At 71.5% G+C, this 461373-nt stretch carries 402 protein-coding genes, 3 tRNA genes, 3 pseudogenes and 1 riboswitch (1 of these 409 only partly in view); of the genes and pseudogenes, 190 read left to right on the forward strand and 218 right to left on the reverse strand.

The features are described 5' to 3' along the window. Positions 1–118: 118 nt before the first annotated feature. Positions 119–541 carry a DUF1992 domain-containing protein gene (locus GIS00_RS12175; RefSeq protein WP_154768736.1) on the forward strand — a complete coding sequence of 141 codons (423 nt, stop codon included), beginning with the start codon at positions 119–121 and terminating at the stop codon, positions 539–541. A gap of 10 nt (positions 542–551) precedes the next feature. Here GIS00_RS12175 and GIS00_RS12180 read toward each other — a convergent pair whose 3' ends face one another. From GIS00_RS12180 to GIS00_RS12215, 8 genes are all read right to left on the reverse strand, one after another. Then, positions 552–1931, reverse strand: coding sequence for a dihydrolipoamide acetyltransferase family protein (locus GIS00_RS12180; RefSeq protein WP_154768737.1), 1380 nt, complete (start codon positions 1929–1931; stop codon positions 552–554). Positions 1932–1938: 7 nt separating this feature from the next. Beyond that, the gene (locus GIS00_RS12185) at positions 1939–2922 is read right to left on the reverse strand and encodes an alpha-ketoacid dehydrogenase subunit beta (protein WP_322097887.1); all 984 of its coding nucleotides are present in this window, start codon (positions 2920–2922) and stop codon (positions 1939–1941) included. Between the two features lie 110 nt (positions 2923–3032). Then, positions 3033–4088: a thiamine pyrophosphate-dependent enzyme gene (locus GIS00_RS12190; RefSeq protein ID WP_154768739.1), complete on the reverse strand. Its 1056-nt coding sequence runs from the start codon at positions 4086–4088 to the stop codon at positions 3033–3035. 272 nt (positions 4089–4360) lie between these two features. Continuing rightward, positions 4361–5131 carry a FadR/GntR family transcriptional regulator gene (locus GIS00_RS12195; protein WP_154768740.1) on the reverse strand — a complete coding sequence of 257 codons (771 nt, stop codon included), beginning with the start codon at positions 5129–5131 and terminating at the stop codon, positions 4361–4363. A gap of 31 nt (positions 5132–5162) precedes the next feature. Further along, positions 5163–6047, reverse strand: coding sequence for a Rossmann-like and DUF2520 domain-containing protein (locus tag GIS00_RS12200; protein ID WP_322097888.1), 885 nt, complete (start codon positions 6045–6047; stop codon positions 5163–5165). Next, positions 6044–7411, reverse strand: coding sequence for an MFS transporter (locus tag GIS00_RS12205; protein ID WP_154768741.1), 1368 nt, complete (start codon positions 7409–7411; stop codon positions 6044–6046). The genes GIS00_RS12200 and GIS00_RS12205 overlap by 4 nt, the downstream gene beginning before the upstream one ends. Before the next feature lie 172 nt (positions 7412–7583). Next, the gene (locus GIS00_RS12210; protein WP_407666862.1) at positions 7584–8360 is read right to left on the reverse strand and encodes an SDR family NAD(P)-dependent oxidoreductase; all 777 of its coding nucleotides are present in this window, start codon (positions 8358–8360) and stop codon (positions 7584–7586) included. Positions 8361–8425: 65 nt separating this feature from the next. Beyond that, the gene (locus GIS00_RS12215) at positions 8426–9877 is read right to left on the reverse strand and encodes an aldehyde dehydrogenase family protein (protein ID WP_154768742.1); all 1452 of its coding nucleotides are present in this window, start codon (positions 9875–9877) and stop codon (positions 8426–8428) included. Positions 9878–10315: 438 nt separating this feature from the next. Here GIS00_RS12215 and GIS00_RS12220 point away from each other — a divergent pair, with 438 nt between their 5' ends. From GIS00_RS12220 to GIS00_RS12245, 6 genes are all read left to right on the forward strand, one after another. Next, entirely contained in the window at positions 10316–11035 is a 720-nt protein-coding gene (locus tag GIS00_RS12220; protein ID WP_154768743.1) for a GntR family transcriptional regulator, read from the forward strand. 94 nt (positions 11036–11129) lie between these two features. Further along, positions 11130–12263, forward strand: a complete 1134-nt coding sequence (locus GIS00_RS12225; RefSeq protein ID WP_154769256.1) for a 3-isopropylmalate dehydrogenase — start codon at positions 11130–11132, stop codon at positions 12261–12263. Continuing rightward, positions 12260–13534: an alpha-hydroxy acid oxidase gene (locus GIS00_RS12230; protein ID WP_154768744.1), complete on the forward strand. Its 1275-nt coding sequence runs from the start codon at positions 12260–12262 to the stop codon at positions 13532–13534. Before GIS00_RS12225 ends, GIS00_RS12230 begins: the two co-directional genes overlap by 4 nt. A 20-nt stretch (positions 13535–13554) precedes the next feature. Next, a complete protein-coding gene (locus GIS00_RS12235; protein WP_154768745.1) occupies positions 13555–13848 on the forward strand; it encodes a DUF2277 domain-containing protein in 294 nt (97 codons plus the stop codon). A gap of 310 nt (positions 13849–14158) precedes the next feature. Continuing rightward, positions 14159–14638, forward strand: a complete 480-nt coding sequence (locus GIS00_RS12240) for a hypothetical protein (RefSeq protein ID WP_154768746.1) — start codon at positions 14159–14161, stop codon at positions 14636–14638. Positions 14639–14850: 212 nt separating this feature from the next. Next, complete coding sequence (locus tag GIS00_RS12245; protein WP_154768747.1) at positions 14851–15333, forward strand: hypothetical protein; 483 nt, start codon at positions 14851–14853, stop codon at positions 15331–15333. 119 nt (positions 15334–15452) lie between these two features. On the opposite strand, the gene GIS00_RS12250 is transcribed toward GIS00_RS12245, so the two are convergent. Genes GIS00_RS12250 through GIS00_RS12265 form a run of 4 tightly spaced genes read right to left on the reverse strand, consistent with a single transcriptional unit; the run spans position 15453 to position 19630 of the window. Beyond that, on the reverse strand, positions 15453–16589 hold the full coding sequence (locus tag GIS00_RS12250) for an ABC transporter substrate-binding protein (RefSeq protein WP_154768748.1): 1137 nt from the start codon (positions 16587–16589) through the stop codon (positions 15453–15455). Between the two features lie 49 nt (positions 16590–16638). After that, on the reverse strand, positions 16639–17439 hold the full coding sequence (locus tag GIS00_RS12255; RefSeq protein ID WP_230313520.1) for an ABC transporter ATP-binding protein: 801 nt from the start codon (positions 17437–17439) through the stop codon (positions 16639–16641). A 29-nt stretch (positions 17440–17468) separates the two neighbouring features. After that, positions 17469–18554 (reverse strand): FecCD family ABC transporter permease, encoded by a 1086-nt coding sequence (locus GIS00_RS12260; RefSeq protein ID WP_322097890.1) that lies wholly within the window; start codon positions 18552–18554, stop codon positions 17469–17471. 14 nt (positions 18555–18568) lie between these two features. Beyond that, on the reverse strand, positions 18569–19630 hold the full coding sequence (locus tag GIS00_RS12265) for a FecCD family ABC transporter permease (RefSeq protein ID WP_154768750.1): 1062 nt from the start codon (positions 19628–19630) through the stop codon (positions 18569–18571). 23 nt (positions 19631–19653) lie between these two features. On the opposite strand from GIS00_RS12265, the gene GIS00_RS12270 reads away from it, so the two are divergent. Then, positions 19654–20592: a siderophore-interacting protein gene (locus GIS00_RS12270; RefSeq protein WP_154768751.1), complete on the forward strand. Its 939-nt coding sequence runs from the start codon at positions 19654–19656 to the stop codon at positions 20590–20592. A 39-nt stretch (positions 20593–20631) separates the two neighbouring features. Further along, complete coding sequence (locus GIS00_RS12275; protein ID WP_154768752.1) at positions 20632–21669, forward strand: Gfo/Idh/MocA family oxidoreductase; 1038 nt, start codon at positions 20632–20634, stop codon at positions 21667–21669. Between the two features lie 33 nt (positions 21670–21702). On the opposite strand, the gene GIS00_RS12280 is transcribed toward GIS00_RS12275, so the two are convergent. From GIS00_RS12280 to GIS00_RS12295, 4 genes are all read right to left on the reverse strand, one after another. Next, positions 21703–22575, reverse strand: a complete 873-nt coding sequence (locus GIS00_RS12280; protein ID WP_154768753.1) for a hypothetical protein — start codon at positions 22573–22575, stop codon at positions 21703–21705. 124 nt (positions 22576–22699) lie between these two features. Beyond that, positions 22700–23350, reverse strand: a complete 651-nt coding sequence (locus GIS00_RS12285) for a response regulator (RefSeq protein ID WP_154768754.1) — start codon at positions 23348–23350, stop codon at positions 22700–22702. Beyond that, positions 23347–24726: a sensor histidine kinase gene (locus GIS00_RS12290; RefSeq protein ID WP_154768755.1), complete on the reverse strand. Its 1380-nt coding sequence runs from the start codon at positions 24724–24726 to the stop codon at positions 23347–23349. The genes GIS00_RS12285 and GIS00_RS12290 overlap by 4 nt, the downstream gene beginning before the upstream one ends. Before the next feature lie 24 nt (positions 24727–24750). Further along, positions 24751–25641 carry a hypothetical protein gene (locus GIS00_RS12295; protein WP_154768756.1) on the reverse strand — a complete coding sequence of 297 codons (891 nt, stop codon included), beginning with the start codon at positions 25639–25641 and terminating at the stop codon, positions 24751–24753. Positions 25642–25788: 147 nt separating this feature from the next. On the opposite strand from GIS00_RS12295, the gene GIS00_RS12300 reads away from it, so the two are divergent. Beyond that, positions 25789–27225, forward strand: coding sequence for a serine hydrolase domain-containing protein (locus GIS00_RS12300; RefSeq protein WP_154768757.1), 1437 nt, complete (start codon positions 25789–25791; stop codon positions 27223–27225). A 45-nt stretch (positions 27226–27270) separates the two neighbouring features. Beyond that, complete coding sequence (locus tag GIS00_RS12305; RefSeq protein WP_407666863.1) at positions 27271–27699, forward strand: DUF6924 domain-containing protein; 429 nt, start codon at positions 27271–27273, stop codon at positions 27697–27699. A gap of 29 nt (positions 27700–27728) precedes the next feature. Here GIS00_RS12305 and GIS00_RS12310 read toward each other — a convergent pair whose 3' ends face one another. Further along, positions 27729–28187, reverse strand: coding sequence for an Lrp/AsnC family transcriptional regulator (locus tag GIS00_RS12310; RefSeq protein WP_154768759.1), 459 nt, complete (start codon positions 28185–28187; stop codon positions 27729–27731). A 93-nt stretch (positions 28188–28280) separates the two neighbouring features. Between GIS00_RS12310 and GIS00_RS12315 the strand changes: the two genes are divergently transcribed. The 4 genes from GIS00_RS12315 to GIS00_RS12330 all read left to right on the forward strand — a co-directional run bounded on the left by GIS00_RS12315 (position 28281) and on the right by GIS00_RS12330 (position 30681). Then, complete coding sequence (locus tag GIS00_RS12315; RefSeq protein ID WP_154768760.1) at positions 28281–28760, forward strand: rhodanese-like domain-containing protein; 480 nt, start codon at positions 28281–28283, stop codon at positions 28758–28760. Positions 28761–28830: 70 nt separating this feature from the next. Beyond that, positions 28831–29355, forward strand: coding sequence for a hypothetical protein (locus GIS00_RS12320; protein ID WP_154768761.1), 525 nt, complete (start codon positions 28831–28833; stop codon positions 29353–29355). Between the two features lie 124 nt (positions 29356–29479). Beyond that, positions 29480–29926, forward strand: a complete 447-nt coding sequence (locus GIS00_RS12325; protein WP_154768762.1) for a hypothetical protein — start codon at positions 29480–29482, stop codon at positions 29924–29926. Beyond that, positions 29923–30681, forward strand: coding sequence for an SDR family oxidoreductase (locus GIS00_RS12330; protein ID WP_154768763.1), 759 nt, complete (start codon positions 29923–29925; stop codon positions 30679–30681). Before GIS00_RS12325 ends, GIS00_RS12330 begins: the two co-directional genes overlap by 4 nt. Before the next feature lie 4 nt (positions 30682–30685). Here the strand turns inward: GIS00_RS12330 and GIS00_RS12335 are convergent, their stop codons facing one another. Continuing rightward, positions 30686–31753 (reverse strand): ribonucleotide-diphosphate reductase subunit beta, encoded by a 1068-nt coding sequence (locus tag GIS00_RS12335; protein WP_407666864.1) that lies wholly within the window; start codon positions 31751–31753, stop codon positions 30686–30688. A gap of 113 nt (positions 31754–31866) precedes the next feature. Next, the gene (locus tag GIS00_RS12340) at positions 31867–34809 is read right to left on the reverse strand and encodes a ribonucleoside-diphosphate reductase subunit alpha (protein WP_154769259.1); all 2943 of its coding nucleotides are present in this window, start codon (positions 34807–34809) and stop codon (positions 31867–31869) included. A gap of 184 nt (positions 34810–34993) precedes the next feature. Beyond that, a riboswitch (cobalamin riboswitch) is annotated at positions 34994–35227 on the reverse strand. Positions 35228–35391: 164 nt separating this feature from the next. Between GIS00_RS12340 and GIS00_RS12345 the strand changes: the two genes are divergently transcribed. Beyond that, a complete protein-coding gene (locus tag GIS00_RS12345; RefSeq protein ID WP_154768764.1) occupies positions 35392–36417 on the forward strand; it encodes a zinc-dependent alcohol dehydrogenase in 1026 nt (341 codons plus the stop codon). 10 nt (positions 36418–36427) lie between these two features. Here GIS00_RS12345 and GIS00_RS12350 read toward each other — a convergent pair whose 3' ends face one another. Both GIS00_RS12350 and GIS00_RS12355 read right to left on the reverse strand, forming a co-directional pair. Continuing rightward, positions 36428–37018: a class I SAM-dependent methyltransferase gene (locus GIS00_RS12350; RefSeq protein ID WP_154768765.1), complete on the reverse strand. Its 591-nt coding sequence runs from the start codon at positions 37016–37018 to the stop codon at positions 36428–36430. Positions 37019–37163: 145 nt separating this feature from the next. Continuing rightward, positions 37164–38201, reverse strand: coding sequence for an NAD(P)-dependent alcohol dehydrogenase (locus GIS00_RS12355; RefSeq protein ID WP_154768766.1), 1038 nt, complete (start codon positions 38199–38201; stop codon positions 37164–37166). A 111-nt stretch (positions 38202–38312) separates the two neighbouring features. Between GIS00_RS12355 and GIS00_RS12360 the strand changes: the two genes are divergently transcribed. Continuing rightward, positions 38313–38912 carry a TetR/AcrR family transcriptional regulator gene (locus GIS00_RS12360; protein ID WP_322097892.1) on the forward strand — a complete coding sequence of 200 codons (600 nt, stop codon included), beginning with the start codon at positions 38313–38315 and terminating at the stop codon, positions 38910–38912. An 86-nt stretch (positions 38913–38998) separates the two neighbouring features. On the opposite strand, the gene GIS00_RS12365 is transcribed toward GIS00_RS12360, so the two are convergent. Further along, positions 38999–39084, reverse strand: a tRNA-Leu gene (locus tag GIS00_RS12365). A gap of 718 nt (positions 39085–39802) precedes the next feature. Here GIS00_RS12365 and GIS00_RS12370 point away from each other — a divergent pair. From GIS00_RS12370 to GIS00_RS27575, 8 genes are all read left to right on the forward strand, one after another. Continuing rightward, positions 39803–41206 carry a DUF3662 and FHA domain-containing protein gene (locus GIS00_RS12370; protein WP_154769261.1) on the forward strand — a complete coding sequence of 468 codons (1404 nt, stop codon included), beginning with the start codon at positions 39803–39805 and terminating at the stop codon, positions 41204–41206. A 7-nt stretch (positions 41207–41213) separates the two neighbouring features. After that, a complete protein-coding gene (locus tag GIS00_RS12375; RefSeq protein ID WP_322097893.1) occupies positions 41214–41699 on the forward strand; it encodes an FHA domain-containing protein FhaB/FipA in 486 nt (161 codons plus the stop codon). Beyond that, entirely contained in the window at positions 41696–43642 is a 1947-nt protein-coding gene (locus GIS00_RS28650) for a PP2C family protein-serine/threonine phosphatase (protein WP_322097894.1), read from the forward strand. The genes GIS00_RS12375 and GIS00_RS28650 overlap by 4 nt, the downstream gene beginning before the upstream one ends. A gap of 28 nt (positions 43643–43670) precedes the next feature. Continuing rightward, positions 43671–45131, forward strand: a complete 1461-nt coding sequence (locus GIS00_RS12385) for an FtsW/RodA/SpoVE family cell cycle protein (RefSeq protein ID WP_322097895.1) — start codon at positions 43671–43673, stop codon at positions 45129–45131. An 8-nt stretch (positions 45132–45139) separates the two neighbouring features. Further along, positions 45140–46603 (forward strand): peptidoglycan D,D-transpeptidase FtsI family protein, encoded by a 1464-nt coding sequence (locus tag GIS00_RS12390; RefSeq protein ID WP_154769263.1) that lies wholly within the window; start codon positions 45140–45142, stop codon positions 46601–46603. Positions 46604–46607: 4 nt separating this feature from the next. Further along, the gene (locus tag GIS00_RS12395; protein WP_154768768.1) at positions 46608–47765 is read left to right on the forward strand and encodes a serine/threonine-protein kinase; all 1158 of its coding nucleotides are present in this window, start codon (positions 46608–46610) and stop codon (positions 47763–47765) included. Positions 47766–48036: 271 nt separating this feature from the next. Further along, positions 48037–50313: a Stk1 family PASTA domain-containing Ser/Thr kinase gene (gene pknB / locus GIS00_RS12400; protein WP_154768769.1), complete on the forward strand. Its 2277-nt coding sequence runs from the start codon at positions 48037–48039 to the stop codon at positions 50311–50313. A gap of 282 nt (positions 50314–50595) precedes the next feature. Continuing rightward, on the forward strand, positions 50596–52440 hold the full coding sequence (locus GIS00_RS27575; protein WP_154768770.1) for a S1C family serine protease: 1845 nt from the start codon (positions 50596–50598) through the stop codon (positions 52438–52440). Positions 52441–52645: 205 nt separating this feature from the next. Here the strand turns inward: GIS00_RS27575 and GIS00_RS12410 are convergent, their stop codons facing one another. Further along, on the reverse strand, positions 52646–53290 hold the full coding sequence (locus tag GIS00_RS12410) for an aminodeoxychorismate/anthranilate synthase component II (RefSeq protein WP_322097896.1): 645 nt from the start codon (positions 53288–53290) through the stop codon (positions 52646–52648). Positions 53291–53383: 93 nt separating this feature from the next. Between GIS00_RS12410 and GIS00_RS12415 the strand changes: the two genes are divergently transcribed. After that, positions 53384–53815, forward strand: a complete 432-nt coding sequence (locus GIS00_RS12415) for an SRPBCC family protein (RefSeq protein WP_154768771.1) — start codon at positions 53384–53386, stop codon at positions 53813–53815. Positions 53816–54136: 321 nt separating this feature from the next. Here the strand turns inward: GIS00_RS12415 and GIS00_RS12420 are convergent, their stop codons facing one another. From GIS00_RS12420 to GIS00_RS12430, 4 genes are all read right to left on the reverse strand, one after another. Beyond that, entirely contained in the window at positions 54137–54949 is an 813-nt protein-coding gene (locus GIS00_RS12420; protein WP_154768772.1) for a tryptophan-rich sensory protein, read from the reverse strand. 158 nt (positions 54950–55107) lie between these two features. Beyond that, a complete protein-coding gene (locus GIS00_RS26900) occupies positions 55108–55266 on the reverse strand; it encodes a hypothetical protein (RefSeq protein ID WP_196073250.1) in 159 nt (52 codons plus the stop codon). 1 nt (position 55267) lies between these two features. Continuing rightward, a complete protein-coding gene (locus tag GIS00_RS12425) occupies positions 55268–56413 on the reverse strand; it encodes a class E sortase (protein WP_230313522.1) in 1146 nt (381 codons plus the stop codon). Next, on the reverse strand, positions 56410–57162 hold the full coding sequence (locus GIS00_RS12430; protein WP_154768773.1) for a DUF881 domain-containing protein: 753 nt from the start codon (positions 57160–57162) through the stop codon (positions 56410–56412). The genes GIS00_RS12425 and GIS00_RS12430 overlap by 4 nt, the downstream gene beginning before the upstream one ends. Positions 57163–57366: 204 nt before the next feature. On the opposite strand from GIS00_RS12430, the gene GIS00_RS12435 reads away from it, so the two are divergent. After that, the gene (locus GIS00_RS12435) at positions 57367–57651 is read left to right on the forward strand and encodes a cell division protein CrgA (protein WP_322097897.1); all 285 of its coding nucleotides are present in this window, start codon (positions 57367–57369) and stop codon (positions 57649–57651) included. After that, complete coding sequence (locus tag GIS00_RS28950) at positions 57648–58064, forward strand: PH domain-containing protein (protein WP_196073251.1); 417 nt, start codon at positions 57648–57650, stop codon at positions 58062–58064. The genes GIS00_RS12435 and GIS00_RS28950 overlap by 4 nt, the downstream gene beginning before the upstream one ends. 1 nt (position 58065) lies before the next feature. On the opposite strand, the gene GIS00_RS12445 is transcribed toward GIS00_RS28950, so the two are convergent. The 4 genes from GIS00_RS12445 to GIS00_RS12460 form a co-directional block, all read right to left on the reverse strand. Then, positions 58066–59055, reverse strand: coding sequence for a rhomboid family intramembrane serine protease (locus tag GIS00_RS12445; RefSeq protein ID WP_154768775.1), 990 nt, complete (start codon positions 59053–59055; stop codon positions 58066–58068). 38 nt (positions 59056–59093) lie between these two features. Beyond that, positions 59094–59627, reverse strand: coding sequence for a peptidylprolyl isomerase (locus GIS00_RS12450; protein ID WP_322097898.1), 534 nt, complete (start codon positions 59625–59627; stop codon positions 59094–59096). Between the two features lie 67 nt (positions 59628–59694). Continuing rightward, positions 59695–60420 carry a DUF2020 domain-containing protein gene (locus GIS00_RS12455; protein ID WP_154768776.1) on the reverse strand — a complete coding sequence of 242 codons (726 nt, stop codon included), beginning with the start codon at positions 60418–60420 and terminating at the stop codon, positions 59695–59697. Positions 60421–60536: 116 nt separating this feature from the next. Next, positions 60537–61595 carry a tyrosine-protein phosphatase gene (locus GIS00_RS12460; RefSeq protein ID WP_154768777.1) on the reverse strand — a complete coding sequence of 353 codons (1059 nt, stop codon included), beginning with the start codon at positions 61593–61595 and terminating at the stop codon, positions 60537–60539. 204 nt (positions 61596–61799) lie between these two features. On the opposite strand from GIS00_RS12460, the gene GIS00_RS12465 reads away from it, so the two are divergent. Genes GIS00_RS12465 through GIS00_RS12475 form a run of 3 tightly spaced genes read left to right on the forward strand, consistent with a single transcriptional unit; the run spans position 61800 to position 63203 of the window. Further along, a complete protein-coding gene (locus GIS00_RS12465) occupies positions 61800–62276 on the forward strand; it encodes a Fur family transcriptional regulator (protein ID WP_322097899.1) in 477 nt (158 codons plus the stop codon). Positions 62277–62304: 28 nt separating this feature from the next. Continuing rightward, positions 62305–62982: a DsbA family oxidoreductase gene (locus GIS00_RS12470; protein ID WP_154768778.1), complete on the forward strand. Its 678-nt coding sequence runs from the start codon at positions 62305–62307 to the stop codon at positions 62980–62982. Between the two features lie 38 nt (positions 62983–63020). Further along, positions 63021–63203 carry a hypothetical protein gene (locus tag GIS00_RS12475; RefSeq protein WP_154768779.1) on the forward strand — a complete coding sequence of 61 codons (183 nt, stop codon included), beginning with the start codon at positions 63021–63023 and terminating at the stop codon, positions 63201–63203. Between the two features lie 7 nt (positions 63204–63210). Here GIS00_RS12475 and GIS00_RS12480 read toward each other — a convergent pair whose 3' ends face one another. After that, positions 63211–64476, reverse strand: coding sequence for a TerD family protein (locus GIS00_RS12480; RefSeq protein ID WP_154768780.1), 1266 nt, complete (start codon positions 64474–64476; stop codon positions 63211–63213). A 231-nt stretch (positions 64477–64707) separates the two neighbouring features. Here GIS00_RS12480 and GIS00_RS12485 point away from each other — a divergent pair, with 231 nt between their 5' ends. Continuing rightward, complete coding sequence (locus GIS00_RS12485) at positions 64708–65718, forward strand: aldo/keto reductase family protein (protein ID WP_154768781.1); 1011 nt, start codon at positions 64708–64710, stop codon at positions 65716–65718. A 662-nt stretch (positions 65719–66380) separates the two neighbouring features. On the opposite strand, the gene GIS00_RS12490 is transcribed toward GIS00_RS12485, so the two are convergent. Continuing rightward, positions 66381–67166, reverse strand: a complete 786-nt coding sequence (locus GIS00_RS12490; RefSeq protein WP_154768782.1) for an ABC transporter permease — start codon at positions 67164–67166, stop codon at positions 66381–66383. Positions 67167–67203: 37 nt separating this feature from the next. Further along, positions 67204–68097, reverse strand: coding sequence for an ABC transporter ATP-binding protein (locus GIS00_RS12495; protein WP_154768783.1), 894 nt, complete (start codon positions 68095–68097; stop codon positions 67204–67206). A 143-nt stretch (positions 68098–68240) separates the two neighbouring features. Between GIS00_RS12495 and GIS00_RS12500 the strand changes: the two genes are divergently transcribed. The 4 genes from GIS00_RS12500 to GIS00_RS12515 are packed head-to-tail and all read left to right on the forward strand — an operon-like array spanning position 68241 to position 71304. Then, entirely contained in the window at positions 68241–69452 is a 1212-nt protein-coding gene (locus GIS00_RS12500; RefSeq protein WP_154768784.1) for a sensor histidine kinase, read from the forward strand. 38 nt (positions 69453–69490) lie between these two features. Beyond that, on the forward strand, positions 69491–70093 hold the full coding sequence (locus GIS00_RS12505) for a response regulator (protein ID WP_154769269.1): 603 nt from the start codon (positions 69491–69493) through the stop codon (positions 70091–70093). Positions 70094–70138: 45 nt separating this feature from the next. Then, positions 70139–70645 carry a SigE family RNA polymerase sigma factor gene (locus GIS00_RS12510; protein WP_196073252.1) on the forward strand — a complete coding sequence of 169 codons (507 nt, stop codon included), beginning with the start codon at positions 70139–70141 and terminating at the stop codon, positions 70643–70645. After that, the gene (locus GIS00_RS12515) at positions 70642–71304 is read left to right on the forward strand and encodes a hypothetical protein (RefSeq protein ID WP_154768786.1); all 663 of its coding nucleotides are present in this window, start codon (positions 70642–70644) and stop codon (positions 71302–71304) included. Before GIS00_RS12510 ends, GIS00_RS12515 begins: the two co-directional genes overlap by 4 nt. 5 nt (positions 71305–71309) lie before the next feature. Here GIS00_RS12515 and GIS00_RS12520 read toward each other — a convergent pair whose 3' ends face one another. Next, positions 71310–71678 (reverse strand): universal stress protein, encoded by a 369-nt coding sequence (locus GIS00_RS12520; RefSeq protein WP_154768787.1) that lies wholly within the window; start codon positions 71676–71678, stop codon positions 71310–71312. A 31-nt stretch (positions 71679–71709) separates the two neighbouring features. After that, on the reverse strand, positions 71710–73125 hold the full coding sequence (locus GIS00_RS12525; RefSeq protein WP_407666865.1) for a sugar porter family MFS transporter: 1416 nt from the start codon (positions 73123–73125) through the stop codon (positions 71710–71712). A 209-nt stretch (positions 73126–73334) separates the two neighbouring features. On the opposite strand from GIS00_RS12525, the gene GIS00_RS12530 reads away from it, so the two are divergent. The 4 genes from GIS00_RS12530 (at position 73335) to GIS00_RS12545 (ending at position 78377) form a co-directional block, all read left to right on the forward strand. Next, entirely contained in the window at positions 73335–74318 is a 984-nt protein-coding gene (locus GIS00_RS12530) for an acyl-CoA dehydrogenase family protein (protein ID WP_154768788.1), read from the forward strand. A gap of 644 nt (positions 74319–74962) precedes the next feature. Further along, positions 74963–75487, forward strand: coding sequence for an RNA polymerase sigma factor (locus GIS00_RS12535; protein WP_154768789.1), 525 nt, complete (start codon positions 74963–74965; stop codon positions 75485–75487). After that, a complete protein-coding gene (locus tag GIS00_RS12540) occupies positions 75474–77123 on the forward strand; it encodes a hypothetical protein (protein ID WP_154768790.1) in 1650 nt (549 codons plus the stop codon). Before GIS00_RS12535 ends, GIS00_RS12540 begins: the two co-directional genes overlap by 14 nt. A gap of 192 nt (positions 77124–77315) precedes the next feature. Beyond that, positions 77316–78377, forward strand: coding sequence for a TetR/AcrR family transcriptional regulator (locus GIS00_RS12545; RefSeq protein ID WP_230313523.1), 1062 nt, complete (start codon positions 77316–77318; stop codon positions 78375–78377). 24 nt (positions 78378–78401) lie between these two features. Here the strand turns inward: GIS00_RS12545 and GIS00_RS12550 are convergent, their stop codons facing one another. Beyond that, entirely contained in the window at positions 78402–79748 is a 1347-nt protein-coding gene (locus GIS00_RS12550) for an MFS transporter (RefSeq protein WP_154768792.1), read from the reverse strand. A 90-nt stretch (positions 79749–79838) separates the two neighbouring features. On the opposite strand from GIS00_RS12550, the gene GIS00_RS12555 reads away from it, so the two are divergent. Further along, entirely contained in the window at positions 79839–80324 is a 486-nt protein-coding gene (locus GIS00_RS12555; RefSeq protein ID WP_154768793.1) for a winged helix-turn-helix transcriptional regulator, read from the forward strand. Positions 80325–80337: 13 nt separating this feature from the next. Here the strand turns inward: GIS00_RS12555 and GIS00_RS12560 are convergent, their stop codons facing one another. From GIS00_RS12560 to GIS00_RS12575, 4 genes are all read right to left on the reverse strand, one after another. After that, positions 80338–81987 (reverse strand): FAD-dependent monooxygenase, encoded by a 1650-nt coding sequence (locus tag GIS00_RS12560; protein ID WP_322097902.1) that lies wholly within the window; start codon positions 81985–81987, stop codon positions 80338–80340. Between the two features lie 202 nt (positions 81988–82189). Beyond that, positions 82190–82660 carry an NUDIX domain-containing protein gene (locus GIS00_RS12565; RefSeq protein WP_154768794.1) on the reverse strand — a complete coding sequence of 157 codons (471 nt, stop codon included), beginning with the start codon at positions 82658–82660 and terminating at the stop codon, positions 82190–82192. Next, positions 82657–83715, reverse strand: coding sequence for a cation diffusion facilitator family transporter (locus tag GIS00_RS12570; protein WP_322097903.1), 1059 nt, complete (start codon positions 83713–83715; stop codon positions 82657–82659). Before GIS00_RS12570 ends, GIS00_RS12565 begins: the two co-directional genes overlap by 4 nt. 53 nt (positions 83716–83768) lie before the next feature. Further along, on the reverse strand, positions 83769–84125 hold the full coding sequence (locus tag GIS00_RS12575; RefSeq protein WP_154768796.1) for a protealysin inhibitor emfourin: 357 nt from the start codon (positions 84123–84125) through the stop codon (positions 83769–83771). Positions 84126–84221: 96 nt separating this feature from the next. On the opposite strand from GIS00_RS12575, the gene GIS00_RS12580 reads away from it, so the two are divergent. Beyond that, complete coding sequence (locus GIS00_RS12580; RefSeq protein WP_154768797.1) at positions 84222–85094, forward strand: LLM class F420-dependent oxidoreductase; 873 nt, start codon at positions 84222–84224, stop codon at positions 85092–85094. A gap of 13 nt (positions 85095–85107) precedes the next feature. On the opposite strand, the gene GIS00_RS12585 is transcribed toward GIS00_RS12580, so the two are convergent. The 11 genes from GIS00_RS12585 to GIS00_RS12635 form a co-directional block, all read right to left on the reverse strand. Continuing rightward, complete coding sequence (locus tag GIS00_RS12585; protein ID WP_154768798.1) at positions 85108–86166, reverse strand: M4 family metallopeptidase; 1059 nt, start codon at positions 86164–86166, stop codon at positions 85108–85110. Positions 86167–86450: 284 nt separating this feature from the next. Further along, entirely contained in the window at positions 86451–86789 is a 339-nt protein-coding gene (locus GIS00_RS12590) for an L-rhamnose mutarotase (protein WP_154768799.1), read from the reverse strand. Continuing rightward, a complete protein-coding gene (locus GIS00_RS12595; RefSeq protein ID WP_322097904.1) occupies positions 86786–87433 on the reverse strand; it encodes an FMN-dependent NADH-azoreductase in 648 nt (215 codons plus the stop codon). Before GIS00_RS12595 ends, GIS00_RS12590 begins: the two co-directional genes overlap by 4 nt. A gap of 26 nt (positions 87434–87459) precedes the next feature. Continuing rightward, entirely contained in the window at positions 87460–89790 is a 2331-nt protein-coding gene (locus tag GIS00_RS12600; protein ID WP_154768800.1) for a putative bifunctional diguanylate cyclase/phosphodiesterase, read from the reverse strand. 97 nt (positions 89791–89887) lie between these two features. After that, the gene (locus tag GIS00_RS12605; protein WP_196073253.1) at positions 89888–92962 is read right to left on the reverse strand and encodes a helix-turn-helix transcriptional regulator; all 3075 of its coding nucleotides are present in this window, start codon (positions 92960–92962) and stop codon (positions 89888–89890) included. A 251-nt stretch (positions 92963–93213) separates the two neighbouring features. Then, a complete protein-coding gene (locus GIS00_RS12610; RefSeq protein WP_154768802.1) occupies positions 93214–95037 on the reverse strand; it encodes a bifunctional metallophosphatase/5'-nucleotidase in 1824 nt (607 codons plus the stop codon). Between the two features lie 119 nt (positions 95038–95156). Further along, positions 95157–96134 carry a pseudouridine synthase gene (locus tag GIS00_RS12615; protein ID WP_154768803.1) on the reverse strand — a complete coding sequence of 326 codons (978 nt, stop codon included), beginning with the start codon at positions 96132–96134 and terminating at the stop codon, positions 95157–95159. A gap of 38 nt (positions 96135–96172) precedes the next feature. Next, the gene (locus GIS00_RS12620; RefSeq protein ID WP_154768804.1) at positions 96173–97318 is read right to left on the reverse strand and encodes an RNA polymerase sigma factor; all 1146 of its coding nucleotides are present in this window, start codon (positions 97316–97318) and stop codon (positions 96173–96175) included. Positions 97319–97346: 28 nt separating this feature from the next. After that, positions 97347–97754 carry a YciI family protein gene (locus GIS00_RS12625; protein WP_154768805.1) on the reverse strand — a complete coding sequence of 136 codons (408 nt, stop codon included), beginning with the start codon at positions 97752–97754 and terminating at the stop codon, positions 97347–97349. 106 nt (positions 97755–97860) lie between these two features. Beyond that, positions 97861–98514 carry a DUF1345 domain-containing protein gene (locus GIS00_RS12630; RefSeq protein WP_154768806.1) on the reverse strand — a complete coding sequence of 218 codons (654 nt, stop codon included), beginning with the start codon at positions 98512–98514 and terminating at the stop codon, positions 97861–97863. Positions 98515–98530: 16 nt separating this feature from the next. Then, positions 98531–100900 (reverse strand): bifunctional metallophosphatase/5'-nucleotidase, encoded by a 2370-nt coding sequence (locus GIS00_RS12635; protein ID WP_154768807.1) that lies wholly within the window; start codon positions 100898–100900, stop codon positions 98531–98533. 117 nt (positions 100901–101017) lie between these two features. On the opposite strand from GIS00_RS12635, the gene GIS00_RS12640 reads away from it, so the two are divergent. Together GIS00_RS12640 and GIS00_RS12645 are read left to right on the forward strand one after the other, a co-directional pair. Beyond that, positions 101018–103246 (forward strand): FUSC family protein, encoded by a 2229-nt coding sequence (locus GIS00_RS12640; RefSeq protein WP_154768808.1) that lies wholly within the window; start codon positions 101018–101020, stop codon positions 103244–103246. A 66-nt stretch (positions 103247–103312) separates the two neighbouring features. After that, complete coding sequence (locus tag GIS00_RS12645; RefSeq protein ID WP_154768809.1) at positions 103313–104887, forward strand: ATP-dependent DNA ligase; 1575 nt, start codon at positions 103313–103315, stop codon at positions 104885–104887. Here GIS00_RS12645 and GIS00_RS12650 read toward each other — a convergent pair. The 3 genes from GIS00_RS12650 to GIS00_RS28955 are packed head-to-tail and all read right to left on the reverse strand — an operon-like array spanning position 104848 to position 108601. Beyond that, positions 104848–106719 (reverse strand): hypothetical protein, encoded by a 1872-nt coding sequence (locus tag GIS00_RS12650; RefSeq protein ID WP_154768810.1) that lies wholly within the window; start codon positions 106717–106719, stop codon positions 104848–104850. The genes GIS00_RS12645 and GIS00_RS12650 overlap by 40 nt on opposite strands. Continuing rightward, positions 106719–107057, reverse strand: a complete 339-nt coding sequence (locus tag GIS00_RS12655) for a hypothetical protein (protein WP_154768811.1) — start codon at positions 107055–107057, stop codon at positions 106719–106721. Before GIS00_RS12655 ends, GIS00_RS12650 begins: the two co-directional genes overlap by 1 nt. After that, positions 107000–108601, reverse strand: coding sequence for an outer membrane protein assembly factor BamB family protein (locus tag GIS00_RS28955; RefSeq protein ID WP_196073255.1), 1602 nt, complete (start codon positions 108599–108601; stop codon positions 107000–107002). Before GIS00_RS28955 ends, GIS00_RS12655 begins: the two co-directional genes overlap by 58 nt. A gap of 127 nt (positions 108602–108728) precedes the next feature. Between GIS00_RS28955 and zwf the strand changes: the two genes are divergently transcribed. Together zwf and GIS00_RS12670 are read left to right on the forward strand one after the other, a co-directional pair. Further along, positions 108729–110228, forward strand: coding sequence for a glucose-6-phosphate dehydrogenase (zwf, locus tag GIS00_RS12665; protein WP_322097905.1), 1500 nt, complete (start codon positions 108729–108731; stop codon positions 110226–110228). Between the two features lie 49 nt (positions 110229–110277). Further along, positions 110278–111435: a hypothetical protein gene (locus GIS00_RS12670; RefSeq protein WP_154768814.1), complete on the forward strand. Its 1158-nt coding sequence runs from the start codon at positions 110278–110280 to the stop codon at positions 111433–111435. Here GIS00_RS12670 and GIS00_RS12675 read toward each other — a convergent pair. The 7 genes from GIS00_RS12675 to GIS00_RS12705 all read right to left on the reverse strand — a co-directional run bounded on the left by GIS00_RS12675 (position 111420) and on the right by GIS00_RS12705 (position 122249). Next, the gene (locus GIS00_RS12675) at positions 111420–112661 is read right to left on the reverse strand and encodes an MFS transporter (RefSeq protein ID WP_154768815.1); all 1242 of its coding nucleotides are present in this window, start codon (positions 112659–112661) and stop codon (positions 111420–111422) included. The genes GIS00_RS12670 and GIS00_RS12675 overlap by 16 nt on opposite strands. 114 nt (positions 112662–112775) lie before the next feature. Further along, positions 112776–114581: a cellulase family glycosylhydrolase gene (locus GIS00_RS12680; RefSeq protein ID WP_154768816.1), complete on the reverse strand. Its 1806-nt coding sequence runs from the start codon at positions 114579–114581 to the stop codon at positions 112776–112778. A gap of 207 nt (positions 114582–114788) precedes the next feature. Then, a complete protein-coding gene (locus GIS00_RS12685) occupies positions 114789–116885 on the reverse strand; it encodes a xanthine dehydrogenase family protein molybdopterin-binding subunit (RefSeq protein ID WP_154768817.1) in 2097 nt (698 codons plus the stop codon). After that, positions 116882–117868, reverse strand: coding sequence for an FAD binding domain-containing protein (locus tag GIS00_RS12690; protein ID WP_154768818.1), 987 nt, complete (start codon positions 117866–117868; stop codon positions 116882–116884). Before GIS00_RS12690 ends, GIS00_RS12685 begins: the two co-directional genes overlap by 4 nt. Beyond that, complete coding sequence (locus tag GIS00_RS12695; protein ID WP_196073296.1) at positions 117865–118470, reverse strand: (2Fe-2S)-binding protein; 606 nt, start codon at positions 118468–118470, stop codon at positions 117865–117867. Before GIS00_RS12695 ends, GIS00_RS12690 begins: the two co-directional genes overlap by 4 nt. A 112-nt stretch (positions 118471–118582) precedes the next feature. Continuing rightward, positions 118583–119158, reverse strand: coding sequence for a phosphate-starvation-inducible PsiE family protein (locus GIS00_RS27590; RefSeq protein WP_230313524.1), 576 nt, complete (start codon positions 119156–119158; stop codon positions 118583–118585). A gap of 604 nt (positions 119159–119762) precedes the next feature. Further along, the gene (locus GIS00_RS12705) at positions 119763–122249 is read right to left on the reverse strand and encodes a hypothetical protein (RefSeq protein ID WP_154768820.1); all 2487 of its coding nucleotides are present in this window, start codon (positions 122247–122249) and stop codon (positions 119763–119765) included. A 180-nt stretch (positions 122250–122429) separates the two neighbouring features. On the opposite strand from GIS00_RS12705, the gene GIS00_RS12710 reads away from it, so the two are divergent. Genes GIS00_RS12710 through GIS00_RS12720 form a run of 3 tightly spaced genes read left to right on the forward strand, consistent with a single transcriptional unit; the run spans position 122430 to position 124540 of the window. Next, positions 122430–122828, forward strand: a complete 399-nt coding sequence (locus tag GIS00_RS12710) for a YciI family protein (protein ID WP_154768821.1) — start codon at positions 122430–122432, stop codon at positions 122826–122828. A 42-nt stretch (positions 122829–122870) separates the two neighbouring features. Continuing rightward, the gene (locus GIS00_RS12715; RefSeq protein WP_154768822.1) at positions 122871–123272 is read left to right on the forward strand and encodes a VOC family protein; all 402 of its coding nucleotides are present in this window, start codon (positions 122871–122873) and stop codon (positions 123270–123272) included. Further along, positions 123269–124540, forward strand: coding sequence for an RNA polymerase sigma factor (locus GIS00_RS12720; RefSeq protein ID WP_322097906.1), 1272 nt, complete (start codon positions 123269–123271; stop codon positions 124538–124540). The genes GIS00_RS12715 and GIS00_RS12720 overlap by 4 nt, the downstream gene beginning before the upstream one ends. A gap of 20 nt (positions 124541–124560) precedes the next feature. Here GIS00_RS12720 and GIS00_RS12725 read toward each other — a convergent pair whose 3' ends face one another. From GIS00_RS12725 to GIS00_RS12755, 7 genes are all read right to left on the reverse strand, one after another. Continuing rightward, positions 124561–125169, reverse strand: coding sequence for a dihydrofolate reductase family protein (locus GIS00_RS12725; RefSeq protein ID WP_230313525.1), 609 nt, complete (start codon positions 125167–125169; stop codon positions 124561–124563). Positions 125170–125179: 10 nt separating this feature from the next. Continuing rightward, positions 125180–125752: a YdeI/OmpD-associated family protein gene (locus tag GIS00_RS12730; RefSeq protein WP_154768823.1), complete on the reverse strand. Its 573-nt coding sequence runs from the start codon at positions 125750–125752 to the stop codon at positions 125180–125182. 18 nt (positions 125753–125770) lie between these two features. Beyond that, on the reverse strand, positions 125771–126301 hold the full coding sequence (locus tag GIS00_RS12735; protein ID WP_154768824.1) for an SRPBCC family protein: 531 nt from the start codon (positions 126299–126301) through the stop codon (positions 125771–125773). Then, a complete protein-coding gene (locus GIS00_RS12740) occupies positions 126298–126690 on the reverse strand; it encodes an ArsR/SmtB family transcription factor (RefSeq protein ID WP_154768825.1) in 393 nt (130 codons plus the stop codon). The genes GIS00_RS12735 and GIS00_RS12740 overlap by 4 nt, the downstream gene beginning before the upstream one ends. Positions 126691–126764: 74 nt before the next feature. Next, entirely contained in the window at positions 126765–127505 is a 741-nt protein-coding gene (locus GIS00_RS12745; RefSeq protein ID WP_154768826.1) for a hypothetical protein, read from the reverse strand. A gap of 162 nt (positions 127506–127667) precedes the next feature. After that, positions 127668–128333 carry a hypothetical protein gene (locus GIS00_RS12750; protein ID WP_154768827.1) on the reverse strand — a complete coding sequence of 222 codons (666 nt, stop codon included), beginning with the start codon at positions 128331–128333 and terminating at the stop codon, positions 127668–127670. A 305-nt stretch (positions 128334–128638) separates the two neighbouring features. After that, entirely contained in the window at positions 128639–129448 is an 810-nt protein-coding gene (locus GIS00_RS12755; RefSeq protein WP_154768828.1) for a putative protein N(5)-glutamine methyltransferase, read from the reverse strand. Positions 129449–129902: 454 nt separating this feature from the next. Between GIS00_RS12755 and GIS00_RS12760 the strand changes: the two genes are divergently transcribed. Beyond that, entirely contained in the window at positions 129903–131195 is a 1293-nt protein-coding gene (locus GIS00_RS12760) for an EAL domain-containing protein (protein WP_230313567.1), read from the forward strand. Between the two features lie 71 nt (positions 131196–131266). Here the strand turns inward: GIS00_RS12760 and GIS00_RS12765 are convergent, their stop codons facing one another. The 3 genes from GIS00_RS12765 to lon all read right to left on the reverse strand — a co-directional run bounded on the left by GIS00_RS12765 (position 131267) and on the right by lon (position 146431). Then, entirely contained in the window at positions 131267–142402 is an 11136-nt protein-coding gene (locus tag GIS00_RS12765) for a DUF11 domain-containing protein (RefSeq protein ID WP_154768830.1), read from the reverse strand. Positions 142403–142953: 551 nt separating this feature from the next. After that, on the reverse strand, positions 142954–143976 hold the full coding sequence (locus tag GIS00_RS12770) for a hypothetical protein (RefSeq protein WP_154768831.1): 1023 nt from the start codon (positions 143974–143976) through the stop codon (positions 142954–142956). Positions 143977–144091: 115 nt separating this feature from the next. Continuing rightward, positions 144092–146431 carry an endopeptidase La gene (lon, locus tag GIS00_RS12775; RefSeq protein WP_154768832.1) on the reverse strand — a complete coding sequence of 780 codons (2340 nt, stop codon included), beginning with the start codon at positions 146429–146431 and terminating at the stop codon, positions 144092–144094. 156 nt (positions 146432–146587) lie between these two features. Between lon and GIS00_RS12780 the strand changes: the two genes are divergently transcribed. From GIS00_RS12780 to GIS00_RS12790, 3 genes are all read left to right on the forward strand, one after another. Next, positions 146588–147430 (forward strand): alpha/beta hydrolase family protein, encoded by an 843-nt coding sequence (locus GIS00_RS12780; RefSeq protein WP_322097907.1) that lies wholly within the window; start codon positions 146588–146590, stop codon positions 147428–147430. A gap of 9 nt (positions 147431–147439) precedes the next feature. Beyond that, positions 147440–147862, forward strand: coding sequence for a TIGR03618 family F420-dependent PPOX class oxidoreductase (locus GIS00_RS12785; RefSeq protein ID WP_154768834.1), 423 nt, complete (start codon positions 147440–147442; stop codon positions 147860–147862). 188 nt (positions 147863–148050) lie between these two features. Further along, positions 148051–149262 (forward strand): glycoside hydrolase family 16 protein, encoded by a 1212-nt coding sequence (locus GIS00_RS12790; protein WP_196073256.1) that lies wholly within the window; start codon positions 148051–148053, stop codon positions 149260–149262. A gap of 122 nt (positions 149263–149384) precedes the next feature. Here GIS00_RS12790 and GIS00_RS12795 read toward each other — a convergent pair whose 3' ends face one another. From GIS00_RS12795 to GIS00_RS12815, 5 genes are all read right to left on the reverse strand, one after another. Continuing rightward, a complete protein-coding gene (locus GIS00_RS12795) occupies positions 149385–150407 on the reverse strand; it encodes a sugar phosphate isomerase/epimerase family protein (RefSeq protein WP_154768836.1) in 1023 nt (340 codons plus the stop codon). After that, positions 150404–151501, reverse strand: coding sequence for a Gfo/Idh/MocA family protein (locus GIS00_RS12800; protein WP_154768837.1), 1098 nt, complete (start codon positions 151499–151501; stop codon positions 150404–150406). Before GIS00_RS12800 ends, GIS00_RS12795 begins: the two co-directional genes overlap by 4 nt. Continuing rightward, complete coding sequence (locus GIS00_RS12805; RefSeq protein WP_154768838.1) at positions 151485–152582, reverse strand: Gfo/Idh/MocA family protein; 1098 nt, start codon at positions 152580–152582, stop codon at positions 151485–151487. Before GIS00_RS12805 ends, GIS00_RS12800 begins: the two co-directional genes overlap by 17 nt. Continuing rightward, a complete protein-coding gene (locus GIS00_RS12810) occupies positions 152579–153316 on the reverse strand; it encodes a sugar phosphate isomerase/epimerase family protein (protein WP_322097908.1) in 738 nt (245 codons plus the stop codon). Before GIS00_RS12810 ends, GIS00_RS12805 begins: the two co-directional genes overlap by 4 nt. A gap of 162 nt (positions 153317–153478) precedes the next feature. Next, positions 153479–154681 (reverse strand): FAD-dependent monooxygenase, encoded by a 1203-nt coding sequence (locus GIS00_RS12815; RefSeq protein WP_154768839.1) that lies wholly within the window; start codon positions 154679–154681, stop codon positions 153479–153481. Positions 154682–154740: 59 nt separating this feature from the next. Between GIS00_RS12815 and GIS00_RS12820 the strand changes: the two genes are divergently transcribed. Further along, positions 154741–155196, forward strand: a complete 456-nt coding sequence (locus GIS00_RS12820) for a MarR family winged helix-turn-helix transcriptional regulator (protein ID WP_154768840.1) — start codon at positions 154741–154743, stop codon at positions 155194–155196. Between the two features lie 9 nt (positions 155197–155205). Here the strand turns inward: GIS00_RS12820 and GIS00_RS12825 are convergent, their stop codons facing one another. The 10 genes from GIS00_RS12825 to GIS00_RS12870 form a co-directional block, all read right to left on the reverse strand. Further along, on the reverse strand, positions 155206–155739 hold the full coding sequence (locus tag GIS00_RS12825; protein ID WP_154768841.1) for a type II 3-dehydroquinate dehydratase: 534 nt from the start codon (positions 155737–155739) through the stop codon (positions 155206–155208). Next, complete coding sequence (locus tag GIS00_RS12830; RefSeq protein ID WP_154768842.1) at positions 155736–156740, reverse strand: CaiB/BaiF CoA transferase family protein; 1005 nt, start codon at positions 156738–156740, stop codon at positions 155736–155738. The genes GIS00_RS12825 and GIS00_RS12830 overlap by 4 nt, the downstream gene beginning before the upstream one ends. Next, positions 156737–157768 carry an alcohol dehydrogenase catalytic domain-containing protein gene (locus GIS00_RS12835; protein WP_154768843.1) on the reverse strand — a complete coding sequence of 344 codons (1032 nt, stop codon included), beginning with the start codon at positions 157766–157768 and terminating at the stop codon, positions 156737–156739. Before GIS00_RS12835 ends, GIS00_RS12830 begins: the two co-directional genes overlap by 4 nt. A 42-nt stretch (positions 157769–157810) precedes the next feature. Then, positions 157811–159172: an MFS transporter gene (locus GIS00_RS12840; RefSeq protein ID WP_154768844.1), complete on the reverse strand. Its 1362-nt coding sequence runs from the start codon at positions 159170–159172 to the stop codon at positions 157811–157813. A gap of 102 nt (positions 159173–159274) precedes the next feature. Next, a complete protein-coding gene (locus tag GIS00_RS12845; RefSeq protein WP_230313526.1) occupies positions 159275–160438 on the reverse strand; it encodes a hypothetical protein in 1164 nt (387 codons plus the stop codon). Further along, entirely contained in the window at positions 160435–160797 is a 363-nt protein-coding gene (locus GIS00_RS12850; protein WP_154768845.1) for a hypothetical protein, read from the reverse strand. The genes GIS00_RS12845 and GIS00_RS12850 overlap by 4 nt, the downstream gene beginning before the upstream one ends. Continuing rightward, complete coding sequence (locus tag GIS00_RS12855; protein WP_154768846.1) at positions 160794–161834, reverse strand: phosphotransferase family protein; 1041 nt, start codon at positions 161832–161834, stop codon at positions 160794–160796. The genes GIS00_RS12850 and GIS00_RS12855 overlap by 4 nt, the downstream gene beginning before the upstream one ends. Further along, positions 161831–163027, reverse strand: coding sequence for an acetyl-CoA hydrolase/transferase family protein (locus GIS00_RS28960; protein ID WP_322097909.1), 1197 nt, complete (start codon positions 163025–163027; stop codon positions 161831–161833). The genes GIS00_RS12855 and GIS00_RS28960 overlap by 4 nt, the downstream gene beginning before the upstream one ends. Further along, a complete protein-coding gene (locus GIS00_RS12865; protein WP_322097910.1) occupies positions 163024–163899 on the reverse strand; it encodes a cyclase family protein in 876 nt (291 codons plus the stop codon). The genes GIS00_RS28960 and GIS00_RS12865 overlap by 4 nt, the downstream gene beginning before the upstream one ends. Beyond that, positions 163896–165536, reverse strand: coding sequence for a class I adenylate-forming enzyme family protein (locus GIS00_RS12870; protein ID WP_154768847.1), 1641 nt, complete (start codon positions 165534–165536; stop codon positions 163896–163898). The genes GIS00_RS12865 and GIS00_RS12870 overlap by 4 nt, the downstream gene beginning before the upstream one ends. Before the next feature lie 223 nt (positions 165537–165759). On the opposite strand from GIS00_RS12870, the gene GIS00_RS12875 reads away from it, so the two are divergent. Continuing rightward, positions 165760–166560: an IclR family transcriptional regulator gene (locus tag GIS00_RS12875; RefSeq protein WP_196073257.1), complete on the forward strand. Its 801-nt coding sequence runs from the start codon at positions 165760–165762 to the stop codon at positions 166558–166560. 15 nt (positions 166561–166575) lie between these two features. Here the strand turns inward: GIS00_RS12875 and GIS00_RS12880 are convergent, their stop codons facing one another. Beyond that, positions 166576–168489, reverse strand: a complete 1914-nt coding sequence (locus GIS00_RS12880) for an AfsR/SARP family transcriptional regulator (protein WP_322097911.1) — start codon at positions 168487–168489, stop codon at positions 166576–166578. A gap of 56 nt (positions 168490–168545) precedes the next feature. Between GIS00_RS12880 and GIS00_RS12885 the strand changes: the two genes are divergently transcribed. After that, on the forward strand, positions 168546–169439 hold the full coding sequence (locus GIS00_RS12885; protein ID WP_154768850.1) for an alpha/beta fold hydrolase: 894 nt from the start codon (positions 168546–168548) through the stop codon (positions 169437–169439). Here GIS00_RS12885 and crcB read toward each other — a convergent pair. Continuing rightward, positions 169429–169779 carry a fluoride efflux transporter CrcB gene (gene crcB / locus GIS00_RS12890; RefSeq protein ID WP_322097912.1) on the reverse strand — a complete coding sequence of 117 codons (351 nt, stop codon included), beginning with the start codon at positions 169777–169779 and terminating at the stop codon, positions 169429–169431. The genes GIS00_RS12885 and crcB overlap by 11 nt on opposite strands. Further along, a complete protein-coding gene (locus tag GIS00_RS12895; RefSeq protein ID WP_322097913.1) occupies positions 169776–170252 on the reverse strand; it encodes a fluoride efflux transporter FluC in 477 nt (158 codons plus the stop codon). The genes crcB and GIS00_RS12895 overlap by 4 nt, the downstream gene beginning before the upstream one ends. Before the next feature lie 81 nt (positions 170253–170333). Here GIS00_RS12895 and GIS00_RS12900 point away from each other — a divergent pair, with 81 nt between their 5' ends. Beyond that, positions 170334–170705: a VOC family protein gene (locus GIS00_RS12900; RefSeq protein ID WP_154768851.1), complete on the forward strand. Its 372-nt coding sequence runs from the start codon at positions 170334–170336 to the stop codon at positions 170703–170705. Positions 170706–170712: 7 nt separating this feature from the next. On the opposite strand, the gene GIS00_RS12905 is transcribed toward GIS00_RS12900, so the two are convergent. Beyond that, positions 170713–171273, reverse strand: coding sequence for a TetR/AcrR family transcriptional regulator (locus GIS00_RS12905; protein WP_322097914.1), 561 nt, complete (start codon positions 171271–171273; stop codon positions 170713–170715). Positions 171274–171404: 131 nt separating this feature from the next. Here GIS00_RS12905 and GIS00_RS12910 point away from each other — a divergent pair, with 131 nt between their 5' ends. The 3 genes from GIS00_RS12910 (at position 171405) to GIS00_RS12920 (ending at position 174898) form a co-directional block, all read left to right on the forward strand. Further along, complete coding sequence (locus GIS00_RS12910) at positions 171405–172433, forward strand: aldo/keto reductase (RefSeq protein WP_154768852.1); 1029 nt, start codon at positions 171405–171407, stop codon at positions 172431–172433. A gap of 25 nt (positions 172434–172458) precedes the next feature. Continuing rightward, a complete protein-coding gene (locus GIS00_RS12915) occupies positions 172459–173304 on the forward strand; it encodes an LLM class flavin-dependent oxidoreductase (RefSeq protein ID WP_230313527.1) in 846 nt (281 codons plus the stop codon). Between the two features lie 787 nt (positions 173305–174091). Then, the gene (locus tag GIS00_RS12920) at positions 174092–174898 is read left to right on the forward strand and encodes an SGNH/GDSL hydrolase family protein (RefSeq protein ID WP_230313528.1); all 807 of its coding nucleotides are present in this window, start codon (positions 174092–174094) and stop codon (positions 174896–174898) included. A gap of 40 nt (positions 174899–174938) precedes the next feature. Here GIS00_RS12920 and GIS00_RS12925 read toward each other — a convergent pair whose 3' ends face one another. Beyond that, complete coding sequence (locus tag GIS00_RS12925) at positions 174939–175943, reverse strand: hypothetical protein (RefSeq protein WP_230313529.1); 1005 nt, start codon at positions 175941–175943, stop codon at positions 174939–174941. Further along, a complete protein-coding gene (locus tag GIS00_RS12930) occupies positions 175940–176641 on the reverse strand; it encodes a GNAT family N-acetyltransferase (RefSeq protein WP_230313530.1) in 702 nt (233 codons plus the stop codon). Before GIS00_RS12930 ends, GIS00_RS12925 begins: the two co-directional genes overlap by 4 nt. A 506-nt stretch (positions 176642–177147) precedes the next feature. On the opposite strand from GIS00_RS12930, the gene GIS00_RS12935 reads away from it, so the two are divergent. The 4 genes from GIS00_RS12935 (at position 177148) to GIS00_RS12950 (ending at position 181949) form a co-directional block, all read left to right on the forward strand. Then, positions 177148–178050 carry an endonuclease domain-containing protein gene (locus GIS00_RS12935; RefSeq protein ID WP_154768854.1) on the forward strand — a complete coding sequence of 301 codons (903 nt, stop codon included), beginning with the start codon at positions 177148–177150 and terminating at the stop codon, positions 178048–178050. A gap of 246 nt (positions 178051–178296) precedes the next feature. After that, positions 178297–179532: an MFS transporter gene (locus GIS00_RS12940; protein WP_322097915.1), complete on the forward strand. Its 1236-nt coding sequence runs from the start codon at positions 178297–178299 to the stop codon at positions 179530–179532. Between the two features lie 150 nt (positions 179533–179682). Next, positions 179683–180948, forward strand: coding sequence for an aminotransferase-like domain-containing protein (locus tag GIS00_RS12945; protein WP_230313531.1), 1266 nt, complete (start codon positions 179683–179685; stop codon positions 180946–180948). 56 nt (positions 180949–181004) lie between these two features. Further along, a complete protein-coding gene (locus GIS00_RS12950) occupies positions 181005–181949 on the forward strand; it encodes a D-alanine--D-alanine ligase family protein (RefSeq protein WP_322097916.1) in 945 nt (314 codons plus the stop codon). 821 nt (positions 181950–182770) lie between these two features. On the opposite strand, the gene GIS00_RS12955 is transcribed toward GIS00_RS12950, so the two are convergent. Continuing rightward, positions 182771–183619: an SDR family oxidoreductase gene (locus GIS00_RS12955; protein WP_154768856.1), complete on the reverse strand. Its 849-nt coding sequence runs from the start codon at positions 183617–183619 to the stop codon at positions 182771–182773. A gap of 65 nt (positions 183620–183684) precedes the next feature. On the opposite strand from GIS00_RS12955, the gene pgeF reads away from it, so the two are divergent. The 4 genes from pgeF (at position 183685) to GIS00_RS12975 (ending at position 187833) form a co-directional block, all read left to right on the forward strand. Then, entirely contained in the window at positions 183685–184476 is a 792-nt protein-coding gene (pgeF, locus tag GIS00_RS12960; protein ID WP_196073258.1) for a peptidoglycan editing factor PgeF, read from the forward strand. Between the two features lie 16 nt (positions 184477–184492). Beyond that, entirely contained in the window at positions 184493–185848 is a 1356-nt protein-coding gene (locus GIS00_RS12965) for an endonuclease domain-containing protein (protein WP_154768858.1), read from the forward strand. Then, on the forward strand, positions 185823–187163 hold the full coding sequence (gene murD, locus GIS00_RS12970) for a UDP-N-acetylmuramoyl-L-alanine--D-glutamate ligase (RefSeq protein ID WP_154768859.1): 1341 nt from the start codon (positions 185823–185825) through the stop codon (positions 187161–187163). Before GIS00_RS12965 ends, murD begins: the two co-directional genes overlap by 26 nt. A 337-nt stretch (positions 187164–187500) precedes the next feature. Continuing rightward, the gene (locus GIS00_RS12975) at positions 187501–187833 is read left to right on the forward strand and encodes a hypothetical protein (protein ID WP_154768860.1); all 333 of its coding nucleotides are present in this window, start codon (positions 187501–187503) and stop codon (positions 187831–187833) included. A 9-nt stretch (positions 187834–187842) separates the two neighbouring features. Here the strand turns inward: GIS00_RS12975 and GIS00_RS12980 are convergent, their stop codons facing one another. After that, positions 187843–188601, reverse strand: a complete 759-nt coding sequence (locus GIS00_RS12980) for an endo alpha-1,4 polygalactosaminidase (RefSeq protein WP_322097917.1) — start codon at positions 188599–188601, stop codon at positions 187843–187845. 126 nt (positions 188602–188727) lie between these two features. On the opposite strand from GIS00_RS12980, the gene GIS00_RS12985 reads away from it, so the two are divergent. Genes GIS00_RS12985 through GIS00_RS12995 form a run of 3 tightly spaced genes read left to right on the forward strand, consistent with a single transcriptional unit; the run spans position 188728 to position 191051 of the window. Beyond that, positions 188728–189081 (forward strand): ArsR/SmtB family transcription factor, encoded by a 354-nt coding sequence (locus tag GIS00_RS12985; protein ID WP_154768861.1) that lies wholly within the window; start codon positions 188728–188730, stop codon positions 189079–189081. Then, positions 189078–190127, forward strand: a complete 1050-nt coding sequence (locus GIS00_RS12990; RefSeq protein ID WP_154768862.1) for a DMT family transporter — start codon at positions 189078–189080, stop codon at positions 190125–190127. Before GIS00_RS12985 ends, GIS00_RS12990 begins: the two co-directional genes overlap by 4 nt. A gap of 45 nt (positions 190128–190172) precedes the next feature. Continuing rightward, a complete protein-coding gene (locus GIS00_RS12995) occupies positions 190173–191051 on the forward strand; it encodes an NAD(P)H-binding protein (RefSeq protein WP_154768863.1) in 879 nt (292 codons plus the stop codon). On the opposite strand, the gene GIS00_RS28965 is transcribed toward GIS00_RS12995, so the two are convergent. From GIS00_RS28965 to malQ, 3 genes are read right to left on the reverse strand one after another with little or no spacing between them, the layout of a single operon-like run. Further along, positions 191023–192174 carry a metallophosphoesterase gene (locus GIS00_RS28965; RefSeq protein WP_154768864.1) on the reverse strand — a complete coding sequence of 384 codons (1152 nt, stop codon included), beginning with the start codon at positions 192172–192174 and terminating at the stop codon, positions 191023–191025. The genes GIS00_RS12995 and GIS00_RS28965 overlap by 29 nt on opposite strands. Then, positions 192171–193520 carry an FAD-binding oxidoreductase gene (locus tag GIS00_RS13005; protein WP_322097918.1) on the reverse strand — a complete coding sequence of 450 codons (1350 nt, stop codon included), beginning with the start codon at positions 193518–193520 and terminating at the stop codon, positions 192171–192173. Before GIS00_RS13005 ends, GIS00_RS28965 begins: the two co-directional genes overlap by 4 nt. Further along, entirely contained in the window at positions 193517–195631 is a 2115-nt protein-coding gene (gene malQ, locus GIS00_RS13010; protein WP_322097919.1) for a 4-alpha-glucanotransferase, read from the reverse strand. The genes GIS00_RS13005 and malQ overlap by 4 nt, the downstream gene beginning before the upstream one ends. 63 nt (positions 195632–195694) lie before the next feature. Between malQ and GIS00_RS13015 the strand changes: the two genes are divergently transcribed. Beyond that, complete coding sequence (locus tag GIS00_RS13015; RefSeq protein ID WP_154768865.1) at positions 195695–196723, forward strand: Gfo/Idh/MocA family protein; 1029 nt, start codon at positions 195695–195697, stop codon at positions 196721–196723. Here GIS00_RS13015 and GIS00_RS13020 read toward each other — a convergent pair. After that, positions 196698–197156 carry a GNAT family N-acetyltransferase gene (locus GIS00_RS13020; protein WP_154768866.1) on the reverse strand — a complete coding sequence of 153 codons (459 nt, stop codon included), beginning with the start codon at positions 197154–197156 and terminating at the stop codon, positions 196698–196700. The two genes, GIS00_RS13015 and GIS00_RS13020, sit on opposite strands and share 26 nt — an antisense overlap. 212 nt (positions 197157–197368) lie before the next feature. Here GIS00_RS13020 and GIS00_RS13025 point away from each other — a divergent pair, with 212 nt between their 5' ends. Further along, positions 197369–198667, forward strand: coding sequence for a GGDEF domain-containing protein (locus GIS00_RS13025; RefSeq protein ID WP_154768867.1), 1299 nt, complete (start codon positions 197369–197371; stop codon positions 198665–198667). 24 nt (positions 198668–198691) lie between these two features. Here the strand turns inward: GIS00_RS13025 and GIS00_RS29340 are convergent, their stop codons facing one another. From GIS00_RS29340 to GIS00_RS26905, 3 genes are all read right to left on the reverse strand, one after another. Further along, positions 198692–199339 carry a TerD family protein gene (locus tag GIS00_RS29340; protein ID WP_407666866.1) on the reverse strand — a complete coding sequence of 216 codons (648 nt, stop codon included), beginning with the start codon at positions 199337–199339 and terminating at the stop codon, positions 198692–198694. A 456-nt stretch (positions 199340–199795) separates the two neighbouring features. Next, positions 199796–200371 (reverse strand): TerD family protein, encoded by a 576-nt coding sequence (locus GIS00_RS13035; protein ID WP_154768868.1) that lies wholly within the window; start codon positions 200369–200371, stop codon positions 199796–199798. Positions 200372–200536: 165 nt separating this feature from the next. Continuing rightward, positions 200537–201400, reverse strand: a complete 864-nt coding sequence (locus tag GIS00_RS26905) for a hypothetical protein (RefSeq protein ID WP_196073259.1) — start codon at positions 201398–201400, stop codon at positions 200537–200539. 132 nt (positions 201401–201532) lie between these two features. Here GIS00_RS26905 and GIS00_RS28405 point away from each other — a divergent pair, with 132 nt between their 5' ends. From GIS00_RS28405 to GIS00_RS13060, 5 genes are read left to right on the forward strand one after another with little or no spacing between them, the layout of a single operon-like run. After that, entirely contained in the window at positions 201533–201664 is a 132-nt protein-coding gene (locus tag GIS00_RS28405) for a hypothetical protein (RefSeq protein WP_255455022.1), read from the forward strand. Then, positions 201661–202341, forward strand: coding sequence for a PRC-barrel domain-containing protein (locus tag GIS00_RS13045; protein WP_154768869.1), 681 nt, complete (start codon positions 201661–201663; stop codon positions 202339–202341). Before GIS00_RS28405 ends, GIS00_RS13045 begins: the two co-directional genes overlap by 4 nt. Continuing rightward, entirely contained in the window at positions 202341–202790 is a 450-nt protein-coding gene (locus tag GIS00_RS13050) for a PRC-barrel domain-containing protein (RefSeq protein ID WP_154768870.1), read from the forward strand. The genes GIS00_RS13045 and GIS00_RS13050 overlap by 1 nt, the downstream gene beginning before the upstream one ends. A gap of 44 nt (positions 202791–202834) precedes the next feature. Then, positions 202835–204085 (forward strand): MFS transporter, encoded by a 1251-nt coding sequence (locus tag GIS00_RS13055; RefSeq protein ID WP_407666867.1) that lies wholly within the window; start codon positions 202835–202837, stop codon positions 204083–204085. Positions 204086–204103: 18 nt separating this feature from the next. Further along, the gene (locus GIS00_RS13060) at positions 204104–204895 is read left to right on the forward strand and encodes a hypothetical protein (RefSeq protein ID WP_154768871.1); all 792 of its coding nucleotides are present in this window, start codon (positions 204104–204106) and stop codon (positions 204893–204895) included. Between the two features lie 13 nt (positions 204896–204908). Here GIS00_RS13060 and GIS00_RS13065 read toward each other — a convergent pair whose 3' ends face one another. Next, on the reverse strand, positions 204909–206987 hold the full coding sequence (locus tag GIS00_RS13065) for an HNH endonuclease signature motif containing protein (RefSeq protein ID WP_154768872.1): 2079 nt from the start codon (positions 206985–206987) through the stop codon (positions 204909–204911). Further along, a complete protein-coding gene (locus tag GIS00_RS13070; protein ID WP_230313532.1) occupies positions 206942–207661 on the reverse strand; it encodes a DUF222 domain-containing protein in 720 nt (239 codons plus the stop codon). The genes GIS00_RS13065 and GIS00_RS13070 overlap by 46 nt, the downstream gene beginning before the upstream one ends. Before the next feature lie 474 nt (positions 207662–208135). On the opposite strand from GIS00_RS13070, the gene GIS00_RS13075 reads away from it, so the two are divergent. The 3 genes from GIS00_RS13075 (at position 208136) to GIS00_RS13085 (ending at position 209914) form a co-directional block, all read left to right on the forward strand. Beyond that, positions 208136–208714 (forward strand): putative glycolipid-binding domain-containing protein, encoded by a 579-nt coding sequence (locus GIS00_RS13075; RefSeq protein WP_154768873.1) that lies wholly within the window; start codon positions 208136–208138, stop codon positions 208712–208714. 72 nt (positions 208715–208786) lie between these two features. Further along, positions 208787–209152: a DoxX family protein gene (locus GIS00_RS13080; RefSeq protein ID WP_154768874.1), complete on the forward strand. Its 366-nt coding sequence runs from the start codon at positions 208787–208789 to the stop codon at positions 209150–209152. A 48-nt stretch (positions 209153–209200) separates the two neighbouring features. Beyond that, entirely contained in the window at positions 209201–209914 is a 714-nt protein-coding gene (locus GIS00_RS13085) for a Clp protease N-terminal domain-containing protein (RefSeq protein WP_154768875.1), read from the forward strand. A gap of 4 nt (positions 209915–209918) precedes the next feature. On the opposite strand, the gene GIS00_RS13090 is transcribed toward GIS00_RS13085, so the two are convergent. Beyond that, positions 209919–210779 (reverse strand): hypothetical protein, encoded by an 861-nt coding sequence (locus tag GIS00_RS13090; protein ID WP_154768876.1) that lies wholly within the window; start codon positions 210777–210779, stop codon positions 209919–209921. A 183-nt stretch (positions 210780–210962) separates the two neighbouring features. Continuing rightward, positions 210963–212084 carry an ABC transporter substrate-binding protein gene (locus tag GIS00_RS13095; RefSeq protein ID WP_154768877.1) on the reverse strand — a complete coding sequence of 374 codons (1122 nt, stop codon included), beginning with the start codon at positions 212082–212084 and terminating at the stop codon, positions 210963–210965. A gap of 177 nt (positions 212085–212261) precedes the next feature. Here GIS00_RS13095 and GIS00_RS13100 point away from each other — a divergent pair, with 177 nt between their 5' ends. From GIS00_RS13100 to GIS00_RS13115, 4 genes are read left to right on the forward strand one after another with little or no spacing between them, the layout of a single operon-like run. Continuing rightward, positions 212262–213221 carry a FecCD family ABC transporter permease gene (locus GIS00_RS13100; RefSeq protein WP_230313533.1) on the forward strand — a complete coding sequence of 320 codons (960 nt, stop codon included), beginning with the start codon at positions 212262–212264 and terminating at the stop codon, positions 213219–213221. Beyond that, entirely contained in the window at positions 213218–214225 is a 1008-nt protein-coding gene (locus GIS00_RS13105; protein WP_196073260.1) for a FecCD family ABC transporter permease, read from the forward strand. Before GIS00_RS13100 ends, GIS00_RS13105 begins: the two co-directional genes overlap by 4 nt. Next, entirely contained in the window at positions 214222–215013 is a 792-nt protein-coding gene (locus GIS00_RS13110) for an ABC transporter ATP-binding protein (RefSeq protein WP_154768880.1), read from the forward strand. Before GIS00_RS13105 ends, GIS00_RS13110 begins: the two co-directional genes overlap by 4 nt. Before the next feature lie 14 nt (positions 215014–215027). Beyond that, positions 215028–215738 carry a B3/B4 domain-containing protein gene (locus tag GIS00_RS13115; protein WP_154768881.1) on the forward strand — a complete coding sequence of 237 codons (711 nt, stop codon included), beginning with the start codon at positions 215028–215030 and terminating at the stop codon, positions 215736–215738. Here the strand turns inward: GIS00_RS13115 and GIS00_RS13120 are convergent. Both GIS00_RS13120 and GIS00_RS13125 read right to left on the reverse strand, forming a co-directional pair. Next, positions 215730–216296, reverse strand: a complete 567-nt coding sequence (locus GIS00_RS13120; protein WP_154768882.1) for a GNAT family N-acetyltransferase — start codon at positions 216294–216296, stop codon at positions 215730–215732. The two genes, GIS00_RS13115 and GIS00_RS13120, sit on opposite strands and share 9 nt — an antisense overlap. Positions 216297–216301: 5 nt before the next feature. Further along, positions 216302–217000 (reverse strand): alpha/beta fold hydrolase, encoded by a 699-nt coding sequence (locus tag GIS00_RS13125; RefSeq protein ID WP_154768883.1) that lies wholly within the window; start codon positions 216998–217000, stop codon positions 216302–216304. A 71-nt stretch (positions 217001–217071) separates the two neighbouring features. Here GIS00_RS13125 and GIS00_RS13130 point away from each other — a divergent pair, with 71 nt between their 5' ends. Continuing rightward, positions 217072–218049 (forward strand): helix-turn-helix transcriptional regulator, encoded by a 978-nt coding sequence (locus GIS00_RS13130; RefSeq protein WP_154768884.1) that lies wholly within the window; start codon positions 217072–217074, stop codon positions 218047–218049. A gap of 42 nt (positions 218050–218091) precedes the next feature. Here GIS00_RS13130 and GIS00_RS27610 read toward each other — a convergent pair whose 3' ends face one another. Beyond that, on the reverse strand, positions 218092–218445 hold the full coding sequence (locus tag GIS00_RS27610; RefSeq protein WP_230313534.1) for a VOC family protein: 354 nt from the start codon (positions 218443–218445) through the stop codon (positions 218092–218094). Positions 218446–218580: 135 nt separating this feature from the next. On the opposite strand from GIS00_RS27610, the gene GIS00_RS13140 reads away from it, so the two are divergent. Then, complete coding sequence (locus GIS00_RS13140; protein WP_322097921.1) at positions 218581–219825, forward strand: APC family permease; 1245 nt, start codon at positions 218581–218583, stop codon at positions 219823–219825. A gap of 71 nt (positions 219826–219896) precedes the next feature. On the opposite strand, the gene katG is transcribed toward GIS00_RS13140, so the two are convergent. Continuing rightward, complete coding sequence (gene katG / locus GIS00_RS13145) at positions 219897–222122, reverse strand: catalase/peroxidase HPI (RefSeq protein ID WP_154768887.1); 2226 nt, start codon at positions 222120–222122, stop codon at positions 219897–219899. Positions 222123–222231: 109 nt separating this feature from the next. Then, complete coding sequence (locus GIS00_RS13150) at positions 222232–222846, reverse strand: hypothetical protein (protein WP_154768888.1); 615 nt, start codon at positions 222844–222846, stop codon at positions 222232–222234. A gap of 249 nt (positions 222847–223095) precedes the next feature. Here GIS00_RS13150 and GIS00_RS13155 point away from each other — a divergent pair, with 249 nt between their 5' ends. The 6 genes from GIS00_RS13155 to GIS00_RS27615 are packed head-to-tail and all read left to right on the forward strand — an operon-like array spanning position 223096 to position 230906. Further along, on the forward strand, positions 223096–223923 hold the full coding sequence (locus GIS00_RS13155) for a glycosyltransferase family 2 protein (protein WP_322097922.1): 828 nt from the start codon (positions 223096–223098) through the stop codon (positions 223921–223923). Further along, positions 223910–226144: a glycosyltransferase gene (locus GIS00_RS13160; RefSeq protein ID WP_196073261.1), complete on the forward strand. Its 2235-nt coding sequence runs from the start codon at positions 223910–223912 to the stop codon at positions 226142–226144. Before GIS00_RS13155 ends, GIS00_RS13160 begins: the two co-directional genes overlap by 14 nt. Further along, complete coding sequence (locus GIS00_RS13165; RefSeq protein ID WP_154768891.1) at positions 226141–227439, forward strand: lipopolysaccharide biosynthesis protein; 1299 nt, start codon at positions 226141–226143, stop codon at positions 227437–227439. The genes GIS00_RS13160 and GIS00_RS13165 overlap by 4 nt, the downstream gene beginning before the upstream one ends. Continuing rightward, a complete protein-coding gene (locus tag GIS00_RS13170; RefSeq protein ID WP_154768892.1) occupies positions 227436–229646 on the forward strand; it encodes a serine/threonine protein kinase in 2211 nt (736 codons plus the stop codon). The genes GIS00_RS13165 and GIS00_RS13170 overlap by 4 nt, the downstream gene beginning before the upstream one ends. Next, the gene (locus GIS00_RS13175) at positions 229643–229867 is read left to right on the forward strand and encodes a hypothetical protein (protein WP_154768893.1); all 225 of its coding nucleotides are present in this window, start codon (positions 229643–229645) and stop codon (positions 229865–229867) included. The genes GIS00_RS13170 and GIS00_RS13175 overlap by 4 nt, the downstream gene beginning before the upstream one ends. A gap of 55 nt (positions 229868–229922) precedes the next feature. Beyond that, entirely contained in the window at positions 229923–230906 is a 984-nt protein-coding gene (locus tag GIS00_RS27615) for a glycoside hydrolase family 16 protein (protein WP_154768894.1), read from the forward strand. Here the strand turns inward: GIS00_RS27615 and GIS00_RS13185 are convergent. Both GIS00_RS13185 and GIS00_RS13190 read right to left on the reverse strand, forming a co-directional pair. Beyond that, positions 230891–231925: a glycosyltransferase family 2 protein gene (locus GIS00_RS13185; protein ID WP_196073262.1), complete on the reverse strand. Its 1035-nt coding sequence runs from the start codon at positions 231923–231925 to the stop codon at positions 230891–230893. The genes GIS00_RS27615 and GIS00_RS13185 overlap by 16 nt on opposite strands. Beyond that, entirely contained in the window at positions 231922–234483 is a 2562-nt protein-coding gene (locus GIS00_RS13190) for an alpha/beta fold hydrolase (protein WP_196073263.1), read from the reverse strand. Before GIS00_RS13190 ends, GIS00_RS13185 begins: the two co-directional genes overlap by 4 nt. A gap of 315 nt (positions 234484–234798) precedes the next feature. Here GIS00_RS13190 and GIS00_RS26910 point away from each other — a divergent pair, with 315 nt between their 5' ends. The 12 genes from GIS00_RS26910 to GIS00_RS13245 all read left to right on the forward strand — a co-directional run bounded on the left by GIS00_RS26910 (position 234799) and on the right by GIS00_RS13245 (position 251101). Further along, positions 234799–237582: a YncE family protein gene (locus tag GIS00_RS26910; protein WP_196073264.1), complete on the forward strand. Its 2784-nt coding sequence runs from the start codon at positions 234799–234801 to the stop codon at positions 237580–237582. Positions 237583–237700: 118 nt separating this feature from the next. Further along, the gene (locus GIS00_RS13200; protein ID WP_154768897.1) at positions 237701–238957 is read left to right on the forward strand and encodes a WxL protein peptidoglycan domain-containing protein; all 1257 of its coding nucleotides are present in this window, start codon (positions 237701–237703) and stop codon (positions 238955–238957) included. A gap of 211 nt (positions 238958–239168) precedes the next feature. Further along, complete coding sequence (locus GIS00_RS13205; RefSeq protein WP_154768898.1) at positions 239169–239855, forward strand: FadR/GntR family transcriptional regulator; 687 nt, start codon at positions 239169–239171, stop codon at positions 239853–239855. Between the two features lie 253 nt (positions 239856–240108). After that, positions 240109–241695 (forward strand): hypothetical protein, encoded by a 1587-nt coding sequence (locus tag GIS00_RS13210; RefSeq protein WP_154768899.1) that lies wholly within the window; start codon positions 240109–240111, stop codon positions 241693–241695. Next, positions 241692–242969 (forward strand): enterochelin esterase domain-containing protein, encoded by a 1278-nt coding sequence (locus GIS00_RS13215; protein WP_154768900.1) that lies wholly within the window; start codon positions 241692–241694, stop codon positions 242967–242969. The genes GIS00_RS13210 and GIS00_RS13215 overlap by 4 nt, the downstream gene beginning before the upstream one ends. After that, entirely contained in the window at positions 242966–244027 is a 1062-nt protein-coding gene (locus GIS00_RS13220; RefSeq protein ID WP_154768901.1) for an ABC transporter substrate-binding protein, read from the forward strand. The genes GIS00_RS13215 and GIS00_RS13220 overlap by 4 nt, the downstream gene beginning before the upstream one ends. Continuing rightward, entirely contained in the window at positions 244024–245049 is a 1026-nt protein-coding gene (locus tag GIS00_RS13225; RefSeq protein WP_322097923.1) for a FecCD family ABC transporter permease, read from the forward strand. The genes GIS00_RS13220 and GIS00_RS13225 overlap by 4 nt, the downstream gene beginning before the upstream one ends. Beyond that, a complete protein-coding gene (locus GIS00_RS13230) occupies positions 245046–246101 on the forward strand; it encodes a FecCD family ABC transporter permease (RefSeq protein WP_230313535.1) in 1056 nt (351 codons plus the stop codon). The genes GIS00_RS13225 and GIS00_RS13230 overlap by 4 nt, the downstream gene beginning before the upstream one ends. Before the next feature lie 28 nt (positions 246102–246129). After that, the gene (locus tag GIS00_RS13235; protein ID WP_322097924.1) at positions 246130–247788 is read left to right on the forward strand and encodes a sugar phosphate isomerase/epimerase and 4-hydroxyphenylpyruvate domain-containing protein; all 1659 of its coding nucleotides are present in this window, start codon (positions 246130–246132) and stop codon (positions 247786–247788) included. A 93-nt stretch (positions 247789–247881) separates the two neighbouring features. Beyond that, positions 247882–248985 (forward strand): acyl-CoA dehydrogenase family protein, encoded by a 1104-nt coding sequence (locus GIS00_RS27620; RefSeq protein ID WP_230313536.1) that lies wholly within the window; start codon positions 247882–247884, stop codon positions 248983–248985. Further along, on the forward strand, positions 248982–250364 hold the full coding sequence (locus tag GIS00_RS13240; RefSeq protein WP_322097925.1) for a bifunctional PIG-L family deacetylase/class I SAM-dependent methyltransferase: 1383 nt from the start codon (positions 248982–248984) through the stop codon (positions 250362–250364). Before GIS00_RS27620 ends, GIS00_RS13240 begins: the two co-directional genes overlap by 4 nt. Beyond that, positions 250361–251101: a glycosyltransferase gene (locus tag GIS00_RS13245; RefSeq protein ID WP_154768902.1), complete on the forward strand. Its 741-nt coding sequence runs from the start codon at positions 250361–250363 to the stop codon at positions 251099–251101. The genes GIS00_RS13240 and GIS00_RS13245 overlap by 4 nt, the downstream gene beginning before the upstream one ends. Here the strand turns inward: GIS00_RS13245 and GIS00_RS13250 are convergent. Next, positions 251065–251955: an SDR family oxidoreductase gene (locus GIS00_RS13250; RefSeq protein WP_154768903.1), complete on the reverse strand. Its 891-nt coding sequence runs from the start codon at positions 251953–251955 to the stop codon at positions 251065–251067. The two genes, GIS00_RS13245 and GIS00_RS13250, sit on opposite strands and share 37 nt — an antisense overlap. A gap of 66 nt (positions 251956–252021) precedes the next feature. On the opposite strand from GIS00_RS13250, the gene GIS00_RS13255 reads away from it, so the two are divergent. Beyond that, a complete protein-coding gene (locus GIS00_RS13255) occupies positions 252022–252606 on the forward strand; it encodes a TetR/AcrR family transcriptional regulator (protein WP_322097926.1) in 585 nt (194 codons plus the stop codon). A gap of 28 nt (positions 252607–252634) precedes the next feature. On the opposite strand, the gene GIS00_RS13260 is transcribed toward GIS00_RS13255, so the two are convergent. From GIS00_RS13260 to mmsB, 7 genes are all read right to left on the reverse strand, one after another. Then, positions 252635–254032 (reverse strand): GDSL-type esterase/lipase family protein, encoded by a 1398-nt coding sequence (locus GIS00_RS13260; RefSeq protein WP_154768905.1) that lies wholly within the window; start codon positions 254030–254032, stop codon positions 252635–252637. 71 nt (positions 254033–254103) lie between these two features. Then, a complete protein-coding gene (locus GIS00_RS13265; RefSeq protein ID WP_154768906.1) occupies positions 254104–255600 on the reverse strand; it encodes a fused MFS/spermidine synthase in 1497 nt (498 codons plus the stop codon). A gap of 34 nt (positions 255601–255634) precedes the next feature. After that, positions 255635–256981 (reverse strand): RAD23 family protein, encoded by a 1347-nt coding sequence (locus GIS00_RS13270; protein WP_154768907.1) that lies wholly within the window; start codon positions 256979–256981, stop codon positions 255635–255637. Between the two features lie 78 nt (positions 256982–257059). After that, entirely contained in the window at positions 257060–257305 is a 246-nt protein-coding gene (locus GIS00_RS13275) for a hypothetical protein (protein ID WP_154768908.1), read from the reverse strand. A gap of 91 nt (positions 257306–257396) precedes the next feature. Further along, positions 257397–258410: a LacI family DNA-binding transcriptional regulator gene (locus tag GIS00_RS13280; RefSeq protein ID WP_154768909.1), complete on the reverse strand. Its 1014-nt coding sequence runs from the start codon at positions 258408–258410 to the stop codon at positions 257397–257399. A 103-nt stretch (positions 258411–258513) separates the two neighbouring features. Further along, positions 258514–259953, reverse strand: a complete 1440-nt coding sequence (locus GIS00_RS13285; protein WP_154768910.1) for an MFS transporter — start codon at positions 259951–259953, stop codon at positions 258514–258516. A gap of 98 nt (positions 259954–260051) precedes the next feature. Next, positions 260052–261020: a 3-hydroxyisobutyrate dehydrogenase gene (gene mmsB, locus GIS00_RS13290; protein WP_154768911.1), complete on the reverse strand. Its 969-nt coding sequence runs from the start codon at positions 261018–261020 to the stop codon at positions 260052–260054. A 93-nt stretch (positions 261021–261113) separates the two neighbouring features. Here mmsB and GIS00_RS13295 point away from each other — a divergent pair, with 93 nt between their 5' ends. Continuing rightward, positions 261114–262022 carry a LysR family transcriptional regulator gene (locus GIS00_RS13295; RefSeq protein WP_322097928.1) on the forward strand — a complete coding sequence of 303 codons (909 nt, stop codon included), beginning with the start codon at positions 261114–261116 and terminating at the stop codon, positions 262020–262022. 52 nt (positions 262023–262074) lie between these two features. On the opposite strand, the gene GIS00_RS13300 is transcribed toward GIS00_RS13295, so the two are convergent. From GIS00_RS13300 to GIS00_RS13325, 6 genes are all read right to left on the reverse strand, one after another. Then, complete coding sequence (locus GIS00_RS13300; protein ID WP_154768913.1) at positions 262075–262812, reverse strand: DUF72 domain-containing protein; 738 nt, start codon at positions 262810–262812, stop codon at positions 262075–262077. Next, positions 262812–263390 (reverse strand): hypothetical protein, encoded by a 579-nt coding sequence (locus tag GIS00_RS13305; protein WP_154768914.1) that lies wholly within the window; start codon positions 263388–263390, stop codon positions 262812–262814. The genes GIS00_RS13300 and GIS00_RS13305 overlap by 1 nt, the downstream gene beginning before the upstream one ends. A 60-nt stretch (positions 263391–263450) precedes the next feature. Next, complete coding sequence (locus tag GIS00_RS13310; protein ID WP_322097929.1) at positions 263451–265241, reverse strand: glycoside hydrolase family 15 protein; 1791 nt, start codon at positions 265239–265241, stop codon at positions 263451–263453. Positions 265242–265300: 59 nt separating this feature from the next. Next, positions 265301–266092, reverse strand: a complete 792-nt coding sequence (locus GIS00_RS13315) for an SDR family NAD(P)-dependent oxidoreductase (RefSeq protein ID WP_154768916.1) — start codon at positions 266090–266092, stop codon at positions 265301–265303. Positions 266093–266116: 24 nt separating this feature from the next. Continuing rightward, positions 266117–267055: a TIGR03557 family F420-dependent LLM class oxidoreductase gene (locus GIS00_RS13320; RefSeq protein ID WP_230313537.1), complete on the reverse strand. Its 939-nt coding sequence runs from the start codon at positions 267053–267055 to the stop codon at positions 266117–266119. A gap of 69 nt (positions 267056–267124) precedes the next feature. Then, positions 267125–267319, reverse strand: a complete 195-nt coding sequence (locus tag GIS00_RS13325; RefSeq protein WP_154768918.1) for a hypothetical protein — start codon at positions 267317–267319, stop codon at positions 267125–267127. A gap of 82 nt (positions 267320–267401) precedes the next feature. Here GIS00_RS13325 and GIS00_RS13330 point away from each other — a divergent pair, with 82 nt between their 5' ends. Continuing rightward, entirely contained in the window at positions 267402–267959 is a 558-nt protein-coding gene (locus GIS00_RS13330; protein WP_154768919.1) for a phosphatase PAP2 family protein, read from the forward strand. A 112-nt stretch (positions 267960–268071) separates the two neighbouring features. Further along, positions 268072–268491 (forward strand): hypothetical protein, encoded by a 420-nt coding sequence (locus GIS00_RS13335; protein WP_154768920.1) that lies wholly within the window; start codon positions 268072–268074, stop codon positions 268489–268491. 13 nt (positions 268492–268504) lie between these two features. Here GIS00_RS13335 and GIS00_RS13340 read toward each other — a convergent pair whose 3' ends face one another. Both GIS00_RS13340 and GIS00_RS13345 read right to left on the reverse strand, forming a co-directional pair. Next, complete coding sequence (locus GIS00_RS13340) at positions 268505–269398, reverse strand: NAD(P)H-hydrate dehydratase (protein ID WP_154768921.1); 894 nt, start codon at positions 269396–269398, stop codon at positions 268505–268507. Beyond that, a complete protein-coding gene (locus tag GIS00_RS13345; RefSeq protein ID WP_154768922.1) occupies positions 269382–270173 on the reverse strand; it encodes a histidine phosphatase family protein in 792 nt (263 codons plus the stop codon). The genes GIS00_RS13340 and GIS00_RS13345 overlap by 17 nt, the downstream gene beginning before the upstream one ends. A gap of 86 nt (positions 270174–270259) precedes the next feature. Between GIS00_RS13345 and GIS00_RS13350 the strand changes: the two genes are divergently transcribed. The 4 genes from GIS00_RS13350 (at position 270260) to GIS00_RS13365 (ending at position 274533) form a co-directional block, all read left to right on the forward strand. Then, positions 270260–270925, forward strand: a complete 666-nt coding sequence (locus tag GIS00_RS13350) for an alpha/beta hydrolase (RefSeq protein ID WP_196073265.1) — start codon at positions 270260–270262, stop codon at positions 270923–270925. A 4-nt stretch (positions 270926–270929) separates the two neighbouring features. Continuing rightward, entirely contained in the window at positions 270930–273422 is a 2493-nt protein-coding gene (locus tag GIS00_RS28970) for a helix-turn-helix transcriptional regulator (protein ID WP_154768924.1), read from the forward strand. Between the two features lie 38 nt (positions 273423–273460). Next, the gene (locus tag GIS00_RS13360) at positions 273461–273919 is read left to right on the forward strand and encodes an NUDIX domain-containing protein (protein ID WP_154768925.1); all 459 of its coding nucleotides are present in this window, start codon (positions 273461–273463) and stop codon (positions 273917–273919) included. A 161-nt stretch (positions 273920–274080) separates the two neighbouring features. After that, positions 274081–274533, forward strand: coding sequence for a DUF6098 family protein (locus tag GIS00_RS13365; protein WP_154768926.1), 453 nt, complete (start codon positions 274081–274083; stop codon positions 274531–274533). A 38-nt stretch (positions 274534–274571) separates the two neighbouring features. Here GIS00_RS13365 and GIS00_RS28415 read toward each other — a convergent pair whose 3' ends face one another. Further along, entirely contained in the window at positions 274572–275531 is a 960-nt protein-coding gene (locus tag GIS00_RS28415; RefSeq protein ID WP_154768927.1) for a GGDEF domain-containing protein, read from the reverse strand. 267 nt (positions 275532–275798) lie between these two features. Between GIS00_RS28415 and GIS00_RS13375 the strand changes: the two genes are divergently transcribed. Then, positions 275799–277337, forward strand: a complete 1539-nt coding sequence (locus tag GIS00_RS13375; protein ID WP_154768928.1) for a CYTH and CHAD domain-containing protein — start codon at positions 275799–275801, stop codon at positions 277335–277337. A 696-nt stretch (positions 277338–278033) separates the two neighbouring features. Here GIS00_RS13375 and GIS00_RS13380 read toward each other — a convergent pair. The 3 genes from GIS00_RS13380 to GIS00_RS13390 all read right to left on the reverse strand — a co-directional run bounded on the left by GIS00_RS13380 (position 278034) and on the right by GIS00_RS13390 (position 284793). Further along, the gene (locus tag GIS00_RS13380) at positions 278034–279317 is read right to left on the reverse strand and encodes an EAL domain-containing protein (protein ID WP_154768929.1); all 1284 of its coding nucleotides are present in this window, start codon (positions 279315–279317) and stop codon (positions 278034–278036) included. Between the two features lie 162 nt (positions 279318–279479). Continuing rightward, positions 279480–283622, reverse strand: a complete 4143-nt coding sequence (locus tag GIS00_RS26915) for a hypothetical protein (RefSeq protein WP_196073266.1) — start codon at positions 283620–283622, stop codon at positions 279480–279482. Positions 283623–283707: 85 nt separating this feature from the next. Beyond that, positions 283708–284793 (reverse strand): hypothetical protein, encoded by a 1086-nt coding sequence (locus tag GIS00_RS13390; protein ID WP_154768930.1) that lies wholly within the window; start codon positions 284791–284793, stop codon positions 283708–283710. Here GIS00_RS13390 and GIS00_RS13395 point away from each other — a divergent pair. Then, positions 284759–285220: a hypothetical protein gene (locus GIS00_RS13395; RefSeq protein ID WP_154768931.1), complete on the forward strand. Its 462-nt coding sequence runs from the start codon at positions 284759–284761 to the stop codon at positions 285218–285220. The two genes, GIS00_RS13390 and GIS00_RS13395, sit on opposite strands and share 35 nt — an antisense overlap. A gap of 911 nt (positions 285221–286131) precedes the next feature. On the opposite strand, the gene GIS00_RS13400 is transcribed toward GIS00_RS13395, so the two are convergent. Next, positions 286132–286884, reverse strand: a complete 753-nt coding sequence (locus tag GIS00_RS13400) for a sigma-70 family RNA polymerase sigma factor (RefSeq protein ID WP_196073267.1) — start codon at positions 286882–286884, stop codon at positions 286132–286134. 536 nt (positions 286885–287420) lie between these two features. Between GIS00_RS13400 and GIS00_RS13405 the strand changes: the two genes are divergently transcribed. The 4 genes from GIS00_RS13405 to GIS00_RS13420 all read left to right on the forward strand — a co-directional run bounded on the left by GIS00_RS13405 (position 287421) and on the right by GIS00_RS13420 (position 289979). Further along, a complete protein-coding gene (locus GIS00_RS13405) occupies positions 287421–287801 on the forward strand; it encodes a hypothetical protein (RefSeq protein WP_154768933.1) in 381 nt (126 codons plus the stop codon). A gap of 30 nt (positions 287802–287831) precedes the next feature. Beyond that, positions 287832–288317, forward strand: coding sequence for a DUF421 domain-containing protein (locus GIS00_RS28420; protein ID WP_322097930.1), 486 nt, complete (start codon positions 287832–287834; stop codon positions 288315–288317). A gap of 125 nt (positions 288318–288442) precedes the next feature. After that, the gene (locus GIS00_RS13415; RefSeq protein ID WP_154768934.1) at positions 288443–289153 is read left to right on the forward strand and encodes a GAF and ANTAR domain-containing protein; all 711 of its coding nucleotides are present in this window, start codon (positions 288443–288445) and stop codon (positions 289151–289153) included. A gap of 109 nt (positions 289154–289262) precedes the next feature. After that, positions 289263–289979, forward strand: coding sequence for a GAF and ANTAR domain-containing protein (locus GIS00_RS13420; RefSeq protein ID WP_196073268.1), 717 nt, complete (start codon positions 289263–289265; stop codon positions 289977–289979). 14 nt (positions 289980–289993) lie between these two features. On the opposite strand, the gene GIS00_RS13425 is transcribed toward GIS00_RS13420, so the two are convergent. The 5 genes from GIS00_RS13425 to GIS00_RS13445 form a co-directional block, all read right to left on the reverse strand. Next, the gene (locus tag GIS00_RS13425) at positions 289994–290275 is read right to left on the reverse strand and encodes a hypothetical protein (RefSeq protein ID WP_154768936.1); all 282 of its coding nucleotides are present in this window, start codon (positions 290273–290275) and stop codon (positions 289994–289996) included. 261 nt (positions 290276–290536) lie between these two features. Beyond that, positions 290537–291205: a Type 1 glutamine amidotransferase-like domain-containing protein gene (locus GIS00_RS13430; protein ID WP_322097931.1), complete on the reverse strand. Its 669-nt coding sequence runs from the start codon at positions 291203–291205 to the stop codon at positions 290537–290539. A gap of 32 nt (positions 291206–291237) precedes the next feature. After that, a complete protein-coding gene (locus GIS00_RS13435) occupies positions 291238–291471 on the reverse strand; it encodes a DUF6480 family protein (protein WP_154768938.1) in 234 nt (77 codons plus the stop codon). 5 nt (positions 291472–291476) lie between these two features. Then, positions 291477–292664: a baeRF2 domain-containing protein gene (locus GIS00_RS13440; protein ID WP_230313595.1), complete on the reverse strand. Its 1188-nt coding sequence runs from the start codon at positions 292662–292664 to the stop codon at positions 291477–291479. A 137-nt stretch (positions 292665–292801) separates the two neighbouring features. Further along, positions 292802–293590 (reverse strand): endonuclease/exonuclease/phosphatase family protein, encoded by a 789-nt coding sequence (locus GIS00_RS13445; protein WP_154768940.1) that lies wholly within the window; start codon positions 293588–293590, stop codon positions 292802–292804. 22 nt (positions 293591–293612) lie between these two features. On the opposite strand from GIS00_RS13445, the gene GIS00_RS13450 reads away from it, so the two are divergent. Beyond that, positions 293613–294233, forward strand: coding sequence for a nucleotidyltransferase (locus tag GIS00_RS13450; RefSeq protein WP_154768941.1), 621 nt, complete (start codon positions 293613–293615; stop codon positions 294231–294233). A gap of 193 nt (positions 294234–294426) precedes the next feature. Here the strand turns inward: GIS00_RS13450 and GIS00_RS13455 are convergent, their stop codons facing one another. Then, positions 294427–294651, reverse strand: a complete 225-nt coding sequence (locus GIS00_RS13455; RefSeq protein ID WP_154768942.1) for a hypothetical protein — start codon at positions 294649–294651, stop codon at positions 294427–294429. Between the two features lie 510 nt (positions 294652–295161). Between GIS00_RS13455 and GIS00_RS26920 the strand changes: the two genes are divergently transcribed. Then, on the forward strand, positions 295162–295452 hold the full coding sequence (locus GIS00_RS26920) for a helicase associated domain-containing protein (RefSeq protein ID WP_196073269.1): 291 nt from the start codon (positions 295162–295164) through the stop codon (positions 295450–295452). Between the two features lie 128 nt (positions 295453–295580). On the opposite strand, the gene GIS00_RS13465 is transcribed toward GIS00_RS26920, so the two are convergent. After that, positions 295581–295922 carry a hypothetical protein gene (locus tag GIS00_RS13465; RefSeq protein WP_154768944.1) on the reverse strand — a complete coding sequence of 114 codons (342 nt, stop codon included), beginning with the start codon at positions 295920–295922 and terminating at the stop codon, positions 295581–295583. A gap of 714 nt (positions 295923–296636) precedes the next feature. On the opposite strand from GIS00_RS13465, the gene GIS00_RS13470 reads away from it, so the two are divergent. Continuing rightward, positions 296637–298262 (forward strand): sensor domain-containing diguanylate cyclase, encoded by a 1626-nt coding sequence (locus tag GIS00_RS13470; protein ID WP_154768945.1) that lies wholly within the window; start codon positions 296637–296639, stop codon positions 298260–298262. Here the strand turns inward: GIS00_RS13470 and GIS00_RS13475 are convergent. Together GIS00_RS13475 and GIS00_RS13480 are read right to left on the reverse strand one after the other, a co-directional pair. Continuing rightward, a complete protein-coding gene (locus tag GIS00_RS13475) occupies positions 298228–298953 on the reverse strand; it encodes a sigma-70 family RNA polymerase sigma factor (protein ID WP_154768946.1) in 726 nt (241 codons plus the stop codon). The genes GIS00_RS13470 and GIS00_RS13475 overlap by 35 nt on opposite strands. A gap of 250 nt (positions 298954–299203) precedes the next feature. Beyond that, positions 299204–299707, reverse strand: coding sequence for a pyridoxamine 5'-phosphate oxidase family protein (locus tag GIS00_RS13480; protein ID WP_154768947.1), 504 nt, complete (start codon positions 299705–299707; stop codon positions 299204–299206). Positions 299708–299817: 110 nt separating this feature from the next. On the opposite strand from GIS00_RS13480, the gene GIS00_RS13485 reads away from it, so the two are divergent. After that, the gene (locus GIS00_RS13485) at positions 299818–300384 is read left to right on the forward strand and encodes a DUF6328 family protein (RefSeq protein WP_154768948.1); all 567 of its coding nucleotides are present in this window, start codon (positions 299818–299820) and stop codon (positions 300382–300384) included. Between the two features lie 15 nt (positions 300385–300399). On the opposite strand, the gene GIS00_RS13490 is transcribed toward GIS00_RS13485, so the two are convergent. From GIS00_RS13490 to GIS00_RS13530, 9 genes are all read right to left on the reverse strand, one after another. Next, positions 300400–300822, reverse strand: a complete 423-nt coding sequence (locus GIS00_RS13490; RefSeq protein WP_154768949.1) for a hypothetical protein — start codon at positions 300820–300822, stop codon at positions 300400–300402. Between the two features lie 61 nt (positions 300823–300883). Beyond that, positions 300884–301078 (reverse strand): hypothetical protein, encoded by a 195-nt coding sequence (locus tag GIS00_RS13495; RefSeq protein ID WP_154768950.1) that lies wholly within the window; start codon positions 301076–301078, stop codon positions 300884–300886. 100 nt (positions 301079–301178) lie between these two features. Then, on the reverse strand, positions 301179–302096 hold the full coding sequence (locus tag GIS00_RS13500; protein ID WP_196073270.1) for a sigma-70 family RNA polymerase sigma factor: 918 nt from the start codon (positions 302094–302096) through the stop codon (positions 301179–301181). Between the two features lie 77 nt (positions 302097–302173). Then, positions 302174–302923, reverse strand: coding sequence for a GAF and ANTAR domain-containing protein (locus GIS00_RS13505; RefSeq protein ID WP_154768952.1), 750 nt, complete (start codon positions 302921–302923; stop codon positions 302174–302176). Positions 302924–303030: 107 nt separating this feature from the next. Beyond that, a complete protein-coding gene (locus GIS00_RS13510; protein WP_154768953.1) occupies positions 303031–303234 on the reverse strand; it encodes a hypothetical protein in 204 nt (67 codons plus the stop codon). A gap of 73 nt (positions 303235–303307) precedes the next feature. Further along, a complete protein-coding gene (locus GIS00_RS28975; protein ID WP_322097932.1) occupies positions 303308–304276 on the reverse strand; it encodes a carbohydrate ABC transporter permease in 969 nt (322 codons plus the stop codon). Continuing rightward, complete coding sequence (locus tag GIS00_RS13520) at positions 304273–305202, reverse strand: carbohydrate ABC transporter permease (protein WP_154768954.1); 930 nt, start codon at positions 305200–305202, stop codon at positions 304273–304275. Before GIS00_RS13520 ends, GIS00_RS28975 begins: the two co-directional genes overlap by 4 nt. After that, on the reverse strand, positions 305199–306551 hold the full coding sequence (locus GIS00_RS13525; RefSeq protein WP_322097933.1) for an ABC transporter substrate-binding protein: 1353 nt from the start codon (positions 306549–306551) through the stop codon (positions 305199–305201). The genes GIS00_RS13520 and GIS00_RS13525 overlap by 4 nt, the downstream gene beginning before the upstream one ends. Before the next feature lie 195 nt (positions 306552–306746). Then, on the reverse strand, positions 306747–308333 hold the full coding sequence (locus GIS00_RS13530; protein ID WP_322097934.1) for a phytoene desaturase family protein: 1587 nt from the start codon (positions 308331–308333) through the stop codon (positions 306747–306749). A 36-nt stretch (positions 308334–308369) separates the two neighbouring features. Here GIS00_RS13530 and GIS00_RS13535 point away from each other — a divergent pair, with 36 nt between their 5' ends. Both GIS00_RS13535 and GIS00_RS13540 read left to right on the forward strand, forming a co-directional pair. Continuing rightward, positions 308370–308807, forward strand: coding sequence for an SRPBCC family protein (locus GIS00_RS13535; protein ID WP_154768956.1), 438 nt, complete (start codon positions 308370–308372; stop codon positions 308805–308807). 59 nt (positions 308808–308866) lie between these two features. After that, the gene (locus tag GIS00_RS13540; RefSeq protein ID WP_154768957.1) at positions 308867–310303 is read left to right on the forward strand and encodes a DHA2 family efflux MFS transporter permease subunit; all 1437 of its coding nucleotides are present in this window, start codon (positions 308867–308869) and stop codon (positions 310301–310303) included. A 1083-nt stretch (positions 310304–311386) separates the two neighbouring features. Here the strand turns inward: GIS00_RS13540 and GIS00_RS13545 are convergent. Next, a complete protein-coding gene (locus GIS00_RS13545) occupies positions 311387–314299 on the reverse strand; it encodes a GAP1-N2 domain-containing protein (protein ID WP_154768958.1) in 2913 nt (970 codons plus the stop codon). A 19-nt stretch (positions 314300–314318) separates the two neighbouring features. Then, positions 314319–318212, reverse strand: coding sequence for a hypothetical protein (locus GIS00_RS13550; RefSeq protein ID WP_154768959.1), 3894 nt, complete (start codon positions 318210–318212; stop codon positions 314319–314321). A gap of 169 nt (positions 318213–318381) precedes the next feature. On the opposite strand from GIS00_RS13550, the gene GIS00_RS13555 reads away from it, so the two are divergent. The 5 genes from GIS00_RS13555 (at position 318382) to GIS00_RS13575 (ending at position 323048) form a co-directional block, all read left to right on the forward strand. Further along, the gene (locus GIS00_RS13555; protein WP_154768960.1) at positions 318382–319278 is read left to right on the forward strand and encodes a hypothetical protein; all 897 of its coding nucleotides are present in this window, start codon (positions 318382–318384) and stop codon (positions 319276–319278) included. A gap of 228 nt (positions 319279–319506) precedes the next feature. Continuing rightward, positions 319507–320019, forward strand: a complete 513-nt coding sequence (locus GIS00_RS13560; protein WP_154768961.1) for a sigma-70 family RNA polymerase sigma factor — start codon at positions 319507–319509, stop codon at positions 320017–320019. Then, complete coding sequence (locus GIS00_RS13565) at positions 320016–321794, forward strand: META domain-containing protein (RefSeq protein WP_154768962.1); 1779 nt, start codon at positions 320016–320018, stop codon at positions 321792–321794. Before GIS00_RS13560 ends, GIS00_RS13565 begins: the two co-directional genes overlap by 4 nt. A gap of 31 nt (positions 321795–321825) precedes the next feature. Continuing rightward, the gene (locus GIS00_RS13570; protein WP_154768963.1) at positions 321826–322398 is read left to right on the forward strand and encodes a helix-turn-helix domain-containing protein; all 573 of its coding nucleotides are present in this window, start codon (positions 321826–321828) and stop codon (positions 322396–322398) included. Beyond that, on the forward strand, positions 322395–323048 hold the full coding sequence (locus GIS00_RS13575; RefSeq protein WP_154768964.1) for a GNAT family N-acetyltransferase: 654 nt from the start codon (positions 322395–322397) through the stop codon (positions 323046–323048). Before GIS00_RS13570 ends, GIS00_RS13575 begins: the two co-directional genes overlap by 4 nt. Here GIS00_RS13575 and GIS00_RS26925 read toward each other — a convergent pair. From GIS00_RS26925 to GIS00_RS13610, 7 genes are all read right to left on the reverse strand, one after another. Continuing rightward, positions 322977–323990 carry a hypothetical protein gene (locus GIS00_RS26925; protein WP_196073271.1) on the reverse strand — a complete coding sequence of 338 codons (1014 nt, stop codon included), beginning with the start codon at positions 323988–323990 and terminating at the stop codon, positions 322977–322979. The genes GIS00_RS13575 and GIS00_RS26925 overlap by 72 nt on opposite strands. 5 nt (positions 323991–323995) lie before the next feature. Continuing rightward, positions 323996–326872 carry a hypothetical protein gene (locus tag GIS00_RS13585; RefSeq protein WP_154768965.1) on the reverse strand — a complete coding sequence of 959 codons (2877 nt, stop codon included), beginning with the start codon at positions 326870–326872 and terminating at the stop codon, positions 323996–323998. Positions 326873–327052: 180 nt separating this feature from the next. Continuing rightward, positions 327053–328738 carry a purine-cytosine permease family protein gene (locus GIS00_RS13590; protein WP_230313538.1) on the reverse strand — a complete coding sequence of 562 codons (1686 nt, stop codon included), beginning with the start codon at positions 328736–328738 and terminating at the stop codon, positions 327053–327055. Between the two features lie 369 nt (positions 328739–329107). Further along, positions 329108–332701: a tubulin-like doman-containing protein gene (locus GIS00_RS13595; protein WP_196073272.1), complete on the reverse strand. Its 3594-nt coding sequence runs from the start codon at positions 332699–332701 to the stop codon at positions 329108–329110. A 198-nt stretch (positions 332702–332899) separates the two neighbouring features. Continuing rightward, a complete protein-coding gene (locus GIS00_RS13600; protein ID WP_154768967.1) occupies positions 332900–335971 on the reverse strand; it encodes a hypothetical protein in 3072 nt (1023 codons plus the stop codon). Further along, positions 335968–336579 (reverse strand): hypothetical protein, encoded by a 612-nt coding sequence (locus GIS00_RS13605; RefSeq protein ID WP_154768968.1) that lies wholly within the window; start codon positions 336577–336579, stop codon positions 335968–335970. The genes GIS00_RS13600 and GIS00_RS13605 overlap by 4 nt, the downstream gene beginning before the upstream one ends. A 295-nt stretch (positions 336580–336874) precedes the next feature. After that, positions 336875–337657, reverse strand: a complete 783-nt coding sequence (locus tag GIS00_RS13610) for a sigma-70 family RNA polymerase sigma factor (RefSeq protein ID WP_196073273.1) — start codon at positions 337655–337657, stop codon at positions 336875–336877. A 326-nt stretch (positions 337658–337983) separates the two neighbouring features. On the opposite strand from GIS00_RS13610, the gene GIS00_RS13615 reads away from it, so the two are divergent. After that, positions 337984–339210, forward strand: coding sequence for an EAL domain-containing protein (locus GIS00_RS13615; RefSeq protein WP_154768970.1), 1227 nt, complete (start codon positions 337984–337986; stop codon positions 339208–339210). 142 nt (positions 339211–339352) lie between these two features. Beyond that, positions 339353–340594: a hypothetical protein gene (locus tag GIS00_RS13620; RefSeq protein WP_154768971.1), complete on the forward strand. Its 1242-nt coding sequence runs from the start codon at positions 339353–339355 to the stop codon at positions 340592–340594. Here the strand turns inward: GIS00_RS13620 and GIS00_RS28425 are convergent. Beyond that, complete coding sequence (locus GIS00_RS28425; protein ID WP_154768972.1) at positions 340525–341790, reverse strand: ATP-grasp domain-containing protein; 1266 nt, start codon at positions 341788–341790, stop codon at positions 340525–340527. The genes GIS00_RS13620 and GIS00_RS28425 overlap by 70 nt on opposite strands. A gap of 629 nt (positions 341791–342419) precedes the next feature. Between GIS00_RS28425 and GIS00_RS13630 the strand changes: the two genes are divergently transcribed. The 3 genes from GIS00_RS13630 to GIS00_RS13640 are packed head-to-tail and all read left to right on the forward strand — an operon-like array spanning position 342420 to position 347010. Further along, positions 342420–343583, forward strand: a complete 1164-nt coding sequence (locus GIS00_RS13630) for an HpcH/HpaI aldolase/citrate lyase family protein (protein WP_322097935.1) — start codon at positions 342420–342422, stop codon at positions 343581–343583. Continuing rightward, positions 343580–346135, forward strand: a complete 2556-nt coding sequence (locus GIS00_RS13635) for a phosphoribosyltransferase domain-containing protein (protein WP_322097936.1) — start codon at positions 343580–343582, stop codon at positions 346133–346135. The genes GIS00_RS13630 and GIS00_RS13635 overlap by 4 nt, the downstream gene beginning before the upstream one ends. Continuing rightward, on the forward strand, positions 346132–347010 hold the full coding sequence (locus GIS00_RS13640) for an HAD family hydrolase (protein WP_154768974.1): 879 nt from the start codon (positions 346132–346134) through the stop codon (positions 347008–347010). The genes GIS00_RS13635 and GIS00_RS13640 overlap by 4 nt, the downstream gene beginning before the upstream one ends. 1243 nt (positions 347011–348253) lie before the next feature. Here the strand turns inward: GIS00_RS13640 and GIS00_RS13645 are convergent. The 3 genes and pseudogenes from GIS00_RS13645 to GIS00_RS13660 form a co-directional block, all read right to left on the reverse strand. Next, positions 348254–349405, reverse strand: a complete 1152-nt coding sequence (locus GIS00_RS13645; RefSeq protein ID WP_154768975.1) for a ParB/RepB/Spo0J family partition protein — start codon at positions 349403–349405, stop codon at positions 348254–348256. A gap of 95 nt (positions 349406–349500) precedes the next feature. After that, positions 349501–350409, reverse strand: a pseudogene (locus tag GIS00_RS13650) (ParA family protein); the annotation flags it as partial. A 3551-nt stretch (positions 350410–353960) separates the two neighbouring features. Next, positions 353961–354419 (reverse strand): DUF6194 family protein, encoded by a 459-nt coding sequence (locus GIS00_RS13660; protein WP_230313539.1) that lies wholly within the window; start codon positions 354417–354419, stop codon positions 353961–353963. A 9-nt stretch (positions 354420–354428) separates the two neighbouring features. On the opposite strand from GIS00_RS13660, the gene GIS00_RS13665 reads away from it, so the two are divergent. Further along, the gene (locus GIS00_RS13665; RefSeq protein WP_154768978.1) at positions 354429–355355 is read left to right on the forward strand and encodes a MerR family transcriptional regulator; all 927 of its coding nucleotides are present in this window, start codon (positions 354429–354431) and stop codon (positions 355353–355355) included. A 1140-nt stretch (positions 355356–356495) separates the two neighbouring features. On the opposite strand, the gene rsmG is transcribed toward GIS00_RS13665, so the two are convergent. The 6 genes and pseudogenes from rsmG to rpmH all read right to left on the reverse strand — a co-directional run bounded on the left by rsmG (position 356496) and on the right by rpmH (position 360288). Beyond that, the gene (gene rsmG, locus GIS00_RS13670) at positions 356496–357302 is read right to left on the reverse strand and encodes a 16S rRNA (guanine(527)-N(7))-methyltransferase RsmG (RefSeq protein WP_322097937.1); all 807 of its coding nucleotides are present in this window, start codon (positions 357300–357302) and stop codon (positions 356496–356498) included. Between the two features lie 115 nt (positions 357303–357417). After that, positions 357418–357969, reverse strand: a complete 552-nt coding sequence (locus tag GIS00_RS13675; RefSeq protein WP_154768979.1) for a Jag family protein — start codon at positions 357967–357969, stop codon at positions 357418–357420. Positions 357970–358067: 98 nt separating this feature from the next. After that, positions 358068–359330 carry a membrane protein insertase YidC gene (yidC, locus tag GIS00_RS13680; protein WP_322097938.1) on the reverse strand — a complete coding sequence of 421 codons (1263 nt, stop codon included), beginning with the start codon at positions 359328–359330 and terminating at the stop codon, positions 358068–358070. A gap of 194 nt (positions 359331–359524) precedes the next feature. Continuing rightward, positions 359525–359770: pseudogene (gene yidD, locus GIS00_RS29345) on the reverse strand (membrane protein insertion efficiency factor YidD); the annotation flags it as partial. After that, entirely contained in the window at positions 359767–360114 is a 348-nt protein-coding gene (rnpA, locus tag GIS00_RS13690) for a ribonuclease P protein component (protein ID WP_322097940.1), read from the reverse strand. The pseudogene yidD and the gene rnpA, both read right to left, overlap by 4 nt. 36 nt (positions 360115–360150) lie before the next feature. Continuing rightward, positions 360151–360288, reverse strand: a complete 138-nt coding sequence (gene rpmH / locus GIS00_RS13695; protein ID WP_088287484.1) for a 50S ribosomal protein L34 — start codon at positions 360286–360288, stop codon at positions 360151–360153. An 890-nt stretch (positions 360289–361178) separates the two neighbouring features. Here rpmH and dnaA point away from each other — a divergent pair. Further along, the gene (dnaA, locus tag GIS00_RS13700; protein WP_322097941.1) at positions 361179–362858 is read left to right on the forward strand and encodes a chromosomal replication initiator protein DnaA; all 1680 of its coding nucleotides are present in this window, start codon (positions 361179–361181) and stop codon (positions 362856–362858) included. 132 nt (positions 362859–362990) lie between these two features. Here dnaA and GIS00_RS13705 read toward each other — a convergent pair whose 3' ends face one another. Next, on the reverse strand, positions 362991–363950 hold the full coding sequence (locus GIS00_RS13705) for a DM13 domain-containing protein (RefSeq protein ID WP_154768980.1): 960 nt from the start codon (positions 363948–363950) through the stop codon (positions 362991–362993). A 737-nt stretch (positions 363951–364687) separates the two neighbouring features. Between GIS00_RS13705 and dnaN the strand changes: the two genes are divergently transcribed. The 5 genes and pseudogenes from dnaN to GIS00_RS13730 all read left to right on the forward strand — a co-directional run bounded on the left by dnaN (position 364688) and on the right by GIS00_RS13730 (position 370108). Continuing rightward, the gene (dnaN, locus tag GIS00_RS13710) at positions 364688–365806 is read left to right on the forward strand and encodes a DNA polymerase III subunit beta (RefSeq protein ID WP_154768981.1); all 1119 of its coding nucleotides are present in this window, start codon (positions 364688–364690) and stop codon (positions 365804–365806) included. A 155-nt stretch (positions 365807–365961) separates the two neighbouring features. Beyond that, positions 365962–366867, forward strand: coding sequence for a phosphogluconate dehydrogenase (NAD(+)-dependent, decarboxylating) (gnd, locus tag GIS00_RS13715; RefSeq protein WP_154768982.1), 906 nt, complete (start codon positions 365962–365964; stop codon positions 366865–366867). A gap of 48 nt (positions 366868–366915) precedes the next feature. Continuing rightward, a pseudogene (gene recF / locus GIS00_RS13720) lies at positions 366916–368022 on the forward strand (DNA replication/repair protein RecF); the annotation flags it as partial. A gap of 372 nt (positions 368023–368394) precedes the next feature. Then, complete coding sequence (locus tag GIS00_RS13725) at positions 368395–369042, forward strand: DUF721 domain-containing protein (RefSeq protein ID WP_154768983.1); 648 nt, start codon at positions 368395–368397, stop codon at positions 369040–369042. Positions 369043–369274: 232 nt separating this feature from the next. Continuing rightward, a complete protein-coding gene (locus GIS00_RS13730; protein ID WP_154768984.1) occupies positions 369275–370108 on the forward strand; it encodes a hypothetical protein in 834 nt (277 codons plus the stop codon). A 209-nt stretch (positions 370109–370317) separates the two neighbouring features. Here the strand turns inward: GIS00_RS13730 and GIS00_RS13735 are convergent, their stop codons facing one another. Continuing rightward, a complete protein-coding gene (locus GIS00_RS13735; protein ID WP_154768985.1) occupies positions 370318–371121 on the reverse strand; it encodes a hemerythrin domain-containing protein in 804 nt (267 codons plus the stop codon). Positions 371122–371924: 803 nt separating this feature from the next. Between GIS00_RS13735 and gyrB the strand changes: the two genes are divergently transcribed. From gyrB to GIS00_RS28980, 3 genes are all read left to right on the forward strand, one after another. After that, positions 371925–373931: a DNA topoisomerase (ATP-hydrolyzing) subunit B gene (gene gyrB / locus GIS00_RS13740; RefSeq protein WP_322097942.1), complete on the forward strand. Its 2007-nt coding sequence runs from the start codon at positions 371925–371927 to the stop codon at positions 373929–373931. 258 nt (positions 373932–374189) lie between these two features. Then, positions 374190–376772: a DNA gyrase subunit A gene (gyrA, locus tag GIS00_RS13745; protein ID WP_154768986.1), complete on the forward strand. Its 2583-nt coding sequence runs from the start codon at positions 374190–374192 to the stop codon at positions 376770–376772. Positions 376773–376859: 87 nt separating this feature from the next. Further along, on the forward strand, positions 376860–377456 hold the full coding sequence (locus GIS00_RS28980; protein WP_154768987.1) for a DUF3566 domain-containing protein: 597 nt from the start codon (positions 376860–376862) through the stop codon (positions 377454–377456). 256 nt (positions 377457–377712) lie between these two features. Here the strand turns inward: GIS00_RS28980 and GIS00_RS13755 are convergent, their stop codons facing one another. Next, positions 377713–378972, reverse strand: coding sequence for an AI-2E family transporter (locus tag GIS00_RS13755; RefSeq protein ID WP_154768988.1), 1260 nt, complete (start codon positions 378970–378972; stop codon positions 377713–377715). 188 nt (positions 378973–379160) lie between these two features. Between GIS00_RS13755 and GIS00_RS13760 the strand changes: the two genes are divergently transcribed. The 3 genes from GIS00_RS13760 to GIS00_RS13770 all read left to right on the forward strand — a co-directional run bounded on the left by GIS00_RS13760 (position 379161) and on the right by GIS00_RS13770 (position 381529). Continuing rightward, a complete protein-coding gene (locus GIS00_RS13760) occupies positions 379161–380234 on the forward strand; it encodes a DNA polymerase IV (protein WP_154768989.1) in 1074 nt (357 codons plus the stop codon). 376 nt (positions 380235–380610) lie between these two features. Beyond that, positions 380611–380877 (forward strand): hypothetical protein, encoded by a 267-nt coding sequence (locus GIS00_RS13765; protein WP_154768990.1) that lies wholly within the window; start codon positions 380611–380613, stop codon positions 380875–380877. A 61-nt stretch (positions 380878–380938) separates the two neighbouring features. Beyond that, positions 380939–381529 (forward strand): carboxymuconolactone decarboxylase family protein, encoded by a 591-nt coding sequence (locus GIS00_RS13770; RefSeq protein WP_154768991.1) that lies wholly within the window; start codon positions 380939–380941, stop codon positions 381527–381529. Between the two features lie 8 nt (positions 381530–381537). Here the strand turns inward: GIS00_RS13770 and GIS00_RS13775 are convergent, their stop codons facing one another. Together GIS00_RS13775 and GIS00_RS13780 are read right to left on the reverse strand one after the other, a co-directional pair. Further along, entirely contained in the window at positions 381538–382743 is a 1206-nt protein-coding gene (locus tag GIS00_RS13775) for an RNA polymerase sigma factor (protein WP_154768992.1), read from the reverse strand. Further along, a complete protein-coding gene (locus GIS00_RS13780; RefSeq protein WP_154768993.1) occupies positions 382743–383114 on the reverse strand; it encodes a YciI family protein in 372 nt (123 codons plus the stop codon). Before GIS00_RS13780 ends, GIS00_RS13775 begins: the two co-directional genes overlap by 1 nt. Before the next feature lie 135 nt (positions 383115–383249). Between GIS00_RS13780 and GIS00_RS13785 the strand changes: the two genes are divergently transcribed. Further along, the gene (locus tag GIS00_RS13785) at positions 383250–384062 is read left to right on the forward strand and encodes a helix-turn-helix transcriptional regulator (protein ID WP_407666868.1); all 813 of its coding nucleotides are present in this window, start codon (positions 383250–383252) and stop codon (positions 384060–384062) included. Between the two features lie 3 nt (positions 384063–384065). On the opposite strand, the gene GIS00_RS13790 is transcribed toward GIS00_RS13785, so the two are convergent. The 4 genes from GIS00_RS13790 to GIS00_RS13805 all read right to left on the reverse strand — a co-directional run bounded on the left by GIS00_RS13790 (position 384066) and on the right by GIS00_RS13805 (position 388573). Further along, a complete protein-coding gene (locus GIS00_RS13790) occupies positions 384066–384374 on the reverse strand; it encodes a DUF6092 family protein (RefSeq protein ID WP_154768994.1) in 309 nt (102 codons plus the stop codon). Beyond that, a complete protein-coding gene (locus GIS00_RS13795; protein ID WP_154768995.1) occupies positions 384371–384925 on the reverse strand; it encodes a nitroreductase family protein in 555 nt (184 codons plus the stop codon). Before GIS00_RS13795 ends, GIS00_RS13790 begins: the two co-directional genes overlap by 4 nt. Before the next feature lie 92 nt (positions 384926–385017). Beyond that, positions 385018–388299, reverse strand: a complete 3282-nt coding sequence (locus GIS00_RS13800; protein WP_154768996.1) for a BTAD domain-containing putative transcriptional regulator — start codon at positions 388297–388299, stop codon at positions 385018–385020. A gap of 82 nt (positions 388300–388381) precedes the next feature. Further along, positions 388382–388573: a hypothetical protein gene (locus tag GIS00_RS13805; protein ID WP_154768997.1), complete on the reverse strand. Its 192-nt coding sequence runs from the start codon at positions 388571–388573 to the stop codon at positions 388382–388384. 281 nt (positions 388574–388854) lie between these two features. Here GIS00_RS13805 and GIS00_RS13810 point away from each other — a divergent pair, with 281 nt between their 5' ends. Further along, complete coding sequence (locus GIS00_RS13810; RefSeq protein WP_154768998.1) at positions 388855–389931, forward strand: hypothetical protein; 1077 nt, start codon at positions 388855–388857, stop codon at positions 389929–389931. Positions 389932–389947: 16 nt separating this feature from the next. Here the strand turns inward: GIS00_RS13810 and GIS00_RS13815 are convergent, their stop codons facing one another. From GIS00_RS13815 to GIS00_RS13825, 3 genes are all read right to left on the reverse strand, one after another. Continuing rightward, the gene (locus GIS00_RS13815; RefSeq protein ID WP_154768999.1) at positions 389948–390937 is read right to left on the reverse strand and encodes a Gfo/Idh/MocA family protein; all 990 of its coding nucleotides are present in this window, start codon (positions 390935–390937) and stop codon (positions 389948–389950) included. Between the two features lie 161 nt (positions 390938–391098). Beyond that, the gene (locus tag GIS00_RS13820) at positions 391099–391956 is read right to left on the reverse strand and encodes a DNA-3-methyladenine glycosylase family protein (protein WP_154769000.1); all 858 of its coding nucleotides are present in this window, start codon (positions 391954–391956) and stop codon (positions 391099–391101) included. Positions 391957–391974: 18 nt separating this feature from the next. Then, positions 391975–392337, reverse strand: coding sequence for a VOC family protein (locus GIS00_RS13825; protein ID WP_154769001.1), 363 nt, complete (start codon positions 392335–392337; stop codon positions 391975–391977). A 76-nt stretch (positions 392338–392413) separates the two neighbouring features. Between GIS00_RS13825 and GIS00_RS13830 the strand changes: the two genes are divergently transcribed. Then, complete coding sequence (locus tag GIS00_RS13830) at positions 392414–392848, forward strand: MarR family winged helix-turn-helix transcriptional regulator (protein ID WP_230313541.1); 435 nt, start codon at positions 392414–392416, stop codon at positions 392846–392848. Between the two features lie 6 nt (positions 392849–392854). Here the strand turns inward: GIS00_RS13830 and GIS00_RS13835 are convergent, their stop codons facing one another. Then, positions 392855–393898, reverse strand: coding sequence for a helix-turn-helix domain-containing protein (locus GIS00_RS13835; protein WP_154769003.1), 1044 nt, complete (start codon positions 393896–393898; stop codon positions 392855–392857). Between the two features lie 88 nt (positions 393899–393986). Here GIS00_RS13835 and GIS00_RS13840 point away from each other — a divergent pair, with 88 nt between their 5' ends. Together GIS00_RS13840 and GIS00_RS13845 are read left to right on the forward strand one after the other, a co-directional pair. Then, a complete protein-coding gene (locus GIS00_RS13840; protein WP_196073274.1) occupies positions 393987–394793 on the forward strand; it encodes a hemerythrin domain-containing protein in 807 nt (268 codons plus the stop codon). 75 nt (positions 394794–394868) lie between these two features. Further along, complete coding sequence (locus GIS00_RS13845) at positions 394869–395288, forward strand: YybH family protein (RefSeq protein WP_154769004.1); 420 nt, start codon at positions 394869–394871, stop codon at positions 395286–395288. Positions 395289–395403: 115 nt separating this feature from the next. On the opposite strand, the gene GIS00_RS13850 is transcribed toward GIS00_RS13845, so the two are convergent. Both GIS00_RS13850 and GIS00_RS13855 read right to left on the reverse strand, forming a co-directional pair. Continuing rightward, entirely contained in the window at positions 395404–396225 is an 822-nt protein-coding gene (locus GIS00_RS13850) for an alpha/beta fold hydrolase (protein ID WP_154769005.1), read from the reverse strand. Positions 396226–396300: 75 nt separating this feature from the next. Beyond that, entirely contained in the window at positions 396301–397353 is a 1053-nt protein-coding gene (locus GIS00_RS13855) for a cupin domain-containing protein (protein WP_154769006.1), read from the reverse strand. 211 nt (positions 397354–397564) lie between these two features. Here GIS00_RS13855 and GIS00_RS13860 point away from each other — a divergent pair, with 211 nt between their 5' ends. Continuing rightward, positions 397565–398218, forward strand: coding sequence for a response regulator (locus GIS00_RS13860; RefSeq protein WP_154769007.1), 654 nt, complete (start codon positions 397565–397567; stop codon positions 398216–398218). Between the two features lie 32 nt (positions 398219–398250). On the opposite strand, the gene GIS00_RS13865 is transcribed toward GIS00_RS13860, so the two are convergent. Then, entirely contained in the window at positions 398251–398625 is a 375-nt protein-coding gene (locus tag GIS00_RS13865) for a response regulator (protein WP_154769008.1), read from the reverse strand. 84 nt (positions 398626–398709) lie between these two features. Here GIS00_RS13865 and GIS00_RS28985 point away from each other — a divergent pair, with 84 nt between their 5' ends. Further along, a complete protein-coding gene (locus tag GIS00_RS28985; protein WP_322097944.1) occupies positions 398710–400599 on the forward strand; it encodes an ATP-binding protein in 1890 nt (629 codons plus the stop codon). A gap of 72 nt (positions 400600–400671) precedes the next feature. On the opposite strand, the gene GIS00_RS13875 is transcribed toward GIS00_RS28985, so the two are convergent. Then, entirely contained in the window at positions 400672–400959 is a 288-nt protein-coding gene (locus GIS00_RS13875) for a PLD nuclease N-terminal domain-containing protein (RefSeq protein WP_230313542.1), read from the reverse strand. Between the two features lie 174 nt (positions 400960–401133). On the opposite strand from GIS00_RS13875, the gene GIS00_RS13880 reads away from it, so the two are divergent. After that, positions 401134–401553, forward strand: coding sequence for a DUF1810 domain-containing protein (locus GIS00_RS13880; protein ID WP_322097945.1), 420 nt, complete (start codon positions 401134–401136; stop codon positions 401551–401553). Between the two features lie 4 nt (positions 401554–401557). Here the strand turns inward: GIS00_RS13880 and GIS00_RS13885 are convergent, their stop codons facing one another. Continuing rightward, a complete protein-coding gene (locus GIS00_RS13885) occupies positions 401558–402487 on the reverse strand; it encodes a DMT family transporter (protein ID WP_154769009.1) in 930 nt (309 codons plus the stop codon). Positions 402488–402565: 78 nt separating this feature from the next. Between GIS00_RS13885 and GIS00_RS13890 the strand changes: the two genes are divergently transcribed. Then, a complete protein-coding gene (locus GIS00_RS13890; protein WP_154769010.1) occupies positions 402566–402817 on the forward strand; it encodes a type II toxin-antitoxin system Phd/YefM family antitoxin in 252 nt (83 codons plus the stop codon). Next, positions 402814–403200 (forward strand): type II toxin-antitoxin system VapC family toxin, encoded by a 387-nt coding sequence (locus GIS00_RS13895; RefSeq protein WP_154769011.1) that lies wholly within the window; start codon positions 402814–402816, stop codon positions 403198–403200. The genes GIS00_RS13890 and GIS00_RS13895 overlap by 4 nt, the downstream gene beginning before the upstream one ends. Positions 403201–403203: 3 nt before the next feature. Here GIS00_RS13895 and GIS00_RS13900 read toward each other — a convergent pair whose 3' ends face one another. Further along, positions 403204–403887 (reverse strand): SDR family NAD(P)-dependent oxidoreductase, encoded by a 684-nt coding sequence (locus GIS00_RS13900; protein ID WP_196073275.1) that lies wholly within the window; start codon positions 403885–403887, stop codon positions 403204–403206. A 112-nt stretch (positions 403888–403999) separates the two neighbouring features. Between GIS00_RS13900 and GIS00_RS13905 the strand changes: the two genes are divergently transcribed. From GIS00_RS13905 to GIS00_RS13935, 7 genes are all read left to right on the forward strand, one after another. Then, a complete protein-coding gene (locus tag GIS00_RS13905; RefSeq protein ID WP_154769012.1) occupies positions 404000–404845 on the forward strand; it encodes a helix-turn-helix transcriptional regulator in 846 nt (281 codons plus the stop codon). 391 nt (positions 404846–405236) lie between these two features. After that, positions 405237–406388 (forward strand): iron-siderophore ABC transporter substrate-binding protein, encoded by a 1152-nt coding sequence (locus tag GIS00_RS13910; protein WP_154769013.1) that lies wholly within the window; start codon positions 405237–405239, stop codon positions 406386–406388. A gap of 68 nt (positions 406389–406456) precedes the next feature. Next, positions 406457–407458 (forward strand): FecCD family ABC transporter permease, encoded by a 1002-nt coding sequence (locus GIS00_RS13915; RefSeq protein WP_407666869.1) that lies wholly within the window; start codon positions 406457–406459, stop codon positions 407456–407458. Positions 407459–407547: 89 nt separating this feature from the next. After that, positions 407548–408516, forward strand: a complete 969-nt coding sequence (locus GIS00_RS13920) for a FecCD family ABC transporter permease (protein WP_154769312.1) — start codon at positions 407548–407550, stop codon at positions 408514–408516. Continuing rightward, entirely contained in the window at positions 408513–409328 is an 816-nt protein-coding gene (locus GIS00_RS13925; RefSeq protein WP_322097948.1) for an ABC transporter ATP-binding protein, read from the forward strand. The genes GIS00_RS13920 and GIS00_RS13925 overlap by 4 nt, the downstream gene beginning before the upstream one ends. 41 nt (positions 409329–409369) lie before the next feature. Next, a complete protein-coding gene (locus tag GIS00_RS13930) occupies positions 409370–409900 on the forward strand; it encodes a dihydrofolate reductase family protein (protein WP_154769014.1) in 531 nt (176 codons plus the stop codon). Between the two features lie 44 nt (positions 409901–409944). Then, positions 409945–410397 (forward strand): VOC family protein, encoded by a 453-nt coding sequence (locus GIS00_RS13935; protein WP_154769015.1) that lies wholly within the window; start codon positions 409945–409947, stop codon positions 410395–410397. A gap of 1 nt (position 410398) precedes the next feature. On the opposite strand, the gene GIS00_RS13940 is transcribed toward GIS00_RS13935, so the two are convergent. From GIS00_RS13940 to GIS00_RS13960, 5 genes are all read right to left on the reverse strand, one after another. Further along, the gene (locus tag GIS00_RS13940; protein ID WP_154769016.1) at positions 410399–411061 is read right to left on the reverse strand and encodes an RES family NAD+ phosphorylase; all 663 of its coding nucleotides are present in this window, start codon (positions 411059–411061) and stop codon (positions 410399–410401) included. Further along, positions 411054–411674, reverse strand: coding sequence for a MerR family transcriptional regulator (locus GIS00_RS13945; protein WP_154769017.1), 621 nt, complete (start codon positions 411672–411674; stop codon positions 411054–411056). Before GIS00_RS13945 ends, GIS00_RS13940 begins: the two co-directional genes overlap by 8 nt. Before the next feature lie 62 nt (positions 411675–411736). After that, complete coding sequence (locus GIS00_RS13950) at positions 411737–413938, reverse strand: MMPL family transporter (RefSeq protein ID WP_154769018.1); 2202 nt, start codon at positions 413936–413938, stop codon at positions 411737–411739. Positions 413939–414033: 95 nt separating this feature from the next. Further along, positions 414034–414627 (reverse strand): TetR family transcriptional regulator, encoded by a 594-nt coding sequence (locus GIS00_RS13955; protein WP_196073276.1) that lies wholly within the window; start codon positions 414625–414627, stop codon positions 414034–414036. A gap of 393 nt (positions 414628–415020) precedes the next feature. Then, positions 415021–416280: a lipase family protein gene (locus GIS00_RS13960; RefSeq protein WP_322097949.1), complete on the reverse strand. Its 1260-nt coding sequence runs from the start codon at positions 416278–416280 to the stop codon at positions 415021–415023. Between the two features lie 92 nt (positions 416281–416372). Between GIS00_RS13960 and GIS00_RS13965 the strand changes: the two genes are divergently transcribed. Then, entirely contained in the window at positions 416373–417077 is a 705-nt protein-coding gene (locus tag GIS00_RS13965) for a FadR/GntR family transcriptional regulator (RefSeq protein ID WP_154769020.1), read from the forward strand. Further along, positions 417074–418735 carry an MOSC domain-containing protein gene (locus GIS00_RS13970; protein WP_154769021.1) on the forward strand — a complete coding sequence of 554 codons (1662 nt, stop codon included), beginning with the start codon at positions 417074–417076 and terminating at the stop codon, positions 418733–418735. The genes GIS00_RS13965 and GIS00_RS13970 overlap by 4 nt, the downstream gene beginning before the upstream one ends. Before the next feature lie 112 nt (positions 418736–418847). On the opposite strand, the gene GIS00_RS13975 is transcribed toward GIS00_RS13970, so the two are convergent. From GIS00_RS13975 to GIS00_RS13990, 4 genes are all read right to left on the reverse strand, one after another. Further along, positions 418848–419696, reverse strand: a complete 849-nt coding sequence (locus GIS00_RS13975) for a carbohydrate ABC transporter permease (protein WP_322097950.1) — start codon at positions 419694–419696, stop codon at positions 418848–418850. Beyond that, complete coding sequence (locus GIS00_RS13980) at positions 419693–420643, reverse strand: carbohydrate ABC transporter permease (protein WP_154769022.1); 951 nt, start codon at positions 420641–420643, stop codon at positions 419693–419695. Before GIS00_RS13980 ends, GIS00_RS13975 begins: the two co-directional genes overlap by 4 nt. After that, positions 420643–421998 (reverse strand): ABC transporter substrate-binding protein, encoded by a 1356-nt coding sequence (locus GIS00_RS13985; RefSeq protein ID WP_154769023.1) that lies wholly within the window; start codon positions 421996–421998, stop codon positions 420643–420645. Before GIS00_RS13985 ends, GIS00_RS13980 begins: the two co-directional genes overlap by 1 nt. A gap of 161 nt (positions 421999–422159) precedes the next feature. Next, the gene (locus GIS00_RS13990; RefSeq protein WP_154769024.1) at positions 422160–422555 is read right to left on the reverse strand and encodes a hypothetical protein; all 396 of its coding nucleotides are present in this window, start codon (positions 422553–422555) and stop codon (positions 422160–422162) included. Positions 422556–422734: 179 nt separating this feature from the next. Here GIS00_RS13990 and GIS00_RS13995 point away from each other — a divergent pair, with 179 nt between their 5' ends. Continuing rightward, positions 422735–423199 carry a YybH family protein gene (locus tag GIS00_RS13995; RefSeq protein ID WP_154769025.1) on the forward strand — a complete coding sequence of 155 codons (465 nt, stop codon included), beginning with the start codon at positions 422735–422737 and terminating at the stop codon, positions 423197–423199. Positions 423200–423279: 80 nt separating this feature from the next. Next, the gene (locus GIS00_RS14000; RefSeq protein WP_154769026.1) at positions 423280–424047 is read left to right on the forward strand and encodes an SDR family NAD(P)-dependent oxidoreductase; all 768 of its coding nucleotides are present in this window, start codon (positions 423280–423282) and stop codon (positions 424045–424047) included. Positions 424048–424266: 219 nt separating this feature from the next. Here GIS00_RS14000 and GIS00_RS14005 read toward each other — a convergent pair whose 3' ends face one another. After that, on the reverse strand, positions 424267–424809 hold the full coding sequence (locus tag GIS00_RS14005) for a TIGR03086 family metal-binding protein (RefSeq protein WP_154769027.1): 543 nt from the start codon (positions 424807–424809) through the stop codon (positions 424267–424269). Between the two features lie 420 nt (positions 424810–425229). Here GIS00_RS14005 and GIS00_RS14010 point away from each other — a divergent pair, with 420 nt between their 5' ends. After that, on the forward strand, positions 425230–426414 hold the full coding sequence (locus tag GIS00_RS14010; RefSeq protein ID WP_322097951.1) for a cation:proton antiporter: 1185 nt from the start codon (positions 425230–425232) through the stop codon (positions 426412–426414). Positions 426415–426427: 13 nt separating this feature from the next. Here GIS00_RS14010 and GIS00_RS28990 read toward each other — a convergent pair whose 3' ends face one another. Next, positions 426428–427096, reverse strand: a complete 669-nt coding sequence (locus GIS00_RS28990) for an alpha/beta hydrolase (protein WP_322097952.1) — start codon at positions 427094–427096, stop codon at positions 426428–426430. 446 nt (positions 427097–427542) lie between these two features. After that, complete coding sequence (locus GIS00_RS14020; RefSeq protein WP_154769028.1) at positions 427543–428253, reverse strand: hypothetical protein; 711 nt, start codon at positions 428251–428253, stop codon at positions 427543–427545. Between the two features lie 564 nt (positions 428254–428817). On the opposite strand from GIS00_RS14020, the gene GIS00_RS14025 reads away from it, so the two are divergent. The 4 genes from GIS00_RS14025 (at position 428818) to GIS00_RS14035 (ending at position 430286) form a co-directional block, all read left to right on the forward strand. Further along, positions 428818–428891, forward strand: a tRNA-Ile gene (locus tag GIS00_RS14025). A gap of 107 nt (positions 428892–428998) precedes the next feature. Next, positions 428999–429127 (forward strand): DLW-39 family protein, encoded by a 129-nt coding sequence (locus GIS00_RS27655; RefSeq protein ID WP_230313543.1) that lies wholly within the window; start codon positions 428999–429001, stop codon positions 429125–429127. A gap of 39 nt (positions 429128–429166) precedes the next feature. Continuing rightward, positions 429167–429239, forward strand: a tRNA-Ala gene (locus tag GIS00_RS14030). Positions 429240–429758: 519 nt separating this feature from the next. Beyond that, on the forward strand, positions 429759–430286 hold the full coding sequence (locus tag GIS00_RS14035; RefSeq protein WP_230313544.1) for a uracil-DNA glycosylase family protein: 528 nt from the start codon (positions 429759–429761) through the stop codon (positions 430284–430286). Positions 430287–430295: 9 nt separating this feature from the next. On the opposite strand, the gene GIS00_RS14040 is transcribed toward GIS00_RS14035, so the two are convergent. From GIS00_RS14040 to GIS00_RS14050, 3 genes are all read right to left on the reverse strand, one after another. Beyond that, positions 430296–430565 (reverse strand): hypothetical protein, encoded by a 270-nt coding sequence (locus GIS00_RS14040; protein ID WP_154769030.1) that lies wholly within the window; start codon positions 430563–430565, stop codon positions 430296–430298. A 98-nt stretch (positions 430566–430663) separates the two neighbouring features. Continuing rightward, entirely contained in the window at positions 430664–431449 is a 786-nt protein-coding gene (locus GIS00_RS14045) for an SDR family oxidoreductase (protein WP_154769031.1), read from the reverse strand. An 86-nt stretch (positions 431450–431535) separates the two neighbouring features. Further along, entirely contained in the window at positions 431536–431859 is a 324-nt protein-coding gene (locus GIS00_RS14050; RefSeq protein WP_154769032.1) for a nuclear transport factor 2 family protein, read from the reverse strand. A 196-nt stretch (positions 431860–432055) separates the two neighbouring features. Here GIS00_RS14050 and GIS00_RS14055 point away from each other — a divergent pair, with 196 nt between their 5' ends. From GIS00_RS14055 to GIS00_RS14075, 5 genes are all read left to right on the forward strand, one after another. Then, on the forward strand, positions 432056–432595 hold the full coding sequence (locus GIS00_RS14055) for a MarR family winged helix-turn-helix transcriptional regulator (RefSeq protein ID WP_154769033.1): 540 nt from the start codon (positions 432056–432058) through the stop codon (positions 432593–432595). Positions 432596–432676: 81 nt separating this feature from the next. Continuing rightward, entirely contained in the window at positions 432677–433252 is a 576-nt protein-coding gene (locus tag GIS00_RS14060) for a MerR family transcriptional regulator (protein WP_154769034.1), read from the forward strand. Positions 433253–433255: 3 nt separating this feature from the next. Further along, entirely contained in the window at positions 433256–433876 is a 621-nt protein-coding gene (locus GIS00_RS14065; protein WP_322097953.1) for an RES family NAD+ phosphorylase, read from the forward strand. A 162-nt stretch (positions 433877–434038) separates the two neighbouring features. Then, on the forward strand, positions 434039–434536 hold the full coding sequence (locus tag GIS00_RS14070) for a DUF2199 domain-containing protein (RefSeq protein WP_154769035.1): 498 nt from the start codon (positions 434039–434041) through the stop codon (positions 434534–434536). A 146-nt stretch (positions 434537–434682) separates the two neighbouring features. Further along, on the forward strand, positions 434683–435648 hold the full coding sequence (locus GIS00_RS14075) for a patatin-like phospholipase family protein (RefSeq protein WP_322097954.1): 966 nt from the start codon (positions 434683–434685) through the stop codon (positions 435646–435648). A 49-nt stretch (positions 435649–435697) separates the two neighbouring features. Here the strand turns inward: GIS00_RS14075 and GIS00_RS14080 are convergent, their stop codons facing one another. After that, on the reverse strand, positions 435698–436315 hold the full coding sequence (locus tag GIS00_RS14080) for an NADPH-dependent F420 reductase (protein WP_154769037.1): 618 nt from the start codon (positions 436313–436315) through the stop codon (positions 435698–435700). An 82-nt stretch (positions 436316–436397) separates the two neighbouring features. Between GIS00_RS14080 and GIS00_RS14085 the strand changes: the two genes are divergently transcribed. Then, the gene (locus GIS00_RS14085; RefSeq protein WP_322097955.1) at positions 436398–437039 is read left to right on the forward strand and encodes a TetR/AcrR family transcriptional regulator; all 642 of its coding nucleotides are present in this window, start codon (positions 436398–436400) and stop codon (positions 437037–437039) included. 52 nt (positions 437040–437091) lie between these two features. Beyond that, positions 437092–437586 (forward strand): DUF2306 domain-containing protein, encoded by a 495-nt coding sequence (locus tag GIS00_RS14090; RefSeq protein ID WP_154769038.1) that lies wholly within the window; start codon positions 437092–437094, stop codon positions 437584–437586. Positions 437587–437618: 32 nt separating this feature from the next. Here GIS00_RS14090 and GIS00_RS14095 read toward each other — a convergent pair whose 3' ends face one another. Further along, the gene (locus GIS00_RS14095) at positions 437619–438680 is read right to left on the reverse strand and encodes a glycosyltransferase (protein WP_196073277.1); all 1062 of its coding nucleotides are present in this window, start codon (positions 438678–438680) and stop codon (positions 437619–437621) included. A 76-nt stretch (positions 438681–438756) separates the two neighbouring features. Beyond that, positions 438757–439641, reverse strand: coding sequence for a GNAT family N-acetyltransferase (locus tag GIS00_RS14100; protein WP_322097956.1), 885 nt, complete (start codon positions 439639–439641; stop codon positions 438757–438759). Positions 439642–439939: 298 nt separating this feature from the next. Here GIS00_RS14100 and GIS00_RS14105 point away from each other — a divergent pair, with 298 nt between their 5' ends. After that, on the forward strand, positions 439940–441205 hold the full coding sequence (locus GIS00_RS14105; RefSeq protein WP_154769040.1) for a serine hydrolase domain-containing protein: 1266 nt from the start codon (positions 439940–439942) through the stop codon (positions 441203–441205). A gap of 30 nt (positions 441206–441235) precedes the next feature. On the opposite strand, the gene GIS00_RS14110 is transcribed toward GIS00_RS14105, so the two are convergent. The 3 genes from GIS00_RS14110 to GIS00_RS29350 all read right to left on the reverse strand — a co-directional run bounded on the left by GIS00_RS14110 (position 441236) and on the right by GIS00_RS29350 (position 443968). After that, positions 441236–442351: an ATP-binding protein gene (locus GIS00_RS14110; protein ID WP_154769041.1), complete on the reverse strand. Its 1116-nt coding sequence runs from the start codon at positions 442349–442351 to the stop codon at positions 441236–441238. A 73-nt stretch (positions 442352–442424) separates the two neighbouring features. After that, entirely contained in the window at positions 442425–443651 is a 1227-nt protein-coding gene (locus GIS00_RS14115; protein ID WP_322097957.1) for a sigma-70 family RNA polymerase sigma factor, read from the reverse strand. Next, entirely contained in the window at positions 443648–443968 is a 321-nt protein-coding gene (locus tag GIS00_RS29350) for a YciI family protein (RefSeq protein WP_407666870.1), read from the reverse strand. The genes GIS00_RS14115 and GIS00_RS29350 overlap by 4 nt, the downstream gene beginning before the upstream one ends. A gap of 172 nt (positions 443969–444140) precedes the next feature. Here GIS00_RS29350 and GIS00_RS14125 point away from each other — a divergent pair, with 172 nt between their 5' ends. The 3 genes from GIS00_RS14125 to GIS00_RS14135 all read left to right on the forward strand — a co-directional run bounded on the left by GIS00_RS14125 (position 444141) and on the right by GIS00_RS14135 (position 449086). Then, positions 444141–444737: a metallophosphoesterase family protein gene (locus GIS00_RS14125; protein WP_322097959.1), complete on the forward strand. Its 597-nt coding sequence runs from the start codon at positions 444141–444143 to the stop codon at positions 444735–444737. 855 nt (positions 444738–445592) lie between these two features. Next, on the forward strand, positions 445593–446564 hold the full coding sequence (locus tag GIS00_RS14130) for an AAA family ATPase (RefSeq protein WP_154769044.1): 972 nt from the start codon (positions 445593–445595) through the stop codon (positions 446562–446564). Further along, on the forward strand, positions 446561–449086 hold the full coding sequence (locus GIS00_RS14135) for a S8 family peptidase (protein WP_154769045.1): 2526 nt from the start codon (positions 446561–446563) through the stop codon (positions 449084–449086). Before GIS00_RS14130 ends, GIS00_RS14135 begins: the two co-directional genes overlap by 4 nt. Before the next feature lie 82 nt (positions 449087–449168). On the opposite strand, the gene GIS00_RS14140 is transcribed toward GIS00_RS14135, so the two are convergent. The 4 genes from GIS00_RS14140 to GIS00_RS14155 form a co-directional block, all read right to left on the reverse strand. After that, entirely contained in the window at positions 449169–449567 is a 399-nt protein-coding gene (locus tag GIS00_RS14140; protein WP_322097960.1) for a VOC family protein, read from the reverse strand. 9 nt (positions 449568–449576) lie between these two features. Continuing rightward, positions 449577–449855, reverse strand: a complete 279-nt coding sequence (locus GIS00_RS14145) for an ArsR/SmtB family transcription factor (RefSeq protein WP_322097961.1) — start codon at positions 449853–449855, stop codon at positions 449577–449579. 138 nt (positions 449856–449993) lie between these two features. Next, positions 449994–450221, reverse strand: a complete 228-nt coding sequence (locus GIS00_RS14150; RefSeq protein ID WP_154769046.1) for a hypothetical protein — start codon at positions 450219–450221, stop codon at positions 449994–449996. A gap of 238 nt (positions 450222–450459) precedes the next feature. After that, positions 450460–451530: a GGDEF domain-containing protein gene (locus tag GIS00_RS14155; RefSeq protein WP_154769047.1), complete on the reverse strand. Its 1071-nt coding sequence runs from the start codon at positions 451528–451530 to the stop codon at positions 450460–450462. Between the two features lie 318 nt (positions 451531–451848). On the opposite strand from GIS00_RS14155, the gene GIS00_RS14160 reads away from it, so the two are divergent. Beyond that, the gene (locus GIS00_RS14160) at positions 451849–452316 is read left to right on the forward strand and encodes a hypothetical protein (RefSeq protein ID WP_154769048.1); all 468 of its coding nucleotides are present in this window, start codon (positions 451849–451851) and stop codon (positions 452314–452316) included. Positions 452317–452322: 6 nt separating this feature from the next. On the opposite strand, the gene GIS00_RS14165 is transcribed toward GIS00_RS14160, so the two are convergent. Then, positions 452323–453243, reverse strand: coding sequence for a LysR family transcriptional regulator (locus GIS00_RS14165; RefSeq protein WP_230313545.1), 921 nt, complete (start codon positions 453241–453243; stop codon positions 452323–452325). Between the two features lie 70 nt (positions 453244–453313). On the opposite strand from GIS00_RS14165, the gene GIS00_RS14170 reads away from it, so the two are divergent. The 4 genes from GIS00_RS14170 (at position 453314) to GIS00_RS14185 (ending at position 459192) form a co-directional block, all read left to right on the forward strand. Next, entirely contained in the window at positions 453314–453592 is a 279-nt protein-coding gene (locus tag GIS00_RS14170) for a hypothetical protein (RefSeq protein WP_154769049.1), read from the forward strand. Between the two features lie 82 nt (positions 453593–453674). Further along, positions 453675–453857 carry a hypothetical protein gene (locus GIS00_RS14175; protein ID WP_154769050.1) on the forward strand — a complete coding sequence of 61 codons (183 nt, stop codon included), beginning with the start codon at positions 453675–453677 and terminating at the stop codon, positions 453855–453857. 452 nt (positions 453858–454309) lie between these two features. Next, positions 454310–455617 (forward strand): sensor domain-containing phosphodiesterase, encoded by a 1308-nt coding sequence (locus tag GIS00_RS14180; protein WP_196073278.1) that lies wholly within the window; start codon positions 454310–454312, stop codon positions 455615–455617. A gap of 413 nt (positions 455618–456030) precedes the next feature. Continuing rightward, positions 456031–459192, forward strand: coding sequence for a S8 family serine peptidase (locus GIS00_RS14185; protein ID WP_154769052.1), 3162 nt, complete (start codon positions 456031–456033; stop codon positions 459190–459192). Positions 459193–460266: 1074 nt separating this feature from the next. Here the strand turns inward: GIS00_RS14185 and GIS00_RS14190 are convergent. Then, on the reverse strand, positions 460267–460449 hold the full coding sequence (locus GIS00_RS14190; protein ID WP_154769053.1) for a hypothetical protein: 183 nt from the start codon (positions 460447–460449) through the stop codon (positions 460267–460269). 176 nt (positions 460450–460625) lie between these two features. Then, positions 460626–461373 carry the 3' end of a LuxR C-terminal-related transcriptional regulator gene (locus GIS00_RS14195; protein WP_154769054.1) on the reverse strand. 1934 nt of this gene lie beyond the right edge of the window, so 748 of the gene's 2682 nt are visible here — the last part of the coding sequence; its start codon lies off the right edge, out of view — the gene reads right to left on this strand; it ends in the stop codon at positions 460626–460628.

The raw sequence follows: 461373 nt of genomic DNA on the forward strand, positions 1-461373 counted from the left end.
ACACGAGAGTGTCAGCGATGTATTGACACATACCTGTCAGCGAAGTACTGACACATGACAGTGAGTTATAGCTCACTGGTTGCAGGACCTCCGGGGCGGAGCGCGGGCACACTGGGGTATGCGCGATCAGCCGCCGCCACCGGGGCAGGACGAGAACTGGTGGGTGCACCGGTACGTCCAGCGGGAGGGGCTGCCGCTCTCCGAGCTGCTGCCGACCGGACTGCGGCTGAAGAAGGAGGCGGCGGAGGTCGACGCGGCCGTCGCCCGGCTGCACACCGAGCCGGCGGTGCGGGCCTACGTCGAGGCGCTCAACACGCGCATCCGCGCGGAGATCTTCGTGCCCACCGGCGGACCGTCGGTGGTGCTGACCCCGGTCGACGTGGACCTGGTGGTGGTGCAGTGGCGGATCCGCCAGGCCACCCCGCGCGCCCGCATCGTCACCCAGGGCCGCCGGCCCGAGCCGGAGCCCGTCGAGGCACCGGACGGGGCCCCGCGGCGGCGGGGACTGCTCCGCCGCCGCCGCAGGGAATCCGGAGGGTGACCCGCGGAGTTCAGTCGAGCAGCAGCTGCTGACGCGGGTCGTTCAGCACGGCGGCGACCCGGGCCAGCACCTTGCTGCCGAGCTCGCCGTCGACCAGCCGGTGGTCGAAGGACAGCGAGAGCTGCAGCACCGAGCGGAGTTTGATCTTCCCCTTGTGCTCCCACGGCTGCCGCCGGACGGCGCCGACGCAGAGGATCGCGGCCTCGCCGGGGTTGAGGATCGGGGTGCCGCTGTCGATGCCGAAGACACCGATGTTGGTGATCGTGATGGTGCCGCGGGCCATGTCGGCCGGCGTGGTCTTGCCCTCGCGGGCGGTGCTGACCAGGTCGGTCAGCGCGGCGGCCAGTTCCGGCAGGCTCTTGGACCCGGCGTCCTTGACGTTCGGCACCAGCAGGCCGCGCGGGGTGGCCGCGGCGATGCCGAGGTTCACCCGGCCGAACTGCACGATCTCGTTGGTCGTCGCATCCCAGGACGAGTTGATCTCCGGATGGTGCCGGACCGCGGACAGCAGCGCCTTGGCCACCAGCAGCAGGAAGGTGACCCGCGCCGTGCCGAACGCCTTGTCCTGCTTCAGGCTCTCCACCAGCTTCATCGAGCGGGTCACGTCGACGGTGACGAACTCGGTCACGTGCGGTGCGGTGAAGGCGCTCTGCACCATCGCGCCGGCCGTGGCCTTCCGCACACCCTTGATCGGGATCCGGATGTCGGCCTGCGCGTCGGAGCGGACGGCCGTCGTCTCTGCGACGGCGACCGCGGCGGCCGGGATCGCGGCGGGGCCGGTCTCCAGGTGGCGCAGCAGGTCGTCCCGGGTGATGGATCCCTGGTTCCCGGTGCCGGTGACGGCGGCGAGGTCGACGCCCTTGTCCCGGGCCAGCTTGCGGACCGGCGGGGTGGCCAGCACCCAGCCGTTGGCCGGCTCGGCGACCGGGACCGGCTCGGGCAGCACCGGCGCGGCGGCCGGGACCGGTGTCGCAGCGGCAGCAGTGTGATCACCGGCCGGCTTCCGGCGGCGGCGACCGTGCGACTCCGACGGGCCGTAACCGACCAGCACCGACGGCGCGGGCTCGGCGGCCTCCGGGACGGCAGCAGCGGCGGCGACCGGCGCGGCAGCGGGTGCAACGGCGGCGGCGGAGTCGGTGGCTCCCGTGCCGACGGCGATCAGCGGCGCCCCGACAGCGATGGTGTCGCCGACGGCGGCGAACAGTTCGGTCACCACACCTTCGAAGGGACACGGCAGTTCGACGACGGACTTGGCCGTCTCGATCTCGACGATCACCTGGTTGACCTCGACGGTGTCGCCGACGGCCACCTTCCAGGAGACGATCTCGGCCTCGGTGAGGCCTTCGCCCACGTCGGGCAGGCGGAACTGTTGGGCGGTCGTGGCAGTCATCGTCGGCTCACCAGGCGAAGGATCGGTCGACGGCGTCCAGGACACGGTCGATGTCGGGCAGGAACTGTTCCTCCAGTTTCGCAGGCGGGTACGGGAGGTCGAACGCCCCCACCCGCAGCACCGGTGCCTGCAGCCGGTAGAAGCAGCGCTCGGTGACCAGGCTGCCGATCTCGGCGCCCAGTCCGGCGAACGTCGGCGCCTCGTGCACCACCACCGCGCGGCCGGTGCGGTTCACCGAGGCGGTGATGGTCTCGGCGTCCAGCGGCGACAGCGAGCGCAGGTCGATGACCTCGATGTCCCGGCCGTCCTCCACCGCGGCCTCGGCCGCCTGCAGGCAGACCTGCACCATGCCGCCGTAGGTGAGCAGCGTCAGGTCGGTGCCTGGGCGCACGACGCGCGCCTTGGTCATCGCGAGAACACTGCTGTCCGTGGCGTCCTCGGCCACCTCACCCTTGGTCCAGTACCGGCGCTTGGGCTCGTAGAAGATCACCGGGTCACTGCCGGAGATGGCCTCGCGCAGCATCCAGTGGGCGTCCTGCGGATCCGAGCAGCAGACCACCCGCAGGCCGGCGGTGTGCGCGAAGTACGCCTCGTTGGACTCGCTGTGGTGCTCGACAGCACCGATGCCGCCGCCCACCGGGATGCGGATGACCACCGGCAGGGACAGCCGGCCGGCGGTGCGGGCGCGCATCTTCGCCAGCTGCGAGACGATCTGGTTGAAGGCGGGGTAGACGAAGCCGTCGAACTGGATCTCGCACACCGGGCGGTAGCCGCGCAGCGCGAGACCGATGGCGGTGCCGACGATCCCGGACTCGGCGAGCGGGGTGTCGATCACCCGCTGCGATCCGAAGTCCTTCTGCAGACCGTCGGTGACGCGGAAGACGCCACCGAGTCCGCCGACGTCCTCGCCCATCACGACGACCTTGGGGTCGTCCTCGAGGGCGCGGCGCATACCGGTGTTGAGAGCTTTGGAAAGGGTGAGAACAGGCACTGGTGACTCCAGATGTTGTGCGGTGCCGGAGGTTTCAGGGGTGTGCAGCGTGCGCGAACAACGGCCGGTGACCACGGGAGGGGGCCCCGCGGCGCACCGGCCCGGCACGCTCAGTCCACGAAGGACGCGACGAGATCGCGGTAGCCCGCACGCTGCTCGGTGAGCAGCTCCGGACGCTCCGCCAGCACCTGGTCGAACCGTTCGTCCAGTTCCGGCAGCGGCAGTTCCTTGCAGATCCGGCGCACCTCGGTGCCCAGTTCCTTGCACTCCAGGTCCAGCTCGGACAGGTAGGCGGCGTCCGACCAGCCCTGCTTCTCCAGCAGCAGCTCCATGCGCGCCAACGGGTCCCGGGTGCGCCAGCCGTCGACCTCGCTGTCGGTGCGGTACCGCCCCGGGTCGTCGGAGGTGCTGTGCCCGGCCATCCGGTAGGTGATCGCCTCGATGAAGGCCGGGCCGGATCCGGACCGGACCTGGTCCGCCACACCGCGGGTCACCGCGTGCACGGCCAGCACGTCGTTGCCGTCGACCAGGTGCGCGTCCAGCCCGAAGCCGGCCGCGCGCTGGTGCAGCGGCGCGCGCATCTGGATCTGCGGCGGGGTGGAGATGGCCCAGCCGTTGTTCTGGCAGAAGAAGAGCACCGGGGCGCCGGCCGCGGCGGCCCAGTTGAAGGCCTCGTTGGCGTCGCCCTCGCTGCTGGAACCGTCACCGAAGTAGGTCAGCACCAGCTCGTCGGCGCCGTCCCGCTGCACGCCCATCGCGTACCCGGTGGCGTGCAGCAGCTGCGCGGCCAGCACCAGGGTGTAGATGTGGAAGCGGTAGCGCTCGGGATCCCAGCCGCTGTGCGCATTCCCGCGCCACTGGATCAGCAGCTCGGCCGGGGTGATGCCGCGGCACATGGCGGCGGCGTGCTCCCGGTAGCTGGGGAAGACGTGGTCACTGGCACGCACGCCGGTGATCGATCCGACCTGGGAGGCCTCCTGGCCCAGCACCTGGAGCCACAACCCGAGCTCGCCCTGCCGCTGCAGGGCCAGCGCTTCCTCGTCGAGCCGCCGCGCCAGCCGCATCTTCCGGTACAGATCACGGGTCAGCTCGGGGGTGATGTCGAGCGGCCAGTCCGGGTGCGGGTGGAGATCTCCTGCGGGGTCGAGCAACTGCACGGGTTTCATGTGGCCTCCACCGGTGAGGTGTCGAACTCGGGGGCCACGGGGGTGGTGCGGCCGAGGAGTTCAGGTCGGGGCACCCGACGGGTGGGCCGGGTGTCGGTCGAACCTACCCCGAACTCGGCTCCGGCGGTAGTCCCTGCCGCTGTCCCACCTGGCGAGACACCGCCCGGCCGAACATTTCTGCCATGTTTCGTCACGGCATGCCCGGCCGCACAACACCTCCGGGTGACGACAAGGTGTCGGTGCGTGCGCGGCGCTGCAGAGCTGCGGACGGATCAGTCCGCGACCCGGCCGCCGCTCTCCCGCACCAGCGCGGCCATGATCGCCCGGTCCTCGTCGCCGACCAGCGCGCCGTAGTACTCGTACAGGCTCTCCCGGGCCAGCCGGGAGGCCAGCGGGGCGTCCCGGGCCGCGATGGCGGCGAACACCTCGCGGTGGTGCCGGACGGACTGCAGCATCAGTGCGGTGCGGTCGCCGGCGTCCAGGATGGTGCGGCGGATCAGGTCCAGCACGGCGGCCCGGTTGACGTCCCCGTAGACCTGCACCAACTTGTTCCCGCCGGCCTCCGCGATGATCTCGTGGAACTCCAGGTCGGCGCGGCTGAACTCCTCGTAGCCCAGCGCCATGCTGGCCCGCATCCGGGCCATGTTGCGCTCCATGGCGAGCAGGTGGGCGTCGGTGCGGCGGAAGGCGGCGAGCAGGTTGGCCGCGGCGTCCACGATCATCCGGAACTGGACCAGCTCCGGCAGGTCCAGCGCGCTGGTGGAGGCCAGCATCGAGATGGTCCGGCGCACCGGCTCCATCGAGACCTGCAGCACCAGCGGGCCGCGCGGGTCCCGCGGCGCCGAGCGCACCAGCTCCATGCTCTCCAGCACCCGCAGTGCCTCGCGCACGGAGGACCGGGCGATGCCGAACTGCTCGCCGAGCTCGCGCTCGCTGGACAGCCGGTCCCCGGGCTTGAGCTCGCCGGACGCGATCGCGTGCTCGACGTGGTCGACCAGGCGTTGGAAGGCGCGGGTGTCCGGCTCTCGCGCGACGCTGGTCATGACCCCACCATAGGTGGCGCCATCCGGTCCGTCACCGCTGGTCGGCGTCCGGCCCGGGCAGGGCTGCCAGCACCGCGGCGTGCCCGGCCGGGTCGAGCCGGCCGGCCGCGGCCGCGAGGTCCGCGGTGGCCCGGGCCAGGGTCAGGTAGCTGTCCAGCGCGTCCGGGGTGGCGGCGCCGATCGCGGCCAGGTGCGAGTGCAACGTGCCGGTGTCCGCGCGGGACACCGGGCCGGTCAGCGCGCCGATCCCTGCCTTGAGCGCATTGTCCAGCGCGGCGGTCGACGAGGCGCGCAGCACCTCGGGGTCGTCGACGCCGGCCGCCCGCAGCATCTCGCCGGCCTGGGCGATCAGGGTGACCACGTGGTTGCAGGCGTGCACCACTGCGGCGTGGTAGAGCGAGCGGGCCTGTTCCGGCACCGCCACCGGCACCCCGCCGACGTCCAGCACCAGCCGGGTACCGACGGCCGCGCCGGCCGGGGACCCGGTGATCGCGAACCGGCTGCCGCGCAGCCGGGCCGTCTCCAGGTCGACGGCCCCGGTGAAGGTCATCGCGGGATGCACGGCCAGCGGCTCGGCGCCCTGCGCGGTCAGCGGGTCCAGCACACCGATGCCGTAGGTGCCGGCCACATGGGCGGCGGTGACCCCGTCCCACCGGCCGGCGGCGGCCAGTTCGGCGACCACGGACGGCAGGGCGGTGTCGGAGACGGCGAGCAGCAGCAGGCCGACGGAGCCGTCCCGCAGCTCCGTCGGATCGGCCACTCGGCGCACGTCACCGAGTGCGGCGGACGCCCGGTCCCACGAGGCGTCGGACCGGGCGTGCACCCCGGCGACCGGGTGGCCGGCGGCGGCCAGAGCCGAGGTCAGCACGACCCCGACCCGGCCGGCACCGACCAGCCCGATCGCCGGACGGGTCACGACGCGCTGACCTTGCTGGTGCTGAGCGCAGCGGTGGTCGCGGCGCGGTTCTTGATGATCCGGCCGACGGCGAAGAACGACAGCGCGGCCAGCACCAGGAAGGCCGAGCAGACGAGGATGGCGTTGGTGCTGCCGGCGGTCCCCGCCCCGTCGCCCTTGATCAGCGCGACCATGTACGGCGAGACGAAGCCGGCGATGTTGCCGAAAGCGGTGATGAAGGCGATGCCGCCGGCCGCCGCCACACCGGCGCCGACCAGGAACGGTGCCTGCGTCCAGAAGGTCGGCAGGGTGGAGATGCAGCCGATGGCGCCGAGGGTGAAGCCGATCATGGCGATGACCGGGGAGTTCAGCGACAGGCCGGCCACCACCAGGCCGACGACGCCCAGGGCGGCCGGGACGACGTAGTGGAAGGTGCGCTCCTGCAGCCGGTCGGAGTTGCGGGAGATCAGCCACATGAACAGCGCGGCGAAAACGTACGGGATCGCCGTCATCAGGCCGATCTGGCCGGTGGTGAAGGTGCCCATGGCCTTGACGATGGTCGGCAGGAAGAAGGCCAGCGCGTACAGCGGGATGATCATGCAGAAGAAGGCGCTCGCCATGGCCAGCACGCCCTTGTCCTTGATCGAGCCGAGCAGGGACTTCGCCCCGTGCCCGTGGGCGGCGGTGACGCCGGCCCGCTCCTTCTCCAGCTCGGTGGTCAGCCAGGTGCGCTGCTCCGGGGAGAGCCACTTCGCCTGCTCCGGCTTGTTGGTCAGGTACTTCAGCGTCAGCACCGCGAGGATCAGGCACGGGAAGCCCTCGACCAGGAACATGAACTGCCAGCCGGTCAGGCCCCACGGGGTGAAGCCCATCAGCCAGGTGGACAGCGGGGCGCCGATGACGGTGGAGACCGGGACCGCGATGTAGAAGACGGTGATCACCCGGGCCCGGCGGGCGGCCGGGATCCAGCTGCTCAGGTACAGCAGCACACCCGGGACCAGACCGGCCTCGGCGACACCGAGCAGGAAGCGGAGCAGGTAGAAGCTCCACTCGTTCTGCACCAGCGACATCGCCATCGAGACGATGCCCCAGCTGAACATGATCCGGGCGATCCACACCCGGGCGCCGACCTTGTACAGGATGGCGTTGCTGGGGATCTCGAACAGCACGTAGCCGACGAAGAACAGACCGGCGCCGAGGCCGAACGCCGCCTCGGACAGGCCGAGATCGGGCTGCAGCTGCAGCTTCGCGATGCCGACGTTGGTGCGGTCGAGATAGTTGAAGATGTAGACGACGAAGAGCAGCCCGCCGAGTCGCGGGATGACCTTGCGCATGGTGGAGCGCTCGAGCTCACTGGAGCCGGCGACCACGTTGTTGTCCGACATGTGCTTCCTCTGGGGTGTCGAGGTGGCGGGGTCTGTGGGTGTGCTGCTGGGTGTGCTGCCGGTCCCTGACGGGCCTGGTGGGAACGTCCGGGACCTTCTGGGATCAACTGCGGGGCAGGGGCCATCGCGGTCCGTCACCGGCGAAGGTGAAGGACCGGGTGGGCCCGGTGGATCAGTTGGGCGGGTCGAAACGACCGTCGACGGCGGTCCAGCCGCCGTCGACCATCAGAGTGGAACCGGTGACGTACGAGGCGGCGTCGGAGGCCAGGAAGACCACGGCGCCGGCCAGCTCGTCCGGCCGCGACCAGCGGCCGAGAGCACCCTTGGTGGCGTAGGCGTTGTACCAGGCCTCGTTGGCCTTGATCTGCGCGGTCAGCGGTGTCTCGACGACACCCGGGGCAACGGCGTTGACCCGCACGCCGGCCGGGCCGAACTCCGCCGCGGCGGTCTTGATCAGTTGCACCGCACCGGCTTTGGTGGCCGCGTACACGGACTGGCCGGGCTCGACGACCAGGCCGCGGATGGAGGAGAACACCACGATGCTGCCCTTGCCGCGCTCGACCATGCCGGCGCCGAACACCCGCAGCACGTTGAAGGTGCCGGACAGGTTCAGCTTCACCACCCGGTCGAACTCGGCGGAGGTGTAGTCCAGGATCCGCTTGCGGACGTTCATCGCCGCGGTCAGCACCACGACGTCCAGCGCACCGATCTCGGCGGCGGCCGCGGAAAGGGCTGCCTCGTCGGTGATGTCGAGCTCGAGCGCGGAGGCGGTGGCGCCGCCCGCGGTGAGGTCGGCGGCGGCCTGCTCGGCGGTGGCCGGGTTCTTGTCCGCGCAGATCACCTCGGCGCCGTGCGCGGCCAGGGCCAGCGCGACCTCGTGGCCGATGCCGCCGGCACCGATGACCAGCGCGCGCCGGCCGTCGAGGCGGAAGAGGGTGGAGTAGTCGATGCTCACGTGCAGTTCCTCTGTGGTGCAGGTCTTCTCGGATGACTCAGGACGTGTGGGCCGCCGGATCACTCCGGGCGGATGACCGCCATCCGGGTCACGGTCAGCTCCTCGATCGCGAAACGCGGTCCCTCACGGCCGATCCCGGAGTCCTTGACGCCGCCGTACGGCATGATGTCGGACCGGAAGCCGGGCACCTCGTTGACGATCACGCCGCCCACCTCGAGCTCCTCGACCGCCTTGAACGCGGTGGCCAGCGAGCGGGTGAAGACCGCGGCGTGCAGCCCGTACCGGGAGCGGTTCACCGACTCCAGGGCCGACTCCAGGTCCGGGACCGAACGGATGGCCACGACCGGGCCGAAGATCTCTTCGCACCAGGCGTTCTCGGTCTCCGGGACGTCCAGCAGAACGGTCGGCTCGATGGACCGGCCGGCGGCCTTGCCGCCGTGCAGCACCTTCGCGCCGGCCTTCTCCGCGGATTCGATCCAGCCCAGCACCCGGTCGGTGGAGGCGGTGTTGATCAGCGGCGCGACCCGGGTGGCGGCGTCACGCGGGTCGCCGACGACGATCTCGTCCAGGCGGGCGGTCAGGATGCCGACGAACTCGTCCAGCACCGGCGCGCAGACCAGGACCCGCTGCACCGAGATGCAGGCCTGGCCGTTGCCGTAGAACCCGCCGCGCAGCACGGCGTCGGCGGCCTTGGCCAGGTCGGCGCTCTCGTCGACGACCAGCGCGGCGTTGGATCCCAGCTCCAGCAACGTCTTCCGCGGTGCGGCGTCGCGGGCGATCTGGTGACCGACGGCGGCGGAGCCGGTGAAGGACACGGCGCCGACCCGGGGGTCGGAGACCAGGGTGTGGCCGACCTCGGGATCACCGGTGACGACCTGGATCAACTCGGGCGGGGCGCCGTGGGTGGCCGCGGCCTGCCGCACCATGTCGGCCAGCCACAGGGTGGCCAGCGGGGTGGCGGGCGCGGGCTTGCAGATGACCGGGCAGCCGGCGGCGATCGAGGGGGCGATCTTGTGGCTGGCCAGCAGCAGCGGGTAGTTGAACCCGGCCACGCCGATGACCAGACCGATCGGCCGGCGGGTCCAGAACCCGATCATCCCGACGCCGGACTCCTGCAGGTCCAGCGGGACGGTCTCGCCGTGCAGCTGGGCGACCTCCTCCGCGGCGGCGGACCAGGTGACCAGGGTGCGGGACACCTCGACGGTGCAGTCGACACGCGGCTTGCCGGTCTCGGCGATGAGCAGCTCGATGAGCTCCTCGGTGTTCGCGCGGATGCGCTGCTCGACGTCGATCAGGATCGCGCGCCGGCGGGCGGCGGACAGCTTGCCGACCGCCTTGACCACGGCCAGGCCGGCCTCCAGGGCCGCCTGCGCGTGGACGACGGTGCCGACCGGCGCCTGCGCGACGACGGTGCCGTCGTAGGGGAACACGACGTCGGCGGTGTCGAGATCGGTACGCCACCCCTCCCCGATCGGCAGACCGGACGGGTGGTCGGGCAGTGCGAAGCCCATGGGAACAGCTCCTCGGACGGCGTCGTCTCCGGCGGGGTACGTCGGAAGCAGGCAGCGGTGGATCGTGCGGTTCTGGTGCCGGCCGGCGCGACCGTGGGTCGCTACCGCACCGGATCGCTGGTCAGACCAGCAACCGGGTGTGAGCTTGCACCTCACATCCGATCCGGTCAAGCCCTTCGCCGGACAAACCGTTCTTCCTGCACGTCAGGGCGCTGGCCAGCGAAGATCATCAGCCCACTTGACGTTCGTCACGTCCATGCGCGAAGCTCGCCGCGGCTGTATCCAGTGCGGTCCCGTCATCGACGACGCCGCGCCGGCCAGCGCTGTATCCAGTGCCGCATCCGGTGCCCGGCGTCCCCGCCGCCCGCCGGTCGCGGCCGACCGGGACCGGCACCACGGTTCCGGTGATCCGCACGGACCGACGGAGGTGCCCGCCTGATGGCCGGACCGCCGCTCGTCCCTGCCCCGCTCCCCGCCTCCGCTGCCGGAGTCGAACCGGGCCCGGCGACGCTGCCGGCGCAGTCCGCCGCCCCGGCGAAGGTCTCGCTGGTCGAGGAGATCTCGTCGCTGCTGCGCGAGCGCATCTACGACCGCCGGTACCCGGCGGGCGCCGCCCTGCGCCAGGAGCAGTTGTCCGCCGAGCTCGGGATCAGCCGGACGCCGGTGCGCGAGGCGCTGCGGGTGCTCGAGCAGGAGGGCCTGGTCCGGGTCGAGCCGGGTCAGGGCGCCCGAGTGGTGATGGGCGACCGGGACAGCCTGCTCGCCGCCTACGAGCTGCGCGCCGTGGTCGACGGGCTCGCCGCCCGGCTGGCCGCGCTCCGCGGCCCGGCCGATGCCCGTCATCTGGAGCGCAGCATCGCCACCCAGCGGGCCGCACTCGACCCGTGGCAGCCGCTGCGCTACACCGAGGCCAACGTGGAGTTCCACGAGCACGTGCTGATGCTGTCCGGCAACGAGTACGTCCTCGCCCAGCGCCCGGTGCTGCGGATGACCGCCCAGGTCTTCGCGCCGGTCGAGCTGCTGGAGCGGGAGCGGGCGGTCCGCGCCGTCGCCGAGCACACCGCGATCGCCGAGGCCATCGCCGGGGGCGACCCGGATGCCGCCGAGCAGCTCGCCCGGGCCCACATCCGCACCACCATCGACGATCTCACCGGCTGATCCCACGTACCCCGTCCGCAGCACCAGGACCCACCCGCAGCACCACGACATGCCCCGCAGCACGGGGCACCGGCACCAGGAGGAACACCGCACCATGCGCACCCACAACCTCGCCGTCATCGGCGGCGACGGCATCGGCCCGGACGTCACCGCGGCGGCGCTGCTCGCCATGCGCGCGGCGGCCGACCGGTTCGGCTTCGCGCTCGAGACGACCGACTACGAGCTGGGTGCGGAGGCCTACCTGAAGACCGGGGTCGCCCTCGGCGAGGACACCGTGGAGGCGCTGCGCGGCCACGACGCGATCGTCTTCGGTGCGATCGGTGATCCGCGGGTGCCGCCGGGCATCCTGGAGCGCGGGCTGATCGTGGCGCTGCGCATCGCGTTCCGCCAGTCGGTCAACATCCGGCCGGTGCGGCTCTACCCCGGGATCACCAGCCCCGTGCGGGGTGTCACCACCGAGAACTGCGACCTGGTGATCCTGCGGGAGAACACCGAGGGCCTCTACACGGCCGGCGGCGGCAGCCTGCACACCGGCACGCCGAACGCCACCGCCCTGCAGAACTCGGTGACCACCTACGCCGCCACCAAGGAGATCGTGGAGTTCGGGTTCCAGCTCGCCCGCGCCCGGCGCGGCCACCTGACGCTGTGCCACAAGACCAACATCCTGGTGCACGCCGGTCAGCTGTGGGAGCAGGTGGTGGCCGAGGTCGGCGCCGACTTCCCCGATGTCACCACGGATTACGTGCACGTGGACGCGATGTGCCAGCACCTGCCGATGAACCCGGGCCGGTTCGACGTGGTCGTCACCGACAACCTGTTCGGCGACATCATCAGCGACCTCGGCGCGACCGTGCAGGGCGGGCTGGGCCTGGCCGCGAGCGCGAACTACAACCCGACCGGGTCGGCGCCGAGCATGTTCGAGCCGGTGCACGGCTCCGCCCCGGACATCGCCGGCAAGGGCTGGGCGAACCCGGCCGCCGCAGTGCTGTCCGCCGCGATGTGCCTGGCGGCACTGGGCGAGCGGGACGCCGCGCTGGTCTGCGAGGCCGCATCGGCCTCGGTGCTGGCCGAGCTGCCGACCTTCGCCGGGCCCGACATGGGCGCCGAAACCGAGGGTCTCGGCATCCGGATCGCCGAGCGGGTGGCCACCATCGAGCCGGGCGCGCTGGGGGACCCGGACCGGTCGCTGATGTCGCTGCTGGCCGCGGTGGCACCGGTCCGGGGATGACCGCGCCCGAGGCCACGGGCGCGACGCGACCGGCGTCCGTCCCGCCGAGACGGCGGACGGCGCGCCGGATCCCGCGACCGTCGGAGATCCGGCAGCTGGTGCAGCTCGACCCGATCAGCCCGCGGCCGGCCACCAACCGGCTGCGCCGCGCGCTGACCGTCGAGGACCTGCGGGAGGCCGCCCGCCGCCGGGTACCGCGGTCGGTCTTCGAGTTCGTCGACGGCGGTGCCGAGGACGAACTGACCATGCGGCGGACGCGAGAGGCGTTCGAGCGGGTGGAGTTCCGGCCGACCGTGCTGAACGGCGCGTCCGAGGTCGACATCACCACCAGCCTTTTCGGCCGGCCCTCGGCGCTGCCGCTGGTGCTCGGTCCGACCGGGTTCTGCCGGCTCTCGCACCACGAGGGCGAGCGGGCGGTGGCGAGAGCCGCGGCGCTGGGCGGGATTCCGTTCGCCCTGACCACGATGGGCACGGTGTCGATCGAGGACGTGGCCGCGGTCGGCGGTCCGGACGCCGATCGCTGGTTCCAGCTCTACATCATGCGCGACCGCGGGCTGACCGCGGAGCTGGTGCAGCGGGCGAAGACGGCCGGGTACTCGGTGCTGGTCGTCACGGTGGACACCCCGGTGACCGGGCAGCGTCGCAAGGACGTGCGCAACGGCTTCTCGGTGCCGCCGAAGCTGACACCACGCACCCTGCTGGACATCTCGCGGCGTCCGGAGTGGTGGATCAACCTGCTCACCACCGAGCCGCTGGTCTTCGCGACGGTGCCGGCCGGCGAGCCGGAGGCCCATGCCCGGTTCATCGACGGCGTCTTCGACCCGTCCGCCACCTTCGCCGACCTGGCGCAGGTGCGGGCAGCATGGGACGGACCGCTGGTGGTCAAGGGCATCCAGACCGTCGAGGACGCCTACCGGGCACTCGACGCCGGCGCCGACGGTGTGGTGCTCTCCAGCCACGGCGGCCGGCAGCTCGACCGGTCCCCGGTGGCGCTCGAGGTGCTGCCGCGGGTGGCGGACGAGCTCGGCGACCGGTTGGAGATCCTGCTCGACTCGGGTGTGCGGACCGGCGCCGACATCGCCGCCGCGGTGGCGCTCGGCGCGAAGGCCTGCCTGGTCGGCCGGCCCTACCTGTACGGGCTGATGGCCGGTGGCGAGGCCGGGGTGCGCAAGGTGATCGACATCTACGCCGCCGAGCTGCGCCGGAGCCTGCACCTGCTGGGACTGCCGTCGGTGGCCGCGCTCGGACCGGGTGCGGTGCGCTTGCGCTGACCTGCGGTTACCGTGGAGCCATGTGTCGCAACATCACCGAGCTCCGCGGCCTGGAACCGGCCGCCACGTCCACCGAGATCGAAGCAGCCGCGCGGCAGTACGTGCGCAAGGTCAGCGGCCTGACGAAGGTCACCGACCGCACCCGCGAGCCCTTCGAGAAGGCGGTCGCGCAGATCGCCCACATCACCGAGCACCTGCTCGCCGACCTGCCGGAGCGCAAGCAGCCGCCGACCACCGTGCCGCCGCTGCGCCGCCCGGAGGTGCAGGCGCGCATCGCGGCACGGGAAGCTGCGGCGGCCGCACCGTCGGCCTGATCCGTCCGGATCGCATGGTCGTCGGCGGGCCCGGTGGCCCGTCGGCCGCCGGGCTCCGCCGGTTCTCCGGGGTTGCCCGGTAGGTGGTCCCGGGATGACCTGGCGTGCTGACCGGGCGGGGTCCTCGTACGCGCCGACCCATCGGTGCGCGGCGCCGACAGGTGGTCGGACATCCCCGATGGCCGACGGGTCGGTGGTCGATGGGCGATCGGTGGCGGGCGTGCAGAAAGTGTGAGGTCGGCGGAACCGATCCGGGCGATGCTCCGTCACAGCTGCAACGAGTTCCCACCCCGACCCGATGGAGCCCCCGATGACCTCGCCCGAGCAGACCCCCTTCTCCTGGTCCGAGTCCGCTGCCGCCGATCACGCCTACGTACCGCCGGCCGGCGGGTTCGCCGGCTCGCTGCCGGGCCGCGCCGTCGCGGCGCTGTGGGTCTCCGGCGTCTACCTGGTCCTGTCGGTCTTCGGCATCTTCCAGGTGTTGTCCGTCCGCGACGACGTCAGCTCCCGGCTCAGGTCCACCATCGACATGGCGCTGATCATCGGCCTCGGCATCATGGCCGTCTTCATCGTCGGCATGATCCTGGTCGCCAAGCGCACCTCGGCCGTACTGCTCATCGTGATCGCAGCGGTCGCGCTCGGATTCAGCGTGATCAACCTGGGCAACGGCTTCAACCTCATCCAGGTGCTCAACATCGGCCTGCCGCTGGCCATCGTGCTGCTGCTGTCCGGCGCGGAGGTCAAGGACTTCTTCCGCCGCGAGAAGGCCCGCCGCCACGGCATGTACTGATCCAGCACTGCACTGATCCAGCACTGCACTCGATCCAGCACTGCCCGGAAGGCCGGCACCCGCGAGGGTGCCGGCCTTCTTGCGTGGGCGGGGATGTTCCAGCGGGAACGCGGACCAGGACCCGGAATTTCGTCCGAATCGCACGGAACCGGATCGGCCCGGGCCCCGTCGGAGCAGCAACGAACTTCCCACCCCACACCCTGGAGCCCACGATGACCGCCACGCCCGAGACCACCCCGGCAGCCACCACCAAGAAGTCGCTTTCCGATCTCTACACCGAGACCTACGGCACCCCGGCCGCGCCGGTCCGCGAGTCCTACGAGACCCCGCGCGGCGCGCTTCCCGGCCGGGCCGTCGCCGCCCTGGTCGTCGCCGGCATCTACACCGCGCTCTCGGTGTTCGGCATCTTCCAGCTCATCGCCCTCCGCGACGAGATCGGTTCCCGGTACGCCACTCTGCTCAACATCACCCTGGCGATCACCGCGGTGCTCACCGTGCTGTTCGTCGTCGGCATCGTCCTGGTCGCCAACCGCCGCTCGCGCATCCTGCTGGTCGTGATGGCCGCGATCGCATTCGGCCTCGCCATCATCAACCTGCGCAACGGGATCAACCTGATGCAGGTGATCAACGTCGGCCTGCCGCTGGCCATCCTGATCCTGATGGGCCACGACGAGGTCAAGCGCTACTTCCGCTGAACCGGTACCGGCGCGCACCTGCCGGCGCAGAACACCGAGAGGCCGGTACCCGCAACGGGTACCGGCCTCCGGTGTGTCCCGGCCGGGATGGGCGGCCGGAAGAGCGGGTCAGGTGCAGGTCAGCCGAGGGTCTTCGCCGCGTCGAGGAACCCGGCGAGCTGCTCCATGTACTCGGCCTGCGAGGGGTAGTCCATGCCGGCGAACACCCAGGGCTCGATCTGGCCGGCCTTCGCGGCGGGCACCGAGGCGAAGGTGGGCTGCTCCATCAGCTCCTTCTCCTGGTAGCCGCCGCGCTCGGACACCAGCAGCAGGTCGCCGGTGATCTTGGAGGCGTTCTCCCAGCTGAGGATCTCCCAGTAGTAGCCGTCCCCACCGGGATCGACGATGTCGACGCCGAAGTCGCTGTACATGCGCAGGTTCGGGTCGTCGGCCGGCTTGGCGACGTAGATGCCGTCGGCATCGGCGTAGAGCACCTCGACCTGCGGACCACCGGTGCCGGAGGAGGTCAGCTTCGCCGAGGCCGCATCGAAATCGGCCTTCGCAGCGGCGATCTCGTCGGAGTCGGTGCAGACACCGAGGGCCGCGGCCAGGTCCAGGGTGCGCTGGATGACGTCGACCGCCGTGCCGCCCATGCCGATGGTGATCACCGGGGCGATCTTGTCGATCTCGTCCTGCTGGGCCTTGTCGGCAAATCCGTAGGCCACCTCGTCCTTCGGCAGGGTGCCTTCGGCGTCCGTCGCGTACAGATGCGTGACGATGACGTCGGGCTCCGTCTCGAGCAGTTCCTCGCGGTTGATCTCGCCGTAGGTGGCACCGACCTGCACCACGCCGCTGGTGTCCAGGTCGGCGAACCGCACGTCGTCGTCCATGCTGCTGTAGCCGAACGAGGCGACCGGCTCCAGCCCGTAGTTCATCAGCGAGAACAGCACGTCGGTGAGGCCGGCGACCTTGGTCGGTGCCTCGTCCAGGGTGACCGTCCGGCCGATGTCGTCGGTGAACGACCATGTGCCGTCGGCCGCGACGTTCGGGTTCTCGCAGGTCTCCGCGCCACCCACCGACGACGCCGGTGCGGACGGTGCCGACTGAGCAGACTCCGACGCCGCGGCACCGCTGGTGACGGCCGATGAACCGGCGGGTGTCGCTGCCGCGGTCGAGCTCCCGGAGGTCTCGGCCATCGAGCCGCAGGCGCTCACCCCGGCCAGGACCAGGACCGCACCGGCGGCGAGGCCGCTCCGGACTGTGCTGCGTACGCGCATTCGTCTCCCTCTCGATCTCCGGGCCACTGCGTCCGGAATTTTGGGGAGGCTAGCCTAAGTCCTTGGGAACGACCAACGGCCCGCCGGTGGCCGGGTCGGCGATCACCGTGGCCTCCAGCCGGAAGGTGGACCGCAGCAGCTCGGGGGTCAGCACCTCGGCCGGCGCACCGTCGGCGACCACTGCACCGTCGGACATCAGCACCAGCCGGTCGGAGTAGCGCGCCGCCAGGTTCAGGTCGTGCAGCACCATCAGCACGGTGCGGCCCTGCTCCCGATTGAGGGTGCGCACCAGATGCAGCACCTCGAGCTGGTAGGTCAGGTCGAGGAAGGTGGTCGGCTCGTCCAGCACCAACACCTCGGCCTGCTGGGCGAGCACCATGGCCAACCAGGCCCGCTGCCGCTGGCCGCCCGAGAGTTCCTGCACCACACGGTGTCCCAGTCCTTCCAGGCCGGTGATCCGCAGGCAGTCGGCGGTGATGTCGGCATCCGCGGCGCTCCACTGCCGCAGGATGTTCTGGTGCGGGTTGCGACCGCGCAGCACCAGTTCCCGCACGGTGATCCCGGCCGGGGCCAGTGGGCTCTGCGGCAGCACCGCGAGCCGGCGGGCAACGGCCTTGCCGTTCATCCGGTGCAGGTCCTCGCCGAACAGCCGGACCGTGCCGGCCGATGGCTTGAGCAGCCGGGCGAGAGCCCTGAGCACGGTGGACTTCCCGCAGCCGTTCGGCCCGACGATGGTGGTCACCGTGCCCGCAGCGACGCTCAGGTCGAGGTCCGGTACGACGATCCCGGCGCCCGGATAGCCGAGCCGCAGCCCGGACGCCTCCAGCGCGGTGCCGGTGGTCGTCGTCATCGCCTCGCCACGGGTTCCTACCGAGGATGTCATGCGTTCGCCTCCCGACGATGCCGTAGCAGCAACAGGATCAGGTACGGGGCACCGACCAGGGTGGTCACCAGACCGACCGGGATCTCCCAGTCGACGACCGTCCGGCCCAGCAGATCTGACAGCATCACCAGCACCCCTCCGAGCAGACCGGACAGCACGAGCGGCGGCCGGTCGACTCGGGTCAGCCGGCGGGCGACCTGCGGCACCACGAAGGCCACGAACGCGATCGGCCCGGCGGCGGCGACGGCCGCGACGGCCAGCAGCACCGCCACCACCAACGTCGCCAGCCGGTGCAGCTCGAGCGGCAGCCCGAGCCCGCGCGCGGCGTCGTCGCCGAACTGTCCGATCGCCAGCCCGGCGGACAGCAGGACCGAGACGGGCAGCAGCACCGCGCAGGCGATCAGCAGGGGCAGCAACCGGTCCCAGGTCATCGGACCCAGTGACCCGACCAGCCAGGCGGCGGCCTGGTTCGCGTCGGAGATCTGCGCCCGCACCATCAGGTAGGAGGTCAGCGCCGTGCAGATGGCGGTCACCCCGAGGCCGACCAGCACCAGCCGATAGCTGTCGATCCCGCTGCGCCACGACAGCCCGTAGACCACCGCCGCGGCCACCACGCCGCCGAGGAGCGCGGCGCCGGGGATGCCGAGGGTGTTCACCGCGACCGACACCTCGTACGTACCGCCGGTGGCCGCGATCGCCAGCACCGCCCCGGCGGACGCACCGGAGGTGACCCCGATGATGTCGGGGGTGGCCAGCGGGTTGCGGGCGAAGGTCTGGGTCAGCGCGCCCGCGACACCCAGCGCGGCACCGGCGGCGAGTCCGCCCAGCGCACGCGGCATCCGCCAGTCCAGCACCACCAGTTCCTGCCGCTCGGTGCCCGCGCCGACGAGCGTGCGCAGCACGTCCCAGGGGGTGAGGGACGAGGCCCCGACGGCGATCCCGACTGCGCCGACGGCGATCGCCGCGACCAGACCGGCGAGCGTCCAGAGCAGCACCGCCGGTCGCCAGGCCAGGCCCACCGGGCCCAGTCGGACGCCGGGGATCCGGTCGTGGGTCTCCGGCACCGCGGTCTCAGGGGTCACAGCGCCACCGGTGATCACAGGGCCACCAGCGATCGACGACGGGCGATGTGCACGAAGAACGGCCCGCACACCACAGCGAGCACGATGCCCACCTGCACCTCGTTGTTCGCCTCGCCGAGCACCCGGCCGAGGACGTCGGCCGCGACCAGCACGAGGGCGCCGACCAGCGCGGCCACCGGCAGCATCCGGCGGTGGTCCACGCCGACCAGCGCCCGGGCCAGATGCGGGGCGACCAGGCCGAGGAAGGCCAACGGGCCGGCGGCCGCCGTGGCCCCGCCGGCCAGCAGGGTGATCGCCCCGATCCCGACGATCCTTGCCAGCACCACGTTCTCGCCGAGCCCGCGGGCGACGTCGTCACCCAGCGCGAGGTTGTTGAGGGCCTTGGCGTTCCACATCGCGAGCAGCATCCCGAGCACCGCCACCGGGAGCACCGCGGCGGCGATACCGAGGTCGCGGCCGGACAGCGATCCGACGACCCAGCGCCGGTAGACGTCCAGGGTGCTGCGGTCGTTCAGCACGACGAAGGTGGTCAGCGCGACCAGCAGGGCGGTGACGGCGGTGCCGGCCAGCGCCATCGGGACGGGTGACGCCGGCGCACTGCCGGCGGTGGCGATGCCGAACACGGCGACCGCCGCGACCAGCGCGCCGATCATCGCGAACACCATGATCGGCAGGGCTGCGGTGACGTGCAGGGCGTGGATGCCGATCACCACCGCGAACCCGGCACCGGCGGAGACGCCGAACAGTCCCGGATCGGCGAGCGGGTTGCGGGTGTGCCCCTGCATCAGGCCGCCGGCAACGCCGATGCACGCGCCGACCAGCAGACCGAGCACGGTGCGCGGGAACCTGCTGTCCCGGACCAGCACCGCGGCCTCGCTGCCGTCCGGGTGCCAGATCACCCGCCAGACCTCGCCGAGCGAGGTCGGGTTGCTGCCCAGCGCCAGTCCGGCCGCGAAGACCACGACCACCGCGGCCAGCAGCGACACCGCCACCAGCACCCCGCGGCGGCCGTGTGACGGCCGGTCGTCCCGGGCGTCGGGGAGGTGATCTCCCTGACGGACGGGTGACGTGAGCATCGCAGAAGGATAGCCTCACCTTCATGAGTGAGACCGACACCCTCATCACGCCGTACTGCCTGTTCCGCATGACGGTCGCGGGGATCGGGAAGTTCGGCACCAACTTCCGGCGGTTCACCTTCACCGGGCCTGATCTCGACCTGTGCGCGGACAACGGCTACGACCAGCGGATCAAGCTCATCTTCCCGCTGCCCGGCGTCGGCCTCGACCCGATGCCCACCGGGCCGGAGTGGTACATGCGGTGGCGCGAGCTGCCGGACGAGCTGCGCAACCCGATCCGCACCTACACGATCCGCGCCACCCGGCCCGAGCGCAACGAGGTCGACATCGACGTCGCGCTGCACGGCCGGATCGGCGTCGCCTCGGCGTGGGCCACCGATGCGGAGGTGGGCGACGAGATCCTGATGTTCGCCCCGGACCGTCGCTACACGGGGTTGCACGGCGGCATCGACTTCCTGCCGCCGGCGTCGACCGCCCGCTACCTGCTGGCCGGCGACGAGACCGCTCTCCCGGCGATCGCCTCCATCCTGGAACGGCTCCCGGCCGACGCCCGCGGGGTGGCCGTGGTCGAGGTCGCCGACTCGTCGGACGCGGCCGCGCTGGACGGGGTGGCGCCGGCCGGGTTCGAGATCGTCTGCGGCGGGCGGGACGGCCGCGAGCACGGCGCGCACCTGCTCCCCGAAGTGGCCCACGCGGCCGGCCGGTTGATCGACGAGCACACCGCGCACCCGGTCGCCGATCTCGAGGACGTCGACATCGAGGAAGGTCTGCTCTGGGAATCGCCGTCCGACGACCTGGGCGGACCGGCCCGGGCGTCGACCGACCTGTACGCCTGGCTGGCCGGTGAGGCCGGGGTGATCAAGGCGCTGCGCCGTCACCTGGTCTCGGAGCGTGGCATCGACCGGAAGTCCGTCGCGTTCATGGGCTACTGGCGGATCGGGCGCCAGGAGGACAACCGCTGACACCGGACGACCCACCGCACTTTGTACTAACCTTCTGACATGGTCGAGGGTGACGTGCGGTTCGGTGTCGTCGGTTACGGAGCGGGTGGGCGGTTCTTCCACTCACCCTTCCTGCAGGCGGCGGAGGGGGTGTCGTTGTCCGCCGTCCTGGCCCGGTCCGCGGAGAAGCAGGCACTCGTCCGGCAGGACCTGCCCGGCACACCGGTGGTCGACACCCTCGCCGATCTGGTCGGCGTGGTCGACGCGGTGGTCATCACCACGCCGCCCGCCACCCGGCGGGCCCTGGTGCTGGAAGCGCTCTCGCTCGGACTGCATGTGGTGGCCGACAAGCCGTTCGCCCCCGACGCCGACATCGCCCGGGAGCTGCGGGATGCGGCGAACGACGCGGGGCTGCTGCTCACCCCGTACCACAACCGCCGGTGGGATCCCGACTTCCGCACCGTGCAGGGACTTCTCGCCGCCGGCCAGGTCGGCGAGCCGGTCGAGTTCGAGTCGCGGTTCGATCTCTACGAGCCGTGGACGATCGAGGGCGGCCCGGGCGGCGGGGTGCTGTCGGACCTGGGCAGCCACCTGATCGACCAGGCCTTCCACCTGTGTGGGCCGGTCGAGCGGGTGCGGGCCGAGCTGCAGCCCTTCGACACCGATCGCGGACCCAGCGACGCGGCCTTCGTAATGTCGCTGACCCATACCTCCGGCGTGATCAGCCGGCTGCGGGCCGGGAAGGTCGGTCGGGCGACCGGGCGGGAGCTCCGGCTCTCCGGCACGGAGGCCGGGTATCGATCACTACGGGGCACCGACGTGCTGCCGACCGCACTGTTCGCCGGCGGTCGTCCCGGCGACGACGGTTGGGGCGCCGAGGTTCCCGAGCGCTGGGGCGAGCTGGTGACCGCCGACGGTGTCGCGCCCGTCCCGTCGGCGACCAGCAGCTGGGAGCAGTACTACGAGCAGTTCGCCCGCGCGGTGCGTGGCACCGACGTCCCGCCGGTCACCGCCGACGAGGCCATCGAGGTGGTCCGGATCATCGACGCCGCACGCAGGTCCGCGGAGCAGGACGAGGTCGTCCTGCTCCGCGGATAGTCTGCGCCGCTGGGATTCTCACCCCGGCAGTGGTCAGCCGATCGGAGTCGGGTCCACCGGGTTCGGCGGGACCGGGACGGATCCGCGGATCCGGTTCTGCGCCTGGCAGTTGCTGGTGCAGTTGGTCGCGCCCTGCGAGAGCTCGATCGCGTCCTCGCCCAGCACGCCGCCCATCCGGCCGCCGGAGGTGACCAGCCACTTGGTGGTGGTGCCGTCCTGGTAGGTCTTGGTCGCGACCTGCGGGCTGTCCTTGCCGAGCAGCATCTGGTGGTAGCCGGTGGCGCTCTGGGCCTGGCTCACCGCGTTGGTGCCGTCGCCGAAGTTGATCTTGCCGGTGAACGAGTTGACGAAGTAGAAGAGCCCGGAGCCCAGCACGTGGGTGACCTCGACGGCCGAGGCGAACTCCGGCTCCATCTGGAAGATCCCACCCTGGGGCGCGTCCTTGGCCTGCACCTTCAGCGTGCCGCCGGCCACCTGGAACCGCACGACCAGGGTGTCGTCCTTGACCTCGAGCTCCTTGATGCGCACGCCGGCGCGCTGCGCCGCGGTCAGCGTCGGCACCTTGGACGCGAAGATCTCCGTCGGCTTCGTGACCATCCGCTGCGGGTCGGCGGCGCCGGTCAGCGTGTAGTGGTAGACGCCCAGGGTGGCGGTGTCGATGTCGAAGGTGACGTGCGTGCCACGGATCTTGACCGTGCCGGACGCCGCGACATCCTTGAGCTTGACGTCCTTCCCGGCGGCCGGGTTGTAGGTGGTGCCGTTGACGGTGACCGCGAGGTCACCCGTCGGCGAGCCCTTGGCGGCGGCCGGACCGGCCACGGCGACGGCACCCACGGACAGCGCAGCGACGGCGGTCGCGACCACCGCGGTGCGCAGGCCCGCGGTGAGAGTGGTGAAGCGGGACATGGTGCTTCCCTTCGGAGTTCGGGATCGCACCCCTCCGGCGCGACACCGTGAACTCTCATGGGTCGCTGGTCGCACCGGCAATCGGACGTTGGTACTAGTACCTCCGCCCTGTTCTTCCGGCGCGTCACCCCCGGCCGGCGTCGGGCAGATGGTCCCGCGCCCACATCGCGGCACTGGTCCGGTCCACCACACCGATCCGCCGGAACAGGCTGCCGACGTGCACCTTCACCGTGCGCTCGGCGATGCCGAGCTCGCGGCCGATCTGCCGGTTGGACAGTCCGCGGGCAATCAGCGTGAGTACCTCCCGCTCCCGGGCGCTCAACTGCTCGGCCGGCGCCGGGACGGCGGCCGGCAGGAGAGCCACCGCCATCCGTGGATCCAGCGGGGCGTGTCCCTCGGCGGCGGACCTGATGGAGGACAACAGGTGTGACGGTTCGCTGTCCTTGAGCAGGTAGCCGACCGCGCCCGCCCGCAGCGCCTCGGCGACCCGCCCGGTGTCGTGGAAGGACGTCAGCACCACCACCCGCGCCGCCGGGTGCGCGTCCAGCACCACCCGGGTCGCGGCGATGCCGTCCATCCCCGGCATCGACAGGTCCATCAGCACCACGTCGGGCATCACGGAGGCGGCGAGTTCCCCCGCCTCCTGCCCGCCGGACGCCTCGCCGACGACGTCGATGTCACCGGCCGTGGTGAGCAACGACCGCAGGCCGGCCCGGACCAGCGGGTGGTCGTCGACCAGCAACACCGTGATGATGCCCGGGGATCCGTTGCTCATTCCGGGATCTCCAGCCGCCAGCTGGTACCGGCTCCGGGCGCGGACGACAACCGCAGGGTGGCGCCGGCGCCGTTCGCCAGGTCGGCCAGCACCCGGAGCCCGAAGTGGCCCTCCGCCGGGTGCGACCACAGCTCCTCGGCGTCGAAACCCCGGCCGTTGTCGGTGATCTCCAGCACCGCTCCGCCCTTCCGTTCCTTCTCCAGCGTCACCCGTACCCACTGCGCACCCGAGTGCTTGCCGACGTTGACCAGTGCCTCCTGGCAGATCCGGTAGACCAGCCGATCGCCGGCGGCGTCCAGCCCGGACGGGTCGGGCACCTGCAGGTCCACCCGCACGCCGCGGGACCGGACACCGCTGGCCATGTCCTCGAGAGTGGCTGCCAGACCTGCGGTCTCCAGACCCGGCGGGTAGATGTCGACCAGCAGCGAGCGCAGTCCGCCGATGCTGCCGCGCACCGCACCGCCGATCCGGTGCAGGTCCTCGGCATCGGACGCGCGACCCTGCATCGCCGCCTGCTCGGCCTGGCCGGCCAGGGCGTACGAGGTGCCGACCAGGTCCTGGACCACGCCGTCGTGCAGGGTGCCGGCGATACGGCGGCGTTCCTGGGCGGAAGCGTCGATCGTGCGCTGCAGCAACGCCTCCCGCTGGGTGCGGGCCTCGCGCAGCCGGTCCAGCAGCCGCCAGAGGATCGGCAGCAGCAGCGCGACCAGCAGCAGCAGACTGGACAGCGTGATCCCGGCGAACCCACGCCAGAGTTCGCCGCTGCGCGCGGTCACCTGGTCGTACCGGAAGTAGACCTCGAACAGCAGCGGTTGGCCGTCCGGGGTCCAGATCGGCCGATAGGTCTCCAGCAGCTTGCCGCTGTCCCGTTCGTAGAGGTTCTCCGGAGCAGCGAGATCGGAGACTTCGGCGCGGATCTCGGGGGTGGAGAAGACCTCGAGCTCCTCCGCCTCCAGCTCGAACCGCATGCCGATCAGCCGCGGGTCGTCGGAGTAAACGATGGTGCCGTCGCGGTTCCAGATCTTCACCCGGACCACCGACTCCTGGGTCAGCAGGTGCTCCCGCACCTCGATGTCCACCGCGGCCAGCGCCTCCGGGTCGCCGGTGCGCAGGCCGTCGGTGACCACCGGCTGGATCAGCAGCTCGGCGAAGAGGTCGGCCGAGTTCGCCGCGTCGGACACGGCTTCCGCCTCGGCCAGCCGCCGGGCGGCGAAGATCCCGCCGAGTGACACCACCACCAGGACGACCAGCGCGCCGATGATCACCTGGACGAACACCCGCCGCCGGCGGATCGGCCGGTCCTCGCGCACCGGGACGCCGGAAGCGACGACCAGCCAGGGTGGCCGGTCGTCGCTCGCGGGGGCCGGACGGCTCATGCGCCCGGACCGTGGCGTCGGGGTTCAGGAGTGCCCGTCACCGTCGTCCTTCCCGCCGCGCCCGGAACCGCTGCTGCCCGAACCACCGTCGTCGGAGCCGCTACCGGAGCTGCCCTTGCCGGACCCGCTGTCGTCCTTGCCGGATCCCGAGCCCGAACCGCTGCCGCCGTGGTCATCACCGGACTCGGTGCTGCGCTGCGAGCTGGTCGTCTTCTGGGTGGTGGTCTGCCGGCTCGTGGTGGTCGGCCGGCCGGTCGTGGTCGGCCGGCTGGTCGTGGTGGGCGCCTGGGTGGAGGTGCTGGTGCCGGCGACCGCGCCGCTGGTCCGGTCGCCACCGTGGTCGTCGCCCGGCTCGGTCTCCCGGGTGGTGCGGTCCCCGCCGTGGTCGTCACCGGACCCGGTCGACCTGGTGGTGCTCCCGCCGCCGGTCGTGCCGGTGGCGCCAGTCGGATCGTCGGACCCGGATCCGGAGCTGCCGCCGTGGTCGTCCCCGGATTCCGTGGTCCGGGTGGTGGCTCCGCTGCCGGTCGTGCCGGTCGCATCGTCCGATCCGGTCCGGTCCCCGCCGTGGTCGTCGCCGGATTCTGACTCCCGGGTGGTGCGGTCCCCGCCGTGGTCGTCGGAGGTGGCGTCGTCGGAGGTGGTCGTCGTCCGGGCAGAGGTCGTCGAGCTGGTGGTGCCGCTCGCGCTCGTTGTGCTCGGGGTGCTGGTGCTGGGCGCTGTCGTGGCGAGCGTCGTGGTGCCCGACGTACTGGTCGGCAGGCTGACCTCGCTGCTGCCGGGCTGCTCGACGACGGCGCTGGGCGGGATGCGGACGGGGACGCTGTCGCCGAACGACGCGTTGCCGACGAGCCCGAGCACGGCGGGCACGGCGGCGGCGACGATCAGGCCACCCACGATGGCAAGTCGCTTCATCTCGGTACCTCCTGGTGATCGGGAAATCCTGTGCCTCCTTTCTCCCTCGCACCTGGTCGGCCGCACCATCGGACCTTGGTACTAGTACCTCCCCGCCGGTCACCGGCCCCGCCATCATCGCCGACGGCAGGCGGATAGCGTGGCGGCATGTCACAGCAGTCGACGCCGACCGCCCCCGACATCCGGGATCCGTTCCCGTCGTCCACCCCGGAGGAGCAGGGACTGCCGTCGGCGGCGGTGACCGCCCTGGTCGACCGTCTGGAGCGGGAGGGCCTGGAGCCGCACAGCCTCATGGTGCTGCGGCACGGCCGACTGCTCGCCGAAAGCTTCTGGGCTCCCTACCACCCGGACGGCGTGCAGCTGCTGTACTCGCTGTCCAAGAGCTTCACCTCGACGGCGGCCGCGTTCGCCGAGGCCGAGGGTCTGCTCGACCTCTCCGCCCGGGCAGCGTCCCACCTGGACGAGCCGGCGGCCGGGCCGCGCGCGGCGTCGTTGACCGTGCACCAGTTGCTGTCCATGTCGACCGGCCACCGGGTCGACACCCTGGACGGGATGATCGGATCCGCCGACCCGGTCGCGGCGTTCTTCGCCCACGAGCCCGAGCAGGAGCCGGGCAGCTGCTTCGTCTACAACAACGGCGCGACCTACACCGTCGGCGCGATCGTGCAGCGGGTCACCGGGATGACCCTCACCGACTACCTGCGGCCGCGGCTGTTCGAGCCGCTGGGCATCGACAACTCGGCCTGGCTGCAGTGGCCGGCCGGACGCGAGCTCGGCTTCTCCGGACTGCACCTGACCACCGGCGCCCTCGCCCGGTTCGGGCAGCTGCTGCTGGACGACGGCCGGTGGCACGGCGAGCAGCTGCTCCCGGCCGGGTGGGTCGCTCGCGCGTCGGCACCCATCACCGACAACTCCTCGCACGAAGGCGGTGTCGACTGGCAGCAGGGCTACGGCTACCAGTACTGGCGGGCCCGGCACGGGTTCCGCGGCGACGGCGCCTACGGGCAGTACGTGCTGGTGCTGCCCGAGGAGGACGCCGTCGTGGTGATCACCTCCTGCCAGCTGGACATGCAGGCGGTGCTCGACGCGGTCTGGGAGGAATTGCTGCCGGCCTTCACCGGCGGCCCGCTGCCCGCGTCCGCCGACGCGGACACGTTGCGGCGCAGTCTCTCCGGGGCACAGATCGCGGCGCCGGCAGATGTCGTCGAGCCGGCGTCATCCGGTCCGTGGACGTTCGCACACCGGGAAGGTCGGGAGGCCGCCCGGCTGACCGGGGTGGTCGTCGAGGAGGCCGGCGACGGCTGGCAGCTGACCGTCCGCGAGGGCGATCGGGAGCTGACGATCCGCTGCGGCCGCGGTGTCTGGCCGGAGGTGAACGGCCCCTGGGTGGCGCGCGGCGGCTGGACCTCGCCGACGACGTTCGAGGCGCGGATCGTCGCCGTCCAGACCCCACATCACCTGCTGATCCGCTGTGACACCGACACCGGGCAGGTGAGCACCCGCTGGAACGGCGTGCCGCTGCACGACCAGGCGCTGTCCACGCAGGTCGCGCCGCCATCGATCGGATCGGAGACGTCGCTGTGACCATCGAGTTCCCGCAGACAGACCGCCCTGGATGCCTCCCTGCTGATCCGGACGTCCTTCGACCCCGGCACCGACGCCGGTTGGGATGCGCTGTGCGCGGCCGTTGCCGTGGAGCAGACGGTCGAAGGTCTGGGCGAACCGTTCGCAGCCAACATCGAGTACGTCAGCGAACGGCGGTTCGAAGGGCTGACGGCCGGCGATCTCGTGCCGGAGACGCTCTGGAGCGAGGAGAGCGACGTCCTGCCCGACCCCACCCATGTCTTCCTCGCCGACCTGCTCGCGCTCACCGACCCGGAGCCGACGGTTCTCGTCGTGGACCGGCTGGAGGAACCCGGTCGGAGCTTCCGGGCTCTGCCCTCCGAGGTGTTCGGCATCCAGGCCAACCTGGCCATCGGCAACATGATGTTCAACGAGTTCGCGGACTACGCGGACGACAGCGGCGGCGTCTTCCGCGGTTTCGACGACCACGTCTGAACCAGATCGGCCGCCGGCAGATCGGCCGTTCAGGCGGGCGGAAGACCGCGGCCGGTGAGCGGGCTGGAGTACACGACGCTGGTGGTGACGCCGCCGAGGGTGCCGACCCGGCCGGACACCTGCTCCAGGTGCCCCATCGACGTCGCGACCACCTTGAGCACGAAGCAGTCGTCACCGGTGACGTGATGCGCCTCGACGATCTCCGGGGTGACGGCGAGCAGGTCGTGCAGCGGCTTGTAGTTGCTGGTCGGGTACCGCAGCCGCAGGAACGCCATGATCCCGTAGCCCAGCCTGGTCGGGTCGACCGTGGCCGCGTAGCCGGTGATCACCCCGGTCTCCTCCAACCTGCGCAGCCGCTCCGCGGTGGCACTCGCGGACATGGAGACCCGGCGCGCGAGGTCGGCGACGGACAACCGACCGTCGGCCTGCAGCTCGGCAAGGATCGCCGCGTCGGTCTGGTCGAGGCGGGGCGCGGGATCGACGGCCATGGTGGCAATCTATCGTCGGATCCGCGCCTGCTCGCGCCAACTGCCGTGGATCGGCCCTGTTCACGGGTTCCGCTCGGCCGCAGGATTCTGGACATGACCACTGTGCCTGCTGTCCCCGCTGCAGCCATCGCCTGGCCTGCCACCCCGGCCTCGGCCGCGGTGCCGTACTTCCGCGCGAAGCTGGACTTCGAGACCGACGCCTCCGACGTCGCCGCGGCCCTGCGTTCCGGGACGCCGGGGTTCGTCCTGGTCGACTCCCGGGGTGTTGCGGCCTGGGCGCAGGGTCACATCCCCGGCGCCGTGCACCTGCCGACCGCCGAGATCGCCTCGCGGGCCGCGGATCTCATCCCGGCCGGCACGCCGGTGGTGACCTACTGCTGGGGACCGGGCTGCAACGGCGGCACCCGCGCCGCACTCGCCTTCGCGCTGCTCGGGCATCCGGTCAAGGAGATGATCGGCGGCTTCGAGTACTGGGCCCGCGAGGGCATGCCGGTGGAGACCGCAAGCGGGATCGCCGCGGGTGCGGTCGACCCGCTGACCGCACCGCGCTCGACCGTCACCTGCGACTGCTGAACTCCGGTCCCGACCTGCGCGAATCCGGTCGGACCGGGAACCCCACGGTCCCCGGATCCGTCCGAGCTCCATGGACGCACCGCTGACCCTCTGCCGCCGACTGATCGCACCGTGCGCGGCGGTGCTGCTCTTCCTGATCGCCGGATGCAGCAGCACCGGCGGGACCCCGGTGGCCGGCTCCTCGACGCCACCGTCAACGACTCCGAGTGGCCCACCTGACGCCGACGCCGTCTGGCTGACCATGGGCGTGCTGCCGCCGTACAACCCGCAGAACCAGCAGCAGGGCTGGAAGGTCGAGGTGCTCGGCAACGGCACCATCGACGGCAACGGACCGGTGTCCGGCAGGTCACTGACACCGGACGCGCTCGACGCGCTGCTCGCCGGGGTCCGCGACCTGTGCGGCCTGACCCAGCAGGACATGGGCGGCCGCATCTACGACGGCGGCGAGTTCAGACTGCGGGTCGACCTTCCCGGCTGCAGCGTGCAGCTCACCGTCGAACCCGGCGAGTACTCCGGAATGCACACCGCCGAACAGAAGGTCGATCGCGAGCGGGTGCGCGCGGTGGTCGAGCAGATCCGGAAGGCCGTCACCTGAGCCGGATGTGAGTCCGGGGGTGTGACCGGCGTCATCGTCACATTCCGCGGGGCTGCGGTGTCACCTGGGCAGACGCCGGGACAGCAATCGGACATGGTTCCCGGCCGCTGCTGCTGGGACGGTCATGCGCACGACACTGCTGTGGATCCTCAACCTGCTGGGCCTCGGTGTCGGCGGGTGGGCTCTGTTCCTGCCCGACCGGTTCTACGACTCGTTCCCCGGAGTCGGGTTCGGCGCCTGGGTCATGATGGACGGCCCGTACAACCAGCACCTGATCCGTGACGTCGGCGCGCTCTACCTCGGTCTGGCCGCCGCCGGCATCATCGCAGTGCTCACCCGGGGTGCAGCGGCGCGGACGGCCGCCGGTCGGGTGGTCGCGGTCGCCTGGCTGGTGTTCAGCCTCCCCCACTTCCTCTACCACGTCGTGCATCTGCACGGGATGGCCACGATCGACGCCTTCGGCCAGCCGGTCTCACTGCTGCTGACCGTGCTGCTCCCGCTACCACTGCTGTTCCCCGCGCGGCCGTCGACGGGACGGTCCGCCACCACCCCGAAGGAGGACCAACGATGAGGATCGCTGTTGCCGGAGGCAACGGAGCTGTCGGCACACACGTGGTGGAGGTGCTGCACGAGCAAGGGCACGAAGCCGTGGTGCTCTCCCGGCACGCCGGCATCGACCTGACCTCCGACGACGCCTCCGCAGCGACGCGGCTCGCCGAGCAGCTGGCCGGGACCGACGCCGTCGTCGACGTGCTCTCGGTGCAGACCAGATCGGCGAAGGGGTCCGAGACCTTTTTCCGCACAACAACATCGCACCTGCTGGCTGCCGAGCAGGCGGCCGGCGTGGGGCACCACGTGGCACTGTCCATCGTGGGCGTGGGACAGGCTCCGTACGGCTACTACGCGGGCAAGGTGACGCAGGAGAAGCTCGTCGAGGCGGGCCCGGTGCCGTGGACCATCCTGCGCGCCACCCAGTTCCACGAGTTCGCCACCCAGATCTACGGTCAGATCACCGTCGGCCCGCTGATGCTGATCCCGGCGATGCGGTCGCAGCCGGTCGCCGCCCGCGAGGTCGCGCAGCGGCTGGTGGAGCTCGCTATCGGCGCACCTGCCGGCCGGGTGCCGGATCTCGGCGGGCCCAGGGAGGAACGGATGGTCGACATGGTGCGCCGGTACGCCCGGACGCAGCACCGGCGCGGGCCGATCCTGCAGGTCCCGCTCCCGGGCGGACTCGGAAAGGCCATGCGGGACGGCACTCTCGTCCCGCACGGCCCCACCGACCACGGCGTGCAGACCTACCAGGAGTGGCTGGCCGCCCTCGGGTGAACCCTCACCACTCCAGGCCGGAACCGGTGCGGTACTCGATCACCCGGGTCTCGAAGAAGTTCTTCTCCTTCTTCAGGTCCATCATCTCGCTCATCCACGGGAACGGGTTCTCGGTGTCCGGGTACAGCGCCGGCAGCCCGATCTGGGCGCACCGCCGGTTGGTGATGAAGTACATGTACTGCTCGCACTGGGCCGCTGTGAGACCGAGCATGCCGGTCGGGAGAGTGTCCCGGCCGTAGGCGATCTCGAGTTCACAGGCCTTCGCCAGCATGCCGCGGACCTCCGCCTGGAACTCGGCGGTCCACAGGTGCGGGTTCTCGATCTTGATCTGGTTGATGACGTCGATGCCGAAGTTCAGGTGGATCGATTCGTCGCGCAGGATGTACTGGTACTGCTCGGCGATGCCGACCATCTTGTTGCGCCGGCCGAGGGACAGGATCTGGGCGAAACCCGTGTAGAACCACATGCCCTCGAAGACCACGTAGAACGCCACCAGGTCCCGCAGGAACGCCTGGTCGGCCTCCGGGGTGCCGGTGCGGAACGCCGGGTCCTCCAGCGTCCGGGTGTACTGCAGCGCCCAGGCGTCCTTCTCGGTGATGGACGGCACCTCGCGGTACATGTTGAACAGCTCGCCCGCCTCCAGTCCCAGCGAGGTGCAGATGTACTGGAAGGTGTGGGTGTGCACGGCCTCCTCGAAGGCCTGGCGCAGCAGGTACTGCCGGCACTCCGGGTTGGTCAGCTGGCGGTAGACCGCGAGCACGATGTTGTTGGCCACCAACGACTCCGCGGTGGCGAAGAAGCCGAGGTTGCGCTTGATCATCGTGCGCTCGGCATCGGTCAGCCCGGTCGCCGGGTCGGTGCTCTTCCACAGCGCGATGTCCGCCTGCATCGACACCTCGGTCGGCATCCAGTGGTTGTTGCAGCCGGCCAGGTACTTCTCCCAGGCCCAGGTGTACTTCAGCGGCAGCAGCTGGTTGACGTCGGCCCGGGCGTTGATCATCGCCTTCTGGCTGACGTCCACCCGGCCGGCGGTGCCGGTGCCCAGGTCGACGCCCACGACGGTCCCGGTGATCGGCGCCGACGCTGCCTGCGCCGGCGGCGCCACGGGTGCCGCCGGCGGCGACGGCACGGCAGACGGGGCCGCGGGAGCGGCCGGGGTGAACTCGTCGGCCCAGAGATCGGTGCTCACTGGCAGGCCTCGCAATCAGGGTTGTCGATGGAGCACGCGAGCGCATCCGTGCCCGCGGCAGGAAACTCGGCCAGGGCGTCGGCGATCGACACCTCCGGTCGTGCCGGCACCGGGACCGGCGGGACCGGCGGGACCGCCGCGGCCGGAGCGGCAGGAGGGACAGGGACAGCAGGGACGACAGCCGGGGCTGCGACCGGAGCGGGCTCCGGGGCGGCGGTCGCCGGCGCCGCGGCGGACACCGCGTTGAGCCGGCCGTCGGTACCGCGCAGCGTCGACTTCTCCACGTGGGTGGCAGATGTCGACCGCAGGTAGTAGGTGGTCTTGCACCCGGTACGCCAGGCGAGCCGGTACAGCTCGTCCAGCTTCCGGCCGCTCGGCGCCGCTACGTAGAGGTTGAGCGACTGCGCCTGGTCCAGCCACTTCTGCCGCCGGGAGGCGGCCTTGATCAGCCAGGACCCGTCGACCTCGAACGCGGTCGCGAACAGCTCACGGATGTCGTCGGGGATCCGATCGATCTCCACCAGCGACCCGTCGAAGTACTTCAGGTCGGCCACCATCACCTCGTCCCAGAGCCCGCGTTCCTTCAGCACCCGCACGAGATGCTCGTTCACCACGGTGAAGTCGCCGCTCATGTTCGACTTGACGAACAGGTTGCGGAACGTCGGCTCGATCGACTGCGACACACCCACGATGTTCGAGATGGTCGCCGTCGGCGCGATCGCCATGATGTTGGAGTTCCGCACGCCCACCGTGCGCACCCGCTCACGCAGGGACTCCCAGTCGAGCCGCGCCGTGCGGTCCTGGTCCAGGTCACCACCGCGGGCGTCGGCCAGCAGGGCGATGGAGTCGATCGGCAGGATGCCCCGGCTCCACAGCGATCCGTCGAACGACGGGTACCGGCCACGCTCGGCGGCGAGCTGCGACGACGCCGAGATCGCCCAGTAGGAAAGGTGTTCCATCGAGACATCGGCGAACTCGACCGCCGCCTCGGAGGCGTAGGGCACCCCGAGGGTGTACAGCGCGTCGGCGAAGCCCATCAGCCCCAGTCCGACCGGGCGGTGCTTGAGGTTGGACCGCCGGGCCGACGGCACCGTGTACAGGTTGATGTCGATGACGTTGTCCAGCATCCGCACCGCGGTGGTGACGGTCCGGCGCAGCCGCTCCACGTCCAGCCCGTCCGCGGTCACGTGGGCGGCCAGGTTCACCGAACCGAGGTTGCAGACGGCGGTCTCGCTGTCGCTGCCGGTGCGGGTGTTGAGGGTGATCTCCGTGCACAGGTTGGACGAGTGCACCACCCCCGCGTGCTGCTGTGGGGACCGCAGGTTGCAGGCGTCCTTGAAGGTGATCCACGGGTGCCCGGTCTCGAACAGCGCGGTGAGCATCCGCCGCCACAGGTCGACGGCGGGAAGCCGCCGGAACACCCGGATCCCGCCGCGGTCGGCGGCGGCCTCGTACTCGGCGTACCGGGCGGCGAAGGCGTCGCCGTACAGGTCGTGCAGGTCCGAGACCTCGTCCGGGGAGAAAAGCGTCCACTGCCCGCCCGCCTCCACCCGGCGGAGGAACTCGTCCGGCACCCAGTTCGCGGTGTTCATGTCGTGCGTCCGCCGGCGGTCGTCACCGGTGTTGCGGCGCAGGTCGAGGAACTCTTCGATGTCGATGTGCCAGGTCTCCAGGTAGGCACACACTGCGCCCTTGCGCTTGCCGCCCTGGTTCACCGCGACCGCGGTGTCGTTCGCGATCTTCAGGAACGGGACCACGCCGGAGGACGTGCCGTTGGTGCCCTTGATGTGTGCGCCGATCCCCCGCACCGGGGTCCAGTCGTTGCCGAGGCCCCCGGAGAACTTCGCCAGCATCGCGTTGTCCTTGATGCCGGCGAAGATGGAGGCGAGGTCGTCGTCGACGGTGGTCAGGAAGCACGAACTCAGCTGCGAGTGGGTGGTCCCGGAGTTGAACAGGGTGGGGGTCGAGGCCATGAAGTCGAAGGAGGACAGCAGCCGGTAGAACTCGATCGCCCTTTCCTCACGGTCGATCTCGCGCACGGCGAGCCCCATCGCCACCCGCATGAAGAACGCCTGCGGCAGCTCGTACCGCACCCCGTCGTCGTGCAGGAAGTACCGGTCGTAGAGGGTCTGCAGCCCGAGGAAGGTGAAGGTGCCGTCCCGCTCGCCCTCCAGCGCCGCCGCGACCTTGTCCAGGTCGAAGCCTGCCAGCTCCGGGTCCAGCCGGCCGAGGGCGATGCCCCGGGCCACGAAGTCCTTGAAGTACGCGGCGTACCGGTCGTTCATCGCCGTCGCGGTGGCCTGGTCCGGCGTGCCGGTGATGTGGCTCAGCGCCTCCGATCGCAGCGTGTCCGCCAGCAGCCGGGCGGCGACCTGGGAGTACCGCGGCTCGGTCTCCACCAGCGCCCGGGCAGCCATGATCGGGGCGAGACCCAGTTCCTTCTCGCTGATCCCGTCGTACAGGTTGGCCTCGGTCGCGGTCAGTACCGCGTCGGCCGAGGCGTCGGCCAGCCCGGCGCAGGCCTCGTCGATGAGCACGCGGAGGCGGGCCCGGTCCAGCGGCACCCGGGTGCCGTCGGCCCTGGCGACGGACAGCCCGGCGACGGTCGCGGTCTGCGTGCCTGCGCGCTCGGCCCGGGCGCGACGATGCTCCTCGCGGTAGAGCACGTAGGCACGGGCCACGGCCTGGTGACCGTCGCGCATGAGGGCCAGCTCGACCTGGTCCTGAACGTCCTCGAGGTCGACCGGGCGGCCGGTGTCGCCGTAGCGCCGCTCCAGAGTGCCGACGACCGCCTCGGTGAGGGAGGTGACGACAGCGCGCAGCCGGGAGGACCGGCCTGCGGTCTCGCCCTCGACGGCCAGGAAAGCCTTGGTGATCGCGACCGCGATCCGGCCCTGGTCGAAGGGGGCGACGGACCCGTCGCGGCGGCGCACCGACATCGGTGCGGTGGGGACCGGATGGTCCGGGGGTGTTGCGGACAGGTGGGTGGCGTCCAGGGTGCTGGTCAAAGCTCTCTCCTCGCGAGCCGTCGGTGACGACGGATCCGGGGGAGCGTGCGCACCCCGGCGGCAGCAGCCGCGGGGGCGGACGACCCTCCCTCGGGGTCAGTCGTGCACGGGCGCCGGTGGCGCCCGTCCCGAGGCAGGTCTTCGGACTCGTGGGCACGTGCCGTCTCCGGCACACCTACTGACGGTCGCTTCCCGGGCTCTCACCCAGTGCTGTCCGGCTGCTCTTCTCGAGCCGCCGGGACCGTGGTCGTTCCCACTCACCGCTGCGGGGCAGTCCCGGAATCGCACCGGGTTCCCTGTTGCCTCTCCCCGGTGTCACCCGGGGAGAACCTTCGGTAGCGAGGACAGTACATGTTGGGGTGGGCAACTCTGACCACCCCCAGATGTCGTGGCGTGTCGCGACGACCGGGGTGGCGACCGGTCCGCCGGTGGCACCTTCTGACATCGGTGTCACAATGTCCTCAGCAGGTCCGACGGGTCGACGACGACGGGAGTTCCAGGATGCCGGAGAGCATGCGACGGGTGATCGTGCGGCCGGAGGGCGTGCAGGTCGTCGACGCGGAGCGGCCCGAGCCGTTGCCCGGCGAGGTGCTGGTGGAGATGTCGGTGTCCGGCGTCTGCGGTTCCGACGTCCATGCGGCGGCCGGCCACCACCCGTTCGTCCCGCTCCCCTATCTGCCGGGGCACGAGGTCGTCGGCACGGTCCGCGCGGTCGGTGCCGGGGTCGACGGCGTGGCCGTCGGGGACCACATCACCGTGGAGCCAACTCTGCCGTGCGGCGAGTGCAAGATGTGTCGGACCGGGCGCAGCCACATCTGCGAGCACCTCCGGTTCTTCGGCTGCGGCTACGACCAGGGCGGGATGGCGGACCACTTCACCGTTCCGGTCGGTCGCGTCCATGTGCTGCCCACCGACATCACCGACCTGCAAGCCTCTCTCATCGAGCCGCTGTCCACACCGGTGCACGCGGAGCGGATCAGCGGCGGCGTCGAGGGCAAGGCCGTCGTGATCATCGGCGCCGGCACGATCGGTCTGCTGATGCTGGCGGCGGTGCGGTATGCGGGGGCGCGCACCGTGGTCGTCACCGACATGCTGGAGAGCAAGCGCGAGCGCGCAGGGCGGCTCGGTGCCGACGCGGTCGTCGACGCCGGCGATCCCGACATGGTCCAGCACGTCCGCGAGATCCTCGGCGAGAGTGCTGATGTCGTCTTCGACTGCGTCGCACTGCAGCCCACCGTCGACCAGGCGTTCGGGCTGGCGCAGAAGGGCGGCACCGTGGTGATCGTCGGCGTCCCGCAGAAGGACGTGACCGTCCCGCTGCCGAAGCTGCAGGACCTGCAGATGCGATTGCAGGGCAGCGCCACCTACATGCCCGAGGACTACGAGCGGTCGATCGAGATCATCCGGGCCGGGCTCGTCCGGCCGGAGGACTTCATCACGGCCACCTTCCCGCTCGAGCAGGCGGCCGACGCCTTCGCCGCTGCCGCCACCGGCCACGAGGTGAAAGTACTGGTGACCCGGGAGCTCTTGGCGGGCTGACGCCGACCGATCAGTCCGGGCTGACCAACAGGTAGCGCTCGTCGTCGATGACCCGGCCCCACAGCACCGGGTCATCCAGGACGGTCACCACCGCGGACCGCCGGTGCTCCAACACGATCCGCCGGCATGCCTCCGCGGGAATACCGGCTCCGGTGGACCAGAGTCCCTCGATCACCACCAGCGACCCGCCTGGCGCGAGCAACTCCACCCACCGGCTGATCGCCGCCGATGGATCCGGCAGGGCCCACAGCAGGTGGCGTGCCAGGATCACGTTGACCGGTCCGGCCGAAGCGGGAGGGTCTGCCGCATCACCGGTCTCGTAGCTGATAGCCAACCCCGCGGCTCGCGCCTTGGCGCGGGCGCGATCGATCATCCGAGGTGAACTGTCGATGCCGTCGACCCGGTGACCCGCTTCCGCACACAGCAGGGCGAGACTGCCGGTGCCGCAGCCCAGATCGAGAATCCGAGCCGGCGGCTCCGGCAGGACCTCGCGGAGCAGGGCGGCCCAGGCAGCCCGCACCGCCGGGTCGAGCAGGCCGTGGTCGGGTTCCTGGTCGAAGGTCTCGGCCTGTTCGTCCCAGAACCGCTGCTGATCGATCATGATCCTGACGGTAGCCGTTGGCCGATCTCGACCGACGGATTGCGTGATGGAGCAGCGGTACCGCACGGTGTCGTGAGGCGAAACGGTCCATCCGTCTCGGGTGCACCTTTCGCTCGCACCCGTCGGCACTGACTATCGAACCGGTTCAGAGATCCGACATGTCGAGCACGAACCGGTAGCGGACGTCGCCCTTCGCCAGCCGGTCGAGCGCGGTCATCACCTGCGCCGAAGGAAGCACCTCGACGTCGGCCGTGATCCCGTGCTCGCCGCAGAAATCCAGCATCTCGCGGGTGGCCGGAAGACCCGCGCTGCCGGACGAACTCAACGACTTCCGCCCGATCAGCAGGTCCATCGTGTCCACCCCCACCGGACCGAGATCGCCGAGATGGCAGAGGGTCCCGTCCAGGGCAAGGGTCCGCAGGTACGGGCCGAGATCGTGGTCGGCGGAAACAGTGTCGATGATCAGATCGAGGCTGCCACGGGCGGATCGCATGGCTTCCGCATCGGTCGACACCACGACGGCCTCCGCGCCGAGCGACCGGGCGTCCTGCTCCTTGGCCGACGACGTCGTGAAGACCGTGACCTCTGCGCCCAGGGCGGCCGCGAACTTGACCGCCAGATGACCCAGTCCGCCAAGGCCGATGATGCCGACCCGCTTGCCGGGGCCGGTCTGCCAGTGCCGCAACGGCTCCCACACCGTCGCGCCGGCGCACATCAGCGGCGCCACGCCGGCCGGATCCAGCCCGGCGGGCAGCGGGTAGGCGAAGTCCGCCCGCACCACGTACTCGGCGGAGTAGGCGCCCATGGTGCGGTCGCCGGTCTCCGGATCGGCACCGCCGTAGGTCAGCGTCGGGAAGCTGTCGCAGTAGTTCTGCTGCCCGGCCCGGCACATCGGGCACTCGCCGCAGGAGTCGACGATGTTGCCGACTGCGACCGGATCACCGATGGCGACAGTGTCGACGTCGGAGCCGATCTCGCTCACCACCCCGACGAACTCGTGGCCGGGCACGACCGGGAAGGCGCTGCTGTCTGTCGAGCGCAGGGCGTGCAGATCGGTGTGGCAGACGCCGCAGTGAGTGATCCGCACCGCGATGTCACCGGCTCGCAGTTCGCGGCGCTCGATCGTGGTCGGTCGCAGATCCGCGCCCGGCGCGTCGGCCCGGTAGGCGGTGGTGGTCCTCATCGTTCGACTCCTCGCTGTCCACACGTCGTGAAGTAACCAACTGGTTGGTTCTGCATCGACTGTAAGGTCCAGCGCTCCCGATTGCAACCAACCAGTTGGTAAACTCGGCTTGTGCAGACGAACCCCGCGACCGCGAAGGGCGAGGCGACCCTGCAGCGGATCCTGGAGACCGCCACCGCCGAGTTCGCCGAGCACGGGTTCGCCGGGGCGCGGATCGACCGGGTCGCGGCAACCGCCCGGATCAACAAGGCGCAGGTCTATGCGTACGTCGGCAACAAGGAGCGTCTCTTCGACACCGTGCTGGCGGCGTCCTTCGAGCGGATCACCAATGTGGTGCCGATCGACCCGGAGCCAGGGGTGGTGGATCTCGGTGACTGGGCGGTGCGGCTGTACGACGAGTACCTGCAACGCCCGGATCTCATCCGGCTCGCCACCTGGATGCGACTGGAGCGCCGGCCGTCCGGACACCTGGTGCCGGACACCGCCCGGATGGACAGCCACAAGCTCGACGTGATCGCCGCGGCCCAGGCCGCCGGCACCGTCCGCGCCGACGCCGACCCGTTCGACGTGATGGCGATGGTCATCTCGATGTCCATGACCTGGTCGCCGGTGAGCAACGTCTACGCCGCGACCGCGGAGGAAGAGGAGCACGAGCACCAGCGGCGTCGCACCCTCCTCCACGACACCGTCACCCGCGCCTTCGCGCCCTGAGGACTGCCGCGTCGAAAGATCCGGAGAAACAAGAAGGCCCCCACCGGAGTGAGGGCCGTTCTGATCCGGAGCGATCCGGGAACTTCTGGTGGGCGAGGGGGGAGTTGAACCCCCACGTCCTTTCGGACACACGGACCTGAACCGTGCGCGTCTGCCATTTCGCCACTCGCCCGAGCGACGCCGAAAAGGTTAGCACGCAGTGACGATCGGTTTTGAATCGCCAGGTCAGAGCAGGTTCGCGCCACCTCGGCGGCACCCTCCACCCCGGCTCGCATGGATCCTCACAGCGTCTTTGTTGCGGGTGGGACAGGAGTCGCCGGGTTCGCACCTGCGGACCGAAATGATCCATGCCACCACCCGAGCCCGCGCCGCGTGCCGCCGCACGGCTCCCGGGCGGCACGATCAGGTCGATCCGTTGCGCCAGGCCACGCCCACCGTGGCTGTTCGCACCGGATCTGCCCCTGCCTGCTCGGCGGGTCCATGCCACCACCCGAGCCGCGCCGCGTGCCGCCGCACGACTCCCGGGCGGCACGATCAGGTCGATCTGTTGCACCAGGCCACGCCCACCGTGGCTGCTCGCACCGGATCTGCGGGGGCCTGCTCGGCGGAGTCTGCTCGGCGGGGGTCCCGACCGGCGGCACCCACCACCGACGGCCCCGGTGGGCGGCAAGCCCGCCCGGCGCCCCGACCACCGCGAGACCGACCAGCCACCGGGATTCACAGCAATACGTGCGGCGGAACCTGATCAAGGGCGGAACGTCCTCTGGCAGGCACCACTACGATCAACCGAGTCAGGGCTGCCCTGCCCGCGTGCATCCGCGCGCCCGCAGGAAGGTCCGCCCCGGGCCTCCGGGTGGAGGCAACACCGACGAGACAGGTGGGAGGTGACGATGGGAGTCATCCAGAGCTTCGAGCGCAAGTTGCAGGGCGCCGTGGCCGGCACGTTCGCGCGGCTGTTCGGCGGCAGCGTGCACCCGGCCGAGGTCGCGGACGCGCTGCAGCGCGAGGCGTCCGGCAAGGTCCGGCACGAGCACGGGCGCGCCATCGCCCCCAACCACTACATCGTCCGCCTCGGCCCCTCCGACCACCGCGAGGTCGGACCGGACGAGGAGCGGGTCGCCTCGGCGCTGTCCGGGATGATCAGGGATTATCTGGACGAGCAGGGATGGCAGACCTTCGGTGACGTGGCCGTCACCCTCGAGGAGTCGAATTCCCTGCACACGGGGCAGTTCCGCATCAGTTCGCTCGTCGACCCGGATGTCGATCGCCGGCCACCGGCCGGTCGAGCCAGGAGAAGCGCAGGAGTAGGACACATGAGCCAGCACCCCGACGATCGTCAGGCACCTCCCGCGCAGCCCGGGCACGACCCGCACGGCCAGCAGGGCTGGAACGAGCAGCAGGGCTGGGCGCCGCAGTCCGGCGCGCAGCCGGCCGCGCCGTACGGCGCTCCCGGTGGCTGGGGCGGCGCCCCCGACCAGGGCTGGAACCAGCCCGGCTACCCGCAGTCCGGCGCCCAGCCCGCCGCCGCGCCGGGTTACGACCAGCAGTACGGGCAGCAGCACTACGGCCAGCCCGGCCAGGGCCAGCCCGGCTACGACCAGGGCTACGGCCAGCCCGAGCAGCAGTACGGCCAGCCGCAGTCCGGCGCCCAGCCCGGCTACGACCAGGGCTACGGCCAGCAGGGCCAGCCGGGGTACGGCCAGCAGCCCGGGTACGACCAGGGCTACGGACAGCAGCCGGGTTACGGCCAACAGCCGGGTTACGACCAGGGCTACGGACAGCAGGGCCAGCCGGGCCAGCAGCCCGGCTACGCACCGCAGCCCGGGTACGGCCAGCCGCCGGCGCAGCCCGGCTACGAGCAGGGCGGCTGGGGCCAGCCCCCGGCCCAGCCCGGGTACGACCAGGGCTACGGCCAGCCGGCCCAGCCGGGGTACGGCCAGCAGCCCGGCTACGACCAGGGGTACGGCCAGCAGCCCGGCTACGGCCAGCCCGCGCCGCAGGCGGACGTGCAGGCCGTGTTGTCGGTGGACGACGGCTCGCACCGCACGTACCAGCTGCAGCGCGGGTCGAACATCGTCGGCCGCGGCCAGGACGCCAGCTTCCGGCTGCCGGACACCAGCGTCTCCCGCCGGCACATCGACATCTACTTCGACGGCCAGGTCGCGGTCATGCACGACCTCGGCTCGACCAACGGCACCTCGGTGAACGGCGCGTCGGTGCAGACGTGGCAGCTGGCTGACGGCGATGTCATCCGGGTCGGTCACTCCACGGTCGTGTTCAACATCCACGGCTGATCCGCCTGTGCCTGCGCTCGTCCTCCAGCTGACCCGGGTCGGATTCCTCATCCTGCTCTGGCTCTTCGTGCTGGCCGCGATCCGGGTGATCCGGGCCGACCTGCGGGTCGCCGCCGATCCCCGGGCCGGTGGCGGCCGCCGCAGCCGGCGCCGGGACGCGAACGCCCCGGCCCGCCCGACCGCCGGCGGGGTGGCATCGATGATCCCGACGATCCTGGTGGTTACCGCGGGCAGCCTGGCCGGCACCCGGCTGCGACTGGGCGGCGGTCCGATCCTGATCGGCCGCGCGGAGGACTCCACGCTGGTGCTGGACGACGACTACGCCTCCACCCGGCACGCGCGGATCATCCAGCAGGGGCAGGGCTATGCCGTGGAGGACCTCGGCTCGACCAACGGGACGTACCTGGACCGGACGCGCGTGCACGCACCGATCCCGGTGCCGATCGGCGTCCCGATCCGCATCGGCCGCACGGTGATCGAGCTGAGGCCGTGACCCATCGGATCCGGTACGCGGCGCGCACCGACCGCGGCCTGCTGCGGGCGAACAACCAGGACTCGGTGTTCGCCGGTGACCGGCTGCTGATCATCGCCGACGGCATGGGTGGCCATGCCGCCGGTGACGTGGCGTCCCGGCTGGTGGTTGCGGCGTTCGTACCGCTGGACGAGCTGCCCGAGGGCAGCGACATGCGCCGGCCGCTGATCGACGCGACCCGCGAGGGCAACGCCGCGATCGCCGAGACCGTGCAGGAGAACCCCGAGTTCGACGGCATGGGCACCACGCTCACCGCGCTGCTGTTCGACGGTGCCACCGTCGCCCTCGCGCACGTCGGCGACTCCCGCGCCTACCTCTACCGCAACGGCGTGCTGAACCAGATCTCGCACGACGACACCTTCGTGCAGCAGCTGGTCGACGAGGGCCGGATCACCCCGGAGGAGGCCGCGCACCACCCGCAGCGGTCGCTGCTGCTGCGGGCGCTCAACGGCAGTGACCTGGACCCGCGGATCACCTATCGCGACGTGTCCCCCGGCGACCGCTTCCTGATCTGCAGCGACGGCCTCTCCGACTACGTCTCGCCGGAATCGATCGCGGACAGCCTGGCCGGCGAGGACCCGGACCAGGTCGCCGACACGCTGATCCAACTGGCCCTGGTCGCCGGCGGACCGGACAACGTCACGGTGATCGTCGCCGACGTACTGGACACCGGCCCGGCGCCGGTCACCGGGCCGTTCGCCTTCGGCGACATGGACCCGGACGAGCTCGACCCCGAGGCCACCGGGCCGATGCAGCCGATCCACGAGACCCAGCGCATGCCGTCGGTGCCGCTGCCGCCGATCCCGGAGGAGCCGGCGGCGCCGGCCGACTACGCCGATGACTACGCCGACGACGACCCGGACGACGACAGCACCGGCGACTACTACGACGAGGACGACGACGGACCGGACGACCCGGACCGGGCCGCCGCCGGTCCCGCATCGCCCGACCGCTCGCCGCCGCCGCGGGACCGGCGCTGGGGACGGCGATCCGCCCTGGCCCTCGCCCTGGTGGTGCTGCTCGCGGTCGCCCTCGGCGGCACCTACCTCTGGACCCGCAGCAAGTACTTCGTCGGCGCGCAGGACAACCAGGTGGTCGTCTTCCGCGGCGTCGACGGTTCCGTCCTCGGCCTGACACTGGCGTCGGTCACCGAGAACTCCTGCAACGGCGCCGCCGACTGCACCCCGCTGAAGGTGACCGACCTGGTGCCCGCGGCCCAGGACCAGGTCAACGGCGGGATCGAGGTGGGCGGCCTGGACGAGGCGCGCAGCGTCATCCATCGGCTCGCCGAGCAGCAGCTGCCGGTGTGCGGCGTGCCCTCCGCCACGGGTTCCGCCGGCAGCACGAGCGATTCCGGCAGCAGCACCTCGAGCAGCAGCAGCTCGAGCGGGACGTCGGCGACCAGCTCCTCGCGCACCACCGCGAGCAGCGGCTCCGGCACCGCCACCACCTCCCGGCCGCCGAGCGCCTCCCGATCGAGCGCCTCCCGACCGAGCGCCTCCGGGTCGGTCGGCGCGTCCGCATCGGGCACCCCGTCGGCCCCGGTCAGCGGCACCAGTCGGTCCGCGGTGCAGGGGCTGGGCGCCACCACCGTGACCACCACGGTCACCACCACCGTGACCGCCGGCAGCGGCATCACCGTGAACACGATCGTTCCCACGGACACCCTGATCTCGAGCGCACCAGGGACGCCGAGTGCGTCGGGCAGCGCGAGCGCGTCGGGCGGCGCGAGCGCCCCGAGTGCATCGAGCGGCACCCGGACCACCCGCACCACCCCGACCGTCACGGTGACCAGCACCGTGACCACCACCCCGACCGTCCCGACCACCGCTGGGAGCACGGCCGGGACCACCCCGACCACCGCCCCCGAGGTCCCGGGCGTGACGTGCCGGGTGGCCGGGTGAGGTCCGACCCCGCGAGCTGGGTGGTCGGGTGAGCGCGCCCCGCACCCCACCGCGTCCGTTCGCCGCGCTGCGCCGCCCCACCGGCCGGGCCGCGGAGATCTGGATGCTGGTGTTCGCCGCGGTCATCGTGACCGCGGCGCTGGTGATCGTCGAGCTGAACCAGTCCCGCGAGCTGACCCTGCAGCTGGCCTGGTACGGGCTCGGCTACCTCGCCGCGCTGGCGATCGCGCACCTGCTGATCCGCACCTTCGCCCCGTACGCCGACCCGGTGCTGCTGCCGCTGGTCGCGCTGCTCAACGGTCTCGGCCTGGTGATGATCTACCGGCTCGATCTGGCGAGGGCGGCGGCCGGGACGGCGAACTGCGGGGTGCCGGCCGACCAGCCGCAGGCCCCGACCCAGCTGCTGTGGACCGGCGTCGCGCTGCTGTTCCTGCTGGCCACGCTGATGATCGTCAAGGACCACACCAAGCTGGCGGAGTACTCGTACACGCTGCTGCTGCTCGGTGTGCTGTTCCTGGCGCTGCCGTCGGTGCTGCCGGCCAGCCTGTCCGAGGTCAACGGCGCCAAGATCTGGATCAAGATCCCCGGCCTGCTGTCGATCCAGCCGGCCGAATTCGCCAAGATCGCGCTGATCGTCTTCGCCGCCGCGTTCCTGACCAGCAAGCAGCAGGTGCTGACCGGTGCCGGCAAGAAGTTCCTGGGCCTGACCCTGCCGCGGGCCCGCGACCTCGGCCCGCTGCTGCTCGCCCTGGTCATCTGTCTCGCGGTGCTGGTCCGCGGCAAGGACCTCGGCACCTCGCTGCTGATCTTCGGCGTGATGCTGGTGATGATCTACCTGGCCACCTCGCGGGTGTCCTGGCTGATCATCGGCCTGGTCGGGTTCGGCGGCGGCGCGTACCTGGCGTACCGGCTGTTCGGTCACGTCCGGCAGCGGGTCGACATCTGGCTGCACCCGTTCGACGACCCGACCGGCGACGGCTACCAGCTGGTGCAGTCGCTGTTCGGCCTGGGCACCGGCGGCATCTTCGGCACCGGGCTGGGCGCCGGCCGGCCGAACATCGTGCCGTGCGCCTCCACCGACTTCATCGCCTCCGGACTCGGCGAGGAGCTGGGCCTGGTCGGGCTCACCGTGGTGCTGCTCTGCTACCTGCTGCTGGCCGGCCGCGGCATCCGCGCCGGGCTGTCGGTGGGCGACACCTTCGGCCGGCTGCTGGCCGGCGGCCTCGCCTTCACCCTGGTCTTCCAGATGTTCATCGTGGTCGGCGGCGTCACCCGGCTGATCCCGCTGACCGGCCTGACCACGCCGTTCCTGTCCTACGGCGGGTCCAGCCTGCTGGCGAACTACATCATCCTGGCGCTGCTGGTGCGGATCTCGGACTCCTCCCGCCGGCCCAAGGACCCGCCGGCACCCGCCGCCCCCAAGCGCGAGTCGCTGAACGAGGCGATGACCCAGGTCGTCCCGCTGACGAAGCGGGGTGATCAGGAGTGAAGCTGCCGATGCAACGGATCGGCGTCGCGGTGATGGTGCTGATCGTGCTGCTGCTGGGCAACCTCACCTACCTGCAGGTGATCCAGGCCCCGGAACTGCGCGCCGATCCGCACAACTCGCGCACCACGCTCGACGAGTACTCCCGCCAGCGTGGCCAGATCACCGCCGGTGGCATCGTTCTCGCCCGCTCCGACCCGAGCGACGACGCGTTCCGGTACCTGCGGATCTACCCGGAGGGCGCGGTCTACCAGCCGATCACCGGCTACTACTCGACCGTCTACGGCGCCACCGGGATCGAGAAGTCGATGAACTCGATCCTGGCCGGCGACGACGACGCGTTGGTCGGCGGGCAACTCGGTGACATCCTCACCGGGCGGGACCCGCGCGGCGGCAACGTGCAGCTGACCGTGGTGCCGGCGATCCAGCAGGCCGCCTACGACGCGCTGAGCTCGAAGGGCTACGCCGGGTCGGTGGTGGCGCTGAACCCGAAGACCGGCGCCGTGCTCGCCCTGGTGTCCACGCCGTCCTACGACCCGAACCCGCTGGCCAGCCACAACCAGGACGTGCAGCGCCGGCAGTCCGACATCATCAACTCCGGCGAGCCGTCGGTGAAACTGAACCGGGCGATCGGTGCCGTCTACCCGCCCGGATCGACATTCAAGCTGGTGGTCTCGGCCGCCGCCCTGCAGAACGGGTACACCCCGACCAGCCAGGTCACCGGTGAGCCCACCATCGACCTGCCCGGCACCGGAGGCGCCACCCTGTCCAACTTCCAGGGCGAGAGCTGCGGCGACTCGGGCAGTTCCGAGGTCGACTTCGTGACGGCGCTGGCCTTCTCCTGCAACACCGCCTTCGCCGAGGTCGGCATGGCGCTCGGCGGCGACAAGCTGCGGGCCCAGGCCGCGGCCCTCGGGGTGGACGGGAACGGCTACGACATCGGGCTGGACGTCACCCCGTCCCGGCTCGGCGACCTCGCCGACCCGGCGGCGGTGGCCCAGAGTTCCATCGGGCAGCGGGATGTCGCGTTCACCCCGTTCCAGGACGCGATCATCGCGGCGACGATCGCGAACCACGGTGTCCGGATGAACCCGTACCTGGTCGACCGGACCACCCGGCCGGATCTGTCGGTGATCTCGCAGACCGAGCCGTCGGTGGCGAACCAGGACGCCATGCCCACCGCCGTCGCCGACCAGATCCGGGACATGATGATCGAGTCGGAGAGCGAGACCACCGGCAACGGGTCGCTGGCCGGCGTGACCATCGCGTCCAAGACCGGCACCGCCGAGCACGGCACCGACCCGAAGAACACCGCGCCGCACGCCTGGTACGTGGCGTTCGCCCCGGCCGAGGACCCGCAGATCGCGGTCGCCGTGCTGGTGGAGAACGGCGGCAACGGGGACCTGTCCGGCACCGGGGGCAAGATCGCCTCCCCGATCGGTCGCACCGTCATCGGCGCGGCGCTGGGCGGGTGAGGACATGTCGCTGACCCCCGGACTGCTGCTGTCCGACCGCTACCGGCTGACCAGCCGGATCGCCGTCGGCGGCATGGGTGAGGTGTGGGTGGCCGAGGACACCCGGCTGGCCCGGAACGTCGCGGTCAAGATCCTGAAGTCCGAGCTGACCAGCGACCCGGAGTTCGTCGACCGGTTCCGGTCGGAGGCCCGGATCACCGCCTCGCTCAACCACTCCGGCATCGCCGCCGTGCACGACTACGGCGAGGTGGCCTCCATCGCCGGTGGCCCGCGGGACACCGCGTTCCTGGTGATGGAACTGGTCACCGGCGAGCCGCTGTCGGCAGTGCTGGCGCGCACCCCGCGGCTGTCCGTCCCACGCACGCTGGACGTGCTGGAGCAGTCGGGCAAGGCGTTGCAGGTGGCCCATGCCCAGGCCCTGGTGCACCGGGACATCAAACCGGGCAACATCCTGATCACCCCGTCCGGCCAGGTGAAGATCACCGACTTCGGCATCGCCAAGGTGGCCTACCAGGTGCCGGTGACCCGCGGCGGCATGGTGATGGGCACGGCCCAGTACCTCTCCCCCGAGCAGGCGTCCGGGCTGGAGGCGGTCCCCGCGTCCGATGTCTACGCCCTCGGGATCGTCGCCTACGAGTGCCTGGCCGGGCACCGACCGTTCAACGGCGAGCACCCGCTGTCGGTGGCGATGATGCAGGTCCGCGAGGAGCCGCCGCCGCTGCCGCCGGACATCCCGCCGCCGGTGGTCGCGCTGGTGATGCGGATGCTGGCCAAGGACCCGGCCGCCCGGTTCCCGGACGGCGCCACGGTGTCCCGCGCGGTCGCGGCGGTGCGGGCCGGCGGCAACCCGAGCGTCGGATTCGGCCCGCCGGCCTCCGGCGGGGTGCCGGCACCCATCCCGTCGGCCCCGGTCCCGCAGGTGCCACCGCGCGCCGTGCCCACCCCGATCGGCCCGGCGAACTACCCGATGACCGGGGCGGTGCCGCAGGTCGGCGGCCGCCGGACCGGTCTGGCGGTGCTGATCACGCTGATCATCCTGGCGGTGGTGGCCGTGGCCGGGATCCTGGTGATCACGGTGGGATCCAACAGCTCGGGAGCGCCGCCGGCCGCGATCCCACTCGGGCTGCTCCAGCTGTTCGGCGGAGATGGAGGATCGACGTGATGCAGGTCACCCGCCCGGTCCACGCAACGAAGGCCGCCTCCCGCGCGTCCTTCCGGGTACGGCCAGAACCCTGCCGTCCTCCGGACCCACCGGCCCTTGATGCCACAGGTGGGACGATGGGCGGTGGTCCCGGCCGTTCCGGCATGTCCGGGGCTGTTCCCGATCTGTCCGGGGACGGACCAGATCCGTCCGGGGACGGCAGCATCGCAGGGGATACGACACACAGGCCCGCAGCAGGGCGACACGGTTTCGACGGAGGACGCAGCACACGATGACGGGACACCTGTTCGGCGACCGGTACCAGGTCGGCGACACGCTCGGCTTCGGTGGCATGTCCGAGGTCCACCGGGGGCGCGACCTGCGCCTGGGCCGGGACGTCGCCATCAAGGTGCTGCGCGCCGACCTCGCCCGCGACCCCTCGTTCCAGACCCGGTTCCGCCGTGAGGCGCAGAACGCGGCGTCGCTGAACCACCCGGCGATCGTCGCCGTCTACGACACCGGCGAGACCGCCGGCGAGACCGGCCCGATCCCGTACATCGTCATGGAGTACGTCGACGGCGAGACGCTGCGCGACCTGCTCAAGCGGGAGGGCCCGCTGGCCCCGAAGCGGGCGATGGAGATCATGGCGGACGTCTGTGCCGCGCTCGACTTCTCGCACCGGCACGGCATCGTGCACCGCGACATCAAGCCGGCCAACGTCATGCTCACCCGGGCCGGTGCGGTCAAGGTGATGGACTTCGGCATCGCCCGCGCGGTTGCCGACGGCCAGGCCACCGTGACCGCGACCGCCGCGGTGATCGGCACCGCCCAGTACCTCTCCCCCGAGCAGGCCCGCGGCGAGTCCGTCGACGCCCGCTCCGACGTCTACGCCACCGGCTGCGTGCTCTTCGAGCTGCTCACCGGTGCCCCGCCGTTCACCGGCGACTCGCCGGTCGCCGTGGCGTACCAGCACGTCCGGGAGGACCCGAAGGCGCCGAGCGAGGTCAAGCCCGGCCTGCCGCGTGAGCTCGACGCGATCGTGCTGAAGGCGCTCAACAAGAATCCGCTGAACCGGTACCAGACGGCTGCCGAGATGCGGTCCGACCTGGTGCGAGCGCTGTCCGGCCAGGCCGTGCACGCGACCCCGGTCATGTCCGACCAGGAGCGGACGGAGATGATCCGCCCCGGGCCGATGCGGATCGAGGGGCAGCGCGCCGGCGGCAGCGGGAAGCCGCCGCTGCTCGCGCCTCCGCGCGCCCCCGACGACCTGTGGGCCGAGGAGGAGCCGGAGAGCCGCTCGAAGAAGCGGGTCTGGGGTTTCATCGGGGTGGGCGTGCTGTGCGCCGCCCTGCTGGCCGGCGCCATCTTCTTCACCCTGCGGATCATCGACAGCGGCAACACCCCCAGCAAGGTCGCCGTGCCGCAGGTCGCCGGGATGACCCAGGACCAGGCCATCGCCAACCTGCGCTCCAACAACCTGCAGGTCGGCAACATCGTCGAGGTCGACTCCTCCGACGACGACAAGGGCAAGGTCATCTCGCAGAACCCGAGCCAGGACACCGTCGTGGACGCCGGGACCTCGGTGACGCTGAACGTGGGCAAGGGCGTGACCAAGGTCCGGGTGCCGGATGTCAGCGGGATGACCAAGGACGCTGCCACCAAGGCCGTCGAAGGGGTCGGCCTGACCATCGTCATCAAGGACGTCGAATCCAACGACGACCAACGTGACAAGGCCATCACCCAGGACCCGGCCGCCCAGCAGGATGTCGACCCGAGCAGCTCGGTGACCGTCAGTTTCGGCACCGGTCTCAAGCGCACCGCGGTGCCCGAAAACCTGGTCGGCAAGAGCTTCGACGAGGCCGCGAAACTCCTCGAGGCGGCTCATCTGGTGGCCACGAAGGTCGAAACAGACAGCCCGCAGCCGTTGAACCAGGTGCTGTCGCTGCAGGGTTCCGCACCCAACGACAACGTGCCGTGGGGATCCACGGTGCTGCTCCAGGTGTCGAACAACTCGCAGTTCCTCATGCCGAACCTGCTCAACCAGACGCCGGAACAGGCGGCCGCCACCCTGAAGGATCTGGGCTGGGGCGGCAGTGTCGACACCTTTATCAAGTCCGGGGTCGATGTCACCGACACCGCCCTGATCAACTCGATCGTCACCGGCCCAGGTGGCTGTGCGGCCGGTCAGGCGCCGGCGCCGGAGACCCCGCAGTCCAAGGCCTCCGCCTCGATCACCATCTGCGTGGGGCAGCCCAAGATGCTGACCGTGGAACCGGTGTCCGGGCTGACCGTCTACGAGGCCGTCGGCCAGCTGCAGAGCCTGGGCTTCACCAACGTGAGCGCGACCAGCCTGGTCGGCGTCGTGCCGCCGGCGGGCCAGGGCAACCGGGTGCAGGGCACCGACCCGGAGGCCGGCAACGTGGTCCGCTTCGACACCCCGATCGTCGTCCGGGTCTACGTGGCCGAGCCGCCGCCCCCGACGTCGTCCTCGCAGTCCGCACCCCCGTCTGCGGGCGGTGGCGGGACCACCGGCGGCGCCGTGACCCAGGGTCCGGGTGGCGGCGGCTGATCCCGCCACCCACGTCGCGACATCCGGCCCCCTCCCTTCCGCGGGAGGGGGCCGGACCGCATTCCGGGTCCTTCCTGCTGCTCACATGTTCCGGCCCACGGCTCTCCTGCCGTCCACATCTCCGGAGCCACGCACCGGACTGTCGTCGGGGATCACCGCAGGTCGCGGGTTCGTCGCGGTGCGGACCGGGAACTCCGGCTCACAGGGCCCTGACAGCAACTCCCCCTGTCGGCCCACGACCCGCTCAGAAGTTCCACACGCATGCGGAGAACAGTGACCGACATGACCGAGCAGAACCAGCCGACCGGGGATCATCGCCCGGGCACCCCTGACGCCGACCTCCCGGCGACCCCCAGCAGCTTCCCGTCGGCCGGCTCCACCGGGCACGACGCGACCACCACCTCCGACGCCACCCTCGTCGGCGGGTACATCGGGCACTCCGATGCCGCCGGTTCCGCCGATGCCTCCGGCTGGACGGACCACGCGCCCCGCGCCGAGGCCGACGCCTCGTCGCCGGCCACCGGGCCCATCCCGAGCTCCGCCCCCGCTGCGGCTGCACCCGCGGCTGCCGGATCCGGGCCGGTGCCGACCACCTCGGGCCCGGTCCACACCTACGGCTCCGCGACCGCCGCCCCCGCAGCGTCGTCGCCCCCCTCCGAGACCACCTCGGGCGCACCGGCCGGCGGCTGGAGTTCCGCGTACGGCCAGAACTACGACCGCACCCGCAGCTGGAACGAGTCCGGCTCGTACGACGAGCCCACCGGTGGTGGGTACGGCGGGACCGCCTGGTCGCAGGCCTACCGGACAGGTGCCACCCCCGCGGCGGCGGCCGGATCGACAGGATCGGCCGGCTCAACCGGCGCACAGGGCTGGTCCGGACGCACCGATCCGCACGGCTTCCGCCCCGCCGGGTTCGCCCCGGCCGTCGGTGGCGCGCACGGCGCACCGCAGGGCGGCACCACCACGGTGCCCAGCACCCGTGGTCGCAAGCGCAGCGGCAGGACCGTCGGGATCATCGCCGTGGCAACGGTTCTCGCCCTCGGTGCCGGATTCGGCGGCGGCGTGCTCGGGGCGAGGGTGGGCAGCAGCTCCACCGCCGCCGCGGTCGACAACTCGCTCACCCAGAACGAGAGCGGCACCACCGTCTCCGACACCCAGCCGGTCGCCTCCGGCGTGCAGGCCGTCGCGAACAAGGTGCTGCCGTCGGTGGTCTCGATCCTCTCGGTGTCGCAGACCGAGTCGGGGGAGGGCTCGGGCATCATCCTGTCCTCCGACGGCCTGATCCTCACCAACAACCACGTGGTCGCCGGCGCCGAGGAACTGACCGTCCGCTTCAACGACGGCACCACCGCCACCGCCAAGATCATCGGCGCGGATGCCACCGACGACCTCGCCGTCATCAAGGCCGACGGGGTGTCCGGACTGACCGTCGCCGCCCTCGGCTCCTCCGATGCCGTCGAGGTCGGCCAGCCGGTGGTCGCGATCGGTTCGCCGCTGGGTCTCTCGGCCACCGTCACCTCGGGCATCGTCTCGGCGCTCGACCGGCCGGTGCGCACCTCGTCGTCGGACAGCCAGCAGCAGCAGCCGGGCGGTCAGCAGACGACCACCCAGGACACGGTGCTCAACGCCATCCAGACCGACGCCGCGATCAACCCGGGCAACTCCGGCGGTCCGCTGGTGAACATGAACGGTGAGGTCATCGGAATCAACTCGGCCATCGCCTCGCTGTCCTCCAGCCAGACCTCGCAGGGCGGTTCCATCGGCGTCGGGTTCGCGATCCCGATCGACCAGGCCCGTCGGATCGCCCAGGAGATCGTCGACACCGGCAAGGCCAGCCACGCCGTGCTCGGCGCTTCGGTCAGCGACGCGACCGCCGCCGGCACCAACGACCTGCTGACCACCGGTGCGGAGATCGCCGACGTCACCTCCGGTGGCGGTGCGGCGGGTGCCGGGCTGCAGGCCGGCGACGTCATCACCAAGGTCGGCGACCAGACCGTCGAGTCGGCGGACGCACTGATCGCCGCGATCCGGGCGCAGGATCCGGGCAGCCAGGTGGAGATCACCTACCTCCGCGGCACGACCTCCGCCACCGCCACCGTCACCCTCGGGTCCGCGACCTCGGAGTGATCAGGGTGATCCGGTGATCGCAGTGATCACAGAGGGCTGACCGGCCCGCACCTGAAAGACCCACGGCCGCCGCATCGCTTCCCGAGGTGCGGCGGCCGTGCCGTTCCGCCCGTTGCCCCGTCCCCGCGTGAGCGGTGGCGGGGCATCGGCATTCCCGGTGGGGTCGACGTTCCAGCTGGAACGTCCCGGCGCAGCGCGAGTGGACTCAGCCGGCGGAGACGCGCAGCCGCTCGACGTCGTCCTCGAGTGGGGCGACCAGCTCGGCGGCGGCGGGGTCACCGCAGGTCGCCAGCCAGTTCGCCAGCAGCCGGTGACCGCCCTGGGTCAGCACGGACTCGGGGTGGAACTGCACTCCCTCGATCTGGTACTCGCGGTGCCGGATGCCCATGATCACGCCGCCGACGGTCCGGGCGGTGACCTCGAGCTCGGGCGGCAGGGTGCCGTCGACCGCGGCCAGCGAGTGGTAGCGGGTGGCGGTGAAGGGGTCGGGCAGGCCGGCGAGCACGCCGCTGCCGGTGTGCTCGACCAGTGAGGTACGGCCGTGCAGCAGCTCCTCGGCGCGGTCGACCACCCCGCCGTACACCTCGGCGATCGCCTGGTGGCCGAGGCAGACGCCGAGCACCGGCATCCGCCCCTGGGCCCATCGCACCATGTCCTCGGTCACGCCGGCGTCGGCGGGCGTCCCGGGTCCGGGGGACAGCAGGATGCCGTCCACCTCCAGGCCGTCGACCTCGTCGGTCGTCACGGCGTCGTTGCGGCGCACGACGCACTCGGCGCCGAGCTGCTGGAGGTACTGGACCAGGTTGAAGACGAAGGAGTCGTAGTTGTCCACGACCAGGATGCGGGTCACCCGACAAGGGTGCCATGCACCGGGTGCGCGACGGAACGGACTTCCGGAGGTCCGGACGGGTGTGGTGCACGGCGCCGGGGGAAGAGAGCAGTCATGGTTCACGTCGTCCGCACCACCACCGTCGCCCGCCCGGCCGACGATGTCATCGCCTATCTCTCCGACTTCGCGCACACCGTCGAGTGGGATCCCGGGACGGTCCGGTGCGAGCGGATCGGCGCCGGGTCGATCGCCGTCGGCGCGCAGTGGCACAACGTGTCCAAGGTGCTGGGCCGGGAGACCGAGCTGACCTACACCCTGAAGACGATGGACGCCGGCCATCTGGTCTTCGTCGGCACGAACAAGACCGCGACCAGCACCGACGACATCACCGTGCGCCCCGCCGGGAGCGGCAGCGAGATCACCTACGACGCGACCATCGAGTTCAACGGCCTGGCCAAGCTCGCCGGCCCGCTGATGAAGATCGTCTTCGAACGACTGGGCAACGAGACCGTCGTCGGCCTCCGGAAAGTCCTCGGCACCCCCTGACAGACGTTCCAGCTGGAACGCGTGGGCCGGATCGCCGACCCAGCGGCCATCCGGTACCCGATCCGCACGACCCGACGTTCCAGCTGGAACGCCGCGAGACTGCAGGGGTTCCACTCTCCGCGGTCCTTTCACCGACAGTGAGTGTCGTTGTAAGGACCGGGACGTCGGGACCGTGCGGTTCGTGGGTGGCCGGCCAGGGTGAACTGCGCCCGGCGGAGCGGCCGGGCGGATGTGCGGCCGGGCGGATGTCCGTAAGTGCGGCCCGGCGGATGCTGCCGGCGGACCGGGGAGGGCAGCGAGTAACAGGTTCCAGCGGGAACGTCAGGCCGGGTGCGCGGAGACCCGGACCCGGGTGACGACAGCCGCGGCCAGCACCAGCACCGCTGCGAGCGCCGCCGCCACGGCGGTGGCGGTCGAGGCGGGTTCGCCGCTCGCCCGGGCCACCGCGAGCCAGCCGATCCCCCATGCCATCGCCAACCCGGCGCCGAGGTTGCCGCGGGTCCGGAGGGCCAGCGCCACGCCGACGACCACCGCGACGGCGAGCACCGCGATCGCCCACGCCGCCCCGCCCGCACCGGACACCTGCACCCCGTCGGCCACCAGCGCCGCGGTCACATTGGCGCACACGGCGACGCTGACCCAGCCGACGTACAGCCCGAAAGTGCCGTCCACCAGGATGTTCTCGACGAAGCCGGGAGCGCGGGAGGTCGCCAGCCGGCGCACCAGCAGCCCGAGCACGACCACCAGCGCGGCGATCACCACGACGCTCACCCACAACCAGCCGGCCCGCACCACCAGCAGCCACCCGGCGTTGAGCAGCATCGACGCCGCCACCAGCCAACCCACCCGACGGTGCCGGTCCGAGGTGCGGCGGGACGGCAACCACTGCACGACGGTGTAGACGGCCAGGCCCAGGTAGATCACCGACCAGATGGAGAACGCGGTGGTCGCCGGGGCGAGCAGGGTGGCGTCGGCAGCGAGCGCCCCGCCCGCGGCTTCGGCCACCGCAGGCCCGCCGAACACCCCGACGCCCAGCATCGTGCCGAGCAGGCACAGCACCTCGGAGACGGTCACGGTGATCAGCCGGGCGAGGTCGGCACGGGGCAGGGTCGGACGGGCGGTGCTTGTGGTCATGCCTGGCGTGTACCCCGCGACGGCCCGACCCCACTCCCCGGGCGCCGGCGTTCCAGCGGGACGCCGGGTCCACGCGCGGAGCCCGCATCCGGGACCTGCACCATCGCGTGCCGACGGAAACGGTCCCGGATTTCCAGGAGCACGGGCCCCGCCAGGGATCAGCCGGTGGTGGTCACCTGGTCGAACGGGAGGTAGGGCTCCAGCCAGGGGAAGATCACGAAGAAGAGCAGCGCGACCACGGCCAGGAAGAGGATGAAGGCCTCGAGGACGCGAACGGCCGTGGGGCCGGGCAGGTGTCGCCAGATCCAGACGTACATGTCAGCCCTCCGCCAGCTCGGGCGGGGTGAACCCGGCCTTCTTGGCGTAGCTCTTCACGAGCACGCCATGGACGATCATCCGCTCCGCGTCGGAGAACTGCGGGTGGCAGGTGGTCAGGGTGATGATGCGCTCCGCGTCGGCCGGGACCTCCATGGATTCCACGTGCGGCACCGGCAGCACCTGGGCGTAGTCGCTGGGCACGGTGATCTCCCGGCCGTAGACGCCCTCGTACTCGCCGCCGAGCGGCGCGACGTCGGCGCAGTTGGCGCGCCCGGCGGCGGACCAGCCCTGCACCTCGTTCTCCATCGGCAGCACCCGGTACACGAACCAGTCGCTCTTGGTCTCGACGACCAGCGCGTCGCACGAGCTCAGCAGGCCGAGCTCGTTGAACGGCGAACCCTTGGACACCCGGTGGCCGGCGATGGCGAAGTTGCCCTGCTCGCCCGGCAGCTGGGTGTCCGGGTAGTGCCCGGGGCCGGTGTCCAGGTCGTCCGGGTCGGTGCCCTCGATGATCGTGTAGCTGTAGTCCGAACCGAAGGCCGGGATGTAGATCTTGGCGAAGCCGTCGCCGTAGGCCACCGGGTAGTCCGGGGTACGGGTCGCCGGGTTCTGCACCAGCTGCTCCACAGCATCACCGGACACCGTGACCACGGCCGACTCGGTGACTGCACTGGTCTCGGTGACGGAAGCGGTCTGCCATGCCTCGTCGAGCTTCTCGGTGGCGGTGTCCTGCTTCGCGGCCGAGAAGATGTCGGTGACGTAGACCTCGTAGACGACGAACAGCAGCACCACGACGCCGAGGGAGATCAGCGTCTGGCCGAGACCGCGCGCGACGGTCCGCACGACGTCCCGCTTCGGCGCGGTCGCCATCGCGGCGGCTTCCGCCGCCCGGCGCCGCTCGGCCCGGGTGGCCGGCTCGGGGTCCGGGGTCATCGGCGGCGTCACCGCGGGGGTGAGCGCCGGGGGCACCTCACCGGCCGGCAGCGAGGGATCGGACACCGAGGGACCGGACACCGAGGGCTCGGACAGGGAGGGGTCCGGGATCGGTGGGATCCGGGTGGTGTCGGCCGGCCCCGCAGGCCCGCCGGTCCCGTCCGGCCCGGGAACGCCCGGGGTGCGGTCCGGGTCTTCGTCCATCGTGCTCATCCGCTCTCTCGTGCTGCCGTCATACGTAGGAGACCGCCGTAGGCGGGAAGTGTCACGTCGTCCATGGTCTCGACCTGGTAACCGAGGCCGAACCCGTCGACGTACTGCTGGAACAACAGCACACCGGGCTGCACGGCCAGTGCGGCACCCATCCGGTCCGCGTCACCGATGGCGGTGATCAGGAACGGCGGCGAGTACGTCCGGCCCTGCAGCAGCAGGGTGTTGCCGATGCAGCGGACCGCGGAGGTGGTGACCACCCGCTGGTCCATGATCATCATGGCCTCCGCACCGCCGGCCCAGAGCGCGTTGACCACGGCCTGCACGTCCTGCTGGTGCACGACCAGGTCGTCCGGGTCCACACCCTCCGGGTAGTTGCCGTCCTGGTCGCGCGGGGCATCGTCCAGCGAGACCCGCAGTCCGGGGCCGTGCACGGCGGTCAGACCGGCCGCGGCCTCCAGGCCGGCGGCCTGCTCGCGGGCCCGGCCGACCTGCGGCGCCAGGTCCGAGGCGGCCTGCCCGGCGACCGCCTGCTGCAGGGACGCGGCGGTGGACTCTGCGGCGGTGACCCGCGCCTGCGCGTCCCCGACCAGACCGGCCAGGTCGACGGAGCGGTCACGCACCTCGGTGTCCTGCGACCAGGCGCGGGTGGTGCCGAGCAGCACTCCCCCGACCAGGCACACACCGACACCGGCCAGCTGCCACCCGCGGGCCGTGCTCGCCCGTCCGGATGCCGGGGCGGACCGCCGCATCGGAGATCCCACCGCCTTCTCTCCCGTCGGGACCGACCGACCTTCGCAGCGGCTCCGAGACCGTAGGCTATGTGCAACGATGTACGGTCCCGGTTACCCGTCAGGGCGGCCGTCCGCAGATCACAAGCAGTCCCCAGCGCTGTCGGAACGGACCGGAACCGCCGGTCCGCGCGGGAGCTCAGACAGCACGTCCGGAGGTTCCAGGTGCCCAAGTCCAAGGTCCGCAAGAAGGTCGCCACCGGCGCCGCGTCCTCGTCCACCCAGGCGAACACGACGGCCGCCGCAGCGGCGCGCGCGAAGGTCGCCGCCCCGTCGGGCCCGGTGTACCTGGGCGTGATGCTCGGCCTGATGATCATCGGCCTGCTCTGGCTGGTCTGCTACTACCTGCTGCAGGACGTGACGTTCTTCGCCGACCTCGGCTCGTGGAACTTCGCGATCGGGTTCGCCCTGATCATCGCCGGCCTGCTGATGACGATGCGCTGGCGGTGACGTCCCGCCCCACCCTGGTGTGGGGTGTCCGGCCGGCCGTCGCGGTCGTGCTGATCCTGCTCGCCCTGCTGGGCGCGGCCTGGTCCGTGGTGACCCCCGACCGCGAGGACGCCATCGTCGGCGGGGCCGCCGCCGTGGTGCTCGCACTCGCGGCGCTGGCCGCGTTCCGGCTGCGCCACCGGCTGCTCGCCGATCCGGCCGGGCTGGAGGTCCACGGCCTGCTCTCCGCCCGCCGCATCCCCTGGTCGTCGGTGGTGTCGCTGGCCGCGCCGGGTCGGCGGCGCCGCGGGCTGGTGTCGGTCAGCCTGGAGATCGAGTACGACGACGACCTGCTGATCGTGCTGTCCCGTACCGAGCTCGGCACCTCACCGCAGGACGTGCTCGACGAGCTCAACGCCCTGCGCCGCAGCTGAGCTACTGCTGGCAGTAGTACTGGCCGTCGCTCTCCAAGCCGCAGTCCTTGTCGTCGATGCCGGGGGCGGCGACGGCGGTGATGACGATCAGCACGACGAGGATCAGCGCGGACCCGCCGATCTGCACCTTGGACCGCAGCTCACGCGGCGGGTAGACCATCACCGCTCCGGCCGCCGCACCGATCAGCAGGCCACCCAGGTGCGCCTGCCAGGAGATGCCGCTGACCTGGAAGGTGATGAACAGGTTGATCGCCAGCAGCACCACCAGCTGCCGGGCGTCGTAGCGCAGCCGCCGGAAGGCCACCAGCAGCGCGCCCATCAGGCCGAAGATCGCACCGGACGCACCGGCCGAGAGCGACACCGGCGCCGAGAAGAGCAGCACCGACACGGATCCGCCGAGCAGACCGAGCAGGTAGACGACCAGGAACCGCCAGCGACCGAGCACCCGCTCCAGCGCGATACCCAGCATGTACAGCGAGATCATGTTGAGCGCGACGTGCACCAGGCCGAGGTGCAGGAAGCCGGACGTCAGCATCCGCCAGTACTCGCCCTGCACCACCATCGCCGGGAACATCGCCCCGCGCTCGAAGATCGAGGTCCGGGTCACGTCCAGGACCCCGCCGGCCTGACCGGCACAGATCGCGAACACCAGGATGTTGACGACGATCAGCACGTAGGTGACCAGCGGCTGCTGGCCGCGCACGGCGCCGGCCACATTGCGCGGTTGCCGCCGGCCCGCCCGTCCCTCGGCGACGCAGGCGCGGCACTGGAACCCGACGGCGGCCGGGGTCAGGCACTCCGAGCAGGCCGGGCGGCCGCACCGGGTGCAGGAGCGTGCCGTGACCCGGTCCGGGTGGAACGCGCACACCTGCTGCACCGGCTGACCCTGCTGCCAGGGCTGACCCTGCTGCCCCTGCGCCCAGGGCTGTCCCTGCTGCCCCGGTTGCCCCTGCTGCCAGGGTGGGGGCGCACCGGGATCCGGCTGACTCATCTGCTGGCTCCCGGTGCCGTCCCGACGAGAACCGCCCGTCAGGCGGGGGTCTCGCCCTTGTCGACGGTGATCGAGGTGATGACGACGTCCTCGGTCGGCTTGTCGAAACGGTCGGTCGCGGTGGTCGCGATGGCGTCGACGACACCGCGCGACGCCTCGTCGGCGACCTCGCCGAAGATGGTGTGGCGGAAGTTCAGGTGCGGGGTCTTGCCGACGGTGATGAAGAACTGCGAGCCGTTGGTGCCGGGCCCGGCGTTCGCCATCGCCAGCAGGTAGGGCTTCGCGAACGACAGCTCCGGGTGGAACTCGTCGGCGAAGGTGTAGCCCGGGCCGCCACGGCCGGTGCCGGTCGGGTCGCCGCCCTGGATCATGAAGCCGTCGATGACGCGGTGGAAGATCGCGCCGTCGTAGAACGGGCCGCTGTCACCACCGGTGGCGTTCTTGGTCGTGTAGTTCGCGGTGCCCTCGGCCAGGCCGACGAAGTTCTTGACGGTCTTCGGGGCGTGATCGGGCAGCAGCTCGATCCTGATGTCGCCACGGTTGGTGTGCAGGGTCGCGTAGAGGGTGCTCACGACTGTCCATCCTGCCACGCATCCGTGGCACGGAGTCCGCTGGTCTTCCCGGGATCGGCCGGGCCGTTCACGAGCCGCTCCCGCAGTAGTCCGGCGCCGGGCCGGTCTCCAGCTTCGTCCCGTAGATCGCGCAGATCGCGATGGAACGGGCCTTGATCGACCGGGACTCGTTCTCCTCGGACACCACGGCGAACTTCCCCTTCGAGACGGCGTAGGTCGACTTCCCCTCGGCGTCGGCGGTCTGCTCGCCCTCGCTCATCACCCCGCCGACCCACCCGGGCGGCTGGGACGCCGGCTGCGAGTCGCCGACCGGAACGTGCTGGTTCACCGCGGCCGTCGCCGACTCGGGGGTGGGCGCCTCGATGATCCGGACCGTGGCCGCCCAGTCCCCGTCGGACCGGTGGAACTCGCACACCGGGAACGGCTTCACGTCGATGATCGTCGGCTGCCCCTGCCGCTGGCCGGTCAACTCGGCGACGACATCCGTGGACAGGTAAGGACAGTCGCCCGCCACGGCAGCCGGTTCCGCGGTGCTCGGCGGCGGCTCGGCGGTGACGGTCCGGGTCGACGCCGAGGCGGTGACGGTGGAGATCATGGTGGTCACCGAGGTGTGTGTCGACTTCATGGTGGTGGTGAGCGTCGACGGCGCACCGGAGGTGGCGGAGCCCGCCTCGGAGTCGCCCGTCGTCCCGGCCGCCGCGCAGCCGACGATCAGGGCGGTCAGCGCGAACACCGCCGATCCGGCCCACGCCGGGTGCAGCCGGCGGGTGGCCGTCCTGGTCGAACGGGTCACGAGCTCTCCTTGCCGTCGCGGGTGCGGCGGTGCCGCGGTCACCGCCCGACCGTATCCCGGCGCAGGTCAGCTCCCGGTTGCCCGGCCCTGCCGGGTTGATCACCCGGCAGGCGATCTCAGGACGCGGTGAGCTTGCCGCGGACGGCGTCGATCACGCTGTCGTCCAGGCCCAGCACCGAGGTCAGGTAGGTCTCGACCCCGCCGTACTGCTCCATCCGCTGCAGCGCGGCCTTGATGAAGTCGGCCTCGGCCCCGAGCATCGGGATCGCCGCCGCCGCGGCCGCCGCGCCGTCCTCGGAGGCGACCTTGTCGGTCTCGTGCTGGATGTCGGCGGCGGTGTAGGAGTTGGTCAGCAGGTAGTCGGTCATGATGTCGCCGGACGACACCCCGGCGATCGACAGCAGCAGGGCGGCCGTCCACCCGGTCCGGTCCTTGCCCTGGGTGCAGTGGAACAGCACCGGTCCGGGCGCCGCGGCCATGTCGGTCAGCAGTTGCGCCATCGCCTGCTGGGACGCGGTCTCCTCGACCAGCGCGACGTTCATCTCCTCCAGGATCTGCTGCGAGCCGGTGGCGGTGGAGTCGTTGCCCTCCAGGTCGATCCCCTTGCCGAACAGCGAGACGTTCACATACGTCGCACCCCCCGGCACCACGTCCGGGTGCTTGGCGATCTGCGACGGCAGCCGCAGGTCGTAGATGCGGGTGATGCCGAGGCCGGACAGCGTCGCCGAGTCCTCGGGCGAGAGGGTCAGCTCGTTCGACCGGTAGAAGACGCCGGTGGCGATGGTTGCACCGCCGGCCGCGGCGTAGCCGGTACGCCCGCCGGCCAGGTCGCGGAAGTTGTCGGCCGAGGCCAGGCGCGGCGCCGCGGAGTCCGGGATCGGCGGCGTGGGCAGCACGGCGGCCTGACCGGTGAGCAGCGCCGGACCCTGCCGGGCACCGGCCCAGGCCTGCGCGCCGGGATCACCGTTCGTGATCGGGGTGGCCCCGGTCAGCTGCGGGGTCAGCGCGGTGTCGGAGACCTGCGCCGCGGCGGTCGTGGTGCCGCCGGTGGTCCCGCCGGCCGGCATCTCAGAGGCACTGCCGGCCATCTCGGTCGCTCCGCAGGCGGCCATGCCGGCCAGGCCGAGCGCGGCCAGCGGGAGCCCGAGCAGCAGTTCACGTCGGGTGAGGGTCATCGGTTCCACCTCCGGATCGGGTCCGCCCCCTGATCCGGTCGGCTCCACTGCTGCACGAGTGTCCGGATCCACCCGAACGGGACAAGATCGCCGGCTCGGTTCCACCGCAACGGGGCAGCACTGCCACGCGCCGGGGTCATGGCAGTCACTCTCCGCGATCGGCCTTGCGCTGCCGGCGCCACCGGGTAAGGCCAGGCTCACCCCGTGCCGGACACGACTACCCTGGTGGTGCAGACATCGGGCACGAGAAGCGAGGCAGGGGCAGTGGCGGTCACCGGTCGACGTACGACCACGCAGCGCACGGCGATCATCGATGCGCTGTCCGGCTCGGTGGAGTTCCGGTCCGCCCAGGAGCTGCACTCGGACCTGCGGTCCACCGGATCCAGCATCGGCCTGGCCACCGTCTACCGGGCGTTGCAGGACATGGCCGGCACCGGTGACCTGGACACCGTGCGCAACGAGTCCGGCGAGGTGCTCTACCGACGGTGCGTCGAGGCCAGTCATCATCACCACCTGGTCTGCCGCTCCTGCGGCCTGACCAAGGAGGTCGCCGCCCCGCAGGTGGAGAAGTGGGCGCGGGCCGTGGCGGACGAGTTCGGCTACGTCGACATCGACCATCAGGTGGAGCTCTTCGGGCTGTGCGCCGCATGTGCCGCACGTCGCACTCCCGGCGGGGAATAGCTCCTCACGGACGGGGATTGGACACGAAATGAGTGGTCCGATCGCCATCGACATCTGGTCCGACATCGCCTGCCCGTGGTGCTACATCGGCAAGCGGCGACTGGAGTCCGGTCTCGCCGAGTACGCCGCGTCCGAGGATGCCGTCCCGGTGGAGATCACCTATCACAGCTTCGAACTCGCGCCCGAGACGCCGGTCGACTTCGCCGGCGGGGTCGTCGACCACCTGGTGAAGGCCAAGGGCCTCGCGCCCGCCCAGGTGCAGCAGATGCTCGAGCGGGTGACCGGGCTGGCCGCCGACGAGGGGCTGGACTACCACTTCGAGAACGTGCAGCACACCAACACGGTGAAGGCCCATCAGCTGCTGCACCTGGCGAAGGCCCACGGGCTGCAGCTGGAGATGAAGGAGCGCCTGCTCAAGGCGTACTTCGAGCAGGGCCGGCACGTGGGTCATGTCGAGGACCTCGCGGACCTGGCCGTCGAGGTCGGTCTCGACCGCGACGAGGTCGTCCGCGAGCTGACCGCCGACACCTACCTCGACGCCGTGCACGCCGACCAGGCGCAGGCCCGCGCGTACGGGATCAACGGCGTGCCCTTCTTCGTCATCGACGGCAAGTACGGCGTCTCCGGTGCCCAGGAGCCGGCCACCTTCGTCGAGGTGCTCTCCACCGTCGCCCGCGAGCGCGCCGGTCTCGTCAGCCAGTCCTGATCCCACCCTGTTCCCACTCAGCTACCCCGGAGGTTCCGATGACCGAGATGACCGTCACCGAGGCAACTCTCACCACGCCGGTGGCCAACCCGCGGCGTACCGTGCTGCAGCCGCCGGTGGTCGTGCCGGCCGAGGCGGTACTGGCCGGCGGTCTGGTGATGGCGGGTGCGACCGACGCCGACGCCTGCGTGGACGGGGTCTGCGCGGTCCCGACCGCCTGATGTCTCGTCAGGCGACCGGGATGTGCGGGACCGCCAGCTTGGCCGCCTTGTTCGGCAGCCGGGCGCTGATCCCCTGACCGACCGCCTGCATGCGCCAGCCCGACGGGCCGCGGACCAGGAACGCCATCACCATCGCGGTGGTCGGCGTGCGCTCGTCGAGTTCGAAGCGGACCAGCTCACTGCCGTCGGTGTCGTCCACGAGCCGGCAGAACGCCCGGGCGATCTTCGAGAACGCCTGCCCCTGGAACGATGTCACCACGAACCCGACCGAGCTGACCTGCGCGGGCACTCGGTCCAGGTCGACCGAGATGATCTCGTCATCGCCCTCGCCGTGGCCGGTCAGGTTGTCGCCGGAGTGGGTGATCGAGCCGTCGTCGCTGCGCAGGTGCGTGAACGCGACGATGTCGACCTTGCTCGTGCCCTGGTACAGCACCGCCGAGGCGTCCAGGTCGATCGATCCGCGGCCGTTGATCGGGTCCCAGCCCAGGCACATCCGCACCCGGGTGAGCGGCCGCCCGTCCTCCTTCCGCAGCTCGACCTTCTGCCCCTTGGTCAGCCGGACCGGTGCGCCCTTCTTCAGCAGCAGGGTGCCGGGCGGTGTGGCGGGGCCGGTCGCCGTCGAGCCGGTCGTTGTCGGGCCGGCCGGGGCGGCGGGTGACCACGGGGGTGCCGACGCCGGCGGGGAGGGCGTCGACGTCGGGGAGGGCTGCGCGCGGGGTGGTGGCGTCGAGGGTGGTGGCGTCGAGGGTGGTGCCGTGGCCGGACCCGCCGCAGGCTCGTCGTCGACGCTGACCCCGTGGTCCCGGACCAGGGCGGCGAAACCACCGGCGTACCCCTGGCCGACGGCCCGGACCTTCCAGGCGTCGCCGCGCCGGTAGATCTCCAGCGCGATGACGATGGACTCGGCGGCCAGCCCGGTCAGCTCGAACTCGACCAGCGGCGCACCGCCCGCGTCGTGCAGCCGGGCGACCGGCGCTGCGATTCCGCCGAACCGGGATCCGCTGTCGGCCAGGGTCAGCACGGTGCGGACCTGGGTGATGTCGGACGGGACCGCGGCCGGGTCGACGGTGATCCGCCAGCTGCCGGCGACCTGCTCGCACCGCACACCGGGACCGTCGGGTTGGTTGTAGAAGACGAAATCCGCGTCACTGCGCACCTTTCCGGCGTCGGTGACCAGCAAGGCGAACAGGTCGGCCGGGGCGGCGCACTGCACGGTGACCGACACCCGACCCTCGGGCAGCGGTGCGTTCTGGCCCTTGGACAGGGTCGTCATGCTCGTCCTTCTCGCCGGTGACAACTCGGGCGGTGCGGTTGCCGTCGACGCTAATGGACGCCCGGTCCGTGTGCGGGGGTTCGCGCGCGACGGCTCGGGTCGCCTCGCCTCGTCCGGCCCGTCACAGCCCGGCGCCTCGCAGTCCCGCCCTCGCGGGCCGGCACCTCGCGGCCCGGCCTCGCACTGCCGGTCCGAGCTGCCGGTCCCGGCCGCCGTGTCTATGGTCGGATCATGGAATTCCGCTACCTCGGCCGGTCCGGACTGAAGATCTCGGCGATCACCTACGGCAACTGGATCACCCACGGCTCGCAGGTGGAGGCCGACGTGGCCACCGCCTGCGTGAAGGCCGCGCTGGACGCCGGCATCAGCAGCTTCGACACCGCCGACGTCTACGCGAACGGCGCTGCCGAGGAGGTCCTCGGCCGGGCGCTGGCCGGTGAGCGGCGGGAGTCGCTGGAGATCTTCACCAAGGTCTACTGGCCGGTGGGACCCAAGGGGCACAACGACACCGGGCTGAGCCGCAAGCACATCATGGAGGGGATCGACGGTTCGCTGCGCCGGCTCGGACTCGACCACGTCGATCTCTACCAGGCGCACCGCTACGACGTGGAGACGCCGCTGGAGGAGACGATCCGGGCGTTCGCGGACGTGGTCCGGGCGGGCAAGGCGCTCTACATCGGGGTCTCCGAATGGACCGCCGACCAGCTGCGCGCCGGGCAGCACCTGGCGAAGGAGGCCGGGATCAGCCTGATCTCCAACCAGCCGCAGTACTCGGCGCTGTGGCGGGTGATCGAGGAGAAGGTCATCCCGACGTCGCAGGAGCTCGGGATCAGCCAGATCGTCTTCTCCCCGGTGGCGCAGGGTGTGCTGTCCGGCAAGTACCTGCCGGGTGCCGCGCTGCCGGCCGGCTCGCGGGCGACGGACAGCAAGGGCGGGGCGAACTTCATCCGCGACCATCTGAACGACGAGAAGATGACCGCGGTGCAGCGGCTGGTGCCGATCGCCGAGGAGGCCGGCCTGACCCTGCCGCAGCTCGCGGTGGCCTGGGTGCTGCAGAACTCCAACGTCGCCTCGGCGATCATCGGGGCGTCCCGGCCGGAGCAGGTGGCGGAGAACGTGAAGGCCGTCGGCGTCAACCTCTCCCTCGACACCCTCACCGCCATCGACGACCTCCTCGAGGACGTGGCCGTCCGCGACCACACCCGCACCGCCGCCGACGCCCCGCACACCCGCCCCGCCTGATCCGCAGACGTTCCAGCTGGAACGCCTCCGATTGGTGATCCGGGACCGTTTCCCGCGTGTCAGACGGGAAACGGTCCCGGATTGGCGGCGGGGGAACGTTCCAGCTGGAACATGCCGGTGCCAGACGGGAAACGGTCCCCGATCAGTGGCGTGGGCGTTCCAGCTGGAACATGCCCGGGTGGCCGGCCCGAGGGAGTTGGCTTCCCGGTCCCTTCAACGACACTGAGTGTGGTTGTAGGGACACCGATGGCGAGATCCGGTTGCAGGAACCGCTTCCCGGCCCCGCAGCCACATCCACCCGGCCGGCGAACTGCATCCGGCCCCGTCCTCCCATCTGCGCGCGTTCACCCGGCGCACCCACCGACGACCCACAGGATCTGCTGACTTCCCGGTCCCTTCAACGACACTCACTGTCGGCGAACGGACCAGGAATGCGGAACCGCCACCCATCCCTCCTCTTTGCGCAGTTCACCCGGCGCACCCACCGACGACCCACAGGATCTGCTGACTTCCCTTTCCCTTCAACGACACTCACTGTGGCTGAGGGGACCGCGAGTCCGGACCCGCCGCACTGCAACCGCTACCCATCCGCCACCCGGGAATACCACCGCCGCCGACGTTCCAGCTGGAACGTCGGCGGCGGCGCGCACCCAGGGATCGAGCTACTTCACCTCGCGGCGCATGCTGCGGACCACGCCGGCGGTGATGGGCAGCACGACCCAGAGCAGGACCGACACGACGGTCGGGCCGAGGTCGACCCACGGGTTGCCGGAGGAGAGCCGGTCGTAGGTCTGGAAGACGTTGAGCCACTTGGCGTTCTCGCCGAGCAGCTGGTCGGAGAGGATCAGCACCACGGTCGGCGCCATGAAGTAGGTGACGACCGCGACGGCGGTCTGCGCGACGAGGGCACCGAAGCCCAGCGCCATGGTCACCTGCAGCACGGTCAGGATCGCCATCGAGCGGAGACTGTCGCCGAAGCCGGTCATGTCGGCGGTCCCGCCGCTGATCATCGCGTCGATGTAGACGGCGGCGACGGCCAGCCCGATGACCACCACGAACACCGCCATCGCCAGCGCCACCGACGCGACGAACTTCGCCAGCAGCACCCGGCCACGGCGCGGGCTGAGGGTGAAGGTGGTGAGCGCCGTGCGCTGGCTCCACTCGGAGGTGATGCCGAGCAGGCCGATGACCGGGATCAGCATCCCGGCGAACTGCATGACGCCGGAGAACCGCATCCAGGACGACGAGCCGTCGCGGACGACCAGCCAGCCGAGGATGCCGATCACCAGCAGGAAGGTGACGCCGAGAACGGCGACGCCGCTGCGGGTGTCGACCATCTTGCGGAGCTCGACGGTGAGCAGGCGGGAGAAGCGCTGCGGGCGGACGGGGGCGTCCGGCAGCCGGTGCTGGGCGAGCGTGGTGCCCGGCGCGGGGGTGAGGGTGGTCATGACGAGGAATTCCTTCCGGGAAGCGAGGGGGTCGGGATCAGGCGGCGACGGGGACGGCGGCCTGGTCGCCGGTCAGGGTGAAGAACAGGTCCTCCAGCGCGGCCCGGCCCTCGCGGAGCTCCACGATCACCTGGCCGGACGCCAGTGCGACGCGGCCGACCTGCTCCGGTGAACCGTCGACGGCGAGGGTGCCGTCGGGCTGCGGGGTGGCGGTCAACCCGGCACCGGTGAGCGCGGCGAGCAGCCCGGCCGGTTCCAGCCCGCGGACGATCGCCCCCTGCCCGACGAGCAGCTCGTCGAGCGCACCCTGCGCCACGATCCGGCCGTGACCGATCATCACCAGCCGGTCGACGGTGGCCTGCACCTCGCCGAGCAGGTGCGAGGACAGCAGCACCGTGCCGCCGCGGTCGGCGAAGTCGCGGAGCAGCCCGCGCATCCAGCGGATGCCCTCGGGGTCCATGCCGTTGGCCGGTTCGTCCAGTACCAGCAGCGCCGGGTCGCCCATCAGCGCGGTGGCGATGCCGAGCCGCTGCCGCATGCCGAGCGAGTAGTTGCCGACCCGGCGCTTGCCGGCGCCGGACAGGCCGACCAGCTCCAGCATCTCGTCGGCCCGGGTCCGCGGCAGGTCCAGCAGGCTGGCGGCCACCTTCAGGGTCTCCCGGCCGGTGCGGCCCGGGTGCTGCGCGGCGGCGTCCAGCATGACGCCGACGGACCGCCCGGGATTGGGCAGCTCGGTGTAGTGCCGGCCGTCGATGGTCACCGTGCCGGAGGTCGGCGGGGTGAGCCCGGTCAGCATCCGCAGGGTGGTCGACTTGCCGGCGCCGTTCGGCCCGAGGAAGCCGGTGACGGTGCCCGGCCGGCACTCGAAGCTCACGTCGTCGACGGCGGTGTAGTTGCCGTAGCGCTTGGTCAGGTGGGTCGCTGTGATCATGCCGAGGACTCTGCCGATCGACCCCGGGCCAGCACATCCGCCGCCGGTCGCCCTTGCCCTACGACGAAAGTCGTAGGGGTCACCCCCCGGGCAGCGACCTCCGGCCGATCGAACCGCCGCGGTCCCCGCCCTACGCTGGTCGGATGGACGACGCCCGGACCCGCTGGTGGGTCCGCGCCTGGTCGAAGGTCAGCGGACCCCGCGGCCGCGACATCTTCGTCGTCACCGTCTCCGCGATCTCCACCCTGCTGCAGACGCTGGCCCTGCTCGACATCGGGCGGCTCGGCGGCGGCTGGGCGATGGCGGCGGTGATCCTCACCAGCAATGCGATCGCGACCGTCGCCCTCTGGTGGCGGCGCCGGTTCCCGCTGTTGGTGACCTCGGTCGCCGCGGCCACCGCCCTGCTGGGCACCGCGTTCGTCCCGCTCGGACTGGGTCTGATGACGATCGCGGTGCAGCGGCGGGACCGGGTGCTCGTCGTCTACTCGGCGATCGCCGCGCTGGCCTTCTCCACGGACGGGCTGTGGCGCAGCGGTTGGCAGCCGCAGCAGCTGGTCGGCGGGGCGGTCGCGGCCACCATGTGCGCGCTGTTCGGCGCCTATGTCGGTGTCCGGCGGGACCTGCTCGCCTCGCTGCGGGAGCGGGCCGACCGGGCCGAGCGGGAGCGGGAGCTGCGGGCCGAGCAGGCCCGGGTCTCCGAGCGGGCCCGGATCGCCCGGGAGATGCACGACGTGCTGGCGCACAAGGTCTCGCTGATCGCACTGCAGGCCGGTGCCCTCGAGGTGAACCCGGACCGGCCACCGGAGAAGATCGAGGAGACGGCCGGGCTGATCCGGTCCACCGCCCGGGCGACGCTGGAGGACCTTCGCGGCGTGCTGGGTGTGCTCCGGTCGGACGCCGACTCCGACGCCCCGCTCGCCCCGCAGCCGGGCATTGCCGACCTCGAGCAGCTGGTCGGCCAGTCCCGCGCGGCCGGGGTCCAGGTGGACCTCGAACTCGGGCTCGATCCTGCGGAGCTGACGGTCTCGGACACGCTGGGCCGCACGGTCTACCGGGTGGTCCAGGAGGCGCTGACCAACGTGCACAAGCACGCCCGCGGTGCCCGTACGCGCGTGGTGGTCACCCTCGACGGCGACCGGATCCGCATCGAGGTGACCAACGCCCGGCCGGTGGCGTCCGGCAGCCTGCTTCCAGGGTCCGGTGCCGGGCTCACCGGGCTCCGCGAGCGGGTGGAACTGGCCGGCGGCACCCTGGACGCCGGGCCGGCGGGGAACGGTGGCTGGCGGGTCACGGCGCTGCTGCCCGTTCCGGCCGCCGACCGTGCCACCATCAGCGGGTGGCCGTCCGCATCCTGATCGTCGACGACGACGCCCTGGTCCGTGCCGGCCTGACGATGATCGTCGAGTCCGCCGACGACCTCGAGGTGGTCGCCGAGGTCGGCGACGGTGCGGATGCCGTCGGCGCCGTGCAGGCGCACCGTCCCGACCTGGTGCTGATGGACATCCGGATGCCGCGGATGGACGGGCTGGCCGCCACCGCCGCGGTGCGGGCCCTGCCGGATCCGCCGAAGGTCATCGTGCTGACCACCTTCGACCTCGACGACTACGTGTTCCGCGCACTGCAGGCCGGCGCCGCCGGGTTCCTGCTCAAGGACACCCCGCCGAAGGACCTGATCGCCGGGATCCGGGTGGTCGCCGCCGGCGAGGCCATGCTCTCCCCCGGTGTCACCCGCACCCTGATCCAGCACTTCGCCGACGACTCCCGGTCCGACCGGCAGCACGCCGCCGCCGCCCGACTGACCGGCCTCACCGACCGCGAGACCGAGGTGCTGGTGCAGCTCGGCCACGGGATGTCGAACGCCGAGATCGGGCGCACCCTGTTCATGTCCGAGGCCACGGTGAAGACGCACGTGTCCCGGCTGCTGGACAAGGTGCAGGCCGGCAACCGGGTGCAGCTGGCGATCGTCGCGCACGAGGCCGGGCTGCTGGAGAAGTAGGACGGCGGTCTGCACAGGATCGCCGCCCACCGCGTTGGAGGTGATGTGCCGGAGTTCGAGCAGTTCGTCGCGGAGCGGGGCCACGGGTGGCAGCGTTACGCCCGCGCGCTCACCGGCAACGACGTCGCCGCCCAGGACCTGGTGCAGTCCGTGCTGCTCAAGGCCTACCGGCAGTGGCGGCGGATCACCGCGATGGAGTTCCCGGACGCCTACGTCCGGCGGATGCTGACCAGCACCTTCCTGGACGGCAAGCGGCGGCGCAGCGACTCCGAAGTGCTGCTGGCCGAGCTTCCCGAACCGGGTCCGGCTGCGCCCGATCCGGCGATCCGGGTGACCGACCGCGATTCGCTGCGCCGGGCACTGGCCACGCTCAGCGACCGGCAGCGCGCGGTCGTCGTCCTCCGCTACCTCGAGGACCTGCCGGATGCCGAGATCGCCGCCGAGCTCGGCTGTTCCGAGGCGACCGTCCGCAGTCACGCCGCCCAGGGCCGGGCCCGTTTCCGGGACGCGCTGCTGGCTCTCGACCACGACCGCACCGAGGAGTCCCTGTGAGTCCTGTGAACGACGACGAGATCGACCGGCTGCTCCGCACCGCGGTGCTGGATGCGGCCGATGCGGAATCGCCTGTCCCCCGGCCGGTGTCGCTGCTGCCTGTGGTCGACGGCGGGCGGCCGGCGGGTAGGCGACGGCGGGCCTGGTGGCTCGCGCCACTGGGCGTGGCCGCCGCGGTGGCCCTGGCCGTCGGCATCACCATGCTGGTCCGGCCGGCCTCGGCACCGGTCGGCACCTCGGAGCCGCTGTCGGCCTGCGCGCCGGTGCCGTCCCGGGTTCTTCCCGAGTGGGCCCGCGGCGGGTTCTCCGATCCGGAACCCGAGATGCCCTACGTGCTCGGCGATGCCGGCAACATAGTGGCCATCCTCTTCGTCGACCCGATGATCGCGCCGACCCCGGACGGATCCGGGAACAAGATCCTCTGGGTCCCGCACACCGGCGCGACACCCGGTGCGGACCTGCGCATCACCGGCACCCTGGAGGGGGCGGTCGCCGGGTCGGCCGGATCGACGATGTCCGCCGTGGTCGCCGGCGGCCCGGGACCGTCAGGGATCGAGGCGCCGCGAGCCGGATGCTGGCTGCTGCAACTCGCCTGGGGCGACACCACCGACTCCATGGCGCTGCGTTGGTACCCGCCGGACACCCCGGCGAGCCGCTGAAACGGTCAGCCGGGGTGGTGCTCGGACACCGGTAGTTTGACCGCCAGCACCGGGACCGGCGACTCCATCAGCAGTCTCGAGCTGATCGACCCGATGAAGGCCTTGCCGACCCGACTCCGCCGGCGCACCCCGATGACCAGCCGGTCGACGGTGCGGCCGGCGATCTCGTCGAGCACGGCGTCCACCGGATCCCGATCGGCCGGGCCGCTGCGCTCGACCACCGTCGCCCCGGCCGGCACCGTCCGCCGGTCCAGCGGTTTCAGCGCCAGGTTCAGGATCACCAGATCGGTGCCCAGCATCTCCGCCTCCTGCGCAGCGGCCACGAGAGCGGCTGTCCCTTCGGCACTGTCGGGCACCGCAACCAGAACCGACATGTTCCCTCCTCCTGACGTGTGATCGCTGGGGTCAGCTGTGCTTGCTCGAGAACTGCTCCTCGAACTCCTCGAGCGAGAGTCCCCGCGTCTCCGGGACGGTGGTGGCGATGAAGATCAGCGCCAGCACGCCGAGCCCGCAGAAGACGAAGAACGTCGGCGCGATGCCGAGCGCCTCCACGACCGGCGGGAAGCCCAGCGCGACAACGGCATTCGCCAGCCAGAGGGCGAAGACGCAGACACCCATCGCGAAGGAGCGGATCTTCAGCGGGAACATCTCGGCCAGCAGCAGCCAGACCAGCGGTCCGATGGTGCCCTGCATGGAGAAGACGAAACACACGACGAAGACCAGGATGGTGTAGGCCTTCGCGGTGCCGTCCGGTAGCAGGAGTGCCGAGAGCCCCACCAACAGATGGAATGTCGTGGTGAGCGAGAACCCGATCAGCAGCAGCTTCCGCCGGTCGATCTTGTTCATCACGATGATGCCGACGGTAATGCCCAGCACGCTGAACAGGCCGTTGAGGGTGTTCGCGATGATCGCGCCGTTGCTCGAGAACCCGGAGTCCTGCAGGAGTTGCGTGCCGTAGTACATGATCGAGTTGATCCCGGTCAGCTGCTGGAACACGCCCAACCCGATGCCGACCAGCACCAGCCGGCGGATCCACTTCACCCCGAGGTCCGACCAGCCGCCGGTGCGCGCCTCGACCTCCTCCTCGGCCAGCGCGGTCACCTCCGCCATCTCGGCCTCGGCGCGTTCGGGCGAGCGGACCTGGCGGAGCACCTGCAGCGCCTCGTCCGTCCGACCCTGGGAGACCAGCCATCTCGGACTCTCCGGCATCCGCAGCATGCCGATGAACAACACGATCGCCGGCAGCACCGCGACCAGCAACATGTAGCGCCAGACGTCGGTGTTCTCGCCCCAGACGTTGAAGATGACTGCGTTGATCACGAACGCCGCGAACTGGCCGGAGACGATCATGACCTCGTTGCGGGTGACCAGACTGCCGCGCCGCTCGGACGGCGACACCTCCGCCAGGTACACCGGCACCGTCGCCGACGCGCCGCCGACGGCCAGGCCCAGGATGAACCGGAAGACCGCCAGCAGTTCCCAGTTCGGCGAGAGGACGCAGCCGACGGTGCCGAGCACGAAGACGATCGCCAGCAGCAGGATGTTGTGCCGGCGACCGTAGCGGTCGGAGAGCCGGCCACCGATGAGGGCGCCGAACGCGGCACCGACGATGAGGATGCTGACCACGATGCCCTCGGTGGTCGAGGTGAGGGCCAGGTCGGCCTTCATCGGCTCCAGCGCGCCGTTGATGACGCCGGTGTCGTAACCGAAGAGCAGGCCGCCGAAGGTGACGACGACCGCGATCAGGCCGAGCCGTTTGGAGTGGGATCCCTTCACGTCCGGCGGCAGCTCGCCGCCGGCCGTTCTTCGTGCGGCACTGATTCCCTGCGGTCCACTCACGTGCGCGTCCTCCTCGTCGCGGGCACTGCTCGCCGGCAGCGGCGTGACCTGCACCGACGGGCGACTCGCACCGCATCCGCCAGAGGTTGTCACGACAGAATGTCTGAACAAACTCACAGGCAGTATGCCTCACGGTCGGGCAACCGAAACCTGGCCCGTGCGTCCAGGCGGGTTTTCGCTACGGTCGGGTCATGGCGATCCGGGAGGTGCTGCGCGAGCGGGCGCACGCACTCGCGCACGACCTCCTCTTCCCCTCCGCAGCCGCCGTCGACGCTGCCGACCGCCTCCCGGACGAGCACTGGTCGGCCCTGGCCGGGGCCGGTCTGCTGGCCCTGGCCGCGGATTCCGACGACCTTGGTCCGGAGTCGTTCGCACTCGCCGGCGACGTACTGGCGAGCCTGGCCGGCGGCTGCCTGTCGACCGGGTTCCTGTGGATCCAGCACGAGGGCACGGCGATGGCGGTGGCCCGGTCATCGTTACGGGATCGGTACCTGCCGGGGCTCGTCGACGGCTCGGTGCGGTCCGGGATCGCGCTCGGCGGCCTGCGTCCCGGTCCGGACCAACTGCGCGTTCGCGCGGTCGACGGTGGGTTCGTGCTCGACGGCTCGGTGCCCTGGGTGTCCGGCTGGGGCATGCTCGACGTTCTGCAGGTCGCGGCGGTGTGCGGGGACGAGGTCGTCTTCCTGCTCATCGACGCGGTCCCGTCGGACGGGCTGACAGGCACGCTGTTGTCGTTGGTCGCGGCGCAGGCCTCCCGGACGGTGACCCTGCACTGTGCCGGGCTGTTCGTCCCGGGCGATCGTGAACTGGCCCGGATGCCGCTGGACGACTGGAACGAGATGCAGCGCTGGGGGTCGCCGCTCAACGGGTTCCTGGCGCTGGGTGTGGCCGGGCGCTGCGCGCTGCTGCTGGGTGATGAGGCCGGGGACCTGCCCGACGCGATCGTCCGAACCCGAGCCGACCTGCTCGCCGCCGACCCGCCCGCGGTCCCGGCCGCCCGGGCCGCGGCCTCGGTGCTGGCCGACCGGGCAGCGGCGAGGTTGGCAGTGCGCACCGGTGCGGCGTCGGTGCTCCGCGGGTCCGACGCCGAGCGCCTGCGGCGGGAAGCCGGGTTCCTCCTGGTCTTCGCCTCCCGCCCCCTCATCCGCGCCGAGACAATGGACCGACTGGGCTGAGGTCGGGCGTTCCAGCTGGAACGCGCCGGGACGGTTCGACGTCGGGGTCGGGTGGCGGGGGTCGAGGCGTTCCAGTTGGAACATCCGGACCGGTCCCCATCGATCTGTTGCCACCAGCCTCGCCCGGCGTGGCCCACCGCACCGGATCGGAATCTGGACGGTGGTCGGAGCAGTGCTGGGCGTTCCAGCTGCAACATCCCGACCGGTCCCCATCGATCCGTTGCCACCAGCCTCGCCCGACGTGGCCCACCGCACCGGATCTGGATCGAAACAGTCTCCGGAGCCGGGGCAACTGATACGGACGTACCAGCTGGAACATCCGGAGGGTTCCTGACCCTGGCGAGGCGGTAGGCGCCGGGCTCACGACGTTCCAGCTGGAACATCCGGACGGGCCCATCCGATCCGTTGCCACCAGCCTCGCCCGACGTGGTGCACCGCACCGGATCGGAATCTGGACTGTGGTCGGAGCAGTGCTGGACGTTCCAGCTGGAACGTCGCGGGGAGATCTCTGACCCTGCGGCGTTCCAGCTGGAACGTCCGGCGGCAGCATCCGATCCTGCACCCGTGCAACAGAACGGGGCCGTCGACCCGTCAGGGATGCAGACCGCCGACCGGCGGTCGTCGGGGGATGGACGGGAGGGCCGGTGGACGATCTCGCCGGCCTGGTCGACCGGCACGGGCTGATGCTGCTGCGCGTCGCCTACCAACTGACCGGCGACCGCGACTCCGCCCAGGACCTGGTGCAGGAGGTGCTGCTCAGCATGATCACCCGCACCCGTACGGGCATCTCGAATCCTGCGGGCTACCTGCGCCGGGCCGTGGTCAACGCCCACATCGACCGGCACCGCTTGCGGTCGAGCAGTGAGGTGCTGCTCGCCGAGCCGGAGGCCGATGGCGGCACCGCAGCCCCTGCGGCCGCCACGGGCGGAGATGAGTTCGCCGACACGGTGGCCGATCGCGACCGGCTCTGGCGCGCGCTCGGCACCCTCGATCCGCGCAGCCGCACCGTGCTGGTGCTGCGCCACTACCTGGATCTGCCCGACGACGAGATCGCCCAGACCCTCGGCTGCAGTCGGAGCACCGTGCGCAGCATCGCCGCCAGGGCGATCCACAAGCTCCGATCAACTGCCGCGACCGAACCGGAGGAGGCCGACCGTGGACGAGCCTGACCTGCATCCGGACCTGATCGCCCGGACCATGTCCGAGCACGACTCCGACCTCGGCGCCGCCGACCTCGCGACGCTCCGCCGCACGGTGGTGGGCAGTCGTGCCGCACGCCGGCGCCGGCTGCTGACCCCGCTGCTCGCCGCGGCCGCGGTGACGGTGCTGCTTGCCGGCGGGTTGACCCTCCTGCTCAGCACCCGGTCCGACGGACCCGCGACCTCGCCGCCGAGCACCACCGCAACTACTGATCCCACGCCAGGGAGCACGTCCGCAACGTCGTCACCATTGCCCGTGATGTTGCAGAAGGTGTCCGACGCGTGCGGCCATCCGCTCGACCGACTGCCGACGTCGGCGGGACAGGGCATTCGGGCGACGGTGTCGGAAGAAGGCGCGGGCTATTCGACGGTGACCTTGCTCAACGACGCCATGACGACCGTCAGCCAAGTGGGGTGGGAGTCTGCGATCCTGGGTCTCGTCGATCGCTCCGGCACGGTGATCGGCTACTCCACCAGCACGCTCGACTACGGGGCCACACCGGCTGACCTCCTGCCCGGAAAGTCGCTGGAGGCATTGCTGTACCCCGCCGCATCCACGGCGTGCGGCCTGACAACTCCGGCCCCGCCGGGCAGCTACACGGTCTTCCCCTTCGTGAAGATCAACGGGGTGCTGTACGCCGGGACGGCGTTCCCGGCATTGCTCGACGGCGCCGGCGCCATCAGCTTCGGCAAACTGGGGCTCAGCGGGAGCAATGGTGCCTGCGGTCTCGCGGCAGCGGACCTGCCCGCTCTCGGCGCAGCCGGGATCGCCGCCTCGGTCAACCCCGGAGCCGGCGGGCGACCGGAAGTGCAGTTGATGAACCTGGCCGAGCCGTCCGCGGCCGTGGTGGTGTCGGTCGGCGCGGGGATCGTCCTCCTCGACGGGAGCGGGACCGTGGTGGCCAGATCATCCGGCCGGACACCGGGCGACCCTGAGGTGCGCCTCGACACCAGCCGGTCGGTGGTCCTGGAGACATCTGCCGATCTCTCTGATCTCGACTGGTGCTCGCCCAAGAACGGGAGCGCAGATCGCATCGACGAGTCTTGGCGGATCGCCGGTGTCGTCGGCACCGGGCTCGGCGTGAAGTTCACCGATCGCGCACCGTTCGGCCTTGCAGGGGGATCGATCTACACAGGCGAGCCGGCAGCGGCCGCCTGTGGACGGTCGGTCGCGTCATGGCCCACCCTCATCGGTGTCGGCGTCCAGTCCGAAGTGGTCGGCGTCGTCCAACATGTGCTGCAGTACTCCCTGTTCAACCGGTCCGCGGTCACCGTCCCCGGTGTCATCGGCAGCTCCACATCGGTCGCTGTGCTGGACACGTCAGGAACCGTGGTCGCCGTGCTGACAGGTACGCCCGTCGTCGGCGAGCCGGGCACCGATCTGCCGCGCGGTGGCTACCGGGTACTCGGTTCCGTCAGGACGACCGGGGTGACGCTGTGCGGTTCTGCGGACCTCGTGCCGGTGGGCACCTACCGGGTGGTCGGCCTGGTCCAGGCGGCCGGAGCGGATCGGACCACCGTCGTCACCGGGGCAACCGTGACCGCCCCCGGATCGGTGACCTTCGACATCATCGAGATGGTGCCGGCAGCCGGCCCCGGTGGGTGAACGACAGCCGTTCTCTGCCCTCCGGCGGTATCACCGACCGCCCGCCTGCCCTCTCCAGAACCGTGACCATCGGGATGTCTCAACCATCGGGACCACACCATCGAAATGGTGGCGGCATCCCGATGATGGAAGTACGGTCCGCAGAACGGGGAAACGGGCAGCACACGGTTAGGGGGATCGTCGATGACACGCATGAGCAGGGGTGAGACCCAGCAGCGCACCCGGGCCCGAGTGTTGTCCGCCGCACGCAGCGAGTTCGTCGAGCACGGTTTCCGGTCGGCCCGGATCGACTCCATCGCCGACCGGGCCGAGATGACGCGCGGCGCTGTCTACTCGAACTTCCCCGGCAAGCTGGCCCTGTACTTCTCCGTTCTCGCCGCCGACGCCGCGGCCGAACCCCTCCCGCTCCCGCCCGCCGTGGTCTCGGGACTGGACGACGCGCTCGGCCGGATCGCCCGCGGCCACCTCGCACGACTCCCGCTGGCCGTCGACGAGCGCCGGTCCCCCGACTTCCTGGGCGGCGACCTGCTGCCCGAGGTGGCGGACGACAACGGCGCCCGGGCCGCGATGAGCCAGCTCGTCGGCCTGCAGGCGATCGTGCTCGGCATCGCGTTCGAGTCGCTGCACGGCCGGCGGGTGACCCGGCAGCGCATGGTGCGGGTGGCCGAGGCGCTGCTCACCGTCTTCGCCGGCGCCCGCCAACTGGCCCACTCCGCGCCCGGCGCGGTGGACGCCATCCGGCTCGCCGAGGTGTGCGGCCGGCTGGAGATGGATCCCGACGATCGTTGGGACCCACCGCATCTCCCGTTCGTCGAGCCGGCGGAACGGGTCGACGACGAGTGGGTCACGCCGGTCGGGCTGGACCTGCTGCGGCGGTCGGTGGCCCGGCCCGGCACCGATGGTCTGGTCGCCGTGCTCGGCACCGCACGGCTGGCCGCGATCGAGGAGGCGCTGCGATCGACCGGCGCCCTGGAGCCGGTGCTGCTGGTGGTGGTCAGCTCCGAGCCGGCCGAGCTGATCCCGCTGGTCGAGCTGCAGATCGCCGAACTGGCACGGTATCTCGCGGACGGTGTGCCTGCCCGCTACTGGCCGCCGATGCGGATCGTCACCGACCGGACCGGGCAGCTGGCGGCGTCCTGCGGGATCGTCGAGGTGAACGAGCGCACCGAGGCGGCGGTGCGGATCCAGGACCGCCGGATCGTCGCCCGGGCCGCCGGTCCCGGCGCCTGCCACGCAGCGGCCATCGCCCGCTGAGTTCCCGCCGAGAGCTATTCGGAGTCAGGCGGTCTCGGGCGTCCCGCCGGACCGCGAGGTCCCGGACACCCCGGTCGGCAGCCGGCGGATCTGGAAGGAGACCAGCGCCGCCACCAGACACATCCCGGCCGCTCCGAACCAGGCGATCGTGTAGGCACCGGTCTGGTCGCGCAGAAACCCGGCCGCCACCGACATCGCGGCCGCGCCCAACTGGTGCGAGGCGAACACCCAGCCGAAGACGATGGTCCCGTTCTCGCCGAACGCCTGCCGGCACAGCGCGACGGTCGGCGGCACCGTGGCCACCCAGTCCAGCCCGTAGACGATGACGAACGCGATCACGCTGGGATGCACCGAGTCGCTGAGCATCCCGGGCAGCATCACCAGCCCGACACCCCGGAGGCCGTAGTAGACGGCGAGCAGCACGCGCGGGTTGAAGCGGTCGGTGAGGTACCCCGAGGCGATGGTGCCGACGATGTCGAAGACGCCGACCACCGCGAGCAGGCCGGCGGCGGTCACCTCGCCCATCCCGTGGTCGTGCGCGGCCGGGATGAAATGGGTGCCGATCAGGCCGTTCGTCGTCGCCCCGCAGATCGCGAAACCGGCCACCAGCGCCCAGAACGTGCGGTGGTGCGACGCCTCGCGCAGCACCCGGATGGCCCGCATCGCGGAGCCCTTCTGCCGCGTCGGCGGCACCACGATCTCGTCGGCCGGGGCACCGTAGGGAGTCACCTGCCGGTCGGCGGGGTGGTTGTGCAGGAACAGCAGCACCAGCGGCACCACCGCCAGGGCGGCGATCGCGATGATGATCGAGGCGGTGCGCCAGCCGCTGCTCTGCGTCGCGGCCGCGATGATCGGCAGGAAGATCAGCTGACCGGTCGCCGACCCGGCGGTCAGCACGCCGGTGACCAGACCGCGTCGCTTCACGAACCACCGGCCGGCGATCGTCGCGGCGAAAACCAGTGCCATGGAACCTGTCCCGAGGCCGATCAGGACACCCCACAGCAACACCAACTGCCAGCTGGCGGTGACGAACACCGCGAAGCCACTGCCGGCGGCGATCACCACCAGCGCGACCGAGACCACCTGCTTGATGCCGAACCGGTCCATCAGCGCCGCGGCGAACGGCGCGGTGAGGCCGAACAGCACCAGGTTGATGCCGACCGCCAGCGACAGCACCCCGCGGGACCAGCCGAACTCCTCCTGCAGCGGCACCATGAGCACGCTCGGCGCCGCACGGAAGCCGGCGGCACCGAGCAACGCGATGAAAGCGACTGCAGCGACCAGGATCCCGGGATGCACACGCCGCCGCCGGGGCGCCGGTGCGACGGGATCCACCAACAGGTCGGCGGGCGGGGTCTCGCGAGAGGTCATCGCACGGCCCTTCGATCGGGATGCTTCGGGTTGCCGGGCGCGAGCATGCCACCTAAACTGTCTTCAAGCAAGCCAGAAAGTGAGGTCCACATGCCGCTGCGTTCCGACTGGTCCGAGGACCGGTGCCCGATCGCCCGGTCGCTGGACATCGTCGGCGACCCGTGGGTGCTGCTGATCCTGCGCCAGGCGCTGTCCGGTGTGCGCCGGTTCGACGACTTCCGCACCCAGATCGGCGTCGCCGACACCGTTCTCTCCCGGCGGCTGCGCGGCATGGTCGACGCCGGACTGCTGCGCCGCTCGCCCTACCTCGACGGCAATCGCACCCGGCAGGAGTACCTGCTCACCGAGGCCGGCGCGGACCTGTTGCCGGTACTCAACCAGCTCACGCTGTGGGGCGAGAAGCACCGCCCGCACACTGATCCCGGCGTGCACATGACCATCGTGCACGTCGGCTGCGGCGCCGTCAGCGACACCGCCGAGGTCTGCTCGTCCTGCGGTCAGGAGCTCACCCCGGACCAGGTCCGCTGGCGCAAGACCTGGCGCGAGGGGGACCTGCAGCTCGTCGGTCCCGGCTGATCCGGCGGGACCGTCAGCGGCGGGGCACACCGACCGTGAGCAGCAGGTGGTGCGCCACCGCCTCGTCCGCGATGCCCGCCGACCGGAAGGACAGGTACCCGTCGGGCCGGATCAGCACCGTCGCCGGTTCCGGCCCGAAGCCGTAGTTGGCGGCCAGATGTCCGTGCACGTCGGCGATCTCGCGACCGGCCGCGAGCGGGCGGGTCGGATCCGAGCCGCCGATCGTCCCGGGCCGCACCACGTAGGTGCGGACGTTCTCGATCGAGACGTCCTGTGCCGCATCAGCGGTCGCCGCGTCGGGCGCCCAGAGCAGCAGCACATGGCCGGTGCCGCGCAGGAACTCGTGCCAGCGGAGCGGTCCGGCGACGCCGTCCTGCTCGAGTCCGGTCGCGTCCGGCGCCCGGTCCCCGGGCAGCGGGCCCGTACCGTCCTCCGCAACACCGCCGTCCACAGCAGCGTTGAGCGGGGAGTCCGGGTAGCCGACCAGCAGCTGGGCCTCCCGCAGGATGATGGTGTCCCGGCCGCCACCACCGGTCTCGATGCCGCCACCGCGAGCCGCCCGCACGGTCCGGCCGACCACCTCCTCGCCCACGGGATGCCGTTCGGCGTGGTAGCTGTCGAGCAGCCCGGGCGCGCCGTGACCGCTCACCGCCTGGGCGAGCTTCCAACCAAGGTTGTACGCGTCCTGCAGGCCGGTGTTCATGCCCTGGGCACCGGTCGGCGGATGGATGTGCGCGGCGTCGCCGGCGATGAAGGCCCGCCCGACCGAGTAGCGGTCGGCGAGGCGGTGGCTGATCCGGAACACCGACGACCAGCGCAGCCGGCCGGCGGTCACCGGCACCGGGGACAACCGGTCCAGCACCTCCTGGATGTGGTGCAGCTCCGGCTCCCGCCCGCCGGTGAAGCCATGGGTGATGCCGTCGGCACCGGTCGAACCCTGCGGCGCGAGCTCCGGCGGCACCAGCATCGACATCCGGTAGCGCTTGCGGCCGGGCAGCGGGATGGCGACCAGCAGGTCGTCGACCGCACCGTCGCCGGTCGTCCGGCTCGACCTGACCGCGTACCCCTGGGGCAGGTCCCAGTCGACCTCGACGTCGCCGAGCATGTAGGACTCCGGGAAGGCGTCGCCCTCGAACCCGATGCCCAGCGTCTTCCGGACGATGCTGTGCGCACCGTCCGCGCCGACGAGATACTCCGCCCGGACCGTCTTCTCGCCCGCGGGCGTCTGCAGCACGGCGGTGACACCGGCATCGTCCTGGGTGAACGAGAGGAGCCGGACCTCCCGCTGCAGCCGCCCACCGAGCCGCTCCAGATGCTCCTCGAGCACCCGCTCGGTCTCGTACTGCGGCAGCGCGGCGAACCGGTACGGCACCTGGTCGGGCACCTCGATGTCGATCTGGCCGACCAGCGCGCCGTCCTTGTAGACCTGCTGACCGCGCATCACGGTGCCGGCGTCCAGGGCCGACCGGACGATGCCGATCTGGTCGAGGATCTCCAGCGTGCGCGGCTGCACGCCGATGGCCTTGGCCCACAGCGGTCGCGCGGCCAGTGCATCGACGATCAGCACGTCGACCCCGCGCCGGCGCAGCTCGACCGCCGCCATCAGACCGATCGGTCCACCTCCGGCGACCAGGACCTGGGTCTGGGTGGGCAGGGTCGTCACAGGAACCTCCGGATGGGATGCACACGGGCACGATCACGAGCGGTCACACCGGCGGAGGCCGCACAGGCGTCCGGACCAGTGCGAACCGGACAGAACGGTGTTCTCCGCACCTGTAGTGGATGCTAACGGCCGAGTGGCGGGGCTGCAGGGGCGGCCTCCCGTGTGACGGGCGGGGATGATCCAGTTGGAACGTCCCCCGCGCCTACGGCGTACCGAGCAGTGCAGCCAGCCGCTCGAGGAAAGGACGCTGCCCGGCCAGGATCTTGACCGCGGCGGCATCCAGGTCGAACCACTCGGCGCGGTCGACCTCGGGCACCCGGATGGTCCGTCCCGAGCGGGGCGGCCATTCGAGCTCGATCTCGTTCGACACCACCGTCGCCGGGTCCAGGTCTGCCTCCCGTGCCCAGCACAGCACCGTCTTGGCCGACGACTGGCGGACGCTGCCGAGGTCCAGGTCGGGACCGACCCCGTCGGGCAGGGACCCCGTCTCCTCGGCGAACTCGCGCAGTGCCGCGGCGTGCGGCTCCTCCTCGCCCGGCACGAACTCGCCCTTCGGCACCGACCAGGCGCCATCGTCCTTGCGCGCCCAGAACGGCCCGCCGGGATGGGCCAGCAACACCTCGACCTTTCCTGCACCGCGCCGGAACAGCAGCAGTCCCGCGCTCGTCCTCATTGCTGCACCCCCCGCTCCTCCGGCGGTGCCGGATCAGTGCGCGCCACCAGCGACGGCTCGTCCGGCGCCGACAGGCTCAGCGTGGCGGCCACGATCACCGGCGACTCGCAGATCCGCGCCTCCAGCGCCCGCAGCCGGACGGCGGTCCGGTGCTCGACGTCGTCGCCTGCCAGGTCGACGTCGGCCACCAGGTACATCCGCCGCGGACCGACCACCTCCAGCCGCAGCGCGGTCACCCGGTCCACCTCGGGCATCCGGAGCAGCGCCGCGATGGTCGCCGACCGCACCCGTGGATCGGCCTCCTGACCGACCAGGAACCGGCGGTTCCGGTTGATCAGCACGATCGCGACCACGCCGAGCATCACACCCAGCAGGATCGAGGCGATCGCGTCCGGCGTGCTGGACCCGGTCAGCTGGTGGGCAAGCAGGCCGGCGGCGGCGATGACCAGGCCGATGAGCGCGGCGGCGTCCTCGGCGAAGACCGCGCGCAAGGTCGGGTCCGAGGTCACCATCACATGTTCGAGCAGGTCGCGGTCCATCCCGGCGGCCTCCCGCCGGGCCTGCCGGACCGATTGCAGGAAGCTGATGCCCTCCAGCACGAAGGCGACCGCCAGCACCAGGTAGCCGAGCAGGAAGTGCTCGGCCGGCTCCGGGCTGCGCAACTCGTTGATGCCGTGGGTGATGCTCACCGCCGATCCCGCGGCGAACAGACCGAGCGCCGCGAACAGCGCCCAGACGTAGGCCTCCCGGCCGTAGCCCAGCGGCTGGCGTTCGTCCGGCGCTTTGCGCGCGCGGCGCTCGGCGATGAGCAGGAAGACCTCGTTGCCGGTGTCGGCCCAGGAGTGCGCGGCCTCGGCCAGCAGCGACGCGGACCCGGTGATGCCGGCGACGATCGACTTCGCGATCGCCACCAGCAGGTTCGCGGTGAAGGCGACCACGACGGTGACGAAGCTCTGCGGGGTTTCCCCGTTCCCGTCCGGTCGCGCGGTGCCCGGCCGTTCGTAGCCCGGTTCGTGCAGGGCGTCGAGGTCGGCGGGGGCGGTCGGGACCGTCACCGTGCGATCGGTGGCCGGCACCTCAGCCCTGTCCGCTCCCGGTTCGTCGGCGGTCACAGCGGTGGTGCGGGGACGGCGCGTCGGGTGAGCGCGGACAGCAGCGGGCGGACGTCGTCGGGAACCGACCGGTCCGGCCAGGCGAACTGCTCGGCCCGCTCCCCGTCGTCCAGCCGCAGCAGGTAGGTGAAGCCGTCCGCCATCCCCGGCCGACCGAACGGCCCGGAGGGCTCCCCGTCCGACGCAGGCGGCAGCGCGTCAGCCAGGTCCCCGGTCCACAGCCGGAACGCGATGCCGGCCGGCTCGGCGTCCAGGGCCTCGACCTCGAGATCGGCGCGCAGCACGATCCCGGCCAGCCCGCCGGAGCGGTCGAAGGCGATGCGCAGCGCCACGCCCACCTCCCGTCCGGTCACCTTGCAGCGTAGGCCCGCCGCCGGACGTTCCAGCTGGAACGTCGCCCGCGATGTCCCGGCCGGAATGGTGACGCCGCCGGCCGGGTTGGTCCGGACATGACTTCTGCGACCACCGGATCCGGCGACACCCTCCACGACATCGGTCAGTTCGGCGTGTGGCGCGGCTACCAGCACGTCTCGCCCGAGCTCGCGGCGGAGATCGAGAAGCTGGGCTTCGGTGCGGTGTGGCTGGGCAGTTCACCGGGCGAGGACCTGGAGACGGTCGAAGGTCTGCTGGCCGCCACCGAGCACCTGGTGGTCGCCACCGGGATCGTCAACGTCTGGGCCGCGGCGCCGGCGGCCACCGCCGCGTCGTACCACCGGATCGAGCAGCGGTTCCCCGGCCGGTTCCTGCTGGGCATCGGTATCGGCCACCCGGAACACACCGCCGAGTACCGGTCGCCCTACGAGGCACTGGTCGAGTACCTCGACGTGCTCGACGCGGAAGGGGTGCCGGCCGACCGCCGGGTGCTGGCCGCGCTCGGCCCCCGCGTGCTCCGGCTGGCCCGGGACCGCACCCGCGGCGCCCACCCGTACCTGGTGCCCGCCACCTACACCCGGCAGGCCCGGGAGATCCTCGGCGTCGGGCCGCTGCTCGCGCCCGAGCACAAAGTGGTGCTGGAGACCGACCCGGTGGCCGCCCGGGCCGTCGGACGCCCGCCGGTGGACCGCCCGTACCTGCACCTGCGGAACTACGTCAGCAATCTCGAGCGACTCGGCTGGACCGAGGCCGACATCGCCGACGGCGGGTCGGACGCACTGATCGACGCGCTGGTCGCCCACGGCACGGCGAGTGCCGTGGCCGCACAGCTGCGGGAGCACCTGGCCGCCGGGGCGGACCACGTCCCGGTGCAGGTGCTGCCGCAGTCCGGTGACCCGCTGCCCGCGCTGCGCGAGCTCGCCGCGGCGCTGGAGCTACCAGGCGCCTGACCCCGGCACCGGTTCAGGAAGCCGGGACCACCTTCACCGCGTCCCACCCGGCACGGACGGCGTCGGCCTCGGCGGAGTCGTCGCCGAACGCGGTGACGGCGTGGGTGACGGTGAGCCCGGCGAACGCGGCGAAGTCGGCATCCGCGGACAGCGCCGGGTCGGTGAGCGTGGAGTACCAGATCTGCGCCGGCGCCTCCCAGGCGTTCCCGCCCAGCGCCATCGCCGCGGTGCAGAACGCCAGGTTCGGGATGCCGGAGTTGATGTGCACACCGCCGTTGTCGGCGGAGGTCTCGACGTACTCGTCCATGGTGGCCGGCTGGTTGTCGTACTTGTTCGCGGTCCCCGGTGCCTTCATCGACCGCAGGGCCGGCAGCAGCAGCGGGCCGACCACGTCGGCGCCGATCAGCCAGTCGGCGTCGACCGCGGACTGGCCCAGCAACCGCTGCCGGACCAGGATCCCGAACACGTCGGACACCGACTCGTTGAGCGCGCCGGACTGTCCCTGATAGGTGAGGTTCGCGGTGTACTGGGTGACGCCGTGGCTCAGCTCGTGGCCGATGACGTCGAGCCCGGCGGTGGTGTCCAGCAAGGTCTGGCCGTCCCCGTCGCCGAAGTACATGTACTGCCCGTCCCAGAACGCGTTGTCGTAGTCGGTGCCGTAGTGCACCAGCCCGACCAGCGGGGAGCCGGCGTCGTCGATCGAGTTGCGGCCCAGCACCTGCCAGAAGAAGTCGTAGGTGTGGCCGAAGGCGTCGTACGCCTGGTTGACCGACACGTCGTCGACGGGATCGTCACCCTCGCCGCGGACCAGCACCCCCGGCTCGTAGGCGGTGGAGTGCTGCTGGTCGTGGATCCGGCGGGTGGGCGTGCCGCCCGGAGCGACGGCGACCGCAGGACGCTGCTGCGGCAGCAGCGAGGCGAGCTGGGCGCGGCGGGCCCGGAAGTCGCCGTCCAGCTCGACGGTGCGCAGCACGGCGCTCTCCACCTGGCGCAGACCCGGTGCACCGGCGGCACTGTCGCGGATCACCCGCAGCAGCAGGTCCGGCGGAAGGATGCAGTTCAGGTGACCCATACCCAGAAGGTAACCACGGGGGCCTGACAGTGCTGCCCGGTGCCCGTGTCGGGTGCGGTGCCGGTGGACTCACGGCGGAAAGAGTGGGTGACGGCCCCTGCCAGTGCGCCTCTCGGCACGTGGTCGCTCTCGGCGACAAAAGGGGTGGAGCCCGGGGCATGTCCAGGGGCCGCCATGTCCATCCAACCGCATCCCGGCCGCAGTGCTTCCCGAGCAGCCTGTGGTCTGGGTCACCTTCACCCGAACGGAGCAGGATCGGCGCAGGTCAGCGGCGCTGAGCGAGGTCAGTCCAGATGGAAGTACTCCTCCAGCCGCAGCGAACCCTCGTCCGGGCGGAGCTGTCCGTCAGGTCCGTCCAGGCCCTCGAAGTACGGGGCCATGGTGGCCTGCCAGCGGGTGTTCACGTCGGTCTCCGCCATCCGGCGCTGCGCGGCGGCGTAGTCGTCGGTCTCCAGGTAGCCGACCACCAGCCCGTCCGGCTTCCGGACGAAGAGCGAGTAGTTGCGCCAGCCGGTCTCCGACAGCGCCTGCAGCATCTCCGCCCAGACCGTCTCGTGCACCGTCAGGTACTCCTCGAGCCGATCGGCGCGCACCTGCATCAGGAAGCACACCCGCTCGCTCATGCGCCGGATCCGAGAAGTGCTGCCAGTCGGTCGATCTCGACCTCGGCGGCGGCCAACGACGCCTCCGCGGCGGGCACGAACGGGGCCATCGCGTCCAGCCGGGAGGCCAGCGTCAGCTCGGCCGTCACCGGGTACATCCGCATGCCGAACGCGGCGACGAACAGCTGCTCCAGCGCCGGGATCTGCACGTCCGGGTTACCACCGGTCGCCTCTCTGTAGCCGGCGCCGCGGGCCGAGACCACCACGGCCGGCCGCCCGGTCAACGGCCCGGTCGGGGTGCCGAACGGTGCGGTGGTGCCGGGCACGTGCACCCAGTCGATCCAGGCCTTCAGCGTCGACGGGACCGACCAGTTGTACATCGGCGCGCCCACCAGCACGACGTCCGCGGCCAGCAGCTCCTCGACCAGCAGCTGCTGGTAGGCGTCGTCCTGCTCGGCGACCTGCTCGCCGGGTGAGCGCAGGGCCGGCGGCCAGTGCAGGCCGGGCGACGGCAGGTGCGGCGGCGGATCGAGGGTCAGGTCACGACGGACGACCGTGTGGCCGGCGCCGAGCGCGGTCCAGGCCGCGGCGAATCGGGCGGTGAGACGGCGGCTGACCGAGGCGTCGCCGGCGGTCGAGGAGTCCAGATGCAGGAGGGTGGGCACGCCGAGCAGTGTGGCAGGGCGGTCGATCAGCGGGCGGGCGTGGCCCGTCCCGGCACCCCGGCCACGCCGGCGAAGGTGCCGCCGGAGGCCAGCAGTGCGCCGAGTTCGGCGGCCGGCAACGGCGGGCTGAACAGGTTGCCCTGCGCCCGGTGACAGCCCAGCGCCATCAGGATCCGTGCCTGCTCGGGCCGCTCCACCCCCTCGGCGGTGACGGCCAGCTCGAGTTCCCGGCCCATCACCAGCAGGGCGTTGAGGAACCGCTCCGCCTCCCGGTCCTGGTCCAGGTTGGCGACGAACGCGCGGTCGATCTTCACCGCGTGCAGCGCGATCTGGCGCAGCGAGAGCAGCGAGGAGTAGCCCTTGCCGAAGTCGTCGACGCTGAGCTCGACGCCCAGCTCCTCCAGTCGCCCGGTGACGCTCTTCGCGGTGGCCGGGTCGTCGACCAGCGCGTCCTCGGTCAGCTCCAGGGTGAGCCGGGCCGGCGCGATGCCCTCCTGCCGCAGGATCCGGGCGACGCGGCCGGGCAGCTCCGGGTCGACCACCAGCGCGGGCGGGAGGTTGACGCTGATCCGGGTGTGCTCGCCGCCGGGCAGCACCGACCAGCGGTGCAGGGCGGCACAGGCCTTGCCCAGCATCAGGTCGGTGAACTCGGAGAGCACCCCGGCCCGGCCGGCCAGCGGGACGAAGTAGTCGGGCGGGATCGCCTCGCCGGAGTGCGTCCACCGGGCCAGCGTCTCCACCTCGACGATCCGGCCGTCGGACAGGTCGATGATCGGCTGGAAGACCGCGGTGATCTCGTCCCGCTGCACCGCCTTGACCAGCGCGGGCCGCAGCTGCAGGTCCGCGGCCTCGGGCAGCACCATGTCCGTGTCGTAGAGCGCGAGCTGTCCCTTGCCGGCCCGCTTCGCCGAGTACATGGCCATGTCGGCCTGCGCCAGCACCCGGTCCAGGGACGGGCTCTGCTGCTCGGGCAGCACCTCGGACACCCCGACACTCGCGCCGATCGAGACGATCCCGGCGGAGAGGGCGAACGGTTCGCGCAGTGCGTCGATGATCCGGGACGCGACGAAGGTGCCCTCGCCGCCGTCCTCCAGCAGCACCGCGAACTCGTCGCCGCCGAACCGGGCCACGGTGTCGCCGCGCCGCACCGCGCCGTGCAGCCGCTCCGACACCCGGACCAGCAGCTCGTCGCCGGCCCCGTGCCCGTAGGTGTCGTTGACCGCCTTGAAGTCGTCCAGGTCGATGAAGACCACGGCGAGCGGACGGAGGTCGCGGGCGTGCAACTCCAGGGCGTGGGCGACCCGGTTGCCGAACAGGCCGCGGTTGGCCAGCCCGGTCAGCTGGTCGTAGAAGGCCTGCTTCTCCAGCTGTTCCTCACGGCTGGCCAGCTCCTGCAGCAGCGTGTGGTTGTCCTTGTTGGACAGGTACTGCCGGGCCAGCACGGCGGCGGTGCCGATCAGGAAGGCGACCGAGGCGGTGCCGCCCGGTGACCGGCCCTCCAGTGCCTCGACGGTGATCACCAGCGCGGCGAACAGCAGCGGGACGTACGGCAGCGCGGTGACCGGCGTGGCCGGCCGCCGGATCGCCGTCGTCGTTCCGGAACCGTCGTCCTGGGTGCCGGCCATGGCGGCCAGCGCCAGCAGCAGCAGACCGGCGATCCAGCCGAGATCGGTGAAGGCGCCGGTGTTGTAGTCGGTGGTGGTGTTCAGGTACAGGAACCCGATGTCGGCGACGGCCATGCAGGTCAGCGCCGCGGACAGCAGCCCGAGGGCGGACCGCGCGGGGGTGGGCCGGGTGACGGCGGAGACCACCATCGTCAGCAGCAGCATGTCGCCGATCGGGTAGGCCAGGGCGACGGCGAGGGCGAACGCACTGTCCTCGTTGGCGGCGACCACGTCCGAGATCAGGGTGGGCCACAGCACCGCGACCAGCGCGGCGCCGACGATGCAACCGTCCAGCAGGCTGCGCAGCCGGCTGGCCGACGACCCGGCCGGCCCGGGGTAGGCGACGAGCCCGAAGGCCGCGCCGATCGGCAGCAGCAGGTAGCCGATGTCGGCCAGGCTCGGCGCCGGGACGTCGGCGCCGAGCACCAGCTCGTACCAGCACCAGATCAACTGCCCGGATCCCCAGCCGGCCGCGGCGACGGCGATGCCGCGCCAGGTCCACCGCATGCGGCCCTGGCTGCGGCGCGCGGCCACCACCGAGAAACCGGCCGCGATCCACGGCGGGATCAGCTGGGCCAGGTCGTCGACCCAGAGCGTCAACGTCGAGTCCGGCGCGACCATCAGCAGGACGGCACAGATCAGCACCGTGCTGACCGAGAGCAGCACGGCGATGCGGAAGGCGCGCCGGGACATGTCAACGAAGATGCTGGTCAACCGGTTCGGCAGGCAAGGGCGCCACGCCGTTTCGACACCTCCGGGACACCGACTCGACGCCCTGGAGGGAACGCGGTCACGCTGGGTGATCGCCGCTCGACGTTTCGAGGAGGAGACCACGCGCCCGAGCGAGGGCGGCGGCCTCCGTTCGGCTGGTGGCGCCCAGTTTGGCGAGGATGTGCGAGACGTGGACGCTGGCCGTTTTGGCCGAGATGAACAACTTCTTCCCGATCGCACCGTTGGACAGACCGGCCGCGACCAGCGCCAACACCTCGAGCTCCCGCGGCGTCAGCACATCCTGTGATCGAGTGTCACTCTCCGCGTTCGATCCCACCTTCGTGGTGGCGGTCGCCTGGCCGGGTGACCCCGGCTGCGTCCTGTCCGTGCGCCGGTCGCCGGCGGGTCGCAACCGCAGCCGGGCCCGGTCGGCCAGCCCGGTCACCTGGTCGACCAGCCACGGGATGCGCAGCGCGGTGGCATCGGCAAGCGCCTGCCGCCCCAGCTCGACGGTGTCCGGCCCTCGATCGCCGGCGGTCAGCTGCGCCGCGAACTGCCGCGCGGTGGCGTAGCCGCGCTCCGGGACCCGACCGGACACGACCGCGGTCCGGGCCATCTCGGCCCAGTCGGCGGCGGTGTCGGTGCCGGCCAGCCGGGCCGCCTCGGCGCGCACCCGGGCCAGCAACAGGTCGCCGTAGGGCCCGGCCAGCGACGGTGCACGGGTGATCCGCTCCGCCTGTCCCAGGTAGAGCTCGGCCGCCGCCAGGTGTCCGGCCACCGCCTCGTCGTCCCCGGCCGCCCGGGCCCGGTCGGCCAGCTGCGCCCGGGCCGCCAGCTCGGACCCGATCATCAGCAGGTATTCGGTGCCGAAGCCGCCTTCGGCGCCGGCCTCCGGACGTACCCGGTCGGCGATCGCGAGCGCGTCCTCCGGTCGCAGCTGCTGCACCCGCAGCTGCATCTCCGACAGATCGATCTGCAGGCCGAGGAACCAGTCGCCGGTGGCCCGCAGCCGGACGATCAGCTGCTCCACCGCCGGGTCGCCGCGCTGGGCGAGCACCCAGACCGCCTGCGAGGCCAGGATCCGGCCGGCCGCGTTCGGCGACCAGACGGCGCCGAGCCCGCGCTCCAGCACCTCGTCCCAGCGGCCGGCGGCCATCAGCACCCAGCCGCGCATCATCTGCAGGTCCTGGCCGTACGGGGTCCAGGTGAGGCCGACGTCGTTGGCCAGCTCCACGCCGGCGTCGGCGGCGGCGAGAGCCGCGTCCAGCTCGCCGTTCTCCAGGCGCATGTGGGAGATGAACCGCAGCGCGCGGATCCGGATGGCATCGGCCCCGGTCCCGGTGCCGATGCGGGCGAGCGCGGACTCCATCATCTCGGCCCCGTCGCCGCCACCGATGCCCCGGCGGGCCAGCAGCGCCCGGGAGATCGACGCGTCGGCGGCCAGGTGCGGCGCCCCGATCCGGTCGGCCACCGCGATCGCCTGGCCGAGCAGGTCACCGGCCTTGGCGACGTCACGCCAGAGCAGGGTGCGGGCCCAGGTGGCCAAGGTCTGGGCGGTCAGCGGCTGCTCCGGGAGGTCGGCCATCAGCGCCACCGCTTCGGCCGCCGGGCCGGAGACATCGCCCTCCTCGGCCTCCAGCAGGTAGTGCGAGATGCGTTCCCGGGCGGACGCCCGCTGTTCGACGGTGCCGGTCGCGTCCACCTCGGTGATCGCCGCCCGCTGCAGCACGACTGCGCGGCGGGCATCGCCGGTGGCGTAGGCGTCGTGCGCGGCCCGGGACAGCAGGTCGACCCGGTCGGCCCCGGTCCCGAGCTGGTCCAACAGGTCCAGCGCCTGCTCCAGGTGCTGCAGCGCCTCGGCCGGCGCGGCCAGCTTCTCGGCCTCGTCGGCCGCCCGGATCAGCGTCTGCAGGGCGCCCTCCCGGTCGTGCGCGGCCAGCTGGTGATGGGCGAGCTCGGCGGCATTGCCGGCGCCCGCGGCCCGGGCGGCCAGGACCTCGGCGAACCGGGCATGTCGGCGCGCGCGTTCGCCGGGGAGCAGGTCGCCGTAGACCGCCTCCTGCAGCAGCGCGTGCCGGAACGAGTAGCTCTCCCCCGGCCCGGACGGGACCAGTAGCCCGGACTCGACAGCCTGGCGCAGGCCGGCGTCGGTGACCGCCTGGCCGGCCACGGCGGCGAGCAGTCCCTCGTCCACCCGGCGACCGGCGACCGCAGCCACCCGCAGCACCTCCTGGCCGTCCTCGGGCAACGCGGCGACCCGGTCCAGCAGCAGGTCGGCCAGGTCCGTCGGCAGGTCGCCGACCGGCATCCGGTCGGGCCCCTTGCGCGGCGCGCAGCCGATCAGTTCCTCGGCGTAGAACGGGTTGCCCTCGCTGCGTTGGTGCAGGGCATCGACGGAGGCGGGATCGGCCGGGCGCCCGGAGATCTGCTCGAGCAGTTCGGCCAGCTCGGCGCGGCCCAGCGCGGGCACGGTGATCCGGTTGATCTGCGGGAGCCGGGCCAGCTCGGCGAGCAGCGGCCGGAGCGGGTGGCGGCGGTGCAGGTCGTCGGACCGGTAGCTGGCGATCACCGCGATCCGGCCGGTGCGCAGCGTGCGGGCGAGGAAGGACAGCAGGTCCCGGGTGGAGCGGTCGGCCCAGTGCAGGTCCTCGATCACCAGCAGCACCGGGGTGGTGGCGGCGAGATCGGTGAGGATGCGGTGCACGGCCTCGAACAGCTGACCCTGGACGAGGGCGTCGCCGTCGCGGTCGGGTCCGGTCGTGGAGCCGCCCGGCTCACGGTCGGCGGCGTCGACCAGGTGCGGCAGCAGCCGGCCCAGCGCGGGCCGGCGGGCCACCTGCTCGGCCAGCAGGGCGTGACCTTCGGGGGTGGACTCGACGTCGCGCAGGGCGTCGATCACCGGGAGGTAGGGCAGGCCGAAATCGCCGACCTGCACGCAGTTCCCGGTCAGCACGGTGAACCCGAGCTCGCGGGCCTGACCGGTGACCACTTCCAGCAACCGGGTCTTGCCGACCCCGGCGTCACCGCCGACGATCGCGGCGCCGGCGGTGCCGTCCGCGGCCGCCGTGAGCAGCGCGCGCAGTTCCGCCAGCTCGGCCTTCCGGCCGATCATCCGCGAGCTCGAGGTGCGGGCCACCACTGCATCGTGGCCCATCACCCCGACACTCACTTGCGGCGGTGCCGGCGGATCCGGTCCTGGCGGGGCTGCCGGTAGGACTCGCGCAGCTCGCGCTGCTGCTGACGGACGATGTACTCGGTCTCGAACCAGGTGTGTGTCATGGGAACAAGATTCGTCCGCAGACACCGCTTTTCCATCGGGAGAACGCCTCATCCCCTACCTCAACTGCAGCGGCTGTGACGGCGTCGGTGCAGGTCAGCAGGGGATGAGGTACCTCATGACGGGTCTCAGCCGATGGTGAGGGGGGTGCCGTTGTACGTGAGTGCCCAGTCCTCCGCGGCGAACTGCGCCGGGTCGATGACCTCGTTCGCGGTGACCCAGTCGATGATCAGCTGCCGGATCTCCACCTGGGCGTTGTAGATCGCGGTGTTGCCGGCGGTGTGCGGGAAGTTGCCGCCGCCGCTGGCCCGGTAGTTGTTGATCGCGATCACGAACTGCTGGTCGGCGGCGACCGGGGTGCCGCCGTACGCCAGGTCGGTGATCCGGCTGCCGACCGGCTTGCCCAGGTCGATCGTGTACGTCAGGGGGGCGTCCAGACCGCCCATGATGTCGTAGTTGTAGTCCGGGGTGCCGCTGGGCGCGGTGTCGGTGACGGCGTTGGTCACCTGGTCCGGGGTGAACGGGCCGGCCGAGGTGACCGCCTTGAAGTACCGGGCGGAGTACTCCAGGTACTCCTTGACGTCGGCGCCGGACATCAGCACCGCCTGCAACGTGTTGTCGAAGATGTACAGCCCGGCCACGTCGCGCACGCTGACGTCGCCCTGCGGGATCGCGGCGTCGCGGTTGAACGGCGCGGCGATGGAGAGCACCGGCAGGTCGGCGTACTCGCCGCCGGCCAGCACCGTCTTCACCGCGTCGGCCTGGACGAAGTTGATGAAGTCGATCGCCGCGGTGTCCTCGTACCGGGCGGTGGCCGCGGACATCGGCGCGGTGCTGGTGCCGATCACCGAGTTCACGTAGTCCAGCACGGTCTGATGGTTGGCCTGCAGCAGCTTCGTGATCGCCGGGTCCTCCGGCACGGTGTTGCTGTTCAGCACCTGGCTGGCGACCTGGTTCACCGTCCACTTGCCCTTGGCGAAGCTGAGGTCGATGTCGAAGACGGACAGCCGCTGGCCCCACATCTTCGGCTCGCTGAGCACCACCGGCCTGCCGGTCTTCTTGTTCGTGACGATGCGCTGCGGGACGTCCTGGTGGGCGTGGCCGACCAGGATCGCGTCGATGCCCGGGACCTGCTCGGCGACAAGGGTGGACGCGTTCTCCGGGTAGGGCAGGCTGTCGCCGTAGGAGCTGCTGGTGTCGGCGCCGGAGTGGGCGGCGACGAGCAGCACGTCGACGTACGGGCGGATCCGGGGGACGTAGAGCTTGGCCTGCTCGACCAGGCCCGGGAACTTCATCTTCCCCTCGACGTTCGCCTTGTCCCAGATGGCGATGCCCGGATTGGTCAGGCCGAGGATCGCCACCACGATCGGCCGCGAGAAGCCCTGCGGCTGCACGATCTTCACGGTGAACGGCAGGAAGGCCGGCAGCTTGGTCCTCGCATCGACGGCGTTGGCGGCGAGCAGCGGGAACTTGAGCTGGCTCGCGTAGGTGCGCAGCAGCGGGATGCCGTAGTTGAACTCGTGGTTGCCCAGGGCCGCGGCGTCGAAGCCCATCTTGTTCATCGCGGCGGCCATCGGGTGGACGACCTTCTTGCTGATGGGCTGGATCTTGGCGTAGTAGTACGCCAGCGGGGTGCCCTGGATGGTGTCACCGGCGTCGATCAGCAGCGTGTTCCGGTCGCCCCGCTCCTTGCGCAGGGCGGTGACCAGGCTCGACACCTTCGCCAGGCCGACGTCGTTGTGGGCGGCGTCGTCGAACTCGGCGCCCTTGAAGTAGTCCCAGTTGAAGACGTTGCCGTGCAGGTCCGACGTGCCCATGACGGTCAGCCGGTAGGGCTTGCTGCCGGCCGGGGCCGCTGCGGCGGGGGTGGCGGTGAAACCGACGCCGGCAAGAATTGTTGCGGCGCCGGTGGCGGTCGACGCAAGGAACGTACGGCGGGACACGGGGCTCATGATCACACCTTCGGCATCAGGGTCTCCGGCTCGCCTGCTGCGGGCCGTGCGTCACAGTAGGGAAACTGCTGCGCGACCGACAGGGCCTGTCCGCGAGATGTCCGATATGTACGGGTGTTTCATCCGTTCGCTGGCGGGCGTTCCGCTGCCGTTCCCCGACCGGTCCAGTGCTGCAGGGTGCGGCGGGTGGCGAAGTGACGGGGCTCGTCGGTGAACGGGTCGGTGAAGGCGAGGGTCTCGGCGAGCAGTTGCAACGGGCGGGAGAAGTCCCGGGGGTCCGGGTCGGTGAGGGTCGGGTAGAACGGGTCGTGCAGGATCGGCAGCCCGAGCGAGGCCATGTGCACCCGGATCTGGTGGGTGCGGCCGGTGTGCGGCCTGATCCGGTACAGCGCGAGATCCCTGTCGATGTCGATCATCTCGATGTCGGTGCGGCTGTTCGGCGGGGCGCCGGGGCCCTCGTGGGCGACGGGCGTGCCGCGTTCCTTGACCAGGTGGGACTCGACGCTGCGCGGGAAGGTGAGGCCGGGGTCGTGCCGGGCGAGGGCGAGGTAGGTCTTGGTCACCTCGCGGCGGGCGAAGAGCTGCTGGTAGGCGCCGCGCTGGGTGCGGTCGACGGAGAAGGCGAGGACTCCGGCGGTGACCCGGTCCAGTCGGTGCAAGGGGCTGAGGTCGGGCAGGTCCAGCTCGCGGCGCAGCCGGACCAGCGCCGTCTCGGTGACGTACATGCCGCGTGGCGTGGTGGCCAGGAAGTGCGGCTTGTCGACGACCAGCAGACTCCCGTCGTGGTGCAGGATGTCGATCCCGAACGGGATCGGCAGTTCGACCGGTGGGTCCCGGTACAGGTACACGAACATGCCGGTGGCGTACGGCGTGGCGTCGTCGATGGGGGTGCCGTCGTCGTCCACGACTTCGCGGGCGGCGACCTTCTCCAGCAGCCGGGCGTGGTCGTCGGCGAAGCGGTCGAGGAGGTGGCCGAGAACGGTGGCGGGGCCTTCACCGGGTGGCAGGGCAGGCAGGCGCAGCCGGGTCGGGTTCAGTCCCTCCCGCACCGGGAGCGGGGCCGGACGCCGTCCCGTCCGCGGCTGCTTCCGTCCCATGGGCGACGATTCTGCCCGGACGTTCCCGCTGGAACGCCTCATCCCCCCGTCGGCTGCCGGAGCCGGGCGGCCTGTCGGGTCAGGTGATCCCGCTCCGCGGCATTCCCGGCGACCCGCGCGGCATCCGCGTAGAGCTGCGCTGCGGCAACGGCGTCGCCGGCCTTCTCGTGCAGGTGTGCCGACACCGCAGCGAACCTCGGCAGCCCGGGATCGATCTCGCCCAGCGCCGCCAACCCAGCCCGGCCGCCGTCGGCCTCGCCCACCGCCACCGCGCGGTTGAGCCGCGCCACCGGATTGTCGGTGAGCCGCACGAGTTCGTCGTACCAGCCGACGATCTGCACCCAGTCGGTCTCGCCCACGCTGCGCGCATCGGCGTGCAGCGCCGCGATCGCGGCCTGCGCCTGGTATTCCTCCAGCCGGTCCCGGGACAGCGCCGCCTGCAGGATCTCCACGCCCTCGGCGATCAGCGAGGTGTTCCAGCGGGAACGGTCCTGCTCGGCCAGCGGGATCAGCCGGCCGTCGGCACCGAACCGCGCGGGGCGGCGGGCCTGGTGCAGCAGCATCAGCGCGAGCAGCCCCGCCACCTCCTCGTCGTCGGTCAGGCCGGCCAGCTGCCGGGTGAGCCGGATCGCCTCGAGGGTCAGATCGACGTCCCCGGAGTAGCCCTCGTTGAAGACGAGGTAGAGCACCTTCAGCACGGTGGAGAAGTCGCCCGGGCGGTCCCACCGCACCTCCGCCACCGCCCGCTTCGCCCGGCTGATCCGTTGCGCCATCGTCGCTTCCGGCACCAGGTACGCCGCGGCGATCTGCCGTGTCGTCAGCCCGCCGACCGCCCGCAGGGTGAGCGCGAGCGCCGACGCCGGCGAGAGCGACGGGTGCGCACAGAGGAAGTACAGCCGCAGCGTGTCGTCGGCCTGTTCGGTCGGACCGGGTGCGGGTTCGAGGTCCAGCTTCTCCTCGCGCCCGCGTCGCGCCACATCCGAACGAACCGCGTCGAGGTACTTCCGCCACGCCGTGGTCACCAGCCAGCCCTTGGGATCAGCAGGCAGATCGGACACGCCGGCCTGCCAGGCCTTGAGCAGCGCCTCCTGCACGGCGTCCTCGGCCGACGCGAAGTCCGCGCCGCGCCGGACGAGGACGCCGATCACCTGCGGGGCCAGCTCCCGGACCAGCTGCGGATCCATCGGCGCCGTACCTCCCGGTTGCACCCGGTCAGTCGGTGACGGTCGGCGGGTGCGCCAGGAAGGGCCGGACCTCCAGCCACTCGTGCAGCGGCTTCCCACCCCGACCCGGCGCGGCGGACAGCTCGCCGGCCAGTTCCAGTGCCCGGTCGTAGGACTCGACGTCGATGACCATCCACCCGGCGATCAGGTCCTTGGTCTCGGCGAACGGGCCGTCGGTCACCGGCGGCCGGCCCTCGCCGTCGTAGCGGACGAAGGTGCCCTCGGGGGACAGCGCCTGCCCGTCGACGAACTCGCCTGTGCCCTCCAGCCGCACCGCGAAGTCCTGCATGTACTGGATGTGCGCGTCGATCTCGGCCGGCGTCCAGCGGTCCATCGGCACGTCGTCGCCGACCGGGGCCGGGTTGCCGCGGTAGTGCTTCAGCAGGAGGTACTTCATGGTGGTGTCCTCTCGTCCGTGCGGCCCATTCTGGCCGCCTGCACCCCTGGGACGGAGCCGGGTCCGGCTTCTCGACATCGCCGACCAGAAACCGGCCAGAAAAGTTTCAGGACGACAGGTGCGTGGTCACCACACCGACCAGGATCGCCACGATCAGCGAGTTGAAGACGAACGCCAGGATGCCGTGCAACAGCACGTGCCGTCGCAGTCTCGAGCTCGTCACCTCGACGTCGGTCGTCGCGAAGGTCGTGCCCACCGCGCAGGCGAAGTAGGCGAAGTCGACGGCGAGCGGCTGCGGGGTGCCGGGGAAGGAGAGCCCGCCCTCCTTGGCGTAGATGCCCAGGTAGGCCAGCAGGTAGCCGGCCTGCAGCATCATCCAGGACGTCACGATCGCCAGGCCGCACTGGGCGAACGCCAGCCAGACCGGGACGCCCTGCTCCTCGATCCGCGGCAGCGCCACCGCCGCGGCGATCAGCGCGAACGCCGCCGCCACCTGCGGGATCTGCTGGGGCTTCGAGGCGACCAGCCGGTCGAACCACCGACGCCGTTCCGAGAGGCGGGCCAGGGTCCGCAGTTGGACCGACGAACGCTCGCGGAAGGTCAGCCAGACCAGCAGCAGGTACACGATCGCGCCGAGGTTCCAGGCGGCGAGCAACTTCATCGTCACGCCGCCCGGAACCTGCAGCACGGAGCCGAGCAACACCACCGGGATCATGGCGATCTGCCGGTTGGAGTCGCGGTACCACCAGTGCATCCGCATCAGCGAGGGCAGGACCTCAGTGCTTGCGCCCCACCGTCCGCCGCCGCGCCAGGACCAGCACGCCCCCGCCGGCCACGATCAGCACCACCGCGAGTACCAGTGCACCCTCGCCACCGGCCTGCGAGAGACCGGTCGCGCTCAGCGAGCTGGACATGGAGGTGGTGGTGGGCAGATCGCTGGACGCCACCGGGGTGCTGGTGGTGACAGTGGTGCCCGTGGTCGGGACGGCGGTGGTGGGCTCCGTCGTCACGGTGGTCGGCGCCGAGGTCGGGGTCGTCGGCGCGCTGGTGGTGACCACCGGGGCGGCCGCGACCTGCAGCGGGATGCGGATCACCGACCCGGCCGGGGTCACGCCGAGGACCAGGTCCCAGGCGCCGGCGGCGGTGTCGTCGGGGATGTCCGCCTCGACGACGGCCGTGCCACCGCTGACCGTGAACTCGGCCGGCAGCTCGGCCTGCACCGAAGGCCCGTCCACAGATCCGACGGCGCCACCGGACGGGACCAGGGTCGCGACGATCGCGGTGTTCGCCGGCGCACCCAGGCTGGTCATGTCCAGGCCGGAGAGCTCGACGGTCACCGTGTCACCGGCGGTCGGCGTGGTGTCGACGTCGCCGGTGGCCACCGCGTGCTTGGAGAAGTTCGGCGTCAGACCCGGGTTGTCACCGAGGTAGGCGATCCAGGCGTCCCGGTCGATCAGCCCGGAGTCCCGGAAGTCGGTGCCGTCGGTGAAGGCGAAGAAGTTGTCGCCGCCCTGCAGCAGGAAGGAGAAGGTGCCGACCCGGTAGGACGCGGTCGGATCCAGCGGCGCGCCGTTGATGCTGACGGTGCGGATGTGCTTGCCCTGGTCGTCCAGGTCGCCGACGGTCACGCCGTCGCCGTCCGGGTCCGGGTCGAAGGTGTACGACATGTTCGACGACGTGCCGAGCTGCAGGTACGGACGGGTGGGTACCTCGCCCTCGTCGTCGATCTGCCACTGCTGCTCCAGCACCTCGAGCACCTGGGCGCCGGTCAGCGAGATGGTGCCCAGGTTGTTGACGAACGGCAGCACACCGTTGGCCTCGGCGTAGGTGATCACACCGTCCGGGTCGAACAGCAGCTCCGCGCGCAGGCCACCCGGGTTGACCAGGGAGATCTCCGCGCCGCCGCGCAGGTCGCTGGACATCGAGTCGAGCAGGGCGTCCGCGACGAGGTTGCCGAGCGCGGACTCACCCGCTCTGTCGTCCCGTTCCGCCTCGGTACCGCCGTACCCGTCCGGCCCGTAGGCGCCGCCGCTGAAGGCGGTGGTGATGTCCCCGGTGATCGAGCCGACCGGCACGCTGCCGATCTCGTCCGCGTAGGCCTGGGCCGCGGCGACGATGTCCTCGACCTCGCCGATCGACGCCGGCTCCGGGTTCAGCACGATGTCGGTCTCCCGGGCCACGTAGGCCACGGTGGAGTCGAGCACGGCGAACGGCGGGGTGGTGTCGACGTCGACGGTCAGCTCGATCTGGCCGACGTTCGCGGCGTAGTTGCCGGTCTGCAGCACCGGGCGGGTCGCGCCCTGCACGCCCGGCACCGGCGCCTCCCAGGCGTAGGCCTGGTGGGTGTGGCCGTTGACGATCGCGGACACCTTCGGCGAGGTCTGCTGCACGATCTCGGCGAACACCGGGCTCACCGCCAGCTGCTCGGCCAGCGTGGAGTCCTCGTCGCCCTCGGGGGCGCCCTCGTGGAACAGCGCGATCAGCACGTCGGCCTCGCCGTTGCCCGGATCGCCGTCGGTCAGCTCGTCGGCCACCCGGTTGACCGCCTCGACCGGATCGCCGAAGGTCAGGCCGGTGATGCCGCCGGGCGAGACCAGTTGCGGGGTCTCCTCGGTGACGACACCGATGACGCCGACGTCGATCCCGTTGACCGGGTAGATGCCGTAGGGCTGCAGCGCCGGGTCACCGGTCGCGGTGTCGTAGACGTTCGCGCCCAGGTAGTCCCACTGGGCGTTGTTCCCGCCGTCGATGACGCGGTCACGCAGGTCGGCGAAGCCCTGGTCGAACTCGTGGTTGCCGACCGCGGACGCGACCAGGCCCAGGGAGTTGAAGACGTCGATGGTCGGCTGGTCCTGCTGGATCGCCGAGGTGAACTCGGAGGCTCCGATGAAGTCACCGGCACCCAGCAGCAGCGTGTTGTCCACGCCGGCGTTGGCGGTCGCCGACTCGGCGCGCAGCTTCTCGATGGTCTTGGCGAAGTCGACGGTGTCGTCGTTGATCCGCCCGTGGAAGTCGTTGACGGTGAGGATGTTCAGCGTCACCGGCGTGAGCGCCAGCGCCGACGGCACCGCTCCCACCAGGGCCGGTGTGACGACGAGGACGGCGGCGGCCGCCACCGCCCCGGTTCTGCGCAGTACACGTCCCATGAACGGCAACTCCCTGTTCCTCACCACGACCTCACATCCGACCTGGCGGACGCTACGTCACCCGTCCGTGGCGGGGCCAGACCTGCCATGTGAACAAAAGGCTTCACAATCTGGGTCATGGACCGGCTGAGGAACTGGTGGCGGACGCGCGATCCCGAGGGCGAGGCGCTGCGCAAGGCGGTCCGGGTGGCGATCGTCGCGCCGGCCCTGCTGGCGGTGATCCGCCTGTTCAGCGACAACACGCAGCTGATGGCGTTCGCCGTCTTCGGCAGCGTCGCGATGTTGCTGTTCACCGATCTGCCCGGCGACCGGCCGGCCCGGTTCGCGGGCTACCTCGGCCTGACGCTGGCCGGGGTGGTGCTGATCACGGTCGCCACCCTGCTCGCCACGCCGTGGTGGGTGGCCGGCCTGGGCATGGCGGTGGTCGGCTTCCTGATCACCTTCTCCGGGGTGCTCAGTGCGGCGGCCGCGGCGAGCGGCCGGGCGGCGCTGCTCGCGTTCATCCTGCCGGTGACCCTGCCCGGCGGCTGGGACGACCTGGCGCCCCGGCTGACCGGATGGCTGCTCGCCGCGGTCGTGGCGATCCCCGCGGCACTGTTCCTGCTGCCGGCCCGGCACCACGACGCCCTGCGCTCGCGGATCGCCGACGCCTGCCGGGCCATCTGCACGCTGCTGCGGTCCGCCGACGATTCCTCCCGGACCACCGCCGACGCCGCCGCGCTGGCCTCGATCCAGCGGCTGCGGGCCGAGTTCGCCCGGACCGACGCGCGGCCGGTCGGGCTGAGCACCGGCAGCCGGTTCCTGATCCGGGTGATCGATGACCTGGGCTGGCTGCGGGCAGCCATCAGTGCGGCGAACAACACGGGAGACAGCACCGCGAGCGACCATCGGCAGCACCGGCCCGGCACCCCGGTGGAGCGGGAACGGCTGCGCGAGGGGGTCCGGGCGATCCTGGCCGACGCGGCGGACACCATCGACCCGGCGCGGTCCGCGGCACTGCGGACGGAGGCGCGGCAGCGCCTGGAGCAGGCGCTGGACGACCTGGACGCACTGCGCCGGTTGCTCGGCGGTCGCACCCTGTCCGCCCTGGTCGCAGCGGATGACGCCGCAGTCGACACAGCGGACGACGCAGCTGACGGCACCGCCGATCTGATGGACGCACTGCGGATCGACCGCACGTGGCACACCGGTCTGCACGCGGCCGCGCTGGTCGGCGCGACCGTGGCGGTGGCGGCGGAGGCCGACGCCCGGTCGCCGCTGGCCAAGATCCTGGGGCGGCGGCCGCAGGCCCGGCCGGGCGCCGACCCGATGGGCATCCTGCCGACCGCGCGCAGCATCGCCGGCGGCCAGCTGGCCCGGCACTCGGTGGCCCTGCGCAACGCGCTGCGGATGGGCCTGGGGCTGGGCATCGCGATCGGCGCGGCGGAACTGCTGAGCGTCGACCACGCCTTCTGGGTCGGGCTGGGCGCCATGTCGGTGCTCCGGTCGCGCGCCCTGGCCACCACGGCGAGCGCCTGGCGCGCGTTGCTCGGCACCACCCTCGGCTTCGTCGTCGGATCGCTGGTCATCGTGCTGCTCGGCACCTCGCCGGCGGTGCTCTGGCCGGTGATCCCGGTGGCGCTGCTGGTGGCCGCGCTGGCGCCCCGGGCGATCTCGTTCACCGCCGGCCAGGCGGCCTTCACGGTGATGGTGGTGGCGCTGTTCAACCTGCTGCAGCCGGTGGGCTGGAGCGTCGGGGTGGTGCGGATCCAGGACGTCGCGCTGGGCTGCGCCTCCGGGCTGATCGCCGGCTTCCTGACCTGGCCGCGCGGTGCCGCCGGCGCGCTGGACGACGCCGTCCGCGACTCCATCCGGGCCGGCGCCGACGAGCTGGCGCTCGCGCTGCAGGGTCACGGCATCGACCACGCGACCGACCAGGCGGTGAAGGCGGCGAACACCCGCGCCGACGACGCGCTGCGCGGGCTGCTCGCCGAACGGCCGGGCGGCGTCTCCTCGATCGACCTGCTCAACGCCCGGGTGGCCGCCGGGGTGCGGCTGCGACTCGTGGCCGACGCGGTCGCGGTGCTGGCGGAGCGGGCCGGCGCCGAGGACGGAGGGCCGGCCTACGACCTGGTCGCGGCACGGACGTCCCGGATCGTCACGGCCTTCCGCGAGGTGGCCGAGGAGCACGCACCGACCCCGCGGCCGCCGGCCGACCACGACGCGCAATTGCTCGGCGCGCTGCGGCAGGCGCCGCCGGAGCAGGCGGCCGCGACGCTCTGGATCGACCTCTACCTGGACGACCTGGTCCGGCTGCTCGGGGTGCTGGGCGAGAAGCTGCGGGCGGTCCGCGAGCCCCGGGCCTGAAGAGCCCGAGCGGCTGTCGGTTCGGTGTCGGTAGCTGTGTCGGACCTTCAGGGCATCATGACCGGCATGCTCCTCGCCAGGCTTGCCGAAACCTCGGCCGGGCTCGCCGCCACCCGGTCCCGGCTGGCCAAACGCGCCCTGCTCGCTGCCTGCATCGCCGAGGCCGACGCGGACGAGATCGGTCTCGTCGTCGGCTACCTGTCCGGATCCCTACGGCAGCGCCGGACCGGGGTCGGCTGGGCCACCCTCGGCGAACTGCCGCCACCCGCCGACACCCCCGCCCTGCAGGTCGCCGACGTCGACGGGGCCTTCGAGCGGATCAGCGGGATGGCCGGTGCCGGATCCGCACAGCAACGCACCGCCGCCGTCGAGCAGCTGTTCGCCCGGGCGACGGCGGAGGAGCAGGGGTTCCTCCGCGGGCTGGTCTTCGGCGAACTCCGGCAGGGAGCGCTGGTCTCGCTGGTGCAGGACGGTCTCGCCGCCGCCTTCGACACCCCGGCCGCCGGGGTGCAACGGGCCGCGATGCTGCTCGGTTCCACCGCCGACACCGCCACCCTGCTGGCCACCTCCGGGCCGACTGCGCTCGCGCAGGTCGGCCTGCGGGTCGGGGTACCGATCGGGCCGATGCTGGCTGCGCCGGCCCCGGACGCGGCGGCCGCCGTCGCGAAGTCCGGACTACCGGCCGTCGTCGACACCAAGCTGGACGGCATCCGGGTGCAGGTGCACCGCAACGGTGACGAGATCCACCTCTACACCAGGAGTCTGGACGAGATCACCGACCGGCTGCCGGAGGTGGTCGAGGCCGTGGCCCGGTTGCCGATCACCTCGGCGGTGATCGACGGCGAGGTGGTCGGGCTGGACCACCGCACCGGCCGTCCGCTGCCGTTCCAGGTGATCTCCGCCCGCACCGCCAGTTCCGCCGACCCGGCGGCCGGCCGGGCGCGGACACCGTTGCGGCTCTTCGCCTTCGACCTGCTGCACCTCGACGGCCGGGACCTGCTGGACGAGCCGCTGCAGGTGCGCGCCGAGGTGATGGCTGCGGCGATCCCGGACACCATGACGGTGCCCCGGCGCACGGTCGGCACCGTCGAGGAACTCGTCGAGACCTTCGCCGAGGCCGTCACCGGCGGCTGGGAGGGGCTGGTCGTCAAGCGACTGTCGACCCCCTACGCCGCCGGTCGCCGGGACTCCGGCTGGATCAAGCTGAAACCGCGGCACACCTTCGATCTCGCGGTGATCGGTGCCGAATGGGGCTACGGCCGCCGGCAGGGATGGCTGTCCAACCTGCACCTGGCCGCCCGCGGTGACGACGGGTCGCTGGTGATGCTCGGGAAGACCTTCAAGGGGCTCACCGACAAGACGCTGACCTGGCAGACCGAGCAGTTCCTGGCCCGTGAGTCGCGCCGCACGTCGACCACCGTGTTCGTGGATCCGCCACTGGTCGCCGAGATCGCCTTCGACGGTGTGCAACGGTCCAGCCGGTATCCCGGCGGGGTGGCGCTGCGGTTCGCCCGGGTGCTGCGCTACCGCGAGGACAAGGGACCGGACGAGATCGACGCGCTGTCACAGATCCTGGCGCTGAGCCCGCCCGACCCGTTCGATCAGGACGAGGAGGAGGGCGCACCGGACCCGGCGGGCTGAGCAGGTGCAGGAGCGGGCCCCGGCACCGGACGCCGGCGCAGCAACCGCACCAGGAACGCCGCCATGATCGCCAGCGTCAGCGAGTCGCCGAGCGCGGCCCGGGCGGCCTCGCCGATCCCGGCGGTGCCCAGCCCGACCGCGGCCAGATCCCCGCCGAACGCCGGCCAGAGCGCCAGCGTCGCACCGAGCCCGAGATAGCCCAGCACCAACAGCGACCGGCCGAGCCCGTCGGTACCGGAGCCCTCGGCGTGACCGCCGGTGGTCAGCAGCGCCCAGACCGCGGCGAGCACCGGACCGGCGGCACCGAGGAACCCGACGGCGGTCCCGATCGCCCCGGCATCGGCGAAGTCCTGCTGCACGACCAGGCCGCTGAACAGCAGCGCGGCGGCCGCGAGCACCAGGAACCGGCGCGACGGCAACCGGTGACCGACCCACTCGATGACCACGCAGACGGTCACCACCACGACCAGCACGTCCTGCCAGACCGCGACCCCGGCCGGCGACGGCTCGCCCGAGACCTGTTGGTACACCGCGCGGATCAGGTCCAGCGCGCCGAAGATCCCGACCCAGGCGGTCAGCGCACCGGGCTGCCCCCGCCGGATCCGCAGCAGCGCCCAGCCGACCGCGCCGCCGGCGACGAGCACCCGGCACCAGAACGCCGGGCCGGTCGAGCCCAGCCAGTCCGAGACGCCGAGAGCCGCGTCCCCGAACGCGGTGGTGGCGACCGTGCCCGGCCCGGCACTCCAGGCGTCGACCTGATCGGCGAGCACCACGGCGACGGCGGCCAGCAGGGCCGGCGCGAGCACCGCCACGGTCACCACGGGGATGCCGCGGGCGCTGCCCTCCTCCGGGTCGTCGTCGTCCGCGCCGCCACCGCGGGCCACCCGAAACCACCACCAGGTCGCGAGCGCCAGCGTTGCCACCCCGATCAGCACCTGCAGCAGCAGGACCACCGGATCCTCACCGGTGCGCACCCGGACCACCCGGTACCAGCGCCAGCCGAGCAGGGCCAGCACCGCCGCGAGCAGCACCCACACCGTCCGGCCGCCGGCCGTGCGCACCGACCGGGACAGGAACCGGCTGGTGGTCACCGCGACCAGCACCAGGCCGGCGCCGCCGAGGTAGACCAGGGGCGCGAAGAACGGCAGCACCTGCGAGACCGATGCCCGCCACAGCACGCCCAGGGTCTGCCGCGCCTCGGCCGGGGTGGACAGGTCCAGCCGCAGGAAGACCGCCAGCGTCGGGGCGACGACAGCGCCGCTGACCAGCACCGCGCACACCGGCAGCAGGGCGGCGACCGTCAGGTGCACCCGGTCCGCGGCCGGCGGCGGGCCGGCCGTCGGTGCGAGCAACGGTCGGAGCACCCACGGCAGCGCCGCCGCCAGCACCGTGCACACCACCCCGGTCACCGCCAGGAACGGCTCGGAGTCGAACCGGTGCGCCGACGCCGACATGGATCCGCCGACCACCAGCACCAGCACCGAGCCGAGGACCCGGGGCACCGGCGCGGCGAACACCGACCCGGCCAGCCCGACCGTCCCGGCCAGCACCAGCAGGGCGAGGGTCACCGGCACCAGGCCGGACAGCTCGAACGTCGGCGCACCGGGCAGCCCGTCGGCGCCGAACCCGCTCGCCGACCGCTGCAGCGGGCCGAGGAACGCCAGCATGACCGTCGGGACCGCAACTCCGATCGTCCCCAGCACCACCGCGACCACCGCCGGCACCCCGCCGCCGTGCGCACGCACCACGTTCGCCCGGACCGGCCCGGTGACGAAGGTGTGCACCGCGTCCCGCGCGATCCGGCGGGCCGCGGCGCCGGGCCCGGAGGCCATCACCCGTCCTCCCCGGCGAGCCGGACCGCGCCGGCGAAGGCGCTGACCCACCAGTCCCCGCCGACGGCCACCGGCGCGCCGACGTCGTAGAAGGACGCCGCGTACGGCGCATCCGGCAGCGCCCGTTCCCCGGTCACGGCCCCGTCGGCATCCAGCCGCACCAGCACGGCCGCGGCCCCCTCGGGGGTCGCGCCGGCGCCGCGGCCGGTCGCGGGCGGCGCCACCACGGCCAGCCACCCGTCGGTCATCGGCCCTGCGGACAGCACCCGGGTGGTGTCCGCTACCGGGATCGTGCCGTCGGCGCCGAGCACCGCGGCGCGCCCCGAGAACCGTCCCACGCCAGCACCGTCCCGTCCGGACCGGGCGTCACCCGGGCCGCCCCGGACCCTCCGGGACCGGCCGGCCGCACATCGAGCAGCACCGTCACCGCGCCGTCCGCCGCGACCAACCGCCGCAGCACGGCACCGTCGGCCGCGGCCGCCACCACCAGTTCCCCACCGGACGTCGGTACCGCGGCGAGCGCGCCGTCCCAGCGCACTGCGCCGACGTCCAGGGTCGTCCCGACGACCGCGCCGAGGTCGACATGTCGCCAGCCACCGTCCTCCGCGGTCGTCCACCACCCGGTACCGGCGACGTCGGCGACAAGTCCGCGCACCGGGGATCCGAGATCCGCTGTGCCACGCGGAGTCCCGTCGACAGCGTCGAGCACCACCACCCGGCCGTCCCAGAACCCGACGGCGACCCGGTCCCCGGACACCGCCACCCGGGTCGCGTGCCCGCCGACCGCCTGCTGCCACCGCACCACACCGGAGGCGGTGTCGAACGCCCACACCCCGCCGGTCGCGTCCACCGCCACCACGGCGCCGCCGGACGTCGCGACGGGATCGACCCGCACCCCGTCCGGCAGCTGGGCGGCCCAGACCAGCACCCCGGACTCGTCCCAGGCCCGCAGTTCACCGGCCCCGGCGTCGGCGGCCACCACCCGCGGTCGGGCACCGGGCGCGACCACCAGGTTCGTCGCGAGCTGCTGCCCGAAAGCCGGCCAGGTGTCGGTGATCTCGGCCCCCGGCGGGGACCCTGGGGCCGCTGGGTTCACCACTCCCGGACGCTCACCACCGGTCGACCGGTCGAACAAGACCAGCGCGTCCCGCACCTGCTCCGGGGTGGGCACCGCGAGTGCGAGGTCGTCGACGGTCAACCGGGTGCGCCAGCCACCCGGGCACCAGCGGTCGGTGCCCCGCGAGGTCATCGGGTCACCGCCGTCCGGCGGCACCTGCTCGTGCTCCGCGGCGACGTCAAGACACCCACTGTCGGCGGCGATCACGGTGAAGGTGCTGCGCAGTGTGCCGCGCGGCTCCAGGTAGTTCCCGAGCGACGCCGCGCTCAGCACCGACTCGGAGCTCCAGGTCGACCCGAGGACCGCACCCTCCTGCAGCGTCAGCTCCGCCGGCACGAGATCGACCGGCTCGCCGTCGATCTCGTAGCGAGTGGTGTGCACCCCGGCGGCGTCGAGGTCGAGATCGGTCCGGCTGCTGCTGCTCCTACTGTCCGGGCCGGCAGCGGTCGCCGCCGCGAGCGACTCGGTGACCGAGACGAGTCCGTCCGGCGGCGCCGCGGAGTCGTGGCCGCCGGCGGCGAGGAGCGCCCGATCGGGTCGGGCGGCCGGGCCCGGGCGGCCGGCCACCACCACCGACCACACCCCGCTGAACCCGCGGGTGTCGTCCGGTAGGCCCGACCAGCGCACCGGGGCACTCGGCAGCCACCGCTGCGCGGCCGGCCCGTCGGGCTGTTCCGACCACACCGCCCAGGTGCCGGCACCCACGCCGACCAGCAGCAGGACGGCCAGCAGCGGCCCACCCACCAGCACCGTCCGCCGCCCCACCGGGGCATCCTGGCAGAGCGGACCGGCCGCCGGAACACCGATCGCGCGCCGTGCACGCCATCGGGTGGCCACGCCCCGGACACCCACGGCCATGTGCTCGTCACAGATCGGTGGCACGATTCAACCCGTGGCCGAGACCAAACCGCAGACGATCGCCTACCCCGCTCCCGGAGCCCGACCGCACCGGCGTGGCGACGAGGCGCTGGACCCGCACGTCATCGTGCTGTTCGGCGCCACCGGCGACCTCGCCCGGCGCAAGCTGATCCCCGGGCTGGCGCACCTCGAGCTGTCCGCCCTCGCCCCGGACATCCGCATCGTCGGCACCTCGCTGGAGGAGTTCACCGACGACGAGTTCCGCGAGGTCGCCAAGCAGGCGGTGGCCGACTTCGGCACGCACCCGCTGTCCGACGAACAGTGGGCCAGCTTCGCCTCGAAGTTGCACTACGTCGCGCAGGGCGCCGGACCGAAGGCGCTCGCCGAGGTGGTGTCCAAGGCGGAGGTCGAGCTCGGCGAGGACGTGCGCCGGCTGCACTACCTGTCGGTGCCGCCGAAGGCCGCCGAGGCGGTCATCACCATGCTGCGCAAGGCGAACCTGGTCGACCGCTCCCGGGTGGTCATGGAGAAGCCGTTCGGCACCGACCTGGGCAGCGCGATCAAGCTCAACGACTTCGTCCACGAGACGTTCCGCGAGTCGCAGATCTTCCGGATCGACCACTTCCTCGGCAAGGAGGCGGCGCAGAACATCCTGGCGTTCCGCTTCGCCAACGGCCTGTTCGAGCCGATCTGGAACCGCAACTTCATCGACCACATCCAGATCGACATCCCGGAGACGCTCGGCCTGGACCGGCGGGCGAACTTCTACGAGTCGACCGGCGCCTACAAGGACATGGTGGTCACCCACCTGCTCCAGGTGCTGGCGTTCGTCGCGATGGAGCCGCCGACGGCCCTGGAGCCGCGCGCCATCAGCGAGGAGAAGAACAAGGTCTTCCGCTCGATGCTGCCGATCCTGCCCGCGGACGTGGTGCGCGGGCAGTACTCCGGCTACCGCGAGGAGGAAGGTGTCGCAAGGGATTCCGACACCGAGACCTTCATCGCGCTGCGGGTCGGCATCGACAACTGGCGGTGGGCCGGGGTGCCGTTCTACCTGCGCACCGGCAAGAAGATGGCCGAGGGCCAGCGGATCATCTCGATCGCCTTCAAGGAGGCGCCGCGGACGATGTTCCCGCAGGGCTCCGGGGTCGGGTCGCAGGGCCCGGACCACCTGACGTTCGACCTGGCCGACTCGTCCAAGGTGTCGTTGTCCTTCTACGGCAAGCGCCCCGGGCCGGGCATGAAGTTGGACAAGCTGTCCATGCAGTTCTCCACCCAGGAGACCGACCGGGCCGGCGACGTGCTCGAGGCCTACGAGCGGCTGATCCTGGACGCGATGCGCGGCGACCACACCCTGTTCACCACCGCCGAGGGCATCGAGTCGCTCTGGGAGCGCTCGATCCCGCTGCTGGAGGACCCGCCGCCGGTCAAGTCGTACCCGCCGGGCACCTGGGGGCCGAACGCGATCCACCAGCTCGTCGCACCGAACGCGTGGCGGCTGCCGTTCGAGCGGGCCTGGCGCGAGAAGCGCACCTGATCGCGCCGAACGACCGTGCGCTCCCCCGGAGTGGCCTAGCCTTCCGGGTGTGAGGACCTCCATTCGCCCCCAGTCCGCGCGGCGCCCGGCGCTGCGATCGGCCGTTCCGGTCGCCCTGCTCACCGCGGCCGCGCTGCTGGTCGGCGGGTGCGCGAAGAGTGTCTCCGGGACCGCCGCGACCGAACCGGGCGCCGCCCTGCCGACCACCTCGGTGCCGTCGCCGACCACCGGGACGAGCACCACCGGGTCAACGGAGAGCACCGAATCGACCGAGACCACGGAATCGACCGAGAGCACGGAATCCACCGACACCACGGAATCCACCGAGTCGACCGAGACCACGGAGTCGACGGAGACCACCGAGACCACGGAGAGCACCGACGGCCCCTCCGCATCCGGTGAGGTCAAGTTCGGCGGCACCTTCACCTGGTCCGACGGACTGTCGGTGTCGGTCGCGGCGCCGAAGGACTACACCCCGTCGGAGACCGCCAGCGCCGACCCGGCCGAGGCCTACCTGGCCTTCTCGGTGACGGTGAAGAACGACAGCGGCGTCACCTTCGACCCGAGCTCGCTGTACTTCACCGTGCAGAGCGGTGGCGAGGAGTCCGACCAGGTCTTCGACTCCGGCGGCGGGATCCGCTTCCCGTCCACCGGCGTGCTGGACGGCCGCAGCAGCACCTTCACCATCGCGTTCGGCGTGGCCGACCCGAAGGACCTGGTGCTGGAGGTCTCCCCCGGCTACGACTACGACGAGGCGTTCTTCACCTCGCGCGGCGCCGAGGCCGCCGGCACCGGGACCGCCCCGGAGCCCACCGGGGAGCCGGCGAAGGACCAGGCCAAGTTCGGCGAGGGCTTCAGCTGGACCGACGGTCTCGAGGTGTCGGTGTCCGCGCCGAAGGAGTTCACCCCGTCCGAGTACGCCACCGTCGAGGGCGCGAAGGTCTACCTGCGGTTCACCGTGACCATCGCGAACAAGACCGGCGCGGCCTTCGACCAGTCGGTGTTCCTGGCCGACGCGATCAGCGGCTCCACCGAGGGCGACCAGATCTTCGACTCGGCGAACAAGCTCGAGGGCTCGCCCACGGGCAAGCTGCTGGACGGCAAGTCCTCGACCTTCGACATCGGGTTCGGCCTCGCCGCCAAGGACGACCTGGTGCTGCAGATCCAGCCCGGGTTTGACTACGACCCGGCCTACTTCGTCGGCTGATCCGGGCCCTGCTCCTCGGCGGCGGTGATGGTCCGTTCATTGACCACCCGCACCACCGCCAGCGTGGCGAGCAGCAACGATCCGGCCATGATCAGGAAGACCGACCGGATGCCGAACCATTGCGCCAGCAGTCCGCCGACGACGGTGCCGACCGACATCGGACCCCAGGCGAACAGCCGGTAGGCGCTGTTCAGCCGGCCGAGCAGGCGGGCCGGGGTGATCCGCTGGCGGAGCGACACGGTGATCACGTTCCAGATGACCACCCCGAAGCCGCCGAGGAACCAGCAACCGGCGATCACCCACGGGTTGGTGGTGAACCCGGGGACCGCCAGCATCAGGATCCCGAACAGCAGCGCCACCACCAGCGCCCGGCCGCGGCCGAGCAGCCGCTCCACGTGCTCGGCTACCAGCGAGCCGGCCAGACTGCCGATCGCCAGGGTGGTGAGCAGCAACCCGTACGCGGACTCGGTCAGCCGCATCGGCGAGTCCGGCCCGACCGCGTACAGCACCATCAGCGTGAACGCGGCATTGGTGGTGAAGTTGAAGGCGCCGACCATCAGCGCCAGCGCCCGCAGCACCGGGCGCGCCCAGAGGAAGCGCAGCCCTTCGGCGATGTCGGCCCGCAGTGTCGTCCGCGGGCCCTCCCGCACCACCCGGAAGGATCCCGGCACCCAGGCCAGCACCACCAGCGCCAGCAGCCAGAGACCGCCGGGGACCAGCACGGCGACGGCGGTGCCGATCGGCAGCAGCAGGCCGGCCAGCGGCGGCCCGACGAACTGGTTGGCCGTCAGCTCCACGGCGTACAGCCGGCCGTTCGCGCGAGAGAGCTGGTCGGGCGCCACCATCTGCGGCACGATCGACTGCGCCGAGGTGTCGTAGAGCGTCTCGGCCATGCCGATCGCGAAACCCGCGATGTAGAGCAGCGGCAGTGATCCGATGTCGAGGGCAAGGGTGGCCACCAGCAGGCCGAGCACCAGCACGCGCACGGTGTTGGCCACCAGCATCGCCCGGCGCCGGTCCACCCGGTCGGCGATGGCGCCGGCCTGCAGCGCGAACACCAGCCAGGGCAGGGTCATCGCGAACCCGAGACCGGCGATCAGTGCGGGCGAGCGGGTGTACTGGATCGCGACCAGCGGCAGCGCCAGCTTGACGATGCCGTCGGCGAGGTTCGACAGCCCCGAGGATCCCCAGAGACGCCAGTAGGCAGTTCCGAGTGGGGCGGGCATCGTCCGGAAGCATTCCACCTTCGCCGGGGCCGTGGGGGACGGATGTCCGGGACGTCCGGTTCTGTGCCGGATTTCCTCCGTTGGGGCGATCCGCCCGGGACGGGCTCGCCGGGATCAGACGGAGGTGTGCACGGTGAGCGGCGGCGACTCCGGCGCGGTCCCGTCCCCGTTGACCTGCACGCCGACGGTCACCGACTGCCCGGCACCCAGGGCTCCCGCCCAGTCCGCACCGGTGCAGGTGATCACCCCGATCTCCGCGGCGCAGCTCATCCCGTAGGGGTCGGCGACGCCGATCGCGTGGCCGTCCGGCCAGCTGACCGACCAGCCGGTGACCCCGACCGTCGCGGTGATCTCCAGCTGCACGGTGTAGCCGGTGCCCCAGGTCGAGGGCTGCTTCCAGCCGATCGACAGCGCGTCGTCCGGCCCCTCCGCCGCCCCGGTGGCTGCCGTTGTGGTGGCCGCGCCAGTGGTCGCAGTGGTCGCTGCCGGCGTCACCGGGGCAGGCACCTGCGGATCCGGCTCGCTGCCCAGCAACGGCGCCAGCATCTGCAGCTTGGCCGTCTCCGGGGTGATCCAGTCGTCCTGGACAAGGCCGCCGGTGTCACCGCTGTTCGGGTTGAAGGCCCAGTAGCCGAAGCTCATCCGGTTGGTGTTGAGGTACTCGACGAGGGTGGCCATCCAGACCTTGTCGGACTCGGTCTCCAGCTTGCTGCCGAACTCGCCGAGCAGCACCGGGGCGATGCCCTGCTGCTGGATGAAACCCCAGTTCCGGTCCCAGAACGGTGCCAGGTTGGCCGGGTAGGCCGGGTCGTCGAACCAGTCCCGCGGCCAGATCGTCGACGGGTAGTCGTGCGGGGAGTAGACCAGCCGACCCGGGACCGAGAGCGAGATCGGGTGAGTCGCAACATCGGACAGCCCACCGCCCCACCAGGTGGTGCTGCCGTCACCGGGCTTCTCCACCCCCTCGACCACGATCAGCAGGTCGGGATTCGCTGCCAGCACCGCATTCCCGCCGCGCACCGCGGCCGCGGCCCAGTCGCGGGCCGGGTCGCCGCAGCCCCAGCAGGCGGCGCCGTGCGGTTCGTTGTGCAGGTCGGCGCCGATCACCGTGGTGTCGTCGGCGTACCGCTCGACCACGCGCACCCAGTCGTCGATCCACTGCTGCTCGGAGACGGTGTCGGTGTACCAGAGCTCGGACTGGGTGTTCACGTCCGGACGGTGCCGGTCCAGCAGCACGGTCAGGCCGTGATCCTTCGCGGCGGCGACCACCGCGTCCAGCACCTCGATGCCGGTGCGGCCGGTCAGCTCCGGGTTGAGCCCGGGATCGAAGGACGTGGCCGGCTTGTCGAGACACTCGTTGGACCACGGGACCCGGACGGTGGTGAACCCGAACGCCGCGAGCTCGGCCATGCCCTGGTCCAGCGAGATCTGCCAGAGGCCGTGCGGGGCACAGTCGGTGATCTCCAGGCCGAACCAGTTCGCCATCCGGATCCGCACCGGGCGGTCGTTTACGTCCAGGATCGTGGAGCCCTCGGTGTGCAGCGGGCCTTCCCAGTCCAACAACTCGCCGGTGGCGGCGTCGACCCGAGGGGTGTCGTCGGACGGCTGTGCCGGGCTCGACCGGGTGACCGCCGGTGCGGCGCCGCCGCTGCGGGTGCCCGCGACCGCGGATCCGTGACCGCCGTAGCTCGTGACCTGTCCTGCCGTGTCGGCCGTGGTGGTGGCGGCGGTAGTGGCCGGGCTCGCGGTCGTACCGGTCGGCGTCGCGGCCCCCGCCGCACCCGCGTCTGGACTCTCGGTGTTCTGAGCCGATGGCAGTCTCACGATGCCGATGGTCGCAGCGGCCACCAGCACGACGATCCCGACGACGAGCCACACGATCCGGGTACGCCGGACGTTGTCCGGCACGGGTGTGGTCACGCATTCAGACTAATGCCGATCGCCTCCGCCATCATGATCGAGTTCGACGCAATGCATGCGTCTGATCACTCTCGGTGTTCGTCGCGCGAACGCTGTCGAGCCGAAGGGTGGGTGCGACCGGCGGGGGGACGTGCCCGTCCGCTCAGGATCTTCCGGGCGGTCCGTGCGGTCGGGACGCGACGGTCAGGATTCCCCCGAACGAGCGCGTCACAGAGCGGCCAGCACCTTGTCGAGCCGCACGGGCAGGTCTCGGATCCGCACGCCCACCGCGTCGTGGACGGCGGCGGTGACCGCGGCCGCGGTCCCGACGATGCCGATCTCCCCGATGCCCTTGGAGCCCATCGGGTTCAGGTGGTCGTCCTGTTCGTCGAGCCAGTGGACGTCGATGTCACCGATGTCGGCATTGGCGGCGATGTGGTAGTCCGCGAAGTTGTCGTTGACAGTGTCGCCGAACGCCGGATCCCACCGACCCTCCTCCAGCAGTGCCATCGACAGACCCATCGTCATCCCGCCGATCAACTGCGACCGGGCCAGCCGCGGGTTGACCACCCGGCCGACGGCGAACGTGCCCAGGGCCCGCGGCACCCGGACCTCACCGGTGATCGTGTTGACCCGCGCTTCGACGAACTGTGCACCGTAGGCGAACCGGGCCAGCGCGGGTTGTGCCGAGAGCTCGTCGGTGGTGTCGGCCTCCGCCGACAGACCGTCGAACGGCACGGCGCCGCCGACTGCCGTCAGCCGGTCGCACAACTGCTCGCTCGCGCGCGTCACCGCCCGACCCCAGGAGGCAGTGCCGGACGAGCCCCCGGCGCCCGACGCCTGCGGCAGGGCGCTGGACCCGACGTGCATCCGAACCCGGTCGATCGGGACCTGCAGGGCATCGGCGGCGATCTGGCGCAGCACGGTGCGCGCACCCGTGCCGATGTCGGCGGCGGCGATCTCCACGTCGAAGGTGCCATCGGCACGGGCGGTCGCCCGCGCCGAGCTCGGCTGCTGGTAGGCCGGGTAGGTGGAACCGGCGACTCCGCGGCCGACCCGCCACGGACCGGTCCCCTGCGGCCTCGGCCGGGACCAGCCGAACAGCCGCGCGCCCTCCCGGAGGCACTCGACGTAGTGCCGACTCGAGAACCGCAGCCCGCTGTCCGGGTCGGTCTCCGGCTCGTTGGCGATCCGCAGCTCGACCGGGTCCAGGCCGAGCTGCTCGGCCAGCTCGTCCATCGCCGCTTCGACCGCGAACATTCCCGGCGCCTCCCCGGGTGCGCGCAACCAGCGCGGGGTGGGCACATCGAGGCGTGACAGCCGGTGTGTGACCCGCCGGGCCGGCGCCGCATACATGTGCCGGGTGGATTCACCGGTCTGCTCGGCGAAGTCCAGCAGCCGCGAGCTCTGTTCGACCGTTTCGTGCACGATCGCGGTCAGCCGACCTGCGGCCGTGGCACCGAGGCGGACCCGTTGGATCGTCGGCGTGCGGTAGCCGACCAGATGAAAGGTCATCTCGCGGGTCAGTGTGACGGTGACCGGCCGATCGACCAGCCGGGCGGCGAGCAGGGCAAGGATCACGTTGGGCCGGGTCGTCCCCTTTGAACCGAACCCACCGCCGACGTGCTCCGAGTGCACGGTCACCGCCCCGGCTCCCAGCCCGAACGCCTGTGCCGCGGTCCGGCTCACCTCGGAGCTGTTCTGCGTCGAGTCGTACACCGTGGCCTGGTCCGCAGCGTCCCATCGGGCGGTGGTCGCGTGCGGTTCCATCGGAACGTTGTGCAGGTGCGGCGTCCGGTACTCCTGGTCGACGACCACGTCCGCCCGGGTCAGCCCGGCCTCGACATCGCCGGACTCGGTGTCGGTCGGGAAGCCCGCATTGAGCTCGTCCGGGACCACGAGATCCGGGTCATGGGCGGACAGCTGGACGTGGAACGGCTCGACGTCGTAGTCGATGCGCAGGGCCGCGGCTCCGGCCCGGGCGGCTTCCAGGGTCCGTCCGATCACCACCGCCACGGGACGACCGTGGTACTGCACCCGGTCGTCCTGCAGCACCATCAACTCGGCGTCGTCCACCTCGGTCAGCCGGTGTGCGTTGCCGTGCCACAGCACGTCGATCACCCCGGGGACGGCGGCGGCGGTCGCGGTGTCGACTTCGGTGATCCGGCCGCGGGCGACCGTCGACCCGACGATCCAGCCGTGGCAGGCCTCGTCGCGGACGAATTCCGCCGCGTACCGGGCTGCTCCGACGACCTTGTCACGGCCCTCCACCCGTTCGTACGCCGATCCCACAGCGTGCGGGCGACGCAGCTCGGCGCGTGTCATCGGGCACCCCCGGCGAGTCCGCCCAAGGTGTCGGCCACCAGCCGGACGGTCAATGGCACCTTGAACGCGTTGTCCGGCAGCGGGTCCGCAGCGGCGAACTCGGCATTCAGGGCGTCGACGACCGAGTCGGTCGTCGGCGCGGTACCCCGCAGCACCGCCTCCGCGGTCCGCGCCCGCCACGGGCGCGGTGCCACGCCGCCGAGCGCGATGCGCAGGTCCACGGCCGTGGGGCCGTCCCAGCGGACCAGGACCGCGGTCGAGACCACCGCGAACGCGTAGGACGCCCGGTCGCGCACCTTCCGGTAGGTGGACCGGGTGCCGTCCACCAGCGGCGGGAGGTGGATGCCGGTCACCACTTCCCCGGCCCGCAGCGTGGTCTCCACCTGCGGGGTGTCACCGGGCAGCAGATACAGCTCCTCCAACGACAACCGGCGCCGGCCGGCCGGGCCCTGCACGTCCACCTCGGCATCGAGCGCCGCCAGCGCCACGGCCATGTCCGAGGGGTGGGTGGCGATGCAGGAGGTCGAGGTGCCGAGCACGCCGAGCATGCGGTGCTCGCCGTTGCGGGCCGGGCAGCCCGATCCCGGGTCCCGCTTGTTGCAGGGTTTGCCGACGTCCATGAAGTACCCGCACCTGGTGCGCTGCAGCAGATTCCCGCCTGTCGTGGCCATGTTGCGCAGCTGGCCCGATGCCCCCGCCAGCAGTGCCTCTGCCAAGGCGGGGTAGTACCGACGGACCACCGGGTCGGCGGCCAGGTCGCTGTTCCGGACCATGGCGCCGACGTCCACCCCGCCGTGATCGTCCCGCACCACCCCGGTCAACGGCAGGTGCGAGACATCGACGACGATGTCGGGCTCCTCCGCTCCCAACTTCATCAGATCGACCAGATTGGTGCCGCCACCCAGCAGGCGCGCCCCCGACCGGCCGGCCAGCGCGACCGCCTGCTCCAGGTCGGTGGGACGTTCGTAGGTGAAGGTCCTCATCGGTTCGCCCCGTCCATCTGCGCCGGGACCCCCGGCGACGGCTCGGCGGGCGGGGCGGGCTCGGCGCCACCGGCCGAACGGTCCATGGCGGCCATCACCGCCGGCACGATGTGCGCGTACGCCCCGCACCGACACAGGTTTCCGCTCATCCGCTCCCGGATCTCGGCGGCCTCCCACCGGGGTTCCGCGGCGACGTCCGGGGTGACCGCGCTCGGCCGGCCCTCGGCCAGCTCGGCCAACGCACCGACCGCCGAGCAGATCTGACCGGGTGTGCAGTAGCCGCACTGGAATGCGTCGTGGTCCAGGAACGCCTGCTGCACCGGGTGCAGGCGGTCACCGTCGGCCAACCCCTCCACCGTCGTCACCTCGCTGCCGGCGGCGCTCGCCGCCAGCAACAGGCAGCTGTTCACCCGGCGGCCGTCGACCAGGACTGTGCATGCGCCGCACTGCCCGCGGTCGCACCCCTTCTTCGACCCGGTCAGATCCAGGCGCTCACGCAGGGCATCCAGCAGCGTGGTCCGCGGGTCGAGGGTCAACTCGTGCCGGGTGCCGTTGATGGTCAGCACGGTGTGCACGCCACGATCGGGACCCGGGCGGGTCATCCGCCGTGAGTCGCTGTCGGCGGGGGCGGTGCCGTGCGGGTGTGGACTCATGCCGTGGCGATCCCCGACACCCGCCGCCGGCAAACGGAAGGCTGCCCTTGCCCGGTCCGGGTCAGGCCTTGGCGGCGTCCTCCTCGTCGGCGTTGCGGCCCTCGTCGGGCTCGCGCTCCTTGCGGCGGAGCAGCCAGGCGGTGAGGCCCAGTACCAGGACCAGCGCCCCCAGGATCGCGATCTCGCGCATGGAGTCGGAGAACTCCGCCCCCTTGCCGACGTCCTCCGCCGCCTTCACCGACAGCACCACGATCTCCTTGATCGAGGCGATGATGCCGACGATCAGGAACGGTTCGGCGATGAGTTCACGGCGGGCGATGGTCGTCCGGACGGCGTAGAGCAACTCGACCACGATGAAGATGAGCAGCAGCAGATCGAGCACCGCGACCGCCGCGTTGCCGTTGGCGGCGTCGCCGGCGAACATGCTGCCGGTCTCCCGGACGGCCGCAACCAGCAGCGACACCGCCGTGACCACCAGCAGGATCGCGATGCCGATGTAGACGGCCGTCTCCGCCCACTCCAGGATCCGGTTGCCGATCCGGATGTGCGCCGGCGCCTCCGCCTCGTCGCCCTCCCCACCCTCGTTGCGCGGCCAGGTGCCACCTCTTCCGGGTCGGCGACGGTTCCGGTCGGTCATCTCCGCATCCTGCACGAGCACGCCGGTTCCCGCCGGGGTCGCGACCCACGCCCGGGTCCTGGTTCCCACGTTCCAGCTGGAACGCGTGTCGGCGATCCGTGAGGGGTCGGCCGCCCGGGCCCGTCCCGACCGGACTCGACTTCCCGGTCCCCTCAACCACACTCTCACTGTCGCTGAAAGGACCGTGAAGAGTGGCACCTTCCCTTCGGCGCCTTCCCTGGCCCGTCGGCCACATCCGCCCGGCCGCCGAACCCGCCACGACTCCGAACCTCGTCCGGGGCGCAGTTCACCCCGACCGGCCACCCACGAACCGCAAGGTCCCGACTTCCGGGTCCCTTCAGCCACACTCACTGTCGCTGAAAGGACCGTGAAGAGTGGCACCTCCCTTTCGGCGCCTTCCCTGGCCCGTCGGCCACATCCGCCCGGCCGCCGAACCCGCCACGACTCCGAACCTCGTCCGGGGCGCAGTTCACCCCGACCGGCCACCCACGAACCGCAAGGTCCCGACTTCCGGGTCCCCTCAGCCACACTCACTGTCACTGAAGGGACCGCAACGACAGGCACCGACACCCCGCCCCACGTTCCAGCTGGAACGCCCACCCCCTCAGACCGGCGGGTACGCCGGCCAATCGGCATCGAGGCGGCGGTCGGAGAGGTAGCGGACGACAGCCGGCCAGACGGGATCGCGGTAGTAGGAACCGTGCCCGAGCGGGCCGGCGGTCGGCGCGAGCATGGGATCGACGGGCACCGGGTCGAGCAGGACCACCTCCCGGCCGCAGATCCGCACCGGCGGATCCCGCCGCAGCTCGTCGGCCACCCGCGCCGCCTCGGGACCACCTGCACCAGCACCAGCACCAGCACTGCCCAGCCACCGCAGGGACGTCGGGGTCCCGCCTTGCGACCGGCCGTAGGAGAAGACCGGCCCGCCGATGGGGTCCGTCTCCCGTACCAGCGAGATCCAGCCCTCCGGCTCGGTCACCGGCCCGCCCGGCTGCAACGGCCGCAGCCCGACGAGCACCTCGCGCAGCACCCGCTCGTTGACGTATGCCGGGAACGCCCGCGAGTAGGCGAACTGCAGCTGCGACCCGAAGGTCAGCAGCGACAACCGCTTCCGGACCGCCGGCGACAACCGGGTCAGCGCGGCGACGGTCAGCAGACTGCCCTGGCTGTGTGCGGCCAGCACCAGCCGGACGTCGTCGCCGTCCGGCAGTCCTGCTCCGGTGTCCGGGTCCGCACCGAGGTGGTGGTGGATCCGCCGGCGCAGGGTGTCGATGGCCCGGGCGGTGTACGGCGGCGGCACCAGCGGGTGCGCGGCGCGCGGCCAGAAGGCGATCACGTCCCAGATGACGTTCGCGCCCCGCCGCACCCCCTGCGCCCGCAGCCCGGCCCGACCCAGGTACAGCAGGCCGAGCCCCACGCCGAGCAGCACGAGCGTGCCGAGCACCGCCATCGGGTCCGGGGTCTCCGGCGCCGGCTCGCGCGCCGTCAACCAGGAGAAGGCCGGACTGCGGATCCACCGGCTCACCGGCTCCAGCCAGCCCGCCCACCCCGGCACGACCTCGCCCCTCCACGGCGCCGCGACCGTTCCCGCCGCGCCGGCCGTGGTCAGCACGATCCCGGCCGCGGCGAACACCGCCAGCACCGCCTGCACCACGTACTTCAGCCGGGCCAGGAACCAGGCCGTGGCGAGCCCCCGGATCGACGACGCCTCGGCGGTCCGGCGGTCGTCCGGGTCCTTGGCCGTGCCGAAGAAGGCCGGCTGCTGCGCCCAGGCCACCTCGGCCCGCAGCCGACGGCCGGAGGCCAGCTTCACCGCGATCACAACCAGCCCGATGACCACCACCAGCAGCGCCGTCAGTCCCCACGCGTGCGCGGTGCGGACGAACACCGCCGGCAACTCCGGACCGCCGGCGCCGAGCCCGAGCACCCGGTTCACTCCGTAGACCAGCGCCGCGCCGAAGCCGACGCCCAGCAGCACGCCCACCGGGGCGACCACCGCCGCGCCCATCCCGGCCAGGTACCGCCGCACCGGCGCCGCGCCCGCCTCCCCCGCCGTCGCGGCGGCCAGCAGCCCGGTCGCCAGCAGCAGGACGAGCATCCCCATCAGGGCGAGGGCCATCAGCGGCAGCACCAGGTCGCGGAACCCCGGGAACACACCGGGGCCGGCGGGATCCGGCCGCTCCGGCAACGACACCCGGGCCAAGGTGATCACCGCGCCGACCGCCGCCACCACCCCGGCCACCAGCAGCAGCCAACTCAGCACACTCAGCCGCAGGTCACGGGAGCGATTGCGGTGCAACGGGTTCCCGGTCACCGCCACCAACAGGACCGCGGCGCCCAGGACGATCCAGGACCCGGTGCCGAGCGGTCCGGAGCCGGCCAGGGCGCCGCCGAGCACACCGACCACCCCGCACGAGGCCGCCGCGTGCAGCAGCTGCAGCCGGAAGGTGTCGTTGTCGCCGTAGGCGAACTCGTCGGCGGCCAACCGGCTGGTGCGGGCGAGCGGGTCGTCCACCGGAGGTCCCGATCCGGCCCCGGACGAGCGCACCCGACGCGAGCCGCCGCCGCCGAACCAGATCAGCAAAGGCACCAACGCCCCGGTCAGCACCATCGCGGCGATGATCCAGCCACGGGCACATCCCGAGGTGGTGCACACCGGGTCGGTGCCGCTGCGGATCCACTGCCAGGCCAGCTGGTCGATCCCGGCCTCGGCGACGGCCAGGGTCAGCGTGACGGTCAACAGGATCCCGAGTCCGCGCAGCGCCGCCTCGGCGACCACCCGGAGCATCCTGGACATCCCGGACCGCGCGGCCGGCAGCATGAAGTGGGCGGCATTGACCAGGCCGAACGGCACGGACAGCAGCCAGAACGCGGTCTTCCACGAGCCGGAGGTCAACTGTCCCCAGTGGTAGGCCTCGACGATCTCGCCGTCCGGCCCGCGCAGCTCCTGCCCGGCCGGATCGACGGCCCGGAAGAACCGGGTGCGCTCGTCCCCCGCGACCTGACGCACCAGTGGCGCGTCCAGCAGCTGGTCCGGCGGCGTCCCGCTGACGCCGTGGATGCGCAGTTCGATCACCTGCGGTGCGGTCATCACCAGGAGAGGATCCGCCGCAGCGCCTGATGCACGAGCTGCGCCGAACGGGTGAACTCGGGATCCGGACGTCGATGCTGTCGATTCCGGGCGGGGCCCGATCGACGCGTTGTCGAGCGGCCCGGAAGATGGTTCCGGCCGGCACCCGTGGCCGAGGCCACCCGAGACAAGGAGCACCCCATGCCCCAGTACCTGATGTACGCGACCGGCGACGACTCCGTCCCCACCCCGCCGCCCACCCCGGAGCTGATGGCCGAGATGGGCCGGTTCTCCGAGGAGGCGACCAAGGCCGGCGTGCTGCTGGCCACCGGCGGATTCGCACCCAGCGCCACCGAGACCCGCGTGCAGCTCGACGCATCCGGTGACGCCACCGTGCTCGACGGCCCCTACGCCGAGGCCAAGGAACTGATCGGCGGCTGGGCGCTGATGGAGTGCCGAGACATCGACGAGGCGGTCGAGTACGCCAAGCGCTTCCTGCGCATCGCCGGCCCGGGCGAGTCCCGGATCCGGCAGGTCTTCGGCCCGGGCGTGGTGGCCTTCGGGACCCCGCAGGAGATCCCCGGCTTCCCACAGGGCTGAGCAGCCCTGACCGGGTCGAGAGGCATGGCCTACCGTGGGGCCATGCATCTCGACCTGGTCGCCGTGATCGTCCCCGACTACGACGTGGCCATCGACTTCTACGTCAGGGTATTGGGTTTCGAGCTCGCCGAGGACTCACCGGCGGAGACGAACGACGGCCGGCCCAAGCGCTGGGTGGTGGTCCGGCCGCCAGGTGGCGGCACCGGGCTGCTGCTCGCGCTGGCCGACGGGGACAAGCAGGCGGCCGCGGTCGGCGACCAGTTCGCCGGCCGGGTCGGTCTGTTCCTCCGGGTGGACGAGTTCGACCGGACCTACGACCGGATGGTCGCCGCCGGGGTGCGGTTCCACTCGGCCCCGCGACTCGAGGAGTACGGGTCGGTCGCCGTGTTCGAGGACGTGGCGGGCAACAAGTGGGACCTGCTCGGGCCGCGACCCGGCGCGTGACGGGCCCGACCGAGCACCCGCATGCCGCCCTGGATGCGGTCGTCCGGATCGAGCTGCCCCGGCTGATCGGCGCGCTGGCGCGGATGACCGGGGATGTCGGCACGGCCGAGGAGCTGGCGCAGGAGGCGACGGTGGCCGCACTCGAGCAGTGGCCACGCGACGGCGTGCCGCGCAATCCGGGCGCCTGGCTGACCACCACCGCGAAGCGCCGTGCGGTGGACCTGTTCCGCCGCAACGACTCCCTGCGCGACAAGTACGCGCAACTCGCACACGAGCTGGACCGCGAGCGCCCCGGCGGCGCCGTGTCGACCGACTTCGACGCAGCCCTGGACGACCGGATCGACGACGACCTGCTGCGGTTGATCTTCACCTCCTGCCACCCGGTGCTGGCGCCCGAGGGCCGCGCGGCCCTCACCCTCCGGGTGGTCGGCGGCCTCAGCGTCGCCGAGATCGCCCGCGCCTACCTGGTTCCCGAGCCGACCATGGCGGCGCGGATCACCCGGGCGAAGAAGGCGCTGACCAAGGCCGGTGTGCCGTTCGAGGTCCCGGAAGGGCCCGACCGTGCGGCCCGACTGTCCTCCGTGCTGCAGGTGATCTATCTCGTCTTCAACGAGGGCTACTCGGCGACCTTCGGGTCCGACTGGCTGCGCACGGACCTCACCCTGGAGGCGGTGCGACTGGCCAGGGTGCTGGCCGGCCTGATGCCGGACGAGCCCGAGGTGTTCGGCCTGGCAGCGCTTCTGGAGATCCAGGCATCCCGGAACGCCGCGCGGGTCGGCCCCGACGGTACGCCGGTGCTGCTGCTGGACCAGGACCGCACCCGCTGGGACCCGCTGCTGATCCGCCGCGGGCTGTCCGCCCTGGCCCGCGCCGAGCAGCTGGGCGGGGCCGGCGGGCACTACGCCCTGCAGGCAGCGGTGGCCGCCTGCCACGCCCGGGCCGCCCGCCCGGAGGACACCGACTGGCAACGCATCGCGATGCTGTACCAGGCGATCTCGTCCCGCTGGCCGTCGCCGGTGGTCGAGATCAACCGTGCGGTGGCCGTCTCGTTCGCCGACGGCCCGGCGGCCGCGCTGGAGATCCTGGACCGGCTGCCGGACTCGCCGGCGCTGCGCAGCTACCACCTGTTGCCCAGCGTGCGCGGCGACCTGCTGTCGAAGCTGGGACGCACCGCCGACGCCCGCGCGGAATTCCAGCGGGCGGCGGCACTCTCGCGCAACGAACAGGAGCGCGCCCTGTTGCTGGCCCGGGCCGACGGGCTGACCTGACCGCGCCCCGCCGCCGACAGTCAGCGGAGGACCCGGTACACCTGGTGCGTCACCAGCGAGGTCGCCCGGGACGACACCTGCTCCAGGTCGACCGACGGCACCCGGTCGAAGAGCCGCTCACCGGAGCCCAGCACGACCGGCGAGATATGCAGGCGCAGTTCGTCGATCAGCCCGGCGGCCAGGAACTGGTTGACCGTGGTCGCGCCGCCGGCGATCGCCACCCGGTCACTGCCGGCCGCCTGCGCCGCGGCGACCGCGAGGTCGAAAGCCGGCCGGATCCCGTTCACGAAGGTGAACGAGGTCCCGCCGGCCAGCTCGAACGACTCCCGCTCGTGGTGACTGAGCACGAACACCGGCGCGCCGTACGGCGGGGTGTCGCCCCACCAACCGGTCCAGGACAGGTCGAACGACCCGCGGTCCGGGCCGAACATGTTGCGCCCCATGATGTACGAACCGGCGCCGCCGATACCGGCCAGTTCCGCGGCGCTGGCCTCGCCGTCCTCGAACATCCAGCGGATCAGCGCGTCGACCTTGCCGTCGCCGAAAGGCTTCTCGGCGCTCTGCCGCGGTCCGGCGGCGAAACCGTCGATCGAGATGCTGAGGTCGGTGGTGACCATCGGGGTAGCCATGCGCTCCAGGCTACTTGTAGTGCAGCTCGCCCACCGCGGCCTTGGCCACCACGTCGGCGATCCGGGCGGCCCGGGTGGCCGGGGTCTTGATGGCGGAGATCCGGAAGTAGACGCGGAACCGCTCCACCGCCGGCAACCCGGCGAGGAACGCTGCCGCAGCGGGATTCTCGTCGAGCGCGGCCTGCAGGTCCGGCGGAGCTGCCGCACCCTTCTGCCGGTACGCCGCGTCCCACCGGCCGTCCGCCTTCGCCCGCTCGATCTCGGCCAACCCGCCGGGGCGCATCCGGCCCTCGTCGATCAGCCGGGCCACGTGCCCCTGGTTGATCTGCGACCACGGGCTGTTCTTCCGCCGCGGGGTGAAGGCCTGCAACGTGTAGTCGTCGTCGAGCCGGCCGGCCTGACCGTCGATCCAGCCGTGGCACAGGGCCACGTCCAGCGCCTCGGACCAGGTCATGCCCGGTGCCGACGAGCTCTTCTTCCGCAGTTTGAGCCGCACCCCGCCGTCGTCCGGCTCTCCGGACAGGTAGGCCTCCCACTCCGGCACGGTGAGATCCAGGATCGGCTTGTCCGCGAAGCTCACCATGTGTGGGATCGTCCCACGTCAGGAGGCGGCGAGCCCGCCCGCCACCGTCTCCAGCGCGTCGTAGGACTCCTGCATGCCGTCCTCCATGCCGCTGGCGACGATCATGTCGCGGGTCTGCTGGTCCGGGCAGTCGACGAGCACGGACAGCTGGGTGCCGCCGCCGGCGTCGGCGAAGGTGTCGGTGTTGACCGCCACGCCGTCCGGCGCACCCTCGAAGATCTCCGTCTTGACGATCTTCTCGCCGTCGACGATCTCGGAGAACTCGCCGTGGAAGCCGACCTCGAAGCCCTCGTTCGCCACCAGCACGTACCGGTAGCTGCCGCCGACCCGCAGATCGATCTCGGCCGAGGTGACCTGGCCACGCTGCCCGGCCCACCACTTCTTCACCAGCTCCGGGGTGGTCCAGGCGCGCCAGAGCAGCGCCCGCGGGGCGTCGAAGTGGCGGGTGATCAGGATCTGGGTGTCCGACGGCAGGGACACGGTCGCCTTGCCACTGTGGTGGGGGGCACTGTGCCGTTCGGTGTTGTGAGTGCTGGTGCTGCTGGTCATGACTGCTCCTCCGGGTGCTGGGATCCGACATCGGGTGGTCGGACTGCGGGGGTCCCGCTCTCCGCGGCGGCCAGTTCGGCCAGCACCTCGTCGAGCAGGTCGAGACGTTCGTTCCAGAGATCCGAGTAGCCGGCCAGCCACTCGTGGATCTCGCGCAGGGGACGGGCGTCGACGCGGTAGACCCGCTGCCGCCCGTCGTCCCGCACCTGCACCAGCCCGACGTCGCGGAGCACCTTGAGGTGCTTGGAGACGACCGGCTGGGCGACACCGAGCGCGACCACCAGATCGCCGACCGGCCGCTCCCCGCGCACGAGCACGTCGAGGATCTGCCGGCGGCGCGGTTCGGCCACCGCGTTGAACGCGTCGGTGGTGGTCGCTGCCCTGGCCATGCCACGAACATATGCCTATAACGGCATACGTGCAAGACCCCGACAGCGGGTGGCTTCCGGGAGCCGGGGGGGAATCAGCCGGCGTAGAGCGCCTGGCAGGCGGGCAACGCCTCGACGGCGTCCTGCAGGTCCGGGCTCACATCCGTCCCGGACAGCTGCTGGAGCGGGCCGTCGGCAGCCAGCTCGTCCTCCAGCCCGAGCAGCACGCTGGTGTCGCCCTCGGCGAGCGCGTCGGCGGCGTCGGTGAACAGGGTGCCCATCCGGTCGAAGCCGTCCACCACGTTCGCGGCGTACTCCTCGCCGCCCGGGAAGGTGGGCGGCGGCACGTCGGCCAGGTCGGTGGACAGGGTGGTCATCAGCGCGCCGAACTCGGAGAAGGCGTCGATGACCGCATCGGCACTGCTCAGGGACTCCATGTCGTCGGCGAGATCGGTGAGCGGCTGCGCACCCTCGCACATCGCGGTGAACCAGGCCGTTGTCTGCAGGTCCAGCGGCCCGGAGCCACCCACGGTGGTGCTGGCCGAGATGCTGCCGAATGGATCCGGCGCCACGGACCGATCGGTGTCCCCGGTGACAGGAGTCCTCGTGGTGGCAGTGGTCGCCGCGGCAGTGGTCGCCGCCGTGGCAGTGGTCGGCGTCGTCGACGCGACCGGGGCCGACGTCGGGATCGAGGACGAGGTGGCCGGGGATGCTGCCCCTTCGGCGGTGCGGGCGATCCCGCTGACCGCGGACGCGCAGCCGGCCAGCAGCAGCACCGTCCCGGCCGCTCCGGCTGCGACGAACGCCCCGACCGCATTCCGCGCACTGCGCGCCATCGTCATCCCCCACCCGATCACCGCGGCTCACTGCCGACGGCCCCATCATGCCCGGCCCGGGGAGGCCCGGACGACGAACGGTGCACGAACACCCGCAGGCGTGACCGTTCGGAACGGTCACGCCTGCGGGTGTGGATCGTGCGTGGTGCTGCGGGCGACGGATCAGCCGCCCATGGTGGTGAGGGCCTTGCAGGCCGGCAGCTCGGCGACAGCCTGCTTCAGCTCCGGCGTGGCGTCGAACCCGGCGAGCTGCTGCAGCGGTCCGTCGGCCTGCAACGACTCCTGCAGCTTCTGCAGGCCGGCCGGGTCGTTCTTCGCGATGGCGTCGGCCGCCTCGGTGAAGGCGGTGCCCAGCTGCTTGAAGCCCTCGATGGCCTTGGTCGCGAACTCCTCGCCGCCGTCGAAGGTGGGTGCGGGCTGGCCCTCGAGGTCCGAGGCGGTCTGCGTCAGAGCGGTGCCGGCCTCCTCGATCTTCTTGGCGACCTGGGACGGGTCGGATCCCGTCATGCCGTCGCCCATCTCGGTCAATGGCGTGACGCCTTCGCACATGGTGGTGAACCAGGCCGCCGAGGCCTCGTCCAGACCTTCGCCACCACCGACAGTCGTGGTCGCCGACGGGTTGCTCATCTCGGAGCCGCCGGTGTCCTCCGACGTCGCCGTGTCCTCCGACATGCTGGTGTCCATGCCGGTGCTGGTGTCCATGCCGCCCGAGGTGGCCTCGGCGGAGGTGGTGACGGCGGGTGCGGTGGTGGCGGCACCGCCACTGGTGTCCGACCCGCACGCGGCGGCGAGCATCACTGCACCGCCGATCGCAATCGCCCCGATCATCCGACGCATCATCGCGCTCACTCCATCCTTGCGTTTCCCGCAGCGCGGTGCTGCGTCGCTTCCGATGCTGCCCCTCCTGGGAGTTCCCGAAACGTGAATCACCGGAATTCACCGCGACTTCACCCTGCCGGGACGAGCCGGATTGCCGCTGACCTGCAGCGCATCTCCCAAAGGCGTGACACTCCCGACACTCTCGCGAAAGCGCTGCGAGAAGGCGTTCCGCCGCACTCACTCTCGGACGCCAAGGGCGTGCGGAGCCGCCGTTACCACGCACCGTGCCCGCTCCGCAGCGGAACGCCACGATCTCAGCTGCGGACTGCCCGGACCGCGGTCCCCTCGATCTCCTCGTCCCGGAACACGGTCGCCGTCAGGCCGGCCGCAGCGGCGAGCGCCACGTCGATCGCCGCCTGGCGCGGGCTCGACTCCAGCAGGACGGCACCTCCGGGCCGCAGCCACACCGGCGCCGCGGCCAGGATCCGGCGGTGCAGATCGAGGCCGTCCGCCCCACCGTCCAGCGCGGTCGCCGACTCGTGGTCGCGGGCCTCGGCGGGCATCATCGGGATCTCCGCCGTCGGGACGTACGGCGCGTTCGCCACCATCAGGTCCACCGTGCCGCGCAGCCCCTTCGGCAACGCGTCGAACAGATCGCCCTGCAGCACCGTCGCCCGGTCGCCGAGGTTGACCCGCGCGCACGACACCGCACGGTGGTCGATGTCCGCGGCCACCACCTGCAGGTCCGGGCGGACCTGCAGCAGGGCGTCGGAGACGGCACCCACCCCGCAGCAGAGCTCGACCACCACCGCGCCGGCGGGCAGGGTCGGCGCCAGCGCCAGGTCGACCAGGATCCCGGTCCGCAGCCGGGGCACGAAGACCCGCGGGGCCACCGCCAGCCGCCGACCCCGGAACTCGGCCCAGCCCAGCAGGTGCTCCAGCGGCTCGCCGGCCACCCGCCGACCGATCAGCCTCTCGAGCGCGTCCGGGGTCGCGGCGTGCTCCAGCAGGAGCGCGGCCTCCTCCTCCGCGAAAACGCACCCGGCGGCACGCAGCCGGGCGGCGACCGGCCCCACCTCGTCCGCCCCGTGGGCCGCGGCCGGCCCGCCGGTCGGATCGTCCATCCGGTCATCCAATCACCGGGCGTCACCCCACCCGGCCGGCAGCGCCGACGACCGGCCGGGCGCGGCACCTGCGACACCTACGGCACCGGCGTGCCGACCATGCCCGGCGCCGGGCAACGGTGGCCCCCGCGCAACCATGGCGTGACCGCGCCGGTCGGCGGACAGGGTGACGCCACCCGGGCACCGAGGGTGATCGGCCGTTCACACTCCCAGGTGACGCGGTTCGGTCCGACGCAGGGCACCACCCGCGCAGACGGGTGTCGGCAGGGCGTGACGCCGGCCTCACTGCTTCCGATGGGTCAACGCGGACAACACTTCTCGGTGTGATCACCGCCGGATCATTTGCCCGGCAACACTTGCCGAACACGTGCTAACTTTGCGTCACCGGACCCCGAGAAACAGGGGTGCCGTGGATCGTTGTCAGCCGATCGGGGAAGGATCAGCTGTGGGCAGCATGTCGCCGGCGGCCGTCGGACCAAGCGACCTCGCGCCGGCCGCCGATCCGCTGGTGCTCGCCCGCCACACGACCGAGCAGGTGCTCCGGCTCGCCCGGGAACGCCTCGGCATGGCGCTGGCCTACGTCTCCCACCTCACCGACGAGGAGCAGATCGTCGACCAGGTCGACGGCGACTGGGCCGCCTCGGGGATCCGGCCCGGCGCCTCGGTACCGCTCGCCGATTCCTACTGCGCGCACGTCGTCTCCGGTGACCTCCCGGCGCTGGTCCCGGACGCCCCGGCGAACCCGGTCGCCGCCGGGCTCCCGTCGACCGCCGCCATCGGCATCGGCTCCTACGCAACCACGCTGCTGCGCAGCCGGGACGGCGAGATCTACGGCACACTCTGCTGTCTCGACCCGCAGCCGCATCCGGAGCTGGGCCGCCGGGACCTCGAGATCCTCTCCCTGCTCGGCGATCTGCTGGCCGACGCGATCGAGAGCGAGCTGACCGAGCGCCGCCGTGAGACCGAACTGCGGCGCAAGGTCCGCGGTGTCATCGACGGCGGCGGTCCGCACATGGTGTTCCAGCCGCTGTTCAACGTGGACGGGCCGGCGGTGGTCGGCTACGAGGCGCTGGCCCGCTTCCCGGGCGACTTCCCCGGCCCGGCGGAGTGGTTCCACGCCGCCCGCTCCTGCGGCCTCGGTGTGGACCTGGAGATCGCCGCGCTGACCCGGGCCCGGGAGGCGCTGGCGGACCTGCCGGACGGCCTGGACCTGGCGATCAACATGTCGGCCGACGCCATCTGCTCCGGCGACCTGACCGGACTGCTCGATCCGGCGCAGGCGTCGCGGATCATCATCGAGATCACCGAGCACGAGGAGATCGTCGACTACCAGCGGCTGCAGCTGCGGATCGCCGAGCTGCGCGCCACCGGCATCCGTTTCGCCGTCGACGACGCCGGCGCCGGGTACGCGGGCATGCGGCAGCTGGTCGAGCTGGCACCCGACATCATCAAGATGGACTACCACATCACCCACGGCATGGACCGGGACCCGGCCCGGCTGGCGGTGGCCACCGCACTGGCCACCTTCGCCCGCACCACCGGGGCGCACCTGCTGGCCGAGGGCGTGGAGACCGCCGCCGAGTTCGAGACCGCCGTCGCCCTGGGCATCGGCCTCGCGCAGGGCTACTACCTGGGCCGACCGGCCCGGATGCCCGACCCCGTGACCAGGGACGACGCCGCGGACCTACCCGTCGCACCGGGGACGACCGGACCGCAGGCCGCCGGCGTCACCGTCTCCGTCGACTGAACCCGGGCACGACCGACCGGGCCGGCCCGGCCAGGCGGCCGGGCGCACGTCCCGGCCACCCGGCCGCCGATTCAGCTTTCACCGCGCCGCCGGCGCCCACCCAGCAGCAGCGCACCGCCGGCCAGCAGGAGCAGCAGCGCCCACAGCGACAGGTCGTCGGCCGGCACACCGGTCACCGGCAACCCACCGCCCGGCGGCGGGGGCGTCCCCGGCGCCGGCGGGGTCCCGGGATCACCGGGGGCGCCCGGGTCGGGGGACGATCCCTGGGCCAGCACCTCGACGTCGGCATCCGCGGTCATGTCGACCGGGGTGCCCGAGCGGGTGAGCATCACGGAGTTGACCGTCTGGCCCTCCCGCTCGTAGACCACCTCGAGCACCAGCACCGCGGGCACGCCGGGCTGCAGCGTGCCGATGGTCCACACGCCCTCGCCGTAGCTGCCCTGGCCGGCGTCCTGCCGCACCAGCCGGCCGCCGACCGGGATGGTCTCCACCAGGCCGACGCCCTCGGCACTGGAGCTGCCCTGCTCGGCGACCGTGATCGTGTAGGTGACCACCTGCCCGATCTCCGCGGACGCCCGGTCGGCGGTCTTGCTGACCGACAGCGAGCTGTCCGCGATCACCGGAGTCCTTGCGGTGGCGGTGTTGTCGGACGGATCCGGATCCACCGCCCCGGACGACACCGACGCCGTGTTCGACAGCGTCTCCCGGACACCCGGGTCCACGACGCCGGTGATCGTCCGGGACACCGACGCACCTGCGGCGAGATCCCCGATGTCGCAACGGATCACCGACCCGGTAGCGGAACACCCGGCGGCGTCGTCACCGAGGGTGCCGGGGGTGACCCCGGCCGGCAGCGGATCGGTGATCACCACGGCCGGCGCGGTCACCGGCCCGTCGTTGGTGACGGTCAGCCTCCAGGACACCGTTCCGCCGGCCGTCGCCGTCTCCGCTGCCGCGACCTTGGTCAGCGACAGGTCCGCGGCCGCCAGGACGGGAGTGACGGCCTGGGCGGTGTTGTCGCTCGGATCGGTCTCGTCCGGGCTGACCACCGACACCGTGTTCGCCGCATCGCCGCTCGCGGTGGCCGGCACGGTCGCGGCGACGGTCACCGTCACCGTCGCACCGGCCGGCAGATCGCCGAGCGCGCAGGTCACGGTGTCGCCGGCGGTGCAGGTGCCCGCGGTCCCGGAGGGCACGGTCGCCGTTGCGCCGGTGAACCCGGCCGGCAGTCGGTCCGAGAGCAACACCCCGCGGGCGGTGCCCGGGCCGTCGTTGACCACCTCGATGGTCCACGACGCCGCCCCGCCCGGGGTGAAGGCCGCGGTCCCCGCCGTCTTGGTGACCCGCAGGTCCGCCTGCGGGGTGCCCGCGCCGGCCGAGGCCCCGTTGTCGGTCAGGTCCGGATCCGGCGTGGTCGCGGTGACTGCGCCGGTGTTGCTGATGGTCCCGGCGCCGACGTCGCCGGCCAGGGTGCCGGTGATCGTCACGACCACGTCACGGCCGGGGGCGATCGGTCCGGCCGCCGGGCAACTGACGGCCTGCCCGGTGATCGTGCAGGTGCCGTCGGTGCTGGTCGCGGTCAGTCCGGTCACCGCGGCGGGCACGCTGTCGGAGATCAGCACGCCCTCCGCCGTGGACGGTCCGTTGTTGGTCGCGGTCAGCGTCCAGGTGACGGTGCCGCCGGGCTGCAGCGGATCCGGCGCCACCGTCTTGGTCAGCGCGAGGTTCGCGGACCGGGTGACGGTGGTCGAGCTGGACGCCAGGTCGTTCGTGGTGTCCGGATCGGCGGTGTCGCTGCCGACGGTCGCCGTGTTGACCAGCAGCGCGCCGTCGTACGCCGGGTCGACGGTGCCGGTGTACGTGATCACCACAGTGGCGCCGGGCGCCAGGTCACCGATCTCGCAGACACCGTCCGTGCAGGTGCCGTCCGCCCAACTGCCGCCCAGCCCGGTCACCCCGACCGGCTCGATGTCGTTCACCACGACGTCCCGGGCCACGGACGGGCCGGACGAGGTGACCTCGACCGTCCAGCTGATGGTCTGTCCGGCGACGACCGTGGCCGGACCGGTCTTGGTGACCGACAGGTCCGCCGCGGTGGTCACGTCCGTGGCGAGCGACGAGGTGTCGTCGCCGGCACCGGGATCGGGATCGGCGGTCGCCGAGCGCACCTGCGCCGTGTTGGTCAGCTGCGCGAGGGTGAACGCCGGGTCGACGGTGCCGGTGACCACCACCTGCACCTCGTCACCGACGGCCAGGTCGCCCAGCGTGCACTCGACGGAGGTGCCGCCGGTGGCGGCGTCGGGGCAGACCCCGTCGCCGGAGAAGGTCACCCCAGTGACACCGGTCGGCAGCACGTCGGTCAGCACCACGTCCCGCGCGGTGGACGGCCCGTCGGGGTTGCCGACGGTGATCGTCCAGCTGATCTCCCCACCGGCCACGATCGTGGTCGGGCCGGTCTTGTCGACCACCAGGTGGGCCGCCGCGGTCAACGGGGTCGTCGCGGTCACCGAGTTGTTGCCGGGCGCCGGGTCGGGCGTGCCGGACGACACCGCGACGGTGTTGGCCAGTTCGGTCCCGTCCAGGGTCGGGTCGATCGTCCCGGTCACCCGGAGCACGATCGCGTTGTCCCGCCCCGGCAGCAGGTCGCCGAGCTCGCACACGCCGGCCTCGCAGACCACCGGAGTGCCGTCCCGGGTGATCACGACGTCGTCCAGCCCGGTGGGCAGGGTCTCGGTCAGCAGCACGTCGGTCGCGGTGGACGGACCGGTGTTCGTCACCGTCACCGTCCAGCCGGCCTCGGTACCGGGGGTGAACACCGCGGCGTCCGGCACCTTCACCACCGACAGATCGGCGGCCCGGGTGACGGTGGTGGTGGCGCTCGCCGACCGGCCGTCGGCCGGGTCCTCGCCGGGCTCCGGCGTGGACGAGGCGACCTGGGCGGCGTTGACGATCTCCGTGCCGGTGAACGACGGGTCCAGCCCGCCGTCCAGGAACACCCGGATCCGGGTGGTGTCGCCGGGGGCGAGATCACCGATGGCACAGGTCAACCCGTCGACACCGAAGGAGCAGTCGCCGCGGCTGGCGACCGCGGACGCGTCGAGCAGTCCGTCCGGCAGCACGTCGGTGACCACCACGTCCCGGGCCACCGACGGGCCGGTGTTGCCGACCGTCAGCACCCAGGAGAGTGCCTGTCCGGCAACGATCGTCGCCGGGCCGGTCTTGGTCAGGGTCAGGTCGGCGACCGCCGCCACCGCGGCGTCCGAGGTCCCGGTGCGGGCCGCCGGGTCCGGGTCGGTGTCCGGGGTCGGCGAGCTCACCGACGCGGTGTTGACCATCGAGGTACCGGCGTAGGCGACGTCGACGGTCACCGGCACGGTGATCGTGACGCTGCTGCCGGCCGGCAGCACGCCCAGGTCGCAGCTCTGCACCCGGCCGACCGCGGCACAGCTGCCCTGGGTCGAGCTGCTGCCCGGCGCACGGACCGTCAGGCCCTCGGGGAGCGGGTCGGTGGCCACCGTCGCCTGGGCGTCGGAGGGACCGTCGTTGGACACCACGATCCGGTACGTCGCATCGGTGCCCGGCACCAGCGGCTCCGGCTGCACCGTCTTCACCACGGCCAGCCGCGCCGCCGCCGTCACGGTGACATCCGCTGCCGCGGAGTTGTTGTCGCCGTCCGGATCGGGAGTCGCCGAGGAGATCGCCGGCTGCTGCCGCAGCACGGTCCCGGGTGCGGTGCCCGCGGGCACCATCCCGGACACCACCAGCCGGACCTCGCTGCCATTGCCGATCGCGCCCAGCGCGCAGGTGGTGCCGCAGTCGGCACCACCGCCCTCCGGCACCACGGTGACGTCCCGCAGCGATACCGGGACCAACTCGCGCAGCGTCACCTCGCGGGCGTCGGACGGCCCGTTGTTGGTGATCACCACGGTCCACTCCACCCGGGTGCCGGCAACGACGGTCGCCGGGCCGGTGGTGCTGACGGCCAGGTCCGCCGACTCGTCGATGGAGCCGGTCGCCGTGGAGGAGTTGTTGCCGGACACCGGGTCCGGGGAGGTCCCGGTGATCGTGGCGGTGTTGACCAGCAGCGAGGAGAAGCTCTGCGAGAGGGTGCCGGTCACGGTGATCACCGGGGTGCTGCCCACCGGGACGGTGCCCAGCTCACAGGTCAGGTCCCGGCCGTCGATGCTGCAGGTGCCGGGGTTCCCGGCGACGGTGGCCGAGGGCGAGAGCAGTTCGTCCGGCAGCCGGTCGGTGACCACCACGCCGGTGGCGTCGGACGGCCCGAGGTCGGAGACCCGCAGCTCGAAGGTGGCGGTGTCGCCGGCCACCGGGATCCCGGAGACCAGCGCCTTGCCGATCCGCAGGTCGGCCGAGACCGCCACCGGCGTGGTCGATGTCGCGGTGTCACCGGACGGGTCGGGATCCTCGTCGGAGGTCACCGTGGCGGTGTTGACCAGGTCGGTGCCGGCGAAGCCGGAGGACAGCGTGCCGGTGACGGTGATGTCGACCGGGACGGTCGGTGGCACGGTGCCCAGCGCACAGGTCACCGTCTGCCCGTCGACGTCACAGGCGGTGCCGGCCGCACCCCACACCGCGGCGATCCCGGACACCCCGGCGGGCAGGGTGTCGGTGACGACCACACCGGTCGCGTCGGACGGACCGGCGCTGGTCACCCGGATGTTCCAGGACACCGGCCCGCCCGGCACCGCCCGGCCGCCGCCGGTGAAGGTCTTGGCCAGGGTCAGGTCCGCCGACGCCGTCACGACCGTCGAGGCGGTGGCGGTGTTGTCGGAGAGCACGGCCTCCGGGCTGGTGGTGGAGGCGGTGCCGCTCACCGGCAGCGCACCGGTGGTGGACGGGTTGACCACCGCGGACAGGACGATCTCCGCGCTGCCGCCGACCGGGACGGTGCCGGCCGGGCAGGTGGCGGTGGAGCCCGAGACCGTGCACGCACCACCGGGTCCGGAGCCGGTGACCGCGCCGATGCCGGAGGGCAGGTCGACCACGACCTGGACGCCGCGGGCGTCGGACGGCCCGGCGTTGGCGGCGGTGAAGGTCCAGCCGATGGTGCGGCCGGCGTCGATGGTGGCCGGCGCGGACGCGGTGAGCGTCAGCGCGGTGGCGGTGCCGACCGGGGCGGTCGCGGTCGCCGAGTTGCCGGTCGGGTCCGGGTCGGCGGTGCCGGCGGACACGGTGCCGGTGTTGGTCACCGTCGGGGCGGACCAGTTCGACGCGATCAGGCCGGACACCGTGGCGGTGGCCGACGATCCGGCGGCGATGGTCGCCACCGGGCAGCGCACGACCGTGGTGCCGGGGCTGACACCCGGTGTGGCGGTGCAGGTCCCGCCCCCGGAGACGACGGCGGCGATGGCCGAGACACCGGACGGGACGACGTCGGAGATGATGACGTTCCGCGAGGTGGACGGGCCGGCGTTGGACGCGGTGAGCGTCCAGGTGGCCCGTTCGCCCGCGACCGGGGTGGCCGGCGACACGGTCTTGGTCAGCGAGAGGTCGCCGGAGGCGGACGTCTCGGTGCTGACGGTGGCGGAGTTGTTGCCCGGCACCGGGTCCGACGTCGGTGAGGTGACCGTCGCGGTGTTGCCCACGGTCTCCCCGGTGTAATCGGCGGACAGCGTGCCGGTGACGGTGAGCGCGACGGTGCTGCCGCTGGGCAGCGTGCCGAGCTCGCAGTGCAGCGGGCCGCCTGTCACCGAGCAGGTCCCGGTACCGGTGGCGGCCGAGGTGAAGGTGACGCCGGTGGCCGGTGTGTCGTCGACGGTCACCGCGGTGGCGGCCGACGGACCGAGGTTCCGCACCACGATCTGCCACTGCACCGACCCTCCGGCGACCGGGTTGCCGGACAGCACGGTCTTGCGCACCGAGAGGTCGGCGGAGGTGGTCACGGTGGTGTCCGCCGTCGCGGTGGCGGTCGCCGGGCTGTTGTCGAAGCTGTCCGACGCGGCGGAGGCGGTGTTGCTGATCGCGGTGCCCGGTGCGGTGTCCGAGGGCACCGCGAGCACCAGGGTGACCGCGCGGGTGGCGCCGACGGCCATCGACGGCCACCGGCAGGTCAGCACCTCACCGGGGCGGCAGGAGCCGTCGTCGGAGGCGGTGGCCGAGACGAAGGTGGTGCCGGCCGGGATCCGGTCGGTGACCACCGGGTTGCGGGCGGTCGACGGGCCCGGGTTGGTCACCGTGATCCGGTACTCGACAGTGCCGCCGGCCACCGGCGCGCCGCCGGTGACGGTCTTGGTGACCTGCAGGTCGGACCGGGCCGCCACGGCCTGCGTCACGGAGCTGGAGTTGTTGCCGGACACCGGGTCCGGGGTCTGCGAGGACACCGACGCGGTGGCGGTGAGCCGGCTGCCACCCAGGTCGGGGTCGAGACGCAGGTTGATCTGGACGGTGGGCGCGGCTCCCGGGGCCAGGTCACCCAGGCTGCAGGTGACGGTCCCGCCGGACGCAGAGCAACTGCCCACCGAGGTGGTCGCGGAGTCGAACGTGGTGCCGGTCGGCAGCGGGAAGCTGACGACGGCGCCGCGGGCGAAGGACGGCCCGTTGTTCACCACCGAGAGGACGTAGCCCTGCGGGCTGCCGGCCTCCGCCGGGTCCTGCACCGGAGCGATGATCACGCCGAGATCCACTGCAGTGCTGACGGTCCCGGTGGACGACGCGCTCCGGCTGCCGGTGGTGGTGTCCGGGGTCGTGGACTCGGCGGTGGCGGTGTTGGTCAGCACGGTGCCGGCCGCGGTTCCCGACGGCACCCGGCCGATCACCTGTACGGTCCGCGCCTGGCCCGCCGGGACGGTACCGAAATCACAGCTGATGGAACGGTTCCCGGTCGCGATCGTGCAGGCGTCGCCGGTCGCCGACACACCGCCGGGCACGACGGTCATGGTGCCGGGCAGGGTGTCGGCCAGCGTCACCGCCGCAGCGTCGGACGGACCGGTGTTGGTCAGCGCCAGGGTGTAGGTCACCGAGCTGCCGGCCTCCACGGTGGTGGCGTCCTGTGTCTTGGTCAGGGTCAGGTGCGCACGTCGCTCGACGGCGCTGGTGACGCTCGCCGAGTTGTCCGACGGGGTCGGGTCGGTGGCGTCCGAGGACGCGAGAACGGTGTTGGTGAGCTCGGTGTCACCGGCGGCCGCGGACACCGTCACCGGGACGGTGACGGTCAGCGTGCTACCGGCCGGCAGCACGGCGGTGGTGCAGTCGACGGCCTGGCCGGCCACCGTGCAGCTGCCCGAGCTCGGCGCCGCGCCGAGCACGGTCAGGGCCGCGGGCAGCGAGTCGGACACCGCGACCGCGCGGGCGTCGGACGGTCCGTCGTTGAGGACGGTCAGCGTGTAGGTGGCCGGGCTGCCGGCCACCAGCGGCGACGGGTCGACCGACTTGCCGGCCACCAGATCCGCCTGCGTGATCACCTCGATGGTCGCGGTGCTGGCGTTGTTCGCGGTCTGCGGGTCGGTGGTGCTGGCGCCGACACCCGCCTGCCCGGTGACGGTGCCCGGGTCGACCGACGGCCGGACCAGCGCGGTCAGCGGGATGGTGATGTCCGCGCCGACCGGCAGGGTGCCCAGGTTGCAGGTGACGGTGCCGCCGGCGACGGTGCAGGCACCGCCGCTGGACCCGACGATCGGCTCCAGCCCGGCCGGGACCTGACCGGAGACGACCACGTTCTGCGCGACCGACGGACCGGCATTGGTGACCCGGACGCCGAACTGCACCTCGGTGCCGGCGACCACGGTGTTGGCGGGGCCGGTGGGCGCCTGCAGCACGACCGCCACATCGGCGCGGGTGCGGACGTTGACCGTGGTGGAGGCGGAGTTGTTGCCGGAACTGGGATCCGGGGTCGCGGCGGAGATGGTGGCGGTGTTGGTGACGGCACCGGCCGCGGTCGACGCCACGGTGCCGGTGAGGGTGACGGTGACCGGTACCCCGACCGGGAGGCTCGCGCTGGTGCAGGACATGGTGGTCGTGGTGGTGCTGCAGCTGAACCCGCCACCGGAGGCGACCGCGCCGCTGAAGGTGATGCCGGCCGGTGCGGTGTCGGCGATCTGCGCGGACGCGGCGGCCGACGGGCCGTTGTTGATCGCGGTGATCGTGTAGGTGATCTGGTTGCCGGCGATCACCGGATCGGAGGCGGTGATGCCGATCTGCAGATCGGCGACAGTCTCGCTGGTGGACCGTGCGGTCGCGGTGTTGTTGGCGGTCACCGGGTCCGGTGTCGTCGCGGAGACGGTGGCCACGTTGGTGATCTCGCCGGTGCCCTCGGCGTCCGTGTCGGCCACGAAGGTCCGGGTGACGACCGAGCCGACCGGCACCGTGCCGACCGGGCAGGTGACGGTGCCGGACGAGACGGTGCAGCCGTCCGCGGAGGAGCTGAAGATGACGCCGGTGGGTAGCGGGTCGCTGATCGAGGCGCCCGTTGCGGTGGACGGCCCGGCGTTGCCGACGGTCAGGGTGTAGGTCACCTGGTCACCGGCGACCACCGGGTTCGGGTCGCCGACCTTGGTGAGCGAGAGATCCGCGCTGGTCTGCACGGTGACCGTCGCGGTGGACGAGTTGTTGCCCGGCACCGGGTCGGTGGTCGTCGACGAGGCCGACCCGGTCAGCGCCAGCGGTCCGGCGGCGCGCGACGGGTCGACGGTGGCCCGCACGGTCACGGTGACGGTGGTGCCCGCGGCCACGGTGCCGGGGGCGCAGGACACGGCTCCGCCGGTCACGCTGCAGGTGCCCTGGTTGGCCGAGGCGGAGGTGATGGTCTGACCGGCGACGGCAGGGACGCTCACCTGGACGGCGGCGGCATCGGACGGCCCGTTGTTCCGGACGGTCACCGTCCAGGTCTCCGGTCGGCCGGCGACCACCGGATCGGTGGCGGCGGTGGTGGTGACCTGCAGGTCGGCGCTGGTGGTGACGGTCAGCGCGGCGGCCGCGGAGTTGTTGGCCTGGTTGGGATCCGGAGTGCTGCTCGCGGCCGATCCGTTGGCCGTGAGCGTGCCGGCCGGGGTGTTCGGCGCGACGGTGGTGACCACGGTGATCACGGCGGACTGGTTCGGTGCGAGGTCACCGACCGGGCAGCTCACGGTGCTGCCGGTGACGGTGCAGGTGCCGGCGGGGATGGTCGCCGAGGTGATGGTGACGCCGGTCGGCAGGGTGTCGGTGACGACGGTGGACGCGGCGGTGGACGGCCCGCGGTTGGTCGCGGTGAGGGTCCACGTCGCCTGGCTGCCGGCCGCCACCGAGCCGGGTGACACGGTGTGGGTCACGGCGACGTCGGCGGAGGTGGTCACGGCGGTGCCGGCCACGGCGGTGTTGTTGCCGGCCACGTCGTCGGACACCGCGGAGCTGATCGTCGCGGTGTCGGTGAGGGTGGTGCCGCTCGCCGATCCGGCGGCGATCGACGCGGTGACCGGGATGGCCAGGGTGCCGCCGTTGGCCAGGGCCGGGGTCGAGCAGGTGACGGTCCGGCCGGAGGCGGAGCAGGTGGTGCCGGACGGCGGCGCGGCGCTGACGAAGTTCACGCCGGTGGGCAGGGTGTCGGTGACCACGACCGAGGTCGCCTCGTTCGGGCCGTTGTTCACCGCTGTCAGGGTGTAGGTGACCTGGCTGCCGGCGGTCTGACTGGTCGGTGTCGAGGTCTTGGTGATCCCGAGGTCGGCGATCGCGGACACCGGGGTGTCCACCTGGTTGCCGGTGAAGGTGTAGTTGCCGCCCAGGGTGCGGGCCCGGTAGGCGAGGTCGGCGGTGTTGGACACGGTCGTGCCCGCGGTCGCGCGGTCCAGCGTGGCGCGGAACCGCACCGTGGTGGTCTGGTTGACGCCGATGGATCCGCCGGCGCTCGCGGTCGCCCCGGATCCCACCCGGAACCGCACGCTCCGGCTGCCGGCCAGGTACTCGGCGAGGTCGTCCCCGGCGGCGTCGGTGGCCGCGGTGTTCGCGGTGGTGCCCGGGTTGGCGACCACCACCAGGCTGCCCGGCACGTAGGTGACGTTCGCCGGCAGCGCGTCGGTGATCACCGAGGCGTCGGCGGGGTCGGAACCGGTGTTGGTCAGCGAGATCTGGTACTGCAGCGTGTCGCCCACCCGGGCCGGGCTGTTGCCGGACAGGTTGGTCACCGACTTGCTCACCGGGTTGAACGCCGGGGAGTAGAGGTCGATCTGGGTGGTGACCAGGGTCGGGTAGTAGGTGTCGCCGTTGGTGGTGAGCCGGACGGTGGTGGACGTCTGGCTGTTGGCGAGCACGTTGGTGGCGTTGATCCGGCCGATGTCGGTACCGAAGTTGTTGGTGAAGTTGGGGTTCCGGTTGGTGATGTCGGTGCCGGCATCACTGATCGCCGAGTCGAAGAAGTTGTTCGACGGCCGGGTGGCGTCGGACAGGGCGGTCCCGTTGAACTCCATGCTGTCGCCGACGAAGCCGCGGTCGCCCTCCCAGGCCACCACGCCGACGGCCGAGTTCACCGTGCCCGCAGCGGGTGTCAGGAATCCGTTGATGTCGATGGTGGCGGTGGCCGTGGCACCGGACCCGTTGACGTTCGCGAAGCCGCGGTAGATGCGCAGGTCGCGCAGCGGTGCGGCCGGGTTGCGGTAGGCGACGATCAGCGACCAGCCTGCGTACCGGTCGGTGCCGGTGTTCGCGGCCATGTCGGCGAACCAGTAGGTGCCGTTGCCGGCCGCCCGCACCAGCGAGGTGACGTCGATGTGGCCGACGTAGGGCGAGTAGTCGGTCGACGTGCTCAGGCCCGGGTCGTCGACGGTGCCGGTCAGCGCGGTGTAGGTGGCGGAGGCCGGGGTGCGGAACTTGACGCTCGCCGCCTGGGCCAGGCTCACCGAGGTCCCCGCCGAGTTGGCCCGGCGGGCGCCCCAGATGAGCTTGGCGTACAGCACCGTCGAGCCGCTGGGCAACGCCAGGTTCGCGCTGGACGAGTTGCTGGTGGTGGCATCGGTGTCGGCGTCGACGAACGCCATGGTGAAGTCGTTGTTGTTGATGCCGGACCGGGCGGCGGAACTGGTGGCCGTGGCCCGCGCGGTGGCACAGGTCGAGGCCGACGTCGGGCAGCTGAGCTGACTGTTGCCGGTGAGCGCGATCGCGCCGTTCTCCTGCGCGGAGAAGTCGGCGTTGAACGGGATCGGCACGGCCGCCTGCGCCACCGGTGCCTGCACGGTCGTGAGCACCACGGTGAGCCCGAGGGTCATCAACAGCACCGCCATCAGGGCGGTGACCCGGTTCGGCCGGCGGATGCGGTGGCGCGGCCGCCCGCCCCTCGCAACGACGGACCCGGAACCGGCTCCCGACCCGACCGACGAACCCACCCACCGCGACATACGACTGCCTTCCGACGCACACCGTGCGTCCGCGGACCCGGCCGACGGTGCGACCGGAAGCAGTACGGGAGGTGTGTGCTCACCCTGACCAGGGGAGTAAAGCGATGGTCAACTCGGTCGGGCAAACCTCTACACCCGGTGGCCGGGCGGCTCCGTCGGTGGTCATCGCAACGCTGTGTCGGAACACGGCGCCACACTTCCGGGCTGTCGCACCATCGCCGGACAACACCGCGCCATTCTTCCGGGTGATCTCACTCTCGGTCACCGTCGAGCGGCTCCTTCCGACGATCGTGTGGTTGTCGGAACGGTGAGGGTGATCTCCGTTGCACCGTCGGTGGAGTCGGCACCACGACCGGACGTTCGTGCTGCATCGTCCGGGATGTCGTTTGTGCCGGGATTGAACGGAATGCGCGATGTCGTCGCTCGTGGCTCGGGTGCTATTCGCTGCCGGCACCCGGGATGTCGCGCTGGTACAGCATCGACAGCACCCGGTTCGGCGGCAGCCCGGTGGTGGTCGAGGTGATGCGGACGACCGACAGCGCGACTGCCGCGTTGTCGGCGGTCGGCAGCACGTCGACCACGGCGTCCGGCAGCAGCTCGTCCCACGGCTGTCCGCTCGCGAGGGACCGGTCCTGCAGGGCGGCCTCGGTCCGGGTGGCGACGGCCTGCGGGTCGCCGCTCTCCGGCACCAGCAGGCAGAGCACCGACTGCTCCTCCGGACCACCGGCCCGCACGCCGACCGCGACACCCCGGACGTCGTCGGCCCACCCGGTCGCCGCCGTGTCCCCGAGGCCGACACCGCTCATCAGCACGACGTCCTCCAGGCAGCCGGCCGCCGCGGCGACCGCCGGTCGCGTCCCGATGCCGGTGGCGCCCGGCCCGGCGGCGCCCGGGTCGCCGGTGGCGCCGCTGAACACCAGGTCCGCTGCGTCCGGCCGGATCTTCGGGGCGGAGATCGACAGCCGCGCCAGAATGCCGCCGAGGCCCAGGTCCTGCTCGCGGCTGTAGGTCCCGGAACCGTCGTCCTGCCAGCCCGCGGCGGTGATCGCCGTGGTGATCCGCTGCGCGTCCTGGCCGCCGGAGATCACCGTCACCAACGCCGGCGGCTGTCCGGCCTCGATCGCGAAAGCTGCCGCACCGACGTCGATTCCGGTGTCGGTGAGCAGGTCGTCGGGCGGCAGCACGGTGAGTGCGGACGCGCCGGCCAGGTCGAGACCCCGCCACAGCGAGCCGTTCTCGAGTTCCTGCAGGGCCCGGATGCGGGCGGAGTCCGACAAGGCGAGGAAGCCTTCCTCCCCCAGCGCGGCCGGGTCCAGCATCGCCAGCGCCTGCCGGAAGGCGGTCGGCGGCATCGCACCGGTGGTCGGCTCCCCTGCGGTCTGCGACGAGCAGGCGGCCGCTCCGAGCGTGACGGCCAGCGCCGTCGTCGTGCCGATCAAGGTGCGCCGCAGTCGATCCATGATCACGACGCTATCCGGCAGCCGGGTGCGCCCGGGCCGGGTTCGCACAGTTCGCCGGACGACAACGGCCCCCGCACCACCGGGTGCGGGGGCCGTTGCGATCGGGTTCGGTGTGTCAGGCGGCGATCTCGGCGCCGGTCGTCGTCGCCGGCTCGAGGGCCTGCGCGACGATCTCCGCCACGTCGGTCATCGGCCGGACATCCAGCTCGGCCAGGATCTCGGCCGGCACGTCGTCCAGGTCGGGCTCGTTGCGCCGCGGGATGAAGACGATCTTCATGCCCGCCCGCTGCGCGGCCAGCAGCTTCTGCTTGACCCCGCCGATCGGCAGCACCCGCCCGTTCAGCGTGACCTCACCGGTCATCGCCACGTCGGACCGGACGTTGCGGCCGGTGGCCAGGGAGGCCAGCGCGGTCACCATGGTGACGCCCGCCGACGGACCGTCCTTCGGCACCGCGCCCGCGGGCACGTGCAGGTGGACGGTCTTCTCCAGGTCGTCCGGGTCGATGCCGAGCTGGACTGCGTGCGACCGCAGGTAGGACTGCGCGATCTGCGCCGACTCCTTCATCACGTCGCCCAGCTGGCCGGTGAGCTGCAGGCCCTTCTTCTCGCCCGGCAGTGCGGTCGCCTCGATGTAGAGGACGTCGCCGCCCAGGCCGGTGACGGCCAGTCCGGTCGCGACGCCGGGGACGGCGGTGCGCTCGGCGGCGTCGGAGGTGAACCGCGGGCGTCCGAGGAAGTCCTTCAGGTTCGCCGGCGTCACGTCGATCCGGTCGCTGCCGGTGCCCAGCTTGGTCGCCACCTTGCGCAGCACCTTGGCCAGCGCCCGCTCCAGCTGCCGGACGCCCGCTTCCCGGGTGTACTCCGTGGCGATCAGCCGCAGCGACTCGTCGTCGATGCCGACCTCGGCATCGTCCAGCGCGGCCTTCTCCAGCTGCCGGCCCCACAGGTGGGTCCGGGCGATGGCGACCTTGTCGTTCTCGGTGTAGCCGTCCAGCTGCACGAGTTCCATCCGGTCCAGCAGCGGGCCGGGGATGTTCTCGATGACGTTGGCGGTGGCCAGGAACAGCACGTCGGACAGGTCCAGGTCGATCTCCAGGTAGTGGTCCCGGAAGGTGTGGTTCTGCGCCGGGTCGAGCACCTCGAGCAGGGCCGCCGCGGGGTCACCGCGGAAGTCCGAGCCGAGCTTGTCGACCTCGTCCAGCAGCACCACCGGGTTCATCGAGCCGGCCTCGGAGATGGCGCGGACGATCCGGCCGGGCAGCGCGCCGACGTAGGTGCGCCGGTGGCCGCGGATCTCGGCCTCGTCCCGCACCCCGCCCAGGGCGACCCGGACGAACTTCCGGCCCAGCGCCTTCGCGACGGACTCGCCGAGGGAGGTCTTGCCGACCCCGGGCGGACCGGCCAGGGCCAGCACCGCGCCGGACCCGCGCCCGCCGATCACCTGCAGGCCACGGGCCGCACGCCGCGACCGCACCGCCAGGTACTCGACGATCCGGTCCTTCACGTCGTCCAGACCGTGATGGTCGGCGTCCAGCTGCTCGCGGGCCGCGGTCACGTCCACGTTGTCCTGCGTGGTGGTGGTCCAGGACAGTTCGAGCACCGTGTCCAGCCACGTCCGGATCCATCCGGACTCCGGGGACTGGTCGCTCGCGCGCTCCAGCTTCCCGACCTCGCGCAGCGCCGCCTCCCGCACCTTCTCCGGGAGATCGGCCTCCTCGACCTTCTGCCTGTAATCCTCGCTGCCATCGGGCTCGTTCTCGCCGAGCTCCTTGCGGATCGCCGCCAACTGCTGCCGCAGCAGGAACTCCCGCTGGCTCTTCTCCATGCCCTCGCGGACCTGCTCGCCGATCTTGTCGGCCACCTCGACCTCGGCCAGGTGATCGCGGGTCCACTCGATGAGCACGGTCAGCCGGGCGTCGACGTCCGGTGTCTCCAGCAGCTGCCGCTTCTGCTCGGCGGTGAAGTACGAGGCCCAGCCGGAGGTGTCGGCCAGCTGCGACGGGTCGGTGATCGACTCGACGGTGTCGATGATCTGCCAGGCGTTGCGCTTCTGCAGGCTGGCGATCACCAGCGCCTTGTACTCGGCGGCCAGCTTGCCGGTCTGCTCGGTGGTGGCGGTGTCGTCGACGGTCTCCGCCTCGACCCACAGCGCGGAGCCGGGGCCGGTGACGCCGGTGCCGATCCGCACGCGGGACTCGGCGCGCAGCACGGCACCCGGGGCCCCGCCGGGCAGCCGGCCCAGCTTCTCGATGGTGGCCACCGCACCGAAGGTCGGGTAACGGTCGCCGAGCCGGGGCGCGAGCAGCAGCTTCTTGGGTTCGCCCTCGGCGGCCGCGCTCACCGCGGAGTCGACTGCGGCCTGCGCCTGTTCGTCGAGCTCCACCGGCACGACCATGCCGGGCAGCACCACCGTGTCCGTCAGCGACAGGACCGGGAGGCGCAAGGTAGCAGTCATGATGTGGTTCTCCTCAGGATGGTTGAGCCTGACTGACTCAATGCATCTGCGCGGACCTTTGTTCCCTCCCGACACGGACGGCTGTCCGCCCCCGGCGAACAGGCTTCCCGCGGAACGCCGACCCGCCGCGGGTGACCGTTGCTCCGAATCCCGCCCGTGCCCGTCTCCCGCCGCAACCTCCTGCTGGCTCCCGCACTGGCCGTGTTCGCCGGATGCTCACCGGACCGGGCCGGCACCACCACCGCCGTCGCGACGACCACCCACTCCTACGGCGCCGACCCGAAGCAGGTGGCCGACCTGCACGTCCCGGCCGGTGCGCCACCGGCGGCGGGGTGGCCGGTGGTGGTGCTCGTGCACGGCGGTTACTGGAGCCGGCAGTACGACCGGTCGCTGCAGGACGACGTGCTGGCCGACCTGGTGGGCGCCGGGCTCGCGGTGTGGAACGTGGAGTACCGGTCGATCGGCAACGGTGGCGGATGGCCGATCACCTTCACCGACGTCGGCGCCGCCTGCGACCTGTTGCCGACGGTGGCCGCGGCGTCCCGGCTCGACGTGACGCGGGTGGTGCTGGTCGGGCACTCCGCCGGCGGCACCCTGGCGCTGTGGGCGGCCGCGCGCCGGGACGCCACCCTGCGGCCGGTCGGGGTGGTGAGCCAGGCCGGGGTCGACGACCTGGTCGCCGCTGCCGAACAGGGACTGGGCGGTGGGGCGGTCGCGAAGCTGCTCGGCGGCGATCCGGAGGAGATCCCCGACGTCTACGCCGCCGCGTCGCCGATGGCCCTGCTGCCGGTCGGCGTCCCGACGCTGGTGATCACCGGCACCGAAGACACCATGGTGCCGATCTCGCAGTCGACGTCTTTCGCCGCCGCGGCCACGGCAGCAGGTGACGTGGTCGAACTCCGGCAGATCGACGGCGAGGACCACTTCGACGTCCTCGATGCCGGCAGCCGGATCCACGCCGCCACCCGGACCTGGGCGCAGGCGCGGGTCCGGGGCTAGCGTGTCCGCATGCCGATCCCGGACTCGCTGCGCACGCTGGTCGAGTCCGGCCCGCTGGCCCACCTGACCACGCTGAACGCCTCCGGCAGCCCGCAGGTGACGGTGATCTGGATCGGCCTCGATGCCGATGATCCGGACGTGCTCGTCTCCGGCCACATGGCGGCGAACCTCAAGGTGCGCAACATGATCCGGGATCCGCGGACGGTGCTGTCCTTCGATGCGCCCCGCACGCCCGGGGTCTTCCTCGCCGAACATGCCGTGCTCACCACCACCGCAACGGTCACCGAGGGCGGTGCCTGGGGGTTGCTGGACCGGCTGGCCAAGGTCTACATCTCCCCCGATGCCACCTTCCCGGCGCCGCGGGCGGAGGGCGGCTTCGTCATCAGGTACCGGATCGACAAGATCGCCGGCGTCGGACCGTGGACCGGGTGAGGCACTGACGCTGGGTGACGGATCAGCGTCCGCAGGCGCTGGGGACCTCCTGCCGCAGCACGGAATCGCCGGCGGTGCGGCACCGTCGGTGACCGGTGTTGATCATGACGGGGGAATCGCCGGTCGGGCCGGGTGAGAAGGGTGCCCTGACCTGGATCCGGAGCTCACTGTCTGTAAACATCAGACCTATGTTCGGTCACACACGGCAATCGCCGACAGCTTTCGGCCAGGTCAGGCGCGGCACCCGCGCTCGCCTGGTCGCGGTCGTCGGCGCTGTGCTGGCGGTTGCCGGGACCGTCTTCGTGCTCCCCGACCGGACCTCGAGCGCGGAGGCAGCCGCTTCGGCCGCAACCACCGCCCGCGGGCAGGACCTGCGGATCACCATCGCCGGGACCACCGTCGACCTGCGCAACCTCGTGTGGGCCGATACGCCGTTCACCGCGTCCCGGGTGGGCGTGTGCCTGCAGGGTGTCGCGCCGACGACCATCACCGATGCCCTCGCGCTGCCGGCGATCTCCACCACCACGGTGACCACGCTCGGTATCGCCACCCAGCGAACGGTGGTCCTGCCTGCCGGCACCTACACCGCGTCGTCATGTGTGCAGCGGGGCGTCGGTCGGGTGGTCGAGAAGATCGGCATCGCGCAGCCTTTCACCGTCGCGGCGGCTGCCGGCGGCGTCTCGAAGAAGGTCAGCGCACCGACCTCGCCGAGCGGACAGAGCATGCCGATCGGCAACCTGCCCGGCTGGAAGCAGGTGTTCGCCGAGGACTTCACCACTCCGGTGGCTCGCGGCGGGTTCCCCGGTCCGTACGCCGGGAAGTGGATGAGCTACCACGGTTTCGCGGACACCTACAAGGCCGGCACCTACAACCAGGGCATCATCTCCGCCTCCGGCGGGGTGCTCGACCTGTACCTGCATGCGCAGAACGGGCGCGCCCAGGTCGCCGCCCCGGTCCCGCTGGTGAACGGGAAATGGGGCGGCCAGACCTACGGCCGGTACACCGTGCGGTTCCGGTCCGACCCGCTGCCCGGCTACAAGACCGCCTGGCTGCTCTGGCCGGACAGCAACAACTGGAACGAGGGCGAGATCGACTTCCCCGAGGGCAATCTCGGCGGCACCATCCACGCCTTCAGCCACTGCGTCGGCAATCCGCAGGCCAACTGCGGGTACAAGGACACGGGCGCCCGCTACACCTCCTGGCACACCGCCACCGTCGAGTGGACCCAGGGCCGGGTGGTGTTCCTGCTGGACGGCAAGCAGGTGCTGGTCACCACCTCCGGCGTCCCCAGCACCCCGATGCACCTGGTTCTGCAGACCGAGAGCACCAGCAGCACACCCGATCTCAGTCGCAGCGGGCATCTGCAGATCGACTGGGTCGCCCTCTACACCCGCACCTGACCCGCCCCCGGCGCGAGGATCAACTTCGCAGGCGCGTGTGAAGATGCCGCGAAAGGGACTGGTGGGACAGGAGTCGCCACTTTCGTACGCGCCTGCGAAGTTGATCCTCGCGCCGGGTGGGGTCAGTCCTGGTGGGAGAAGGCGGCGTCGAAGGAGGCGGAGGGGGTCTTCCACAGCAGCGAGCGGATGAAGCCGACGGCCTCGGCGGCGCCGTGCAGCCGGTCCATGCCGGCGTCCTCCCACTCCACCGAGATCGGCCCGGCGTAGCCGATCGCCCGCAACGCCCGGAAGCAGTCCTCCCACGGCACGTCGCCGTGGCCGGTGGACACGAAGTCCCAGCCCCGCCGCGGATCACCCCAGGGCAGGTGCGAGCCGAGCACCCCGTACCGCCCGTTGGGCCGGCGCAGCCGGGTGTCCTTGCAGTCGACATGGTAGATCCGGTCGGCGAAGTCGCCGATGAACGCCACCGGATCGATGTTCTGCCACATCATGTGGCTGGGATCCCAGTTGAACCCGAACGCCGGCCGGTGATCCACCGCCTCCAGCGCACGCACCGAGGACCAGTAGTCGTAGGCGATCTCGCTCGGGTGCACCTCGTGCGCGAACCGCACCCCCTCGGAGTCGAACACGTCCAGGATCGGGTTCCACCGGCGGGCGAAGTCCTCGAACCCGCCCTCGATCACCGACGCCGGTACCGGCGGGAACATCGCCACGTATTGCCAGATGCTGGACCCGGTGAACCCCACCACCGTGTCCACCCCGAGCTGCCGCGCCACCACCGCGGTCTGCTTCAGCTCGTCGGCCGCCCGCTGCCGCACCCCCTCCGCATCGCCGTCGCCCCACACCCGGGATCCGACGATCGCCTGGTGCCGGAAGTCGATCGGGTCGTCGCAGACCGCCTGGCCCTTGAGATGGTTGGAGATGGCGAACAGCTGCAGCCCGTGCCGGTCCAGGATCTCCCGACGCCCGGCCAGGTAGCCCGGGTCCTCCGCGGCCCGCCACACGTCCAGATGCTCACCGGAACAGGCGATCTCCAGCCCGTCGTAGCCCCAGCCGGCGGCCAGCCCGGCCACCTCGTCCAGGGTCAGGTCGGCCCACTGCCCGGTGAACAGGGTCACCGGGTGGGTGGCGGCGTACTCGGTCATGCGGGTCCTTCCGGGAGGGTGACATCGGTGCCGGTGCGGGCGGACTCGAGGACGGCCGCCGTCACCTGTGCGGCTCGCAGGCCGTCGGCGAACACCGGCAGCCCGTCCGGGGCCGCGCCGCGCACCGCGGCGTAGGTGTCGGCGACGAAGGCGTTGAACGCGTCCTGGTAGCCCATCGGGTGGCCGGACGGCACGGCGCACAGCCGGGCGGCGTCGGCGGAGAGCTGATCGGCGTCCCGCGGCAGCAGTTCCGAACCGCGACGACGGCCGATCCACACCGTCTCCGGGCTCTCCTGCTCGAACCGCAGACTCTCCTGCGGCGTCGAGATCTCCACCGTCAGGCCGTTCTTCCGGCCGGCGGCGACCTGGGACACCAGCAGCGTGCCCACCGCGCCGCCGGCGAACTCGGCGACCGCGGCCACCAGGTCCTCGGTGGCCACCGGATGGCCGCCCCGCTCCGGGTGCACGGTCCGGGTGTGCGCGCGCACCGCCACGATCCGGTCCCCGGTGACGAACTCGATCAGATCGACCAGGTGCGAACCGATGTCGCCGAAGGCGCGGGACGCACCGCCGGCCCCCTCGTCCACCCGCCAGTTGTCGTCGGCGGGGTCCAGCAGCCAGTCCTGCAGGTAGGCGCCCTGCACGGAGAACACCCGCTGCCCGGCGAGGCGGGACCGCAGCTCCCGCACCAGCGGGTGGAACCGGTAGACGAACGGCACGCTCGTCACCAGCCCGGACACCGCGGCCAGGCCGACCAGTTCCTCCGCCTCGGCCACCGTCACAGCCAGCGGCTTCTCGCAGACGACGTGCTTGCCGGCGGCCAGCGCGCGGCGGGCGAGGTCGGTGTGCGTGGCGTTCGGCGAGCAGACGTGCACCACGTCGATGTCGTCTGCGGCCAGCAGGTCGTCGACCGACACCGCACGCTCCGCGCCGACCCGCCGCGCCGGCGCCGCCGCGCGCTCCGGCGAGGACGAGGCCAGCGCCACCACCCGGCCGAACGACGATCGCACGGCGCGGGAGTGCACATCGGCCATGAAGCCGCCGCCGATGATCCCGACGCGCAGGCCTGCCACCGGCTCAGAGGGTGCGGGCATGCGGGTCCCAGTCCTCCGGCAGGGTCGGCGCGATCTCGACGGTGCTGTCCACCGGGACGACCCGGCGGTCCGCCAGCGCCTCGCCCGCGGACACCATCACGTCGAGCACGTGGTAGGCGAGCTCGCCCGGGATACGGTGCGGCACAACGGCCCTGATCGACCTGGCCATGTCCAGCACGCCCAGCCCCCGACCGTCGGTCGGCCCGGTGAGCGGGATCGACTCCCAGTCCTCCGCACCGGTCCGGCGGATCCGCAGGTCGCCGTCGAACATGTTGGGATCCGGCAACGACAGCGTCGCCTCCGATCCGGTGATCTCGACGAAACCCGCACGCACCAGCGGGGACTCGAAGCTGAACACGCTCTGCGCCGACCCGCCGCCGGTGAACGAGCCGAGCAGGCCGACGTGCGTGGGCACGTCGACGGTGAACTCCTCGCCCGCCTTCGGGCCGGACCCGATCACCCGGGTCGGCCGGGCCGTGCCGCCGACGGCCGACACCTCGGCGAAGCTGCCGAAGATCTGCGCCAGCGTGGTCAGGTAGTACGGACCCATGTCGAACAGCGGCCCGGCCCCGGCCTGGAACAGGAAGGCCGGGTTGGGATGCCAGGACTCCGGTCCCGGGGTCTGGAACATGGTGAGACCGGCCAGCGGCACACCGATGTCGCCGCGCTCGATGACCCGGCGGGCGGTCTGGATGCCGGCGCCCAGGATGGTGTCCGGCGCACATCCCAGACGCAGCCCGGCCGCGGCCGCCTCGTCCAGCAGGCCCAGCCCGCTGGGCCGGTCCAGGGAGAACGGCTTCTCGCTCCAGACGTGCTTGCCGGCCCGCACCGCGGCAGAGGCGATCTCCACGTGCGCGGCGGGAATGGTGAGGTTGACGACGATCTCGACGTCCGGGTGCTGCAGCGCCGTCTCCACGCCGCCACTGGTCGGCACGCCGAACTCGGCCGCACGCTCCGCGGCGACCGGCTCGAACAGGTCCGCGACCACGTGCACCTGCAGGTCCGGGAACCGGGTCAGGTTCTCCAGGTAGGCCTTGCTGATGACGCCCGCGCCGATGACGGCGACACCGACCGGGCTCATGCCGGCGTACCGGCGCGCAGGAAGGCGAGCGAGGAGGCGACACCCTCGAAGATGTCGCCCGCATACGCATCGAACTCGACCACCTGGATCGCGGATGCCGGTGCAGCGGCGACGATGTCGCGGATCGGCAGGGTGCCCTGCCCGGCCGGGACCTGGTCGGCGGTGACCCCGCCGGCCGGCCCGTCCTTGATGTGGATCGCGGCGACCCGGTCTCCGAGCCGGCCCAGGAGGGCCACCGGGTCCTCGCCGCCGACGGACGCCCAGTAGGTGTCGACCTCCAGCAGCACCGCTGGGTCGAGCAGCCCGGCCAGCACCTCCAGCGCGGCCACGCCGTCGATGCGGGTCGACAGCTCCCAGGCGTGGTTGTGGTACCCGACCCGCAGTCCCAGCTCGGCGGCGCGACCCGCGGCGGCGTTCAGACCGTCGGCGATCCGCTGCACGTCGGCGAGATCGGTCCACTGCTCGGCCGGCACGAACGGCTCGACGACCAGCCCGATGCCGAGCCGGCCGGCCGCGGCGAAGATGGCCTCCTGGTCACCGGACAGCAGGCCGACATGGCCGGACGGTGCGGTCAGCCCGGCGGCTTCCAGGGCCGGGGCGAGTTCGTCCGCGCGGTTCGCGAAGTCGAATGGTTCCACCTGGTCGAAACCGATGGCGGCGAGCCGGGCGAGGACATCGGAGTAGCCGTCGGCGGCGAAGGCGTCGCGGACGGAGTAGAGCTGGACGGAGGTCACGGTCGGGGGTCCTTCCGGGTGCGTCTGCGGAGCAGCGGCCTGCCGCCCCGGTGCGGCCCGGCGGGCACACCGAGCGCGTCGACGGTGTCACACCCGACGCCCGGCAACCACTCGAGCCGGGCCTATCGTATCGATTCGACCGCGTCCTTCACGCCATGGTGCTCACGACCAACCCGGGGCGTCCCAGTCGATCCGGTGGTCGGTCATCCACGCCATCCGCTCCGGCGTCACGATGCGCCGGAAGGCGAAGCGCATCCCCGCCTCGCGGAACCGCCGGCCGATCCGGCCGGGGATCTTCGCGCTGCCGCTGCGGGCGCCGACGGCGACGATCTTCTCCACCCGGGTGCGCCGTGCCCGCTCGTAGGCGGCGAAGGCCGCGGCCGGGTCCGGATGGTCGCGGAGCGCCTGCGCCAGCACCACCGCGTCCTCGAGCGCCATGGACGCACCCTGGCCGGAGCTGGGCGACGGGGCATGCGCCGCGTCCCCGACCAGCACGCTGCGCCCGCGCCACCACATCGGCACATGCCCCAGGTCGAAGGTGTTGTCCGCGGCCAGTTCCAGCCGGCCGGCGCGGATCACCTCCGCCGCCGGGCCGGCGTCCGGCGCGGCCAGTTCCACCAATCGGTCCAGCCAGGCCGCGGCCGGCGTCGCCGCCCGCTCCGCGCGGCTGATCTGCGGCCCCGGGACGTTGACGAACCACACCACGTCCCCGCCCGGCGTCGGCAGCAGACCGGTGAAGCACCGCGCGCCGAACACGAAGTGCCAGGCGGCCGGGGTCAGCGAGCCGGCCAGCGGGCTGCCTGTGGTGATCCCGCCGAAGTTGGTCAGCCCGACGTAGCGGGCGGCGGGCGCGTTCGGGTCGATCGCGGAACGGGTCGCCGACCGGACGCCGTCGGCCCCGACCAGCAGGTCTGCCGACAACTCCGTGCCGTCGGACAGCACCACCGACACCCCGTCCGGGCGCTCCTGCCGCTGCACCACCTCGGCGCCGTACCGGATATCGGTCCCACGGGCGACCGCTGCATCCGTCAGCACCTGCGCGAGTCGGGTCCGCTGCACCGTGAGCCCGACCAGGCCGTCGGGCCGGGCGGCACCGAGCGGCAGCTCGCCGAGGGGGCGGCCGGTGGCGCCGATCATGATGTTCGCCCGGGTCGGGACGCCGCACTCCCGGACCGCACCCAGCACGCCGAGGGTGTCCAGCACGTCGACACCGTTGGGCGCGAGGGTCAGGTACGAGCCCTCGAGCGGATCCCCGGCCGCCGGCGCCGGGCGGCGCTCCAGGATCACCGCGTCGATCCCGATCCGGTGCAGCGCGAGCGCCCCCGCCGGCCCGGCGATCCCTGCACCCATAATGAGAGCCCGCATGTCCACCACCCTCGATTCGTACGAAAATCGAATGTTTCGATCATCGAAAGGTAGCGAGCATGGCTCCCGGTCGTCAAGCCGCGGTCGACGGTCTCGGCATGGCGATGCAGCGGTACCAGCGCAGCGTGCAGGCCTTCGACGACGCCGTCGGCCGCCGGCTGGGGCTGAACCCGTCGGCGATGCGCTGCCTGGACCACCTGGTCGGCGGGCCGTGCACGGCCGGCGAGCTGGCGACCGCCACCGGGCTGCGGCCGGCTGCGACCACGGCCTTGATCGACCGGCTGGTGCAGGCCGGGTTCGTGGAGCGCAGCCCGTCGGAGGCCGACCGGCGCCAGGTGCTGGTGCGGATGACCGAGGACGGGTACCGGCGGGTCGGCGAGTTCTACGGGCCGCTGGTCGCCGACGGGCAGCAGTTGCTGCGCAAGCTGACCATCGCCGAGCTCACCGCCATGCGCGAGCACCTGGAGGCGATCACCGCCCTCACCGAGCGGCACACGGACGCGGCGAAAGGCTGAGGAGACCGGTCAGTGCCGCCGGGTGCCCCCGGCCAGGAAGTCGTCGTCGTCCAGCGCCAGGGTGAGCGCCAGCAGCGCACCCAGGTAGCTGTACTGCCGCAGCCCCATCACCAGCCCGGTCGCGGTGTACGTGAACCGGGAGGTCTGCTGCCCGTAGTGCGGCGCCACCTCGGCGAAATGCCGCATGGTGTTGGAGAAGTGCACCTCCACCACCGGTTTCGTGGTGTCGTCGAGCGCGTGCCGGGTCGCCTCACCGTAGGTGGTCAGCCCGGCCGGGTTGATGATCCAGCCGTCGACGTCCTTCGCCGTGGCGTGGATGAAGTCGAGGATCTCGCCCTCGTGGTTGGAGGCGAACGGGGTGACCGTCACGCCGAGATCGTCGGCGGTCCGGCGGACCAGGTCCTGCAGGTCGGCGAGCGACCGGATGGGCCCGTAGATCTTCTGACTGCGGTTGCCCAGGTTCGGCATGTTCGGGCCGTCGATGACGCCGATACGCCAGCGCCGCGCGCCGTCGGGACGGAAGGAGTCGAGCACGGTGGTCATCCTCCGGTGGAGTGCTGGTCGAGGGCCGGTGCCGGGCCGAGTGGCCGCAGCAGCGCTGCCGGCAACGGCAGGGACTGCTCACCGGGGAACCGCAGCGCGATCTGCTGCTGCGACGCCGGGTCGTCGGCGGCGTCGGCCGGACCGATGGACAGGTCGAAATCCTTGGCGAGCACCACGATCTCCGGCACCGTCAGCCGGCCGACGGACTCGTCCAGCCGGGCCCGGATGCGGGAGCCGTGCCGGCGGCGGTCGGTGTACCGGGCGAGGTCATCGTCGTCGACCCAGTCGTCCCAGCCCAGCGCCCGGCAGAGCCGTTGCCACTGGTGGTCCTCCAGCAGCGCGATGACCACCCGGCCGCCGTCGGCGGCCCGCAGGGTGCCGTAGGTGGGTTCCGGGCCCGGCTCCAGCGCGGACGGTTTTGCCCGCGCCCAGGCGACGGCGGCGTCCAGCATGCTCAGGTCCAGGTAGCATCCCTGACCGGCGTGCCAGGCGGCGGTGATGGCCAGCGCGGCGGAGGTGGCGGTGGCCAGGTCCACCCAAGGCACGCCGATCCGGGTGACCTCCGACCCGCCGCCGAGGATGCCGGCCATCGCCTGCAGCGAGATGTCGTGGGTGGGATGTGCGGCCAGCGGGCCGGTCCGGCCCATGCCGCTGATCGAGCAGTACACCAGCGACGGCCGGATCCGCTGCAGCGTGGGATGGTCGCAGCCGAGTCGCTCGGTCACCCCGGGCCGGAAGCCCTCGACCAGCACGTCGTGCTCACGGACCAGCTCGTACAGCCGCTCCCGGTCCGGATCGGACTTGAGATCCAGCACCACGGAGGACTTCCCGGCGTTGACCCCGGCGAACATCTGCGGATCCAGCTGCCGGGACGCGTCCCCGGCGGGCGGCTCCACCTTGGTGACGTCCGCGCCGAGTCCGGCCAGCAGCAGGGTGGCGTAGGGCCCCGGCAGCTGCTGGCTCAGGTCCAGCACCCGCATGCCCTGCAGCGGGGCGCTCACGGGACCAGCACCGCCCGGCCGGCGACCTCCCGCTGCTCGACCGCGCGGTGCGCCGCGGCCGCCTCCTCGAGCGGGAACACCTTCGCCGGCACCGGTGTCACGGCGCCGGAGGCGACCAGCTCCACCACCTCGGCCAGGTCGCCGGCATCGGCGTGCGCGGAACCGTGGATCGTCAGCTCCTTGAGGATGGCCAGACCCGGGTCCAGCGGCAGCTGCGCCGGCTCGGTGTTGCCGATCAGCACCAGCCGGCCACGTGGGCCGAGCGAGCGCAGTGCCAGCGGGAAGGTCGGCCCGCCGGTCAGTTCCACGGCGACATCGGCGCCGCGGCGGCCGCCGAGATCCCCGACGCAGGCGCGAACCTCGCGGGCATCCGGAGACACCAGCACGGCGTCCGCGCCGAGGTCCTTCAGCGCCTGCTCCTTGCCCGGGGATCCGGTCAGCGCGACCACCTTCGCGCCGAGGTGCCGGGCGATCTGAACGGTGTGCACACCGACACCGCCGCCGGCGCCGGTGACGAGAACGATGTCGTCCTCACGGGTCCCGGCCCGGCGCAGAGCCCGGTAGCCGGTGCCCACGGCGCAGGACAGGATGGCCGCGGCGGTGTCCGGGATCGAGTCCGGCACCGGCACCACGTTCCGGGTGGTGGCGAGGACGTACTCGGCATACCCACCGGGCACGTCCTCGCCGTAGAACCCCTGCCCCTGCCGGCACAGCGTGGTCAGGCCGGCCAGGCAGTCCGGGCAGTGCCCGCACGGGATGCGCTGGACCAGCGACACCCGGCGCCCGAGCAGGTCCGCGCCGTCGCCCACATCCGGACCGACTGCCTCGACCACACCGGCGATCTCGTGACCGAGCACGGCTCGCTCGGGCGCACCCAACAGCCCGCGTCGGGCCAGCAGGTCGTGACCGCACACGCCGCACGCGAGCACCTTGATCAGCAGCTCCCCGGGCCCCGGTTCCGGGACCGGCCGGATGCCCGGCACCAGCACCTCCGGCCCGCCGGTGCCGTCCAGTTCCACGCAACGCATGTCCACTCCTCCTGCCGTACAACAGATTCCCGAGCAACTGCGTCAGCCGCGGGCGGTCTCCCGCGTCTTGTCGAGCCGCGCGGGGCGCCGCTGGTCCTGCACCGCGTCGTGTTCCAGGGTCAGGTCCCGGCCGGCGGTCTCCGGCATCAGGAAGTAGAGCACCACGAGCGAGAACAGCGCGACGCCGGCCAGGAAGAAGCCCGGCGAGAAGGTCAGCCCGGTGCCGGCGACCAGCGCCGCGGCGACGAGCGGGCCGAAGCCCGACGGCGGGCCGACGCCCAGGTTGAAGGCGAGAGAGCCGTTGGTGAGCCGGGTCCCGGCGGGGAAGATCTCGATCATGATCAGCGAGGTGTTCGCATTGATCGGGGCCTGCATGATCGCGTAGACGATCAGCGCCAGCACGATCAGCACCGCGTTGCCGGAGCCCAGCAGCAGGAAGACCGGCACCGCGAGCACCACGTGCCCGATGCAGCCGAAGATGATCGTGCGGCGGCGGCCGAACCGGTCCGACAGCCGTCCGGCGATCGGGCAGAGCACCGCGTAGATACCGAGGCCGATCGCCACCAGCAGTGCCGCCTCGGTCCGCGGCAGCTTCACCGTGGCCGTCAGGTAGTTCACGACGTACGAGGTCAGGTAGTACAGGCCGACGCCGCAGATCCAGGAGAAGCCGAAGGTGACCAGCAGCGGCCGCCAGTTGCGCAGGTCGATCGCGTCCCGCAGCCGGGCCTTCGGCCGGTCGTCCTGCTGCTCGATCTGCCGGAACACCGGGGTGTCCTCCAGCTTGCGCCGGATGTACAGGCCGAGCAGGCCGAGCGGCAGCGCGACCAGGAACGGGATCCGCCAGCCCCAGCTGTTGAGCTGTTCGGCGGTGAAGGCGAGGCCGAACCCGAGGGACAGCAGCGAGCCGCCGACGAAGCCGATCGCCGCGGCCATCGACGGGTAGCTGCCGCGCTGGCCGCGCAGCCCGGGACCGGCGGTCTCGATGAGGAACGCCGAGCTGGCGCCCCACTCACCGCCGACCGACAGGCCCTGGATGCAGCGGATGAGCACCAGCAGGATCGGCGCCCAGACACCGAGCGTGTCGTAGCCGGGCAGCAGGCCGATGGCGGCGGTGGCCAGGCTCATCATGGTGATGCTGATCGACAGCGATGCCCGCCGGCCGATCCGGTCGCCGATCAGGCCGAAGACCACGCCGCCGACCGGGCGCAGCAGGAAGGCCACACCGAACACCGCGAGCGACTGCAGCAGCTCGGTCGACGGGTCGTCGGACGGGAAGAACGTCGCGCCGATGGCGACGGCGAAGAAGCCGTACAGCGCGAACTCGAAGTACTCCAGGAAGTTCCCGATGATGCAGGCGAAGGCGATGCGACGCTGTTCGCTGCGGGAGGGGAGATGGGTGGACACTGACGGCTCCTCACCGTGATGACTGCGGTGGCAATGAGGGAGGAAAGCTCTACTGCACGAAAGCTGTACTGCACGAACCGTTCCCGAAGCGTGCGGCTCGTTCTACAACAGGTCCCAGCCGGGTCGGCCGCTGACACAGGCCTCGTAGGCCAGTGGGTCGATGGTCTGGTAGATGCCGAGCACGGTGGTCCCGTCGTCACGGGTCACCCGGCACAGGTGCTCGTCGAGACCCCTGATGCCGATCCGGGTCTCGGGCCGATGGAGGTCGAAGGTCTCGCCCTCGGTCAGGTCCGGGCCGTCGTAGGACCCCTGGTGGATGTCGCCGTCGGGGGTGCCGCCGTACATCCCGCACCGCAGGAAAGCGGTCTGCTGGCCGATCTTCTCGTAGTGCAGCCGATCGATGCTGCCGTCCCCGAAACGATAGTCGACGACCGCCTCGGTGAACACCTGGGTGTCCGGCTCGAACCGCAGCCGGCGGGTCGGCTTGAGCACCTTCTCGAATCCCTTCCGCGGGTCGCCGAACCGGTAGAACAGCCGGTCGCCCCACAGCGCCCGGTCCGGAAAGGCGACGAACGCGTTGCCGTTCGTCCCCACGTGCAGCCGGCCGCCCAGCGACATCGCCGGGCCGCCGACGCCGCGCCCGGTGCCCCAGTGCCGGTCCCGGGTACCGATCGACCCGGGCGCGAGGGTCGTTCTGCTGCCGTCGATCTCGACCCAGCCGCTGACGTCGCCGAAGGACTCGAAGCCGCTGGTGACGTCGCCGCGGCGGCCGGGTGGCAGCCCGGTGGCCGAGTTGGACAGCGGTTCGCGGAAGACCTGCCGGGTGGTGTCGGTGAACGTCAGGTCGTAGGCCACACCCTGCTCGTTCGGTTCCAGCACGAACCGCCACTCCCGCAGTCCCCGTACCACCTGCGGGGCGATCGGGCCGACGCGAAGATCGGCCCGGTCCGCGCCGAGCCGGCGGAAGCTGCGCACCGCCGAGTGCCGGCCGCGCACGTTCACCACGGCGTAGGCCTCGGCCCGGTCCAGGTTCGGGTAGAAGCTGCCGCCCGCGGCGATCAGGATGTCGCCGCCGGCGTCGTGCGCGACCATCCAGTAGCGGTCATAGGCACGGGGGTCCCCCGTCCACATCACCCGGACCGGGTCCGGGGTCTGGTGGATCAGGTGGTCGTCCAGCGGGGACAGCGGGAACTGCTCCGCGAAGTGCTCGTCGTCGATGGGCAGGCCGTTCATCACCGGCTCCTGCGTCGTCGTCGGGGTACTCATGTCGGGTCCGCCATCACCCGGGCGCGCAGGTGCGCGCCGATGGCCGCCCGCTCCGGTCCGTCGCCCAGTTCGGCGATCCGGTCGGACAGCCGTCCCCGCAACTCCTCGTTCCGGGCAGCCGCACCGGCCAGGCCCGGCGGGTCCGGCGTTTCGAGCGGCACCCCCAGAAGGGCTGCGGTACGGGCGTTGTCGTCCACCAGGAACGGCACCGCCGCGGACCAGGACCGGCCGACCTGTTCGACCAGCCGGCGGGCGTTGCGGACCAGCTCGGTCACCGCCGGACTCGCATCCGGTTCGGACTCCGCGAGCCGGAGCAGCCGGACCGCGCCCTGCAGCTGTTCGTCGATCGTCGGTCTCATGCCGGCTCCCCGGTGGCGTCGAGCAGGGTGGCCAGCACCCGGCGGGTGGGTCGGTAGGGCTCGTCGGCGCGCCCCTCGAGGAACGCCCGCAGCCCGCTCACCTGCATCACCGCGGTCTTGTAGGAGGAGAACGCCACCCACCAGGCCAGTGCGGCCCGGTCCGTGGTGATCCCGGTGGCCTGCTCGTAGTGTGCGATCAGATGCTCGGCGGTCCAGTCGTTCTCGATGGTGTGCTCGGCCGAGCGCAGCGGTTGGGTGACCCAACCCAGGTCCTCCAGCGGGTCGCCGAGGTGTGCCAGTTCCCAGTCCAGCAGCGCACTGACCCGGCCGGCGTCGACGAGGATGTTGCCCGGCTTGAAGTCGGCGTGCACCAGTACCCGTGCCGCGCACTCCGGCGCCTTCTCGGCGAGAACCGCGGCCGCGTAGTCGAGTTCGGGCCACGGCTCGAGCTGGTCCTGCCGCAGCACCGCGGTCCAGCGGTCCAGCTCGGCCCGCGCGGCCGCCGGTCCCGGATCGGGCAGCGTGCGGTCCAGGCCGAGGGCCCGGTGGTCGACGCCGTGCACCGCGGCCAGCAGGTCGCAGAAAGCCGCTGCCAGTTCCCGCTTCTCGGCGGTCGGTCGGGCCGGGTCACGCAGTACCCGGTAGTCGCAGCGGCCCGGCAATCGGCCCATGATCAGCCCCGGTCGGCCGAAGGGCTCGCCGGTGGTGTCGAGCCAGCGCGCGGTCGGTGTGGGCAGCCCGCTGCCGGCGAGACCGCGCAGCACCTCGAACTCGACGGCACGGTCGGTGTCGATCAGGCCGCCGTCCGGGTCGGTGCGCAGGATCAGTTCCTCGGTGCCGGCGGGCCCGACCAGGTCGAACAGCCAGTTGTCCCGGGACCGGCCGCTGCCGGCCCGCCGGACGTTCGTGACCCGGCCGGCGCCATCCGGCTTCCCGGCCAGGAAGTCGGTCAGCTGCCGGGTGATCCGGCCGGCCTCCCCGTCCGGTGCGGATGCGTCGGCCGTGCCCGGTGGCGCGGCGGTGGAGACGGAGCTCATGCGGCGGTTCCTTCCCGGAGCGCGGCCCGGTGACCCGGTGCCGCGACGGCGACGATGAGGGCGGCCCGCTCGGAGACGGTGCGCCCGCGCAGATCGGCGACACCGTGTTCGGTGACGACGAAGTCGACGGACGAGCGGGCGGTGGTGACGGTGCCGGGATGCAGCCGGCCGACGATCCGGGACGCCCCGCCGGAGGTGACCGACGGCAGCGCGATCACCGATCGGCCACCGGGGCAGCGCTGGGCGGCACGCAGGTACTCGGCCTGCCCGCCGATCGCGCCGACGTGACCGGCGGGCGTCTGCTCGGCGTTCACCTGACCGGTGAGGTCCACCTGCAGCGCCGAGTTCACCGCGACGAAGTCGTCGACGGTGCCAGCGGCTGCCGGGGCGAGAATGTCCGGCACCGGCCGGATGTCGACGCCGGCCTGCACGACCCAGTCGTAGAGTGCCGCGGAACCGGCCGCCTCGCTGATCGTCACCGCACCCGGGCGCAGCGCGCCGGCCCGGGCCAGCCCGAGCAGCCAGTCCCCGGCCAGCGTGGACCGGACCCCGAGATCCCGACGACCGTGCAGGGCCGCACCGATCGCGGCGGCGACGGAGGAGATCCCGAGCTGCAGGGTGGCGCCGTCCGGCACCAGCCCGGCCACGTGATTGGCGATGCGCTGCTGGACCTCTCCCGGCAGGCCGGCCGGGATCTGCGGCAGGACACGTGATGTCGGCACGGCCGCGGCGAAACCGGTCGCCGGCAGTCGCGGCGCGGTGGTGTCCGGCAGTTGGTCGTTGACCTCGGCGATCACCAGGCGGGCCCGGTCCCGGAGCTCGTAGGTGTGGTCCACGGCCAGGCCCAGGCCGTGGGTGCCGGCGGCGTCGGCCGGGCCGACCTGCACCAGCAGCACCAGGTCCCGGCCGCGGCAGGGCAGCACCCGGGCGAGATCGTCGAAGTGCGCGGGGATCACCCCGACCCGGCCGCGCAGCGGCGGCCGGCCGAGCGGCCCGAGCGCCCCGAAGGACAGCAGGGTGGTCCGGGTCGGCCGCAGCAGCGCGGTGCTGTGCGACAGCCCGACGAACACCTCGGCGCCCTCCGGGCCGTGCTCGAGCAGCTGCTCCAGCAGCGGGGTGGGTTCGCCGGTGCCCTGGGCGACCACCACCAGGTCGGTGGGACGCAGCAGCTGCACCCAGTCCGGGGCGCTCACAGCACCGCCACCGGGGTGACCGGCGCCGCGGTGGATCCGACGAGCGGCACCGGGGCGAAGACGAACAGGAAGGCGGACCGGCCGGCCGCGGCCAACGCCCCGGCCAGTGGCGCGAGCTCCAGGTTCTCGATCAGCGGGACGCCGTACCGGTGCAGCAGCACCAGATGCGCCGGGAAACCGGGGACGTCGGTCTGCTGCTCGACCGCGTAGTTGTCGGCGCCGACCAGCGCCACGTCGCGGTCGGCCAGCCACTGCGCGGCCGCCTCGTCGATCCCGGGCTCGTCGGAGAAGTGGTCCCCGGCCGCGCCGTCCGACTCCCACCAGCCGGTGCGGATCAGCACCGCGTCGCCCGGCTCCGGCGTCACCCCGGCCTCGGCGATGCCGCGCTCCAGGTCGGCGTGGGTGACGGCGGTGCGCGGCGACAGCGGCGCACCGGTGGCCGCCACCAGGTCGACCAGGATCCCGCGGGTGGTCACCGGGAAGAGGTGCTCGGCGCCGCAGCGCTGGGCACCGCGGGTGCTGCGGGTGGAGCTCGCCGGGTGCTCGTTGTAGAGGTGGTCGCCGGACCAGACGTGGGACAGCGCGTCGACGTGGGTGCCGCTGTGCGTCGGGAACTGGACGACGTCCTCGGCGAACCGGAAGCCGCCGGGACTGCGGGCACCCAGCGCGTAGTCGCCGGCGTCCCGGGTCATGTACCGGGCGGGCCCCGCGCGGTGTCCCGGGGACGGGCTGCCCGGGCCCAGCGGCTGCGCGAGCGACAGCGTGCGGCCCTCCCGGACCGTTGCCACCGCCCGTCGGGTCACCTCGGGGGTGACCAGGTGCAGGGCACCGGACTGGTCGTCCGCGCCCCAGCGTCCCCAGTTCCCGGTCACCGTCCGGCCTCCCGCTCGGCCACCAGTTCGGCGGCGCGGGACCGCAGGTCACGGCGGACCAGCTTGCCGGTGGAGGTGCGTGGCAGCTCGTCGACGATCTCGATCAGGTGCGGCACCTTGTAGCCGGCGATCCGGCTGCGCGCGTATTGCGTCAGCTCCGCCGCGAGCAGCGCCGGATCCTGTGGCACCACGAACGCCACCACCACCTCGTCCTTGGACGGGTGCGGCGCTCCGACGACCAGCACCTCGCGCACACCGGGATGGCCTGCCAGGAAGCCCTCCACCTCGGCGGGCGAGACGTTGATGCCGGAGGTCTTGATCATGTCGCCGGTGCGGTCGACGAAGGCCACCGCACCGTCCGGCTCGATCCGCAACCGGTCGCCGGTGCGGAACCAGCCGTCCGCGGTGAACGCGGCCGCGTTCGCCGCCGCGTCGCCCAGGTACCCGGGCGTCAGCCGGCCGCGAACCTGCGCCTCACCGGGCTCGCCGGCCGGCACCTCGGCGCCTTCGGCATCGACGATCCGCACCTGCACGCCGGGCAGCGGTTCCCCCTGGGAGGTGCGGCGGCGGGCAAGTGGCATCCGGTGGTCGGTGACGCAGCAGTTGCCGTAGGTCTCGGTGGAGCCGTAGATGTTGCAGATCCCCGGGATGCCGAGATCGTCGACGGCGCGGTCGATCACGTCCGGCCGGCCGATGGTCAGCCCGGTGCGCAGCGACCCGATCGCCCGCACCTGCGCGGCGTTGCCGGTGACCAGCGCATCGATCATCGTCGGCAACAGGTAGGCCGCGGTCACCCGCTCCGCGGCCAACAGTGCAGCGGCCGTCGGCGCGGTGAAGTGCTCCTGCAGCACCAGGGTCGCGCCGTGGGTGAACGTCGCCATCATCGAGTTGGCGCAGCCGTAGCTCCAGAACAACGGCGAGCCCAGCCAGACCCGGTCGGCGGCGTCGAGCCCCATCCGCTCGCCGATGTGGAACCCGTTCTCCACCAGGTGCCGGTGGCACAGCGGCACCGCCTTCGGCGCGCTGGTGGACCCGGAGGTGTAGAGGACGAAGGCCGGCTCCGCACCGCGCCCGGCAGGCTCGACGATTTCCGGGTCGCCGTGGTGCTGCTCCAGCAGCCCGTCCCAGGAGAGGGTGCCGGCGGACGGTGCGGCATCCAGCACGACCACGTGCCGCAGCGCCGGGAAACGCGCACCGGGCAAGGAGCCGCCGTCGAGTTCGGGCACCAGGGAGCGGACATCGGCCAGCAGGTCGGTGCTGCGCACCCGCGCCGGCAGCAGCAGCACCGACGCCCCGGACGAGCGCAGCAGGTGCTCGAGGTCGTAGGCCTTGGCCCAGGTGTTGAAGGCGTCGACGCGGGCACCGCAGCGCATGGCGCCGACGGCGGCCGGGATCCAGTCCGCGGTGTTCGGCGCCATCAGCGCGACGACGTCGCCCTCGTCCACCCCGAGTGCCCGCAGTGCCTTGGCCGCGTCCCGGGTCCGGGCACCCAGCTCCGCGTACGTCATCCGCACGTCTCCGGCGACCACGGCCTCGTGGTCCGGGGCGGACGACGCGGCCAGCGCGTCGATCAGCTCCGGCAGGGTGGCCGCCGGTGGCGGCGTGGCTGCTGTGGTCACGGCTCGGTCGTCGTCCATGACGACACTCAACTCCGGCACCTCGTCGGGCCTCCTCACTGCTTCTCCGCCTCTTCCACAATCTCGAAGCGGCCTTCGCAAATTCGAATCTAGGACTGTCGACCGGATCCGTCAATGCCCGCGCCGCGACCGTCCTTCCGAAGACCGCTTCGTGATGTCGGAGGATCCTCGATACCCTCGGGGGGCACCGGGAGGCGCCGGCCGGGCCGTGGAGGGGCGTGGGATGAGCACGATCGACAGGTACGCCCGGACGTTCGACGTGCTCGAACTCCTCATCGGGCGGCCGGACGGGCTCACCGCCACCGAGATCAGCAAGCGCCTCGGACTGCCGCTGAGCAGCAGCCACAACCTGCTGCAGCGGATGGTCACCGCCGAGGTGGTGACCCTGGCCGACGACCTGCGGTACTCGCTCGGACCGCGGGCCGTGCAGCTCGGCATCCGGATCGTCGACGGCCTGGAGGTGCGCGCGATCGCCCGCCGGCACCTGCTGGAGCTGGCCCGGGTCACCGGTGACGACATCTATCTGGCCGTGCCGTTCGGCCGCCGGGTCGCCTACGTCGACCGCTTCCCCGGCACCCAGCCGGTCACCGTCGACATCCGTCTCGGCCAGTCGCTGTACCTGCACGCGACCTCGGTCGGGAAGCTGTTCGCCGCGCACGACCGGCAGCTGCGGCGGCGGCTGTTCTCCCAGGAGCGGCCGCAGCTGACCTCGCACACGCTGACCACCGAGGCCGAGCTGGAGGCGGAGCTGGCCCGCATCGTGCAGCAGGGGCACGCGATCAGCCGCGAGGAAGCCATCATCGGCGTGGTCGGCATCGCGGTCCCCATCCGCGACGACCGGGGAGCCCTGGTCGCGGCGATCCACATCTCCGCGCTGAGCAACCGGATGGACGACGCCGTGGAGGCCGACCTGCTGGCCGCCGCCCGGACCGCCGGCCGGTTGATCGAACGGGACCTGGGCCGGCTGCACGACACCGGGTCCGTCGACGGCCCGGCCGGCATCGACTCCCGCGCTGCCGGCTGAGCCCGCTGCCGCGGATCAGCGCAGGTACCGCGCCACCGGACCGGCGGTCACCAGCCCGCTGCCGGCCGCGATCTCGGCCGCCGCCGGCGCCAGTGCCGTCCGGGCACGCGCGAGAAGAACGGTGTCGCCGACGATGTCGGCGGCCGCGGCGGCCAGGCACCAGAGCACCTCGAGCGGCAGACCGGGGTCCGGATCCGGGAGGTGAGCGAGGGCGGCGGCCGCGCTGTCGGGTTGGCCCTGCGCCAGCAGCAGGTGCGGGGTGATCCACGGCCGGTACGGCCCCGGGTCCAGCTCGCCGACCGACGCCTCCACCGGCAACCCATGTGCGAGGGACAGCGAGACCAGTTGCAGCGCCAGCAATCCGCGCGACACCCCGGGCATCCCGGTCAGCTCGAGCCGGGCGGCCAACTCGCGGAACGACTGCTGCGACCGCGCCACCGGCCGGTCCGGCACCGCGGCCACGATCCGGAAACCGTCGGTGAACAACCGGACCAGCGGGCGCTCGTGCTCCGACCCGAGCCGGTCCGCCTCGTCCGCGTGCTGGCCGGCGGCGCCGGGGTCGCCGAGCGCGGTCAGGGCCTGCATCCGCACCAGATGACCCAGCACATGATGGTTCGGCAGGTCGTGCCGTGCGGCGAGAGTGACGAGCTCGGCGCCGATCTCGTCGCGCTCACGCGCCAGGCCGGCCCGTCCGTAGGACTGCAGGTACCGCCCGGACAGGGCGAAGGCGAGCAGCGCCGGGTCCTGCAGCTCCCTGGCCAGCGACTCCGCACGGGTCGCTGCCTCCGGGCCGCGCGGTCCCGGCACCCCGCGCAGCTCGATCGCCGCGGTCGCCAGCAGCCGCGCGCGCAACGCCGGATGGCGGTCACCGAGCCCGTCCAGTGCCTGCATCGCCGCGGTGGCGATACGGCGGGCGAGGTCCGGGTCGTCCGAGGTGGTCCACGCACCAGGCACGTCGAAGCCGCCGATCACCCGCGCGGCGAGCACGGGATCACCGGTGGCCGTTGCGGTCTCGATGGCGGTCCAGCGTTGCTCGCGCGCCGCGGCCAGCCCGTCGGCGCCGGTCACCGCCAGGGTGCGCAGCAGGCCGAGGGTGCCCTCCCACCGGGACCGACCACCGGCCGACCGGAGGCTCTCCGCCGCCCTGTCGAACGCCCGGTCCGCCGGCGTCGGCTTGAGATGTGCTGCCCGCTGCAGGATGTCGGTGTACAGCGCATCGATCTCCGGTCCCGGGTCCAGCCCCAGCTCGTCCGCCAGCCGGTGCCGGGCGCGGTCCAGCACGGCCAGTGCGTCGCCACGCCGGTCGGCGCGGTACAGCGCGGTGGCCAGTAGCCGCCATCCCGTCTCCCGCCAGGGGTTCTCGTCGACGAACGGGTCCAGGTCGCGGATCGCGCCGGACACGTCGCCGGTGTCGAGCCGGGCCCGGGCCAGCTGCTGCACGGCATCGGCCCGCAGCTCCGACAGCCGACGGCGCTCGGCCGACAGCCGGGCGGAGTGGTCGAACCCGGCGTAGGCCGGTCCGCGCCACCGGCGCAGCACCGCCGGCAACCGCGCGACCACCTCCTGCGGGTCGTTGCCGATCCCACCCAGTGCCGCCTCGACCGCCCAGGCATCGACATCCGCGGTCGGCAACCGGAGCGCATAACCGCCGCCCTCGGTGACCAGCACGACCGGCGCCGTGCGCGGCGCACGGTCCGGTTCCAGCGCACGGCGCAGTGCCGCGACGAAGGTGCGGACCGCCGCGACCGCACCGTCGGGTGGGTCCGCCGGCCACAGCTCGTCGACCAGGGTCGTCGAGGACACGGCGCGGCCGCCCGCCGCCACCAGCAGCGCCAGCAGTTCCCGGTGCCGGGGGCCGCGCAGGTCGATGTCCGCGCCGGTGGCATCCTGCGCGATGACCGGCCCGAGCACCCCGACGACCGGCGTCACCAGTGCCTGACCAGCGTGCTCATCGACCGCTCATCCGCCGTCGGCAGGCTGGTCCCATGACTGCAACCCCACAGATCCCCGGATTCGACACCGTCGACGTGCCGGTGGCCGACGGAGTCTCGCTGCACGCCGCGGTCGGCGGCACCGGCACGTCCGGCACGCCGATCGTGCTGCTGCACGGCTTCCCGCAGACCCACCTGATGTGGCGGCACGTCGCCCCGGCGCTGGCCGCGGAGCACCCGGTGATCTGCCCCGACCTGCGCGGCTACGGGGACAGCGACAAGCCGGCGGAGGCCGGGCCGGACACCTACAGCAAGCGGACGATGGCCGCCGACGTGGTGGCACTGGCCGCTGCGCTGGGCCACGACCGGTTCGCGTTGGCCGGCCATGACCGCGGCGCGCTGGTCGCGATCCGCGCCGGGCTGGACCACCCCGGGACGGTGAGTCACCTGCTGTCCCTCGACGTGCTGCCCACCCTCGACATGTGGGACATCCTGCACGGCGCGCCGGCTGCGGTCGCCTGGCACCTCTACCTGATGGCGCAGCCGCCCGGATTGCCGGAGCGGATGATCGCCACCACCGCGGACGAGTTCTTCGGCTCCTTCATCGACGGCTGGATCGCCGATCCGGCCGCGATCCCGGCGGACGTCCGCGAGCGCTACCTGACGGCGTCCCGCGAGGCGGTCACGTCGATCGTGGCGGACTACCGGGCGTCGGCCGGGATCGACCTGGAGCAGGACACGGCGGACCGGGCGGCCGGCCGCACGTTGCAGCTGCCGGTCACGGTGCTGCAGCAGGACTGGGGGACGCAGCTCGGGTTCGACCCGGTCGCGCTCTGGGGTGCGTGGGCGCCGGATCTGCGGCACCGGCTGGTCAAGACCGGTCACTTCATGGCCGAGGAGGCCCCGGACCTGGTGGTCGAGGAGATCCGCGCGCTCGTCAGCCGGTGATCAGCAGGCCGAGCCAGACCGCCGCGCTGCCCAGCACCAGGGTGCCGACCACGTTCAGCACCGCCGACCACCGGGGGCCGCGCTCGGCCAGCCGGACCGTCTCGAAGGAGAAGGTGGAGTAGGTGGTGAGGGCGCCGCAGAAGCCGGTGGCCAGCAGCAGCACGGCCCAGGACGGCAGCGCGGCCCCGGCGACCAGGCCGAGGACGAGGCAGCCGAGAGTGTTGACGGCCATCGTGCCGAGCGGGAACCCGCTGCCGGTCACCGTCTGCACCACCCGGTCCAGCAGGTACCGCAGCGGCGCCCCGATCGCCGCGCCGGCCACCACCAGCAGCACGTTCACCGGTGCCCCACCGCCCGGCGGGTGAGCACCAGCCCGGCCCAGGTGCCGAACAACGCGCCGGCCAAGGTGCCGACCAGGTAGCCGGCGGCCGCACCCGGGTGCCCGCCCTCGACCAGCCGGTGCACGTCCAGGGCATACGTCGAGAAGGTGGTGTACCCGCCCAGCACGCCGGTGCCGAGCAGCGGCCGCAGCAGCCGGTGGGCACCCGGTCGCTCGACGACCAGCACCATCAGCACACCGATCAGCAGGCTGCCGCTGACGTTGATGACCAGCACGTCCCACGGGATCGTGCCGGGCGCCGCCGGCCACAGCAGGCCGATCCCGTACCGCGCGAGCGCGCCGACCGCGCCACCCAGGGCCACCGCGCCGAGCACCGAGCCGTGCCGCCGGCGCAGTTCGGCTCGCTGCCGGGGGTCGCGCAGGTCGACGTCGGCGTCGACCGGCTCGACCAGCCTCCAGAACGTTCGCGGCACCCGGGCATCCTGGCACCCGGACCGCAGAAACCCGGCGCACACTGGGCGACGCGCACAGGTGCGCGGAGTCGAGGAGGCGGCATGTCGGGGATCGCAGCGTGGTTGACGGTGGGCGACGCGTCGGCGGCGGTCGCCTTCTACGGCACGGCCTTCGGCGCGGCGGTGGTGCACCGCACCGAGATCGACGGGCAGGTGATCGTCGCGCGGCTGTCGCTGGCCGGGTCGGAGTTCTGGGTGCAGCAGGACGACGGGGTCGACCCGGCGGCCCGGGCGCCGCAGGCGGTCGCGGCGGTCCGGATGATCGTGAGCAACGACGATCCGGACGACGCCTTCGCCCGGGCGGTGGCGACGGGGGCCATCGCGGTCGCCGACCCGCACACCGAGCACGGCTGGCGCACCGGCCGGGTGCGCGACCCGTTCGGCCACGAGTGGGAACTGTCCCGGGAGCTGTGATCCCCGGTCAGCGGGCGAGCCCGGCGACCAGCACCCCGGCCATCAGTCGCGGGTCGTAGCGCGGGTCGCCGGCGCCCATGCAGAGGTTGCCGACGGCGAACATCAGCACCAGCGGCTCGATGTCCCCGCGGATCTGGCCTGCGCCCACCGCCGCGTCCAGCAGTTGCCCGCACACCGGGACCAGCTGCTCCAGGAACCAGGCGTGCAGGGTGCGGAATCCGGCGTCGTCGGACTGCATCGCCTCGGCGAGACCGTGCTTGGTGACCAGGAAGTCGACGAACAGGTCGATCCACCCGGCCAGCGCCTGATGCGGCGTGTCGGCGGAGGCGAGCAGTTCCGGCCCGGCCTCGACGCAGGCCTGCACCTGGTGCTTGTAGACGGCGACGACCAGGTCGGCCCGGGTCGGGAAGTGCCGGTAGATGGTGCCGACCCCGACCCCGGCCCGCTTCGCGATGTCCCGGACCGGCGCGGACACCCCGGCGGCGACGAAGGCGGCGGCCGCGGCGTCCAGCAGGGTGCGCTCGTTGCGCACCGCATCCGCGCGCCGGCGCGGGACGTCCTCGGGCACAGCCGACCGACCTCCTTGCTAAACGGAACACGGTTCCGTATGTTCGATAGCGGAACTTGGTTCCGCTTCCCCAGGATGCCAGATCACCAGGGGCAGCGGAACCGACACCCACCATCAGAGGAGGACCCGCCATGCAGTACCGCACGTTGGGCCGCACCGGGGTGCAGGTCAGCACCTTTGCGCTGGGCGCGATGAACTTCGGTGCGATCGGCCGCACCACCCAGGACGAGGCCACCGCCATCGTCGACGCCGCGCTGGAGGCCGGCATCAACCTGATCGACACCGCCGACGCCTACGGCGACGGGGAGTCGGAGGAGATGGTCGGCCGCGCACTCGCCGGCCGCCGCGACGACGTCGTACTGGCCACGAAGGCCTACCTGCCGATGGGCGACGAACGGAACCACCGCGGCAGTTCGCGCCGCTGGCTGGTGCGCGAGCTCGAGGACAGCCTGCGCCGGCTGGCCGTCGACCACGTCGACCTCTACCAGGTGCACCGCTGGGACACGGAGACCAGCGACGAGGAGACACTGTCGGCGCTCACCGACCTGCAGCGGGCCGGCAAGATCCGCTACTTCGGCTCGTCCACCTTCCCGGCGCACCGCATCGTGCAGGCGCAGTGGACGGCGCAGGACCGGCGGCTCGGGCGCTACGTCACCGAGCAGCCGCCGTACTCGATCCTGCAGCGCGGCATCGAGACCCACGTCCTGCCGGTCACCCAGGAGTACGGCATGGGCGTGCTGGCCTGGAGCCCGCTCGCCTCCGGCTGGCTGTCCGGGGCGGTGCGGCAGGACCGGGAGATCAGCACCCACCGCTCGGTGATCCTGCCCGGCCGCTTCGACCTGACCACCCCGTCGAACCGGGCCCGGATGGCGGCGGTCGAGCAGCTGACCACGGTGGCAGAGAAGGCCGGTCTCTCGCTGATCCAGCTCGCCCTCGGCTTCGTCACCGCGCACCCCGGGGTGACGTCGGCGCTGCTCGGGCCGCGCACGGTGGACCACCTGGTCTCCCAGCTCGCCGCCGCCGACGTGGTACTGCCCACCGACGTGCTGGATGCGATCGACGGGATCGTCGCCCCCGGCACCGATCTCGCACCGGAGGAGAAGTTCGACACCCCGCCGTCGCTGCTCGACCCGGCCCTGCGCCGGCGACGGGCGGCCTGACATGGCCCGCGTGAGCCTGGGAATCATGACCCCGCCGGCCCAGGTCGGCTACGACGAGATCCTGCGCGTCTGGCAGGAGGCCGACGGCATCCCGGTCATCGAGCACGCCTGGCTCTTCGACCATCTGATCCCGATCTTCGGTGACCCGGACGGTCCCGTCCTCGAGGGCTGGACCACCCTGGCCGCGCTCGCCGCGAGCACCACCCGGCTGCGGATGGGCCTGCTCGTCAGTGCGAACCGGGTCCGGCCACCGGCCCTGCTGGCCCGGATGGCGGCGACGGTCGACGTCATCTCCGGCGGCCGGCTCGACTTCGGCATCGGGGTCGGGTCCCGGCCGGACGCGCCGATCGCCCGGCGGGAGTACGCGGCACACGGCCTGCCGTTCGTTCCGGTCGCGGAGGCGGTGGCCGCCTTCACCGAGGCGGTGCCGGCCATCCGCCGGCTGTGGACCGAGGAGCAGCCGTTCGACCTGGACGGGAAGTACGTGCAGCTCAAGGATGCCTACTGCAACCCGAAACCGGTGCAGCGGCCGGGTCCGCCGATCGTCATCGGCGGCCGGTCGGCGCCGGTGCTGCGGGTGGTCGCGGAGCACGCTGACATCTGGAACATGCCGGGCGGATCGATGCAGGACGCGGACGACCGCAGTGCCCTGCTGGACCGGTACTGCGAGCGGATCGGCCGGAACCCCGCGGAGATCACCCGGTCCCTGCCCATCGGCGTCTCCTACGACCGGCCGGACACCACCCGCGCCGCCATCGCCGAGGCGATCGAGCACGGGTTCACCCACCTCGTGCTGTCCCTGCCCTCGCCGTACCCGCCGGAGGTCGCCGCCTGGGTGGCCACCGAGCTCGCCCCGGCCGCGGGTCTCTGACGGGCCCGACGATCGGTGGACGGTGCCTCCACCGACGCACCCACCGGTCGTCGGATACCCGGGAGTGCACCGCGGCAGCAGGATTGTTCTCAGCAGCACGGCCTGGAAAACCGGAGCTGCGGCTCGGCTCTCCGGATACTCCCGACTCTCCGGAGGCACCGGCCCGGTCCCACCCCGACGGGACCGGGCCGCGGGCCGGGGAGATCCTGGAGCCGGGAAGCCGGGGACATCAAGATTTGTCCGTTCTCACCGACCGTGCCCGCGTCCGGCCACCCGGCGGCGTGACACCGGCCGTCCGCCACCCGATCCGGGCACCGGATCGGCGACCCGGGCGACATCCGGACCGCCGGTCGGTGGCACCACCGGAGCCTCTCTCCCACCGATGATCCGCGGGAGCCCGTCGCCGTCCGTCCCTCCGCTCCCCCGTTCGGGCACCCGGTCCTGTCAACGGCGTCCGGCGTCACCCCACGTCCGGTCGTCATCACGACGATCAGGTGTGACGGACGCCCGCCACAGTCGAATGTCCCACGTTGTCATCACTGTCTGTGATAGTCCTTCTGACCACGGAAAGTAGCCGTTCTGCGAGTTCACCGTCGCCGAAGGACCGCGGCGACCTGTCCTCGAGCGGCCCTCTGCACCCGTCGAGCCCGCTACGCAGCGTCGATCGAATCGCTACTCACTGCTACACAACGTCACGGTGAGCTCCACCCGGTCTGAGGACTGCTTCGCGACGTTCTGCCTGATAAACCTATGTGGCCACCCCAGGAACCCACAGGAGACCAGTCAGATGCGCGCCCTTCGCCTTCCCGCAGTCCTCGCCACCGCGTGCGCCGCCGCCGCGGTCGCCCTGTTCTCCGCGCCGGCCATGGCCAGTGCCGCGGGGCCGGTCGATTACGTCGCTCTCGGTGACTCCTACTCGTCGGGAACAGGAGCGGGGGCGTACACGAACAGTAGTTGTCAGCGGACCAACGCCGCGTACCCGGCGCTGTACGCCTCGGCCGCCAAGGTCGCATCGTTCAGCTTCGTCGCCTGCGGTGGTGCCACCACCTCGACCGTCTCCACCAAGCAGCTCGGCACCCTCACCGCCGCCACCGACCTGGTCACCATCACCGTCGGCGGCAACGACATCGGCTTCGGCAACGCAATGACCACCTGCACCCTGCAGAGCCCGGCCGCCTGCGCCACCGCGGTGAACAAGTCCACCGCCACCGCCACCAAGTCGCTGCCGGCCAAGCTGGACGCCATCTACGCCAAGATCAAGGCCAAGGCCCCCAACGCGAAGCTCGTCGTCCTCGGCTACCCGGAGCTCTACCCGGCCACCCCGAAGGGCATGTGCGGCTTCATGCAGGCCCCCTCGCAGGTCACCCTGAACAACGCCACCGTGATCCTGAACGGCGTGCTGGCCGCTGCCGCGGCGCGCGCCGGCGCCACCTACGCGGACGTCACCGAGGACTTCGACGGCCACGAGCTGTGCTCCACCAGCACGGCTTTCGTCACCGGCATCAACTTTGCCGCGATCGGCTCCTCGTACCACCCGACGGCGGCCGGCCAGAAGTCCGGCTACCTGGCCGGTCTCGTCGGCGCCATCGGCTGAGTACCTGCACGAGAAGAGGTCTCGCGGCCCGCTCCGGGAATCACTCCCCGGGGCGGGCCGTGTTCGTGTCGTCGTCGGACCGGTGCTCGGGGTGTGCGGGGTGTGCGGGGTGTTCTGGGCCCATCAGCGTCGCCATCAGGGACGGTCGCTCGGGCGGCAGCCCGTCGTCCGGCTCGATCTCGTGGACAGCGCCGGAGGTGAGCACCGGCGGCACCACGGCGACCGGCACGTCGACACCCGCCGGGGCGGGCGCCGCGATCTGCGGGTCCGGGGCGCCGGCGAAGAAGTCCCGCACCCGGTTCCACCGCCGGTCGTAATCGGGGCCGAACCGCCGGCGCGACCGGCGCATCCGGCGGCTGCCCGGTGGGTAGAAGCGGCGCGCCCACCACGAGGTCGGCTTCGCCAGCCGGAGGGTGCCGACAAGGGTCAGCGGGCTGAAGACGACACCGATCACCCCGGTCATCACCTTGCCCTTGAGCAGGCAGATCACGCTCAGCGCGAGCAGCACGAGCAGGGACGCCACGGAGGCCCACCAGCCGCCGGTGCCGACCTCACCGGAGATGAAGTCGGCGCCGCCGATCAGGAAACCGATCATGCAGAGCACGCAGAAGATGGCGTCGACGGACTGCCGGCCCTCCGGGCTCCAGTAGACGTCGTCGAGGTGCAGCCAGAGGGCGAACTCGTCGAAGGCCAGGCTGAGGCCGATGCCGAAGACGAAGGCCGCCACGTTGCGGCCTACTCCCTCCGGCGTCGTGGCGAAGACCAGGATCCCGGTGATCGCCATGAGCAGAATCCCGAACACCTGGTGGTGCAGGTGGATGCCACCGATGTTGATGTCCTTGAGCAGACCGCCCTGACCGGCCGCCTCCGTGGGGTCCCCGTTCGCGGCGGCCAGCGCCGCCGCCCGCTGCTTGGTCCGGATCCGGCGCGTGACGAAACGGGTCAGCAGGAAGGTCAGCAGCACGGCGATGAACATCCACATCACCGGGCGCAGGACGACGTCGTCACCGATCCTGATCTCGACAGTGACGGCCGCCCGGTTCATCGCCCGCCGACCTCCCTGCAGGCCGGGATCCGCGCCGTCGGGGTCCTCGCCGTCGCGCCGGCCAGTGCCGGGACCGTGGGCGAGGGGACCACGATCACGTTGAACAGCTTGTCCAGCGCCTCCTCGACCTCCGCCTTCCAGCCGAGACCCGAGGCCAGCTCGAACCGCAGCCGCGGGTAGCGGTGGTGCGGCGCGACGTCGGTGAAGCCGATGGTCCGCAGGAACGGCGCCGGCAGCAGGCAGGTCGGGTGCTTGGGCCGGCGCAGCGACCGGCGGGTGTCCTCGACCCCGAACGCCTCGATGGCGCGGACGCCGCGCCGGGTCAGCCCAGCGATCACCCCGGTCATCAGGTAGCGGGCGAGGCCCTGCCCGGCGTACTCCGGCAGGATCCGGGCGACAGTCAGCAGCACGGCATCCGGGGACACCGGGGAGGTCGGGAAGTCCGTCGCGCCGGGGACAGCCGTGGGCGGGGCGAAGAGTGCGAAGCCGGCCGGCTTGTCGTCGACGGTGACCAGCTGACCGGCGGAACCCCAGGTCAGCATGACCCCGGACAGCCAGACCTCCTTCTCGAAGGCCCGGTCGCCGGACTCCAGCCGCTCCCCCTCACCGTGCGGCAGCTCCCACGCGACGCAGGACCGGCACGGCTCCGGGAGGTCGGAGACCGAGGACATCGACAGTGGCACCAACGCGCGCGTCACAGCCGGGAACCACTCCTGTCACCTCGGGTCGCCCCCACCGGGCACTCCGGCGTGGACGGTCCCAGGGTACTGGCGCCCCCTCGTCGCCGTCGGGCTCCGCCACCCCGGACGTGGCCGAGCGCGTGCGCGGAAAGGTGGGCCGGACCTCGTCCCGACGAGCATGCCCGTCCGTTCCGACCAGATCCGTTGCCACCAGCCACGCCCGACGTGGCCCACCGCACCCGATCCGTCGGCAGCACCGCCGACGCAGGAGTCCGGGCCACCCGAGCCTCCCGACCACCGAGGCCCCGCTCCGATCGGTTGCCACCAGCCACGCCCGACGTGGCCCACCGCACCGGACTCGCCAGCAGGGGTCCCACAAGGATCGGCAGCCCGATCACGCCGAGGCTGCCCCTCCCCCCCGGTCCGGACACATTCCCGACCGCCGCCAAGGCGCTGGAACAGGGCTTTGTGGATACCGAGGAACTACTTGCCCATCGCGGCGTCGGGTGCGGAACAGTTCGCCGATGGGGCGGAACGGGATCGAGAAGCGGCTGCATCGGCAGGACGGGGTCATCCACCGGGATCAGGTGATCAGCGCCGGCGGGACATCGCGGCAGATCGAGCTCGCGGTCGAGCGGCGTGAGTGGATCCGGGTGCTCCCCGGCGTCTACCGGGCCATCGCCTTCCCTGAATCGGTCAGGTCCCGGATCCGCGCTGCCGCGCTGTGGAGCGGCGATGGCAGCGCGGTTGCGGGTTGGGCAGCCGCCTGGTGGTGGCAGGTCACGACCGACGAGCCACCGGAGGTCGAGATCCACATCGCGAGGAACCGAGGCCTGCGTGCCCGTCCGGGGATCCGCCTTGTCAAGCGCGAACCGCTGGACGACGAGCTGGTCCGGCATAGCGGTCTCCTCGTGATGGACCGGGTCTCCGCCGTGATCCAGGCAGCAGTCGCCATGGGAGCGGGCGGCCTGCAACTGCTCGACCGACAGCTGCAGAAGGCAGTGATCACCATCGACGACCTCGAGCACTACATCCAGCGGCACCGGCACGAGCGGGGGAACCACGGTGTCCGACGCCTCATGGCCGTCGCCCGGGACGGTGCGGCCGCCGAGTCAGAGCGCCGGTGCATGCGCATCCTCCGCTCGGCAGGGATCACGGGGTGGCAGACGGGATTCGAGATCCCGGTCGCCGGGCGGGTCTACCACCCTGATCTCGCCTTTCCGCGGGAACGGGTGTTGATCGAGATCGACGGACTCGCCTGGCACACCGATCCCGACCGTTTCCGGATCGACCGCAGACGGCAGAACGATCTCGTCATCCTCGGTTGGACCGTCCTGCGTTTCACCTGGTACGACCTCGAGCACGCACCGGAGACGGTCGTACGGTCCGTGCGAGCTGCACTCGCATCCGGCCGACCCCGCCCCTGACTGATCCGTTGCCACCAGCCACGCCCGACGTGGCCCACCGCACCCGATCCGTCGGCCGCACCACCGACGCAGGAGTCCGGGCCGCCCCGAGCCTCCCGACCACCGAGGTCCACGCTCCGATCCGTTGCCACCAGCCACGCCCGACGTGGCCCACCGCATCCGATCCGTCGGAACCACCACCGAGGGCTCCCGGACGTGGCCGAGCGCACCCACACCGACGGCCGGAGCAGGACTAGTTTTCTTTAGGTGACCGAACATTCTTTCCGGGACCTGCGGCCGATCGCCGTGCCCGCGTACGGTCCCACGCTGCTCGGGTCGGTGGGCAGCGGCGCGATCATGCCGGTCATCGCGCTGACCGCGGCCGACCTGGGCGGCAGCGTCGGCACCGCGGCGTTCGTGGTGGCCCTGCTGGGCATCGGGCTGGTGCTGGCGGACCTGCCGGCCGGCGCCATCGCCGCCCGGTTCGGCGAGAAGACGACGCTGCTGCTGGCCTCCGCGCTGGAGTTCGTCGGCGGGCTCGGCGCCCTGCTGGCGAAGAACGTCGCAGTGCTCGGCGCCTCGATCCTGCTGGTCGGCTTCTCGGCGGCGGCGTTCGGGCTGGCCCGGCAGTCGTACCTGACCGCCGCCGTCCCGGTGGACCTGCGGGCCCGGGCGCTGTCCACCCTCGGCGGGGTGTACCGGATCGGCATGTTCCTCGGGCCGTTCGTCGGCGCGCTGGTCATCTCGCACACCGGCATCCAGGGCGCCTACCTGGTCGACATGGTCGCCTCGGTCGGCGCCTTCCTGCTGGTGCTGTTCTCCCGGGACATCACCGCTGATGCTCCTGGTGATCCGGCTCGTGCAGTGGCAGCGGTGCCGGAGAAGCCGGAGCCGGTGCTGCGCGCACTGTTCCGGCACCGACGGATCCTCGGCACGCTCGGCGTCGGGGTGCTGTTCCTGTCGGTGTCCCGCGCCTGCCGAATGGCCATCGTCCCGCTGTGGGCCGCCTCGATCGGGCTGGACGCCGCGCACGCCTCGCTGGTGTTCGGCATCGCCGGCGCCGCCGACATGCTGCTCTTCTACCCCGCCGGTGCGCTGATGGACCGCAAGGGGCGGCTGGTCGTCGCCTTCCCGAGCATGATCATCCTCGGCGTCGGGATGATCCTCGTGGTGTTCACCTCGGGGTTCACCTCGCTGCTGCTGGTGGCGATGCTGCTGGGCTTCGGCAACGGCATCGGCGCCGGGCTGATCATGACCCTCGGCGCGGATGCGGCCCCGGCCGTCGGCCGCCCGCAGTTCCTGGCGGGTTGGCGGCTGATGTCCGACGCCGGCAACGCCGCCGGCCCGCTGCTGATCTCCGGCATCGCGCTGTTCGCCCCGCTCGCCGCGGCGTCGATCGTGATCGCGGTGATCTCCTTCGTCGGCGCCGAGTGGCTGCGCCACTGGATCCCGCGCTACGACCCGGTCAGCGCCGCCACCCTCGGCCGCCGCCGCGCGGATTGAGTTTCCGCTGGTCCGGCCGGGCGGCTTAGACTCCGGATCACCGCCAGGGCACCGATGCGTTCGTCGCGCGTCCTGGTGTCGGCGGGGCACCGTGCCCGGCCACCGAGGAGGACCGAGGAAGCGATGACCGGGAACAGCCTGGATCGACACATGCCCCTGTATGCGCAGCGCACCGCTGGCATGCGGGCCTCGGCAGTGCGGTCGCTGTTCGCAGTCGCCAACCGGCCGGAGGTCGTCTCCCTCGCCGGCGGCATGCCGTACCTCGCCTCCCTCCCGCTGGAGCAGCTGTCCGCGGAGGTCGGCCGACTGGTCGCGGAGGACGGCCTGGTCGCCCTGCAGTACGGATCGGGCCAGGGCATCGCGGAGCTGCGCGAGCAGATCTGCCAGGTGATGGCGCTCGAGGGCATCTCCGCGCACCCGGACGACGTGACGGTGACCGTCGGTTCCCAGATGGCACTGGACCTGGTCACCCGGGTCTTCTGCGACCCGGGCGACGTCATCCTGGCCGAGGCCCCCTCGTACGTCGGCGCTCTCACCACGTTCACCGCGTACCAGGCGGACGTCGTGCACATCGCGATGGACGACCACGGGCTGATCCCGGAGGCGGTGGCGGCGGCCATCGTCGCGGTCCGCGAATCCGGCCGCCGGATCAAGTTCCTCTACACGATCCCGAACTTCCACAACCCGGCCGGCGTCACCATGTCCGACGAACGGCGGGTGGAGATCGCTCGCATCTGCCGTGACGCCGGGGTCCCGATCCTGGAGGACAACCCTTACGGACTCCTGGGTTTCGACGACAAGGTGCACCGCGCGATCCGCGCCGACGACGCCGAGAACGTCATCTACCTCGGCTCGTTCTCCAAGACGTTCGCGCCGGGTCTGCGGGTCGGCTGGGTGCTGGCGCCGCACGCCGTCCGGGAGAAGATCGTGCTGGCCAACGAGGGATCCACGCTGAACCCGCCGGTGTTCAACCAGATGGTCGTGTCGCGCTACCTGTCGAACTTCGACTGGCAGAGCCAGGTCAAGGCGTACCGGCACACCTACGCCGAGCGCCGGGACGCGATGATCGGCGCCCTGCGCACGCACATGCCCGAGGGCACCACCTGGACCTACCCGGAAGGCGGGTTCTACGTGTGGGTGACCCTCCCGGAGGGCTTCGACGCGGCGGCGATGCTGCCCCGTGCGGTCACCGCCCGGGTCGCCTACGTCCCCGGGACCGCCTTCTACTCCGACGGTTTCGGGTCCCGGCAGATGCGGTTGTCGTTCTGCTACCCGACGCCGGAGCGGATCGTCGAAGGTGTGCGGCGACTGGCCGGCGTGCTGGAGAACGAGCTCGAGGTGATGCGCACGTTCGGCGCACCGCTCACCCGGCAGCAGCTGCGCGGGCCGTCCTCGCCCTCGCCCGACACCGCCTGATCCGTCCCTGATCCTTTGCAGCAGAAGCAGTTCCGGAAGATCCAGGAGTAGAAGCTGTGTCCGATCGTCACGTCCTCGTCCTCGCCGGTGGTCTCACCCACGAGCGTGAGGTGTCGCTGCGCTCCGGTTCCCGACTGGCGGAATCGCTGCGCCGGCAGGGCGTGGACGTGACGCTGCGGGATGCGGACGCGTCGCTGTTGCCGTGGCTGGTCCAGCACCGGCCGGATGCCGCGGTGATCGCCCTGCACGGCGGTCGTGGTGAGAACGGAGCCGTGCACGGTGTACTGGAGATGGCGGGCGTGCCGTTCGTCGGCACCGCCGCGCACGAGTGCCGACTGGCCTGGGACAAGCCGACCGCCAAGACCATGATGCACCGCGCCGGATTCCTCACCCCGAACTGGATGACACTGGCACACAACACCTTCCGTGACCTCGGTGCGGGCGCGCTGATCGACAGCCTGGCGCACCATCTCGGGATGCCGTTGATGCTGAAGCCGTACCAGGGCGGGTCCGCGCTCGGCGCCACCAAGGTGACCGATGCCGCCGAGGTGCCGGGTGCGCTGGTGCAGGCGTTCGCCTACGGCGACGTGGTGCTGGTCGAGCAGTTCGTCACCGGCACCGAGGTGTCCGTCACGGTGATCGACACCGACTCCGGCCCGCGGGCCCTGCCGGCGGTCGAGATCGTGCCGGACAGCGGGGTGTTCGACTACGAGTCCCGTTACACCGCGGGCCTCACCACCTACTTCACCCCCGCCCGGCTCTCCGACGAGAGTGCGGCCGCAGCCGCCGATCTGGCCATCGGCGCGCACCGCGAGCTCGGACTGCGCGACGTCTCCCGCACCGACGCCATCGTCGACGCCGACGGTCGGGTCCACTTCCTCGAGGTCAATGTCTCCCCCGGCCTCACCGAGACCTCCATGCTCCCCATGGCCGTCGAGGCCGCCGGCGAGGACCTCGGCCACCTCTACTCCGCGCTGATCGACCGGGCGTTGGCGCGGTAGGTCCGCGGGGCGGGGTTAGGGACAACTGCGCCTGGAGGAGTTGGTAGACCGCGGGTTCCGGGGGTCTGGTGCTGTCGTGCAGGGGCCGGGAAGGGAACCGTTCCGGACGTCTGGTGTTCCGGGGCCGTCTGGCTACACGCACGGTAGCTACGAGGCCCGGGAACGAGAAGGGCTGCAGGGTAGAGGCTGTCACCGACTCCTGTGGTCGGGTTCAGGGACAACTGCGCCTGGAAGAGCTGGTCGGCGCGTGGGTTTCTGGGTCGGGTGCTGTCGCGCAGGGGCCGGGAAGGGAACCGTTCCGGACGTCTGGTGTTCCGGGGCCGTCTGGCTACACGGGCTGTAGCCAGACGGCCAACGAACGAGAAGAGCGGACGGGTAGGACCTGTCACCGCCACCTATGGTCGGGTTCAGGGACACTGCGCCTGGAAGAGCTGGTCGGCGCGTGGGTTTCGGGGTCGGGTGCTGTCGCGCAGGGGCCGGGAAGGGAACCGTTCTGGACTTCTCGTGTTCCGGGGCCGTCTGGCTACACGGACTGTAGCCAGACGGCCAACGAACGAGAAGCGCTGCAGGGTGGGGCCTGTCACCACCGGAGTGGTCAGGTCCCGGGACAACTGCACCTGGAAGAGTTGGTCGGCATGCAGGTTCCGGAGGTCGGGTGCTGTCGCGCAGGGGCCGAGAAGGGAACCGTTCCGGACTTCTCGAGTTCCGGGGCCGTCTGGCTACACGGACTGTAGCCAGACGGCCAAGGAACCGAAAAGACCTTCACCCCAGAGGTTCCCGGGCCCGTCAGGGTCGGTACCGGGGGTCTGAACGGTCCAGAACTACAGCACGGCAGGTCGTGCCTTGCGCAACACGTCCGCCAGCGACAGCGCCGGGCGACCCAGCAACGTGGGGACGTCGGGGCTGACCCGGGCCAGCACGCCGGACCCGATGGCGGTGTAGGTGGAGACCCAGGCGTCGACCTGCCAGTCGGGGGCGCCGTATCCGGCGCGGGAGGCGTAGGCCTCGTCCAGGGTCTCCTCGACATAGCGCACCACATCGCCGGTGACGGCGCTGATCACCACCGCGGCCTCGGCCAGCGACAGCGCCTCCGGGCCGGTCAGCTGGTAGGTGGCATCGACGTGTGCGCCGGGATCCTGCAGCACCCGGGCCGCCACCGCCGCCACATCGGCCTGCGCGACCGGGGCCAGCCTGCCGTCGCCGGCCGGGCCGCGGATCACCCCGTCCACGGCCATCAGCGGGAGGAAGTCGCTGTAGAAGTTGTCGCGCAGCAGGGTGTACGAGATCCCGGAGGAGCGCAGGTGCTCCTCGGTGGCCCAGTGGTCGCGGCCCAGGGTGAACAGCGAGTCGGGGGCCGCGGCGTCGAACGAGGTGTAGACCAGGTGCCGCACGCCGGCGGCGACGGCGGCGTCGATGAAGGTCCGGTGCTCGTCGACCCGGTCCGCCGACTCGGCGGCCGACACCATCAACGCCACCTCGACGCCCTCCAGCGCCGCCTGCACCGCCGCGGCGTCCCGGTACGAGGCCTGCCGGACGGAGGCCCCCGGCAGCTCCGGCGCCCGGGACGGGTCCCGCACCACCAGCCGTAGGGGCAGCCCGGCAGCGGCCAGCTCCCGCGCCACGAGTCCGCCGACAGTGCCCGTCGACCCGGTGATGCCCAGTTCCGTCATGCCCGCTGCCAACGCCGCCGGTCCCGGAAGATTCCCGCCCGGAAGCCACCCGGCATGCTGGACCGGTGAACGGGACGGACTTCGCCGACTGGCCGCTGCTCACCGCCAGCGGGGTCGACGCGGTGGTGACCACCCGCCGCGGCGGGGTGTCGAAGCCGCCCTACGACCAGCTGAACCTCGCCTTCCACGTCGGCGACGACGAGTCGGCCGTCATCGAGAACCGCCGGCGGGTGGCGGCGGCCTTCGATGCGGATCTCGACGACATGGTCTTCTGCGAGCAGGTGCACCGCCCGGCGGTGCACGTGGCCACCGAGGCCGACCGCGGCCGCGGCGCCCGGACCCGGTCGACCGCGATCCAGGACACCGACGCCATGGTCACCACCACTCCCGGCCTGCTGCTGGTGGTCATGGTCGCGGACTGCGTCCCACTCGTCCTGCACGACCCGGGCGCCGGCGTGCTCGGCGTGGTGCACGCCGGTTGGGCGGGCACGGTGCGCGGGGTCACCCCGGCCGCGGTCGCCGCCATGGTCGATCTCGGGGCCCGGCCGCAGAACATCGTCGCGGGCATCGGCCCGGCCATCTCGCCCGCGACGTACCAGGTGGGTGAGGACGTCCGCAGCGCCGCCGAGCAGGCCTTCGGCGGGGCCACCGAGTCCGTGCTCCGGTCCGACGGCACCGGGCGGTTCCTGTTCGACCTGTTCGCCGCCAACCGGCTGCAGCTGGAGCAGGCCGGCCTGGATCCGGCGCGGATCGAGCTGTCCGGCCAGGTCACCGGGCCGGGCACCCCGTTCTACAGCCACCGCGCGCAACAGCCGACCGGCCGGTTCGCCGCCGTGGCCAGGTTGCGCGCCGAGTGAGGCAGACTGGTCAGTCATGAGCAGCAGTCCGGTCCGCGCCCAGGTCTTCCACTACCTCGGGTTCACGATCGCACCGGAGCAGAACACGGTGACCTGCCGATACGCACTGGACGGTCGCGAGTTCACCGAGGAGATCCGCGTCCCCGGCGCCACCCCGGAGCAGTGGGCGCAGCCGGCCGTCGTCGAGGCCGCGCGGCTCCTCTTCCTGCTCACCGGCGTCTCGTACTACAAGGCGGGCGCCCCGCCGGTGATCGACCTGGGCGAGCACGCGCTGACCGCCCGGGAGCTGGCCTTCCTGCGCGAGTTCTACATCGACGGACTCGGCGAGTTCGCCTTCCGCAGCGACCCGCAGCTGGACCTGACCGACCTGGAGATCCGGGCACCGCTGCTCGAGCGCACGTACCCGGCGGACTTCCATCCCGCACCCGGTCGCCCGCTGTTGCCGTTCGGCGGCGGCGTCGATTCCATCGTCAGCGTGGAACTGCTGCGCCCGATCACCACCGAGCCGTCGCTGTTCGTGGTGAACCGACCCGGCGACACCTTCGAGGCGATCGAGAAGCCGGCGGTGGTGACCGGCTGGCCGGTGGTGCGCGCCGAGCGGGTGATCGACCCGCAGATCCTGCACGCCGCCAAGGGCGAGTTCTTCAACGGGCACGTCCCGGTCACCGGCATCATCTCGGCGATCGGGGTGCTGGCCGCGGCGCTCGGCGGTCACGACGCGGTGGTGATGTCCAACGAGTGGTCCGCCTCGGTCGGCACCGTCGAGGTGGACGGCCGGTCGATCAACCATCAGTACTCCAAGAGCGAGGCGTTCGAGTCGGCGTTCCGGGACGTGCTGGCCGATGCGATCGGCACCGATTTCCAGTACTTCTCGCTGCTGCGGCCGTACACCGAGCTGTGGATCGCGGCCCGGTTCGCCGAGCTGCCGCAGTACTTCGACACCTTCCGCAGCTGCAACCGCAGCTTCCACATCAACCTCGAGCACCGGCTCGACCACTGGTGCGGCCGCTGCGACAAGTGCTGCTTCATCGACCTGATCCTGGCGCCGTTCCTGCCCGCGGAGACGCTGCGCGCGGTGTTCACCCGGACCCCGGAGCCACTGGACAACCCGGAGCTGCTCGGGAAGTTCCATACGCTGCTGGGACTCTCGCCGGACACCAAGCCGTGGGAGTGCGTCGGCGACGTGCACGAGTGCCAGATCGCCGCCCGGATGGCCGCCGACCGGATCGACCGGGTCGGCTCGCCGATCCTGAACCGGCTGCTCGTCGCGCTGGGCCCCGGGGACCCCTCCGGCGAGGCCGAGCAGCTGATGAAGCCCGTTGCCCTGCACCACATCCCGGAGCGGTATGCGCCCGCCGATCTCCTGGTCTGATCTGGCCGACCTGCGGGTCGGGGTGTACGGCCTGGGCACCGAGGGCCGCGCGAACCTGCGTGCCTGCGATGTCCGGGGCCTGCACCCGGTGCTGGTGGACGACCGCCCGCCGGCCACCACCGCCGACGACCCGGATCTGGACGGCCGGGTGGTGCTGGCCACGGAGAGCGGCGGACAGGCAGCACTTCTGCTGTGCGATGTGGTGATCAAGTCCCCGGGTGTACCCGCCTACGGCCCGGTGGTGCGGGAGCTGGAGGCGGCGGGTGTGCTGGTGGCCGGCGGTCTCGGCCTCTGGCTGATGGAGGCGCCGCGGGAGAAGGTGCTGTGCATCACCGGGTCGAAGGGCAAGTCGACCACCACCTCGATCGCCGGACACCTGTTGTCCGGACTGGGATATCGCACGTTCGTCGGCGGTAACCTGGGCAGCCCGCCGCAGGACCCGCGGGCGGCCGGCGAGTACGACCGGTACGTCATCGAGGTGTCCAGCTACCAGGCCACCGACCTGCCGGTGTCGCCGCCGGTGGTGGCGGTGACCTCGCTCAGCCCGGACCACCTGCCCTGGCACGGCGGGGATCCGGAGACCTACTTCGCCGACAAGCTCTCGCTGGCAACGAATCCTGGCGTCCGAACGGTGATCGCCAACGGCGAGGACGTGCTGCTGGCCACCCGCCCCGAACTGCAGACCGGGCACACGAGGTGGGTGCGCAGCACCGACGACCCGGACGCCACCTGGATGCAGCCGCTCGGTCTGCTCGGCGCGCACAACCGCCTGAACGCGATGGTCGCGCGGGAGTGCCTGCGCGCGCTGGACGTCCCCGAGGCCGACGACGCCGCGGCGCTCGAGCGGGCAGCGGCCGGGTTCGCCGGCCTGGAGAGCAGGCTGCACATCGTCGGTGACGTCGGTGGCGTGACGTTCGTCGACGACGGGCTGTCGACCAACGTGCTGCCGGTGCTCGCCGCGGTGGACAGCTTCCCGGACCGGCGGGTCGCGCTGCTGGTCGGCGGTCAGAGCCGCGGGATCGACTACCGACCGCTCGCCACCGGCCTGCGCCGCCGCACCCTGCCGCTCGCCGTGTTCACCATGCCCGACAACGGTCCCGACATCGCCGCCGCTCTGGGCACCGAAGGCGCAGGGGACACGGTCACGGTCGAGGCCACCGCATCCCTGGCCGAGGCGGTGGCGAGGGCCTACGAGTGGGCCGCCCCGGACGGCGTCGTCCTGCTCTCGCCGGCCGCGCCCAGTTTCGGCCGGTTCAAGGACTACCGGGACCGCGGCCGGGCCTTCGTCGCCGCCATGGAGTCCCTGCGGACCTGACCGCGCACCGCCGCCACGCACAGTCACGTAACGACACGCACGATTCCTTCGCTCCGGTGAATGACACCCGGGCGGCCGCGTCCTAGGCTCACCATCAGCAGCGCAGACCACCGGATGCCCGCTGATCGACGACGACGACGACTGGCGATCCGCGCGGCGGACAGTTCCGAATTGTCGGTATCAGGGTGGGAAGCAGACCCTCCTGGGATCGTGTGGCCCCCGGCAACGGGAGCAGGCAGCGGAACGGCGTGACGAACGCCGGCCCCGCCCGTCGCACTACCAGCACCGCCCTGTTCCGCCTCCCGACTTTCCAGACCGATCCCCGAAGGCAACACCCGTGTCCACCTCCCTGATGACCTGCGAACGCTGCGGCCGTGCCGACCTGCTCGGCGCGTCCGCCGGGCTCTACTCGACCGCCGACCCCGTCCAGTTCGCCGTGCTGGCGGCCGGCGAGGGACGCAGCCACCTCTGCGGACTGTGCGCGACCACCGCCGCCGGCGAGATCGTCCTCACCCCCGTGCGTGACGCGGTCGCCGCCGGCAGCAGCCTCTTCGCCGAACTGACCGTGCTGGCCGAACGACGCCCCCGCCGGAAGGCCGCACCGATCGCCCCGAAGCCCACCGCCCGTCGCGGCGGCCGGCACCGCGCGGCCCTCGCCGCCGCCGTCTGACTCCGCGACTCAGCAGCCGTCCCGGACGTAACCGTCCGATCCCGCGACCGCCAACAGCCGGTCGCGCAACACGATCGTGGCCGGCCGGGCCGGGTCCGCGCAGGCCGCCGCCCAGTCCGCGGCCGTCGCGCCGACCTCGGTGTCGGAGTACTCGATGTCGAGCACCGCGTCCCCGTAGACATCGGTGTAGGCGGCGCACTCGTCGTAGACCAGGCACTCCTCGGCGACCACGAAGTCGTAGCCGATCTCGTCCGGCCCGCGGGCGCCCAGCTGCGGGGTGTTCTTCTGGCCGGCCGCCAGCCCGAGCTGATGGATCCGCTGCACCAGCAGCGCTGCGAAGGCGATGTTGCCGTCCTCCGTCAGCCGTCCGCCGGAGCGGGTCCACGAGTCGAGGTTGTCCAGCTCGATCGCGTCGAAACCGTCCGCCGCGCAACCGGTCAGCGTCGGGTCCAGCACCGCCACCAGTCGCTCCCGCTTCGCCTCCGTCGTGGTGTCCAGCAGCAGCTCGTCCGGCCAGCCCTCGTCGATCACCGGGGTGCCGTCCGACTCCAGCAGGACCAGGTCCTGCCGCTCCGCCAGCCACTTCTCGCGGTCCTGCGGTTGGGACTGGAAACCGTTGACGTAGCAGATGTTCCACACCCCGGCGGCCGGCTCGTCGCTGCTGTCCCGGGCCACCACCCCGACCCCCGCCGCCGGCGGGTAGCCACCCCCGAGCTGGTAGTCCGCGCCCACCCCCGCCGGCCAGAGTTGCACCGGAGCAGCGGTCACCGGCGCCTGCGCCGAAGAGCCGCAGCCCGCGACCGTCAACAGTAGGACCACCCAGACCGCCGGCCGCATCCGCACCGGTCCATGGTGACGGATTCCCGCACCCAGCCCATCCTCTATTATCTGCGCATGCGCGCAGATACGCGAGAAGAACTCCGCACCGACGACGTCGACCTGGCGGTCGAGGTGTTCCGGATGCTGGCCGACCCCACGCGGATCCGGATCCTGCACGCCCTGCTTGACGCCGAGCTGCCGGTCAACGACCTGGCCACAGCGGTCGGCGCGAACCCCTCCAGCGTGTCCCGCCACCTGGCGAAACTGCGAATGGCGCGGCTGGTCCGGACCCGGCGGGAGGGCACCCGGGTGCACTACCGACTGGAGAACGACCACGTCGCGCGGCTGGTGGTCGACGGCCTGCACCATGCCGAGCACGCCGGACCGGCGGTCCCCCGGCACCACCTCGAGCCGGTAACGGTCCGATGATCGCCACCCTGCGGAACTCCGGGGTCCGGGCGGCGCTGGTCTCGGCGCTGCTGTTCGGGGCGAGCGCCCCCGCCTCGAAACTGCTGCTCGACTCGATCGACCCGCTGCTGCTCGCCGGGCTGCTCTACCTCGGCTCCGGTCTCGGACTCGGCCTGTACCGGTTGATCCGGCGCAGCCCGCGGGTGGTGCCGGCCCGGTCCGATCTGGCCCCGTTGGGCGGTGCGATCCTGGCCGGCGGCATCGTCGGCCCGGTGCTGCTGCTTCTCGGGCTGTCCGCGATGCCGGCCTCCGGGGCGTCACTGCTGCTCAACGCCGAGGCGGTCGCGACGGCGGTCCTGGCCTGGACGGTCTTCCGGGAGAACGTGGACCGGCGGATCGCCCTCGGCCTGGTGTGCATCGTCGCCGGGGCGGTGGTGATCACCGTCCCGGACGGCGTCGCCTGGGGCGAGATCTGGCCGTCCCTGGCCGTTCTCGGTGCCTGCCTGGCGTGGGGGCTGGACAACAACCTGACCCGCACGGTGGCGCTCACCGACGCGTCCTGGCTGGCCGCGGTCAAGGGACTGGTGGCCGGGCCGGTCAACCTGACCCTCGGCATCGTCGCGGGCGCCGCGCTGCCGACGGTCGGCGCGATCGCCGGGGCACTGCTGGTCGGGCTGCTGTCGTACGGGATCAGCCTGGTGCTGTTCATCGTCGCGCTGCGCGAGGTCGGCACCGCGCGGGCCGGCGCGTACTACTCGGTGGCCCCGTTCCTCGGTGCGGTGCTCGTCCTGCTGCTCGGCGAGCCGTTGACCTGGCCGCTGCTGGTGGCCGCCGTGCTGATGGGCATCGGTGTCTGGCTGCACCTGACCGAGCGGCACTCGCACGAGCACCACCACCCGGCCCAGCACCATGCCCACCACCACGTGCACACCGACGGCCACCACGACCACGAGCACCCGCCCGGCACGGTCGTCGGCCGCCGCGGTCACTCCCACCCGCACGAGCACCGCGAGCTGGTGCACACGCATCCGCACTTCCCGGACAGCCACCACCGGCACCGGCACTGAGCTGGGAAGATACTGACTGTCGGGGGTACCGGGCACCGTGCAGGTATGCGTATCGCCGTCACCACCCCCACCGGCAACGTCGGATCCCGGCTCACCGAGCTGCTGCTGCAGGCGGGTGTCCGCCCCGTGCTGCTGCTGCGGGACGCCGGCAAGCTGCCCGACCACGTCCGTGAGCTGGCCGACGTCCACGAGGGCGACCTCGACGACGCAGGCTTCGTCCGGACCGCCACCGAGGGGGTCGACGCGCTGTACTGGGTGAGCCCCGAGGACCTGATGGCCGAGGATCCGAACGCGCTCACCGAGGCCCGCGCCGGCCACGCTGCGGCCGCGATCCGGGCCAACGGCATCCGCCGGGTCGTGGTGCAGTCCAGCGTCGGCGCCGAGAAGAAGCACGGCGCCGGACTGATCGACGGCCTGGCCCGGGCCGAGGAGCAGCTCACCGGGACCGACGCCCAGGTACGGATCCTGCGCTGCGGCTACTTCTTCACCAACCTGCTGATGGACCCGGACGCGATCGGCCGCGGCGAGATCATCACGGTCGGCGCCACCGACGTCCCGATGCCCTGGGTCGCGCCCGACGACATCGCGGTGGTCGCCGCTGTCTCGCTGCTGTCGACGGAGTGGACGACCGACGTGCAGGCGGTGCACGGACCGGAGGACATCAGCTGGCAGCAGGCGGCGGACATCCTGGCCGACGTGCTCGGCCACCCGTTCCGGGTGCTGACCCCGACACCGGAGGAGCAGCAGGCACTGATGGAGAAGTCGGGCGTTCCCACCGGCGCCGCCCGTGGTCTGATCGAGATGACCACCGGCCTGGCCGATCTCGTGCCGGAGCAGCCCCGCACCCCGCTCACCACGACGCCGACCACGCTGGCGGAATGGGCGGTGGCGCACCTCAGGCCGGCGTCAGCTCCAGCACCGTGATGTCCATCGGTGCGCCGATCCGGGCCGGCGGTCCCCAGAACCGGCAGCCGTTGGTCACGAACACCTGGGTGTCGCCGAAGGCGTAGTAGCCGGACAGCGTCCGGGTGGTGGCGCCGACGATCCACACACCGGGGTAGAACTGGCCGCCGTGGGTGTGCCCGGCCAGCAGCAGGTCGACGTCCTGCGCGATCGCGTCGTCCAGCACCACCGGGTTGTGGCTCAGCAGGATCGCCGGCTGCCCGGCGGCCCGGCCGGCCAGTGCCGCGGGCACGTCCGGCCCGAGACCCTGCGACTCGCCCTGGATGTCGTGCGTGCCGGCGAGCAGTACCCCGCGCACCTGCACCGACTCGTTGGCCAGCACCCGCACACCGATCGTCGGGAACCACTGCATCCAGCTCGCCACGTCGAAGTAGAACTCGTGGTTGCCGGTGACGAAGAAGGTGCCCACGGTGGGCCGCAGGTCGGCCAGCGGCGCCAGGTCGGCGGCCAGGGTGGCCGCATCACCGTCACTGAAATCTCCGGCCAGGCAGACGATGTCGGGGTTCTGCGCGTTGACGATGTCGACGATGCGGCGGGTGTCGTCGTGCCGGGTGAGGCTGCCGACGTGCAGGTCGGAGATCAGCACGATCCGCATCCCGGCCGCCTCGGCCGGCAGGTTCCGGATGGCGATCGACCGGCGCAGCACCCGCGGTGTGCCCAACGCACCGGCCAGCGACACCCCGGTCAGCACGGCGCCGCCGGCGACGATCGCCCCGGCCAGCACCCGCTCGAACAGCACCCGCCGGGTCACCTTCTCGCCGCGGGCGGCAGCACGGCGCCGGTCGACCAGCCACCGCCCGAGCCGCACCAGCTCGGCGACCAGCGCCAGGCAGCCGGTGAAGATGATGAAGGAGTAGCCGAGCCAGGCCGGCCAGCCGACCACCCGCTGGAAGCCCATCGGCATGGCGAACTGCCCGAACAGCGCCACCGGCGCCGACAGCACGACCAGCGCGGCGAGCACCGTGCCGATCCACCACGGGGTCGAGAAGCGGGTGGTGGTCCGGGCGATCAGCCGCCACCACAGGTACACCCCGGCACCGGCGAACATCGCCGAGCTCATGAACACCCAGAACGGCACGCTCACGGGCCGAGCACCGCGTGCGGGTGCAGGATCCCGGCCGGGTCCAGCGCCCACTTGATCCGCCTGAAGGCCTCGATCTCCGCCTCGGACCGGCCGAGCCCCAGCCACTCCCGTTTCGCCAGCCCGATGCCGTGCTCGGAGGCGATGGACCCGCCCAGGTCGGCGACCATCCGCAGCACGGTGTCCTCCAGGCGGTGGGTGTCCGCCGCCGGCACCCCGGTGATGTTGGTGTGCACGTTGCCGTCGGCCAGGTGGCCGAACAGCCAGACCCGGGCGTCCGGTACCAGCCCGGCGACGACCGACGGCAGCCGGTCCAGGTACTCGCCGGCGGTGGCCATCGGCAGCGTGACGTCGAGCTTGATGACAGAACCGCGGGTGGCGATCGACTCGGTGTGCCGCTCCCGGTAGGCCCACAGCGCGGCCCGGCCCGGCGCGTCGTCGGCGATGGCGGCGTCCTGCACCCCGGGCAGGTCCTCGCAGGCCTGCACCAGCGCCTCCGCCGAGCCGTCCACCTCGAGCAGCAGATAGGCGCCGTGCTCCTCCGGCAGCACCGCGCCCAGCCCGGTCACCTCCCGCACCAGGGCGAGCCCGGCCGGCAGGAAGAACTCGACCGCGGAGACACCGGCGATCCGCCGGGCGAACCCGGCCGCGACGACCGCGTCCGCGGGGGAGGCCAGGCCGAGCACGGCAACCGCGGACGGGCCGGGGGCCGGCACCAGCCGCAGCCGGACCCGGGTCAGCACCGCCAGCGTCCCCTCGCTGCCGGCCAGCAGCGACGGCAGGTGGTAGCCGGTGTTGTCCCTGGTCAGGCCGCCGAGGTGGGAGAGCACGGAACCGTCGGACAGCACCGCCTCGACCCCGATGACCTGACGCCGGGTGTCGCCGTGGCGGAGCACGCGCAGCCCGCCGGCGTTGGTGGCGACGGTGCCACCGACGGTGCAGGAGTCCCGGCTGGCCAGGTCCACCCCGTAGGCCAGGCCGGCTGACGCGGCGGCGGCATGCACCGCGCCGATGGTCTCGCCGGCGCCGGCCAGCAGCTGGCCGGCCACCTCGTCCACCTCCAGTCCGTGCAGCCGGCCGGTGTGCAGGACGATCTCGCCGTGCAGCGGCACCGAGGCGCCGACCAGACCGGTGTTCCCGCCCTGCGGCAGCACCGCGGTGCCGGCGGCGGCGCAGGCGGCCAGCACCGCGGACACCTGGCCGGTGTCGGCCGGCCGGACCACCACCCCGGCCTCCGCGGCGAACCGCCCGGTCCAGTCCCGCAGGTGCCCGGCGACCAGGTCCGGCTCGGTCAGCACATGCTCCGGGCCGACGATCCCGCGCAGCTCGTCCAGCAGCGCGGCCGTCACCGCACCACCGCCGCCAGCGCCGCGGCGCGGCCGCTGGTGAACACGTCCTCGAGGCCGAGCGGTGACCCGTCCGGCCCGGTCAGCGGCACCCGCCAGTTCGGGTACTCGTCGACGGTGCCCGGCTGGTTCTGCGTGCGCCGGTCGCCCACCAGGTCGGTCAGCGCGACGGCCAGCAGCTTCGACGGCGTCCAGGTCAGGTAGCGGTGCAGAGCCAGCACGGTCTGCTCGGTGTCCGGGTCGTTGCCGGTCAGCGCACCACGGCTGCGCAGCTCGTCCAGCCAGGCCCGCTGCTCGGCGGCGTCGGCGGCGAGCTCCTCCGCCAGTGTGCGGGTGAGCAGCCCGAGCTCCTGCCGCAGCCGGACGTGGTCACCGGCCAGGTAGCCGGCCGTCGGCGGCAGGTCGTGGGTGGTGACCGAGGCCAGGCACGACTCCCGCCACCACTCCGGCCGCAGCGGGCCGCCGCCGGCATCGAACTCGAACTCGAACCACAGGATCGACGTGCCGAGAATGCCTCGGGCGGTGAGGAACTCGCGCACCCACGGCTCCACCGTGCCGAGGTCCTCGCCGACCACCAGCGCCCCCGCCCGGGCCGCCTCGAGCGCCAGGATGCCGATCAGCGCCTCGTGGTCGTACCGGACGTAGGTGCCCTCGGTGGGGCCGGCACCCTCCGGGATCCACCACAGCCGGAAAAGCCCGATGATGTGGTCGACGCGCAGCCCGCCGGCGGAACGCAGTGCGGCGCGCACCATGTCGCGGAACGGCGCGAACTGGAGCTCGGCGAGCCGGTCCGGCCGCCACGGCGGTTGCGTCCAGTCCTGGCCGTTCTGGTTGTAGGCGTCCGGCGGTGCGCCGACGGTGACGCCGGCGGCGAAGACGTCGTGCAGGCGCCAGGTGTCGGCGCCGGCCGGGTTGACGCCGACCGCGAGGTCGGTCATCACGCCCAGCGACATCCCGGACCGCAGCGCCGCGGACTGCGCGGCGGCCAGCTGCTCGTCGACCACCCACTGCAGCCAGCTGTGGAAGTCCACCTCCGTCGGATGTGCTTCCCGGAACTGCTGCACCGCAGGCGATCCCGGAGTGCGCAGGTCGGCAGGCCAGACCCGCCAGTCATTCCCGTGCACCTCGGCGAGTGCGCACCAGGTGGCGAAGTCGACCAGGCCCTGCCCTTCCCGCGTGCGGTACGCCGTGTAGGCGATCTCCCGGCCGGCGGTCCGCGGCACACCGTGCACCAACGCCAGCGCACGGGACTTGGCCGCCCACACCAGATCCCGGTCCAGCCGGTCCAGCCCGGCCAGATCCCGGCGCAGGGTGGCCAGCAGGTCGTCGACGACCGCGCGGGCGGCCGTGGGCAGCCCTGCGAACTCCGGGATCCGCTCCGGCCGCAGGTAGACCGGGTTGACGAAGCGGCGGCTGGTCGGCAGGTACGGGGACGGCTCCATCGGCGCCACCGGCTCGGCCGCGTGCAGCGGGTTGATCAGTACGAACCCGGCGCCGTGCTCGGCGCCGGCCCAGCCGGCCAGGTCGGTCAGATCGGTGAGATCGCCCAAGCCCCAGGACTGCTCGGACCGGACGCTGTAGATCTGGGTGGCCACCCCCCAGGCCCGCCCCTGCCCCAGACGCGGCGGCGGGGCGAGCTTCTCCGGGGTGACGATCAGCGCGCAGGTCGCCTCGGCGCCGTTGCTCCACGCCTTGAGCCGGTGGTAGCCCATCGGCAGTCCCGGCGGGATCGCGAAGGTCGCCTCGCCGATGTCCCGTCCGTCGAGATGGACGGGCGGGCTGAAGTTGTCGAGCTGCTGCAGGTCGTTGCGGTAGCCGCCGCCCTCCAGCTCCACCCAGACGGAGGCCGGGTCGCCGTGGGTGACGTGCACCGGGAACGACACCGTGGTGTGCTCCCGGACCACCAGACACACCGGCAGCATCCGCCGCCGCTCGGCATCGGCCCGGGCGGACAGCGATGCCGCGGCGGACTCCGGCGAACTCGCATCCACGCCCAGGGCACCCAGCACCGCGGTGACCGTGGCGTCGGAGACGGTCCGGTGCTCGCCCTGCCAGTCCCAGAACTCGGTGGCGATGCCGAACTCGGCCGCCAGCCCGCTGAGCGTCTCGTCCACGGGTTCTCCTCCAGGGTTCCTGCGGGCAGGGCGGCCCGCCGCGGCCGACGATAGCGTGAGCCCATGAGCGCTGCGACGGAGAACGGACCGCTGCGCTGGGGTGTGGTCGGCCCCGGCCGGATCGGGCGGACGGTGATGTCCGAGCTGCTGCTGCTGCCGGACGCCGAGCTGACCGCCGTCTGCTCCCGGTCGCGCGACCGGGCCGCCGCATTCGCCGCCGATCTCGAGGTCCCGGAGGGGCGGCAGCGGCCGGAGCCGGTCACCGTGACCTCGGTCGAGGAGCTGCTGCCGCTGGTCGACGTCGTGTACGTGGCCACCCCGCACCTGCAGCATCCGGAGGCGGTGCTGCCGGCCCTGCAGGCCGGTGTCCCGGTGCTCTGCGAGAAGGCGGTCGCCGCACGGATGTCGGATGCGCAGCGGATGGTCGACGCGGCCCGCGAGCACCGGACGCTGTTCATGGAGGCCATGTGGATGCGGTTCAACCCGCTGCACCGGCTGCTGGTGGACGAGCTGCTGGAGGGGATCGGGCCGATCCGGCGGATCACCGCGGACCTGTCGGTGCACCGCGACCACGACCCGGACGACCGGCTGTGGGACCCGGCGCGGGGCGGCGGCACGCTGCTGGACCTGGGCGTCTACCCGGTGTCCTTCGTCCAGTGGCTGCTCGGCACGCCCTTGTCGGTGGCGGTGCACGGCGAGCGGGCGCACGACGTCGACGCGAGCGCGACCCTGCTGCTCCGCTACCCGGAGGGCAACGCCGCCCAGGTGAGCTGCAGCTTCCGGGCGGTCGGCACCAACGGCGCCACCGTCGTCGGCGAGCGGGGCCGGGTGGTCATCGACCCGATGATGTACAAGCCGCACCGGATCGAAGTGGACCGGGCCGGCGAGCACTCGCAGGTGCATGTCGCCGTGCCCGGCGGCGAGCTGGGCGGCCGCGGCTACACGCCGATGCTGATGCATTTCCAGGAGCTGGTCCGGTCCGGCGCGACCGAGAGCCCGGTGATGCCACTGGACGACACCCTCGCCGTCATGCGGATCCTCACCGATGCGCTGGACGAGCTCGGAGTCAGCTACCCGTCCTCAGCCGGGTGATCCACAGTCCCGGGACCACCTCGACGTCCTCGACATCACGGAACCCCAGCGACCGGTAGAGCGCGAGTGCCGGGGCGTTGTCCCGGCCGGTCGACACGGTCAGCCCGCGCCCTGCGGCCATGTCCAGCGCAACCTGCACCAGCCGTCGACCGATCCCCTGCCGGTGCGCCGCCGGGTCCACCACCAGCCGCTCGACATCGATCAGGTCACCGGCCACGGACCAGCCGATCGCGCCGACCAGCACACCGTCGTCGTCGAAGGCACCGGTCCAGGACAACCGCGCCGCACGCAGCTCGTCGAGCGTCTCGGACAGGGTCGGGATCCGGTCGTCGCCGATCAGTTCGGCCTCGACCAGGTACGCCGCTCGCTGCACCCCGAGCAGCCGCTCGCCGACGCCGGGGAGCTGCGGATCCAGCCTCGCGATGGTGATCATCGACACCGATCCCACCAGACCCCGGCCGGCTCTGCACCCACAGCGGAAAGCACCACCGCCGAACGGATCTCGGCGCAACTGTGGAAACACCGGGAGCCTGCTCCGACCCCGTGACTATTCGCGTTCCACCCGATACCCTCTGTGCATCTGCAGGTGTGCTGCAGCACGAATGGCGGCGGTCGGGTCCGCACGTCCGAGTGGAGTTCAAGGCGATGTTCGAGCTCGACGACGGTATGGACGCCCGGCCGACCGCGATGCTGCGATCGCTGGGCCAGCCCGCCGATCCCCCGACCACCCGTGGCCCCGACCGGTCGACGTTCTCGAGCGCGGCCCGGCCGGCGCAGATCTGGCTGCTGCTGGTCGGCGCGGCCGCGCTGGTGCTGCCGTGGGTGCTCGCCGGTGTCCCGGTACGGATCACCGGCTCCGAGCTGCTGGTCGTGCTGTTCATCCTGCTGGCGAGCATCGCGAACCTGGAGTTCGGGCTGTTGCTGGACCGGCAGAACCGGGAGCAGCGACCGCACAAGGGCCTGTCCGCCTGGGGCATGTGCACGGCGGTGCTGCTGCCGGCCTGGTACCTGATCCCGGTCGTCCTGCTGATCTACCTGCACGCCTGGCTGCGGGACCGGACGTTGCCGGCCTGGAAGTGGTTCGGCTCCGGCGCGGGCATGATCCTGGCCGCACTGACGGCGGACCGGGTGCTGCACCTGGCCCCGGGTGGCGAGGTCTTCGGCACCGGCCCGGACTGGCAGATCGCCGTGGTGGTGGCGCTCGCCTGCCTGGTCTTCATGGTGGTCGAGTCGACGCTGCTGATGGTGTTCGTGCTGATCCAGGGCACCCGCAACGAGCACTGGCTGAGCGGCACGCTGGCCGACCCGCTGTTCTACGCGACCGAGTTCGGCGTGCTGACCCTGGGCGCGGTGACCGGCCTGCTGGCCGTGAACGCCGGCTGGGTGTGCCTGCTGCTGGCACCGGCCTACCTGCTGATGCAGCAGGCGGTGCTGCACCGGCCGTTGCAGCAGCGGGCGGACGTCGACGAGAAGACCGGGGTGCTGCAGTTCCCGTCGTGGGAGCGGGCGGCCACCGCGGAGGTGCAGCGGGTGGAGGACGAGCACAGCCCGTGGGCGGTGCTGTTCGCCGACCTCGACCACTTCCACCTGTACAACGAGCAGCACGGCCACCTGGGCGGCGACGTGGCCCTGGCCGAGGCCGCCCGGGTGCTGCGGGACGAGTGCGGCACCGGACTGGTCGGCCGGTTCGGCGGCGAGGAGTTCTGCGTGCTGCTGATCGGGGTATCCGCGGAGGCGGCGTTCGACCGGGCGGAACGGATCCGCGACCGGATCGGCGGGCTGCTGCCGCCGACCGTGCCGGCGGCGTTCACCATCAGCATGGGGGTCGCGCCGGTGCGTGGGCGCCGCTCGCTCACCCGCGCGCTGGCCGCGGCCGACGGTGCGCTCTACCGGGCGAAACTGGACGGGCGGAACCTGACCCGCACCGCCGGCCCGATGCTCTGAGCCGGCGGCGCGGACGGGTGGTCGCTACTTGCGGCCCGGGGACCAGTTCATGCCCCACCCGTAGGTGCGGTCCAGGACCGACTGACCGCCGTTGATGTACTGCACCTCGCGCTGGACGACGAGATCGCCGCCCTGGTCGACCAACTGGGCCACGGCGCAGATCCGCGCCTGGTCCGAGGTGGCGTCCATCCGGACCTCGATCTGCGGACCGTTGACCGGGATCAGCGTGACCACGCCGTTGGCCGCGGCCCAGTTCGGCACGCCCTCGTAGATCAGCGCGAAGATCAGCACCCGGCGGAACCGGCCTGGCACCAGGTTGATCGACATGTTCTCGCCGCCGACGACGGCGCCGGACCGGTCGTCACCGTCGAGCTGGATGTACGGCGGGGAGTGCAGCGAGCCGAAGCTGTTGCCCAGCGCCTGGACCACACCCTTGCTGCCGTCCATCAGCTCGTACAGACAGCCCAGATCGAGATCGATGCCCCGGTTCCCGCCGGCCGCCGCGGCCAGCCGCTTGAAGAAGCCGCCCTGCTTCTGCCCGCTCTGCGGCTGCTGCGACGGGTCGGTCGCGGACCAGTTCAGGTTGACACGGACGATCCCGGTGGTGCCGCCCGACTTCGACAACGACACCGACGGCGCCGACTTCGTCAGCGCGATCTTCGACAGCCGCACCCCGCCGCCGCCCTGCTGCTGCGGAGGCTGGGGCGGCGGGGCGTATCCCTGCGGCGGCTGCTGGGGCGGTCCCCACGGCTGACCACCCGGCGGCGGGTATCCACCGGGAGCGGCCGGCGGGGGCGGCGGCGCCTGCTGCTCGTCCTGCGCCGGATCCCGGTACCACGACGGCCCGCTCGGCGCCGCCGGCGCTGCAGAAGGTGCCGGCGGGGCCGGAGGTGCGGCCTGCTGCTCGTCGTCCTCCGGCGGCCGGTACCAGGACGGTCCACCGCCGGCCGCAGGTGGCGCCGGCGGGGCGGCCGGCGGCGGCGCGGCCGGCGGGTCGGGGCGGCGCTTGTTGTAGTCGATCGCCATCTCGGTGCTTCTCCCTGTGCTGCAGACGCCACCGGGCGGGGCGCACGTGGTGCGACCCGCCCGGTGTGGTGGTCCTACTGGAACGAACTCAGCCGTACCGACTCAGACGTTGACGCCGAAGTCGCGCGCGATGCCGGCGAGGCCGCTGGCGTAGCCCTGGCCGATGGCGCGGAACTTCCACTCCGGGCCGTTCCGGTACAGCTCGCCGAAGACCATGGCGGTCTCGGTCGAGGCGTCCTCGGTGAGGTCGTAGCGGGCCAGCTCGTTGCCGTCGGCCGAGTTCACGACGCGGATGTAGGCGTTGCGGACCTGACCGAACGACTGGCTGCGGGCGTCCGCCTCGTAGATCGAGACCGGGAACACGATCGAGCCGACGTTCGGCGGCACGGCGGCCAGATTGACGCTGATCTGCTCGTCGTCGCCGTCGCCCTCGCCGGTGAGGTTGTCGCCCTGGTGCTCGATGGAGCCGTCGGGGGACTTCAGGTTGTTGAAGAAGATGAAGTAGGAGTCGTTGACGATCTTGTGGTCCTCGCCCAGGCCCAGCGCCGAGGCGTCCAGGTCGAAGTCGACACCGGTGGTCGCCCGCGCGTCCCAGCCGAGACCCACGGTCACCGCCGTGAGGTTCGGTGCCGCCTTGGTCAGGGAGACGTTGCCGCCCTTGCTGAGGCTCACGCCCATGGTTGGTGCTCCTGTCCTAGTCCTTGACTTGTTGCGTCCGGGCATCGTGCCCGTACGTAGCCGCACGGCCAACGAACACCGCGCGCGAAGCGTTCCCAGCTCCGCGCGCCGAACGTTACTGCGCCGGGAGTGATCGGGCGCGACTTTCACCCGGCCGGACCGGGCTCAGCCCGCGGGCGCCGCCGATGCCAGCGCGGCCTGCAGCTGCGCGCCGCCCGCCGCCCAGTCGGCGGCGCCGGCCGTGACCACCACGCGGTGCACGGCGCCCTTTCCGGTCGCGATCCAGCGGAAGCGCTGTTCGTACCCGCCGGTGCCGCTGCCGCACTGCAGCACCAGGTCCATCGAGAACCAGTCCGGCTGCGAGCTGAGCGTGCGACCACGCAACACCGACGGGGTGCAGTCGCTGCGACGGGCCACCTCGGCGGTGAGCGCCCGCTGCCAGCCGTCGGCGAGGGCCTTGCGCGCGGCGGCGTCGTAGTCGGCGATCGGGGTGGTGTCGGCGAGCGAGCTGCTGGAGATCAACATCCGCTGCGTCGAGTCCGCCCAGGTCGTGCCGTTGCCGTAGGCCGCGCGGTAGGACGAGGGCACACCCTCGGTCAGCAGGCGCCACCCCGCCGGCGGCGAGAACGCGAGACTGCCCAGCACCACCCGCTGCCCGAGCGGCGGCGAGGCGGAGGTGGCGGACGCCGACGACGGAGCGGTGGACTGCGCGGAGGCACCCGGTTCCCGCAGGAAGAACCACCAGCCGCCGAACGCGCCCGCCGCGAGGACCAGGACCAGCACCAGGATCCCCGCCGTCGTGCCGCGGCTCACCTGCGAGTTCCGCGGTGGTGGTGCAGCAGGCGGAGGCGGCATCGGCACGGGCACCGGGACGGGAGCCACCGGCGCAGGAGCAGGCGCGACCGGCACCGGAGCGACGGCCACCGGCCCGCCCGGGTACTCCGGGTGCGGGGTGATCCGGCGATGGCAGGAGCTGCACTCGTTCCCGGCCATCCGGCCCCCGCAATAGGTGCAGTACGCCGCGGTCATGGCAGAACAGTAGGGGCAGGGAATCGTCTGTGACCCGGGTGTGACCGGTGGCTGTGCTCGTTTTGCCCGACCTGGCCCCGGGCACTCTCCGGCCAGGGTTGTCGGGCGGTGGCGCGGCGGAAGAAGGTCGTCATGCAGTGGTGGGTGTGGTTGATCGTGGTCGTCGTGGTGATCGCGGTGATCCTGTCGGCGGTGCTGACCATCCAGGCGCGCCGCCGGTCCGGCGGTGTCATCGTGAACAGACGGAGAGGTGGCCGGCAATGAGCACACTCCTGCGAGCCCAGGACATCACCAAGACCCCGGTGGTGACCTTCGCGGGCGAGGACGTCGCCCAGATCAAGGATGTCGTGTACGCGCCGGGCGGCGGCGAGATCGCCGGGTTCACCCTGGCCGGTCGCGGGATCTTCTCCGGTCCGACGAAGACGATCCTGCCCTGGCCGGCGGTCGTCGGGCTGGGTCCGGACGCGGTGATTATCCGCGGGGAGGAGGATCTGGTCCCTCGGGACGCGTTCTTCGACGGGCTCGGCGACACGGGGCCGGCCGGGAACGTGCTGGGGTCCCAGGTACTGACCGATGACGGCAGTGCCCTGGGCGTGGTGCACGACGTCATCGTCGGTATCTCCGCGGTGCAGGGCGGCCAGGCCGATGTCGTCGGCTACGAGATCGATCCCGCGGAGAGTCTCGGGCGGGGCAAGCAACGACTGCTCATCCCCCTTCCCGACACACTGGCCGCCTCGGGACAGCACCTCATGGTGCCGGCGGCTGCACGGAATTACCTGGCCGACGATCTCAACTCGTTCGGCCAGGCCGTCGACGCGTTCCGCAGCCAGATCGGGGACCCCGCGGCTGCTCCGCCGGCGCCCCCTGTCCCGACGGTCACCCCGGGATCGCCGGGTGGCGCACCTGATGCCCCGGGGGATCGCTGGGAGGAGAAGCGCTGATGCTGTTCTCGGAAACCACCGGCCGCAAGGTCGTGAGCACCTCGACCGCCGACACCGTCGGCGTCGTGCACTCGCTCGTCGTCGATCCGGCCAGTCGGAGCGTCGTCGCGCTGTCACTGTCCAAGACGGCCGGTCCGGCGACGATGCTGCCGTGGTCGTCATTGACCGCCGTCGGCGCGGACGCCGTGACCGTTCCGGGGCTGAGCTCCGTGGTGGCGCCCGACGACCACCTGGCGCTGCTGTCCGACAAGCACCACACGCTGCTGAAGAAGCGGGTGCTCACCACCCAGGGCCAGGAGATCGGCACTGTGCGGGACGTCGACTTCGACCAGGCCACCGGAGCCCTGCAGAGTCTGCTGCTGGAGCAGTTGGTCGTTCCGGGCGCGGCGTTGCTGGGTGTCGGGTCGTACGCAGTGGTGGTGCAGGCCCCGTCCGCTGCACCTGCCTGAGGGCCCACTAACCTGGCGCGGTGACAGCCTCTCGGGACACCGGAATCGCAGCTGTGGCCGCGCATGTGGCGGCCGATCCGGAGGCCCTGCGGGCGCTGCAGCGGCGCACGCTCACCGTCGTGGTGATCAGCCAGGTGCTGGGCGGTGCCGGTCTCGCGGCCGGCATCACCGTCGGTGCGCTGCTGGCGCAGGACATGCTCGGCAGTGACGACCTGACGGGCGTGCCGACCACGCTCTTCACCCTCGGTTCGGCGCTGGCGGCGTTCACCGTCGGCCGGATCACCCAGCGGCTGGGCCGGCGGGGCGGCCTGGGGCTGGGGTTCGCGACGGGCGGTCTGGGCGCGATCGGTGTGGTGGTGGCTGCGGCGATCGACAGCGTGCCGCTGTTGCTGCCGGCGCTGTTCATCTACGGCGCGGGAACGTCCACCAACCTCCAGGCCCGTTATGCCGGAACGGATCTCGCCGCGCCGGCACGCCGGGGTATGGCGGTCAGCGTGGCGATGGTGTCGACGACGCTGGGCGCGGTGGCGGGGCCGAACCTGGTGGAGCCGCTCGGGAGTCTCGCGGAGGGTCTCGGGCTGCCGGCGCTGGCCGGCCCGTTCCTGCTGGCCGCGGTGGCGTTCCTCGCGGCGGGTGCTGTGTTGCTGGTGCTGCTGCGCCCGGATCCCTTCCTGGTCGCCCGGGAGATCGCCGCGTCGTCCGCGACCACCGGTGGGGCCGAGGTTCCGGCGCCGAAGCCGGGTCCGGGTGTGGTGGTCGGCGCGACGGTCCTGGTGCTGACCCAGATCGCGATGGTGGCGATCATGACGATGACGCCGGTGCACATGCAGGAGCACGGTCACGGGCTGGGCGAGGTGGGGCTGGTGATCAGCCTGCACATCGCGGCGATGTTCCTGCCGTCGTTGATCACCGGTGTGCTGGTGGACAAGGTGGGACGGGTGCCGATGGCGGTGGCGTCGGGGGTGACGCTGCTGCTGGCGGGGGTGACGGCGGCGCTGGCGCCCAACGACTCGATGGTGCTGCTGATCGTGGCGCTGGTGCTGCTGGGGCTGGGCTGGAACTTCGGCCTGATCGCGGCGACGGCGCTGGTGGTCGACGCGACCGTGCCTGCTACCCGGGCGAAGGTGCAAGGCAGCATCGACGTCTTGGTGGCGCTGGCCGGAGCGGGTGGCGGTGCGCTGTCGGGAGTGGTGATGGCCGGGACCAGCTACGCGACGCTCTCGCTGATCGGCGGCGTGTTGTCGATCCTGTTGATCCCGGCGCTGTTCCGGCTGCGGGGTGCTCGTACCGCCTGAGCCGGGTACCGGAAGGGCGTGGACGGGAGCGAGGGGGATCCTGCGGCGCTCACCGCCAGGGCGGTCGACCTGGGTGTGCGGGCGTCGCGCCGTCGGTCCGACCTGGTGATGTGGTCGTGCGCCGGGTTGGCGGTGTTCATGGCGCTGCTCGTCGGTGTGGTGCTGATGGCCGCGCCGTTGGCCCGGGCGCGCGCCTTCGGGACTGCGGTGGAGCAGGACGCCAGGGTGTCGTCGGTGGTCATCAGCGAGGACCAGTCGGGGAAGAAGCGCGGGCGCGGGCCGCGCTGGGACGTGACGGTCGACCTGGGTACGCGCAGCGCCGTCGGACAGACCCGATCGGACGACCCGCCGTACGCCGAGGGCGATGTGATCAGGGTGTGGACCGCGGCGGGAACGGACGAGATCGCCCTGCCCGGGAGGTTCTCGCCATCCGGGACCTGGGCGGGACTGGCGTTCCTCGGGCTGGCGTCCGTGGTGTCCGCCGTGATCGCGGTGGTTGCCGGTCGCGGCCGCAACCGGTTCCGGACGGTCCTGTCCGAGCGGGATCCGGTCCGGGTGACCGTGCTGTCGGTGGAGAGCCGACGCCGCAGCCGGGATCTGGTCGTGACCTACCGCGCAGTGTCCGGCAGCCAGGTGCCCGGGTCGGTGATCCTGCGGCCCGCACGTCAGGCATCTCCGGCGGCCGGTGTACTGCTCGACATCTGGACCGCCCAGGAGAACGGCCGCGGTCCGTTCCTGGTGCGTGACCCGCGGCGCGAGGTGTGGTGGACCGCCTCCGGCCTGGATCCGGTGCCGCCGATCTCTTCGTGACGAGATCCGTTGGTCAGAAGGGTGGTTCGTCGTCGAGAAGCTCATCGTCGGCGGCCTGGTTGTCGGTGGCCTTGTTGTCGGCCCATTCGGTGGGGTCGGTGATGGCGGGTGCGGCGCGGTAGGTGTCGCGGCCCAGCGGGCTGGTGAAGGTGGCGGTGCGGTCGGGGTGGCGGGTGATGCGCCAGCCGGTGAGGGTCTTCAGGCGGTGGTGGGTGCGGCAGGCGGGTTCGGTGTTCCACAGGGCGGTGGGTCCGCCGGCGGTGGGATCGTCATGGTTGTAGGGGATGTGGTGGTCGATGTCGCAGCGTTCGGCGGGTTTGCTGCAGCCGATCCAGGAGCAGGTGGGTGAGAGCAGTCGGACCTTGCGGGCGAGTTCGATGCCGGGGGTGTAGGTGCGGTCGGACGCGCCCAGGGGTGCGCCGGTGGCGGGGTCGATGATGACGAGTTGGACGGAGGCGAGTTGCGCGGCGATGGTGCGGGCCAGGTCGGGGGAGATGGATCCGTAGTTCTTGAGGTGGCCGGGGTGCTGGGCGAGGTCGGTGTAGGTGTCCAGGTCCATGGTCAGGACGAGGTGGGTGGCCGGTCGGGTGTCGAGTCTCCGGGTTGCGATGGGGTCGTTGATCAGGGGTTCGCCGTCCCGGTCGTGCAGCTTGATCTCGCAGGGCTGGATCTTGCACTTGCAGACGAACGGTGTGATGGGCTTCCAGCCTTGGTGGGGTCGGCGTTCGGAGGGGACGGCTTGGGCGATGAACTCGTCCAGGGTCAGCGGACCGTAAGGCTGGTCGGGATGGTCGGGGTCGGTGAGGTCGTCCGACACGGTGGTGTCCGACTTGTCGGTGGCATTGTCTGCCGACGGTGAGGGTTCCGGCGGGTCGGGTTCGGCAGGACCGGTAGCGGGGTCGTTCAGGTCGTCCGGCACGGTGGTGTCGGACTGGTCGGTGGCGTCGTCTGCCGGTGGTGAGGGTTCCGGCGGGTCGGGTACGTCGGCTCTGGCGTCGGGGTCGTTCAGGTCGTCCGGCACGGTGGTGTCGGACTGGTCGGTGGCATTGTCTGCCGGAGGTAGGGGTTCCGGCGGGTCGGGTACGTCGGCTCTGGCGTCGGGGTCGTTCAGGTCGTCCGGCACGGTGGTGTCGGACTGATCAGTGGCACGAGCCGCCGGCGGCCCTTCCGGCGGTTCGGGTTCGGATACGGCGGTGTCGCTCGGCACGGCAGTCTCGGTATCGATGTCAGGCGAAGCCGGATCCTCGGTGCCGTCGGCATTGTCGTCGGCTGCCCACTCGTTGGGATCGGTGGTGGACGGGTCGTTCTCGCCGGTGTGCGGTGTGCTGTTGGCGTCGCCGGTCTGGCCGGCGGGATCGCTGGTGTTTCGGGTGTTTCCGGTCGGCCCATGCTCGTTGGCGGCGGTGGGGGTGGCTCCGGCGCCGGCAGGTTTGTCGGCGGGATCCTGCGCAGGCTCTGCGGTGTCGTCATCGGTGGAGTCGTGGCCTACGTTGTCTGTCTCCGCGGTCGTCGTCTCGCGGTCGGTGTACGCATCCGCTTCTGCATCGACGACAGTTGTTTCGCCGTCAGCGACATCGTCCGTGTTGCCGGGGTGCGATCCCGCGTCCTTGGCCGACGTTCGAGCGTTGCTGTCGACCTCCGGGTCAGCGTTGTCCGTGTCGCCGTCGGTGTCCTGCTTTGTGCTGTCGGCCGACGGTTCGCGGTCATTGCCGACGTTCGTGTCGGCGGCGTCCGTGTCGGCGTCTGCCGGGTCGTTGTCGGTCGGGGTGTTGTCTGCGGTGTCGGCGGCATCTGTGTCGGTGTCGGCCACGTCGTTCTCTGCCGAGCCGGTCTCGCCGTCGCTGTCGCCGTCGCAGGTGGTGTTGGCCTGATGGATCAGGTCGGGGTTGTTGGTGAGGTCGGCGGCGACGGTGAGGATGTCGGCGACGCTGATGGTTTCGCCGTGGGCGAGGCGGTCGAAGATGGCGACGAGGACGTCGGCGCGGCGTTGCGGGAGGGTGCGGTCATCGCCCAGGGTGCGGGCGATCATGTCGATGAGGTTCTCGATCATGAGGGCGGCTTCGGTGGTGATGTCGGCGTAGAAGCGGGACATGGCGTGTTCGAGGTCGGTGCGGCCGGTCTGCCGGGCGGTGTAGGCGCGGTCCTCGGCGTCGGATTCGGCCTTGGGTGCAGGTCGATGATGATGCGGTCGAGGAGTTTCTCGAGCTGTCCGGGGGACCGTCCGGGGACCAGGGCGAGGGCGCGCTGTTCGAATGCGGGGATCAGGTCGGGATTGTCCAGGCGGAGGGCGCGTTCGGCGATCATCTTGGCGCGGTACATGTCCAGGGCGCCGCGTTCGAGCATGGCCAGGGTGTTGGGGAGGTCCTGGACCAGGACGGTGGCGCGGCCCAGGTGGTTGCCGCCGGTGATGTGGGAGACGACCAGGCCGGCGGCGACCTCCGCGGCGGCCATGGTGCGGCGGGCGGCGGCGGCTCTGAGGGTTTCGGGGTGGTCGGCGTGGGCGGCGGCGCCGTGGCGGAGCAGTCCTTCGGCGGTGGGGATCAGTTCGGGGGAGAGCAGCTCGGCGAGCCAGGGCTGCATGCGGGCGTGCAGGTAGGAGATCGCGCGGTGCCCGGCGACGATGCCGTCGACCAGGGTGCTGCCGTGCAGCTTGGTGGGGTCCAGGGTGGTCAACGCCTTCAGGGCGGTGGTGGCGCAGGCGTCGGCGGGCGGCATCGGGCGGTCCTTGAACTTGCGGGCGTCCTTGCGGGAACGGCGCCGGTTCATCGATGACCCCCTTCTGCTGCTACTGCCCCACCCCGAGGCATGTCTTATCGTAGCACGCACAGGGCTTATTTCGAACATGCGTGTCCCAGTTCTTTTCGCTGCCAGCGAACACGCCGGCACGTCGTTGGCACGTGAACCTGGCCCGGCTGTCGACGATCCCGGTGCACCCACTCGCCCGGGCGTCAGAAGGACGACGGACTCGAGACAGAGCAGCATGGGCACGAAGCCGTCCGCATGCACGGTCACCTTCTGGAGGGACCAGCCGACCCTTGCCGCTCGGATCCGCCGATGGAGGCCTCCGGATACCCCGTCGTCCGGTCGACAGTCACCGGCGACACCGACAGGAAGTGACAGCACACTCTCGATGGACGTCCTCGCACCCGGCATCTTCAGGCAGGCTCACCGCCCACCCCTCTGCACGCCGGCCACGGCTCAGCGACAGTAGGGACCACGACCCGACCCCAGGAGCAACAGATGACCGACGGCCCCGCACAGGACAACCCGACGATCGTGGGCTGGCGGCGGACCGACGAACGGTCCGGGCACAGCGTCGGCCGACTGGCCCGACGGGACGAGCACTGGGTGGCGCAGGGCAGCGAGGTGCTGGCGGACGGGCCGGAACCGTTCTCCTGCCACTTCACCGTCGAACTCGACGCCGGGTGGATCACCCGGGACGCCCGGATCACCTGCCTCGACCGCACCCGGGACTTCTCCACCACCCTGGTGGCGGACCGGAGCCGGCGCTGGACGGTGGCCGGCGAGGAGCGACCGGATCTGGACGGTTACATCGACATCGACATCGCGGCAACACCTCTGACGAACACCTTTCCCATCCGGCGACTGCAGCACCTGCCGATCGGGGCCTCGTCCACCTCACCGGTGGCTTGGGTGGAGATCCCGTCGATGCGCGTGGTCCGGGTCGAACAGACCTACCGCCGCCTCGGCGAGAGGGACTGGGAGTACAGCGATCCGACGCACGGTGCCTTCGTGCTCGGCGTCGACCGCGAAGGCCTGGTGATCGACTACCAAGGTTTCGCGACACGGATCCGGTGATCACGGCGAGCCCCTGGCGCTGCCCGCTCCAGAACGATCATGATGAACGTTCAACCACCTTCGGAGGTCACCATGACTGTCGCCTACTGGGTCGTCGCGATCCTGCTCGCCGTGTTCTACCTCTACGCCGGCGGGATGAAGGTGGTGCGCTCGAAGGAACAGCTGCTGCCGATGATGGCCTGGGTCGACACCACTCCCCTGGCCCTCGTCCGCGCCATCGGCATCATCGAGATCCTCGGTGCGATCGGGCTGATCCTGCCGCCGCTCACCGGCGTGGCACCCGGGCTCGCCCTCGCGGCCGCGGTCGGCCTGGTCCTCGTCCAGATCGGCGCCATCGCACTGCATCTGCGCCGCGGCGAGACCAAGGTGCTCGGGCTCAACATCGTGCTGATCGCGCTCGCCGCGGTGGCGACCTGGCTGGCCACCGTCTGGATCTGACGTCAACCAAGGGTTGACGCCGCTCCTTCGTCAACCTACAGTTGACGCATGGACCCGACGCCGCGCGTGAACCTCGACGACATGATCCAGGCGATCAAGAGCGCGACCGCCGACCCGTTGGAGCAGTTGTCGGACGCCGTCCTCGCCGCCGACCACCTCGGCGAGGTGGCCGATCATCTGATCGGGCACTTCGTGGACCAGGCCCGTCGGTCCGGCGCCTCCTGGACCGACATCGGTGGCAGCATGGGAGTCTCGAAGCAGGCGGCGCAGAAGCGCTTCGTCCCGAAGGCCGCGGTGCAGCCGGAGACCCTCGATCCGGAGCAGGGTTTCGCGCGGTTCACCGCCCGGTCCCGCAAGGTGGTGGTCGCCGCGCAGGAGGCGGCGAGAACGGCCGGCAATCCCGAGATCCTGCCCGAGCACCTGCTTCTCGGCCTGCTCACCGAGCCGGAGGGGCTCGGCGCCGCAGCAGTGGCCGCCCAGGGCGTCGACCTGGAGACCGTCCGCACTGTCGCCCTCCGCACACTGCCGGCGGCAACACCCGATGTCCCCGAACTGATCCCCTACGGATCACAGGCCCGCAAGGCGCTGGAGCTCACCTTCCGGGAGGCACTGCGCCTGGGCCACAACTACATCGGCACCGAACACCTGCTGCTCGCACTGCTCGAGCTCGGCGACGGTACCGGCGTGCTGGCCGGCCTCGGCGTCGACAAGTCCTCCGCGGAAACGAACATCGCCGCAACCCTGGCCCGCGTCACCGGCTGAACGATCAGTCGACGTACTCCAGGTAGGCCTCGATCCGGACCGGTGGGTCGCCGAGGTCCTCGAGCATCCGGTCGAAGGCCTCGGTGCGGTAGTCAACGGTGAAGGACAGCACCGGGGTGCCGCCGTCGACACCCTCGCCGACACTCTGCAGGGTCATGGCCGACATGTCGTATCCACCGGACTCGAGCTGCTTGCGCTGGGCACGCATCTCGGCCATCGACTGCTCGGCACGTTGCAGGCAGTACGGACCGTCGTAGACCTTCTCCACCGCCTGCCGGACGCCGTCCTCGTCGGCCCCCACGTACCCGATCTCCAGCACCTGGTACTGCATGCCGATGGCGACCGGGTCCCAGTTGCCCTCGATGTCCGGGTGACTCACCCGGACGCCACCGAACCGCTTGTCCTTGCGGACCAGCGTCTGCACCGCGCCGAACTGGTCGAGCATCTTCGAGGTGACCTTGGGCCAGCCTCCGGCCGGCGGTGCGCAGGTCGGCACCTCGTCCGGAGCGATGACCGACACGTCGGGCCGTTGCGGGGCCGGCGCCGACGACTGCCCGGTGACCACGAAGGTCGTGCCGTCGAAGGTGCCCTCGAGCGCAGCACTTCCGGAGATCCAGTCGTCCTGCGTGCTCGGCGAGGACAGCGCGCCGAAGTCGACGCCGACCACCTTGACGTACGCCCAGCACGGCTGGAACGAGTCTTCCGCCGTCGCCATGTCGAACGTCATCCGCGGCAGACAGAGCCTCGCCGCCGTCGACGCCGGGGCGTCGGTGCGCCGCTGGATCCAGGCGCTCTGCACCCGCATCGGCACCGGGTTGCCGGCGGCCGGGTACGGCGATGCCGGGACGTCTGCGGACGAGCTCACCGAAGGAGACGAGCTCACTGACACAGAGCCGGCAACCGTGTCCAACGGGCGGGGCGCACACCCGGCGACGAGCAGGACGACGACGACCGGCGCGACCGTCCACCAAGCTCGGAGGTTCATACCCCCAGGACGGTAGCCCGTTGCCGGACGGTTGCACATCGTCGCCGTCCTGCCTGCCGGGTGTCAGGCCTGCAGCAGCGGCACCAGGTTCTCGATGACGTACGGCAGGCTGAGCGGGGTGGAGAAGTAGATCGCGCCGGACAGGATCGCCCCGGTGTAGATCGACTTGCCGGCCTTGACCGCCTTCAGGTCCGAGAAGCCGGGCAGCGCCTCGAGGGCCGCCTTGTCCTCGTTGGACTCGGTGGCCCAGACCAGGTAGTCCGCGGCGTCCAGCACGGCGATCCGCTCCGCCGGGACCAGCGCCTGACCGCCCTCGGCCGGCACGTACTCGTCGATCTCCGACGGGATGTCGAAGCCGAGATCGGTGAGGAACTCGGTGCCGAGGCCCTTCGGGTAGGCGTAGAAGTTGCCGTCGTAGACGGCGTTCTGCAGGAAGATGACCTTCTTGCCGGCGAACTCCGGGTTGTCGGCGGCGGCCTTCGCGAACTGCGCGTCCAGATCCGTTTTGATCTGCTCGCCCTCGGCGCTCTTGCCCAGCGCCTCGGAGATGACGCTCAGGTACAGCGGCCAGGAGTCGAAGTACTCGCTCTGCGAGTCGGCCGGGGTGGCCAGCGTCGGCGCGATCTTGGTCAGCTGGTCGTAGGCGGCCTGGTCCAGGCCGGCGTTCACGCCGACGACCAGATCCGGCTTCAGCTTCGCGACGTCGAGGTAGGGCACCCCGTCGGCGGAGCTCAGCACCGGCGGCGGCGTGGCCGAGCCCAGCGCCTCCTTCGCCCACGGCCAGATCGCGTTCGGCTGGTCGCCGTACCAGTCGGTGACCGCCGCCGGCACGACGCCGAGGGCGAGCAGGAAGTCCTGCTCGGTCAGCCCGACCGAGACCACGGTGGTGGGCGCCGATTCGATGACCGTGTCGCCGAACTTGTTGGGGATGGTCACCGGGAAGCTGTCGGCGGGTGCCGACGAGGACGTGGCCGAACCCGACGAGGCCTCACTCGCGGACGTGGCGGCCGCGCTGGAAGGGGTCGAGGCCGGAGCCTCCGAGGGGCTCGTCGTCGACGCGGCGGTCGTCCCGGTGTCCGAGCCACAGGCGGCCAGTGCGCCGAGGGCGGCGACCGAGATCACACCTCTGGCGAAGTCCCGCCGGGTCAACGGACGGGCGGGCAGGGACAGCGGGCGTCGGTTCATCGAGGTCCTCTGGGCGGTAAAGGTGCAGGTGGGCCGCCGATGGCAGCACCGGCGCGCAGGTAGGTTAGCCTGCCCAATGTTCGCCGCACGACCCCCGCCGCCCGGAAGACCTCGATGACACCCGCCGCCGCAACGCCTGTGACACGCCGCCGTCGCGCCGCGTGGGCGGTGCCGCTGATGGTGATCGGCATCCTGTTGGCGGTGGTCGCCGGCCTGGCCATCGGCACCAACCCAATCTCGCCGGTGAGGGTGCTGGCCGGGTTGTTCGGTGACGACCCGGAGGCCCGCACGGTGGTGATCGGCAACCGGATGCCGCGGGTGGTGCTGGCGATCGTCATCGGTGCCGCGCTCGGGCTGGCCGGGCATCTCATGCAGTCGCTCACCCGGAACCCGCTGGCCGATCCCGGCCTGCTCGGCATCCAGGCCGGTGCCTCCGCCGCGGTGGTGAGCGCCATCGCCTTCTTCGGGATCACGAACCCCGGCGGGTACGCCTGGTTCGCACTGGTGGGCGCCGCGGCGGGCGCCCTGGTCGGCTACGGGCTGGCGGCGGTCGGACGCGGATCGGCGTCCCCGGTGCGGCTGATCCTGGCCGGGACGGCGATCTCCGGCGCGCTCTACTCGTACGTGTCCGGCGTGCTGATCGTGCAGCCGTTCACCTTCTCGGCGTTCCGGTTCTGGGAGATCGGCTCGCTGACCACCCGCGACCTGTCCGTCACGGGTGGCGTGCTGTGGTTCGTGGTGCCGGGGATCCTGCTCGCGCTCGCCCTTGCCGCACCGCTGAACGGTCTGGCGCTGGGACACGAAACGGCGATCGCGCTCGGCGTCCGCACCGTGCGCACCCAGGTGCTCGCCCTGGTCGCGGTCGTGCTGCTCACCGGTGGCGCGACCGCGGCGGTCGGCCCGGTGGCCTTCATCGGTCTGGCCGTGCCGCACCTGTCCCGCGCCCTGGTCGGCCCCGACCACCGCAAGGGACTGCCGATGTCGATCCTGGCCGGGATCTTGATGCTGCAGCTGGCCGACGTGGTGGGCCGGGTGATCGCCTGGCCGCAGGAGATCGGCGCCGGGATCGTGGCCGCGGTGGTCGGCGCGCCGGTGCTGGTCTACCTGGTGCGCACCGGGAAGGTCGGCCGGCTGTGAGCGCCCCGACGACCACCCGGCGCCGGGGGCTCGCGCCGGTCACCGTGGTGGTCGGCGGACTGATCGTCTGCGTGGTGATCATCTTCCTCACCATCGGCACCGGGCCGCTGCCCGTCGCGCCGCTCGAGGTGCTCACGACCGTGTTCGGGTCCTCCACCGACAACGAGTTCGCCGTCATGGATGTCGGTCTGCCCCGATCGCTGCTGGCGCTGCTGTGCGGGATGGCGCTCGGGGTCGGCGGATCCCTGCTGCAGGCACACTCGCGCAACCCGCTGGGCACCCCGGACATCATCGGGTTCTCGGCCGGCGCGGCCGCCGGGGCGGTCATCGCGATCGTCCCGCTGAAGCTGGATCAGCCGGAAGTGGGGATCGCCGCCGTGGCCGGCGGGCTGATCACGGCGGCGGTGGTGTTCTTCCTGGCCGGCGGTGCGCATCGGGCCGGGTACCGGCTGATCGTCGTCGGTATCGGGATCGGTGCCCTGCTCACCGGTGTCACCACCTACCTGTTGACTCGGGCCCGGATCAGCGATGCCCGCGAGGCACAGCGCTGGCTCACCGGGTCGCTGAACACCGCGACCTGGTCCGGCGTGCTGGTGATGCTCGTCGCGGTGGCGATCGTGGTGCCGGCCGGGATGGCGCTGCGCCGGTACCTGCTGATCACCGACCTCGGCGAGGAGGCCGCTGTCGGGCTCGGGGTCCGGCCGCGGCGGGTCGGCACCGCGGTGGTGATCGTGTCGGTGCTGTCCGCCGCCGCGGTGGTGAACGTGGTCGGCCCGATCGCCTTCGTCGACCTGGCCGCTCCGCAGATCGCCATCCGGCTGATCCGGCTGCCCGGCCCGTTGGTGCTGAGTTCCGCGGTGGTGGGCGGCGTCTGCCTGCTGGCCAGCGACCTGCTCGCCCAGCGGTTGCTCGGCGACATCGACGTGCCGGTGGGGGTGGCCACCGGCGTGGTTGGCGGCATCTACCTCGCCTGGCTGCTGCTACGCATGTGGAGATCCCGATGAACGCGCGCCTGAACGGCGAACACCTCCGGCTGGGTTACGACAAGCGGGTGGTGATCGAGGATCTCGACGTCTCGATCCCGGACGGCGAGCTGACGGTGATCATCGGACCGAACGCCTGCGGCAAGTCGACGCTGCTCAAGGCGCTGGCCCGGGCGGTGCCGGCGACGGCCGGCTCGGTGACGCTGGACGGGCGCGACATCACCTCGTACCCGACCAAGGAGGTGGCCCGCCGGCTCGGGCTGCTGCCGCAGAGCGCGTCCATCCCGGAGGCGATCACCGTTGCCGACCTGGTCGGCCGCGGCCGGTTCCCGCACCAACGGTTCCTGCGCCAGTGGACGACCGCCGATCAGGAGGCGGTCGACGCCGCGATGCGGGACACCCAGGTCGACGAGCTGGCGCAGCGACCGGTGGACGAGCTGTCCGGCGGGCAGCGGCAGCGGGCCTGGCTGGCGATGGTGCTGGCCCAGCAGACCCCGCTGCTGCTGCTCGACGAGCCCACGACCTTCCTCGACATCGCCCACCAGCTCGAGGTTCTCGATCTGTGCGCGGATCTCCAGGAGCGCGGCCTGACCATCGTGGCGGTGCTGCACGACCTGAACCAGGCCTGCCGCTACGCCTCCCACCTGATCTGTATGGCGGCGGGCCGGATCGTTGCTGCCGGGCCGCCCGCGGACATCGTCACCGCCGACCTGGTGCAGGACGTGTTCGGCGTCCGCTGCGAGATCATCCTGGACCCGCAGACCGGCACCCCACTGGTGGTCCCGCTGCCGCGGGCGTCGCGGCGGTGACGCAGGATGGGCCCATGGACGGACAGGCGTGGTTGGACGGGGCACGGGTGGACCCGGCGGTGTTCGAGCTGCGAGGCGACTACTCGGTCGTGCTGATCACCGCGGAGGGCCTGACGCCGGGGCCGTCGGACGCGGCGAGCGGGGCGCTGCTGGACGCTGCTGCGGCGACCGTTGCCGGCCGGGTCGCGGACACGCCGGTGGAGGAGCTGCCGGAGATCGCCGCGTGGCGGGAGGCGTTCCGGTCGTTCGGCGCGAAGCCGCAACGGACCCGGCCGAGCGTCGAGGCGCTGGTGCGCCGGGCCGCCGACCTGCCGCGGATCGACCGGATCACCGACACCTACAACGCGATCTCCGTCGGGCACCTGCTGCCGCTCGGCGGTGAGGACCTGGACGCCTACGCCGGTCCGCCGGTGCTCACCCGGGCGGACGGCAGCGAGACCTTCGACATCGTCAAGGACGGCGGCCCGGCGGTCGAGCACCCGGACCCTGGCGAGGTGATCTGGCGGGACGACGCCGGGGTGACCTGCCGGCGCTGGAACTGGCGGCAGTGCGTCCGGACGCGGATCACCGAGCAGACCCGCAACGCCGGGTTCATCCTCGACGGCCTGGGCGGCGCCCTCGGCCCGGCCGGCCTGGAGGCGGCGGCCACCGCGCTCGAGAACACCTTGTCCGCAGCACATTCCGGCGTCGTGCTGCACCGCCGGACGATCGGCGCATCAGGCTGACAGCACCTGCCGGTGGACGATCCAGGCGTGCTTGCCGACCTGACGGACCTTCTCGAACCCGAGGTCGGTGAACAGCTCGACCGTCGCGGTGAAGAGGAAGCGGCCGTGCGCCTGGCGGCCGGCGGTCACCTCGGAGATGGCCTCGACCAGGCCGCCGCCGCGGGCGGCGATCAGCTCCAGCGCACCTTCGACGGCCCGCCGCGCGACACCCTTGCCGCGGTGGCCCTTACCGACGAAGACGCAGGTGATCCGCCAGTCCGGCACCGGCGGGGCGTCCTTGTCGTACTCGCGGCGGTGCTTGATCGACGGCAGCTCCTCCGGGCTGCCGAACTGGCACCACCCCAGCGCGGCACCGTTGTCGTCGAGCACCAGCGCGGCGTGCGCCCGATCGGTCATCACCCGGTCCCGCTTCGCCTCCCGGTGGTCCAGCCCCCGGACACCCCGCTCCGGGTGGAATCCGATGCACCAGCAGCCGCCGAAGATCCCGCCGTTCGCATCCACCAGGTCCGCGAACTCGTCCCAGGTGTCCGGTCCGAGATCGACCACGCTGCCGGGCATCCCGGTCAGCCTCGCGCGACAGCCGCGATGACAGCGGCGAGTTCGACGGGGCGGGTGAACATCGGCCAGTGCCCGGAGTCGATGTCGACGTACGAGACCTGCTGTGCCGCAGCGATCTCCGGCACGTCACCGGCGGCCACCCACTCCTTCGCCTGGTCCGGGGTGAACTCCGGGCAGATCATCGTGGTGGGTACGGCGAACCGCCGCTCGTCCGTCAGCCGGACGACCCCGCGGCTCACCCCGACCGGCACCGGGATCGACTCCGCGACCATCGTGTCATTCAGTTCCGCGGAGATGTCGGCGGAGTCCGGGCCCTCGAACGGCCCCCAGCCCGGGAAAGCCATGCCGCCGTCGACCGGCTCGAAGAAGTCGGCGTAGGCGGACCCGTCGGTGGACGGGAAGCCGCCGATCAGCGCGGTGCCGGCGATGCTGTCCGGCCGGCGGTCGGCCGCCAGCCAGGCCAGCGTGCAGGCAGCGGAATGCCCGACCACCAGCGGGTTCTCGGCGGCATCCACCGCGGCGAGCACCGCGTCCAGCTGGTCCTGCAGGGTGGCGTCGGTGCGGCCGTCACCCTGGCCCGGCAGCGCCACGGCCGTCACCTGCAGACCCTGGTCCTGCAGGGCCGCAGCGGTCTCCGCCCAGGCGGCCGGGCCGTTCAGCCAGAGGCCGGCGATGAGCACGATGTCGTTCGTCGTCGTCGTCATGCCGACCAACGTAGGACCGGTACCGGACGATCGGCTTCCGCATCCTGCCGATCGACTTCTAGGCTGGCCGCATGGCCGCTTCCGGCGACAGCCCCACCGCACGTGCGCTGCGCACGCTGGACGTGCTGCACACGCGCCCGGGCATCACCGCCGGGCAGCTCGGCGAGGCGCTCGGCGTCTCCGACCGGGCCGCACGCCGCTACATCGCGATCCTGCGCGAGGCGGGCATCCCGGTGCAGACCGAACACGGCCCGTACGGCGGGTACCGCATCGGCCGCGGCCTGCGCCTCCCGCCGTTGGTTTTCACCGCCTCCGAGGCGTTGGGCCTGGTCATGGCCGTGCTCGACGGCCAGCACGCCGCCGCCGACCCCACCGATCCGGTCGGCTCCGCGCTGACCACGCTGATGCGCGCGCTGCCCGAGGCCGTCGGTCGGCCGGCCGCGATGATGCGGGCGCACGCCCTGGCCACCCCGCGTCCACCGGGCTCCCGACCGGATCCGGAGACCACCACGGCCCTGGTCGCGGCCATCGCCTCCGGTCACCGGGTCCGCATCACGTACCGCAGCGGCGCCGGTTCGGCGTTCGAGACCGACGTCGACCCGTGGGCCGTCGTGGTCCGGTTCGGCACCTGGTACCTGCTCTGCCACTCGCACCATGCCGATGCCGTCCGCACCTACCGGATCGACCGCATCCGCTCCCCGCGGCGACTGGAGTCGACGTTCCGCCCGCCGGACGCGCTGGACCCGGTGGCGCTGTTGGAACGACATCTGGGCATGGGCTGGGACCACGCCACCGAGGTGGTGTTCGACGCCCCGTACGAGCAGGTCCGACCGCATGTCGGCCCACGGATGGGGACACTGGAGCCACTCGAGGAGGACCGCTGTCGGCTGGTCGGCACCACCACCAACACCGCCATGTACGCCGGCGAGTACCTGGCCGCGATCCCGATCCCCTTCCACGTGCTCGGCGGGCCCGAGCTGCGCGCGGCGGTCGCCGAGGTCGCGGCCCGGATGTCCGCAGCCGTCGCACCAGTCGGTCCGGTCCAGTAGTTTCTGGAGATCGCGGACCCGCCGGCGCTCTGACCTGCACCGTCAGACAGCACCCAGGTCCTGGGCGAGCACCACGGTGTTGCCATCGGGGTCGGTCAGCTGCGCGATCCGGAACTGCCCGCTGGGCACCGTGACCGGGTCGGGAATCTCGATGCCGCGGTCCCGTGCGCCGGTCACATCACCGTCGACGTCGTCGCTGCCCAGGGTCACGCTGCCGGCTCCGGCATGCTCGGCGTCGTCGACCACCTGCATCCCTCCGCCACCGTCGAAGTGCCACTCGATGTCGCTCGGCATCGGGACCAGATCGGGTTCCCGGCCGAGCAGCGTCGTCCACCACCGGCGCGACGCGACGAGATCGGAGCTGGGCACCACGGCGAGGGCGCGGGTCACGGTCATGCAGTCCTCCGTCGGCAGGGCCGCCCGGCTCGGCGACCGTTCCATCCGCCGGTACCCGTCCAGCCTGCGCCGGACACGGACGGGCATGCCGCACCCGCCGGTTGCCGTGCCCGGACCTCACGCCACGATGTCCGGGTGACCCCGGAGCCGCCTGCCGGACCCGACCGCCTGGCACGCCGGCTCGGACCGGTCGACGCCACCGTCGTCGGTCTCGGCGCCATGCTCGGCGCCGGCGTCTTCGTGGTCTTCGCCCCCGCCGCGGCGGCGGCCGGCGGCGCGCTGCTGATCGCGGTGCTGCTGGCCGGACTGGTCGGCGCGTGCAACGCACTGTCCTCCGCCCGGCTCGCCGCGCTGTACCCGGAGTCCGGCGGTACTTACGTCTACGGGCGGGAACGGCTCGGTCCGTTCTGGGGCTACCTGGCCGGTGGTGCGTTCGTCGTCGGGAAGACCGCGAGCTGCGCCGCCATGGCGATGACCATCGGCAGCTACCTGCTCCCCGAAGGCGCACGGTGGACAGCGGCGGCAGCGGTCGTGCTGGTGACGGCGTTGAACTGCTGGGGGGTGCACCGCGGTGCCGCGGTCACCGCCGTCGTCGTGGTGCTGGTGATCGCCGTGCTCGTCGCGGTCGTGATCGCTGCGCTGTCGTCCGGGACGTCGGTCGGCGCACCGCTGGTGACCACGGGTGCGACACCGACCGGGGTACTCACCGCTGCCGGCTTCCTGTTCTTCGCCTTCGCCGGGTACGCGCGCATCGCCACCCTCGGCGAGGAGGTCAGGGATCCGGCCCGGACCATCCCGCGGGCGATCCGGGCGGCGCTGGCGGTCACCGTGCTGATGTACCTGGCGTTGGCCGCGGCGCTGCTGATCGTCCTCGGGCCCGCGGCCACCGCGGCCTCGACGTCACCGGTCGCCGATCTCGCCGCCGCCGGTGGCGGATGGTTGCGGTGGCCGGTGCGGATCGCCGCGGTCCTCGCCGCCGGGGGTGCGCTGCTGGCGCTGGTGCTCGGTGTCTCCCGCACGGTGCTCGCGCTCGCCCGGGACGGGCGGCTGCCCCGGGGTCTGGCCGCCGTGTCCAGCACGGACCGCACGCCGGTCCGCGCCGAGCTGGCGGTCGGGGCGGTGGTGCTGGGGCTCGTGCTGACCGTCGATCTGCGTGCTGCGATCGGCTTCTCCGCGGTGACCGTGCTGACCTACTACCTGATCGCCAACGCCGCGGCCTCCACCCTCCCGGGATCACCGACCTCGAAGACAATCCCGGTGCTGGGCGCCGCCGGGTGTGTGCTGCTGGCCGGGTCACTGCCGCTCGGCAGCCTGCTCCCGGGCCTGGCCGTGCTCGCGGTGATCGCGGGATCGTGGTGGCTCCCGGAAGCACGGACGTAGCAACGGGTCTCATGCCCGGAACGCACGACGTCCTGCAGGGGTGACCCTGCAGGACGTCGGCGAGGAGGAACTCAGGCGAGGTCGAAGCGGTCCAGCTCCATGACCTTGACCCAGGCGTTGACGAAGTCGGCGACGAACTTGCCACGCGCGTCCGCGCTGGCGTAGACCTCGGCCAGCGCCCGCAGCTGTGAGTTGGAGCCGAAGACCAGGTCGACCGGGGTGGCGGTCCACTTGACCTCGTCGGTGACGACATCGCGGATCTCGTAGACGTTCTCGGCGGACTCCGAGGACTTCCAGCGGGTGCCCGGGGACAGCAGGTTGACGAAGAAGTCGTTCGTCAGGGTGCCCGGCTTGTCGGTGAGCACGCCGTGCGTGGTGCCGCCGGCCTGCAGTGCCCGGAGACCACCCACCAGCACGGTCATCTCGGGCGCGGTGAGGTTCAGCATGTAGGCGCGGTCCACCAGCAGCACCTCCGGCTGCAGCTTCTCGCCCTCGCGGATCCAGTTGCGAAAACCGTCGGCCCGCGGCTCCAGGAAGCCGAACGACTCGACGTCGGTGTCCTCCTGGGTGGCGTCGGTACGACCGGCCCGGAACGGCACGGTCACCTCGACACCGGCGTCCGCCGCTGCCTTCTCGACCCCGGCCGAACCGGCCAGCACGATCAGGTCGGCGAGCGAGACGGTGGCGCCGCCGGCCGCGTTGAACTCGTCGCGGATCCCGGCCAGCACCTCGAGCACCGGGCCGGTGCCGGCGTTGACCGCCCAGCTGCGCTGCGGCTCCAGCGCCAGCCGGCCGCCGTTGGCGCCACCGCGCTTGTCGGTGAAGCGGAAGCTCGCGGCCGCCGCCCACGCGGTGGAGACCAGCTGCTCGGTGGTCAGCCCGGACTCCAGCACCTTTGCCTTCAGCGCGGCGACGTCGGCGTCGGAGACCGGGGTGCCGGTCGCCGCCGGGACCGGGTCCTGCCACAGCTGCGGCTCGGCGACCCACGGGCCGAGGAAGCGGCTGACCGGGCCCATGTCACGGTGCAGCAGCTTGTACCAGGCCTTGGCGAAGGCCAGCGCGAACTCGTCCGGGTGCTCCAGGAAGCGGCGCGAGATCTTCTCGTACGTCGGGTCCATCCGCAGCGACAGGTCGGTGGTCAGCATGGTCGGCTTGTGCTTGCGGGTGGCGTCGTGGGCGTCCGGGATGATCTCCTCGGCGTCCTTGGCGACCCACTGCTTGGCACCACCGGGGCTGGTGGTCAGCTCCCACTCGTAGCCGAACAGGATCTCGAAGAACCGGTTGCTCCACCGGGTCGGCGCGTCGGTCCAGGTGACCTCGAGGCCGCTGGTGATGGTGTCCGCACCCTTGCCGCTGCCGTAGGTGCTGAGCCAGCCCAGGCCCTGCGACTCCAGGTCGGCGCCCTCCGGCTCCGGGCCGACGTGACCGTCGGACACTCCGGCACCGTGGGTCTTGCCGAAGGTGTGGCCGCCGGCGATCAGCGCCACGGTCTCCTCGTCGTTCATCGCCATCCGGCCGAAGGTCTCGCGGATGAAGTACGCCGCCGCCAGCGGGTCGCCGCTGCCGCGCGGGCCCTCGGGGTTGACGTAGATGAGGCCCATCTCGGTGGCGCCGACGACCGGGGTCATCTCGGCGTCACCGGTGTAGCGGGCGTCGCCCAGCCAGGCGTCCTCCTCGCCCCAGAAGATCTCCTCCGGCTCCCACACGTCGGGACGGCCGAAGCCGAAGCCGAAGGTCTGGAAGCCCATGGACTCCAGCGCGACGTTGCCGCCGAGCACCAGCAGGTCGGCCCAGGAGATCTTCTGGCCGTACTTCTGCTTGACCGGCCACAGCAGGCGGCGGGCCTTGTCCAGGTTGGCGTTGTCCGGCCAGCTGTTCAGCGGGGCGAACCGCTGGCCGCCGTCACCGGCGCCGCCGCGGCCGTCGTAGGTGCGGTAGGTGCCGGCCGCGTGCCAGCTCATCCGGATCATCAGGCCGCCGTAGTGACCGAAGTCGGCCGGCCACCAGTCCTGCGAGGTGGTGAGCACCTCGGTGATGTCCGCCTTCAGCGCCTCGACGTCAAGGCCGGCGAACTCGGTCGCGTAGTCGAAGTCGGGGCCCAGCGGGTTGACCTTGGACGAGTGCGCGTGCAGCACCGACAGGTCGAGCTGGTTGGGCCACCAGTCCTTGTTCGTGCGCGGGCGCCCGCCGGTCTTCGGCGTGGGCGCGTCGATCGCCGGGTTCTCGCTGTCACTGCCATGGGCGGTCGCCGAGTCGTGGACGACGGGGCATCCACCTGCGGCGGGGGAGTCGGACATGTGTGACCTCTTCGGGATCGACGGCGGGAAATCGGTGTGGCGACGGCGGCACCGACTCCAACTTAGACACAGTCCATGTTGGCCTTCAACCCGGGTCCCGGGCCCGGGATCAGCCCACCAGCAGCCCCGTCACCACCACCAGCGCGAACGCGGCCAGCCCGAGCACGGCGCCGGTGACGTACGGATGCCGCAGTCCCCAGGCCGCCGCCCACTGCCGCCCCTGCACCAGTTCGGCGACCGTGCACGGACCGTCGACGAGCTCGTGCCGGCTGCCCGGCCCGCCGCCGATCGCCAGGGCCAGCACACCCAGGTCGTCGGCGGTGAACACCCGGTTGTCCAGCCGCAGCAACGCCCGGCCGCGCCGGTCCGCGAAGGACAGCACCGAGCGGGCCGGACCCTGGGTGCAGCTCACGGACGGCGCCCGGACCGAGAGCGCCACGTCGTCGCGTCGGAACCGGATCGCCGGCCCCAGCAGTCGGCGCACCCGCACGATCTCCCCGTCGACGGTCACCGACACCGGCCTGATCACCAGGAGGAACGCGGCGACGACGAGGGTGACGACGGGGACCAGGGCGAGGGTGAACGGCGGCATGTCGTCCTGGGCGACGGCGTACCCGAGGTAACCGGCGAGCAGCGCCAGCGGCGCCAGGTCGACACCGAGCCGGGAGAGGTAACGGGCGGCGGTGACCCGGACACGCAGCTGCGGCCGAGGCAGGACGGACATGACGGTTCTTCTTTCCAGGTTGTAGGGGTGACCGGCGGAATCGAGGTCATGAGGCGCCCGGCTGATACATCCGTCGTGGTTGCGCTGCGTGACGGCCGGCGGTCGGACGACGACGCGGTCGATCGAACGGGGCCCGCCGACGAGCGCAGCGTGAGCAGCACAACACCCCGTTGGTGTCACCCGCCTCCTACCCATAAGGTCAGGCTCACCTACATCAGACATTTACCGATCGAGCGAGAGGACAGCACCGTGGCCGCACGTCAGCGCCCTGCGGATCCCCGCATCTCCGTGGTGGTCCCGGCCCGCAACGAGGCCCGCAACCTCTGCGAGGTGATCCCGCTGATCCCGCGCGAGTATGAGGTCGTGGTGGTCGACGGCAGCTCGCGCGACGGCACCCGCCCGGTGGCCCGGCGACTGCGCACCAGTGCCACCGTCATCTCGCAGACCCGACGCGGCAAGGGCAACGCCCTGGTCTGCGGGTTCGAGGCGGCCACCGGTGACATCGTGGTGATGCTGGACGCCGACGGATCCGCCGATGTGCGCGAGATCCCGGCGTTCGTCGAGGCTCTCGTGGCCGGCGCCGACTTCGCCAAGGGCAGCCGGTTCCTGCCCACCGGCGGCAGCGAGGACCTGACGAAGCTGCGCGCGCTGGGCAACCACGCGCTGACCGGCACCGCCAACCTGCTGTTCGGCACGTCCTACACGGACCTCTGCTACGGCTACAACGCCTTCTGGCGGGACATCCTGCCGGCCCTCGACCTGCCCGACGCGCAGCCGGAGGGCGACGAGATGCTCTGGGGCGACGGATTCGAGATCGAGACCGTGCTGAACACCCGGGTCGCGGCCGCCGGCCTGAAGGTCGTCGAGGTCCCCAGCGTCGAGGCGCTGCGGCTGCACGGCGCCAGCAACCTGCATGCGGTCAAGGACGGGATCCGGGTCGCCCGCACGCTTCTCACCGAGAAGCGCCGTGCCCGCGCGCTGCCGACGACCTCCCGGACCGCCGCGGGGACCGCCGTCATCCCGGCCCAGCGGCAGCCGGCCGCGTCGGAGTCCGGGATCCTCGATGTCGCAGGCTGACCTGCTGCCGTTCCCGGCCGGCGTCCCGGCCACCGACGGACCGGCGCTCGCCGTGGTGGTGTGCGCGCACACCGTCGACCGGCTGCCCACCCTGCGCCGGCTGCTCGGCGCCCTGCGCACGGAACTGCTCGCCGGCGACGAGCTGGTGCTGGTGGTCGACCACCACGACGAGCTGCTCGACCTGGCCCGGGCACTGTTCCCGGACACCCTGGTCATCGGGAACTCCGGTACCCGAGGGCTGTCCGATGCCCGGAACACCGGCGCGGCCGCCACCTCGGCACCGGTGGTGGTCTTCGTCGACGACGACGCCTTCCCGCGGCCCGGCTGGGCCGCGGCCTGGCGGACCGCCTTCACCGATCCGCGCACCGAGCTGGCCGGTGGCGCGGTGCACGCCGACTGGCAGGCGGGGCGCCCGGCCTGGTTCCCGGACGAGCTGGACTGGGTGGTGGGCTGCGACTACCGCGGCCTGCCGGGCGACGGCGCGGTGATCCGCAATCCCATCGGCGCCAACATGGCGGTGCGCCGGGACGCGCTGGTGCAGGCCGGCGGTTTCCACACCGGGCTGGGCCGCACCGGTCGGGTGCCGGCCGGCTGCGAGGAGACCGCGCTGGGCATCCGGGTGGCGGCCGACCGCGGCCCGGAGTCGGTGCGCCGCAGCACCTCCCCGGCGGTGGACCACCAGGTCCCGGCGCAGCGCGGCTCCCTGAAGTACCTGCTGCGCAGATGTTTCCACGAGGGTCGCAGCAAGGCGCGGCTGGCCGCGCTGGTCGGGACCGGGGCGGCACTGTCCCGGGAACGGCGCTTCCTGGTGGACACCGTGCTCGGCGGCGTCCGGCGCGGGCTGGCGGGGGCCGCCCGCGAACCGGCCGCCGCCGCGCGCGCCGGGGTGCTGCTCGCCGGTACCGCCGCCACCGCCCTCGGCTACCTGACCACGTCCCGGAGGCCGGCCCCGGCCGCCGTCGAGAAGTCCTGCAAGGTACCGGTGGTGGACCTGGAGATCACCGACATCCGTTCCACCCCTTCGGAGATCGACCTGTTGCCGGACGGCCCGGTGTCGGTGCTGCTGCGCCGCGACGACCTGCCGCTGGCCTCCGTGCTGCTGGATCCGGCCACCGACCGGCGCGCCCAGATCGCCGAGATCCTGGGCGGTGCACTGGCTCCCGCCGTCCGCACGGCACCGCTGCCGGCGGCCGGCGGGCACCTGATGGTCAGCGTGGTCATCTGCACGCTGGGCCGTGACCCGCGCCTGGTCGCCGCGGTGGACGCGGTGCTGCGACAGAGCCACGGCCGGCTGGAACTGGTGGTGGTGGACAACGACCCGGACAGCGGCCGGGTCGACGCGCTGCTGGCCGGGATCGACGACCCGCGGTTGCGGATCGTCCGGGCCCCGGTCCGCGGGCTTTCCCATGCCCGCAACCGCGGGCTGCAGGAGGTGGCCGGCGAGCTGATCGCCTACACCGACGACGACGCGCTGCCGGACCGGCACTGGATCCAGCAGCTGTGCGCGGTGTTCGCCGCCGACCGCGGCGGCCAGGTCGGCGCGGTCACCGGGCTGGTCACCCCGGCCGAGCTGCGCACCCCGCAGCAGCTGCAGTTCGAGCAGTACGGCGCCTTCGACAAGGGTGCGCACCGGGTGCTCTGGTTCGCCGGTCGGCTGCCGCACGACCTCGGCATCGACGGCACCATCGGTGCCCGCGGCGCGCTGTACCCCTACGCGGGTGGCGAGTTCGGGTCGGGCAACAACATGGCCTTCCGCACCGCGCTGCTGCGCGAGCTCGGCGGCTTCGACACCGCGCTCGGTGCCGGCAGCCCGGCCATGGGCGGCGAGGACCTGGAGATCTTCGGCCGCACGGTGCGATCCGGCGCGGTCCTCGTCTACACCCCGGCCGCGCTGGTCCGGCATTTCCACCGGGACAACCCGGAGGACCTGCGCAAGCAGATGTTCGGGTACGGCGTCGGGATGAGTGCGGTGGTCACCGGTGCGCTGGTCTCCGGACCGGGACCCGCACTGAAGGTGCTGCGGGCCATGCCGTCGGCGCTCCGGGTGCTGCTCTCCCCGACCTCGACCAAGAACGCCGAGCGCGGCGCCGACTACCCGCGGGAGCTGGTGCTCATAGAGCTCGCCGGCTACCTCGCCGGGCCGTGGCGGCTGCTCCGGTCCCGCCGGGCGGCGCGCCGCTCCGGCGGCCGGTTCCTGCCACCGGTGGGGACGACCGCTTGACCTCGTCACCCACGATCAGTCCCCCGGGCCCCCGGCGCAGCCTGCTGCGCCGGGGTTCCGGTGCGAGAGGGGCCGCGTCCGGCCTCGAGGGCAACGCCCTCGCGCTGATGATCTCGACGGCTTCGACCGGGCTGCTCGGGCTGGTCTTCTGGACCGTTGCCGCCCGCGGCTTCCCGGCCGCCGAGGTCGGCCGGGCCTCCGCGGTGATCTCCTCGGCGACCATGCTCGCCTCGCTGGCCACCCTCAGCCTGGGCGGGATGTTCGAGCGGTTCCTGCCGCTCACCGGCCATCGGACCCGGTCGCTGATCGTCGCCGGCTACACCGTCACCTCGATCGCCGCCGTCCTGTTCGGCGCCGGCTTCCTGGTGCTGGGATCGCAGAGCGTGCTGCACGGCACCGCCGAGCACGTCATGTTCCCGGCGTTCGTGGTCATCCTGACGATGTTCGGCCTGCAGGACTTCGTCCTCACCGGACTGCGCGGCGCGCGCTGGGTCGCCGTCAAGAACGTCTCCTACGCCGTGGTGAAGCTGGCGGCCGTGGCACTGCTGGCCGCCAGCGGGTCGGCCACCGCGATCGTGCTGGGCTGGATGATCCCGGCGCTGGTCGGGCTGCTGGTGATCAACGCCGTGCTGTTCACCCGCGGACTGCGCGGGATCACCGGCGAGCCGGACCTGCCCCCGGTCCGCGAGCTGCGGGTCTACTTCGGCGTCACCTACCTGACCAGCGCGGTGGCCACCGCCACCCCGCTGCTGCTGCCGCTGATCGTCATCGGGCTGCTCGGCGCCGAGGCGAACGCCGTGTTCAACCTGGTGTGGACGCTCACCTCCGGCTGTGTGCTGCTGGTCGGCGCCACCACCGGCGCGTTCGTCGTCGAGGCGGTGCGGGACCGGGCCGCGCTGCGGTCGCTGATCCGCCGGTTCGTCCGGATCCTGGCCCTGGTGGCCGCGGCCGGGATGGCCGTGCTGATCCTGGCCGCCCCGGTCTACCTGGAGATCGTCGGGCCGGAGTACGCCGAGTTCGGACCGGCCCTGGCCCGGGTGCTCGCCCTCGCGCTGCCCGCCACCGCCGTGCTGATGCTCTACAACTCGCTGGCCCGGGTGCTGGGCCGGCTGAAGATGCTGGTGGTGGTCCAGCTGGTCACCGCGTCCCTGGTGATCGGGCTGTCCTTCCCGGCCGTGCACGCCTGGGGCATGGTCGGTGTCGGCTGGTCCTTCCTGATCGGCGAGAGCGTCGCCGCCCTGGTCGCCTCGGTACCGCTGTACCGGATGCTGCGTTCCCTGCGGACGGACTCGTGAAGGTCCTGCTGCCGCAGCAGTCCACCTCGACGGGCTGGGACGAGGCGGTCGTCGACCTCCCGGAACCCGACCGCGACCCGGACCCGACCCCGGCGACGCGGCCGGGCTGGTCCGGCCGGCCGGTGCTCGAGGCCATCGCCCTGGTGCCGGCCCTGGTGCTCTGCCTCGGGCTGCCGCTGCTGTCCTGGTCGGACGCGGCCGTGCCGGGACGGCCGGTGTTGGCCGTGCTGTTCGTGCTGCTGGTGCCCGGTGTGCCGGCGGTGATCGCGCTGCGGCCGCCGGACGGCCGGGTGGCGACGATCCTCGCCGTGACCACCGGTCCGGCGGTGCTGCTGGTCACCGGCACCCTCACCACCTCCCTGCACCGCTGGTCCCCGGCCGCCGCGGCGAGCATCCAGGCCGCGATCGGCGTGCTCTTCCTGCCGGCGGCGGTGCACCGGGTCCTGCAGTCGGCCCCGACCGCACCCTGGCGGGCGGCCCTGCGCGCGATCGGCCGGCGGGTGCGCGGGCTGTGCGTGCTGGCCGGATCCGTGCTGCTCTGGTGGGCGGCCACCCGGACCACGGACCTCACCGCCGCCGGTGACCGCGGCATCCTCACCGTGCTGCCGTGGACCTACTGGCTGGCGCTGGTGCTGGTCTGCGCGGTGATCACCGCAGGCCTGGTCGCGCGTGCCGTCGACCACCTGCTGCTGGGCATCGCCGTGCCGGTGCTGCTGATCCAGGTCGCGACCTTCGTCGGGGTGGCCTCCGGTGCCGCTCCGGTGGGCGCGGGCTGGGTGCAGGTCGGCTTCGTCGAGTACATCGCCCGCACCGGCGAGGTGGCGCTGGGTACCGACGCCCGGTTCAGCTGGCCCGGGTTCCTGGCCGGCAGTGCGCAGCTGCAGCAGTGGGCCGGGATGTCGTCGGTGGGACCGCTGATGGTGCTGGCGCCGGGGCTGTTCGCCGTGCTGGCGATGCCGGCGCTGTGGCTGATCGGCCGGGCGGTGACCCGCTCCGCCCGCGGCGGCTGGATCGCGGTGCTGCTCTTCGGGGTCACCAACTGGCTGCAGCAGGACTACTTCTCCAGCCAGGCCGTCGCCTTCCTGTTCTTCGTCTCGATCCTCGCCGTGCTGCTCGGGTCGCTGTCCGCCGCCCGGCTGCCGCTCGGCCCGGGATGGCGCCGCTGCTGGCAGGTGCTGCGCCGGGTCCCCGGCCGGCCGGCCGGGCTGGGCGCCGGCAGGATGCTCGCGCTCGAGGGTGCGCTGCTGCTGCTGATCGCCGCGATGGTGATGTCGCACCAGCTCACCCCGGTGGTCACCGTGCTGGCGCTGCTGGTCTTCGCGATCACCGGCACGTCCCGGTTCCGCACCCTGCCGGTGGCCGCCGGCGTGCTCTTCCTCGGCTGGTTCGGCTACGGCGCCACCGACTACTGGACCGGCCACCTGGGCACCGTTCTCGGCGACGTGGGCCGGGTCGGCAGCACGGTGTCCGCCGGGGTCGGCCAGCGGCTCACCGGTGACCCGGTCTACCTGCAGATGCAATACCTGCGGATGGGCTGGACCGCACTGCTCCTGCTGCTCGCGGTGGCCGGCTGGTGGCTGCTGCGGCGCCGGCCGGAGGCGGTGCTGCTCGCCGGGCTCGCGGCCTGCCCCATCGGCCTGGTCGCCCTGCAGTCCTACGGCGGCGAGGTGGTGATCCGGGTCGCGCTGTACGGCGGGCCGATCTGGGCGGCGCTCGGCGCGGTGGCGCTGCTCCGGCTGGGCCGGGCCTTCTCGGCACGGCGGCGGCGGGTCGCGGTGCTTGCCTCCGGGGTGGCCCTGGTGGTCGCGGCGGGCATCTTCACCACCACCCGCGGGCTCAACGTCGCCTTCGAGCGGGTCAGCGCCGTCCAGGTCGCCGCGGCGCAGGAGCTGCTCGACCTGGTGCCGCTGACCTCGAGCATCGGCGTCCTGGAGTCGGTCGGTCCGTTGCCGATGGCGCGGCTCGGCGAGGTGCGGGTGGTCCAGGTCGATCCCACCGCCTGCGGCGACTCGCCCGCCGACTGCGAGCCGGACGAACTGCCCGGCTACTGGTACCTCACCTCCGGCATGGACGCCCTCGGTGCGCTGCAGGAGGGCCGTCCGGTCGGCTGGACCCGCCAGATCGTCGCCGAGCTGCTGGCCACCGGCGACTGGGTCGCCCTGATCGACACCACGGAGGTCACCGTGCTGGCGAGAGCCGCCGCATGAACACCGATCTCATCACCGAGCCGGCCGGACTGGCGCTGATCGGCGGCACCCTGCTGCTGCTCGCGGTCACCGCCGTGCTGCGTGAGCGGCGGGTCGACGGCGCCGGCGAGGCGCTGCCGGCGCCACCCCGGTGGCCGCTGCGGATCGTCGTCTGTCTGCTGGTGCTGGCGGTCCTCGCCCTGGTGCTGATCACCGTGCTGCGGTTCTCGGTGCTGACATGAGGGGTTGCTGACGTGACGGGTGCTGAACGGGTGCTGCCATGAGGGGAGATCTGCGGTGAAGGAGTTCCGGCACCTGTCGGACCGGGGGCCGCTGCTGCGCAGCCGCTGGTTCTTCGTGGCGATCGCGGCGCTGGTGGTGGTCGCCGGGGTGATCGTGGTCCGCTGGGACCGGCCGGCGACCGCCGCTGCGCCGGAACCGGCCCCGAGCACCTCTGCCGCGTCGTCCTCCGCTGCGCCGTCGTCTGCCCCGCCGTCGTCTACGGCGCCGTCCTCGGAGGCGCCGTCCTCGGAGGCGCCGTCCTCCTCCGCAACCACCCCGACACCCTCGACAGCGGAACCGTTGTCGGGGGTGGCGGCGCCGGTGGGGGACGAGCCGGGGTGGCGGCAGGTCTTCGTCGACGACTTCTCCCGGACCGAGCTGGGCGACGACTGGGACGTGTACTCCGGCCCGCCGGGCGGCGACCCGTACACGATCTGGGATCCCTCGCACGTCCAGCTGGACGGGGACTCGTTGCTGCTGGCCGGTTTCCAGGAGGACGGGCAGTGGGTGACCGGCGGGGTGTCGAACTGGCCCGTGGCGCAGACGTACGGCCGGTGGGAGGTGCGGTTCCGGGCGATGGCCTCGGACGAGATCACCTACCACTTCCTGCTCTGGCCGCAGTCGGAGAACTGGCCGCCGGAAATCGACTTCCTGGAGGACTTCTCCGGGGACCGCAGTCAGGCCAGCGGTTTCGTCCACTACATCCAGGACGGCCGCCGGCAGAAGGTGCAGAAGGACGTCGAGGCCGACTTCAACCAGTGGCACACCGCCGGGGTGATCTGGGAACCGGAGCGGGTCACCTTCACCCTGGACGGCGAGCCGTGGGGCATCATCTCCGGCGACATGGTGCCCGACGAGCCGATGTGGCTGGCCCTGCAGCAGCAGGCGGGCGGCTGCCAGCGCAGCGCGGACTACGGCTACCCGTTCTGCCCGGTGGCCGGCGTCCCCGACGAGGCCTGGGTGCAGATCGACTGGGTCAGCGTCTACGCCCCGGCCTGAAACCGCTGCGGCGCCGTCATTGTCGCCGACTCCGTCACGGTGGCGAGGTGGCCCTGGACCTGTTCCGGGTGATCGGCCAGCCGCTCCTGGTCGTACCAGGCGCGCTCCAGCAGGTGCCGGGACAGCAGCGCGACCCGCTCCTGCATCCCGCGTCCGAGCATCCCGGCCGCCCGCACCAGACCGGCCAGCATCCGCTCCGCCCACCGCCGGCGCAGCACCGCACCTGTGAACGTCCGCAGCACCTCCTGGCCGGACGGCGCCGCCTGCAGTCCGTGCAGCATCGGCCAGCGCCGGGACAGCCGGGCGAGACTGGTCCCACGGGAACGTGCCTCGCGGAAGAAGCCGGCGAGGTCCTTGCGGTGCAGGTGATCCGCCCGGGCCGCCGGCGAGTAGTGCATCCGCACGCCGAGCAGGGACAGCCGGAGCCCCAGGTCGAGGTCCTCGAAGTAGTCCAGCCGCACCGTCGGCGCCACCGACTCGGCGGCCAGGATGTCCTGCCGCCGCGCCGAGAGATGGCCGGTCCACAGCGATTCCGCGAGCGTGGCCGGAGCGGCGATCCAGGTCTGCACCGTGCGTCGGTAGGACTCGGCGTACACCCGGACCGGCAGCGTGTCCGCGTCGCCGTGCGCCGGGGCCGCCACCGGCATCGCACCGACCAGCAGCACCGGTCCGCCGGCCGACCGCTGGTGGAAGTCCCGGTGCACCTGCACCGCGCCGGGGGTCAGCCGCACGTCGTCGTCGATCAGCAGGACGGTGCCGTGCTTCGCCGCACCCACGCCGGCTAACCGGGCCAGCGCGGCACCGCGGTTCTCCGGCAGCACCAGGACCCGCACCACGGGGTGGATGCCGGCGGCCAGCGCGGCCGCACCCGGTGCGCCGGGACCGTCGATGACCACGAGGATCTCGTCCCGGTCGGTGTCGACACCGGCGTCCAGCGCGGCCGGCAGCACCGTCCGCAACAGCTGTTCGTCCCCGCGGGTCACCACGACCAGGGAGATCGGTGGTCCGGCAGGAGTCACCGCGCCGGCACCCCGGCCCCGTCCATCGCCGTGGTGATCCATTCGGCCAGGGTGGCCACGTGCGGTGCCCGGACCAGCGAGACGTGATCGGTCCGGATCGTGCGGAACTCGGTGTCACCGGCGAGAATGCCGCCCCACCAGGAGGGTTCGTCGGTGTTCTGGGTCGACCGCACCACCAGCACCGGTCCGCGCCACGGCCGGGGGCGGTGCACCCGGGCGACCCGCAGACCCTGTTCGGTCATCGCCAGGTGGTGGTCCTCCGGCGGGAGCCGCACGATGCCGGCCATCAGCACCAGCCGGCGGGCCCGCCACAGCGCCCGCTTCGTCGACTCCGCGGTGGTACCGGGGTCCGGTGCCGGCAGGCTGCCCAGCTCCCGGTACCGGCGGGCGATCGTCTCCGGGAGGTAGGTGTCCAGCAGCACCAGGCTCGCCACCTGCTGCCCGCGGGCGGCCAGCAGGTGGGCCGTCTCCAGCGCGATCAGTCCGCCCAGCGAGTGGCCGACCAGGTGGTACGGCCCCTCCGGCTGGATCCGGAGCAGCGCCGCGAGGTGCCGGCGGGCGGCCCGCCGGACGGTCCAGTCCGGCATGCCGCGTGTCTCCAGGCCGTGCGGCTGGAAGCAGTGCACGGGCTGGTCGGCACCGAGCTCGGTGGCCAGTGGCAGGAAGGTGATCGCCGAGGCGCCCGCGCCTGCGAAGCAGAACAGCGGTGGGCGGGTGCCGGTGCCGCGCAGGGTCACCGTCGATCCGCTCGGCACCCGCTCGCCGAGCTGTCCCACCCTCGCGGCGAAATCGGCGAGCGTGGGTGCCCCGGCGAGATCGGAGGCGACCAGGGTGCAGGACAGCCGCTCGCCGACCCGGGTCAGCATCTCCTCGACGTGGAGCGAGTCGCCGCCGAGCTCCATGAAGTCGTCCTCGCGGTGGACCGCCTCGACATCCAGGATCTCGCACCAGATGTCGGCGATCACCGTCTCCCACGACCCGCGCGGGGAGGTGCCGTCTGCCCGGTGCGCCGGCACCGTCAGGCCTTTCCGGTCGACCTTGCCGCGCTCGTTGCGCGGCAACTCCGGCAGCAGCACGACGGTCTGGGGGACCATCCACTCCGGCAGCTTCTCCCGCAGCCGCCGGCGCAGCGCGGTGGCGGACAGGGTGCGGGTGCGGGCGGCCGGGCTCACCCAGGCGACCAGCCGGGTACGGCCGGCGTCACCGGTCTCGGCGCGCACGACGGCCTCGCCGATCTCCGGCAGTCCGGCGATTACCGCCTCCACCTCGGCCGGCTCCACCAGATACCCGCGGATCTTCACCGCGGCGTCGCCGCGGCCGAGCAGGTGCAACACCCCGTGCTCGTCGAACCGGGCGAGATCCCCCATCCGGTACCGGCGCACACCGTCCGCCCAGGCGCCGAACGGCGAGGACTCCGGCTCCTCGCAGTAGCCCTCGGCCAGGTACCCGCTGTCCAGGTGCACGACGCCGGTCGCCCCGTCCGGCACCGGCCGCCCCTCCGCATCCAGCAGCCGCACCGTCTTGTTCGGCGCCGGCGTGCCCACCGGGACGATCCCGGACGGGATCGGGTCGGCCGGGCCGATCCGGTGGAAGGCGAGGTGACCGGTCTCCGACGAACCGGACCAGGAGATGTAGTCGGCGTCGGCGTCCAGGTGCAGGCGCAATGCCTCGACGTCCCGACCGTGCACCGCCTCGCCGCAGGTGGTGACCAGCCGGACCCCGGGCAGGCCGGCCGACTCCGGGAGCACGGACAGCAGCGACCGCAGCAGCGACGGCGTCACGTGCAGTGTGCTGATCCCGCGGGCCCCGAGCAGGTGGGCCACCTCGGGGGCACCGACCAGCCGCGGGTCGCCGATCACCAGGCCGGCGCCGTTGAGCAGCGCCATCCACCACACCGCGAGCCCGGCCGCGAAGGCGGCCGGAAGCACCAGGGCCACCGTGTCGTCCGGGCAGAGCCCGAGCGCGATCCGCCCGCCGACCGCCTCGTTCAGCAGGATGCGGTCTCCGTACCGCACGCCCTTCGGGGTCCCGGAGGAGCCGGAGGTGAACACCAGGAAGCGGTCACCCGGCGGGAGCTGCACGTCGTCGAGCAACTCCGCACCCAGGCCCAGGGTCTCCGCGTGCCGCGCCGCGCCGAGCAGTTCGTCCAGGTCCGCGACCGCGACCGTGCCGTCGGCGGTACCGAGACCGGCCCGCCGGTCCGGCTCGGCCAGCACCAGCCGGGCGCCGGCCCGGTGCACGATGTCCGACCAGCGGTCGGCGGGCAGCATCGGGTCCAGCAGCACCACCGGGTGGCCGGAGAGCAGCACGCCCAGCGCCACCGTCAGCGCGGACGTGCCCTGCTCGGCAAGCACGGCGACCGGCGCCGTCACCGGACCGGCCGCACCGATCGCGCGCCGCAGGGCCGAACCCTCGGCGAGCTCGTCCGGCCGGGTCAGCATCGCGGCGATCGCCCGTGCGGTCCGGTCGGTCTCGGCGAACGTGCGGCGGTCCCGGCAGCAGGACAGCGCGACCGCGTCCGGCCGGGCGCGGACCACCTCGGCCCAGCGGGAGGCCACCGTGGGCTCCCCGTTCGACGGATGGGGCCCGCCGACCCGCGCCGGAAGGGTCAGCGGAGCCAAGGAGATGGTCTGGGATGAGGGCTGCACGAGCACTCGCTGAGGCTAACCTAAGAAACATCAGACCTTACGTGACCTTCACTACAGGAAGTCACCACTCACAGAGGTTGCCAACCCGATCGGGTAAACATCAGACTTAGGTTCGCCTTGGTTCAGCAGTGCGTCACGCACTGGCACCTCCGGGGCGTGACCGATGCATGTCGTCAGAGGTCGTCCGGCGCGCCACCGAGGGTGCACGGACGCAGGAAGGGATCGATGAAGCCAATCAGAACAGGGCGCAGCCGTACCCGGCTGGTCGCGCTGGGGGTGAGCGGCCTGGTGGCCGCCGGCCTCGCGCTCACGCCCATCGCATTCGCCGCACCTCCGGGTGGTGGCAGCGACACGAACACCCCGAACACGCAGGTGACCCTCTCCGCGGAGGGCGTCACCATCGGCAGCACCCTGTCGTTCACCGGCAGCGGCACCGGCCTGAAGCTCTTCGCCGAGGCCGGCCGCAAGACCGTCTTCGTGAAGATGGACGACGGCGCGGTCGTCCCGACCACCGGCGCCGGCGGCGTCGCGGACGCCTGGGCGGAGGTCCCGGTCACCCTGTCCGCGGACGGCACCCAGGGTCAGTTCGCCGGGTCGATCACCATCCCGGAGAAGATCAGCGGCGGTGCGGACTTCCCGCTCGGCGTGCACACGCTGCGGTTCCTCGGCCAGGCCCCGTACACCGACCCGACGCTCGGCGAGGTGACCCTCGGGTTCACCTACAAGAGCGCCGAGTTCGCGGTCGGTCCGACACGCAACCCGCAGGCCACCGTCACCCCGTCGACCGGTGTGCTGCCGGGCACGGATGTGACGGTCTCCGGCACCGGCTTCACCCCGCGCCAGCAGCTCGCGGTGAAGATGGACCAGAACACCTACGGCATGCTGCGGGAGAACGACACCCCCGGCATCCCCGCCCGGATCGTCGTCGGCGACGACGGCACCTTCTCCGACGAGATCGTCACGATCCCGACGGCGAAGCCGGACGGTTCGGCGGTCCCGGAGGGCTCGCACACCCTGCACCTGCTGGACTCCACCCCGATCACCTCGGTCCCGCTGAGCTTCACCACGGTATCGGCCACCACCACGGAGCCGACCTCGCCGAGCACCAGCGAGCCGACTGTGCCCACCACGGAACCTTCGGTCCCCACCACGGAGCCGAGCGAGCCGACTGTGCCCACCACGGAGCCCAGCGAGCCGACCACGGATCCCACGGTCCCGACCACGGATCCCACCACTCCGACCACGGAGCCGACCGTCCCGACCACGGAGCCCACGGACCCGACCACGGACCCGACGACCCCGACGACGGAGCCCACGGTCCCCACCACGGATCCCACCGAGCCCACGGTCCCCACGACGGATCCCACCGAGCCCAGCACCCCGGGCACCGGTGAGCTGAACCTGGCGCAGGTCTCGGCCTCGCTCGGCGTCGGGCAGTACCAGATCGCCTACTCCGCACGGAACGACGTGCTGTGGGTGACCACTGCTGTCGGCCGCCCGCCGGTGACCCAGAGCAAGCTGCTCAAGGTCGATCCGGAGACGCTGGCGATCCTGGCCACCTACGACACCCCGGTGCTGGACTCCGCCACCGGCCGGGTCGAGGCGGTCTACGGCATCGACGTCGACGACACCCGGAACACGGTGTGGGTCTCCACCACCCGCGACAACGGCGTGGCCGTGTACTCGCAGGAGACCGGCGCCCACCTGGCGTCGCTCACCGACGTGAACCACTCCCGTGAGGTGCACGTTGTCGAGGAGGCGAACGCGGTCTACGTGTCCGCCGTCTACGGCAACTACATCGCCAAGTTCGACGCGACCACCTACCAGCGGATCGACACGATCGCGCTGACCGGTCAGCCGATGGGCCTGGACCACGACGGTGCGAACCTGTACACGACCACGCTGGACACCAACAAGCTGGTGATCATCAACGCCACCACGGGTCCGCGCTACTTCGACCTGCCGGCCGGCGCCGCCAGCTCCTCCAACGTCGCGGTGGACGCCGAGGCGAACGAGGTCTGGGTCGCCAGCCAGGGTTCGTCGAACGAGTCCGGTGGCCTGGTCACCGTGCTCGACGACCAGACCGGTGAGATCAAGGGCTCGGTGAAGACCGGCTACGGCTCGCTCGCGCTGGCCGTGGTGCCGGAGTCGGACGTCGTGTTCTCGGCCGACTTCTACGTCGGCACCGTGTCGGTCATCGACACCGAGACCGTCGAACTGCTGGACACGCTGGCCATCTCGGCCCAGCCGAACCACATGGTCACCGTGGGCACGAACGTGTACCTGGTGGACAAGTCCGGGGCCGGCACCGCCGGTGCCGACCAGATCACCAAGCTCACCGCCACCCGCGAGGGCGCCCCGGTCGACCCGACGGATCCCACCGACCCGACGGACCCGACCGATCCGACGGATCCCACGGACCCCACGGACCCGACCGAGCCGACCGAGCCCGGTGACAGCGGCATCGACGTCACCGCGGTGGTGCCGGGTGCCCCCACGGATCCGACCGATCCCACCGACCCGACCGACCCGACGGATCCCGAGCCCGAGCCCGGCTTCCTGTCGCTGACCGTGCCGGACACCGGCGCCTCGGTGACCCTGGAGGACCGGGGTGTGCAGGGTGACCGACGGTCGTACTCCGGTCTGCTGCCCATCGTGAAGGTCACCGACTCCCGGAACGACGGCCAGGCCGCCGGCGGCGGCTGGTCGGTCTCCGTCCAGGCCGGTGCGTTCGTCGCCGGCGCCGATCAGCAGATCGACGCCAAGTACCTGGGCTGGACCCCGGAGGTGCTCACCGAGCGCTCCGGCCTGACCCCGGGTGACGCGGTCTCGGGTGCGCTGGACGGCGGCGCCGGCATCGGCGTCCCGGCCCGGCTCGCCGCGGCCGACGGCGAAGGTCGTTGGGGCGACGCGGAACTGGGTGCCCAGTTGCACCTCGGCATCCCCGTCGACACCTCGGCCGGCACCTACGCCTCGAACCTGACGGTCTCGCTCTTCCCGACCGACTGAACCATCAGCTCCACCAGCACCAAGAAGCACCAAGAAGCAGCACCCCTCGGGCGGTCCGGGTCCTTCGGGACCCGGGCCGCCCCAGGGCGTTCCGGCCCGCATCTGCTGAGAAGGTCCCATGCGCATCGTGTCCCGTCCGTCCCGCACCCGGCGCCGCCGCACCAGGGGGCTGCTGCTCCCGGCCCTCGCCCTGGCCACGGTCGCCGGGCTGCTCGTGCCGCCGGCGGCGTTCGCCGTCGAGGAACCCTCCGGCAGCGCCTCCGCGAGCGCACCCGCTTCCGCGAGCGCTCCTGCTCCCGCGAGCGCCGCGACGACCGACACCGAGGCCGACCGGGTCACCTGGTCCCTCTCCCCCGCCACCGACGGCGTCGCCGACGACCGGGTCTCCTTCCGCTACGAACTCGACGCCGGCGGCAACGCGGCCGACAGCGTCGTCGTCCGCAACTTCGCCGACCGCGAGGTCACCTTCGCGCTCTACGCCGGCGACGGCATCACCACCGAGGCCGGTCAGTTCGACCTGGCCCAGGCCGGCGTCGAGCCGGTGGACTCCGGCCGCTGGATCAAGCTCGAGCAGACCTCCGTGACCGTGCCGGCCCAGGGCACCGCCGTGGTGCCGTTCCGGGTCCAGGTGCCCGCGGACGCCACCCCCGGCGACCACCCGGCGGGCATCGTCGCCGTGGTCCGCACCCCCGGCCAGGACGCTGCCGGCGCCGCGGTGTCCGTCGAGCGCCGGGTCGGCGTGCGGATGCATCTGCGGGTGAGCGGCGCCATCGCGCCGGCCCTGGAGGTGCAGGGTCTGACCACCGACTTCTCCGGGTCCTGGACGCTGCTCGGCGGCGGCAGCCTCGGGGTCACCTTCGACGCGGTGAACACCGGCAACGTCCGGTTGGGCGGGATCGGGCAGGTCGAGCTGTCCGGGCCGCTCGGCATCTGGAACCGCACCGTGCCGCTGACCGCGATCACCGAGATCCTTCCGGGCGGGCGGGTGCCGGTGGACATCACCGTCGACGGGGTGCCGCCGCTGTTCATGATCTCCGCGAAGGTGGTCCTCACCCCGACCGCGGTCGCGGCCGATGCCGTCGTGCCCGCCGCCGTCGCGGAGAGCACCGCCCGCTCCGCCGCGCTGCCCTGGCTTTGGGTGCTGGTCGTCGCCGTGCTCGCCCTGCTGGTGGTCAACCTGTTCCTCCGTCGCGGGCGGTGGCAGCGCAAGCTGACCGCGGCGGTCGAGGAAGCCGTCGAGGAGGCGACCGGGAAGGCCACTGGGAAGGCAGCCGGGACGGCGAAGACCGACGGGACCTCCGCGGACGCCGGCCGGGCCGCAACCGAGCCGACGACCACCGCCCCCAGGGTGGCCGCCGCGCCGCGGCACCGCTGACCGCACGGCGTACGTCCCTCTTTCCGACCCCCGACCGCTCGCGTGCGGGTGGCTTCACCCCGCTGTGCCGCTCCACCCGCTACCTTGTCGCAACCAGCGCAGGTCACCACCATCGGAGGACGTCATCGTCGTCAGTGCAGAGCGCTCCGCGAACTCCCCCGCGACCAGCCCGGCGGCGACCCCCGAGGGCGAGCGGGTCCGGGGCCGCCGGATGCGCACCGAACAGGCCGCGGACTGGTTGATGGGCCGGATCACCGGGGGCAGCTGGCCGCTGCACTCGCAGATCCCCACCGAGAGCGAGTTGGCCGATCAGCTCGGGGTCGGGCGGTCCACGGTGCGCGAGGCCGTCCGCTCGCTGGTGCAGATGGGCATGCTCGAGACCGCCCGTGGTCGTGGCACTTTCGTCCGCGCCACCAGCCCGGTGAACACCGTGCTGTCCGAGTACCTGCAGGCGCACAGCGCCGAGGCGATCCTGGAACTGCGCCGGGCGGTCGAGGTGGAGGCGGCCGGGCTGGCCGCCGTCCGGCGCACCGCACAGCAGCTGACCGACCTGGAGTCCGACCTCGCCCGGGCCGAGTCATTGGTCGGCACCCCGGTCGGCGACCGCCCCGATCGGGTACCCGGCAAATTCCACCGCGATCTCGTCGCCGCCGCGCACAACCCGCTGCTGCTGGACGTGTACGCCGGGCTGCTCGGCGCCCTGCAGCATGCGGTGAACGACGGTCGGGTCCGGTTGGCACCGGGTCGCACGGTGACGGCGCTGGGCGAACACCGGCAGCTGCTCGACGCCATCCGGGACCAGGACACCGACCGGGCCCGGACCATCGCGGCCGCGCACACCGACGCCGAGTTCGAGACGGTGCACAGCCCGGTGCCGGCGCCCCGCACCGACGCCTGAGAGTGCAGCACCTGCGATCCCCTACAGGACGGGCGACCGGCGAGCGCCAGCTCGCCATGTTGGTTGCCGGTCCCGGGATCGTGCGGTCGAGCATCGCAACCGCAGCGAGGTACGAGCGCAGGTGAGAAGCGCAGGACGCGGGATCCCTCCGGGGACCGGCGACCCGCGGCCGCCAGGCCGCCATATCGCTGTGGCCGGTGCCACCACCTCGGAGGGTTACATCAGACAATAGTAAGGCTATCCTCAGATCACTATGAGTGAGCCGACGCAGAACCCGCCGCCCTCCCGCGTGACACAGACCTCGACGGTGAACCGGCTGGTCCGCCGGGGCCGTCGGCCGGTCGGCGTGGCGGTGGGTCTGCTCGGCGCAGGGATCCTGATGCTGGCCGCGACCGGCGGGGTGTCGGCCGCCGAGGGCGAGGCTTCCGGGTCCGCCTCCGCCACCCGGATCGCGGTCACTGCGGGCCAGCCGCTCGCGCCGGCCGCTGATCTCGCGATCGCCGGCAGCGACATCCAGCTGGTAGGAGCGGATCTGGCGCCGGGTGATGATCTCGATGTTCTGCTTGACGGCGAGCTGCTGGGCACCGTGGTCGTCGGTGACGACGGGGTGCTGGACACCGTGGTCACCATCCCCGCATCGACCCTGGCTGGCAAGCACTGGATCGAGATCGAGGGTTCCGCCGTCTCCCACCGCATCGAGATCCTCGCCGCCGCAGTCGATGTCGCGAGCAGCACCGGGACAGCGTCGACCGCCGGGCCCGCCGCTTCGTCGAGCAGTGCATCGTCGAGCAGTGCATCGTCGAGCGCACCTGCCACCGCGGAGTCCGCCGCTGCCGGCGACACCCCGACCTCGGCGTCCTCGACCCCTTACACCACTGAGCCCATCGCCACTGAGCCCGTCGCCACGGAGCCCGTCGCCACGACGGCAGCTCCGACCACCACCAGCGCTACGGAGAACACGGAGAGCACCGAGAGCACCGAGAGCACCCAAACTCTCGAGTCCGCGGGGAACCAGGCGCGGATCGCCGTCGCGGCCGCACCCCAGGGAGCGGCGCTCGCGCTGCCGCCGGGCGGCGCGGCGTCGGACACCCCGGGCACGTCGTCGACCGTAGACGGGTCGGCGGCGATCGGCGAGCAGCTGTCGTTCACCCTCAGCGGCTACCCCGCCGGCGAGACGGTCTACGTGAAGATCGATGACGGCCAGTACACCGGCTCCGGTGTGGTCGCCGGCGCCGACATCGTCGCCACCTTCCCGATCCCGGATTCCGGATCGGTGTCCGGGACCATCACCGTCCCGGCCGATCTGGCCGAGGGCGACCACTGGCTGCGCTTCCTCGCCTCCAAGGTCGTGGACGCGGGCACCCTGGGCTACACGCACAAGAGCGACACCTTCACGGTGACTGCCGCCGCTGCTCCCACCACCAGCGCCGGCACCACCACGACGGCGCCCACGACGAGCGCCGGCACCACCACCGCCGCACCCACGACCACCTCGGGCGCGACCACCACCGGCTCCACCACCAGCGGTGGCAGCACCGCGGGCACCACCACCGGCACCTCCGGGTCCGTGGCCGGCACCGGCGCCACCACCTCGTCCGGTTCCGACACCGGCTCCGGTACCGCGTCGACCACCACCACCGACTCCGACGGCACCGGGACGGCTGCCGGCGGCGACAGCGCAGGCAGCGGTGGCGGCGGTGCCGGATCCGGGACCTCGAGCGGCGGCGGTGCTCTGGCCTCGACCGGTGTCGATTCCGGGACCGCGCTCGCCATCGGCGCCGGGCTGCTGCTGGCCGGGGCCGGCATCGCCGGACCGTCCCGGCGCCGGGCCACGTCGTGACGGCGGCGGCGCTCCGCCCGCCGAAGGTCCCTCGGCCGACCCCGGCGCCGCGCACCTCGGACCCGGCCCTGCGCCGGCTGGCCGGCCGGCTGCTGGCCGCCGCGCCCGCCGAGCAGGCGCGGATCGTCGCCGAGTTCTGGTCCGGCGTGGGCCGGTCCGGAGCGCCGATGATCACCCCGACAGCCACTCCCGGCCGGTACCTGGTCACGTTCCTCTGGCGCGACCCGATGACGTGTGGCGTCCCCTTGCCGGACGTGCTCCTCTTCGTCAACCGGCTCACCGACGAGCGGGATCTGGCCCGCAGTCTGATGTCCCGGATCGCCGGCACCGACATCTGGCACCTCACCTACGAGGTGTCGTCCCGGTGGCGGGCGGGTTATGCGTTCCTCCCGCTCGACGCCGAGCGGAGTCTGCTGGCCGAGGGCGATCAGGTCCGGCTGCGGTCGGCCCTGGACGCCGGACGCACGGACCCGTTCGGCAGCGACACGGTGTGGGCCCGCGGCGGTGGCCTGCGCTCCGTGGTCTCCCTGCCGGAGGCCCCGCCCGAGCCGTGGCGCCACCTCCGACCGGCGGTACCGGCCGGACGGTTGGACCTGCGCACCTCCCCCGATCTGCCGGGCTATCCCGGTCGCCGCGTGTGGGTGCACCGGCCCGCCGGGATCCCGGACGGCGCACCGCTTCCGGTGCTGGTGCTGCTGGACGGCGACGTCTGGGCACAGCACGTGCCGTTCCTGCCGTCGCTGGCGAACCTGATGGCCGACGGGATGATCCCGCCCATGGTCACCGTGCTGCCGGACAGCGGGTCCCGCGACCGCCGCTGGACGGAGCTGACCGATCAGCGGCCGGTGGTCGACGCGATCGTGGACCACCTCGTCCCCTGGGCCACCGGCGGCGACGGGCACCTCGGGATCACCGTGGCCGGAGCCTCTCTCGGCGGACTGACCGCGGTCGCGGCTGCCTTGTTGCGGCCGGACCGGGTGACCGGTGCGGCCGGCCTGTCCTCCTCGCTCTGGTGGAACCCGGCGGGTGATCCGGTCCCGCCGGCCCACCGCTGGGCGCTGGACTGCGCACCCGGGCCGCGGCTGGATCTCCAGGTGGGACTGCAGGAGTGGGTGCTGCTGCCCCCGCACCACGAGTTCACCGACGTGCTGCGGTCGGCCGGGCACGACGTCACACTCACCGAGTTCGACGGCGGGCACGACCACGCCTGCTGGCGCGGCGGTCTCGCCGACGCCCTGGTCCGCCTGCATGACGCCGAGCGAGCCGCGGCATGACCGCCCGGTGGCGCCTCTGGTGCGCGGCCGTGCTCGGCGCGGCGGTGCTGACCGGCTGCGGCAGCAGCCCCACGGGCGAGTCCTCGGTGCTCAACACCTCCGCCCTGAACGCGACCGCCCAGGCGACGGGCTCCGGGACAGCGGAAGCCCCGGCGGCGGACGGCACCCGGACGGTCACCGACGCCCTCGGCGAGCAGATCACCGTGCCGGCCGATCCGCAGCGGGTGGTCACGCTGTCCGAGCCGACGCTGGACGGCGTGCTGGCCCTGGGCATCACCCCGGCCGGCACCACCGCCGGACGCGGCCGGTCCACCGTCGCCGACTACCTGCCGGCGTCCGCGCAGCAGATCCCGCTGCTCGGCACCGTGGCGCAGCCGAACGTGGAGGCGATTGCGGCGGCCACGCCGGATCTGATCCTGGTCGACGGCACGTCGATCAACAACAACCCGCCGCTGATCGAGACGCTGCAGGAGATCGCACCGACCGTGCAGACCGGTCTGGCGGGTGGCGACTGGGAGGCGAACTTCTCCCTGGTCGCGCAGGCACTGGGCAAGGAGTCCGACGGCGACCGGGTGCTGGCGGACTACCACTCCCGGGCGGACGAGCTCGCCGGCGGACTGAGCAGCCATGCGGAGCAGACGTTCTCGATCGTCCGGTGGCAGGGCAACTCCGCGTCGCTCATCCTCAAGGAGCTGCCGGCCGGGCGGGCGCTCACCGACCTCGGGCTGCAGCGCCCGGGGAACCAGGACCGCAACGGCCGTGGGCACTCCGAGCCGGTCGCCCTGGAGAACCTGGCCGAGATCGACGCCGATTGGATCTTCTTCGGCACCCTGGGCGGCTCCTCCGTCGGCAACCCGCAGGCCGGCGGCGGCGCCGACAGCGCGGCGGCCCAGGCCGTGCTCGAGGAGGCCGCCCGGACACCGGGTTTCACCACCCTGCAGGCCTACCGGGCCGGGCAGGTGGTGCCGGTCGACGGATCGGTCTGGACCTCCACCGGCGGCCCATTGCTGATGTCCCGGATCCTGGACGACGTCTCCGCCGCCCTGCTCGGCACGTGACCGGCCCACTGACCATCACCACCCGGCCGGTGCTGCCGGCCTGGGCGGCGGCAACGGCCGTGCTGCTGTTGTCGCTGCTGGCCGGTCTCACCATCGGCTCGAATCCGCTGTCGCCGGCCGAGGTGTGGTCGCTGCTGCTGCACCCCGACGGCTCCTTCGACTCCGAGATCTTCTGGCAGGGACGGGTACCGCGCACCCTGCTGCTGCTCGTCGTCGGCGCTGCACTGGCAGTCGCCGGCGCGATGATGCAGTCCCTGACCCGTAACCCGCTCGCCGACCCGGGCATCTTCGGCATCAACCAGGGGGCGGCGCTGGCCGTCGTGCTCGCCGTGGTGGTGACCGGGCGGACCGACCTGATGACCTACCTCTGGTTCGCGTTCGCCGGCGCTGCTGCTGCGGCGGTCGCGGTCACCGTGCTGGGCGGCGCCGGTCGACCGTCCGACATCGGCGGGCCGGTCCGGCTGGCGCTGGCCGGCGTCGCCGTCAGCGCCGCACTCGGCTCACTGGTGCAGACGCTGGTACTGGCCGACGCCGACGCCTTCAACGAGTTCCGCTTCTGGGCAGCGGGTTCCGCGGAGGGCCGCGGCTTCCCGGTGCTCTGGACGGTGCTCGGCTTCCTGGTGATCGGGATGGCCATGGCCTTCGGCAGCGCCCGCTCGATGAACGCACTGGCCCTCGGCGACGACACCGGGCGCGCACTCGGCGTCCGGCTCGGCCGCACCCGGATCACCGTGATGGTGGCGGTGGCCCTGTGCTGCGGCGCCGCCACCGCAGCGGTCGGCCCGATCGCCTTCCTGGGCCTTGCGGTCCCGCACCTCGCCCGCGCGCTCACCGGACCGGACCTGCGCCGGATGCTGCCGGTCGCGGTGGTGCTGGGCGGCGCGCTGCTGCTGCTCGCCGACGTGATCGGCCGGGTGGTGGCCGGCGGCGAGGGCGAGGTGCAGGTCGGCATCGTCACCGCGCTGCTCGGCGGGCCGGTGTTCGTGCTGGTCGCCCGTAGCCGACGGGTCACCGACCGATGAGCCTGAGCCGACCGATGAGCCTGACGGCCTCCCGCACGGATTCGCCCCTCCGGCGTCGGGCCGACCCGCGTCCGCGCCGGGTGATCGCCGCGGTGCTGATGGTCACCGCGGTCGCCGGCATCCTGACCCTGACCCTCGGCGACTACCCGGTGGACGTGCCCGGGGTCTGGCAGGCGCTCATCGGCGCCCACGAGGACCGGCTCGCCCGCTACTTCGTCCGGGAGATCCGGCTGCCCCGGGTGATCGGTGCCGTACTGGTCGGGGCAGCGCTCGGCGCCAGTGGCGCGATCTTCCAGTCGCTGTCCCGCAACCCCCTGGGCAGCCCGGACCTGATCGGCTTCACCACCGGTGCGGCGACCGGTGCACTGGTCGAGATCCTCTTGGGCACCGGCAGTCCCACCGCCGTGGCCGGGGCGGCCGTGCTCGGCGGCGTCGCCTCGGCGGTGTTGATCTACCTGCTCGCTGCCCGGCGCGGTGTCTCCGGGTTCCGGCTGGTGCTGGTCGGTGTGGGTATCGCGGCGGTGCTGCAGTCGGTCAACGCGCTGCTGGTGGTCCGCGCCGACCTGGCGCAGGCGCAGTCCGCGGCGCAATGGCTGGCCGGCTCGTTCAACGACATCCGCTGGCCGGGCCTGGTGGTGCTGATCCCGGTGCTGGCCGTGCTGCTGCCCTGGGCGATCGCCTCCCGGCGGTCGCTCGACGTGCTGGCGCTGGGCGACGAACTGGCCGGCGCGCTGGGGGTGGCCGTCGGCCGTTCCCGGTTGCTGCTGATCGTGGTCGGGGTGCTGCTGGTGGCGGTGGCCACCGCGGCGGTCGGCCCGATCGCCTTCGTCGCGCTCGGCGCACCGCAGGTCGCCCGCCGGCTGACCGGTGCGTCCGGGCCCGGCGTGGGCGCCGCGGCCGCGGTCGGCGGGTTGCTGGTGCTGGTCTGCGATGTGCTGGCGCAGCGCCTCTTCGCCCCCACCCAGCTCGCGGTCGGTTCGGTGACCGGCGCGCTGGGTGGCGCCTTCCTGGTCTGGCTGCTGGTCGTCACCTGGCGCGGGCGGCGGCCGTGAACCCATCCCGTACACCCGGAGGTCGTCCGTGATCGGCAACAGCATCGCCACCGTCTGCCTGTCGGGTGATCTCGGCGAGCGGCTCGACGCCGCCGCGGCCGCCGGGTTCGAGGCCATCGAACTCTTCGAGCACGACCTGACCACCTCGGACCTGACACCGGAGGAGGTCCGGCGCCGGTGTGCGGCGCTCGGACTGCGGATCGAGATGCTCCAGCCCTTCCGGGATCTCGACTCGACCTCGCCGGAGCGGTTCGCCCGCAACCTGCGCCGGGCGGACGGGAAGTTCGCCCTGATGGAGCGGCTGGGCATCGACATGCTGCTGGTGGTCAGCTCTGTCGCCGAGGACGCGGTCGCCGACACCGGCCTGCTGGCCGAGCAGCTGGCGGTGCTGGGCAGCCGGGCCGCGGGCTGCGGTCTGCGGATCGCCTACGAGGCGCTGGCCTGGGGACGCCACGTGAACACCTGGGAGGCGTCCTGGGAGGCCGTCCGCCGGTCCGACCACCCGGCGGTCGGGCTGTGCGTGGACAGCTACCACGTGCTCGCCGTCGACGGGAATCCGGACGGCATCGCCGGAGTGCCGGCGGCGAAGCTGTTCTCGGTGCAGCTCGCGGATGCACCGAGGTTGCCGATGCACGTGCTGCAGTTGTCCCGGCATCACCGGGTGTTCCCCGGTCAGGGTGCGCTGGACGTACCTCGGTTCGTCGATGCGGTGCGCCGCAGCGGCTTCCGCGGACCGTTGTCACTGGAGGTCTTCAACGACGACTTCCGGGCCGGCGATCCGCGGGCCACCGCATCGGCCGGCCGGCGATCGCTCGACCTGCTGCGGGCCGGCGGGCTCCAGGGGCGCGGCGAGACCCGGTGGAGCCGCGTCCAGCTCACCGGTGCCCCGGGCGCACTGGCCGATGTCGACCACACCCTGGCCGGGCTCGGGTTCGTCGACGCCGGCGGTCGTTCCCGCCGGCACGGTGATGCCGTGGTCGTCCTGGAACCTGGCGAGGGCCCGGCCCGGATCGCGCGGACCGTGCTGCACGACAGCGCGGGGATCCGCAGCCGGACGCCCGGGCCGGACGGCACCGAACTGGTCGTCGAACCGCTGACCGCACCCGCCGCACCGTCCGGACGGTGGTCGATCGACCACGTCGCCCTGCAGGTACCCACCGGTCGCCTCGCCGAGTGCGAGTTGGCCCACCGGACAGCGGGTTTCGTGCCACAGCGGGCGGAGGAGATCGGTACCCCGGCCGGCCTGCTGCGCCGGCAACCGCTGGCCACCCACGACCGCGGCGCCCGGGTGCTGCTGAGCTCGCTGCTGGTCACCGGTCCGGCCGCGGTCGCCACACCGCAGCAGACCGTCGCCTTCGGCTGCACCGACGTGCTCGGGGCCGCCCGCGCGGCCCGGGCCGCGGGCGTACCTGTGCTGCCGGTGCCCGCGAACTACTACGAGGACCTGGCCTGCCGGACGGAACTGCCGCCGGCGCTGATCTCGGTGCTGCGCGAGTTCGACGTGCTCTACGACCTGTCCGACGGCGGCGCCCTGCTCCGGTTCGGGACCATCGCCTTCGGTGCGGTGGGCTTCGAGCTGGTCCAGCGGGTCGGCGCGGAGGACGGTTACGGCGAGCTGTCCGCGCCGGTGCGGATCGCCGCGCTGCACCGCAGGCAGCGGGCCGACCTCCGCCGCGCGACGGCCTGAGGACATCCGCGTCGGTTTCGCCGGGTGCCCGGGTGGGGTACGGGGGCGGCAGGTCGAGCAGCCGGCCGCTTCGATCCTCCCCGAGAGCGACACATGCCCGGCACCGCACCTGTCCTGCTGTCCCATCCCACCCCGGTCGACACGCCAGGCGCGGCTGCCGACCGGGCTCGGCTGCAGGATGCGCTGGGCATGGCCGACGAGGTCTCCGGGCGCTCGGACCTCGCGCTGGAGCTGGCCCGTGAGCTCGGCGCCGGCGGCCACCCTGTCCCGACCCCCGGTGGGGGCGCCACCCGGATGAGGTGGGAGATCCTGGCCTCGGTGTCCGCGGCGGACCTGACAGCGGGCCGGGTGGTGGAGGCGCACCTCGATGCGCTGGCGATCCTCGACGAGGCCAAGGTCTGTGCTGACGGTGCCGACAGCAGTCCGCTGTCCCGTGTCGGCGCCGGCCCGGGCAGCACCTGGGGCGTGTTCGCCGCCGAGGGCGGCACCGACCCGCTCCGGGTGAGCGGGACGGCCGACGGGGACGTGCTGACAGGGACGAAGCCGTGGTGCTCGCTCGCCGACCGGCTCAGCCATGCACTGGTCACCGCGCACGGTCCGGACGGTCGGGGGCTGTACGCGGTGCGGTTGCGGTCGTCACGGATCCGGGCCGGCGAGGGGGACTGGGTGTCCCGGGGGCTGGCCGACGTCCCGTCCGGACCGATCGTGCTCGACCACGCCCCCGCCGTGCCGGTCGGCGGTCCCGGCTGGTACCTGCAACGGCCCGGTTTCGCCTGGGGCGGGATCGGTGTCGCGGCGTGCTGGTTCGGCGGCGCGGTCGCCCTCGGCCGCACGCTGTTCGCCCAGGTCGCCGCGCGTGGCGGCGATCCGATCGCGGACATGCACCTGGGTGCCGTCGACCTGGCGCTGACCCGGAGCCGGCTGACCCTGCTCGACGCCGCGGCGCGGGTGGACAGTGGCGTGCTCACCACAGCGGAGCGCGGGGTGCTGACCGCCCGCGTCCGGGCCGTCGTCGCCGACGCCGCCGAGGAGGTGGTGCACCGGATCGGGCACGCGCTCGGCCCGGCACCGCTCGCCCGCGACGAGGACCACGCCCGCCGGGTCGCGGACCTGACGTTGTACGTCCGCCAGCACCACGCGGAGAAGGACCTCGCCGCGCTCGGCGGCGACCTGCGGGACGGCGGTCTGCCGTGGTGACGCCCGTCCGTCCGGCCCCGGTGTTCGACCACCACGACCCCGGGACGTCCGAGAGCACCTGGTCGACGGTGCTACCGGCCGCCGCCACCCCCCTCGATCCCTCCGGGTTCCGTCGGGTGGTCGTGCTGGCCGCGCATCCCGACGACGAGTCGCTGGGCGCCGCGGGCCTGATGGCGCGGGCCACCGACGCCGGGCTGCCAGTGGTGGTCGTCGTCGCCACGGCCGGCGAGCGGTCGCACCCGGACTCGCCGACCCACACCCCGGAGGACCTGACCCTGCTCCGCCGTCGGGAGGTGTTCGAGGCGGTCGGCCGGGTGGCCCCGACCGCGGCCGTGCAGCTGCTGTGTCTCCCGGACGGCGGGCTGTCCCGGGAGGCGGATCGCCTCCGGGATGCGGTGGCCGACGTCGTGCGATCCGGGGACCTGGTCGTCGCCCCGTGGCGGTCGGACGGTCATCCGGACCACGCCGCCGTCGGCGCCGCCGCCGCCGAGGTCGCTGCGCGGTGCGGGGCGGTGCTGTGGGAGTACCCGATCTGGATGTGGCACTGGTCCGGACCGGACGATCCGGCGTTCCGCGGTACCCGCTGGGGCCGGGTCGATCTCGAACCGGATCAGCTGCGCCGCAAGCGCAGCGCACTGGCCTGTCACGGATCCCAGGTGCGGCCGTTGTCCACCGCCGAGGGCGACGAGGTGATGCTCCGACCGGGGTTCCTCGCGCACTTCCGCCGCGACCACGAGGTCTTCGCCGTCCCTGACGAAGGTGCTCCCGACGACGAGACCTCGCTCGACGCACCGTGGTTCGACGACTTCTACCGTGCGGGCGAGGATCCGTGGGGCTTCCGCACCCGCTGGTACGAGGAGCGCAAGCGTGCCGTCACGATGGCGTCGCTGCCCCGCCGGCGGTTCCGCTCGGCCTTCGAGCCGGGCTGCGCACTGGGCGTGCTCACCGCCGACCTCGCGGAGCGGTGCGACGCGGTGCTCGCCACCGACATCTCGGAGACCCCGCTGGTCGCCGCCCGGGAGCGACTCGGGCACTCCCGGACCGTCCGGTTGGAGCAGCTCCGGGTCCCGCAGGAGTGGCCCGACGGCCGGTTCGATCTGATCGTGCTGTCCGAGATCGGTTACTATTGTTCCCGTTCCGACCTGGCCTCGCTGGCCGGGTCCGCCGCACGATCGCTGACCCAGGACGGTGTGCTGGTCGCCTGCCACTGGCGGCACCCGGTGGCGGAGTACCCACTCGGCGGGGACGAGGTGCACCGCATCCTGCGCGCCGAGACAGGGTTGAGGGTGCTGGTCGAGCACGTCGAGGAGGACTTCCGGTTGGAGGTGCTCGTCGGTAGGAACGTGCGATCGGTGGCGGCCGAGGAGGGCCTTTCGTGACCGACCTGCTGGCCGCCCCGGTGCCGGCAGATCCGCCGGATGTGTTGTCCTGCAGCACGATCGCCGTGCTCATCCCGGCCAACAACGAGGAGCAGCTGATCGACCGCTGCCTCCTGTCGGTACGCACGGCCCGCCGGCGACTGGCCGCGGTCGTACCGGCGGTCGGCGTCCGGGTCGTCGTCGCGCTGGACTCGTGCACCGACGGCACCGAGGACCGGGTGGCCGGGCACCCCGAGGTCGAGCCGGTGACGTGCGACGCCGGGCGGGTGGGCGGCGCCCGGATGGCCGCCGCCGACCGGGCCCTCCGGATGGCCGGTGACCCGCGGAGCCTGTGGCTGGCCTGCACGGACGCCGACAGCTGCGTGCATCCGGACTGGCTGGTCGAGCAGCACCTGGCGGCGACCGGCGGGGTCGACCTGCTGCTCGGCACCGTCCGGCCGATCCTCGGCGGGGCCCGCCTGCAGCAGTGGACCGACCGGCACACGCTGACCGACGGACATCCGCACGTACACGGCGCCAATCTGGGAATCGCCGCGGAGATGTACCTGCAGGCAGGAGGTTTCGCCGATCTCGCCGCGCACGAGGACATCGACCTGGTGCGACGGGTGCGGGCGGCGGGCGGCCGGGTCCGCGCGACGGGCGCCGCGCCGGTGCTCACCAGCGCCCGGGAGACCGGCCGGACACCGGCGGGTTTCGCCGGCTACCTGGCGGCGTTGCCGCCGGTCGCCGCGGGGTAGTGCGCCCGTAACTGCCGGGCGGTCATCCGGTCGAGCAGCCGGTCCGGAACGACCCGGGACAGCCGGGTGAAGATCGCCGCGTCCCGGCCGATCGTGTAGCGGGTGCGTGGGCAACGCGCGGTCGCCGCCTTCGCGATGACCTCGGCCGCCTTCTCCGCCGGCCGGCCGGCCTCGGTGAACGCCTCCGCGTGCCGCATCACCGCGACCATCAGGTCGCCGTAGCGCCGCCGGTGCTCCTCGGTCATCGCGTCCCGGATCGCCGCGGCGTTGGCCACGCCGCGGTTGCTCATCTCGGTCTTCACGCCGCCCGGCTCGACCACCACCACCTGCACTCCACGCGGGCCGAGCTCCCGGCGGAGCGCGTCGCTGACCGCCTCCATCGCGAACTTGGAACCGGCGTAGGCGCCGTACGCGGCGAGGGATACCCGGCCGCCGACGGAGCTGATGTTCACCACCCGCCCCCGACTCTCGTGCAGTGCCGGCAGCAGCGCCTGGGTCATCGCGATGTGGCCGAACAGGTTCACCTCGAACACCCGGCGCCAGTCGTCCAACGGCAGTGCCTCCACCGGCGCGTTCACCGCGAGACCGGCGTTGTTGATCAGCGCCCGCAGCGGACGGCGCTGCGGGTCGGTGGCCACCCGCTGCGCGATGGCGGCCACCTGGTCCGGGTCGGTGATGTCGAGCAGCACCGGCTCCAGGCCGGGGCCGGCGAGCCGCTCGCCGTCGCTCTCCCGCCGGACCCCGGCGAGCACGTGGTAGCCCCGCCGGGCGAGCTCGCGGGCGGTGGCCGCGCCCATGCCGGTGGAGGCGCCGCTGATGACGATCAGCTCGGCGATTTGATGTGACACTGTCATATGAACAAGGTAGCGCTTCGTGTGACAGTGTCAAGTGAAGGGAGCCCGGCCCCTAGGATCGAGACCGTGATCAGCAGAGCGGACTCGGCCGCGGCGACCCGCGATGCGCTGCTCGAGGCGGCCGGTGCGCTGCTCGACGAGGGCGGGCCCGACGCCGTCACCCTGCGCGCGGTCGGCGCCCGGGCCGGGGTCAGCCGCGGCGCGCCGTACGGTCACTTCCGCGACAAGGAGGACCTGCTCACCGCGGTCGCCGTCGAGGCCTGGACCGTGGTGGCCGTGTCGCTGGAGAACCTGCGTGGATCAGCGGATCTCAGCCCCCGCGAGCGGCTGCGGCAGGCCTTGCTGGCCATGGTCGACCTGGGCCGGCACCGCCCGCACCTGTACGCGCGGATGTTCGTCATCCCGGCCGGCGACCCGGAGGCCGTGGTGCGGGCGGCCGGTCGTTCCCAGGACGCGTTCCTGGAGATCGTCGGTGACGTGCTGGGATCGGACATGGTCGGACCCGCGGACAGCCGCCGCTACGGCGCGCTGCTGCTCACCGGCGTGCACGGGATCACCGGCATGGAGATCAGCGGGCACCTGGGCACCCCGAAGTGGGGCGTCTCCGGCGAAGACCTCGTCGACCTGCTGGTCGACACGATCGACCGCTGACACCCCTGCGCGCAGGCGATGGTTCAGGTCAGCGGGTGAAGCCCGCAGCGCGGACGGCGTCGGCGATGCCCTGCTGGCCGGTGAGGGTCGGGTGGAAGGAGGCGGGATCGACGGCCACGTCGATGTTGTCGGTGCCCTTGATGGTGAGACTGCCGATGGTGCCGTTGATCCAGGGATCGCCGGAGCACAGCCCGTGCCCGGCGAAGGCGGCGGCGGTGTCGACGACATGGACCCAGCTCCCGGCTTTCTCGGCCGCTGTCCGCTGCAGCGCGTTGAGTTCGTCGGCCTTGCCGTCCAGCCAGCGGGCATCGTCCGGGGTGATCTTGGTGGCCACGGCGATACTGCGACCGGAGTAGGTGACGGTGATCCGGCCGAGCCCGCAGTCGCCGCTCCCGGGCTCGAACAGCCGCGGATAGCCGACCAGGTACACCTGCGCGTCGGGGGCGAGAGTGTGGATCCGGTCGAGGATCTCGTCGAACGAGACGATCGGCCGACCACCCGCGCCGTTGGCCGACGGTCCGCCGCCGAGGGCGGCCAGCCGAGCGTCGACGGCACTCGCCAGGTCCTGCTGGTTCCGGCAGCCGCGGCCGGGTCGGCCGTAGTTCAGGTTGAATTCGGAGATCCAGATGCACGAGGTCAGGACCTGGGTGAACCCGGCGTCGTTGCCGCCGACGGTCAGCATCACCGCACCGGTGTCCGGCCCGACGGCGGCCGGCACGTCGTCCGGGCAGTCGGCGGAACACAGTTGTGCGGGCGCGTTCCCGGCCCCCAGCAGATCACCGGTGACGGCACCGGAGCAGGCCCGGAAGGCGAGACCCGAGGGCACCAGCAGCGGTCCGTAGGCGTGCGCGGAGCGGTGGCAGCGACCGCCCTCCCCGTCGGTCCCGGCCTCGTAGTCGCCGGCCCCCTCGCCGGCCGAGTAGGAGTCACCGAGCGCCGCGACGGCCGCACCGCGCACCGACTCCCGCCACTGCACGTCCTGGGCGAACGAGAGTGCCGTGCCCGCAACGGTGACCGTCATCGCGTCGACGCCGATCGCGGTTCCGGTGTACCGCACCGCCACCACCCCGTCGGCACCGGTCAAACAGGTCGCCGGGACGCAGTGCACCACCGCGCCCGGGTTGGTGCCGGCGATCCGCAGCGCCACGCGGGCATTCGGCACCGCGCGCCCGTCGTCCGCCCACACCCGGGCGATGAGCTCGACCGGATCGTCCAGGTGCGCGATGGCGGTGCCACCGGTGACGGTCAGCCTGGTCGGCACCGGTGGTGGCTCGGGGGTGGTCGTCGGTACCGAGGTCGACACCGGGGTCGATCCGTCGGACCCACCGCCGCCGGCCACCGTCGGCCGGCCGGTGATGCCGGTCGTCGGCAGCAGGAGAGCGAGCAGCAGCACCGCGACGACCACCAGCGCCAGTGCGGCCAGCACCGATCGCCGCCGTCGCCGCGATCCGACCCCTTTCGATCCCCCCACCGAACGTCCCCCCGGCAACCGCACCGTCAGCGGCCCTGCGCGATGAGCTGGTCGACCGGGGCGTAGTCGTCGGTGAGTGGACCGGCGCCGTCGATGAAGGTCTCGAGATCCGTTCCGGTGGTGAGCACGTCGGTGTCGTCCCGGTCCCGGTTGGCGGCCAGGATGCCCTCGGCGTCGATGGGTGCGTGGGAGGCGACGAGCACCATGTTGCCGCCGGACTCGCCCTGGGCGCGGCCCGGCGGGGCGAGCAGCGCGACGTGCTCGAAGACCTGCTGCAGCGTCGCCGCTTCCGCCCGGGCGAAGCCGAACGGCGGGTAGTCGATGACGTTGAGGACGAAGACGCCGTCCGGCCGCAGCACCCGGTCGATCTCCCGCGTCCACTCGACGGTGCTCAGGTGCCAGGGCACCGACAGCCCGCCGAACGCGTCGCCCAGCACGATGTCGGCGGTGTCGTCACCGATGCCGCGGATGCCGATCCGGGCGTCGCCGGTGGTCACGGTCAGGTCGTCGGAGAGGGTGAGACCCAGTTGCCGCTCGGCGATCTCGACCAGCGCCGGGTCGAGTTCGAGGACCCGGGAGGTGGAGCCGGGGTGGGTGACCTCCAGGTAGCGCGGCACGCTGAACCCGCCGCCACCGACATGCACGGCGTCCAGCGGCGCACCGTCCGGCGCGGTCGCGGTGATGACGTCGGCGAACAGCTGGGTGTACGAGAAGTCCAGGCGCGACGGGTCTTCCGGGTGCACGCAGCTGTGCCGGAGGGTGTCCAGGTAGAGGGTCAGCCCGTCCGGGCAGCCGGCCAGGTTGGGGATGACCCGGGCACAGAAGTACGCCGACTCCTCCTGGCACGGGTTGAGCGCTCCCCCGATCGCGCTGCTGCCGGCGGCGCCGACCGCGGTCACCCCGATCACCACGGCCGACAACGCCGCCGGGAACGGCGCTTTCCGGGCCCGGCGCTGCGCCATCTCCACCGCCAGGCCGGACAGCAGCAGGGCCACGGCGACCCCGATCATGATCGGCGTGGTGGGCCAGGTGGCGACCAGCAGGAAGCCGGTGAGGAAGGTGCCGACGATGGCGCCGGCGGTGCCCAGCGCCGAGATCCGGCCCACCGTCGACCCGGTGGTCGCCAGATCCGCCAGCTGCAGCTTGACGACGGTGGGCGGCACGGCGGACAGCACCGCGGCCGGCAGGAAGAACGCCAGCCCGACCAGGATCAGCACGGCGACCGGGCCGGTGCCGAGCGGCAGCTGACCGACCAGCCGGACGATCGGCACGATCAGCAGCGAGAGCGCACCGCCGACCAGCAGCACCGGACCGAGTACCCGGCTCGGGTCCACCCGGTCCGCCATCCGGCCGCCGAGCCAGGTGCCCGCGGCGATCGCCGCCAGGATCATCCCGATGATGCCGGTGTAGGTGGCCAGGGTGTCGCCGACGTAGGGCGCCAGCAGCCGGGCCGCCAGGATCTCCATGACCAGCACGGCCGCGGAGGTGAAGAAGACCAGCAGGCCGGCCGTGAAAGGTCGCATGACCCCAGTATCCCGGGCGGCCGTCGGGGTCCGGTCAGCTACGACGCATGCGTGACACGAACGCGCACAGCGCCAGTCCGACGACCATCAGCAGCAGCGACACCGACACCGCCGGACCGACCGGGACGCCGGTGGCCGCGAGCTCCGGTCCGGTCGGCCCGCTGCTCGAGGAGGGCAGCACAGCTGTGGTCGTGCCGGCCGGAACCGTCGTGGACGAGTGCGGGGGCGCGGCCGACGACGGAGCGGTGGTCGGGTCACTGCCGCCGACCGCGGAGGTGGTGGTCGCCGGCGCGGCGACGACGGTGGCGACGAACCGGGTGGGCTCCAGCGCGGAGTCGATGACCATCACGTCAACGGTGGCGGTGCCGGGGGCCACTCCCGCCACCACCACGGGCGAGGTCGCGTGGCCCGCGTCGTCGACCTGCACGGTGGCATCGCTCGTCCCGTCGGCAAAGGTGGTGAATCCGTCGAGGGAGAACAACACCTGTACGCCGCCGGCGGCGGGATAGCCGTTGGCATCCAGCACGCTCACCACGAACGGGTCCGCGAACGACTCGCCGACGGTGGCCGACTGCCCGCCGCCACTCACCTGCAGCAGGTACGCAGGCGGCGCGTCGACCACGGTGAGCACTCCGGCCGCGAAGGAATCGGCGGCACCGTAGGCCAGGATCTGCACCTGCCCGACCGTCGGGCCGGCGGTCATCCCCGGACTCGTCACCCGGCCGTCGGCGCCGGTCAGCAGGGTGACCGAGCTCTGTCCGCCGGGGAAGGTGGCGGTGGCGGTGTAGAAGCCGCCGGTCTGCAGCTCGAAGGTGACCGGCCACCCGACGAGCGGTTCGCCGTACTCGTCGTTGACGATCGCTGTCACCGGCTCGTCGAACGGGAGCCTGGTACCCGCGGTCTGCGCATCGCCGTCCACGAAGTCCACGAGCGGCAACGGCGCGGCCGAGGTCTGGGTGAAGGTCACCGGTTCCGCCACCCCTGGCGTGGTGGCGGTGATGACGAGATCACCGATCGCCCCGGCGGTCAGTACCGAGTCCGGGGCGGACGTGTAGGCATAACCCTCCGCGTCGCTGGTCACCACGACGCTCTGGAACCCGCCGGTGAAGCCGGCGGTGCCGGTGTACCCGGGCGAGATCGGCTGGATCGCGAAGGTGACCTGGACACCGGCGACACCTTCGTCGTCGGCGTCCAGCACGCGCGTGATCAGGTTGTCCGGAAAGGCGTGCCCGGTCTGCACCGACTGCGCGTCGCCGCCGTTCTCCACGAGCGCGACCGGTGGACCGGCGGCGACAGCGGTGCCGGTGACACCGGTGCCCAGCACGATCATTCCGGTCAGCACCAGAGCTGTGGCGCGGAACCGTAGGGGCGAAGGCGTCACTCGTACTCCTCGACGGCCGGGAACTCGGTCACCAGGAGCAGAACGGACACGAAGGGTCGGCCGCAAGGGCCGACCGGGTCAGGACTCCGGGTCGTAGGGGGTGCCGTTGGGCGAGCTGTCCAGGTTGGTCGGCGGCTCGGCGACCAGCGGCGCCGGCTCCTCGCCGACGGGGAAGACGGAGACGTAGAAGCCGGCCTGCTGGTCCTCGGGCAGCTGCTGCCCGAGCAGGTACTCCTTGGCCAGGGCGGTGACGTCCTCGCCCACCGGCACGGTGAGTTCGAAGGAATGACCCGATGCCAAGTTGGTCAGGGCGTGGATGCTCATGCTTGCCGTCTCCTCGTCGATGGTGCGGTACCCACCGGTCTCCGCCGAGGGCCCCGGTCAATCCTCCGGGGCCGCAATCGTCCGACCGGGATCAGCCGGCCGGCCGCAGTTCCCCGGAGCCGCGCTCGATCAGCGGCACCGGGAGCACGATCCGCTCCGCCGGACCACCGGCACCCGAGATGCGCTGCAGCAGCCGGTCCACCGCGGTCTCCGCGAGAGCCCGCGGGTTCTGGTGGATGACCGACACCGCCGGCGAGATCGTTGCTGCCAGGTCGAAGTCGCCGAAACTGACCAGCGCGACGTCGGTCCGCCCGGTGCGGTGCAGGACGGACACGGCGCCGGTGCTGGCGTGCTGGTTGGAGGAGAAGATCGCGGTGGGCGGATCGGGCAGCGCCAGCAGCTGCGGGACGGCGATCCGAGCATCCGGCGCCTCGTCGCAGTCGGTGCGGATCCACCGCGGGTCCGGCTCGATCCCGGCCTCCGCCAACGCCTCCCGGTACCCGACGAGTCGGTTCGCCACCGTCTCCAGCCGGGTGGTCCCGCCCAGGAACGCGATCCGCCGGTGGCCGTGCCGCAGCAGGTGGGTGGTCGCCGCGTGACCGCCGTCCCGGTCCCGGACGCCGACCTGGTCGAAGTCCGCGACGTCGGCGCTGCGGTCGATCAGCACCACCGGCAGGTCGCCGGCCGCGGCAGGCAGGTAGCTGTGGTCGGACGCGTTCGGCACCAGCAGCAGGCCGGCCACCTTCTGCTGCAACATCCGGTCGACCTGACCCCGCTCGCGGACCGGATCGCGGCCGGTCGAACCGATCAGCACACTGAAACCGGCCGCCAGCAAACGGTCCTCGATCCCGGACGCCAGAGCCGCGAAGAAGCTGTCGGAGATGGAATCGACGATCACCCCGACCGTTCCACTCACCCCGGTGCGCAGCGAGTGCGCCACCGGGTTGCGGACGTACCCCAGCTGTGCGACCGCGGCCAGCACCTTCTCCCGGGTCGCCGGTGTGACCTCGGCCGCCCCGTTCACCACCCGCGACACCGTCTTGATCGACACCCCGGACAGCCGCGCGACGTCGTGGACCGTGGCGCGTCCCGACGGTGCGATCATCGCCCCATTCTCCCCGGAGCGACGACTCCCCGAACGACAACGTCCGTGGAAGTGGCCGCAACGGCCACTTCCACGGACGGAAGCCGGGTGCAGAAGGGGAAGGTCAGAGGGCCTTCTCCGCGGCGGTGAGCCGCTTGTCGTTGGCGTCGAGATCCGCGAGGTCGCTGCCGCGGGTCTCCTTGTAGAGCAGGGTGCCGGCGATCGAGACGCAGGCCATGATCGCGATGTAGATCGCGACCGCACCCCAGCCGGAGTTCGAGTCGGTGACCGGGGTGCCCTTGGCGGCGACGTTGGTCAGCAGCGCGACACCGATCAGCGGGGCGATGGAGCCGGCCACGATGCTGGTCAGCTGGGCGCCGACGGACACCGCGGTGTAGCGGATCTTCGTCGGGAACATCTCGCTCATCAGCGCCGGCTGCACCGCGTACATCAGGCCGTGGATGATCGAGCCGCTGACCAGGCCGAGGGTGAACCAGAGGTAGGACCCGCCGTTGCGGCTGCCGTCGAAGAGCAGGAATCCGCCCCAGGCCCAGATCACCATCAGCGTGGAACCGACCAGGTAGATCGGCCGCCGGCCGATCCGGTCCGCCCAGGAGGCCACCAGCGGGATCCAGAAGATGCCGGCGAAGTGCGCGATCAGCATGAAGGACAGGATCGGGACCGCGGCGATGCCGATGCCGGTCAGGTAGGTGATCGAGAAGGTGACGACCATGTAGTACATGACGTTCTCGCCGGCGCGGCACATCATCGAGGTGATGATCTCGCGCGGGTAGAGGCGGAAGACCTCGATGAACGCCGGGCGGGTTGCGGCGACCTGCTCCTCGCGGGCGGAGGCCGCCTTGAAGATCGGGGCGTCCTCGACGGTGCGGCGGATGTACCAGCCGATCAGCACGATGACCGCGGAGGCCCAGAACGCCACGCGCCAGCCCCAGCCGAAGAAGGCCTCCTGCGACAGCGAGACGTACAGGACCAGCATGACCACGGTGGCCAGGAAGTTGCCGAGCGGCACGCCGACCTGCGGGAAGCTGCCGTAGAAGGCGCGCTTCTCCTTGGGCGAGTGCTCGGAGATGAGCAGCACGGCGCCGCCCCACTCGCCGCCGACCGCGAAGCCCTGGACGAACCGCAGGACCACCAGCAGCAGCGGCGCGAGGAACCCGATCGAGCCGTAGCTGGGGATGCAGCCCATCAGGAAGGTGGCGATGCCGACGATGAAGATCGACAGCTGCAGCAGCTTCTTGCGGCCGTACTTGTCGCCGAAGTGGCCGAACACGATCCCGCCCAGCGGCCGGGCGATGAAGCCGATGGCGTAGGTCGAGAACGCGTAGATCAGGCCGGTCTTCGCGGTCTCACCCGGGAAGAACACGGCACCGAACACACCGAGCGCGGTGGCGGTGCCGTAGATGAAGAACTCGTACCACTCGACGACGGTGCCGGCCATCGACGCGGCGATGACCTTGCGCAGGCCCTTCTTGCCGATCGGTGCGTCCGGTACCGCGGCCCCGGCCGGGTTCGCGGGTGACCCGCTGGTGGTCGTATCACTCATCTTCGAGCTCCTGCTGGTGGTTGGTGCCTCGGTGTCTCCGGATCGGTGATGCCGGAGGGTGGTGCCGTTCGGTCCCCGCCGCGGCGGACGGGACCGTACTACCGGTCGACGAGCTTCACCAAGACGGAGCAGTCCTTGCCGGACCACCCGTGCGCGTCGATCGTCTCCAGGCGGTCGGCGACCGCCTGCGCGAAGGAGAGGTCGGTGCCCGTCTCCTCGCCGGCCTGCAGGGCGAGCCCCAGGTCCTTGCGCAGCAGCGCCGCGGAGAACCCGCCCTCGAAGTCGCGGTTGACGGCGGCGGTCTCGACCACACCCTCCACCGGATACCAGGTGCGAAGTGCCCAGCTGTCCCCGGACGAAACCGCTGCGAGCTGCTGGAACACCTTCGAGTCCAGGCCCAGGCGTTCGGCCAGCACGGCGCCCTCGCAGGTGGCCTGCAGGGTGATGCCGAGCATCATGTTGTTGGTGATCTTGGCGGCCTGACCGCTGCCCGGGCCGCCGCAGTGGAAGATCCGGCCGGCCAGCACCTCGATGACCGGGCGGGCCCGGTCGAGCACGGCGTCCTCGCCGCCGATCATGAAGGTCAGGGTCCCTGCCGCGGCGCCGGAGACGCCACCGGACACCGGGGCGTCGAGGAAGGCGAACCCGGCGGCGGCGGCACCGGCGTGCAGCTCGCGGGCGGTGGCGATGTCGATGGTGGACGAGTCGACGACCAGCGTGGTGGACGCGGCCGAGGCGAGCACGCCGCCCTCGCCCAGGATGACCTGCCGCGCGTGCCCACCGGCCGGCAGCATGGTGAAGACGATGTCCGCGCCGGCGACCGCAGCGGCCACCGAGTCGACGACGACGACGCCGTTGTCCGCGGCCGCCGCCTTCGCGGCCTCACTGAGATCGAAGCCGATGACGCGATGACCTGCGGCGACGAGGTTCGCTGTCATCGGGCCGCCCATGTTGCCCAGGCCGATCCATCCGATGTCCATGCTGGTTGCACTCCTCGCTGAGCAGGTACGGCGGCTGCCGGGAGCGGCAGCAGATGTTGTCCGGGTCACGTCCCGACAAGCAGCCATCTTGGTGGCAGCGACGCGCTCGAACCAGGTCCGGATCTGCACACTTGTTGTGCAGATTTGCAGACCACCGCGCCGACGGGGGATCCTCAGGAGGTGGTGAAGGCCGATGACCTGCTGGTCCTGCTCGAGGTGGCCCGCAGCGGGAGTCTGCTCGGTGCGGCGAGCGCGCTGGAGGTGGACCACACGACGGTGTCCCGCCGACTCAGTGCGCTGGAGCGCGCGGTCGGCGCCCCGGTCGTGGTGCGCACCGGGCGGGGTTGCGAGCTCACCGATCTCGGCCGTTCGCTGCTGGCACCGTCGGAATCGGTGGAACGGGCGGTCGGGCAGGCCCGCACCCTGGCGCAGCCGGGTGGGGTCAGCGAGCTGACCGGTCTGGTGCGGATCGCCGCGCCGGACGTGTTCGCCGTCGAGTTCATGGGCCCGGCCATGGCGCGGATGGTGCGTACCCATCCCGGGGTGACCCTGGAGCTGACCTCGGCGACCCGGCCGATGGTGCAGGGCAACGGCGCCGACATCGAGATCGGCGTCGGATCGTCGCAGCCCAGGCTGGAGACGGTGCTGCTCAGCCCCTACGTGCTCGGGCTCTACGGCAGCACCGACTACCTGGCCGACCACGGCACCCCGACCACCCGGGAGGAACTCGACGGGCACCGCCTCGTCTACTACGTCGAATCGCTGATCCGGGTCTACGAACTGGACGTGATCGACGAGCTGTTCCCCAGCCACCGGGTGCACGTCGCGTCGACCAGCGTGCACGCCCAGCTCACCGCGACCATGGCCGGCGCCGGGCTGGGGTTGCTGCCGGCCTTCCTGGCGGACGCGCAGATCGGGCTGCGCCGGGTGCTGCGGCACGAGGTGGACGTGCCGCAGAAGTACATCGCGGCGCTGGCCCCGCGCTCGCTCCGGCGGCCGGCGACCACCGTGGTGATGCAGGAGATCCGGTCGGAGGTGCGGGCCCGGCAGCACGAACTGATGGGGCGCCGCATCCGGCACGAGCCCTGAGTTGATCTTCGTTGCGCACTTCTGCACATATGACCGACCGCCGCAGACGGTCTCAGGTCCTGATGAGCGCGCGCAGGGTCCGGGCATTGCGGACGGCGTGCCCCGCGCCGTCGTTGTTGAAGTAACCGAACACCTCGTGGCCGCCGGCCCGCCACTCATCGATGCGGTCCGCCCACCAGTGCAGGTCGGCGTCGGGGTAGCTGCCCGCGTACAACTGGTCGTGGCTCGGGCCGTGCCAGCGCACGTAGACCTGTGGCGCCGTCGCCCGCAGCAGGCACGGGAGTTGCGCCCCGCTCATCACGCAGTACGCGGCCGCATGCCGTTCCAGGATCCGCAGGACCTCTTCGTCGTGCCAGGTCGGATGCCGGAACTCGACCGCCACCGGGATGCGGCCGCCGATCCGCTCCAGCAGGTTGTCCAGCAGCCCGTCGTCCCGGACCAGGCCCGGAGGCAGTTGGAACAACATCATCCCGCGCTTGTCGCCCAGCTCCCGCCAGCCGGCCACGAGTCTGTCGACCCATTCGGCCGGATCGGCCAGCCGTCGCGTGTGCGTGAGACCACGCGCCGCCTTCACCGAGAACCGGTACACCTCCGGCAGTCTCCGCTGCCAGGAGGCGAAGGTGCCCGGCCTGGGCCAGCGGTAGAAGCTCGCGTTCAGCTCGACCGTGGGGAACTCGTGGACGTAGATGCCGAACCGCTTCCCGGACGGCGTCCCCGCGGGGTACAGCACGTCGTTCCAGTGGTCGTAACTCCAGCCCGAGGTCCCGATCCACACCGCCGGGGTCGACATCAGCGTAGCGGGCCACCCCGGTCCGGCGAGGCCGGCGGGATCTCGTCGGCCCGGTAGGACTCGGCATCGATGGTGTCCCGGCGCTCCTCGGCCTTGCGCTTGAGGTGCCCGAGACCCGGGACCGAGCCGATGATCTCGTTGAGTTCGCGGGACACGTCGAGCAGATCGCGCAGGTCCGGGGCGACCGTGCCGAGGGTGTCCAGGATCGGCAGGATGTCGGTGCGCAGTTTGCCGACCAGTTCGGGCAGCAGGTCGACCAGCCTGACCACGGCCTCGACCTCGTCCGGGTCGGTGGTCTTCGCGAGGCGGTCGACGATCGGCTGCAGCGTCCGCAGTGCCGGTGCGAAGCCGTCCAGCAGGTCGTCGGCCGTGCGCGCGGTGTGTTGCGCCCGGCTGACCACCTCGGCCACCCGGTCCACCTGGGCCAGCGCCCGCTTCTGCACGACCTCGACCGAGTCGACGACGCCGGACACCCGGGCCATCAGCTGCTCCACCTCGCCGACGACCGCCACCACCCTCGGCACCACGTCGATGACCTGACCGGCGGTGTCGAGCAGGCGGCCGGGCAGGCGGAGCATCGAGGTCAGGTCCACGCCCGACCCGTGCCCGGGCGCGAGGGCCGACAAACCGGGCGCATGTCAGGCCCCGCGCAGGCTCAGCTCGGCGTCGAGCAGGGCGAGGTGGCTGAGCGCCTGCGGGACATTGCCGAGGAACTCCCCCGTCCCCGGATCGATCATCTCGGCGAATAGTCCGACATCGTTGGCCAGCGGGTGCAGCTGCCCGAGCAGTTCCCTGGCCTCGCCGCTGCGGCCGACGGCGGTCAGCGCCACCACCACCCAGAACGAGCAGGCGACGAAACAACCCTCCTCGGCCTGCATCCCCGTGTACCGCCAGAGCAGCGGGCCGCTACCCAGCTCGCGGCGCAGGGTGTCGATGGTCCGGGACATCCGCTCCCCGCGGTCGAACCGGTGACCGAGCAGCACCGAGGCGTCCAGCTTGTCGGACCCGGCGCACATCGTGTACGCACCGCGCGCTTCCGACCAGCACTCCTCGTCGAGGAACCGTGAGATCTGCTGCGCCTCGGACCGCCACCGGGCCGGGTGCCCACCGAGGTGACCGGCATCGGCGAGTTCGGCGGCCGAGGTCAGCGCCTGCCAGCACCCCATCTTCGACGACGTGTGGTGGGCCTCCTCCGGCAGCTCCCACAGGCCGGCATCGGGCCGCCGCCACAGGTCGCAGCACCGGTCCGCCATGTCGGCCAGGGTGCGGGCGCTGCGGTGGTCGAGCCGGTGCCCGGCACCGATGTAGGAGTGGATCAGGCCGAACAGGTCGCCGAACACGCCGAGCTGGAGCTGGTCCGCGGCGGCGTTGCCGATCACCACCGGCCCGATGCCGTCCCAGCCCGGGGCCATCGACTCCTCGTGCCCGGACGGCGCTCCGCCGCTGAGGGTGGTGAAGATGGGCGGCACCGGTCCGTCGTCACGGAGGGTGCGCAGCAGTCGGGAGGTGGCCGCGTGCACCTCCTCGCGCAGACCCAACCGTTGCAGCGCACTCACCGCGAAACTCGTGTCGCGGAGCCAGGAGTAGCGGTAGTCCCAGTTCTTCGGCACGGTCCGTGACTCCGGCAGCGAGGTGGTGCCGGCCGCGGCGATGGTGCCGGTCGGGCTGTGCACCAGCAGCTTCAGCGCCAGTGCACTGCGGGTCTCGACGAGCGAGAGCTCCTCGCCGCACTGCCGGGTCCAGGACTGCCAGCCCTCGACGGTCAGCCGGATCCGATCCCGGATCTGCCGGGGATCCGGCAGCGGCACGGGTTGGTCGTCGACGCCGATCACCGCCAACAGGTGCGTGCTGTCCGGCGCGGTGGTGAAGGCTCCGTGCACCGCGGTGCCGGCCCGTTGCGTGTCGTGGTCACCGTCGTGGTCCGGGCTGTGCTCGAGATCCACACCACGGCGCGGGAAATGGTGCTCGCCGCAGACGGCCAGCTGAACCGTGCCGACCCGCAATACGGGATCGCGGACGCCGTCGGCGTCCTCGGCGAACCACGGCGAGTGGGTGCGCCACTGCCCACCGGGCTGCACCGACCAGCGCATCCGCACCCGGCCGCGGACACCACGGACCGAGCGCGCGAACTCCGTCCACGGCAGCCGGCCGGCCACGCCGGAGTTGAGCGATTCGGTGATCTCCACCTCGCCGTCGGCCGTGCGCATGGTGGTGATCAGCACATTGGTGCCGTCGAGATAGCTTCTCTGTACGGTGAAGTCGTCGACCGGATGCAGGGTGATCCGGCCGCCACGATCGGCGTCGACGATCGCCCCGAACACCGGCGGGGTGTCCAGGTCCGGCACGGGCAGCCAGTCGACGTCACCGTCCGAGGCGATCAGCGCCACGGTGCGGCCGTCACCGATCGCCGCGTAATCGGCGATCGGCACCGCTCCCCGTTCGGTGCGCGCCGTAGGCGCACGGAATCCCCCGTCGTCCGGTGCCGGCATCAGATGGTGGCGACGGATCCGGAGTCGACGCGGTAGTTCGACCCGTTGACGAACGACGCCAGGTCCGAGACCAGGAAGGCGATCACCGCGGCGACCTCCTCCGGCCGGCCACGCCGCTTCAGCTCCATGTACGGGCGCTCCTCGTCCAGGAACGACTCGACCGCCTCGTCGAAGGACGAGCCCTGCTCCTTCGCCCGCTTCTCCATCATCTTGTCGGTCATCGGGGTGGAGATGAAGGCCGGCGACACGGCGTTCACCAACAGTCCCTCCTTCGCGTACGACCGGCTGAGACCCTTGGCCAGGGCGAGGATCCCGGCCTTCGCGGCACAGTAGGGCAGTTCGTCGTCGTAGGGCTGGACGGCGTCCTCGGAGGCGAGGAACACCAGGCGACCGTGCCCGGCGGCGCGCAGGTCCGGTAGGAACGCACGCACCAGCTTCACCGGACCCAGCAGGTCGGTGTCGATGGTGGAGGACCAGCCGTCGTCGTCGATCTCGTGGAACAGTCCCTGCGCGCCGGTGATACCCGCTGCCTGGACGAGGATGTCGACAGCGCCCACCTTCTCGTGCACCGCGTCGGCGAGCCGTTGCACGTCGGCCGCCTTCGTCACGTCCGCACCGACGGCCAGCACATCGGGACCGATGCGGTCGGCGGCCTCGGCCACCGATTCCTGGTCCATGTCGGTGAGGACGACGGTGGCGCCCTCCTCGTGCAGGATGCGGGCGGTCTCCCACCCGATGCCGGAGTCACCGCCGCTGATCAGCGCGACCCGACCGGTGATACCGAGATCCATGTGTTATTCCTCGTTCTCGTGAGCTCAGAGCTTGCGCAGCTCGGGGAGGATCTCGCTCTCGGCGGCGCCGAAGAACGATTCCTGGGCGTCGTCGCCGACCTGCACCAGGGCAAGATCGGTGTACCCGGCGTCGAAGAACTTCTTCGCCGCTTCCACGATCGCGCCGACATCGCTTCCGCAGGGCACGCTCTCGGCGACGTCGTCCGGGGTCACCGATGCCGACGCACTGTCGAACGCATCCGGGCCGGGCAGCTCTGCGTTCACCTTCCACCCGCCGGCGCTCCAACGGAACAGCCGGTGTGCCCGCTGCTTCGCGGCGTCCGCGTCCGAGTCCCAGCTGACCGGCAGCTGCGCGACCTTCCGGGACGAGCCGTCCCGCGCACCGTCCCAGTACTCTGCCAGCTCCGGCTCCGGGTCGATGCCCACCATGACGTCCGCCAGCGGCGAGAACAGTTCGCAGCTCTGCTGTCCGGAGACGGCGATGCCGATCGGCACCCGGGTGTCGGGCAGGTCCCACAGCCGCGCCGAGTCGACGTCGAAGTACTGCGAGTGCCGGGAGACCGGTCCGCCGTCGAACAGCTCACGGATGATGTGCACGGCCTCGACCAGCTTGTCCTGCCGCACGTTCGCACCCGGCCAGGGTCCGACGATGTGCTCGTTGAGCGACTCCCCCGAGCCCAGGCCGAGGGTGAACCTGTTGCCGGAGATGATCTGCAGGGTGGCGGCCTGCTGCGCCACCACCGTCGGGTGGTATCGGAAGGTCGGGCAGGTCACGTACGTCATCAGGCCGACCGACTCGGTGGCCTGGGCGACCGCGCCGAGGGTGACCCAGGCGTTGGGCGAGTGGCCCATCTCGTCCAGCCACGGGAAGAAGTGGTCGCTGGAGACTTCGAAGTCGAAACCCGCGCGCTCGGCCTGCTGTGCGTACCGGATCAGCGCCGTGGGCCCGGACTGCTCTGTCATCAAGGTGTATCCGATGGAAGCCATGGGCGCGCGGTACCCACGGTCCGGCGGGGCCACACGGCGGGCCGGTCAGCCGCCGCCGGCCGTGTCCTCGGTGCCGGCCACGTCGTTGCTCGTGCCGGTGTCGTGCTGCTGCTCCCAGAGCCGCTCCTCCTGCTCGCGGGTGGCCATGCCGCCGTGCCCTCCCTCGTCGGTCGGGCCCGGGCGGACGTTCGGCTTCACACTGCCGTCGAGGGGATGCGGTTCCTCGTCGTGTTCGCTCATGTTGTTGCACCTCTCCCGGGGATCGGGCGCCCCGGAGGGCCCGTTCCCGCGGTGGGATCCGGCGAACCGGCAGGATGTGCGCATGGCGCTCCCCTCCCTCCTGCGGTCCGTGGCCGACCGGGTCGACGCGCTGGACAAGGAGGTGGTCCGCCGGGTCGGTGCCACCGGGCACCTGCGGTACGACCCGGTGATCGATGCGCTGCTGCCGGTGACCCGGATCGCCGACAACTCGGTGGTCTGGATCCTGTCCGCCGCCGGGATGGTGGCGTTCGGCGATCCCGTGGTGCGGCGCCGGGCCCTGCAGGGTCTCGGCACCATCGCGGTGACCAGCCTGGTGGTGAACCAAGGCCTGAAGCGGCTGTTCTCCCGCCCGCGGCCGGACCAGCAGGTGGTGCCGGAGGACAGGCGTGCGGCGGCGAAGTCGTCGTCCAGCTTCCCGTCCGGGCACACTGCTTCGGCAGTGGCCTTCGTGACCGTGACCGGTCGTTCGCACCCGTTGCTGACCACACCGCTGGCCGTCGTGGCCGTGGCGGTCGGCAGCTCGCGCGTGGCCACCGGCATGCACTATCCGTCCGACGTGCTGGTGGGCGGCGCGGTGGGTGCGGTGATCGGCCGGATCGCCTGCCGGGTGTTGCCCTGACCGGCGCGTGACGGTTCCGGGCGCCGGAGGTGGGAACCGGCGGGACGGGACCGTGCGGCCCGGGTGCCGACCGGCGCGCGGCATGGATGCGGCCCGACCACGGAGGTATGACATGGATCTCAAGCCCGGCTGGCCGGCCCGCGCGGTGGCTGCTGTCACCGTCGCCTACGGCATCGCCATCGCCGTCGCCCCGAAGGTGCTGGCCAGGCCCGCCGGTCTGGTCTCGGAGGATCGCACCGTGCCACCGGCGGTGGCGAACCTGATCCGCTCGATCGGGGTCAGGGACGCGGCACTGTCGACCGCCCTGGCGCTTGCCCCCGCCGGCTTCGCCATGCGCTCGATGACCTGGGCGCGGGTGGCCATCGACGGTGCCGACGCCTTCCTGTTCTCGCGGCTCGCCGCGGATCGTTCTGCCGTCCTCAAGGTCTCGGGTGTTGCGGGCGGATGGGCACTGGTGCAGGCACTGGTCGGCCTGCGCGGGGTGGCTGCGAGGGGCTTGCCGCCGGTCACCGTGGTGCCCGCGACACCCTGACCGAAGGTCCGGGTCAGCGGTCCAGTTCGGCGAGTGCCTGCGGCAGCGCGTCGGCGAGCTCCCGGGCGAGGAACCCCATCGGGCCGATCGCCGCGATCAGCCTGTCGCCCGCGACCGCGTGGAGGTGGGTTCCCCAACAGGCCGCCTGCGCCGGCTCGGCGCCCCGGGCCAACAGGCCGGCGATCGCTCCGGCAAGGACGTCGCCACTGCCGGACGTGCCCAGTCCGCTGTGACCACTCGTGATCCGCCAGAGCCGCGCGCCGTCGGCGACCCGCCCCTTGGCGGTGACCACCGCGCCGTATCGCCGGGCGAGCGGCAGCAGGTCGCTGTCGGGGTCGAAGTCGGACTGCTCCAGGAGCCGGGCACCTTCCTCCGCATTCGGGGTCAGCACCAGCCGACCGGCGAGGTCTGCGACGAGACCCGTTCGGCCGGCGAGCACTCCGAGCGCGAACGCGTCCAGGAGCACCGGTGCGGTCGAGTCGGCGAGGGCCGGCCGTAGTTCGTCCAGCAGCGCACCGGTCAGTTCCGGATCGTCCAGACCGCTGCCGATGACGACCGCGTCGGCGCGGCCGATGGCGTCGTGCAACCGTTCGGCTGCGGACGGGAGCACGGAACCTTTCTCGTCCTCCGGGAGACCGACCACTCCCGCTTCCGGAGTGGCCACCGCCAGTGGAACCGCAACGGACTCAGCGACCGCAAGGGTGAGCCGCCCCGCGCCGACACGCAGTGCACTGAGCCCGCCCAGCTGCGCGGCTCCGGGAGTGCCCCGGGCTCCACCGATGACGAGGATCTGGCCACGGCCGTACTTCCCGCCGTCGGTGTCCGGCAAGGGCCAGTCCCGGAGCATCGCCGGGGTCACCTCGCGGGCTGCCGGCGGACTGTCCGTGCGGTCAGCGCGGCGCGACATCGGTGTCTCCCGCGTGCTCGGTGACCGTGGCACCCGCGCTTTCCAGATGACTCGCGGCATTGAACGAGGCGAGGTTCCAGCTGATCCCGTCCCCGGCGCGGGTGAGCTGGGTGACCGATGCGTTCACCACGGTGTGCGTCCTGGCGATCTCGAGCAGCTGATCCTCGTCCAGTTGTTCGCAGACGTAGCGGAGGAGAAGGATCACCGCGTCGTGTGCGACGAGCAGCACCCGGCCACCCGGATGCGCATCGTCGATGTCCCGGAGCAGTGACCGCAACCGCAGCACCACGTCCGTCCACGCCTCGCCGCCCGGTGGCCGGTAGTAGAACTTGCCCCACCAACGCCGGCGTGCCGCCTCCTGAGGGAAGCGACGTTCCACGCCGACGGCGGTCAGCAGGTCGAGGACCCCGAGTTCGCGGTCACGGAGCCGTTCGTCGACCCGGGGCCGTAGCCCCGACCCGGTCGCGTCCAGCGCGAGCTGCGCAGTCTGCCGCGCACGGAGGTAGGGCGAGCACCACACGGCCTGCGGAAGCGCTCCCGGGTCGAGACCGGCCATCCAGGCGCCCAGGGCCGCCGCCTGCTCGGCACCGCGGGATGTGAGCGGCACGTCGGCGTCGCGCTGCCCGATCTCGATGACCTCGGCACCGGCGGCCTGGGCCGCCGTGGCCGCGACGTTGCCGGTGCTCTCCCCGTGCCGGACCAGCCAGAGTTCGGCGGCCCCCGACCGTGTCGGCGGGTCGGAGGCGCCGTGGTCGGCGGGGTCCTGCGGGTGCATGGCAGCCATCCCCGGGCGTTGCCCGGAGCCGCGGTCCGGCAAACGACCCGCAGATGGGGTCGTGGCGCACCTCTACTCTGGGCGGGGTGACCACCGCACCCGCATCCACCGCGCTCAGCTGGATCGGACCCGGCCGGGACGACGCTGCCCGGGACGCACCGACGTTGGTGGTGCTGCACGGCTACGGCTCGTCGGAGGCCCAGATGATCGCGCTGAGCCCGCTGCTCGGGATGTTCCTCGGCAGGTCGGCGCGGGTGATCGCGGTGCGCGGCGAGTACCCGGCGCCCGGCCGCCGGGGGTTCTCCTGGTACCCCGGGGACCGGTACAGCCAGCCACCGGACGCCGACATCGCCGCCGTCGCCGACAGGGTCGCGGCGGCGGTGCAGGAGCACAGCGACCGGGCCGTCTGGCTCGGCTTCTCCCAGGGCATGTGCACCGCGATCACCGTGCTGCGGCGCCGCCCGGAGCTGGTGTCCGCGCTGGTGGCGCTGAGCGGGTTCAGCTTCGACGCCCCGCAGCCGGGCGATCCGCAGCTCGCCCGCGACGCCGCGGCCGGCCGCGGCGTGCCGTGCTTCTACGGCCGCGACCCGACGGATCCGGCCATCCCGGGATTCGCCGCGGAGTGGGCGCGACGGTTCCTCGCCGACCACACTGCCCTGGAGGAGCACAGCTACCCCGGTATGGGGCACAGCCTCTCCCCCGTCGAGATCGCGGACGTGGTGCCGTTCCTGAGACAGCACCTGGCATCCTGAGCAGGTGAACGGGGCGGACCGGGCGACGCACATCGAGGCGATCGCCGCCGCCGTGCGCCCGACCCCGACCGCCGGCCGGGTGATCGCCGTGCACGGCGGTCCCGGGGTGGGCACCACCTCCGCGGTCCGGGCGGCGATCGGCGCCGCGCTGTTCGACGCGGGCGCGGTGGTGGCCCTGCGGGCGGAGGAGATCCGTCGGCACGTCCCGTTCGGTGTGCTGGCCCCGCTGCTGCCGGAGGGCACCGCCCGGACCTCGGCGACACTCCTGGACACGGTCGACGAGCTTTGTGCCGCAGGAGATCTCATCGTCTGGATCGACGACGCGCAGTACGTCGACCCGGCGTCGGCCGCCGCGCTGGCCGTGCTGGCGGACGCCACCCGGTCGCTGCCGCTGTCCCTGGTGCTGAGCGGCAGCGGGCCGGAGGTGGCTCTCGGTACTGCCGGCACCGTCGGCGCCGCGCCGGATCTGGAGGTGGACCTCGGGTCGTCGGACGGTCCCGTGCCTGCACTCCCGGACCTGCCGGACGGCATCCTGCAGCTGCTCCGGGTGCTGGCGGTGGTCGGCACCGGGACCGACCAACCGACGCTGGCCCGGCTGGCCGGGACATCGGGGCCGCTGGTCGGCCGGTCCCTCGCCCCGGCCCTGGCGGCCGGTGTGGTCATCCGGCAGGACGGGCTGCTCACCTTCGCCCATGCGCGGGACCGGACGGGACTGCTCGACGACCTCTCCGGGACCGAGCGAGCCGATCTGCACCGGACCGTCGCCGAGGTGCTCGCCGCGACCGGCGGGGATCCGGCGCTGGCGGCCGAGCACCGCCGCCGGGCCGGGGATCCGGGAGCCGTTGCGGCGCTGCGGGAACTGGCCGCCGACTGGCAGGTGCTCGCCCCGGAGGGCGCCGCCGACCTGCTGGCGCAGGCACTGGTCGCGGAGCCGGACCGGGACGCCGACACCGTGACCGCGGACCGGGCCGAGGCGTTGATGCTGGCCGGTCGCGGGGTCGAGGCGGAGGACCTGGTGCGGTCCCGGTTGCCACTGGTCCGCGATCCGCGGATGGCCGGCCGGATGTCGACCATCTCGCTGCGCTCGCTGGTCAACCGCGGCAACATGCCGGTCGCCCTGGCCGAGATCGAGATCCTGCTGCAGCGAGCGGGTCTGCCCGCCGAGGCCGCGCGGGAGCTACGCGCGCTCCGGCTCTGGGTACTGGTGCTCGCCGGGCGGCTGCCGGAGGCCAGGAAGCTGCTGGACGTCGAACTCGACGCGGTCCCGGAGTCGGACCGGGACCTGGTGGCGGTGACGGCGCAGTCGTCGCTGCTGTGGTTGTCGGGGCGCCCGGCCGATGCGCTGCGGGTGCTGCCGGTCGCCCATGCCGCTCCCGCCGACGCCGACGGGAGCGGGCCCGGTGACGCGCTGACCGGGCCGGTGTGGCCGGCCCAGTACGTGTCGGCCCTGCAGGGACCGGCCGCCGGGCTGACCGTCGCGGCCGCCGGCCGGGCCACCTCGGACTCGCGGAACGCCCGCTGGGTGCTGCCGTTCCACGACTTCGTCATCGGCGGGCTGCGTTTCGCCGCCGGCGACTGGGACGACGCGGCGGCGATCTTCGACAGCGCGCTCGCCGCGGCGCGCGACACCGGGACCGGCTGGACCGCGCTCGCGGCGGCCGGCCGGACGCTGATCGACGTGCACCGCGGCGATCTCGGCGCCGCCCGGGACCGGATCGACGGCCTGGAGCGGCGGCGGGTGCCCACCCAGTTCGGCATGGACGGGGTGGCGCTGGCGTCGCTGGCGATGGCCGAGGCGGGTCTGTACGCGGACGACAGCCGGCCGCTGGACGAGCAGGCCCGCGGCATGGTGGTGCTCGCGGCGCAGGCCGCCTGGCGGGACTGCATCGACCGGGGCGGCGTGCTGTGGGCGGCCCGGATCGCGCCCTACGTGGCACGTCTCGCCGACGAACACCTGCGACTGGCGATCGCCGCCCACCTCGGAGCGCACCGCAGCCACCTGCCGGAGGCCGGCCCGGCAGCCGACCTCGCCGCTGGGCTGGCCCGCGTCGATCCGGCCACGACAGCTGCAGCCGCGGAGGAGTTCTCGAGGATCGGCCTGCCGCTGTTCGCCGCGGCCGCGCACGAGGAGACCGGTCTGCTGGCGGCCCGCACCGGCGACATCACCACGGCCGGGCGGGCGCTGCGCACGGCGCTGGACCTCTACCACCGGCTCGGCGCGGAGACCGACGAGCAACGGCTGCGGATCCGGGCGCACCGCATCGGCGCCCGGCCGGGCGGGGCGCGGACCCGCAAGCGGCCGGCCAGCGGTTGGGAGGCGCTGACCCCGACCGAGGTCACCGTCGCGGACATGATCAAGGACGGCCTGACCAACCCGGAGATCGCCCGACGGTTGTTCCTGTCGCCGCGCACCGTGCAGACGCACGTCTCGCACGTGCTCGCCAAGACCGGTCTGCGGTCCCGGGTGGAGATCGCCGCGGCGCTGGTCAAGGGCTGATCCCCCGGCCGTCCGGCGGCATGCACCATGATCGGGAGATGGCCCGCTTCCCCGGCAGCACCCACCTCACCGTGCACCGGCACTGGGGTCTGCGCGGCGCCGCCGGGATCCTGGTGCACCGGGCGGGACCGGAGGTGCTGCTGCAGCTGCGCAACACCTGGGTGATGCAGGGCGGGACGTGGTCGGTGCCCGGGGGTGCGCTGGAGCCCGGCGAGGAACCGGTCGACGCGGCCCTGCGGGAACTGCGCGAGGAGGCCGGCATCGCCGCCCGCGACGTCGTCGTGGACCCCGATCCGCAGGTCTGGACCTGCCCGGACTGCGGCTGGAGCTACTGGACGTTCCTGGCCCGGCCGGCCGGTGACCGGACGTTGCGGATCCGGATGAACGCCGAGGCCGCCGACATGCGCTGGGTGCCGGTGTCGGAGGTCGGCGCGCTGCCGCTGCATCCCGGGTTCGGCCGGTCCTGGCCGGAACTGGTGACCCGGCTCGAGGACTAGGGCGGCAGTTCACGAACGGTCGCACGGATGCCCGTGCTCGTCATGCCTTCCGGTGGTATCCGCGGCCGCGTCGGCCTGTCAGGTATCCCCGGGGCGACAATTCGCCACCATGGGTGCATGAAGACGGTCCAGGGGCGGGCGGGACGGTGGGGACGGTGCCGATGACCGGGTTGCCGGTGGTGGAGTCGGTCGGGCATCTCGCCCGGCTGGTCCGGTACCAGGCCGGGCGGCCGCTGTTCCTGCGCTGGACCGGCGACCTGCGGGCCGACCTGGACGCGCACGAGATCCTCGACCCGCAGACCGGCGTGCCGCTGCCCGGACTTCCGGCGGTGTCGCTGTCCGTCGAACCCTGGTGGGGCCGCCGGTCGGTCGAGCTGTGGGTGGCCCGCAAGCTGCACACGGCGGTCGCCGCACGCCGGCCCGGCGCCGCCCTCTGGGTGATCTCCGGGGCGGAGGTCGGGCGCGGGCCGGACAACGACTCGCTGGTGGTCGACTGCACCCCGGTCGCCCGGCTCGGCAGTCGGCTGATCGCCTCCGCGGGCCGGATCTGGGCCGATGGCCCGTCAGCCGATCCGGCCGTCGCGAGGGTGCCCGACGGGACACTGCCTGGTTGAGACGCCGACCGCTCCGGCCGGGCCGGTGCGGTCCGGCCTCAGTCGGGCTGCCGGGACCGAAGTTCTCGCTTGCGGTCCAGCAGTTCGGCGTCGGCGCGGGTCAGCAGGTCGGTGATCAGCTCACCGGGCCGGGCCTGCGCGATGCCGGCCGTCCACTCCGCAGGGTGTGCGCGCGCCAGGGTGTCCAGTCGCGCACGGGCCTCGTCCAGGTCCAGCCCGGACATCAGCAGCACGAACTCGTCGCCGCCGTACCGACCGACGACGGCCTGCCGGCCGAGGGTGCTGGTCCACAGCTCGGAGAGCTCGCGCAGCAGGGCATCCCCGGCGAGGTGACCGTCCTCGTCGTTGACCGCCTTGAAGTTGTCCAGGTCGATGATCGCAACGCAGACCGGGCGCGCCTGACGTCCGATCTCCCGCTCGGCCATCTGCAGCCACGTCGCCCGGCTGACCGCGCCGGTCAGCGCATCCAGCGTGCTGCGCCGGCGCAGCCGCCGGGTCAGCCGGTTCAGCGTCGCCGCCACCGCCGTCGACGCCAGTGCCACCGACAGCAGGTGCACGGCCTCCGGCCGGGCGCTGGACAGCAGCGCACCGCCCGCGTACGCCAGGACCGCCAGGACCGTCTGCAGCACCACGCTGCGCCGGGTCAGGAAGTAGCCCGCGTACATCGCGGCGATGATCACCGCCGGGCCGAGCCCGACCACGCCGGCGGTGGTGATCGACGCGGCCGCGAGCAGACCGACCAGCAACGAGAACAGCGCCAACAGGGACTGCATCAACCACGGCGGGAACCGGCGGCCGGTGGTCCAGAGCAGGATCCCCAGCACAACGGCGCCGCACCCGAGTGCGGTGAACAGCGGATATCGCGCGCCCGGCCGGTCGACCGAGATCACGAAGAACAGGCAGAGCGCACCACCGGCGGCGAACATCAGTGCCAGCACCCGGGCACGTTCCTCGCGCAGGTCGTACTGCCACGACAGCTCCAGCTGACGGGTCGGCACGGGCACCTCCTCGGCGGTCGCGGACGACGCCTAACGCGGCGGGGTTCGCGGGGGCTCGCCCCCGGCGGGGAGCGGCGGGCCGCCGGCCCGGACCCCACCCTCCGGACCTGCGACGGGCTGCGGCTGATCACCACCCGGGGAGGCGATCAGCCGCAGCGGGGAGAGCTTACGGTGCAGTGCCCGCCGAACGCGCCTCGAACCTCACGAATCGGACACTCCCTGTTCGTGCCCCGGTTGACACCGAGCCACGCGGGGCAGCGAACACACATGACCGAGTCGCACACCGAGCGTGAGGACAAGTTCGACGTCCCCGACGGCTGGATCCTGCCCGACCTGACCCCTGCCCTGCCGCCCGGAGCCGATCAGTCGATCGACGTCCAGCGGCTGTCGAACGAGTACTGGGACAACGCCGACCTGGACCTGCTCCGCGCCGGGGTCACCGTGCGGCTGCGGCACGGGGCCGGCGAGGACGGCTGGCAGGTGAAGGTGCCATCCGGGGCGGCACGGACCGAGTTCCGGTTCGGCGGATCGGCGGACACCCCACCGGAGGGGGTGCTCGACCTGGTGCGCGGGCTCGCCCGCGGCCGCCGGCTGCTGCTGCTCGCCACCCTGCACACCGACCGGGTGGTGCGCACCGTGCGGTCCGGCGACGAGGTGCTGCTGGAGATCGCCGACGACACGGTGCGGGCCGCCGCTCCCGGACCCGGCGAGGCCCTGCTGAACGAGTGGCGGGAGCTGGAGATCGAGCTCGGTCCTGGCGGGGACGAGGAACTGCTGGCCGCCGTCGGGAAGCGGGTGCGCAAGGCCGGGGCGGTGCCCGGCTCCCCGCCGAACAAGGTCGGCCGGGCCGTCGGCGGTGCCCCGGCTCCGGTGCTCGGGGCCGGCCCGCGGCCGGTGATCGAGTACCTGGCCGCGCAGCGGGACGCGGTGGTCGGTGGTGATCTCGCGCTGCGGTCCGGGCACGACGACGTCCACGCCACACGCGTCGGGACCAGGCGTTTCCGGTCGACCCTGCGCATCTTTGGTGGCTTCTTCGACGACGAGCGGGTGGCCGCCCTCGACGCCGAGCTGCGCTGGTACGCCGGTGTCCTCGGCGAGGTGCGGGACCGCCAGGTGCAGCGGCCCCGGTTCGCCGCCGCGATCGCAGCGTTACCGGATGAGCTGGTGCTCGGCCCGGTCGCGGGGTCGGTGGAGCAGCAGCTGCTGGGCGAGCAGGTCGCGGCCCTCGCCGAACTGCGCACCTTGCTCGACGGCGAGCGGTACCTCGCCCTGCTGCGTGCCCTCGACTCCTTCGTCGCCCGGCCGCCGCTGGTGTCCGGCTCGCACCGGCCGCTGCCGAAGATCGCCGAGCGGGCGGGACGCAAGGCGCTGCGGCGGCTCGACGAAGCGCTGGCGGCCGGTGACTCCGTCGGTTCCGATCCGGCCGCTGCCGACGGTTCCACCGGGCGGCACTCCCGCTCCGACCACGCCGACTCCGATCACGCCGACGAGCTGCTGCACCGGGCACGCAAGGCGGCCAAGCGGGCCCGGTACGCGGGCGAGCTGATCCGGGACGGATCGTCGACCGGACGGAAGAAGGCGGCCGCCGCGGCCGCGCAGGCCGACCGGTTCGAGGAGTTGCAGGACATCCTCGGCGAGCACCAGGACGGCGTGGTCGCCGCCGCCCTGCTGCGCCGCTGGGGTGCCGCCACCCACGGCCGGCCCGACGAGAACGGCTTCACCTACGGCCTGCTCTTCCAGCGCGAGCTGACCGCCGCCGAGCACGGGCGGGCTGCGGCGGAGCGGTGGCGCTCGGCGCAGAACTGACCCCGTTCGGCCACGACCGATCGGTTTGCTGGTCGGTCCTGGGCGCTGTGGTGGTGCTGGGTCGGTCGGTCCTGGTCGCTCGGTCGGTCCTGGGTCAGTCGGTCGGTCTTGTCGCGCGGTCGGGGCGGTCCCGGTCCGTCGGTCAGCCGATCCGTGCCGTCCCACCGCGGATCCCGCGGGAGAACGGCGCAGATTCGAAAGGCCACCCGGATACAGCAGTCGGGCCCGCGCCGGCCCGCCGATCCCGGTCGATCGGTCCTGGTCGCTTGGTCGGGGCGGTCCCGTTCGTCCGGTTCGCCGATCCGTGCCGTTGGACCGCGGATTCCGCGGGAGAACGGCGCGGATTCGAAGGACCACCCGCGTGCAGCCGTCGGGCCCGCACCGGCCGGTCGGTCCTGGTCGGCCGATCCCGGTCGGTCGATCCCGGCCGATCCCCGACGTTTGTCCACCGATCTGTGCCGCCCCACCGCGATTCCCACGGGAGAACGGCGCGGATCGATCGTCGATAGGCGTACTGCGTCTGCACCACGCAACGGCCGGGCCGCCGCGGTGCGGACGCGCCGGAGTACCGCTGATCGGCACGACCGGGACCGGTCGGCGTTCGGTCCGAGGTCGGCCCGGCCGATCGGTGCCGTTGTCCCGCGGATCCCACGGGCGTACGGCGCGGATCGATCGTCGGCTTCCAGGCGTCAGGTGTCAGCGCACGGCCCTCCTCCGCGCCGACGTGATGTCCGCCCGCGGGTGCGTCCGCTGACCCGGGATCGCCGGCGGTGATCCGAGCTGCTGGTCGATCCGGCAGGCCGGCTGCGGTCGCGACCAGAGGAATCCCTGGCCGGTGGCGCAGCCGGCCGCATTCGCCTGCTCGACCTGCTCCGGTGATTCCACCCCCTCGATGCAGGTGTCCAGGTCCAGGTCGTGCGCCAGCGAGAGCAGCGCCCGCAGCAGGGCGTCACCGGTCCGGCTGCCCAACGCGGTCGTCACCGACCGGTCGATCTTGATCCCGTCGACCGGCATCCTCATCAGATGGGCGACCGAGGAGAACCCGGTCCCGAAGTCGTCGAGGACGATGCGGAACCCGAGGTCGCGCAGCGCGTGCAGCTGCACCGTGGTGATCGGGCCGGTGGACAGCATCGCGGTCTCGGTGACCTCGAGATCCACTGCGGTGGACGGTATCCCGGCACTCGCCACACGGCCGGCGATGCGCTCGACGCAGTCCGCCTGTTCGAAGTGCCGGGCCGACAGGTTGACGTGCAGGCGGAGCCGCGGATCCCGGCGGAACCACGGCGCGAAGTGGCGGGCCGCGTGCCCGATGACGGCGAGGTCGAGATCGACCACCATGTCCGAGGTCTCAGCCAACGGCAGGAACGCCGAGGGTGAGAGCAGGCCCAGCTGGGGGTGCTCCCAACGGGCGAGCGCCTCGAGGCCGACGGTCCGGCCGGAGACCAGTCCGACGACGGGCTGGAAGTGCGCGGTGATCCGGCCGGTGTCGATCGCCTCACCCAGCGCCAGGGCGTTGGCGACGGTCAGCCGCAGGTCCTCCCGCTCCAGCCGGCGCAGTTCGAGTTGCTCCTGGACGATCCCGCCGGCAGCGGCGAGGTCCTGCAACTGGCGGGCGGAGAACCCGCGGCGTTCCGGGTGGAGCAGGCAGAGCGTGCCGATCGGCAGACCTTCCCGGCCCACGAGCGGCAGCCCGACGTAGGTGAGCATGCGCCGGTCGCCGACAGCGACGTCGATCTCGAGGACCTGCGGCCGGGCGTCGTCGATCACGTCCCGGCACACGGTGGCCAGGTTGCCGACCTGGCGGGGATGGACGCCGGCGCCGGCGATCGTGTGCTGGACGTTGTCGTCGACGACGTTGACCAGGGCGATCGGGAAGCCGAAGTACTTCGCGAGCAGTTCGACCGACTGCTGGAGGGCCGAGGTGCGGTCCGGTGGGACCAGGTAGTGCAGTGCCGATCGGTGCCGGCGGGAGCTGGGCATGACACTTCCCCTTTGCTGACGAACGGGAAGAAGGGACGGGGGTTCCGGCGAGCACTGGCGTGCCCTGGTGAGCACTGGTGAGCGCGGTCGCCGGGGAGACCGGTGCCGCCCGCGGGCGGGCACCGTGGGATCACCCACGGGCCCGCCGCTGCGGACGGGACGTCAGCGCTGCACGCGCCGCCGGCGGCCGAGGGCGACCACGAAGCCACCCGCGACGAGGAACAGCAGCGCCAGCGAGACCAGCCCGCCGACATCCACACCGGTCCAGGCCAGACCCGCGCTGCCCGGCACCGTGGCGTCCGGGGCAGGGACCGGGGCCGCCGCAAACGGCGGAGCCTGGGGTACGACCGGGGCGGCCGGGCCGGCAGGAGCAGGCGCACCCGGCTGGGCCGGGGTTGCGGGATCGGCTGGGGTGCCCGGCTCGGCGGGAGTGCCCGGCTGGGCCGGAGTGCCCGGGTCGGTCGGCTCACCCGGGGTGCCCGGGTCGGTCGGCTCACCCGGGGTGCCCGGGTCGGTCGGCTCGCCCGGGGTGCCCGGGTCGGTGGGATCGACCGGGGTGCCCGGGTCGGTGGGATCGACCGGGGTCACCGGCTCACCCTGACCGCTGCCCGTGCCCTGCACGCAGCTCACGCCGCTGGATCCGAGGATCCCGAGACCGAGACCGCAGATGCGGATCCGGATCGGGAAGCCCCCGAAGATCCCCGTGCCGGGGTCGTCCGTTCCGTCGGTGGTGCCGGAGCAGTCGATGACGCTGTCGCCCAGCAGACCCAGACCCACGCCGCAGACGTCGACCGGGATGTCGATGACCGGGACGGTGGGATCGGTCGGCACGGTGGGATCTGTGGGCACCGTCGGATCGGTCGGATCCGTGCCGGGATCGGTCGGATCCGTGGGATCGGTCGGTGTGGTGCCCGGGTCCGTCGCGACACCGCAATCGGTCGCCGCATCACCGAGCAGACCAGCAGAGATCCCGCAGACGTCCACCGGGATGTTGATCACCGGGCTGTCACCCAACGGCCCGACCGGATCGGTCGGATCAACGGGGTCGGTCCCAGTGCCGGTGCCCGGGTCGGTCGCGACACCACAATCGGTCGCCGCATCACCCAGCAGACCAGCAGAAACCCCGCAAACATCGATCGGGATGTTGATCACCGGGCTGTCACCCAGCGGCCCGACCGGATCGGTCGGATCAACGGGGTCGGTCCCAGTGCCGGTGCCCGGATCGGTCGCGACACCACAATCGGTCGCCGCATCACCGAGCACACCAGCGGAAATGCCACAGACGTCCACCGGAACATTCACCAGCGGGGCCTCCCCCACCGGCGAGGACGGATCAACGGGGTCGGTCCCAGTGCCGGTGCCCGGATCGGTCGCGACACCACAATCGGTCGCCGCATCACCGAGCACACCAGCGGAAATGCCACAGACGTCCACCGGAACATTCACCAGCGGGGCCTCCCCCACCGGCGAAGCCGGATCAGTCGGATCGGTACCGGTCCCGGTGCCCGGGTCAGTCGCGGCACCACAGTCGGTGGCGGCGTCACCAAGGATGCCCGCGGAGATTCCGCAGACATTCACCGGCGCATTCACCAGCGGGGTCTCCCCCACCGGCGAAGCCGGATCAGTCGGATCGGTACCGGTCCCGGTGCCCGGGTCAGTCGCGACACCACAATCGGTCGCCGCATCCCCGAGCAGCCCAGCGGAAATGCCACAGACGTTCACCGGCGCATTCACCAGCGGGGTCTCCCCCACCGGCGAAGCCGGATCAGTCGGATCGGTCCCGGTGCCCGGGTCGGTCGCGACACCACAATCAGTCGCGGCATCACCGAGCACACCAGCGGAAATGCCACACACATCCACCGGGATATTGATCACCGGGGTGTCACCCATCGGCGAGGACGGATCAGTCGGATCGGTCCCGGGGCCCGGGTCGGTCGCGGCACCACAATCAGTCGCCGCATCACCGAGCACACCAGCGGAAATGCCACACACATCCACCGGGATATTGATCACCGGGGTGTCACCCACCGGCGAGGACGGATCAGTCGGATCGGTACCGGTGCCCGGGTCGGTCGCGGCACCACAATCAGTCGCCGCATCACCGAGGATGCCCGCAGTCACGCCGCACACATCCACCGGCGCAGTCACCAGCGGAGTCTCCCCCACCGGCGAGGACGGATCAGTCGGATCGGTACCGGCGCCGGGATCGGTCGCGGCACCACAATCGGTCGCCGCATCACCGAGCAGACCCGCGGAGATCCCGCAGACGTCCACCGGCGCATTCACCAGCGGCACCTCGCTGCCGTCCGCATCCGGCACCGTGGTGCCGGCGCCCGAGTCGATGGAGCCGCCGCAATCGGTCGACGCATCACCGAGCAGACCCGCGGAAATCCCGCAAACGTTCACCGGCGCATTCACCAGCGGGGACTCCCCCACCGCCGAATCGGATCCAGCGCCGGTCCCGGTACCCGGGTCCGTCGCGGCACCACAATCAGTCGACGCATCACCGAGCAGACCCGCGGAAATCCCGCAGACGTCCACCGGCGCATTCACCAGCGGAGCATCGGCGCCGTCGGTGGTCCCGGAGGTACCGGGCTCCGAAGGGGCTCCACAATTCGCACTGCCATCACCCAGCACACCCGCGGAGATCCCGCAGATGGTCACCGGGATGGTGGCGACACTGCCCTGGGTCGGCGTGGTGACCGGCCCACAGTTCGCGTCCGCATCACCCAGCACACCCGCGCCGATGCCGCACACGGTCACCGGGACGGAGACCAAGGGCCGATCCGAGTCTTCGCTGTCTGCCGGTGCCCCGGACGTCGGGGCGCAGTTCGCAGTGGACTCGCCGATCCCGATCCCGCACACGGTGATCGGGGCCGAGACCAGGGCGTCGGAATCACCAGCGGTCGGCGCACAATTCGAGGCACTGTCACCCAGCAACCCCACGCCGATCCCGCACACATCGATCGGGGCCGAGACCAGGCCGCCATCGGTGAGATCGTCGGTCAGGTCATCGGTGCCGTTCAGGTCCGGGAGCCCGATCGGGGACCCGTCGCTGTTGTCGGACCCGGCACCGACCGTGACGGCGACATCAGCGCCGTTCTGATCGACATCCGCATCCGCCGTCGCAACGCCATCGGCCGGCAGGTTGGCATCCGCATCGGCAGCGATCTGACCGTCGTCGACCGTGGCATCGGCGGACACGTCCGCATCGTCGGACACGGTCGCGTCCGCGCCGGCCTGAACGCCGTTGTCGGCGACATCGGCATTCGTGGTCGCTGCGGTGTCGTCACCCACCCGGAGATCGACGTCAGCCGTCGTCTGCTCGTCGGTGACATCCACGTCCGCGGTGGCCTCGACGTCGTCGGACACGGTGGCATCGGCGTCTGCGGAGACCCCTTCCTCCGAGGCGTTCGCATCGGCGGAAGCGGTGACCTCGTCCGAGACATTCGCATCCGCATCCGCGGACACACCCTGATCGGAGACATCGGCATCGACCGACGCCGACGTGTCATCACCGACCTGCGCATCCACATCCGCCGACACACCCTCATCCGAGGCATTCACATCAGCGGACGCGGTCACCTCGTCCGAGACATTCGCATCCGCACCGGCGGACACACCCTGATCGGAGACATCGGCATCGACCGACGCCGACGCGTCATCACCGACCTGCGCATCCACATCCGCCGACACACCCTCATCCGAGGCATTCACATCAGCGGACGCAGTCACCTCATCCGAGACATTCGCATCCACATCCGCGGACACACCCTGATCGGAGACATCGGCATCGACCGACGCCGACGCGTCATCACCGACCTGCGCATCCACATCCGCCGACACACCCTCATCCGAGGCATTCACATCAGCGGACGCAGTCACCTCGTCCGAGACATTCGCATCCGCACCGGCGGACACACCCTGATCCGACGCATTCGCATCGGCGGAGGCATTCACCTCGTCCGACACGTGTGCATCGGCGTCGGCGGACACACCCTCGTCCGAGGCGTTCACATCGGCGGACACCACGGTGTCGTCACCGACCCCGAGGTCCACACCCAGGTGCAGACCGTCTCCGGAGCCATCGGCGTCGGTGCCGACGGTGATCGGCGCCTTCCCCGATCCGGAACCCTGCCCGAGCACGTCGACCGACGTGCCACCGAGCTTGACCGACACCAGTGCGGTGCCGTTGCCACCGGGGTCTGTCCCGGTGGAATCCGCGGCGGCGATGCCTACCCCGAGGGCGAACATCCCGCCGCTGAGAACTGCGATCTGCAGCCCTCTTCGCAGCAAGTTGTGCATGATCTTCTCCCGAAGATTCGAAGGAACGATGGACGGGCCCGGAGGGCCCTGAATCGGGCGCCATGACGGCAGCCCGGTCCTTCGTTCAGTCGGGGGAGAAGCTCCTGTCCTCGGCCGGGGAGGCCGGGATCGCGACGCCGGCCGGATGCACGGCGCCGATCAGGGAGAGCGAGAAGTGGTGGCCGGAGGCCGGCAGCGACACCGTCGGTGCGGCGGCCGAACCGCCGGCGGCACCGGACGGAGCGGTCGGGCACGGCACCGAAGGGGTGGCCGGCTGCGGCTGCGCGGGGGTCTGTGGGGCACGGGTACCGGTGGCGATCGAGGACTTGGCGATCGAGGCGGTGGCGGCGCTACCGGTCCGCACGACCGCCTCTCCGGTGCGGTCGCCCGTTCCCGACGGAGAGGTGGTCGACGTCGGCACCGATCCCCCGGCGACGGCGTCCGTGCTTGCCGACAGCAACGCATCAGCAGCGGCAAGCCGAGCTGACGCAGGAGCGACGATGGCGGCGCGGCCGGAATGTGAAACGGCGGAGCGGGTGGAGGTTCCGGCGGAGCTGTCGGTCGCGGTCGGCGTGGAGTGCGCGCCGGTCGCACCGGCGCCGCCCGCCGGGGTGTCGACTCCTCCACCGGCGGCCGGCGGCGTGGTCGGCACCGACGGGGAGGCACCCGGCACCGGCGGAACGACGGCCGGCAGCGCCGGGTCGACGATCGGGTCGGTCACCGGGCGGACCACGTCGACCACCGGGGTCAGCAGACCGGTCACCGGATCGAGCACCGGGGCGAGCGCATCCACCACCGGCACCAGCGGGGCGGTGACGGTCTGCACCACCGGCTCGACGGTCGCAACGACGGGATCCAGCACCGGCCGGACGGCATCGACGACGGGCGCCACCACGGTGCCCACCTCGTCGGTGACCGGGGTGACCACCGCGACCACACCGCCGACGACGGGCTCCACGGCCTCGATCACCGGTGCCAGGCCCTCGACCACCGGGCGCACCACCCCATCGGCCAACGCGCCGGTCACCGGGCGGAGAGCCTCCGCGACCGGGGCGACGACGGTGGTGGTGACGGCGTCCGTCACCGGCCGCACGGCGGCGACCGCCGGGGCGACGACGCCCGTGCCGAGTGCGGTGGTGAGCGGCGTGATCGCGCCGGCGACCGGCTTCACGACCGAGGTCACCAGGTCGGTGACCGGCGAGTCCGCGGCCGGTTTCGCGACCGGCGCGGGCTTCGCAGCCGGAGCAGGCTTCGCGGCGGGCTTCGCAACCGGAGCCGGCTTCGCAACCGGAGCCGGCTTCGCAGCCGGAGCCGGCTTCGCGGCGGGCTTTGCAGCCGGAGCAGGCTTCGCGGCGGCAGCCGGCTTCGCAGTCGGGGCAGGCTTCGCGGCGGGCTTCGCAGCGGGAGCCGGCTTCGCAACCGGAACAGGCTTCGCAGCCGGCACAGGCTTCGCAGCCGGAGCGGGCTGGGCGGCGGGGGCGGGTGCGGGCTGCGTCGGCTTGGGCGACACCACCTGCTGCACCGTCGACGTCACGTCGTCGGTCACCGTGTCGACGGTCCCGACGACACCGCTGACGACCGCACCGATGACGCCCTGAGCGGGTGCCGGGGCAGGGTCGGCAGGGGCCGGCTTCGGTGCGGCAGCGGGCTTCGGCGCAGGGGCCGCAGCGGGTGCCGCGGCCGGCGCTGCGGGCTTGGCCGGAACAACTTTCTCCACAACGGGTGTCGTCGCCGGAGCGGCCGGTGCTGGAGCAGGCTTCGCGGCCGCCGGGGGCTTCGCTGCGGGCGCAGGCTTCGGGGCCGGAGCGGGCTTCGGGGCCACGGCCTGCACCACGTCCCCCACCGGCTTCGTGACGGTGTCCACCACGCCGGTCACCGCTGTTCCGAGGCCGCCCAGCGGTCCGGGGTCGGTACCGGTGGGGGAGGCGGAGGCCGCGGTGGCGCCGAGAAGCCAGACGCCACCGGCGAATCCGGCGATCGCGAGTCCGCGCAGCAGCCATCGCCGGCCGCGGAGGCCCGAGCGGGAGGAGCGGGGGTCCGGAATCGAATGCGATCCCATCTCCGCCTCCGATCACTCGGCCACGGTCGTCCGGGGGACGTGCGCAGTACTCACGCCGGTTGCTCGACGTGCGTCAAACGTACTGCTGCGCAGGCGCAACGGCGCTGCAGCAGGGTGGTTTTCACCCGAACCCGGGTGCGTGTCCCTCGGGGTGAGTGGCCGGAAGCGCACACCCGGCGACCGGCGGAACACTCCCGTGGCCGCACCTCTCCGGATGCTGTGGTCGGGGTCACTGTCGGTGATCCGGACATCAGGGACGAACACCCAGGGGCGCAGAAGTACGACCGCACGGGGAACGAGCAGCGGTGAGACAGGCACGCCAGGTTGAGCTCTCAAGAACACCCGACCCCGGAATGCACGACGTCCCGCCTCCGTGCCCAGGGGCACGAGAGGCGGGACGTGGTGCGCTGTGTGATCCGGAAGGCGCTGCGGAACGAGGGAACCGGTCGGTCAGGCGGCCGGCGCCAGATCCTCGGAGAGCTTCTCCAGTGCCCGGCGCAGGATCCGGCTGATCTGCATCTGGCTGACGCCGACCTCGGCGCCGACCTCGGCCTGGCTGAGATCGTCCCAGTACCGCAGACCGATGACCCGCCGCTCCCGCTCGGTCAGCTTCGACATGGCGTGGGCGAGGTCGTGACGCGACTCCACGAGGTCCAGGAAGTGGTCCTCGCCGCCCAGCATGATGTCCGGCTGCAGTGCATTGTCGAGCGAATCCGGGTTGCACATCCAGTCCGCTGCAGCACATTCGCGCACAGTGGTCTCGGAAACTCCGGCATGAGCGGCGATCTCGGCCGGTGTCGGCTCATGGCTGTTGCGGTGAGCCAGTTCCTCGCGCGAGTTGCGCACGACTGCGCCGGCCTCCTGCAGGGACCGGGGCCGGCGCACCAAGGTCAGCCGGTCGCGGAACCACCGCTTCACGGAGCCCTCCATGGTGGGCACCGCGTAGGAGAGGAAGCTCGGGGCGTGACCCGGCTCCCACCGCCGGACGGCCTGGACGAGTCCCAGCAGCGCCTGCTGCTCAAGGTCGTCCAGGGGAGCGCCGCGGCGGGCGAACCGACGCGCGACCTGGGTCGCGATCGGCAGGTGGTGGAGCACCACGGCATCCTCGGCCGAGGTGATGGCGGCCGGCGAGCCGGTCGCGCGGGCGGTCAGTACCTCGTCGAGCAGCTCATCGGCGCGCGCCGCGAACTCCTCCTTGGGCATCCGGCCGGACCGGAGGTGTCGCACCGATCCCGAAGAACCCGGAATCCGGTCGGATCCCGAGGTACGGAGATGCTGGTCGATCGTGCGGGGCGTGTCGAGCATGGTCGTCTCGTTCCCTTGCACAGCCCGGGCCACTGTCTGGACCCGGTCCGGCATCGTCCGGGCGAACCCGGTGGGTGGGCGGACGTGCAAGCGGTCCGCTGCGATGCCGTGTCTAGCTGTGATCGACTCTAAACGGTTCATCACGCGAAAAGCCAGCCGGGTCACAGTTCCCACCCGTTTCCCACGGTGCCGAACGGGCAGCCGGGTGGTACACCTGCCCGGTGGACCACGACGCCGGACGAGCACATCATGACAAACCGGACAAGTCGGGCGATAGCGAGAGTTCCGGTCGCGCAACGGATTCCACAGTCGCCGGGCTGCGGACGCAGCGAAAACCCAACTGGGCCCTCTACCTCCGACGAGTCGCGGTCCTCGTTCTCCTGCTGATCGTCGTCGCCGGAGGCGTCGGGCTGCTGGGCGTTCACAGTTCTTCCGTGACGGCGTCAGGAAACGGCTACACCCTGTCGGTGACCTATCCGCGGATCGCACGTGCGGGTCTCGACGTGCCGTTCCGAGTCGAGGTGACCGCGCCGGAACCGTTCCCGTCCGACCAGTCCATCACGGTCCGGATCACCCGCGAGTACCTGACGATCTTCGAATCGCAGGGGCTCCACCCGGAGACCTCGGCCGAGCGGGGCGACGCCACCACCGTCGACTGGGAGTTCGACCCGCCCGCCGACGGTGCGGTGTTCGCCGTCGACTACGACACCTACATCCAGCCGGGCAGCCAGCGCGGCGAGGACGGCACGGTGCAGCTGGTCGTCGACGGCGCGGTGCAGACCTCGGTGTCCTTCACGACCACACTGCTGCCCTGACAGCGGTACCCCCGAACAGAGAGGAGTCCGGTGGAGATCGTCTACCGCGCGGCGGCCATGTTCGTCTTCCTGTGGATCGTGACCAGGATCGTCGGCCGATCGACGCTGGGGGAGCTCAGCACCTTCGAACTCATCCTCTTCGTGACCCTGGGCGACATGGTCCAGCAGGCGGTGACGCAGCAGGACTACTCCTTCACCGGCGGCATCCTGACCATCTCCGTCTTCACCCTGCTCACCGTCGGGCTGTCCTGGATCAATGCGCGGTGGCCGAAGGTCCGCACCGTCACCCACGGCGTCCCGGTGGTGATCGTGCAGGGCGGTGATCCGCTGCTGGACGTCATGAAGCACGAACGGCTCTCGCTCGACGACCTGATGGCGGCGGCGCGGCAGCAGGGCTTCGAACGGTTCTCGGACATCCGGCTCGCCGTGCTGGAGGCGAACGGCCAGATCGCGTTCCTGCGGAAGGGCGACCGGGACGGCGAGAGCGGAGCGGCGGAGCGGCCGACCGCGGGCTGACACGCGGACCCGCCCGCCCCTGTCGCAGCCGCCTGCAAGATCAGGACATAATGCGTGCGGTCCAGCAAGTGGCCACTGGCATTCGACGCGGCGCCAGGGACCACACGGCCGCAGCAAGTGATCACATGACCCACGAATGGCAACCCGCCGAACTGGCGGAGCGGACCCGGCGCGCCCTCGGCGCGGAGGAGGACGACGCACTGCTGTCACTGGCCCGGGCCGCCGTCGAGGCCGGGCTGGCCGACCTGGCGGCCGTCGGTCGCCGTGGTATCGACGGCGACGGCCCCACCGTCGTCGGGGCGACAGATCCGCTCGCCCAGGCGATCGGCGACCTGGAGCACACAGCCACCGGCGGCCCCGTGCGCAGCCTGATCGACAGTGGGGACGACCTGCTGACGATCGGTGACGTCGCCACCGCACCGGCCTGGCCCGAATGGTCCGCGGCCGCGGCGGCCACCGGCATCCGGCAGATGACGGCGGTGCGTCTGCATGCCGATCGCGGCACCCTCGGGGCGCTGCTGCTCTACCGCACCACATCCGTGCCGTGGACCGGACCCGAGCTCGAGCTGGCGAAGCTCATCGGCGTGCACGCCTCGATCGTGCTGGCGCACGCCGACGGCACCGCCCACCTGTGGCGGGCCATCGACGCGCGGAACCGCATCGGCCAGGCCCAGGGCATCCTGATGGAGCGCTTCTCCCTCGCGGCGGACACCGCGTTCGAGGTCCTCCGGCGGTACTCGCAGACGACGGGTACGAAACTGCAGAGCATCGCCGACGACCTGGTCCGGACGCGGAAGCTCCCTCAATCCGACTCCGATGGGCCGGCACCGAACTGAGGCCCCTGAGGACCGGGCCGACGTCGCATCGTCGATGACGCTGACGCATGATGGGCAGGCACGCCGCCTGTTCGCACAGGGGCCAGCGCCCCGGGAAGGTCGACCTGACATGGAGACGATCCCGCAGTACCTCCACGACCTGATCGGCGAGGCCCGGTCCGCCATCGGCCAGGGTGACCGCGCCGAGGGGTTCGAGGAGGCCCTCAGGGGCGTCACGACCGCAGCGATCGCATCCGGCATCTGTGACCTGGCCGGCATCACCGAACGCCGGGGCCGGACGCTGACCACCATCGGCGCCAGTGCGCCGCTGGTCGAGAAGCTGGACGCCGCCCAGTACGAGGCGGGCGAAGGTCCTTGTGTCGCCGCCGCATTCGACGACCGCGGGGTGCTGGTGAGCCAGGATCTGCAGGTCGACCCCCGCTGGCCGACCTGGGGCCCGGCGGCGGTCGAACTCGGCGTGCACTCGGTGCTCGGCATCCAGCTCTACGTCGACGACGAGGCAATGGGCGCACTCAACCTCTACTCGAGGACCCCGCGCACCTTCAGCACCCAGGACGTCGAGACCGCGCAGTTCATCGCGGCCAATGCGTCGTTCAGCCTCGCGCATTTCCGCAATGTCGAGCAGCTGTGGACGGCGATCGACGCCCGGCACCGGATCGGCCTGGCCCAGGGAATCCTGATGGGACGGTTCGACCTGACCGTCGACCGGTCGTTCGAGGTGCTCCGGCGGATGTCGCAGCAGCAGCACCTCAAGTTGTCGGCCGTCGCCTCGGCGGTCATCGCCGCCCGCGGCCTGCCGCCGACCGATCCGTCCACCGCGAACTGACCGAAGGGCTGATGTCAGCCGGTCCGCGGATCCGGGATCTGCTGCACCGGGCCCTCGGTCGGCGCGTTGCAGGAACCGCACGCCGGGCAACGGAAGAGGAGCCCTGGCACCCGGTGCACGCTGCGCTGCCGGCGCATCAGCACCCGTCCGCAGTGGCCGCACACGCAGTCGATCCGGCCGTGACCTTCCAGGAACGCGGCACCCGGTGCCGACGGTCGGGGGAGGGCGAACACCCGGGCGAGTTCCGGGTCGTCCGGCTCGGCGACCACGGCCATCCGCACGGTCCGTCGCATCATCGCCTCCACCGTGGTCGTTCCCCGTACGCCTCCACGGTGCCCCGCGCATCACCGGTTCCGCCTCGCCGGAACGCATGAAAACGCTGTTGCGATCGCGCTCACCGGGCGTGACGGATCGGCTCCGTCGGCCTGCCGGGCTCACCCCGGTGCCTTCCGGCCGTACGGCCCGGCGTGCGCTCCGACGAAGACGTCGTCGATCCTTCTACTGCTGTCGAGGAGCCAGGGCGTGTTTCTCCACCCCGCACCGCCGCGAAAGATGTCCTATGGGAGCAGTTCCCAGGTGCCCTCGGAGACCACCTCGACCCGGCCGTCGTCGACGACAATCGCGCTCCGGTCGTCCAGGACGTACGCCGGGCCGGTGACCCGGGTGCGCCATCGCTGCGCCGCCGCCATCGAGTTGCCGGGTTCGCCGTCCGGGGCGAGGTGCGGGCAGATGGAGAAATCGACGAGGCCGAGCGTGCTCTCGTCACCGCTCGGCGGGCGCCACTGGATGAAGTCCGCGCCGACCTCCGGCGTCATCACCATGCTGCCGGCACTCAGCCCGACCCAGACCGTGTCGGTCAACGACGGAAGAAGGTCGACGAACCCGGACTCCCGCATCCAGTGGCAGAGATAGAGGACGTCACCGCCGGCAGCGAGCAGCACGTCCGTCTCCCGGACCATCGGCGTCCAGCGGTCGGCATCGATGCTCGGCAGGGCGGTCAGTTCGAGGATGCCGACCGACCGCCAACCGAGATCGACCATCGGGTTCTCCGACCGCCCGCTGATGAACTCCCACGCCTTGACCCCGGGTCCGCTCCACGGGTGGCCGTACATCGCGGTCGGGATGCACAGCGCCGACGCCTCCTCGACCGGCTTGCCGAGCAGGTTCACCAGCGCGGCCCGGATCGACGGATTGGTGACACCGCCCGACGTGAGCAGCAACTTCACGGCGCCTCCCGGCAAGGACGGATCAGGAAGGGTCAGAACAGGTCGAAGATCCGGACCACGAAGAACAGCACCACCGCGAGCACGAACACCCCGATGATGCCGATGACCACCGGCCCCAGGAAACGTGGGCTGTCCCGTTCGTGATGCGTCAGTCCCACGGTGGTCGAGCCCGAGTCGGGCGGCGTCTCGCCCGGCGGTACACCGCCGCCGGGCTCGAGTCCGGGCGTACGAGCCGGATCGGGGTCCGGCGGCTGGTCCGTCGACATGCCGGTCAGCCCTCCTCGTCGCGACGGTGCCGACCCTGCACCTGGCCGTGCCCGGGCATGCTCTCCAGCCCGTCGCGCGGGGTGGACCGGTCGCTCCACCGCAGTACCGCCGCGACACCGCCGGTGAACTGCACGGTCTCCCGGTCGTACAGCTGCACCGCACCGCCGGAGCCGAGGGTCGACCAGATCAGTGCGGCATCCGCCCGCACCTGATGGGGCTCGGTGACACCCAGCGATGCCAGCTCGGCGGCGTCCAGTCCGACGACCGAGGGGTCCGGCCCGGTCCACAGGGTCAGGGTCGACGTCGGGTCGTCGGCGAGCAGCAGGGTGTCCAGCTGCTCCTTGCGCAGCACGTCGACCACCGCGTCCAGACCCTGCACGGCCGCGCCCTGACTGCCCTCCTGCTCGGAGAACCGGTCCAGCACCGCCTGCGCGCGTCGGGCATCGAAGTCGGCCAGCGCGCCGTCGACCGCCTCGGCACGGGCCCGCTCGGACGTGCCGTCCGCCCGGCCGCCGGTCGACAGGTGCACCAGCAGCTCGCGGGTGCCGCCCTCGACGGCCTTGCGGATCTCGCCGACCACCGCGTCCTCGCCGTCCACCAGCACCACGTCCGGCCGGAACCGGCGCACCAGGACGTCGATCTCCTTGGCGACCTCCTTGGCGTTGTGCGCGACGGAGTCCTCCACCCGGGCCTGCACCCGGCGCTGCGACATCCGGCCGCCGGGCACCCGGTGCAGCTCGTCGTTGCTGCCCTCGACCTCCTGATCGGCGAGCCGGTTGTCCAGCACCCCGACCATCTCCAGATCGGCGCCGGCCTTGTCCGCGGCCACCAGCAGGTGGGTCGCACGTCCCTGCACGCCCCGGACCAGCGGCAGCAGCTGCGGCACACCCGACCACGTCGACTCGTCCCGGACCGGACGCCCGGGATGGACGACATCGAGCAGCACGCCGTCGGCGTTCGCGACCACCACCCGGCCGGCCTGGCCCGACCGGCCCGGCGGCGCGATCACCGCCGACCCGACGGTCTCCAGCAGGTCGTCGGGCGCCCCGGCCGCGGCCAGCAGCTTGCGCTGCGCCTGCCACCGGTGTTCGACCTCCCGCGCGCCGGCCTCGTCGGTGCGACCGACGTCCAGCGACACCGAGACGAAGGGACCGCGCGCCTTGAGCACCGGTCCGACGTACTCCTCAAGCATTCTGTCCACCTACCTCTTCTGATCGACTGCACGGGTCCGGTACCCGGTCCGCTCCGACCGAACACGACCGCGCCGGGACCATCAGGACGCCGGGTCCGGGCGGTCGGGAAGGTCGGGAGATCCGACCGGTCGGGAAGTCAGGGCCGGTCGACGTCGTCGGGAAGATCGACGACCAGCGCGCGGTGGTCGGACAGCGGCAGCTCCGGGTTGTCGACGGACAGCGGATCCGGCAGCGACCCGCGCACCACGATGTGGTCGAGCTGCCGGTCCGGTCGCGACAACGGGAACGTCGGCGCCGTGGCCAGTGACCGGAAGCCGCGCACCGCACCCGGCAGCGGGGGGGTGCGGTTGAAGTCGCCCATCAGCACCACCGGTCCGGCGCCGCCGGCGGCGCGGACCGCGGCCCGCTCGAGCCGCTGCAGCTGCACCCGGTTCCAACCCGGCACGAAGGACAGGTGGGCGTTGGCGACGGTGATCGGACCGCCGGGTGCATCGATGCCGGCGATCACTGCGGACCTCGGTTCCTCGTGCACCAGCAGCCACTTGCGCGGCTCCCGCAGGTACACCGGCACCCGGCCCGGTAACCGCGGCAGCCGGATCACGTGCCAGGAGCTGACCGGGTAGCGCGACAGCAGCGCGATGCCGTACGACGCGGTCCCCGGTGCCTCCTGACCGGTGGCCGCCACCCAGCTCGCACCCGGTGTGCCGGCCAACGCGGCGACGAACCGGTGGGCGACGGCGCCCATCGCCGTCGCTGCGACGTCGGTCAGATCGGCCAGATGCGATCGCGGCTGGTCGCGGTCGACCTCCTGCAGGGCCAGCACGTCGGGATCGAGCAGCCGGACGGCCTCGGCGAGACGGTCCGGGTGCACGGCGTCGTCGTGCAGGGAGCGTCCGTGCAGGATGTTGAAGGTGACCAACCGCATGCCGGGTGGGTACCCACCGGGCATGACCGCCGACCCCGCCCCGCCCGCCGCAGCCGACGAACCCGTACAGGCGACCGACCGGGATGCCCTGCGCGATGCCCTCAAGCGGGCCGCGTCCGCGCTCAAGGACGAGGGGATCCCGTTCGCGGTCGCCGGCGGGTACGCGCTGTGGGTGCACGGGGCCCCGGAGAGCGAGCACGACGTCGACCTGGCGGTCGAGGAGCCAAGGGTCGAGCAGGCGGCGGACCGGCTGGCCCGTGCGGGATTCGCGATCGAGCGGCCGCCGGAGGACTGGTTGTTCAAGGCCTGGGCCGACGGCGCGGAGGGAGCCGGCGCGATGGTCGATGTGCTTCACCGGCTCAACGGCATCCCGGTCGACCTGGGTCTGCTGGACCGCGCGGAGGAGCACGAGGTGCTGGGGCTGCGGGTGCCCGTGCTGCCGGCACAGGAGGTCGTCACCGGCAAACTGCTCGCGATGACCGAGCGCTACTGCGACTTCTCCGCGATGATCCCGGTGGTCAGGGCGGTGCGGGAACAGATCGACTGGGATCGACTCACCGCCGCCACCCGGGACAACGACTTCGCGGCAGCATTCCTGTTCCTGGTGCGCCGCCTCGGCATCGCTCCCGCCGACGAGAGCTGACCGCGCCACCGGCAGCTGACTCCGCGCTCCGATCCGCCCGCACCCCTGACGCGATGATTAACTTCCGCTGCGCGTACGAAGTCGGCGACTCCCGCCCCACCCGTCCCATTTCCGCCCGGAACTCACGCGTCGACGACGTTGATCATCGCGACGGGCGCCGTGGGGGAGGGGAGTGCCACACGGTGCGGCCGGCTCAGCCGAGGCGGTAGCCCTCGAGGCCGGGCGGGGCGTCCTTGTGCGGGGCAGCGGCACCGTCCGCGGTCCCGTCGATCGGGTCGGCGTCGCCGAACACGGCGAGACCGTCGGAGGCGGCGGGGTCGCCGACCGGCACCGCCTGCTCGACGAGATCGGCGCCGTCGGCCTCCACCCCGGAGGCAAAGGCCTCGCTGACTCCGGCGAACTGTCCCGGATCCGTCATCCCGCACCTCCTGATGCGCCCGGCGGGCACTCCGTGTCGAAGTGCCCGCGGCCGGGCGCGGTCAAGCGCCACGGACGCCACGGTCCGAGGTCACCCGAGGGGCACCGCGCTACCTGAATGCCTGACGGCGCCCGGTCGCGCGCTGTGGATCGGGGCCCAGTTCCGTCAGGCCGACGCGTCGCGCGGCGCGTCGGGGCGGCCGACCAAGATCACCTCTCGGTGACAGATCGAAGAGCCGTTGGCGCGACGGAATGTCACATGCCACACGAATGGACCGGCTCAAAGCCTCTACGGCGGTATGAACCACATCAGTGTTTCGGTACGTTCGTTGCGCTATGGGTATCGGATCTCGAAACGCCGTTGCAGTACACCCGAGGAGGTCATCGTGGACACGCCGGGAGCCAGCAGATCCGCCCACCCCGAGGTCCGGCACCGGACCGAACAGCACTGCCCCGCCCCCACCGCACTGAGAGCACAGTCGCAACGGGGACTGCCAGCAAGGACGAGAAGATGACCGGGCCCGACGACCTTCCCCGCCGGGGTTCATGGGGCTTCCAACCCGCCGACGAGGTCTGGGAGCAGCGGCTGATCGCCGTCGCCGAGTTCCTGGCCGAGCACGAAGGCCGGTGGCCCCGCAGCACCCGCCCCGCCGAGGCCGACGAGCGAAGGCTCGGACAGTGGCTCGGCACCCAGCGACGCGAGATGCGGAGCCTGGGCCTGTCCGAGATCCGCCGGCGCCGACTCGACGAGACCCTGCCGGGCTGGCACGAGAGGCGGGCGCGCGAGCACTCTGGCCACTGAACCCACCGACAATCGGTGCAAGAGGAGCCGGCCGCTCCACATCGGGTGGCCGGCTCCTCCACCACAGCGGTGTGGCCGGCGGCACTCAGCTGAACGCTCTGCTCATTTGAGCGGAACGCCGCGCCCACTCAGCTGAACGCTGTCGGCACCGCCTGGCGGTGCTCCCCCGCGCCCGGGCGCTGCTGTTGCGCCGGCACAGCGAACCGACCCGCCCCGCGATGGGCCAGCTTCCGCGGGGTCGCGTTGCAGGCGTGGCAGTCGGGACAGACGAAGACCAATCCGGGCAGGGGGTGCAGCCCGCGCACCCCACGCAACAGCACCCGCCCGCAACCACCGCAGACACAGTCGGTGTCGCCCTCGCCGCGGATGAACGCGTGGTCCTCCGGCACCGGGTCCTCTGCTACGAAGATGCGCGCGTCGATGTCGGCGCCGGGATGGTCGACGACCTCCAACTCGATCCGCCCGGTCACGGCACCTCCTGATCACCCGTCGTGTCGTTCACCCACTACCGTCACGGACCACCCGGACGATCGGCAACGGATCCGCCGGTCGACACAGAGCGCATCCGTCTCGTCCGATGGTATGGCCACCGGGGCCCGCTGACGCACACCCGCGCGCGAGTCACGCACTCTCCGTACCGGTCTCCGCCCGCGCGGCCGGCGCGCCGGTCCCCCACCGGGTGGGCGGCACGGGCAGCACGGCCCACCTCCGGCCCCACGCTGTGAGCGCCCGGGCACCCCGCGCGGCCGGGAGGATCGGGCGGACGAGTGAGCCGCTCGCAGCCGGGTGAAGCGCGGGGCGCACAGGGATGAATCGGTCCGGCGGGGGCACCCTCACCCTCGTCGGCAGGCGGTCCGTAGGGTTCCCAGAGGTGGGCGGCCACCGGGGCCGCGGGGTCGACCGCCGCGTCGGCGAAGGTCGGGGCCACCGGCGGGTGGTGACACACGGGCGTTCGGCACCCGTCCGTGCCCCGATGATGACTGGGGGTGACGTTCCGTAGGAGTGGTCCGCGCGTCGGGGTGATCTAGGGCCCATTCGCCGAGCCTGCACGCATACTGAACCGAAGAAACTACGGCGACACGGTGCAACGACCACGACCGTACGACCGCCGACCGGCCCGGAAGCGTGACCACACGGTGGTCCGTTGCAGCGGGTGAACGTGTACAGACCGAAGGGAGCGCTCGATGGCAGACCGGCCACTGCGGTACCGGCTGACCTCGCGCACCCTGCACCAGATCGTCACTGCGCTGCACACCCCGTCCGACCTGCACTCGACGGTGCAAGCGGTGACCGACCTCGTCGTCCGGTTCGCCGGATTCCGGGTGGCCGCCGTCAGCGTGGCCCGCAACGACAACGTGTTCGAGACCGTGGCCGTCGCCGGACAGGACGGCGCCGCCGACGGCGCTGCCGACGTGCTGCTCGGGCACCGCACCCCTCGTACCAACTACGACGAGGAGTTCGCGGTCGCGGAGAAGTGGGGGCGGCTGCTGTTCGTGCCGCACGACCGGGTGCCGGACGCCGGGCAACGGGGCTGGGTGCCGGAGACCGCGATCAGCGACAGCAAACACGCCTGGCATCCCCTCGACGCCCTGTACGCGCCGCTGCTGTCCTCGTCCGGCGAACTGCTCGGCGTGCTGTCCGTCGACCTGCCGGTCGACGACCACCGCCCCGGACGCCGACGCCGGGAGCTGCTGGAGATCCTGGCGATCCACGCCGGAGCGGCGATCGAGACCGCCCGGCTGACCGACCAGCTGCGCGAGGAGGAGGAGCTCTTCCGCCTCGCGTTCGACGGCACCGGGACCGGCATGGCCCTCGTGTCGATGGCGGAGAGCACGACCGGGCGGTTCGCCCGGGTGAACCCGAAGTTCTGCGAACTGACCGGACGCTCCGCCGGCGAACTGCTCGGCCTGACGGTCTTCGATCTCGCCCCCCCGGACGAGATCGACGACGTGCGCAACGATGTCGACGCGGTGGTGTGGGGCGACGAGTCGGTGCACCGGATCGAGCGACGGATCCGGCGACCGGACGGCAGCGACCTGTGGGTGTCGATCACCCTGGCCGGGGTGGCGGACTCCGAGGGCGCCCCCCAGTACACGATCCTGCAACTCGAGGACATCTCGGCCAGACGGGCCGAACAGCAGTACCTCGAGCATCTGGCCGGGCACGACCCGCTCACCGGGCTGGCCAACCGGGCCACCCTGACCGAGCGGCTCCGGCGGGCGGTGGTGTCCGCAGCCACCACCGAGCGGCCGGGAGCACTGCTCTTCATCGACCTCGACGACTTCAAGAGCATCAACGACCACCACGGCCACCTGGTCGGCGACCAGGTCCTCGCCATGGTCGCGGCACGGCTCGCCGAGTCGGTGCGCGGGAACGATCTGGTCGGCCGCATCGGCGGCGACGAGTTCGTGGTGATCGCCGACGAGATCGACACCACCGGCACCACCGACATCATCGAGCGGCTCACCGCCGCGATCGCGACCCCGTTGTCGATCATGGACAACACGTTCCGGCTCTCCGGCACCGTCGGCGCCACGCTCATCCTGGACGCCTCCCGGAGCCCCGAGCAGCTGCTCGACGATGCCGACACCGACATGTACCGGCGCAAGAACCGCACGACCCCGGCCCGTCCGGGCACCCCGGCGGCCGATCCGACCGGCGAGACGGAGAGCACTTCGGGCCGAGGTGACAACGCTGTCGAGAACGACTTCGACGGCGGCCTTCTCGGGATCGACGACGCCGGGGACAACGAGCCGGCCCTTCCGGCAGAGGGTTTCACCCGGCCAGCCGGCGCCGCAGCTTTGCGATGATGCTCCGGTGCGAGCGGGAGACGTGCATCTGGCTGACCCCCAGCGAACCGGCGATGCGCGCCTGGCTCCAGCCCTGGCTGTAGTGCAGCTCGAGCAGCCGGCGCTCCTCATCGGACAACGCGCGGACCGCATCCTGCAGATCCAGAAAATCGTCGATACGTGTGTCGGTGTCGTGGATCCCGGACTGCTGGTCCGCCACGCCGGCGCCGACCAGACGACGCGCGGTACGTGCCTCGGACAGTTCGCTGACCGGCGTCTGGATGGCGTCGGCGAGCTCCCGCAGGGTCGGAGAGCGCCCGGCCTTCTGCTCGAGATCACGGCTCACCTGGTCCGCGACGGCATTGACCTCCTGCAGCCGGCGCGGGATCCGCACGACGTAGAGGTGGTCACGGAAGTACCGCTTGATCACACCGGAGATGGTCGGCACCAGGTAGGCCACGAAATCCTCGCCACGCTCGGGGTCCCAGCGCTGCACGGCCTCCACCAACGACAGCCGGGCCAGTTGCACCAGTTCCTCGATCGGCACGCCCCGACCACGGTAGCGTCGCGCCACGGCGGTGGCCACCGAGAGGTGACCGAGCACCACATTGTTCCGCGCGACGCAGAGCGCACGCACGTCCCCCGACACCCGCGCCGCTGCGAGTTCCTGCAATGTCTCGCGCTGCGCCGCGCGAATGCACTCGTCGTTCATCCCCGGAAACCTTTCGGTTCCTTGGCCCTCGGGGTGCTCTCTCACCCGCGTTCAGCGAACTACGTCCGGTTCGTCCGGGCAACGCACCATCCGGGTGGTGCGTCCGAGAAGGAGCGCCCCTGTTGGTGTTCCGAGCACGTCGAACGGGTGCACGACCATGACGGCGAGTCATTCCCTGCCCGGTGACAGCGATGTCATTCATGAGCGCTCGTAAAGCATTCTTGACCCACATCGCGGTCACGGTTTCGCATCATTCGGGCAAATGCACCACGCCCTCCTCGCCGCCCTCGTAGCGGTGACCGGTCACCCGGGCCTTGATGAAGCTGAACACCGAGGCGATGCGTCCGCCGGGGGTGTCCCAGTACTGCGCGGTGGCGACCGCGACCTTGATCAACACGACGGACGGGTCCTCCGGCCCCTGTGGCATCCACGCCGCGACGCCGGCGTTCCACAGCTCCTTCGCCTTCGCCGGATCGGTGATCAACTCCGCGGTGCCGTCCATCGAGAGCCAGCTGTCCGACGAGGACATCGTCACGCCGACGTGCGGGTCGGCGGTGATGTGCCGGACCTTGCGCGACGCCCGCTCGGCGACGAACCACAGGTCGCCGTCGAACTCGACCTCCTGGTGCGCCATCGGCCGGGCCACCAGCGTGCCCTGCTCGTCGATCGTGGTGAGCATCGCGAAGCGCATGTCCTTCGCGATCTCCGCGACCTTGCGGACCTGGTCCGGACTGTCGTCCTGAGTGCTGTTCATGGGCAACCACTTCCCCTGCGGTCGCCGGGTCAACCGGTCAGACACGGCCCGTGGGAGCGACTTTCGCCGCCGGGCTGGAATCCCGGGCTCGGACCGGACATGCTGGGCCCATGACCGACACCGGCCCCGACCATTCCGCCCGGCCCGCAGGCGGCGATCAGCCCGGCTCGGATGCGGAATGGAACCGGTTGGCCCGCAACGAGACTCCGACGCAACGGCTGGACCGCAACTGGGACGACCTGTTGCAGGAGCTGCGGGTGGTGCAGACCGGGGTACAGCTGCTCACGGCCTTCCTGTTGACGCTGCCCTTCCAGCCCCGCTTCGGCGACCTCCCGCCGTTCGCCCGGAACATCTACCTGGTGACGGTCGGACTGTCGGTCGCGTCCGTGGGCTTCCTCATCGCCCCGGTCAGCCTGCACCGCGCGCTGTTCCGGCAGCACGCGCGGAGCGCGATGGTGGCGACCGGGCACCGGTTGGCGCTGATCGGCATGGTGCTGCTCGGTGCGGCCATCACCGGCGTGGTCGTGCTGACGTTCGACGTCGTGCTCGGCCGGACGGCCGGACTGCTCGCCGGCGCAGCCGCCCTGATCCTGCTGGTCGTGCTCTGGGGAGTGCTGCCCCTGACGTCCCGATCCCGGGTGATCGAGGACCGAGCGGAGGATCGCCGTCCCCGGTAGCGCGCAGGCAGCCGCTCAGCCCTTGACGTCGCCGTCCGGGTCGACCTCCAGCCGATCGGCGAACTCGGCCGGCTCGGGCAGAAGGCCGGACGAACCCGGCCCGGTCCCGTCGTCGGCCGCCGCCCGGTCCCGGGCGTCCTCGTCCGCAGCGAGCACGTCGTGTTCCTCGGCCGCGGTGTCGGGGAGATCGTCCCCCTGGTGTCCGGTGCTCATCGTGTCGTCCTCCTCGGGTTCGGGTAAAGGAGCGTCGTCGGCGAACAACGGTTCGTCGTCGAGGAACAGGCCCTCCCCCGGATCGTCCTCGTCCGCCTCGGTGACTTCGTCCTGCATGCTTGCGCCACCCGTTCCGGGTCCACCCATTCCGTCGGGTCCGGTCGTGTCGTACGCCGCCGCCGAGTCGTCATCGAGCGGGGTGCGGGGTGTCGTCGGATCGTTCATCTCTTCCTCCTCGGCGGGCAGCGCTTCGGGCCCGCCGCGTTGTACCAGCTACCGCCGGCCGCTACCCGAGCACCCGGGTCGCGACCGCGCCGGACACACCGGCACCGCGGTCCACCGGCGGCTCCGTGTCATTGCCGCCTGCCACGATCAGCACCACCACCGCGATGATGATCGCGATCACGAGAAACAGCACCGGAACCAGGATCCCGAATCTGATGCCGCGCCGTTTCGCCTGCCCGTCGTCGGAGCCGGCCATACCGATCACCTCCGCTGCCGTCCGCCGGGCGGTCCCCGGCACCTTTCGCATTCCCCGGGTAGGGCCGGACAAACCCCGGCGAGCGTCGGACCGCCCGGGATCAGGCGGTGAGCGACAACTGCCGACGGAGCTTCTGGAGCACCGCCCCGTGCAACCGTGAGACCTGCATCTGACTCACCCCCAATCTGCCGGCGATCCGCGCCTGGCTCCATCCGTTGCCGTAGTACAGGTCGAGCAGCTCGCGGTCGCGGGTTCCGAGCGCACGAATCGCACGCTCGAGATCGATTCGTTCATCGATGTTCTCACTTGGATGACGCGCGGCCACCTGGAGCACCGGACCGTCCAGTTGCGCCGTGCGGGTGGTGCGTTGTGCTTCCCGGGCCGCACGAAGGTCATGTTCCGGTCGACCGATGCCGTCGGCCAGCTCACCGAGCGTCGGTGGTCGCCGCATAGACTGCTCCATGGCGCGCGCAGCTACGTCGGCCGCATGGTTGATCTCCTGCATCCGCCGGGGGACCCGAACCGACCGCAGATGGTCCCGGAAGTAGCGCTTCAGGCTGCCGGTCACCGTCGGGACCACGAAAGCCACGTACCTGTCGCTGATGTCGGGGTCCCACCTCCGGGTGGACTCGACCAGCGACAGCCGGGCGAGCTGCTCGAGATCCTCCAGCGGGACACCACGTCCGAGGAACCTGCGGGCGAGCGCCGCCGCCACCGAGAGGTGGGCCACCACCACAGCCTGCTCGCAGTACCTGACACGGTCGATCCGACCGGAGTTCCTCGCAGCCACGAGCGCGTTCAACGCGTACTGCTGCTCTGCGCCACTGTGTCGTACCTGGGTCCCGAGTCGTGCACGGGTCACGTGTCGTGCATCAATCACGTCTGCCTGCCGGGCATCGATGCCGGAGCAGGTGCTGTTGACCCGCGCCCTCAGTGAACTGCCGATACCGCAGTGCGGCAACCGGCAGACGGGTGGTCTTCCGATCCGTAGACACACCGATGCGACCCGGCCACCCACCGTGTCATCCCGCCGTGAACGGAACCCGGTGTGCTGCAACTCGAGTCCGGATCAGCTGATGCGGGAGCGATTGTCGCTCATTCCGTGCGGGAGCCACCGGTCGGATCGTGATCTGCAATCAGTTCGCCGGTGAAGGCCAGCCGGTCGGCGATCTGCCGCAGCGGGATGTTGGCGTGCTGCGACGCCTGCACGAGCATCCGGAACGCCTCCTGGTCACCGACACCGTGCCGTTCCATCAGGATGCCCTTGGCCTGCCCGATGATCTCGCGACCCTGCAGGGAACCGGTCAGCTGCTCGCGCTGCCGGGCCTGATCGAGGGCGACGGTGGCGTGCGCCGCATAGGCCACCGCGGCGGCAACGGCGTCGTCGTCGAAGATGCCGGGGCGGTCCGAGTAGAGACTCAGTGCGCCGAGTGCCTTTCGACGGAGGTAGAGCCGGACGGCGAGCACGGACCGCACGCCTAGGCCCCGAGCGGTACGGCTGTAGTCCGGCCATCGCTCATCGCTCGCGAGATCAGCGACCAGGACCAGGTTCTCGTCCCACAACACGGACAGGCATGGACCGGCTCCCACCCTCGACTGCTCGGCGTTCAGCGCCTCGGCGATGACGTCGGTGGCCGCCAGCGTGGTGACGGCCCGGTTCTTGCCGACCTCTGTGATGCAGGCGACGCGACTGCCCGGCACCATCTCCAGCGCTCCGGAAGTGACCAGCTCCGCCGCCGCGGTCCGATCCGGGTGCTCGCCCTGGACCTCCCTGGCCAGGTCGGCCATGACCGCCGCCCAGGCAATTCCTCGCGGCAGGCTGGGATCCGACTCTCGGGGGCGCACGGGTCAAAGCCTCTCCACGGAGGAGGGCAGCCGTGGCTTGACTGCGCCGAACCGGACAGTACAGGGTCGCGGGCGGTCGTCCTCACCGGGCGGCACAGGTCGAGTGGTCAGTCCGCCTGGTCCAGGATCTGCTCCGGATCGTCGAGCACGTCCGATGCGTCCTCCGGTCGCGAGCCGGGCAGTTCCTGCCCGTGCACGTCGCGCACAGGGCCGTCGCGGTGCAGGGACTCCGCCGTCTCCGGGCCTCCGTGCACGCCCTCGCCCCCGGGTAGGTGCAGGTTCGGCAACGGCTCGTCATCGGGTTCGGTCACGGGGGCTCCTCCGCTCCTCGGGTCGTGGACGTGACGACTCACTACCCGGCCGCGCCACTTCTCATCCGCGTTGTCACCTGGTCGAACCCGTGGTGGCCACGCCTTGCACGAAATGCCGTTGCCCCAGGAAGAACAGCACGATCATCGGGACCGTCGTGATGACGCCTGCGGTCACCACGATCTCCCAGTGCCACTCCCCGCCGAACCCGTAGGCGTCCAGCATCGATTTCAGCCCGCGCGGAACGGTGAAGTCCGCTTCGTCCCGGAGATAGATCAAGGGACGCATCAGGTCCGTCCACGACGCCTGCACCTCGAACAGCAGGGTCAACACCATGGCCGGCCGGCACAGCGGCACCGCGATCCTGGTGAAGATCGCCCAGTGCCCCGCTCCGTCGATGCGCGCCGCCTCGAACAGTTCACGCGGCAACCCCAGGAAGAACTGTCGGAGCAGGAAGATGTAGAAGGCACTGCCGAAGACGTTGCCGCCCCAGAGGGGGGTCAGGGTGCCGGTCATGCCCAGCGCGTTCCAGATCAGGAAGACCGGGATCATCGTGACTGCGCCGGGCAGCATCATCGTGGCCAGAACCAGCAGGAACAGAGCACTGCGGCCGCGGAACCGGTAGTAGGCGAATCCCCACGCCACCATCGCACTCGACAGGGTCACGGTGAGGCCCGCCAGGACGGCCACCAGCAGTGTGTTACCCATCCACACCAGCATCGGCGCCTCTTGCCACACCTGGACGTAGTTGTCCAGGGTGAAGGAGCGCGGAATCAGCCGGTTGTCGAAGACCTCGCCCCGCGGTTTGAACGAAGCGGAGACCAACCACACGAAGGGGTAGACGAAAATCAGTCCGCAACCTGTCAGCAGGGCACCGATGACAACCCGTCCCGGCGCGAGCCGACGACGAGCAGACCGCTTCCGCACGACCGGCAGCGGGCGCGGGGTGATGCTGCCGGAGGGGGCGACCGGGCGATCGACCGGAACGCCGGGTTCCCGGGCGGCGAGAGGATCAGGGTCGCTGCCGCGGACACCGGCGCTCACGACCGTCCACCTTCGTAATAGACAAGACGACGCGAGCCGATCAATTGGATCACGGTGATCGCCAGGATCACGACGAAGAGCAACCAGGCCATCGCCGACGCGTAGCCCATGTGCAGGTACTGGAACGCCTGCTGGAACAGGTAGATGGAGTAGAACAACGCGGAATCGTTGCTGTACGTCGTGTTCCCGGAGCCGAAGTAGGCGGTGTACGCCTCGGTGAAGGTCTGGAACGCACCGATCGTGTCGACCACGACGACGAAGAACAGCGTTCCGCTGATCATCGGCAGGGTTATCCGGGTGGTTCGGCGCAGGAACGACGCGCCGTCGACGCGCGCCGCGTCGTACAACTCCACCGGCACGTTGCGCAGCGCCGCCAACAGGATGACCACCGTGCTGCCGACCGTCCACAGACTCATCAGGACGAGGCCGGGCTTCACCCAGGCCGGGTCGGTGGTCCAGGACGGCCCGTCCAGGCCGAACCAACCGAGAACGCCGTTCACCATCCCGTTCTGGCCGTTGAAGAGCAGCAGCAGCAGGATGCCGACCGCGACCGGGGGTGTCATCTTCGGCAGGAAGAAGGCCGTGCGGAAGAAACCGGATGCGCGGCCCGCCCGCTCCAGCAGGAGCGCGAGGCCCAGCGCCACGAGGACGTGCAACGGCACCTGGATCACCGTGTAATAGAGGGTGTTGCCCAACGACCGGGCGATCTTCGGATCCTCGAGGATGCGCTCGAAGTTGCGCAGCCCGACGAAGGTGGGCGCCGTGATCACGTCGTAGTCGGTGAGCGCAAGGTAGCCGCTGTAGAGGAGCGGCCAGGCGGTGAACACGGCGAACCCGATCAACCATGGCGCGATGAAGGCCATCGCCGGCCAGAATTCGCGGTTGCGCCGGGACCGACCGGCAGAGGCGATCCCCGTTCCTGTCATCCGCCCTGCTCGTCCCACGTCGCCCAGGCCGTGTCAAGGGCCGCCTGGGCCTCCCGCTGCGCCTGGGCCAGGGCGTCCGCCGGTTCCTGCTGACCGTTCAGGACCCGGTTGACGGCGTCCTGCCAGGCCGCCTTGAACTCTGCGTCTGCCGGGTTGGCCGGGAGGCCGAAGGTGTGGGCGTTCGCCTCGTACATCGCTGAGATGGCCGTGCCCCAGACCGTCGACGTGGGCTCTGTGACGTAGGTGTCGCGGATCTGCTCATCGGCCACGGTGTTGCCGGTGAGAAGGCCGGTGAAGACCAGACCGTTCGCGGCCCGGTCGTCGGCCCGTGCCTTCGCGGCCTGCATCCAGGTGTCCGTCCGGGTCATGATCTTGACGAAGGTGCAGGCCGCACCCGGGTTGCTGCTGCCCTTCGGCACGGCCCAGGACGAGCCGGAGGCGTAGGCAAGGGTGTCGCCGGCCGGCGTCCGGACGGTGTCGAAGGCCATGGGTGCCTCGGGTGAGACCTCGTTCAGAACATTGACGTACCACTGCTCCATCGGCATGGCGCCCAGGGAACCGCTCGCGTACTGGTTCCCCTCGCCGAAGAAGTCGGCGCTGTCCCGGAACGCCTTGACCGCGGGGAAACCGCCTTCGGTGTCGTAGACGCCGACGGCGAAGTTCAGCGCCTGGACCACCTTCGGATCGTCGAGTTGCGCCGTCCGACCGTCCGCGGAGAGCAGATCGGCGCCGTTCGCCTTCGCCCACAGCGGGAGGAACTCCGGGAGCTTGGAGTCCACACCGATCACGGAGAGCTTCCCGGCGGACGTCTTCGTCAGCTTCGATGCGGCCGCGGTCAGTGCCTGCCAGTCGGAACCGTTCACGTCGTCCATGGCAAGGCCTGCTTCGTCGAGGAGACTCCGGTTCGCCATCACGATCTGCACCGAGTTGAACTCGGGGATGGCGTACACGGTGCCGTTCAACGTCACCTGCGCCAACGCGCTGGGAAGGTACTGCCCGGTGTCGACGGCCTGCTGCGTGATGCAGTCGGTCAACGGCAGGATCGCTCCGCGGGAGGCGAAGGTGCCGATCTGGTCCCGGTTGGCGTAGATGATCTCCGGCGGGTCGCCGGCGGCGACCGATGAGAGGAATGCCTGGACGTCCAGATCACCTTTCACGAGGTCGACCGTGGTGCCGTTCAGGGCGGCGGTCGCCAGCTGCAGCCGGGTCGATCCGATCTCGTCGTCCGCACCGAATCCCATGACGGTGAGCGAGCCGCCCGCCGCCGACGGCGGTGCGGAGAATGCCGCGGAGGTGGTCGCATCCCCGGATCCGGTCGCACACCCGGACAGCACGACCGCTGTCGTCACAACGGCGAGGGAACGGAGCCTGCGACGGCAGTTTCTGACGGACATGCGGCCTCCTCGGGTGCTGGGGAGCGAGCCCGGTCCCGTCCGCAGGGGTCGCGGACACGTCGGAGTTGGCTCGGCAGGCACCGATCCCCCGCCGGCCGACCCTCAAACACTTCGCGGAGGGACACGTTCGAGCCGCGCGCCGGCAACCGTTCAGGGACGGAAGCGCGCGTGCCACAGCGCCGCCCGCGCGGCATTGGCCCCGGGTGCGCCGTGCACCCCGCCGCCCGGATGTGCTGCGGACGACCCGAGGTACAGGCCGCCCAGATGCGTCTCGGCCCGGCCACGGCCGGGGATCGGCCGCAGCACCAGTTCCTGGTGCAGGTTCGCGGTCCCACCGCCCAGGGCGCCGCCGTGCAGGTTGGCGTTCCTGGCCTCGAACTCGCGGGGCCCGAGCACCCGGCGTGCGATCACCCGGGCTCCGAATCCCGGCGCGGCGCGCTCCAGCCGGCCCTGCATCCGGTCGGCCATCCGCTCGAGATCGTCCCGGTCCCAGCGTCCCGAGATGCCGGTCCCCGCGTCGCGCACGGTGTGCTGCGGCACGTGCGTGTAGGCCCAGAGCGACTCCGTGCCGGCCGGGGATCTGGTCGGATCGCTGGTGGTCATCTGCCCGATCAGCAGGAACGGGTCGGCCGGCACGATGCCCGACTGCACCTCCGACATCCACACCGACACGTCGCCGGCGGTCCCGCTGCCGCCCGGCAGGTGCACAGTGCCCGGCGCAGTTTCCGGTGTGTCGGCCCATGGCACCGGTCGGTCCAGCGCCCAGTCGACCTTGACGGTCCCGGGATCCCAGGTGAATCCCTGCATCCGCTGTCTGATCCGGTGCGGCACCGCGGCGGCCGGCAGCAACCGCTCGTAGAGGGCCGGCGCGCCGACGTCGGCGATCACCGCTCGACGGGTTCGCAACCGTCCGGCGGCGGTCCGGACACCGACCGCACGTCCGTCGGCCACCAGGATCTCCTCGACCTCGGCCCCGCACCGGACACGCCCGCCCGCCGCGACCAGCCGCCGGACCAGGGCGTCGGTGAGGCTCCCGGCGCCACCGCGCGGGACCGGGAACCCTCGCTGCTGGCCGATCATCGCCAACAACCAGCCGAAGAGTCCCGACCCTGCCCCGTCCGGGGGCAGGTCGGCGTGCGCGGCGTTGCCGACGACCAGCAGCTTCGCCGCCTCGCTCCGGAGGTGCTGGGCCGTCATCGCCGTGGCCGGGCGCAGCAGGAACTGCACGTCGTCCGCCAGACCACCGCGCAGCATCGCCCCACCCAGCCGCATCCCCGCCCGGATCGGCGGGAACGGGGACAGCAGTGCGTCGACCAAGGATCCGCCGATCCGCAACCAGCGGCCGTACAGCGCCCGCCAGCCGTCACCGTCCCCCGGACAGGACGCCTCCAGCCCGGCGATCGTTCGTTCCGCGTCACGGTGCACCAGCGCCCAGCCCCCGTCGGGACCCGGGGACCCGATGACGGCCGGTGCGTGCGACCACACGAGACCGTGCTGCTCCAGGTCCAGTCCGCGGATCACCGGGGAGGCGGCACCGAGCGGGTAGAAGGAACTGAAGGTGTCGTGCCGGAAGCCGGGGGCGACGTCGTCGTCCGTGGCCACCGCGCCGCCAGGCCGGTCGAAGGCCTCCAGCACCAGCACGTCCCAGCCGGCGTCGGCCAGCAGGTTCGCCGCCACCAGCCCGTTGGGCCCGGCCCCGATCACCACGGCGTCGGCGGTCTCCGGATCATCGCTCACGGGTTCACCTTTCCCCTGTCGGGGGAGTGGTACGCCATGAGCCGGACGACCCGAGACCTGACCTGCGCTCCCGAGGACGTGTTCGCCGTGCTCGCGAACGGCTGGCTGTACCCGGGCTGGGTGGTGGGCGCGTCCCGGATGCGTCGCGTCGACGAGGACTGGCCGGCGCCGGCCAGCCGGCTGCACCATTCCGTCGGCGTCTGGCCCCTGCTGGTGGACGACAGCACCTCCGTGCTGCTGATGGATCCGCCACGAAGGCTGGTGATGCGGGCCCGCGGCTGGCCCGCCGGTGAGGCGGAAGTGGCCATCGACGTCGTCCCGCGCCCCGGGGGCTGTCGGGTCACCATCACCGAGGACGCCACCGAGGGGCCGGCCACCCTGATCCCCGGTCCGGTGCGGAACCTGGCCCTCGGTGTCAGGAACCGGGAGACCCTTCTGCGGTTGGCCATGCTGGCCGAGGGCGGGGCGGGCTGAGTCGGCGCCCCGGCATCCCCGACGGCTCCCACCCACCCGGCACGGTGTTCACTGACCGGATGACCGCGCCGGCCGACGGGAACTCCAGGCACCTGACCTTCCGCTCGGCCCGCGGCCGCGGGGTGCTGTGGGCGACGGTGCTGGGCTCGGGCCTCGCGCAGCTGGACGCCACCATCGTCACCGTCGCGCTGCCGCGGATCGGCCAGGACCTCGGGGCCGGTCTGGTCGCCTTGCAGTGGACGCTGAACGCCTACACGCTCACCCTGTCCGGTCTGCTGCTGCTCGGCGGCGCGCTGGGTGACCGGCGCGGCCGGCGGCGGATCTTCCAGATCGGCGTCATCTGGTTCACCCTCGCCTCCATCGGATGCGCTGCGGCGCCGAATGTCTCGATGCTCATCGGCATGCGGGCGCTGCAGGGCATCGGCGCCGCCCTGCTCACCCCCGGTTCCCTGGCCATCCTGCAGGCGGTGTTCCGCAAGGAGGACCGCGGCACCGCGGTCGGCGCCTGGTCCGGGCTCGGCGGCGTGGCCGGCGCACTCGGTCCGGTGCTGGGCGGTGTGCTGATCGGCTGGGGGGAGGCGGGCTGGCGGCTGGCCTTCCTGATCAACGTGCCGATCGGCGCCGTGGTGGTCTGGCTGGCCCGGCACTACATCCCGGAGACCCGGGACGAGCAGGCCACCGGGCGGCTGGACGTGCTGGGCGCCGGGCTCGCCTCGCTCGGGTTGGCGGGCGTGGTCTACGGGCTGACCGACGGTCCGGCCGGCGGCTGGCCGTGGCCGACGGTCCTCGGGGTGGCGGTCGGTGCTGCGTTGCTCGGGCTGTTCGTGCTGCGGCAGGCCAGGGCCGCGCATCCGTTGATGCCGCTGGTGCTGTTCCGGAACCGGCAGTTCAGCGCGACGAACCTGGTGACGCTCGCGGTGTACGCCGCGCTGGCCGGCGGCCTGTTCCTGCTGCCCGTCGCCCTGCAGGTGGTCGCCGGGTTCAGCCCGCTCGCGGCGGGGACGGCGACGCTGCCGCTGACGGCGGTGATGCTGGTGCTCTCACCGGTGGCCGGCCGCGTGTCCACCCGGATCGGGCCGCGCTGGCCGATGACGGTGGGGCCGATCGTGGCAGGGGCGGGCATGGCGCTGTTCACCCGGATCGATGCGGACAGCAGCTATCTCACCGATATCCTGCCGGCGGTCCTGGTCTTCGCGCTCGGGCTGTCGGCGACGGTCGCGCCGCTCACCACCACGGTGCTCGCCGCGGCACCGAATCATCTGGCCGGGATCGCGTCGGCGATCAACAACGACGTGGCCCGGATCGCCGGGCTGCTGGCCGTCGCCGTGCTGCCGGGCCTGGCCGGAATCACCCCGGCGGTCTACGCGGACGCGGTGGCGCTGACGTCCGGGTTCCACCGGGCGGTGCTGCTGGCGGGGGCGCTCTGCGCCGCCGGCGGTGTGCTCGCCGCGCTGACGATCCGCCGGACGCCGCTGGAAGCACTCGACGACGACTGACCGGCCGGCCTGGCCACCTGGGGCGCCGGCGCCTTCTCGACGACCTCCGGCTCGGCCGGGACCGCCTGCAGCAGCGGGCGTTCGGTGGTGGTGCGGGCAGCGGGGCGGGACACCGGACGCTGCTCGGGGACGACGGCCCGGACGCTGAACAGCCAGCCGGCGTCCAGCTCGTACCAGCTGCGCTCGTCGATGACCTGCTTCGTGATCGGGTGCCAGCTGCCGTCCAGCCCGGCCTGCTCCCAGTCCTGCGCGCCCTGCCGGATCCGGAAGGACCCGCGGGAGGTGACGGCGATGTGCGCCAGCACGCGGCCGGGGAAGAGGAACCTGGTGCCGTCGGAGAGACCGTCCACCACACCTTGTACGTGGGGCGAGACCGCCCGGACCGAACGCAGTGCGGGAGTGGATCTCATGGGGTGGACCTCTCTGTCGGTGCAGCAGGACGTCGGTACCACGATGTCGATGTGTTCAAACCCGGTGTGATCCAGATCCATTCCCTGCAGCCGCATCTCGCCTTCGCATCGACCGGTTCACCGCGCGGGCGATGGTCGGGGCAGCAGGGGAGGGCGGGACGGGAGGCAGCGGATCGTCGGACTGTTGCCGGGCACGTGCGGTTCGGGCTGCGGTCCGGATCGGCCGGGCCGGGAGCGTGCTGTCCCGGCGCCACCGTGATCGTCCCGCAGTACGGAGAAGCTATCGGAGACGCCGTTTCGCCAAGGTTACGTCCTGTGGTCGCCCCATCACAAGAACGATCATGACCTGCATCGATGACGGAATCGGTCAAGATTTCACCCGACATCGGGCACGACCGGCGACGGCGACCACTCCTGTGTGCGGGGGTCTGCGAGCTGACCTCACCGAGGGTGACCGGATCCGGGCATCCCACCCGGGAGGTGATCCCGGTGACACGAACCGGTCGAAGATCAACAGTGATCCCTGCTGCGCGGGTGCCGGAACTCGGCGGCACACCGTTGTGGCGGCGTCGTGATGACGGGAATGCTTGTGCGTCAGCGCAGGCGCCGGCTCCGATCGGCGCCGATCGACCGCGCGAATCGCGGCTGAACGGCACGGACGTGCAGTGGCGGGTCAGCCGGGATTCGGCCCGCTGTCGGGTCGCCGGCCCCGCCACCCGGAGAGCCGGGCGCCGAGCACGCCGAGGGCGAGTTCCGGTGCGTTCTGGTGCACCGATGCCAGGAAACTCGTCCGGACGTCCGGCCGGTGCAGCGGGTGGCCGGTCGGGGTGCGGTGCAGCAGTCGGTCGACGGTCCGCCCCGCCGCCGCATCGCAGTCGGCGGCCCACTGCTGCCTCGCCGACCGGTCACGCCCGTCGAGCAGCCGCTTGACCCAGGACTCGACCTGCCACTCCCGGCCGTCCGGCGCCTGGCGCAGGTAGCCCCCCAGCGGGTCGGTGTACACCCGGCCGTACCGGGACGATCCTGCCGCGGCGACGATCTCGTCGAGCAGTGCGCGCAGCAGCAGTGACCGGGCCAGGGCCGCGCCGAGGTCCGGCCGGTCGGCGACCCGGAGCAGCACCGCCTCGAGCGCGATCGGCCACCGATCGTCGAGCCCGGTGGGCGCAGGTGCCGGCGGTTCACCGGCCACCGCGGTCGAACCGTGCTCCCCCCAAGGCCAGCCGCCCGCGGCGACGAACTCCGCATCGGCCACCACCACGTCCTGTGCCAGCCGCTCCCGGACCGCACCGGCGAGCGGCTCGCCGGCACCCGGCAGTGCCGCGGCCAGCGCCTGGAGCTCGACGCGATAGGCCGGGGCGGTCGGGCCGTCCGGCGGCTGCGGGTCGGTGCGGGCGTGCACGGCCAGCACCGGGGACGTCGGACCCGGGCGGAACGAGAGGCGGACCGACGGGGACTGCAGCACCCGGGGTTCCAGCAGCCAGCGGGCGAACCCGTGCTCCGCCTGACCGAGCGGCCGTCCGGCCAGCAGCATCTCGCCGATCGCCGGGACCGGAAGCGGGATCTGCCGCCCCATCAGCGTGTGCAGCGCCCCGGCCAGGTCGGTCGGCGCGGGCGAGGTGCCGACGACCGCGGTCAGCCGGGCCACCCACTCCGCTGCCGTCCACGGCCGGCCGGGCGGCTGACGCACGGCGTCCCGGAGCAGCGCGGCGGTCCGACCCGCCGGGTCGTCGGCCGGCCGTACCGACGCCAGTTCCAGGTCGACCAGCGACCAGTCCGTCAGCGGCCGGCCGAGGTCCGGTGGACCCAGCCGGTCGGTCAACCAGCCGCAGGCCCGCGGCGACAACGCGATGGCCGGGTCGCCGGCGAGGGCGGTCTCCAGTTCGGCCGCGACGGCCGCGGCCGTCTCCCCGGACGTGGTCGGCCAGACCGCCGTGCCGTCACCGGGCACCGCCGCGCGGTCCAGCAGCAGGCAGATCCGCAGCGATGCCACCCGCGCGGCCCGGACCGGAGCCGGCAGCCGGTCGCCCGCACCCCACTGCCCGAACACCGTGTCCAGCGCGGTCGTCAGCCGCACCACGACCGCCGGGTCCCGTGCGGCGGCGAGCATCGCGCCGACCCGGGCGGGCAGCTCGTCGAGCAGCCGGCCGACCAGGGCGGCGGAGGCCCTGGTCCGGGTGGGCAGCCAGGGCAGGGGACGGTCCGGGGTCGCCCAGTCCGGCATCACCCCGTCCGGTCCGGGCGCGAAGACGGCCTCCAGGTAGCCGGCGATGGCGATGTCCCGACCCTCGGCGGCCTCGCCGTCGTGGGCCTGTTCCGCACCGTCGGCGGTCCCGTCCTCGCTCGCGCCGATATCGCCGGTCCCGGTGTCGATCGCCCCGGCCTCGTCCAGCGACCGGACCGCGGCACCGAAGACCTCGTCGGTGGATCGGCCGAAGCGGACCAGGCGGTCGCGGAGCAGGGCCAGTCGGTCCCCCGGCAGCCGCAACCCCGGCGGCCACCACCGGCAGGCCAGCGCCACGGCATCCGGGAGCACCTGCGCCATCAGCTCGACCGTCTCCTCGCCGGCGAGCAGCAGCGCCGCGGGCACCGCCCAGAGCGGCCGGTCGTCCGCGCTGCCGCGCGCCGCGTCGGACAGCCGGTCGACCAGGTCCGGCAGCGACGGCAGCCCCATGTCGTCCAGCAGGGTGAGCCGCTCGACCAGCTGGGTCCACGGCCCGGGGCGGGGCGGACGGTACGGCGCCACCTGGCGGGCCGCCGCACCGGTCGGGATCTCCCCGACATCGGGGACGTACCACTGGGTCCCGAGAGCGACTGCGACCTCGGTCGGATCCTGGGAGTCCGGGTAGCCGATCAGGTGCAGCTCCCGGATGCCGGTGGTGCTGCCGGCCTCCACCGTCTCCCGGGTGGAGAAGGCCAGCGCCGACCAGGCCGCGCCGACGGTCAGGTGCCGGCCCAGAAAAGCGGCCCAGCCCGCGGTACGGGCACCCGTCGGGTCGGCCAGCGCGAGAGCGCCGGTGCCTGCGGTCAGGTACTCCTCGGCAGCGGCCAGGACCGCCAGCGCGGTGTCCCGATCGACGGCCCAGACCTCCTGCACGGCAACGCTTCCTGGTCCGGCCGGCAGGTCGGCCCCGGGATCCAGGTCGGGCAGGCGGGCGGCGGACACCGCTGCCGATCCGGTCGGCCGCACCCAGAGCGGGCTGTCCCAGAGCTCGGCGGGCCGGACGCCGGCCACCCCGGCACCCTGACCGCTGCGCTGCACGAGAAGTCCGTGTGCGAACCAGGAGTCGCGGTAATGGTGACTCTGCCCGGCGCTCACCTGGTGCACCAGGGTGCTGCGACGATGGCGACGATCGGCCGCGGGATCGAGCCGCAGCCGGCGCGGCAGCGCGGCAATCATCTCGTCCGAGGCCAGCAGCGGCAGCGCCTCCGGCACGAACGAGCCCAGCGCGCCGGTCGCCGATTCGACCCAGGGCTGCAGCGCCGCGGCGTCCTCCGCCGGACGCACGGCGGTGACCTTCCATCCGTCGACGTCCGAGTAGGGTCCGGCCTCGCCGACGGTGGCGTACCCGAACTGCCCGGCCAGCATCGTGTTCCGCTCCGGCCCGTCAGCCCTGGATGACCCAGCGCAGCGGATCGAACAACCGGTGCGGCGCCCGGGCCGTCGAGTGCATCGTGTTGCTGGCCGGCGTGTGCCCGGTCGACGACGTGACGAAGTACCGGTAGGTGGCGAAGTTGCTCTCCACCAGGTGCAGGATCGACGAACCGCCGAGCTGCGACAGCAGGGTGCGGGCCTCCTGGTGCACCGCGTTGCCATCCACCGGGTCGAAGACGACCGGAGCCGCCGCCGGGTCGCTGTACGGATCCCGCAGCACGGCCGACCCGAACGGCAGCGCACCGGCGATCGGCGAGCCGGGGGAGCTGCTGGCCTGTTGCAGCGCATCGAACTTCGAGAAGACGACCGCCAGCCGGACCGGCAGCGGACCGGTGCCGCCGAACCGGCCGCGCAGCACGGTGATGACGTTGTGCAGGCCCTGCACCGGGGTCGCGCCGCCGCCCGGCGGCAGCGTCACGAAACCGTCCAGCGCCGTGCGGACCTCGGTGATCTGCAACGGGTCCACCAGGTAGATCAGGGCGTCGCCGTTCAGCATGGAGTGCGAGTAGTTCGCCAGCAGCTCCGGATCCTCCATGTCCTCGCCGGCGACGTCGAACAAGGAGAAGGCGACCGGTCGCTGCTGCTGCGGGAACCGGACGGAGAACTGCAAGGGCCGCAACAGGTCCCGGTTCTGCTGCACGGAGGTCGTGCCGAGCTGGAGCCGTCCGGTCTCCCATTCGTCGTGGTAGCGCTTCATCCGCGCCCGACTGCCGGCGTCCAGCGGCGCGGCATACCCGCCCCAGGACTCGGCCAGACCCTCCAGCAATGCGTAGGACTGCGCCTGCAGCATCGACGTCTTCCCGGACCGCCGCGGTCCGAGCAGGGTGGCGGCATAGCTGTTCGTCTGCCACCAGTCGGCGTGCGGGAAGGTCTCGCCGCAGCTGAGGCAGAACTCGTCCCGGGTCACCGTGCCGCAGTGCCGGCAGTGCACCGAACCCACCGGTCCGGTCGACTCCAGGGCCTGCATCGTCCACGGCTTGGCCAGAGTCCGGGTGCCGCGGATCCGGGTCAGCAAGGTGTCCTCGGCCGGTTGGCAGGTGCCCTCGGACCCGCACCGGAAGTACTGGTTCTCCGGGTTCGGCGGGGCCAGGCAGTGCGGACAGCGGCGGCTGACCCGTTGCGGTGCCGGCGATCCCGGTGCCATCCATTCGACGAGGGCGATCTCCTCGCCCGAGTTCGCATGCCCGAACACCTTCAGCTGCCGGGCCTGCGGCGGGACCGTGACCTCCCACCGGAACCACTCGCCGGGCGGGCCGTCGGAGGGCAATGTCATCGATGCGACGGTGCCGAACTCCGTCCCGCTGCCCAGCTCGCGCAGACTGAGCGGTTGCAGGTCCGTCCCACCACCGAGGACGAGACCGATGGGTGGGAGCGGGATCTCGGGACGGAGGTAGACCGCCCGGACGCCGGTCGGGCCGTACTCGAACTGGTAGAACACCACCTGCCGGCCGGGGTAGGCGACCTCGGCCGGCCGCCCGCGGAGCGTCACGCCGCGGTAGGTGCGGACGCCGTGCAACCGGATCGTCCCGCGGTGCGGCGGCAGCGTCAGCCGTACACCGCCGTAGAGCTCGAACCGCTCCCGCGAGGTGCGGGTGACGGCACCGTCGACCTCGGCGATCACCTCCGCGGCGCCGGTCGGCCACTCGAAACGCAGGAACTGCCAGAAGATCCGGTCGGTCAGCTCGATCGCACCGATGGCGCCGACGTGGGTGAGCACCTGCGACGGGCCGACGGCGAACCGCCCGGCCATCTCGGTCACCGGGGTGAAGCACCACTCCGGGCTCTCCGCGACGTCGATGGCGAAACCGTCCAGCACGTCCCGGTTCCCGTCGCCGGTCAACCCCCAGACGATGCGGTTGCCCAGCGGCAGCCGGTCGATCTCCGCTGCGGTCAGGATCTGGTCGGGGGCGAGCTCACCGAGCTGGCCGGGGGTGCCGGGACGGTGGAAGATGCTGACCCGGCCGCGGGCCACCTTCGGCCAGGACAGCCGGCACTGCACCGAGGTGCCGGCATCGGACAGGCTGCCCTGCAGGTCGGTCACCCGCTCCGGCATCGCCGGGATGACCACGGTCCCCGAGGACCATGCGGGCGAGCGATCGGTGCCGCCCTCCGGCCGCGGGGCGCCGGCCAGGCACACGAGCTCGTACACGTAGCTGCGGCCGGGCTCGACATCCTTGTCCAGGTAGGAACTCTGACCTGCCTCCACCGGCTTGACCAGGGTGGCGTCCTCGAACGTCGGCAGCGGCTCGTCCGCCCGCGAGCGCCGGAGCTGGACCCCGGTGACCCCGGCCGGGCGGCGCCACTCCAGCACCACCGAGTCCGGGTTGACCACGAAGTCGACGCTGTCGGGCCCGGGCACGACCTGTCCGATCGCCTGCCGGACGGCCTGCGGGTCCCGGGCCGCGGCCATCGGGCTCGCGCCGCGGTAGGCGAAGACGGCGTAGTACCGGTAGCCGGGCGCGACCACCGCCACCGGGTCGGCGGTCACCGCGAGCCGCTCACCCTGGTCGGCCGTGTGCGGGATCTCCGTGCGGGTGCCGACCACCAGGTACAGCAGGATCCCCGGGCCCGGATCGGCCGGGTCCCACATCAGCTGCACCCGGTCCGGGTGCACGGTGAGACCGATGTAGCCGTCGACGTTCCCGAACACGTCGGCATCGCCGGCGAACATGCTCGGCTCCGGCAGCGGGCCGGTCTGCTTGGCGAAACCGCCGGTGTGACCGGGCGGCGTGAAACCGCCCGGGTGCGCACCGGTGTGCGGCCCGGAGTTGGTCACGGGTGGCCGGACCGGGGGCGGTGGTGGGGGAGGGGTGGCCGCCGGGAGGGTGCTCTGTGCTGATGACGTGGCATGTGCCGATGACGTGCCCTGCGCCGGTGACGTGCCCTGCGCCGAAGGCAGTGGCTGTCCCGTCGGCGAGCCGGTGGGTGGCGGCGCGGTCCGCGGTTCCGGATCCGTCATCTGCCGGGACGGCAACTGCTGGGACGGCAACTGCTGGGACGGGGGCGTCGGGGGTTGGTGGTCCGGCCGGTCGGGCGTTGCCCTGTCCGTGCTCCGGGGGGGCGCGGCGGTCGGACCGGTGCCCGGCGCGGCGGACACCGTTGCCGGGTGCGGCGGCGGGTCGGCGGTCGGCGGGACGAAGGCACCCGTCGACGTCGGTGCCGGGGCAGCCGCGAACGGTCCGGTCGCCCCGCCCGGCAGGGCGGCCGGGGGGGCCGTCGGGGTGGTCGACTCCGGCGGGACCGTGCGCTCCGGGAGGGGTGGAGGTTCCGGGGTGACCCCGGGCGGTGTGTACCAGGCGGGCAACGATGTCGGGGCGGCCGGACCCGGGGGCTGCGCGGTCGCGGTCTGCGGGATCGGGGACTGCGCGTTCGGGGTCTGCGGGATCGGGGACTGCGCGTTCGGGGTCTGCGCGTTCGGGGTCTGCGGGATCGGGGCCTGCGCGCCCGGGGCCTGTGCGGGGTGCCGATCGCCGGCGACGGGCTCGGGCTGGGCGGTGCGCGACGGCGGGGTGTACCAGGACGGTGGCCCGCTCGGTGCCGGCGACGGGTCGGCAGCAACGGGCACGGCGGTGGGCACCGCCGGCGCGGCAGGAGCAGCAGGAGCAGCGACCTCCTGCTCCTCGAGGTCCCTGGCCTGCTCCAGGACCGTCATCAGGTCCTGGTTCTCCCGGTCCGAGACGGTGATGTGCATGCGCCGCCAGGTGTCCTGCAGGATCTCCGGCGTCACTCCCGGCCGGCCGCTGCGCCGACGTCCGGTCTCCAGCCTGGCCGCCCACACGATGAGGTCCTCGTTCACACGCAGGCCCAACCGGTCGCGGACCGTCCGCAGGCTGTCCTCCAACGCCACCCCGGTCCTGCCTCTCTCGTCGTGTCCCGGCCGTCCCGAACCGGCCGCGCCGCCCAGTCTGCCTGCCATAGTCTGCACGCGGGCCGGTCACCCACGTGTGGGCTTCGACCGGATCACCGGGAACAGTGCCGCACGCAGTCGCGCAGTCGCATCGGGAGGAACGTCCGTCATGCAGTTCCTGAAGCTGGGCGAGGTGCTGGTGGTGGACGGGGGACCGTCGATCTCGGTGCGGGTGCAGGGACTGCAGCCCGGCGATGCGGTCGAGGTGCGGTACGGCTCCCCGGAGGCGCCGCAGACCTGGCACCCGCGGAACGGTCAGCTGGAGTGGTTGCGACCCACCGCCACCGTCGGCGAACTGTTGATCAGGACCGACGGCATCCCGGGCGAGATGACGATCCTGGCGACGATGGCCGGGCACCGGGCGGTCGGCGCCACGGTGACCCGTTTCGGTGCGTCGCAGCAGACCTGGTCCCACCCGGGCGCCACCCCGCGGGAGGGGGAGACCTGGGCCTTCCTGACGTTGTCCGCGGAGAACGGCCGGCTGTCGCTCACCGCCCGGGACGAGTCGTCGCTCCGGGAGCGCGCACCGGTCGGTGGCGTCACCGATGCCTCCGGGGTCGCCGCGGTCGTGGACATCTCCGCCAGCATGGCGCCTGCCGTGGCGGACGGTCGCCTGGCCACCGCGCTGTCCGCGGTGCAGGGCGCGGCCGCCCGCAGCCGGATGTCGGCGGTCACGGTCACCTTCGTGGCCGGATCCTGGACCGACCGGATCACCCTGCCGATCCACGACCCCGCCTCCGATGCCGTGGCCGCTGCCGTGGGCAAGGCCGGCTGGCGTACCGGCACCCCGAGCGAACTGCTCGGCGCAGCGCACGGGGACGTCGTCTGGCTGATCACCGACGCGGCCGTCCCGCTGCCCGCCGGCCGCCGCATCGGCGTGGTGGTCACCGCCGCCGCGCCCACCTCCGCCGCCGTCCCGCCCGGCCCGCGCACCGTGGTGGCGCTGCGGCCCGGTGAGAGCGTCGCCGAACTGGCCGACCGCCTCCTCTCCGCCGTCACCGCCTGACCCACCCCCCACCCGGCGCGAGGATCTTCATCGCAGGCGCGTACGAAGTCGGCGACTCCTGTCTCACCAGTCCCACTCGCGGCAACTTCCCACGCGCAGGACAGTCGACGGCGCACGGGCATGCAACGGAACGTGCCCGTGCGCCCGTCCGGCGGCCGGAGACACAACCCAGCCGCGTCGTGACGTTCTGTCGGGGTGCACGCGTCGGGTCGGATCGGGGAGGGATCGGTGACGTTCGACGAGTTCCTCGACCTGCACCTCCCGGCTCTCGGCAACTACGCGGGTGTACTCGCCGGGGACCGGCAGGCCGCGCATGACGTACTGGTCGACGCGCTCATCACCGTCCAACTGAGGTGGGACCGGATCGGTCGGATGGCATCACCGGCGGGGTACGCACGCCGGGTCATCACGACGACCTTCCTGGACGCGCGCCGCACAGCCGCGCGCCGGAGGACCTTCTCGACGAACGAACCGCCGGAACGTCTGCACCACGACGACGGCCCGTCACGCGTCGACGACCGTGACCAGCTCGCCGACATGCTGGACGGCCTTCCCGACCGGCAGCGGGCGGCGGTGGTGCTGCGGTTCTACCTCGACCTGCCGGACGAGGAGATCGCCGCGGCTCTCGACTGTTCGAAAGGTGCAGTCCGCACACTCATCTCACGCGGATTGCAGCAGCTCCGCGCCGTTGTCCAGGCATCCGGACCATCACAGCCGCGGGTAGGGAGGCATCAGCCGTGAACGAGACGGAACTTCGCACCCTTCTCAGGGACCGGGAGCGCTTCCGCCCCGACCTGGAGGCGGTGCGTGCGGCGGTCGAATCGACTGCGACGGACCGGCCGCGGCCGTCGAGGCTGCCGCGAGTGGTCCTCTCGGCTGCTGTGGTGGTGCTGATCGCGATCACCGGACTGCTGATCCGCACCGACGCGGCCCCACCACCGACGTCCGACATCTCCGGAACAACCACCGCTTCAACGACTCCCGAGGTCACGTCAACGATTCCCGCAGGCCTGACCGATGTGCGCTGGGTGCTGACCTCGGTCATCATCGAGGGGACAAGGAGCGATCCGACCGAGACCTGGTCGATGGTGCTGCGCTCCGGCGGGCGGGCGGACATCTTTCTCCCGTGCGCGTCGGGCTCGGGCAGCTGGAGCGCTGCCGGTTCGGGGCTGACCCTTCGGTGGAACCCCACGACCGACAACGCCTGCTTCATGGATCCCGCGGCCTGGAAGGCTCTCGAGGAACTCACCGACGGGACGCCGGGACAGCAGCGGCCGGTCGGCATCGAGGTGGTCGGCTCGGCACTACGCATCGAGATCGCCGGCACCATCATGATTTTCCGCCATCCGACCTGGCTCGGCCGGCATTGGCACATCGGCGGGAGCGGCGCCGGGCCCGACATCACGTTCGCGGACGACGGCACGCTGCGGGTCGTCGACGACTGCGGCTCCTACGACACGACCTGGACCTCGACAGGGGACCAGCTGGTGATCCGGGATGCTGCTGCGCTTCCGGCGGGATGTAACGGACCGGAGTGGTCGGCCATCGACGACTGGGCGGGAAGGACCTTCTCCTTCCGCGCCGATCGCGCCACGCTGACGCTCACGGACAACCGGAGCGGTCTCGTCACCGAACTGCTGGCCGTGCGGTCGTCACCGGAGCAGCCCATGGCGCTGCCGGCAGGGACGTACTCGAGGTACTGCGGCAGCACCGTCGCCGACTCCGACGACGTCGCAACATCCACTGCAGTGCAACAACTCGGGACATCCGGCCAGGTGACAGTCCTGAATCTCGGCGGAGAGACCAGGTCTTACGGGAGGGCCCTCCTGGTGCTGGTCGACGACCGCGACCGGATCATCTCGCTGTCGGTCGAACCGGCTGCGTCCGTCGCCGAGGTGGACGTGGCGCCCGGGGCATCGTCGTCGATCGGTGTGGGGGGATGGCCGAGGGGGTTGTGCGACGGCACGGAACTGCAGCCCGGCCGGTCCTATCTCGCGGCGCCGCTGCTGATGATGCCGGATGGTGGCGAGTTCCTCGGCGACCGCTTCCGGTACATCGCGCCGGAGCCGACCACCTACGGTGGCCCGGCTCCCACCGATCCCGGAGCGTGCTCCACCGCCTACCAGGGGCTGGAGGCCGTGGGCATGTCGGTCACGGTGCAACAGAGCACCTCCGGCACATCCGTGGAACTGCGCAACGGATCGGACAGCGATCAGACCGTCGTATCGGTGGGGATCGCACTGTTCGGCAACTCCGGCGGCGACGGGCGCGGAGGCTTCGGGCCCCCGCTGATGTCCGTGCAACGAGTGGTGGGCCTGGGCAGTGCCGTCGCACTGCCCGCCGGAGGGGACCTGGTGCGTGCTGTCGATCATCTGCCGACGTCGCTGTGCTACGCGGACGAGGACCGGCTGACAGCTGGATGTCGGTACCGGGCCGCTGTCACCGTGACCCTGGCACGCGCCGACGGGAGCACGAATACCTTCGTCGGCCGGCCCTTCCTGTGGACTTCCCCATAAGAATGTCACCTCTATCCAGTAGACTGGAGGCATGAGCAGCCGGGTCAACGAGCGGATCGCCGCCCGGCTGCGTGCCCTGCGCGCCGAGCGGGGACTGTCCCTGGACGCGCTCGCAGAGGCGAGCGGCGTGAGCCGGTCGGGGTTGTCGCTGATCGAGCGGGCCGGCAGCAGCCCCACCGCGGTGGTGCTCGACCGGATCGCCGCCGCCCTGGACGTCCCACTTTCGTCCTTCTTCGAGGCAGCGCCGGTCGCCGACCCCGTGGCCCGGCGCGCCGACCAACCGGTCTGGCAGGACCCTGCCACCGGGTACACGCGGCGGATCGTCTCGCCGGCCGTCCCCGGGATCGGGGTGCAGCTGGTGGAGATAGAGTTCCCGGCCGGCGCCGAGATCCACTACGACTCGGAGCCGACATCCGGCTCTCAGCAGCAGTTCTGGGTGCTCAACGGGGCGATCGAGTTCCGGCACGGCGACGAGGTGCACCATTTGCGCAAGGGCGACTGCCTGGCCGTCCGGCGCACCGCCACCACCGTCTTCCGCAACACCACCGACCGTCCCGCCCGCTACCTGCTGGTGGCACCTGCTCCGGGAGGGAGTGAGCGATGAACTACCGCGCCGGGGACATCCGCACCAGGACACTGCGGCGGATCGACGAGGACCAGATCCGCGACCTCGCAGATGTTCTCGTCGACTGCGTCGAGGGCGGCGCATCGGTGAGCTTCCTGCTGCCGATCACCCGGGAGAAGGCCATCGCCTTCTGGACGAAGGTCGCCGACGACGTCCACGCCGGGCGCCGACTCGTCGCCGTGGCCGAGGACCCGGACGGCATCGTCGGAACGGCGCAGTTGCTGCTGGATCTGCCGGAGAACCAGCCGCACCGTGCTGATGTCGCCAAGGTGCTGGTGCACCGCCGCGGTCGGCGCCACGGCCTCGCCACCATCCTGATGCGGATCCTCGAGTTCCGGGCGATCAAGCTCGGTCGCACCTTGCTGGTCCTCGACACCACCACCGGTGGCGACGCGGAGCGGCTGTACACCCGGATGGGGTGGACACCCGTCGGCGAGATCCCGCACTTCGCACTGAATCCCGACGGCGTCACCTACAAGAGCACCACCGTCTTCTACAAGGACCTGACCACCGACCTGTTCCACGAGGGCGTTCTCCGGGAGGTCGGTCTGCTCGGGTCAGCGGACCCCGCGGGTCCAGCGCTCGGTGGAGAGGCCGGCAGCGTAGACCAACCCGCCGGCGACCAGTAGCCCGCCGATCGAGGTCGTCAGCACCACCGGAAGCGCAGCGCCCAGCACGTCCGCCTGCACGGCGACGTCGGCGGAGTCGCCGAAGACCGCGGCCAGGTCGTCCGGGTTGGTCACCGCCACCATCCCGATCACGAACCACCAGGCGGCGAACCATGCCGCCAGCACCGCCGCCCACCGCCGCGGCGCCCGCCACACGACCGCCGCGCAGAGGACTCCGACGAGACAGGTGACGATCAGCGGAACGCCCAGCCCGACGTCGAAGGCGCCGACCGGACCGGACGACGGGGTCAACCACGACAGGAACAGCGTCGCGGCGAACCCGATGACCACCAGCCCACCGACGACGCCGAGCAGGATCGCGAGCACAGAGATCCCGTTCCGGCGGGGCGGGGACGACGGGGCAGCTCCGTGCCCACCCGGGCTCTGCGACCACGGCCCTGCGGACCCCGGCTGTCCCGAACCGCCCGGGGCACCAGGCTGCCCCGACCATCCGGGTCCCTGGCCTGGCCAACCTGCTCCCTGGCCCGGCCCGCCGCTCGCCGCCGACGGCGCGGATCCGGGGAGCTGCCCCGCGGCAGGACCTGCGGACCAACCATGACCCGCCGAGCCCCAGCCCTGCACGGCTCCGCCACCCCAGCCGGGAGCGGTCCCGTGGCCGAAGCCCGGTCCGCTGCCGGGTGGAATCGCAGGGCCACCGGAGGGATCACCGAGCCGGGACAGCTGCGGCGCCATGTCCGCACCGCGGCGGGCACCGGCCATCACCGCGAGTACCGCCCCGCCGAGCACCGGAACCAGCCCGGTCGCCACACCGATCAGCACCGGGAGCCGGCCCCAGCTCGCGATCGCCGCCCCGGCGACCGCCCAGAACAAGGCGGAGGCCAGCCACAACGTGAGCAGCGAGTGGAACAGCAGGCCGGCCAGGCCGGTGAGGGTGTCCCACACGTCGATCAGGCCCGGGAGCGCGGGGTGGGGAGCGGACCGGTCCCGTCCGGGGCCGGGACCCCGGACGGCCCGACCGCGGTCGGTCCCTCGTCACCGCCGGCCGCCGAGCTCCGGAAGTACACCAACTCACCGGCCGACAGCATCCGGGTCAGGTCGCACCGGACGACCTGCTGGTCCAGCAGGCTGCGGCCGGTGCGCCGCGGTACCGGGTGCACGACCACCCTGCGCAGGGTCGACCGCCCGTCGCGCGCCGTGTCCGTCACCTCGCCCGATCTTCCGGGGATACCCCAGAAGTGGGTGAGCACGACGTCGGCGGCGCCGCTCTGCACCCCGGCTGCCGACACCCCCTCCTGCGACGGCACCGGCGAGGCGCGGACCAGCTGCTGGACGAACTCGGAGGCGTGCACCGTCCTCTGCACCGCGCCCGCGTCGATGGTCGCGTCCTTCATGTCGAATCCGACCGACTCGAGATGCCCGGTCAGCCAGCCCATCGCGCCATCGGCGTTCGCCCGCCGGAAGTCCGGCTGCTGCTGGGCGTCCAGCAGCGCGCGCAGCGCGGAGTGCTCGCTGCCGTCCGAGTTCCAGACCACGTCCTCCTCCCGGACCCCGGTCTGTCGGGACCGGGGGAGCAGCGCCAACGACCGCCGCGAGGTCTCGGTGGTGTCCAACCAGCCGGGGACGAGGGTGGTCGCCGCAGCCCGGAAGATCTCCTCGCGATAGGCGTGCTCGGCGAACGGCAGATGACCGAGGGCCATGCCGAACGGCAGGTCACCGGTGAGCCGGACCGCGCCGTCGGCCGCTGATCCGGACCGCGCGTCCCGGCTGAACGGGTCGTGCACGAGAGCGGAGATCGCCGTCGCCCACTGCCGGGACCGCCGGTACACATCGGCCAGCCGGAGGATCGCCATCGGCACCTGCAGGCTGTTCTCGTCGGCCCATCTGCGACGGGCCGAGATCGTGTCCAGCGCATGGATCATCTGGTAGTAGCGCCGACTGGACCGGACGAAGGTGACCAGCGCGCCGATCAGCCAGCCCAGCAGCACGGCCACGGCGATGATCGCCAGCAGGGCGCCGCCCAGCACGCCGGTGACCGCGAGCACCACCACCAGCACCGTCACCAGCGCCAACCCGAGGACCCAGCCGAGCATCTTCTTCCGCGTGCTGCGCGCCTCCTGCTCCGCCGCGTCCTGGGCCGCCGACAGCTCCTCGGAGCCCGCCACGTTCAGCAACTGCGCCTGATCCTGTTGCGCGGCGCGGAGTCCCGAGGCGATCGAGTCGCTGATGTTCCACGTGAAACTTCTGGACCTTTCGATCCATTGCCGCAGCTGACCGGCCACCATGCCGGCCTGGGCCGCGCGCGCCTGGGGCGCCCGGCCGCCGGGCACCGGACCCGCACCCCAGCCGGTCGACGGGGGAGCTCCCCAGCCGGGACCGCCGTGCGGAGGACCCCCGGGCCCGGGCACCGAAGCGCCGCCCCAACTGGGGGCGGCGTGCTCGACAGCGGTCAACTCGGACAGCACCTGATGAGCCAGATACGGATCGTTGGCCGGGATGCTGAGCGCCGATTGGGTACGGAGCAGCCCGGCCGGCACCACGAACGGCTCCCGGCCGGGAGGCGGCGCGACCGCGGCCGGATCCCCGATCAGCAACCGCTGGGCCCCGCGGGACGGCATCTCCACCAGGCTCGTGCTCGACCCGTCGAGCAACGCGGTCGCCACCGACACTTCACCCCGCCACAGCGACTGGGCGTCGGGGGTGGGCAGCTCCGACCCGGGCGACAGCGCGCGGACCAGGTAGAGCGCCCCGTCGGCGGCGGCCTGTACGTCCGGCGCCTGGCCCGGCCGCCGGCCCATCACCACCTCGTAGGCGCCGGCCTCGCCGTACAGCGCCTGCGTCAGCCGGGTCGACACACCCTGCTGGAAGCCCTCGACGCGGCGCCGCACCCACTCGCCGGGGGCCTTCACCAGCGCCCCGCCGAGGAAGGAGAAGAAGTCGCGCAGCGCGGCACCCGGGGTGATCTGCTTGCGGGCGGGTTCGCGGGGCGGTGGGAGCGGCACGTACACGGCCACCGGGGTCGACCGCACCAGTTGCGCGGCGGCCTGCTCGGCGGTCGGCACCCGCTGGTCGGGCGCCACCACCGGCATCGGGTTGCCCTGGCCGTCCCGGGCCGCGGGCAGTCCGCCGTGCACGCCGTCGTCCAGGACGGCACGGGCGATTCCGTCCAGCACGTCCGACCCGTCGAGCCGGCGCAGGTAGGTGCGAGCCACCTGCAGGCGCCGTCCGGCCCACGGGTGGTCGGTGTCGTGCGGGGCTCCGTCGACCCCCCGCCAGAGTCCGGCGACCGTGCAGAGCCCGGCGGCGGTGTGCATGCCCAGCGCGCCGGCCCGGTCCACCTCGACCGGTGCCGCGGCCGGGTCCTCGGCGTCGACCGGTTGCAGCAGCACGTTCCGATGGCTGTCGAAGATGATCTCGTCGGGCAGGTCGACCGTGCCCGGACGTGGCGAGAGGACGTTCAGGATCTGCAGCGCCGGCAGGGCGATCCGCTCACGCACGCCGGTGACGGCGCCCTGCGGGACCGCCTCGCCCGCGGCGGAGATCGGCTGCAGACAGACCAGCCGCACGCCGGTCCCTGACGCATCCACCCCGCGGGTGGCGAACCAGGTGCTGACGGCCACCGGGCGGTCGCCCTCGGCGGTGGACTCGTACCCGACCAGCGACGAGCCGGTCTCCGCGTGCCGATCGGCACCGGACGCCGGCAGCGTGTCCGCGTCGATCCACAGCGGCGGGACGACCAGTCCCGCGGCGGTCCAGTCACGGACCACCGCACGCACGTCCGCCACGGCGGGGGACGAGAACCGGGCCACCACGATCACCGTCGCCACAGGTCATGTCCTCCGTCCGGACGCAGACCACCGGCGCCGGCGCCTGCGCGCCTGGCTGTCGGTGCTGTCGGCCGATCCCGCCGGTGGCCGGCCCACCGGTCGACATCACCGTAGTCGAGCCGGACCTCGCCGTCCGGGAGACGGACGTTCCCGTCCCCGGCCCCGCCGCTCCTCCTGCCGCTACTGGGCCGGCAGCAGGTGGTCACCCACCTTGTCGGTGGACAGGCAGAGGGAGCAGACGATCGCGTCGTGGGTGGCGCAGCGGGCGACGTCCGGCCGCTCGTACTCCTGCCGGCAGACGTGGCAGGTGAGCACTGCGCCGGACGGGTTGCCGTGCTCGTCGAACATCGGCAGGTCGATGCCGTCGTCGGTGCGCCGCAGGTAGTACTTCCCCTTGGTCAGCACCGCCATCAGCGGGGTGAGCACCAGCGCCAGCAGCACGGCGACCACCGGGGAGTACGGCTCGATCCACGACCCGAAACCGCCGAAGAACACGATGATCGACACGCCGCCGGACACCACCACGGACACGACACCGACCGGGTTGACGGCGTAGAGCATGCCGCGGCGGAACTCCGGCACCTTGGGCGAGAGCTTCAGCAGGTACTTGTTGATCGCGATGTCGGTCGCGACCGTCACCACCCAGGCCATGCCGAGGTTGGCGTAGAAACCCAGGATCGTGTTGAGGAAGCTGAACATGTCGGCCTCCATCAGGATCAGCGCGATCGCCAGGTTCACCAGCACGAAGACCAGCCGGCCGGGGTAGCGGCGGGTGACCCGGGTGAACGAGTTCGTCCAGGCCAGCGAACCGGAATAGGCGTTGGTCACGTTGATCTTGATCTGCGAGATGACCACCAGGATCACCGCGAGGGTCATCGCCAGCCACTGCGGCATCATGTTCCGGTAGATCTCCAGGAACTGGTGCACCGGCTCGTTGGCCACCGCGGCGCCGTCGACGATGTTGGCGATCAGGTAGACCGCCAGGAACAGGCCGACGATCTGCTTGATCGCGCCGAAGATCACCCACCCCGGTCCGGCCAGCAGCACCGCGCGCCACCACTTCCCACTGTTCTCGGGCGTCTTCGGCGGCATGAAACGGAGATAGTCGATCTGCTCGGCGATCTGGGCGATGAGAGACAGACACACCCCGGCGCACAACATGATCGAGCCGAAGTTGACCCCGCCACCCGAGTTGCCGGAGTAGGCGAGGAAGGTGCCGACCGAGTCCGGATCGGAGATCACCAGGTAGGCGAAGGGACCGACCATCAGCACCAGCCACAGTGGTGTGGTCCAGACCTGCAGCTTGGCAAGGGCTTTCATGCCGTAGATGACCAGCGGGATCACCATCAGGGTGGAGATGGCATAGCCCAGCCAGAGCGGTATCCCGAGTCCCAGCTCGAGACCCTGCGCCATGATGGAACCCTCGAGCGCGAAGAAGATGAAGGTGAACGTCGCGAAGATGACGTTGGTGATCACCGACCCGTAGTAGCCGAACCCGGAGCCGCGGGTGATCAGGTCCAGGTCGATGTTGTAGCGGGCCGCGTAGTAGGCGACCGGGAAGCCGGTCAGCATGATCACCAACGCGAAAACGCCGATGCCCCAGAGGGCATTGCCGGTGCCGTAGGAGATCCCGATGTTCGCGCCGATGGCGAAGTCGGCCAGGTAGGCGATGCCGCCGAGCGCGGACACCGCCACCACACCGGTGCTCCAGCGCCGGTAGGACCGCGGCGCGAAGCGCAGCGTGTAGTCCTCCAGCGTTTCCTTGGTGGCCTGGTCGGCCTCGAGCACCACGGCGTCGGTCGCCCGGGCCGCCTCCTCGAGATCGGCGGCCTGGTCGGCGGTACCGGGTTTCACGAGATCGGACATACGGCCTCCCCTGTCGGGCGCTGTCACCGCGTGCGCGTCGACGACCGCACGCGGCGGACAGTAGGGAGATTCCGTAACGGCGATATGACGCAGCGTTGCTTCAAGATCACGTTGTTCGCGACGCGCAGGATTCCACCCGTTCAGCCGCACCGGGTCGGCCGGCCGTGAAGGATCGCCTGACCGACCGCAGCCCGACCGACCCCGCCCCGACCGCCCGCAGCCCGACCGGCGGGCCGGACCGACCGCAGCCGAGCAGGGTACAGGAAGGAGACGTGACACGAGCCGCGTCGGTGGTCGCGGGTTCGAGTCCCGCCGCTCATCCACCTCCGGGCATGCGGCAGTTCCGGTACCGAGAGCGAACCTGTCGGATCAGGCCCGGGAGCGGGGCTTGGCCGGCGGCGGCTCGTCCTCGCCGGCGGACCACACCGGCGTCTCGGGCGCGGCCCGCGACACCAGGGTCAGGAACTTCTCGTCACGTGCCACGCCGTCCAGCTCCGCCGCGCCGGCCAGCAGGAAATCGACGATCTCCCACCAGGGTTCGACGTCCTTCCAGTTGCTGCGGCGGACCGGCAGGTTGCGGTAGGGCTCGAAGTCCTGACCGACCCCGGCGATCCACTCGAGCACCTGGTCCCGCCGGGCCCGGGCGTCGGCGAGCGGGTCGCCGGACGCCTTGAGCTCGTCGAGCACCTGGGGTGCGATCCCGGACCGGGACCGGCCGTCGGTGATCCACGCCTGCAGCGCCGGGTTCACCGGCAGGTACTGACCGTCCGCGCCCTCCTGCGGATACCGCTCGCCGAGCTTGCGTACCGCCACGTACGGCGCCAGCGCCTTGAGGGTCGGGTCGCCGTTGCACAGCGCGACCGCGAGCGCCAGCGACTCCAGCACCTTCGCCGGGATCGACCAGCCGGTGGCGTCGATGTTGATGCCGGCGACGCCGAGCAGCCGCGGGCCGAACTCCAGCCAGGTACCGCCCTGGCCCAGCGGGGCCGGCGAGAACACCCGCACCACCTGGGAACTGTCCAGCTGACCCGGGACCACGATCTCGCCGGTGACCCGGCCGACCAGCCAGCCGGTGACGAAGGTGCGGATCCAGTCGTGCGACACCGGCAGGAAGTCGCGCAGCACCCGGGACCGCCGCTTGTCCCAGAACGCCGCCCGCTGCGAGGCACTCGCGCTGACCCACTGCCCACGGACCGGATCCATCAGCGAGTTGAAGACCAGCGGCGAGTAGGGCTGGGCGAACATGCCCTGGATGTCGATCGACGGCTGGTCGACCGTGGAGCTCGCGGCGTTGGTGAAGGCCTCGACCGCGCGCAGGTCGTCGATGGTGTTGGTGGCGCGCAGCCGCTGCACGATCCGGTCGACGATCCCGCGCATCCCGGCGAACGGCATCTCCGAGAACTGGTACGTGATCTGCACGTTCGGCTTGTCGTGGATCGCCTGCACCATCGCCTCGTTGACCGAGGCGAGCGGGGCGGACTTGTCCAGCGCCTCGAAGAACTTCGCGGTGAACTCCTGCTCGAACCGGTCCTGCTCGGGGCCGGACCGCTGCGCGTCCGGCCGCAGCCAGGCCGCCCGGATGCCCTGCCGGACGAACTCGCGCAACTCGCTGCCGGGGCGCCTGACCCACTCGCGGGCGCCGGCCAGCAGCTCCGCGGGAGTGAACTGTGGTGAGTAGACGGCGTCGGCGGGCTGCTGCTGGATACCGAGCTTCTGCGGCCACCAGGTCGCCTGCCGGCCGATCCGGGTCGGCGAGCCGGTCGACGGGTCGAAGGCCGGCATCCGGTCGGCCGCCTGTACCTGCGGCAGCATCGGTCCCGCGTCGAAGAAGGTGATGACCTCCTCCGCCGCCATCCGGGCCGACTCCACGTCGGTGGGCTTCTGCCGGGAGACCATCTCGGTGAGGGTGAAGGTCTTGCGCATGTGGTCGGCGAACCGGGCCGGGTACTCCGCCGCCGGCTCCAGCAGCACCTCGTTGGTGGCGGTGGACCAGCGGGCGGCGACAGCGTCACCTTCCGGCCAGTGGGTGACCTGCTCGGTCCGCACCGAGGCGACCGCCTTGGACCCGGCGACGTTCTCCTCCAGCACGGTGAGGTCGTTCTCCGCCCTGCCGACGGCCGCGAGGAGCGGCTCCAGGACCCGGGTGGTCGCCTCCCGCAGCAGGTCGGCGAGCATGGCGGCGCCGGACTGCACCGCGATGGTCATCAGGCCGCCGTTGATCTGCCGCAATGCGTCCTGCAGCTGTGGGTGCTGCGGACCGAGCTGTGCCTTCTCCTGGGCGAAAGATGCCGTCGCCTGCTGCGAGAGTCCGGTCGGGGACGGCAGTCTCGTCGACCACTCCTGGAGAGTACCGGACCACGTGGTGATCTCGTCGCGGAACTGTTGGAGCACCGCCCGCAGCACCGGCAGACCACGCCGCCCGGCGACCCGGAGTGCGCCGGTCTCCACGTGGGACTGGAAGCTCGTCACCCAGCGTCCCGCGGCGCCGCGCGCGGCCTCGTCGGCCTGGTTCTTCAGCGACAGGGCCAGGGATTCGATGTTCTGGTCCAGCCGGGCGGCGATCTGGCTGCCGGTCAGCGCCGACACCTGGCCGAACAGCATCGGCACGATCGAGCCGGTGGCCTGGTCGGCCAGTCGCTGCGACTCGGCGACCGGGATCAAGGTCGACACCCATCCCGAGAGCGCCTCGATGTCCGTCCGGGACGGATCGATGGCCGGCAGGCCCGCCGCCCGCAGGAAGTTCATGTACTCGCCGAAACGGATGAGATCGATGGCCTCCCGGTCGGTCTGGGTGCCCTGGCGGACCGCGTCGGTCTGGTGGCCGCGCAGCAGCCGTTCCACCGACATGCGGGCCAGCCGCTGCGCGACGTACTCCTCGTACCGGTCACGGCCGAGCGAGATGCGGCCGGACCCGATGCCGCCGAGCAGCTGGACCGCCTGCGGCCCACTGGGTTTCCAGGCCAGCGGGGACTTGTCGACCAGGCCGGCCATGGTCTCCCAGTTGGTGGTGGTGTAGCCCTCGAGGTCGTTCTGCATCTTCTCCGACATCAGCAGCGGCACCAGTGTGCGCGCCATGCTTCGGTAGATGTCGTTGGCCCCGTTACCGAACGGGGTGATCCCGGTGCCGGCCGAGGCCCCGACGGCGAACACCGCGAACGGGCCGCGGCCGGGCCGGAACGGGGCGCCGGACGCGCGGTAGATCTGCCACTGGGCGTCGGTCCACGGCTGGGTCTTGTTCAACTGGGCCGAGAGCATCTCCGAGATCGTGCCCAGCGCATTGGCGTTCACGCCCTGCCGGGCGCCCTCGTCGAGCTTGTTGAAGACGTCCGGGGCGTACAGGAAGGCGATGGACCGGTCGCCCGGGATGCCCTGGATGTTGCGCAGCAGGTTGCAGACGTCCAGCGTCATCGACGCACCGGTGCCGCCGGCCAGCGACGACACCACGATGACCATCGACTCGGAGATGGGTTGCGGGGGCAGCGACAGCAGTGATCGCAGCCGGGCCGCGTCCCGGTGCGCGGCCGGGCTGTTGATCTCCCCGGCGAGCGCCGTCAGCCGCTCGAAGATCTGGCCGGTCTTGGACAGGGTGAGCATCCGGCCGACCGCGCGGTACTGGCCGGCGCCCAGCTGGATGGTCACGCCGACGTTCTCCGGCGGGTCCGGCCGCCAGCCGACCAGTTCCTCCATGCTCGGGATCCCGCCGACCACGCCCGCGTCCAGCTGGGTGTAGGTCGCGTTCGGGGTGGTGACCACGGGGATGTAGGTGCCGCCCTGCTGCGGCACGGTGTCCGGCAGCCCCTCGCCGACGCCGTCCGGCACCTGCGGCACGTCGATGTGCACGAACTTCCACGACGCGGGCAGCGTGTCGTCGGTCCAGCCCTTGGCGTGCAGCTCGTTCCGCAGCTGGTCCATCAGGAACTGCAACGTCTTGCCACCGGATCCGCCGAGACCGACGACGAACATCCTTCGCATCTGCTGCTCACTTCCCCCGCACGCCGGCGGGCTCGTCCTGCGGGTCAGTCTGCCTGGTCACCCTGCGTCGCGTCCGGGGAAGTGCCGGTTCCGGCGCCCGTTCCGCCCGAAGGGCACCGCCGGCACCTGCACCGCGAGGTCCGGTCACCGAGGAACAACGACAGCCGGTGCACGACCCCGGCTGCCGGGTCAGCGGCCGGAACCCCACCCGGTGGGACCACCGGGCTCCGGACCGGGGTCACCCCAACCGCCACCCTGCGGTTGATCACCCCAGCCCGGAGCCTGCGGCGGCGGAGTCTGCGCGGGTGGGGTCGGCGCAGGTGGCGGGACCGATCCCCACCCGGGCGCCGCGGGCGTCCCGGACGGCGGAGTGGCGTCGGCCGGACGCTGCGGCGACGGACCCGCGGGTGGCACCGAGCCCCACCCCGGCGACGGAGAAGGAGCCGGCGCCGGGGCACCGGGTTGCCCCCAGCCACCCGGCGACGGTGCGGCTGTCGGGCCGCCCCAGCCCGGCGTCGGCGCGGGGCCGCCGAGCTCGCGTTCCGGCGCCCGCGGGACACCGGCCGGCACCGGCTCGCCGGCAGCACCGGCACCGGCACCGGGCCCGGAGCCGGAACCGCGCTGCTGCCGGACGGTCTCGCGCAGGTCGCCCAGCACCCCGGGGGCCTGGCCGAGGGCGTCACCGAGCAGCCGGTTCCGGGTCTCCGCGTCGGCTCGTGGGGCGGAGATGAGCAGCAGATCGGCGGCGATCACCTCGGCTCCGGAGGCCAGGTCGTCGAGCGACCGGACCAGGACCGCCCAGGTGCCCTGCACCGCCAGCGGCAGCCGGGCCAGGTGCTCCGGCCCGCCGGTGAACGGCGCCTGTCCGCCGCTGCCGGGCCGGTCGACCGCCTGGGAGTACCCCGGCGCGGAGGACCACAGCGGCCCGGTCCGGGCCCGCCAGCGGATGCCCTCGACCTGCAGGGTGCGCCGGCCGTCGGTCGGCGGCGGCACCACGCCCCAGGTCGAGGGCAGGGTCGGCACGCCGCCGGTGTGGGTGGTGATCGACCGCGGCCCCACCATCACCGGCATGCGGACAGCGGACAGCTCGACGTCCTCCGGGTAGCGGGCGGCGAGCCGCCGGGTCAGCCAGAGCACCAGGATCGGCAGCCCGATCCCGACGACCAGGGCGGCGACGAAGACGCCGATGACCACCGGAGCGCTGGCGGACCGGGTCAGCCCCAGCGTGAACGGCACCGACTGGGTCGCCTCGGCACCGGTGCCGCCGCCCGCGGAGGCCTCCGGGATCAGGTGCACGACCACCTGCCCGCGCACCCCGCCGTTGCCCTCCGCCGACGGTGTCGCGGTCAGCGGCAGCGATCCGGTCTGACCCTCGGTGAGCTGTAGGCAGCTGCCCGCCGAGGTGTGCGTGCCGCCGATCGCCACCGAGGTGACCCCGGCCGGATGGGCCTGCAGCGCGGACGCCGGTTCCACCCACACGCAACCGGGACCGGTCACCGGCAACGACGCCGACGCCGTCCCGAGACCCTCGAGGGCGCCGAAGTCGACGCCGGCCGCACCGACGGTCGGCGTCCCCGGCGCCGGGACCACCGTCACCGGGATCTCCCGGACCACCGGGTCCAGCTCGATGCCGGTCTCGGTGGTGACGGCGAGCGTCATCCGCAGGGTGGCGGCGCCCAGCGGGGTGCCGGACGGGACGCCCTTCCACACGACGCCGGCGTCGGTGAGATCACCGGCGTCGCCGGTCCACACCTCGACCGGCGCCGCACCCGGGGCCGACGGCTGCAGCACCACCGTGCTCGCCAACGCCGGCGCGGGGTCGCCGACCTGGGGTTCGCCACCGTTCAGCGAGGTGAGCCGCAGCGGCAGCGTGTAGTCGGTGCCGATCTGCACCTCGGCCGGCGCGTCCGGGGCGCCGAGAGCCAGGTCCGCGGACAGCGACACCCTGGTCGACGCGACGGCGTCCGGGTTGTCGCCCTGCCGGTCGATGAAGGTGACCTGCCACTCGCCGGTCCAGTTCGCCGTCTCCGCCGGCCGCACCATGTCGATGGTCAGCTGCTTGTCCGAGATCCACTGGTAGGAGATCTGCACGTCGTCGACGGCGGCGGTGCCCGGGTCGCCGGTGGCACCGGCCGCGACCGGTTCGATCGTGGCGTTGCCGCCGCCCGGTCCGCGGATCTCCACCACCAGGCCGGGGACGCTGGGCACCCCGACGATGTGCACGGTGCGCAGCGAGGAGTCGAGACGGAACTTGTGGGTGCGCTCGCAGGCCTGCTGCTGGCACACCGGCAGCGTGCTGATCTCGCCCTGGGTGTCGCTGGACCCGAGACCCTCGATCAGCGGCAACAGGGTGGTGACGTCGGCGCGGTCGAACACCCCGGTGGCCGGCAGGTCACCGCAGTTGCCGTCGGGATCCTCGGCGATCCGGCGCATCAGCTCGAACTGGGTGTCGTCGGCGCCCAGACCCACCGCGGCGATCACCAGCCCGTCGGACCGCAACCGGTCGGCGAGTCCGCCGGCGCGGCAGAAGTCCTCGGTGCCGGAGTCGCGGATGGCGTCCGCCTCGGCCTGGGTGCCGGCCGGGGACACCCCGCCGGGCAGCCACGGTGTGTCCTTGGTGGTGGTGTCTCCCCACCGGTCCTCATCGTCCCGCGGGTCGATCAGGTAGGCACCGTCGGTGAACCAGAAGACCAGGTGGCAGCCGTCGGCCACCGGGGTCCCGGAGGCGGCGGCGTGCGCCTCCTCCGCCTCGGCGGCCCAGTTCATCGCGGTCCAGTAGTCGGTCTCCTTGCCGGGGAAGCTGGACCGGTAGCTCTCCAGGTCCTGCTGGGCCGCGGGCAGCGTCGCGTCGTCCAGCGGTGACCAGACCGCGTCGGCCGGGTCGACCTCGCGGCCGCCCTGGAAGACGGTCTCGCCGAAGCCGGCGATGGCGACCGACAACGCGGCGCCGTTGATCTCGCTCTCCGGATCGGCGATCCGGCCGGCCAGGGAGGCCAGCAGCGCCTTGGCCGCGTCGATGCGGGCGCCGGTGGGGTCGTTGCCCGACACCGAGCCGGACACGTCCAGCAGGATCAGCACGTCACCGGCCTTGTTGGCGACCAGGCACGAGTTCAGCGCGGCCAGCGGGTCACTGCCCTCCGCGGCCGGAGCGGCCGTGGCACCCACGCGACCCGGCGTCACCGCGCCGGCACCCGTGGGTAGCACCGCGAGCGCGATCAGGGCGGCCCCGAGCACGGCGAGCAGCCGCAGCACCCGGGTCATGCCCACACGTCCAGCCGGGCGACGAAGTCCGCGAGCAGGTAGGCGTGCACGCCGGCGACGACGATCGCCGCCGCGGCCACCGCGAGCCGCAGCCCGGCCACCGACCCCGGCCTGGCCAGGTACCAGGGACTCGCCCGCCGCCGCAGGTCGATCGAGGTGAAGACCACCAGCATGCCGAGACCGCCGACGACCGCCAGCGCCCAGCCGGCGACGTTCCAGCCCCACCCCGACAGCACGAGCAGCACCGCGCCGATCATCGGGCCGGCGATCGCGGCCCACAGCAGACCCAGCGGCGGACGGGTCGCGGTCCCGGGGTCACCGGATCCTGCGGGGGCCGGTGACCCGGCCGCCCAGCCGGGCGGCGCGGCCGGTGTCGCGCTCCCGGGCGCCCCGCCCCAGCCGCTGCCGCCGGAGGAGCCGAAGCCCGCGCTGGTCCCGCCCTGCCCCCAGCCGCCCGTGCCGGGGGAGGAGCGCGGTGCGCCCCAGGAACCGGGGCCGGCCGGCGCACCGGACGGTGTCCCCGAGGGGGACTGCGCGCCACCGGGCGGTGCACCCCATCCGCTGCGTGGGTCTGCACCGGAATCGCCGGGCGGTCCTGACCAGGACACGGATGCCTCTTTCCCCGGGTCGGGATGCCGTTGTCGCGGGTGGGCCGGGGTCGTCGGACGTCCGCCTCCGCGCGGCACCCTCTGACCTCGATCGCCTCGATCGCGGGCGCTGCTGAGTGCGCAGACTAACGGAGCGGCCGGTCCGCGCGGGGTGAACCGGACACACCCGCGAACAGGGGGTGACGGGAAGGAGCCGGTGGTGGTGTCCTCCCGGCGACACCACCACCGACGACCGAGGGCCGGACCGGTACCGAGCGGGACCGACCGGAGCAAGCACGGTCGGCCCGGGGGCGGCTCAGGCCACGGACAGCTCCGCGGACAACTTCCCGACGGCCTTGCTGATGATCCGGCTGACCTGCATCTGGCTGACCCCGATCATCTCGCCGACCGCGGCCTGACTCAGGTCGTCCCAGAAGTGGAGCGAGAGCACCCGCCGCTCCCGCAGGGTGAGCACGGTCCAGGCCGAGGCGAGGTCCCGCCGGATCTCCACCCGCTCCAGCCGACCGTCGCCGGCGCCGACGAGCGCATCCGGCAGCAGTTGCGACTCCAGCGACACCGGGTTGCAGGTGACCCCGGCCCGGTCGGACTCCCTGACCTGCTCGAGGGCGACGCCGGCCCGCGCGGCGACCTCGTGGTCGTCGGGCTCACGCCCGAGGGAGTGGGCGAGCTCTTCGCGGGCCCGACGGATCAGCGGCGCCGCCTCCTGGGTGGCTCGCGGCCGGCGGACCATAGTCAGGTGGTCGCGGAACCATCGCTTGACCGACCCCTCGATCGTCGGTACCGCGTACGCGAGGAAGCTCGGTGCACGGTCCGGCTGCCAGCGCTGCACCGCCTGGACCAGCCCGAGCCGGGCCTGCTGCTCGAGGTCGTCGACGGGTGCGCCGCGCCTGGAGTACCGGCGGGCGATCCGCCCCGCCACCGGCAAGTAGTACTGGATGACGTCGTCCTGCGCGGCGGCGAGAGCGCTCCCACCGGTGGCCGCGGCGGCGGCGAGTCGCTCCATCAGCTCGGTGCCGCGTTCGTCGTCCTGACCCGGCCCGGGCGCGACCTGCGAGTGCTCCAGCACCATCGTGTCCATGTCCAGCACTCCTTCCCGGGGGGGCCGCCTGCGGCCGGAACACATCCGGCCCGCCCGACGGTCGTCGTCCGTTCCCGAGTCTGCTGCGGTGCCGGACGGACTCCCAGCGATCGCGGGCGGGCGACGGCGATCGCTCCGGGATCGTGATCTTCGGTGTCGACGAGCAGCACTCGCGGACGGTCCCGTTATCATTCTGTGATCATTCGCCGATGGCCTGACGTGCTGGATCCCGGGTGGGGCCGACGGCTGTGGGAGCATGCGGTCCGGCAGCGCTTCAGCGGGCAGGCGGGCCGGGAGTGCAGTGAACTGCAGGAGGACGAACGCCCATGTCGGTGTTGCTGCCGGACGGCGACAACCAGCTGGAGGACATCTTCGGCAGCGAGGCCGTACGGACCGGTCTGGTCCCGGTGGTGCGACTGTCCGACCGCCAGGTCGTGGCCGTGGAGGTGGTCGTTGCCGGCCCGGCAGGATCCGCACTCGCGGATCCCGATCTGCTCGAGTCCGCCGCCCGCGACACCGGGATGACGGCCGAGCTCGACGCCGCACGCTGGTCCGGTGCTGCCGCGACCATCGCCGGGGCCGAGCTGCCGGCCGGGCTGCCGGTGCTGATCAAGGTCGACGCGGAGACCCTGCTGCAGGCACCCGACCCCGCGGATCTGGGCGTCGACCGCGGAGTGCTGGTACTGCCGCAGGATGCGTTGCTCGGCCATCCGGCGCGCATCGTCCGGCTGGTCGACCACGCCCGCGCCCAGGGATGGTCGATCGGTGTGGACCGGGTCGGGCAGGACGCCCGCGGCCTGGCACTGCTTCCGTTGCTGGAGCCCGACCTGCTGATCCTGCAGCCCGAGGCGATCGCCGGATCGGGCGACCTGGCCACCGCCCAGCTGGTCCACGCGGTCGCGGCCCACGCCGAGCGCACCGGTGCCGTGGTGATGGCGGCCGGTGTCGACGACGCCGGCCGGCACCGGGCGGCCCAGGCGATGGGGGCCACGGTGGGCCGCGGCCGGCACCACGTCCGGGCCCGGTGGGACGCCCGGCACCGCTTCCTGCAGCTGGGCGACGAGCCCCGGCGGCGGACCCGGGCGTCGTCGCCCTACGCACTCGCGGCGGCCGGCCGTGAGGAGCTGCTCGCCGACAAGCGCCTGCTGATCGAGATGAGCAAGTACCTGGAGATGGCGGCGCAGAGCGTGCAGCCGGTGCTGATGCTCGGCACCTTCCAGCACGTCCGGCACTTCACCCCGCACACCGCGCTGCGGTGGGAGTACGTCGCCGGGGTCGCCGCCCTGGCCGCGGCCTTCGGCGAGGGCATCGGCCCGCGGCCGGCGACCGGTGTGCGCGGGGTCGATCTGGACCCCGACGACCCGGTGCGCGGCGAGTGGACGGTGCTCGTCCTCGCCCCACACTTCGCCTCCGTGCTGTCGGCACGCGATCTCGGCGACGGCGGACCCGACCTCGAGCGACGTTTCCGCTACGTGCTCTCGCACGACCGCGACCTCGTGGTGTCGATCGCCCGGGCGTTGCTCACCCGGGTCCCGGACGCGCAGCCGGCGTAGGGTGCCCGCCCGTCCTGTTCTAGATCGCACTGTTCTTGATCGCACTGTTCTTGATCGCAATGGTCTTGATCGCACTGGTCCCTGATCGCTCTGTCCGTGATCGCACCGGGCCGCACAGCCGCCACCCGTAGGATCGATGGTGATGTCCACGAGCTGGTCGGGACGAACATCCCGGCGTCCCCAGGAAGCTGCCGCCCAAGCGGCCCTGGACGGTGCCGTCGCGGCCTTCCTCGACCTGGACAACCGCCAGTCGTACGTGGCGGACGCGATCGCCGCGGTCAATGAGCTCGCCGGGCCGGACACGGCGGCGGGAACGTCTGCGCTGCAACGGTCCTGGGCGAAGATCGCGGACGACTGCCTGCAGGCATCCGGACGCTACCTGGACGTCTCGAACCGGTTCCGGCTGACCGACGAGCTGGACCGTCCGACGAACGTCGACGCCGGTGCCGCGCAGCGCGCGTTCCTGCAGGTGCACCACGAGCTCGCCGACGCCGCGAACGCGGTGGATGCCTTCTACCGCAAGCACTCCGCCGAGCTCGAGTCGGCGCGGGCCCAGCGATCGGCCACCCCGCAGCTGGCCGCCGAGGCCAAGCAGGCGGCGCTGGCCGCCGAGCGCGAGCTCACCCGGGCCGAGGAGGAGGGCGTCGCCTATCCGAGCGTGCAGGACGCCGCGGGAGAGCTGATCTCGGCGCTGGGTTCGCTGTCGGCGGCCGAGGGCAGCGGGCGGCCGGGCATGCTGCGGCAGGCCGCGGCCGCTGTCCGGTCGGCGGCCTCGCAGGTGACCGATCGGGTCACCCGGGCACGAACCCTGGCGCCGGCGGTGAAGTCGTCGATGGCCAGCGTGCGCACCCGGATCGAGGCCGTCACCACCCGGCTCGACAACCTCGGCACCACCCGGTCCGCCCTGCTCCGCGAGTTCTCCGCGGCCAGCACCCGGGATCTGGCCGGCACCGACGAGCGCGCCCGGAAGGCGCTGGAGCAGGCCCGCGGTGAGTTCGCGGATGCCGGGCGACTGCTCGACGCGGGTGAGGTGGAGAAGGCCGGGGACGCGTTGAAGGACGTCCGGCGGCACCTGTCGGAGGCCGAGGACGGCCACAAGGCGCTCACCGAGCGGCTACGGGTGCTGCGGGAGACCCGCGACGATCCGCAGAAGGCCGCGAAGGCAGCCCGTTTCCGGCTGCGGGACGCCCAGCTGCTGGTGGTCGACCGCGGCAAGGTGCCCGAGTGGGGCAGCGTGCTGGACGCCCAGGTCGACCGGATCGACCGCGCCGTGGACGGCCTGACCGGCGCGCACCCCGATTACTGGGGGTACCTTCAGGCGCTCGCCGGGGTCGAGTCGTTCGTCAGGGGCGTGGTGGACAAGGTCAGGGCGGAGATCCGCTGAGGCCGGTCGCCCACGGTGCCTGTGCCTGCCCCTGCCGCTGCCGATACGGCTGACATCGTTGTCCCCGCCGCCACGGCAGAGCCTGCCGACACAGCAGCCGGCATGTTCTCCGGCAGCGCCACCGACGGCAGACCGACCGGCGAGGGCAGACCGACCGGCGACGGCAGCGCCGCGGGAACGCCGGTCAGCGGCACGATCGACGTGATCGTCACGTACTCCGCCCCGAGCACCGGCATCGGCAGGTCGGCCTCGAGTCCGAGCGCGACCCGGACCGCCGCCCAGACCAGGTTCACCCCGGCCAGCTCGGTCTGGAACAGACCACCGGCCGGTCGGGTGTTGATCTCCAGCAGCGCGGGACATTCCTGGTACCAACGGAACTGGACGTTGACCAGGCCGTGCAGACCGAACCGCGAGACCAGCTCGCGGGCCGCTCCGAACAGTGACGGGTCGCCGTCGAGCACCCGCCGCCGGCCGGACTTGCGCCGCGGCACCGCCGCCAGCATCTCGCCGTCGCGGGCCACGATGTCCAGGCTCGTCTCGGGGTTCGACAGGTACGGCATCAGCAGGAACTCGGGCACCGCGCCCTCGTGCCGGCGCAGGATCTCCCGGACCTGCCGGGCTCGCAGCACCGGTGCGGCCGGGCCGAGCAGGTCGTCCAGGGTCGGTTCGCTCCGGGTCAGGAACCGGACCCCCTCGGCGCCGACGCCGCGGGCAGGCTTCAGCACCAGCGGGTGCCCGGTGGCCCAGAGCGGGCCGAGCGCATCGACCGCCTCGTCGAAGTCGTCGGCCGAGCGGACCGATCGCCACGGCGGGACCAAGGGGTCGCCGTCCAACGCGCGGTAGGTGGCGGCCTTGTCGTCCAGCAGGTCGATGGCCGCCGACGGCGGTGTGATGACGGCCACCCCGGCCTCGTCGAACTCGGCCAGCCGGCGGGCGATCGCCGCCATGCCGCCGACCGGCAGCAGGACGTCGATGCGGTGCCGCCGGCAGGTGGCCAGCATCCGGTCGACGAAGTCCTCGGCGTCGGCGTCCGGCTCCGCGAGCACGTGGTCGGCGCCGGCGAGCACCGGCGACGACGGGTCGACGTGTGACGCGTAGATCTCCACCGGGGTCCCGTCCGGATTCTCCCGGAGCTGTCGCATCAGGTGCAGGCTCGTGGCGAAGTTGCGATTGAGCCAGATGCGGATCGGTGACACCGACACTCCTGAGGGACGTGCACGACGGACGGGACGGGAAACAGCGGGGCGCAACACTGAGACAGCGGAGAACAACGGTGGGACGGTGGGGCGGAGCAGGACGGCACAGGACAGCAACGGGACGGAGCAGGACAACAGGGGGCCGCCGGTGCAGCGTTGCGCCGGGCGGGGAAGCCGGTGAGGGCGCCGGTTCACGGGCCGCAGGTCCTGTCCCGACACGGGTCATGCTAACGGCCGAATGTGTCGGCCCATTCACACGCTCGTTTCGTCCTGTTCATCCAGTGGTCGGCGGCGGATCCGGGCGACGGGTCCCGCTGGTCCCTGCCATGGTGCACACTGTGGTCGACGGCGCCGGCGGGCCGGCTGCCGTCCGTCGTGCCAGGGTCGTCACGCCGGTCGCACCGGAAGGGTCGCTGTCGACCCCGACCTGTGACACGTGCGGCGGATCCGTCGACGGCGACGTCGGACGATCCTGTCGCACAACGGTTCTCGACCCACTTCCGGCCCTGTGCACCGGGGCCCGGGGAAGGGAACCGGAGGCACCATCAGCAGGACCACCACGACATGCAGGCGGCGGTAGCCGGGCGTACCCGGCGAACCCACGTGCGAACCGGACGACGAGGAGACCCGTGCGCCACTTCGACCACCTCAGCGACGCCGTGCGTTCGGACCTGTTCCTGCACCAACCGCAGGACTTCCACTCCGAGAGCCCCCGGTCCGTGCTGGCCCATGCGCTCGGGGCGACGCTGTACATGCCCGGTAGCCGCAGCGATCTGGCCACCACGTTGCGCAAGCGGGCCGCCGAGGGTGTCCGGTCCATGGTCCTGGACCTGGAGGACGCGGTCGCCGACCGCGATGTCGCCGACGCGATGCTGAAGGTCCAGGAGACCCTGGACAAGCTGTCGTCCGATCCGCTGCCGGCGCAGTTGTTCGTCCGGGTGCGCACCCCCGACCAGATCCGCACGATCGTCGACGGTCTGCCCGAGAAGTCCTGCCACCTCCAGGGTTTTGTGCTGCCGAAGTTCTCGGCCGCGACCGGCGCGCGGTTCCTCGCCGAGATCGCGAACGCCTCCGAGCAGTCCGGGCTGCGACTGCTGGCGATGCCGGTGCTGGAGACCCAGGACGTGCTCTACCGGGAGACCAGGGACGAGGCACTGACCGCGATCCGCGGCCTGCTCCACCAGTACCGCGAGTTCGTGCTGGCCGTCCGGCTGGGCGCCACCGACCTGTGCGGCCTGTACGGGATCCGGCGGGACCGCGACCTGACCATCTACGACGTCGGGGTGGTTGCCGACCTGATCGCCGAGGTCGTCAATCATCTCGGCCGGGCGGACGGCACCGGCTACGCGATCACCGGGCCGGTCTGGGAGTACTTCGCCGGCCACGAACGCATGCTGCGGCCGCAGCTCCGGCAGACGCCGTTCGCGGAGCGGCAGGCGAGCTCCTTCCGGCACCACCTGGTGCAGAGCGATGTCGACGGCCTGCTCCGAGAGGTGTTGCTGGACAGGGCGAACGGGCTGATCGGCAAGACGGTGATCCATCCGTCCCACGTGGCGATCGTGCACGCCCTGTCGGTGGTCCCGCAGGAGGAGTACCAGGACGCGCTCGACATCCTCGCCTCGGACGCCGACGGCGTCCGCGCCTCCGGTGCCAGGAACAAGATGAACGAGATGCGACCGCACCGTCGCTGGGCCGGCCGGATCGTCGACCGCGCCGCCGCTTTCGGTGTGCTGCACCCGGATTCCAGCCACGTCGACGTGCTGTCCGCCCTGCTGCAGGGCGACGACGCGTGACGGCCGTGCTGCCCGGTTGGGTCACCGAGAGCTTCGGTGTCTCGATCGCTCCGGGGTCGTCCCCGGTCGGCCTCGAGGTGACCGATCTCGTCCGACTGGCGTTGCGCCGCAACCCACGTCGTGCCCACCTGCTCGTCTCGACCGTGCTGGGCAAGCACCTGCCGGTCGACGTGCGAACTGTCGCGGGTGCCGGGCGCCTGCTGGGCGCGCTGGTCCGGCTGCGCCTGGTCGGCGGCGAGGTGCCCGGATCCTGGGTGGACGCCGCCCGGCGGACCGTCGTCGGCGGCGACCGCGCGGCTCTGCTGGACGCTCTCCCGGCGCCGGTGCCCACCGACTGCGTGGTGCTCGGATATGCCGAGACCGCCACCGCCCTGGGACATCTCGTCGCCGAGCAGCTCGGAGCCCGGTGGACGCTGCACTCCACGCGCCGGCCCGACCCGGGCGTGCCGGTCACCGGTACCTTCGAGGAAGGTCACTCGCACGCGACAACCCATCTGCTGCAACCGGTCCCGGCCGACCAGCTGACGGAGTCCACGACACTCGTGCTGGTCGACGACGAGCTGTCGACCGGCCGCACCGCCATCGGGACCATCCGCGAACTGCACGCCACGCGCCCGCACCGCCGGTACGTGCTGGCCTGCCTGGTCGACCTGCGGTCGGCGGAGGACCACTCGGTCATCGACGATCTCGCTGCCGAGCTCGGCGTGGTGATCGAGGTGGTCGCGCTCGCGTCCGGCACGGTGCGGTTGCCGGACGGACTGCTGACCGAGGTGTCCGACTGGCAGGACGCGCATCCCGTCACCCCCGCGCTCGACTTCGGACCCCTGCTGCCGGATCCCGCCGACGTGACGTCGGACGGGTCCCTCGGGCCCGGCGCTGCGACTCCTGCTGTCGGCAGCGGGATCCTCACGGAGGTCGTGGATCTCGCGTGGCCGGCCGGACTCCCCGAGTCCGGTCGGCACGGTCTGGCGCTCCCGGACCACCCGGGTGTCACCGCTGCCGCGGAACGGGCGGCGGCGGTCGTCCGCAGCCTGCTGCCGGCCGGTACCCGCACGGTGACGGTGGTCGGCACCGAGGAGTTCATGTACGTGCCGGTGCTGATCGGTCTGGGTCTGGCGGCGGCCGGGGATCTGCAGGTCGGGTTCCAGTCGACCACCCGTTCCCCGGTCTGGCCCGCGGACGGCCCCGGATATCCGGTCCGACGGCGGTTCGTCATCCCTGCCACCGACGCCGGAGTGGACGCACACCGGTATCTGTACAACGCATTCGCGCCCGATGGCACCGATACCGCCGACGAGGCCGACGTTGTCGTGCTGGTGGGCGATCACGGCACCGACCCGGCGCAGCTGGCCGCAGCCGCCGGGGTGATCGCCTCGGCCGGAACGGTCGTCCTGCCGGTCCGGGTGGCGGCGGTACCTGTTCTTCCGGAGCCGCTGCGCGGACCGGCTTTCGGCTCGTACCCGACTGACGACGTCGCCTGGCTGCTGACCGACCTGTCGCATCTCGACCTGGAAGCCGATGTGGCGCAACGGGAACGCCTCATCCAGGCCGGTCAGGCGCACTACGCCGAGTCCCTGCCGGTCGAGTACCAGCCGGACGCGACCTACCAGCAGCTGTTCGCCGAGGTGCTCGCCGGGTCGGCGCAGCGGCTGGCCACTGCGGTCGGCGTGGTGACCGAGCTGGTGCTGGCCGAACGCGGACACGACGTCGTCCTGGTGTCATTGGCGCGGGCCGGCACGCCGATCGGCGTGCTCATGCGCCGGTGGGCGCAGCAGATGCACGGTCTCGACCTCCCCCACTACGCGGTGTCCATCGTGCGTGGCCGCGGGATCGACCGGGTCGCGCTCGGTTATCTGGCCCGCCATCACACCCCGTCGTCGGTGGTGTTCGTCGACGGCTGGACCGGGAAGGGCGCGATCGCCAAGGAGCTGTCGGCGGCACTGGCCGAGGTCCGGGAGACCGACGGGTGGGACTTCGTCGACGATCTCGCCGTGTTGGCCGATCCGGGGGAGTGCGTCCGTACCTTCGGCACGCGCGACGACTTCCTCATCGCTTCGGCCTGTCTGAACTCGACGGTCTCCGGTCTGGTGTCGCGGACGGTGCTCAACCCCGACTTCCTCCGGCCCGACCAGTTCCACGGCGCGAAGTTCTACGCCGACCTGGCCGACGGTGACGTCTCGCAGGTCCTCGTCGACGCCGTGGCCGCGGAGTTCGACGCCGTTCGCGGCGCGGTCTCCGATCAGCTGACCGCGGTGCTGACCGGGGACCGGTCGGTGACCTTCGCCGGCTGGGCCGCGATCGAGCGGATCCGCGAGGAGTACGGCATCAGCTCGGTGAACTTCGTGAAGCCGGGTGTGGGGGAGACCACGCGGGTGCTGCTCCGCAGGGTTCCGTGGCGCATTCTGGTGCGGGAGGCAGATCACCCGGACCATGCGCACCTGCGCCTGCTCGCCGCCGATCGTGGTGTGCCGGTCGAGGTCCGGCCCGATCTGCCGTACTCGTGTGTGGGACTGATCCGGCCGCTGTCCGCGGCCGACCGTGGGGAAGGATGACCGTGCAGGGACTGCAGGGATCGACCGTACTGGCCAGCGATCTCGATCGAACGCTGATCTACTCGCCGTCGGCCCTGCAGCTGCCCGGTACCGACGAGCAGGCACCGACCCTGGTGTCGGTCGAGGTCATCGAGGGACGGCCGCACTCGTTCATGACACTTACCACCGCTCTGCGGCTGGCGGCGCTCAGCCGGCAGAGCGTGTTCGTGCCCACCACCACCCGGACCATCGCGCAGTTCCGGCGGATCGGGTTCGTCGGCATCACCCACGGGTGGGCCATCACCAGCAACGGCGGCAACATCCTGCGGCAGGGAGTCCCGGACCGGGACTGGAACGCTGCCGCCCACGCCGGGATCGCCGGCACCGGAGCGTCTCTCGCCGAGGTCAAGGACGAACTGAAGCACCGGTCGGACCCGGCATGGATGTTGAAGCGACGGACCGGTGATGATCTGTTCTGTTATGCCGTGGTCGACATCGCACAGCTGCCAACTGGTTTCATCGATGACTGGCGGGCCTGGTGCGACGAGCGGGGATGGCGGGTGTCCGTCCAGGGACGGAAGATCTACGCCATCCCCGGGTCGTTGTCGAAGGAGAACGCACTGGCCGAGGTGAAGCAGCGAGCCGGCGCCTCGACGGTGCTCGCCTCCGGGGACGGGGCGCTCGACGCCGGCTTCCTCGCAGCCGCGACCGCCGGACTCCGCCCGCCGCACGGTGAGCTCGCGGCCGTCGGCTGGACCCACCCGACCGTCGCGGTCACCGAGCATGCCGGCGTGCTGGCGGCGGACGACATCACCGCCTGGTTCGCCGACCGGGTCGGTCTCGACCTCGGTGATCTCGATCCGGATGCGTTGGCCGCCGCAGTCGCGGTGTCCTGAACGTAGCTGACCCTCGCTGCTCGACCCGGCGACTGCCCGGCCGACGACATCACCGCCTGGTTCGCCGACCGGTCGGACTCGACCTCGGCGATCTCGATCCGGATGCGTCGGCGGCGGTGTCCTGAACGCAGCCGACCCTCACCGCTCAAGTCGTCTGCGGCCTTGTCGACTGTCGAGCCGGCAGCAGAGCTCGGCGACACATTCCATCGTCGCTCGGTACCCCGCCTGCTGCGTCGACGGCCAGAGCCGGCACCGTGTCGCACTGGGCGAGAACGACGACGAATCGCGCTCGGTCACCTCGCTTCGACGCCCGGCTTCGCGGGTCGCCGGTTGGGGCCGAGAGACCGGATCGCAACTCGGCGCCGGACGCTCGAAGAACCGGCGTCCGGGGACGCCTCCGGCGGTATCGGTCCAGGTTTGTCGTCGTTGGCAGACCGCGACGCTCTCGCGATGCGGCGGGATGGAGTCGTTCCACGCCTCCACACACTGCTGATGGCGGCAGCGAACCCGCGGCGCGCCGCGGTGCGGTGCTACTGAACCACAATGCTCGAAATATGTTCCTGTACAACGGTTCTCGATCAACAGTCCTGACGTCTCTCCGGATACGTCACCGTGACGAATCGAGGTAGGGCAGGTGGATGCGTCGAATTCGTTTCCGGTTGCCCTTCCAGACGTTCCCGGCCGGCCGGATCGTGGACATCGCCGACTTCAGCCATCTCAACTACCCCCGGCTCGCGCGGAGCGGTAGAACCTGGCCACGGCCGAGCCGCAGCGGGGCGACGTTTGATCGCCGGGCACCCATCAGTGAGCCGACCGCCTGGGTGTGCTGCCGTCGATTGTGATCAGCGAGTGCGACTCCGGCTACCCACCGGCGCCCATACAGTACGACGGACCCGGAAAACGGGGACCGGCCGCCGAACCCGACACCCGATCCAGGAGTGGTCCTCGCAGTGGCCGGTGCCGGCGAGAGCGTTGAACCTGGGAGTCGGCGACACCATCGCGGTGACCGTCGATGCGACAACCTCGCGCGCGACTCCCGAGGCCAGCGGCGCGCCCGAGCACGCCGCAAACGTCGGAACATCGGTCTGAGTCCTGCACCTCTCCTCCCGCCGGGGCCAAGCGATCCGGCCGCCACGCCGGGTCGAACCGCGAGCGGCGGTCGCCGCGAAACCGACTGCGGCGCAGCTGTTGTCACCTGCGCCGACGACAACACACTGGGGGCCAGCGCCGCCGGGTCGACGGATCAGGAAGCGCTGCCGGTCGGGGGAGCGGAGTTCCGGAGTCCGGGCGGCAGGGCCTCGGGCGACATGATCTGGATGATGCGGTGCAGATCGTCCACCGTCGCGAACTCGACGACCACGCGGCCCTTCTGCCGGCCGAGCTCGACCCGGACCCGAGTATCGAAGGCGTCGGACAGCTTCTCGGCCAGGGACGAAAGTCCAGGCATGATCAGCTTTTTCGGCGCGGCACGCTTCTTCGTCCGGGACTTCCCCGCCATCAGGACAACTGCTTCTTCGGTGCCGCGGACAGAAAGGCCCTCCGCCACGATCCGGGCAGCGAGGTCCTCCTGCTCGGCCGGCTCCTCGAGTCCGAGCAGCGCCCGCGCGTGACCCGCGGACAGCACGCCGGCAGCCACCCGTCGCTGCACCGCCACGGGCAGCTTCAGCAGTCGGATGGTGTTCGAGATGACCGGCCGGCTGCGACCGATGCGAGAGGCAAGCTCCTCCTGCGTCACCTCGAACTCCTCGAGCAGCTGCTGGTAGGCAGCCGCCTCCTCGAGCGGGTTGAGGTTCGTCCGATGGATGTTCTCCAACAGGGCATCGCGGAGCATGTCCGCGTCCTCGGTACGGCGGACGATCGCCGGGATCGTGGTGAGCCCGGCCTGCTGGGCAGCTCGCCACCGGCGCTCACCCATGACCAGTTCGTAACCGTCGTCGACCGGTCGCACGACGATCGGTTGCAGCAGACCGAACTCACGGAGTGAGTGTTCCAGTTCGGCGAGAGCGTCCTCGTCGAACACGGTCCTGGGGTTCCGGGCGTTCGGCCGGATCTGGTCGATCGGCAGCTCGAAGTAACCCGGCCCGCCGGACGAGGTGACCGCTGCGGACGCCATTGCTCCGGAGTCATTGCTGTCCGTCGGCGACTCCTCGACCGGGGGAGTGGCGGTCGCTGTCGCGCCATCGGCCTCGGAAGCCGGTGCCGCGTCGTTCGCCTTCTCAGCTGCGGTCGCGGCCGTCGCCGATGTGGATTCCGCCGCGTCCGACGCCGTCGTCGACGCTGCATCGTCCTTCTTCGGCGGACCCTGCATGAACACCGCATTGACCGTGTTCGTCGCCGGACCCGTGGGGATCAGCGCTGCCAGCCCTCGACCCAGTCCGCCTTTGGACTTACTCATGCCGATTCCTCCGCACCGTTGGTGGCCGCTGTCGTAGTGATGTGGTCGGCGCTCGTGCCGCCGCTACCCGTGTCTCCCGGCCCGGTGCCGGCACCCCGGTCGGCGATCTCCCGGGCGGCGTCGAGGTAGCTCATCGCACCGCGGGATCCCGGGTCGTAGGTGAGGACCGACTGGCCGAACCCGGGTGCCTCCGACACCTTCACCGAACGCGGGATGACGGTCTCCAGCACCTTGGTCCCGAAGTGTTCGCGAACCTCGTGGGCGACCTGGTCGGCGAGCTTGGTGCGCCCGTCGTACATCGTCAGCAGGATCGTGGAGACGTCGAGGGACGGATTCAGATGCTGCTTGACGAGGTCGATGTTCCTGAGCAACTGACCGAGCCCTTCCAGTGCGTAGTACTCGCACTGGATCGGGATCAACACCTCTTCGGTTGCCACCAACGCGTTGACGGTGAGCAGACCGAGTGACGGCGGGCAGTCGACGAAGATGTAGTCGTAGGAGTCCGCGACCTCGAGGAGCGCCTTCTTCAACCGGGTCTCCCGAGCCACCATGGAAACGAGCTCGATCTCGGCGCCGGCCAGGTCGATGGTGGCGGGAATGCAGCCGAGCCGGGGCGCATAGGGACAGGTCTGCACCGCCTCGGCGGCTGTGAGCTCACCGAGCAGGACTTCGTAGATCGATGGAGTGCCCATCGACCGATCGACCGCCAGTGCGGTCGACGCATTCCCCTGCGGATCCAGATCGACCACCAGGACGGACAACCCTGCGAGTGCCAGTGCCGCCGCGACGTTCACGGTGGAGGTCGTTTTCCCGACCCCACCCTTCTGGTTCGCCACACTGAAGACCCGGCGATGGCGCGGGCGCGGCATGGTGAGACCGCCGCTCTTCACCTCGATCGCCTGCCGCGCAGCACGCGCAATGGGGGAGTCGTGGAGTTCTGCGGGACCGTTCAGGCTCGAAGTTTCACGTGAAACATCGGCATCCGAAGTCACCCGGGCTCCCATCTCGAACACCGCCCGAGAAGCGGAAGGTGTACGTCGCAGACTACGGCACCACATGCTCGCGACCAGATCTGCGCACGCAGTCCTGTGGACAGCCGTGGGTATCCCTCATGGTCGGGTTGAGGTCCTGTCGGCGGGCTCCCGCGGGCACCCCACCGGGCCCGGCAGCGAGCCGGGCAGTGCGTTCGTCTGCATCCACAGCGCGCCCCGCAGTCCGCAGGGCCAATGGGATTCTCGGCACCGGGTCGGGCTGACCAGAGAACTTGGCCGGCTCCTGTGATGTTGCGGAAGGTGTGGGCCGCCGTGCTCGTTCCGACGGCAGTGGGGGGTCAGAGACCGCGAGCGTGACCCAGCTTGGTCAGCGAGCCAAGGCACACCGGCCGTTCACAGGTCACCCGCGATGCCAGCTCGCCGATGAAGGTGGCACCCAAGGTTTCCGGCTGGAGAGGTCGAGCATGTTGGCCACCTTCGGGCCACCGGAGCGGCAGGCCGACGGAGCCCTTCGAGACCTCGATCCCCGCTCTCCCGCGGCAACCGAGGTGTTTCACGTGAAACATGACGACCATCGCGACCCATCTGGCTGTGCCGCTCACCACCGAGATCCGCAGCCGCAGCATGTTGATGCACCACAGCATCCAGAGCGGGGCTGCGTCTGTCCGCCACAAGGTAGATGCGCGGGGCAATGTCGGCCCATGAGCGTCACCGCCGTGTGTCCGAGGCCAACCGCCACCGGGGTCACACCCGGACATGCCGTGCTCGGCGCCGGACTGTTTCACGTGAAACACGCAACCGACATCACCTCTGTGACGGTGCCGCGACACGCCGCTCGCCAAGCCGTAGCGGATTCGAACACCTCCGGCGACCACACCAACTCCGCACCCATCGACGTGCCGAGGTCCGCCACGGCAACGCACGTGGTTCCGGCACACTGAACAAGGCCACGGCCAGGAGCGCCGGGACCGGCTGAACAGCGCCGCATCGAACGGGCCCGTTCTCCGCGTCGGCGGCCGTGACGTTTCACGTGAAACGCTTGAGGCAGAAGCGTCCTCTCAGAGCGCTGCGTCCGGTCCGGAGCTCCGACCGCTGCCGGCAACGACCGACCGAGAATCACCACAGCCGCTGAAGCTCCGGAGCCGTCGAATGCTCCGGCCGTCCGGTCGGCCGAATCCTCGCGCCGGCACCGAGGATGATTCCGTGGCACAGGGTCAGGGCCGGCGTCCACGGCCGACGACGCCGGGACACGCAGGCACTGCACCCGCCGCTCGAAGAGTCCGCGACAGCTCGTCTGCGGGCCCGGCCGTCTTCACGGACTGATGTATCGGGCGAAGCCAGTTCGGTGACGCGGCGACCACAACGCCGCGGATCGCTCGCGAGGCGCCCTCCGGCTACCCGGCAACCGCAGGGCCGCGGATCACTCGCGCAGCGTCGCGCACGACAACCGGGCAGTCTGTCCATCTGCCCAACTTGTTTCACGTGGAACACCGGGCAGACGTCGACGCAATCGGACCCCCTCCCGGCCGGTTGCAGAGCTGACTGTGTCTCCCAGTTCCGAACTCAACCTCCGGCCACAGCCACTGGCATCAGCCTCGCCGACAGCAGACCTGACCCACGGCATCGTCGAGCGAGACAGCCGAACCACCCTCCGGGCCGTTGCACACACCCGATGACAGACTTCGCCGAACCGGGGCCGCGATCGCCGTTGCGGCGGAGCTCCACCTGCCCCACGTACGAGCAACAGCAATACCGGGACGGGCCGGCTCCGCTATAGGTCGAGCCGCATACCTGCGCACCACTGACCGGAATGCTGACCGCGAGACGAGCGGGAGGCGTTGGGTCACCGCCGGCTCGAGGTGGACGCGACACAGCGATTGCACTGTTCGCCTCAGTCGGCAGCAGCGTCTGATCCCGGTCAGCGATGCCACCACCAAGGAGCCGGCACCGCACGCCGGACATCATCGTGCGAGAAGCCCAGGTGACGTTCACGCAGCCAGTACTCAACCGGATCGGTCGAGGCGATCTCCGTCGGGCGAGACGGCGGAGAGGTACCCACAGGTGAATCCCGACCCAGCAACTAGCAGCGCGACGGATGCCGAACATGACTCCGGTCCCGGACATGGGGTCACGGTGCACGCCGTGGTTGAGGCACGTAGGCACCCCGACTCACGCCAGCGAGTCCCTCTGGGCGACCGGCAGGAGCGCTCAGTCCCCGCGGCTCACACCGGCTGTGACTGCCATTGCCGATCGACGGGCACTCGGACGACGCCGCTGTCCATGACATCGTGTGGGGGAGGGGAGTGCAGGACCATCCCGGTCCGTGCGCGCTGGGGGTTGGTCCGCTCCAGGCCTATTGACAGCGGCGGCGGCTGTGGCGGTTCGGATGCGCTCACAGTTCCTGTCAGGTCGCCTGTGGTCGGCCTCGCCAGGATCGGCGAGGCCCGCGAGCTACCAGGGGTACCCGACGTTGCGGGTCGACATCCCAGACGTAACCCGTAACCCCGCCATCTCGCGCCCCGTCTCCGCAGCCCGATCGCGGCGGCCCTGTTTCACGTGAAACGGGCCTGCGATCGTCGCCGACGGAATCGCGTCAGCAGCGTCGTCTCATCGACGGTATGCATCGTGCCTATGGCTCAGACCGGATGACTGCATCCATCACGAACGGGTTCGCCGGAGCACCCGCCGATGATCGTCAGCTGAGCCAGCGGACTGTCACAACACCGCCCCTCGGCAGCCGGCCCCAGCCATGTCACCCGCGGCCGCCGGCGGCGACGAAACGCTGGTTCCACCGAGACGACTGGGGTCTCACGACCCGGCGTCGGCGTCCGATCCACACGCAGCAGCTTGATGGACGAGCCCCCGAATGGCGTTGGCCGAAACGCCGCGCAGCCTGCCGCTCGTGGCCACCGGCGCCGACCACATCCCAAGACCACCAACGACCTGGAGTCCCACGACCCGGCAGTGACGTCCGATCCACCAACACGGCCTGTTCGCCAAGCCCCCGGAGGCACCGGCGACATCGTTGCGTCACTGCTCGATCACGGTCACCAATGGAGAGGTTCGGTGCCTGGGTGACATCGCGGCCCTCGGCTCCGGCCGGCATGGTGGCCTCCGCCGGCGATTCGATGCGGACTCCCATCTGTGTCCGCGCCCAGAAGTCGAGCACTGGTCGCCACCCAGAGCCCGGTGAGAAGCACAGCGGGAAGCTCTTGGTGATGACCGGTCGTCAGCGCCGGCGGGCAACGAGGTTGCTCACCAGGGTCCGGCCGACAGTCAGGGAGAGGTTGAGAGGCAGGACCGGCCATCGCCGGTGACCTCCCCTGGCCACCGGCGTCCGACGCCCATACGCTGACTGCATCGTCCGACGACGGGCAGACCTGATGATGAAACAGCAGACCGGAAAGGTCGCGCGGCTCAGTAGCGGCCCCACCTCTGGCCGGCGCTCCGATCCGACTGCGTTCGCGGTCCAATAGGCCTGGCGCACGCTCCCGCGCGGTAGCCGCGGCGGCGTTCCATGTGGAACAGGCACGTCGGCGGTGCTCCCGGCCCGAAGGGCGGCGTCAGCCACCCGCACCTCGACGAGCATGGCGGCGCGCCTTGTCGTGTCCGAGCCGCAGGAGGTCGACAACTTCGCCGCCGGTCGAGTCGGGACTGATCACGCAGACCCACCCGAGCGAGCCGTACACCGGATGGGCGAAGAACGTGTCGGTCGCGGACACGTCCCAGGTGTCGGGCAGCTGCCGCCGCGGCAATCCCACCAGCCGTTCGAAGCTCTCATCGTCGACCCGGATGTTCACCCGCCAGCGCGTCGGATAGTCCAGACCCGAGCGGTCGTCGTCCGGATAGTCCTTCACGATGATCGTCCCGTACGGTTGCTCCCGCGGCATCACGCCGTCCGGCGCGTAGTACATGAAGGCGTCGCCCCAGGCGATCTCCGGAAACTCTCCGCCTCTCGCGGGGACCACCACCAGAGAACCCTCGAAGGTTCTGACTTCGGCGATCAGTTCGTCCATGTCCATGCTTCAAGCATGACCTTGAAGTGCTTGTGTGGGGTTGTGGATCCGTACGCACAGGGCGCTGCAGACCGACCGCTGCGCACGATCGACCTCTCCAACGAGTCGGGGTACTCCGTGCAACAGGTCCGCGACCTCGAGAGGCTCGGGGTGATCCCACCCGCGATTCGAGAGCGAAACGGATACCGGACATTCACGCGTGTTCACCTCGAGACGCTGAAGCTGTACCGCCGACTCGCCGAGGCCGCCGGCCCGGTCGCGGCCCGGCGGGTGCTGGGAATGGCCCGTCACGAATCACGCGGTGCCGTCTTCGATGCGGTCGCCCGCCTGCACGTGGTGAATGTCCGGGCACGGGACGAGACCATCGGCGGCCTGTCGGCCATTCGCCGCATGTCCGCAGAATCCGAGGAGCGAGCGGGCTCCCGCAGCGGCAGCGAACCGGGTGGGGGAGGGGAGGTCGCAGAGGAGCAGATGACCATCACGGAGTTCGCGGATGCACTGGGCGTGCGTACCTCGACGCTACGGTTCTGGGAGCGGGAGGGCCTGATCCATCCGGAACGGATCGGCAGTCAACGTGCGCGCCTCTATCCGCCGGGGGCTGTTGGGGAAGGACGGCTGGTCGCCGCGCTCCGCGCTGCCGGGCAGGGCATCCCCGCGGTCCGGGCCACCATGACCGATCTCGGCCGGGGCGCGGACATCACGACAGTGGCCGCGCTCCTCGAGCGCCGGCTCGACTTGATCGCCACCAGAACTGCACAGCTGCTCCGACTCGGCGCAGACCTCGTTGAGCTGTTCGAAGAGATCCAGTCCTCCGGGTCTCCCGGCGGTGCCGAACCCCCGAAGCCATCGGACGACGAGCAGAACTCCGGAGCCGCGTCCGCTGATGTTTCACGTGAAACGGAGCCGAGCACGGAAGACCGCTCCACGGCACACGCCGAATGATCGCCGGCGCCACGCCCAACTACCCAACGCCAGAGCGAGAGATCTGCCGACCTCAGGAGCCTCGGCGTACAGCCGCCCACCGGACACCCTCCGGCGCCGCAAGAGTTGTCCACACGACTGATCCACAACGGTGGACGGAATGACAGGCATGTCATTCGCACCCAGGATGCCAACCGGTCAACGGATGTCGCTCGATCCGCATCAAGGGCCTCGACCGCCCGTCATGGCTGGTGACAAAGTTGTCCACAGCCGCTGTCCACACTGGGGATCGAATCACATCCGTGTAGTTCAGGAAGACCGACCCGCAGTGCGTTCCACTGTGTCCACATGCGTTGTCCACACGGTGGACAGAACTACATCCCTGTCATTCGGCCGAGACCTCTTACCGACAGACCGGCGACGCCGTCGATGCCAACAGCTGCCGGAGCAGGCCGCATCCCACCGATGGGTACGCCCGTACGTCGAGCACGATGCCGGGGCGGCCAGGGCCACGGGACCGCCCGTCCCGATCACGTCGTGGCCGGCGATTCGCGCAGCACGGCGCCAGGTCCGGTCGGCGCTCATTCCCTGCGCGGCCACGCCGCTCGACCCGCACAGTCGACGATGGTCGGGAACGAGACGGGAGCGACAGTCGGGACCGAGACGGCGGCGCCCCACCGACCGAGAGGAGGGTCGACGGTGGGATTGAGTAAGCGGCGACCATGATCGAGACCGTCCTCGACTGTGCCGGGCGCGTGATCCCGCCCGATGACCGCACGTTGGTCCGTCGGACGGTCGCGGAGGGTGGTCGCGGGAGCGACGCACCGGCCGGTCACCCGCCGCAATCACATCTGCCGCCGTGGGAACCGGGCGCGTGATCCCGCCCGATGACCGCATGTTGGTCGGACAGACGGTCGCGGAGGGTGGTCGCGGGAGTAACGCACCGGCCGGCCACCCGCCGCAATCACATCAGCCGCCATGGGAACCGGGCGGGCGGACCGTGGTTGCGGACGCACCGGTCGACACACACACCCGAGTGGATGTGGACGCATCGGCAGATGCGGCGGCCCGCCGGCCGAGAGCCGAACAGCCTGAGCCAGGTCACCGGAGATGGCAGACGGTTGCAGCGACCCGCGCGACGGCGTCCCGAAGAACCGGCGCTCAGCCGCGCGCGGACCGACCGGAGCGGCGAGAGGATCGCGAGGACCGCCCCGCAGCAGCGGGTCGAGCGCCCATCACCCCGCGAACCACCTGGGTGGGTGGATCCACCACGCCCGCACCGACAGGGATCACCGACAGTTCGGCGAGCCCGAGCCGGAGGAGCGCGGCGCGATCACGCTCGATCTCCTCCGACGCGCTGGAACCCTTGAGTGCCAATAACTCGCCGCCGGTCCGGAGGAACGGGACGGACCAGCCGGCCAGCTTGGCCAGCGGTGCCACCGCGCGGGAGGTCGCTGCGTCGGCACCCCCGTGGGTGGCAGCCACCTGCTCCGCCCGTCCCCGGACGACCTCACAGTTCTCGAGTCCAAGGGCCGCGATCGCCGCCACCAGGAACGCGCAGCGTCGCTCCAGTGGTTCGACCAGCACCAGCCGGCAGTCGGGTCGGGCGATGGCCATCGGAATGCCGGGGAGACCGGCGCCGCTGCCGATGTCGACGATGGTGCCGTCGGCCGGGAGCAGGGGAGCGGCGACCGCGGAGTTCAGCACGTGCCGGCTCCACAGCCGGGCCCGCTCCCGCGGGCCGATCAGCCCGTGCAGGATGCCGTCGGTCGCCAGCAGCTCGACATACCGGCGTGCCCGGTCGACGCCGTCGCCGAACACGTCGGCGGTCATCTCCGGTTCCGGCTCCACCGGCACGGCCATCGCCGCGGCGGGCTCCACCGGACCGTGATCCGGGACGGCCGGCACGGCATCTCGGCGCCCGCTCGCACCGAGGTCATCCGAGCCGGCGGCGGGACCGCCTGTCACCGGAGCTCCATCGTCACCGTGACGGATCTACCGACGACCGTCGTGCCCACGCGAAACGACCGGCGGCGGCCGTTCGGGCCGCCGCCGGTCGTCCGGAACGCAACCGGGATCAACGTCAGGAAGCGGGGGAGACCACCACGCGACGCCGCGGCTCCTCGCCCTCGCTCGACGACTCGACGCCCTCGACGGTGGCGACCGCGTCGTGCACGATCTTCCGCTCGAACGGGTTCATGGCGGGCAGCTTCACCGGGGCGCCGTCGTCGAGCGCCTCCTGCGCGGACCGAAGGCCGAGAGCGGTCAGCTCCTCCCGGCGCTTCGCGCGGTACCCGGCGATGTCGAGCATCAGCCGCGAACGCTGCCCGGTCTCGGCGGTGGCCGCCAGGCGGGTCAGCTCCTGCAGCGCATCGAGGACCTCGCCGCGCTCACCGACCAGCTTGTCGATGTCACCGTCGCCGATGATCGAGACGACGGCGCGCTCGCCCTCGACGTCCAGGTCGATGTCACCGTCGTAGTCGAGGATGTCGAGCAGTCGCTCGAGGTAGTCGCCGGCGGCGTCGCCCTCGGCGACGAGGTCGCCGGCATGGCCGCGGCCGCGGGACGGGGTGCTGGGCACATCTTCGACGGCATCGGTGCCGTCGGTGAGGATGTCGGTGCTGGTGTCGGTCATGAGGTCACCTCGGATAACTGGCGGTGCCGGGACGATCCCGGTGGTCTGGTGGGCGGCTCGCGCCGTGGCGCAGGTCGCTGGCGGTCAGGTCGCGAAGGTCAGCGACGGTTGCCGGGCTTCTTCTTGCGGTTGTTCGACGGCCTGTTCGGCGACCGTCCGCCGGGTCGTTGGCCGCCGCCGTTCCGGCTCGCACCGCCGGACGCACCGGCGCCGGCCGCTGAACCTCCCGCCGCGCCGTTGCTCGCAGTGCCGTTCGCCGCGCCACCGCCCGCGGAACCTCCGCCGCCCGCGGCGGTCGTGTTCGCGCCGCCGTCGTTCGGATCCGGATTCGTCGCAGGCTGTTTCGTCAACGAGGTCCCGGTCGGCGGATCGGCCGGCTGCTCGGTCCGGCTCTTCGGCTGGACCACCGGCCGGGCCTTGGCCCCCGCCACCGGCTTCGCACCGGGCTTGGGCTTGGCACCCGGGGTCGGCTTGGAGAACTTGGCGGCTTCTTTCGCCTCTTCGACGATCAGCGCCTGGGCAGCCTTCTTGCGGTCCTGCATCCGGTGCGCGACCCACAGCTGCCCGAAGGTCCAGCTGTTGTTGGCCAGCCAGTAGAAGAGGATCGCCAGCGGGAAGAAGGGGCCACCGACGACGACGAACACCGGGAACACGAACATCATCAGCTTGTTCATGATCGCGGTCTGGGGGGTGGCGGCCGCCTCCGGGTTGATCTCCCGCTGCCGCAGCACGGACCGGCGGGAGGTCAGGAAGGTGGCGAAGCCGGCCAGGATGGTCAGCGGGATGCCGACGGTGATGATCGTGCCGCGGTCGCCGGCCATGTGCAGCAGCTGGTCCGCGGGCATCGTCATCGACGACGACAGCGGAGCCCCGCCGAAGATCTTCGCGAGCCCGAACGACTGCACGTCCGATGCGCCGAAGAAGTAGACGTTCTGCCGGAACCCGAATCCGGTCTCCGAGCCCGCTTCCGGGACCGGCTGGAACATCCGCAGCACGTGGAACAGACCGATGAAGACGGGTGCCTGGACCAGCGCGGGCAGGCAGCTCGAGAGCGGGTTGACGCCCGACTCCTTGTTGAGCTTCATCATCTCTTCGGCGAGACGCTGCCGGTCGTCCTTGTACTTCTCGCGCAGCCGCTTCATCTCGGGCTGGACGGCCTGCATCTTGAGCTGGCTGTCCATCTGCTTGAGGAACGGCTTGAACAGGATCAGCCGGAGGGTGAAGACGAGGAAGACGACCGAGAGCACCCAGGCCCACGAGTTGTCGTACCCCATGAAGGAGCCGAACACCTTGTGCCAGACCCACATGATCCCGGAGACCGGGTAGTAGATGTAGTCCAGCGAGAAAAAGTTGAACGTCACGCCGCGGTGCTCTTCTCCGATGAGGGGCTGGATCGTCCGGGACCGGACGGGGCTTCGTGATGGTGGTCCGCACCGCAGGCCGACGCCGCGGCAACGATGCTCGGGCCACCGGATCCGGCGACGACCGGGCCGCGGCTCGCGCCGTGCTCACAGGTCGTTCCCATCGGATCCACGGACGTTGAACTCCCGTGCGCGCCGCTGCGTTCCCGACGCGGCGGCACATGATCGATCCCGCCGTCGCTCCACGGATGGCAGCGCCCGAGCCGACGAACCGTCAACCAGCTGCCCTTGAATGCACCGTGCTCGCGCAACGCGGTCACCGCATACGTCGAGCAGGTCGGGTAATAGCGACAGGTCGCCGGGGTGTACGGCGTGATGAAGCGTTGGTAGAAGCGGATCGGCGCGATGAGCAGCCAGGCCACCGGCCCCGGGCGTCTCACCGGGCCGCCTTGCGCAGCGCCGAGGCGATGCCGGACCCGAGATCACTTGCCAGGGCAGCGGAATCGGCGTCAGCAGCGGCGGGCAGTGCCCGGATCACCAGGTCGGTCCCCGGCGGCAGCGTGGCCAGCCGTTCGCGGACGATCGGCCGCAGACGGCGGGTGATCCGGTGCCGGACCACGGATCCGCCGATCTTCCCGGACACCACGAAACCCGCCCTCGCGGGCATCTGCCGATCGGTGGTCAGCAGATGGACGACGAGACGGCGGGTTCCGGCGCGGCGCCCGGAGCGCACCACAGCGGCGAATTCACCGGAGGTGTGCAGGCGGGCGGCCGTCGGGAGCACAGGCGTGTCCGCGGGTCGACCGGAGCGGTCGACCGGTCAGGCCGACAGCTCGTCGCGGCCCTTGCGGCGGCGGGCGGCCAGGATGGCGCGGCCGGCGCGGGTACGCATGCGCAGACGGAAGCCGTGGGTCTTGGCCCGGCGCCGGTTGTTGGGCTGGAAGGTGCGCTTGCTCACGGTGATCTCTCCAAGGTGTGTACTGCCGACCTGTGTCGTGCTGGTGATGCTGTACTGCCGGTGTTGCGGTCCTGCCACTGCGTCGGGTGGTGCCGTCGCGCCTGCCGGTACGAAGCCGGAACAGGCACGACACCGACGGTGACAGGGCAGGTCCGGAGTCCGACACCGTGAAGTTTCCACGGCACGCGTCGACCCCGGACAACGGCATGCAGCAGCCCACACCGATCGGGTCTGTACCCAGGGTAGAGACCGGCAGGGAGCGGGTCAAACCGATCGGCATCCGGAAGCCTCCGGATGGGACTTCGTTCCGGGTCCGGAAGCCGCCGACCGAACGGCCCACCGAAGTCCACCCGGACGTGCCGGCTCGGCATCCGTAGAGCCGGAACCGGACGCTCGGTGACGGTCGCCACCGACGACCCCCGCCGGGCCGGCGACTGCCGGAACACAGCAGCCGAACGGCAGGTGGACGGGGTCCGAACACGGTCCGTACGCTGCCGCACGGTGCGCTGCACGGCGTCCACCTGCGCTGACCATGATCGCTCCCGGATGTCCGGATCCCCACGGTTCACCCACCGGGTCCGGTCACCGTGCGCTCATCGGTGACCAGAACATCCCGTCTGTCCATTTGGTTCCACGGAACACTTCTCGCGCAACACGCCGGGCCGGATGCTTGCCCTGACCGGCCGTCTTGTGGTCGGGCGAGTTCTGTTGTTAGCTTCTCGTCGCGTGGCCAGAGCAGACGAGGGCTCCCACCGACAGTTGCACGACGGTGATGACCCGAACGGCACCCCGGGGGGTCCGGCCGCCGGCGCGGCAGAGTTGTCCACTCCCTGTGGACAACTCTGTGGACAGCGTTCCGGTGTCCGTAGAGCAGAGGGAGAATCCGGTTCGTGGCCGATGAAGTCCAGGAGCTGGTGCACCTCTGGCGCGGGGTCGTCGCCGACCTGTCCGCGGACCTGTCCCCGCAGCAGCGCGCATGGCTCTCGATCACCGAGCTCGCTGCCCTGTTCGGCAACACCGCCCTGCTCGCCGCTCCGTCCTCCTACGCCCGCGAATCGATCGAGCGCACGCTCCGGCAGCCCATCTCGGCGGCCCTCGCCGCCCGGATCGGCCACACCGTCTCCGTCGCGGTGACCGTGACCGAGCCGACCGCGGCGGCGACCGCCGAGTCCCACCCCGTCGACGGCGGTTCGAACGGCCGCCCGACGATCGGCAGCTCCGGCCAGGCCGCAACCTACCCGGCCGAGGTCGGCCCGGCGGTCGGCCCGATCCACCCCCTGCCGGAGGTGGCCCGACCCGGATCCGGCTTCGTCCCCGTGCAGGCCGGACCTCCCTCGGATCTGCCCGCGGGCCCGACCCACAGCGCCTTCACCGCCGGGATGCCCGAGCCGACATCCCTTGCGGGGCAGATGATCCAGGACGGCGACGAAGCGGACGAGGACGACGAGGACGACGAGGCCGCGCGTCTGGCGACGGTCTCGGAGATCTGGCCGGCAGCGGCCTTGCGCCGGGACACCCCGCCGGCCACCCCCTCCCAGACCCGGCTGAACGAGAAGTACCACTTCGAGACGTTCGTCATCGGCTCGTCCAACCGGTTCGCGCACGCCGCTGCGGTCGCGGTCGCCGAAGCACCGGCCCAGGCGTACAACCCGCTGTTCATCTGGGGCGACTCCGGGCTGGGGAAGACCCACCTGCTGCACGGGATCGGGCACTACGCCCAGCGGCTCTTCCCGGGGATCAAGGTGCGGTACGTCTCCAGCGAGGAGTTCACCAACGACTTCATCAACTCGCTCCGGGACGACCGCAAGGTCGCGTTCCAGCGCAGGTACCGCGATGTCGACGTCCTGCTGGTCGACGACATCCAGTTCCTCGAGGGCAAGGAGGGCACCCAGGAGGAGTTCTTCCACACCTTCAACACCCTCTACAACGCCAACAAGCAGATCGTCATCACCTCCGACCGCGCACCGAAGCGGCTGGAGACCCTGGAGGACCGGCTGCGCACCCGGTTCGAGTGGGGCCTGACCACCGACATCCAGCCACCTGAGCTGGAGACCCGGATCGCGATCCTGCGGAAGAAGGCCGCGCTCGACCACCTCGACGTCAGCGACGACGTCATGGAGTTCATCGCGTCCCGGATCGAGCGGAACATCCGCGAGCTCGAGGGTGCGCTGATCCGGGTCACCGCGTTCGCCTCGCTCAACCGCCAGCCGGTCGACCTCTCGCTGGCCCAGGTGGTGCTGCGCGACCTCATCCGGGACGCCGCGGCCACCGACATCGATGCCGCCACGATCATGGCCGTGACCAGCGAGTTCTTCGAGGTGTCGATGGACGAGCTGTGCGGGCCGATGAAGACCCGCGGGGTGGTGACGGCGCGGCAGATCGCCATGTACCTGTGCCGCGAGCTCACCGACCTGACCCTGCCCAAGATCGGCCAGACCTTCGGCGGCCGTGACCACACCACCGTCATGCACGCGGCGAAGAAGATCCGCGGCGAGATGACCAACAAGCAGCAGACCTACGACCAGGTGCAGGAACTGACCTCCCGCATCAGGGACCGCGCCCGCCGCTGATCCCGGGTTGATCCCTGTTCTGCTGCAGTCGCTGTCGGCATGACCCGGGTATGTGCAGGCGTCCGCAACAGCGCGGCCCCGACGATGCTGTCCCGTTCGGACCGGACCGAGGGCTGCGCAGGCCGGGACACCTCAGGCCAGGGTGATGGTGGCGGCCGCCACCGGGACGGCGTAGGCGCGGCACCAGATCAGCACGGTGACGACGCCGCTGACGTCGGCGATCGGCACGTTCACCGCACCGTCGGTCGTGGCGAACCGCCCGAGGTCCTGGCCACCCGGTTCGACCGCGTCCGCCCCGGGCACCACGTGCAGGACGTAGTCCGGTCCCGGTTCCACGGAGAAGTCCTCGAACCGCACCACCGCCCCCTCGGCGACGTCGATGACCCGGACGACGCCGCTCGCGCGGTGGTCGATCCCGACCAGTGCGCCGGATCCCTGCAGCCGCGGCAGCACCGCCGTCGCCGTTGCCGGCGGTGCGGAACCGGTGGCCACGGTCGGGGGTGGTGGGGTCGGCGTCGGGATCGATGTCGCCGGCGGTCCGGGCGGGGACGGCACGTCGGTGTCTGAAGCGGAACCTGTTGGCCGGGAGCTGTTCTCGGAGGCAGCGGTCGACACCGTCGTTCGGGGGGACGAGCCGGTCGTGGAGAGAGGGTACGACGTCTCGGATGTCGGTGACGACGGCGCCGATGCTGTTGTCAGGGAGCCGGTCCCACCCAGGGGCGGCACGGTCACGTCCGATGCTGCGGTCGCAGCAACTGCGAGCGGATCGGCGTCAGCGGCCACCACGGGTCCGCGCACCTGCGGCAGGATCTCGCTCCACAGGAACACCACCAGCATCGGCACCAGCGCCAGACCCCGTGCCACCAGAGGCCGCCGGGACCAGCGGAACACGACCAGCCCGACCACGACCCCCAGCAGCAGCGCCCCCGCAAGGATCAGCAGCGCCTGCGGACTGCCCAGGACCGACCGGGCGATCCCCGGCCGCAGCAGGGCCCAGACGCCGCCACCGACCGCGAGAGCGATCAGCCCGATGACATCCCACTTCCGTTCCCAGCGCCTGCGGCGCGGTTCCCTGCCGGCGTTCGTGAGCACCGTCCTCCGTCCGACCCGTCGACATCCGGGGAGTTCCAGGAGTGCCCAGGCCGGGCCCACGCCGCGATCCGGCACCGGACATTCCTCGCGTACCCATCATGAACGCCCGCGCGGTCGAACAGGTTCGATCGACCCGGCCGGCAGCCATCGGCGTCCGGGTGGGTGGCCGGACACCCGGCCACGCACTGTCAACTCTCCAGTCGTCATCGAGCCGGACCCGACCGGCCACCGGGAGAGCGCGTCACTCTCATGATCACTTTCGGCGATCCCTCGACCACTGCTCGACACCATGCACATCATGTGGACAACCCTGTGGACAACTGTGGACAGCGGGTGGACACCTGAGCATCGACGTCGTCCGTCCCCACACCCGACCGTCGGTCCCCGTCCCGACCCCTGGTCTCCTGCACATCGTGCCACACCGTGCGGCCAGCGCGGACGACCCCGGTCCCCACAATCCACAGCACCTACTACTACGACTGAATTTCTCTCTCCAAGAGATCTCTCCAGTACCCAGGTGTGTGGATCCGTCCGGCTTCCCGAGATCGACCGTCCCACCCAGGGAACCCGGAGCACAGCCCGGACCAGGAGAACCCGGTCCCCGGGGATGACGTGATCGCCTCCTTGGCCGTACGGTGTCAGTCCCGTGTGCCGATCGGGGTCCGCACCCCGGCCGGTCACGTCCGTGCCCTGCACCGCGGCCACTCCGCGGTGCGAGATCTCGTTTCGGAGGACCGATGAAGCTGCGGGTCGCACGCGAAGACCTCGCCGACGCCGTTGCCTGGGTGGCGAAGTCGCTGCCCAGCCGCCCGCCGGTCCCGGTGCTGGGCGGGATCCTGCTCGAGGTCACGGGCGACACCCTGGTCGTCGCCGGGTTCGACTACGAGGTCTCCACCCGGGCCGAGGTGTCGGTCGATGCGCAGACCGAGGGCCGGGTCCTGGTCTCCGGGCGGCTGCTCGCCGAGATCACCCGGGCGCTGCCGGCCAAGCCGGTCGACATCGTCACCGACGGGTCGCGGGTGACCATCACCGGCGGCTCGGCCAAGTTCACCCTGCCCACCATGCCGGTCGAGGACTACCCGGCCCTGCCGGAGATGCCGGCCGCCTCCGGCACCGTGGGCGCCGCGGAGCTCGCCGAGGCCGTGGTGCAGACCGCGATCTCCGCCGGCCGCGACGACACGCTGCCCATGCTGACCGGCATCCGGGTCGAGATCGAGGGCGACAAGCTGACTCTCGCCGCGACCGATCGTTTCCGGCTGGCCGTCCGGGAGCTGAGCTGGACCCCGGACGTGCCCGACCTGTCCACCGCGGTGCTGGTCCCGGCCCGCACTCTGGCCGATGCGGCCAAGACGCTCGGCTCGTCCGGGACCGTCGTGGTCGGACTCGGTGACGGCCTGCTCGGCCTCGAGGCCTCCGGCCGGCGCACCACGGTCCGGCTGCTCGATGTGGAGTTCGTGAAGTACCGCTCGCTGCTGCCGAGCAGCAGCACCACCACCGTCGAGGTGGCCGCCTCCGAGCTGACCGAGGCCATCCGCCGCGTCGCCCTGGTCACCGACCGCGGGCACCACCTGCGCATGCAGGTCACCGACGGGATGCTGACGCTGACCGCCGGCGGTGACGACGAGGGGCGGGCCGAGGAGGAGCTGCCGGTCGAGGCCGACGGCGCCGAGCTGCTGATCGCCTTCAACCCCGGCTACCTGCTGGACGGCCTGGGCGTCGTGCACGCCGACACCGTCCGGCTCGCCTTCACCACCCCGTCGCGGCCGGCCCTGATGGTCCCGGTGGTCGACCCGGACAAGAACAAGCCGGAGCAGGACTACCGGTACGTCGTCATGCCGGCCCGCCTCCCGGGCTGACGAGTTCGCCGATTCGTCACCGGATCACTCCCCACCGTGACGGATCGGTCGGTCACCGTGGACACTGTCCACGGCGGAACCCGATCGCGCCGGCGGTCAGGTCCTCCGGTTGACGAACGGCATCACAGGACTCGGCCCTACAGAAGGGGAACACCATGCAGCTCGGGTTGATCGGCCTCGGCAAGATGGGCGGCAACATGGCCGAGCGGCTGCGCCGCGGCGGCCACCAGGTCATCGGCTACGACCGCAGCCCCACCTCCCCGCGCGACGTCGAGGACCTGCCGGCGCTGGTCGCCGCGCTGGAGCCGCCGCGCGCGGTGTGGGTGATGGTCCCGTCTGGCGAGCCGACCCGGGCCACCATCACCTCCCTCGGCGAGGTGCTCGAGCCGGGCGACATCATCATCGACGGCGGCAACTCGCGGTACACCGACGACCAGCTGCACGCGAAGGCGTTGGGGGAGAAGGGCATCCGCTACATCGACGCGGGGGTGTCCGGCGGTGTGTGGGGCCTGACCGAGGGCTACGCGCTCATGGTGGGCGGTGACGTCGGCGCGGTCTCGGTGGTCCAGCCGATCTTCGACACCCTCAAGCCGGAGGGCCCGGGCGGTTTCGTGCATGCCGGTCCGGTCGGTGCCGGCCACTTCACCAAGATGGTCCACAACGGCATCGAGTACGGGATGATGCAGGCCTACGGCGAGGGCTACGAGCTGATCAAGGCCTCCCCGCTGGTCACCGACCCAGACGCGGTCATGTCCTCCTGGCAGCAGGGCACCGTCATCCGTTCCTGGCTGCTCGACCTGCTGGTCCTGGCCCTGCAGGGGGATCCGGGTCTGGCCGAGATCCGAGGCTACGCACAGGATTCCGGCGAGGGTCGGTGGACGATCGAGGCCGCCATCGAGCACGCCGTGCCGCTGCCGGTGATCACCGCCGCGCTGTTCGCGCGGTTCGCCTCGCGGCAGGACGAGTCGGTGGCGATGAAGGTCGTCGCCGCACTGCGCAACCAGTTCGGCGGGCACGCGGTCGGCAAGGCCGGCACCGAGGGCGCTGTTCCGATCACCTGATCCCGGCCGGGTGATCATGTCGGTGTCCGGTGGGAAGGTGGTGGAGTCATGTACGTCCGCCACCTCTCACTCCAGGACTACCGGTCCTGGCCGACCGCCGAGCTGGCCCTGCAGCCCGGCGTCGAGGTGCTGGTCGGGCGGAACGGCGCCGGCAAGACCAACCTGGTCGAGGCCATCGGGTACCTGGCCGGCCTGTCCAGCCACCGGGTCGCCGCCGACGCACCGCTGATCCGCCGTGGCACCGAACGGGCCGTGGTCCGCGCGGCCGTGGTGTCGGCCGGGCGTGAACTGCTGCTCGAGGTCGAGATCAACAACGGCCGGGCCAATCGCGCGCGGATCAACCGGTCCCCGCTGGCCCGGCCGCGCGACCTGCTCGGGGTGTTGCGCACGGTGCTGTTCGCTCCGGAGGACCTGGCCCTGGTCCGCGGGGATCCGGGCGAGCGCCGCAAGTTCCTGGACGACCTGCTGGTGATGCGGGCGCCGCGGCTGGCCGGGGTGCGCAGCGATCACGAGCGGGTGCTCAAGCAGCGCAGCGCACTGCTCAAGTCCGCCGGCGCGGCGCGGCGTGGCGGCGACCTGTCCACGCTCGACGTCTGGGACTCGCATCTCGCCGATGCGGCGGCGGTGCTGCTGCAGGCGAGGTTGACCTTGGTCGAGGAGATCCGCCCGCACGTGGTGCAGGCCTATGCGGAGCTGGCGCCGTCCTCCGCTGCGGTCGACCTGGCCTACCGGAGTTCGCTGGGTGCGGCCTTCCCGGAGGCGCCGACCGAGGAGTCGCTGCACGCCGCGCTGTTGGCCGAGATGGGCCGGCTGCGGTCGCAGGAACTGGACCGTGGGGTCTGCCTGGTCGGGCCGCACCGCGACGACCTCGACCTGTTGCTGGCCGACGGACCGGCGAAAGGCTATGCCTCGCACGGGGAGTCGTGGTCGTTCGCGCTGGCGCTGAAGATCGGTGGCTTCCAGCTCTTGCGCTCGGACGGGGTCGACCCGGTCCTGGTGCTCGACGACGTCTTCGCCGAGCTGGACACCGCGCGCCGACGCCGGCTGGCGCACCTGGTGGACGGCGCCGACCAGGTGCTGATCACCGCCGCGGTCGGTGACGACGTCCCGGTCGAGCTCGGTGGTCGCCGGCACACCGTGGTGGACGGCCGGATCGACAGTGAACCGGGACCCGGGGACACCCCGGGAGCAGCCGGTGTCCCGACCGATCGGTCCGGTGCCGACGGCGTCGACGGTTCGGGTGCGGACGGTTCGGGTGCGGACGGGTCAGGTACCGACGGATCCGGTGTCGATGGATCCGGGGCAGGAGATCGGGGTAGCGGGCCGGCCGGCAGCGCGACCGGAGCGGAGTGCATCGGCGATCCGTCGGTCACCGATGCCGAGGCCGTGACCAGGTGATCCTCGCCTCGACACCTGCGGTGAGACGTGGGTCACGTAGATGCTCCTGGGGATGTGCACAGCCCTGTGGACAGTGTGGACAACCAGGGTGGATGCACCCCGGCGGAGTGAACCGAAGGGGAGTGGCACATGGCTGATCACCCGGACGGTCGCCCCTCGGACCGGCGTGATGGTCGTCCTGAGGTCACACGAAACGGTTCGAGCGCGGGTCGGCCAACGACCGGTACCGCGAACGGCTCTGCCGGCGCCCGCGGGTCGGACCTGGCGCGGGAGGCACTGTCCGCGGCGCGAGCGCAGAACGAGCAACGGCGGGCCGCGGCCCGCGCCGCTTCCGCCGGGGCCGCGAACCCGAAGGGTCGTCGGGCAGGTGGGGCGCAGAGCCTTCGCCGCCGGCGGTGGTCCGGCAGCGGCGACGACCCGCTGCGCGATCCCACCCCGCTGGGTGCCACCTTGCGCAGCTGGACGAAGCAGGCGGGTGCCGGTGCCGATCTGGCGAAGGCCACGGTCTTCGGGCGCTGGGCGGAGATCGTCGGAGCGGACATCGCGGAGCACTGCCGTCCGGTGTCGCTGGTGGACGGTGAGCTCCAGCTGCAGGCCGAGTCGACGGCCTGGGCGACCCAGATCCGGATGCTGGCCGGGCGTCTCGTGCAGCAGATCAACCGGGAGGTCGGTCCGAACACCGTCTCCCGGATCACCGCCCGCGGCCCCTCCGGTCCCTCCTGGCGGTTCGGTCCCCGGCACGTGCCGGGTCGGGGGCCGCGCGACACCTACGGCTGAGCCGCGCGGCAGTGTCGTTGGGTGGCACCACCGGGCCAGTGAGTTCGCGGCCTGGCGGTGTTCGTGGCCTCCTCTGCGAGGCGGAAGCCGACCTGCTCGGCCCGCACGCCGCCGGACTCCCGGTGCGGTGAACGGCTGCGCGGCGACGGGCGTGCAGATGGGGTCGAGAGCAACTCGGGATCGCGCCGGAATCCGGTGGAACCGGTGCGGGGGTGTGGTCGACGATGAGTTCATGACAGGGGGACATGCGCCGGCCGGACCTGATCCGCAGCGACTGCGTCCGGTGGCCGATGCAGCGGATGCTGCCTGGATCGCCGAGCGGCTCGGAACGTCCTGGGGCACGGTGGGACACGTTGTCCCGCAGGGATTCCAGGCCTATGCCCGGATCACCCACCCGGTGCAGCGGGAAGCGGACGAGCTCTCATGGCAGCACGTCTGCGCCGTCACCGGCCGCACCGCGCACCCGTTGATGCAGTGGCAGTCGATCGCGGCACCGGATGCCGACGGCCGGCGGCTCTGGACGGACGACGTGCCGATGATCGGCAGCCTGGAGAGTCCTTCTCTCGGCCGATTGGCCGATGTCCTGGCAGCGCACACCGCCGCGGTCGACGACTGCAGGTTCGGACTGTGGGACGGCTACGGGTGGATGCACGGTCCCTTCTCGATTGTCATGGTCGGCCCGGGCCCACAACCGCCGATCCCACCTGCCTTCGGACCGCATGGACCCGGCGGCACCGCCGATGCGGAGGGCCCGATGCTGCACCTGCCGCACCGGGACTACCACCTGTTCGACGGCCCGCTCGGTGTGCTGCACGAGCAGCGGTTCTGGCCGACCATCCGGGAGTTCGACGAGGTGATGGCGGTCTGGACCACTCCCCAGTCGCCGAACCTGCTGTGGCCGGCCGACCGTTCCTGGTGCGTGGCGACCGAGATCGACTTCGACAGCACACTTGTCGGCGGTCCCGCGGCGCTGATCAACGACCTGCTGTACGGATCGTCCGGGCTCGAGACCTGGCCGGTACGGCCGGAGGACGATCTGTCGATCAACGGCGACACGATCAACTGACGTCGAGCGGGTGCGACCGGGGTTGTCGCCGGGCCAACGCATCCCTCTTCGGACGTGACCAACCACTGCACATCCTGCGCCGGCGGGGGGCACCGGTCGGAGGATGCGGCGTGCCCGACCGACGGACCGGTCGCGGAGTCCGCTCTGCTGCGGCTTCCCCGGACACGGCGACGGCCCGCGACGAAGGTCGCGGGCCGTTGTCGGTCAGGTCAGTCCCAGAGCAGTTCGGCGCGGCGGCGCTCCCGGCGGCCGAACAGCGCGGTGAGCACGGATGTGATCGCCTTCGGGAAGACCGAGCGCAACACCTCGGTGCGCTTGTCGTCCAGGTCGTCGAGCATCCAGAAGATCTGGCGCGCCATCTGCGACGGCGAGCCGAGGCGGTGCAGCTTCTTGTCGATCTCGGCCCACTGCGCATCGGTGAGCCGGGCGGACAGGGCCGGCATCGCGACGGTCTCCTCGTGCTGCAGGTGCGGTTCCAGGACGACGGTCAGGTCGTGCGCGGCGCGCCGGACGGCCGCTCGGTCCTCGGCGTCACCGGAGGACGACCAGGTGTCCAGGGTGGCGTGCAGCCGCTCGATGGCCCAGCTCAGCCGGTCGTGCTCCGCCTCCATCTGCTCGGACAGCGACTCCAGATCCGGGTGGTGCCGCAGCACGACGGGCCAGATGATCTCGTCCTCGGCCTCGTGATGGTGGTGCAGCTGCTCGAGCATCCAGCGCAGGTGCTCGATCATCGCGACCCGGCGGCGCAGGCTGGTCGGCCGGCGCAACACCTCCTGCACCCGGCGCAGATCGCGGCGCAGGCCATGGTGGATCACCTGGTTCATCACCTCGTGCAGGTCCGTGGGGACGTCACTCGGCGCCGGCCCGGTGACCGCGCCGCCGCGGCGGGCGGCGAGTTCGTCGGCGCCGGTGCGCTGGGTCGGCACCGGGTTCTTCTGCTGCGGGGTGGTGCTGGGCTGTTCGGTGGCGCCGTGTGGGGTGGCGCTGTGCGGCGTGGTCAGGCGGGTGGCCATGACGAATCTCCTGGGGTTCTTCATGTCGGTCGGCTTCAGGTCGTGCGGGTCCCGGCGCGCGTCAGACCGGGCCGGCGGATCGTGCGTGCCGATCCGATGGTCAAGAGCCGCCGCCGGTTCCTCCGATACCTCCCGTTCGCCGGAGTCCGCCCGATTCCCCCGTCCGGCCCACCCCCACCCCGCCCGAACCAGCGATCCGTTGCGTTGAACCACGCTCGACGAGGCTGACGGCACCCGATCTGCACGAGCCACTGCCGGACCTACTGGTCGTGCGCCGGCCGCCGCTGTATGCCCGCCCCACCCCCACCCGGCGCGATGATCAACTTCCACCGCGCGCACGAACCAGGCGACTCCCGCCCCACCCGTCCCATTTCCGCCCGGAACCCACGCGCCTGCGAAGTTGATCATCGCGACGAGGCAGGGACAGGGAACGGCTGAGTGTCCGGGAGAGCGCCGGGACCCCCCGCCCCCGCGCCCCTGACCCGAGCCCGGACGAACCGGGCGCGCCACGGCGGTGTCAGGTAGCACAAAGGCGGCATCAGGAGCCGGGAAAAGGTAGACTGAACGGCGGTCCCAGTCGTGGGAGGGCCTCAGATCGTCGCTGACGGATCCTGGCGCAGTTGCCGGGAAGCTCCGTGGAGACGATCCCGGGCCCGTCGCGCGCTGCGGATCCCCGGACGAGTGTGTCAGATCCATGATCCCTCCGGTTCGGCCGTCACCGCGGCCGGGCGGGGGGATCGTCGGTGTCGGACACGTCCCGTCCGGACCGGGCACGAACGGGAAGCACGACAGAAGAGGGACCTGTGGCGGCGAAGAAGCAGAACGAGTACGGCGCATCCTCGATCACGGTGCTGGAGGGCCTCGAAGCGGTCCGCAAGCGCCCCGGCATGTACATCGGCTCCACCGGCGAGCGCGGTCTGCACCACCTGGTGCAGGAGGTCGTGGACAACTCGGTCGACGAGGCGATGGCCGGGTTCGCGGACAGTGTCGAGGTGGTGCTGCGCGCCGACGGCGGCGTGTCCGTCATCGACAACGGCCGTGGCATCCCGGTCGACATGCACCCCAAGGAGAAGCGGCCCACCGTCGAGGTGGTGCTGACCGTGCTGCACGCCGGCGGCAAGTTCGACTCCGACTCCTACGCGGTCTCCGGCGGTCTGCACGGTGTCGGCGTCTCCGTGGTGAACGCGCTGTCCACCCGGCTCGAGGTCGACATCCAGCGCGACGGCGGCCACTGGCACCAGGTCTACGACCACGCCAAGCCCGGCCCGCTGGAGGACCTGGGCAAGAGCGACGCCACCGGCACCACCGTCACCTTCTGGGCCGATCCCTCGATCTTCGAGACCACCACCTATAACGTCGAGACGATCTCCCGGCGGCTGCAGGAAATGGCCTTCCTCAACAAGGGCCTCACCATCAAGCTGCGCGACGAGCGCCGCCCCGCGCTCGAGGAGGACGCCGACGCCGAGGCGGTCGCCCTGGAGGGCGAGGGCGTCGAGAAGGCCAAGGCCGACTTTAAGCCCCTGGAGCGCACCTTCCACTACCCGGGCGGGCTGGTCGACTACGTCAAGCACCTGAACCGGACGAAGGAGCCGGCGCACGCCTCGATCATCGGTTTCGACGCCAAGGGCGAGACCATGGAGGTCGAGGTCGCGATGCAGTGGAACAACTCCTACGCGGAGTCGGTCCACACCTTCGCCAACACCATCAACACGCACGAGGGCGGCACCCACGAGGAGGGCTTCCGCGCGGCGCTCACCTCGACGGTGAACAAGTACGCCCGCGAGAAGAAACTGCTCAAGGAGAAGGACCCGGCGCTCGAGGGCAACGACATCCGCGAGGGCCTGGCCGCGATCATCTCCATCCGGCTGCGCGAGCCGCAGTTCGAGGGCCAGACGAAGACCAAGCTCGGCAACACCGAGGCGAAGTCGTTCGTCCAGCGCGCCTGCAACGAGTGGATCGCCGACTGGTTCGAGCGCAACCCCTCCGAGGCCCGGGCCATCGTCAACAAGGGTGTGTCATCGGCACAGGCACGGATCGCCGCCCGCAAGGCCCGCGAGCTGGTCCGCCGCAAGGGCGCGCTGGAGATCGGCGGCCTGCCCGGCAAGCTCAAGGACTGCCGCAGCACGGACCCGAGCAAGTCCGAGCTGTACATCGTCGAGGGTGACTCGGCGGGCGGCAGCGCCGGCGCCGGCCGCGACTCGATGACCCAGGCGATCCTGCCGATCCGCGGCAAGATCATCAACGTGGAGAAGGCCCGGATCGACCGGGTGCTGAAGAACACCGAGGTCCAGTCGCTGATCACGGCCCTGGGCACCGGCATCCACGACGAGTTCGACCTCGCCAAGTGCCGGTACCACAAGATCGTGCTGATGGCCGATGCCGACGTCGACGGCCAGCACATCCGCACCCTGCTGCTGACCCTGCTGTTCCGCTTCATGCGGCCGCTGGTCGAGGCCGGGTACGTCTATCTGGCCCAGCCGCCGCTGTACAAGCTCAAGTGGACGAAGGGCGAGCAGGAGTTCGCCTACTCCGACCGCGAGCGCGACGGCATGATCCAGATCGGGACCGAGGCCGGCCGGAAGCTGCCGAAGGACGACGGCATCCAGCGCTACAAGGGTCTCGGCGAGATGGACGCCAAGGAACTGTGGGAGACCACCATGGATCCCGCGAACCGGCTGCTGCTGCAGGTGACCCTGGACGACGCGGCCACCGCCGACGAATTGTTCAGCGTGTTGATGGGTGAGGACGTGGAAGCGCGGCGGAGTTTCATCACCCGCAACGCCCGGGACGTCAGGTTCCTGGACTTCTGATCCGCAGATGTGCGCATCTCGTCGCGAGGACCGCGAGAAGTCATGCATCACAGGGCTTCTCGGATAGTTTGCGACAATGCGACGAGATGTGCACACGATTCATCCACAGTGTGGAATACCCGGCCGGGAGCCGAAGGCGGCAAATGATCGGCCCGGTGTTCCCGCTCCGGCACGGACCAAACATCGAATCTCCGGAAATCACAGCGGAACACGGAAGTGCTCCCCGGTGAACAGGAACAGAACGGAAGGCAGCAGGAGATGACGGGCCCCACCGGACCGACCGCCGAACACGACCGGACAGAACCGGTCGACATCCAGCAGGAGATGCAGCGGTCGTTCATCGACTACGCGATGAGCGTCATCGTCTCGCGGGCGCTGCCCGATGTCCGGGACGGTCTCAAGCCGGTGCACCGCCGGGTGCTCTACGGCATGTACGACGCCGGCTTCCGGCCGGACCGCGGCCGGGTCAAGAGCTCCCGCGTCGTCGGCGAGGTGATGGGCAACTACCACCCGCACGGTGACAGCTCGATCTACGACACCCTGGTCCGGCTGGCCCAGCCCTGGTCGCTGCGCTATCCGCTGGTCGACGGTCAGGGCAACTTCGGGTCCCCGGGCAACGACCCGGCCGCCGCCATGCGGTACACGGAGTGCCGGATGGCGCCGCTGGCGATGCAGATGCTGGCGGGCATCGACGAAGACACCGTCGACATGATCCCGAACTACGACGGCAAGACCACCGAGCCCACGGTGCTGCCCGCGCGGATCCCGAACCTGCTGGTCAACGGCTCCTCCGGCATCGCCGTCGGTATGGCCACCAACATCCCGCCGCACAACTTGCGCGAGGTGTCCGAGGCGGTCATCTGGTACCTGGACAACCCGGAGGCCACCGCCGAGGAGCTGCTCGAGGCCTCCATCGAGCGGATCAAGGGCCCGGACTTCCCGACCAAGGGCCTGATCGTCGGCGGCGACGGCATCGCGGATGCCTACCGCACCGGCCGCGGCTCCATCCGGATGCGCTCCGTGGTGGAGATCGAGGAGGACAACAAGGGCCGGACCACCCTCGTCGTCACCGAGCTGCCGTACCAGGTCAACCCGGACAACCTCGTCACCGGCATCGCCGAGCTGCACAAGGACGGCCGGATCGCCGGCATCGCTGACATCGCGGACGAGTCCAGCGACCGGGTCGGCATGCGGATCGTCATCACGCTCAAGCGCGACGCCGTCGCCAAGGTCGTGCTGGCGAACCTGTTCAAGCACACCCAGCTGCAGACCAGCTTCGGCGCCAACATGCTGGCCATCGTCGACGGGGTGCCGCGCACCCTGCGGCTGGACCAGATGATCAGCTACTACACCGCGCACCAGATCGAGGTCATCCAGCGGCGGACCCAGTACCGGTTGGACCGGGCCGAGGAACGCGCCCACATCCTGCGTGGCCTGGTCAAGGCGCTGGACATGCTGGACGAGGTCATCGCCCTGATCCGGCGCTCGCCCTCGGCCGAGCAGTCCAAGGCCGGCCTGATGGAGCTGCTCGACGTCGACGACGTGCAGGCCACCGCCATCCTGGACATGCAGCTGCGCCGTCTCGCCGCCCTCGAGCGGCAGCGGATCATCGACGACCTGGCCGCCCTCGAGGTCATCATCGCCGACCTCAAGGACATCCTGGCCCGGCCCGAGCGGCAGCGTGCCATCGTCCGGGACGAGCTGCGGGAGGTCGTCGACAAGTACGGCGACGACCGGCGCACCCGGATCGTGGCGTTCGACGGGGACGTCTCGATGGAGGACCTGATCGCCGTCGAGGACGTGGTGGTCACGATCACCCGGACCGGCTACGCCAAGCGCACCAAGACCGACCTGTACCGGGCGCAGAAGCGTGGCGGCAAGGGCGTGCAGGGCGCCGCGTTGAAGCAGGACGACATCGTCGCCCACTTCTTCGTCTGCTCCACCCACGACTGGATCCTGTTCTTCACGAACAAGGGCCGGGTGTACCGGGCGAAGGCGTACGAGCTGCCCGAGGCCAACCGCAACGCGCGTGGTCAGCACGTTGCGAACCTGCTCGCCTTCCAGCCGGACGAGAAGATCGCCCAGGTCATCCAGATCCGGAACTACCAGGTCGCGCCGTACCTGGTGCTCGCCACCAAGGGCGGCCTGGTCAAGAAGTCCGAGCTGCCGTTGTACGACTCGAACCGCTCCGGCGGTCTGCAGGCGATCAACCTGCGGGACGACGACGAGCTGGTCGGCGCGGTGCTCTGCTCGGCAGAGGACGACCTGCTGCTGATCTCCGCCGAGGGCCAGTCGATCCGGTTCCACGCCTCCGACGAGGCGCTGCGGCCGATGGGCCGGGCCACCTCCGGCGTGCTCGGCATGCGGTTCAACTCGGGCGACGAGCTGCTGTCGATGGACGTCGCGCAGCCCGGCAGCTACGTGCTGGTCTCCACCTCGCGCGGCTACGCCAAGCGCACCGAGATGGAGGAGTACCCGGTGCAGGGCCGCGGCGGCAAGGGCGTGCTGACGATCAAGTACGACCGCAAGCGCGGCAACCTGGTCGGTGCGCTCATCGTCGACCTGGACGCCGAGGTCTACGCGATCACCTCGCAGGGCGGCGTGATCAGGACATCGGCGAAGGAAGTGCGCAAGGCGCAGCGCCAGACGATGGGGGTCCGCTTGATGAACCTCGCGGATTCCGACACTCTGGTGGCGATCGCACGCAACGCGGACGCGGGTGACGACGTCCCTGAGTCCGGGACCGCTGTGCCCCCGGCCGCCGCCGGCACCGAGAACGACGCCGCCGGGACCCCGGATGCCCCCGGTGCGACCACCGACGGAGCGCCGGACGCGGAATGACCCGGTCGGGCCGCGCCTGAGGGCGCGGCCTGCCGGTAGCTTGGAACGACGCATGAGCACAGCCCTGCGGGGCCGAAGGAGAACTGAGTGACGACGCCACGTGCCACACCGGCAGGTGCCCCCGGGGCACCGGCCGCCGCTCAGCGCTCCGCCTCCACCACCGCGCCCCCGCGCACCGGTGGGCGTACGCCCACCGCCGGCACGCCGGCCGGGACGAACGGGGTGCCCGCGGCCGGTGTGCCGGCGGGCTCGCCGCGGTCGGAGACGAACAACCGGCCCGAGGCAGCGGCCCCGCGTCGCGGTCGGGCCCAGCGTCGGCCCCCGCGGCTCGCTTCGCTGCAGCTCAAGCGGATCGATCCGTGGACCGTCCTGAAGATCAGCCTGATCGTGGCGATCGTGATGTTCTTCGTCTGGATGATCGCCGTCGGCGTGCTCTACCTGGCCCTCGGCTCCATGGACGTGTGGACCCAGCTCAATTCGACCTGGGCGACGCTGACCTCGGCGGACTCATCAGGTCAGGCCGGTGACCTGATCACCCCGGGCGCCGTCTTCGGTGTCACCGCGGTGATCGGCGCCGTCAACATCGTGCTCTTCACCGCCCTGGCCACCATCTCGGCGTTCGTCTACAACGCCGCCGCCGGCATGTCCGGCGGCGTCGAGATCACCCTCGGCGAACGCGACTGACGAGCCACACCCCGCCGCACCACGGACGCCCCGCCTCCTGCACCAGGAGGCGGGGCGTTCCGCATCTCCCCAGCCCCTCACCCCCGACCGGCCCCCCGCCGCGACCCGACGCCATCCTGACCCCGACCTGACCCCGACCTGACGCGAGGATCTTCATCGCAGGCGCGTAGGAAAGTGGCGACAACCGTCCCACCAGTCCCAAACAGCGAACGATCACACGCGCAGGCGAAGAAGATCCTCGCGCGAGGGGGCGGGCTTAGGCGGGCTTCTCCTTCGACTGCACATCCCCCGGCTGGCCGCGCGCCGCCTCGATCGCGATGGTCGACTCCGGCGGGGCGTCCGGCCCGCGGGCCTCGGCGCGGAGGTACTGGGCGATCACCATGATCACCGAGACCGCCGGCACGGCCAGCAGGGCGCCGATGATCCCGAAGAGCCCGCCGCCCGCGGTCACCGCGACCAGCACCACCCCGGCGTGGATCTGCATGGTGCGGCTCATCAGCATCGGGCTGATCACGTTGCCCTCGAGCTGCTGCACCACCAGCACGATCGCCAGCACGGCCAGCGCCGTGCCGAAACCGTTGGCCACCAGAGCGACCAGCACCGCGACGAACCCGGCGACGAACGCACCGATGATCGGGATGAAGCCGCCGAAGAAGGTCAGCACCGCGATCGGCAGCGCGAACGGCACGCCGAGCGCCCAGACACCCAGGCCGATGAACACCCCGTCGATCGCCGCGACCGCCGCCTGCGCCCAGACGTACCGGGCGAGGGTGTCCCAGATCCGGGTGGACAGCTCGGTGAAGTGACGGCCGGCGCGGAAGCCGACCCACCGGGTCACCCAGGGCTGGAACCTTGGCCCGTCCTTGAGCATGAAGAACGCGATGACCAGCGCCAGCACCAGCGTGACCAGCAGCGATCCGACCGTGGTGAGGCTGGTCAGCGCCGACGACGCCAGTGTCTGCGCGTGCTCCTGCAGCCAGGTCAGGCCCTTGTCGAGCAACTGACCGACCGCGTCGTCACCCAGGTTCAGCGGCGGACCGGCCAACCAGGTCTGCAGCGAGTCGATGCCGTCGGAGAACTTGTCGGACAGGCCCTGCCACTCGCTGGCGATCAGCGTGGACATCAGCGCGATCAGGCCGCCGACCACCACCGGCACCGCGACCACACCGATCGACGCGGCCAGCGCGTGCGGGAGCTTGCGGCGCATCCAGCGCACCGGCGGCCAGAGGATCGTCGACAGCATCAGCGCCAGCAGGACCGGAAGCATGACCTCCCAGAACAGGCCGAACAGCCAGAGCACTACGTACAGCCCGGCACCGATGATCAGGATCCGCAGCGTCCACCGGGACAGTTCCGCGACCGCGTGCGAGACCCGCTCGCCGGCCGCCGGGTCCTCGGTCACCGGCGTGGCCGGCGACTCCGGTTCCTTCTTCTTCCTCTTGCTCCCGGAGGGCTTCTCTCCGGCGGATCTCTCCTCGGCGGACGGCGGCTCGGCGGGTCCGTCGGATGCGGTCATGATCCAGGGGTACCCGAAATCGGCGGTGTGCCCCGGTTCGCCACGCGTGGCCACCGCCACCGTTCGCGATGATCACCCCGTCGCCGGACCGGTCCCGGACCACCGGCCACCCGCTCGACCTGCGGCGGCGGGGTCCGAGCAGGGGCGGGCATCCGGCGGCTGTCGGCCGTCCTCGGCAGACTGGTCCCATGACGGCCCCCGACGAGGCGAGACCCTGGGTGCTGCACGTCGACATGGACCAGTTCATCGCGGCGGTGGAGGTCCAGCGGCGGCCGGAGCTTGCCGGCCTTCCGGTGGTCGTCGGCGGGAACGGTGATCCGACCGAACGCGCGGTCGTCGCCACCGCGTCGTACGAGGCCAGGGCGTTCGGCATCCACTCGGGGATGCCGCTCAAGCTCGCCGTCCGCAAGTGCAAGGACGCGGTGTTCCTGCCTTCCGACCACGCCGCCTACGACGAGGTCTCGGCACAGGTGATGGCCGCCCTCGCTGCGCTGCCCGGTGTCACCGTCGAGATCCTGGGCTGGGACGAGGCGTTCGTCGGCGCGGTGACCGCCGATCCCGAGCAGCTGGCCCGGGACGCCCAGCAGGCGGTGCTGGCCGCGACCGGACTGCACTGCACCGTCGGCATCGGCGACACCACGGTCCGGGCCAAGATGGCCACCGGCTTCGGCAAGCCGCAGGGGATCTTCCGGCTCACCGCTGCCACCTGGCTGCCGGTCCTCGGCGAGCGGCCGACGGAGGCGCTGTGGGGTATCGGGAAGAAGACCGCCGCCAAGCTCGCGGACCTGGGCCTGCACACCGTCGCCCAGCTGGCCGCCGCGGACCCGCGGATGCTGGCCGAGCGGCTCGGCCCGACCATGGGTCCGTACTACGCGGGGCTCGGTCGCGGACTGGGCCGCACCGAGGTGATCGGGACACCGTGGGTGCCGCGGTCCCGCAGCCGCGAGGTCACCTACCAGCAGGACCTCACCACCTGGGAGCAGATCCGGCAGGAGACCGAGGTCCTCGCCCGGAAGGTGCACGAGGACATCAAGGACACCGGCCGCCCCGTCGGCCGGATGTCGGTCAAGGTCCGCTTCAAGCCTTTCTTCACCCAGATCAAGATCGCCAAGCTGCCCGCCCCGACCACCGACGTCGAGGAGATGGTGGCCGGTGCCCTGCGGGTGCTGGAGAAGTTCGAGGACCACGACCGTCCGGTCCGCCTGCTCGGGGTGCGGGCGGAGTTCGTGCCGGACCAGGACGAGTCCGGTCGCAGTCGCTGACGGCAGCGCAGTGATGCCGGGTCGCGATCCGCGGGGCGCGCCGGCGGAGATGATCGGCGTCCTCCACATCCGTGCCGTCAGACTGCGGACAGCGCCGATAATCGACGCTCCTCCGGATCCGTGCCGTTCACCCGCGCGTTCCGCGGTCCGACGGCACTGATCGGAAGCCGCAGCGATCGTTGTACTCGTGCCCCGGCCCAGAACCGCACGCTGCGCCGTCGCCGACCGGCGTGCTCCGGATTCCGACCACCCACGCGGGTGTGATCACCCGGTGACCTGCAGTGATATCGCAGGATCCGGGATTGATCCGATACAGGGCCGGGTAAGGGCGACAGAACAGCACTTCTCGACGAACGATCGACGAAAGTGAGTTCCCGTGGCCACGTACCGAGTCAAGCCCAGCAAGCCCATGGCGATCTTCGGAGTCTTCTTCGGAATCGTCATGATCGTGGTGGCCTTGGTGACGGCGTTCAACTCCGAGAAGGGCGTCAACTGGTTCATCTGGGTCTGGGTGGCACTCGCCGCCGGGATCACGATCTTCAACCTGTGGGCGGCGTTCGCGAAGAAGGGCGCGGTCAACACCATCGAGAGCGACGACGGCCCGCCGCCGGTGAAGATGGGCCAGACGGCCGAGAAGGCCTGACGTATCACAGCGGGTCGTCACCCTTCTGGTTCCGGATGTCCACCGGAACCCGAGGAGACCGATGACCGCGTTCGTCCCGCCACCCGCCGTCCCGTCGGCGCAGGCGCAGCAGCTCTACGACGAGGACGTGGCGGACTCCGGTGACGTGATGAACCTGAGCCGCGTCTGGGCCCACCGGCCCGAACTGCAGGAGGGCCTGTTCGATCTGCTCCGCACGGCCAACGCACCCTTGCAGCTGTCGATGCGCGAGCGCGGGATCCTGGTGACCTCGGCCGCCGCCGCACTGGGCGACTCCTACTGCGCACTGGCCTGGGGCGAGCGATTGGCGCAGGAGAGCACCCCGGCCATTGCGGCAGCGGTGCTGGCCGGCGACACGGACGACCTGACGCCGAGGGAGCGAGCCCTGGCGACCTGGTCCCGGGCGGTGGCCGACGACCCGAACGCCACCACCGCGGCGCAGGTCGACGACCTGCGACAAGCGGGCTGGACCGACGAGGAGATCGTCGGAATCACCGTCTTCGTCGCGCTCCGACTGGCGTTCTCCACCGTCAACGACGCGCTGGGTGTCCGCCCCGACGCCGCCTACCGGAGCACCGCGCCCGCCGAGGTGTTGGGCGCCGTCACCTGGGGACGCCCGATCGAGGAGGCCTGAGCCGTCACTCAGCGGCTCTTGGACTCCAGATGCCGTTGCTCGGGCAAGTTGGTCGCCCGGCGAGCGGCAGCGGCGTAGGCCTCCCGCGCTCCGGACCGGTCGCCGGCCAGATCCAGCAGTCGTCCCCGACAGGCATCGACCCGGTACGACCCGGCCAGCGACGGTTGGGAGGCCGTGAGATCCAGTTCCAGCAGGCCCTTCTCGGGACCGTGCACCATGGCGAAGGCCACCACCCGGCCCAACATTGCGACCGGCCCCGGTGCGGCGACCAGCAGCAGTTCGTACAGTCCGAGGATCTGCCGCCAGTCGGTGACCTCGGTCGACGCTGCCTCGTCGTGCACCGCCGCGATCGCCGCCTGCAGCTGGAAGGGCCCGACAACAGCGGTGCCCAAGGCTTTCTCGATGATCGCGCTGCCCTCGTCGATCAGATCCCGGCGCCACAGGTCACGGTCCTGCTCGTCCAGCGGCACCAGTGCGCCGTCCGCGCGGACCCGAGCGGGCCGGCGGGCGTCGGTGAGCAGCATCAGCGCCAGCAGCCCGGCGATCTCCCCGTCGGCCGGCCGCAGCGCGTGCAGCTGCCGGGCCAGCCGGATCGCCTCGTTGGACAGGTCCGCGCGCAGCAGCGACTGCCCGGAGCTCGCCGAATAGCCCTCGTTGAAGGTCAGGTAGAGCACCTGCAGCACGGTGGCGATCCGCCCGGGCAGCTCCGTGGCCGGCGGCGGTTCGAACCGGCCACCGGCGGCCCGGATGCTCTTCTTCGCCCGGCTGATCCGTTGTGCCACTGTGCTTTCCGGCACCAGCAGCGCCGTGCCGATCTCGGCAGTCGACAGGCCGCCGACCGCCCGCAGGGTGAGCGCGACCTGCGAGGTCTGGGTCAGCGACGGATGGCAGCAGAGCAGGTACACCAGCAAGGTGTCCTCCTCGGAGCCCGCCGGAGCGGACTCGCCGGCGACGACCTGCTCGCGCCGGTGCCGGGCGGTGTCGCTGCGCCAGATCTCGGTCAGCCGGCGGGACGCCACCCGGACCAGCCAGCCACGTGGGTTCGCCGGCATCCCCGAGGCCGGCCACTGCTCGGCGGCGTCGATCATCGCCTCCTGGACGGCGTCGTCGGCGGCGGCGAAATCCCCGTAGCGGCGGCCGATGTCACCGAGCACCAGCGGGGCCAGCTCGCGCAGCACGGACTCGACGGGACCGGGCGGAACAGGGCCGGACATCAGTCGTCGAGCAGGCTCATGTCGAACACCTGACGGACCTCGACCGGCGACCCGTTGCGCGCGTCCGGCACCATCGCCGCCAGTTCGATCGCCCGTTCCTTGCTGTCGCACTCGACCAGGTAGAAGCCGGCCACGTACTCCTTGACCTCGGCGAAGGGACCGTCGGTCGCGATGTGCCCGTCCTTCGAGGTGACCCACGTCGAGTACTCCGGCCCCGGCAGACCCTCGGAGGCGACCAGCTCGCCGGTCCTGGCCAGCTCCTCGCTCAATGCCATGTGGTCGGCGCCGAAGGACGACCGCTGCTCCTCGGTCAGCGCGTCCCAGATCGTCCAGGACTTCGGGTTGCTGTGGATCAGGATCAGGTAGCGCATGGTGCTCTCCTCGCCTCGGCCACGATGCCAGTCATCGTGCACCAGGGTGTCGCAGCCGGGTCGGCCGTTCTCGACATGGCCCCCTGCCCCTCTACCCTCGGAGTCGTGACCGACCTGCAGACCGCCCCGGACCGGGTGCGCGCCCGGCGCCGTCCGGCGGTCGCCGGTGGCGCCGGACCGGCCGAGCACCGCGAGCTGCCGGTCTACGAGGCCGGCGGCGTCGAGGTGCCGTTCGTCATCGCCGGGTCGCAGGAGGAGATGGCCCGGAACACCTCCTGGGCCGAACACTCGCACCCCACCCACGAGCTGCTGTGGAACGAGCGCGGATCGTCGTCGGCCACCGTCGGCCCGCGGACCTGGACCATCACCCGGACCATCGGACTCTGGATCCCCGCCGGGGTGCGGCACTCCGGCTGGACGCCGGCCGGCACCCTGCTCCGCGCCGCGCTGCTGCACATCGACCGGGCGCCGGCGATCGCCGACGGGCCGGTCGCGGTCGGCATCACCCCGCTGCTGCGTCTGCTGCTGGACCGTCTCACCAGCGAGGAACTGTCCGACGAGTCACGGGCGATCACCGAGACCATGGTGATCGACGTGCTCACGCCGGCGCCGCGCGAGTTGCTGCTGCACGTGCCGACCGCCCCGCTGCTGGCGCCGATCGTGCAGACGGTCGCCGACCGTCCTGCCGACGACACCACCCTCGCCGGCTGGGCGTCCCGGCTCGGGGTGAGCACCCGCACCATCACCCGCGCCTTCCACGCGGAGACCGGTCTGGGCTTCGGTCAGTGGGTCGGCATGGCCCGGTGCCGGCACGCCATCGTGCTGCTCGCGCAGGGCGAGGACATCGAGGATGTCGCCCGCAGCGTGGGCTTCGGCTCTTCCAGCGCCTTCAGCACGGCCTTCCGCAGGACCACCGGGATGAGCCCCGGCCGGTTCCGCACGCAGTAGGCGTCAGGCTCCCGGCGCCGCGGCCAGCTCCAGGGTCTTGCGGACGAAGGACCGGGCGTAGCCGTCGAGCCAGCGCAGGTACTCCGGCTGGTCGGAGACGACGAGCATCTTGTGCGCCTCCCAGTCGGCGCGGGCGGCGGTGAGGAAGTCGTCGGGCAGCCGGGAGGTGCTGATCGCCATCAGGCGCTCGGCGGCGTCGATCATCCGGAAGGTGGCCAGTTCGGGAGTCTCGGTCATCGAGGTGACGGAGCTGGAGACGAGGTAGACGATGACCTCGAAGAGCTCCTGCTCGAGGGTGGGCTGCTCGCTCACGGGCGGGTGACCTCCATGGGGGTGCCGAACTCGTTGGACCAGACCGAGTACTTCAGGCTCTTCACCGCGGCCGGGGTGCGCGGGGGGACGAACCCGACGGCCACGGTCACGTCCGGGCGGATGTGGTCGGGCAGCCCCAGCAGCTCGGCGGCGATGCCGTCGGCCCAACTGGTGACCGTGCAGACACCGATGCCGACGGTCTGCCCGATCAACGCCAGGTAGGCGGCCGCAGCGCCCGCGTCCAGCCGTGAGACATGTTCCACACCACGGGGTCCCAGGGCCTCCAGGGCCCGGTCGACGTCCGTGCACAGGGCGATCATGGCCGGCGCGTTGTTGATGAACCCGGGCAGCACCTGCCGGGCCGCACGCATCTTCGCCGGGTCGTCGACGACCACGACGTGTCGCACCCCGGGGCGGGCCTGCTGCGCGCGCACCGCACCCCAGGCCATCACGTTGAGCACCTCCCGCGGCACCGGCCGGTCCTCGAACTCGCGGTGCATCCGGCGGCGGCGCATCGTGGTGATGACATCGACCGGGGTCGGTGGCGTCATGGGGCTCCTCGCGGCACGGATCGGGTCGGTCCCGGTCACCCTAGGCGACCGGGACACGGCCGGGCCGTGCGCGCAGCCCGGTGCGAGAACGATCACCGTGCGCGCAGCACGGCCCGCTCGAGGTCGTCCTGCGCCTTCGCGAGCAGGTCGCGTGCCGACTGGGCCCGCGCGATCGCGACCGCCTGCTCCAGGTCCGCGACCACGTCGGCCACCGGCCGACCGGACAGCTCCCGCGCCCGGGCACGCAACCGGTGCAGTTCGGCGTCCCACAGCGAGTTCCCGGACCGCGCGGACTCCGCGATGGCGTCATCGAGCCGGGTCGTCGCCTCGGCGAGGTGGTCGTCGGATCCACTGCGCACCAACAGATCCGCGTACAGACCGACATGGTGCGACCGCATCACCACGAACTGTTGCTCCGGCAGCAGGTCGACGATCTCCCGCATCCGCCCGGTCCCGCCCTCGATCCGGGCTGTGGCCCATTCCGCCACGATGCCGAGGTAGCTCAGGATCGGGCCGAGCCCGACCTCGTCGGCGATCCGCACCGCCGCCCGGCCGTGGCGCAGCGCGGCCGGCACATCACCGCGGAATGCGTGCGCGACGCCGAGCACTCCCTCGATGTTCGCCCGCGCCGCCGGTTCCGGAGTCCGCAACAACACGGGGATGTCGGCCAGGTCGGGCCCGGCCTCGGACCACCGACCGGCGAGAGCGAAGGCGGCCAGCCGCCACGGCCCGATGGCCTCCACCGGCACGGTGATCATCCCGACGGGGACCTCCTCGTCGAGTCGCCGCGCCAGGTCCCGCGCGGTGCCGAGAGCGTCGATCGCCTCGTCCGGCCGCCCGATCTGCAGGGCGCACAGACCCCGGGCGAACTCGCCGCCGAGCGTCATCAGGTCGTCGCCGGCGGCAAGCCCGCGGGAGATCATCTCCTGCGCCAGCGCCGCCGCCTCGACGAAGTCACAGGTGAAGAACGCTGCGGCGAAGGCATTCTGCAGTCCGGCCAGCAGGTCACGGTCGTTGCCGAGCCGGCGGACCAGCGCGGTCATCCGGTCCCGCTGGGCCACGAAACCGGGGAAGCCGGCGTGGTAGGACAACGCGTAGAGCGACGAGAGCCGGGTCCTGGCAGCCATTTCCACACGGTCGCCGGCCTCGCCCTCCAGCCGGGCCGTGAGATCGACAGCGGTGACCAGCAGCTGCTCGGCCCCGGAGTAGTGGCCGCGCCGGTGCGCGGCGTCCGACGCCGCGATGCAGAGCCGCGCCGCCTGCAGCAGTTCGTCCTCGCTCCCGGAGGCCGCGAGGTGGTGCACGATCCGATCGGCGCCGGCGACCGTGTCCCCGCCCGTCCGGGCGAGCAGCGCGGCGGCGGTCCGGGCATGCCAGCGCCGCCGTCGGGCCGGCCCGATGTCCTCCAGGAGCGTCTGCTGGACCAGTGCATGGTGGAAGCGGTGCCGCCCCGGCGCACCGGGCTCCGACCCGAGGAGCCCCGAGGCCGTCGCCCGGTCGACCGCCTCGTCGATCGTTTCCTCGTCCAGGTCGGTGATGTCGCGGAGCAGATCCGGGTCGAAGGTCCGCCCGACCACCGCCGCGGCGCGCAGCACGGTCTTCTCGTCGGCGGGCAGGCGCTCGACCCGCCGCAGGATCACCCCGCGGATGCTGTCCGGAACCTCGGTGGTGACCCCCTCGTCAGCACCGGCGCCGCCGGCATCCCGGTCGGTGACCAGCAGCCGGACGATCTCACCGACGAAGAACGGGTTGCCGCCGGTGCGCTCGGCCAGGGCATCGGTGGTGGCGTGGTCCAGGACCGTCCCGGTGCGGTCGGTGACGTAGTCGCGGACAGCGTCCGGGCGCAGGCCGGGCAGGTCGAGCCGGTGCACCCGCCCGGTGCGGGCGAGGGCGGCGAGCAGCTCCGCACCACCGGGTCCGCCGTCGTCGGACTGCGCGCGGGCCGTCAGCACCAGGGCGAGCCCGGAAGCGAGGCGGTGGGTGACGGCGTACTCGGTGAAGCGCCGGGTCGCGGGATCCGCCCAGTGCACGTCCTCCAGCAGCACCAGTACCTTCCGCCGGTCCGTGACCGCACCCAGGAAGTGCAGGATCCCGTCGAACATCCGGACCTCGGAATCCTCGATGGTCCCCTGCGGCATCCGCGATCCCGGCGCCGGGCCGGATACCAGGTCCGGGTCGAGGGCGAGTACGGCCGAGCCCCGTCCGGCCACGGCCGCGGCGACCACGTCCTCGCCGACGCCGCGGGCGATCTCCCGCAGCACCTCGACCCACGGCCAGAGCGGCGGGACGCCCTCGTGGTCCCAGCTGCGACCCCATGCCACGACGATCCCGGGATCGGCGGTCCCGGCCAGCTCGTCCAGCAGCCGGGTCTTGCCGATGCCGGCCTCGCCGGTCACCGCGACCACCGCGGGATACGGTGCGGCCCCGCTGCTGTCCAGGATCTCGCGGACCCGTGCCAGCTCCCGCTCGCGCCCGATCAACCGGGTCGACGACGCCTGCTCCGTACGGTCGGCCGGCGCTTGTTCCGGTGGTGCAGCCGGGGCGGTCACCGCCCGGGGGCCGGCCGTGACCGCGCCGGCCGGCAGGTCGAGATCGGTGTCCTGGCGCAGGATCCGCTCGTGCAGCGTCTGGAGCTGCCTCGACGGGTCGGCACCGAGTTCGTCCGCGAGCAGGCCCCGGACCGACTGGAAGACGGTCAACGCATCCGCCTGCCGCCCACTGCGGTAGAGCGCGAGCATCAGCGCGGCCTGGATCCCCTCGCGCAGCGGGTCGGCGGCCACCATCGTCCGGAGTCGCTCCACCAGCAGTGCGTGCCGCCCGCGGGCCAGGTCGACGTCGATGCCGATCTCCTCCAGCCGGCCGTACAACCCGGTGAGCCGGGTCGCTTCGTTCCGGGCGAAGGCAGAGGGGATGTCGGCGTACGGTTCGTCCCGCCAGAGCGCTCCGGCCGCGGCGAGGGCCTGCTCCGCCGGCCCGAGATCTCCTGCCCGGAAGGATGTATCGGCCTCCGTGACCAGGCGGGCGAACCGGGCCGCGTCGACCGCGTTTGTCGGTACCGACAACCGGTAGCCGGGTGCGACGGTTTCCAGCGGGCCCGGCCGGGTGTCGTCGGGCGATCCGGACCCGCGCAGCCCGGACCGCAACCGGGAGACGTAGGCGTGGACCGTGGTCAACGGGTTGGCGGGCGGCGCCCCGTCCCAGATCCGGTCGACGAGGGTGTCGATCGGCACCACGTGTCCGGCGTCGACCAGCAGGGCGGCCAGGGTGGTCCGCCGGCGTGCCGGACCGAGTTCCAGGGTGCGCCCGGACCGCAGCGCGCGCAGGGGACCGAGCACCTCGAAGCTGATACCCGGCCACTCCGCTGCGGGCGACATGCTGCCTCCTCGGGTGCGCCGGTCGGTCGGAATCTATCGCGGTGGACCGGTCGGCCACCGGTGGTGGCGCCGGCAGGTGCGGTCAGCCCGACGGATCGAGGTCCACCGGATCCACGAGGTCGACCCGGTCCGCGGGATCGACCGGGCACCCTGAGCGGGCGGGGTGTTCGGCAGTCGCGGCCGGTACCGGCGCGGGGGCGGTGCCCAGCGCGATGGCGATGCGCTCGGCAGCGGTCAGTGCGGGCCCGGGGTCGGGCGCGGGGTGGGGTTCCACCGGTTCTCCTTCGTCGCCGGCCGTCGGACCCGTCGGATCGGCGGGCATCGGCTGGATGGCACGTCCGGACCAGCGTGACCCGGCGCGCTTGCCCGCCCCTTGCGTGACGCTTGCGTGGCAGCCGGACGGTCGGTTCCGGTGACGCGGGGTGACGGCCGGCGGCAGGATCCGCACGTCCGGGTGGCATTCCCCCGGAGGGCTGGCCGCCGGGCGGGTGGCGGGCGAGACTGCCCACGGCGCAGCGTCCGTGGCGCCTCCCCCGAAGTGATGGAGAGTCGTCGTTGTCCCGGTCACGCCGCATCTTGTCGCTGCTCGCCGGTGCGATCGTCGTCGCCGGGTGTGCCGGCGCACCGCAGGCGGCCCCCGCGATCTCCGACGCCGCCGACGACGGTTCCGCGGTGCCCGCCATCTCCTTCCGGCTCGCCGACGACTGGCTGCAGAACGGGATCCGGATCGGGGCGTCGGTGTCCGGCGGCCCGGTGATCACCATGCTGACCGACACCGGATCGAACGGTGTGGTGATCTCCCGCAGCTATCTGGGTGAGGACTACACGGTGCCGGACCCGCAGCAGTCGTTCACCGGCTTCACCTATTCCTCCAGCGGCAACTCCTACGACGGCGAGTGGGTGCTGGCCACTCTGGAGTTCTCCTCGACCGTGGACAGCGCCGGACCGACGGCTCGGACGTCGCAGATCCTGGTCCGCGCCGTCGACCGGATGTGCAACCGGCAGCAGCAGTGCACCGACGATCCCGAGGTCGCCATGCTGGGTGTCGGTTTCGACCGCGAGCAGGACGGCACCGAGGCGGTCGAGTCCCAGGCCGGCCCGGGCATCAACCCGTTCCTGCACCTGGAGCAGATGGATGCGGGGACCCTGGACGCCGGCTACTCGATCGGCAGCGGCCTGTTGACCCTCGGCGTCGACGACACCTCCCGCTCGGGTTTCGCCACGGTGCCGCTGACCCAGGCCGGCGACGACTGGCGTGCGCCCACCACCTGCATCGCGGTGGCCGGGTCGGTGCCGCCGCAGTGCGGCACCCTGCTGCTGGACACCGGGCTGCCCTACGCGATCGTGCAGACGGAGGACGGCGTGCAGCCGCCGCTCGACGGGACGTCCTCGATCGGCCGCGACGAGGTGGCGAAGGGGCAGCAGATCTCCGTCACTGTGCCGGATCTCGACGACACGACGATCTACGACTTCACCGTCGGCGGCCCCGGCGCACCGACCGAGGTGTCCTGGGGCCACGACCTGCTCGCCCGGGACGGCGGAGCGTTCATGAACATCAGCCGGTTCGCGCTCAGCGCCACCGACTACCTCTTCGACGCCACCACCGGGGTTGTCGGGTTCCGGGTCCTCTGACAGCGCTGCCGCAGGTTCAGACTCCGCGCCGGGGCAGGCCCGCCTTCGCGTAGCACTCGTCGATCAGCTCGGCGGTGGCGATCGAGTCGGCGGCGGTGAAGGCGAAAGGTGCTCCGGTGCGGATGGTCTCGGCCACCGCCTGCAACTGGTAGGTGTACGACGTCAGGTCACCGTGCGGCTGCTCGCTGCTGCCGGCCGGCCCACTCAGCAGCAACCGGTTGTCCAGGTGCGGGACCGCGAACGCCGGCGACACGGCGGTACCGTCGGTGCCGCTCACGGTCCAGGTCATCGTCCGGTCCGCGGCGTTCATGTCCCAGACCAGCCGGCCGGTGATGCCGCCCGGATAGCTGACGTCGACCTCCATGGCCGCGTCCATGTCCGGACCCTTCAGTGTCACCTCGACCGCGCCCAGCACCGGGTCGCCACCGATCCATGATCCGAAAGCCCGTGCGGCACTGAGCACGTAGCAGCCCAGGTCCATGGTGGCGCCACCGGCCAGCTCCAGGGACCACCGCGGGTCGGAGTCCGGCGGACCGGGGATCGCCAGCACGATCTCGACGTGCCGGATCGAGCCCAGCCGCCCGGAGGTCACCGCATCGCGCAGGGCGTGGTTCACCGGGTGGTGCAGGTAGTGGAAGCCCTCGAAGAGCCGGCCGGGGGACTCCGCGGCGAGTGCGCACACCCGCCGGGTCTGCTCCGCGTTGCTGGTCAGCGGCTTCTCCGACAGCACGTGCTTGCCGGCCCGGAGCGCCGCGATGTTCCACTCCTCGTGCAAGGAGTTGACCAGCGCGTCGTAGACCAGGTCGACGTCCGGGTCGGCGATCACCTCCGCGTAGGAGTCGTGGACGGTGCGGACATCCCGCTCGGCGGCGAAGGTCTCGGCCCGGGAGCGGTCCCGTGCCGCCACCGCGGTGAGTGCATGACCCAGCACCCCGGCCGGCTGCACGATCCCGTCGTCGGCGATGCGGGCGGCTCCGAGGATGCCGATCCGGAGGGGTGGCGTCATCGCGGCGGCTCCTCTGCACGTTGGCGACTTGGATCGTTCCAAGTGCTGCGGTGGTGAGTATGTCGCCACGATCCCGGCGGGTCAAGGGTGCGGGTTGGATCGTTCCAGGTGGGTCCTTCGCCGGGAGTCCGCGAGACCGGCCCGCCGCACCGGCACGCACGTCAGCCGAAGATCTCCCCGGTGCGCTGTTCGCGCAGTGCCCGCAGGTGCACCGCGGCCCAGGTCCGGAACGGCCGCCAGTTCTCCGACACCTCGTCGACGGTCCGGCCCGGTCCGTACTGCTCCTCGACCTCGGCCTCCAGCCGCCCCTCGTGGTGCGGCACACCGTCCGGGTGGTTGGCGCCGCGGAGCACCACCAGTTCCGCCGCGAACGGACCGATACCCTTGATGGACAACAGGTCCCGTGCCGCGGTGTCCGGGTCGGCGTCGCGCAGGGCCGCCCCGTCCAGCCGGCCGTCCAGCGCCGCCTCCGCCACGGCGTGCAGGTACTCGGTCTTGCGTCCGGGCAGATCCAGGTCGAGCCCGCGCAGTCTCGCCGGCGACGGGAACGCACCGCCGTCGCCGTGCCGCTCGATCACCCCGGCCCGCAGCACCGCCGCCTGCCGGATCCGGATCCGCTGGGACAGCACCGCCCACGCGGCGGCCTCGTACGGCGAGTGGAAACCGCATGGCCGCAGGCCCGGTAGTTCGGCCTGCGCTCTCCGGATCACCGGATCTCGGTCGGCGACGTCCGGCCAGGCGGTGCCGTCGATGTCCAGCGACAGGAACCGCGCCACCTGCGCCGCCGCGGCGTCCAGGTCGCCGTCGCCGGTCACCACGATCGCCGCCCGCGTCCCCTGCTGGTGGACCACCGCCGACGCGGCCGACCAGTCGGCATCCACCCGGAAGACGGTGCTGATCGACGTGTCCTGCTGCTCGCCCGGCGGTAGCGCGGCCGGCAGGAAGCCCTTCCAGAACGTCCGGCTGGTCTCCAGCGACCAGGGCCCGACGACGTCGAGGGTGACGTGGTGGCGGGACATGCGAACCTCCCGGGCGGGTCAGTCGTGCACGGTGACGGCGTAGCCGTCGGGATCGGTGAACGTGAAGGTACGGCCGAACGGGCCGTCGAAGGGCGGCACGGTGATGGTCACGCCGGCCGCGGCCATCGAGTCGTGCAACTGCTGGGCGTCATCGCAGGCCAGCCACAGCGCAACACCGAGCCCGGGACGCGCACCGTCGGCGTCGAGATCGACGCCGGGCGTGGTCTCCCGCACGGCGAACGCCGGGGTGGTGGTGAACACGACCGCTCCGGGCGGGGCGGCGGGCGTCCGGGTCAGGCCCAGTTGCTGCTCGTAGAAGTCGGCGGATCGCTGCAGGTCACGCACCTGCAGGGAGATGAAGTCCGGTCCGGTGACGGTCATGGCTGGTTCCTCTTGTCGAAGGGTTGCTGCCCTATGTCAGCACCCTGACACTACCACCATGTGTCAGCATGTTGACATGACGGAGACGGTGGGCCCGGTCGCGCAGTCGGTCGGCTACGTGCTGAAGCAGGTGGCGAGCCGGCTGCGCGCGGCGATGGACGAGGTCCTGCGCCCGCTCGATCTCACGGTGTCGCAGTACGTCTGCCTGGAACTGCTGAAGCAGCAGCCGGGTATGTCGAACGCCGACCTGGCCCGGGCCGCGTTCGTCACCCGGCAGTCGATGAACCTGGTGCTGCGCGGACTGCAGGACCGCGGCCTGCTGTCCCGGCCGGAGGTCGCGGAGACCGGCCGGGCCCTGCCCACCGAACTCACACCGGCCGGCGGGCGGGCGCTGGCCGCGGCCAGCGCGGCCGTCCGGGGGGTGGAGAAACGCATGCTCGGGCCGCTGAGCGGGCCCGAGCAGCAGCGGTTGCTCGGTGATCTCACGCGCTGCGCGCAGGCCCTGGTCTGAGGGCAGTCAGCCGCCGGTCAACAGCGCGGCGAGGTCCCGTCGGCTGTTCACCCCGAGTTTGCCGAAGATCTTCTTGAGGTGGTCCTGCACGGTGTGCGGCGACAGGTGCAGTGACGTGGCGATCGCCCGCGTGCTGGCGCCCTGCAGCACCAGCAGCGTGACGTCCTCCTCGCGGGTGGTCAGCCCGTGCGCCGCGAGGGTCAGTCGGCTCAGGTCGGTGTGCGGGGTCGGCTCGATGGTGACCACCACGTCGTTGCCGCCCGGCGGCCCGGACAACGGTGCGGCCCGCAGGCTCAGCCACCAACCGTGGCCGACCTGGGTGCGGCTGTCGGTCGGGGCGCCGCTGGTGCGGGTGTGGGCGACGACGGCCAGGATGTTGGCCGGCGGTGAGCCGTGGTCGTACCCGCCCAACTGCTCGATCGCATCGGCGGCCGCCGGGGTGAGCTGGGTGACCCGGTCCTGCGCGTCGATGATCAACACAGCCGGGCCCTCGCCGCCCGACCGCAGCACCTGCCGGGCTCCGGGACGGAACATGCTGCGCTGCAGCGCTTCTGCGACCACCACTTCCAGGGCGACCACTTCGGCGCCATCCTTCGCGGTGAACGGCGGGTCGCCCGGCCCGCGGTACAGGCCGATCGCCCCCCATGCCACGCCCCGGCTCCGGAACACCACCCGGATCTCGTCGGTGAACCCGAACCGCAGGTGGTTGAACTCGCGGTGCCGGCGGCAGCGCTCCGGGTGTCCGTCGGTGTCGACCGAGAGCACGCCGACCGGCACGGCCCGCTGCGCGATCTCCACGAACCGGTTCACATCCGGCGGGCCGTACTCCTGGGCCGAGAACTCCTCGTCGCCCACTCCGAGATCACGGGTCTTCGACGCCCAGGTGACCAGGCCGGTGGCCGGATCCGTCGTCGCCAGGCAGGCGAAGTCGAACGGGACCCGTTGCCGGATCACGGCATAGACCGCATCCGCGACATCATTCCGGTCCGCGTCCGGAGCGAGCTCGCGGACGAGGATCTCGTCGAGCGGCCGCCTGGTGGTCACCTTCATGCCGATCACTATGGACCCGCCGGTTGTCCGGAGAAACCCCAGAATGTTGGGATGGTCCGCGTCGATCACCGATCGCAGGCTCATCGGCATGACGAACCTCCTCCCTCACCTCGATCCCGGCGCCCACCACCATCACGACCGGCACTGCTGGTGGCACCACGAACTCGGCCGGTGGATCTGCGACAACCCCGGCAGCGCAGTGGCTCCCGCCCCGTCTTCCGCAAAGAGCAGCACGGACGCGCCACTTGTCGACGTCCGCGACATGATCGTCGTGCACACCGCGATGCTGCGCGAGTTCAGGCTGGCGCCGGCCGCGGTACGCCGGGTCGCCGACGGCGACCGGAAGCAGGCCGCGACGGTGGAACGCCACCTGGCCCTGCTCTGCGACCTGCTGCACCACCACCACACCGGCGAGGACGAACTGCTCTGGCCGCCGCTGCGTGAGCGGCTGCCGGCGTCGGTGGTGCAGCGGCTCGACGCCGCCGAGGACCAGCACGCGGCGATCGACGCCGCACTGGACCGGGTCGCCGACGCCCGCCGCGACTTCCGGGCCACGGCGACGGGTCAGGACGGCGCCGTGCTGGCCGAGGCGCTGGAGCAGCTGCATGTACTACTGGCAGAGCATCTCGACGCCGAGGAGCGCACCCTGCTGCCGCTGGCCGCCGCCCATCTCACCGAGGCGGAATGGCGAGCCGTCGGCGCGGCCGGTGCGGCCTCGGTGCCGAAGAGCGCGCTGCTGCTGGTGTTCGGGATGTTCGCCTACGAAGGCGATCCCGCCGTGCTGCGCGACATGCTCCGCGAGGCGCCGCCGCCGGCCAGGGTGCTCGTCCCGCGGCTGGCACCCCGCGCCTACCGCCGCCGCGCCCGCCAGGTGCACGGCACCGCTCACCCCTGACCCGCTCGTCCCGAACCCCTGACCTCATCCCGCACGACCCGACCGACCACACCCCTGAACGAGAGAGAGAAAGCCATGTCCATCACCGTTGTCACCCCCGTCGGCCCGGCGGACGTCTCCACCGAACCACACCTGCTCAACCGGCTCTGGGCCGACGCCTTCAACGCCGGCGACCTGGACGCCCTGATGTCGATGTACGAGCCGGACGCCGTCCTGGTGCCCGGACCCGGCGCCGAACCGGTCCGCGGCCTCCAGGCCATCCGCGCCGCCCTCACCTGGTTCCTCGGCCTCGGCGGCACCCTGCATTTCACCCCGCGCCACTGGCTGGTCGAGGGCGACCTGGTGATGAGCAGCATCGCCTTCGAGATGCACGGCGGCCACGACGCCGACGGCAACCCGGTGCCGCTGTCCGGCGTCACCGCCGAGGTGGCCCGCCGCGGTCCCGACGGCAGCTGGCGCTACGTCATCGACCACCCCTTCGGTGGTGCGTCGTGATGCCGAAGTGCAAGTCCCCCGGCGCCCGCTGACGCCGCTGACAACCCCGGAACGTCCTGCACCCCGTGAGCCCTTGCTCACGGGGTGCAGTACCTTGCCACGGGTGTCGCCCGGATCAGGACCGGATGAACGCCAGCAGGTCGGCGTCGAAGGCCTCCTGGTACGGGCCGGCGATGCCGTGCGGGGCACCGGGGTAGACCTTGAGGGTGGCGGTCGGTACCAGGGTCACGGTCTTTTCCGCGGCGTCGGCGATCGGCACGATCTGGTCGTCGTCGCCGTGGGCGACGAGCATCGGGACGGTGAGGGCCTTGAGATCCTCGGTGAAGTCGGTCTCGGAGAAGGCCTTCACGCAGTCGTAGGCCGCCTTCAGCCCGACCAGCATCCCCTGCCGCCAGAACTCGTCCCGGGCGCCCTGCGAGATGGTCGAGCCCTCGCGGTTGGTGCCGAAGAACGCCGCGGAGAGGTCCTGGTAGAACTGCGACCGGTCGGCGAGCACACCCGCCCGGATGCCGTCGAACACATCGATCGGCAGGCCCTCCGGGTTGGACTCCGACTGCACCATCACCGGGGGCACCGCGCCGGCGGTGACGATCTTCGACACCCGGCCGGCGCCGTGCCGGGCGGCGTACCGGACGACCTCTCCGCCGCCGGTGGAGTGGCCGACCAGGATCACGTCGTGCAGGTCCAGGGTCTCGATCAGTGCGGCGAGATCGGCGGCGTAAGTGTCCATGTCGTTACCGGACCAGGTCTGCTCCGACAGCCCGTGGCCGCGGCGGTCGTGGGCGATGGCGCGGAATCCGTTGTCCGCCACCAGCTTCATCTCGGTGTCCCAGGCGTTGCCGCTGAGCGGCCAGCCGTGGCTGAAGACGACGGGCTGCCCGGTGCCCCAGTCACGGTAGTGGATCTGTGCTCCGTCTGCTGCGGTGATGTACGGCATGGCATGTCCCTTCGAGGGGTGGGGTGGGTGTGGGTCGGCGCGACCGGGGGTCGGTCGCACCCGGTGTGGTGGGGGTCAGCGGACCGGGTCGACCGGGTTGATCCGCTGCACGATCAGCGGGTCGACCGGCGTGAACGGGAACGACGGAAGGTCGTCCAGGTGGGTGCCGAAGGTGGCGGCCAGCACCTCCCGGCTGTAGGCACTCGCGGCAGCCCGGTAGCCGATGTCGGCCGGCGTCGGCTGGTCGAAGAAGATCGCGAAGTGCAGGTCGGGGGAATCGACCACCTCGATGTGGTGCGGGTAGGCCCGCGGCACGAAGTAGACGTCACCGGCCTGCAGCGTCCAGGTGTCCAGCGTGCCGTCCGGGTCCATCACGGTCATCCGGGCCGAACCCTGGTGCACGTATCCCATCTCGGCGGTCACCGGGTGCCAGTGCGGCTCCCGCATGCCGTCCTCCCGGATCCGCAGGGAGTACATCGACAGGTCCTTGAGAGCGGGCCAGTACTGCACCCGGGCCAACCGCGCGGATCCGACCGCAGCCGCGATCGGTGGCAGCTGTGCCTCCACCGAGAACTTGTGCGGGTCGTCGAACAGCGCGGTGTCCGGGATGCGAGGTGCACCGTCCCGCGCGAGCAGCGGGCGGCTGGTCGTGCTCCGCCGGATCGCCGCGAGATCGGCGGCCGGCAGGTCGTACGTGTTGCCCAGGACGGCGTCGGTCATCGCGCCCAGGGCGGCGTCCAGACCGAAGTCCTCAGGTCGTTCGCTCCGGAAACAGACGATGAACTCGGCCGGCTCCTCACCGATGTTCTCGATGTGGTGCAGGGAGCCGGAATCGATGTGGAACATGTCCCCGGCGGACACCACGAAGCTGGAGAAGCTGCTCCCGGTGTTCAGGACGGAGACCAGTGCCGTCCCGGAGAGGCAGTAGGTGAGTTCGTTGGCGTTCGCGTGCCAGTGCGGCGTCCGCATCGCGCCGGGTCGGAGCACCAGACGTTTCACCGACATCCCCGACAGCACGGGGAACGTGTCGGCCGTCAGCCGGTGGATGGACCCGAGCTCGGAGTCGACCACGGTCTCGCCGCGCAGCAGCGAAGTGGCATGGACAGCGGGGGTGGTCGTCGTGGTCATGGTCGGGCTCCCGTTCTCGATGGCGGGCCCGGCCCGCCGCGTCAGATCCGATGACCTGAGCCTGCTCCGCAGGGGTCGGTGTGTCGCCCTGACTGCCCGCCATTCCACGGCGGTGCTGACCGGGTTCCCGGGTACCGGCCAGCGGGTAACCCGGCTGCGGACCTGCCGTGCGAGACTGCTGGCGAACGGGTCTGCGGTCGGAAGGGACGGCATGGGCGGGTTGCGTGTCGTCGTGGCCGACGACGACGTGCTGTTGCGGGAAGGCCTGTCCGGGCTGCTGGAACGGTCCGGGATGCAGGTGGTCGGACGGGCCGGCGACGCGGTCGAGTTGCTCTCGCTGGCAAGGGATCTGCAGCCGGACCTGGTCCTGGTGGACATCCGGATGCCCCCGCACTTCGACACCGAGGGTCTGGACGCCGCCCGCGAACTGCGGGCCGGGCTGCCGGACATCGCCATCCTCGTGCTGTCCGCCCACGTCGACGTGGAGCATGCCGTCGAGTTGCTCGCCGAGGGCCGGGCCATCGGTTTTCTGCTGAAGAACCGGGTGACCGACGTCGACGACTTCGTCGACACGGTGCGCCGGGTCGCCCACGGTGCCTCGGTGGTGGACCCGGCCCTGGTGCAGGAGCTGCTGTCGGCCCGGCGGCGCGACGACCCGCTGGCGGCGCTCAGCGCGCGGGAGCGCGAGGTGTTGGAACTGATGGCCCAGGGGCTGTCCAACGCAGGCATCGGCCGGCGGATCTTCGTCGCCGAAGGCACGGTCGAGAAGCACGTCCGGAGCATTCTGACCAAGCTCGGCCTCAGCGAGACCGCCGACGACCACCGACGGGTGCGTGCGGTCATCCTGTATCTCGAGAACCGCTGACCCGCAGCACCAGTCCGACCCGCGAACGGCCTTCAGTCGCCGACCAGCGCGCGCAGCCGCGATCCGGAGAGCGCGAACTTCGGGAGGAACCCGCGGGCCGGGCTCTGCTCGACGAGCTCGGCGAGGTCGACCTCGGCATGGGTCGAGGTGAGCACCACCCGGTCCATGGCCGCGCCGGCGGCCTGCAACCGGAGGACGACGTCGAAGCCGCTTTCCGCGCCGAGGTCCACGTCCACCAGCACCAGGTCCGGGGCGAGCTCCGCGTACCGGGCGAGCGCGTCGTCGCCGCAGTCCGCCGTGCCGATCACCGAGATACCGTCCCGCGCCAGCATGGTCCGGACGGCATCACGGAAGGCGGCGCTGTCGTCGACGACCAGACAGCGCACGTCCTCGTGCTCCTGATCCATCGCTCCAGCCTGCCAGGGCGGCAGGTGGAGGACATTGAAGCCAGCTGCAATGTCCTCCACCCGGTGGCTTCCTACGATCACCTGGTGGACGACTACCAGGCCGACCCGGAAGGGCTCTGGTCGGCGCGGCGGGCCAGGCTGCTCGCTCTGTTCCTGCGCCCGGTGGCCCGCCCGGCCGCCTGGGGCATCCTGGTCGGCGCGATGCTGCTGGGCATCGAGACGGTGGTGGTGATCGCGCTGCAACGGGTCGTCGGTGACTCGTTCGGCGCGGTCTTCCTGCTCGGTGTGCTGGTCGTCTCGGCCGGCTGGGGATTCCTTCTGGCACTGGGCATGTCGGTGGTCAGCGCGGTGGTCTACGTGCTCTTCCACATCGAGGACGGCAGCGACGGCCTCGCGCCGGCGTTGTTCGTCTTCCTGGTGCTGGCGTTGTTGGTCAACCTGCTCGCCGGGCAGGCCCGGTTGCGGGCCGAGGAGGCCGAGCAACGTCGACGGGAGGCGGACCTGTCCGCCGAGTTGGCCCGGGTGATGCTCCGGGCCGACGCCCTGCCCACTGCTCTGGAGGCGGCCGGGCAGCGGATGGCGGAGGTCCTCGGACTGCCCTTCGCCCGGATCACCCTCGGGACGGTCGACGGTGCCGGCGGCCCGGCACGGCAGGCGATCCCCCTGGCCGACGGCGGACTGCGCATCGGCACCCTGCTGGTCCCGGCCGACCTGGACCGGGCCGCCCGGCGCCGGGTCCGCCGGATGGTGCCCGGCGTGGAGGCGCTCCTGGCCGCGGCCCGCGCCGGCGAGGACGAGATGCGGGAGGCCAGGCGGGACATCGAGGCGGGCCACGCCCGGGTGGCTGCCCTCGCCGATCAACAGACCGCCCTGCGGCATGTCGCAACGCTGGTCGCCGGCGGCGCCGCACCGGCACAGGTGTACCCGGAGGTGGTCCGTCAGTTGGGGTTCGGACTGCGTGCGGAGCACGCGACCCTGGTCGGCTACACCGGGCCGGAACGGTGCGTCGTGCTGGCGACCTGCGATCCGTCCGGACGGGCGCACTTCGGGCCCGGGGCCGACCTGGTCGTCGACGGCGACAGCGTCGTCGCCCAGGTGCTGCGGACGGGACGGCCGGCCCGGGTCGACGACTACGCCCTCGCCGCGGGCGAGATCGCATCGCACCTGCTGTCGTTCGGGCTGCGGTCCGGGGTCGGCGCCCCGGTCGTGGTCGACGGGACCGTCCGCGGCGCACTGATCATCGGTGCCGTCGGTCCCATGCCGGCCGGGACCGAGGAGCAGGTCGCCGATTTCGCCGACCTGGTGGCAACGGCGATCGGCAACGCCGAGACCCGGGCCGAACTCACCGCGTCCCGGGCCCGCATCGTCGCCGCCGCGGACCACGCCCGCCGGGGCTTCGAAAGGGACCTGCACGATGGTGCGCAGCAGCGGCTCGTCGCACTCGGGCTGGAACTGCGCGCAGTGGAAGCGGCCGTGACCGACCCGGAGCTGCGGGAGATGCTGCACACCGCAGTCGACGGACTGGGCGATCTGCACTCCGATCTGCAGGAGCTGTCCCGCGGCCTGCATCCGGCGGTGCTGTCTCGTGGCGGGCTCGCGCCGGCGGTCCGGACGCTGGCGCGGAGGTCGACGGTTGCCGTCGTCCTGGACCTGCCGGACGTGCCCCGGCTGCCGGAGTCGATCGAGGTGGCCGCCTATTACGTGATCGCCGAGTCGCTGACCAACGCCGCGAAACATGCCGCCGCGACGGAGATCGAGGTCGGTCTGCGGATCGAGGACGAGGTGTTGCGGATCCGGATCGCCGACGACGGGGTCGGCGGCGCGCGGGCCGGCTCCGAGGGCTCGGGCCTCATCGGGCTGAAGGACAGGGTCGAGGCGCTGTCGGGCGGGCTGCAGGTCGAGAGTCCGCCGGAGCGAGGCACCACCGTGACCGCCCGGATTCCCCTGCAACGCGGGGCGGACACCGGCCGCTGATCCCCACAACGCCCTGCACCCCGTGAGCGGCAGCTCACGGGGTGCAGGACGCTGCAACGGGTTTCGCCTCGATCAGGCAGCCGGGCCGTAGTGCACCGGCCGGTAGATCTGCGGGCTGCCCTTGCGGCCGACGAAGAACCAGGCGAGCGGGCCGAGGAACGGGAAGACGAAGATCCCGACGATCCAGAGCAGCTTGCCGGTGCCGGTCAGCCGGTCGGACCCGAGGACCGAGGCCGCTGCGGCGATGAACAGGGCCAGCAGGGCCAGCCCGACGACCACCATCCCGATGACTGCGACGGTGGCGATGCCGCCCGAGACGGAGGCAGCGGTGAAGGTGGGGGCGGCGAGAACGGTGGTCATCGGAACTGCCTTTCGACGGTGCCGGGCGGGGTGTCCGGCTGCTGAGAAGAACTCTGCCGCCCGACCCCCACCCGGCACATCGACGGAAGGTCCCGACCCCGGCCCGCCCGGATCCGACGAAAGTCGCACCCGCCGGCGACGGTTGCCCGATCCCCGGGCGGGCACCGGACCGGCGTGACCGACCTCGAACGTTTCGTCACCGCCCAGGGCGCCGGCGGCACGTACTTCCGAGCGGTCGCCGAGCTGCGCGCCGGCGACAAGCGAAGTCACTGGATGTGGTTCGTCTTCCCGCAGCTCGCCGGGCTGGGGATGAGCGCGATGTCGCAGCGGTACGCGATCGGGTCGCTCGCCGAGGCGAGGGAGTACCTGGACCACCCGGTGCTCGGCCCGCGGCTGGCGGAGTGCTGCGGGATCCTGCTCGACCTCGAGAACGTCACGGCAACAGATGTTCTCGGCGGCATCGACGCGGTCAAGCTGCGGTCGTGCGCGACCCTGTTCCACCGCGCGGCGCCGGACCGACCGGAGTTCACCGGGATCCTGGAGAAGTACTTCGACGGTGAGCCCGACCCGGCGACGGATCAGCTGCTCCGCTGACCGGTCAACTGCTCCCGCGCACGGCCGGTCGGCTGCGCAGCACCAGCACCACGCCCACTGCGCTGACCGCGAGCCCGACCAGGCCCAGCACGCTGATCGGCTCGCCGAACATCAGGAACACCCAGAGCATCGTGGTCGGCGGGGTCAGGTAGAGCAGCGTGCTGACCACGGTCGCACCCTGGGTGCGGTTCACGAAGACGTACATGACGTACCCGCCGAGGCTGGCCAGCGCGAGCAGCCAGCCGACGGCGACCCAGAACAGCCCGCCGGCCGGCGGTGCGACCTGACCGGCGAACGCGGCCGCGACGAACAGGATCACCCCGGTGATGACCGCCTGCATCGTGATGGTCGGGAACAGGTCCTCCGGCGGGTCCAGCCGCCGGGTCAGCACGGTGCCGATCGCCAGGCAGAGCATGCCGGCGGTCGGCAGCGCGTAGGCCCAGAGCGGGGTGCCGGTCTGCTGCAGATCCCCGGAGACGGCCAGCGCCACGCCACCCAGGCCGAGCAGCATGCCCAGCCACATCAGCGGCGTCGACCGCTCACCCAGCAGCCGGCCGGCCACCGTGGCCACCAGCAGCGGCTGCAGGGCGGCGATCAACGACGTCGTCCCGCCGTGCACGCCCTGCGTGACGCCCTCGAACACCAGGAACAGGTAGCCGACCTGGCTGAGCACCGCCAGCAGCGTCTGTCGGCCCCAGGCCCGCCACGAGGTGGGCAGCGGTTTGCGCAGGACCGCGGCCACGGTCAGCAGCAGGACGGCCAGCAGGGCGAACCGCCAGCCGAGCACGGTGAGCGGTGCTGCTCCGGCGCGGTGTGCGAGCTCCGCCCCGACGAACCCGGAGCTCCACGTCACCACCAGCGCAACCGCCGCCAACGGCCCGGCGCGCCGGCCGAGCCGCTCCCGGAGCCGCACACGTTCTCCGGTGACAGACATCGGCGACCACTCTAGATCGAGCGGGCTCCAGGAACGCACCGCGGCGCCATCGTGTGCTACGCGTGCTACGGTCGGTTCATGGAGTCGATCAGTCAGCGTGACCTGCGCAATCGCAGCGGGGAGGTGCTTCGCGCTGTTGCATCCGGGGAGTCGTTCGTCGTGACGAACAACGGCCATCCGGTTGCGAGGGTCGTCCCGGTCGACGACACCGCCGCCGACCTTCGAGTCACCCGCCCAGCGGTCAGGAAGGGCGGTTTCGCCCGCCTTCGACGATTCGAGATTGCGATCGATACCTCCGACGTTCTCGACGAACTCCGATCCGAGCGATGACGACCTATTACCTCGACACATCCGCAGCTGCGAAGTTGCTGGTGAACGAAGCGGAATCGCAGGCGCTGGCGCTGTGGTCGGATGGCGCTGATGTGGAGTTCGTGGCCATTCATCTGCTGGAGGCCGAGCTCCGTCGGTTCGCACTTCGTCTCGGGCTTCCCCAGAGCGCTGTCACCGAGATCCTCGATGCGGTGGTGCTGCACGACGTACCGCCCAGCATGTTCCGCGAAGCGGGGACTGTCGGGTCACCGCTGCTGCGGACTCTCGACGCGCTCCATCTGGTCGGAGCGATCAGGCTCGGAGTGCGCGCGGTCGTCACCTACGACGGGAGACTCGGAGAAGCCGCAGACCGGGCCGGCCTCGAGGTCATCGCACCTTCGTGAACCTCACCAGCCGAGGGTGAGGCCGTCCTCGGTGAAGGTGCCGGTCGGACCGTCCGGTCCGATGACGGCCAGCTGCACGACCGACCCGGCGCTCACCTCCACCGGGCGGCCGGCGCTGTTGTCCATGCCGCCGAGTCCGGTGTCGGTGTAGCCCGGCTCGACGGCGTTGAACTTCACCTCCGGCACGGCGCGCGCGTACTGCACCGTCAGCATCGACACCGCCGACTTGCTGGCGCCGTAGACGATCGCCGACACGTGCGAGGCGGGCTTGGCCGGGTCGTGGTTGGCGGCGAAAGAGCCGAGCGCGCTGGAGATGTTCACGACGACCGGGTTCGCCGATCGCCGCAGCACCGGCAGCGCGGCCTCGGTGACCCGGACGACGCCGACGGCGTTGGTGTCGAACACCTGCAGCGCCTCGGGTCCGTTCAGTGCCCACAGCGCGATGCCGGCGTTGTTGACCAGTACGTCCAGCCCGCCCTCCTTGTCGACGAGATCCAGTGCAGCGGAGACGGAGTCGTCGTCGGTGACGTCGAGCTGCACGAACCGGGCACCGAGCTCGTCGGCCGCGGCCCGGCCGCGTGCCTCGTCCCGGGCGCCGATCCAGACGGTGTGCCCGAGAGCGACGAGCTGGCGGGCGGTTTCCTTGCCGAGGCCCTTGTTGGCCCCGGTGATCAATGTGGTGGTCATGTCGTCCACCGTCGGCCGCCGCCGCGCCGACTGCCAGCAGCCCGGTTGTCATGGGACCAGCAGGGCCACCGTCACGCGGCCCGGTGCGGCACGACGGGTCCACACTGGTCGGATGGGTTCCTGGGAGTTCGGCAACATGGTCCGGCGCCGCCGCGAGGGCGTCGCGCCGCAGACCGTCGGCCTGCCGGTCGGCACCCGCCGCCGGGCGACCGGACTGCGTCGCGAGGAACTGGCCGGGCTCGCCGGCATCTCCACCGACTACCTGACCCGGCTCGAACAGGGCCGCGCCACGGCCCCGTCGACCCAAGTGATCGAGGCCCTGGCCAGGGCGTTGCGATTGCCCGACCAGGAGCGGGAGCTGCTGTTCCGACTCGCCGGCCACGTGGCACCCGGCCCGGGGATCGTGCCCACCCGGATCTCGGCCAGCGTGCAGCGGCTGCTCGACCGGTTGGCCCACACGCCGGTCGCCGTGTTCGACGCCTCGTTCGACCTGCTCGTGGCCAACGCGCCGTACGACGCGTTGATGGGGGAAACCTCCGCCCTGCGCGGCCCGGAGCGGAACGCTGTGTGGCGCAACCTGGTCGGCCCGCGGAACCGGGTGGTGCACGTGGAGGCCGAGTTCGCCTCGCTGATCGCCCAGCAGGTCGCCGAGCTGCGGCGCACCGTCTCCCGCTACCCGGCCGACCGCCGGTTGCACCGGCTCGTCGACGGCCTGACCGCGGCGAGTCCGCGGTTCGCCGAGCTGTGGGCCGGCGCGGACCCGGTCACGCCGACGGAGCCCGCCCGGCGCAAGCGGATCGCCCACCCGTCGGTCGGCGAGCTCACGCTGGACTGCGACACCCTGCTGGTGGCCGGCGACGACCTCCGCATCATGATCTACACCGCCGAACCGGGCACCGAGGACGCGGAGAAGCTGGACCTGGCGATCGTTCTCGGTACGCAAGCGCTGACCGGCTGACACCTCGAGTCGTTGTGCTGCCCCCGGACCACGCCGGCGAGCAGCACCGACCGAGCAGCACCCACACGGTGTGACCTTGCTTTCCCTCTGCTCGGCCCCGATGCCCGCCGGATGAGCGGAGCCTGTGCATCCTGCCGCCCCACGCGCGGCTGATCACGCCGTTTCTGTCCGATCTGCGCACAAGAGTGTCCGAAGTGCTCGGTTGCAATCGAATCGGACCTGCCCTAGCTTTCGGTGAGGCTTGCCTTACCTGCTCCGTGGTGAGTCGATCCGGGCAGGTCGGCAGCGTGCAGTGCGTCGGGCACCGGCGCCGGCACCCGGCCGGTCACCACGAGCCCGGGCGAACGACAGCACCACCGACGGCACCGCAGAAACGACACGAAAGGGAACCATGTCCCGCGCGAAAGGACTGGCCGCATTCTCCGCGGCAGCGCTCCTCACCCTCGGCCTGACGGCCTGCTCCTCCTCGTCGGAGAGCTCGACCACCACCAGCACCGCCGCGACCTCCGCGGCCACGTCGGAATCGGCAGCGACGTCCGAGGCCCCGACCTCGACGTCGGCCGCCTCCTCCTCGTCGGCCGGTTCTGCCGAGTCGTCTGTGTCCGGCAGCTCCTCGGCGAGCGGCGCTGCCTGGACCCCGATCACCATCGAGCACGCGCTCGGTACCACCGTGATCGAGGAGAAGCCGGAGCGCATCGCCACGGTCCAGTGGGCCAACCACGAGGTGCCGCTGGCGCTGGGCATCGTCCCGGTCGGCATGGCCGCCGCGAACTTCGGTGACGACGACGGCGACGGGCTGCTGCCGTGGGTCGACGAGAAGCTGCAGGAGCTGGGCGCCGAGACCCCGGTGCTGTTCGACGAGACCGATGGCATCGACTTCGAGGGTGTCGCCGACACCGATCCTGACCTGATCCTGGCGTCCTACTCCGGGCTGACCCAGGAGGACTACGACACCCTCAGCGAGATCGCCCCGGTCGTCGCCTACCCGGAGACCGCCTGGGGCACCCCGTGGCGCGAGATGATCGAGATCTCCAGCACCGCCATGGGTATGCAGGCGGAGGGCGAGGCCCTGGTCGCCGAGCTCGAGGGTGACATCGCCGATGCGGCGGCCGCGCACCCGGAGATCGCCGGCAAGTCGGCGATGTTCCTGACCCACGTGGATCCGACCGACCTGAGCCAGGTCAGCTTCTACACCACGCACGACACCCGGGCGAAGTTCTTCGAGGACCTCGGACTGACCACGCCGGAGAGCATCGCCACCGCCTCGGCCACCACCGACCAGTTCGCGCTGACCCAGAGTGCCGAACAGGCCGACGCTTTCGCCGATGTCGACATCATCGTGACCTACGGCGACCAGGAGCTGGTCGACACCCTCGAAGGCGACGCGCTGCTCTCGCAGATCCCGGCCGTGGCCAGCAACTCGATCGTTTTGCTGGAGAACAACCCGCTGGGGACCGCGGCGAACCCGACCCCGCTGTCCATCTCCTACGTGCTCGACGACTACCTGGCGATGATCGACGAAGCGGCTGCCAAGCAGCAGTGAGCAAGCAGTCGGACACGACCGCCACCACCGTCACCACGGTCGCATCAGCCGCCCCGGTCGCCGCAGTCCTGCGGCGGGCGGGGCGGCTCCGCGCCCTCTGGCTGCTGGTGATGCTGGGCGTGGTGTTCGGTCTCGTGGTGCTGTCGGTGACCATCGGGTCCCGCAGCGTCCCGTGGTCGGACATCTTCGCCGCGTTCGGCGGTGGCCGGGACGGCTTCGGCCAGGGAGCGGTCGCCAAGCGCATCCCGCGCACCCTGCTGGCCCTGCTGGCCGGCGCGGCCCTGGGCGTGGCGGGTGCGGTGATGCAGGGCGTCACCCGCAACCCGCTGGCCGACCCGGGCATCCTCGGCGTCAACACCGGCGCCTCGCTGTTCGTGGTGTGCGGCATCGCCTTCTTCGGCCTGTCCACCTCCACCGGGTTCATCTGGACGGCGATCGCCGGCGCGGCGGTCACCTCGGTGTTCGTCTACGCGGTCGGATCTCTCGGCCGTGGTGGGCCCACCCCGCTGAAGCTGGCGCTCGCCGGCGCGGCGACCTCGGCCGCCCTGGTGTCGTTCATGACCGCGGTGATCCTGCCCCGTGGCGACATCGCCGGCGGGATCCGGTCCTGGCAGATCGGCGGTGTCGGCGGCGGCACGTTCGCGAGCATCGGCACCGTGCTGCCGTTCCTGGTCGTCGGGTTCGTGGTCTGCCTGCTCTCCTCGCGCGGGCTCAACTCGCTGGCGCTCGGCGACGAACTGGCCGCCGGGCTGGGGGAGCGCGTCGCGGTGACCCGCGCCGCGGCCTCGGTCGGTGCGGTCGTGCTCTGCGGCGCCGCGACCGCTGTGTGCGGTCCGATCGCCTTCGTCGGGCTGGTCGTCCCGCACGCCTGCCGGCTGCTGGTCGGCGTGGATCACCGCTGGCTGCTGCCGTTCTCGGCGCTCGGCGGCGCCGCACTGCTGACCGCCGCCGACGTCGTCGGCCGGGTGCTCACCCCGCCCACCGAGATCGACGTCGGCATCATCACCGCGATCGTCGGTGCCCCGTTCTTCATCTGGATCGTCCGTCGGCAGAAGGTGCGTGCGCTGTGACCGCCGTCCTGCCCACCGAGGAGCGGATCGCCGCCACCGCGGCTGATCTCGCCCGGTCCCGACACCGCCGCGGACTGCGCCGCCGGGTGATGATCACCGTGATGTCGGTGCTGATCCTGGTGACCTTCGCCTGCTCGCTGATGTTCGGCAAGACCTTCTACCCGCCGTCCGACGTCATCCGGATCATCCTCGGCCAGGACGTCCCGGACGCGAACTTCACCGTCGGCCGGCTCCGCCTGCCGCGGGCGGTGCTGGCGGTCATTGCCGGGATGTGTTTCGGGCTGGGCGGTATCACCTTCCAGACCATGCTGCGCAACCCGCTGGCCAGTCCGGACATCATCGGCATCAGCGCCGGCGCCAGCGCCGCAGCGGCGTTCGCGATCGTCATCCTCGGGTTCGACGGGCCGACCGTGTCGGTGCTGGCCATCGCGGCCGGGCTGGCGGTGGCGCTGCTGGTCTACCTGCTGTCCTACCGGGGCGGTGTGGCCGGCACCCGGCTGGTCCTGATCGGCATCGGCATGGCGGCGATGCTCGACAGCATCATCAACTACGTGCTGACCAAGGCCGGCCAGTGGGACCTGCCGGAGGTGCTGCGCTGGCTGACCGGCAGCCTCAACGGAGTCGGCTGGAACCGTGTGGTGCCGGTGCTTCTCGCGCTGCTGGTGCTCGGCCCGGTGCTGCTTGGCCGCACCCGGAACCTGGCGGCGCTGCAGCTCGGTGACGACACCGCCGCCGCCCTCGGGGTCCGGCTGGACCGCACCCGGCTGACCGTCATCGTCGCCGCCGTCGGGCTGATCGCCTTCGCCACCGCCGCCGCCGGGCCGATCGCATTCGTCGCCTTCCTGTCCGGTCCGATCGCCGCCCGGATCATCGGCACCGGGCGGTCCCTGCTGATCCCGGCCGCCCTGGTCGGCGCGCTGCTGGTGTCGGTCGCCGACTTCGCCGGCCAGTACCTGCTCGGCACCCGCTTCCCGGTCGGCGTCGTCACCGGTGTGCTGGGCGCGCCCTACCTCGTCTACCTGATCATCCGCACCAACCGCGGGGGAGGGTCCCTGTGACCACCGAGCACACGCTGGCCATCGAGAACCTGACCGTCGGCTACGGCGACCGGTCCGTCATCGAACATCTCGACCTCCGCATCCCGCCGGGCCGGGTCACCGCGATCGTCGGTGCCAACGCCTGCGGGAAATCGACGCTGCTGCGGTCGATGTCGCGCCTGCTGGCGCCGCAGGCCGGGCGGGTGGTGCTGGACGGCAAGGAGGTGCACCGGATGCCGGCGAAGGAGCTGGCCCGCACCATGGGCCTGCTGCCGCAGTCGCCGATCGCACCGGAGGGCATCACCGTCGCCGACCTGGTCGGCCGCGGCCGGCACCCGCACCACGGGATCATGTCCCGCTGGAGCAAGGACGACGACCTCGCGGTCGCCGAGGCGCTGGAAGCGACGCACACCGCGGAGCTGGCCGAGCGGGCGGTCGACGAGCTGTCCGGCGGTCAGCGGCAACGGGTCTGGATCGCGATGGCGCTGGCCCAGCACACCGATCTGCTGCTGCTGGACGAGCCGACCACCTTCCTCGACGTCAGCCATCAGATCGAGGTCCTCGACCTGCTCACCGATCTCAACGCCACCCGCGGCACGACGATCGTGATGGTGCTGCACGACCTGAACCTCGCCGCCCGCTACGCCGACCAGCTCATCGCCCTGGCCGATGGCGGCCTGCACGCCGCCGGCGACCCGGCCGAGGTGCTCACCGCCGACTGCGTGCGCGCGGTGTTCGGACTGGAGAGCCAGGTGATCCCCGACCCGGTCTCCGGCAAACCGCTGATGCTGCCCATCGGCCGGCACCACGTCACCGTGCCGGTCACCGCCTGAGCGGCCGATGAGTTCAGGTCGCAGTCGGAGTCGGTACCGGTATGCGACCACTGATCCTGAAGATGGAGATGACCGTCGACGGCTTCGTCGGGCAGCCGGACGAGGAGCCGGGCTGGCCGGTGGAGTACTTCGACGACGAGCTGACCGCGTACATGGTCGACCTGCTGTCCACGGCCGGGGTGCACGCGATGGGCCGGGTGTCGTACGAGGGGATGGCACCGCACTGGATGACCTCCACCGAACCGATCGCGGCGCCGATGAACGACATCCCGAAGGCCGTGTTCTCCCGGACGCTGGAGCGCGGCGAGTGGCCTGAGACCACGGTCTACAGCGATCTGGAGGCCGGCATCGCCGAGCTGAAGGCGCAGGACGGCGGGCCGGTCATCGCCCACGCCGGCGCCGGTTTCGCACAGCAGCTCACCCGGCTCGGCCTGATCGACGAGTACCGCCTCACCGTCCACCCGCTGGCGTTCGGTGACGGCTTCCCGCTGTTCGGCGGCCCGGTCGGGCTGCAGCTGCAGGATGTCCGTCGCTTCCCGCGCGGCAGCGTCGCCTACACCTACACCGCGTGAGTCGTCCGGGCTGAACAGTCCGCGGACCGGGAACAGGAGGACCCATGGGTGTGCAGAAGTTCGACCATGTCGGCGTGAACGTCGACGACCTCGACGCGATGGAGGACTTCTTCCGGGCGCTGGGCTTCGAGGTCGGCGAGCGGTGGACGGCCGAGGGCGCGTTCATCGAGGACGTCATCGGTGTGCCCGGGGTCCGGTCGGAGGCAGTGATGATCACCGTGCCCGGTGGCGACACCCGCCTCGAGCTCTCGAAGTACCACGCACCGGCGGAACCGTCGCCCGGGCCGGAGTCGGTGATCCGGCACGGTTACCGGCACATCGCGTTCGAGATCGACGACCTGGACGAGGCTCTCACTGCGGTGCGGGAGCGTGGCCTGGAGTTGGTCGGCGAGATCACCGAGTACGAGGACATCTACCGGATGTGCTTCGTCCGGGGCCCGGAGGGGCTGATCGTCGAACTGGCGCAACGACTCTCGGGCACCGAGCCGCTCGGCTGAGTCACGCCAACCGGTAGTTCAGCCGCCGCGCGGCGTTCTCCACCATCGGCCGGATCGCCGGGTCGGAGAGGGCAAAGGTCTCGGCCCGGCGGGGCAACGCCGGGGTGGCGCGCTCCCACAGTGCGACCGCCCGGCCGGCCGGGACCACCGACGACGGGTACACCAGGCCCTGCACGTCCGGGTACCGCCGGTGGATCGCCTGCGCCCACAGCCGTGCCCGGTCGCGGGGTCCGGAGGTGATCGCACCGTTGCCGCCGGCCACGGTGACCCAGTCCGAGTCGCCGAGGTCGAGCAACCGCAGCGGCCGGGCCAGGGTGAAGATCGCGATCCAGTCGGCGGACGGCCCGGGCGCGATGGTGCGGGTGGACTGGTAGTACTCGGCGTGCGCGGTGACGAAGCCCGGGTACGCGGTGCCGCCGACGAGCACCCCGTTCACCGAGCCGTACAGGATCCGGTGGTCCGGGTGGTCGCCGGTCGGGCCGGGATGGTGGTCGAACCGGCTGTTCGTCGGGCCCCACGACCGGAACGCGTTCCAGCGCGCCGGGTACGGTCCGGCCGTCGGGTGGATGCGCACCACCGGGGTCCCGCGGTCCAGCACCCGGATCCACGGGTCGGGGTCGTCGGGCCAGGTCCCGGGGTCCGGGTCCGGCAGCCGTTCACTCACCCGCGAGATCCGCGACGACTCCCGGGTCGCCACCCGCCTGCAGCCACTCGAGAGGCGACACCTGACGGTCGCCGAGCGCCAGGTCGACGTGCGGATGGGTCAGGAAACCCTCGACGGCGATCAGCGGCCGGTCGACCGGTACCCGGGGGGCCACCTGCGCCCAGCCGGGCAGCTCGCCGGTGTCGGTGAACTGGAAGCGGGGCAACCGGTGGGAGCCCCGCACCACGGTCGAGAGCAGGGTCCGCGCGCGCAGTCGTTGCCGGATCCGGCTGTCGCCGACACCGAGCAGCTCGGCGGCCTCCCGGGTGCTCAGAGCGTCCTTCACCAGGCGCTCGTAACCGAGCGCGGTGCTGAAAGAAGCGCGCAGACCCGGTGGCGCGGGTGTCGGGTCTGCGCCGACGGACGCCAGAGCCCGCCGTTGCGCCGCCGACAGGGGCTGCGCCTGCTCCACCGCGGGGAGCAGCGGCTGCACGGTGTCGAGGAACGAGTCGATCGACTGGCCGCTGGCCTCTTCGACCCGGCGGAGCCGCTCGAGCAGGCGGGCGGTCGCCGGGTCGGTCGGCCCGGACCGGGCCAGCTCGTCGAGGGCATCGAGAACGGGGGAGTGGGACACGCGCACCTCCTACCCACTCACGATAACTCACGATGCGAGTGAACAGGAGGTGCTCGTCGAGGTCAGACCTTCTGCTCCTCCGGAGCGGACTCCCGCTCCGCCTCCAGCTTGCGGAGCAGCTTCTCGCCCTCGATGTCGACGTCCGGCAGCACCTTCCCGAGCCACTTCGGGAGATACCAGGCGGCCTTGCCGAGCAGGGTCATCACCGCCGGCACCAGGGTCATCCGGACCAGGAAGGCGTCGGCCAGCACACCGATGCCGAGTGAGAAGCCGATCGAGGCGATGATCGCGTCGGGCGCCAGGATGAACCCGGCGAACACACTGGTCATGATGATCGCCGCAGCCACCACCACCTGCGCGCCGGCCGTGAACCCGCCCACCACAGCAGTTTTCGGATCCGCGCCGTGGGCATAGGCCTCGCGCATGCCGGACACCATGAACACCTGGTAGTCCATCGCCAGCCCGAACAGCACGCCGATCAGGATGATCGGCAGGAAAGAGATGATCGGCGAGGGTGTGTCGACGCCGAAGATCGCGCTCAGCCAGCCCCACTGGTAGACGGCCACCACGGCGCCGAAGCTGACGCCGACGGACAGCAGGAACCCGAGGGCCGCCTTCACCGGGACCACGATCGAGCGGAACACCAGCAGCAGCAGGATCAGGGCCAGCCCGACCACCAGGATCAGGTAGACCGGCAACGCGTCGGCCAGCTTCTCCGAGACGTCGATCGCCACGGCGGTCTGACCGGTGACGGCCACGGTGGCACCGGCCCCGGCGGCCCAGGTCGCGGTGTCGGCCCGCAGGTCGTGCACCAGATCCTCGGTGGCGATGTCGGACGGTCCGGTCTTCGGGATCACCTGCAGGAAACCGAGTGTGCCGTCCTGGCTGACCGCACCGGGCAGCACCATCGGGCCGGCGGGCAGCGCGCTGATCCGGCCGGCCAGCTCGGTCATGTCGGCCTGCAGTTCCGCCGGCTGCGCCTCGACGGTGACGATCAGCGGCCCGTTGAAGCCCGGTCCGAACGACTCGGAGATCAGGTCGTAGGCCTTGCGGGCGGTGGAGTCGGGAGCCTTGGAGCCGTCGTCCGGCAGCGCCAGGTGCAGCTTGGTGGTCGGGATCGCGATCACGCCCATCAGCGCGATCACCCCGACGACCACCAGGGCGGGCCGCTTCGTCACGCCGCGGATCCAGCGGCCGGCGCGGTGGGTGTGGTCGATCGCACCGACGTGCTCGCCGCGGGCACGGATCTCGGCAGCGGCCTCGCGGTCCCGCTTGCGTAGCACCCGGTCACCGGCCAGCGACAGCAGCGCCGGCACCAGGGTGATCGCGATGAGCACGGCGACGGCGACGGTGGCCGCCGCGCCCAGGCCCATCACGGTCAGGAACGGGATGCCGACCACGCTGAGCGCCGCCAGCGCGATGAGGACGGTGAGGCCGGCGAAGACGACCGCGGACCCGGCGGTACCCACCGCGCGGGCGATGGACTCCTGCCCCGGCAGGCCGGCCTTGAGCTGCGCGCGGTGACGGGAGACGATGAACAGCGCGTAGTCGATGCCCACGGCCAGGCCCAGCATCAGGGCGAGGATCGGCGCGGTGCTGGACATCTCGACCGTGCCGGACACCCAGAGGATGCCGGCCATGCCGACGCCGACGCCGATCAGCGCGGTCAGCATGGTCATGCCGGCGGCGACGACGGAACCGAAGGTGATCAGCAGGACGACCAGCGCGATGACCACACCGATGCCCTCGGTGGACCCGATGGACGGGGCCTGCGGGACGGCGCCACCGCCCAACTCGATCTCCAGACCGCCGGTGCGGTGGTCGTCGGCGATCTGCGCGATGGAATCCTGTGTCGTCTCAGGGATCTCGGTGATCTGCCCGGTGAAGGTGATCGACGACAGTGCCACCTTCCCGTCCGGGGAGACCGCCTGCGTGGTGATCGGATCGGTGATGTTGACGACGCCGGGCAGCTTCCCGACCTCGGTCACCACATCCTGGATGGCCGCCTGCTGCGCGGCGACGGTGCCGTCCTCGACGGCGAACACGATGCGACCAGAGGCCCCACCGGCGCCGGGGATCTTCTCCGCCAGCTGGTCGAGCGCCTTCTGCGCCTCGGTGCCGGGGATGGAGAAGGAGTTGGTGAAGGTGCCGGAGAACGCCGCGGCGCCGCCGCCGAGGCCCAGCAGGATCACCAGCCAGCCGGCGATCACCGCCCAGCGGCGGCGGGCCGCGAACGCCCCGAGTCGGTGCAGGAGGGTAGCCATGGAGATGCCTTCCGGTGCGGGTGTTGTCGGCCGTGCTGGGGTGAACTGGCGATGCTGGGCTGTGCGTGCGGGGCGGTGCTGGGCAGGGGCGGGGCTCAGCGGGTGAGGGCGTCCGGATCGAGTAGCGAGAAGGCCTGGGTCAGCCGCTGGGACAGGCCGTCCGTGCCACCCGGACGGCCGTCCAGCACCCACGAGTCACCGGCCACCCTGGCCAGCGCGCAGGCGGTGACCGCGAACGCCCGCGGGCGGATGTCGCCGGGCCGCGCATCGACCAGTGCGACGACGGCCTCGGTGATCCGCTCGATGATCGCGGCGTCGACCGCCACCTCCGCGGCCTGCAGATCCGGCTCGGACTGGACCAGTTCGACGAAACCGTCGAAGCCGGTCCCGAAACTCTCGGTGAGCCGGGCGAGACCGAGGACGAGCAGGTCCCGCATCGCGGTGCCGGGCGGCGCCGCGGCGACCACGTCGAGCACGTCGCTGAGCAGGCCGTCACCGAACCCGACCACGCACTCGGCCTTGCCGGGGAAGTAGTTCGAGAACGTGCGACGCGAGACCCCGGCCGCCTCCGCGATGTCAGCGACGGTGACCACCTGGTAGCCCCGCTCGATGCAGAGCCCCACCGCTGCCTCGGTGAGCGCGCGCCGGGTGTCGGCCTTCTTGCGCTCGCGCAATCCACTGGTGGTCACGACGAGGACACTACCCGCTGAATTTGCCCATTGTGCAAGTTTGCCTGGTGAGCAACTTCACCGGGCGTGGGCGGCCGATGCCAGGTACCTTGCCGATCCGACTCGATCCGGTGCACGGCTGTGGTGCTGAGGTGCTGAGGCCAGTGCTTCTCACGCGGGAACGGGAGCCGCCGGCACCTGTCGAGGTCGGCACTTTCTCAGATCTGGTGCTTTCAGCCACGTCGAACGTGGCTGCTGGCAACGGATGTGGTGGATCGCCCCCCCGACCACGGCGGAGGCATTCCCTCGGTGGCGCGGATCCCTGGCCCGCCACGCTCACTGGGCGGCTCACCCTGACGGAGGTGGGCGGAGCTTCTGGCCGACCATGAGCCGGCACCCGCACCCGGCGACCGATCAGCAGGTGCTGGTCGGTGCCTCCCCGGCGAGGATCTGCTGGAAGTAGCTCGCCACGTCGCCCGAGGCGGTGAGCGCGACGGTGCCGTGGTCGTCGTCGGGGTAGAGCTTGAAGTCGACGGGACGTCCAGCGGCGCACTGGGTCCCGACGAACTTCTCGGTGGCGGACGGCACCACCAGGGTGTCCTTCCCGCCCTGGGCGACGAACAGCGGCAGGTCGGCCGGGGTGGCCGCCGGGGTGTTCTCCTGCAGCAGGGTGGCCCACGGTTCGACGGTCTCCGGATCCGCGCGCAGGTACTTGCCGATCAACGGCCGGGCGTAGTTGTGCAGCTCGGCGTTCTGCCCGAGCAGGCACAGCTGCGACATCGGAGCTGTCGCCGCGACCCCCTCCGGGGTGAGGATCTGGTCGAGTGACATGCCGGGATAGCGGGCACCGTAGGCACTCTGGAAGCCGGAGAAGGCGTAGGAACCGATCGTGACACCGGAGATGTCGTCGATGTCGGCCTTGAGCAGCGCCCCCAGGTCCGCGGCGGGAGCAGCGACGGCGACGGCCTTCACGTCCATCTCCGGCGCGTACTCAGCGGCGAGCTGGCCGGCGAACAGCGCTGCCTGACCGCCCTGCGAGTGCCCCCAGAACACGGTGGTGCTGCCGCTGCCGACCTCCGGCAGGGATCGCGCGGCCCGCACCGAGTCCAGCACGCTGTGCCCCTCGGACGCCCCGATCAGGTAGGAGCTGGGGCCCTCGACGCCGAGGCCCGGGTAGTCCGCCGCGGCGATGGCGTACCCGGCGTTCAGCAGCGGACCGATCGCTTCGATCGACAGGAACGGGGTCATGCCGTTCGACGGCGCGCAGCGGGCGACCGCACCGGTGGTCGGATGTGCCCAGCCGACCACCACCCGACCGCCGGCCGGGGCCGGGGTGTCCGGGGTGACGACGACGCCGGAGGTCAGGATGTCCCGGCCGAAGGCGTCGGTGGAGTGGTAGAGGACGCGCCAGCCGATGGACCCCTCCGGAGCGCTGTTCAGCCGTTCGGTCCGGACCACGGTGCCCGGGGCGGCGGAGGTCAACGGCGACGGCGGCACGTAGAACGACGCGTCGCCGATCGACTCGATCTCGCCGGCCGCGAGCTCGTCCTCGACACTGCGCGGGATGATCGCCAGCACCACGCCGACGGCCACCGCGACCACCAGCAGTGCGATCCCGAGGATCCGGAGCAGCAGCGGACGACCGTGCCGTTCGCCCGGATCGTCCGCTTCCACGCCAGTGATCATGACAGCGTGCCGGACGATCCGGCCAGGTGGGCCGCGCGCCTTCTTGTGCAGATGTCCGACATCTGCATACGATCGCCGACATGACCGGACCCCTGACCGCGCCCGTGCGCCGGCAACCGCTCGTCGCCCAGGTGGCCGAGCAGTTCCGCGAGCAGATCCGGACCGGCGTCTGGGCGCTGGGCGAGCGGATCCCCGGCGAGCATGCGCTGGCCACCGAACTCGGCGTCAGCCGCGGCACCGTCCGGGAGGCACTGCGCGCACTGACCCTGGCCGGCCTGCTGGACCCGCGGGTCGGGGACGGCACCTACGTGTCCGGGACCTCCGATCTCGCGGCGACCCTGCGTCGGGAGACCGACGGGGCCGGCGACCTTGCTCATGCCATCGACCTGCGGGCCGTGCTCGACGGGGCCGCCGCCCGGCGTGCGGCGGCGCAGGCCACCGCCCCGCAGCTCGATCACATCGACCGTCTGCTGGCGGATCGGCGGACCGCGCACGACAGCGGCGACCCGGCCGCCTTCACCGCGGCCGACACCGCCTTCCACCGGGCGATCGCAATGGCCTCCGGTAACCCTCTGCTCGCCCGGATCTACGACGCCGTCGGCGATCTCGTGTCCGACAGCATCCGGCGGACCACCGAACTGCCGGAGGACCCGGCACTGCACGAGCTGCACCGCTCGTTGGCCGCCGCCGTGCGCGCCGGGGATCCGGACGCCGCCGAGCGGGCCGCCACCGCACTGCTGCAGGACGTGTCCTTCCTCGATGCCGCCCGCCGGGAGCAGTCATGACGACGGTGCTGACCGCCCTGCCGACGGCCCGGCTGCTGCAGGTGCGCCTGGGTGGCATCGCGATCCTGGGCAGCTCCGGTATCCGGACCGGGATCGACAAGCAGGAGGTTGCCGGATCGATCCGGATCGGGCCCCACGGCCTGGACGGTGACCTGCACGCCGAGACCTTCCACGGCGGCGCCGAGAAGGCGATCCTGCAGTACGACCCGGCGCACTACGACCGCTGGCGGGAGGAGTTCCCGGAGAACAGCGAACGGTTCGTCCCCGGCGCCTTCGGCGAGAACTTCGTCGCCCACGGTTTCAGCGAGACCACGCTCTGCATCGGCGATGTCGTGCGGGCCGGCACGGCGCTGCTGCAGGTGTCCGAGTCCCGCCAGCCGTGTTTCAAGCTCAACCACCGGATGGGTCACCCGGACATCTCCCGGCGCTCCCAGGCCACCGGACGGACCGGATGGATGTACCGGGTGCTGCAGCCGGGCGAGGTCGCCGAGGGCGATCTGCTCGAGGTGATCGACCGACCGCTGCCCGACTGGCCGATCTCCCGCGTCCAGCGCTACCTCTACGACGAGATCGACAACCTCGCCGCCGCAGCGCAACTCGCCGAGCTGGAGCTGCTGTCCCCGGGGTTCCGCACGCTGTTCCGCAACCGGCTGGAGAACTCCGAGATCGAGGACTGGGAGTCGCGGCTGTCCAACGGCTCGCTGCCGACCGGGACCGTCCGGTGGTGGGAGGCGGATGTCGCCGAGATCGTCGAGGAGACAGCGACGGTCCGCAGCTTCCGGCTCACCGCCGTCGACGGCGCGGAGTGGCCGGCGTACGAGGCCGGTGCGCACGTCGACATCAAGGTCGACAACGCGCTGACCCGCAGCTATTCGCTCTGTACCCTGCCCGCGGCCGACGGTTATCGGATCGCGGTCGCGCTGGCAACGGACGGGCGTGGCGGCTCCCGGCACCTGCACGGCGGCGTCCAAATCGGCGACCGGATCACCGTCAGCGCGCCGCGCAACCATTTCCCGCTCGCCGCCGGCCCCGGCCCGCACGTGATGGTGGCCGGTGGCATCGGGATCACCCCGTTCCTGTCGATGATCGAGCAGCTCGAGGCGGACGGAACCGACTGGAACCTGCACTACCTGTGCCGCTCCGCCGATGCTGCCGCCTTCCACCCCGCCCTGTCTCGGGCCTACGGCACACGGGTCCGGCTGCACGTCACCGACGGAGATCCGTTGCGGCGCATCGATCTCGCCGCGCTGGTGGCCGATCTGCCGGCTTCGGCCCATCTCTACTGCTGCGGGCCGACCACGCTGATGGCCGCCCTGCGTGAAGCTGCCGCCGACCGGCCGGACGGGACGGTGCACCTGGAGTCGTTCGCCGGGCCGGCCGCGCCCGGCGTCGCCGACTGCGCGCCGTTCACCGCCCGGATCGCCTCCACCGGCGAGACCCTCGACATCCCGGCCGATTCCACGTTGCTCGCCGAGCTGCGGACGGCCGGGATCCCGGTGGAGTCGTCATGCGAGACCGGCACCTGCGGCACCTGCAGGGTGGGCGTGCTGGCCGGCGACGTCGAGCACCGCGACCTGGTGCTGTCGCCGCGGGAACGCAAGCTGTGCATGGCCGCCTGCGTCTCCCGTGCGACAGGGACGGTCCTGCTCGATCTCTGAGCGGGCGCCCGGCGTTCGGCTCGACGCTGATCTGAGCCCTTCACCCGCTGCTTTCGCGGTGGAAGGGCGCGGATCGGGGGGCGTGGGGAGTGTCCCGGTACAGCCCCGCTCGTCACTGCCCGGTGGTTCCGGTGGACTCCACCCCCTGCACGATGAAGCGCTGCAGGCCGAGGAACACCAGCATCATCGGCAGGATCGAGAACACCGCCGCCATGAACAGCTCGTGCAGGTTCACCGTCTGCGCGGTGAGGAACGTCGAGAGCGCGATCTGGACCGTCCACGAGCTGGAGTCCTGCGCGATCACCAACGGCCAGAGGAACGCGTTCCAGCTGCCGATGAAGGTGATGGTGGCGACCGCGGCGACGAAGGCCTTCGAATTGGGCACGACGATCCGGAAGAACACACCGGGATAGCCGAGACCGTCGACGCGGCCGGCCTCCTCGAGCTCCCGCGGGAAGTTGAGGAAGTACTGCCGGAAGAGGAACACCACCAGGGCCTGGAACAACCCGGGCACGATGATGCCCTGCAGCGAACTCACCCAGCCCAGCGTCGACACCATCACGAACGTCGGGACAAAGGTCACCGCGGCCGGGATCATCAGCGTCCCGACGATCATGCCGAGCACGACATTCGCGTGCCGGTAGGGGATCCGGGCCAGGCCGTAGCCGGCCAGCGCACCGATGAGCACGGCGCCGGAGGTCTCCAGCACCGAGATCACCACGGAGTTCAGCAGGCTGCGCAGCATGGGCACCGCGGGGTCGGCGAACAGCTCGCCGATGTTGTCCCACTGGATGTCATCCGGGAAGAAGGTCCACTGCGGCGAGGTGATGTCGGCGTTGGTGGACAACGCGTTCCGGATCAGCAGGTAGAACGGCAGCAGGAACAGCAACGCGCCGAGGCCGAGCGCGACGTGCCGGAGCACCGACCCGACGCGTTCGGTGCCGGACCGGACGGTGGTCACGCCCGGTCCTCCTTGCGCCCGAAGCCGAGCAGCCGGCCCTGCAGGACGGTGAAAAGCGCAATGACCAGCGCCAGGATCACCGCGCCGGCGCTGCCGTGGCCGAAGTCCTGCTGGTTGCCGAGGGCCGTGTAGTACAGGTAGACCAGCGGCGGCCGGGCGTACGGCGGATAACCGCCGCCACCGGACGCGCCGGCGTTGGCGAGCAGGTTGTAGAACTCGTCGAAGGCCTGGAAGGCGTTGATCAGCAACAGCAGCAGCACCGCGACCGAGGTGGTGCGCAGCTGCGGGAAGGTGATGTACCGGAAGACCTGCCATCCCGGTTTCGCGCCGTCCACCGCGGCCGCCTCGTAGAGCACCGTCGGGATCCGCTGCAGCCCGGCCAGGAACAGGATCATGTAGAAGCCGAGCTGCAGCCAGAGTCGCAGCGTGACGATCACCAGCCAGTACCAGGGTGGCTGGGTCACCGACAGCCAGGCCACGGAGTCCAGGCCCAGTGCCCGCAGCACCGAGTTGGCCAGCCCGAACCGCACGCCGGAGAAGATCGACAGCTTCCAGATCATCGCCGCGACCACGTAGCTGCAGGCCACCGGCAGGAAGAACACCGATCGGAAAAACGCCTTCGCGAACCTGGCGCGATGCACCAGCAGTGCCAGTCCCAGCGACCCGACGAAGGTGAGCGGCACGATGAAGGCGGCGAACACCACGAACGTGCCCAGGCTCGACAGGAACGCCGGATCGCTGAGCATGTCGCCGTAGTTGTCCAGGCCGACGAACAGCGACGGGGTGACGGTGTTCCGGGCCTCGAAGAAGCTGAGGTAGATGCTCCACAGGATCGGCACCAGCACGAAGATCATCAGGCCGATCACGAACGGCCCGACGAACACCCAGAACCAGAGGTTGCGGTTCTGTTCCCCCAGCAGCCGGTGGCGCAGCGGGGCCCGCGCCATTACTTGGTGACGCGCTCGAGCTCGGCCTCCACCGTCTTCTGCACGGCCGCCAGCTCGGAGACCGGGTCGGCGCCGTCCTTGATGATCCGGCTGACCGCGTCGGACAGGGCGGTGCCGGACGCCGGCGTCCAGAGCAGCGGCGTCTGCGCCTTGCCGTTGTTCTGCAGGATCGTGACGGCGTCGGCGGCCGGCCCGCTCTTCAGGCTTTCCGCCTGGTCGGCCAGGCTCTTGCGCGCCGGGACGTGGAAGCCGTAACTCTGCGCGAAATCCAGCTGGTCCTCGGTGTTGTCGACCCAGAGCCACTTGACGTAGGCCTTGGCCGCCTCCGGGTCCTTCGCCTTGGCCGACACCGCCGATCCGTACGCGCCGATCGGGACGGACGGTGCACCCACCGTCGCGCTGAACGCCGGCCAGGGCAGCACGCCGAAGTCGTCGCCCAGGTCCTTCTGCAGCTGCGGGAAGGTCCACAGGCCGGTCCACTGCATGGCGGTCAGGCCCTGGGTGATGGCCGACGGGTCCGACCAGTCGGTGGGCGCGCCGAGCAGCAGCGAGTCGCTGGTGAACAGCTCGTGCAGCTTGCCGAAGGCGACCGCGACGTTCGGGTCGGCGAAGCCGAAGGTGTTGTCCTCCGTGAGGTAGTCGGCGCCGACCGACCACAGCGTCGGTCCGGCCATCACGCCGACGCCGCCGTCGTTGCCGAGGAACAGTCCCTTCACGTCCGCGGTGGTCAGTGCCTTCGCCGCGGCGGCCAGGCCGTCGAAGGAGGTCGGCGGCTCGATGCCGGCGTCGTCCAACATGCTCTTCCGGTACACCAGCAACTGCATGTCGATGACCTGCGGGACGCCGTAGAGCTTGCCGTCGTAGGTCATCCGATCGACCAGCGACTGCGTGAAGTCGTCGTCGGCGTCGCCGAGGATGTCGCCGAGTTCAACCACCTGCCCGCTCTGGATCATGTCGATGCTCGGGCCGTTGCCCCACTCGAAGACGTCCGGCCCGCCGTCGGTGAGCAGGGATGCCTGCGTCTTCTTCTCGTAGTCGCCGGGGATCCAGGTGACCGAGACCTTCGCGTCGGTGTACGCGGCGGCGTACTTCTCCACCGCCTGCTGGGTGCCCGTCTCGCCGTACGCGTGGTACCACTGGGCGATCTCCCCGCCCCCGCCCCCGCCCGGAGCGGCGCTGCTGCCTGCTGATCCTGCCGGTGAGGATGCGCCCGAGGACGCCGCCGGAGCCGTGCTGCTGCCCTCGCGCCCGGTGTTGGATCCGCAGGCCGCCGCGAACCCGGCTGCGGCGAGAGTGCCGGTGAGGCCGAGGAACCGGCGACGATCGAACCGGCGCTGCGATGAAATGTCCGACATGTCCGCAATCTCCCCATCTGAGAACCCTGTGACGGGCCGGGATCCGGTCCGGGATACAGGTTCCCACCGAGGGGAAGATTTCACACCGCGAAACACCTCGGGTTTCCGGTGGTGCGGCGCGGGTGGGACTCGGCGGGCATCGGGGCTCGGGGCGGGCGGGCTCAGTCGGCGAGAGGGCGGTGGTCGGGACGGGCCCACACCAGCACCAGGACAGCACCGAGCAGGGCGATGTCGACCAGGGCCAGCAGGCCGGCGCCGGTGGCCGCGCGGACGACCGCGAAGACGATCCCGATCAGCGCCACCAGCAGCAGCGGGGCCGCGCTGATCCGCCAGGCGAGGGCGGCGATGGCACCGATCGCCGCCGTCATCAGCAGCAGGGTGCCCCAGGCGGTCACGTCCGGCGTGCCCTCGGTGCGCTCCAGCCCGACGAACAGCCCGACCACCCCGGCGACGAGGTAACCGCAGGTCACGACCACCGCGGCGAGGGCGCGGGCGGGCAGCGACCGGGTGGCGGCGCGCAGCGGCAGACCAGGGACGGCGAACGAGATGCTGGTCATCTGCTGCTCCTGTCGGATCTCCAAGGGTGCTGCTCCGACGCCGCCCGGACTTCTCCGGTTCCACGCCGACGATCAGGAACCTCGGGATCTCGCGGAAATACCGGGCCCGGATGTCGAGAACGGGATCGGCGGCTGCGACACAGGGTGTCCATCCCGCTGACCACCACCCGGAGGCCGCCATGAGCACCACGTCCGTCCCCACCACCGCCACCGCCGACGAGACCGCGATCCGTGGGCTGATCGAGGCACGCAATGCCGCCGTGCACGCCGGCGACGCCGACGCGGTGATCGCCAACCTCACCCCCGACGCCATCACCATGACCCTCGCCCCGCCGCTGCGGAACCTGCCGGAGCGCTCGCACGACGCGGACGCGCTGCGCGCCTGGATGGGGACCTTCAACGGACCGGTCACCCTGGAGACCACCGACCTGGTGGTGCACGTCGGCGGTGACGTCGCCTTCGCCCACGGGCTCACCCGGATGACCGCGACGCCGCAGGGATCGGACGAGTCGTTCTCGTTCTGGTACCGCTCGACTGTCGGTCTGGTCCGGACCGGGGGAGAGTGGAAGGTGGCACACGAGCACGAGTCCACCCCGTTCCTGATGGACGGCAGCTTCCTGGCCGCCACGGACCTGCAGCCCTGAGCACCGGTCCTCGAGCAGCACCGGAAACGGCACCACAGCACTGCACCGCACCAACTCACCGAGGAGAAGGGAACGGAAACATGTTGCTGCAGGACAAGATCGCGATCGTCTACGGAGCCGGCGCCGTCGGCCGGGCCATTGCCCGCCGGTACGTGCGGGAAGGTGCGACGGTGCACCTGGTCAACCGGTCACAGCCCGGCCTGGACAAGGCCGTCGCGGAGATCACCGCCGACGGCGGCACGGTGAGCACCGCCGAGCTGGACGCGACCGATGAGGCGGCCGTCGCGGCGTACGTCGACGAGGTCGTCGCGCAGCACGGCCGGCTCGACATCTCCTTCAACGTCATCGGTGTCGACGACGTGCAGGGCACACCGCTGGCCGAGATGCCGATCGCGGACATCATGAAGCCGATCGAGAAGGCGGTGCGGACGCAGCTGGTCACGTCCCAGCCGGCGATCAAGCAGATGCGCACGCAGCACTCGGGCGTGATCCTGAACTTCGGCGGGATCGGCGAGCCGGTCAAGGACTACTCGATCGGCGGGTTCCAGGTCGCGCTCGCCGCGACCGACGCCTTGCGCCGCCAGCTCGCCACCGAGCTCGGCGTCGACGGGATCCGCGTCAATACGGTGCAGACCAGCGGGGTGGTGCAGTCGGTGGTCGAGGGTTACGGCGACTCACCGGAAGGGCAGGAGATCCGGAAGATGTTGATCGACTCGACGGTGTTGAAACACGAGACCTCCTACGAGGATGTCGGTGATGCCGCCACTCTCGCCGCCTCCGACCTCACCCGCACCATGACCGGCGCCGCGCTCAACATGACCTGCGGCAGCACCCTCGACTGGCGCTGACCCCCCGCCTTCGCGTCCTGCCCCCACCCCCGACCCCCGCCCGCGCGAGGATCAACTTCGTCGACGCGTGTGAAGTTGCCGCGGATGGGACCAGAGTGACAGGGGTCAACCACTTCGTGCGCGCAGGACGTTTGCGCCGAGAACCCGCGTGGGTCCGTGGTGGTGACCGCGACCGCCTCCACTGACCCGGACGGGCTCGTCCGACGTGGCCAAGGGGCGTCAGGCGGGGGACCAATCGGCGGAGCGGCCGGTGGCGCCGAGGAGGCGGTGCAGCACCGGGGCATCGTCCGCGACCGGAAGTGCCGGGCCGAACACCCCGTCGGCGTTGGCGGCGAAACCGAGGCAGGCATGGGCGTCCTCGTCCCGCACATCCGGGGCCTGACCGGTGGACACCGCGAGATCCCAACCGTGCACCACGATCTCGTCCAACGCGACAACACCCATGATCCGCGACGGCAGGGTGACGCCACCGGCCTCGCACTCCCCGTCCCAGGCCGCCGGGTCGTCCCAGGCGCCGGCCAGTTCGCCCAGCTGCCGGGGGAGGCGCTCGCGCCAGTCGTCCGGGAGTCCGTCCAACTGCACGTCCGGCGCCTTCTTGACGGCGGCGGCGGTGAACGCGCCGGTCAGCTCGACCGCATGCTGCAGGACGTCCCGCACCGTCCAGTCACCGCACGGCGTCGGCGCGTCGAGCTGGTCGTCGGAGATGGCGGGCAGCAGGCCGGCGAGCCGATCGGCGGCCGGTCGCAGATCTGGTGAAGGCATGTGGCCCAACCTGCCACCGCACCGCCGACCCCGCCACCGCTCACCTCATCCCCGGCACTGACCCCCGACCCCCCGACCCGCGATGATCAACTTCGTCGACGCGTCTGAAGTTGGCGCGAATGGGACCGGAGGGACAAGGGTCAACCACTTCGTACGCGGAGCCCGGCGCGGACGGATCGTGCTCGCCGACGCCGACGCCGACGCCGACGCCCTCGCCGACGCCGACAGCGGAGCTCGCGGCCGCGACCAACCCCCGAGCAGCGGGCCGGGGTCACACCCTGAGCGCGCCGGACACTGCGCCGCCCATGGCATCAGCGACCCGACCCGCCGCACAGGATCCGCCGATCGTGCGCTGTACTGACCCGGGGACGACAAGAACACTGGTCCCGACGGCGACAACGCGGGACGGGAGGCGGCGGCGTGGCCTACACGGTCCTGGTCGTGAGCGTGGTGATGGCGCTGTCGCCGCTGGTCGCGGCACTGCTGCGACGGGCCGTCGCGGTCCCGCTGGTGGTCATCGAGATCCTGCTGGGCATGCTGGTCGGCCCGACGGTGCTGAACTGGATCGTCGTCGACGGACTGCTGGACGCCGTCGCCGAGTTCGGCCTGGCGATGTTGTTCTTCATGGCCGGGATGGAGATCGACTTCCGGCTGATCCGCGGACGGCCGATCCGCCGCTCCGCGGTCGGCTGGCTCCTCTCGCTGGCCGGCGGGATCGTGGCGGGCGTGCTGCTGGCGTCGACCACGACCGCCGGGATCTTCATCGGGGTCGCCCTGTGCAGCACCGCGCTCGGCACGCTGCTGCCGATCCTGATCGACACCAAGGCCATGCGGACGCCGTTCGGCACGGCGGTGACAGCAGTGGGCGCGGTCGGCGAATTCGGCCCGCTGTTGGCGATCTCGATCTTCCTGTCGAGTCGGGAGCCGCAGAACTCGGCGATCGTGCTGATCGCGTTCGTGGTGGTCGCCTTCGGCGCGATCTTCCTCGCCGCCCGCGGCAAGCACCGCTCCCTGCACGGCCTGATCGCGGCCACCCTGCACACCAGCGGGCAGTTCGCCGTCCGGTTGGTGGTGCTGGTGATCGCGGCGCTGGTGACGCTCAGCGTCCTGCTCGGCCTCGACATGTTGCTCGGCGCGTTCGCCGCCGGTGTGCTGGTGCAGTACCTGCTGGCCAGCGCACCTCCTGTGGACGCGAAGCTGGTCCGCTCGAAGCTCGACGGTGTGGCCTTCGGCGTGTTCGTGCCGATCTTCTTCATCACCACCGGCGTCGGCTTCGACCTGCGCGGCCTGCTGGCCGACACGTCTTCGCTGGTGCTCGTGCCGGTGTTCCTGGTGCTGCTGCTGGTGGTCCGCGGGCTGCCCGGCCTGCTGTCCGCACCGCCGGGATCGACCGGCGCGGACAAACGGGCATTGGTACTGATGACCGCCACCGGGTTGCCGATCATCGTCGCGGTGACCGCGATCGGGCAGGACGACGGCGCCCTGGCCGCCGGCACGGCGACCGCGCTGATAGGGGCCGGGATGTTGTCGGTCCTGCTCTTCCCGTTGCTCGCCTCGACCGTCCGCCGGACCCCGACCGACGCCCAGGCCTCTGCCGACCACTGACCGGCCGCCTGCCTCAGATCTGTAGGAACGTCTCTCCCTCCAGCACCCGCTCCACCGCCGGCTCATGCGGCGGCCGGTCCAGCAGCACCGAGGCGGTGAAGTCAGCAGCGATCCCGTCGAACACCGCATGGTGCCGCAGCATCGAATGCGATCCACCCTCGACCATAATCACCGCGACATCCGCTGTGCGGGAGAGGTTCCGGGCGACCGCAGCGGCGCGGTCCGGGTCGGCGATGCGGTCCGCGCTGCCGTGCACGACGAGCACCTTCCGCCCGGGAGCCGACGCCGAGTCCTCCGGGTAGACCCACGGGGCCAGCGCGACCACCGACCGGACCCCGGGGGCGCCCGCCGACAGCAGCGCGGCCCGACCGCCGAGCGAATGTCCGACGAGCCCGATCGGCAGGTTCCCGAACCGCTCCCGGATGCGGTCCATCGCCCAACGGGCGTCGTCGGCGGGGGTGTGCCGGGTGTCCCAGCCACGGGTCGAGTTGAGGAGCCGGAAGACGGCGAGTCGGCCGGCGCCGGCCCGCCGGATCCGGCCGGCGATCGGGATCATCCGCAGCACCGAGAGCTGGGTCGGGCTGACCATCATCCGGTCGCGCCGGGCACCGCCACCGTGCAACACCAGCACCGCCGCCGAGGGGTCCTTCGGGACGAACGTGTCCAGCAGCTTCGCGCTCACCGTGGGGTCGTGCCCGAGTGCGCGGTGGTCGATTCACGATGTGACCAGGCCGGATGCACCCGGGACCGAGAAACTTTGCTCATCACAGGCTCAGCGGGTGTGACTCCGGAGCGGTCCGGGAAACACACGACTGCGGTCCTCGCCGACCCGGGGTGGCGGGGCCGAAGGCCCTGCCGGTTCACCACAGCAGCCGGCAGGGCCGAACCCTGCCCAGGGCTTGGCTCCCCACCCCGAGCCTGCTGCGCGGCGCCCTGGCAGACCGTTCGCGTCGTTGGGCTCGTCGGAAGGACATCCAGTACTGCGACTCCTCGCCCGCCTTGCGAACGGCCTACCAGGACGTCGCTCGCGACGGCACAGGGTGGAGAGACAAGCCCTAGAATCAGTCTTGACTGCGAATGGTCACCTCCCCGGGTGCTGACCATTCGCAGTCACTCGTTGTGGGCCGGTCAGCCGGCGAGTGCCTGGCAGGCATCCAGGCCGGCGATCTCCGACTTGATGTCGGCGGAGGCCTGCAGGGTCGCGAGGTCGCGCAGCGGCCCGTCCTTCAGCGTCTCCTGCAGCGCCGCGATGCCGCTGCCGTCGCCCTGCCGCAGCTGCTCGCCGGTGTCGACGAGCTGCGTACCGAGGTCGGTCATGGTGCTGATCGCCGAGCTCGCGAACTCCGGACCACCGGCGAACGTCGGCGGCGCCATGCCCACCAGCTGACCCACCGAACGGCCGAGAGCCGTTCCGATGGCTGTGATCTGGTCCGCCGCGGCGGCCGGTTCGGAGGAGTCACCGAGGATGCTCGAGACGTCGGTGAGCGGCGCGAGCCCGCTGCAGTATGCGGTGAACCAGGCCTTCGACGGGCCGTCGAGAGTGGTCGCCGTCGTCTCCTCCGATGCTGACGTCTCACCGGCTGTCGGTTCAGAAACCTCGGTGGTCGCCGAAGCCGTCACCGTGTCGGTGACCGTCGCCGTGACGGTGCTGGCGGGCGCCGTCGCCGACGTCTCCGGAGCGGACACCGTGACAGAGGCACTCGGCGAACCGACCGAGGCCGAGGTCGTGGTCTGCGGAGCCGTCGACGTGGCGGTCTGCTCGGTGGTGGTGCCGCAGCCGACCAGGACGGCGGCCAGCAGGACGGCCGGGACGATACCGGTTCGGATGCGCAGCGCCATCAGGTCCTCCAGAGGTTGGTGATCGTTCCTGGTGTTCCCCTGACGCGCGGGTTCGGCACGCGTTGCGTCGGGCAGTTCTCCCGACGGTCTCGGCAACTGTGCTCTACCGAAGATGGTGGTCCCGGGGACTGCGCTCCGGTTCGGCGGGTTGTGCCCAGCCCGCGATGGTGGTGGTGCCGTGATCTGTGCCTTTGGGCCGCGGTTTCCGCGGTGGAACGGCGCCGATCGGCCAGCGACGGTCTGACGGGCGGCACGCTCGACAACGGCAATAGCCTCGAGTGCGACGTTCGGTCGGGAACGGCTGTGCCTTGGCAGGAATCGGCCGCGCCCCGGTCGGCGGGGCTCGTCGACCCGATCGGCTGACACCGCCCGGTGGGAGCAAGGCTCGCACGTCCCGGGCTTTCGACCCCGGCCCGTGCGGGAGTCACGACACCGGGGTGGCAGCCCTGACCTGCGCGTCCGTACGGCGGAAGCGGATTTGAACCGGGCCCGCCGGTTGGGCTAGAGTCGTCAGTCGCGGCGCCTGACAGACCCAGGTCTGATCGGCGCCGTGAGTAGTGTTGCGGGCCTGTAGCTCAGGCGGTTAGAGCGCTTCCCTGATAAGGAAGAGGTCGGAGGTTCAAGTCCTCCCAGGCCCACGGTAGGTCTTCGCCCCGTGCGGAGTCCGCGCCACAATGGGATGGCTCCTGCTGCCCGCCCAGGGCGATCGGAGCCGACGGACTCCGACTGCGAAGGACTTGCCCCTATGAAGAAGCTGCTGCTGCTCGCCGGCCTTGCCGGTGGCGCGTTCGTTCTCGTCAAGCGCCGTCGCGACCAGGCAGCCGCCGAGGCCGCCCTCTGGGACGAGGCCACCGGCGCCGCTCCCAAGTCCTGATCCACCGTCCCGACCTGTTGTCAGCAGGCCGGGACGTCCGGGGACGTAGCTCAATTGGCAGAGCACCGCCTTTGCAAGGCGGGGGTTAGGGGTTCGATTCCCCTCGTCTCCACAGCTGGTTTTCGCAGGTCAGAGGTCCTTCTCGCGATCTTGGCATGATCATGAATTTTGCCCGTGCCCACAACTGCCAGAGTCCGCGCGTGACTCACGCTGGTCGCACCGGCAACGTTCCGATCGCACCGCGATGGCGACGTCGAACCTGTGCGCGGTGATCGCCGGGGTGGTGGTGCGAACGTGGCCGAGCCGCCGAGGGTGGCCGAGAAGGTCGGCCAGCAGCCGGATGCCGAGGACCCGGACCGACAAGATCATCGCTCCGAGCGAAGTCACCGGGTGCGTCGCACGACCCGGGGACGGGCACCGGTGACCCATGGATCTGCGACCAGGTGGATGCCCGTTGTGAGTGACCGCCGTGCGTCCACAGGACGCGAAGGCCGGATGAGGCTCGCTCATGCCCGGAGACCCGGCTCCTCACGCTCGCTCGCCATCGACCGGTTCCGACACCGGTGCTTCCTGCGGCCCATGCATGGATGAACGACGCTCCGGAGCGGGCGCACTGGTCCCTTTGCAGGCCTTGAGGGACAAGTGGCAGGCAGCCGGGACGGACCGGATCATCCCGGCATTCGATCCCGACGGGCCGGGCACCGCCGCCAGGCTCCTGGTGCTGTTGGAACGACCTGCGCCGGGGACGGTGGCCGCTGGTTCGGACGGGGTCAGCAGCGAGGACAACGACACCGCCAGCTCGGTGATGTTCCGCTCAGCTCGCGTTGCGTCGGGACTGGGTCGTGGTGACTACCTGAGATGGAACGTCATTCCCTGGTCCGGGCCGGCCCCGACCCGGGTGTCCGCGGCAGACCTCGACGAAGCGCGCAGCGCCCTGCACGATCTGCTCTGCGCGCTCCCCGAGTTGGGCGCGATCGTCGCGCTCGGTACCACTGCCCTGGACGGCCTGATGCGGTACTACACCCTGCACGACGACCCCAGAATCCTGCCCGTACTGGGGGCCCCGCACCCGTCGCCCGCCAACGGGCGACATCGGCACGAGCAGCACGCCCGTATCGCGAACGCACTACGCCGGGCGACCGTCGTCGCACAGCGATGAGTGCCACAGCTATCGGTCGCCGAGGTCGTTCGACTCGTGAACCCTGCTCATGAAGGCGACCCAGATCGGCCAGGGGATCGTGCCTGCTGCGGTTCTGAGGATCACCGTCTCAGAGGCACCTGGCGTGAATGGGCCATCATCAGGCGTTGCGTCCGGGATGACAATGCATGCGCACGCCTCAGATCCGATCTCGCTGAGTTCGTGATGCCAGGCGCCTTCGTCCAACATGTAGCCGGACACGTACATGAAGCGACGCCCGTCGTACTCCCACATCGCCATGGGGTGAGCATGCCCGACGTCACCGAGGCGTGTGCGTCGATTGCCTTCGTGAACGGGGACGTTGATGGCCGGCCGGAGGCGGCCCGGTCCGACCTACTTCAGGTCGTCGGGACGGTGCCGCCGTCGATGACGTACTCGGCACCCATGATCGCCGACGCCCGGTCCGACACCAGGAATCCGACAAGATCCGCGATCTCGTCCGTCCGGGCGAACTGGCCGAGCGGAACCCCGCCGAGCCAGTCGAGGATGTCCTGCTTGGCCTCGTCACGGGTGAGGCCTTTGCCGTCGGCCACCCGGTCGACGAACCCTTCGTAGCCTTCGGTCTGGATCCCGCCCGGGCTGACAGCGTTCACCCGGACCCCACGCGGTCCGACCTCGTTCGCGAGACCCTTGCTGTACGTGCGCAGAGCCGCCTTCGCCGCTGCGTACGGCAGGGTCGCCTCGTACAGGGGCATCTCGTGCTGGATCGAGGTGACGTGGACGACGACACCGGATCCGGATCCGACCATGGCCGGCAGCAGCGCCCGATCCAGGCGCACCGCACCGAGGAAGTTGAGGTTCACCTCCGTGAGCCACTGCTGGTCGGTGACCACGGCAAACCCCCCAGGGGGCGTCGACGAGCCACCGACGTTGTGCACCAGGATGCCCACGCCCCCGGAGTCGGTCATCCTGCGAGCGACGAGATCGGTGCCCTCGCTGGTCGAGGTGTCCGCCGCGATGAACCGGTCGGGGAACTCATAGCCCTCCGGCATCGATCGTGCCGTGACGTACACGTCTGCGCCGAGCTCACGCAGCCGAGCGGCGATCGCCTTGCCGGCGCCTTTCGACCCACCGGTGACGAGGGCGCGGCGACCGTCCAGCCGATCGCGATCCGTGGTTGACATCTTTTTCTCTCCCTCGGTCTCAGGACGTGGCGCTCTGCCGGACCCGTGGCGGCGGAGCAGAGGATGGCGACGGTCGCAGGTGAGCTTCAGGCGAGGTCGATCGACAGGTCGGTGACCAGGTCGCCGGTGATGGCGAGGTCGAACGCGAAGTTCATCGGTGCAGCGATGGACGTCGCCACGGCCGAGGCGACCAATCGGTTGTTCTCGTACGAGGTCGGTGAGAGCACCACCTGGGGGTCGATCAGGTGACTGCCGATCCAGGAACGGATCTCGGTCGCTGTCGTCAAGGTGTGTCCGTCGTCGCTGACGACGGCACCGTCGGCGAAGACGGCCAGGAGCCCGTCGGTGTCATGAGCATTGGTGGCGGCCACGAAGTCCGCGACGGCCTTGGGCAGGGCGATGTCACTCATTGTTCTTCTCTTCTCTGTCTTCTCGTGATCTGCGGACGAGCACGCCACTGATTCTCGCTGTCCGGCAATTGATGTGGAGGCCGACGTCAACAGGTATCTGCTCGGCCTGATGGCCGGCATGTCCTCGACGGTAGCACAACTACTGTCCTGTAGGACAGTAGTTGATGGTCGGTTCACCGACGACTAAACTTCAGCCATGAGCAGCAGTAAGGGAGGCGGTAAGGGAAGGGCGCTGCGCGCCAGCGACTTTCCCTACCGATCTCAATTGCTCGCGAATCTGAGTGCGCTGATCCTGCTTTGGGAGTCACCCGCTCTTCAGAGCCAGATCCTGGCCAAGAGCGGGGAGGCGCTGGACCAGCAGTCGCATCAGGCCCTCCGGCACCTTCTGGCGTGCGGGGCCATGCGACCGACGGCGCTGTCCGAAGCGCTCGGAACCGGTGCATCACACGTCAGCAAGATCGTCGGCCGGCTCGAAGGCGACGGCCTGGTGCATCGGACGGCGGACCCGTCCGACGGCCGTGCCTCGTTGATCAGCCTGACGGAAGCCGGGGAAGAAGCAGCACGCGGCGTCTACGCCCTCGGTGACCGGATGATCGGCGAGGCCCTCGCACAGTGGTCCGCCGCGGACATCCGCCGCTACACCGACCTCACCGCCAGGTTCGTCACCGACGCCATCGCGTCCGCCGACCGCCAACTCGACCGCGGGCTTCTTCCCGACGGTGACGGCGACTCGTAGCACTTCTGCGTACAGGGTCCGCAATGGATCGCACGCACACTTACGCACAGCATTGCTAGACTGTGCGTGGAGGTGCTGACGATGACGACCTTGGCCGAGGTGCTGAGCCAGTACGGTCCTGACCTCGACGAAGGCGAGTTCCTCGCCGACCTGAAGGCGAAGTTGGCTGCGGTACACCGCGACGACGGTCCGGGCCTGACTATCGGGGAACTCGACTTCCTCGAGTCGCACGGCGGCCCGGATGCGCGAGCGGTCGTGCATGACTGGGATCCGGTCGCGCAGCGTCGCCGCCGACAGGAGGTCGCCGCCGGGTCCGTGCAGTCGGTGTGGGCGGCGACGATGTCCGCCTCGGAGGTTGCGGAAACACTGGGGAAAGGTCGCCCACAGATCTCCAGGGACCTGAAAGCCCGCAAGCTGTACGGGATCCGGGTGGGATCCCAGTGGCGCATCCCGCGGTGGCAGTTCGTGAACGGCGCCGTTCTACCGGGGCTGGACGGTGTCGTCCCGGCCATCCCCGATGACCTTCACCCGACCGCGATCGAAGGGTTCATGACCACCGAGCAGGACGAGTTGAGCGGTCGAAGTCCGATCAGCTATCTGGTGTCGGGCGGGGATCCTCGCGTGGTGGCCGAACTGCTCGACGGGTTGGACAGATAGCGAGTGGCGGCGTTCCCGAAGGTTCCGGCTTCGCCGCCGGGACTGCTGACGGCACAGCCCGACGACATCAGGAGCTTCACCGGCGCGTTGTGGCGGATCAATGTCGTCAAGGGTCGACATCCATCGGTGTGGAACGGTTTCCGGACCTTCGGGCCGACCGGGTCCCGTTGGGACCCGCACCCCTCGCCTCCCGGCGACCACGCGGGATTCGGGGTGTTGTACACCGCGACGGAACCGGCGACCTGCGCCGCCGAGGTGTTCCAACTGCAGCGGACGATCGTGCTGAGCGACCACCATGCCTTGACCGGCTGGCAGCCGACCCGACCCCTGCGTCTGCTGGACCTCACCGGAGGCTGGGCCCTACGGCAAGGTGCATCGAACTCCTTGTCCGCGGCGGACCGGGTGGTGTGCCGCCGATGGGCTGCGGCGATCCGGCTCGCCTGGCCCGCCCTGGACGGCTTGTACGTCCTGTCGACGATGACCGGAGTCGAGACGGTGGTGCTGTTCGAGCCCGCCGGCGACTCGTTCCCGGCCGCACCGAACTTCCAGCGCCCGCTGGATCATCCTCTGGTCCACGCCCTGATGGACCGGGCATCGGCGCGATGCGGGTACCGGCTGGCCTGACCATGCCATCCGCAGGTCGGCGGCGACCTGCGGGGTTCTCGACCCTTTCTCCCGATGATCGACGATCGGTCGCGTCGGCTGTCCGGCCGGACGTCATGGTGAGCGGACGGAGCCCGGGATCCGACGCTGCCGCCCGTCCTACCCGGGTCGTAGGGTCGGGTGATGGGGAAGATCTGCAGCGACTGCGGCCGCACGCACGACGATGATCATGACCTGCATGTTCGATTCAATCAGCCCGACCCTGTGCTCGCGGCCGGGCCCGTCGATGATGCTCTCGTCTGGATGAGCGATCAGACGGCTCGATCATCCGTCCTCATGCAGGTCCAAGGAGTCGGCGCCTTCGTCCGCGCGTTGCTCAAGATCGAGCTGACGGCGGACCATCGGGTCACCTACGGCGTGTGGGTTGCCATCGATCCGGCCGAGTTCATCCCGGTGTTCGAGAACTGGTGGGAGCCCAGCTACAAGGACCTTCGCCTTCACGGACTTCTTGCGAATGCCGTTCCACCGTGGGGACTCTTCGCCAAGCAGGTGACCATCGCGGTCACCGACACCGACAGCCTCCCCTACTGCGTCGACAGTGCCGACCAAGAGCTGCGCGACGTAATCACCGGCCGATTCGATCACCAGATGGTGCTCGCTGCGGTACCGGTCAAGACTTGAGGTCGTCACCGACAGAGGTCTCGCTGTCGCGAAGATCCTGATGGTGAGGGCGTGGCTCGACGCCGATGCTGAGTCCGCCGAGCGCAGTGCAACTCCCGACACCGACGCGCAACCTGGCTGCACCACGGATGAGGCATGATCCAGGGGTGCCTCGCTCGTCTGTTCCGCCCCCGGACCTGCCGTTCGACGACGAGGTGATCCACGCGTTGGTCCGGCGCCGGGACACCGGCCGGCGCGACGGCCACCGGATCGCCCTGGTGATCGGCGGGGGCGGTATGCGGGGCGCATACGCCGGCGGGATGACCCACGCCATCCACGATCTCGAGCTGGGCCGGCACTTCGACGTGATCTACGGCAGCTCGGCGGGTGCCTACATCGGCGCCGGCCTGCTGATCGGCAAGGGCCCGGGCACGGCGCAGATCTTCTACGAGGACATGGCCAGCCCGGCCTTCATCGACCACCGCCGGCTGCGCAGCCGGCAGCCGATGATCGACCTCGACCATCTGCTCGACGCGATCATGGTCGACAGCAAGCCGATGGACTGGCCGGCGCTGCGTGACTCGAAAGTCCCGCTCCGCGTCGTGGCCACGGCGGTCGACGACCTGAGCGGCCACGTCCTGCAGCCCCGCACCGCCGCGGAGTGGAAGCTGGCGCTGCGCGCGACCTCCACGATCCCCTGGCTCGCGGGCCGACCGGTCCGACTGCACGGCCGCCGGTGGATCGACGGGTCCGTCGCCGAGCCGCTCCCGCTGGAACGCGCCCTCCGGGACGGTGCCACCCACGTGCTCGCCCTGGTCAACCGCACGGTCGTCGAGCTCCGCCGGGCGACGCCGCAGCGGCGCGCCTCCGGGTGGGCCCGGACGCTGGACCGGTTCATCCCGGGGCTGGGCTCGATGGCGCAGGAGACCCGGCGGCACGGACCGGTCATGGCACTGCTCGACGCACCGAAGGACACCGCGCCGCACACGGCGCACCTGGCGGTCGTCACCCCGCAGCAGGACGCCGGTGTCAGCGGACTGACCACCGATCCGGCCCGCGTCGAGGAGGCCGCGCGGATCGGCTATGCCACCTTCCGCGCCGCGGCGGACCGGGTCATCGCGGCCTCCGCCTGAGCTCTTCTGCGACCGGACATGACGAACCTGCCCGGTCGCAGATGCTGGCTCAGCCGAGGTCGTTGATACCGAGGGAGAAGTCGAAGTTGCCGACGCCTCCGCGGGCCAGGCCCATGGTCAGTAGGCCCGCACCTTCCACCCAGTGGGCCATGTTCAGGTCACCGGTGTCCCGCGGGCGGTGGCCGATGCTCACGACGAACTCCGCCACGGTCGCCTTGGCCGCCGCGTCATCGCCCGCCATGAAGACGTCGACCGGCTTGCCGCCGGCCAGCACGTGCCGGAACAGGGTGTTGAACGCCTTCACCACGTGTGCACCGGCCGGCGCCGCCTCGGCCACCATGCGGGCGACGGACGTGTCGTGCGGGATGTCGAGGCCGGTGGCGGCGGCGTTGAACGGATTCGTGATGTCGACCAGGATCTTGCCGTCCAGCGCTTCGCCGAACTCCCGGACCACCGGCACGGCGCTCTCGAAAAGGACGGCGAGTACAACGATCTCGCCGGCCGGAGCGACTCCCCAGGTACCGGCGGTCCCGCCGATCGAGGCTGCCAGGGCGGTCGACTTCGCCGGATCCCGGCTGATGATCTCGACGGTGTGGCCGGCCTGCACGGCCAGGGTGCCGATCGCGCCGGCCATGTTGCCGGCGCCGATGATGCTGATGGTGCTCATGTGTGTCTCCTCGAGGTCGGGTGTCGCGTGCATCGAGCTAAACGGGGGGTACCCCGCTTCTATTCCCCGTAGCGTGGTGCGCGTGAGCCTCCCGCTGGTACCGATCGGTGGTCCGCGCCCCCGGCGCGCGGATGCCGTGCGCAACCGGGATCACCTACTGGCCGTGGCGCGCGAGGTCCTCGTCGAGTCCGGGCCCGCCGGTATCACCATGGACGGGCTCGCCGAGCGCGCCGGCCTCGGCAAGGGCACCGTCTTCCGCGCGTTCACCACCCGGGCCGGCATCTTCCGTGCGCTGCTGGAGGCCGACGAGATCGCCTTCCAGACCGAGGTGATCAGGGGCGACCCGCCGCTCGGTCCGGGCACGGACCCCGTGCAGCGCCTGATCGCCTACGGCCGGGCACGCAGCACCTTCCTGATGGACCATCGGGAGCTGATGCGGTCGACCCTGGAACCGAGCAACCCCGTCCCACCGTCCGGGGTCGAGTTCTCCCACACCCACATCCGGCTGCTGCTCGGTCAGGCCGACCTCGGCATCGACGATCTCGACAACCTGGCCGTGCAACTCGCTCTCGCCCTCGACGGCCCGCTGCTGCTGGCCTCGTACAGTCCACCCCCGCCGGGCACCCGGCGGGTCGGGTCGTTGGAGGACAGCTGGCAGACGCTGATCGAGCGGTTGTGCCGCCCGGAGACAGTGCAGACGGTCGCCGGATCCACCGAGGGATGAACCGGGGGCGAAACCCGGGGTAGTTGATCTTGCCCGGAGTAGATTCGGCCCGGTGGAGGCCTGGACCGTACCCATTGCGCTGCACGCTGTCGCCGCGACCCTCGCCCTGGTCATCGGCCCGTTCCAGATCCTCCGTCGGGTCAAGGGCGACCTGATCCATCGCATCGTCGGACGGACCTGGGCCGGACTGATGCTCTTCGTCGCCGCGGGGTCGTTCCTCTTCGGCGGCTACGGGAGCGCCATCGACATCTTCCTGCGTGCGCTCGCGGTGTGGACGTTGTTCAGCGTCACCTTCGCGATCTGGCGCGTCCGCCGCGGGGACGTGCAGAACCACCGCGGATTCATGATCGGCACGTACCTCGGCCTGATCGGTGCGCTCATCGGTGTTCTCGCCGTGCACACCCGCCGAATCCCGTCCTGGTTCGAGGCCTATCCGCTGATGATGTCCCTCATCGCCGTCGCCATCGTGGCGGTCGGCGGCTTCTTCCTCGCCTGGGTGGACATCCGGTTCCGCCCGGCACCACCGCAGCCGTCACCGACAAGCTGAATAGCCGACCAGCTGATGAGCCAGTCAGCTGATCAGCCGGCGAGCAGATCCCCGGTACCGCGTCGGTAGGCGTCCGCGGACTCGGCGAGCTCGCCCGCATTTCGTTCCAGCAAGGGCACCAGCTCGGGCAGATGGCCGAAGATCAGCGGCAGGCGGTGGCGCCAGTCGTGGCGGCGGAGCGTCTGGTGGTAGTTGGTGTGGCTGATCGCCTCCAGGCGGTCGACATCGGCGGCCAGGGCTGTCAATTCGGCGTACGCCTGCTCGGGATCGTCCGACAGCTCGATCGTCGCGTCGGTCCAGTCGAGCAGTTCCGCCGCCTCGGGAGCAGACGGCCGCACGCCCGCGACCAGACACCCGGCGGCCAGCGACTCGAACCAGCGTTGACCGACGAACGAGCAGGGGAACCGCCCGCGGGGGTCGACGACTTCCGGTGCATACGCGAGCGCGATGCGCGACATGCGCAGCAACTGCCAGAAGTGCGCCCGGTGCCGATCGGCATCGACCACCGTGCCCATCCGGATGTGATTGGTGTGCTGGTAGAACTCCGAGGCCGAGCTGTTCATTCGGTCCGAGAGCAGGCGGGACACCGGCATCGACTGCCGTCCGTACCCGTTCACCGTCACCCACCGGTCGCGCATGCCACCAGGACGGCCGTAACGCACGGCATCGACACCCACCGGCGTGTAGGCGATCTGCGTGCCGAGCAGCTTCGCCTGCTCGTCGACCAGTGCGCGGATCGGGTGATGGATCGTGTCGAACCGGCGGAGCCGCCGGACGTACGGGGTCAACGGCCGTGCCCTCGCCGGCAGCTTCTTGAGCCGCTGCGAGGTGAAGCCGTCGAAGATGTAACCGATCACCTGAGCGCCGTCCGGGATGTACTTGGCGCAGGCGGCGACCATGTCGGCCAGCTCGGGATAGCTGATGGCCGAGAAGAACCACAGGCCAGGGGAACTCGGCGGGCGCGGCTTCTTCCAGTCGACCACCTCGAGGTCGAGGACGTCGACGACGACGCGGTTGAGCTCCGCGACCACCGTGGTGGACGCAGGGATCGTCGACGCGTATGCGGTACTGACGATGACGCCGTTCGGTGACATACAGACCATCCCCACCACTGAGTGTGTTGCTCTCCCCTTGTGGAAACGACGTTATCCCCCGATCGCGGCGCACAGGTTAACTCTGCGTTGCTTCTGCATCGGTCCCAGGGGATGAGGTCCGGACCCGGTCGTGGCGTTCCGGGAGTCGCCGGTACCCCGCCGACTCGTAGGTCGCGACCGCACCGACCCGCTCCGACTCGGTGCACACCGTCGCCGCCGAGCAACCCATGTCCTGCAGTGCCGCAGCGGCCGCCAGGCAGATCGCCCGGCCGTGGCCGTGACCGCGGTGATCTGCGTGCACACCGATGGGCTCGAGCAGTCCGGGACGTCCCGGTCCGGCGCCCCAGACGGTGACACCGGCCACCGGCAGGCCGGCATCGTCGTACCCGAGCAGGCATCGGGCGTCGCTGAACGCCGCGCCGCGCGACATCTCATCCCACAGATCGGTGGTGAAACGCGCACTGCCCCAGGCGGAACGGTGTACCTCGACGAAGTCGTCGATCTCGTCCTCGCCGACCGTGACCACCCGCAGTCCGGCCGGTACCGGTACCCCGACGTCGAGCGAACGCGACAGCGGCGTCCACGAATCCCCCTGCGACCACGAAGAACTCGTCAGCAGCTCCTGCACCAGCGTGCCGTTCGGCGTCTCCACCGCGGTACCGGCGGCCAGTTCGGAGAGATCCGCGACGACCCGCTCCGCCAGCATGCGGTCCCGCCGCAGGTCGGGCGCGACCGTCATCCGCAGCACCGCAGGACCGTCGAAGAGGCCGATGCCGACGATCCGGTCGTCGTCGGTCCAGACCCGCAGCGCGCCGGCGACCGCGTCCGGCCCGTGCTGCCAGTACCAGCCGAGGTCACCGGGGTGCAGCTGCATCGGGGCCGTGTCGGACTGCCACTCCCGTAGCTCCCGCACGACCTCGTCCAGGCCATCGACAGCGGGCACCTGCAGGGTGATCGGCACGCCGACCAGTAGACGCTGCTGCCGGGTACTGCGCCACGGATTTCCTCCGTCGATGCGGTGGCCGGGCGGGGTCGGTCGGAGATTCGGTTCCGGCTGAAGAGCGATCCGTACCTCGTCGAGTTCTCGACGAACACCTCGGACGGGATCACTCTCGCGGCCGACCCCGGAGCGGCCCCCAGCAGGGCCGGCGCTAGAGTGCCGTGAAGATCGACATCGAGCAGCGCACCACTAGGAGCCGACCCATGGCCGGTCGCCCCCGCGACATCCTCCGCCCGCACCCCGATCGAGGCGAAGCGTCATGAGAAGCCTGCTGATAGGGCTGCTGGCAACAGTTCTCGCCCTCACTGCCTGCACCTCGACGCCTGACGCCACCACCACGACCGACACCACCGCGAACACACCGTCGAGCAGCTCTGTGCCGAGCGGCCCCGCGTCGACCGCCGGCGATCCGATGGCTGCCTCGATCGCCGCGCTCATCGAGCAGCAGATGACCGACCAACACCTGCGCGCGGTGCTGGTGAAGGTGACCCGCGGCCACACCACTGTGCTGGAGAAGGCTTTCGGCGAGTCGCTGGACGGCGTACCGGCGAGCACCGACATGCATTTCCGCAACGGTGCGGTTGCCTTCGCCTACCTCGGCACGCTGCTGATGCTGTTCGTCGAGCAGGGAAAGGTCGGGCTGGACGACACCATCGACCGGTGGCTGCCGGACCTGCCGGAGTCGGACGCCGTCACCCTGAAGATGCTGGCGAACCAGACGAGCGGCTACCCGGACTACGAGACCGATCCCGACTGGACCACGGCGTTCAACCTCGACCCCTACGCCGCGCAGACCTTCGAGAGCCGGATCGACTACACATTCCGCCGGCCGGTGCAGTTCGCACCCGGCAAGAACTGGAGCTACTCGCACACCAACTTCATGATCCTCGGCGAGATCCTGGCGAAGATCGGCGGCCGCCCGCTGGACGAGCTGCTCTCGGTGAACGTGCTGCAGCCGATGGGTCTGACGAACACCACGGCCACCGACACGGCAGACCTGCCGGCCCCGGTGCTGCACTCCTTCAGCTCGGAACGCCGTGTCACGCTGGGCATCCCGGCCGGCGCCCCGTTCTACGAGGACTCGACCTACTTCAACTCGATGTGGGGTGTACCGCCGGGCGCGAACCAGTCGACGACCGTCGACGACCTGGTCACCACGGCGACCGCGGTGGGCACCGGAGCGCTGTTGTCCGCGGAGTCCTACGACACCATGACCGGCCCGCACCTGCTCGGGTTCGGGAAGAAGGAGAAGGCTTGCGAGCCGACCTGTTTCACCCAGATCCCGGCCTACAACTACGGTCTCGGCATCGTCCGGTCCGGTGACTGGATCCTGCAGAACCCGCTGCTGGGTGGCTACTCGGCCACCGCTGCCTACCTGCCCGAGCAGCGGATCGCCATCGCCGTGGCCGTCACCTACCTGCCCGGTGCCTTCGACGATCAGGGTATCGAGCCGAACTCGGCCGACCAGCTGTTCCGGATGATCTCGACGGTGGTGGCACCGGACGCGGCTGCCCCGATGAAGTGAGCAGGGACGACCGCGCGAGCGCTACACAGCTCAGATGCCGGCGGCCGCTTGTTCGCGGAGATACTCCCGGAGGTGCGGCAGCGTGAAGGTGACGAAACCGTATCCGGCAGGCTCGATCAGCTCAGCTGCGATGAGTCGCAGACGGTACTGACTGGCGTAACTGGTACCGACGCCCAGCCGTGCCTGGACGTCTCCCATCCGGGAGGGTCCGTCATCCGCCGCCATTGCCAGCAGGAACGACTTGTCGATGTCGGATGCTGTCCTCAATGCTGGTTCGTGGACGAGAGTGCCCAGTCTGCGACGCGCCCGTTCGACGCCTTCGGTCGCGTCATCGACGGAGATCTCGTCGAGATGTGGGTGGAGCCGCCAGGTCTGTGCGCCGATGAGCTGCAAGAGGAACGGGTAGCCATCGGTGGCGCGGACCATGATCTGCAGTGCCGGGTCACCGACTCTTCGGCCCGCTGCTTCGATCGGCTCTCGGAACCCTCGTTCCACATCGTCCCGCCGCACAGAACCCAGGCCGTGTCGCTCGGCGCGACGCAGAAAGGTCAGGACGTCGTCGTTCACCACGTCACTGACGCCGGAGGCAAGGCCTGCACCCACGAAAGCCAACTCTCGTCCCTCGCGAAACGCGTGCTGGACAGTTGTCGCCAGCTCGCGCAGCTCGGGCAGTTGATTGCGGTGGATCTCGTCAAGCGTGATCAGCAGCCCGGTGCCGTGCTCTGCCAGCAGGTTGGTGACGGCTTCGACCTGGCTTCGCAAACCAGCCATGACCTGGTGGTTCTCGGCGGTGGCCCAGTCCACCCGTCCCATTCCGAGAGGAGCGGTGACGCCCTTCAAACGGCGTTGAACGGCCTTGGGATCTAAGTCCCGCAGGATGCGCGGGAGGTGCTGCTCAGTCATTCGCCCGATGAATCCTGCGGTCGCGGTTTCGCTGACGACCAGCCACCCCCGTCCCCTCGCAAGGTCTTCGACGGCGTTGAGCATCACGGTCTTCCCTGATCCGCGAGCACCCGTGTACAGCGTCGCTCGTCCGGTTGCGCCCGGTCCGTTCTCCAGCGCTTCGGCGAAGTCGTCGAGAACGCCCTCTCGTCCGACGAGCAGCGGTGGACTCACCCCGAAGCCGGCATGGAATGGGTTCGGCATGGCCCCAGCCTACCGCTGGTTTAGATCCTTTTAGATCTTTTAGAGGTGACTAGTTCCACCAGATTCCTACTGGTCAGCGACCCAGCTGATCCCGCCGCCGCTGCAGGTGCGCGATCTCCACCGGATTGCTCGCCACGTCGATGGCCGCGTCGTAGGCGGCGCGGGCCTCCTCGCTGCGCCCGATCCGGCGGAGCAGGTCGGCCCGGGTGGCGTGGAAGGGGTGGTAGCCGGCGAGCCGGTCGCCGAGCCGGTCGAGGACGGCCAGTGCGACGTCCGGACCGTCCAGCTCGGCCAGCGCGATCGCGCGGTTGAGCGCCACGATCGGCGACGGGTCGATCCGGGCGAGCTGATCGTAGAGCGCGAGCACCTGCGACCAGTCGGTGTCCCGGACATCCCGCGCGGAGGTGTGCACCGCGTTGATCGCGGCCAGGATCTGGAACCGGCCTGGCGCGACACCGGCCGCCAGCCGCTCCCGGACCAGCGCGTGCCCCTCGGCGATCAGCGCCACATCCCAGCCGCCGCGGTCCTGCTCGGCCAGGGTGACCAGCTCGCCGTCGACCGAGAGGCGCGCCGACCGACGCGATTCCGTCAGCAACATCAGGGCCAACAGGCCGGTCACCTCGCCGTCGCCGGGCAGCAGTGCGCGGAGCAGGCGGGTCAGTCGGATCGCCTCGCCGGTCAGCTCGCTGCGCACCGGCGCCGCGTCGGGTCCGGAGGACAGGTAGCCCTCGTTGAACACCAGGAACAGCACGGCGAGCACCCCGGTCATCCGGGCCGGCAGGTCATCCGCGGACGGCACCCGGTAGGGGATGCGGGCCGCCTTGATCTTTGCCTTCGCCCGGGTGATCCGTTGCGCCATCGTCGTTTCCGGCACCAGGAACGCGTGCGCGATCTCGGCCACGGTGAGCCCGCCGAGCATCCGCAGGGTCAGCGCCACCCGCGCCTCCATCGCCAGCGCAGGGTGGCAGCAGGTGAACACCAGCCGCAGCCGGTCGTCCTCGACCACCCCGAGATCCGACGCCGGGCTGTCGTCGTGCTCCATCACCGCCTGCCTCTGCTTGTCGTCGCGGCCCGCCTCCCGGCGGAGCCGGTCGATCGCCTTGCGGGTCGCGGTGGTGGTCAACCAGCCACCCGGGTTCGGTGGCACCCCGTCCGGCCACTTCTCGACGGCCGAGGCGAACGCCTCCGCCGCCGCATCCTCGGCCACCCCGAGGTCGCCGAAGCGTCGGGCGAGGGCGGCGACCACCCGGCCCCACTCCTCGCGGTAGGCGCGGGTGACCGCCTCCCGGGCATCCGTCACAGGGACGCGAACGGCCGGACCTCGACCTTGCCGCGGCAGGCCTTCGAGGCGCCGGCGGCGATCGACAGGGCCTGGTCCAGATCCTCCGCCTCGATGATCCAGAAGCCGGCGATGTACTCCTTCGCCTCCAGGTAGGGCCCGTCGGTGAAGAGCGGGATCTCACCCTGGCCGTCGACGACCGTCGCGGTCGACGCGTTCGCCAGCCCGTTCGCGAAGACGAAATGTCCGTCGGCCTGCAGCTGGTCGTTGAACCGGCCGGTCTCGGCCCAGGACTCCTCCATGGTCTCGCGGTCCGGGTAGCTGCCGAACTCGGTCATCTCCGCAGGTCCGAACACCGACATCAGGTACTGCATCCCGATCAACTCCTCGTCCTCCGGGCGGCCGCGGTCGGCCGCCTCACCCCTGCTACGAGCGGCACCGTCCCGATACGACACCCGCGCCGGAGAAATTTCCAGCGGATCGGGCAGCCGGCCGGGCACGATGGCGGGCGTGCCCGGGACCTTCTTCACCTCCGATCTGCACCTGGGCCACCGGTTGGTCGCGGGACTGCGGGGGTTCGACGACCCCGCCGACCACGACGACGAGATCGCCCGGCGCTGGCGGGAGACCGTTGGTGACGGCGACACCGTCTGGGTGCTGGGCGATCTCGCGGTGACCTCGTCGGCCATCGGCATCGAGCGGACGCTGCAGCGGATCGCCGGGCTGCCCGGCACCAAGCACCTGGTCCCCGGCAACCACGACCCGGTGCACCCGATGCACCGGCACGCGCACCGCCATCAGCGCCGCTACCTGGAGGTCTTCGAGTCGGTGCAGGCCTTCGCCCGCACCCGCATCCCGGTGCTTCCGGACGTCCGGGCGACCCCAATGATGCTGTCGCACTTCCCGTACCTCGCCGACCACTCCGACCCGCCGCGGTTCCTGGAGTACCGGCTGCGCGACGAGGGGGAGTGGCTGCTGCACGGCCACACCCACGCGGCCGGGCAGCGCACCTCCGTCCGCGAGATCCACGTCGGTCTCGACGCCTGGGACCTGCGGCCGGCGGCACTGGAGCAGGTCGCCGCACTGCTGGCGGGCGCAGCGTCTTGACAGTGTGATTTCCCGGTCGTGAGGTGACTGCGTCGCGGACCTGCACCAACCGGGGGTGGATGTGTCGGAGAGACCAGAAGTCATCGCAGCCATGGAAGACTTGGCGCGTGCCCGGGAGCGGCAGCGTGCCGCCAGGTCGGCGATCGACGCATCGGAAGGAGTCCGCGTCGTACACCGCGGCCGACCGTTGGATGTCGTGGCGGCGATCAGGCTCATCGCAATCAATGAGATGGTGCGTCCGTTCCCCGATGATCTCCGCCCGGACGCCGATTTCGCGGAGCGAACCGCCGTGCAGACATCCAAAGTCCCGCGACCGCCCGATCGTCGAACCTGCGAGCCGATTCTCCGCAACGTCGCTGAGCGGGGACTGCCACGGTCAGTGGCACCCCCGGTGGCGGTCGAGCCCTACATCAGAAGCCACGGCAGCAGGTTGAGTAAGATCGATCATATCGATCGGTGTCGCGCAGTTCGGTGGCGGAACGCCAGTAACAGCGCAGCAGCAACGGAAGCAGACCGTCGCCTACATCAGCAACGACGCGCTCACTGGGCCTTACACCACTCTGCTGGACTCAACCGTCGCCCGCTCATGCCGCGACGTCGGCCGACACTCGAAAAGGTGCCTGCCAGGCCGGAGCATGGTGGCCGTGGCTAGGCAGCTCGTCCTTCGACCGTCCGGTCGTCTCGGCACAGCCCGACCATCAAGCAAAACACCCATGGGTCTATGACTGGCGTCGGCTGTCACTGTCCGTAGCTAGGTCGGAAACACGCATCGAACATCCTGTCTGAGCCACGCCCAATGTCGGACGGGGAGCCTACGGTCTGCCACGATGGGGTAGCGCAGGACGGAGGAGACATATGGCACGCGCCGACCTACTACTTGCCTTGGTCCAGTCAGGGGCCGGAGGCGATGAACTGGCGTTCCGTCGCGCCGCTGAAGCCTTGATCGCGGAGGAAGAGGGCAAGAAGCACGGAGTCCTCGCCGGCCAGCTTGCGGACGCTCTGACGAAGCGTCGGAACCCGTCGAAAGTTGCGCTGCTGGCCCGCAATGATGCTGCCGCAGCTTTGCTCCACGAGATCGAGCCCGAGCGTCGAGCCACCGAGCTTGTGTTGCCCGCCACTGCACGACAGTCTGTGAACGAACTCGTCGAGGAACACCATCGACGGGACTTGCTTCGCAGCCACGGCGTCGAACCACGCCACCGCATCTTGTTAGTCGGACCCCCTGGGGGCGGCAAGACTTCGCTTGCTGAAGCAATCGCAACAGAGCTCGCTGTCCCGCTCTTGAGCGTTCGGTACGAAGGCCTCATCGGCAGCTTTCTCGGGGAAACCGCAACTCGTCTTGAAACGCTATTCGCTGCCGTGCGCCTCCGGCCGTGTGTTCTCTTCTTCGACGAATTCGACGCTATCGCGAAAGAGCGCGGCGACACACACGAAACAGGCGAAATCAAGCGTGTCGTCAGCTCTCTACTGCTCCAAGTCGACAAACTGCCGTCCCACGTCGTGGTCGTGGCCGCCACCAACCACGCTGAGCTGTTGGATCGGGCCGTGTGGCGACGCATGCAGCTACGTGTCGAGCTTCCCCCGCCGACCCGGGCGGCCAAGATCGAGTGGCTCAGCGCCTGGTCTCATCGCACGAGAGTCGACCTTGGTCTGGCCCCCAAGACCATTGCTGAGAGACTTGCCAATGTCAGCTTCGCCGAGCTGGAAGAATTCGCACTTGACGTACAGCGCCGATCCATCCTGTCCGGCCCCGAACCCCACGCCCGCGAGGTTGCCCAACAGGTGCTGAAGCAATGGGCGGCGCGGTCGCGAACTAACGCCAAATGACCACCGCCGGTACCGGTGGTGCTTCGACTGACCGTCCCATCATCCTCAGCGAAGCCGGGCTAGCTCGTTCGATCCAACGTCCCGGCGGGGGCGGAAAAGGCCGAGTCAACTACGCCAACGTCGAAAAACGTGTCGAACGACTGGATGTCCGCTTCGACGCGCTATCCGCAGCGCTAAGCGATCAGGTGAAGCTCGCAGCGTCAATACAGTCGGCCGATCCGCAGCTTGTGCTGGTCATGGAGGCACGTGAGGAGACGATCGACCTCAGCGGCGTCGCCAGCTCGATGGGTATCGAGGTCGTCGCCGAAGCGGAATCCCGAGTCGAGCCCGACGACGAGTTCACTCTGGCGTCCGACAAGCCCAGAAGTCCGCTCATCGCGTCCTGTCTGCATGCCATCTGCGTCAATCAGACTTCCCTCAACTCTTTGCTCACCCTGTGGCGGGCTTGGAAGAAGGACGGCAAGCTCCCACGGGGTAAAGCGAAATTACGCGACTTCTTCGTCCACCTGAAGGATATCCGCCCCTGGGGCACTCACGATCGACTGAAGATGATCGACTGGGACGACCATTTTGGCGGGGTCGACTTAGATCAGCTTGTCTCGATCGAGATCGAGCTGTGGTTCCGAGGCTCGGACACCACCCGGAACGCCGCTCAGGCGAATGTCACAGCTCTGCTTGCACGAGACGGTGGCTCGGTCACGTCGTCGGCGGTCATCCTGCAAATTGGGTACCACGGACTTAAAGCGAGGGTGCCCAACCGAGTCCTCGAACAGCTCGCTCGGGGCCAGTTCGAGTCGGTCGAGGTGGTCAAGTCTGCCAACGTCATGTATCTCAAGGCCAGTGGGCAGGATGCGCTGCCAATCGGCGAAAGTACCGACGCAGAAGCAAAGGTCGTATCTCCGCCTCCGACGGGATCTCCGGTGCTGTGCTTGTTCGACGGCGTACCAGCAGCAAACCACTCACTTCTCAGCAACCGAGTAACGGTTCTCGACCCCGACGACCTAACGGCTGACTACGGGGTCGGAGTGCGTCGACACGGAACAGCAATGGCGTCGATCGCGATCTGGGGGGATCGCAATTTCGATGGACCGGCCGCGGCTCGCCCGGTTCTAATACGACCCGTCATGCGTCCGTGCGAAGAGACATACCCACCGGCCGAGGAACTACCCACCGATTCGCTCGCACCAGACCTCATGTGGCGGGCATTTCGCGATCTCTTTGACGAAACGCCTGATGGCATGCCACCTTCAGCACCTGAGGTCAGCATTATCAACCTGTCGATGGGCGACCCGGCAACGCCGTTCGACAGCGTCCTATCGGCGTGGGCACGCATGATCGACTGGCTGAGTTACGAGTACGGCGTGCTGGTCATCGTCTCGGCCGGGAACTATGGCCAACTCGACCTGAGTCCGTCGAATAGTAGCGACCTGGCACAGCTCGCGGGCGATCAACGCCGGCAGGCAACCCTGGCCGCACTTGATCGCCAACAGAACGCTCGCAGGCTACTTGCTCCAGCTGAGTCCATCAACGCCCTCACAGTTGGGGCCATTCATGACGACGGCGCTGAGAATGCGCCGCTGGGCTATCGCGTGGACCCGAACGATGGGTTGGTCAGTGTCAGCCCGGTGTCAGCTACCGGATCGGGGTACCGGCTTAGCCTGAAGCCGGACTTGGCGGCCCCTGGCGGAAGGGCGTACTTCGCAACGGGAGGGCCCTCAAATTCCTCCATCAGGTTCCCACCCGCCAGTCCCCTTGGCCCGGGCATCAAGGTCGCAGCGCCGGAAGGCAACAAAGAGACCCACACGATCGGAACGAGTGCAGCAGCTGCGTTGGTGTCGCGCCGGGCCGCTCGCCTGCACGATTTACTCGACGAAGTGACCGCTGGCCGCACTATGAGTCGTCGTCAGCGAGCTTCGGCTATGAAGGCGCTTCTGATCCATGGCGTCGATAGGTTCGCTGACCTGTCGACGTCCCCCCTCCAGCTCGAGCGGGCCATCGGCAATGGCATTCTCGTAAGGGATTTCACCGCCGGGTGTGGGTCGAATGAGGCAGTTCTCCTTTTCCTCGGACGGATCTCCGACGCCCAAGAACAGCCGCTAGCCATTCCGCTCCCAGACGGCTTGAGCGTGCGGGAGGCCAAACGAATCGAGGGAACCCTGGCCTGGCTCTCTCCGGTCAACTGGCGCCACCGCCAGTACCGACGAGCAGCCCTGTCCTTCGTGACGCCTGAAGGGCCCATCCCAACACTCGGCACTGCCCGAGGCATCTCCTCGGACACAGCCAAAGCTGGTGCAACCACGGTCCAGCACCTGTCTTGGGACACCTCAAGCGCTTGGGCGGTCGGCCAAGGCTCCGAAGTCACGATCCGGGTGAAGTGCTTCGCCCAAGCCGGCGGCCTAGATGAGCCAGTCGATTACGCCGCTGTCGCATCGATCTGGGTAGCACCCGCCGTCGGTGTTGACGTCTACACGCAGGTGCGTGACCAGGTACGAGCCCGTGTGGCGGTACAACCCGGCGCCTAGGAAGCATGGCCGCTCCGTGGGCCTGGCTGCCGAGGCGCACAGCGGCTCGGCTGGCGGTGCAGCGCAGCAAGGGCCGAAAGGTTCAGGTCGCGGGGGTCTCGGAGAACAGCTGGATCAGGTTGCCGCAGGTGTCGTCGATGACGGCGACGGTGACCGGGCCGGCCGGGGTCGGGTCGGTGAGCACCCGCACCCCGAGACCCTTGAGCCTGTCGATCTCGGCGTGCACATCGGCGACACCGAAAGCGGTGCAGGGAATCCCGTCCTCGACCAGGGCCGCCTTGAACGGCCCGACCGCCGGGTGGCCGGACGGTTCCAGCAGCAGCTGGGTGCCGTCGGGGTCGCCGGGTGCGGTGAGGGTGAGCCAGCGGTCGGTGCCGATCGGCACGTTGTGCTTCGGTGCGAAGCCGAGCACGTCGGTGTAGAAGCGGAAGGCCTGCTCCTGGTCGTCGACGAACACGCTGCAGTAGGCGATGGTGGGCACACGGACTCCTCAGTCGGTGGGATCGGGGACCGGCCACCGGCGCTGGATCTCCTGCAACGGGCGGGTGTCCACGTCGTGGAACTTGTACCGCCCCTCACGCCGGACCCGGACCAGCCCTGCCTCCTCCAGCACCGCGAGGTGCTGGGAGAGCGCCTGCCTGGTCATCGGGAAACCGTTCTCGATGAGCCGGGTGCAGAGCGCGAACAGGGTCTGGCCGTCGGTGGCCGTGAGCTCGTCCAGCAGCGCGCGCCGCGTCGGGTCCGCGATGGCCCGGTAGATGTCGCTCACCGGGTCAGCATAGGCAAGTAGCTACTTGCCTGTCGAGGGGTGCGGCATGGCTCCCTGGTGCGCGCAGGACGGGGGACACACGCCGGACCGGCAGAGATCCGCCCGATCAGCAGGGCGGCCCGGAAGAGCTCGGCCGGTTCAGCGTCCGCGACGGTTCGTGCGAGCGCGACCGTTGCCACGCCCACCGCCGCCCCGCGACGGGCCGCGGTACTCACCGGGTTCCGTCCAGTCCGGGGCCTCGCCGTCCGGCTGCAGCTCCACGGACCGGCCGGTCGGCGCCACGTACTGGAACGGCGAGAGCACGGCGTCCACCGAGGAGCCGCCGGCGATGTTCGCGGGCTCGTCGAGAACCGAGTGGGAGAACAAGTTGTCGTTGATGATGGGCTCCTGTCGCCGGGGTCGGCTGCACCCCGGGTCGAGCGAAGTAGGGGGTCGGCACACCGACGGTGCGACGACCTGGTGGAGACGGCAGTGGCAAAGATCTGTGACCCCCGTCGACCTCGACGTTACACCCCGGGGGATGGACACCCTGGGACATCCGGGAATCGCCGCCCTGGGCCGTGCCCGCATCCCCGCTCGCCGACCCGGATCAGGACCAGGGCAGTCAGTGCTGACCGAGCTCCCGGACGGGATCGGTCGAGGGATCCGGGAGTGTGCCCACCCGGTCCTTCCCGCCCCGCTTCGCGATGTACATCGCGCGGTCCGCAGCGGCGTACAGGGTGCGCAGGTCGACGGCCTGGGTCGGCGCGTGCGCGGTGCCGGCACTGACCGAGACCTGCACCTGCGCGCCACCGTCGAGGATGAACGGGTGCGACCGGATCGCCTGGACCACGGCCGCCGCCCGCTCGACCATCCGACTCGCCGAACACCCCGGCAGCAGAACGGCGATCTCGTCGCCGCCCAGGCGGGAGACCACGTCGCCCGGGTCGCTGACCGCCACCAGCAGCTCGCCGAGTTGCACCAGTACGGCGTCGCCGGCCGGATGGCCGTACCCGTCGTTGATCGACTTGAAGTTGTCGACGTCGAGCAGCAACAGCGCCGTGCCCTGCCCGCTGGCCGCGCCGGACAGTGCCGACTGCGCGGCCTGGTCGAGCACGGTGCGGGTGGACAGGCCGGTCAGCGGGTCGATCGCCGCCCGCTGCCGGAGCCGGCCGATCAACTCCGCCTGCTTCTCCCCGGAGATGATCAACAGACCGGCCGTGGTGATCATCACCGCGCCGACGTAGGCGATGGACACGATGGCGGACCGCAGATCCAGCTGCAGCGCGACCACCAGGATCTCGCCGAGCACCGCCACTGCCGTCACCGCGACCGCACCGGCCCGCGGCAGCTGCGAGGCCGCGTACAGCACCGGGAACACGAAGAACACCTGCGCCGCCACCGACGAGTCCCTGGTGGCCAGGTCCAGCACGACGATCACCGCCACCGCCAGGAAGGGCGCGACCGCCCAGACCGGCGCGGGCACCGTCACCGCCCGCTGCATCCAGGTGCCGACCACCACGACAGCAACGCCGAGTACCGCGGTCAGCACGATCGCCGGCACGCTCACCTCGTCCGGGGACAGGGCAGCGAACAGCACGGACACACCGGCCGCGACCCCGGCCAGCACGACCACGACGCGGACCGCCGACGCGGCGTGACGGGGTTGCATCGCGGCGACCGCGGCCCGGATCATGCTGCTGCCACCGTGCTCATGTCATCGACGCTCACGGTGTCGACCCTGTGCTCGTCACGCATTCAGGTCAAGCACCTCCGGTCACAGGTCGGTATCCATCACGGCGCAACTGTTGCGTCGGCGGCCGGTAGTGGCCACGGTGGGACACCGACCGCCCGACCTGCCCGAGCCTGAAGGAGAGTTGTCATCCGGACCCGACCCGCCGTCGCCGCCCTGCTGCTCTCGGTCGGTCTGCTCGCCGCCTGCAGCCCGGCCCCGTCCGCAGCGCCCTCCGTGGATCCGCCGGTCAGCTCCTCGACGTTGGTCCCGACCCCGACGATGTCCCGGCCCCCGGCCTCGGAGGTCACCCTGAACAGCCGGTCCTTCGGCGACGACCTGGTGCACGCCGAGGTCCCGACCGGGTGGCTCCGATGCGCCGGGGACCCGACGAAGGTGACGACCCGCGGCTGCGGCTCCGGGGTGCGGAGCATGTCCGTGCTGACCCTGGCCGGCGCCGAGCGGCCGGACGGGACGGCGGAACGGTGCGCCGGTCACCAGGTGGATCCGGAGTCGGGCTCGACAGTCCGGCCCCTGGTCGTTCCGCAGCGGGTCAGCGACACCCTCGGTGGCGCATGGTCTCTCGCCGCCATCACCGTGGTGGACAACGATCGCGACCGTCCCCGGGCGGTGTTCTGCGGTCTGCACGGCGACCTCTCGGCGGTGATGGTGCTGGAGACCGCGAACCTGTCGAAGCTGACCAGTCGGCTGCAGGACTTCTGGAGTACCGCGGCCACGCTCACCGTCTGACCGCGGTCACCGCCCGGGCTGCGGTAGACGGCGGCTCTCCGCGGCGTGCAGCACGTGCGCGCGGAACAGTTCGGCGGACGGCAGCAGGCGGGTCTGCGTGGACCAGCCCAGCCCGATCTGCCGCGCCGCCCCGGGATCGGCGATGGCCAGGTCCACCAGCGCCCCGGTGCTCTTCCCACGGGCGTCCTCGTCCTGGGCCGGCACGATCGCGATCCCGAGACCGGCCGCCACGAACCCGCGCATCGTCGGCACGTCCTCCGCCTCGAACACCACATCGGGCTCGAAACCGGCCTGCTGACAGAGGGTCTCGGAATGCTGGCGCAGGAACGACGGGCGGCGCAGGGAGATGAACTGCTCGTCGGCCGCCTCGGCCAGCGAGATGCGTTCCCGGTCGGCCAGCCGATGGCCGGTCGGCACCGCCAGTCGCAGCGGTTCGACCATCAGCGGGTACCACTCGACGGTGCGGTCGGCCGGTCGCACGGTGGTGATCTCGAGATCGACCCGGCTGTCGGTCGGTTCGGGTCCGGTGACGTCGTCCCGGACCTGCCGCAGGTCGAACACCACATCGGGGTGCAGGCGGCGGAACGGGCCGATCAGCCCGGGCACCATCCAGGTCGACAGCGACGGGTGGGAGGCGAGGACGACCGTCCCGGTTTCCGGATCGACCAGCTGGCTGACGGCGGCGAGTCCGTCGTCGAGCTGATTGAGCAGTCCGTCGACGTGCCGTTTGAACAGCACGCCGGCCTGCGTCATCCGCAGGACCCGGCCGGTGCGACGGAGCAGCGGGGTGCCGACCTCGTTGTCCAACCGGGCCAGCGCGCGGGACAGGCCGGGCTGGGTGATGTGCGCGGCCTCGCTGACCTCGGTCACCGTCGCACCTTCGGCGACCTGCTGGAACCAGCGCAACACATCGGTGTCCATACCCATGACTACAGGGTATGGTTTCGGCGCTGAACTGTCATTGGACGTATGAGTGCCTGGTCGTCACCATTGATGTATGTCCCTGATCGACCGTTCCGAGAAGTCCCGCCGCGCGCACTCCGCCCCGCTGGGCCGCCTGCAGGATTCGTTCCGCGCCCGTCGCGCGGTCCGGTCCGAGCAGCGTCGGCTCGAGCGCGAGCTCGGCGCCTACCTGTCCCCCTCCGACCGCCTCGAGCTCGACGCCATGATCGAGCGGGCCACCCCGGAGGACGCTGCCGACATCGCCCGCATCGTCGAGCGTTCGCGCAGCCGTCACCGTCACGATGTGCCGGCGGCGACCCGCCTCGTTCTCTGATCCTCCGGATCTTCGAGTCCGTCCGGACCCGACCAGAGCGAGCACGTCCCGTACCGCCCCTGCTCCACGAGGTTCCGCCGTGTTGAACCCTGAACTCCTGCAGCACATGTCGACCGAGGTGGCCGCCGATGCCGCCGCCCGGCCGCGGCTGCAGGCCGAGTTGTCCGAGATCCTGACGCCCGCCGACAGGATCGAGCTCGAAGCCGCGCTGCGGGCACTGCCCGCCCAGCGCACCGAGCAACTGCGCGACCTGCTGTACCGCTGAGCCTGCCGGATCCTCTGCGATCCACCACGGCCGGCAGTGCCGCGTCCGTGTTCCAGAGATCTGGCCGGTCGCACCGCAGGTGCACCACCCCGACGAGCCCCGCGCTCCCTGCTTCCCGCACCGTCCGCTTCACCTTCGGAAGGAGACTGCGATGAACGACCTCCGCGCGATGTACCGCGCCGCTCCCGGCCTCGTGGCCGCCGTCGGCGCCATGTTCGCCGCTGCCGTGGCTTTCGGCGTCACCGCCCTCGCGGTGCTCTGACGAGCCGCCCCGCACCGCAGTACCCGAAGCGCCGCCCGGATTCCTCCCGGGCGGCGCTTCGTCGTTCCGGCGCCGGCCGTTCCGCACGCCCCGGGCACGGGGCCGAAGGAATGCCGCGCATCCGATGCGTCGCCATTTCGATTACTCTCCGCGAGGGTATCGACACCGTTGGTGGATCGGAGGAGGGGCCGTGTCGTCCGAAGTCATGCTGCCGGCCGAGGAGAGCGCGTTGCTCGAGGACGTGCTGGCGTCCGGTCGGATCAGCACGGTCTTCCAGCCGATCGTCGATCTGGAGACGGGCAGCACCGTCGGGTACGAGGCGCTGGCCCGGGGGCCGCGGGGACCGCTCGAGCGACCGGACCTGTTGTTCACCGCCGCCCGGCGGGCCGGGCGGGTGGCCGAGCTCGACGAGCTCTGCCGGGGAACCGCGATCCGCAGTGCGATCGAGGTCGGGGTGCACGCACCGCAGACCTTGTTCCTCAACATCGAACCCGAGGCCGCCGACCCGTCGACCCTCGACGAGGTCCTGGAGCTGGCTGCGTCCGCCGGTGACCTGGGTGTGGTCCTGGAGATCACCGAGCGGGCGCTGGCCGCGCGGCCGGCCCGCCTGCTGGCCACCGTCGCCCGGCTCCGGGAGGCCGGCTGGCGCATCGCGCTGGACGACGTCGGCGCGGACGACCTGTCCCTGGCGTTCATGCCGATCCTGCGACCGGACATCATCAAGTTGGACATGAACCTGGTCCAGCGCCGCCCGGACGCCACCGTCGCCGCGATCCACACGGCCGTCGACGCCTACGCGGAACGCAGTGGCGCGGTGGTGCTGGCCGAGGGCATCGAGACCGCGGAACACCTGCAGATGGCGCGTTCGCTGGGCGCGACCCTCGGTCAGGGCTGGATGTACGGCCGCCCCGGACCGTCGGTCCCGACCCAGACCGGCCCCGTCGACGGGAATGTGCTGGTGCCGCCCGCGCCGGTGGATGAGCAGTCCCGGCCGTTCGCCTCGCCGTTCGACGCCCGACCGACCGGGACCAGCACTCGCCGGGCCGGACGGACCCTGCTCTACGAGATCAGCAAGCACCTCGAGCGCGAGGCGATCCGGGCGGGCCGCACCTCGGTCGTGGTCGCGACGTTCCAGTGGCCGGAGCAGTTCACCGGCGCCACCCGCGACCGGTACGTCGACGTGATCCGGGAAGCCGGTTTCGTCGCCGCGGTGTGCCCGGTCGACGAGGCGGACCCGGTGCGCGGGCAGTGGAACGTCTGCGTGCTCTCCCCGCATTTCGCCGGTGCGCTGCTGGCGCGCGACATCGACGCGCCGAGCACGGACCCGGACCGGCTGTTCGAGTTCGTGGTCACCCATGACCGGTCGGCGGTCGCCGCCGCCATCGGCGCGGTGATGACCCGGCTCGACCCGCCCGCCGGCGACCCGGTCCTGGTGGACATCGACGACGGCACGGTCCGCGAGGTCGCCGACCTGCCCCGGCTGAAGTACCTGCGTTAGCCGGACGTTCCTGCGCCGGCCGTCAGTACCTGCGCTGGTTGGAAGGATCTGCGCCGGCCGTCAGCACCTGCGCCGGTCGGAAGGGTCGGCGAACCTCGGCCCACTGCGCTGTTCGGGCCGGTCCCGCCCGTGTCACCCGTCGGCCCGCGGTCCGCCACCCGGCCGTGGACAGCGGGTCACGGGCGTGCGTCCGCCAGGGTGATCCGGGCCGGGGAACGGACACGGTTGGTGACCGATCCGTGGGGCCATGTCCGTTGTGTGCTGTTCGACGGTGTGAAGGGCACCCCGGTCGCGCTCCGCCGGGGTTGCCCGGAAGTAAAACGGCTGTCAAGGTGAACAGGCCCGCACAGCAGTCCGCGGGTGCTGCAGCCTGTTGCCGATTTCTGATCGACCGCCACTGCCGAGGAGCGTTGATGCGTTCACGCACAAGGAGGGCGAGGCTGCTGAGCCTCGCCGTCTGCACCGTCACCCTGCCGGGCCTGCTGCTGGCGGCCGCCGGCACCGCCGCGGCCGCACCGCCCGGAGGTCTGGACCCGGTCCCGGTCCCCGACTCCGTCGAGATCGCCGAGGGCAACGTCCTCGCCCCGTCGCTGCAGGGCGCCGAGGGCACGGTCGAGGTGTCCGTCTCGCTGTCCGAGAAGGCACTGGCGACCGTGGTCTCCGACGGGGCCACCCAGACCCGAGCGCTGCCGACGAAGGCCGCGCAGGTCGCCCGCACCACCGCGGTCGTCGCGCAGCAGGACCAGCTGGTCGCCAGCGCGAAGAGCCTCGGCGCCACCGAGCTGAGCCGCGCGTCCGTCGCCACCAACGCGGTCGCCGTGTCGGTGCCGGCCGCCAACCTGGTCGCGCTGTCGAAGCTGCCGGGCGTGCTGTCGGTGAAGCCGGTCGCCAAGTACGAGACGCTGGACGATCCGGGCGGGTCGGGCAGCCTCGCCCAGGCCGCCGACTACATCCAGGCCACCCAGGTGCGCAACGCCGGCTTCGACGGCACCGGTGTCAAGGTCGCCGTGCTCGACTCCGGCGTCGACTTCACCCACGAGTACCTGGGAGGACCGGGTACCGAGGCCGCCTACGAGGAGTGCTACGCAGGGGCGAACGCGGCGCCGGTCGGTGCCTGTGCCGACCTGTTCGGCCCGAGCGCGCCGAAGGTCAAGGGCGGCTACGACTTCGTCGGCGAGACCTGGCCGAACACCGCCGAGATCCCGGACCCGAACCCGATCGACTTCGAGGGCCACGGCACCCACGTCTCCGACATCATCGGCGGCAACTCGGCCGACGGCACCCACAAGGGCATCGCCCCGGGCGTCGACCTGTACGCGGTGAAGGTCTGCTCGGCCGTCGCGACGTCGTGCTCCGGTCCGGCGATCCTGGCCGGCATCGACTGGGCGCTGGACCCGAACGGTGACGGCGACATCTCCGACGCCATGGACATCGTCAACCTGTCGCTGGGCTCGTCCTACGGGCAGCAGGAGGACGACTCCACCACCGCGATCAACAACCTGGTCCGCGCCGGTGTCGTCGCCGTCATCTCCGCCGGCAACAGCGCCGACCGTCCGTTCATCGTCGGCTCGCCGTCCACCGCGGAGGGTGCGATCTCGGTCGCCCAGACCGCGCTGCCGGACGACAAGCTGTACACGCTGACCGTCAACTCGCCGACCATCGCCGGTCTGCCGGGCAACCTGATCCGCAACTCCAAGCTGCAGAGCTGGTCCCCGGCCCCGACCGCGGCGCTCACCGCGCCGATCGCCCAGCCGACCCAGCTGCTCGGCTGCACCGCCGCCGAGTTCGCCGGCTTCCCGGCCGGGTCGATCGCGCTGATCAAGCGCGGCACCTGCAACGCGTCGGTCAAGGCCCAGCTGGCCGAGGCCGCCGGTGCGTCGGCCGCGATCCTCTGGAACAACGTCGCCGGTGACCCGCCGGACTTCTCGTTCGGTGGCGGCGCCGAGGTCACGATCCCGACCTTCACCATCTCGCTGGCCAACGGCCAGCTGCTGTCCGATGCCGCGGCCGCCGGCCCGGTCTCGCTGACCATCGACCCGGCGAAGACCACGTCGCTGACCAACAGCGTCGTCGGCACCTCCAGCCGCGGTCTCGCGATCTCGGGTTACCGTGCCAAGCCGGACATCGGCGCCCCCGGTGCCTGGCTGTCCGCCGAGGTCGGCACCGGCTCCGGTCAGACCAACTTCGGTGGCACCTCCGGTGCGGCCCCGGTGGTCTCCGGCGCTGCTGCCCTGCTGATCGACAAGTTCCCGACGGCCACCCCGGCGGCGATCAAGTCGCGTCTGCTCAACGGCGCCAGCACGGCCAACACCACGCCGGACGCCAACGCGAACCTCTACAAGACGCCGATCTCCCGTGTGGGAGCCGGCGAGGTGCGGGTGGCCCCGGCGGCGAACGCCGTCGGCATCCTGCGCAACACCCAGGCCGGCGCCGGCAACATCGGCCTCGGACTGCCGCACCTGACCAAGACCACCACCTGGAAGGTCACCGCTCAGCTGGTCAACACCGGCACCACGAGCAAGACCTACTCGCTGTCGGCCTCCTTCCGCGAGGCGGCGGACGCCAACCGCAAGGCGCTGTCCGTGGTCGCACCGTCCTCGGTGACGGTCGGCCCGAAGAAGACCCAGCTGGTGACCGTGCAGCTGACGATCGATCCGTCGAAGCTGCAGGACTGGCCGTTCTCGCACTCCGCGGGTTCGAACGGTGACGGCGCGACCTTCAACGGCCCGGAGATCGACGGATGGGTGACCGCCACCTCCGGTGCGGAGAAGCTGCACCTCGGATGGACGGTGCTGCCCAAGAAGTCGGCGAGCGTCACCGCCGGTCCGAGCTCGCTGCGGACCACCGCCGGCAAGGGCGCGCTGACCCTCACCAACTCCTCCACGGTCGCGGCCGGCGAGGTCGAGGTGTTCGGTCTGACCGGCACCAGCCCGAAGCAGCCGAAGCCCGCGCCGGGCACCCCGGGTTCGCCCGGCTCCAACCTGGCGCTGATCGACCTGGCTGCCGCGGGTGTCCGGGACAGCGTGGACGAGGACGTCATCCAGTTCGCCATCGCGGGCCAGCAGCGGCAGGCGCTGCCGCTGTACCCGGCCGGGTACGAGATCGATGTCGACGTCGACCAGGACGGCACCTACGACTACGCGATCTTCAACTCGGAGGCCTCCGGGTTCGCGCTGACCGGGCAGACCCTGGTCGTCGTGGCCGACCTGGCCACCGGGGCGCAGGCCGCGTACTACTACGCCGATGCCGACGTGGACTCGTCCAACGTCGTCTACACCGCGCCGCTGTCGGCGCTCGGACTGGAAGCCGGGGACACCTTCGACTTCGACGTCCTGGCGTACGACAACTACTACTCCGGCGTGGTGACCGACGTGATCCTCGGCCAGACCTGGACGGTCGACGACCCGAAGTTCGCGCTGACCAGTGGCGCTGCGTCGGTGACCGTGCCGGCCGGCGGCAAGGGCGCGGTGCAGGTATCCAAGAACGACGCCGCGGGCGAGACCACCTCCACCGGTCTGCTGCTCCTCTACCCGGGCGCCGCCACCCGCGACTACCAGGCGGTCCCGGTCAACTGACCTGATCCGCTGCACCACCGACCGACCCGGAAGGCCCGGTCCCTCGCTCCGAGGGGCCGGGCCTTCCGACTGTCCGGGGCCCGTTCACCCCACCCCCAGCGCGAGGATCTTCTTCCTCGACGCGTACGAAAGTGGCGACAGGCGCCCCATGAGTCCCAGAATCGCCACTTTCGTACGCGCGGGTGGGGTCGACCGGCGCCGGTGGCCGGGTTGGCGGTCGGATCGGGTCGACCGGCGCCGGCGGTCGGCGCGGGCCGATCGGTGCCGTTCGGCTGCGTTCTCCGCGGTTGGACGGCACGGATGGTGGGCGCAGTGGTCGGTGAGGTGATCCGGGAGGGTGTCGGGCCGACGGTCGCGACACCGAAGTGCGGCGACACCGAAGTGCGGCGAGACCGAAGTGCGGCGAGACCGAAGTGCGGCGAGACCGAAGTGCCGGGGCCCGGGATGAGCGGTTGCGGGCGGCGGTCCGCGATCGGTGCCGTCGGGTTGCTGATTGCGCGGGTGGACGGCGCGGATCGGGCTGGGCGTGGTTCGGCATGGATCAAGATCCTCCGCAGGGCAGCCCGGCCAGGAAATGGGACGGGTGGGGCTGGAGTCGCCGAGTTCGTCCATGCGAGCCGCGCCCCGGATTGCTCGCCCCGCCCGGCACGGGCCGATCGGTGCCGTTCGTCCGCGATCTACGCGGTTGGACGGCACGGATGGGTGCAGTGGTCGGTGAGGTGATCCGGGACGGGTGTCAGGCCGACGGCGGCGACACCGAAGTGCGGCGACACCGAAGTGCCGGGACCCGGGATGAGCGGGTGGTGGGCGATGGAACGCGATCGGTGCCCGCCGCGGTCTCCACCACGTCGCGCGGGTGTGGTCGCATTTGGATCAAGGGCGGGCGCCGAGAATGATGTACAGGTGCTGGGTCAGGTTGGTCAGGTACTCCCACATGGCGGTCTCCGGGTGTTCGAGGTGGGTGGTGATCGAGGTCGGCAGGTCAGTTCATGAACAGAGCGGCCCAGAAGACCGCGGTGCAGAACCCGGCGAGCATGACGACGGCGAGCGAATCGGGATCCATGGCGATCTCCATCAGTAGCGGCGCTTCGGCCGGCGGCCGCGGCGTCGGGCGGCGGGCGGTGGGGTGACCGCGGCTCGTCCGTCCCGGCAGGTGTTCGGCCGTCTCCGGTACCGGTCCCTGACGTGACGGGCGTGCACGACGACCTCGGTGGTGCGGGCGCAACTGCGGGCCGCCGGCCCGGGCAGCACCGTCATCGCCCTCACCTCCTCGTTCCTGTTGTGCTGCTACTGATCTCACCGCCGCTCGGCCGTCACCGGGATCCTGCGACCGGTCGGCCCACCGGTGGAGACGACCCCCACCGATCGGTGGACCCGGCCGCGGATGGCACGGATGAAAAGGCCTCCGCACGTGGAGGGCGCAGGAGATCGGGTCAGACGGCCGGCGCGGGCATGCCGAAGGACCGCGCGTCGGCGCGGACGAGCGCGGTGAGCTCGTGGCGGGTGCCGACACCGGTCTTGGCGTAGATGTTCGAGAGGTGGAACCCGACGGTCGACCGGCTGATGAAGAGTTCGCGGGCCACCTGCGCGTAGCTGAACCCGAGCACGACCAGCCGGAGCACCTCGCGTTCCCGGTCGGACAGCCCGGGGTCCGCGCCGATCACCGCCGGCCGGCGGCCGCCGCTCATCCGATCCAGGTAGGGCCGCGCTCCGAGCTGCCGGTAGATCGACGCCGCCTCTGCCGCAGCGGAGGGCTGCGATCGTCCGAGATCTGTTGCCGCGCGGGACAGATCACTCAGCATGTGCGCGCGATAGAGCGGGGCCTCACCGCGGTCGCTGCCGCACGCCGACGTCAGGTGGGCCACCGCCGCACGCCGCTCCCCGGCCCGCTCGGCGATCAGACCGTGCAACCAGTCGACGATCGCGGGGGCGATCGATGCGGCCGGCTGCTGCCGGCCGATCGCATCGGTCATCAGCCGCGCGTCGGCGGCCCGGTTGCACAGCAGCAGCGCCAGGGCGCCGTGCATCAGCTCGACCAGTCCGCAATCACCGGGGAAGCTCAGCATGCCGTCCAGCACCGGCATCAGTCCGGCGGCGACGGCCGGGTCGAAGGCCCGGTCGCCGCGGGCATGTGCCCGGACCACCTCGGCGACCATCCGCAGCCGATCGGCCTCCTGCCAC

It is taken from the genome of Nakamurella alba, from assembly GCF_009707545.1.
Taxonomy (GTDB): domain Bacteria; phylum Actinomycetota; class Actinomycetes; order Mycobacteriales; family Nakamurellaceae; genus Nakamurella; species Nakamurella alba.

Bases quoted from the DNA above. Each gene is read 5' to 3' on its own strand.
- GIS00_RS13300 (WP_154768913.1), bottom strand. From the start codon at position 262,812: ATGTCGACCCCGGCGGTGTGGATCGGGACCTCGGGCTGGAGTTACGAC.
- GIS00_RS12770 (WP_154768831.1), bottom strand. From the start codon at position 143,976: ATGGATCGACTGCGGCGCACCTTGATCGGCACGACGACGGCGCTGGCC.
- GIS00_RS13110 (WP_154768880.1), top strand. From the start codon at position 214,222: ATGAACGCGCGCCTGAACGGCGAACACCTCCGGCTGGGTTACGACAAG.
- GIS00_RS26910 (WP_196073264.1), top strand. From the start codon at position 234,799: ATGAAGCCAATCAGAACAGGGCGCAGCCGTACCCGGCTGGTCGCGCTG.
- GIS00_RS13660 (WP_230313539.1), bottom strand. From the start codon at position 354,419: ATGGACATGGACGAACTGATCGCCGAAGTCAGAACCTTCGAGGGTTCT.
- GIS00_RS13050 (WP_154768870.1), top strand. From the start codon at position 202,341: ATGCTGTTCTCGGAAACCACCGGCCGCAAGGTCGTGAGCACCTCGACC.
- GIS00_RS12330 (WP_154768763.1), top strand. From the start codon at position 29,923: ATGAGGATCGCTGTTGCCGGAGGCAACGGAGCTGTCGGCACACACGTG.
- GIS00_RS13470 (WP_154768945.1), top strand. From the start codon at position 296,637: ATGGCAGACCGGCCACTGCGGTACCGGCTGACCTCGCGCACCCTGCAC.
- GIS00_RS12370 (WP_154769261.1), top strand. From the start codon at position 39,803: ATGGGAGTCATCCAGAGCTTCGAGCGCAAGTTGCAGGGCGCCGTGGCC.
- GIS00_RS12850 (WP_154768845.1), bottom strand. From the start codon at position 160,797: ATGAGACCGACGATCGACGAACAGCTGCAGGGCGCGGTCCGGCTGCTC.
- GIS00_RS12460 (WP_154768777.1), bottom strand. From the start codon at position 61,595: ATGACCCTCACCCGACGTGAACTGCTGCTCGGGCTCCCGCTGGCCGCG.
- GIS00_RS12390 (WP_154769263.1), top strand. From the start codon at position 45,140: ATGCAACGGATCGGCGTCGCGGTGATGGTGCTGATCGTGCTGCTGCTG.
- GIS00_RS28405 (WP_255455022.1), top strand. From the start codon at position 201,533: ATGCAGTGGTGGGTGTGGTTGATCGTGGTCGTCGTGGTGATCGCGGTG.
- GIS00_RS14095 (WP_196073277.1), bottom strand. From the start codon at position 438,680: ATGTCACCGAACGGCGTCATCGTCAGTACCGCATACGCGTCGACGATC.
- GIS00_RS12395 (WP_154768768.1), top strand. From the start codon at position 46,608: ATGTCGCTGACCCCCGGACTGCTGCTGTCCGACCGCTACCGGCTGACC.
- GIS00_RS13825 (WP_154769001.1), bottom strand. From the start codon at position 392,337: ATGACCGTCACCGGACCGGACTTCATCTCCCTGCAGGTGCGTGACCTG.
- GIS00_RS12555 (WP_154768793.1), top strand. From the start codon at position 79,839: ATGCCGCTGCGTTCCGACTGGTCCGAGGACCGGTGCCCGATCGCCCGG.
- GIS00_RS12715 (WP_154768822.1), top strand. From the start codon at position 122,871: ATGCATCTCGACCTGGTCGCCGTGATCGTCCCCGACTACGACGTGGCC.
- GIS00_RS12175 (WP_154768736.1), top strand. From the start codon at position 119: ATGCGCGATCAGCCGCCGCCACCGGGGCAGGACGAGAACTGGTGGGTG.
- GIS00_RS12630 (WP_154768806.1), bottom strand. From the start codon at position 98,514: ATGCGGATGCACTGGTGGTACCGCGACTCCAACCGGCAGATCGCCATG.
- GIS00_RS13380 (WP_154768929.1), bottom strand. From the start codon at position 279,317: ATGCCCAGCTCCCGCCGGCACCGATCGGCACTGCACTACCTGGTCCCA.
- GIS00_RS14080 (WP_154769037.1), bottom strand. From the start codon at position 436,315: ATGAGCACCATCAGCATCATCGGCGCCGGCAACATGGCCGGCGCGATC.
- GIS00_RS12805 (WP_154768838.1), bottom strand. From the start codon at position 152,582: ATGAGCCCGGTCGGTGTCGCCGTCATCGGCGCGGGCGTCATCAGCAAG.
- GIS00_RS13590 (WP_230313538.1), bottom strand. From the start codon at position 328,738: ATGTCCGATCTCGTGAAACCCGGTACCGCCGACCAGGCCGCCGATCTC.
- GIS00_RS12695 (WP_196073296.1), bottom strand. From the start codon at position 118,470: ATGACCCGCCCGGGTCCCGATCGTGGCGTGCACACCGTGCTGACCATC.
- GIS00_RS12685 (WP_154768817.1), bottom strand. From the start codon at position 116,885: ATGACACGCGCCGAGCTGCGTCGCCCGCACGCTGTGGGATCGGCGTAC.
- GIS00_RS12490 (WP_154768782.1), bottom strand. From the start codon at position 67,166: ATGACCACCCTCACCCCCGCGCCGGGCACCACGCTCGCCCAGCACCGG.
- GIS00_RS12835 (WP_154768843.1), bottom strand. From the start codon at position 157,768: ATGCGTTGCGTGGAACTGGACGGCACCGGCGGGCCGGAGGTGCTGGTG.
- GIS00_RS13175 (WP_154768893.1), top strand. From the start codon at position 229,643: ATGAACACCGATCTCATCACCGAGCCGGCCGGACTGGCGCTGATCGGC.
- GIS00_RS12615 (WP_154768803.1), bottom strand. From the start codon at position 96,134: ATGGGACGGAAGCAGCCGCGGACGGGACGGCGTCCGGCCCCGCTCCCG.
- GIS00_RS13835 (WP_154769003.1), bottom strand. From the start codon at position 393,898: ATGAAGGTGACCACCAGGCGGCCGCTCGACGAGATCCTCGTCCGCGAG.
- GIS00_RS13985 (WP_154769023.1), bottom strand. From the start codon at position 421,998: ATGTCGGACATTTCATCGCAGCGCCGGTTCGATCGTCGCCGGTTCCTC.
- GIS00_RS14060 (WP_154769034.1), top strand. From the start codon at position 432,677: ATGACGACCTTGGCCGAGGTGCTGAGCCAGTACGGTCCTGACCTCGAC.
- GIS00_RS12785 (WP_154768834.1), top strand. From the start codon at position 147,440: ATGCCGATCCCGGACTCGCTGCGCACGCTGGTCGAGTCCGGCCCGCTG.
- GIS00_RS13325 (WP_154768918.1), bottom strand. From the start codon at position 267,319: ATGAGCGAACACGACGAGGAACCGCATCCCCTCGACGGCAGTGTGAAG.
- GIS00_RS13205 (WP_154768898.1), top strand. From the start codon at position 239,169: ATGCGCACCGAACAGGCCGCGGACTGGTTGATGGGCCGGATCACCGGG.
- GIS00_RS12445 (WP_154768775.1), bottom strand. From the start codon at position 59,055: ATGAGTCAGCCGGATCCCGGTGCGCCCCCACCCTGGCAGCAGGGGCAA.
- GIS00_RS12350 (WP_154768765.1), bottom strand. From the start codon at position 37,018: ATGATCGATCAGCAGCGGTTCTGGGACGAACAGGCCGAGACCTTCGAC.
- GIS00_RS13475 (WP_154768946.1), bottom strand. From the start codon at position 298,953: ATGAACGACGAGTGCATTCGCGCGGCGCAGCGCGAGACATTGCAGGAA.
- GIS00_RS12765 (WP_154768830.1), bottom strand. From the start codon at position 142,402: ATGGCGGTGCTGTTGATGACCCTCGGGCTCACCGTGGTGCTCACGACC.
- GIS00_RS12265 (WP_154768750.1), bottom strand. From the start codon at position 19,630: ATGCTCACGTCACCCGTCCGTCAGGGAGATCACCTCCCCGACGCCCGG.
- GIS00_RS12250 (WP_154768748.1), bottom strand. From the start codon at position 16,589: ATGCGCGTACGCAGCACAGTCCGGAGCGGCCTCGCCGCCGGTGCGGTC.
- GIS00_RS12690 (WP_154768818.1), bottom strand. From the start codon at position 117,868: ATGAGGACCTTCACCTACGAACGTCCCACCGACCTGGAGCAGGCGGTC.
- dnaN (WP_154768981.1), top strand. From the start codon at position 364,688: ATGAAGCTGCGGGTCGCACGCGAAGACCTCGCCGACGCCGTTGCCTGG.
- pknB (WP_154768769.1), top strand. From the start codon at position 48,037: ATGACGGGACACCTGTTCGGCGACCGGTACCAGGTCGGCGACACGCTC.
- GIS00_RS13495 (WP_154768950.1), bottom strand. From the start codon at position 301,078: ATGGCCGGCTCCGACGACGGGCAGGCGAAACGGCGCGGCATCAGATTC.
- GIS00_RS12220 (WP_154768743.1), top strand. From the start codon at position 10,316: ATGGCCGGACCGCCGCTCGTCCCTGCCCCGCTCCCCGCCTCCGCTGCC.
- GIS00_RS13070 (WP_230313532.1), bottom strand. From the start codon at position 207,661: ATGAACCGGCGCCGTTCCCGCAAGGACGCCCGCAAGTTCAAGGACCGC.
- GIS00_RS12755 (WP_154768828.1), bottom strand. From the start codon at position 129,448: ATGGACGATCCGACCGGCGGGCCGGCCGCGGCCCACGGGGCGGACGAG.
- GIS00_RS12925 (WP_230313529.1), bottom strand. From the start codon at position 175,943: ATGAACCGGGCGGCCGTCACTGTCGAGATCAGGATCGGTGACGACGTC.
- GIS00_RS13025 (WP_154768867.1), top strand. From the start codon at position 197,369: ATGTTCGAGCTCGACGACGGTATGGACGCCCGGCCGACCGCGATGCTG.
- GIS00_RS27575 (WP_154768770.1), top strand. From the start codon at position 50,596: ATGACCGAGCAGAACCAGCCGACCGGGGATCATCGCCCGGGCACCCCT.
- GIS00_RS13375 (WP_154768928.1), top strand. From the start codon at position 275,799: ATGACCGAGTCGCACACCGAGCGTGAGGACAAGTTCGACGTCCCCGAC.
- GIS00_RS12245 (WP_154768747.1), top strand. From the start codon at position 14,851: ATGACCGCCACGCCCGAGACCACCCCGGCAGCCACCACCAAGAAGTCG.
- GIS00_RS13220 (WP_154768901.1), top strand. From the start codon at position 242,966: ATGACCGCCCGGTGGCGCCTCTGGTGCGCGGCCGTGCTCGGCGCGGCG.
- GIS00_RS12730 (WP_154768823.1), bottom strand. From the start codon at position 125,752: ATGGTGAGCTTCGCGGACAAGCCGATCCTGGATCTCACCGTGCCGGAG.
- GIS00_RS12800 (WP_154768837.1), bottom strand. From the start codon at position 151,501: ATGCCCGCACCCTCTGAGCCGGTGGCAGGCCTGCGCGTCGGGATCATC.
- GIS00_RS13365 (WP_154768926.1), top strand. From the start codon at position 274,081: ATGACCGGGTTGCCGGTGGTGGAGTCGGTCGGGCATCTCGCCCGGCTG.
- GIS00_RS13575 (WP_154768964.1), top strand. From the start codon at position 322,395: ATGAACTACCGCGCCGGGGACATCCGCACCAGGACACTGCGGCGGATC.
- GIS00_RS12255 (WP_230313520.1), bottom strand. From the start codon at position 17,439: ATGACGACGACCACCGGCACCGCGCTGGAGGCGTCCGGGCTGCGGCTC.
- GIS00_RS12815 (WP_154768839.1), bottom strand. From the start codon at position 154,681: ATGCGGGCTCTCATTATGGGTGCAGGGATCGCCGGGCCGGCGGGGGCG.
- GIS00_RS13970 (WP_154769021.1), top strand. From the start codon at position 417,074: ATGACGACGGTGCTGACCGCCCTGCCGACGGCCCGGCTGCTGCAGGTG.
- GIS00_RS12545 (WP_230313523.1), top strand. From the start codon at position 77,316: ATGAGCAGGGGTGAGACCCAGCAGCGCACCCGGGCCCGAGTGTTGTCC.
- GIS00_RS27590 (WP_230313524.1), bottom strand. From the start codon at position 119,158: ATGACCGACCGGAACCGTCGCCGACCCGGAAGAGGTGGCACCTGGCCG.
- GIS00_RS12635 (WP_154768807.1), bottom strand. From the start codon at position 100,900: ATGGGACGTGTACTGCGCAGAACCGGGGCGGTGGCGGCCGCCGCCGTC.
- GIS00_RS13115 (WP_154768881.1), top strand. From the start codon at position 215,028: ATGGACGGACAGGCGTGGTTGGACGGGGCACGGGTGGACCCGGCGGTG.
- GIS00_RS12590 (WP_154768799.1), bottom strand. From the start codon at position 86,789: ATGAGCGAGCGGGTGTGCTTCCTGATGCAGGTGCGCGCCGATCGGCTC.
- GIS00_RS13980 (WP_154769022.1), bottom strand. From the start codon at position 420,643: ATGGCGCGGGCCCCGCTGCGCCACCGGCTGCTGGGGGAACAGAACCGC.
- GIS00_RS12705 (WP_154768820.1), bottom strand. From the start codon at position 122,249: ATGACCGCACCGCAGGTGATCGAACTGCGCATCCACGGCGTCAGCGGG.
- GIS00_RS13780 (WP_154768993.1), bottom strand. From the start codon at position 383,114: ATGCGCTACCTGATCCTGATCCACAGCAACCCGAAGTCCTGGACGATC.
- GIS00_RS12280 (WP_154768753.1), bottom strand. From the start codon at position 22,575: ATGTCCCGCTTCACCACTCTCACCGCGGGCCTGCGCACCGCGGTGGTC.
- GIS00_RS12205 (WP_154768741.1), bottom strand. From the start codon at position 7,411: ATGTCGGACAACAACGTGGTCGCCGGCTCCAGTGAGCTCGAGCGCTCC.
- GIS00_RS26915 (WP_196073266.1), bottom strand. From the start codon at position 283,622: ATGCACAACTTGCTGCGAAGAGGGCTGCAGATCGCAGTTCTCAGCGGC.
- GIS00_RS12315 (WP_154768760.1), top strand. From the start codon at position 28,281: ATGACCACTGTGCCTGCTGTCCCCGCTGCAGCCATCGCCTGGCCTGCC.
- GIS00_RS13130 (WP_154768884.1), top strand. From the start codon at position 217,072: ATGGCCGCTTCCGGCGACAGCCCCACCGCACGTGCGCTGCGCACGCTG.
- GIS00_RS13910 (WP_154769013.1), top strand. From the start codon at position 405,237: ATGTCCCGCGCGAAAGGACTGGCCGCATTCTCCGCGGCAGCGCTCCTC.
- GIS00_RS12990 (WP_154768862.1), top strand. From the start codon at position 189,078: ATGATCGCCACCCTGCGGAACTCCGGGGTCCGGGCGGCGCTGGTCTCG.
- GIS00_RS13275 (WP_154768908.1), bottom strand. From the start codon at position 257,305: ATGAGCATCCACGCCCTGACCAACTTGGCATCGGGTCATTCCTTCGAA.
- GIS00_RS12845 (WP_230313526.1), bottom strand. From the start codon at position 160,438: ATGAGTACCCCGACGACGACGCAGGAGCCGGTGATGAACGGCCTGCCC.
- GIS00_RS12795 (WP_154768836.1), bottom strand. From the start codon at position 150,407: ATGACCGAGTACGCCGCCACCCACCCGGTGACCCTGTTCACCGGGCAG.
- GIS00_RS12425 (WP_230313522.1), bottom strand. From the start codon at position 56,413: ATGAGCACGATGGACGAAGACCCGGACCGCACCCCGGGCGTTCCCGGG.
- GIS00_RS13435 (WP_154768938.1), bottom strand. From the start codon at position 291,471: ATGTCGACGGACCAGCCGCCGGACCCCGATCCGGCTCGTACGCCCGGA.
- GIS00_RS13610 (WP_196073273.1), bottom strand. From the start codon at position 337,657: ATGGACACGATGGTGCTGGAGCACTCGCAGGTCGCGCCCGGGCCGGGT.
- GIS00_RS13840 (WP_196073274.1), top strand. From the start codon at position 393,987: ATGACGAACCTCCTCCCTCACCTCGATCCCGGCGCCCACCACCATCAC.
- lon (WP_154768832.1), bottom strand. From the start codon at position 146,431: ATGACTGCTACCTTGCGCCTCCCGGTCCTGTCGCTGACGGACACGGTG.
- GIS00_RS14190 (WP_154769053.1), bottom strand. From the start codon at position 460,449: ATGACGGTGCTGCCCGGGCCGGCGGCCCGCAGTTGCGCCCGCACCACC.
- GIS00_RS13490 (WP_154768949.1), bottom strand. From the start codon at position 300,822: ATGAACGATCCGACGACACCCCGCACCCCGCTCGATGACGACTCGGCG.
- GIS00_RS13875 (WP_230313542.1), bottom strand. From the start codon at position 400,959: ATGACCACCGTTCTCGCCGCCCCCACCTTCACCGCTGCCTCCGTCTCG.
- GIS00_RS14055 (WP_154769033.1), top strand. From the start codon at position 432,056: ATGAGCAGCAGTAAGGGAGGCGGTAAGGGAAGGGCGCTGCGCGCCAGC.
- GIS00_RS12710 (WP_154768821.1), top strand. From the start codon at position 122,430: ATGCCCCAGTACCTGATGTACGCGACCGGCGACGACTCCGTCCCCACC.
- GIS00_RS13045 (WP_154768869.1), top strand. From the start codon at position 201,661: ATGAGCACACTCCTGCGAGCCCAGGACATCACCAAGACCCCGGTGGTG.
- GIS00_RS13620 (WP_154768971.1), top strand. From the start codon at position 339,353: ATGTCCACGAGCTGGTCGGGACGAACATCCCGGCGTCCCCAGGAAGCT.
- GIS00_RS12325 (WP_154768762.1), top strand. From the start codon at position 29,480: ATGCGCACGACACTGCTGTGGATCCTCAACCTGCTGGGCCTCGGTGTC.
- GIS00_RS12915 (WP_230313527.1), top strand. From the start codon at position 172,459: ATGACCCCGCCGGCCCAGGTCGGCTACGACGAGATCCTGCGCGTCTGG.
- GIS00_RS13555 (WP_154768960.1), top strand. From the start codon at position 318,382: ATGCAGTTCCTGAAGCTGGGCGAGGTGCTGGTGGTGGACGGGGGACCG.
- GIS00_RS13085 (WP_154768875.1), top strand. From the start codon at position 209,201: ATGGACCCGACGCCGCGCGTGAACCTCGACGACATGATCCAGGCGATC.
- GIS00_RS14155 (WP_154769047.1), bottom strand. From the start codon at position 451,530: ATGATCCGGGCCGCGGTCGCCGCGATGCAACCCCGTCACGCCGCGTCG.
- GIS00_RS14020 (WP_154769028.1), bottom strand. From the start codon at position 428,253: ATGGCGCTGCGCATCCGAACCGGTATCGTCCCGGCCGTCCTGCTGGCC.
- GIS00_RS14000 (WP_154769026.1), top strand. From the start codon at position 423,280: ATGTTGCTGCAGGACAAGATCGCGATCGTCTACGGAGCCGGCGCCGTC.
- GIS00_RS14185 (WP_154769052.1), top strand. From the start codon at position 456,031: ATGCGTTCACGCACAAGGAGGGCGAGGCTGCTGAGCCTCGCCGTCTGC.
- GIS00_RS14165 (WP_230313545.1), bottom strand. From the start codon at position 453,243: ATGGGTATGGACACCGATGTGTTGCGCTGGTTCCAGCAGGTCGCCGAA.
- GIS00_RS13895 (WP_154769011.1), top strand. From the start codon at position 402,814: ATGACGACCTATTACCTCGACACATCCGCAGCTGCGAAGTTGCTGGTG.
- GIS00_RS12605 (WP_196073253.1), bottom strand. From the start codon at position 92,962: ATGGGCCACGATGCAGTGGTGGCCCGCACCTCGAGCTCGCGGATGATC.
- GIS00_RS12345 (WP_154768764.1), top strand. From the start codon at position 35,392: ATGCGACGGGTGATCGTGCGGCCGGAGGGCGTGCAGGTCGTCGACGCG.
- GIS00_RS12870 (WP_154768847.1), bottom strand. From the start codon at position 165,536: ATGGACGACGACCGAGCCGTGACCACAGCAGCCACGCCGCCACCGGCG.
- GIS00_RS12290 (WP_154768755.1), bottom strand. From the start codon at position 24,726: ATGAGCCGTCCGGCCCCCGCGAGCGACGACCGGCCACCCTGGCTGGTC.
- GIS00_RS12295 (WP_154768756.1), bottom strand. From the start codon at position 25,641: ATGAAGCGACTTGCCATCGTGGGTGGCCTGATCGTCGCCGCCGCCGTG.
- GIS00_RS12415 (WP_154768771.1), top strand. From the start codon at position 53,384: ATGGTTCACGTCGTCCGCACCACCACCGTCGCCCGCCCGGCCGACGAT.
- GIS00_RS13675 (WP_154768979.1), bottom strand. From the start codon at position 357,969: ATGACCGACACCAGCACCGACATCCTCACCGACGGCACCGATGCCGTC.
- GIS00_RS13265 (WP_154768906.1), bottom strand. From the start codon at position 255,600: ATGCGACCTTTCACGGCCGGCCTGCTGGTCTTCTTCACCTCCGCGGCC.
- GIS00_RS13210 (WP_154768899.1), top strand. From the start codon at position 240,109: ATGAGTGAGCCGACGCAGAACCCGCCGCCCTCCCGCGTGACACAGACC.
- GIS00_RS13640 (WP_154768974.1), top strand. From the start codon at position 346,132: ATGACCGTGCAGGGACTGCAGGGATCGACCGTACTGGCCAGCGATCTC.
- GIS00_RS13595 (WP_196073272.1), bottom strand. From the start codon at position 332,701: ATGTTCGTCGTCGGTCTCGGCGGATCCGGTGGCAAGACGTTGCAGTTC.
- GIS00_RS12825 (WP_154768841.1), bottom strand. From the start codon at position 155,739: ATGACCACCGTGCTCGACTCCTTCCGTCCCGACGGCGCGCGGCGCTGG.
- GIS00_RS13890 (WP_154769010.1), top strand. From the start codon at position 402,566: ATGGAGTCGATCAGTCAGCGTGACCTGCGCAATCGCAGCGGGGAGGTG.
- GIS00_RS12340 (WP_154769259.1), bottom strand. From the start codon at position 34,809: ATGTCGGTGCGCCGCCGCGACGGGTCCGTCGCCCCCTTCGACCAGGGC.
- GIS00_RS12420 (WP_154768772.1), bottom strand. From the start codon at position 54,949: ATGACCACAAGCACCGCCCGTCCGACCCTGCCCCGTGCCGACCTCGCC.
- GIS00_RS12275 (WP_154768752.1), top strand. From the start codon at position 20,632: ATGGTCGAGGGTGACGTGCGGTTCGGTGTCGTCGGTTACGGAGCGGGT.
- GIS00_RS13125 (WP_154768883.1), bottom strand. From the start codon at position 217,000: ATGACGACGACGACGAACGACATCGTGCTCATCGCCGGCCTCTGGCTG.
- gyrA (WP_154768986.1), top strand. From the start codon at position 374,190: ATGACGGGCCCCACCGGACCGACCGCCGAACACGACCGGACAGAACCG.
- GIS00_RS26900 (WP_196073250.1), bottom strand. From the start codon at position 55,266: ATGTACGTCTGGATCTGGCGACACCTGCCCGGCCCCACGGCCGTTCGC.
- GIS00_RS13830 (WP_230313541.1), top strand. From the start codon at position 392,414: ATGACGGAGACGGTGGGCCCGGTCGCGCAGTCGGTCGGCTACGTGCTG.
- GIS00_RS12745 (WP_154768826.1), bottom strand. From the start codon at position 127,505: ATGGCGCGCAGTGCGCGGAATGCGGTCGGGGCGTTCGTCGCAGCCGGA.
- GIS00_RS12470 (WP_154768778.1), top strand. From the start codon at position 62,305: ATGAGTGGTCCGATCGCCATCGACATCTGGTCCGACATCGCCTGCCCG.
- GIS00_RS12505 (WP_154769269.1), top strand. From the start codon at position 69,491: ATGATCGTCGAGTCCGCCGACGACCTCGAGGTGGTCGCCGAGGTCGGC.
- GIS00_RS13315 (WP_154768916.1), bottom strand. From the start codon at position 266,092: ATGGATCTCGGTATCACCGGTCGGGTCGCGCTGATCAGCGGCGGTGAC.
- GIS00_RS13795 (WP_154768995.1), bottom strand. From the start codon at position 384,925: ATGACGCCACCGACCCCGGTCGATGTCATCACCACGATGCGCCGCCGC.
- GIS00_RS13100 (WP_230313533.1), top strand. From the start codon at position 212,262: ATGGTGATCGGCATCCTGTTGGCGGTGGTCGCCGGCCTGGCCATCGGC.
- GIS00_RS13930 (WP_154769014.1), top strand. From the start codon at position 409,370: ATGCGACCACTGATCCTGAAGATGGAGATGACCGTCGACGGCTTCGTC.
- GIS00_RS13900 (WP_196073275.1), bottom strand. From the start codon at position 403,887: ATGACCACCACATTGATCACCGGGGCCAACAAGGGCCTCGGCAAGGAA.
- GIS00_RS13485 (WP_154768948.1), top strand. From the start codon at position 299,818: ATGACCGACACCGGCCCCGACCATTCCGCCCGGCCCGCAGGCGGCGAT.
- GIS00_RS14045 (WP_154769031.1), bottom strand. From the start codon at position 431,449: ATGTCAACCACGGATCGCGATCGGCTGGACGGTCGCCGCGCCCTCGTC.
- GIS00_RS12580 (WP_154768797.1), top strand. From the start codon at position 84,222: ATGACTTCTGCGACCACCGGATCCGGCGACACCCTCCACGACATCGGT.
- GIS00_RS12480 (WP_154768780.1), bottom strand. From the start codon at position 64,476: ATGACGACCCTGTCCAAGGGCCAGAACGCACCGCTGCCCGAGGGTCGG.
- GIS00_RS26905 (WP_196073259.1), bottom strand. From the start codon at position 201,400: ATGACCGCGGCGTACTGCACCTATTGCGGGGGCCGGATGGCCGGGAAC.
- GIS00_RS12270 (WP_154768751.1), top strand. From the start codon at position 19,654: ATGAGTGAGACCGACACCCTCATCACGCCGTACTGCCTGTTCCGCATG.
- GIS00_RS12965 (WP_154768858.1), top strand. From the start codon at position 184,493: ATGAGCAGCAGTCCGGTCCGCGCCCAGGTCTTCCACTACCTCGGGTTC.
- GIS00_RS12225 (WP_154769256.1), top strand. From the start codon at position 11,130: ATGCGCACCCACAACCTCGCCGTCATCGGCGGCGACGGCATCGGCCCG.
- GIS00_RS12215 (WP_154768742.1), bottom strand. From the start codon at position 9,877: ATGGGCTTCGCACTGCCCGACCACCCGTCCGGTCTGCCGATCGGGGAG.
- GIS00_RS13755 (WP_154768988.1), bottom strand. From the start codon at position 378,972: ATGACCGCATCCGACGGACCCGCCGAGCCGCCGTCCGCCGAGGAGAGA.
- GIS00_RS13990 (WP_154769024.1), bottom strand. From the start codon at position 422,555: ATGACCAGCATCTCGTTCGCCGTCCCTGGTCTGCCGCTGCGCGCCGCC.
- GIS00_RS13440 (WP_230313595.1), bottom strand. From the start codon at position 292,664: ATGCTTGAGGAGTACGTCGGACCGGTGCTCAAGGCGCGCGGTCCCTTC.
- GIS00_RS14070 (WP_154769035.1), top strand. From the start codon at position 434,039: ATGGGGAAGATCTGCAGCGACTGCGGCCGCACGCACGACGATGATCAT.
- GIS00_RS12600 (WP_154768800.1), bottom strand. From the start codon at position 89,790: ATGTCCCGGCGCGCCTTCCGCATCGCCGTGCTGCTCTCGGTCAGCACG.
- GIS00_RS13815 (WP_154768999.1), bottom strand. From the start codon at position 390,937: ATGACGCCACCCCTCCGGATCGGCATCCTCGGAGCCGCCCGCATCGCC.
- GIS00_RS12550 (WP_154768792.1), bottom strand. From the start codon at position 79,748: ATGACCTCTCGCGAGACCCCGCCCGCCGACCTGTTGGTGGATCCCGTC.
- GIS00_RS12725 (WP_230313525.1), bottom strand. From the start codon at position 125,169: ATGGCTACCCCGATGGTCACCACCGACCTCAGCATCTCGATCGACGGT.
- GIS00_RS12530 (WP_154768788.1), top strand. From the start codon at position 73,335: ATGGCGATCCGGGAGGTGCTGCGCGAGCGGGCGCACGCACTCGCGCAC.
- GIS00_RS14130 (WP_154769044.1), top strand. From the start codon at position 445,593: ATGGCACGCGCCGACCTACTACTTGCCTTGGTCCAGTCAGGGGCCGGA.
- GIS00_RS12300 (WP_154768757.1), top strand. From the start codon at position 25,789: ATGTCACAGCAGTCGACGCCGACCGCCCCCGACATCCGGGATCCGTTC.
- GIS00_RS13800 (WP_154768996.1), bottom strand. From the start codon at position 388,299: ATGTCGCCCGCAGCGGAGTGGCCGGGTATCAGCTTCGAGGTGCTCGGT.
- GIS00_RS12310 (WP_154768759.1), bottom strand. From the start codon at position 28,187: ATGGCCGTCGATCCCGCGCCCCGCCTCGACCAGACCGACGCGGCGATC.
- GIS00_RS12355 (WP_154768766.1), bottom strand. From the start codon at position 38,201: ATGAGGACCACCACCGCCTACCGGGCCGACGCGCCGGGCGCGGATCTG.
- GIS00_RS13075 (WP_154768873.1), top strand. From the start codon at position 208,136: ATGACCGACGGCCCCGCACAGGACAACCCGACGATCGTGGGCTGGCGG.
- GIS00_RS13545 (WP_154768958.1), bottom strand. From the start codon at position 314,299: ATGCTGGCCGGGCAGTTCGGGTACGCCACCGTCGGCGAGGCCGGACCC.
- GIS00_RS13415 (WP_154768934.1), top strand. From the start codon at position 288,443: ATGACCCACGAATGGCAACCCGCCGAACTGGCGGAGCGGACCCGGCGC.
- GIS00_RS13600 (WP_154768967.1), bottom strand. From the start codon at position 335,971: ATGACCCGGGTGCTGCGGCTGCTCGCCGTGCTCGGGGCCGCCCTGATC.
- GIS00_RS12520 (WP_154768787.1), bottom strand. From the start codon at position 71,678: ATGTCGGTTCTGGTTGCGGTGCCCGACAGTGCCGAAGGGACAGCCGCT.
- GIS00_RS13885 (WP_154769009.1), bottom strand. From the start codon at position 402,487: ATGTCTGTCACCGGAGAACGTGTGCGGCTCCGGGAGCGGCTCGGCCGG.
- GIS00_RS12320 (WP_154768761.1), top strand. From the start codon at position 28,831: ATGGACGCACCGCTGACCCTCTGCCGCCGACTGATCGCACCGTGCGCG.
- GIS00_RS13480 (WP_154768947.1), bottom strand. From the start codon at position 299,707: ATGAACAGCACTCAGGACGACAGTCCGGACCAGGTCCGCAAGGTCGCG.
- GIS00_RS12820 (WP_154768840.1), top strand. From the start codon at position 154,741: ATGGCTCCCGGTCGTCAAGCCGCGGTCGACGGTCTCGGCATGGCGATG.
- GIS00_RS13905 (WP_154769012.1), top strand. From the start codon at position 404,000: ATGGGTTCCTGGGAGTTCGGCAACATGGTCCGGCGCCGCCGCGAGGGC.
- GIS00_RS13035 (WP_154768868.1), bottom strand. From the start codon at position 200,371: ATGGGCGTGAGCCTCAGCAAGGGCGGCAACGTCTCCCTGACCAAGGCG.
- GIS00_RS14160 (WP_154769048.1), top strand. From the start codon at position 451,849: ATGTCCCGGCCCCCGGCCTCGGAGGTCACCCTGAACAGCCGGTCCTTC.
- GIS00_RS12610 (WP_154768802.1), bottom strand. From the start codon at position 95,037: ATGAGCCCCGTGTCCCGCCGTACGTTCCTTGCGTCGACCGCCACCGGC.
- GIS00_RS13080 (WP_154768874.1), top strand. From the start codon at position 208,787: ATGACTGTCGCCTACTGGGTCGTCGCGATCCTGCTCGCCGTGTTCTAC.
- GIS00_RS12190 (WP_154768739.1), bottom strand. From the start codon at position 4,088: ATGAAACCCGTGCAGTTGCTCGACCCCGCAGGAGATCTCCACCCGCAC.
- GIS00_RS13855 (WP_154769006.1), bottom strand. From the start codon at position 397,353: ATGACCACGACGACCACCCCCGCTGTCCATGCCACTTCGCTGCTGCGC.
- GIS00_RS13535 (WP_154768956.1), top strand. From the start codon at position 308,370: ATGAGCCGGACGACCCGAGACCTGACCTGCGCTCCCGAGGACGTGTTC.
- GIS00_RS13850 (WP_154769005.1), bottom strand. From the start codon at position 396,225: ATGCCGTACATCACCGCAGCAGACGGAGCACAGATCCACTACCGTGAC.
- GIS00_RS12935 (WP_154768854.1), top strand. From the start codon at position 177,148: ATGGGGCGGAACGGGATCGAGAAGCGGCTGCATCGGCAGGACGGGGTC.
- GIS00_RS12640 (WP_154768808.1), top strand. From the start codon at position 101,018: ATGGACCGGCTGAGGAACTGGTGGCGGACGCGCGATCCCGAGGGCGAG.
- GIS00_RS13345 (WP_154768922.1), bottom strand. From the start codon at position 270,173: ATGCACCCGCAGGACCCCGCCGACCACGGCGCCTCCGACCCGCCGACA.
- GIS00_RS12485 (WP_154768781.1), top strand. From the start codon at position 64,708: ATGGAATTCCGCTACCTCGGCCGGTCCGGACTGAAGATCTCGGCGATC.
- GIS00_RS14105 (WP_154769040.1), top strand. From the start codon at position 439,940: ATGAGAAGCCTGCTGATAGGGCTGCTGGCAACAGTTCTCGCCCTCACT.
- GIS00_RS12625 (WP_154768805.1), bottom strand. From the start codon at position 97,754: ATGAAGTACCTCCTGCTGAAGCACTACCGCGGCAACCCGGCCCCGGTC.
- GIS00_RS13280 (WP_154768909.1), bottom strand. From the start codon at position 258,410: ATGATCGCACCGTCGGGACGCGCCACGGTCCACGACGTCGCGCGGCTG.
- GIS00_RS13820 (WP_154769000.1), bottom strand. From the start codon at position 391,956: ATGTCCCGCCACCACGTCACCCTCGACGTCGTCGGGCCCTGGTCGCTG.
- GIS00_RS13450 (WP_154768941.1), top strand. From the start codon at position 293,613: ATGACCGCCGACCCCGCCCCGCCCGCCGCAGCCGACGAACCCGTACAG.
- GIS00_RS13065 (WP_154768872.1), bottom strand. From the start codon at position 206,987: ATGTCCCGCTTCTACGCCGACATCACCACCGAAGCCGCCCTCATGATC.
- GIS00_RS12430 (WP_154768773.1), bottom strand. From the start codon at position 57,162: ATGCGGCGGTCCGCCCCGGCATCCGGACGGGCGAGCACGGCCCGCGGG.
- GIS00_RS13570 (WP_154768963.1), top strand. From the start codon at position 321,826: ATGAGCAGCCGGGTCAACGAGCGGATCGCCGCCCGGCTGCGTGCCCTG.
- GIS00_RS13330 (WP_154768919.1), top strand. From the start codon at position 267,402: ATGGCGCTCCCCTCCCTCCTGCGGTCCGTGGCCGACCGGGTCGACGCG.
- GIS00_RS12195 (WP_154768740.1), bottom strand. From the start codon at position 5,131: ATGACCAGCGTCGCGCGAGAGCCGGACACCCGCGCCTTCCAACGCCTG.
- katG (WP_154768887.1), bottom strand. From the start codon at position 222,122: ATGTCCGACTCCCCCGCCGCAGGTGGATGCCCCGTCGTCCACGACTCG.
- GIS00_RS13920 (WP_154769312.1), top strand. From the start codon at position 407,548: ATGATCACCGTGATGTCGGTGCTGATCCTGGTGACCTTCGCCTGCTCG.
- GIS00_RS12495 (WP_154768783.1), bottom strand. From the start codon at position 68,097: ATGATCACAGCGACCCACCTGACCAAGCGCTACGGCAACTACACCGCC.
- GIS00_RS12955 (WP_154768856.1), bottom strand. From the start codon at position 183,619: ATGACGGAACTGGGCATCACCGGGTCGACGGGCACTGTCGGCGGACTC.
- GIS00_RS12740 (WP_154768825.1), bottom strand. From the start codon at position 126,690: ATGGCCAGGGCAGCGACCACCACCGACGCGTTCAACGCGGTGGCCGAA.
- mmsB (WP_154768911.1), bottom strand. From the start codon at position 261,020: ATGGCTGCTTGTCGGGACGTGACCCGGACAACATCTGCTGCCGCTCCC.
- GIS00_RS12500 (WP_154768784.1), top strand. From the start codon at position 68,241: ATGGACGACGCCCGGACCCGCTGGTGGGTCCGCGCCTGGTCGAAGGTC.
- GIS00_RS14040 (WP_154769030.1), bottom strand. From the start codon at position 430,565: ATGGCGATGTGGGAGTACGACGGGCGTCGCTTCATGTACGTGTCCGGC.
- GIS00_RS12650 (WP_154768810.1), bottom strand. From the start codon at position 106,719: ATGGCCTCCGGGCCCGGCGCCGCGGCCCGCCGGATCGCGCGGGACGCG.
- GIS00_RS13425 (WP_154768936.1), bottom strand. From the start codon at position 290,275: ATGATGCGACGGACCGTGCGGATGGCCGTGGTCGCCGAGCCGGACGAC.
- GIS00_RS13015 (WP_154768865.1), top strand. From the start codon at position 195,695: ATGAGCGCTGCGACGGAGAACGGACCGCTGCGCTGGGGTGTGGTCGGC.
- GIS00_RS13200 (WP_154768897.1), top strand. From the start codon at position 237,701: ATGCGCATCGTGTCCCGTCCGTCCCGCACCCGGCGCCGCCGCACCAGG.
- GIS00_RS12475 (WP_154768779.1), top strand. From the start codon at position 63,021: ATGACCGAGATGACCGTCACCGAGGCAACTCTCACCACGCCGGTGGCC.
- GIS00_RS12985 (WP_154768861.1), top strand. From the start codon at position 188,728: ATGCGCGCAGATACGCGAGAAGAACTCCGCACCGACGACGTCGACCTG.
- GIS00_RS12565 (WP_154768794.1), bottom strand. From the start codon at position 82,660: ATGAGGACGAGCGCGGGACTGCTGCTGTTCCGGCGCGGTGCAGGAAAG.
- GIS00_RS13725 (WP_154768983.1), top strand. From the start codon at position 368,395: ATGGCTGATCACCCGGACGGTCGCCCCTCGGACCGGCGTGATGGTCGT.
- GIS00_RS13120 (WP_154768882.1), bottom strand. From the start codon at position 216,296: ATGCCCGGCAGCGTGGTCGATCTCGGACCGGACACCTGGGACGAGTTC.
- GIS00_RS27620 (WP_230313536.1), top strand. From the start codon at position 247,882: ATGCCCGGCACCGCACCTGTCCTGCTGTCCCATCCCACCCCGGTCGAC.
- GIS00_RS13320 (WP_230313537.1), bottom strand. From the start codon at position 267,055: ATGACAGAGCAGTCCGGGCCCACGGCGCTGATCCGGTACGCACAGCAG.
- GIS00_RS13735 (WP_154768985.1), bottom strand. From the start codon at position 371,121: ATGGCCACCCGCCTGACCACGCCGCACAGCGCCACCCCACACGGCGCC.
- GIS00_RS14170 (WP_154769049.1), top strand. From the start codon at position 453,314: ATGTCCCTGATCGACCGTTCCGAGAAGTCCCGCCGCGCGCACTCCGCC.
- GIS00_RS13335 (WP_154768920.1), top strand. From the start codon at position 268,072: ATGGATCTCAAGCCCGGCTGGCCGGCCCGCGCGGTGGCTGCTGTCACC.
- GIS00_RS14135 (WP_154769045.1), top strand. From the start codon at position 446,561: ATGACCACCGCCGGTACCGGTGGTGCTTCGACTGACCGTCCCATCATC.
- GIS00_RS27655 (WP_230313543.1), top strand. From the start codon at position 428,999: ATGAAGAAGCTGCTGCTGCTCGCCGGCCTTGCCGGTGGCGCGTTCGTT.
- GIS00_RS12235 (WP_154768745.1), top strand. From the start codon at position 13,555: ATGTGTCGCAACATCACCGAGCTCCGCGGCCTGGAACCGGCCGCCACG.
- gnd (WP_154768982.1), top strand. From the start codon at position 365,962: ATGCAGCTCGGGTTGATCGGCCTCGGCAAGATGGGCGGCAACATGGCC.
- GIS00_RS12585 (WP_154768798.1), bottom strand. From the start codon at position 86,166: ATGGGTCACCTGAACTGCATCCTTCCGCCGGACCTGCTGCTGCGGGTG.
- GIS00_RS13950 (WP_154769018.1), bottom strand. From the start codon at position 413,938: ATGGCTACCCTCCTGCACCGACTCGGGGCGTTCGCGGCCCGCCGCCGC.
- GIS00_RS12995 (WP_154768863.1), top strand. From the start codon at position 190,173: ATGCGTATCGCCGTCACCACCCCCACCGGCAACGTCGGATCCCGGCTC.
- GIS00_RS13665 (WP_154768978.1), top strand. From the start codon at position 354,429: ATGACCTTGAAGTGCTTGTGTGGGGTTGTGGATCCGTACGCACAGGGC.
- GIS00_RS13305 (WP_154768914.1), bottom strand. From the start codon at position 263,390: ATGCTCCGCCTGCCCGGCCGCCTGCTCGACACCGCCGGTCAGGTCATC.
- GIS00_RS13760 (WP_154768989.1), top strand. From the start codon at position 379,161: ATGACGGCCCCCGACGAGGCGAGACCCTGGGTGCTGCACGTCGACATG.
- GIS00_RS13150 (WP_154768888.1), bottom strand. From the start codon at position 222,846: ATGTCCGTCCTGCCTCGGCCGCAGCTGCGTGTCCGGGTCACCGCCGCC.
- GIS00_RS13340 (WP_154768921.1), bottom strand. From the start codon at position 269,398: ATGTCGCGCCGCGCTGACCGCACGGACAGTCCGCCGGCAGCCCGCGAG.
- GIS00_RS12735 (WP_154768824.1), bottom strand. From the start codon at position 126,301: ATGACCAGCAGCACCAGCACTCACAACACCGAACGGCACAGTGCCCCC.
- GIS00_RS13020 (WP_154768866.1), bottom strand. From the start codon at position 197,156: ATGATCACCATCGCGAGGCTGGATCCGCAGCTCCCCGGCGTCGGCGAG.
- GIS00_RS12675 (WP_154768815.1), bottom strand. From the start codon at position 112,661: ATGCCCGCCCCACTCGGAACTGCCTACTGGCGTCTCTGGGGATCCTCG.
- GIS00_RS13645 (WP_154768975.1), bottom strand. From the start codon at position 349,405: ATGAGTAAGTCCAAAGGCGGACTGGGTCGAGGGCTGGCAGCGCTGATC.
- GIS00_RS13455 (WP_154768942.1), bottom strand. From the start codon at position 294,651: ATGACGGATCCGGGACAGTTCGCCGGAGTCAGCGAGGCCTTTGCCTCC.
- GIS00_RS13230 (WP_230313535.1), top strand. From the start codon at position 245,046: ATGAGCCTGAGCCGACCGATGAGCCTGACGGCCTCCCGCACGGATTCG.
- GIS00_RS13860 (WP_154769007.1), top strand. From the start codon at position 397,565: ATGGGCGGGTTGCGTGTCGTCGTGGCCGACGACGACGTGCTGTTGCGG.
- GIS00_RS12180 (WP_154768737.1), bottom strand. From the start codon at position 1,931: ATGACTGCCACGACCGCCCAACAGTTCCGCCTGCCCGACGTGGGCGAA.
- GIS00_RS12790 (WP_196073256.1), top strand. From the start codon at position 148,051: ATGTTCGGTCACACACGGCAATCGCCGACAGCTTTCGGCCAGGTCAGG.
- GIS00_RS12620 (WP_154768804.1), bottom strand. From the start codon at position 97,318: ATGGATCCGCAGCTGGTCCGGGAGCTGGCCCCGCAGGTGATCGGCGTC.
- GIS00_RS13250 (WP_154768903.1), bottom strand. From the start codon at position 251,955: ATGACAGTGTCACATCAAATCGCCGAGCTGATCGTCATCAGCGGCGCC.
- GIS00_RS29350 (WP_407666870.1), bottom strand. From the start codon at position 443,968: ATGACCGAGTTCGGCAGCTACCCGGACCGCGAGACCATGGAGGAGTCC.
- GIS00_RS12645 (WP_154768809.1), top strand. From the start codon at position 103,313: ATGCTCCTCGCCAGGCTTGCCGAAACCTCGGCCGGGCTCGCCGCCACC.
- GIS00_RS13420 (WP_196073268.1), top strand. From the start codon at position 289,263: ATGGAGACGATCCCGCAGTACCTCCACGACCTGATCGGCGAGGCCCGG.
- GIS00_RS13520 (WP_154768954.1), bottom strand. From the start codon at position 305,202: ATGACAGGAACGGGGATCGCCTCTGCCGGTCGGTCCCGGCGCAACCGC.
- GIS00_RS12945 (WP_230313531.1), top strand. From the start codon at position 179,683: ATGCCCCTGTATGCGCAGCGCACCGCTGGCATGCGGGCCTCGGCAGTG.
- GIS00_RS13865 (WP_154769008.1), bottom strand. From the start codon at position 398,625: ATGGATCAGGAGCACGAGGACGTGCGCTGTCTGGTCGTCGACGACAGC.
- GIS00_RS13935 (WP_154769015.1), top strand. From the start codon at position 409,945: ATGGGTGTGCAGAAGTTCGACCATGTCGGCGTGAACGTCGACGACCTC.
- GIS00_RS13445 (WP_154768940.1), bottom strand. From the start codon at position 293,590: ATGCGGTTGGTCACCTTCAACATCCTGCACGGACGCTCCCTGCACGAC.
- GIS00_RS12760 (WP_230313567.1), top strand. From the start codon at position 129,903: ATGTCGCCGGCGGCCGTCGGACCAAGCGACCTCGCGCCGGCCGCCGAT.
- GIS00_RS12285 (WP_154768754.1), bottom strand. From the start codon at position 23,350: ATGAGCAACGGATCCCCGGGCATCATCACGGTGTTGCTGGTCGACGAC.
- GIS00_RS12240 (WP_154768746.1), top strand. From the start codon at position 14,159: ATGACCTCGCCCGAGCAGACCCCCTTCTCCTGGTCCGAGTCCGCTGCC.
- GIS00_RS12910 (WP_154768852.1), top strand. From the start codon at position 171,405: ATGCAGTACCGCACGTTGGGCCGCACCGGGGTGCAGGTCAGCACCTTT.
- GIS00_RS14005 (WP_154769027.1), bottom strand. From the start codon at position 424,809: ATGCCTTCACCAGATCTGCGACCGGCCGCCGATCGGCTCGCCGGCCTG.
- GIS00_RS13400 (WP_196073267.1), bottom strand. From the start codon at position 286,884: ATGCCCAAGGAGGAGTTCGCGGCGCGCGCCGATGAGCTGCTCGACGAG.
- GIS00_RS13770 (WP_154768991.1), top strand. From the start codon at position 380,939: ATGACCGCGTTCGTCCCGCCACCCGCCGTCCCGTCGGCGCAGGCGCAG.
- GIS00_RS13775 (WP_154768992.1), bottom strand. From the start codon at position 382,743: ATGTCCGGCCCTGTTCCGCCCGGTCCCGTCGAGTCCGTGCTGCGCGAG.
- GIS00_RS14110 (WP_154769041.1), bottom strand. From the start codon at position 442,351: ATGCCGAACCCATTCCATGCCGGCTTCGGGGTGAGTCCACCGCTGCTC.
- GIS00_RS26920 (WP_196073269.1), top strand. From the start codon at position 295,162: ATGACCGGGCCCGACGACCTTCCCCGCCGGGGTTCATGGGGCTTCCAA.
- GIS00_RS12750 (WP_154768827.1), bottom strand. From the start codon at position 128,333: ATGATCGGGGCGATTGCGATCGGCGGTGCAGTGATGCTCGCCGCCGCG.
- GIS00_RS13845 (WP_154769004.1), top strand. From the start codon at position 394,869: ATGTCCATCACCGTTGTCACCCCCGTCGGCCCGGCGGACGTCTCCACC.
- murD (WP_154768859.1), top strand. From the start codon at position 185,823: ATGCGCCCGCCGATCTCCTGGTCTGATCTGGCCGACCTGCGGGTCGGG.
- GIS00_RS12900 (WP_154768851.1), top strand. From the start codon at position 170,334: ATGTCGGGGATCGCAGCGTGGTTGACGGTGGGCGACGCGTCGGCGGCG.
- GIS00_RS27610 (WP_230313534.1), bottom strand. From the start codon at position 218,445: ATGACCGTGACCCGCGCCCTCGCCGTGGTGCCCAGCTCCGATCTCGTC.
- GIS00_RS13285 (WP_154768910.1), bottom strand. From the start codon at position 259,953: ATGAGTGATACGACCACCAGCGGGTCACCCGCGAACCCGGCCGGGGCC.
- GIS00_RS12920 (WP_230313528.1), top strand. From the start codon at position 174,092: ATGCGCGCCCTTCGCCTTCCCGCAGTCCTCGCCACCGCGTGCGCCGCC.
- GIS00_RS13615 (WP_154768970.1), top strand. From the start codon at position 337,984: ATGTCGGTGTTGCTGCCGGACGGCGACAACCAGCTGGAGGACATCTTC.
- GIS00_RS12230 (WP_154768744.1), top strand. From the start codon at position 12,260: ATGACCGCGCCCGAGGCCACGGGCGCGACGCGACCGGCGTCCGTCCCG.
- GIS00_RS13160 (WP_196073261.1), top strand. From the start codon at position 223,910: ATGTCGCAGGCTGACCTGCTGCCGTTCCCGGCCGGCGTCCCGGCCACC.
- GIS00_RS13995 (WP_154769025.1), top strand. From the start codon at position 422,735: ATGAGCACCACGTCCGTCCCCACCACCGCCACCGCCGACGAGACCGCG.
- GIS00_RS14050 (WP_154769032.1), bottom strand. From the start codon at position 431,859: ATGAGTGACATCGCCCTGCCCAAGGCCGTCGCGGACTTCGTGGCCGCC.
- GIS00_RS12855 (WP_154768846.1), bottom strand. From the start codon at position 161,834: ATGAGCTCCGTCTCCACCGCCGCGCCACCGGGCACGGCCGACGCATCC.
- GIS00_RS13360 (WP_154768925.1), top strand. From the start codon at position 273,461: ATGGCCCGCTTCCCCGGCAGCACCCACCTCACCGTGCACCGGCACTGG.
- GIS00_RS13540 (WP_154768957.1), top strand. From the start codon at position 308,867: ATGACCGCGCCGGCCGACGGGAACTCCAGGCACCTGACCTTCCGCTCG.
- GIS00_RS12885 (WP_154768850.1), top strand. From the start codon at position 168,546: ATGACTGCAACCCCACAGATCCCCGGATTCGACACCGTCGACGTGCCG.
- GIS00_RS13965 (WP_154769020.1), top strand. From the start codon at position 416,373: ATGACCGGACCCCTGACCGCGCCCGTGCGCCGGCAACCGCTCGTCGCC.
- GIS00_RS13730 (WP_154768984.1), top strand. From the start codon at position 369,275: ATGACAGGGGGACATGCGCCGGCCGGACCTGATCCGCAGCGACTGCGT.
- GIS00_RS12875 (WP_196073257.1), top strand. From the start codon at position 165,760: ATGAGCACGATCGACAGGTACGCCCGGACGTTCGACGTGCTCGAACTC.
- GIS00_RS13095 (WP_154768877.1), bottom strand. From the start codon at position 212,084: ATGAACCGACGCCCGCTGTCCCTGCCCGCCCGTCCGTTGACCCGGCGG.